Annotated in this window: 434 protein-coding genes, 2 tRNA genes, 4 pseudogenes and 2 riboswitches (2 of these 442 running past the window's edge); of the genes and pseudogenes, 164 read left to right on the top strand and 276 right to left on the bottom strand. The window is 59.4% G+C overall.

Annotated features, from left to right (window positions below):
* The 5 genes from ACEN9A_RS21140 to ACEN9A_RS21160 form a co-directional block, all read right to left on the bottom strand.
* Positions 1 to 158, bottom strand: the start of a protein-coding gene (locus tag ACEN9A_RS21140) for an ATP-grasp domain-containing protein (RefSeq protein WP_258670396.1). It extends 1099 nt beyond the left edge of the window; only the first 158 of its 1257 coding nucleotides appear in the window; its start codon is at positions 156 to 158; the stop codon falls past the left edge of the window.
* Positions 159 to 215: 57 nt separating this feature from the next.
* Positions 216 to 1172 (bottom strand): TauD/TfdA family dioxygenase, encoded by a 957-nt coding sequence (locus tag ACEN9A_RS21145; protein WP_018925146.1) that lies wholly within the window; start codon positions 1170 to 1172, stop codon positions 216 to 218.
* A 141-nt stretch (positions 1173 to 1313) separates the two neighbouring features.
* Positions 1314 to 3155, bottom strand: coding sequence for a carbamoyltransferase family protein (locus ACEN9A_RS21150; protein ID WP_258670401.1), 1842 nt, complete (start codon positions 3153 to 3155; stop codon positions 1314 to 1316).
* Complete coding sequence (locus tag ACEN9A_RS21155) at positions 3152 to 5197, bottom strand: iron-containing redox enzyme family protein (protein ID WP_258670404.1); 2046 nt, start codon at positions 5195 to 5197, stop codon at positions 3152 to 3154. The genes ACEN9A_RS21150 and ACEN9A_RS21155 overlap by 4 nt, the downstream gene beginning before the upstream one ends.
* A 177-nt stretch (positions 5198 to 5374) precedes the next feature.
* Positions 5375 to 6424, bottom strand: a complete 1050-nt coding sequence (locus tag ACEN9A_RS21160; protein WP_258670406.1) for an SGNH/GDSL hydrolase family protein — start codon at positions 6422 to 6424, stop codon at positions 5375 to 5377.
* A gap of 484 nt (positions 6425 to 6908) precedes the next feature.
* Between ACEN9A_RS21160 and ACEN9A_RS21165 the strand changes: the two are divergent.
* From ACEN9A_RS21165 to ACEN9A_RS21175, 3 genes and pseudogenes are all read left to right on the top strand, one after another.
* Positions 6909 to 7033, top strand: a pseudogene (locus ACEN9A_RS21165) (phosphatidylcholine/phosphatidylserine synthase); the annotation flags it as partial.
* A 392-nt stretch (positions 7034 to 7425) separates the two neighbouring features.
* Positions 7426 to 7908 carry a hypothetical protein gene (locus ACEN9A_RS21170; protein ID WP_007936111.1) on the top strand — a complete coding sequence of 161 codons (483 nt, stop codon included), beginning with the start codon at positions 7426 to 7428 and terminating at the stop codon, positions 7906 to 7908.
* Between the two features lie 147 nt (positions 7909 to 8055).
* The gene (locus ACEN9A_RS21175) at positions 8056 to 9324 is read left to right on the top strand and encodes an OmpP1/FadL family transporter (RefSeq protein WP_019648172.1); all 1269 of its coding nucleotides are present in this window, start codon (positions 8056 to 8058) and stop codon (positions 9322 to 9324) included.
* Between the two features lie 89 nt (positions 9325 to 9413).
* Here the strand turns inward: ACEN9A_RS21175 and ACEN9A_RS21180 are convergent, their stop codons facing one another.
* The 14 genes from ACEN9A_RS21180 to cobO form a co-directional block, all read right to left on the bottom strand.
* Complete coding sequence (locus ACEN9A_RS21180; RefSeq protein WP_258670409.1) at positions 9414 to 9965, bottom strand: glutathione peroxidase; 552 nt, start codon at positions 9963 to 9965, stop codon at positions 9414 to 9416.
* 71 nt (positions 9966 to 10036) lie between these two features.
* Positions 10037 to 10159: a hypothetical protein gene (locus tag ACEN9A_RS21185; RefSeq protein ID WP_007936107.1), complete on the bottom strand. Its 123-nt coding sequence runs from the start codon at positions 10157 to 10159 to the stop codon at positions 10037 to 10039.
* A complete protein-coding gene (locus ACEN9A_RS21190; protein WP_258670411.1) occupies positions 10156 to 11364 on the bottom strand; it encodes an MFS transporter in 1209 nt (402 codons plus the stop codon). The genes ACEN9A_RS21185 and ACEN9A_RS21190 overlap by 4 nt, the downstream gene beginning before the upstream one ends.
* Positions 11365 to 11416: 52 nt before the next feature.
* Entirely contained in the window at positions 11417 to 11821 is a 405-nt protein-coding gene (locus tag ACEN9A_RS21195; protein ID WP_007898923.1) for a MarR family winged helix-turn-helix transcriptional regulator, read from the bottom strand.
* 64 nt (positions 11822 to 11885) lie between these two features.
* Entirely contained in the window at positions 11886 to 12617 is a 732-nt protein-coding gene (locus ACEN9A_RS21200; protein WP_258670414.1) for an adenosylcobinamide-GDP ribazoletransferase, read from the bottom strand.
* A gap of 2 nt (positions 12618 to 12619) precedes the next feature.
* Positions 12620 to 13195, bottom strand: a complete 576-nt coding sequence (gene cobC / locus ACEN9A_RS21205) for an alpha-ribazole phosphatase family protein (protein ID WP_019648168.1) — start codon at positions 13193 to 13195, stop codon at positions 12620 to 12622.
* Entirely contained in the window at positions 13192 to 14247 is a 1056-nt protein-coding gene (gene cobT / locus ACEN9A_RS21210; RefSeq protein WP_019648167.1) for a nicotinate-nucleotide--dimethylbenzimidazole phosphoribosyltransferase, read from the bottom strand. The genes cobC and cobT overlap by 4 nt, the downstream gene beginning before the upstream one ends.
* Positions 14244 to 14765 carry a bifunctional adenosylcobinamide kinase/adenosylcobinamide-phosphate guanylyltransferase gene (gene cobU / locus ACEN9A_RS21215; protein WP_258670419.1) on the bottom strand — a complete coding sequence of 174 codons (522 nt, stop codon included), beginning with the start codon at positions 14763 to 14765 and terminating at the stop codon, positions 14244 to 14246. The genes cobT and cobU overlap by 4 nt, the downstream gene beginning before the upstream one ends.
* Before the next feature lie 42 nt (positions 14766 to 14807).
* A complete protein-coding gene (locus ACEN9A_RS21220) occupies positions 14808 to 16259 on the bottom strand; it encodes a cobyric acid synthase (RefSeq protein ID WP_258670422.1) in 1452 nt (483 codons plus the stop codon).
* Positions 16256 to 17248 carry a threonine-phosphate decarboxylase CobD gene (gene cobD / locus ACEN9A_RS21225; protein WP_258670425.1) on the bottom strand — a complete coding sequence of 331 codons (993 nt, stop codon included), beginning with the start codon at positions 17246 to 17248 and terminating at the stop codon, positions 16256 to 16258. Before cobD ends, ACEN9A_RS21220 begins: the two co-directional genes overlap by 4 nt.
* Positions 17241 to 18149: an adenosylcobinamide-phosphate synthase CbiB gene (gene cbiB, locus ACEN9A_RS21230; RefSeq protein WP_018925130.1), complete on the bottom strand. Its 909-nt coding sequence runs from the start codon at positions 18147 to 18149 to the stop codon at positions 17241 to 17243. Before cbiB ends, cobD begins: the two co-directional genes overlap by 8 nt.
* Positions 18146 to 18796 (bottom strand): 5,6-dimethylbenzimidazole synthase, encoded by a 651-nt coding sequence (gene bluB, locus ACEN9A_RS21235; protein ID WP_258670427.1) that lies wholly within the window; start codon positions 18794 to 18796, stop codon positions 18146 to 18148. Before bluB ends, cbiB begins: the two co-directional genes overlap by 4 nt.
* Positions 18793 to 20118: a cobyrinic acid a,c-diamide synthase CobB gene (locus ACEN9A_RS21240; protein WP_258670431.1), complete on the bottom strand. Its 1326-nt coding sequence runs from the start codon at positions 20116 to 20118 to the stop codon at positions 18793 to 18795. The genes bluB and ACEN9A_RS21240 overlap by 4 nt, the downstream gene beginning before the upstream one ends.
* Positions 20115 to 20726, bottom strand: a complete 612-nt coding sequence (cobO, locus tag ACEN9A_RS21245; protein WP_007936078.1) for a cob(I)yrinic acid a,c-diamide adenosyltransferase — start codon at positions 20724 to 20726, stop codon at positions 20115 to 20117. Before cobO ends, ACEN9A_RS21240 begins: the two co-directional genes overlap by 4 nt.
* Positions 20727 to 20807: 81 nt before the next feature.
* A riboswitch (cobalamin riboswitch) is annotated at positions 20808 to 21042 on the bottom strand.
* A gap of 154 nt (positions 21043 to 21196) precedes the next feature.
* Here cobO and ACEN9A_RS21250 point away from each other — a divergent pair.
* Both ACEN9A_RS21250 and ACEN9A_RS21255 read left to right on the top strand, forming a co-directional pair.
* Positions 21197 to 21781 (top strand): hypothetical protein, encoded by a 585-nt coding sequence (locus ACEN9A_RS21250; RefSeq protein WP_019579637.1) that lies wholly within the window; start codon positions 21197 to 21199, stop codon positions 21779 to 21781.
* Positions 21782 to 21849: 68 nt separating this feature from the next.
* The gene (locus tag ACEN9A_RS21255; protein WP_258670436.1) at positions 21850 to 23163 is read left to right on the top strand and encodes a PQQ-dependent sugar dehydrogenase; all 1314 of its coding nucleotides are present in this window, start codon (positions 21850 to 21852) and stop codon (positions 23161 to 23163) included.
* Between the two features lie 99 nt (positions 23164 to 23262).
* Here the strand turns inward: ACEN9A_RS21255 and ACEN9A_RS21260 are convergent, their stop codons facing one another.
* From ACEN9A_RS21260 to ACEN9A_RS21280, 5 genes are all read right to left on the bottom strand, one after another.
* A complete protein-coding gene (locus tag ACEN9A_RS21260; protein WP_019579635.1) occupies positions 23263 to 23799 on the bottom strand; it encodes a C40 family peptidase in 537 nt (178 codons plus the stop codon).
* A gap of 166 nt (positions 23800 to 23965) precedes the next feature.
* Positions 23966 to 24601, bottom strand: coding sequence for a C40 family peptidase (locus ACEN9A_RS21265; RefSeq protein WP_413388228.1), 636 nt, complete (start codon positions 24599 to 24601; stop codon positions 23966 to 23968).
* A 213-nt stretch (positions 24602 to 24814) separates the two neighbouring features.
* Entirely contained in the window at positions 24815 to 25519 is a 705-nt protein-coding gene (gene hda, locus ACEN9A_RS21270; protein ID WP_007936072.1) for a DnaA regulatory inactivator Hda, read from the bottom strand.
* Between the two features lie 230 nt (positions 25520 to 25749).
* Positions 25750 to 26823: an AI-2E family transporter gene (locus ACEN9A_RS21275; RefSeq protein ID WP_018925123.1), complete on the bottom strand. Its 1074-nt coding sequence runs from the start codon at positions 26821 to 26823 to the stop codon at positions 25750 to 25752.
* 32 nt (positions 26824 to 26855) lie between these two features.
* A complete protein-coding gene (locus tag ACEN9A_RS21280) occupies positions 26856 to 27905 on the bottom strand; it encodes a DUF2066 domain-containing protein (protein WP_258670437.1) in 1050 nt (349 codons plus the stop codon).
* A gap of 384 nt (positions 27906 to 28289) precedes the next feature.
* Here ACEN9A_RS21280 and purM point away from each other — a divergent pair, with 384 nt between their 5' ends.
* From purM to ACEN9A_RS21305, 5 genes are all read left to right on the top strand, one after another.
* The gene (gene purM, locus ACEN9A_RS21285; protein ID WP_007936066.1) at positions 28290 to 29348 is read left to right on the top strand and encodes a phosphoribosylformylglycinamidine cyclo-ligase; all 1059 of its coding nucleotides are present in this window, start codon (positions 28290 to 28292) and stop codon (positions 29346 to 29348) included.
* A complete protein-coding gene (gene purN / locus ACEN9A_RS21290) occupies positions 29348 to 29998 on the top strand; it encodes a phosphoribosylglycinamide formyltransferase (RefSeq protein WP_008013876.1) in 651 nt (216 codons plus the stop codon). The genes purM and purN overlap by 1 nt, the downstream gene beginning before the upstream one ends.
* 8 nt (positions 29999 to 30006) lie before the next feature.
* On the top strand, positions 30007 to 30720 hold the full coding sequence (locus ACEN9A_RS21295; RefSeq protein WP_258670441.1) for a DUF3108 domain-containing protein: 714 nt from the start codon (positions 30007 to 30009) through the stop codon (positions 30718 to 30720).
* Positions 30721 to 31037: 317 nt separating this feature from the next.
* Positions 31038 to 31454: an OsmC family protein gene (locus tag ACEN9A_RS21300; RefSeq protein ID WP_258670444.1), complete on the top strand. Its 417-nt coding sequence runs from the start codon at positions 31038 to 31040 to the stop codon at positions 31452 to 31454.
* A gap of 61 nt (positions 31455 to 31515) precedes the next feature.
* Complete coding sequence (locus ACEN9A_RS21305; protein ID WP_258670446.1) at positions 31516 to 32376, top strand: pirin family protein; 861 nt, start codon at positions 31516 to 31518, stop codon at positions 32374 to 32376.
* A 109-nt stretch (positions 32377 to 32485) separates the two neighbouring features.
* Here the strand turns inward: ACEN9A_RS21305 and ACEN9A_RS21310 are convergent, their stop codons facing one another.
* The 4 genes from ACEN9A_RS21310 to ACEN9A_RS21325 form a co-directional block, all read right to left on the bottom strand.
* Positions 32486 to 33214, bottom strand: a complete 729-nt coding sequence (locus ACEN9A_RS21310) for a dienelactone hydrolase family protein (protein ID WP_258670448.1) — start codon at positions 33212 to 33214, stop codon at positions 32486 to 32488.
* 67 nt (positions 33215 to 33281) lie between these two features.
* Positions 33282 to 35186, bottom strand: coding sequence for a molecular chaperone HtpG (htpG, locus tag ACEN9A_RS21315; RefSeq protein WP_258670450.1), 1905 nt, complete (start codon positions 35184 to 35186; stop codon positions 33282 to 33284).
* Positions 35187 to 35267: 81 nt separating this feature from the next.
* A complete protein-coding gene (locus ACEN9A_RS21320; protein WP_019579626.1) occupies positions 35268 to 35720 on the bottom strand; it encodes a PaaI family thioesterase in 453 nt (150 codons plus the stop codon).
* Positions 35717 to 36205: a PaaI family thioesterase gene (locus ACEN9A_RS21325; protein WP_258670452.1), complete on the bottom strand. Its 489-nt coding sequence runs from the start codon at positions 36203 to 36205 to the stop codon at positions 35717 to 35719. The genes ACEN9A_RS21320 and ACEN9A_RS21325 overlap by 4 nt, the downstream gene beginning before the upstream one ends.
* A gap of 157 nt (positions 36206 to 36362) precedes the next feature.
* Between ACEN9A_RS21325 and ACEN9A_RS21330 the strand changes: the two genes are divergently transcribed.
* Positions 36363 to 36605 (top strand): hypothetical protein, encoded by a 243-nt coding sequence (locus tag ACEN9A_RS21330; protein WP_258670455.1) that lies wholly within the window; start codon positions 36363 to 36365, stop codon positions 36603 to 36605.
* A 68-nt stretch (positions 36606 to 36673) separates the two neighbouring features.
* Here ACEN9A_RS21330 and ACEN9A_RS21335 read toward each other — a convergent pair.
* The 12 genes and pseudogenes from ACEN9A_RS21335 to sdhC all read right to left on the bottom strand — a co-directional run.
* Positions 36674 to 36763, bottom strand: a pseudogene (locus tag ACEN9A_RS21335) (MAPEG family protein); the annotation flags it as partial.
* A 9-nt stretch (positions 36764 to 36772) separates the two neighbouring features.
* The gene (locus ACEN9A_RS21340; protein ID WP_019648154.1) at positions 36773 to 37510 is read right to left on the bottom strand and encodes a DUF599 domain-containing protein; all 738 of its coding nucleotides are present in this window, start codon (positions 37508 to 37510) and stop codon (positions 36773 to 36775) included.
* 167 nt (positions 37511 to 37677) lie between these two features.
* Positions 37678 to 38991, bottom strand: coding sequence for a branched-chain amino acid transport system II carrier protein (gene brnQ / locus ACEN9A_RS21345; protein ID WP_018925111.1), 1314 nt, complete (start codon positions 38989 to 38991; stop codon positions 37678 to 37680).
* 393 nt (positions 38992 to 39384) lie between these two features.
* Positions 39385 to 40266, bottom strand: coding sequence for a succinate--CoA ligase subunit alpha (gene sucD, locus ACEN9A_RS21350; protein ID WP_007919877.1), 882 nt, complete (start codon positions 40264 to 40266; stop codon positions 39385 to 39387).
* Positions 40266 to 41432, bottom strand: a complete 1167-nt coding sequence (gene sucC / locus ACEN9A_RS21355) for an ADP-forming succinate--CoA ligase subunit beta (protein WP_007919879.1) — start codon at positions 41430 to 41432, stop codon at positions 40266 to 40268. The genes sucD and sucC overlap by 1 nt, the downstream gene beginning before the upstream one ends.
* A gap of 199 nt (positions 41433 to 41631) precedes the next feature.
* Positions 41632 to 43068, bottom strand: a complete 1437-nt coding sequence (gene lpdA / locus ACEN9A_RS21360) for a dihydrolipoyl dehydrogenase (protein ID WP_018925110.1) — start codon at positions 43066 to 43068, stop codon at positions 41632 to 41634.
* A 110-nt stretch (positions 43069 to 43178) separates the two neighbouring features.
* On the bottom strand, positions 43179 to 44393 hold the full coding sequence (gene odhB / locus ACEN9A_RS21365; protein ID WP_019648152.1) for a 2-oxoglutarate dehydrogenase complex dihydrolipoyllysine-residue succinyltransferase: 1215 nt from the start codon (positions 44391 to 44393) through the stop codon (positions 43179 to 43181).
* Between the two features lie 42 nt (positions 44394 to 44435).
* The gene (locus ACEN9A_RS21370) at positions 44436 to 47267 is read right to left on the bottom strand and encodes a 2-oxoglutarate dehydrogenase E1 component (RefSeq protein ID WP_018925108.1); all 2832 of its coding nucleotides are present in this window, start codon (positions 47265 to 47267) and stop codon (positions 44436 to 44438) included.
* Between the two features lie 262 nt (positions 47268 to 47529).
* Positions 47530 to 48234, bottom strand: coding sequence for a succinate dehydrogenase iron-sulfur subunit (locus ACEN9A_RS21375; protein WP_007936040.1), 705 nt, complete (start codon positions 48232 to 48234; stop codon positions 47530 to 47532).
* Positions 48235 to 48245: 11 nt separating this feature from the next.
* The gene (gene sdhA, locus ACEN9A_RS21380) at positions 48246 to 50018 is read right to left on the bottom strand and encodes a succinate dehydrogenase flavoprotein subunit (protein ID WP_258670461.1); all 1773 of its coding nucleotides are present in this window, start codon (positions 50016 to 50018) and stop codon (positions 48246 to 48248) included.
* Positions 50019 to 50021: 3 nt separating this feature from the next.
* Positions 50022 to 50390, bottom strand: coding sequence for a succinate dehydrogenase, hydrophobic membrane anchor protein (gene sdhD / locus ACEN9A_RS21385; RefSeq protein ID WP_003210573.1), 369 nt, complete (start codon positions 50388 to 50390; stop codon positions 50022 to 50024).
* A complete protein-coding gene (gene sdhC / locus ACEN9A_RS21390; protein WP_015096190.1) occupies positions 50384 to 50758 on the bottom strand; it encodes a succinate dehydrogenase, cytochrome b556 subunit in 375 nt (124 codons plus the stop codon). Before sdhC ends, sdhD begins: the two co-directional genes overlap by 7 nt.
* 363 nt (positions 50759 to 51121) lie before the next feature.
* On the opposite strand from sdhC, the gene gltA reads away from it, so the two are divergent.
* Positions 51122 to 52411 carry a citrate synthase gene (gltA, locus tag ACEN9A_RS21395; protein ID WP_018925105.1) on the top strand — a complete coding sequence of 430 codons (1290 nt, stop codon included), beginning with the start codon at positions 51122 to 51124 and terminating at the stop codon, positions 52409 to 52411.
* A gap of 603 nt (positions 52412 to 53014) precedes the next feature.
* Here gltA and ACEN9A_RS21400 read toward each other — a convergent pair.
* From ACEN9A_RS21400 to ACEN9A_RS21410, 3 genes are all read right to left on the bottom strand, one after another.
* Positions 53015 to 54673, bottom strand: coding sequence for a cation acetate symporter (locus ACEN9A_RS21400; protein WP_019579621.1), 1659 nt, complete (start codon positions 54671 to 54673; stop codon positions 53015 to 53017).
* Positions 54670 to 54981, bottom strand: coding sequence for a DUF485 domain-containing protein (locus ACEN9A_RS21405; protein WP_008026759.1), 312 nt, complete (start codon positions 54979 to 54981; stop codon positions 54670 to 54672). Before ACEN9A_RS21405 ends, ACEN9A_RS21400 begins: the two co-directional genes overlap by 4 nt.
* Positions 54982 to 55176: 195 nt before the next feature.
* Positions 55177 to 56028: a glycine betaine ABC transporter substrate-binding protein gene (locus ACEN9A_RS21410; protein WP_019648148.1), complete on the bottom strand. Its 852-nt coding sequence runs from the start codon at positions 56026 to 56028 to the stop codon at positions 55177 to 55179.
* A gap of 285 nt (positions 56029 to 56313) precedes the next feature.
* Here ACEN9A_RS21410 and ACEN9A_RS21415 point away from each other — a divergent pair, with 285 nt between their 5' ends.
* Complete coding sequence (locus ACEN9A_RS21415; protein ID WP_258670465.1) at positions 56314 to 57909, top strand: glycoside hydrolase family 17 protein; 1596 nt, start codon at positions 56314 to 56316, stop codon at positions 57907 to 57909.
* 97 nt (positions 57910 to 58006) lie between these two features.
* On the opposite strand, the gene ACEN9A_RS21420 is transcribed toward ACEN9A_RS21415, so the two are convergent.
* Positions 58007 to 58375, bottom strand: a complete 369-nt coding sequence (locus ACEN9A_RS21420; RefSeq protein WP_258670468.1) for a hypothetical protein — start codon at positions 58373 to 58375, stop codon at positions 58007 to 58009.
* Between the two features lie 221 nt (positions 58376 to 58596).
* Between ACEN9A_RS21420 and ACEN9A_RS21425 the strand changes: the two genes are divergently transcribed.
* Together ACEN9A_RS21425 and ACEN9A_RS21430 are read left to right on the top strand one after the other, a co-directional pair.
* A complete protein-coding gene (locus tag ACEN9A_RS21425) occupies positions 58597 to 59895 on the top strand; it encodes a serine protein kinase PrkA (RefSeq protein ID WP_018925099.1) in 1299 nt (432 codons plus the stop codon).
* Positions 59888 to 60676, top strand: coding sequence for an MlaA family lipoprotein (locus ACEN9A_RS21430; protein WP_018925098.1), 789 nt, complete (start codon positions 59888 to 59890; stop codon positions 60674 to 60676). Before ACEN9A_RS21425 ends, ACEN9A_RS21430 begins: the two co-directional genes overlap by 8 nt.
* A 97-nt stretch (positions 60677 to 60773) precedes the next feature.
* Here ACEN9A_RS21430 and ACEN9A_RS21435 read toward each other — a convergent pair whose 3' ends face one another.
* A complete protein-coding gene (locus ACEN9A_RS21435; protein ID WP_111454379.1) occupies positions 60774 to 61688 on the bottom strand; it encodes a DUF808 domain-containing protein in 915 nt (304 codons plus the stop codon).
* A 134-nt stretch (positions 61689 to 61822) separates the two neighbouring features.
* Here ACEN9A_RS21435 and ACEN9A_RS21440 point away from each other — a divergent pair, with 134 nt between their 5' ends.
* A complete protein-coding gene (locus ACEN9A_RS21440) occupies positions 61823 to 62428 on the top strand; it encodes a TetR/AcrR family transcriptional regulator (protein WP_007939160.1) in 606 nt (201 codons plus the stop codon).
* Between the two features lie 70 nt (positions 62429 to 62498).
* Here the strand turns inward: ACEN9A_RS21440 and ACEN9A_RS21445 are convergent, their stop codons facing one another.
* The 3 genes from ACEN9A_RS21445 to kynU all read right to left on the bottom strand — a co-directional run bounded on the left by ACEN9A_RS21445 (position 62499) and on the right by kynU (position 66653).
* A complete protein-coding gene (locus ACEN9A_RS21445; RefSeq protein ID WP_258670474.1) occupies positions 62499 to 63908 on the bottom strand; it encodes an amino acid permease in 1410 nt (469 codons plus the stop codon).
* Between the two features lie 74 nt (positions 63909 to 63982).
* On the bottom strand, positions 63983 to 65296 hold the full coding sequence (locus ACEN9A_RS21450) for an OprD family porin (RefSeq protein ID WP_258670479.1): 1314 nt from the start codon (positions 65294 to 65296) through the stop codon (positions 63983 to 63985).
* A 106-nt stretch (positions 65297 to 65402) separates the two neighbouring features.
* Entirely contained in the window at positions 65403 to 66653 is a 1251-nt protein-coding gene (gene kynU, locus ACEN9A_RS21455; protein WP_258670482.1) for a kynureninase, read from the bottom strand.
* Between the two features lie 209 nt (positions 66654 to 66862).
* Between kynU and ACEN9A_RS21460 the strand changes: the two genes are divergently transcribed.
* On the top strand, positions 66863 to 67336 hold the full coding sequence (locus ACEN9A_RS21460; RefSeq protein WP_018925093.1) for an Lrp/AsnC family transcriptional regulator: 474 nt from the start codon (positions 66863 to 66865) through the stop codon (positions 67334 to 67336).
* 174 nt (positions 67337 to 67510) lie between these two features.
* Here the strand turns inward: ACEN9A_RS21460 and ACEN9A_RS21465 are convergent, their stop codons facing one another.
* The 5 genes from ACEN9A_RS21465 to ACEN9A_RS21485 all read right to left on the bottom strand — a co-directional run bounded on the left by ACEN9A_RS21465 (position 67511) and on the right by ACEN9A_RS21485 (position 72229).
* Positions 67511 to 68524 carry an AraC family transcriptional regulator gene (locus tag ACEN9A_RS21465; RefSeq protein WP_258670485.1) on the bottom strand — a complete coding sequence of 338 codons (1014 nt, stop codon included), beginning with the start codon at positions 68522 to 68524 and terminating at the stop codon, positions 67511 to 67513.
* Positions 68525 to 68546: 22 nt separating this feature from the next.
* Positions 68547 to 69950, bottom strand: coding sequence for an amino acid permease (locus ACEN9A_RS21470; protein WP_086945846.1), 1404 nt, complete (start codon positions 69948 to 69950; stop codon positions 68547 to 68549).
* A gap of 98 nt (positions 69951 to 70048) precedes the next feature.
* Complete coding sequence (gene kynA / locus ACEN9A_RS21475) at positions 70049 to 70903, bottom strand: tryptophan 2,3-dioxygenase (RefSeq protein WP_258670488.1); 855 nt, start codon at positions 70901 to 70903, stop codon at positions 70049 to 70051.
* Complete coding sequence (kynB, locus tag ACEN9A_RS21480) at positions 70900 to 71565, bottom strand: arylformamidase (RefSeq protein WP_258670490.1); 666 nt, start codon at positions 71563 to 71565, stop codon at positions 70900 to 70902. Before kynB ends, kynA begins: the two co-directional genes overlap by 4 nt.
* A 223-nt stretch (positions 71566 to 71788) precedes the next feature.
* Complete coding sequence (locus ACEN9A_RS21485; protein ID WP_007939170.1) at positions 71789 to 72229, bottom strand: GlcG/HbpS family heme-binding protein; 441 nt, start codon at positions 72227 to 72229, stop codon at positions 71789 to 71791.
* Between the two features lie 266 nt (positions 72230 to 72495).
* Between ACEN9A_RS21485 and gcl the strand changes: the two genes are divergently transcribed.
* The 8 genes from gcl to ACEN9A_RS21525 all read left to right on the top strand — a co-directional run bounded on the left by gcl (position 72496) and on the right by ACEN9A_RS21525 (position 82209).
* Positions 72496 to 74271 (top strand): glyoxylate carboligase, encoded by a 1776-nt coding sequence (gene gcl / locus ACEN9A_RS21490; RefSeq protein ID WP_018925088.1) that lies wholly within the window; start codon positions 72496 to 72498, stop codon positions 74269 to 74271.
* 82 nt (positions 74272 to 74353) lie between these two features.
* Positions 74354 to 75136: a hydroxypyruvate isomerase gene (hyi, locus tag ACEN9A_RS21495; protein ID WP_258670492.1), complete on the top strand. Its 783-nt coding sequence runs from the start codon at positions 74354 to 74356 to the stop codon at positions 75134 to 75136.
* A gap of 211 nt (positions 75137 to 75347) precedes the next feature.
* Complete coding sequence (locus tag ACEN9A_RS21500) at positions 75348 to 76238, top strand: 2-hydroxy-3-oxopropionate reductase (protein WP_258670494.1); 891 nt, start codon at positions 75348 to 75350, stop codon at positions 76236 to 76238.
* Positions 76239 to 76439: 201 nt separating this feature from the next.
* The gene (locus ACEN9A_RS21505) at positions 76440 to 77720 is read left to right on the top strand and encodes a glycerate kinase type-2 family protein (RefSeq protein ID WP_258670496.1); all 1281 of its coding nucleotides are present in this window, start codon (positions 76440 to 76442) and stop codon (positions 77718 to 77720) included.
* Entirely contained in the window at positions 77710 to 79125 is a 1416-nt protein-coding gene (pyk, locus tag ACEN9A_RS21510) for a pyruvate kinase (protein WP_019648133.1), read from the top strand. Before ACEN9A_RS21505 ends, pyk begins: the two co-directional genes overlap by 11 nt.
* A 218-nt stretch (positions 79126 to 79343) precedes the next feature.
* A complete protein-coding gene (locus tag ACEN9A_RS21515) occupies positions 79344 to 80258 on the top strand; it encodes an urea transporter (RefSeq protein ID WP_258670499.1) in 915 nt (304 codons plus the stop codon).
* Positions 80259 to 80279: 21 nt separating this feature from the next.
* Positions 80280 to 81104 carry an ion transporter gene (locus tag ACEN9A_RS21520; RefSeq protein ID WP_019648131.1) on the top strand — a complete coding sequence of 275 codons (825 nt, stop codon included), beginning with the start codon at positions 80280 to 80282 and terminating at the stop codon, positions 81102 to 81104.
* Positions 81105 to 81210: 106 nt separating this feature from the next.
* Complete coding sequence (locus ACEN9A_RS21525; RefSeq protein ID WP_019648130.1) at positions 81211 to 82209, top strand: sulfate ABC transporter substrate-binding protein; 999 nt, start codon at positions 81211 to 81213, stop codon at positions 82207 to 82209.
* Between the two features lie 59 nt (positions 82210 to 82268).
* On the opposite strand, the gene ACEN9A_RS21530 is transcribed toward ACEN9A_RS21525, so the two are convergent.
* Positions 82269 to 82901: a hypothetical protein gene (locus ACEN9A_RS21530; protein ID WP_258670503.1), complete on the bottom strand. Its 633-nt coding sequence runs from the start codon at positions 82899 to 82901 to the stop codon at positions 82269 to 82271.
* Positions 82902 to 83137: 236 nt separating this feature from the next.
* Here ACEN9A_RS21530 and ACEN9A_RS21535 point away from each other — a divergent pair, with 236 nt between their 5' ends.
* A complete protein-coding gene (locus ACEN9A_RS21535; RefSeq protein ID WP_258670506.1) occupies positions 83138 to 84343 on the top strand; it encodes an MFS transporter in 1206 nt (401 codons plus the stop codon).
* A gap of 99 nt (positions 84344 to 84442) precedes the next feature.
* Here the strand turns inward: ACEN9A_RS21535 and ACEN9A_RS21540 are convergent, their stop codons facing one another.
* The 12 genes from ACEN9A_RS21540 to ccmA all read right to left on the bottom strand — a co-directional run bounded on the left by ACEN9A_RS21540 (position 84443) and on the right by ccmA (position 92742).
* Positions 84443 to 84847 (bottom strand): type II toxin-antitoxin system HicB family antitoxin, encoded by a 405-nt coding sequence (locus tag ACEN9A_RS21540; protein ID WP_258670509.1) that lies wholly within the window; start codon positions 84845 to 84847, stop codon positions 84443 to 84445.
* Positions 84847 to 85059 (bottom strand): type II toxin-antitoxin system HicA family toxin, encoded by a 213-nt coding sequence (locus tag ACEN9A_RS21545; RefSeq protein WP_019579596.1) that lies wholly within the window; start codon positions 85057 to 85059, stop codon positions 84847 to 84849. The genes ACEN9A_RS21540 and ACEN9A_RS21545 overlap by 1 nt, the downstream gene beginning before the upstream one ends.
* 315 nt (positions 85060 to 85374) lie before the next feature.
* On the bottom strand, positions 85375 to 85755 hold the full coding sequence (locus ACEN9A_RS21550) for a hypothetical protein (protein WP_258670514.1): 381 nt from the start codon (positions 85753 to 85755) through the stop codon (positions 85375 to 85377).
* A gap of 14 nt (positions 85756 to 85769) precedes the next feature.
* Entirely contained in the window at positions 85770 to 86978 is a 1209-nt protein-coding gene (ccmI, locus tag ACEN9A_RS21555; protein ID WP_258670516.1) for a c-type cytochrome biogenesis protein CcmI, read from the bottom strand.
* Positions 86971 to 87444, bottom strand: coding sequence for a cytochrome c-type biogenesis protein (locus tag ACEN9A_RS21560; protein WP_018925074.1), 474 nt, complete (start codon positions 87442 to 87444; stop codon positions 86971 to 86973). Before ACEN9A_RS21560 ends, ccmI begins: the two co-directional genes overlap by 8 nt.
* Entirely contained in the window at positions 87441 to 87977 is a 537-nt protein-coding gene (locus ACEN9A_RS21565; RefSeq protein ID WP_258670519.1) for a DsbE family thiol:disulfide interchange protein, read from the bottom strand. Before ACEN9A_RS21565 ends, ACEN9A_RS21560 begins: the two co-directional genes overlap by 4 nt.
* On the bottom strand, positions 87974 to 89977 hold the full coding sequence (locus ACEN9A_RS21570; RefSeq protein WP_258670522.1) for a heme lyase CcmF/NrfE family subunit: 2004 nt from the start codon (positions 89975 to 89977) through the stop codon (positions 87974 to 87976). Before ACEN9A_RS21570 ends, ACEN9A_RS21565 begins: the two co-directional genes overlap by 4 nt.
* 3 nt (positions 89978 to 89980) lie before the next feature.
* Entirely contained in the window at positions 89981 to 90436 is a 456-nt protein-coding gene (gene ccmE / locus ACEN9A_RS21575) for a cytochrome c maturation protein CcmE (protein WP_019648123.1), read from the bottom strand.
* A complete protein-coding gene (ccmD, locus tag ACEN9A_RS21580; RefSeq protein ID WP_007939192.1) occupies positions 90433 to 90609 on the bottom strand; it encodes a heme exporter protein CcmD in 177 nt (58 codons plus the stop codon). The genes ccmE and ccmD overlap by 4 nt, the downstream gene beginning before the upstream one ends.
* Positions 90606 to 91361, bottom strand: a complete 756-nt coding sequence (locus ACEN9A_RS21585) for a heme ABC transporter permease (RefSeq protein ID WP_007939194.1) — start codon at positions 91359 to 91361, stop codon at positions 90606 to 90608. Before ACEN9A_RS21585 ends, ccmD begins: the two co-directional genes overlap by 4 nt.
* Positions 91362 to 91441: 80 nt before the next feature.
* Positions 91442 to 92110, bottom strand: coding sequence for a heme exporter protein CcmB (ccmB, locus tag ACEN9A_RS21590; RefSeq protein WP_007939195.1), 669 nt, complete (start codon positions 92108 to 92110; stop codon positions 91442 to 91444).
* Positions 92107 to 92742 carry a cytochrome c biogenesis heme-transporting ATPase CcmA gene (gene ccmA, locus ACEN9A_RS21595; RefSeq protein ID WP_007939196.1) on the bottom strand — a complete coding sequence of 212 codons (636 nt, stop codon included), beginning with the start codon at positions 92740 to 92742 and terminating at the stop codon, positions 92107 to 92109. Before ccmA ends, ccmB begins: the two co-directional genes overlap by 4 nt.
* Positions 92743 to 92939: 197 nt before the next feature.
* On the opposite strand from ccmA, the gene fliK reads away from it, so the two are divergent.
* Together fliK and ACEN9A_RS21605 are read left to right on the top strand one after the other, a co-directional pair.
* A complete protein-coding gene (gene fliK, locus ACEN9A_RS21600; RefSeq protein ID WP_413386058.1) occupies positions 92940 to 94514 on the top strand; it encodes a flagellar hook-length control protein FliK in 1575 nt (524 codons plus the stop codon).
* Positions 94511 to 94840 (top strand): EscU/YscU/HrcU family type III secretion system export apparatus switch protein, encoded by a 330-nt coding sequence (locus ACEN9A_RS21605; RefSeq protein WP_019648120.1) that lies wholly within the window; start codon positions 94511 to 94513, stop codon positions 94838 to 94840. The genes fliK and ACEN9A_RS21605 overlap by 4 nt, the downstream gene beginning before the upstream one ends.
* A gap of 117 nt (positions 94841 to 94957) precedes the next feature.
* Here the strand turns inward: ACEN9A_RS21605 and ACEN9A_RS21610 are convergent, their stop codons facing one another.
* The 14 genes from ACEN9A_RS21610 to flhA all read right to left on the bottom strand — a co-directional run bounded on the left by ACEN9A_RS21610 (position 94958) and on the right by flhA (position 109276).
* The gene (locus tag ACEN9A_RS21610) at positions 94958 to 95350 is read right to left on the bottom strand and encodes a DUF2802 domain-containing protein (protein WP_258670528.1); all 393 of its coding nucleotides are present in this window, start codon (positions 95348 to 95350) and stop codon (positions 94958 to 94960) included.
* Entirely contained in the window at positions 95351 to 95836 is a 486-nt protein-coding gene (locus tag ACEN9A_RS21615) for a chemotaxis protein CheW (RefSeq protein WP_007938663.1), read from the bottom strand.
* A 74-nt stretch (positions 95837 to 95910) separates the two neighbouring features.
* Positions 95911 to 96777, bottom strand: a complete 867-nt coding sequence (locus ACEN9A_RS21620) for a CheW domain-containing protein (protein ID WP_258670530.1) — start codon at positions 96775 to 96777, stop codon at positions 95911 to 95913.
* A gap of 30 nt (positions 96778 to 96807) precedes the next feature.
* Positions 96808 to 97596 carry a ParA family protein gene (locus tag ACEN9A_RS21625; protein ID WP_007938661.1) on the bottom strand — a complete coding sequence of 263 codons (789 nt, stop codon included), beginning with the start codon at positions 97594 to 97596 and terminating at the stop codon, positions 96808 to 96810.
* 43 nt (positions 97597 to 97639) lie between these two features.
* Complete coding sequence (gene motD / locus ACEN9A_RS21630) at positions 97640 to 98533, bottom strand: flagellar motor protein MotD (RefSeq protein WP_019648117.1); 894 nt, start codon at positions 98531 to 98533, stop codon at positions 97640 to 97642.
* Positions 98534 to 98545: 12 nt separating this feature from the next.
* Positions 98546 to 99286, bottom strand: a complete 741-nt coding sequence (locus ACEN9A_RS21635; protein ID WP_019648116.1) for a flagellar motor protein — start codon at positions 99284 to 99286, stop codon at positions 98546 to 98548.
* Complete coding sequence (locus tag ACEN9A_RS21640; RefSeq protein ID WP_258670539.1) at positions 99286 to 100422, bottom strand: protein-glutamate methylesterase/protein-glutamine glutaminase; 1137 nt, start codon at positions 100420 to 100422, stop codon at positions 99286 to 99288. The genes ACEN9A_RS21635 and ACEN9A_RS21640 overlap by 1 nt, the downstream gene beginning before the upstream one ends.
* Before the next feature lie 49 nt (positions 100423 to 100471).
* Positions 100472 to 102739: a chemotaxis protein CheA gene (locus ACEN9A_RS21645; RefSeq protein ID WP_258670541.1), complete on the bottom strand. Its 2268-nt coding sequence runs from the start codon at positions 102737 to 102739 to the stop codon at positions 100472 to 100474.
* 37 nt (positions 102740 to 102776) lie between these two features.
* Positions 102777 to 103565 (bottom strand): protein phosphatase CheZ, encoded by a 789-nt coding sequence (locus ACEN9A_RS21650; RefSeq protein WP_018925061.1) that lies wholly within the window; start codon positions 103563 to 103565, stop codon positions 102777 to 102779.
* 21 nt (positions 103566 to 103586) lie between these two features.
* A complete protein-coding gene (locus ACEN9A_RS21655; protein WP_167331167.1) occupies positions 103587 to 103958 on the bottom strand; it encodes a chemotaxis response regulator CheY in 372 nt (123 codons plus the stop codon).
* 167 nt (positions 103959 to 104125) lie between these two features.
* A complete protein-coding gene (fliA, locus tag ACEN9A_RS21660) occupies positions 104126 to 104866 on the bottom strand; it encodes an RNA polymerase sigma factor FliA (RefSeq protein ID WP_018925059.1) in 741 nt (246 codons plus the stop codon).
* Positions 104863 to 105693 carry a flagellar synthesis regulator FleN gene (fleN, locus tag ACEN9A_RS21665; RefSeq protein ID WP_003222917.1) on the bottom strand — a complete coding sequence of 277 codons (831 nt, stop codon included), beginning with the start codon at positions 105691 to 105693 and terminating at the stop codon, positions 104863 to 104865. Before fleN ends, fliA begins: the two co-directional genes overlap by 4 nt.
* A gap of 116 nt (positions 105694 to 105809) precedes the next feature.
* The gene (gene flhF / locus ACEN9A_RS21670) at positions 105810 to 107135 is read right to left on the bottom strand and encodes a flagellar biosynthesis GTPase FlhF (protein ID WP_018925058.1); all 1326 of its coding nucleotides are present in this window, start codon (positions 107133 to 107135) and stop codon (positions 105810 to 105812) included.
* A gap of 11 nt (positions 107136 to 107146) precedes the next feature.
* Entirely contained in the window at positions 107147 to 109276 is a 2130-nt protein-coding gene (gene flhA, locus ACEN9A_RS21675; RefSeq protein ID WP_007938653.1) for a flagellar biosynthesis protein FlhA, read from the bottom strand.
* 391 nt (positions 109277 to 109667) lie between these two features.
* On the opposite strand from flhA, the gene ACEN9A_RS21680 reads away from it, so the two are divergent.
* Positions 109668 to 109817: a hypothetical protein gene (locus ACEN9A_RS21680; RefSeq protein ID WP_019648112.1), complete on the top strand. Its 150-nt coding sequence runs from the start codon at positions 109668 to 109670 to the stop codon at positions 109815 to 109817.
* Positions 109818 to 109865: 48 nt separating this feature from the next.
* On the opposite strand, the gene flhB is transcribed toward ACEN9A_RS21680, so the two are convergent.
* From flhB to ACEN9A_RS21935, 51 genes are all read right to left on the bottom strand, one after another.
* On the bottom strand, positions 109866 to 111005 hold the full coding sequence (flhB, locus tag ACEN9A_RS21685; RefSeq protein WP_019648111.1) for a flagellar biosynthesis protein FlhB: 1140 nt from the start codon (positions 111003 to 111005) through the stop codon (positions 109866 to 109868).
* Positions 111006 to 111008: 3 nt separating this feature from the next.
* Positions 111009 to 111791 carry a flagellar biosynthetic protein FliR gene (gene fliR / locus ACEN9A_RS21690; protein ID WP_019648110.1) on the bottom strand — a complete coding sequence of 261 codons (783 nt, stop codon included), beginning with the start codon at positions 111789 to 111791 and terminating at the stop codon, positions 111009 to 111011.
* 3 nt (positions 111792 to 111794) lie between these two features.
* Positions 111795 to 112064, bottom strand: a complete 270-nt coding sequence (fliQ, locus tag ACEN9A_RS21695; protein ID WP_007938648.1) for a flagellar biosynthesis protein FliQ — start codon at positions 112062 to 112064, stop codon at positions 111795 to 111797.
* Positions 112061 to 112819, bottom strand: a complete 759-nt coding sequence (fliP, locus tag ACEN9A_RS21700) for a flagellar type III secretion system pore protein FliP (protein WP_007938646.1) — start codon at positions 112817 to 112819, stop codon at positions 112061 to 112063. Before fliP ends, fliQ begins: the two co-directional genes overlap by 4 nt.
* Positions 112819 to 113268, bottom strand: coding sequence for a flagellar biosynthetic protein FliO (gene fliO, locus ACEN9A_RS21705; protein ID WP_258670546.1), 450 nt, complete (start codon positions 113266 to 113268; stop codon positions 112819 to 112821). The genes fliP and fliO overlap by 1 nt, the downstream gene beginning before the upstream one ends.
* A complete protein-coding gene (fliN, locus tag ACEN9A_RS21710; protein WP_007938642.1) occupies positions 113269 to 113727 on the bottom strand; it encodes a flagellar motor switch protein FliN in 459 nt (152 codons plus the stop codon).
* A 56-nt stretch (positions 113728 to 113783) separates the two neighbouring features.
* Positions 113784 to 114752 carry a flagellar motor switch protein FliM gene (gene fliM / locus ACEN9A_RS21715; RefSeq protein ID WP_007938639.1) on the bottom strand — a complete coding sequence of 323 codons (969 nt, stop codon included), beginning with the start codon at positions 114750 to 114752 and terminating at the stop codon, positions 113784 to 113786.
* 9 nt (positions 114753 to 114761) lie between these two features.
* The gene (fliL, locus tag ACEN9A_RS21720) at positions 114762 to 115262 is read right to left on the bottom strand and encodes a flagellar basal body-associated protein FliL (protein ID WP_019648109.1); all 501 of its coding nucleotides are present in this window, start codon (positions 115260 to 115262) and stop codon (positions 114762 to 114764) included.
* Positions 115263 to 115471: 209 nt separating this feature from the next.
* Positions 115472 to 116845, bottom strand: coding sequence for a flagellar hook-length control protein FliK (locus ACEN9A_RS21725; RefSeq protein ID WP_258670550.1), 1374 nt, complete (start codon positions 116843 to 116845; stop codon positions 115472 to 115474).
* Between the two features lie 138 nt (positions 116846 to 116983).
* Positions 116984 to 117331 carry an Hpt domain-containing protein gene (locus ACEN9A_RS21730; protein ID WP_019579577.1) on the bottom strand — a complete coding sequence of 116 codons (348 nt, stop codon included), beginning with the start codon at positions 117329 to 117331 and terminating at the stop codon, positions 116984 to 116986.
* 32 nt (positions 117332 to 117363) lie between these two features.
* Positions 117364 to 119067 (bottom strand): ATP-binding SpoIIE family protein phosphatase, encoded by a 1704-nt coding sequence (locus ACEN9A_RS21735; RefSeq protein WP_258670554.1) that lies wholly within the window; start codon positions 119065 to 119067, stop codon positions 117364 to 117366.
* A gap of 5 nt (positions 119068 to 119072) precedes the next feature.
* Positions 119073 to 119378: an STAS domain-containing protein gene (locus ACEN9A_RS21740; RefSeq protein ID WP_019648106.1), complete on the bottom strand. Its 306-nt coding sequence runs from the start codon at positions 119376 to 119378 to the stop codon at positions 119073 to 119075.
* Positions 119379 to 119543: 165 nt separating this feature from the next.
* Positions 119544 to 119993 carry a flagellar export protein FliJ gene (gene fliJ / locus ACEN9A_RS21745; protein WP_026345699.1) on the bottom strand — a complete coding sequence of 150 codons (450 nt, stop codon included), beginning with the start codon at positions 119991 to 119993 and terminating at the stop codon, positions 119544 to 119546.
* Positions 119994 to 119999: 6 nt separating this feature from the next.
* On the bottom strand, positions 120000 to 121358 hold the full coding sequence (gene fliI / locus ACEN9A_RS21750; RefSeq protein ID WP_019648104.1) for a flagellar protein export ATPase FliI: 1359 nt from the start codon (positions 121356 to 121358) through the stop codon (positions 120000 to 120002).
* Entirely contained in the window at positions 121348 to 122157 is an 810-nt protein-coding gene (gene fliH / locus ACEN9A_RS21755) for a flagellar assembly protein FliH (protein ID WP_019648103.1), read from the bottom strand. The genes fliI and fliH overlap by 11 nt, the downstream gene beginning before the upstream one ends.
* A gap of 7 nt (positions 122158 to 122164) precedes the next feature.
* Positions 122165 to 123184, bottom strand: a complete 1020-nt coding sequence (gene fliG / locus ACEN9A_RS21760; protein ID WP_003184041.1) for a flagellar motor switch protein FliG — start codon at positions 123182 to 123184, stop codon at positions 122165 to 122167.
* Entirely contained in the window at positions 123177 to 124964 is a 1788-nt protein-coding gene (fliF, locus tag ACEN9A_RS21765) for a flagellar basal-body MS-ring/collar protein FliF (RefSeq protein ID WP_018925043.1), read from the bottom strand. Before fliF ends, fliG begins: the two co-directional genes overlap by 8 nt.
* Before the next feature lie 15 nt (positions 124965 to 124979).
* A complete protein-coding gene (gene fliE, locus ACEN9A_RS21770; protein ID WP_019648102.1) occupies positions 124980 to 125309 on the bottom strand; it encodes a flagellar hook-basal body complex protein FliE in 330 nt (109 codons plus the stop codon).
* Positions 125310 to 125437: 128 nt separating this feature from the next.
* Complete coding sequence (locus ACEN9A_RS21775; protein WP_258670561.1) at positions 125438 to 126823, bottom strand: sigma-54-dependent transcriptional regulator; 1386 nt, start codon at positions 126821 to 126823, stop codon at positions 125438 to 125440.
* A gap of 5 nt (positions 126824 to 126828) precedes the next feature.
* On the bottom strand, positions 126829 to 128034 hold the full coding sequence (locus tag ACEN9A_RS21780) for a sensor histidine kinase (RefSeq protein WP_258674207.1): 1206 nt from the start codon (positions 128032 to 128034) through the stop codon (positions 126829 to 126831).
* A 128-nt stretch (positions 128035 to 128162) separates the two neighbouring features.
* On the bottom strand, positions 128163 to 129638 hold the full coding sequence (locus tag ACEN9A_RS21785) for a sigma-54 dependent transcriptional regulator (RefSeq protein ID WP_026345697.1): 1476 nt from the start codon (positions 129636 to 129638) through the stop codon (positions 128163 to 128165).
* Positions 129639 to 129810: 172 nt separating this feature from the next.
* Positions 129811 to 130107 carry a flagellar protein FliT gene (fliT, locus tag ACEN9A_RS21790; protein WP_019648098.1) on the bottom strand — a complete coding sequence of 99 codons (297 nt, stop codon included), beginning with the start codon at positions 130105 to 130107 and terminating at the stop codon, positions 129811 to 129813.
* Between the two features lie 10 nt (positions 130108 to 130117).
* Positions 130118 to 130513, bottom strand: a complete 396-nt coding sequence (gene fliS, locus ACEN9A_RS21795; protein ID WP_018925037.1) for a flagellar export chaperone FliS — start codon at positions 130511 to 130513, stop codon at positions 130118 to 130120.
* Positions 130514 to 130639: 126 nt separating this feature from the next.
* Positions 130640 to 132076, bottom strand: a complete 1437-nt coding sequence (fliD, locus tag ACEN9A_RS21800; RefSeq protein ID WP_018925036.1) for a flagellar filament capping protein FliD — start codon at positions 132074 to 132076, stop codon at positions 130640 to 130642.
* An 82-nt stretch (positions 132077 to 132158) separates the two neighbouring features.
* Positions 132159 to 132524: a flagellar protein FlaG gene (locus tag ACEN9A_RS21805; protein WP_026286326.1), complete on the bottom strand. Its 366-nt coding sequence runs from the start codon at positions 132522 to 132524 to the stop codon at positions 132159 to 132161.
* 71 nt (positions 132525 to 132595) lie between these two features.
* On the bottom strand, positions 132596 to 133441 hold the full coding sequence (locus ACEN9A_RS21810; protein WP_018925034.1) for a flagellin domain-containing protein: 846 nt from the start codon (positions 133439 to 133441) through the stop codon (positions 132596 to 132598).
* A gap of 248 nt (positions 133442 to 133689) precedes the next feature.
* The gene (locus ACEN9A_RS21815) at positions 133690 to 133956 is read right to left on the bottom strand and encodes a hypothetical protein (protein ID WP_258670564.1); all 267 of its coding nucleotides are present in this window, start codon (positions 133954 to 133956) and stop codon (positions 133690 to 133692) included.
* Positions 133953 to 135245, bottom strand: coding sequence for a motility associated factor glycosyltransferase family protein (locus ACEN9A_RS21820; protein ID WP_258670565.1), 1293 nt, complete (start codon positions 135243 to 135245; stop codon positions 133953 to 133955). The genes ACEN9A_RS21815 and ACEN9A_RS21820 overlap by 4 nt, the downstream gene beginning before the upstream one ends.
* An 82-nt stretch (positions 135246 to 135327) precedes the next feature.
* A complete protein-coding gene (locus ACEN9A_RS21825; protein WP_019648094.1) occupies positions 135328 to 136254 on the bottom strand; it encodes a ketoacyl-ACP synthase III in 927 nt (308 codons plus the stop codon).
* A 229-nt stretch (positions 136255 to 136483) separates the two neighbouring features.
* Positions 136484 to 137536, bottom strand: a complete 1053-nt coding sequence (gene pseI / locus ACEN9A_RS21830; protein ID WP_064619507.1) for a pseudaminic acid synthase — start codon at positions 137534 to 137536, stop codon at positions 136484 to 136486.
* Positions 137533 to 139035: a UDP-2,4-diacetamido-2,4,6-trideoxy-beta-L-altropyranose hydrolase gene (gene pseG, locus ACEN9A_RS21835; protein ID WP_258670570.1), complete on the bottom strand. Its 1503-nt coding sequence runs from the start codon at positions 139033 to 139035 to the stop codon at positions 137533 to 137535. Before pseG ends, pseI begins: the two co-directional genes overlap by 4 nt.
* Positions 139032 to 139727, bottom strand: a complete 696-nt coding sequence (gene pseF, locus ACEN9A_RS21840; protein WP_258670573.1) for a pseudaminic acid cytidylyltransferase — start codon at positions 139725 to 139727, stop codon at positions 139032 to 139034. The genes pseG and pseF overlap by 4 nt, the downstream gene beginning before the upstream one ends.
* Before the next feature lie 6 nt (positions 139728 to 139733).
* On the bottom strand, positions 139734 to 140897 hold the full coding sequence (gene pseC, locus ACEN9A_RS21845; protein ID WP_019648090.1) for a UDP-4-amino-4,6-dideoxy-N-acetyl-beta-L-altrosamine transaminase: 1164 nt from the start codon (positions 140895 to 140897) through the stop codon (positions 139734 to 139736).
* Positions 140894 to 141895, bottom strand: coding sequence for a UDP-N-acetylglucosamine 4,6-dehydratase (inverting) (gene pseB / locus ACEN9A_RS21850; protein WP_019579558.1), 1002 nt, complete (start codon positions 141893 to 141895; stop codon positions 140894 to 140896). Before pseB ends, pseC begins: the two co-directional genes overlap by 4 nt.
* 30 nt (positions 141896 to 141925) lie before the next feature.
* Positions 141926 to 144859, bottom strand: a complete 2934-nt coding sequence (locus tag ACEN9A_RS21855) for a TIGR00180 family glycosyltransferase (protein WP_258670577.1) — start codon at positions 144857 to 144859, stop codon at positions 141926 to 141928.
* Between the two features lie 54 nt (positions 144860 to 144913).
* The gene (locus ACEN9A_RS21860) at positions 144914 to 145642 is read right to left on the bottom strand and encodes a cephalosporin hydroxylase family protein (RefSeq protein WP_018925024.1); all 729 of its coding nucleotides are present in this window, start codon (positions 145640 to 145642) and stop codon (positions 144914 to 144916) included.
* 30 nt (positions 145643 to 145672) lie between these two features.
* The gene (locus tag ACEN9A_RS21865) at positions 145673 to 146338 is read right to left on the bottom strand and encodes an acetyltransferase (RefSeq protein ID WP_018925023.1); all 666 of its coding nucleotides are present in this window, start codon (positions 146336 to 146338) and stop codon (positions 145673 to 145675) included.
* Entirely contained in the window at positions 146335 to 147456 is a 1122-nt protein-coding gene (locus ACEN9A_RS21870) for a DegT/DnrJ/EryC1/StrS family aminotransferase (protein WP_258670580.1), read from the bottom strand. Before ACEN9A_RS21870 ends, ACEN9A_RS21865 begins: the two co-directional genes overlap by 4 nt.
* On the bottom strand, positions 147453 to 148679 hold the full coding sequence (locus ACEN9A_RS21875) for a class I SAM-dependent methyltransferase (protein WP_019648086.1): 1227 nt from the start codon (positions 148677 to 148679) through the stop codon (positions 147453 to 147455). Before ACEN9A_RS21875 ends, ACEN9A_RS21870 begins: the two co-directional genes overlap by 4 nt.
* Positions 148676 to 149236 (bottom strand): dTDP-4-dehydrorhamnose 3,5-epimerase family protein, encoded by a 561-nt coding sequence (locus ACEN9A_RS21880; protein WP_258670584.1) that lies wholly within the window; start codon positions 149234 to 149236, stop codon positions 148676 to 148678. The genes ACEN9A_RS21875 and ACEN9A_RS21880 overlap by 4 nt, the downstream gene beginning before the upstream one ends.
* On the bottom strand, positions 149233 to 150315 hold the full coding sequence (rfbG, locus tag ACEN9A_RS21885) for a CDP-glucose 4,6-dehydratase (protein ID WP_258670587.1): 1083 nt from the start codon (positions 150313 to 150315) through the stop codon (positions 149233 to 149235). Before rfbG ends, ACEN9A_RS21880 begins: the two co-directional genes overlap by 4 nt.
* The gene (gene rfbF, locus ACEN9A_RS21890) at positions 150297 to 151070 is read right to left on the bottom strand and encodes a glucose-1-phosphate cytidylyltransferase (RefSeq protein WP_019648083.1); all 774 of its coding nucleotides are present in this window, start codon (positions 151068 to 151070) and stop codon (positions 150297 to 150299) included. Before rfbF ends, rfbG begins: the two co-directional genes overlap by 19 nt.
* A 271-nt stretch (positions 151071 to 151341) precedes the next feature.
* A complete protein-coding gene (locus ACEN9A_RS21895) occupies positions 151342 to 154914 on the bottom strand; it encodes a glycosyltransferase (protein WP_019648082.1) in 3573 nt (1190 codons plus the stop codon).
* A gap of 125 nt (positions 154915 to 155039) precedes the next feature.
* Positions 155040 to 156608 (bottom strand): flagellar hook-associated protein 3, encoded by a 1569-nt coding sequence (locus tag ACEN9A_RS21900; protein WP_019648081.1) that lies wholly within the window; start codon positions 156606 to 156608, stop codon positions 155040 to 155042.
* A gap of 13 nt (positions 156609 to 156621) precedes the next feature.
* Positions 156622 to 158682, bottom strand: coding sequence for a flagellar hook-associated protein FlgK (gene flgK / locus ACEN9A_RS21905; RefSeq protein ID WP_019648080.1), 2061 nt, complete (start codon positions 158680 to 158682; stop codon positions 156622 to 156624).
* Positions 158683 to 158705: 23 nt separating this feature from the next.
* Positions 158706 to 160004 carry a flagellar assembly peptidoglycan hydrolase FlgJ gene (flgJ, locus tag ACEN9A_RS21910; RefSeq protein WP_019648079.1) on the bottom strand — a complete coding sequence of 433 codons (1299 nt, stop codon included), beginning with the start codon at positions 160002 to 160004 and terminating at the stop codon, positions 158706 to 158708.
* 11 nt (positions 160005 to 160015) lie between these two features.
* Positions 160016 to 161125, bottom strand: coding sequence for a flagellar basal body P-ring protein FlgI (locus ACEN9A_RS21915; protein WP_018929948.1), 1110 nt, complete (start codon positions 161123 to 161125; stop codon positions 160016 to 160018).
* A gap of 6 nt (positions 161126 to 161131) precedes the next feature.
* Positions 161132 to 161827 carry a flagellar basal body L-ring protein FlgH gene (flgH, locus tag ACEN9A_RS21920; RefSeq protein WP_007938561.1) on the bottom strand — a complete coding sequence of 232 codons (696 nt, stop codon included), beginning with the start codon at positions 161825 to 161827 and terminating at the stop codon, positions 161132 to 161134.
* A 52-nt stretch (positions 161828 to 161879) separates the two neighbouring features.
* Positions 161880 to 162665 (bottom strand): flagellar basal-body rod protein FlgG, encoded by a 786-nt coding sequence (gene flgG, locus ACEN9A_RS21925; RefSeq protein ID WP_018929947.1) that lies wholly within the window; start codon positions 162663 to 162665, stop codon positions 161880 to 161882.
* A 45-nt stretch (positions 162666 to 162710) separates the two neighbouring features.
* Positions 162711 to 163451 carry a flagellar basal body rod protein FlgF gene (locus ACEN9A_RS21930; RefSeq protein WP_026345695.1) on the bottom strand — a complete coding sequence of 247 codons (741 nt, stop codon included), beginning with the start codon at positions 163449 to 163451 and terminating at the stop codon, positions 162711 to 162713.
* A gap of 280 nt (positions 163452 to 163731) precedes the next feature.
* Positions 163732 to 165294 carry a sigma-54-dependent transcriptional regulator gene (locus ACEN9A_RS21935; protein WP_258670595.1) on the bottom strand — a complete coding sequence of 521 codons (1563 nt, stop codon included), beginning with the start codon at positions 165292 to 165294 and terminating at the stop codon, positions 163732 to 163734.
* Between the two features lie 281 nt (positions 165295 to 165575).
* Between ACEN9A_RS21935 and phhA the strand changes: the two genes are divergently transcribed.
* From phhA to ACEN9A_RS21965, 6 genes are all read left to right on the top strand, one after another.
* Complete coding sequence (gene phhA, locus ACEN9A_RS21940; protein ID WP_258670597.1) at positions 165576 to 166361, top strand: phenylalanine 4-monooxygenase; 786 nt, start codon at positions 165576 to 165578, stop codon at positions 166359 to 166361.
* 104 nt (positions 166362 to 166465) lie between these two features.
* Positions 166466 to 166822 (top strand): 4a-hydroxytetrahydrobiopterin dehydratase, encoded by a 357-nt coding sequence (locus ACEN9A_RS21945; protein WP_007938547.1) that lies wholly within the window; start codon positions 166466 to 166468, stop codon positions 166820 to 166822.
* The gene (locus tag ACEN9A_RS21950; protein WP_408981095.1) at positions 166822 to 168015 is read left to right on the top strand and encodes an amino acid aminotransferase; all 1194 of its coding nucleotides are present in this window, start codon (positions 166822 to 166824) and stop codon (positions 168013 to 168015) included. Before ACEN9A_RS21945 ends, ACEN9A_RS21950 begins: the two co-directional genes overlap by 1 nt.
* 314 nt (positions 168016 to 168329) lie before the next feature.
* Positions 168330 to 168461 (top strand): hypothetical protein, encoded by a 132-nt coding sequence (locus ACEN9A_RS21955; protein ID WP_007938543.1) that lies wholly within the window; start codon positions 168330 to 168332, stop codon positions 168459 to 168461.
* 75 nt (positions 168462 to 168536) lie between these two features.
* Entirely contained in the window at positions 168537 to 168719 is a 183-nt protein-coding gene (locus tag ACEN9A_RS21960; RefSeq protein WP_258670602.1) for a hypothetical protein, read from the top strand.
* Between the two features lie 104 nt (positions 168720 to 168823).
* Positions 168824 to 170023 carry an MFS transporter gene (locus ACEN9A_RS21965; protein ID WP_204125154.1) on the top strand — a complete coding sequence of 400 codons (1200 nt, stop codon included), beginning with the start codon at positions 168824 to 168826 and terminating at the stop codon, positions 170021 to 170023.
* On the opposite strand, the gene arfB is transcribed toward ACEN9A_RS21965, so the two are convergent.
* Positions 170020 to 170433, bottom strand: a complete 414-nt coding sequence (gene arfB, locus ACEN9A_RS21970; protein ID WP_007938537.1) for an alternative ribosome rescue aminoacyl-tRNA hydrolase ArfB — start codon at positions 170431 to 170433, stop codon at positions 170020 to 170022. The two genes, ACEN9A_RS21965 and arfB, sit on opposite strands and share 4 nt — an antisense overlap.
* 128 nt (positions 170434 to 170561) lie before the next feature.
* Positions 170562 to 171974, bottom strand: a complete 1413-nt coding sequence (locus ACEN9A_RS21975; RefSeq protein WP_258670606.1) for an amino acid permease — start codon at positions 171972 to 171974, stop codon at positions 170562 to 170564.
* A gap of 932 nt (positions 171975 to 172906) precedes the next feature.
* Here ACEN9A_RS21975 and ACEN9A_RS21980 point away from each other — a divergent pair.
* Positions 172907 to 173044 carry a hypothetical protein gene (locus ACEN9A_RS21980; protein ID WP_007938535.1) on the top strand — a complete coding sequence of 46 codons (138 nt, stop codon included), beginning with the start codon at positions 172907 to 172909 and terminating at the stop codon, positions 173042 to 173044.
* A 67-nt stretch (positions 173045 to 173111) separates the two neighbouring features.
* Positions 173112 to 174077, top strand: coding sequence for a M29 family metallopeptidase (locus ACEN9A_RS21985; protein ID WP_258670609.1), 966 nt, complete (start codon positions 173112 to 173114; stop codon positions 174075 to 174077).
* Between the two features lie 234 nt (positions 174078 to 174311).
* On the opposite strand, the gene rluB is transcribed toward ACEN9A_RS21985, so the two are convergent.
* From rluB to ACEN9A_RS22010, 5 genes are all read right to left on the bottom strand, one after another.
* A complete protein-coding gene (gene rluB / locus ACEN9A_RS21990; RefSeq protein ID WP_018929938.1) occupies positions 174312 to 175577 on the bottom strand; it encodes a 23S rRNA pseudouridine(2605) synthase RluB in 1266 nt (421 codons plus the stop codon).
* 305 nt (positions 175578 to 175882) lie between these two features.
* Positions 175883 to 176869 carry an SMC-Scp complex subunit ScpB gene (gene scpB / locus ACEN9A_RS21995; RefSeq protein ID WP_258670611.1) on the bottom strand — a complete coding sequence of 329 codons (987 nt, stop codon included), beginning with the start codon at positions 176867 to 176869 and terminating at the stop codon, positions 175883 to 175885.
* An 11-nt stretch (positions 176870 to 176880) separates the two neighbouring features.
* Entirely contained in the window at positions 176881 to 177705 is an 825-nt protein-coding gene (locus ACEN9A_RS22000) for a segregation and condensation protein A (protein WP_007938531.1), read from the bottom strand.
* Complete coding sequence (locus tag ACEN9A_RS22005) at positions 177706 to 178335, bottom strand: L-threonylcarbamoyladenylate synthase (RefSeq protein WP_007938530.1); 630 nt, start codon at positions 178333 to 178335, stop codon at positions 177706 to 177708.
* Positions 178336 to 178348: 13 nt separating this feature from the next.
* On the bottom strand, positions 178349 to 179212 hold the full coding sequence (locus ACEN9A_RS22010) for a PHP domain-containing protein (protein WP_018929935.1): 864 nt from the start codon (positions 179210 to 179212) through the stop codon (positions 178349 to 178351).
* An 87-nt stretch (positions 179213 to 179299) separates the two neighbouring features.
* Between ACEN9A_RS22010 and ACEN9A_RS22015 the strand changes: the two genes are divergently transcribed.
* From ACEN9A_RS22015 to ACEN9A_RS22040, 6 genes are all read left to right on the top strand, one after another.
* A complete protein-coding gene (locus ACEN9A_RS22015) occupies positions 179300 to 179896 on the top strand; it encodes a septation protein A (RefSeq protein WP_258670613.1) in 597 nt (198 codons plus the stop codon).
* 1 nt (position 179897) lies between these two features.
* Positions 179898 to 180197, top strand: coding sequence for a YciI family protein (locus tag ACEN9A_RS22020; RefSeq protein ID WP_019579534.1), 300 nt, complete (start codon positions 179898 to 179900; stop codon positions 180195 to 180197).
* Positions 180198 to 180307: 110 nt separating this feature from the next.
* Positions 180308 to 180718: a hypothetical protein gene (locus ACEN9A_RS22025; protein WP_018929933.1), complete on the top strand. Its 411-nt coding sequence runs from the start codon at positions 180308 to 180310 to the stop codon at positions 180716 to 180718.
* A 7-nt stretch (positions 180719 to 180725) separates the two neighbouring features.
* Positions 180726 to 181403 carry a response regulator transcription factor gene (locus ACEN9A_RS22030; RefSeq protein ID WP_008010984.1) on the top strand — a complete coding sequence of 226 codons (678 nt, stop codon included), beginning with the start codon at positions 180726 to 180728 and terminating at the stop codon, positions 181401 to 181403.
* Between the two features lie 246 nt (positions 181404 to 181649).
* Positions 181650 to 182099 (top strand): LTXXQ domain-containing protein, encoded by a 450-nt coding sequence (locus tag ACEN9A_RS22035; RefSeq protein ID WP_019648068.1) that lies wholly within the window; start codon positions 181650 to 181652, stop codon positions 182097 to 182099.
* A 225-nt stretch (positions 182100 to 182324) separates the two neighbouring features.
* Positions 182325 to 183665, top strand: a complete 1341-nt coding sequence (locus tag ACEN9A_RS22040; protein WP_258670618.1) for a sensor histidine kinase — start codon at positions 182325 to 182327, stop codon at positions 183663 to 183665.
* Positions 183666 to 183747: 82 nt separating this feature from the next.
* Here ACEN9A_RS22040 and ACEN9A_RS22045 read toward each other — a convergent pair whose 3' ends face one another.
* The gene (locus ACEN9A_RS22045) at positions 183748 to 184314 is read right to left on the bottom strand and encodes an NAD(P)H nitroreductase (RefSeq protein ID WP_258670621.1); all 567 of its coding nucleotides are present in this window, start codon (positions 184312 to 184314) and stop codon (positions 183748 to 183750) included.
* Positions 184315 to 184436: 122 nt separating this feature from the next.
* Between ACEN9A_RS22045 and ACEN9A_RS22050 the strand changes: the two genes are divergently transcribed.
* Complete coding sequence (locus ACEN9A_RS22050; protein WP_018929928.1) at positions 184437 to 185891, top strand: TrkH family potassium uptake protein; 1455 nt, start codon at positions 184437 to 184439, stop codon at positions 185889 to 185891.
* Here the strand turns inward: ACEN9A_RS22050 and ACEN9A_RS22055 are convergent.
* On the bottom strand, positions 185848 to 186909 hold the full coding sequence (locus ACEN9A_RS22055) for an AraC family transcriptional regulator (protein ID WP_218187014.1): 1062 nt from the start codon (positions 186907 to 186909) through the stop codon (positions 185848 to 185850). The genes ACEN9A_RS22050 and ACEN9A_RS22055 overlap by 44 nt on opposite strands.
* 158 nt (positions 186910 to 187067) lie before the next feature.
* On the opposite strand from ACEN9A_RS22055, the gene ACEN9A_RS22060 reads away from it, so the two are divergent.
* Together ACEN9A_RS22060 and ACEN9A_RS22065 are read left to right on the top strand one after the other, a co-directional pair.
* A complete protein-coding gene (locus tag ACEN9A_RS22060; protein WP_258670625.1) occupies positions 187068 to 187379 on the top strand; it encodes an Mpo1-like protein in 312 nt (103 codons plus the stop codon).
* 101 nt (positions 187380 to 187480) lie between these two features.
* Positions 187481 to 188071, top strand: coding sequence for an HD domain-containing protein (locus tag ACEN9A_RS22065; RefSeq protein ID WP_258670627.1), 591 nt, complete (start codon positions 187481 to 187483; stop codon positions 188069 to 188071).
* 91 nt (positions 188072 to 188162) lie between these two features.
* Here the strand turns inward: ACEN9A_RS22065 and ACEN9A_RS22070 are convergent, their stop codons facing one another.
* Positions 188163 to 188978, bottom strand: a complete 816-nt coding sequence (locus ACEN9A_RS22070) for a UDP-2,3-diacylglucosamine diphosphatase (protein WP_018929924.1) — start codon at positions 188976 to 188978, stop codon at positions 188163 to 188165.
* 149 nt (positions 188979 to 189127) lie between these two features.
* On the opposite strand from ACEN9A_RS22070, the gene ACEN9A_RS22075 reads away from it, so the two are divergent.
* A complete protein-coding gene (locus ACEN9A_RS22075) occupies positions 189128 to 189886 on the top strand; it encodes a helix-turn-helix transcriptional regulator (protein WP_258670629.1) in 759 nt (252 codons plus the stop codon).
* 177 nt (positions 189887 to 190063) lie between these two features.
* On the top strand, positions 190064 to 190957 hold the full coding sequence (locus ACEN9A_RS22080) for a DMT family transporter (RefSeq protein WP_258670630.1): 894 nt from the start codon (positions 190064 to 190066) through the stop codon (positions 190955 to 190957).
* On the opposite strand, the gene ACEN9A_RS22085 is transcribed toward ACEN9A_RS22080, so the two are convergent.
* The 4 genes from ACEN9A_RS22085 to recQ form a co-directional block, all read right to left on the bottom strand.
* Complete coding sequence (locus ACEN9A_RS22085; RefSeq protein ID WP_007895010.1) at positions 190951 to 191238, bottom strand: Rdx family protein; 288 nt, start codon at positions 191236 to 191238, stop codon at positions 190951 to 190953. The genes ACEN9A_RS22080 and ACEN9A_RS22085 overlap by 7 nt on opposite strands.
* A gap of 62 nt (positions 191239 to 191300) precedes the next feature.
* Positions 191301 to 193109, bottom strand: coding sequence for a motility hub landmark protein FimV (locus tag ACEN9A_RS22090; protein ID WP_258670633.1), 1809 nt, complete (start codon positions 193107 to 193109; stop codon positions 191301 to 191303).
* A gap of 128 nt (positions 193110 to 193237) precedes the next feature.
* A complete protein-coding gene (locus ACEN9A_RS22095; protein ID WP_018929920.1) occupies positions 193238 to 193672 on the bottom strand; it encodes a MarR family transcriptional regulator in 435 nt (144 codons plus the stop codon).
* Between the two features lie 119 nt (positions 193673 to 193791).
* Positions 193792 to 195918, bottom strand: coding sequence for a DNA helicase RecQ (recQ, locus tag ACEN9A_RS22100; protein WP_019648061.1), 2127 nt, complete (start codon positions 195916 to 195918; stop codon positions 193792 to 193794).
* A 284-nt stretch (positions 195919 to 196202) separates the two neighbouring features.
* On the opposite strand from recQ, the gene ACEN9A_RS22105 reads away from it, so the two are divergent.
* The 6 genes from ACEN9A_RS22105 to ACEN9A_RS22130 all read left to right on the top strand — a co-directional run bounded on the left by ACEN9A_RS22105 (position 196203) and on the right by ACEN9A_RS22130 (position 202920).
* On the top strand, positions 196203 to 196790 hold the full coding sequence (locus ACEN9A_RS22105; protein WP_007938492.1) for a UPF0149 family protein: 588 nt from the start codon (positions 196203 to 196205) through the stop codon (positions 196788 to 196790).
* Between the two features lie 10 nt (positions 196791 to 196800).
* Entirely contained in the window at positions 196801 to 197196 is a 396-nt protein-coding gene (locus tag ACEN9A_RS22110) for a YbaN family protein (RefSeq protein ID WP_019648060.1), read from the top strand.
* A 242-nt stretch (positions 197197 to 197438) separates the two neighbouring features.
* On the top strand, positions 197439 to 198146 hold the full coding sequence (lapG, locus tag ACEN9A_RS22115; protein ID WP_019648059.1) for a cysteine protease LapG: 708 nt from the start codon (positions 197439 to 197441) through the stop codon (positions 198144 to 198146).
* 23 nt (positions 198147 to 198169) lie between these two features.
* Positions 198170 to 200110: a cyclic di-GMP receptor LapD gene (gene lapD / locus ACEN9A_RS22120; RefSeq protein ID WP_258670637.1), complete on the top strand. Its 1941-nt coding sequence runs from the start codon at positions 198170 to 198172 to the stop codon at positions 200108 to 200110.
* Between the two features lie 130 nt (positions 200111 to 200240).
* Positions 200241 to 202145 (top strand): hypothetical protein, encoded by a 1905-nt coding sequence (locus ACEN9A_RS22125; RefSeq protein WP_258670639.1) that lies wholly within the window; start codon positions 200241 to 200243, stop codon positions 202143 to 202145.
* Between the two features lie 406 nt (positions 202146 to 202551).
* Positions 202552 to 202920: a DUF6124 family protein gene (locus ACEN9A_RS22130; protein ID WP_258670640.1), complete on the top strand. Its 369-nt coding sequence runs from the start codon at positions 202552 to 202554 to the stop codon at positions 202918 to 202920.
* Between the two features lie 250 nt (positions 202921 to 203170).
* Here ACEN9A_RS22130 and ACEN9A_RS22135 read toward each other — a convergent pair whose 3' ends face one another.
* The gene (locus ACEN9A_RS22135; protein WP_258670643.1) at positions 203171 to 209560 is read right to left on the bottom strand and encodes a retention module-containing protein; all 6390 of its coding nucleotides are present in this window, start codon (positions 209558 to 209560) and stop codon (positions 203171 to 203173) included.
* Positions 209561 to 210047: 487 nt separating this feature from the next.
* On the opposite strand from ACEN9A_RS22135, the gene ACEN9A_RS22140 reads away from it, so the two are divergent.
* The 3 genes from ACEN9A_RS22140 (at position 210048) to ACEN9A_RS22150 (ending at position 215196) form a co-directional block, all read left to right on the top strand.
* Positions 210048 to 211406, top strand: coding sequence for a TolC family outer membrane protein (locus tag ACEN9A_RS22140; RefSeq protein ID WP_019648053.1), 1359 nt, complete (start codon positions 210048 to 210050; stop codon positions 211404 to 211406).
* A gap of 26 nt (positions 211407 to 211432) precedes the next feature.
* A complete protein-coding gene (locus tag ACEN9A_RS22145; RefSeq protein WP_019648052.1) occupies positions 211433 to 213592 on the top strand; it encodes a type I secretion system permease/ATPase in 2160 nt (719 codons plus the stop codon).
* Between the two features lie 239 nt (positions 213593 to 213831).
* Positions 213832 to 215196: an HlyD family type I secretion periplasmic adaptor subunit gene (locus tag ACEN9A_RS22150; protein ID WP_258670647.1), complete on the top strand. Its 1365-nt coding sequence runs from the start codon at positions 213832 to 213834 to the stop codon at positions 215194 to 215196.
* A gap of 154 nt (positions 215197 to 215350) precedes the next feature.
* Here the strand turns inward: ACEN9A_RS22150 and ACEN9A_RS22155 are convergent, their stop codons facing one another.
* Entirely contained in the window at positions 215351 to 215944 is a 594-nt protein-coding gene (locus ACEN9A_RS22155; protein WP_258670650.1) for a tRNA-uridine aminocarboxypropyltransferase, read from the bottom strand.
* Positions 215945 to 215948: 4 nt separating this feature from the next.
* Positions 215949 to 216842 carry a LysR family transcriptional regulator gene (locus ACEN9A_RS22160; RefSeq protein ID WP_007938472.1) on the bottom strand — a complete coding sequence of 298 codons (894 nt, stop codon included), beginning with the start codon at positions 216840 to 216842 and terminating at the stop codon, positions 215949 to 215951.
* A 371-nt stretch (positions 216843 to 217213) separates the two neighbouring features.
* On the opposite strand from ACEN9A_RS22160, the gene speB reads away from it, so the two are divergent.
* The 6 genes from speB (at position 217214) to ACEN9A_RS22190 (ending at position 222905) form a co-directional block, all read left to right on the top strand.
* A complete protein-coding gene (speB, locus tag ACEN9A_RS22165; RefSeq protein WP_019648049.1) occupies positions 217214 to 218164 on the top strand; it encodes an agmatinase in 951 nt (316 codons plus the stop codon).
* A gap of 9 nt (positions 218165 to 218173) precedes the next feature.
* Positions 218174 to 218596 (top strand): YybH family protein, encoded by a 423-nt coding sequence (locus ACEN9A_RS22170; RefSeq protein WP_258670654.1) that lies wholly within the window; start codon positions 218174 to 218176, stop codon positions 218594 to 218596.
* A gap of 54 nt (positions 218597 to 218650) precedes the next feature.
* Positions 218651 to 220162 carry a purine-cytosine permease family protein gene (locus ACEN9A_RS22175; RefSeq protein WP_258670657.1) on the top strand — a complete coding sequence of 504 codons (1512 nt, stop codon included), beginning with the start codon at positions 218651 to 218653 and terminating at the stop codon, positions 220160 to 220162.
* Between the two features lie 247 nt (positions 220163 to 220409).
* Complete coding sequence (locus ACEN9A_RS22180; RefSeq protein WP_007942152.1) at positions 220410 to 221789, top strand: sodium:solute symporter family protein; 1380 nt, start codon at positions 220410 to 220412, stop codon at positions 221787 to 221789.
* Between the two features lie 85 nt (positions 221790 to 221874).
* A complete protein-coding gene (locus tag ACEN9A_RS22185; protein ID WP_258670660.1) occupies positions 221875 to 222600 on the top strand; it encodes an MBL fold metallo-hydrolase in 726 nt (241 codons plus the stop codon).
* Between the two features lie 53 nt (positions 222601 to 222653).
* Positions 222654 to 222905 (top strand): phosphopantetheine-containing protein, encoded by a 252-nt coding sequence (locus tag ACEN9A_RS22190; protein ID WP_026345692.1) that lies wholly within the window; start codon positions 222654 to 222656, stop codon positions 222903 to 222905.
* Between the two features lie 206 nt (positions 222906 to 223111).
* Here the strand turns inward: ACEN9A_RS22190 and ACEN9A_RS22195 are convergent, their stop codons facing one another.
* Both ACEN9A_RS22195 and ptrR read right to left on the bottom strand, forming a co-directional pair.
* Positions 223112 to 223240 carry a PA1414 family protein gene (locus tag ACEN9A_RS22195; protein ID WP_007914492.1) on the bottom strand — a complete coding sequence of 43 codons (129 nt, stop codon included), beginning with the start codon at positions 223238 to 223240 and terminating at the stop codon, positions 223112 to 223114.
* Positions 223241 to 223380: 140 nt separating this feature from the next.
* Entirely contained in the window at positions 223381 to 224274 is an 894-nt protein-coding gene (gene ptrR, locus ACEN9A_RS22200) for a putrescine utilization regulator PtrR (protein WP_258670662.1), read from the bottom strand.
* A 104-nt stretch (positions 224275 to 224378) separates the two neighbouring features.
* On the opposite strand from ptrR, the gene ACEN9A_RS22205 reads away from it, so the two are divergent.
* A complete protein-coding gene (locus ACEN9A_RS22205; protein WP_258670665.1) occupies positions 224379 to 225569 on the top strand; it encodes an MFS transporter in 1191 nt (396 codons plus the stop codon).
* Here ACEN9A_RS22205 and ACEN9A_RS22210 read toward each other — a convergent pair.
* From ACEN9A_RS22210 to ACEN9A_RS22220, 3 genes are all read right to left on the bottom strand, one after another.
* On the bottom strand, positions 225505 to 226437 hold the full coding sequence (locus tag ACEN9A_RS22210) for a DMT family transporter (RefSeq protein ID WP_258670667.1): 933 nt from the start codon (positions 226435 to 226437) through the stop codon (positions 225505 to 225507). The two genes, ACEN9A_RS22205 and ACEN9A_RS22210, sit on opposite strands and share 65 nt — an antisense overlap.
* 165 nt (positions 226438 to 226602) lie before the next feature.
* Complete coding sequence (locus ACEN9A_RS22215) at positions 226603 to 228048, bottom strand: NCS1 family nucleobase:cation symporter-1 (RefSeq protein WP_019648041.1); 1446 nt, start codon at positions 228046 to 228048, stop codon at positions 226603 to 226605.
* A gap of 419 nt (positions 228049 to 228467) precedes the next feature.
* Positions 228468 to 229304, bottom strand: coding sequence for a CvfB family protein (locus tag ACEN9A_RS22220; protein ID WP_007942143.1), 837 nt, complete (start codon positions 229302 to 229304; stop codon positions 228468 to 228470).
* Positions 229305 to 229655: 351 nt separating this feature from the next.
* On the opposite strand from ACEN9A_RS22220, the gene ACEN9A_RS22225 reads away from it, so the two are divergent.
* The 3 genes and pseudogenes from ACEN9A_RS22225 (at position 229656) to ACEN9A_RS22235 (ending at position 231087) form a co-directional block, all read left to right on the top strand.
* Positions 229656 to 229844 carry a PFL_1563 family small protein gene (locus tag ACEN9A_RS22225; RefSeq protein WP_017337097.1) on the top strand — a complete coding sequence of 63 codons (189 nt, stop codon included), beginning with the start codon at positions 229656 to 229658 and terminating at the stop codon, positions 229842 to 229844.
* A 209-nt stretch (positions 229845 to 230053) separates the two neighbouring features.
* Positions 230054 to 230137: pseudogene (locus ACEN9A_RS22230) on the top strand (TorF family putative porin); the annotation flags it as partial.
* Positions 230138 to 230217: 80 nt separating this feature from the next.
* Positions 230218 to 231087, top strand: coding sequence for a DUF6279 family lipoprotein (locus ACEN9A_RS22235; RefSeq protein WP_258670671.1), 870 nt, complete (start codon positions 230218 to 230220; stop codon positions 231085 to 231087).
* 18 nt (positions 231088 to 231105) lie between these two features.
* On the opposite strand, the gene ACEN9A_RS22240 is transcribed toward ACEN9A_RS22235, so the two are convergent.
* Positions 231106 to 231498 carry a hypothetical protein gene (locus ACEN9A_RS22240; protein ID WP_018929896.1) on the bottom strand — a complete coding sequence of 131 codons (393 nt, stop codon included), beginning with the start codon at positions 231496 to 231498 and terminating at the stop codon, positions 231106 to 231108.
* 201 nt (positions 231499 to 231699) lie between these two features.
* Between ACEN9A_RS22240 and ACEN9A_RS22245 the strand changes: the two genes are divergently transcribed.
* Positions 231700 to 232446, top strand: a complete 747-nt coding sequence (locus tag ACEN9A_RS22245; RefSeq protein WP_258670674.1) for a DUF899 domain-containing protein — start codon at positions 231700 to 231702, stop codon at positions 232444 to 232446.
* A gap of 146 nt (positions 232447 to 232592) precedes the next feature.
* Here ACEN9A_RS22245 and ACEN9A_RS22250 read toward each other — a convergent pair whose 3' ends face one another.
* The 7 genes from ACEN9A_RS22250 to ACEN9A_RS22280 form a co-directional block, all read right to left on the bottom strand.
* Entirely contained in the window at positions 232593 to 233153 is a 561-nt protein-coding gene (locus ACEN9A_RS22250; RefSeq protein WP_258670676.1) for a hypothetical protein, read from the bottom strand.
* A gap of 276 nt (positions 233154 to 233429) precedes the next feature.
* Positions 233430 to 233828 (bottom strand): hypothetical protein, encoded by a 399-nt coding sequence (locus ACEN9A_RS22255; RefSeq protein ID WP_258670678.1) that lies wholly within the window; start codon positions 233826 to 233828, stop codon positions 233430 to 233432.
* Between the two features lie 27 nt (positions 233829 to 233855).
* The gene (locus ACEN9A_RS22260) at positions 233856 to 234656 is read right to left on the bottom strand and encodes an immunity 49 family protein (protein WP_258670681.1); all 801 of its coding nucleotides are present in this window, start codon (positions 234654 to 234656) and stop codon (positions 233856 to 233858) included.
* Between the two features lie 143 nt (positions 234657 to 234799).
* Complete coding sequence (locus tag ACEN9A_RS22265) at positions 234800 to 235024, bottom strand: hypothetical protein (protein WP_258670683.1); 225 nt, start codon at positions 235022 to 235024, stop codon at positions 234800 to 234802.
* 196 nt (positions 235025 to 235220) lie between these two features.
* Positions 235221 to 235625 (bottom strand): hypothetical protein, encoded by a 405-nt coding sequence (locus ACEN9A_RS22270; RefSeq protein WP_258670686.1) that lies wholly within the window; start codon positions 235623 to 235625, stop codon positions 235221 to 235223.
* 412 nt (positions 235626 to 236037) lie between these two features.
* Entirely contained in the window at positions 236038 to 236472 is a 435-nt protein-coding gene (locus ACEN9A_RS22275; protein ID WP_258670690.1) for a hypothetical protein, read from the bottom strand.
* A 298-nt stretch (positions 236473 to 236770) separates the two neighbouring features.
* Positions 236771 to 237964, bottom strand: coding sequence for an IS4 family transposase (locus tag ACEN9A_RS22280; protein WP_258670692.1), 1194 nt, complete (start codon positions 237962 to 237964; stop codon positions 236771 to 236773).
* A gap of 124 nt (positions 237965 to 238088) precedes the next feature.
* Between ACEN9A_RS22280 and ACEN9A_RS22285 the strand changes: the two are divergent.
* Positions 238089 to 238370, top strand: a pseudogene (locus ACEN9A_RS22285) (IS4 family transposase); the annotation flags it as partial.
* 45 nt (positions 238371 to 238415) lie between these two features.
* Here ACEN9A_RS22285 and ACEN9A_RS22290 read toward each other — a convergent pair.
* Genes ACEN9A_RS22290 through ACEN9A_RS22300 form a run of 3 tightly spaced genes read right to left on the bottom strand, consistent with a single transcriptional unit; the run spans position 238416 to position 251868 of the window.
* A complete protein-coding gene (locus ACEN9A_RS22290) occupies positions 238416 to 238655 on the bottom strand; it encodes a hypothetical protein (protein WP_028939943.1) in 240 nt (79 codons plus the stop codon).
* Positions 238656 to 238671: 16 nt separating this feature from the next.
* A complete protein-coding gene (locus ACEN9A_RS22295) occupies positions 238672 to 250137 on the bottom strand; it encodes a two-partner secretion domain-containing protein (protein ID WP_258670695.1) in 11466 nt (3821 codons plus the stop codon).
* A 24-nt stretch (positions 250138 to 250161) separates the two neighbouring features.
* Complete coding sequence (locus ACEN9A_RS22300; RefSeq protein WP_258670698.1) at positions 250162 to 251868, bottom strand: ShlB/FhaC/HecB family hemolysin secretion/activation protein; 1707 nt, start codon at positions 251866 to 251868, stop codon at positions 250162 to 250164.
* Between the two features lie 141 nt (positions 251869 to 252009).
* Here ACEN9A_RS22300 and ACEN9A_RS22305 point away from each other — a divergent pair, with 141 nt between their 5' ends.
* The gene (locus ACEN9A_RS22305) at positions 252010 to 252315 is read left to right on the top strand and encodes a hypothetical protein (protein ID WP_258670701.1); all 306 of its coding nucleotides are present in this window, start codon (positions 252010 to 252012) and stop codon (positions 252313 to 252315) included.
* Positions 252316 to 252383: 68 nt separating this feature from the next.
* Here ACEN9A_RS22305 and ACEN9A_RS22310 read toward each other — a convergent pair whose 3' ends face one another.
* Positions 252384 to 253730: a DEAD/DEAH box helicase gene (locus ACEN9A_RS22310; protein WP_258670705.1), complete on the bottom strand. Its 1347-nt coding sequence runs from the start codon at positions 253728 to 253730 to the stop codon at positions 252384 to 252386.
* Positions 253731 to 253923: 193 nt separating this feature from the next.
* On the opposite strand from ACEN9A_RS22310, the gene ACEN9A_RS22315 reads away from it, so the two are divergent.
* Positions 253924 to 255222 carry a mechanosensitive ion channel family protein gene (locus tag ACEN9A_RS22315; protein ID WP_258670708.1) on the top strand — a complete coding sequence of 433 codons (1299 nt, stop codon included), beginning with the start codon at positions 253924 to 253926 and terminating at the stop codon, positions 255220 to 255222.
* A gap of 125 nt (positions 255223 to 255347) precedes the next feature.
* On the opposite strand, the gene ACEN9A_RS22320 is transcribed toward ACEN9A_RS22315, so the two are convergent.
* Entirely contained in the window at positions 255348 to 255992 is a 645-nt protein-coding gene (locus tag ACEN9A_RS22320) for a hydrolase (protein WP_007934054.1), read from the bottom strand.
* Between the two features lie 157 nt (positions 255993 to 256149).
* Between ACEN9A_RS22320 and ACEN9A_RS22325 the strand changes: the two genes are divergently transcribed.
* Entirely contained in the window at positions 256150 to 257037 is an 888-nt protein-coding gene (locus ACEN9A_RS22325; protein ID WP_026331831.1) for a LysR family transcriptional regulator, read from the top strand.
* A gap of 6 nt (positions 257038 to 257043) precedes the next feature.
* Here ACEN9A_RS22325 and ACEN9A_RS22330 read toward each other — a convergent pair whose 3' ends face one another.
* The 3 genes from ACEN9A_RS22330 to ACEN9A_RS22340 all read right to left on the bottom strand — a co-directional run bounded on the left by ACEN9A_RS22330 (position 257044) and on the right by ACEN9A_RS22340 (position 259251).
* Entirely contained in the window at positions 257044 to 257910 is an 867-nt protein-coding gene (locus tag ACEN9A_RS22330; protein ID WP_258670711.1) for a carboxylate/amino acid/amine transporter, read from the bottom strand.
* Between the two features lie 261 nt (positions 257911 to 258171).
* Positions 258172 to 258771, bottom strand: coding sequence for an FMN-dependent NADH-azoreductase (locus tag ACEN9A_RS22335; protein WP_019580787.1), 600 nt, complete (start codon positions 258769 to 258771; stop codon positions 258172 to 258174).
* A gap of 150 nt (positions 258772 to 258921) precedes the next feature.
* Positions 258922 to 259251 (bottom strand): 3-phosphoglycerate kinase, encoded by a 330-nt coding sequence (locus ACEN9A_RS22340; protein ID WP_258670715.1) that lies wholly within the window; start codon positions 259249 to 259251, stop codon positions 258922 to 258924.
* A gap of 49 nt (positions 259252 to 259300) precedes the next feature.
* Between ACEN9A_RS22340 and ACEN9A_RS22345 the strand changes: the two genes are divergently transcribed.
* The 5 genes from ACEN9A_RS22345 to aqpZ all read left to right on the top strand — a co-directional run bounded on the left by ACEN9A_RS22345 (position 259301) and on the right by aqpZ (position 264469).
* Positions 259301 to 260224 (top strand): PA3225 family LysR-type transcriptional regulator, encoded by a 924-nt coding sequence (locus ACEN9A_RS22345; RefSeq protein WP_007934048.1) that lies wholly within the window; start codon positions 259301 to 259303, stop codon positions 260222 to 260224.
* A 14-nt stretch (positions 260225 to 260238) separates the two neighbouring features.
* Positions 260239 to 261042 carry an alpha/beta fold hydrolase gene (locus ACEN9A_RS22350; RefSeq protein WP_258670717.1) on the top strand — a complete coding sequence of 268 codons (804 nt, stop codon included), beginning with the start codon at positions 260239 to 260241 and terminating at the stop codon, positions 261040 to 261042.
* Positions 261043 to 261045: 3 nt separating this feature from the next.
* A complete protein-coding gene (locus ACEN9A_RS22355) occupies positions 261046 to 261609 on the top strand; it encodes a peptidylprolyl isomerase (RefSeq protein WP_258670719.1) in 564 nt (187 codons plus the stop codon).
* 88 nt (positions 261610 to 261697) lie between these two features.
* Positions 261698 to 263530, top strand: a complete 1833-nt coding sequence (locus ACEN9A_RS22360; protein WP_258670722.1) for an ABC transporter ATP-binding protein — start codon at positions 261698 to 261700, stop codon at positions 263528 to 263530.
* A 240-nt stretch (positions 263531 to 263770) separates the two neighbouring features.
* The gene (gene aqpZ, locus ACEN9A_RS22365) at positions 263771 to 264469 is read left to right on the top strand and encodes an aquaporin Z (protein ID WP_018926734.1); all 699 of its coding nucleotides are present in this window, start codon (positions 263771 to 263773) and stop codon (positions 264467 to 264469) included.
* A gap of 34 nt (positions 264470 to 264503) precedes the next feature.
* Here aqpZ and ACEN9A_RS22370 read toward each other — a convergent pair whose 3' ends face one another.
* Entirely contained in the window at positions 264504 to 265628 is a 1125-nt protein-coding gene (locus tag ACEN9A_RS22370; RefSeq protein WP_258670725.1) for a GNAT family N-acetyltransferase, read from the bottom strand.
* A 278-nt stretch (positions 265629 to 265906) separates the two neighbouring features.
* Here ACEN9A_RS22370 and ACEN9A_RS22375 point away from each other — a divergent pair, with 278 nt between their 5' ends.
* A complete protein-coding gene (locus tag ACEN9A_RS22375; RefSeq protein WP_018926736.1) occupies positions 265907 to 267229 on the top strand; it encodes a putative porin in 1323 nt (440 codons plus the stop codon).
* A 131-nt stretch (positions 267230 to 267360) separates the two neighbouring features.
* On the opposite strand, the gene ACEN9A_RS22380 is transcribed toward ACEN9A_RS22375, so the two are convergent.
* The 5 genes from ACEN9A_RS22380 to aceK all read right to left on the bottom strand — a co-directional run bounded on the left by ACEN9A_RS22380 (position 267361) and on the right by aceK (position 275557).
* Positions 267361 to 267597 carry an anti-sigma factor family protein gene (locus ACEN9A_RS22380; protein ID WP_007934080.1) on the bottom strand — a complete coding sequence of 79 codons (237 nt, stop codon included), beginning with the start codon at positions 267595 to 267597 and terminating at the stop codon, positions 267361 to 267363.
* Positions 267591 to 268205, bottom strand: coding sequence for an RNA polymerase sigma factor (locus ACEN9A_RS22385; protein WP_258670728.1), 615 nt, complete (start codon positions 268203 to 268205; stop codon positions 267591 to 267593). Before ACEN9A_RS22385 ends, ACEN9A_RS22380 begins: the two co-directional genes overlap by 7 nt.
* 146 nt (positions 268206 to 268351) lie before the next feature.
* Positions 268352 to 269473 (bottom strand): beta-ketoacyl-ACP synthase III, encoded by a 1122-nt coding sequence (locus ACEN9A_RS22390; RefSeq protein ID WP_019648021.1) that lies wholly within the window; start codon positions 269471 to 269473, stop codon positions 268352 to 268354.
* A gap of 251 nt (positions 269474 to 269724) precedes the next feature.
* The gene (gene hrpA, locus ACEN9A_RS22395; protein WP_258670731.1) at positions 269725 to 273636 is read right to left on the bottom strand and encodes an ATP-dependent RNA helicase HrpA; all 3912 of its coding nucleotides are present in this window, start codon (positions 273634 to 273636) and stop codon (positions 269725 to 269727) included.
* Between the two features lie 199 nt (positions 273637 to 273835).
* Positions 273836 to 275557, bottom strand: coding sequence for a bifunctional isocitrate dehydrogenase kinase/phosphatase (gene aceK, locus ACEN9A_RS22400; RefSeq protein ID WP_258670734.1), 1722 nt, complete (start codon positions 275555 to 275557; stop codon positions 273836 to 273838).
* A 178-nt stretch (positions 275558 to 275735) separates the two neighbouring features.
* Between aceK and ACEN9A_RS22405 the strand changes: the two genes are divergently transcribed.
* Positions 275736 to 276644 carry a DMT family transporter gene (locus tag ACEN9A_RS22405; protein WP_258670737.1) on the top strand — a complete coding sequence of 303 codons (909 nt, stop codon included), beginning with the start codon at positions 275736 to 275738 and terminating at the stop codon, positions 276642 to 276644.
* Between the two features lie 67 nt (positions 276645 to 276711).
* Here the strand turns inward: ACEN9A_RS22405 and ACEN9A_RS22410 are convergent, their stop codons facing one another.
* The gene (locus tag ACEN9A_RS22410; RefSeq protein WP_258670740.1) at positions 276712 to 277575 is read right to left on the bottom strand and encodes a DMT family transporter; all 864 of its coding nucleotides are present in this window, start codon (positions 277573 to 277575) and stop codon (positions 276712 to 276714) included.
* A 444-nt stretch (positions 277576 to 278019) separates the two neighbouring features.
* On the opposite strand from ACEN9A_RS22410, the gene ACEN9A_RS22415 reads away from it, so the two are divergent.
* Both ACEN9A_RS22415 and ACEN9A_RS22420 read left to right on the top strand, forming a co-directional pair.
* On the top strand, positions 278020 to 278559 hold the full coding sequence (locus ACEN9A_RS22415) for a hypothetical protein (RefSeq protein ID WP_258670743.1): 540 nt from the start codon (positions 278020 to 278022) through the stop codon (positions 278557 to 278559).
* A 43-nt stretch (positions 278560 to 278602) separates the two neighbouring features.
* A complete protein-coding gene (locus tag ACEN9A_RS22420; protein WP_413386007.1) occupies positions 278603 to 278782 on the top strand; it encodes a hypothetical protein in 180 nt (59 codons plus the stop codon).
* Positions 278783 to 278825: 43 nt separating this feature from the next.
* Here ACEN9A_RS22420 and ACEN9A_RS22425 read toward each other — a convergent pair whose 3' ends face one another.
* Entirely contained in the window at positions 278826 to 279764 is a 939-nt protein-coding gene (locus ACEN9A_RS22425; RefSeq protein ID WP_258670745.1) for an aspartyl/asparaginyl beta-hydroxylase domain-containing protein, read from the bottom strand.
* A 211-nt stretch (positions 279765 to 279975) separates the two neighbouring features.
* Positions 279976 to 280950 carry a cysteine synthase A gene (cysK, locus tag ACEN9A_RS22430; protein ID WP_007934098.1) on the bottom strand — a complete coding sequence of 325 codons (975 nt, stop codon included), beginning with the start codon at positions 280948 to 280950 and terminating at the stop codon, positions 279976 to 279978.
* Positions 280951 to 281076: 126 nt separating this feature from the next.
* Here cysK and ACEN9A_RS22435 point away from each other — a divergent pair, with 126 nt between their 5' ends.
* Positions 281077 to 282153, top strand: coding sequence for a DUF748 domain-containing protein (locus ACEN9A_RS22435; RefSeq protein WP_258670748.1), 1077 nt, complete (start codon positions 281077 to 281079; stop codon positions 282151 to 282153).
* Here ACEN9A_RS22435 and ACEN9A_RS22440 read toward each other — a convergent pair.
* Positions 282150 to 282653: a DUF2442 domain-containing protein gene (locus tag ACEN9A_RS22440; RefSeq protein WP_258670750.1), complete on the bottom strand. Its 504-nt coding sequence runs from the start codon at positions 282651 to 282653 to the stop codon at positions 282150 to 282152. The genes ACEN9A_RS22435 and ACEN9A_RS22440 overlap by 4 nt on opposite strands.
* Positions 282641 to 282871, bottom strand: a complete 231-nt coding sequence (locus ACEN9A_RS22445) for a DUF4160 domain-containing protein (RefSeq protein WP_258670752.1) — start codon at positions 282869 to 282871, stop codon at positions 282641 to 282643. Before ACEN9A_RS22445 ends, ACEN9A_RS22440 begins: the two co-directional genes overlap by 13 nt.
* A 203-nt stretch (positions 282872 to 283074) precedes the next feature.
* On the opposite strand from ACEN9A_RS22445, the gene ACEN9A_RS22450 reads away from it, so the two are divergent.
* Positions 283075 to 283920 carry an AAA family ATPase gene (locus ACEN9A_RS22450; protein ID WP_019580803.1) on the top strand — a complete coding sequence of 282 codons (846 nt, stop codon included), beginning with the start codon at positions 283075 to 283077 and terminating at the stop codon, positions 283918 to 283920.
* 21 nt (positions 283921 to 283941) lie between these two features.
* The gene (locus ACEN9A_RS22455; RefSeq protein WP_030132618.1) at positions 283942 to 285120 is read left to right on the top strand and encodes a vWA domain-containing protein; all 1179 of its coding nucleotides are present in this window, start codon (positions 283942 to 283944) and stop codon (positions 285118 to 285120) included.
* Between the two features lie 115 nt (positions 285121 to 285235).
* On the opposite strand, the gene ACEN9A_RS22460 is transcribed toward ACEN9A_RS22455, so the two are convergent.
* The 4 genes from ACEN9A_RS22460 to ACEN9A_RS22475 all read right to left on the bottom strand — a co-directional run bounded on the left by ACEN9A_RS22460 (position 285236) and on the right by ACEN9A_RS22475 (position 288971).
* A complete protein-coding gene (locus ACEN9A_RS22460) occupies positions 285236 to 286156 on the bottom strand; it encodes a 5-oxoprolinase subunit C family protein (protein ID WP_258670756.1) in 921 nt (306 codons plus the stop codon).
* Complete coding sequence (gene pxpB / locus ACEN9A_RS22465) at positions 286153 to 286857, bottom strand: 5-oxoprolinase subunit PxpB (RefSeq protein WP_258670759.1); 705 nt, start codon at positions 286855 to 286857, stop codon at positions 286153 to 286155. The genes ACEN9A_RS22460 and pxpB overlap by 4 nt, the downstream gene beginning before the upstream one ends.
* Positions 286854 to 287606, bottom strand: a complete 753-nt coding sequence (locus ACEN9A_RS22470) for a 5-oxoprolinase subunit PxpA (protein ID WP_258670761.1) — start codon at positions 287604 to 287606, stop codon at positions 286854 to 286856. Before ACEN9A_RS22470 ends, pxpB begins: the two co-directional genes overlap by 4 nt.
* A gap of 78 nt (positions 287607 to 287684) precedes the next feature.
* Complete coding sequence (locus tag ACEN9A_RS22475; protein WP_258670764.1) at positions 287685 to 288971, bottom strand: MFS transporter; 1287 nt, start codon at positions 288969 to 288971, stop codon at positions 287685 to 287687.
* A 160-nt stretch (positions 288972 to 289131) separates the two neighbouring features.
* Here ACEN9A_RS22475 and ACEN9A_RS22480 point away from each other — a divergent pair, with 160 nt between their 5' ends.
* The gene (locus ACEN9A_RS22480) at positions 289132 to 290046 is read left to right on the top strand and encodes a LysR family transcriptional regulator (protein WP_019648010.1); all 915 of its coding nucleotides are present in this window, start codon (positions 289132 to 289134) and stop codon (positions 290044 to 290046) included.
* A 91-nt stretch (positions 290047 to 290137) separates the two neighbouring features.
* On the opposite strand, the gene ACEN9A_RS22485 is transcribed toward ACEN9A_RS22480, so the two are convergent.
* Genes ACEN9A_RS22485 through ACEN9A_RS22495 form a run of 3 tightly spaced genes read right to left on the bottom strand, consistent with a single transcriptional unit; the run spans position 290138 to position 292001 of the window.
* Complete coding sequence (locus tag ACEN9A_RS22485) at positions 290138 to 290680, bottom strand: DUF2937 family protein (RefSeq protein WP_018926754.1); 543 nt, start codon at positions 290678 to 290680, stop codon at positions 290138 to 290140.
* 14 nt (positions 290681 to 290694) lie between these two features.
* Positions 290695 to 291471: a class II glutamine amidotransferase gene (locus ACEN9A_RS22490; protein WP_007934123.1), complete on the bottom strand. Its 777-nt coding sequence runs from the start codon at positions 291469 to 291471 to the stop codon at positions 290695 to 290697.
* Positions 291472 to 291503: 32 nt separating this feature from the next.
* A complete protein-coding gene (locus ACEN9A_RS22495) occupies positions 291504 to 292001 on the bottom strand; it encodes a hypothetical protein (protein WP_019580815.1) in 498 nt (165 codons plus the stop codon).
* 243 nt (positions 292002 to 292244) lie between these two features.
* Between ACEN9A_RS22495 and ACEN9A_RS22500 the strand changes: the two genes are divergently transcribed.
* Together ACEN9A_RS22500 and ACEN9A_RS22505 are read left to right on the top strand one after the other, a co-directional pair.
* Positions 292245 to 294299 carry a S9 family peptidase gene (locus ACEN9A_RS22500; RefSeq protein ID WP_258670768.1) on the top strand — a complete coding sequence of 685 codons (2055 nt, stop codon included), beginning with the start codon at positions 292245 to 292247 and terminating at the stop codon, positions 294297 to 294299.
* An 86-nt stretch (positions 294300 to 294385) separates the two neighbouring features.
* On the top strand, positions 294386 to 294859 hold the full coding sequence (locus ACEN9A_RS22505) for a cyclic nucleotide-binding domain-containing protein (protein ID WP_019648005.1): 474 nt from the start codon (positions 294386 to 294388) through the stop codon (positions 294857 to 294859).
* A gap of 3 nt (positions 294860 to 294862) precedes the next feature.
* Here ACEN9A_RS22505 and ACEN9A_RS22510 read toward each other — a convergent pair whose 3' ends face one another.
* Positions 294863 to 295147 (bottom strand): hypothetical protein, encoded by a 285-nt coding sequence (locus ACEN9A_RS22510; RefSeq protein WP_019580818.1) that lies wholly within the window; start codon positions 295145 to 295147, stop codon positions 294863 to 294865.
* A gap of 95 nt (positions 295148 to 295242) precedes the next feature.
* Between ACEN9A_RS22510 and ACEN9A_RS22515 the strand changes: the two genes are divergently transcribed.
* The 4 genes from ACEN9A_RS22515 (at position 295243) to ACEN9A_RS22530 (ending at position 297469) form a co-directional block, all read left to right on the top strand.
* Positions 295243 to 295929 (top strand): spermidine synthase, encoded by a 687-nt coding sequence (locus ACEN9A_RS22515; RefSeq protein WP_019648003.1) that lies wholly within the window; start codon positions 295243 to 295245, stop codon positions 295927 to 295929.
* 49 nt (positions 295930 to 295978) lie between these two features.
* Positions 295979 to 296350, top strand: coding sequence for a YajD family HNH nuclease (locus ACEN9A_RS22520; RefSeq protein ID WP_007898702.1), 372 nt, complete (start codon positions 295979 to 295981; stop codon positions 296348 to 296350).
* 190 nt (positions 296351 to 296540) lie between these two features.
* Positions 296541 to 297011, top strand: a complete 471-nt coding sequence (locus ACEN9A_RS22525) for an RNA methyltransferase (protein WP_007942196.1) — start codon at positions 296541 to 296543, stop codon at positions 297009 to 297011.
* Positions 297012 to 297091: 80 nt separating this feature from the next.
* Positions 297092 to 297469, top strand: a complete 378-nt coding sequence (locus ACEN9A_RS22530) for a YgaP family membrane protein (protein WP_019648002.1) — start codon at positions 297092 to 297094, stop codon at positions 297467 to 297469.
* Between the two features lie 96 nt (positions 297470 to 297565).
* Here ACEN9A_RS22530 and ACEN9A_RS22535 read toward each other — a convergent pair whose 3' ends face one another.
* Both ACEN9A_RS22535 and ACEN9A_RS22540 read right to left on the bottom strand, forming a co-directional pair.
* Entirely contained in the window at positions 297566 to 298795 is a 1230-nt protein-coding gene (locus ACEN9A_RS22535; RefSeq protein ID WP_258670771.1) for a hypothetical protein, read from the bottom strand.
* 95 nt (positions 298796 to 298890) lie between these two features.
* Positions 298891 to 299340 (bottom strand): YcgN family cysteine cluster protein, encoded by a 450-nt coding sequence (locus tag ACEN9A_RS22540; protein ID WP_007942199.1) that lies wholly within the window; start codon positions 299338 to 299340, stop codon positions 298891 to 298893.
* A 276-nt stretch (positions 299341 to 299616) separates the two neighbouring features.
* Between ACEN9A_RS22540 and ACEN9A_RS22545 the strand changes: the two genes are divergently transcribed.
* Positions 299617 to 300210 (top strand): nitroreductase family protein, encoded by a 594-nt coding sequence (locus ACEN9A_RS22545; protein ID WP_019648000.1) that lies wholly within the window; start codon positions 299617 to 299619, stop codon positions 300208 to 300210.
* A gap of 90 nt (positions 300211 to 300300) precedes the next feature.
* Here ACEN9A_RS22545 and ACEN9A_RS22550 read toward each other — a convergent pair whose 3' ends face one another.
* The 6 genes from ACEN9A_RS22550 to ACEN9A_RS22575 all read right to left on the bottom strand — a co-directional run bounded on the left by ACEN9A_RS22550 (position 300301) and on the right by ACEN9A_RS22575 (position 306834).
* Complete coding sequence (locus tag ACEN9A_RS22550; protein ID WP_018926763.1) at positions 300301 to 301233, bottom strand: D-2-hydroxyacid dehydrogenase; 933 nt, start codon at positions 301231 to 301233, stop codon at positions 300301 to 300303.
* A 119-nt stretch (positions 301234 to 301352) separates the two neighbouring features.
* A complete protein-coding gene (locus ACEN9A_RS22555) occupies positions 301353 to 301646 on the bottom strand; it encodes a YcgL domain-containing protein (RefSeq protein WP_258670774.1) in 294 nt (97 codons plus the stop codon).
* Positions 301643 to 302776 (bottom strand): ribonuclease D, encoded by a 1134-nt coding sequence (rnd, locus tag ACEN9A_RS22560; protein ID WP_064619698.1) that lies wholly within the window; start codon positions 302774 to 302776, stop codon positions 301643 to 301645. Before rnd ends, ACEN9A_RS22555 begins: the two co-directional genes overlap by 4 nt.
* A 123-nt stretch (positions 302777 to 302899) precedes the next feature.
* On the bottom strand, positions 302900 to 303562 hold the full coding sequence (locus ACEN9A_RS22565; protein ID WP_019580826.1) for a class I SAM-dependent methyltransferase: 663 nt from the start codon (positions 303560 to 303562) through the stop codon (positions 302900 to 302902).
* A gap of 73 nt (positions 303563 to 303635) precedes the next feature.
* Complete coding sequence (locus tag ACEN9A_RS22570; protein ID WP_019647997.1) at positions 303636 to 305285, bottom strand: phosphoethanolamine transferase; 1650 nt, start codon at positions 305283 to 305285, stop codon at positions 303636 to 303638.
* A 166-nt stretch (positions 305286 to 305451) separates the two neighbouring features.
* Positions 305452 to 306834: a glutamine synthetase family protein gene (locus ACEN9A_RS22575; protein ID WP_258670779.1), complete on the bottom strand. Its 1383-nt coding sequence runs from the start codon at positions 306832 to 306834 to the stop codon at positions 305452 to 305454.
* 415 nt (positions 306835 to 307249) lie between these two features.
* Here ACEN9A_RS22575 and ACEN9A_RS22580 point away from each other — a divergent pair, with 415 nt between their 5' ends.
* The 3 genes from ACEN9A_RS22580 to ACEN9A_RS22590 all read left to right on the top strand — a co-directional run bounded on the left by ACEN9A_RS22580 (position 307250) and on the right by ACEN9A_RS22590 (position 310480).
* Positions 307250 to 308434 carry a cyanate transporter gene (locus ACEN9A_RS22580; RefSeq protein WP_258670781.1) on the top strand — a complete coding sequence of 395 codons (1185 nt, stop codon included), beginning with the start codon at positions 307250 to 307252 and terminating at the stop codon, positions 308432 to 308434.
* A gap of 15 nt (positions 308435 to 308449) precedes the next feature.
* Complete coding sequence (locus tag ACEN9A_RS22585; protein WP_019647994.1) at positions 308450 to 309397, top strand: DMT family transporter; 948 nt, start codon at positions 308450 to 308452, stop codon at positions 309395 to 309397.
* A gap of 147 nt (positions 309398 to 309544) precedes the next feature.
* On the top strand, positions 309545 to 310480 hold the full coding sequence (locus ACEN9A_RS22590; protein ID WP_258670784.1) for a LysR family transcriptional regulator: 936 nt from the start codon (positions 309545 to 309547) through the stop codon (positions 310478 to 310480).
* 3 nt (positions 310481 to 310483) lie between these two features.
* On the opposite strand, the gene ACEN9A_RS22595 is transcribed toward ACEN9A_RS22590, so the two are convergent.
* The 3 genes from ACEN9A_RS22595 to ACEN9A_RS22605 form a co-directional block, all read right to left on the bottom strand.
* On the bottom strand, positions 310484 to 310846 hold the full coding sequence (locus ACEN9A_RS22595) for a 5-carboxymethyl-2-hydroxymuconate Delta-isomerase (protein ID WP_019647992.1): 363 nt from the start codon (positions 310844 to 310846) through the stop codon (positions 310484 to 310486).
* Between the two features lie 53 nt (positions 310847 to 310899).
* Entirely contained in the window at positions 310900 to 311829 is a 930-nt protein-coding gene (locus ACEN9A_RS22600) for a LysR substrate-binding domain-containing protein (RefSeq protein ID WP_019647991.1), read from the bottom strand.
* Between the two features lie 169 nt (positions 311830 to 311998).
* Entirely contained in the window at positions 311999 to 312190 is a 192-nt protein-coding gene (locus tag ACEN9A_RS22605) for a YegP family protein (protein WP_007941456.1), read from the bottom strand.
* Between the two features lie 457 nt (positions 312191 to 312647).
* On the opposite strand from ACEN9A_RS22605, the gene ACEN9A_RS22610 reads away from it, so the two are divergent.
* The 3 genes from ACEN9A_RS22610 to ACEN9A_RS22620 are packed head-to-tail and all read left to right on the top strand — an operon-like array spanning position 312648 to position 314339.
* Positions 312648 to 313193 carry a PAAR domain-containing protein gene (locus tag ACEN9A_RS22610; RefSeq protein WP_019647990.1) on the top strand — a complete coding sequence of 182 codons (546 nt, stop codon included), beginning with the start codon at positions 312648 to 312650 and terminating at the stop codon, positions 313191 to 313193.
* 10 nt (positions 313194 to 313203) lie between these two features.
* On the top strand, positions 313204 to 313986 hold the full coding sequence (locus ACEN9A_RS22615) for a hypothetical protein (protein WP_019647989.1): 783 nt from the start codon (positions 313204 to 313206) through the stop codon (positions 313984 to 313986).
* A complete protein-coding gene (locus ACEN9A_RS22620) occupies positions 313971 to 314339 on the top strand; it encodes a DUF7079 family protein (protein ID WP_258670792.1) in 369 nt (122 codons plus the stop codon). The genes ACEN9A_RS22615 and ACEN9A_RS22620 overlap by 16 nt, the downstream gene beginning before the upstream one ends.
* 249 nt (positions 314340 to 314588) lie before the next feature.
* Here ACEN9A_RS22620 and ACEN9A_RS22625 read toward each other — a convergent pair.
* The 5 genes from ACEN9A_RS22625 to dapA form a co-directional block, all read right to left on the bottom strand.
* A tRNA-Ser gene (locus tag ACEN9A_RS22625) sits at positions 314589 to 314678 on the bottom strand.
* 84 nt (positions 314679 to 314762) lie between these two features.
* A complete protein-coding gene (purC, locus tag ACEN9A_RS22630; protein ID WP_018926775.1) occupies positions 314763 to 315476 on the bottom strand; it encodes a phosphoribosylaminoimidazolesuccinocarboxamide synthase in 714 nt (237 codons plus the stop codon).
* A gap of 28 nt (positions 315477 to 315504) precedes the next feature.
* On the bottom strand, positions 315505 to 316263 hold the full coding sequence (locus ACEN9A_RS22635; protein ID WP_019580834.1) for an MBL fold metallo-hydrolase: 759 nt from the start codon (positions 316261 to 316263) through the stop codon (positions 315505 to 315507).
* Between the two features lie 4 nt (positions 316264 to 316267).
* Positions 316268 to 317383, bottom strand: coding sequence for an NlpB/DapX family lipoprotein (bamC, locus tag ACEN9A_RS22640; protein ID WP_018926776.1), 1116 nt, complete (start codon positions 317381 to 317383; stop codon positions 316268 to 316270).
* A 17-nt stretch (positions 317384 to 317400) separates the two neighbouring features.
* Positions 317401 to 318279, bottom strand: coding sequence for a 4-hydroxy-tetrahydrodipicolinate synthase (gene dapA / locus ACEN9A_RS22645; RefSeq protein WP_007941448.1), 879 nt, complete (start codon positions 318277 to 318279; stop codon positions 317401 to 317403).
* A gap of 328 nt (positions 318280 to 318607) precedes the next feature.
* On the opposite strand from dapA, the gene ACEN9A_RS22650 reads away from it, so the two are divergent.
* Together ACEN9A_RS22650 and ACEN9A_RS22655 are read left to right on the top strand one after the other, a co-directional pair.
* Positions 318608 to 319168: a glycine cleavage system transcriptional repressor gene (locus tag ACEN9A_RS22650; RefSeq protein WP_007898662.1), complete on the top strand. Its 561-nt coding sequence runs from the start codon at positions 318608 to 318610 to the stop codon at positions 319166 to 319168.
* Between the two features lie 10 nt (positions 319169 to 319178).
* Positions 319179 to 319652 (top strand): peroxiredoxin, encoded by a 474-nt coding sequence (locus tag ACEN9A_RS22655; protein ID WP_019647987.1) that lies wholly within the window; start codon positions 319179 to 319181, stop codon positions 319650 to 319652.
* Between the two features lie 109 nt (positions 319653 to 319761).
* Here the strand turns inward: ACEN9A_RS22655 and ACEN9A_RS22660 are convergent, their stop codons facing one another.
* Together ACEN9A_RS22660 and ACEN9A_RS22665 are read right to left on the bottom strand one after the other, a co-directional pair.
* Positions 319762 to 320832, bottom strand: a complete 1071-nt coding sequence (locus ACEN9A_RS22660; protein ID WP_019647986.1) for an AI-2E family transporter — start codon at positions 320830 to 320832, stop codon at positions 319762 to 319764.
* A 31-nt stretch (positions 320833 to 320863) separates the two neighbouring features.
* Entirely contained in the window at positions 320864 to 321103 is a 240-nt protein-coding gene (locus ACEN9A_RS22665) for a sulfurtransferase TusA family protein (protein WP_007941445.1), read from the bottom strand.
* A 98-nt stretch (positions 321104 to 321201) separates the two neighbouring features.
* On the opposite strand from ACEN9A_RS22665, the gene ACEN9A_RS22670 reads away from it, so the two are divergent.
* Positions 321202 to 322635 (top strand): M48 family metalloprotease, encoded by a 1434-nt coding sequence (locus ACEN9A_RS22670; protein WP_018926780.1) that lies wholly within the window; start codon positions 321202 to 321204, stop codon positions 322633 to 322635.
* A gap of 75 nt (positions 322636 to 322710) precedes the next feature.
* Here ACEN9A_RS22670 and ACEN9A_RS22675 read toward each other — a convergent pair whose 3' ends face one another.
* The 4 genes from ACEN9A_RS22675 to rpoE form a co-directional block, all read right to left on the bottom strand.
* Positions 322711 to 324141: a DegQ family serine endoprotease gene (locus ACEN9A_RS22675; protein ID WP_019647985.1), complete on the bottom strand. Its 1431-nt coding sequence runs from the start codon at positions 324139 to 324141 to the stop codon at positions 322711 to 322713.
* A gap of 244 nt (positions 324142 to 324385) precedes the next feature.
* Entirely contained in the window at positions 324386 to 325348 is a 963-nt protein-coding gene (locus ACEN9A_RS22680; protein ID WP_007941442.1) for a MucB/RseB C-terminal domain-containing protein, read from the bottom strand.
* An 8-nt stretch (positions 325349 to 325356) separates the two neighbouring features.
* Complete coding sequence (locus ACEN9A_RS22685) at positions 325357 to 325944, bottom strand: sigma-E factor negative regulatory protein (RefSeq protein WP_019580842.1); 588 nt, start codon at positions 325942 to 325944, stop codon at positions 325357 to 325359.
* Between the two features lie 30 nt (positions 325945 to 325974).
* Positions 325975 to 326556, bottom strand: coding sequence for an RNA polymerase sigma factor RpoE/AlgU (gene rpoE / locus ACEN9A_RS22690; protein WP_003172477.1), 582 nt, complete (start codon positions 326554 to 326556; stop codon positions 325975 to 325977).
* A gap of 556 nt (positions 326557 to 327112) precedes the next feature.
* Between rpoE and nadB the strand changes: the two genes are divergently transcribed.
* On the top strand, positions 327113 to 328729 hold the full coding sequence (nadB, locus tag ACEN9A_RS22695) for an L-aspartate oxidase (RefSeq protein ID WP_258670800.1): 1617 nt from the start codon (positions 327113 to 327115) through the stop codon (positions 328727 to 328729).
* Here nadB and ACEN9A_RS22700 read toward each other — a convergent pair.
* Positions 328698 to 329150 (bottom strand): protein YgfX, encoded by a 453-nt coding sequence (locus ACEN9A_RS22700; RefSeq protein ID WP_258670802.1) that lies wholly within the window; start codon positions 329148 to 329150, stop codon positions 328698 to 328700. The genes nadB and ACEN9A_RS22700 overlap by 32 nt on opposite strands.
* Entirely contained in the window at positions 329134 to 329388 is a 255-nt protein-coding gene (locus tag ACEN9A_RS22705; RefSeq protein WP_007941436.1) for an FAD assembly factor SdhE, read from the bottom strand. Before ACEN9A_RS22705 ends, ACEN9A_RS22700 begins: the two co-directional genes overlap by 17 nt.
* 148 nt (positions 329389 to 329536) lie before the next feature.
* Here ACEN9A_RS22705 and ygfZ point away from each other — a divergent pair, with 148 nt between their 5' ends.
* Positions 329537 to 330478: a CAF17-like 4Fe-4S cluster assembly/insertion protein YgfZ gene (gene ygfZ, locus ACEN9A_RS22710; RefSeq protein WP_018926786.1), complete on the top strand. Its 942-nt coding sequence runs from the start codon at positions 329537 to 329539 to the stop codon at positions 330476 to 330478.
* 35 nt (positions 330479 to 330513) lie between these two features.
* On the top strand, positions 330514 to 331335 hold the full coding sequence (locus ACEN9A_RS22715; protein ID WP_018926787.1) for an HDOD domain-containing protein: 822 nt from the start codon (positions 330514 to 330516) through the stop codon (positions 331333 to 331335).
* Between the two features lie 125 nt (positions 331336 to 331460).
* Here the strand turns inward: ACEN9A_RS22715 and ACEN9A_RS22720 are convergent, their stop codons facing one another.
* Both ACEN9A_RS22720 and ACEN9A_RS22725 read right to left on the bottom strand, forming a co-directional pair.
* Positions 331461 to 332849: a sensor histidine kinase gene (locus ACEN9A_RS22720; protein WP_258670806.1), complete on the bottom strand. Its 1389-nt coding sequence runs from the start codon at positions 332847 to 332849 to the stop codon at positions 331461 to 331463.
* Complete coding sequence (locus ACEN9A_RS22725) at positions 332842 to 333513, bottom strand: response regulator (protein WP_007941432.1); 672 nt, start codon at positions 333511 to 333513, stop codon at positions 332842 to 332844. Before ACEN9A_RS22725 ends, ACEN9A_RS22720 begins: the two co-directional genes overlap by 8 nt.
* A 234-nt stretch (positions 333514 to 333747) precedes the next feature.
* On the opposite strand from ACEN9A_RS22725, the gene ACEN9A_RS22730 reads away from it, so the two are divergent.
* From ACEN9A_RS22730 to ACEN9A_RS22760, 7 genes are all read left to right on the top strand, one after another.
* Positions 333748 to 335040, top strand: coding sequence for an OprD family porin (locus tag ACEN9A_RS22730; protein WP_413385998.1), 1293 nt, complete (start codon positions 333748 to 333750; stop codon positions 335038 to 335040).
* A 37-nt stretch (positions 335041 to 335077) separates the two neighbouring features.
* Entirely contained in the window at positions 335078 to 336055 is a 978-nt protein-coding gene (locus tag ACEN9A_RS22735) for a Bug family tripartite tricarboxylate transporter substrate binding protein (protein WP_019647978.1), read from the top strand.
* A 58-nt stretch (positions 336056 to 336113) separates the two neighbouring features.
* The gene (locus ACEN9A_RS22740) at positions 336114 to 336572 is read left to right on the top strand and encodes a tripartite tricarboxylate transporter TctB family protein (protein WP_018926792.1); all 459 of its coding nucleotides are present in this window, start codon (positions 336114 to 336116) and stop codon (positions 336570 to 336572) included.
* Position 336573: 1 nt separating this feature from the next.
* The gene (locus ACEN9A_RS22745; protein WP_007941428.1) at positions 336574 to 338088 is read left to right on the top strand and encodes a tripartite tricarboxylate transporter permease; all 1515 of its coding nucleotides are present in this window, start codon (positions 336574 to 336576) and stop codon (positions 338086 to 338088) included.
* Positions 338081 to 339112: an AbrB family transcriptional regulator gene (locus ACEN9A_RS22750; RefSeq protein ID WP_258670812.1), complete on the top strand. Its 1032-nt coding sequence runs from the start codon at positions 338081 to 338083 to the stop codon at positions 339110 to 339112. Before ACEN9A_RS22745 ends, ACEN9A_RS22750 begins: the two co-directional genes overlap by 8 nt.
* Positions 339113 to 339200: 88 nt before the next feature.
* Positions 339201 to 340547, top strand: coding sequence for an AAA family ATPase (locus ACEN9A_RS22755; RefSeq protein ID WP_258670814.1), 1347 nt, complete (start codon positions 339201 to 339203; stop codon positions 340545 to 340547).
* Complete coding sequence (locus ACEN9A_RS22760; RefSeq protein ID WP_258670817.1) at positions 340544 to 341431, top strand: hypothetical protein; 888 nt, start codon at positions 340544 to 340546, stop codon at positions 341429 to 341431. The genes ACEN9A_RS22755 and ACEN9A_RS22760 overlap by 4 nt, the downstream gene beginning before the upstream one ends.
* A gap of 35 nt (positions 341432 to 341466) precedes the next feature.
* Here ACEN9A_RS22760 and ung read toward each other — a convergent pair whose 3' ends face one another.
* Positions 341467 to 342159 (bottom strand): uracil-DNA glycosylase, encoded by a 693-nt coding sequence (gene ung / locus ACEN9A_RS22765; RefSeq protein ID WP_007941426.1) that lies wholly within the window; start codon positions 342157 to 342159, stop codon positions 341467 to 341469.
* Positions 342160 to 342291: 132 nt separating this feature from the next.
* Here ung and dspII point away from each other — a divergent pair, with 132 nt between their 5' ends.
* Positions 342292 to 343404, top strand: a complete 1113-nt coding sequence (gene dspII / locus ACEN9A_RS22770) for an enoyl-CoA hydratase/isomerase DspII (RefSeq protein WP_258670821.1) — start codon at positions 342292 to 342294, stop codon at positions 343402 to 343404.
* 50 nt (positions 343405 to 343454) lie between these two features.
* Here dspII and ACEN9A_RS22775 read toward each other — a convergent pair whose 3' ends face one another.
* On the bottom strand, positions 343455 to 343898 hold the full coding sequence (locus ACEN9A_RS22775; protein ID WP_258670826.1) for a hypothetical protein: 444 nt from the start codon (positions 343896 to 343898) through the stop codon (positions 343455 to 343457).
* Between the two features lie 212 nt (positions 343899 to 344110).
* The gene (locus tag ACEN9A_RS22780) at positions 344111 to 344359 is read right to left on the bottom strand and encodes a hypothetical protein (RefSeq protein WP_019647972.1); all 249 of its coding nucleotides are present in this window, start codon (positions 344357 to 344359) and stop codon (positions 344111 to 344113) included.
* 281 nt (positions 344360 to 344640) lie between these two features.
* Positions 344641 to 344741: riboswitch (guanidine-I (ykkC/yxkD leader) on the top strand.
* A gap of 62 nt (positions 344742 to 344803) precedes the next feature.
* On the opposite strand from ACEN9A_RS22780, the gene ACEN9A_RS22785 reads away from it, so the two are divergent.
* The 12 genes from ACEN9A_RS22785 (at position 344804) to ACEN9A_RS22840 (ending at position 359095) form a co-directional block, all read left to right on the top strand.
* A complete protein-coding gene (locus ACEN9A_RS22785) occupies positions 344804 to 345871 on the top strand; it encodes a putative urea ABC transporter substrate-binding protein (RefSeq protein WP_258670828.1) in 1068 nt (355 codons plus the stop codon).
* A 17-nt stretch (positions 345872 to 345888) separates the two neighbouring features.
* Complete coding sequence (locus tag ACEN9A_RS22790) at positions 345889 to 346704, top strand: ABC transporter permease (protein WP_019580859.1); 816 nt, start codon at positions 345889 to 345891, stop codon at positions 346702 to 346704.
* Positions 346705 to 346723: 19 nt separating this feature from the next.
* On the top strand, positions 346724 to 347512 hold the full coding sequence (locus ACEN9A_RS22795; protein ID WP_258670831.1) for an ABC transporter ATP-binding protein: 789 nt from the start codon (positions 346724 to 346726) through the stop codon (positions 347510 to 347512).
* A 12-nt stretch (positions 347513 to 347524) separates the two neighbouring features.
* The gene (locus ACEN9A_RS22800; protein ID WP_096479655.1) at positions 347525 to 348250 is read left to right on the top strand and encodes an urea amidolyase associated protein UAAP1; all 726 of its coding nucleotides are present in this window, start codon (positions 347525 to 347527) and stop codon (positions 348248 to 348250) included.
* A gap of 11 nt (positions 348251 to 348261) precedes the next feature.
* On the top strand, positions 348262 to 348903 hold the full coding sequence (locus ACEN9A_RS22805; RefSeq protein WP_019580862.1) for an urea amidolyase associated protein UAAP2: 642 nt from the start codon (positions 348262 to 348264) through the stop codon (positions 348901 to 348903).
* Positions 348904 to 349241: 338 nt separating this feature from the next.
* A complete protein-coding gene (gene uca, locus ACEN9A_RS22810) occupies positions 349242 to 352874 on the top strand; it encodes an urea carboxylase (RefSeq protein WP_258670836.1) in 3633 nt (1210 codons plus the stop codon).
* 25 nt (positions 352875 to 352899) lie between these two features.
* Positions 352900 to 354678 (top strand): allophanate hydrolase, encoded by a 1779-nt coding sequence (atzF, locus tag ACEN9A_RS22815; RefSeq protein ID WP_258670839.1) that lies wholly within the window; start codon positions 352900 to 352902, stop codon positions 354676 to 354678.
* Positions 354679 to 354800: 122 nt separating this feature from the next.
* Positions 354801 to 355019, top strand: a complete 219-nt coding sequence (locus ACEN9A_RS22820; RefSeq protein WP_019580865.1) for a cysteine-rich CWC family protein — start codon at positions 354801 to 354803, stop codon at positions 355017 to 355019.
* Positions 355020 to 355052: 33 nt separating this feature from the next.
* Complete coding sequence (locus tag ACEN9A_RS22825) at positions 355053 to 355745, top strand: pseudouridine synthase (RefSeq protein ID WP_258670842.1); 693 nt, start codon at positions 355053 to 355055, stop codon at positions 355743 to 355745.
* A gap of 316 nt (positions 355746 to 356061) precedes the next feature.
* Positions 356062 to 356946, top strand: coding sequence for an alpha/beta fold hydrolase (locus tag ACEN9A_RS22830; protein ID WP_019647962.1), 885 nt, complete (start codon positions 356062 to 356064; stop codon positions 356944 to 356946).
* A 182-nt stretch (positions 356947 to 357128) separates the two neighbouring features.
* Positions 357129 to 357202 (top strand) — tRNA-Gly (locus ACEN9A_RS22835).
* A 327-nt stretch (positions 357203 to 357529) separates the two neighbouring features.
* Positions 357530 to 359095, top strand: a complete 1566-nt coding sequence (locus tag ACEN9A_RS22840; protein WP_258670846.1) for a Fic family protein — start codon at positions 357530 to 357532, stop codon at positions 359093 to 359095.
* A 98-nt stretch (positions 359096 to 359193) separates the two neighbouring features.
* Here ACEN9A_RS22840 and ACEN9A_RS22845 read toward each other — a convergent pair whose 3' ends face one another.
* On the bottom strand, positions 359194 to 359478 hold the full coding sequence (locus ACEN9A_RS22845; RefSeq protein ID WP_258670848.1) for a hypothetical protein: 285 nt from the start codon (positions 359476 to 359478) through the stop codon (positions 359194 to 359196).
* 384 nt (positions 359479 to 359862) lie between these two features.
* Between ACEN9A_RS22845 and ACEN9A_RS22850 the strand changes: the two genes are divergently transcribed.
* On the top strand, positions 359863 to 360417 hold the full coding sequence (locus ACEN9A_RS22850) for a hypothetical protein (RefSeq protein WP_019647959.1): 555 nt from the start codon (positions 359863 to 359865) through the stop codon (positions 360415 to 360417).
* Between the two features lie 57 nt (positions 360418 to 360474).
* Here ACEN9A_RS22850 and ACEN9A_RS22855 read toward each other — a convergent pair whose 3' ends face one another.
* Genes ACEN9A_RS22855 through ACEN9A_RS22875 form a run of 5 tightly spaced genes read right to left on the bottom strand, consistent with a single transcriptional unit; the run spans position 360475 to position 365508 of the window.
* Positions 360475 to 360792, bottom strand: coding sequence for a cytochrome C oxidase subunit IV family protein (locus ACEN9A_RS22855; RefSeq protein WP_007935708.1), 318 nt, complete (start codon positions 360790 to 360792; stop codon positions 360475 to 360477).
* Between the two features lie 13 nt (positions 360793 to 360805).
* Positions 360806 to 361522, bottom strand: a complete 717-nt coding sequence (locus ACEN9A_RS22860) for a heme-copper oxidase subunit III family protein (protein ID WP_007935710.1) — start codon at positions 361520 to 361522, stop codon at positions 360806 to 360808.
* Positions 361523 to 361528: 6 nt separating this feature from the next.
* A complete protein-coding gene (locus ACEN9A_RS22865; RefSeq protein ID WP_258670854.1) occupies positions 361529 to 362215 on the bottom strand; it encodes a cytochrome c oxidase subunit 3 in 687 nt (228 codons plus the stop codon).
* Positions 362212 to 363987 carry a cytochrome c oxidase subunit I gene (ctaD, locus tag ACEN9A_RS22870; protein WP_258674209.1) on the bottom strand — a complete coding sequence of 592 codons (1776 nt, stop codon included), beginning with the start codon at positions 363985 to 363987 and terminating at the stop codon, positions 362212 to 362214. Before ctaD ends, ACEN9A_RS22865 begins: the two co-directional genes overlap by 4 nt.
* Before the next feature lie 48 nt (positions 363988 to 364035).
* The gene (locus ACEN9A_RS22875) at positions 364036 to 365508 is read right to left on the bottom strand and encodes a cytochrome c oxidase subunit II (RefSeq protein WP_258674210.1); all 1473 of its coding nucleotides are present in this window, start codon (positions 365506 to 365508) and stop codon (positions 364036 to 364038) included.
* 312 nt (positions 365509 to 365820) lie between these two features.
* On the opposite strand from ACEN9A_RS22875, the gene ACEN9A_RS22880 reads away from it, so the two are divergent.
* Complete coding sequence (locus ACEN9A_RS22880) at positions 365821 to 366156, top strand: hypothetical protein (protein ID WP_019647955.1); 336 nt, start codon at positions 365821 to 365823, stop codon at positions 366154 to 366156.
* A 105-nt stretch (positions 366157 to 366261) separates the two neighbouring features.
* Here the strand turns inward: ACEN9A_RS22880 and ACEN9A_RS22885 are convergent, their stop codons facing one another.
* From ACEN9A_RS22885 to ACEN9A_RS22895, 3 genes are all read right to left on the bottom strand, one after another.
* The gene (locus ACEN9A_RS22885; protein WP_258670859.1) at positions 366262 to 368388 is read right to left on the bottom strand and encodes a TonB-dependent siderophore receptor; all 2127 of its coding nucleotides are present in this window, start codon (positions 368386 to 368388) and stop codon (positions 366262 to 366264) included.
* Between the two features lie 161 nt (positions 368389 to 368549).
* Positions 368550 to 369320 carry a trans-aconitate 2-methyltransferase gene (tam, locus tag ACEN9A_RS22890; RefSeq protein ID WP_258670862.1) on the bottom strand — a complete coding sequence of 257 codons (771 nt, stop codon included), beginning with the start codon at positions 369318 to 369320 and terminating at the stop codon, positions 368550 to 368552.
* A gap of 71 nt (positions 369321 to 369391) precedes the next feature.
* The gene (locus ACEN9A_RS22895) at positions 369392 to 369721 is read right to left on the bottom strand and encodes a YXWGXW repeat-containing protein (RefSeq protein ID WP_081628180.1); all 330 of its coding nucleotides are present in this window, start codon (positions 369719 to 369721) and stop codon (positions 369392 to 369394) included.
* A 442-nt stretch (positions 369722 to 370163) separates the two neighbouring features.
* Between ACEN9A_RS22895 and ACEN9A_RS22900 the strand changes: the two genes are divergently transcribed.
* Positions 370164 to 370667: an inclusion body family protein gene (locus ACEN9A_RS22900; protein WP_008074518.1), complete on the top strand. Its 504-nt coding sequence runs from the start codon at positions 370164 to 370166 to the stop codon at positions 370665 to 370667.
* Positions 370668 to 370793: 126 nt separating this feature from the next.
* The gene (locus ACEN9A_RS22905; RefSeq protein WP_019647951.1) at positions 370794 to 371333 is read left to right on the top strand and encodes an AidA/PixA family protein; all 540 of its coding nucleotides are present in this window, start codon (positions 370794 to 370796) and stop codon (positions 371331 to 371333) included.
* An 84-nt stretch (positions 371334 to 371417) separates the two neighbouring features.
* Here ACEN9A_RS22905 and ACEN9A_RS22910 read toward each other — a convergent pair whose 3' ends face one another.
* Positions 371418 to 371876 carry an Lrp/AsnC family transcriptional regulator gene (locus tag ACEN9A_RS22910; protein ID WP_019647950.1) on the bottom strand — a complete coding sequence of 153 codons (459 nt, stop codon included), beginning with the start codon at positions 371874 to 371876 and terminating at the stop codon, positions 371418 to 371420.
* 268 nt (positions 371877 to 372144) lie between these two features.
* Here ACEN9A_RS22910 and bcaP point away from each other — a divergent pair, with 268 nt between their 5' ends.
* The gene (bcaP, locus tag ACEN9A_RS22915) at positions 372145 to 373533 is read left to right on the top strand and encodes a branched-chain amino acid transporter BcaP (protein ID WP_026345686.1); all 1389 of its coding nucleotides are present in this window, start codon (positions 372145 to 372147) and stop codon (positions 373531 to 373533) included.
* A gap of 206 nt (positions 373534 to 373739) precedes the next feature.
* Here the strand turns inward: bcaP and ACEN9A_RS22920 are convergent, their stop codons facing one another.
* Positions 373740 to 374294 (bottom strand): TetR/AcrR family transcriptional regulator, encoded by a 555-nt coding sequence (locus tag ACEN9A_RS22920; protein ID WP_082920900.1) that lies wholly within the window; start codon positions 374292 to 374294, stop codon positions 373740 to 373742.
* 126 nt (positions 374295 to 374420) lie between these two features.
* On the opposite strand from ACEN9A_RS22920, the gene ACEN9A_RS22925 reads away from it, so the two are divergent.
* Positions 374421 to 375077, top strand: a complete 657-nt coding sequence (locus tag ACEN9A_RS22925) for a DJ-1/PfpI family protein (RefSeq protein ID WP_026345685.1) — start codon at positions 374421 to 374423, stop codon at positions 375075 to 375077.
* A 23-nt stretch (positions 375078 to 375100) separates the two neighbouring features.
* Entirely contained in the window at positions 375101 to 375631 is a 531-nt protein-coding gene (locus ACEN9A_RS22930) for a DUF2867 domain-containing protein (protein ID WP_019647946.1), read from the top strand.
* A gap of 316 nt (positions 375632 to 375947) precedes the next feature.
* Here ACEN9A_RS22930 and ACEN9A_RS22935 read toward each other — a convergent pair whose 3' ends face one another.
* From ACEN9A_RS22935 to ACEN9A_RS22975, 9 genes are all read right to left on the bottom strand, one after another.
* Positions 375948 to 376451 (bottom strand): DUF4142 domain-containing protein, encoded by a 504-nt coding sequence (locus ACEN9A_RS22935; protein ID WP_258670867.1) that lies wholly within the window; start codon positions 376449 to 376451, stop codon positions 375948 to 375950.
* Positions 376452 to 376524: 73 nt separating this feature from the next.
* The gene (locus tag ACEN9A_RS22940; RefSeq protein WP_081499461.1) at positions 376525 to 376683 is read right to left on the bottom strand and encodes a KGG domain-containing protein; all 159 of its coding nucleotides are present in this window, start codon (positions 376681 to 376683) and stop codon (positions 376525 to 376527) included.
* 116 nt (positions 376684 to 376799) lie between these two features.
* Entirely contained in the window at positions 376800 to 378149 is a 1350-nt protein-coding gene (locus tag ACEN9A_RS22945) for a sensor domain-containing protein (RefSeq protein WP_026345684.1), read from the bottom strand.
* A 103-nt stretch (positions 378150 to 378252) separates the two neighbouring features.
* Positions 378253 to 378891: a LysE family translocator gene (locus ACEN9A_RS22950; RefSeq protein WP_026345683.1), complete on the bottom strand. Its 639-nt coding sequence runs from the start codon at positions 378889 to 378891 to the stop codon at positions 378253 to 378255.
* A 62-nt stretch (positions 378892 to 378953) separates the two neighbouring features.
* Positions 378954 to 379370, bottom strand: a complete 417-nt coding sequence (gene fos / locus ACEN9A_RS22955) for a fosfomycin resistance glutathione transferase (RefSeq protein ID WP_258670875.1) — start codon at positions 379368 to 379370, stop codon at positions 378954 to 378956.
* A gap of 219 nt (positions 379371 to 379589) precedes the next feature.
* Positions 379590 to 380921 carry an MFS transporter gene (locus ACEN9A_RS22960; RefSeq protein WP_019580877.1) on the bottom strand — a complete coding sequence of 444 codons (1332 nt, stop codon included), beginning with the start codon at positions 380919 to 380921 and terminating at the stop codon, positions 379590 to 379592.
* 90 nt (positions 380922 to 381011) lie between these two features.
* Positions 381012 to 381938, bottom strand: coding sequence for a hydroxymethylglutaryl-CoA lyase (locus tag ACEN9A_RS22965; RefSeq protein ID WP_258670879.1), 927 nt, complete (start codon positions 381936 to 381938; stop codon positions 381012 to 381014).
* Positions 381935 to 383128: a CaiB/BaiF CoA transferase family protein gene (locus ACEN9A_RS22970; protein WP_258670881.1), complete on the bottom strand. Its 1194-nt coding sequence runs from the start codon at positions 383126 to 383128 to the stop codon at positions 381935 to 381937. The genes ACEN9A_RS22965 and ACEN9A_RS22970 overlap by 4 nt, the downstream gene beginning before the upstream one ends.
* Positions 383129 to 383303: 175 nt before the next feature.
* Positions 383304 to 384212: a LysR family transcriptional regulator gene (locus tag ACEN9A_RS22975; protein ID WP_019647935.1), complete on the bottom strand. Its 909-nt coding sequence runs from the start codon at positions 384210 to 384212 to the stop codon at positions 383304 to 383306.
* 240 nt (positions 384213 to 384452) lie between these two features.
* On the opposite strand from ACEN9A_RS22975, the gene ACEN9A_RS22980 reads away from it, so the two are divergent.
* Both ACEN9A_RS22980 and ACEN9A_RS22985 read left to right on the top strand, forming a co-directional pair.
* Positions 384453 to 385688 carry an aminotransferase class I/II-fold pyridoxal phosphate-dependent enzyme gene (locus ACEN9A_RS22980; RefSeq protein ID WP_258670884.1) on the top strand — a complete coding sequence of 412 codons (1236 nt, stop codon included), beginning with the start codon at positions 384453 to 384455 and terminating at the stop codon, positions 385686 to 385688.
* 18 nt (positions 385689 to 385706) lie between these two features.
* Positions 385707 to 386873 (top strand): MFS transporter, encoded by a 1167-nt coding sequence (locus ACEN9A_RS22985; RefSeq protein ID WP_258670887.1) that lies wholly within the window; start codon positions 385707 to 385709, stop codon positions 386871 to 386873.
* Here ACEN9A_RS22985 and yiaY read toward each other — a convergent pair.
* Positions 386870 to 388018, bottom strand: a complete 1149-nt coding sequence (gene yiaY / locus ACEN9A_RS22990) for an L-threonine dehydrogenase (RefSeq protein ID WP_019647932.1) — start codon at positions 388016 to 388018, stop codon at positions 386870 to 386872. The two genes, ACEN9A_RS22985 and yiaY, sit on opposite strands and share 4 nt — an antisense overlap.
* 156 nt (positions 388019 to 388174) lie before the next feature.
* Between yiaY and ACEN9A_RS22995 the strand changes: the two genes are divergently transcribed.
* Positions 388175 to 389194 (top strand): DUF4917 family protein, encoded by a 1020-nt coding sequence (locus tag ACEN9A_RS22995; RefSeq protein WP_258670892.1) that lies wholly within the window; start codon positions 388175 to 388177, stop codon positions 389192 to 389194.
* A 46-nt stretch (positions 389195 to 389240) separates the two neighbouring features.
* On the opposite strand, the gene ACEN9A_RS23000 is transcribed toward ACEN9A_RS22995, so the two are convergent.
* Complete coding sequence (locus tag ACEN9A_RS23000) at positions 389241 to 389783, bottom strand: helix-turn-helix domain-containing protein (RefSeq protein WP_019647930.1); 543 nt, start codon at positions 389781 to 389783, stop codon at positions 389241 to 389243.
* A gap of 109 nt (positions 389784 to 389892) precedes the next feature.
* On the opposite strand from ACEN9A_RS23000, the gene ACEN9A_RS23005 reads away from it, so the two are divergent.
* Positions 389893 to 390675, top strand: coding sequence for an aldolase (locus ACEN9A_RS23005; protein WP_258670897.1), 783 nt, complete (start codon positions 389893 to 389895; stop codon positions 390673 to 390675).
* A gap of 29 nt (positions 390676 to 390704) precedes the next feature.
* Positions 390705 to 391592: a dihydrodipicolinate synthase family protein gene (locus ACEN9A_RS23010; RefSeq protein ID WP_258670900.1), complete on the top strand. Its 888-nt coding sequence runs from the start codon at positions 390705 to 390707 to the stop codon at positions 391590 to 391592.
* Between the two features lie 72 nt (positions 391593 to 391664).
* On the opposite strand, the gene ACEN9A_RS23015 is transcribed toward ACEN9A_RS23010, so the two are convergent.
* From ACEN9A_RS23015 to ACEN9A_RS23025, 3 genes are all read right to left on the bottom strand, one after another.
* Complete coding sequence (locus tag ACEN9A_RS23015) at positions 391665 to 392009, bottom strand: YegP family protein (RefSeq protein ID WP_019580886.1); 345 nt, start codon at positions 392007 to 392009, stop codon at positions 391665 to 391667.
* A 115-nt stretch (positions 392010 to 392124) separates the two neighbouring features.
* On the bottom strand, positions 392125 to 392430 hold the full coding sequence (locus ACEN9A_RS23020; RefSeq protein ID WP_007935755.1) for a ribbon-helix-helix domain-containing protein: 306 nt from the start codon (positions 392428 to 392430) through the stop codon (positions 392125 to 392127).
* A 14-nt stretch (positions 392431 to 392444) separates the two neighbouring features.
* Complete coding sequence (locus ACEN9A_RS23025) at positions 392445 to 393026, bottom strand: DJ-1/PfpI family protein (RefSeq protein ID WP_018926842.1); 582 nt, start codon at positions 393024 to 393026, stop codon at positions 392445 to 392447.
* Between the two features lie 364 nt (positions 393027 to 393390).
* Here ACEN9A_RS23025 and ACEN9A_RS23030 point away from each other — a divergent pair, with 364 nt between their 5' ends.
* Positions 393391 to 394305, top strand: coding sequence for a DMT family transporter (locus ACEN9A_RS23030; RefSeq protein ID WP_019647927.1), 915 nt, complete (start codon positions 393391 to 393393; stop codon positions 394303 to 394305).
* Here ACEN9A_RS23030 and ACEN9A_RS23035 read toward each other — a convergent pair.
* The 4 genes from ACEN9A_RS23035 to ACEN9A_RS23050 form a co-directional block, all read right to left on the bottom strand.
* The gene (locus ACEN9A_RS23035) at positions 394295 to 395521 is read right to left on the bottom strand and encodes a class I SAM-dependent methyltransferase (protein WP_258670903.1); all 1227 of its coding nucleotides are present in this window, start codon (positions 395519 to 395521) and stop codon (positions 394295 to 394297) included. The two genes, ACEN9A_RS23030 and ACEN9A_RS23035, sit on opposite strands and share 11 nt — an antisense overlap.
* Positions 395522 to 395794: 273 nt before the next feature.
* The gene (locus ACEN9A_RS23040; RefSeq protein WP_018926845.1) at positions 395795 to 396412 is read right to left on the bottom strand and encodes a TPM domain-containing protein; all 618 of its coding nucleotides are present in this window, start codon (positions 396410 to 396412) and stop codon (positions 395795 to 395797) included.
* A 48-nt stretch (positions 396413 to 396460) separates the two neighbouring features.
* On the bottom strand, positions 396461 to 397216 hold the full coding sequence (locus tag ACEN9A_RS23045; RefSeq protein WP_258670905.1) for a TPM domain-containing protein: 756 nt from the start codon (positions 397214 to 397216) through the stop codon (positions 396461 to 396463).
* 44 nt (positions 397217 to 397260) lie between these two features.
* The gene (locus ACEN9A_RS23050) at positions 397261 to 397872 is read right to left on the bottom strand and encodes a LemA family protein (protein WP_258670907.1); all 612 of its coding nucleotides are present in this window, start codon (positions 397870 to 397872) and stop codon (positions 397261 to 397263) included.
* A gap of 247 nt (positions 397873 to 398119) precedes the next feature.
* On the opposite strand from ACEN9A_RS23050, the gene bglX reads away from it, so the two are divergent.
* The gene (bglX, locus tag ACEN9A_RS23055; protein ID WP_019647924.1) at positions 398120 to 400411 is read left to right on the top strand and encodes a beta-glucosidase BglX; all 2292 of its coding nucleotides are present in this window, start codon (positions 398120 to 398122) and stop codon (positions 400409 to 400411) included.
* An 87-nt stretch (positions 400412 to 400498) separates the two neighbouring features.
* Here the strand turns inward: bglX and ACEN9A_RS23060 are convergent, their stop codons facing one another.
* The 5 genes from ACEN9A_RS23060 to ACEN9A_RS23080 form a co-directional block, all read right to left on the bottom strand.
* Positions 400499 to 401656 carry a phospholipase D-like domain-containing protein gene (locus ACEN9A_RS23060; RefSeq protein ID WP_018926849.1) on the bottom strand — a complete coding sequence of 386 codons (1158 nt, stop codon included), beginning with the start codon at positions 401654 to 401656 and terminating at the stop codon, positions 400499 to 400501.
* Between the two features lies 1 nt (position 401657).
* Positions 401658 to 402248, bottom strand: a complete 591-nt coding sequence (locus tag ACEN9A_RS23065; RefSeq protein WP_258670910.1) for a YceI family protein — start codon at positions 402246 to 402248, stop codon at positions 401658 to 401660.
* A gap of 160 nt (positions 402249 to 402408) precedes the next feature.
* Positions 402409 to 402738: an amidase gene (locus tag ACEN9A_RS23070; RefSeq protein WP_258670912.1), complete on the bottom strand. Its 330-nt coding sequence runs from the start codon at positions 402736 to 402738 to the stop codon at positions 402409 to 402411.
* Positions 402735 to 403829: a serine hydrolase domain-containing protein gene (locus ACEN9A_RS23075; protein ID WP_258670914.1), complete on the bottom strand. Its 1095-nt coding sequence runs from the start codon at positions 403827 to 403829 to the stop codon at positions 402735 to 402737. The genes ACEN9A_RS23070 and ACEN9A_RS23075 overlap by 4 nt, the downstream gene beginning before the upstream one ends.
* A gap of 192 nt (positions 403830 to 404021) precedes the next feature.
* Positions 404022 to 404909: an acyl-CoA dehydrogenase middle domain-containing protein gene (locus ACEN9A_RS23080; RefSeq protein WP_258670916.1), complete on the bottom strand. Its 888-nt coding sequence runs from the start codon at positions 404907 to 404909 to the stop codon at positions 404022 to 404024.
* Positions 404910 to 405063: 154 nt separating this feature from the next.
* Here ACEN9A_RS23080 and olsB point away from each other — a divergent pair, with 154 nt between their 5' ends.
* Positions 405064 to 405819, top strand: coding sequence for an L-ornithine N(alpha)-acyltransferase (olsB, locus tag ACEN9A_RS23085; RefSeq protein WP_007935781.1), 756 nt, complete (start codon positions 405064 to 405066; stop codon positions 405817 to 405819).
* Positions 405819 to 406613, top strand: a complete 795-nt coding sequence (locus ACEN9A_RS23090; RefSeq protein WP_258670918.1) for a lysophospholipid acyltransferase family protein — start codon at positions 405819 to 405821, stop codon at positions 406611 to 406613. Before olsB ends, ACEN9A_RS23090 begins: the two co-directional genes overlap by 1 nt.
* Positions 406614 to 406694: 81 nt before the next feature.
* On the opposite strand, the gene ACEN9A_RS23095 is transcribed toward ACEN9A_RS23090, so the two are convergent.
* Positions 406695 to 407267, bottom strand: a complete 573-nt coding sequence (locus tag ACEN9A_RS23095; protein WP_019647917.1) for an acyl carrier protein phosphodiesterase — start codon at positions 407265 to 407267, stop codon at positions 406695 to 406697.
* 171 nt (positions 407268 to 407438) lie between these two features.
* On the opposite strand from ACEN9A_RS23095, the gene ACEN9A_RS23100 reads away from it, so the two are divergent.
* Genes ACEN9A_RS23100 through ACEN9A_RS23110 form a run of 3 tightly spaced genes read left to right on the top strand, consistent with a single transcriptional unit; the run spans position 407439 to position 410008 of the window.
* The gene (locus tag ACEN9A_RS23100; protein ID WP_019647916.1) at positions 407439 to 407759 is read left to right on the top strand and encodes an ArsR/SmtB family transcription factor; all 321 of its coding nucleotides are present in this window, start codon (positions 407439 to 407441) and stop codon (positions 407757 to 407759) included.
* Positions 407760 to 407761: 2 nt separating this feature from the next.
* A complete protein-coding gene (locus ACEN9A_RS23105; protein WP_019647915.1) occupies positions 407762 to 408928 on the top strand; it encodes an MFS transporter in 1167 nt (388 codons plus the stop codon).
* 30 nt (positions 408929 to 408958) lie between these two features.
* A complete protein-coding gene (locus ACEN9A_RS23110; RefSeq protein ID WP_019647914.1) occupies positions 408959 to 410008 on the top strand; it encodes an alkene reductase in 1050 nt (349 codons plus the stop codon).
* A 300-nt stretch (positions 410009 to 410308) separates the two neighbouring features.
* Here ACEN9A_RS23110 and emhR read toward each other — a convergent pair whose 3' ends face one another.
* The gene (gene emhR / locus ACEN9A_RS23115; RefSeq protein ID WP_019647913.1) at positions 410309 to 410941 is read right to left on the bottom strand and encodes an efflux system transcriptional repressor EmhR; all 633 of its coding nucleotides are present in this window, start codon (positions 410939 to 410941) and stop codon (positions 410309 to 410311) included.
* A gap of 264 nt (positions 410942 to 411205) precedes the next feature.
* Between emhR and ACEN9A_RS23120 the strand changes: the two genes are divergently transcribed.
* Genes ACEN9A_RS23120 through emhC form a run of 3 tightly spaced genes read left to right on the top strand, consistent with a single transcriptional unit; the run spans position 411206 to position 416988 of the window.
* Complete coding sequence (locus ACEN9A_RS23120; protein WP_258670925.1) at positions 411206 to 412363, top strand: efflux RND transporter periplasmic adaptor subunit; 1158 nt, start codon at positions 411206 to 411208, stop codon at positions 412361 to 412363.
* Between the two features lie 3 nt (positions 412364 to 412366).
* Entirely contained in the window at positions 412367 to 415528 is a 3162-nt protein-coding gene (gene emhB, locus ACEN9A_RS23125) for an efflux RND transporter permease subunit EmhB (protein ID WP_258670926.1), read from the top strand.
* A complete protein-coding gene (emhC, locus tag ACEN9A_RS23130) occupies positions 415528 to 416988 on the top strand; it encodes an efflux RND transporter outer membrane subunit EmhC (protein ID WP_019647911.1) in 1461 nt (486 codons plus the stop codon). Before emhB ends, emhC begins: the two co-directional genes overlap by 1 nt.
* A 71-nt stretch (positions 416989 to 417059) precedes the next feature.
* Here emhC and ACEN9A_RS23135 read toward each other — a convergent pair whose 3' ends face one another.
* From ACEN9A_RS23135 to ACEN9A_RS23150, 4 genes are all read right to left on the bottom strand, one after another.
* A complete protein-coding gene (locus tag ACEN9A_RS23135) occupies positions 417060 to 419030 on the bottom strand; it encodes a multinuclear nonheme iron-dependent oxidase (RefSeq protein WP_495688543.1) in 1971 nt (656 codons plus the stop codon).
* A 16-nt stretch (positions 419031 to 419046) separates the two neighbouring features.
* A complete protein-coding gene (locus tag ACEN9A_RS23140; RefSeq protein WP_258670932.1) occupies positions 419047 to 420207 on the bottom strand; it encodes an aKG-HExxH-type peptide beta-hydroxylase in 1161 nt (386 codons plus the stop codon).
* 14 nt (positions 420208 to 420221) lie between these two features.
* Positions 420222 to 420698 carry a GNAT family N-acetyltransferase gene (locus tag ACEN9A_RS23145; RefSeq protein WP_026345682.1) on the bottom strand — a complete coding sequence of 159 codons (477 nt, stop codon included), beginning with the start codon at positions 420696 to 420698 and terminating at the stop codon, positions 420222 to 420224.
* A 122-nt stretch (positions 420699 to 420820) separates the two neighbouring features.
* The gene (locus ACEN9A_RS23150; protein ID WP_019647907.1) at positions 420821 to 421084 is read right to left on the bottom strand and encodes an Os1348 family RiPP precursor; all 264 of its coding nucleotides are present in this window, start codon (positions 421082 to 421084) and stop codon (positions 420821 to 420823) included.
* Positions 421085 to 421703: 619 nt separating this feature from the next.
* On the opposite strand from ACEN9A_RS23150, the gene ACEN9A_RS23155 reads away from it, so the two are divergent.
* A complete protein-coding gene (locus ACEN9A_RS23155; RefSeq protein WP_019647906.1) occupies positions 421704 to 422963 on the top strand; it encodes an OprD family porin in 1260 nt (419 codons plus the stop codon).
* Between the two features lie 98 nt (positions 422964 to 423061).
* On the opposite strand, the gene pcaC is transcribed toward ACEN9A_RS23155, so the two are convergent.
* The 12 genes from pcaC to ACEN9A_RS23215 all read right to left on the bottom strand — a co-directional run bounded on the left by pcaC (position 423062) and on the right by ACEN9A_RS23215 (position 434587).
* Positions 423062 to 423454: a 4-carboxymuconolactone decarboxylase gene (gene pcaC / locus ACEN9A_RS23160; protein ID WP_007935810.1), complete on the bottom strand. Its 393-nt coding sequence runs from the start codon at positions 423452 to 423454 to the stop codon at positions 423062 to 423064.
* A 10-nt stretch (positions 423455 to 423464) separates the two neighbouring features.
* Positions 423465 to 424271, bottom strand: a complete 807-nt coding sequence (gene pcaD, locus ACEN9A_RS23165; protein ID WP_019647905.1) for a 3-oxoadipate enol-lactonase — start codon at positions 424269 to 424271, stop codon at positions 423465 to 423467.
* 11 nt (positions 424272 to 424282) lie between these two features.
* Complete coding sequence (locus ACEN9A_RS23170; protein ID WP_258670940.1) at positions 424283 to 425647, bottom strand: 3-carboxy-cis,cis-muconate cycloisomerase; 1365 nt, start codon at positions 425645 to 425647, stop codon at positions 424283 to 424285.
* A gap of 45 nt (positions 425648 to 425692) precedes the next feature.
* Positions 425693 to 426988, bottom strand: a complete 1296-nt coding sequence (locus ACEN9A_RS23175; RefSeq protein ID WP_019580913.1) for an MFS family transporter — start codon at positions 426986 to 426988, stop codon at positions 425693 to 425695.
* 240 nt (positions 426989 to 427228) lie between these two features.
* Positions 427229 to 427795, bottom strand: coding sequence for a protocatechuate 3,4-dioxygenase subunit alpha (gene pcaG / locus ACEN9A_RS23180; RefSeq protein ID WP_018926873.1), 567 nt, complete (start codon positions 427793 to 427795; stop codon positions 427229 to 427231).
* A gap of 1 nt (position 427796) precedes the next feature.
* Positions 427797 to 428501 (bottom strand): protocatechuate 3,4-dioxygenase subunit beta, encoded by a 705-nt coding sequence (gene pcaH / locus ACEN9A_RS23185; RefSeq protein WP_111455066.1) that lies wholly within the window; start codon positions 428499 to 428501, stop codon positions 427797 to 427799.
* A 37-nt stretch (positions 428502 to 428538) separates the two neighbouring features.
* Positions 428539 to 429744, bottom strand: a complete 1206-nt coding sequence (gene pcaF, locus ACEN9A_RS23190) for a 3-oxoadipyl-CoA thiolase (RefSeq protein ID WP_172901227.1) — start codon at positions 429742 to 429744, stop codon at positions 428539 to 428541.
* Positions 429741 to 430520, bottom strand: a complete 780-nt coding sequence (locus ACEN9A_RS23195) for a CoA-transferase subunit beta (RefSeq protein ID WP_258670943.1) — start codon at positions 430518 to 430520, stop codon at positions 429741 to 429743. Before ACEN9A_RS23195 ends, pcaF begins: the two co-directional genes overlap by 4 nt.
* Complete coding sequence (locus tag ACEN9A_RS23200; RefSeq protein WP_018926877.1) at positions 430520 to 431377, bottom strand: CoA transferase subunit A; 858 nt, start codon at positions 431375 to 431377, stop codon at positions 430520 to 430522. The genes ACEN9A_RS23195 and ACEN9A_RS23200 overlap by 1 nt, the downstream gene beginning before the upstream one ends.
* Before the next feature lie 273 nt (positions 431378 to 431650).
* Complete coding sequence (gene pcaK / locus ACEN9A_RS23205; protein ID WP_019580917.1) at positions 431651 to 432997, bottom strand: 4-hydroxybenzoate transporter PcaK; 1347 nt, start codon at positions 432995 to 432997, stop codon at positions 431651 to 431653.
* Between the two features lie 301 nt (positions 432998 to 433298).
* Positions 433299 to 434141, bottom strand: a complete 843-nt coding sequence (gene pcaR / locus ACEN9A_RS23210) for a pca regulon transcriptional regulator PcaR (protein WP_007935836.1) — start codon at positions 434139 to 434141, stop codon at positions 433299 to 433301.
* A gap of 290 nt (positions 434142 to 434431) precedes the next feature.
* Positions 434432 to 434587 (bottom strand): hypothetical protein, encoded by a 156-nt coding sequence (locus tag ACEN9A_RS23215; protein WP_413388309.1) that lies wholly within the window; start codon positions 434585 to 434587, stop codon positions 434432 to 434434.
* Positions 434588 to 434797: 210 nt separating this feature from the next.
* Here ACEN9A_RS23215 and ACEN9A_RS23220 point away from each other — a divergent pair, with 210 nt between their 5' ends.
* A complete protein-coding gene (locus tag ACEN9A_RS23220; protein WP_007935837.1) occupies positions 434798 to 434998 on the top strand; it encodes a hypothetical protein in 201 nt (66 codons plus the stop codon).
* 377 nt (positions 434999 to 435375) lie between these two features.
* Positions 435376 to 436851, top strand: a complete 1476-nt coding sequence (locus ACEN9A_RS23225) for an inorganic phosphate transporter (RefSeq protein WP_028939255.1) — start codon at positions 435376 to 435378, stop codon at positions 436849 to 436851.
* Positions 436852 to 437045: 194 nt separating this feature from the next.
* On the opposite strand, the gene ccoM is transcribed toward ACEN9A_RS23225, so the two are convergent.
* From ccoM to ACEN9A_RS23240, 3 genes are all read right to left on the bottom strand, one after another.
* Complete coding sequence (gene ccoM, locus ACEN9A_RS23230; protein ID WP_018926882.1) at positions 437046 to 437162, bottom strand: cytochrome c oxidase subunit CcoM; 117 nt, start codon at positions 437160 to 437162, stop codon at positions 437046 to 437048.
* A 144-nt stretch (positions 437163 to 437306) separates the two neighbouring features.
* Positions 437307 to 437468, bottom strand: coding sequence for a hypothetical protein (locus ACEN9A_RS23235; RefSeq protein ID WP_007935839.1), 162 nt, complete (start codon positions 437466 to 437468; stop codon positions 437307 to 437309).
* A gap of 104 nt (positions 437469 to 437572) precedes the next feature.
* The gene (locus ACEN9A_RS23240; protein WP_138866218.1) at positions 437573 to 437914 is read right to left on the bottom strand and encodes an aspartate-semialdehyde dehydrogenase; all 342 of its coding nucleotides are present in this window, start codon (positions 437912 to 437914) and stop codon (positions 437573 to 437575) included.
* A 229-nt stretch (positions 437915 to 438143) separates the two neighbouring features.
* Here ACEN9A_RS23240 and rapA point away from each other — a divergent pair, with 229 nt between their 5' ends.
* Positions 438144 to 440990, top strand: coding sequence for an RNA polymerase-associated protein RapA (gene rapA / locus ACEN9A_RS23245; RefSeq protein WP_258670949.1), 2847 nt, complete (start codon positions 438144 to 438146; stop codon positions 440988 to 440990).
* 191 nt (positions 440991 to 441181) lie between these two features.
* Here rapA and ACEN9A_RS23250 read toward each other — a convergent pair whose 3' ends face one another.
* The gene (locus tag ACEN9A_RS23250) at positions 441182 to 442552 is read right to left on the bottom strand and encodes a spinster family MFS transporter (protein ID WP_258674212.1); all 1371 of its coding nucleotides are present in this window, start codon (positions 442550 to 442552) and stop codon (positions 441182 to 441184) included.
* Positions 442553 to 442814: 262 nt separating this feature from the next.
* On the opposite strand from ACEN9A_RS23250, the gene ACEN9A_RS23255 reads away from it, so the two are divergent.
* Both ACEN9A_RS23255 and ACEN9A_RS23260 read left to right on the top strand, forming a co-directional pair.
* Positions 442815 to 443180: a YkgJ family cysteine cluster protein gene (locus ACEN9A_RS23255; protein ID WP_007935843.1), complete on the top strand. Its 366-nt coding sequence runs from the start codon at positions 442815 to 442817 to the stop codon at positions 443178 to 443180.
* Positions 443181 to 443328: 148 nt separating this feature from the next.
* Positions 443329 to 445605, top strand: a complete 2277-nt coding sequence (locus tag ACEN9A_RS23260) for a putative bifunctional diguanylate cyclase/phosphodiesterase (RefSeq protein WP_258670952.1) — start codon at positions 443329 to 443331, stop codon at positions 445603 to 445605.
* Here ACEN9A_RS23260 and ACEN9A_RS23265 read toward each other — a convergent pair.
* Positions 445496 to 446392 carry an NAD(P)-dependent oxidoreductase gene (locus ACEN9A_RS23265; protein ID WP_258670955.1) on the bottom strand — a complete coding sequence of 299 codons (897 nt, stop codon included), beginning with the start codon at positions 446390 to 446392 and terminating at the stop codon, positions 445496 to 445498. The genes ACEN9A_RS23260 and ACEN9A_RS23265 overlap by 110 nt on opposite strands.
* Before the next feature lie 197 nt (positions 446393 to 446589).
* Between ACEN9A_RS23265 and ACEN9A_RS23270 the strand changes: the two genes are divergently transcribed.
* Complete coding sequence (locus ACEN9A_RS23270) at positions 446590 to 448788, top strand: hypothetical protein (protein ID WP_019647896.1); 2199 nt, start codon at positions 446590 to 446592, stop codon at positions 448786 to 448788.
* Positions 448789 to 449077: 289 nt separating this feature from the next.
* Here ACEN9A_RS23270 and ACEN9A_RS23275 read toward each other — a convergent pair whose 3' ends face one another.
* Positions 449078 to 449383 carry a DUF2288 domain-containing protein gene (locus ACEN9A_RS23275; RefSeq protein WP_309475245.1) on the bottom strand — a complete coding sequence of 102 codons (306 nt, stop codon included), beginning with the start codon at positions 449381 to 449383 and terminating at the stop codon, positions 449078 to 449080.
* Between the two features lie 350 nt (positions 449384 to 449733).
* Between ACEN9A_RS23275 and ACEN9A_RS23280 the strand changes: the two genes are divergently transcribed.
* The 11 genes from ACEN9A_RS23280 to ACEN9A_RS23330 all read left to right on the top strand — a co-directional run bounded on the left by ACEN9A_RS23280 (position 449734) and on the right by ACEN9A_RS23330 (position 458680).
* Positions 449734 to 450861 (top strand): branched-chain amino acid ABC transporter substrate-binding protein, encoded by a 1128-nt coding sequence (locus ACEN9A_RS23280; protein ID WP_019580926.1) that lies wholly within the window; start codon positions 449734 to 449736, stop codon positions 450859 to 450861.
* 227 nt (positions 450862 to 451088) lie between these two features.
* Positions 451089 to 452012: a high-affinity branched-chain amino acid ABC transporter permease LivH gene (gene livH, locus ACEN9A_RS23285; RefSeq protein WP_007935857.1), complete on the top strand. Its 924-nt coding sequence runs from the start codon at positions 451089 to 451091 to the stop codon at positions 452010 to 452012.
* Complete coding sequence (locus tag ACEN9A_RS23290; RefSeq protein WP_019647894.1) at positions 452009 to 453265, top strand: high-affinity branched-chain amino acid ABC transporter permease LivM; 1257 nt, start codon at positions 452009 to 452011, stop codon at positions 453263 to 453265. Before livH ends, ACEN9A_RS23290 begins: the two co-directional genes overlap by 4 nt.
* A complete protein-coding gene (gene livG, locus ACEN9A_RS23295; protein ID WP_018926895.1) occupies positions 453262 to 454029 on the top strand; it encodes a high-affinity branched-chain amino acid ABC transporter ATP-binding protein LivG in 768 nt (255 codons plus the stop codon). Before ACEN9A_RS23290 ends, livG begins: the two co-directional genes overlap by 4 nt.
* Entirely contained in the window at positions 454030 to 454731 is a 702-nt protein-coding gene (locus ACEN9A_RS23300) for an ABC transporter ATP-binding protein (RefSeq protein ID WP_007935860.1), read from the top strand.
* Positions 454732 to 454946: 215 nt separating this feature from the next.
* Entirely contained in the window at positions 454947 to 455351 is a 405-nt protein-coding gene (locus ACEN9A_RS23305) for an antitoxin Xre-like helix-turn-helix domain-containing protein (protein WP_019647893.1), read from the top strand.
* A complete protein-coding gene (locus tag ACEN9A_RS23310) occupies positions 455345 to 456037 on the top strand; it encodes an RES family NAD+ phosphorylase (RefSeq protein ID WP_026345678.1) in 693 nt (230 codons plus the stop codon). Before ACEN9A_RS23305 ends, ACEN9A_RS23310 begins: the two co-directional genes overlap by 7 nt.
* 216 nt (positions 456038 to 456253) lie before the next feature.
* Positions 456254 to 456559, top strand: a complete 306-nt coding sequence (locus ACEN9A_RS23315; RefSeq protein ID WP_258670963.1) for a BufA1 family periplasmic bufferin-type metallophore — start codon at positions 456254 to 456256, stop codon at positions 456557 to 456559.
* Between the two features lie 26 nt (positions 456560 to 456585).
* Positions 456586 to 457440 (top strand): MNIO family bufferin maturase, encoded by an 855-nt coding sequence (bufB, locus tag ACEN9A_RS23320; RefSeq protein WP_258670965.1) that lies wholly within the window; start codon positions 456586 to 456588, stop codon positions 457438 to 457440.
* Positions 457437 to 458198, top strand: coding sequence for an HvfC/BufC N-terminal domain-containing protein (locus ACEN9A_RS23325; protein ID WP_413388301.1), 762 nt, complete (start codon positions 457437 to 457439; stop codon positions 458196 to 458198). Before bufB ends, ACEN9A_RS23325 begins: the two co-directional genes overlap by 4 nt.
* On the top strand, positions 458195 to 458680 hold the full coding sequence (locus ACEN9A_RS23330; protein ID WP_258670969.1) for a DoxX family protein: 486 nt from the start codon (positions 458195 to 458197) through the stop codon (positions 458678 to 458680). The genes ACEN9A_RS23325 and ACEN9A_RS23330 overlap by 4 nt, the downstream gene beginning before the upstream one ends.
* A gap of 189 nt (positions 458681 to 458869) precedes the next feature.
* Here the strand turns inward: ACEN9A_RS23330 and ACEN9A_RS23335 are convergent, their stop codons facing one another.
* Positions 458870 to 459115 carry the 3' end of a LysR family transcriptional regulator gene (locus ACEN9A_RS23335; protein ID WP_019647889.1) on the bottom strand. 663 nt of this gene lie beyond the right edge of the window, so only the last 246 of its 909 coding nucleotides appear in the window; its start codon lies beyond the right edge, outside the window; its stop codon occupies positions 458870 to 458872.

Consider the following 459115-nt stretch of genomic DNA (forward strand, 5'->3'; position numbering starts at 1 on the left):
GCGTCGTCAATCCTGGCATGCACCACCTGCTCGCAATGGGCGAGGATTTCCTGCTCGTAGTCACCCTCCTGATGCACCAGCACTACGTCGATGCCCAGCTCCTTGGCACCATGAATGGGCGAGGGACGACCACCGACTACTGCGATACGCTTATTCATGCATGAACTCCCTGTCTACTGTGATGTTTGTTGTGTGATGGTTCTTGAAGCAAAGGCTCAACTGCCGTACACCCGGCGCAGCCAGCGCGCCTTGCCGTTGAGCAGAGGCTGGAACGCCTTGCGGCGGTGCAGCACGCGGGCATTTTTGAAAATGAAGAAGTCGCCTGGTTGCAACACCACCTCTATACCCTGGGCATCGCGCAGGCACTGGCGCAGGAGCCCAAGTGCCTTTTCGCTGTCCAGGTCGAGGGCGGCCACGATGCCATCGTCAAAGCGCAGGCGATAACCGCCCTCATCGTGCTCCAGCACCGGCAGCACCCTCGGCTGGCCATCGAAGCCCTCGTTGGAGGCAGGGGCACCAAAGGTGTAGGCAGACTTCTGCAACTGGGCGATCGCCCAGCCGGGCAGCTTTGAAAGGACATGATCCACACAAACAATGTCGGTGGAGGCGCCTTCAAAGTTGCGCACGGCGGTAAAGGCCAAGAAGTTCGGCACCGCGGTCGCGACATTTCGGCTTTGATCGGCGAAGGGCCAGTTGGGATTGTCGGTGTGCCAGAAAAACTCCACATCCGCGCCCCAAGAGCTGGTGGTGCCCGCGGCCTCCGGAACCGGAACGACGTTTCTGACCAGCTTGCCGAAGTTCTCATACTCGACTGCATGCGGCCTGACACCCAGCAGCCACAACATGCCAAAGTGCAGCAGATCGAAGTCAAGAACACACTCGGCGTTGGGCAGGAAACCATTGCGCGGCGTCGCGACGTCCGTAGAGAGCGAAATGCCTCTGATGAGCAGCGCTTTGTGCGGGCTGTCAGGAAATGCGCGAATTGCCTCGACGATGTCCCGGCCCAACACTGTGCCGAGCCAATCCCCGCCGACTGCTCCCACACTCTCAGCGCAGTGCGGCGTTTCGGCCAGCCTCACGCGACAGCCCTCCAGCCCGGTCAGGTCGGGATCATTGACGACCACCACCTGTACCAATGAAGCCTCCTGAACATCCATGGCCATGACGCTCATGATTTGCGGTTCAGGTATGAGGTGACCTTGGGGTCCGGCTGATGGGCGAACGCCTTGGTTCGTCGGATAAACATCCCCAACGGCAGGATCAGGTAGAGCAGAACATAATCCATAGTGCACCTTCCCTAGTGTATGAAAGAGTTAATCCAGCGGTACTGTCTCGCGCCAGTCGACCGCCTCCTCGAACTGAGGCTGCTCCGATTTATCGAGGTAGAAGTCGCCAATCGCCAGCACATCCATGTTGGTACGCATAAAGCAGCGATAAGCTTCGAACGGTGTGTTCACAATCGGCTCACCGCGCACGTTGAACGAGGTGTTGACCAATACAGGACACCCTGAACGCTGATAGAAGTGTTCAAGCAGCGCCCGGAACCGCGGGTTGCGCTCCCGGTCCACGGTCTGCACCCTTGCCGAGAAGTCCACGTGGGTGATTGCCGGCAGATCGCTACGCACCAACTTGAGCAAGTCGATCCCGGTAAGCCGCGCACTCTCCTGTGGGATCGCCTTGCGAATGCCCGTTGCAATTGGCGAGACCACCAGCATGTAGGGGCTTTCCTCGACGATGTCGAAGTAGTCTGCCGCTTTTTCCTCAAGCACCACGGGAGCGAAGGGGCGGAAGGACTCGCGGAACTTGATGCGCAGGTTCATGTTTGACTGGGTGTCCGAACGGCGCGGATCACCCAGGATCGAACGGCTGCCAAGCGATCGCGGACCGAACTCCATTCGCCCCTGGAACCAGCCGATGACCCCGCCGTCCTCGATGCTGGTGCTCACCCGCTGGTCGAGCTCTTCCGGCGAAAGCCTGTGAAAAACAGCGCCGCAGGCTTCCAGTTCATCCCTGATCTGCTCTTCGCTGTACTCCGGCCCAAGCAATGCTCCGCTCATGCCATCACGCACGCCAGCAGGCAGTTCGCGGCTTGCCACCCTGCGATGCTTGCGGTCAGTCAGCAGCGCGGCGCCCAGCGAGCCACCCGCATCGCCAGCCGCCGGTTGCACCCACAGACGGTCGAATATCCGCTCACGCGAGATCACGCCGTTGGCTACGCAGTTAAGGGCAACGCCCCCGGCCATGCACAGCGCGGTCTCGCCAGTGAGCTCACGGGCGGTCTTGGCCAGGCGCGAAACGACGATCTCCGTGACTTTCTGCACCGATGCGGCCAAATCGAACTCGCGATCGGTAAGGGGGGCCTCGGGCAAGCGCCGGGGGCCACCGAACAGCTGCTCAAAGGCATCGCCCGTCATGACCTGGCCTTTGATGAACTCAAACTTGGTCCAGTCGAGCCTGAAGCTGCCATCGGGCTTCACATCGATCAGATGCGAGAGGATCGTGTCGACGTAATGAGGCTTGCCATATGGCGCAAGTCCCATGAGTTTGTATTCGCCGGAGTCCACCTTGAAGCCGCAGAAATAGGTGAAGGCCGAATAGAGCAGGCCCAGCGAATGGGGAAAGGACAACTCGGCAACCAGCTTGATACCTTCTGGCCTGCCGTGCCAGATGGTGGTCGTCGCCCATTCGCCGACACTGTCGATACACAGGATCGCGGCGCTCTCGAAAGGACTGGGGAAGAATGCCGATGCGGCGTGGGACTCGTGGTGACCATGCACTTCGATTCGGCGACCGTCCCGGTCTCCCATCGCTCTGAGATGACGCACGACCTCACGGTCCATCCGGCGCTTGGTTGATAGCCATTCGCCAAGCACCGGTGCGTAGGTGCGCGCTGCCGAAAACCCGGCCACGGCGGCCGTCGAGAGTACCCGACGGAACTTCAGTGCAGGGTCTTCGTAATAGGCGACATGGTCGACATCGGCCAGGTTTATACCTGCGTTCCTCAGGACGTACTCGATGGCCTTGCGTGGAAAACCCGGGTCATGCCGTAGCCGGCTGAAACGCTCTTCCTGGGCCGCGGCAACGATCTTGCCGTCCACTACCAGAGTGGCCGCGCTGTCGTGATAAAAGGCAGAGATGCCAAGCGTAATCGTCATAGCAGCGACCTCACTTTTTCGCGAAACTTATCCAGCATTGTTTGCTCCCTGGGTGGATTGAGCGCGACGAATCCATTACGGACGCGCGCCCAGAGTTCATCACGGTCACTACGAGAAAAAGCACAAAGGTAGGTATCCAGACTCGCGGCAGCCCATGCCGTATGCCCGGTGGAGATGTTGTCGATGGAGTTGTGCAGATCGACGAACATCGTCGGATAGCCGTAGGCAACCAACGCCTTGTGGGTACGCCGATAACCGCCCCCTACTCCGGACAGCTCCATCGCCAGGTTCAGCCCGAGAATCTCCGGGCAGTAGGTTTGGGGATATCGCCCGATAGACAACCAGAACACGGGCAGCTCGAAGTTCTCGTCGTTGAAGCAAGCGGCGTTGGCGTATCCGGGGTCAGCGGTGGCCGGCAACTCGCCATGTACTGCCTTGAGCAGATGGCGGTAGATGACGGGATGGTTCTGCGCCTCGATTCCGTTGCCCAACTCATCGAAAAGCGTTTCGAACAGTCTGCTGCCGTACGCCGTGGAGGCTACAGCCGGGTGGGCGAACCCGGCCAGCCAGGCCCCGTCGATCATTGTCAGCGGCGCCAGGGACAGGATATCGGCGACCACCTCATCGCGAGACGGCAGCTCTTCGTCCGGCTCCAGTGCCTGGTTGGAAGCTTCATGCTGGCCCTGCAACCACTGCTGCAGGACACCGGGAGCCCAACGCTCCGGCAACGAGCAATGCCCCTTGGTGACGCCACGGGCGGCCCTGGCCAGCCAGCTCTTCACGTAGTGACCGGCATAGGATTCCTCCGACGGCGTGAGCTCCATTCGCAACAGGCGCGGATAGGCCTGTCGCGGGCTGAATCTGGCGACCAACGCTTGGGTTTCAGCGACATCGCGAAGAGCCCCGGCGAGTTTGCCGTCGTCTTTCCATACCTGGAAAGCCGGGGTCTGCCTGGGCGCATCGGAGTAAGGCAAGCCGCAGATCCAGCGGTGAAGAATGGCAATATCGTCGCGACTGAAGATTCGGAACATCTTGCCCCGCGGCGAAATCAGGCTGGTGAGCAGTGGACTCGATTCCGGCCTGCCCGCCCGCACGTAGGCGCTGGCGGCAAGATGGTCGAGAAACTTCAAGGAGTCGTCGACTGCGAGCAAGGGCTTCATCGGCACCTTATTCAACTGAGTCTTGTCATGGTATTGACAAGCATCCAGCCGACGTCGGCTGATCAGGTGGCGCGCCGCCTCTCTCGGATCGAGCCAGCGCTCAAGCACATCGAGCAGCGCTTCGTTCATCTCCTCGGCCTGCCGGCGCGCCCACAGGTAGCCTTGGCGTACCCCATCGTTTCCGGCAGCGCCCATTTGCACGAGAAATTCCCGGACTGCCGTTTCGGCGAGCACGGCAAGATCATCGGCACTACCAGCGGGATCGCGACGCAGATCGAGAAATTGGCGGGCAGACGGCTCGTTATGGGCGATGAACTCAAACGAGGGCAACAGCCCGCAATGACGCAGGTAAAGGTTGATCCCCAGGATCTGGGCCGTCAGCGACTCCGGAAAATGCCCCAATACGAGCAGGGTCGAGGCAAAGTTGAAGGCTCCGTCCGAGATCCTTGGGTCGGCCACTGCCCGCAAGAGATCTTCGCCAGCATCTGCCAGCGCATGCTGACGCAGCAATTCCAGGTAGCGCTGGATACGACTGGCCCCTGGCTGACCGGCACCCACATCCGCCGCATGGATACTCAGCGCTGCCATGGCATGGCGCGCTTCATTATTCCAGCTGCCGCACACCCCATGAATCAGGTGCTGACTGCCGATCAGAAAGGGAGCCGACTCCAACGCCGCCTTGGCACGCAACGCCTGGGCATTCGCTTCGCTCCCCTCGATTGTCTGTGCCAACCTTCGGAATCCGTCCCGCAACGGCCCAAGCCGCTCGCATGCACCGCTCGCCAGCCCCGCCAAAGCCGCCGGGCTGGTGAAGTCAACGTCCACCAAGTCCGTCCCATGCACCGCACCCAGGCAAGTGCGCAGGTTGACCGGCGTGAACATGCGCCTGGCCTCTCCCCCGGTCTCTGCCCCGAGGAAGCTGGAAAAGATTTGCCTATTAGTTTTCATCAGTGCATTGGATATATGGAGGAATTGTTTTTCTTCTTGGCTTTTTTCTTTTTCTTGAACAAAGAACCAAGTGCCTTGCGAATTCGCTTTAACATAGAGCCCCCTAAATTTTCATTGCAGGTATCGATGAATGGCGCGTGCTACGACATCACTGCCAAGGTCGGTAAAGTGCGCGCGATCAACGTATAACCATTCATCATCCGGACGCTCTCTAAAATCATCGATCAAACTGGCAAATCGAATACCCAAGTCATGACAACTGTTGGCCAGACTATCGGCGTAATATTCCGCGACAGTGGGAGCGGATATGTCGCCATATAAATGCTGCCAGGTACCAAACCGGGAAATCCGATCAAGCTCATTGAACAGCTTCTGCTCTTCGGCACACGGCGTTCTTACCCAAGTCGCCAAGGGTTGGAGAACAAACGTAAGTTCTGCACCCAAAGAATCCGCGAGGCGTTTCCAGGTAGTCAGACAATTCATGGTGTCTTGCAGAGCGCGTACCAGAGTTTGCGAAACAGGCGGAACCTCAGTCGTTTCGTTCGGCCATTTTGGAAGTTTGCCAGGCGGCAGTTCTGCACCATTTTCCTCAGCAATTTCATCAAACTTTTCGTAATAGTCACCGCAGAAGTAGAACGGTGGCAGATCACCTCGAATGAACTCAGGAAGACGCGCCATGACCAGAGTATTGAAGCCGCCCATGATCACGATGCGTCGCACTTTGGGCAGTCGATGAGCATGCAGCACGAACAGCATCAATTCCTGGGTCGCATTAAAGGTATGCCCCGCGAAATTCAGCCATGGCGTAGCGTCGGGATCGTGCGTGGACAGGCGGCTCGCGACCGAGGCGGCATCACTGGAAGCCCCGTAACCCAAGGCTGACGAGGCCCCGACCAGTAAATTCACCTCTGATAGCGTGCTGGCCTCGAGGGTGCCGACACTGACCGGCCGACCTTGCGCATCATAGGCCAGGCGAAATCCGAGCCGATCGGTATTGATCGCTTCCGAACGGTAATCGGCGGCATTGAAACCCATCACATAAGGCAAGTACTGGGAACGACTGCGACTGGCGAATTGATCGTAGGTGAGCATCTGGGGTGTTAACTTCACACGTTCCAGACTGGGATCATCCAGCGCGGTGCGCTTGCGTCTTTTAAACATGGCCAAGCCACTCCTTTAGCGAGAATCGGAATTCCATTTGATCAGCCAACTTTTTTTGGGACGAACGTCCACTTCGATTATTTAATATCGAAAGTGCGAACCTGCCAATAACGGCCCACAGCAAGCCAGGCACCATAAGTTTGGGATATCAACAATCCAAACTGTTAGATGCATGAAGGTCGAAATTAATTAAAACCGTGCGCGAGCAAAATAATTCACAGCACAATGCGACGAGGCGGGAAATTCAGTGATGATTTTTGCGAGATGCAATTTGAAGGTATTGCAGACTGCAATACGCTGATACGGATAGCTTCCATGCATTGTATCTTCCTTTTTACTTTTATTCTTTCTGGCCCATCCGAGGGGCTCATGCGATCGATTCTAGACATTGGATCCCAAATGTCAAATGAAGCACCTGCAATTTATCCAAGAAAAAAAATATTCATGAAAAGGCGCGTAAATCAACAAACCCTATGAATGCCCGGTCAAGTTGCCGGACTACACGCTGCTGCTGACCGTGTCGCTGATTCTGGTGTCGTCGCTGTTTGCTTTTGCAATGTCAACATGAAGAGCAAGGACAACTCCTTCCAGGGCTTCGTAGCCGCGTACGCCGACTCCTGAGCACCCTCATCCAAAACATCCCCATAGAGTGGGTCGCGTCTGCACCGCCCAAGGCCTTCAAGGCCAAGGACGGTGAAAATATCAAAGACCCGGTTTCCAATGGACCGTAAGGCGGCTCCGCTTAGGTGAACAGCATTACCCTGAAAAGCGGGGTTTTTATCGCCCGATATTTCTCTTTTAGCCGCCATTGCTTAAGCACCAACCGATATAACGGTTATAACTCGAAGCCAGAAATATTTTAAAAACAGTCCTTTACAGCAAAATAATGACACTACACTTCAACTCAAGCGGCTTGATCCGCTTCCGGCGAGCCTGATTCGATCCACAGCTGCCAAGGCCCCCTTCAGGTATCGCCGACCACTTCATGTTTCGAGGGTGTTATGGGTATCGCTGCCAGCGAACTGTGCCGTTATGTGATCCGTCCGACATTGATCTACCTCGGACGCCATAGCGCGACTGCCGAATCCCTGCTGCTGGGCATCGCCGCCAGCCAGTCAGCCCTTGGTTCAGCCCTGCATGACCGCCGTGGACACGGCTTGTACCGAATCGCCGAACCCCGCCACCAGGCCCTCTGGGATCACTACCTGGCCCTGGACCCGGAGCGGGCGAGCCTGGTTCGCGGCTTGGCCAGCCAGCATGCTTTTCTCAGCGGACCGCACCTGGAATTGACCGTCAACCTGCGTTACGCCACAGCCATCGCCTGGCTGCTGGTAGAAGAACAGAACACTCCCCTCCCCGCCTCCGATGACTTGCTGGGAATGGCCCGAATCTGGCGCCAGACCTTCCAGCCCCAAGGTCGTTTGCGAGACTTCACTTACGCCTGGCAAACCTGTGTTTCATCGTTGAATCAGGTCGCCTGCTGATCCCCCCCATTTCCGAAGATCGCCCAACAGGTCGCGATTTTGGTCGGATTGTCCTACAAAACCGCTCTAAATCAAGCGATACGGGCTATGGCGCCCGGACGAAAATGTTGGTAATTTTCGCTCCGGTGATCACCAGGAGTTCTAATAATGAAAAAAGTAATGCTCAAAACCACCCTTAGCCTCGCCGTTGCCTTGGCATCCACCCAGATCTTCGCCAGTGGCTTTGCCCTCAACGAACAAAGCATCAGCGGGATGGGGACAGGTTTTGCCGGGCGATCTTCTTCTGCCGACGACGCATCCACTGTTTTTGGTAACCCTGCCGGCATGTCTCGCCTCAAGCGCGAACAAGTGACCGGCGGTGTTGCATTTATCGACGCGCACGCTGACATCAGTGATGCCAGCTCCCGCCCGAATGGTGGTACCAACAAAGGTGACATGGTCCCTTTCATGGGCGTGCCCATGGGCTACTACGTAAAGCCACTCGATGACCAGTGGGCAGTCGGTTTCGGCGTCTATGCTCCATTCGGTCTGGTGACCGACTACGAGAACGGCTTCGCCGGCCGTTACTTCGGCAGTAAAAGCGAAGTCAAAATCGTGACTCTCCAGCCAACCATCAGCTATGCCTTCAACGACAAGGTGTCGATCGGTTTCGGTCCGACCATCAACCGCATTGACGGCACCCTGGAATCGAACCTGTCGCTAAACCCGCGCGCAGCGGACGGTAACGTCAAGATCAAGGGTGACGACACCGCGCTGGGGTACAACATCGGCATCTTGGTACAAGCGACCGACAGCACTCGCGTTGGCCTGACCTATCACTCGAAAGTGAAGTACAAGCTCGAAGGTGACACCAAGGTCAACTACAGCCTCCTCGGGGCTCTGGGTCAGAACCCTAACCAGAAGTACGATGCATCCCTGGACATAACGACTCCTGAATCGGTTGATATCTCGCTCACTCATCAACTGGATGACAAGTGGACCCTCTACGCGGGCAGCACTTGGACTCGCTGGAGCCGCCTGAAAGAAATCTCCGTTGAGAACAGTGGCGTTCCTGCTGCCCTGAACGGCCGTTTTGGTACCATCACCGAAGAACAGAACTGGCATGACACCTGGGCTCACGCCATCGGTGCTTCGTACCAGTTGAACAAACAATGGGTTCTGCGTACCGGTCTGTCCGTCGACCAGGCACCAACCAACAACGAAAACCGCTCCCCGCGCATTCCGACTGGCGATCGCAAGATTTTCAGCCTTGGCGCGGGCTGGAGTCCGACCGACGACCTGACCATCGACGTAGCGTACTCGTACCTGCGCGAAGAGTCGGTCAAGGTCAACAACAGCAACGGCCGCCAGAGCTACAACGCCAAGTATGAAAACTGGGCGAACGGTTTCGGTGTAGGCGCGACCTACCGTTTCTGATCATTCACGGCGAACCTGAACCCCTCGCCGCCTGAATTGAAAAAGCCCCGCACTCTTGTACAGAGGCGGGGCTTTTTAGTGCGCGTCGATCAGGGTTTCGAGGCCAGGGCTTTCTCCACCGCCTCAATGAACTCGGGATTGTCGGGCTTGGTCAGGCTGGAAAAATTGGCGATCACGTTGCCTTGGCGATCGACCACGTATTTGTAGAAATTCCACTTCGGCGAACTGCTTTGCTCGGCAAGGACCTTGAACAAATGCGTGGCATCATCGCCGCGGACTTTCTGCGGTTCGGTCATGGTGAAGGTCACGCCGTAATTCACGTAACAGACCTTGGCAGTCTCTGCGCCATCCTTGGACTCTTGCCTGAAGTCATTGGATGGAACACCGACCACCTCAAGCCCTTGATCCTTGTAGCGCTGATACAGCGCCTCAAGACCTTTGAACTGCGGGGCGAAGCCACAGAAGCTTGCGGTATTGACCACCACCAGCGGTTTGCCGGCGAAGCGCTGGCACAAATCGATGGATTCCTTGGCGCGCAGCTTCGGCAATGAGCCTTGCAACAGCTCCGGGCATTCTGCTGCCTGAACCAGCCCGGAAAAAACCATCAGCAACGCAGGAACTGCAAGCCAGCGCATCGGCATGTCGGTGCATCCTTGAGCAATCGTCAGAACGCGAAACTACTCGCCTTCGCCGCTCGCTAGCAAGCAGCTCGCTAGCAAGCCCCCATGCCCAGCTGCATCAATGCCAGCCCACCCTGATGCCAGCCCCACCAAACCAGGGCCAGCAGCAATACGCCGACGGCGATGGCTGCCATCCGCGGCCAAAGACTGTTCATGCGGCACTCACCTGGGTTTGCAGGCGCGCCACCGGCTGCTCGCGCACTGGCCAGTTCAAGGCTGCGGCCATCAGACTCAAGAGAATCGCCACCTGCCAGATCAAGTCGTAGCTCCCGGTTCGGTCATACACCACCCCGCCCAACCAGCCGCCGAGGAACGAGCCCAGCTGATGGAACAGGAAAACAATCCCACCCAGCATGGACAGATTTCGGACACCAAACAAGGTTGCCACCGTGCCGTTGGTCAAGGGCACCGTCGACAGCCAGAGGAAACCCATGGCCATGCCGAACAAATAGGCCGTGACCTGAGTGACGGGTGCCCAGAGGAACAGTGCAATCACCACCGCCCGCAACAGATACAGACCGGTGAGCAAGCGCGGTTTGGACATCCGTCCGCCAAGCCAGCCTGCGGTATAGGTACCGAAGATATTGAACAGCCCGATCAGCGCCAGCACCGTGGTGCCGACGGAGGCTGGCAGGTGTTGATCCACCAGATACGCCGGCAAGTGCACACCGATGAACACCACTTGAAAACCGCAGACAAAAAAGCCGAACGCCAACAACCAGAACCCTGAATGGGAGCAGGCTTCGTGTAGCGCTTCAGAGAGGGTTTGCTCATGCCCGAGCACCGGCAACGGCTTGTCTTTAAGCATGCTCACCAGCGGCACGATCAGCGCCACCAGCAGGCCCAGCACCAGCAATGCCGAAGACCAGCCCAGCCAGCCGATCAGCCCCAGCGTGCCAGGCAACATGGCGAATTGACCGAAGGAACCGGCAGCACTGGCGATCCCCATGCCCATGCTGCGTTTTTCCGGTGGTACGGCACGGCCGACCACGCCGAGAATCACCGAGAACGAGGTGCCGGACAGACCGATACCGATCAACAACCCGGCGCTCAAGGACAAGGTCACCGCCGAATCGGACAACCCCATGAACACCAGACCCAGGGCGTACAGAACACCACCGATCAACACCACCTTTGCGGCGCCAAAGCGGTCGGCCAATGCGCCGGTGAATGGCTGCGCCAGGCCCCAGATCAGGTTCTGCAGGGCAATGGCGAAGGCAAACACTTCGCGGCCCCAGCCGAATTCGGCACTCATCGGCGCCAGAAACAACCCGAAGCCGTGTCGCACCCCAAGGGACAACGCCAGAATCAGCGCACTGCCCAACAGCACCCAACCGCACGTACGCCACATCGATGTCATTGTTGTTCTCCGGTAGCGGGTATATACCCGCTTAAGATCGAACAAACTGGCCTCAAGCCAGTTCGTCCAGCAGTTTCAGCAAGGTTTCACGCTTCTCGGCACCCAGGCGGTCGATCAACCGCTGCTGCGCCGCTTCCCAGGCCGGCAAGGCAGCTGCCAGACGTTCGCGCCCTGTCTCGGTGAGCAGGACGATGCGATTGCGCATGTCTTCGCCCTCGACCAGCGTCACCAGACCTTCACCTTCCAGCACCCGTAGATTGCGCCCCAGGGTGCTGCGATCCAGGCCCATGGCCTCGGCCAGTGTCGAGATGCTCGGCTGATCCAGACGCTGCAGGTTGCACAGCAGAGAATACTGGGCAACGTTGATCCCGAAGCCGTCGAGCGCGCCGTCGTAATGCCTGCTGACGCCACGAGCGGCGCGACGCAGGTTAGTGCACAAACATTGAGAAGGAAGCATGGTGCGTGTATATACCCGCGGTTAAATGAAAGCAAATATTTCGACACATTTTCTCGACGGGGATTCAGAGCAGCGCCAACCCCACCAGCAGCGCCACTTCCAGCAATTCCAGCAACGCCCCGGCAGTGTCGCCAGTCGTCCCGCCCAATCGCCGCATCATGACTTGCCGCAACCAGACAAACACCACAGCTGCCAGCGCAAGCGCCCACACACCGCTGAGGCCCGCGATCAACACACAGGTCACCGCACTGATCAGCAACACCTGTTTCCCGGCCAAACGCGGCAGATGATCGGCCAGCGCCTGCCCCAATCCACCGGGACGCACGTAAGGTGTGGTCAGGAATAATCCCAACAGCGCGCTGCGAGCAATCAGTGGAACGATGATCAACACTACGCTGTGCTGCTGCTCAATCAACGCCAGCAACGCGGCGAATTTGAGCAGCAGCACCAGCACCAGCGTTACCACCGCGATCGGCCCGCTGCGCGGGTCTTTCATGATCGTGAGAGTGCGCTCACGGTCGCCATAACCGCCGAGCCACGCATCGGCGCTATCAGCCAGGCCATCCAGGTGCAATGCGCCACTGAGCAACACCCACACGGTCAGCAGCAACGCCGCGTGAAGCAACAATGGCGCGCCCTGCAACAGCCCGTTCAACGCCCACAGAATGGCACCGAACAGCACGCCGACCAGCGGATAAAACAGCAGCGACCGGCCCAATTCCTCGGGTGTTGGCATGCCCGGCAGGCGAATCGGCAGGCTGCTGAGAAATTGCAGGGCGATCCAGAACGGCAACATGATCAGATCGCTTCCCTTAACAAGGCGCCAGATTCAACCGTCAACGAGAACAACGCGCCATGGCCAACCTCAACGTTGAGCAACTGCTCACGCGGCAATCCGCGCGCTTGCGCCAGCAACAATCGCATGACGCCGCCATGGCTGATCAGCAGGACCCGCTCACCCGCATAGACCGCGTGCAGCCGCTCGATAGCTGCCAACACCCGCGTCGAAAAGTCGGCAACCGGCTCACCATCAGGCGGCGTGAACGAATAGGGATCGGCCCAGAACAAGCCCAACGCCTCGGCACTGGTTTCCATCAACGCCGCGGCGCTCTGCCCTTCCCAGGCGCCGAAGTGCAGCTCTTGCAAATCCTTTTCCAGCTGCACCGGCAACCCCAGTTGCGCCCCAAGCTCTTCAGCAAAGCGTGCACAACGCTGCAACGGCGAGCTGACCAAGCGATCCCAAGGGCCCTGCTCAACCACCGCAGCGCGCATCTGCTCCCAGCCCTTGCCGGTCAGCGCGTCATCGAGGCTGCCGCGCAGGCCGCCACCGAGTTCGGTTTCGCCATGACGCAACAGGTCCAGGCGCAAGGTCATGCCGGGCGATCCGCCACTGCGGCTTCGGCGAATGTTGCCATCTGCCCGTGCAGGTCGCAGGCCAGGCGCAGCAATGGCACGGCCAATGCCGCACCACTGCCCTCGCCCAACCGCAGACCGAGGTCCAGCAACGGTTCGGCGTTCAGGGTTTCCAGCACATGGCGATGACCAGGTTCGGCACCACGATGACCGAACAGCAACCACTCACGACAGGCCGGATTCAGACGCACCGCCACCAGCGCGGCGACGCTGCAAATAAACCCGTCGACCAACACCGCGACACCTTCCTGAGCACAAGCCAGGTACGCGCCAACCAGCGCAGCGATTTCGAAACCGCCGAGGTTGAACAAGGTTTGCAGCGCATCGCCACGTTGAGCGCCATGCAACGCCAAGGCGCGTTCGATGACCTGGGCTTTATGGCTGACACCTGCAGCGTTCAGGCCGGTGCCCGGCCCGGCCAGGTGCACCACCGGGCAATCGAGCAAAGCACAAGCCAAGGCGCTGGCCGCCGTGGTGTTGCCGATGCCCATTTCGCCGCCGATGAACAACTGCGCGCCTGCTGCAATGGCGCGCTGCACACTGTCGCGACCAGCCTGCAAGGCGAGTTCGCCCTGGGCCTGAGTCATCGCCGGGCCCTGGACGAAATTCGCCGTGCCCGGGCCGATGTTCAGGTGACGCACACCCGGCAGATTCAACGACGGCGTAACGGTGCCGAGGTCGACCACTTCAAGGGACGCCCCCAACTGCCGCGCCAACACGCTGATCGCCGCGCCGCCGCTGACGAAGTTGTGCAGCATCTGCCCGGTGACTTCCTGCGGAAACGCCGACACCCCTTCGGCGACCACGCCATGGTCACCGGCGAAAATCGCGATCCACAGCTGATCGAGGGTCGGCTTGACCTGCCCCTGCAACCCGGCCAGTTGCACCGCCACCGCTTCGAGCTGGCCGAGGGAACCGGCGGGCTTGGTCAATTGCTGCTGACGTGCCTGCGCCTGTTCGACCACTTGCGTATCGATTGGCTTGCACGGGTTCAGCCACCAGGTGTGAGTCATAACGCAGTTCCTTTCAAAGTCAGGGGCAGGCCGGCGACGGTCAGGACGACACGTTCGCAGCGCTCGGCCAAGGCTTGATGCAGCCAACCGGCTTCATCGACATAGCGGCGAGTCAATTCGCCCAGCGGCACGACACCCATTCCGGTCTCGTTGCTGACAAAAATGATTTCACCCGGCAACGACGCCAGGCAGTCCAGCAGGGCTTCGCGCTCGGCCGACAGGCGCTCGGCGTCGTCGAGCATCAGCAGATTGGTCAGCCACAGCGTCAGGCAATCCACCAGCAAGCAACGATCGGCATTGGCGCTTTCGCGCAGTACGCGGGCCAGCTCCAGCGGTTCCTCGATCAACGCCCATTTGGCCGGACGACGGGCACGGTGATGGGCCACCCGCTCGTTCATTTCACCGTCCAGGGGTTGGCTGGTGGCGATGTAAGTGACGTGGAGCTGACTGTCAGTCGCCAGCTTTTCAGCCAGACGACTTTTGCCGGAGCGGGCGCCGCCGAGGATCAGTTGCAGCATGGTTCATTCCTTAAAATCTTCGATGAGGCCAGTGCAGCCACCTCAAAACCCGCAGAGTTCACGCAACAGCGAGGTATCCAGATGCTTCTCCACCAGATCCGCCAACCGCTCGATATCGCGCTCGCGCAACCCGTGGTAATCCACCTCCTGCACCTCCTGCAAACCAGCCCAGCGCAACAGTGCACTGCACGCCGCCGGTGATTCGAACAGGCCATGCAGGTACGTACCGAAAATCTGCCCATCGGCACTTCGCGCACCATCGCAGCGACCATCGTCCAGCTGCACGGCGGCGTTTTCCAGCGCCGGCCCGGTGGTCACGCCGGCATGAATTTCATAGCCGCTGACCTGCGCATCCTCCAGCGCCAGACGCCCACGTACGTTGCGCAACTGCTTCTCTTCTTCGAGCTGCGTTTCGAATGCCAGCAAACCCAAACCGGCACTAGAACCCGGCGCGCCTTCGAGGCCCAGCGGGTCATGCACCTGCTCGCCGAGCATTTGCAGGCCGCCGCAGATTCCCAGCACTTTGCCGCCGTAGCGCAAGTGCCGCGCGATCGCCGAGTCCCAGCCGTTGCTCCGCAGGTACGCGAGGTCGCTGCGTACGCTTTTCGAACCTGGGAGAATTATCAGGTCGGCCGATGGAATCGCCTGGCCAGGGCCGATGAATTGCAGGTCCACTTGCGGATGCAGGCGCAGTGGATCGAAATCGGTGTGATTGCTGATGCGCGGCAGTACCGGCACCACCACGTTGAGCACTTGATCGGCCTTGTCGGTCTGACGCTGATCGAGGCCGTCCTCGGCCTCCAGGTGCAGGTCCATCACATAAGGCAAAACGCCGATCACCGGTTTGCCGGTGCGCGCCTCCAGCCAGTCCAGCCCCGGTTGCAGCAAAGCGATGTCGCCGCGAAAGCGGTTGATGATGAAGCCTTTGACCCGCGCCTGTTCGCTCGGCGACAACAGCTCCAGCGTACCGACCAAATGCGCGAAAACTCCGCCGCGATTGATGTCGGCAATCAGCACCACCGGGCAGTCCACCGCCTCGGCAAACCCCATGTTGGCGATGTCGCCGGCGCGCAGGTTGATCTCGGCCGGCGAGCCCGCCCCTTCAACCATCACCAGCGGATACGCCGCGCTCAGGCGTTCATGGGAGGCCAGCACCGCCTGCATGGCGATGGCTTTGTAGTCGTGATAGGCGACAGCATTCATGGTGGTGACGGCGCGACCATGAATGATCACTTGGGCGCCGGTATCGCTGTTGGGTTTGAGCAGCACCGGGTTCATGTCGGTGTGCGGTTCAAGGTTTGAAGCCTGGGCCTGCACCGCCTGAGCACGACCGATCTCGCCACCGTCGGCGGTCACCGCACTGTTGAGGGCCATGTTCTGCGGCTTGAACGGCACCACGCTCACGCCTTGGCGCGTGACCCAGCGACACAGCGCCGTCACCAGTGTGCTTTTACCGGCGTCGGATGTGGTGCCTTGCACCATCAACGTTGTCATGGGTTTTCCTTGGCATAGATTTGCAGGGCTTGTTCGAGGCGCGACCAGTCCGCTTCATCCGCAGGTAAACCAAAACGCAGGCTGCTGTTGTGGGTGAACAACCGCAGCAGAATGCCACGCCGGGCCATGAATTCATGCAGCGCTTGGGCGCGCTCGGTGATCAGCCACTGGAACAACGCGCAACCGCCCTGAGGCTTGAAACCATACTGCTCAAGCAGCAACGCCAGACGCTCGCCAGCTTCGTCAGTGCGAATGCGCTGTCGGGTGTGCCCGTCCGTATCCGTCAGGCAAGCCTGGCCCAGTACGCGGGTCGGCCCACTGACCGCCCAAGGTCCGACCTGCTCGGCCAACAGTTTGAGCAACTTGCGCTCGGCCAGCACAAACCCTAGCCGCACACCGGCCAGGCCGAAAAACTTGCCGAAGGAACGCAGCACGATCAAGCCGATCTGGTTGGTGAACGGCGCCAGACTCAAATGCGGTGTGTTGTCCATGAACGCCTCGTCCACCACCAGCCAGCCACCGCGCTGGGCCAGCCGCGCATGCCAATCCAGCAGGCGGGCCGGGGTCAGGCTCAGACCCGTGGGATTGTTCGGATTGACCACCACCAGCACATCAAGGTTGTCGAGAAAGAAATCGACTTCCGACTCCAGGACTTCACGCACGACATAACCGTTGCGACGCCAGGCTTCGGCGTGCTCGGCGTAACACGGCGACAGCACACCGACCTTGCCGGCCCGGCGCAAACGCGGCAGCAACTGAATCGCCATTTGCGAACCGGCCACGGGCAACACCTGGGCCGCACCGTAATAGTCGCAGGCGGCTTGCTCCAGACCGTCATCGGTTTCCGGCAGGCGTGCCCAGGCCCGCAGCGGGATATCCGGAACCGGGAATGGCCAGGGCGCAAGACCACTGGACAAGTCGAGCCAATCGGCTTCGGCGATACCGTATTCAAGTGCTGCCTTGCGCAACCGGCCACCGTGTTCAAGCATAGAATTCAGCCCCCACGCAGAGAATCAGCAGCCATAACCATACCCCGCGCTGGACCAATTGCCAGCCACGGTCGATGGAATCGGCATCCGCCGGCACGCCTTCGCCCAACTGCGGACGCTGATGCAGTTCGCCGTGATAAATCGCCGCCCCGCCCAACTCGACACCCAACGCACCGGCACCAGCCGCCATCACCGGCCCGGCATTCGGGCTGTCCCAGGTCGGGCCCTGGGTGCGCCAGCATTTCAGCGCCAGTCGGGTTTTGCCCAACAGTGCGTAGGTCAACGCCACCAGGCGTGCAGGAATGTAGTTCAGGACATCGTCGATCTTTGCGGCAGCCCAGCCGAAACGCTCGAAGCGTTCGTTGCGATAACCCCACATCGCATCCAGGGTGTTGCTCAGACGATAGAGCACCACACCGGGCGCACCCGCCACGGCAAACCAGAACAGCGCGGCGAACACTGCATCGCTGCCGTTCTCCAACACCGATTCGGTGGCGGCGCGGGCGACTTCGGTTTTGTCCAGTTCGCTGGTCTGACGGCTGACCAGATAACCGACGCGTGTGCGCGCCTCAACCAGATCATCGCTGCGCAGGGCCTTGGCCACCGGCTCGACATGCTCGCCGAGGCTGCGCATGCCAAGCGCGCAATAGAGCGCGAGAATCTCGACGATCCAGCCAACATAAGGTGCCCAGGACAGCGCGGTGACCAGCAAGGTCAGCGGCACTACCGCCATCACCCAGGCCGTCACCCCGTGACTGCGCCAACCGCGGCCAGCGGAGTTGAAACGTTGTTCGATGCGATCGGCAAAACGACCGAACGCCACCAGCGGATGCCAGCGTTTGGGTTCACCCAGCAGCGCATCCAGCGCGACCGCGGCGACACTCAACAACGCCACACTCATTGACTCACTCCCCAATAATTTTCATACAGCAACTCGTTGAGCGGACGCGCTTGCGCCCAGCCTTCGAGTACCAGCATCGGCGCTGGATAGAATTCCTTGACCGGCCCCAGGCAAAGAACGGCCAAAGGCTTGGCCCCGACTGGTAAACCCAACAGGTTCGCCAAGGCTTGCGGTTCGAACAGCGACACCCAGCCCATGCCCAGGCCTTCGGCGCGGGACGCCAGCCAAAGGTTCTGGATGGCACAGGACAGCGAGGCCATGTCCATTTCCGGCAACGTACGACGGCCGAAGATATGCCGTTCGCGATCGTCCATCAGCGCAGCGACCAGCACTTCGGCGCAGTCTTGGATGCCTTCGACCTTGAGCTTCATGAATTCGTCGGAGCGCTCGCCGAGGGCTTCGGCGGTGCGGATGCGTTCTTCTTCCACCAGTTGCTGGATCTTGCCGCGCAGCGCCCGGTCGCTGATGCGGATGAACCGCCAGGGCTGCATCAGGCCGACGCTCGGCGCCTGGTGCGCGGCTTCGAGCAGGCGCCTCAGTAACTCGGGCTCGACCGTGCCGCCACTGAAGTGGCGCATGTCACGGCGTTCGCCGATGGCTCGGTAGACCGCATCGCGCTCAGCTTCGGAAAAGGCGTTGTCCGTCATGGCCTGCTCGCGATGGCGGGTTCACGATCGGGCGCCAACAACGCAGCAATCGCCGCCGGATTGGACGGAAAATAAAAGTGCACATAAGAGGCCGTCATCCGCCCCTCACGATAAACCGCCTCTGCCCCTCGCCCGCCATTGGGGCTCAGGCCACGCGCAATCGGCTCAAGCTCGGTGCTGGTCAGCGAGTGGTGATAAGTGTGTCCACGCAGCAAACCTTCAGGCAGTTCCACCGCCTGCAAGGCCAACGCCGCCAAACGCTTCTGCATCACCGCATCACCGGTCAGCAAGCCAACCAGTTCAGCGCGAGTGCCCTCGACATCGGTCAACGAATCCAGCAGGTACAACATGCCGCCGCACTCGGCCAGCAACGGTTTGCCCGCTGCGTGGTGAGCGCGGATGGCGGTCAGCATTGGCGTGTTTTGTGACAACGCCACATGGTGCAATTCAGGGTAACCGCCCGGCAGATAAAGGCTGTCTGCCTCCGGCAACTCGCGGTCGCGAATCGGCGAGAAGAAAGACAAATCGGCGCCCATCGCCCGCAGCAGATCCAGGCTCGCGCCGTAGGTAAACGCAAAGGCTTCGTCCCGGGCCACGGCAATCCGCACACCGGCCAGCAACGGTTCGGCGGCAATCATTTCAGGCGCGGCGAACTCCACGGCCGGCGGCAACGCCACATCGCAGCTGCTGGCCAGTGAGGCGGCCGCCGCATCGAGGCGCAGATCGAGGTCATTCAGTTCACTGGCCTGAACCAGGCCGAGATGCCGACTCGGCAATTCGATGCCGGTTTCCCGGGACAACGCGCCGTACCAGCGCAAGCCTTCCGTCAGGCTGCCTTCGAGCAATTGTGCATGACGCAGGGTGCCGACCCGATTGGCCAACACGCCGGCAAACGGCAAATCGGGCTGATAGCGCGCCAAGCCCAACGCCAGCGCGCCAAAGGTCTGCGCCATCGCGGTGCCGTCGATCACGCCGAGCACCGGCACACCGAAGTGCCGCGCCAGGTCAGCGCTGGACGGCGTACCGTCAAACAGCCCCATGACGCCTTCGATGAGAATCAGGTCGGCTTCGCCAGCGGCTTCCCACAACAGCCGACGACTTTCCTGCTCGCCGACCATCCACATGTCCAGTTGATAAACCGGCGCACCACTGGCGCGCTCGAGAATCATCGGATCGAGAAAGTCCGGGCCGCATTTGAACACGCGCACCTTGCGCCCCTGATTGCGATGCAAACGGGCGAGCGCGGCGGTGACGGTGGTCTTGCCCTGACCGGAAGCCGGCGCGGCAATCAGTACCGCCGGGCAATGATGTGGTTGAATCACAACTCGACGCCTTTTTGCGCTTTGATCCCGGCCTGGAAGGCGTGCTTGATCATGCCCATTTCGGTGACGGTGTCAGCCAGTTCGATCATCTCCGGTTTGGCGCCACGGCCAGTGACCACCACATGCTGCATCGGCGGACGGGCCTGCAAGTCGCTGAGCACCTGATCGAGATCGAGGTAACCGTGCTTGAGGGCGATGTTCAACTCATCAAGTACCACCAGGCCGATCGACGGATCGCTCAGCAGTTCGCGGGACACCGCCCACGCAGCTTCGGCAGCGGCGATGTCACGCTGGCGGTCCTGGGTTTCCCAAGTGAAGCCCTCGCCCATCACATGAAAACGCACCTGCTCCGGGAAACGCCGGAAGAACAGCTCCTCGCCGGTGCTGCTGCGCCCCTTGATGAACTGCACCACGCCGCATTGCATGCCGTGGCCCATGGAGCGCGCAAGCATGCCGAACGCCGAACTGCTTTTGCCTTTACCGTTGCCGCTCAGCACCAGCAGCAGGCCGCATTCATTCGGCGAATTGGCGATGCGTTCGTCGATCACGGCTTTTTTGCGCAGCATGCGCGCCAGATGGCGTTCGTCACGATCAGGGGTATCAGTCATGGGGGAGCTCTCCGTTGAGGCTGGATAACGGCGGGCAGGCACAAGAATAGACGGCAAGAAGCCTGGCATCGCCCACCGTGATGCCGCTGAATGGATCAGGCCGGTCTCCGGGCTCATGAGCGGCCTCAAGGCCAACTGCGCGCCTTCCCATGTCGAAACTCGACACAGTGGCTCTAGGCGCAGTCTTCACTCATTTACCGTTGCGGGGGCAGCGCCGGGATCGTGATCATTCTTCGCAGGAAGAAATCCACTCACCGGCTTCCCTGTTTCACTCTGTCGACCAAGGCCACAGAGCACCTGAAACAAGCCGCGAAGGTTAGAGGGTTGGGGGTGGAGCGTCAATTAAAGACGGGACGCCTTCCGGCGAATAACTGCCGCCGATCAATTATCTGACGCCAATCTTGTGCCACACTGCCAGCAGTGATATCAAAGAGCCACAACCTCATAACACAATAACAAGGGTGAGCCACATGCAAGGCATGATCATCAGCAATCCGAAGCTGGAATTCCTGCGCCCGGTGCTGGAACGCTGGTTTGACTGTATCGACCGCTACAACGCCGTGCGCGGCGATAACGATACGCCTTACTGGTACGACGAAAACGCCAACCTCGGCCTGCTCTCTGCCGCGGCCTGGATGGCGGAAATGGTCACGCTGCAGCAAACACCGTCGCGCAAACAGACCGAAGAAGGCGAACGCAACGCCCGCGCCGATCTGTTTATCGCCACCAGCGAAGAACGCGCGTACCTGCAGGCCACCCAGCGCTGGCCACGGGTCAATAGCTTGAACCTGACGCAGGCACTGGCGGACATCACCAGCGACGCGAAGCGCATCAGCTACGCCAGCGACCTGAAACTCGGCTGCCTGTTTGTCGCCCCACAAAAAGCCCAGCACAGCGCCACCCCGGAAGAACTCCAGGACATGCTCGACGACCTGCAAAAGGAACACACCTGCGCCGTGGCCTGGTATTTCCCTTACGCCTATCGCAAGTTGCGCAATGAAGCCGGCAACTACCATCCGGGGATCGCCGTACTGTTCAAGGAAGCCCGCGGCTGACCGGTTGAACCATCGGGTGTTTACGCTTCTCTATGATTACGTCAATGCATTCATAGGGAAGATCAGTAATGCACAAACCTCAGCTCGTTTTCATCATCGCGCTCGCCGGAGGGCTCGCCGCCTGTGGTGAAACCTCCAGCCTGCAAGTTTCGGACGGCACCGGACCGTCGCCCAAGCTGCCGGAACCGAACAAAACCCTGATCCCGACGGTGAACATCGCCCCGGCGATCGGCTGGCCTCAAGGTAAAAAACCCGTCGCCGCCGCAGGCACTCAAGTAGTAGCGTTTGCCGAAAACCTCGAACACCCGCGCTGGCTCTACGTGCTGCCCAACGGCGACGTACTGGTGGCCGAAACCAACGCACCGTCCAAATCCGATGACAGCAACGGCGTTCGCGGCTGGATCATGGGCAAAGTCATGGGTCGCGCCGGGGCCGGCGTCCCCAGCCCGAACCGCATCACTCTGCTGCGGGACAAGGACCACGATGGCGTCGCCGAAACCCGCACGGTGTTCCTGGAAAACCTCAACTCGCCTTTCGGCATGACCCTGGTTGGCAAAGACCTGTATGTCGCCGACACCGACCGCTTGCTGCGTTTTCACTATGAAAACGGCGAGACAGCGATCAAGTCACAGCCAATCAAAGTGGTCGATTTGCCGGGCGGCACGCAAAATCACCACTGGACCAAAAATGTCATCGCCAGCAAGGACGGCAGCAAGCTGTACGTCACCGTGGGCTCGAACAGCAACGTCGGCGAAAACGGCATGGATCAGGAGGAAGGCCGCGCGGCGATCTGGGAAGTCGATCGCGCCACCGGCAACCATCGAATCTTCGCCTCGGGGATTCGTAACCCGAACGGGCTGGCCTGGGAGCCGCAAAGCGGTGCTCTGTGGACCGCAGTCAACGAGCGTGACGAAATCGGCAGCGACCTGGTGCCGGACTACATCACTTCAGTGAAGGACGGCGGGTTCTATGGCTGGCCTTACAGCTATTACGGGCAACATGTCGATGTTCGCGTCGAGCCACAAAACCCTGATCTGGTCGCCAAGGCCATTGCACCGGACTACGCAGTGGGCCCCCATACCGCATCGCTGGGCCTGACGTTCGCCGAAGGCAGCAAGTTGCCCGCTCCGTTCACCCAAGGCGCCTTCATCGGCCAGCATGGCTCGTGGAACCGCAAACCGCACAGCGGCTACAAAGTGATTTTCGTGCCATTCAGCGCCGGCAAACCGAGCGGGCAGCCGCTGGATGTGCTTACCGGCTTCCTCAACGACGAGGGAAAAGCCATGGGTCGGCCGGTGGGTGTGGTGATCGATCAGCAGGGCGGCTTGTTGGTGGCGGATGATGTGGGGAACAAGGTGTGGCGCGTTTCCGCGGCTAAATAAACGTCAAAAGATCGCAGCCTTCGGCAGCTCCTACAGGGTGTACGTCATCCAATGTAGGAGCTGCCGAAGGCTGCGATCTTTTTTCAACAGGCGCCTACGCTATGGATTATGTGCCAAGTGCTCGGGCTGCAGGACGCGCTTGGCGCTCAGGTAGGCTTTCTGCCAGTAAGCCTTGGACAAGCTGTCCAGCTTGACCGTGCCGCCCGTGGCTGGCGCATGGACGAAGCGCCCTTCACCGACATAGATCCCGGCATGGCTGACCTGGGAGCCACCATTGGTGGCAAAGAAAATCAGGTCGCCGGTTTGCAGGCCTTCCTTGCCGACGTTGGGAGCCTGCATGCCGATCATCTCGCGTGTGGACCGCGGCAAGGAAATGCCTGCGACATCGCGATAGACGTAACCGATCAAACCGCTGCAATCGAACCCGGAATCCGGCGTGTTGCCGCCCCAACGATAAGGCGTCCCCACCAGACCGAGCGCGCGAAACAGCACGTCTTCTGCCGCAGGGGAAAAGGCTTGGGGAGAGCCGAAAACAATCGGTGCACGAACCACCGGCGCAGGAGGCGGTGTGCGGCTGGCGCAGGCGCTGAGCAGCGCTGCGAAGAACATGAGTGCGAGGCGGGCCGACATCGTCATAAACAGAACATCCTGATCTGGCTGCGGCTTTTTTCTGCCACAAAGACAGAAAAGAAAACCGCCTGCGCAGAACGCAGGCGGTTTGCCATCAATAATAGATCAGGATTCTAGCGGCTACGCGGCAAACTTCAAGTAAGACTTTAAGTTCGCCTTGTAAACTGTCCGCTTATTTGCGCGCAGTGACGATAGGCGCTGCAGCCGGTGCCATTGCGAGTGCACGCTTGGCTTCGATGAAGGTCTTGCTCCAGTAGCTGTCGCCCAGGCTATCGACCCGGACACCACCGCTTTTGCGGCTGCTGGAGTGGATGAACTGGTTGTCACCCATATAGATCCCGGCATGACTGACACGACCGCGACGGCCATTGGTGGCGAAGAACAGCAGGTCACCCGGCTTGAGGGCGCTGCGAGCCACCAGCGGAGCGTCAACGTTGATCATTTCGCGAGTGGAGCGCGGCAGGTTCATGCCAGCCTCTTCACGAAACAGATAACCGATGAAGCCGCTGCAGTCGAAGCCTGCCTCGGAGGTGCCGCCGAAACGGTAACGGGTACCGATCAGGGACATGCCACGTTCGAGGATGCTGTCAGCCAGAACCGGAAGCTGGTACGACTTGCCGCCGGCGAAGTCTGCCAGTTCTTTATTGGTTGCTAGCTCTTCCTGGAAAAGAACGGAAGAAGACTGTGCGGTAACTGAATTTGAAACCTGATGCTGTGGCTCTTGCTGGGACACTGGAGAGTGAGCAGCGCAACCGAACAACAGGGTGACGAGTGCGAGAGGCACGAGGGGTGCGAAGCGATTTAGCATGGGCACGACCGTGGCTGATAGTTGTAAAGAAGCCGAGACTATGCCCGCTATCGATCTCATTTGCAAATTCAATCGATCTTTATGTGACTTATCGGTTTCTCGTTTCCATCTAAGCGCTTAAGCCCATTTTGAACCTTTGCGCAGCCTGCCCCCTGCAGGAAAGCGGATTTGTTGACGCCTGGAATATGCCGGAACCCGCGAAAAACCTGGCCTTTACCAGCCCAACGTCTCCTTCAGGAACGGGATTGTCAGCTTGCGCTGAGCTTGAAGAGAGGCCTGATCGAGACGTTCAAGCAGCTCGAAAAGCGCACTCATGCTGCGAGTACCGCGAGTCAAAATAAAATGACCGACTTCGTCAGTCAGGTGCAGGCCACGACGGGAGGCGCGCAACTGCAAGGCACGCAACTTGTCTTCGTCAGAGAGCGGACGCATCTGGAAGATGAGTGCCAGTGTCAGCCGAGACTTGAGGTCCGCCAGCTTCACCGGTAGTTCGCGCGGGGATGTCGAGGCGGCGATCAGCAGACGCCGACCGCTGTCACGCAGACGATTGAACAGATGGAACAACGCCTCTTCCCAATCCGCTTTGCCGGCGACCGCCTGCAAATCATCCAGGCAAACCAGTTCGTATTGTTCGAGGTTGTCGAGGATTTCGATGCCGCGGTCCATCAACTCAGCCAGCGGCAGATACACCGCCGGTTCACCCATCTGCTCGAAACGCAGGCAAGCCGCCTGCAACAAATGCGTGCGCCCTACCCCGTGCTTGCCCCAGAGGTAAATCAGGCTTTCCGTCCAGCCGGCGTCGGCTTCGCACAGCCGCTCGACATAGCCGAGTGCAGCGGCATTGGCGCCTGGGTAGTAATTGATAAAGGTGGCGTCATCACGCAGACGCACACCTAGGGGCAGCTGAATCGGTTTCATGCTGACTGAACAGTTCCAAAGGAACCGTTAGTGGCCTCTGTGTAAAGTTTGCGAAGTTTATACCCGTGAAGCTGACGGCACAATGCGACAGACCACAAGCAAAATCAAAGGTTTGCGTTAACATGCTGGTTTTATGACAGTTTCTTTGGCGGTGCATGTGACAGCCGCGCGAGGGATACGGGCAAACCCGGTGTGAAACCAGGCTGCCCGCGACGAGCGATCAAGAAGCCTTACTTCTCAGACTCGTCGACACCACCGTAGATATCCGAATCTTTATACAAATCATGTACATGGCGCACCAGGACCATGATCACCGCCGCCACCGGCAATGCCAGCAGCACACCGGTAAAACCGAACAGCTCGCCGCCGGCCAGAATCGCAAAGATCACCGCCACCGGGTGCAGGCCGATCCGATCACCCACCAGCAACGGCGTCAGAACCATGCCTTCCAGCGCCTGGCCGACCATGAACACCGCGACGATACCGATCATGGGATACAGATCGCCACCGAACTGGAACAGACCGGCAATCAACGCCGCGCCAATCCCGATGACAAACCCCATGTACGGCACGATCGCCGCCAGACCGGCAATCAGACCGATCAACAGCCCCAACTCCAGTCCGACGATCATCAAGCCAGCGGCGTAGATCACACCCAGCGCCAGCATCACCAGCAACTGTCCGCGCACGAACGCCCCAAGCACTTCATGGCATTCCCCGGCCAGGGTCATGACCCGCTCTTCACGATCACGCGGCAGCAAGCTGCGGATCTTGGCCATCATCAGGTCCCAGTCGCGCAGCAGATAAAAACTCACCACCGGGATCAGCACCAGATTGGCCAGCCAGCCGATCAGCGCAAGGCCTGAAGCCGTCGCCTGACTCAGCACCACGCCGACAATGTCGGTGGTCTGGCCCATGTGCTCGCTGATCGCCGCCTTGAGCTTGTCGAACTTCCAGAAGCCCTCCGACAAACCCAACTTCGATTGCGCCCACGGCAACGCGGTGTGCTGCAACCAGTCGAGCATCTGCGGCGCCAGTTCATACAAGCGAAACAGCTGCTTGGCGAGCATCGGCACCAACACCAACAACAGCGTGGTGAGGACCATCGTGAACAACGCGAACACCGCCACCACGCCCCATGTCCGGGACAAGCCGAGCTTCTCCAGCCGATCCACCAGCGGGTCGAACAGATAGGCCAGCAACAGCGCCACCAGGAACGGCGTCAGGATCGGATGCAACAGGTAAACAAACGCGCAAAGCAGGGCCACCCCACCGAGCCAGAACCAACGCCGCGTATCGGCCATGTACCACTCCTGCTTCTATATAAAGAAAAAACTCACCAACGGAAATGCAACTCCGGCGTCGGGGCAGGCGCTGGCGCTGCGGCCGGCGCCGAACCCGCAGTCACCGGCTGAACAGGTGCCGGCGCCTGACTGGCCGGAACTTCCTGCAATTGCGCCAGGGACAACTGAGCTCGCAGCTGATCGGCGCTGCCGTTGACGCGATAAAGCACGCGGTCGCCATCGACACTTTGCAGACGCGCGCCAAAAGGCTCCAACAAACGCCCAAGCGTCGCATAACGCTCCAGATTCATGCCCTGCACTTCCAACAATTGCTCGCCCGACGCACCTGGCTTGGCGACGAAACGCGACGCCAGACGCTCGCTGACCGCCAGCATCACCGCATCGGCCACGGCGGCGGTATCGGCGCCCTGCACGCTACCGGCCTCTTTCTGATCGCCCAGCCACAGTCGCCACTTGGCTTGCCATTGCCCCCCTTCTTCACGGGCATGCACCGCCAGCAAGGCATCGGCATTGTAACGATCGGAGGCACTGCGCAATGGCGCAGGGTCGGCGCCTTCCAGATTCGGTGCCGTAGCGACGATCTGTTCATTCAGGTCAGCCAGCGGCAAACGCAGCGGCAGGCCACGGTGCTGAGCCGCCCGACGCAGGGGCGCAGCGCTGGCCTGACCATCACCGACCAGGCTCGAACCTTCGGTGGAATCGTTCAACCACCAGCCGAGGATCGACGGCCGATTGGCCCCCCACACAGCCAACCCGGCACGACGCAAGGCCTGCTCGGTGGTGGCCGGATCGAAATCGACTTTCAGCACTTGCGGTGGCCCGGCGTCGTAGCCGAACTGACTGATGATCTGCTGAGGGTCTTTGCGCACGGCCGCAAGCCCTGGGCTTTGCGCCGCCTTGGGATCGCCGGTCAAGCGCAACACCAGCGTTTCCAGCGCCTGCTGAGTCGCCTGATCGCGCTCCTCCGGTGTCTGGCCGCTGACCGGTTGGCGCACTTGATAGAGGCCTTTGACGGTTTCGGCATGGCTGGCCAGGCTGACCACGGATAAACAGCCCACGAACAAGAATTTAAGAAAACGCATGAAAGATTCCTGACGACAAGAGCGGCTGGAACAGACCGCATGAAGACGATTGAGCCAGGGCTGTGACCACACGCCCAAGCAAAACATTCACACGATCGCGGTAAGTTTTCGCACTGTCATAACGATAGACGGTTAACGTCGTACCTTATACAGCCATGTGGGACGCCGCCAACACGGGCAATATCAGTTTTTTTAACGCGATATGCCCCTGCCCGTCGGCACGAGGATGGCCGCTGCCCCTCAAGCCTGATAAAATCGCGCGCCTTCGCAGACCGGCTACAGCCGGGTGGTGTCGAAATAGCGCGTGAGGCAATTGCCTCATCAATTTCGACAGGCCCGCTGAACTCGGTCGTTACCCCTGAATCCCCCCTAAAGGCCTGGATCATGAGCAAGCAACCCTCCCTGAGCTACAAGGACGCCGGTGTAGACATCGACGCCGGTGAAGCATTGGTCGAACGCATCAAGAGCGTCGCCAAGCGCACTGCGCGCCCGGAAGTCATGGGCGGCCTGGGCGGTTTCGGCGCCCTCTGCGAAATCCCGGCCGGTTACAAACAACCGGTGCTGGTCTCGGGTACTGACGGCGTCGGCACCAAGCTGCGCCTGGCGCTGAACCTGAACAAGCACGACAGCATCGGCATCGACCTGGTGGCCATGTGCGTGAACGACCTGGTGGTCTGCGGCGCTGAGCCGTTGTTCTTCCTCGACTACTACGCCACTGGCAAACTGAACGTCGACACCGCTGCTCAGGTTGTAACCGGCATCGGCGCCGGCTGTGAACTGTCCGGCTGCTCCCTGGTCGGCGGCGAAACCGCTGAAATGCCTGGCATGTATGAAGGTGAAGACTACGACCTGGCCGGCTTCTGCGTCGGCGTCGTGGAAAAATCCGAAATCATCGACGGTTCGAAAGTCGCTGCCGGCGATGCCCTGCTCGCCCTGCCGTCTTCCGGCCCGCACTCCAACGGCTACTCGCTGATCCGCAAGATCATCGAAGTGTCGGGTTCCGACATCGAGAACATCCAGCTCGACGGCAAACCGCTGACCGACCTGCTGATGGCTCCGACCCGTATCTACGTGAAGCCGCTGCTCAAGCTGATCAAGGACACCGGCGCCGTCAAAGCCATGGCCCACATCACCGGTGGCGGCCTGCTGGACAACATCCCGCGTGTACTGCCAAAAGGCGCTCAAGCGGTGGTTGACGTCGCGAGCTGGACCCGCCCGGCGGTGTTCGACTGGCTGCAAGAGAAAGGCAACGTCGACGAAACCGAAATGCACCGCGTGCTGAACTGCGGCGTCGGCATGGTTATCTGCGTGGCTCAAGAACACGTTGAAACCGCGCTGAATGTCCTGCGTGAAGCTGGCGAGCAGCCATGGGTTATCGGTCAGATCGCCACCGCTGCCGAAGGCGCGGCCCAGGTCGAACTGAAGAACCTCAAGGCTCATTAATGTCCCAGACCTGTGATGTGGTGGTGCTGCTGTCTGGCACCGGCAGTAACTTGCAGGCCTTGATCGACAGCACGCGGACCGGCGACAGCCCGGCCCGCATTGCTGCGGTGATTTCCAACCGCGCCGATGCCTACGGCCTGCAACGCGCCAGGGACGCGGGTATCGACACCCGCACCCTGGATCACAAGGCTTTCGAGGGCCGCGAGGCCTTCGATGCCGCGCTGATCGAACTGATCGACGCCTTCAACCCCAAACTCGTGGTACTGGCCGGCTTCATGCGCATTCTCAGCGCTGGCTTCGTGCGCCATTACCAGGGTCGCCTGCTCAATATCCATCCCTCGCTGTTGCCCAAATACAAAGGGTTACACACTCATCAGCGCGCGCTGGAGGCCGGGGATACGGAACACGGCTGCTCCGTGCACTTCGTCACCGAGGAACTCGATGGCGGACCACTGGTCGTACAGGCAGTAATACCGGTAGAGTTGCACGATTCGCCGCAGAGTCTGGCGCAGCGAGTCCACACCCAGGAACACCTGATCTACCCGATGGCCGTACGCTGGTTTGCCGAAGGCCGTTTATCACTCGGCGAACAAGGTGCTTTACTGGACGGACAGTTACTCGCGGCCAGCGGCCACTTGATTCGAACCTAGGAGATTTTATGCGTCGTGCCCTGCTCTTCGCTTGCGCTCTGCTCGCCCTGCCGTTTGCGCAGGCCGCGGACCTTCAACCCTTCTCCGCCAGCTACACCGCCGACTGGAAGCAACTGCCCATGAGCGGCACCGCCGAACGCAGCCTGACCAAGGAAGCCAACGGCGTCTGGAAACTCAGCTTCAAGGCGTCGATGATGATCGCTAGCCTGACCGAAGAAAGCACCCTGACCCTGGACAAGGACACGCTGCTGCCGCAGTCCTACCACTTCGAACGCGGTGGCCTGGGCAAAGCCAAGAAGGCTGATCTGGATTTCGACTGGACCAACAAAATGGTCACCGGCACCGATCGCGGTGACGCCGTCAAGCTCCCGCTCAACCGCGGCATGGTCGACAAGTCCACCTATCAGCTGGCGCTGCAGCATGACGTGGCCTCCGGCAAGAAAAGCATGAGCTATCAGGTCGTCGATGCCGGCGAAGTCGATACCTATGACTTCCGCGTGCTGGGTTCGGAGAAAGTCGACACCAAGGCAGGCCAGATCGATGCGGTCAAGGTCGAGCGCGTGCGCGATCCGACACAAAGCAAGCGCATCACCGTGCTGTGGTTCGCCAAGGATTGGGATTACCTGCTGGTCCGTCTGCAACAGGTCGAAACCGACGGCAAGGAGTACAACATCATGCTCCTCGACGGTACGGTCAACGGCAAGACGGTCAAAGGCAGCTGATCCGGACCGACATGAAAGCCCCGCAAACGCGGGGCTTTTTTTCGTCTGGTGCTTAAACAACTTTGAACTGTGGCGAGGGGGCTTGCCCCCGTTCGGCTGCGCAGTAGTCGTAAATCCTGTGTCCGCGTTTTCCCTGATTCGCCGCGTTGCCTGGTTTTGGGGCCGCTTCGCAACCCAACGGGGGCAAGCCCCCTCGCCACAGATGTTGTGGCCAAATCGTCAGGCAAGAAAGTGGAACGCGAACGTGAAGGAATGCTCTATAAATTCAGGGTCTTTTTTGATCGAATGACTTTTTCCTGATCCCAGCGAGGTTTCCCATGACTGTTACCGTCAATACTGTCTCCGCCGAAGGCTTTCGTCACAGCGTCCAGATCGATGACCATGAACTGTTTGCCGATGTCCCCAAATCCAGCGGTGGCGAAGGCACGGCGCCTGAACCCCATGACTATTTCGACGCAGCCCTCGGTGCCTGCAAGGCCCTGACCTTGAAACTGTATGCTAAAAAGAAGGGCATTCCACTGACCGGCGTCGGGGTCGAGGTCAAGCGAGACAACAGTGAAGAGCTGAAAGGCAAATATGCCCTGCACGTCAAACTCACGCTCAAGGGCGTACTCACCGACGCCCAGCGCGACGAACTGCACCGCGTGGCCGACCACTGCCCGGTACACAAGCTGATGACCACCTCTGAAGTCAGCATCGAGACTCATCTGTCCGAAGGCGCCTTCAGCCAATAGCGGCAACGGCTGCGCAAGCGGGTTATGCTCCCTGCGTCACCCGCTCAGCCTGGAATGCACCATGAACACTCCGCTCGTGATCCGTCCCCGCGCCGAAGATGTCGAAGGCCAGCCGATCCTTCGCCCTTTGCCGTCAGCCAAATGCCGCAACGTCGGGCCCTTCGTGTTTTTCGACCACATGCTCGAAACCCGTTATCCACCGGGCAAAGGCATGAACATCCGTCAGCACCCGCACATCGGCCTGTCCACCCTCACCTACCTGTTCGAAGGGCAAATCCAGCACAAGGACAGCCTCGGTTCCGATCAGGTGGTGAATGCCGGCGATGTCAGCTGGATGACCGCCGGCAGTGGGATTGCTCATGTCGAACGCACGCCCGAAGCATTGAGGGACAGCGGCGGTACGATGCACGGCTTACAGATCTGGCTGGCTTCGCCCAAGGACCGTGAACACGGCCCGGGACACTACAGCCACCATCCCGCTGCCACGCTGCCCGTCAGCGAAAACCTTGGAGTGAAGATACGGATGATCGCCGGGACGGGCTTTTGCCTCGAATCGCCGGTCCCGGTGCTTTCGCCTACGCTATATGCCGAATTGAACCTGCAAACGGCAACCACGCTGCTGATTCCCACCGAGCATGAAGAACGGGCGCTGTATGTGTTGAGCGGCGAGGCGCAGCTTGATGGCGAGCTGCTGGAGCCCTACACGCTAGTAGTGCTGCCGGCCGGGGAAGAGATGACGCTGTTCGCCGAGAGTGACTGCCATGCCGTGCTGTTTGGCGGAGCGCCACTGGACGGGCCACGACGGATCAACTGGAACTTCGTGGCCAGCGATCCGGCATTGATTGATGAAGCACGTCGGCGCTGGGCGGCCGGGGATTGGCCGACGGTGCCGGGGGAAAGTGAGCGGATTGAGTTGCCGTAGCGCGTAAACATCAAAAGATCGCAGCCTTCGGCAGCTCCTACAGAGGTACGCGCCCCCTGTAGGAGCTGTCGAGTGAAACGAGGCTGCGATCTTTTGATCCGAGGGGCAATCAGCCCTTGAACACTTCATCCAGCAAGTTATGCATCGACGTGAACGCGCGAGCCGCGGTTTTCGCGTCATACATCATCGTGCCCGGCACGTTGGCATGCGGGTCGGTGAACGAATGCACCGCGCCACCATAGCTCAGCAATTGCCAATCCACACCGGCGGCATTCATCTCAGCTTCAAACGCTGGCAGTTGCTCTTTCGGCACCAACGGATCGGCAGCGCCATGCAGCACCAGCACCGAACCCTTGATGCTTTTCGCATCGTTCACGTTCGGCGTATCCAGTGTGCCGTGGAACGACACCGCCGCTCTCACCGGCGCACCGCTACGCGCCAATTCCAGCGCGCAGCAACCACCGAAGCAGAAACCAAAGGTCGCCAGTTTCGAGGTATCGACCGCCGCCTCGCCCTGCCCTTGCAGTTGTTCGAAAGCTGCCTGCATGCGTTTGCGCAGTAAGGCGCGATCATTCTTCAACGGCATCATCGCCGCGCCTGCCTGGTCGCCGTTCTGCGGACGAACCGATTGCCCGTACAGATCCGCGATCAGCACCACATAACCCTTGGATGCCACCGATTTGGCAATCTCCTCGGCGCCAAAGCTGACGCCCATCCAGTTCGGCGCCATCAACAGACCCGGACGCGGGCCTTTATGGTCGGCATCGAAGGCCAGACGGCTTTCATACGATTGGCCGTCGATCTGATAGGCGACGGATCGAACAGTGATTTGGCTCATGACTGACTCCCAGTAAAAAAGCACCAGAATGAAAAAACCCGCCGAAGCGGGTTTTTATACAACATGGTTAAACCGACAGTTCAACCAGCAGCTTGTTCAGACGACGCACATAAGCGGCCGGGTCTTTCAAGCTGTCGCCGGCCGCCAGGGCTGCCTGATCGAACAGAATGTGCGACAGGTCGCCGAAGCGCTCGTCGCTCTGCTCGTTGTCGAGTTTCTCGATCAGCGGGTGAGCCGGGTTGAATTCGAAGATCGGTTTCGAATCCGGAACCTTCTGACCGCTGGCTTCCAGGATCTGACGCATTTGCAGGCCCAGGTCCTGCTCGCCGATGGCCAGAATCGCCGGGGAATCGGTCAGGCGGTGGGAAACCCGCACTTCAGCAACGGACTCACCCAAAGCGGTCTTGAGACGCTCAACCAGACCTTCTTTGGACTTGGCGACTTCTTCCGCGGCTTTCTTGTCTTCTTCCGAATCCAGGTTGCCGAGGTCCAGGTCACCGCGCGCCACGTCGACAAAGCTCTTGCCGTCGAAGTCGTTGAGGTAGCTCATCAGCCACTCGTCGATACGGTCGGTCAGCAGCAGCACTTCGATGCCTTTCTTGCGGAAGACTTCCAGGTGCGGGCTGTTTTTGACTTGCGCGTAGGTTTCGCCGGTCAGGTAGTAGATCTTGTCCTGACCTTCCTTGGCACGGGCCAGGTAGTCGGCCAGACCTACAACCTGCTCGCCGTCGTCGCCCTGAGTGGACGCGAAACGCAGCAGACCGGCAATTTTTTCTTTGTTGGCGAAGTCTTCTGCCGGGCCTTCTTTCATGACCTGACCGAAGTTCTTCCAGAAGCCTTTGTATTGCTCAGGCTCGTTCTTCGCCAGTTTTTCCAGCATGTCCAGAACGCGCTTGGTCAGCGCCGACTTCATGGAGTCGATGATCGGGTCTTTCTGCAGGATTTCCCGCGACACGTTCAGCGACAGGTCGTTGGAATCAACCACGCCTTTGATGAAGCGCAGGTACAGCGGCAGGAACGACTCAGCCTGATCCATGACGAACACGCGCTGCACGTACAGTTTCAGGCCTTTCGGCGCTTCACGCTGGTACAGATCGAACGGAGCACGGGTCGGCACATAAAGCAGCGAGGTGTACTCGAGCTTGCCTTCGACCTTGTTGTGGCTCCAGCTCAGCGGGTTTTCGAAATCGTGAGCGACGTGCTTGTAGAACTCCTGGTATTCCTCGTCCTTCACTTCAGTGCGAGGGCGAGTCCACAGGGCGCTGGCGCGGTTGACGGTTTCCCACTCAACGGCAGGCTTCTCTTCGCCTTCAACGGCTGCCACTTCTTTCGGCAACTCGATCGGCAGAGCGATGTGGTCGGAGTACTTCTTGATGATGTTGCGCAGACGCCAGCCATCGGCGAACTCGTCTTCACCGGACTTCAGGTGCAGAACGATGCGAGTGCCGCGCTCGGCTTTATCAACGGTGGCAACTTCAAAATCGCCTTCGCCCTTGGACGACCAGTGCACACCTTCGCTGGCAGCGAGGCCGGCACGGCGGCTGAATACATCAACTTTATCGGCGACGATGAACGCCGAGTAGAAACCGACACCGAACTGACCGATCAGGTGCGAGTCTTTTTTCTGATCGCCAGACAGGTGCTTCATGAAATCGGCGGTGCCGGACTTGGCGATGGTGCCCAGGTGAGTGACCGCATCTTCACGGCTCATGCCGATGCCGTTGTCTTCGAGGGTGACGGTTTTAGCGTCCTTGTCGAAGCTCACACGGATTTTCAGTTCAGCGCCGCCTTCCAGCAATTCAGGCTTGGCCAGCGCTTCAAAACGTAATTTATCGACAGCGTCAGAGGCGTTCGAGATCAATTCGCGAAGGAAGATTTCCTTGTTGGAATACAGCGAATGGATCATGAGGTGCAGCAGCTGCTTCACCTCGGTCTGGAAGCCCAGGGTTTCCTTTTGAGTTTCCACACTCATGGTCATCAAACTCCAATCAGATGGCAGTGGCCGCGACCTTGAGGGTCGGCGGCGGGTTGTCCTCAGAGTTGGGGGCTGAGATCAGGATTTCAAGGGCTCTTCGATTTTGAAGTGGGCCCGGGCCGTGGCAATGGGCTCGGCTTCGGTGCTTTGCCAGGCGGTAATCGCCACGTTTGCCACCCGCCGCCCCTGGCGACAAACCTGGCATCGGGCCCAGGTATCGCGAAACTGCCCTGCGCGCAGGTAGTCGAGGGAAAAGTCGATAATCTTCGGCACACCGGGCGAGCCGGTGAAAATCAACAGGTGCAGCGCTGCCGAGAGCTCCATGAACCCGGCAATCACCCCACCATGAATCGCTGGCAGTAAAGGGTTACCAATGTTGTCCTTGTTGGCCGGCAGACGAAACAGCAGCTCATCTCCTACCCGCGAACATTCGACGCCGATCAGCTCGGCGTAAGGAATCAGCTGCAGCAGCGCGGCGTAGTCCCCCTGAGCATGGGCCTGTTGAAGCTGTTCCTTGAACGTGTCGGTCATTTCGCAACTCCAACAATGGCACCGGCAATGACACCGCCAAAGTTTTTGGTACCTTTGATGCCCTTACCCATGCGCATGAAGGTGCCCACCACGTGGGCGATGGGCTGTTCGGGGTCGTCCTGATAGGCAAAACCGCGCGCAAAAATCACATCGGTAGTCACTCGGTAGCATTGGGCGAAGCCGTAAACGTCCTTGTGTGGCTCGGCGGCGTGCATGTAGTCGATGCGCAAGTCGAGCGTCGGGCAGACTTCGAACTCAGGCAGCACGCAGAGGGTGGCCATGCCGCAGGCAGTGTCCATCAGCGAGGTCAGCGCACCGCCATGAATCACCCCCGTTTGCGGGTTACCGACGATCCGCGGGCTGTACGGCAGAATCACCGTCAGCCCTTCGCTGCTGGCGCTGTGAACGCGCATGCCGAGTACCTGACAATGGCGCAACGCCGACAGGAATCGCGTCGCACGCTCAAAAACGGGGTTTTCGGCCATTTGATAAAACTCTTCTTAGTGTCCGGACAAAGTAGCAGGCTAGCGGGCAAAAGTTCCGTTGCAAAACAAACATATATATCTGTGTGAATTGAGGAACTTAACCCTGATAACGGTGCTCGAAAGGCCAGTAGATATTTTCCATCAGGAGAAACACCCCATGCGTAAGACTTTAGCTATTGCCTTGATGTTGACCGCTTCCCTCGGTCTCGCCGCCTGCGGTAAAAAACCCGAGGACAAAGCTCAAGATGCCACCAAACAAACCGAGCAAGTTCAGGAAAAAATGAGCCAAGCTCAGGATAAAGTGAACGAAGCAGCAAAAGAAAACGCTGAAGCTGCCAAAGCTCAGACCGAATCGAACGCAGCCGCTCCGGCAGCGCCTACAGAAGCACCTAAAAACTAAAACAGTTTTTAGCGTGATAAAAGAAAACCCGCCATGTGCGGGTTTTCTTTTGCCTGTTACTTGGTGCATTAGAGCAAAACGGTTCTAAAAGTCGGACTAATCATCAGCAACAACGAACACACTAAATCCAGAAACCACACCAGACTGCGCTGCCAGGCAAATACTCATCAAGCCGCCTCTTTGTTCAGCTCAGGCAATGGCGCCTCTGTAGGTGTATAGACCATCACGTCAAGAACGTCGGAGTGAAACTCGCGGCGATACAACACAAACACGACACCGGCGCTCATCAACATGAACAACCAGGGGCTGACAAACCACGCCAGCATGCTCATGCCGAAGTAATAGGAACGCAGACCGAAGTTGAACTGGTTGGCCGCCAGGGAGATGACACGGGCGGCTCGGGAAGCAAAGGCGTTACGCTCTTGCTCGGACACATGCCGCTCACCAATCATTGGCGCCGAACCCACGAGAATGGCCGCAAAGTTGTACTGACGCATGCACCAGCTGAACGTAAAGAACGCATAGACAAACACCAGCGCCAGGCACAACAACTTGATCTCCGACATGCCTTGGGAAGCCTGTTGCACCATCGGGATATCCGCCAGCAACGACACGGCTCTTTCGGACGCCCCCAACACCGTGAGAATACCGGCCAGGATAATCAACGTGCTGGAAGCGAAGAACGAGGCGTTGCGCTCCAGGTTACCGATCACGCTGGCATCGGCGATGCGGTTGTCGCGCAACAGCATGCGGCGCATCCAGTCTTCGCGGTACAGGTGCAGCACACTGGCCAGGCATGCGGTGTCACGGCCCTTCCATGTCGCGTAACGGGTGTAGCCACCCCAGCAGACGACAAACCAGAGCGCGGCGAGGATGTGGATCAGATTGGCGTGGATGAACGACATGCAGTTCCTTGTGATGTGTAGACAATGATGAAACCTTCGGATAGTGCTTCGACGTTAGCCCAAGGAAAAAGACACTGCACCGCATCCATAAAAAATGCCCCGTATCGATTGATACGGGGCATTTCCATTTGTAGCTCAAACCCGCTTGTGGCGGGCCATGAAGCAACTTAAGCCAGCGCTTCTTCGCGCTTGCCCAGCAGACGGTCGCAAACCACGGCAACTACCAGGGTCATGAACGACGGCACCAGCCACGCCAGGCCCTGCTCGCTCAGCGGCAGGTGAGCCAGTTGAGCCGGCATCCAGTCGGCCAGGCCGGCGCCCTTGAGCGCGTCGATCATGCCGAAAATGAACGACACCAGCATCACCGGACCGACGATGCGACCCTGCTCATGCCAGAAGTCCTTGCAGAAGCTCAGGGCCACCAGGGCGATGCACGGCGGGTAGATGGCGGTCAGTACCGGAATCGAGAACGCAATCAGCTTGGTGAGGCCCAGGTTGGACACCAGCAGGGAGAACGCGGCCAGGATAATCACCAGCGTCTTGTAGGACAGTGGCAGCACACGGCTGAAGTATTCGGCACAGGCGCAGGTCAGACCGACCGCAGTCACCAGGCAGGCCAGGGAGATCAGCACCGCGAGGAAACCGCTGCCGAGCGAACCGAAGGTGTGCTGCACGTAGGCGTGCAATACCGCCGCGCCGTTGGTGGCACCGGCGGCCACTTCATGGCTGCCCGAGCCGAGACGGAACAGGCTGACGTAAACCAGCGCCAGACCTACACCGGCAATCAGCCCGGCGATGATCGCGTAACGGGTGATCAACACCGGCGATTCCACGCCACGGGAGCGGATCGCATTGACGATGACAATGCCGAATACCAGCGCACCCAGGGTATCCATGGTCAGGTAACCATTGATGAAGCCCTGGGAGAACGGTGCCGCCACATATTCAGGGGTAGCCACGCCAATGTTACCGGCCGGCAACGCGAACGCTGCTATACCGAGAACGGCCAGGGCGATGATCTTCAGTGGTGCGAGGAACCGTCCTACGGTGTCCAGCAGACGGCCCGGATAGAGCGAGATGAAGAACACCAGCAGGAAGTACACCGAGCTATAGAGAAACAGCGCCAGCGGGCTCTCGCCAGTCAGCGGCGCCAGACCCACTTCGAACGACACGGTCGCGGTGCGCGGTGTCGCGAACAATGGGCCGACAGCGAGGTAACACGCGGCTGCCAGCAGGCCCCCGGCGATTTTACCAATCGGGCTGCTCAAGGCATCCATTGCACCGCCGACCTTGGCCAGGGCGACCACGGTGATCACCGGCAGACCGACTGCGGTGATCAGAAAACCCAGCGCCGCCATCCAGACATTAGGCCCGGACTGCAAACCGACGATAGGCGGGAAGATGATGTTGCCAGCCCCGACGAACAGGGCAAATGTCATGAAGCCCAGTGCCAGGATGTCCTGGCCTTTCAACACTTTCATTAAGGAAATACCACACTACTGAATCGGAATTTAGAGAGGGATTTCCCTTATGGGTGAGGGAAATGCTGTCGATCCGTATAGGACTGACCCGTTTAGCGCGCCGCAGCCTTGTGGGCCGCAAACGCAAAATGGCGGCTAGCCTACCGAATTTGCCCGCCAAACGCACTATTACAGGGCGAACTATCCGATACGCGACATTTCAGTGTCGTGTTTACATATCTAAATTTCATCGAAAACAGCAAAGATCAAAAGATCGCAGCCTTCGGCAGCTCCTACATGGGATCGCATTCCAACTGTAGGAGCTGCCGAAGGCTGCGATCTTTGATCTTCGGAAATGACAAAGGCCACCCGAAGGTGGCCTTTGTTTGGTGGAGCGTCAGTTAAGCGCGAGGCTTACTTGACGGCCCAACCGGTCAGCTCGGCCAGGGCCTTGCCGATGTCTGCCAGCGAACGCACGGTTTTAACGCCTGCGTCTTGCAGAGCAGCGAATTTCTCGTCTGCAGTGCCTTTGCCGCCAGAGATGATTGCGCCAGCATGGCCCATGCGCTTGCCCGGAGGAGCAGTCACACCAGCGATGTAGGAAACAACCGGCTTGGTCACGTGTGCCTTGATGTAGGCAGCCGCTTCTTCTTCAGCCGAACCGCCGATCTCGCCGATCATCACGATCGCTTCGGTCTTCGGGTCTTCCTGGAACAGCTTCAGGATGTCGATGAAGTTCGAACCCGGGATCGGGTCACCACCGATGCCGACGCAAGTCGACTGACCGAAACCGGCGTCAGTAGTCTGCTTCACAGCTTCGTAGGTCAGGGTGCCGGAACGGGAAACGATACCGACCTTGCCTGGCAAGTGAATGTGACCTGGCATGATACCGATCTTGCATTCGCCTGGAGTGATCACGCCTGGGCAGTTAGGACCGATCAGGACTACGCCCAGCTCGTCGCACTTGACCTTGGCATCCAGCATGTCCAGGGTAGGAATGCCTTCAGTGATGCAAACGATCAGCTTGATGCCGCCGAAGGCTGCTTCCAGGATGGAGTCCTTGCAGAAAGGAGCTGGAACGTAGATCACACTGGCGGTGGCGCCAGTGGCAGCTACAGCGTCTTTCACGGTGTTGAACACTGGCAGACCCAGGTGCTCGGTGCCGCCTTTGCCTGGAGTTACGCCGCCAACCATCTTGGTGCCGTATTCGATGGCTTGCTGGGTGTGGAAACTACCTTGCGAACCGGTAATACCCTGGCAGATAACTTTGGTGTCTTTATTGATCAGGACGCTCATTATTTGCCCTCCGCAGCTTTGACAACTTGTTGAGCAGCGTCGGTCAGGCTGGTAGCAGCGATGATGTTCAAACCGCTTTCTGCCAGTACTTTAGCGCCCAGCTCAGCGTTGTTGCCTTCAAGGCGAACAACAACCGGGATTTTCACGCCGACTTCTTTCACAGCGCCGATGATGCCTTCGGCAATCATGTCGCAACGAACGATGCCGCCGAAGATGTTGACCAGTACTGCAGCGACGTTAGTGTCGGACAGGATGATCTTGAACGCTTCGGTAACGCGTTCTTTGGTAGCACCGCCGCCCACGTCGAGGAAGTTGGCTGGTTTGCCGCCATGCAGGTTGACGATGTCCATGGTACCCATGGCCAGGCCAGCACCGTTGACCATGCAACCGATGTTGCCTTCCAGTGCTACGTAGTTCAGTTCGAACTTGGCAGCGTGCGCTTCGCGCGGATCGTCTTGCGACGGATCGTGGAAAGTCTTCAGCTTAGGCTGACGGTACATGGCGTTGGCGTCGATGTTGATCTTGGCATCGAGGCAGTGCAGATCGCCGTCAGCCTTGATCACCAGCGGGTTCACTTCCAGCAGAGCCAGGTCGTGATCCTTGAACAGCTTGGCCAGACCTACGAAGATCTTGGCGAACTGAGCAACTTGCTTGCCTTCCAGACCCAGCTGGAATGCCAGCTCGCGACCCTGGAATGGCTGAGCGCCAACCAGTGGATCGATAGTGGCTTTCAGAATTTTTTCTGGAGTGTCGTGAGCAATTTTCTCGATGTCCACGCCACCTTCGGTGGAAGCCATGAACACGATGCGACGGCTCGAACGGTCAACGACAGCGCCCAGGTACAGCTCTTTAGCGATATCAGTGCACGATTCAACCAGGATCTTGGTGACTGGCTGACCATTGGCGTCAGTCTGGTAAGTCACCAGACGCTTGCCCAGCCACTGCTGTGCGAATGCTTTAGCGTCTTCTTTGCTGCGAACCAGCTTTACGCCGCCCGCTTTACCGCGACCACCGGCGTGAACCTGGGCTTTGACAACCCATTCGCTGCCGCCGATTTTGTCGCAAGCTTCTGCTGCTGCTTCCGGGGTGTCTACCGCGTAACCGGTGGATACTGGCAGGCCGTACTCAGCGAACAGCTGCTTACCCTGATACTCGTGAAGATTCATGCTTATTACCGTCTTCGTTAGGTACTGCGCATTCGGTGCTGCACTCATTCAAGTGCCGCACCACCTGTGACTGCTGCTTGCGTAACCTTTCCGGGTACCCGGTGCAGCTACGCAAGACTGCGTCCAGCGGACATTCCGCGGTGAGTCTTGCTCGCAAGGCTCACGACGGGCCGTACCGCCGTGGTTTCTTATTATCCGCTTAGCGTTTCTTGCGGTTGGCGATGTGGATGGCGCCGCCATTCACTGCCAACGCTGCTTCGTGCAAGGCTTCAGACAGGGTCGGATGGGAGAAAACCATCATGCCCAGGTCTTCAGCGCTGGTGCCGAATTCCATGCCGATCGCGCCCTGCTGAACCAGTTCTGCGGCGCTCGGGCCAATCACGTGGACGCCCAATACGCGGTCAGTCTTGGCATCAGCGATGACCTTGACGAAACCACCGGTATCGTTGGCGGCCATGGCACGGCCAGAGGCTGCGAACGGGAAGGTGCCGACGTTAACTTCTACGCCTTCAGCTTTCAAGGCCTGCTCGGTTTTACCGACCCACGCGATTTCCGGGTGAGTATAAATAACCGAAGGGATCAGGTCATAGTTCATCTGGGCTTTATGGCCCTTGATGCGCTCGACAACCATGATGCCCTCTTCCGAGGCTTTGTGAGCCAGCATCATGCCGCGAACCACGTCACCGATGGCGTAAACGCCCGGTACGGTGGTGGCGCAGTGATCGTCAACGTGCACGAAACCGCGCTCGTCCAGGGTCACGCCGCAATCGGCAGCCAGCAGATCAGTGGTCACCGGACGGCGACCAACGGCTACGATCAGCTTGTCGAAAGTGATGTTCTGTTCGCCGTTGGCATCGGTGTAGTTCACAACGACTTCGTCGCCGTTCACTTTGGAACCGGTCACGCGAGCGCCCAGCTTGATGTCCAGACCCTGTTTGGTCAGGGTTTTCAGCGCTTCCTTGGAAACAGCGGTGTCCGCTGCCATCAGGAAGGTATCCAGTGCTTCGAGAACGGTGACTTCAGCGCCCAGACGGGACCATACCGAACCCAGTTCCAGACCGATAACACCAGCGCCGATTACACCCAGGCGTTTTGGTACGGATTGGAATTCCAGAGCGCCAGTCGAATCGACGATCACATTCTGGTCGACCGGAGCCGGTGGAATGTCGATCGGACGCGAGCCCGGAGCCAGGATGACGTTTTCGGCTTCGATGACTTCAACCGAACCGTCAGGCTTGGTGACTTCGACTTTCTTGCCAGCCAGCAGTTTGCCGTGGCCCTGGATCGAAGTGACGCCGTTAGCCTTGAACAGCGTTGCAACGCCGGAGGTCAGGCCTTTGACGATGTTGGCTTTACGGCCGACCATTGCTGGCACGTCCATGGTCACGCCAGCGTGGTTGATACCGTGGATCGCGAAGCCGTCTTGCGCTTCGTGAAACTTCCAGGAGCTGTCCAGCAGCGCCTTGGATGGAATGCAGCCGACGTTCAGGCAAGTACCGCCGAGGGCCAGTTTGCCTTCCTTGTCGGTGTATTTCTCGATGCAGGCAGTGGTGAGGCCCAGTTGCGCTGCTTTAATGGCAGCCACGTAGCCGCCAGGGCCCGCACCAATCACTACCACGTCGAATTTCTGAGTCATGTGTCATTCCTTCTCGAATCAAACCGGACGGCCCCTTTTGAGGACCGTCGTGGGACGAAGCTGGTCATTACAGAAGGGCCGTCCATCATTGAACGGCCCGTGCAACGAAATCAGATATCCAGCAGCAAACGAGCCGGGTCTTCCAGCAGGTTCTTGATGGTCACCAGGAAGGTCACAGCTTCTTTGCCATCGATCAGACGGTGATCGTAGGACAGCGCCAGGTACATCATCGGACGGATAACTACCTGACCGTTGATCGCCATAGGGCGCTGGATGATGTTGTGCATACCCAGAATCGCAGCCTGTGGCGGGTTGACGATCGGAGTCGACATCATCGAACCGAAAGTACCGCCGTTGGTGATGGTGAACGTGCCGCCGGTCATTTCTTCCATCGACAGTTTGCCGTCACGGGCTTTCTTGCCGAAGGTAGCGATGCCGCCTTCGATTTCAGCCAGGCTCATCAGTTCGGCGTTACGCAGAACCGGTACAACCAGACCGCGGTCGCTGGAAACAGCTACACCAACGTCGGCGTAGCCGTGGTAAACGATGTCGGCACCGTCGATCGACGCGTTGACAGCCGGGAAGCGTTTCAGCGCTTCGGTAGCCGCTTTCACGAAGAACGACATGAAGCCCAGGCGTACGCCGTTGTGGGACTTCTCGAACAGGTCCTTGTACTTCGAACGCAGGGCCATGACTTCGGTCATGTCGACTTCGTTGAAAGTGGTCAGCATGGCCATGTTCGATTGAGCTTCAACCAGACGCTCGGCAACCTTGGCGCGCAGACGGGTCATCGGAACGCGTTTTTCTACGCGGTCGCCAGCAGCGAATACCGGAGCAGCGGCAGCAGGTGCAGCAGCCTTGGCAGGCGCAGCAGCCGGAGCGGCTTTCTTGGCGGCAACAGCGGCTACCACGTCTTCCTTGGTCACACGACCGCCTTTGCCGGTGCCGGCAACGGAAGCGATGTTGATGCCGTTTTCTTCAGCCAGCTTGCGAGCAGCCGGTGCAGCAACAGGATCGTCTTCGCCTACTTCGGCAGGAGCAGCGGCAGCAGCGGCAGGTGCAGCAGCGGCTGGAGCGGCAGCAGCACCGCCCTCACCGATCGAGCCCAGAACTTCGTCGGACAGAACGGTGTCGCCTTCGTTCTTGACGATCGCGCCCAGCACGCCATCAGCGGTGGCCAGAACTTCCAGTACGACTTTGTCGGTTTCAATGTCGACGATCAGTTCGTCACGCTTGACGGCGTCGCCCGGTTTTTTGTGCCAGGTGGCAACGGTGCCATCGGCAACCGATTCCGGGAAAGTGGGGGCTTTGATTTCGATAGCCATTATCTGTGGGTCCTTAAATTCGGTTTCAGGTGCGCGAAGGCGTTAAACAGTGAAAGCATCTTGCAGCAGTTGTTCCTGCTGCTCGGCGTGCATCGAAGCGTAACCGCAAGCAGGTGCGGCAGACGCCTCACGACCAGCGTATTCCAGGACCAGGCCTTGTTTATGGTTGGTCAGGCTGCGACGCATGTGATGCTGGCTGCTGTACCAGGCGCCCTGGTTCATCGGCTCTTCCTGGCACCAAACCACGTTTTCGAGGTTGGTGTAAGGGGCGAGCGCCTCCATCAGGTCGTCCTCAGGGAACGGATACAGCTGCTCGATACGCACGATGGCGATGTCTTCACGACCTTCGGCACGGCGTTTTTCCAGCAGGTCATAGTAGACCTTGCCGCTGCACAGGATCATGCGAGTGACCTTTTTCGGATCAAGCGCATCGATTTCCGGGATCACGGTCTGGAACGAACCTTCGGCCAGATCTTCCAGGGTCGAGATGGCCAGCTTGTGACGCAGCAACGACTTCGGAGTCAGGACTACCAATGGTTTGCGCAGCGGGCGAATCACCTGACGACGCAGCAAGTGGTAGATCTGGGCCGGCGTAGTCGGCACGGCTACCTGAATGTTGTGCTCGGCGCACAGCTGCAGGTAACGCTCCAGACGAGCCGAGGAGTGCTCAGGACCCTGACCTTCATAACCGTGCGGCAGCAGCATGGTCAGACCGCAGAGACGGCCCCACTTGTGCTCGCCACTGGTGATGAACTGGTCGATAACCACTTGGGCACCGTTGGCGAAGTCGCCGAACTGGGCTTCCCAGATAACCAGAGCGTTTGGCTCGGTGGTCGAATAACCGTATTCGAACGCCAGAACCGCCTCTTCAGACAGGAACGAATCGTACAGGTCGAAACGTGGCTGCCCCTTGTAGAGGTTTTGCAACGGGATATAGGTACCCGCGTCTTTCTGGTTGTGCAAGACAGCGTGACGGTGCGAGAACGTACCGCGACCGATGTCCTGACCCGTCATGCGAATCGGGTGACCTTCGAACGCCAGGGTCGCGTACGCCATGGTTTCGGCGTAACCCCAGTTGATCGGCAGGCCGCCGGCTTGCATCTTCTGACGGTCTTCGTAGATTTTCGAGACCTGGCGCTGCACCACGAAGCCTTCCGGAATTTCCAGCAGCTTGGCAGACAGTTCCTGCAAGGTTTTCAGATCGAAGCGAGTGTCGTGACGCGCGGTCCAGGCGTGGCCCAGATACGGACGCCAGTCCACGAACAACTCTTTGTTCGGCTCTTTGACCAGGCTTTTTACAACATGCAGACCGTTGTCCAGCGCATTGCGGTATTCGTCGACTTTCGCCTGAACACGCTCTGCGTCCAGTACACCACTCTGGGTCAGACGATCGGCATACAGCTCACGGGTGGTGCGCTGCTTGGTGATCTGCTGATACATCAGAGGCTGGGTACCGCTTGGCTCGTCAGCCTCGTTGTGGCCGCGACGACGGTAGCAGACCAGATCGATCACCACGTCACGCTTGAACTGCATGCGGTAGTCGATGGCCAACTGGGTCACGAACAACACGGCTTCCGGATCATCACCATTCACATGGAGGATCGGCGCCTGGATCATCTTCGCAACGTCGGTCGCGTACTCGGTGGAGCGCGAGTCCAGCGGGTTGCTGATGGTGAAGCCGACCTGGTTGTTGATCACGATGTGCACGGTGCCGCCGGTCTTGAAACCGCGGGTCTGCGACATCTGGAAGGTTTCCATGACCACACCTTGACCGGCGAATGCCGCGTCACCGTGGATGGAGATCGGCAGAACCTTTTCACCGGTAGGATCGTTACGACGATCCTGACGGGCACGGACCGAACCCTCGACCACTGGAGAAACGATTTCCAGGTGAGACGGGTTGAAAGCCATGGCCAGGTGAACTTCACCGCCGGTGGTCATGACGTTGGACGAGAAGCCCTGGTGATATTTAACGTCACCGGAACCCAGCTCGACCTTCTTCTTGCCTTCGAACTCGTCGAACAACTCGCGCGGGTTCTTGCCAAAGGTGTTGACCAGCACGTTCAGACGACCACGGTGGGCCATGCCGATGACGATTTCCTTGGTGCCGTAGGAGCCGGAACGCTGGATCAGTTCATCGAGCATCGGAATCAGGCTCTCGCCGCCTTCCAGACCGAAACGCTTGGTACCCGGATACTTGGTCCCGAGGTATTTTTCAAGACCCTCGCCGGCAGTGACGCGCTCGAGCAGGTGACTCTTGATGTCGGCGGAGTACGTCGGACGGCCGCGCACGCTTTCCAGACGCTGCTGGAACCACTGGCGCTGCTCGGAATCGGTGATGTGCGTAAATTCAGCGCCGATGGTGCGGCAATATGTCTGCTGCAACGCTTCGTGAATTTCGCGTAGGCTCGCCTCCTCTTTGCCGATGAACAGGTCGCCGGCACGGAAGGTCGTATCAAGATCGGCATTGGTCAAGCCGTAATGATTGATTGACAGGTCTGCAGGTGCAGGACGCTGCCACAGCCCCAGCGGGTCAAGCTGGGCTGCCTGGTGGCCACGCATACGGTAGGCCTGGATCAATCGCAGCACTTCAACTTGCTTCTTCTCGTGCTCACTGCTCACGCTACCGGCGGAAACCGGTTGGGCGCGGCGCTGGTTCTTTGCCAGCAAGACGAAATGATCGCGAATTGTGGAGTGCGAAACATCGGTGGCAGTGTTGCCATCAGCAGGCAACTTCTGGAAGTAGGTGCGCCACTCTTCTGGCACAGCGTTAGGGTCGTGCAGGTAGAGCTCGTAGAGCTCTTCCACATAGGCAGCGTTACTACCGGAAAGGTAGGCGCTGTTCCACATGCGCTGCATCACGCTTTCTTGCATGCTTGGTCACCCTCGGTTAGGGGAACACCACCGGCGTCGACACCGAGCAAACTTGCAGAAGTCCGAATGCAGCGACTAAAACAAGCCACTTAGGATCACGCTGATAGTCCGGGTACCAGCCCGGATGCCCCTGCTTGTCTCATTTCTTCAAAATAAGAGCCGCAGCCTTATGGGCTGCTGCTCAGGTTAAAACTACGGCGCCGGTTGAAGCCTGCGCCGCAGCATCTACGGGTACAGCGGTTCTACGGGTACAGCAGCTGAATCACACGCCGCTTTGCAGCAGCATGTTACGGATGTGACCGATGGCCTTAGTCGGGTTCAGGCCTTTCGGACAAACGTTGACGCAGTTCATGATGCCCCGGCAGCGGAATACGCTGAACGGGTCATCCAGCGAAGCCAGACGCTCGGACGTCTTGGTGTCGCGGCTGTCTGCCAGGAAGCGGTACGCTTGCAGCAGGGCAGCCGGGCCCAGGAACTTGTCCGGGTTCCACCAGAAGGACGGGCACGAAGTCGAGCAGCAAGCGCACAGGATGCACTCGTACAGACCGTCGAGCTTTTCACGCTCTTCAGGGGACTGCAGACGCTCGATGGCCGGAGCCGGCGTGTCGTTCTGCAGGTATGGCTTAACCTTTTCGTATTGCTTGTAGAAGATGCTCATATCGACGACCAGGTCACGGATAACCGGCAAACCTGGCAGAGGACGAACGATCAGCTTGTTACCTTTTACGACGGCAGACAGCGGCGTGATGCACGCCAGACCGTTTTTGCCGTTGATGTTCATGCCGTCGGAACCGCAAACACCTTCACGGCAAGAGCGACGATAGGAGAAACCTTCGTCCTGCTCTTTGATCAGGGCCAGCACGTCCAGCACCATCAGGTCTTTACCACCGGTATCAACCTGGAATTCCTGCATGAACGGCGCAGCGTCCTGATCAGGGTTGTAACGATAAACACTGACTTTCAACATGGTGGCCACCCTTAATAAGTCCGAATCTTAGGTTCAAAAGTCGGAACAGTCTTCGGCGAGAAGTTCACTGCACGCTTGGCAACGCGCTTCTCACCCGGGAAGTACAGGGTGTGGCACAGCCAGTTTTCATCGTCACGATCTTCGAAGTCTTCACGGGCGTGAGCACCGCGGGACTCTTTACGCACTTCTGCAGCGATGGCGGTAGCTTCGGCCACTTCCAGCAGGTTCTGCAGTTCCAGCGCTTCGATACGCGCGGTGTTGAACGCCTGGCTCTTGTCGTTGATCTTGACGTTGGCGATACGGCCACGCAGGTCAGCCAGTTGAGCAATACCCTTCTGCATGTATTCGCCAGTACGGAATACACCGAAGTAGTTCTGCATGCAGCTTTGCAGCTCGCGACGCAGGGTTGCCACGTCTTCACCATCGGTACGCTCGTTCAGAGCGGACAGACGCGACAGGGCCGCATTGATGTCGGCGTCGGTGGCGTCGTCGTATTCGATACCGTCGGTCAGCGCTTTTTCCAGGTGCAGACCGGCCGCACGACCGAAAACCACCAGGTCGAGCAACGAGTTGCCGCCCAGACGGTTGGCACCGTGAACCGATACGCAAGCCACTTCACCAACCGCGAACAGGCCAGGAATGATGGTGTCCTTGCCTTCGGCGTCCTGAGTGATCGCCTGGCCATGAATGTTGGTGGCAACGCCGCCCATCATATAGTGGCAAGTCGGAACAACCGGAACCGGAGCGACGACCGGATCAACGTGCGCGAAAGTCTTGGACAGTTCGCAGATGCCTGGCAGACGGCTGTGCAGCACTTCCTCGCCCAGGTGGTCGAGCTTGAGCATTACGTGGTCGCCATTCGGACCGCAACCGTTGCCGGCGATGATTTCCTTAACCATCGAACGGGCAACCACGTCACGACCGGCAAGGTCTTTGGCGTTCGGAGCATAACGCTCCATGAAACGCTCGCCGTGCTTGTTGATCAGGTAACCACCTTCACCACGGCAACCTTCGGTTACCAGTACACCGGCGCCGGCGATGCCGGTCGGGTGGAACTGCCACATTTCGATGTCTTGTACCGGTACGCCGGCACGCAGCGCCATGCCAACGCCGTCACCGGTGTTGATCAGGGCGTTGGTGGTCGAAGCGTAGATACGACCTGCACCGCCGGTGGCCAGTACGGTGGCCTTGGCACGGATGTAGGTGGTTTCACCGGTTTCGATGCAGATCGCGATCACACCGACGAACTCGCCTTGACCGTTCTTTACCAGATCGACAGCGTAGTATTCGTTCAGGAACACGGTGCCGGCTTTCAGGTTGCCCTGATAAAGGGTGTGCAGCAGCGCGTGACCGGTACGGTCGGAAGCGGCGCAAGTACGGGCAGCCTGCCCGCCTTTACCGTAATCCTTCGACTGACCGCCGAACGGACGCTGGTAGATACGACCTTGCTCGGTACGCGAGAACGGCATACCCATGTGGTCCAGCTCGTAAACGGCAGCCGGGCCTTCCTGACACATGTATTCGATAGCATCCTGGTCACCGATGTAGTCGGAACCCTTGACGGTATCGTACATGTGCCAGCGCCAGTCATCGTTCGGGTCGGCAGACGCGATGGCGCAGGTGATGCCACCCTGGGCCGATACGGTGTGCGAACGAGTCGGGAAAACCTTGGTGATCACGGCAGTCTTGTGACCGCCTTGTGCCAATTGCAGCGCAGCGCGCATGCCGGCACCGCCACCACCAATAATGATGGCGTCGAAAGAAATCGTTGGAATGTTAGCCATGGATCAGATACCCCAGAGAATCTGCACACCCCAGACGAAGTAAGCGAACATCGCAACGCCGCATACTGCCTGGAAAAGGAAACGTACTGCAGTCGCGGACTTGCCCAGCGCCATCGGCGTCAGGTAGTCGGTCGCGATGGTCCACATGCCGACCCAGGCGTGAGCGCCCAGGGCCACAAGGGCCAGCAGACTGAAGATACGCATCCCGTTGTGGGCGAACAGGCCATGCCATTGGGCGTAGCCAATGCCAGGATTCGCAGCGAGGTATCCGATCAGGAAAATAAAATAAGCCGCGAGAACAACCGCAGACACACGTTGCGCCATCCAGTCATAGAGGCCCGAACGCGAAAGGTTCGTAACGCTGGTTACCATATCCAAACTCCTGCCAGAACGATCAACACCACGGAAACGGCGATGATAATTTTCGAGCCCAGGCGGCCGCCTTCCAGCGTCTCACCGATGCCCATGTCCATGATCAAGTGGCGCACACCGGCTACCAGGTGATACAGAAGAGCGGACAGGAGGCCCCATGCTACGAACTTGGCCAGCGGGCTGGTCAAGCATGCCTTCACCTCGGCAAAACCTTCCTCGGAACCCAGAGACTTGCCCAATGCATAAAGCATGAAGCCAAGGCCCAGGAAGAGGATGATGCCGGAAACACGGTGAAGAAACGACGTAACGCCGGTGATGGGGAGTTTGATGGTCCTTAGGTCTAGGTTTACAGGTCGTTGGCTTTTCACGGCTTTTTTTTCACACTGAAGAGCCCCTAACAATCAGGGCAAAGTTGTTGGGGAGTGCACTGGTCAGGTAACCACCACCCAGGGATGCGACCCCCAATAAAGCAGGCCCAAAAGCCCCTGGCGGTCGGTGGCCGAGTATAGACAGTTAGGCTACTAATGACAACGCGTTCACCTTCCCCTAATAGCGGATTGCACAAGTGATATAAAAGGCGTAAACGGCAGGCAATTTCGAGAAAAAAGTCCGGTTAAAGCCTTCTGGAGCAAGACTTTAGGCAAATTGACATTCGAATTTATCTCACTATAGTGGTGCGGGCCCTGCGTGGGGGGTCTGTCTGATGATTTCAAGCATAAATAGGAGGCCACATGGCTGACAAAAAAGCGCAGTTGATCATCGAGGGCGCAGCCCCCGTCGAGCTGCCCATTTTAACCGGCACCGTTGGTCCCGATGTTATCGACGTTCGGGGCCTGACGGCCACGGGCCGTTTCACCTTTGACCCTGGTTTCATGTCGACCGCCTCCTGCGAGTCGAAGATCACCTACATCGACGGCGACAACGGTATTCTGCTGCACCGCGGCTACCCGATCGAACAGCTGGCTGAAAAGTCGGACTATCTGGAAACCTGCTACCTGCTGCTCAACGGCGAGCTGCCGACCGCAGAACAGAAGGCCCAGTTCGTCGGCACCGTGAAGAACCACACCATGGTCCACGAGCAGTTGAAGACCTTCTTCAACGGCTTCCGTCGCGACGCCCACCCAATGGCCGTCATGTGCGGTGTAGTTGGCGCCCTCTCGGCGTTCTACCACGACTCCCTCGACATCAATAACCCGCAGCATCGCGAAATCTCCGCGATCCGTCTGGTTGCCAAGATGCCGACCCTGGCTGCAATGGTTTACAAGTACTCCATGGGCCAACCCATGATGTACCCGCGCAACGACCTGTCGTACGCGGAAAACTTCCTGCACATGATGTTCAACACCCCGTGCGAGATCAAACCGATCAGCCCGGTACTCGCCAAGGCCATGGACCGGATCTTCATCCTCCATGCCGACCACGAGCAGAACGCATCGACCTCCACCGTACGTCTGGCCGGTTCGTCGGGTGCCAACCCGTTCGCCTGTATCGCCGCCGGTATCGCTGCACTGTGGGGCCCTGCCCACGGCGGTGCGAACGAAGCCGTGTTGACCATGCTCGATGAAATTGGCGATGTCTCGAACATCGACAAGTACATCGCCAAGGCCAAGGACAAGAACGATCCGTTCAAACTGATGGGCTTCGGTCACCGGGTTTACAAAAACCGCGACCCACGCGCTACCGTCATGAAGCAGACCTGCGACGAAGTGTTGAAGGAACTGGGCATCACCAACGATCCGCAACTCGAACTGGCCATGCGCCTGGAAGAGATCGCCCTGACCGACCCGTACTTCATCGAACGCTCGCTGTACCCGAACGTCGACTTCTACTCGGGGATCATCCTCAAGGCGATCGGTATTCCAACCAGTATGTTCACCGTGATCTTCGCCCTGGCGCGGACCGTCGGCTGGATCTCCCACTGGAAAGAAATGCTCTCCAGCCCGTACAAGATCGGCCGTCCGCGCCAGCTGTACACCGGTTACGAGTCGCGTGACATCACCCCGCTTGAAGACCGCAAATAAGACCTGTCTTGCGATAACGTCTTAAGTTGCACCGAGAACGGCCTCTATGTAGATAGAGGCCGTTTTTGTTTGTGCGCTTTGGTTGTGTGCATATCCGTTTCTTCGGTAACGGCGGCTCGACCTCCGGGAAAGGGGCAGACAGATCAAAAGCCAAAGCAACGGCAAGATCAAAAGATCGCAGCCTTCGGCAGCTCCTACAGGGGAACGCGTTCACTTGAAGTCAGGCCGGCCGGTAGGCCGCCTCGCTTTTGCTTTTGCGGTGCACGCCCCCTCGAGAGGCCGAGTGGAGGTTCTGCGCAGTGGGCAACCCGGCATGGATGCCGGGTTAGCCGCCCCCGGCCATGGATGGCCGATGGCGGCGGGCCCACGGAGCAGGACCGGAGCGAGGGCATGCCGAGCCCGGGCGAGGCACCGAACGAAAGGGGCAAAAGCGCTTTGGTTACTTTCGCGCTTTTCGAAAGTGACTCGCTGTAAGAGCGAAACCATAGGCGGCCGTTACCTCAGAAACGGATATGTACACACAAAGGGCGATAACCACCCATAAAAATGCCCCGATCTCTCGACCGGGGCATTCGTGTCAGTGCAGCTTATATATAAGAAGCCTTAGTGCGAAACCGCCCCACTCGCCCCCAACCCGGTCTGCGAACGGACAAACTGCGGGAAGAACAGCGCCCGCTCATTGTCAGCCGCAGTAGATTTGTCAGTGATCGAGAAGAACCAGATCCCGATAAAGGCAATGATCATCGAGAACAGCGCCGGGTATTCATACGGGAAGATCGCCTTCTCGTGACCCATGATCTGCACCCAGATGGTTGGCCCCAGCACCATCAAGCCAACCGCACTGACCAGCCCCAACCAACCGCCGATCATCGCACCGCGAGTCGTCAGTTTCTTCCAGTACATGGAAAGCAGCAGCACCGGGAAGTTGCAGCTCGCCGCGATGGAGAACGCCAGGCCCACCATGAACGCGATGTTCTGCTTCTCGAACAGAATGCCCAGGCCGATCGCCAGCACCGCCAAAGCGATGGTGGTGATTTTCGAGACGCGGATTTCGTCCTTCTCGTTGGCCTTGCCCTTCTTGATCACGCTGGCATACAGGTCATGGGACACTGCCGAGGCACCGGCCAGGGTCAGGCCAGCCACCACCGCCAGAATGGTCGCAAACGCCACCGCCGAGATGAAGCCCAGGAACACACTGCCACCCACCGCGTTGGCCAAATGCACCGCCGCCATGTTGTTGCCGCCCAACAGCGCGCCAGCTGCATCTTTAAAGGCCGGGTTAGTGCTCACCAACAGGATCGCGCCGAAGCCGATGATGAAGGTCAGGATGTAGAAGTAGCCAATGAAGCCGGTTGCATACAGCACGCTTTTACGTGCTTCTTTCGCATCACTCACGGTGAAGAAGCGCATCAGGATGTGCGGCAGGCCAGCGGTACCGAACATCAGTGCCAGGCCGAGGGAGAACGCCGAGATCGGGTCTTTCACCAGGCCGCCCGGGCTCATGATTGCTTCACCTTTGGCGTGAACCTTGATCGCCTCGGAGAACAGTGTGTTGAAGTCGAAGTTGACGTGTTTCATCACCATCAGCGCCATGAACGAGGCACCGGACAGCAACAGCACTGCCTTGATGATTTGTACCCAGGTGGTCGCCAGCATGCCGCCGAACAGCACGTACAGGCACATCAGGATACCGACCAGGATCACCGCAACGTGGTAGTCCAGGCCGAACAGCAACTGAATCAGCTTGCCGGCACCGACCATTTGCGCGATCAGGTAGAACGCCACCACCACCAGCGAACCGCACGCCGACAGCGAGCGGATCTGAGTTTGCCCCAGACGATAGGACGCCACGTCGGCAAAGGTGTACTTGCCCAGGTTACGCAGACGCTCGGCGATCAGGAACAGAATGATCGGCCAGCCCACCAGGAAGCCGATCGAGTAGATCAGGCCGTCGTAGCCGGAGGTGAACACCAGGGCGGAAATACCCAGGAAGGACGCCGCGGACATGTAGTCACCGGCAATCGCCAGACCGTTCTGGAAACCGGTGATCTTGCCGCCCGCCGCATAGTAGTCGGCGGCCGATTTGTTGCGCTTGGACGCCCAATAGGTGATGCACAAGGTTGCCCCGACGAACACCACGAACATCATGATCGCGGATACGTTGAGCGGTTGTTTCTGCACTGCACCCGTCAGGGCCTCAGCCGCCCAGGCGCCCGGTGCAAAGGCTGCGATGCTCAAGAGAGCGATTAGACGCCGGATCATTGCTGAGCCTCCTTGAGAATCGCATTGTTCAAGTCGTCGAATTCGCCGTTGGCGCGTCGCACGTAGATGCCCGTCAGGATAAAGGCCGAAACAATCAGCCCGACACCGATCGGAATGCCCCAGGTAATCGAAGACTCGGGGCTGATTTTCGCGCCCAGAATATGCGGCCCGTAAGCAATCAACAGGATGAATCCGGAGTACAGCCCAAGCATGATCGCTGAAAGAATCCAGGCGAATCGTTCCCTCTTGCTAACCAGCTCCTTGAAGCGCGGGCTGTTTTGAATCGAGAGGTAAATGCTGTCGTTCATTGTTTTTATCCTCGCAGCACAGATTTTAGTTGGAACGTTATCCACTCTATGCGGCTACCGGACAGGTTCCAGACGACCTTAGTATTAGAACGACATGACTGTTTCGCCCCGCCTTGCTCCCACAGAAAGCAAAAAGCCCCTTGGCATTTAAGCCAAGGGGCCTTGAGAAGTGCTGACCAGACGCTTCAGCTCAAATTATTTGGTCCATTCGGCAACGCGATCCGGGTGTTTGGCTACCCAGTCTTTCGCTGCGGCTTCAGGCTTGGCACCGTCCTGAATCGCCAACATGACTTGACCGATTTCGTCTTTCGACGCCCACTGGAAGTTCTTCAGGAACTTCGCGACTTCAGGCGCTTTGGTTGCCAGTTCTTTGCTGCCGATGCTGTTCACGGTTTCAGCTGCGCCGTAAACGCCTTTCGGGTCTTCCAGGAAGCGCAGTTTCCACTTGGCGAACATCCAGTGCGGCACCCAACCGGTGACGGCAATGGATTCGTTTTTCTTCTCGGCACGGGTCAGCTCGGCAATCATGCCGGCGCCGGAACTGGCCTTGAGGGTGTAATTGTCCAGACCGTAATCCTTGATGGCCTGATCGGTCTTGAGCATCACGCCTGAACCGGCGTCGATGCCGACGATACGGCCCTTGAAGCTCTCGTCGGTTTTCAGATCCTCAATGGACTTGGCCTTGACGTACTCCGGCACGATCAGGCCGATTTTCGCATCCTTGAAGTTCGGGCCGTAGTCGACGACCTGATCCTTGTTCTTCGCCCAGTATTCGCCGTGAGTCACGGGCAGCCACGCCGACAGCATGGCGTCGAGTTTGCCGGTGGCCACACCTTGCCACATGATCCCGGTGGCAACCGCTTGCAGTTTCACGTCATAACCGAGTTTCTGTTTGATCACTTCAGCAGCCACGTTGGTCGTGGCGACGCTGTCCGACCAGCCGTCCACATAACCGATCGTTACTGCCTTGCCTTCAGCGCTGGCTACGGTAGAACTGATTGCCAGCACCAAAGCGGCACCTGCGCCCAAGAGTCGTCGCATCTTCATCGTTACTTCCCCGAAAGTGCTGCACTCGACGGATGCCGAGTCGCTCAACGTATTTTTATGGTGCACAGCGCCCCCATCACGCCGACCGCAAACTCGCTCGATTATCAGTGGAGTACTGACGTGTCGATCATCAACCTGACGCCAACAGTGACCTGCTCTGCCAGCGACCTCAAGACATCGAGAAACGACATCAGAAGGCCATTAATCGCGACCGCTAAAAATGCACAGGCCATCCCGCCTGAACTTTGCATGTCAAAACCAAGCAGCCCACCAAGCGTAGGCCAAATGCAGGTAACATGCCCGGCTTTGCTCCCAGACGGCCTGAACATGCCCGCGACATCACGCTTTCCTTTTTTGGCTTATCTTTTCGCTTGCCTGCTGGGGCTGTTTGCCCTCGGCGGCTTCTGGTACGGCCTCGGCAAACCAGTGATCCTGCCGGACGTGGCCAGCGCAACGCACAAGCTGCAATGCGCCTCCTACACCCCGTTCGACAAGGACCAATCGCCATTCGACGTGCCGTTCAAACTGCGCCCCGAGCGCATGGACGCCGACCTCGCCCTGCTGGCGACCCGCTTCGAATGCATCCGCACCTATTCCATGACCGGCCTCCAGGATCTGCCCGACCTGGCGCGCAAGCACGGCTTGAAGCTGATGATCGGCGCCTGGGTCAACAGCAACCCGGTGGACACCGCCAAGGAAGTCGACCTGCTGATCGCCTCGGCCAATGCCAACCCGGATGTGGTGACCTCGGTCATCGTCGGCAACGAAGCCCTGCTGCGCAAGGAAGTCACCGGCGCGCAACTGGCAACGCTGATCAATAAAGTCAAAAGCCGGATCAAGCAACCAGTGACCTACGCCGACGTCTGGGAGTTCTGGCTCAAACACCCGGAAGTCGCCCCGGCAGTGGATTTCCTGACCATCCATTTATTGCCGTACTGGGAAGACGATCCGTCGAACATCGACGCCGCGCTGCAACATGTGGCAGAAGTGCGCCAGGTGTTCGGCAACAAGTTCGCGCCCAAGGACGTGTTGATTGGCGAAACCGGTTGGCCGAGCGAAGGTCGTCAGCGCGAAACGGCGCTGCCGAGCCGGGTCAATGAAGCCAAGTTCATTCGCAGCTTTGTGATCATGGCCGAGCAGCAAGGCTGGCATTACAACCTGATCGAGGCGTTCGACCAGCCCTGGAAACGCGCCAGCGAAGGTGCGGTGGGCGGTTATTGGGGACTGTTCGACGCCGATCGCCAGGACAAGGGCGTGCTCGCCGGGCCGGTCTCGAACGTGCCGTACTGGTCGCAATGGCTGGCGGTGGGTGGCTTGATCTTCATCGGCACGCTGATCCTCGGCGGTCTAGTTCGCAGCACCCGCGCAGCGTTGGTGCTGCCACTGCTCGGTGCCCTGGCGGCCTGCTCGATTGGCGCCTGGGGCGACCTGGCCCGCGTCACCACCCGTTTTGCCAGTGAATGGTTGTGGGTAGCGTTGCTGACGGGGTTGAACCTGTTGGTGCTGGCCCATGCCGCGCTGACCTTGAGCGCCCGCACCGGTTGGCGTGGGCGCGCCTTCAATGCACTCGAACGTCGAGCCGGCTGGTGGCTGGCAGCGACAGGTTTTGCCGCGGCGGTGATGATGCTGGAACTGGTGTTCGACCCGCGTTATCGCAGCTTCCCGAGTGTCGCCTTCATCCTGCCGGCGCTGGTGTACCTGTGCCGGCCGGTGAGCGTGCCGCGTCGGGAAATCGCCGCGCTGACCTTCATCATCGGCGCCGGCATTGCGCCGCAGCTGTTTCGTGAAGGTCTGCAGAATCAGCAGGCTTGGGGCTGGACGCTGGTGAGTGTGTTGATGGTCGCGGCGTTGTGGCGCAGTTTGCGGGTTCGCAAAGGGTAATCAACACAGCAAGATCAAAAGATCGCAGCCTTCGGCAGCTCCTACACGGGGATATGCGTTTCCCTGTAGGAGCTGCCGAAGGCTGCGATCTTTTTTATCAGACGCTACGAGAAGCCCGGACCAGACGCAAAGCAGCAATCACCACCGCAAACACCGCCAACGTGGTGGTGTACAACGCCAGCGCCGGAAACCCGAACACCAGCGCCAATACCGCCAACCACCACCCTGCCCGCCCCGACAGCACAAAACCGGTCACGGCTGCCGCCACTGCCGCCCAGCCCAGCACCTTGAAGTGAATCATCAAGCCCAGGTTCGAGCGCACCTGGCATTCCCAGCGACTGGCCTCGTCAACGCAGATGCCGACCCATTGAGCATCCTCCATGAAGCCATAACGCGCGCCATAACTGGCGGCCAGCCACAATGGCAGAAGAACGAGCAGCAGAATCACGGGTAGACGGCGGGACATGAAGCACTCCAATAAACGAAATCGGCCGCCAGCTTAATCCCCCGCCCGTGGTAAGCAAATAACATCAATTAACTGTTCATGAAATAACTGCAAAGTGTATCGTCCCGCTACCGTTGCTCCGAAATCAGGCCTGTTTGCGGCCAATGCATGGCACTTTGGCCCAAATCCGATGGTCATAGCCTGCGAACTTCATCTGGCACCTTCCTCTAAGGGATCTAGTCATGCTCCGTTCCTTGCGCTTCGTCGCCCTGTTTGGCGGCTTGCTTTTAAGTGCGTCCGTACTGGCGGCCGATATTGACGCCGCCAGTTATGGCTACCCCCTGACCAACCCGTTCGAGGCGACCATCGCCACGACACCGCCCGACTTGCGCCCGGAATTGCCGCTGGATGAAGACATCAATCAGTCAGACCGCAGTGTCACGATGCGCCCGGAGCGTGAGTTCAATCTGCCGGACAACTTCTGGCCGGTGAAAAAACTCACCTATCGCATCGCCACGCAGGATCATGCCGCACCGTTGATCTTCCTGATCTCCGGCACCGGTGCACGCTATGACAGCACCCTCAACGAATACCTGAAAAAGCTCTATTACAAGGCCGGCTATCACGTGGTGCAGCTGTCGTCGCCCACCAGCTTCGACTTCATGAGCGCCGCCTCGCGCTTCGCCACCCCGGGCGTAACCAAGGAAGATGCCGAAGACATGTACCGGGTGATGCAGGCCGTGCGGGCGCAAAACCCGAAACTGCCGGTCACCGATTATTTCCTGACCGGTTATAGCCTCGGCGCCCTGGATGCGGCTTTCGTTGCACACCTGGATGAAACCCGTCGCAGCTTCAACTTCAAGAAAGTCTTGCTGCTCAACCCGCCGGTCAATCTTTACACCTCGGTCACTAACCTGGACAAGCTGGTACAGACCGAGGTCAAGGGCATCAACAACACCACCACTTTCTATGAGCTGGTGCTGGGGAAACTGACCCGCTACTTCCAGCAAAAGGGCTACATCGACCTCAACGATGCCCTGCTCTACGACTTCCAGCAGTCCAAGCAACACCTGAGCAACGAGCAGATGGCAATGCTGATCGGCACTTCGTTCCGTTTCTCGGCGGCGGACATCGCCTTTACCTCGGACCTGATCAACCGTCGCGGCCTGATCACGCCACCGAAATTCCCGATCACCGAAGGCACCACCCTCACGCCGTTCCTTAAACGCGCGCTGCAGTGCGACTTCGATTGCTACATCACCGAGCAGGTCATCCCGATGTGGCGCGCCCGCACCGACGGTGGCAGCCTGCTGCAACTGATCGATCAGGTCAGCCTGTATGCACTGAAGGACTACCTGCACGACAGCCCGAAAATCGCCGTCATGCACAACGCCGACGACGTGATCCTCGGCCCTGGCGACCTGGGCTTTCTGCGCCGCACCTTTGGCGACCGCTTGACTGTTTATCCATTGGGCGGCCATTGCGGCAACCTCAACTATCGCGTCAACAGCGACGCCATGCTGGAGTTTTTCCGTGGCTAAATACCTCCTGCTGATCGCAGCGTTACTCTGTGCAGGCGTCGCCAATGCCGACAACAGCAAAGCCAACGCCCCAGTGGTTATCGATAAAGACGGCTTCAAGGAACCGCTGAGCAAACTCAAATTCAACCCGGGGCTGGACCAGCGCGAGTTCGAACGCTCATCGCTCAACGCACTGAACGTCTATGACCCGCTGGAAGAGTGGAACCGCCGCGTCTACCACTTCAACTACCGGTTCGACGAATGGGTGTTCCTGCCCGTGGTCAACGGCTATCGCTACGTCACCCCAAGTTTCCTGCGCACCGGCGTCAGCAACTTCTTCAACAACCTCGGCGATGTGCCGAACCTGGTGAACAGCCTGCTGCAATTCAAGGGGCAGCGCTCGCTGGACACCACCGCTCGCCTGCTGCTCAACACCACCATCGGTGTCGCCGGCCTGTGGGATCCGGCCACCGCCATGGGCCTGCCGCGCCGCAATGAAGACTTCGGCCAGACCCTGGGCTTCTACGGCGTACCGGGCGGCGCCTACCTGGTGCTGCCGATCCTCGGCCCGTCGAACCTGCGTGACACCGCAGGCCTGGCGGTCGACTACACCGGCGAATCGGCGATCAACTTCCTGAACGTGTCCGAAGTCAGTTCCAACCACCCGGAAATCTGGGTACTGCGCGGCATCGACAAGCGCTATCAGAACGGCTTCCGCTACGGGCAGATGAACACACCGTTCGAGTATGAAAAAGTGCGTTACGTGTATACCGAGGCGCGCAAGCTGCAGATCGCCGAGTAACTTCATCGGCAATAAAAAAGGCCATTCGATTTGCGTCGAATGGCCTTTTTTCATGCGCGGCGTATCAAACACCACCAATCACTGTAGGAGCGAGGCTTCAGGCTTTCACTGTCTTCCAAACCTTGCTGACAGCCATTACCCCAATCAGCACCGCCGCCCCTGCCACAATCCCGGCCACTGCATTGAGCAACGTCGGCACGATAAACCCGGCCCCACCAGACGCTGCGGTGACACTCTCGATCCAGTGATGAACCACCGGCACGCCATGGGTCAGAATCCCGCCGCCAACCAAAAACATCGCCGCCGTGCCGATCACCGACAGGCTTTTCATCATGTACGGCGCCGCGCGCAGAATCCCGTCGCCGATGCTTTTAGCCATCTGGCCCGGCTTCTGGGTCAGCCACAGGCCAAGGTCGTCGAGCTTGACGATGCCGGCAACCAGGCCATAGACGCCGATAGTCATGACGATGGCGATGCCCGAAAGCACGATCACTTGCTGAGTCAGCGAAGCGTCAGCCACCGTGCCCAGGGTGATGGCGATGATTTCCGCCGAGAGGATGAAATCGGTACGAATCGCCCCTTTGATCTTGTCCTTCTCGAACGCCACCAGATCGACTGCCGGATTGGCCACGGCCTCGACCAGCTCTGCGTGTTCAGCCTGATCTTCGGCTTTGCTGTGCAGGAATTTGTGGGCGAGTTTTTCGAAGCCTTCGAAGCACAGGTAAGCGCCACCGACCATCAGCAACGGTGTGACCAGCCACGGAATGAACGCACTGATGGCCAATGCCGACGGCACCAGGATCAGCTTGTTGAGAAACGAGCCCTTGGCGACTGCCCATACCACCGGGATTTCCCGTTCGGCACGCACGCCGGAAACCTGCTGGGCGTTGAGCGCCAGATCGTCGCCCAGCACACCGGCGGTCTTCTTCGCGGCCATTTTGGTCATCAACGCTACATCGTCCAGTACGGTGGCGATGTCGTCGATCAGCACCAGCAAACTGCTTCCTGCCATGAATCGGGTTTCCTTCTTGAATGAATGGTGCGCAGCATAACGCGACCCGAGGCCACACGGGGCATTCTTGAGCGCCGCGCGAGGCCGGTGCTACCATGCGCAACCGCCAGAACAGGCAAGGAACCCCTTGGTTTATGAGCACTATCCGCGAGCGCAACAAAGAACTGATCCTGCGTGCCGCCAGTGAAGAATTTGCCGACAAGGGCTTCGCTGCGACCAAAACCAGTGACATCGCGGCCAAGGCCGGGCTGCCCAAGCCTAACGTCTACTACTACTTCAAATCCAAGGAAAACCTCTACCGCGAGGTCCTGGAAAGCATCATCGAGCCTATCCTGCAAGCCTCGACGCCGTTCAACGCCGACGGCGTGCCCAGCGAAGTGCTCAGTGGCTACATCCGCTCGAAAATCCGCATCTCCCGCGACCTGCCCTTCGCCTCCAAGGTGTTCGCCAGCGAAATCATGCACGGCGCCCCGCATTTGAGCCCCGACCTGGTCGAGCAGCTCAACGGCCAGGCCAGGCACAACATCGACTGCATCCAGACCTGGATCGACCGCGGCCAGATCGCCCCGATCGACCCCAATCACCTGATGTTCAGTATTTGGGCCGCGACCCAGACCTACGCCGATTTCGACTGGCAGATTTCTGCAGTGACCGGCAAGGCCAAGCTGGATGAGGCTGATTATGAGGCGGCGGCACAGACGATTATCCGGTTGGTGCTCAAAGGGTGTGAGCCGGACTGATAGCGGCCCAGGATCAATGCCGACCGGCAGTCCATGAAAACTGCCGGTCGGCATTGCATGTTTGCGCTCTCTAAACCTTCGGCAGCGGATTCAACGCCACGGCTGCCCTGGGTTTTCTGAAGAAGATCCAGTAGACAATCGTGAGGATCAGCAGGAAAGGCACACCGAATACCAAGGTCATTTTGAAGGCATCGGTGAAGTAGGTGGTGATCATCACCGCGCCCATCAGCAGCAGCCCCAACAGCGTGGTGTACGGGAACAGGCGCATGCGGAAGGACAGTTTCCGTTCACCGTTGCGCTCGTGGTAGCGACGGAAACAGTAGTGGGTCAGGAAGATCATGAACCAGGTGAAGATCGCGCCGAACATCGAGATCGCCATCATCAAGGTGAAGGAGCTTTCCGGGTACAGCACATTGAGCAACGTTGCCAGGGCAATGCCGGAACTCGACAGCAACAAGGCATTCAGCGGGATTCCGGTCTTGCTCAACACCCCCATGGACTTGGGTGCATAACCGCCGCGGGACAGGCTGAACATCATGCGGGTGGTGATGTAGAGCTGACTGTTCATCGCCGACAACGCCGCAATCAGGATCACGAAGTTCATCACGCCGGTTGCGCCGGGAATGCCGATGGTCTGCATGACGGTGACGAATGGGCTCTGCGCTTGACCGGCCTGGACCCACGGCACAATCGCCAGCATCAGGGCCAGGGTCAGCAGGTAGAACACCACCAGCCGCACGATGGTCGCGCGAAAGGCCTTCTTCACCGCCCGCTCCGGGTCCTGCGCCTCGCCGGCGGCCACTGCGATCATTTCCACGCTCAGATAGCTGAAGATCGAGACGATCACCGCAATCCACATGCCTTGCAGACCATTGGGAAAGAAGCCACCGTGGGCCGTGTAATTGTGCATGCCGTAATCCGCGTTGCCGGAACCGAACACCACATACACCGCGAGGATGATGAAGCCGACAATCGCACCGATCTTGATGGTCGAGAACCAGTACTCGAAGGTGCCAAAGGTTTTCACGCTGATGGCGTTGAGCACGATCAGCATGCTCGAGAACGAAACAATCCAGATCCATTCCGGCACGTTGGCGAACCAGTACTTCATGTACATCGCCACCGCCGTCACTTCCGTACCCACTGCCAGCACAATCGCCGCCCAATAGGCATAGCGCACCAGGAACCCGGCCAATGGGCTGACATAGAATTCGGCATAGGCGCCGAACGAGCCGGAGGTCGAATGGGCCACCGTCATCTCCGCCAGGCAGCCCATCAACAGCAGGGTGATGATCGCGCCAATGGCGTAGCTGAGCAGCACGCTCGGCCCGGCATAACCAATGGCGTAGGCACTGCCCATGAACAGCCCGGTGCCAATCGCGCCGCCAATGGCGATCATGCTCATCTGACCCGAGGTGAGCTGGCGCCGTAGGCCCTGCTCACGCTTGGAGATGTTTTCAAAACCGGCGTTATCGGTCATTTTTCTTTCCTCTGAATATTGTCTTTCTTGAAGAGAGCAAATCGTTTGGGTTGCCGGTGGGGATCAGCCACGGATCAGAAAATATTCAGCGGATACTCGACGATCACCCGGACTTCGTTGTTGTCGGTGGTGTCCGCCCGGGCCACCTGGCCGGTGGAACGTATACTGGCCTGGCGCACACGTATCGACAGGTCCTTGGCCTTGCCCTCCTGCACCACGTAGCGCGCTTCAAGGTCACGCTCCCAGCGCTTGCCGTCACTGCCGTAACGTCCATAGGCACCATTGGGGCCGCCGTCGTAGTGGCTGTCGTCGATATGGTCACCACTCACATAGCGCGACATGAAACTCAGGCCCGGCACGCCAAAGGGCGCCATGTCCAGGTCATAACGCAGCTGCCAGGAACGCTCATTGGGCGCGTTGAAGTCGAGGATCTGTACCGAGTTGGCAAGGAATACCGAGGTGCCCGGCTGCTGATCGAAGCCGAGATAATCGAACGGCTCATCGCCATCGACCTGTTGGTAGGCCAGGGTCAAGCGGTGTGCACCCACCTTGTAAGCGGCGGCCAGCGACCAGGTGGTGTTGTCGATCTTGCCGGCCAGGCTCTGACCAGAGTCGGTGGTGCGATAGAGGTTGAAATCCAGGTTCAGCGACTGGTTTTCGCTCAGGGCATAGCTGTAGTTGGCGTTGGCGTAGTACTGCCGCCAGATATCAGCGAACTGTGAACCGTACAGGCTAACGCTCAATTGATCGCTCAAGGCATAACTGCCGCCCAGATAATCGACGCTGCGGGTCTCGACCCCGGCATACAGCGCCTTGAGAGCGCCATCGTCGTTGGTCGACGCACTGTCATTGCCTGAGGTGAAGTGCCCGGCATCGAGTTGCAGTCCTTTCAACTCGTTGCTGGTCAGCTGGAAACCATTGGCGTAGGTGGTGAACAGGCGCGCCGAGCCGGTGCCGAACACCGGGTTGAGCGGTGTCAGGTTGCCGTATTTGAGTTCGGTCTTCGAGATCCGCGCCTTGAGCGCGCCACCCGCTTCGGAATACTCATCCTCGGCGCGTCCATCGGAATCGACCGGCAACAAACCGGTGCCGGTACGCCCCCTGCCGCTGTCGAGCTTGAGACCCAACTGCGCGTAGGCGTCGACTCCGAAACCCACAGTGCCCTGGGTATAGCCGGAACGGTAATCGAGCATGAGCCCGTGGGCCCACTCCTCCCGATAGTTCTGGCCGCCCGGATTGTTGAGGTTGTTGCGGTAAAAATAGAAATTGCGATTGGTCAGGGTCAGGCTGCTGTCTTCAACGAATCCATTGTCGGGTGCGGCATAGGCCACTTGGCCGAGACAGCTGGTAATGGCGAGCGGCAAGGCGGGCCAGAGGGACAGTTTCATTCTGCGTGTTCCTTATTATTGTGTTTTCACAGAAGTGCTTATCGGAGGCGACCGAAGCCCTGCTGCCGGGAAATTCGCGGCAGCAAGACAAAGGCGTCGGGGGGTATCAGGTGACGCTGTGGCGGATCTGGAATTGCTCTTGCGACCAGGTTTTCTGATCGAGTATTTCGCCGAGGATCTGCACCGCATCCCAGACCTCGGTGAAGCTGGTGTACAGCGGGGTGAAGCCGAACCGCATGATCCGCGGCTCGCGGTAGTCGCCGATCACGCCACGGGCGATCAAGGCCTGGATCACCGCATAACCCTGGGGATGTTCGAAGCTGACATGGCTGCCACGCTTGGCGTGTTCGCGTGGAGTGACCAGGGTCAGCTCGTGAGCGGCGCAGCGCTGCTCGACCAACTGGATGAACAGGTCCGTCAGCGCCAGGGACTTGCTGCGCAGGCTGGCCATGTCGGTCTGGGCGAAGACATCCAGACCACACTCGATCATCGCCAATGAAGTGATGGGCTGGGTGCCGCACAAATAGCGGGCGATTCCGCTGCTCGGCTGGTAATGCGACTCCATGGCGAACTGCCGCGAATGACCGAACCAGCCGGACAGCGGTTGCGCCACCAGATCGCACAACTCAGGGGAAACCCAGACGAAAGCTTGCGAGCCCGGACCGCCATTGAGGTACTTGTAGGTGCAACCGATGGCGTAGTCGGCGCGCGCCTGATGCAGGTCGACCGGCACCGCCCCGGCGGAATGCGCCAGGTCCCAGATGGCCAGCGCGCCACATTCATGGGTCAGCGCGGTCAGGGCCTGCATGTCGTGCATGTAGCCGGTCTTGTAGTTGACGTGGGTGAGCATGACCACCGCGGTGTCCTGGTCAATCGCTTGCGCCAGCTCTTGCGGGCTGTCGACCAGACGCAGGGTGTAGCCCTGCTGCAGCATGTCCGCCAGACCTTCGGCGATATACAGGTCAGTCGGGAAGTTGCTGGTCTCGCTGACGATCACCCGCCGCGTAGGCGCCCGCGTGGCCTGCACGCGCAGGGCGGCGCTGAGCACCTTGAACAGGTTGATCGAGGTGGTGTCGGTCACCACTACTTCGCCGTCACCGGCGCCAATCAGCCCTGCCAGTCGATTGCCCAGACGTTCAGGCAGGTCGCGCCAGCCGGCGCTGTTCCAACTGCGGATCAGGCCATTGCCCCATTCATCGGCGATCACTGCCTGAGCACGCGCCAGCGATGCGACCGGGCGCGCGCCGAGGGAGTTGCCGTCGAGATAGATCACGCCTTCAGGGAGCGCAAACTGCTGACGCAGAGGGGCCAGAGCATCCTGCGCATCAAGCGCCAGACAATCGTTTCTTGTAGTCATTGGGTGTCCTGCTTTTTGAAAGAAGTGCCGTCCGGGCAAATCGCGATAGTCGGGTGTGAGTGTCGTGTTTCAGGCGGTATTTGCGCCTTCACGGTGAGGAAATAATGAACGAAGCTTTAGAGAATTTTCGTGCAAAGTAAGCAGCCATCTAGTATTTATCTCGAAGAAAATTCGAATCCAACTCCAAATATCGCGGATTTATTCTAGTCATGACTCTCGACCCGACAGACCTGCGGATCCTGCACCTCTTGCAACGGGACGGCCGTATCAGCAACCACGAAATGGCAGAGAAGGTCGCACTGTCGCCGTCGGCCTGTTTGCGCCGTTTACGCCTGCTGGAAAGTGAAGGAATCATCACCGGCTATCGCGCGATGCTGAACGCCGAAAAGCTGGGAGTAGAACTGGAAGCCATCGTCCATGTGTCATTGCGACAGGACGTCGAGGACTGGCACGAGACCTTCATCAAGAAGGTCCAGTTGTGGCCGGAAGTGGTCACCGCCTACGTGATTACCGGGGCGAGCAACTATGTGCTGCGGGTCCAGGCGCGCAACGTCAAACACTTCTCCGACTTCATCGTCAACCACCTCAACCGCACGGCGGGGGTGACTGATATCCGCTCGGAAATCGTGTTGCAGAAAATCAAGGAGCGGGAGACGTTGCTTGATTTGGTGGTGCGTAAGTGAGCGCCAGTTAATGGGTATCGATTATCAGGTGATCAATTGTGGCGAGGGAGCTTGCTCCCGCTGGAGCGCGAAGCGGTCCTGAAATCTGCAACCGAGGTTTATCAGAGACACCCCATCGCAGGCTTTAGGGCTGCTTCGCAGCCCAGCGGGAGCAAGCTCCCTCGCCACAAATATTCAGCCCCCGCGCATGCGCCGGGCTTCGTTACGCTGCAAGGTCATGCTGGGGGACTCGTCGAACAGCTTGCGGTAATCGGCGCAAAAACGTCCGAGATGGGTAAAGCCCCAGCCCATGGCAATCGCGGAAATATTGCGCGCCGAGCCGTGTTCGAGGATTTCCTGGCGCACAGCGTTCAACCGGTACTTTTTCAGGTAGACCATCGGCGACAGGGCGAAGTACTTCTTGAACGCCTCGCACAGCTTGAAACGCGAGACCCCGGCCGCGACCTCGATGTCCTCCAGGTGCAAGGCTTCGCGAGCATTGTCGTGAATGTATTGCTTGGCCCTGATCAGGTAGTGCGGCAGTTTCACCCCGAGCACGTTGCGCAATTCTTCGGAGTAGTTGTTCGGCTGGGCGAGGATCAAGCCTTTGATCAATGAGCTTTCGATGTCCCGAGTGAAGACCACCTGTTCGTACAGTTCATTGCTGCGTTCCAGCTCCGCGATGAAATAACGCGCCATGCGCCACCACGAGGCCGACGCGCCGTCCACCGCATCCATCACCGGCTCGAAACGCAGCGGCGTATCCAGCGGTCGCTGCAGCATGCCCTCCAGCGACTCGCTCATGGCGGCGCGGGTGATCACCACCTGAACTTTGCGACAGTCGCCGGAGATCGCCAGCATCTGGTTCTCGTTCGGGGAAATGATCACCCCTTGGTCGCGGTTGGATTTCGACACACTGCCGTTCTTGCTCAGCTCCTGCTCGCCCACCAAAGGCAAACTCAGGCTGTAACTGCTGAAGTGCTCGGCGTCTTCGATATCGATGGTGACATCGGTGCCGTATGAGAGCGTGCCCAGGGTCGTGGCCATCGACTTGAACACATTGGCGCTGTGATGAAAGCAGATCCGCTCGGGCGTCGAAGTCTGCAGGCGGTGCGGCCCGCAGATACCAGACATCCAGTTCCTCGCACCCTCGAGGTCATAGTGATCGATACGAATGTCGCGAAACTGCGGATCAGCGTTGCTACTCATCACGGCGCACCCACGGCAAAGGCTATTGAACTATCGGCAAGGCCCGATCCTTGGCCATACGCATCCGGTAAAAACCGAAGATGATCAACACCCACACCGGTATCGCGAAGACTGAAGCGCGTATCCCTGGAATCATCAGCATGACGCAGACGATCATGGCCATGAAGGCCAGGCACAGGTAATTACTGTAAGGGAACCAAAACGCCTTGAAGCCCGGCACGATACCTCGCTGGCCCATGATTTTGCGAAATTTCAGGTGCGTCAGGCTGATCATCGCCCAGTTGATCATCAGCGATGCGACCACCAGTGCAAAGAGCAACTCAAGCGCTTGATGCGGGGCGAGGTAGTTAACCAGCACGGACAGCATGGTGATCAACGCAGATACACCCAGCGCCAGTAGGGGCACGCCCTGCTTGTTCAGTTTCATCAGCGCCTTGGGTGCGTCGCCCTGTTCGGCCAGGCCATAGAGCATGCGGCTGTTGCAGTAGACGCCACTGTTATAGACAGAGAGCGCCGCGGTGAGCACCACGAAATTGAGGATGTGCGCTGCGGTGTCACTGCCGATCAAGGAGAAAATCTGCACGAACGGGCTGCCGCTATAGGCATCGCCCGAAGCGCCCAGTGTCTGCAGCAGTTGATCCCACGGATACAGCGACAGCAACACGGTGAGTGCGCCGACGTAGAAGATCAGCACGCGATAAACCACCTGGTTGATCGCCTTGGGAATCACCTTACCCGGCTCGCTGGCTTCAGCGGCGGTGATGCCGACCAGCTCCAGACCGCCGAAGGAGAACATGATGAACGCCATGGACATCAGCAATCCGGTGGTGCCGTTGGGGAAGAAGCCGCCGTGACTCCAAAGATTGCTGACCGAGGCCTGCGGGCCGCCCGTTCCGCTGAACAGCATGTAGCAGCCCAGGACAATCATGCCAATGATCGCGACGACCTTGATGATTGCGAACCAGAACTCCATCTCGCCGAAGACTTTGACGTTCATCATATTGATCAAATTGACCAGGACGAAGAACACCGCCGCGCTGACCCAGGAGGGGACTTCCGGCCACCAGAACTGCACGTACTTGCCGACAGCCGTCAACTCGGCCATGCCCACCAGCACATACAGCACCCAGTAGTTCCAGCCGGACAGAAAGCCGGCATAGCCGCCCCAATACTTGTGGGCAAAATGACTGAAGGAGCCGGCCACCGGTTCCTCGACAATCATCTCGCCCAGCTGGCGCATGATCAGAAAGGCGATGAAGCCGGCAATCGCATAGCCGAGGATCATCGACGGCCCGGCCGATTTGAGTACTCCGGCAGAGCCGAGAAACAACCCGGTACCTATCGCTCCGCCCAATGCGATCAGCTGAATATGACGATTTTTCAGCCCTCGCTTGAGTTCGCCTTGCCTCAAGATTTCATCCGCCATCTGGTTACCTTCTAATTGTTATGGTCAGGCATGGTTTGAATGCGTCAATTTACTCAATTGCCGCTCGGTTTAAGCGTTCAGACATCATTCTCGGTAATTTAAAGAGTTGAGCGCACTCGCCACAACTCCGGGAACAGCACGGTATCGAGCATCTTGCGCAGATAACCGACACCTTCTGTGCCACCGGTCCCTGGTTGAAAGCCGATAATCCGCTCGACCGTGGTCACATGCCGGAAACGCCATTGACGGAACGAATCCTCAAGGTCGATGAGTTTCTCCGCCAGCTGATAGAGATCCCAATAACGCGATGGGTCGGTGTAGACCTCGCGCCAGGCGGCTTCGACCGACGCATCATGCGCCGTCGGACTGCTCGGATCGCGTTCGAAACGCTGTGGGTCGATGGTCAAGCCTGCGCTGGCCATCAAGCGAATCGCCTCGTCATACAGCGACGGTGTGGCGATCGCCTTTTCCAGCGCCTGCAACAGTTCCGGCCGATGCGCATGGGGGCGCAACAGGGTCGCGCTCTTGTTGCCCAGAATGAATTCGATCTCGCGGTACTGGAACGACTGGAAGCCCGATGACTGCCCCAGAAACGGCCGTATCGCGTGGTACTCGGTGGGTGTCATGGTGGCCAGCACCGTCCAGGCATGCACCAGCTGATCAAAAATCCGCGAGACCCGTGCCAGCATCTTGAACGCGGGCGGCAACTCTGCGAGTCGAATGTGTTCACGAGCGGCTTTGAGCTCGTGCAGCATCAACTTCATCCACAGCTCTGACGTCTGATGCTGGATGATGAACAGCATCTCATTATGGTCCGGAGATAACGGATGCTGTGCACTGAGAATGCGCCCCAGATCCAGGTAGTCGCCGTAGCTCATGGAGTCGGAAAAATTCAGCTCGGCGTTATGCCATTCTTCCGTCTGGTTTGCAGGTGAATAGGGGCATTGGCTCATAGAGTCGGCTCCTCAAGTTGCGGTTTATTCAGTGGACGCAAAATCGCCCTGACCGGACTGGCGTCCAGATGGGCAAAACGCAGCGGCAGCGCGATCAGTTCATAGTCCCCTTCCGGGACGTCATCGAGCACGATGCCCTCGAGGATGGCCATGCCATGTCGGGCCACGGCATTGTGCGAATCCATGGTTTTGGATTGCTGAGGGTCCAGCGACGGCGTATCGATACCGATCAAGCGCACACCGAGGGTCGCCAGCAGGTCGATGGTTTCTTTGGCGACGGCGGTGAAATCCGGATCCCAGGCGCTCAATGGCGCTTGTTGCCAGGTGCGCAGCAGCACCCGTTCAGGCAGATCTTGCAAGCGACCTTCAAGCTGCTCGGGGTGCACCAGCCGGCCGCTGTTCAGGCAATGCAGCACACGGCAAGGCCCCATATAGACATCGAGCGACACATCGCCGATGGCCGCACCGTCTGCGCTGTAATGCAGCGGCGCGTCGACATGGGCCCCCGTGTGAGGCGACAGGGTGATACGCCCGACATTCACCGGACACTCGGGTCCGAAGCTCCAGACGCGCTCTTCCTGAAAAGGTGTGTCACCCGGCCAGGTAGGTGTAGCGGTGCTCAGAGGCGGGCTGATATCCCACCACGACAGTGTTGTTTTCATTGTAAAGCTCTCGGCCTGTTCCGAGAGAATGATACGAGTGATACCTATGAATTTTCTTGCGAAAATATTCGGCAACAGCCAAATGTTTCGCACAAAATTCTAAAAAACCGGAATTTACCGGATGGAAATTTCAACGGAGAAAGCAGGCAGCTAAAAAGCTGTTTTCGTCCGCAAGACGCTTTCGCGAGCAAGCTCGCGAAAGCGGTAAATCAGGCTCCGAAGATCAACCAGCCACCCCCGCATCCGCCTTCAACCCCTGCCCCTCGATCGCGCGGATTGCACATTGCTCATCGACATCTGACAGATCCCCGCTGATGCCCACCGCTCCCAACACAGTCCCGTCCTGATCCCGAACCAACACGCCGCCCGGCACCGGGACGACGCTGCCCTGCCCCAGGCTATTCAGCGCGGCGAAGAAGGCCGGGCGTTGTTGGGCGTCCTGTGCCAGCAGGCGTGAGCCCTTGCCCAGGGCAATCGCGCCCCAGGCCTTGCCGATGGCGATCTGCGGGCGTAGCAGACTGGCGCCGTCTTCACGTTGCAGCGTAATCAGGTGCCCGCCGGCATCCAGTACTGCAACGGTCAATGGCGCGGCAGAGATCGCCCGCCCCGCGGTGATGGCCTGATCGGCCAGGTTGACTGCGACTTTCAAGGTTAAAGCGCTCATGGTGCCGTCCTCATTTTGTTATAGGGAAAGCCGTTGGACTGCTTTGTGTTGCGCAATCCGATGCAACAAATAGAACACAATGAATTATTTTTTTGTATACAATAATTTTCGAAAGGCGCGACATGCGACGAAAAGCCACAGTTATTTGGGCTTCCGACGAATGAAACAGCCGCTTGAGAAAATGGATTGACCTGCGCCGTCCGCCGTGAATACACTCTGCGCAAAGCCACTTGTATACAATTACAAAACGTAAGAGGCACAAAACCATGAGCAAAATGAGAGCAATCGAAGCCGCCGTTCTGGTGATGCGCCGTGAAGGGGTCGATACCGCTTTTGGCATCCCGGGCGCCGCGATCAACCCGCTGTACTCCGCCTTGCAGAAGGTCGGTGGCATCGATCACGTCCTCGCTCGCCACGTTGAAGGCGCCTCGCACATGGCCGAGGGTTACACCCGCACCAAGGCCGGCAACATCGGCGTGTGCATCGGCACATCGGGCCCTGCCGGTACCGACATGGTCACCGGGCTCTACAGCGCCTCGGCCGACTCGATCCCGATCCTGTGCATCACCGGGCAAGCACCGCGGGCCCGTATGCACAAGGAAGACTTCCAGGCCGTCGACATCACCAGCATCGTCAAGCCGGTCACCAAGTGGGCGACCACGGTTCTGGAGCCGGGCCAGGTGCCTTACGCGTTCCAGAAAGCCTTCTATGAGATGCGCTCCGGCCGCCCCGGCCCAGTGCTGATCGACCTGCCGTTCGACGTGCAGATGGCCGAAATCGAATTCGACATCGACGCCTACCAGCCGCTGCCATTGGCCAAGCCGAGCGCGACCCGCGTGCAGGTGGAAAAAGCCCTGGCCATGCTCGACCAGGCTGAACGCCCATTGCTGGTGGCCGGTGGCGGCATCATCAATGCCGACGCCAGCGAGTTGCTGGTGGAGTTCGCCGAGCTGACCGGTATTCCGGTCATCCCGACGCTGATGGGCTGGGGCACCATCCCGGACGATCACCCGCTGATGGTCGGCATGGTCGGACTGCAAACCTCGCACCGTTATGGCAACGCCACGATGCTGAAGTCCGACGTGGTGCTGGGCGTCGGTAACCGCTGGGCCAACCGTCACACCGGTTCGGTCGACGTTTACACCGAAGGCCGCAAATTCATTCACGTCGACATCGAACCGACCCAGATCGGCCGCGTGTTCACCCCGGACCTGGGCATCGTGTCCGATGCCGCTGCCGCGTTGACCGTGTTCATCGAAGTCGCTCGCGAGTGGCAAGCCGCTGGCAAACTGAAAAACCGCAGCGCCTGGCTGCAAGATTGCCAGCAACGCAAAGCCAGCCTGCAGCGCAAGACTCACTTCGACAACGTGCCGGTCAAACCGCAGCGCGTTTACGAAGAGATGAACCAGGTGTTCGGCAAGGACACCTGCTACGTCAGCACCATCGGTCTGTCGCAGATTGCCGGCGCGCAGTTCCTGCACGTCTACAAACCGCGTCACTGGATCAACTGCGGCCAGGCCGGCCCGTTGGGCTGGACCATTCCGGCCGCGCTCGGTGTGGTCAAGGCGGATCCGACCCGCAAGGTGGTGGCGCTCTCGGGCGACTACGACTTCCAGTTCATGATCGAAGAACTGGCGGTGGGCGCGCAGTTCAAGCTGCCGTACATCCACGTCGTGGTGAACAACTCGTACCTGGGGCTGATCCGTCAGGCGCAGCGCGGTTTCGACATGGACTACTGCGTGCAGCTGTCCTTCGACAACCTCAACGCTCCGGAACTCAACGGCTACGGTGTCGACCACGTCGCGGTCGCCGAAGGCCTGGGTTGCAAGGCGCTGCGGGTATTCGAACCGGGTCAGATCCAGCCTGCCCTGCGCAAGGCTCAGGAGATGATCGAGGAGTTCAAGGTGCCGGTGATCGTCGAGATCATTCTGGAGCGCGTGACCAACATTTCCATGGGCACCGAGATCAACGCCGTCAACGAATTCGAAGACCTGGCGCTGGTCGGCAACGATGCGCCAACGGCGATTTCGTTGCTCGATTAAGAATGACCTGACACCTGTAGCAGCTGCCGAGGCACGAGGCCGTGGCAGCTGCTACAGGCACATATTTTTACAGGAGATCACCATGCCGCGTTTCGCAGCCAACCTGTCCATGCTGTTCACCGAGCAGGATTTTCTTGCCCGTTTCGACGCTGCCGCCAAGGCCGGCTTCAGTGGTGTCGAATACCTGTTCCCCTATGACTTCAGCTCTGCCGAAATCAAGGCCAGGCTCGATGCCAACGGTCTGACCCAGGTGCTATTCAACCTGCCAGCCGGTGACTGGGCCAAGGGCGAACGCGGTATCGCGTGCCTGCCGGATCGGGTCGAAGAGTTCCGCGCCGGTGTCGATCTGGCCATTGCCTACGCCCAAGTGCTGGGCAACACCCAGGTCAACTGCCTGGCCGGTATTCGTCCACAAGGCGTCGACGAGGCCACCGTGGAAAAAACCTTCGTCGCCAACCTCAAGTACGCGGCCGACAAGCTGCAAGCGGCGGGCATCAAACTGGTGATGGAAGCGATCAACACCCGCGACATTCCGGGCTTCTACCTGAACAACACGGCGCAAGCCCTGTCGATTCGCGAACAGGTCGGCAGCGCCAACCTGTTCCTGCAATACGACATCTATCACATGCAAATCATGGAGGGCGACCTGGCTCGCACCATGGCCTCGCACCTGGACGAGATCAACCACGTGCAATTGGCGGACAACCCAGGGCGCAACGAACCGGGCACCGGTGAAATCAACTACCGCTTCCTGTTCGAACACCTGGACCGCATCGGTTATCAGGGTTGGGTCGGCTGTGAATACAAGCCGCTGACCACGACTGAAGCGGGTCTGGGCTGGTTGAAAACCCATAACGCGATCTGACGTGTGGCGAGGGGGCTTGTCGGAACGCCGCACCGCCCCGTTCGGCTGCGAAGCAGTCGTAAACCTGCGAGCAAGTTTTATCTGGCACACCACGGCGGTTGGTTTGGGGTCGCTTCGCAACCCAGCGGGAGCAAGCTCCCTCGCCACAGAATGTGGTCTACCTCCGCTACGCGCACATTATTTGGCGACACAAAAACAAGAGGATTTTCTCATGGCTAAAATCGGATTTATCGGCACCGGCATCATGGGCCACCCAATGGCGTTGAACCTGCAGAAAGCCGGTCACAGCCTGTTCCTGTCGGCGCACCACGACCCTGCGCCTGCCGACCTGGTGGCCGCTGGCGCCGTCGCGCTGGCGAACCCGAAAGAAGTCGCCCAGGAAGCCGAATTCATCATCGTCATGGTTCCCGATACCCCGCAGGTCGATGACGTGCTGTTCCGCGCCGACGGCGTTGCAGCGGGCGTCAGCAAGGGCAAAGTCGTGATCGACATGAGCTCGATCTCGCCGACGGCCACCAAAACCTTCGCCGCCAAAATCAACGAAAAAGGCGCGCAATACCTCGACGCCCCGGTTTCCGGCGGTGAAGTCGGCGCCAAGGCTGCGACCCTGAGCATCATGGTCGGTGGTGAAGCCGATGCCTTCGAACGCGCCCTGCCGCTGTTCCAGGCCATGGGCAAGAACATTACCCTGGTCGGTGGCAACGGCGATGGGCAAACCGCGAAAGTGGCGAACCAGATCATCGTCGCGCTGAACATCCAGGCCGTGGCCGAAGCGCTGTTGTTCGCCTCGAAAAACGGTGCCGACCCAGCGAAGGTGCGTGAAGCGCTGATGGGTGGTTTCGCCTCGTCGAAGATCCTGGAAGTTCACGGCGAACGCATGATCAAAGGCACCTTCGATCCGGGTTTCCGCATCAGCCTGCACCAGAAGGACCTGAACCTGGCCCTGGCCGGTGCGCGCGAGCTGAACATCAACCTGCCGAACACCGCCAATACCCAACAGGTGTTCAGCACCTGCGCGGCGATCGGTGGCAGTAACTGGGATCACTCGGCGCTGATCAAGGGCCTGGAACACATGGCGAATTTCTCGATTCGCGGTAAGTAACGCCCTGCGCAAAAACCTGTGGGCGCGGGCCTGTGGCGAGGGGGCTTGCCCCCGTTGGGTTGCGAAGCAGCCCCAAAATCTCTGATACACCAAAGACTTTGTGAGCGCTACGCACTCAAACGGGGGCAAGCCCCCTCACCACAGGCCGCTCCCACAGGGAACCGAGTCGCCCTCCAATAACAAGAATTCCGGGAGCCCGCCATGTCGGTCAATCCGCAACAATTGCTGCGCGAGCTGTTTGCCACAGCCATCGACGCGGCCCATCCGCAGCATGTCCTTGAAGCCCATTTACCAACTGACCGCAGCGGTCGGGTGATCGTCATCGGCGCCGGTAAAGCCGCCGCAGCCATGGCCCAGGTGGTCGAACGCTGCTGGCAGGGTGAGGTGTCTGGCCTGGTGGTGACCCGCTACGGCCACGGCGCCCCGTGCGAAAAAATCGAAGTGGTCGAAGCCGCGCACCCGGTGCCGGACGCTGCCGGTCTGGCCGTCGCGAAACGGGTTCTGGAACTGGTCAGCAACCTGAGCGAAGACGACCGTGTGATCTTCCTGCTCTCGGGCGGTGGCTCTGCCCTGCTCGCCTTGCCCGCCGCTGGCATCACCCTGGCCGACAAGCAATCGATCAACAAAGCGCTGCTCAAATCCGGCGCGACCATCGGCGAGATGAACTGCGTGCGCAAGCACCTCTCGGCGATCAAGGGTGGGCGTCTGGGCAAAGCCTGCTGGCCGGCCACGGTTTACACCTATGCGATTTCCGATGTGCCGGGCGATCTCGCCACGGTCATCGCCTCCGGCCCCACCGTGGCCGACCCAAGCACCTCGGCTGAAGCGTTGGCGATCCTCAAGCGTTATGCCATCGAAGTCCCGACCTCGGTGCGCAACTGGCTGCAAAGCCCCGAGTCGGAAACGGTCAAACCCGGCGATCCGAGCCTGGCCCGCAGTCATTTCCAATTGATCGCCCGCCCACAGCAATCGCTGGAAGCGGCAGCGGTGAAAGCCCGTCAGGCTGGTTTCAGCCCGTTGATTCTCGGCGACCTGGAAGGTGAATCCCGGGAAGTGGCGAAGGTCCACGCCGGCATTGCGCGGCAGATCGTCCAGCACGGCCAGCCGCTGGCGGCGCCGTGCGTGATTCTGTCCGGCGGCGAAACCACCGTCACCGTACGCGGCAATGGCCGTGGCGGGCGCAACGCCGAATTCCTGTTGAGCCTGACCGACAGCCTCAAAGGCCTGCCCGGCGTCTACGCCCTGGCGGGTGACACCGACGGCATCGACGGCTCCGAAGACAACGCCGGCGCCGTCATGACTCCGGACAGCTATGCCCGTGCCGCCGCCCTCGGTTTGAGCGCCAGCGATGAACTGGATAACAACAATGGCTACGGCTATTTCGAGGCGCTCGATGCACTGATCGTCACCGAGCCGACCCGCACCAACGTCAACGACTTCCGCGCCATCCTGATTCTCGAGAGCCCTAAACATGACGCCTGACAAGAAGGTCAAAATCCTCGCCACCCTCGGCCCGGCCACCGACGGGATCGACGATATCCGTGAACTGGTGCGGGCCGGGGTCAATATCTTTCGCCTGAACTTCAGCCACGGCGATCACGCCGACCATGCGCAGCGCTATCAGTGGATTCGTGAAGTCGAGCGCCAGCTGAATTATCCGCTGGGGATTCTGATGGACCTGCAAGGCCCGAAACTGCGGGTCGGCAAATTCGCCCAGGGCAAAGTGCAGCTATATCGCGGCCAGGCGCTGCGCCTGGATCTGGATGCGACGCCGGGGGATGAGCGCCGGGTCAACCTGCCCCACCCGGAAATCATCGCCGCGCTGGAGCCCGGCATGGACCTGCTGCTGGATGACGGCAAGTTGCGCCTGCGGGTGGTGACCAAGTACGCCGACGCCATCGACACCACGGTGCTCAACGGTGGCGAGCTGTCGGACCGCAAAGGCGTCAACGTGCCGCAAGCGGTGCTCGACCTGAGCCCGCTGACCGCCAAGGACCGTCGCGACTTGAGCTTCGGTCTGGAGCTGGGGGTGGACTGGGTCGCGCTGTCGTTCGTGCAACGCCCGGAGGACATCCGCGAAGCCCGTGCGCTGATCGGCGACAAGGCGTTCTTGATGGCCAAGATCGAGAAGCCATCGGCCGTGACTCAGCTGCGGGAAATCGCTGAATTGAGCGATGCGATCATGGTCGCCCGCGGTGACCTGGGCGTGGAAGTGCCGGCCGAGAGCGTGCCGCAGATTCAGAAAAATATCATCGGCACTTGCCGCCAACTCGGCAAACCGGTGGTGGTGGCGACGCAGATGCTGGAGTCGATGCGCTTCTCCCCGGCCCCGACCCGTGCCGAAGTCACCGACGTTGCCAACGCGGTGGCCGAAGGCGCGGACGCGGTGATGCTGTCGGCGGAAACCGCGTCCGGCGAGTACCCACTGGAAGCCGTGCAGATGATGAGCAAGATCATCCGTCAGGTGGAAAACGGCCCGGACTATCAAACCCAACTGGACGTGAGCCGGCCAAAAGCCGAGGCCACGGTGTCGGACGCGATCAGCTGCGCGATCCGCCGCATCAGCAACGTGCTGCCGGTGGCGGTGCTGGTGAACTACAGCGAGTCCGGCACCTCGAGCCTGCGGGCGGCGCGGGAACGGCCGACGGTGCCAATCCTCAACCTGACGCCGAACCTGCAAACCGCCCGGCGATTGACGGTGGCGTGGGGCGTGCATTCGGTGGTCAACGATCGACTGCGCCAGGTGGATGAAGTGTGCTCGACGGCGCTGGAAATCGCCCAGGCACAGGGGATGGCTCAGCGCGGGGATACGTTGCTGATTACCGCGGGCGTGCCGTTTGGACAGCCGGGGTCAACCAATTCGTTGCGCATCGAGACATTGCTCTAAAGAACTACCCCTGTAAGAGCTACTCCGGTAAGAACTACCCCTGTGGCGAGGGAGCTTGCTCCCGCTCGGCTGCGAAGCAGTCGTCGCTTTGGCATGACGGTTTCAACAGAAAGACCGCATTGCTGATTTCAGGGCTGCTCCGCAGCCCAGCGGGAGCAAGCTCCCTCGCCACAGATTTGTGCAAGACCCTGGATTTTCCTCTGCCCTAGACCCCACCCATGCCTGCCAACCACTTCAACACCCACTGCCCCGACTGGGCGACCGCCCTGCTTAACGGCTTCAGCCAGATCTTTCTCCAGCGCCATCCGCTGTGCGGGCTGTTGTGTCTGTTAGCGATTCTTTTCACCGCGCCCGCTCTGCTCGGCGGTGCGCTGTTGGGCGGTGTCGCCGGGTTGCTTACCGCGCAACGTCGCGGGTATGCCAAGGCGGATCGTCAGGCCGGGCTGTTCAGTTACAACGGTATTTTGCTCGGCCTGCTGCTGAGCCTGTATTTCCCATGGTCAGCACTGTTGCCACCGCTGATCATCGCCTGCGGCGGCCTGAGTGCCATGCTCACTCAGCAATGGCTCAAAGGTGCTCGCGATGATCAATGTCTACCGGCGTACACCGCACCCTTCGTTGGGTTGAGCTGGTTATTGCTCGGCTTTGCCGCACCACAGCAACCCGTTCCGCTGATCGAACTGAACACCCTCAACCTGCTCGTCGCCGAATTGAAAGGCCTGGGGCAAGTCATGTTTCTCGGCCATCCCCTGGCCGGCGCGCTGATTGCCACCGGGTTGCTGATCGCCGATCGCCACGCCTTTGTGTGGGCGCTGCTGGGCTCCGCTGCCGGCCTCGGATTTGCCCTTCTGCATGGCGAAACTTCAAATGCCTTGCAGGGTTTGAGCGGTTACAACGCGGTACTCGCCGCCCTCGCCTTCAGCCCGCAACGTCGCCAACCCTGGCTGCCGCTGCTCGGCATTCTGCTCGCGGTATTGCTCACGCCGGGGTTCGCCGCACTGGGCCTGGCAACGCTGACCGCGCCGTTCATCCTTGCCTGCTGGCTGATTCGCGCAGGCATTCGGGTGTTGCGTCAGGCCGCCATGGACAGCGCACCTTGCGCTAGCGGGGAGAATCACCCTAGGCTGCGCTGATTCTCGATTCAGGCGTTATCCATGGACAGCAGCAAAAACTGGCGTGAAGAGCTTTACGTCATGATCTTCCAGACCGACACCCGGGCCGGTCGGCGTTTTGACAGCATCTTGCTGTTGATCATCCTCGCCAGCCTGGTGATCGTGGTTCTGGACAGTATCGACAGCGTTCACCAGAACTACGCCGACGTGCTGGCGTACATCGAGTGGGGCTTCACCGTCATTTTCATCATCGAATACGGCCTGCGCCTGTATTGCTCGCCCAAGCCGCTGCGCTACGCGTTCAGCTTCTATGGGCTGGTGGATTTGCTGGCGATCGTGCCGGGTATTCTCGCGCTGTATTACAGCGATGCGCAGTACCTGCTGATCATCCGGATCATTCGGATGTTGCGGATTTTCCGCGTGCTCAAGCTCAGCCCGTATCTGAAACAAGCCAACTATTTGATGTCGGCGTTGCGCGGCAGCAAACAGAAGATCGTGGTGTTTCTGCTCAGCGTCAGCACCCTGGTGACGGTATTCGGCACGCTGATGTACGTGATCGAAGGCCCGGAGCACGGTTTCACCAGCATTCCCAAAGGGATCTATTGGGCTATCGTGACGCTGACCACCGTGGGTTTTGGCGACATCGTGCCCAAGACGCCGTTGGGTCAGGTGATTTCATCCCTGGTGATGATCACCGGCTACTCGATCATCGCCGTGCCGACAGGAATCTTCACCGCGGAACTGGCCAACGCCATGCGCGGTGAACAACTGCAACACGATTGCCCGACCTGCAAGAAAAACAGCCACGAACACAGCGCGGCGTTCTGCTCTCGTTGCGGCAATGCGCTGTTCAAGAAAATGGAATAAGCAAAGTGCTTTTTAATCTTTAAACGACTATGAGAGCCCGGCTATAGTCGCTGGCAAATTGCCAACACTTTCCATCGAACACGTTTGATAAAACAAGGAATGCGCAGTGAAAAAACTCTTTGGCGCCTCACTTCTGGCCGCTGGCCTGGCCTTGAGCAGCATGGCTCAGGCCGCACCGACCCTGCTTAACGTTTCCTACGACGTGATGCGAGATTTCTACAAGGACTACAACGCTGCCTTCCAGAAACACTGGCAAGCCGAACACAACGAAAACATCACGCTGCAGATGTCCTTCGGCGGCTCCAGCAAACAGGCGCGTTCGGTGATCGATGGCCTGCCGGCTGACGTCATCACCATGAACATGGCCACCGACATCAACGCCTTGGCGGACAACGGCAAACTGGTTCCGGACAACTGGGTCACACGCCTGCCGAACAACAGCGCGCCGTTCACTTCGGCCACCGTATTCATCGTGCGCAAAGGCAACCCGAAAGCCCTGAAAGACTGGCCGGACCTGCTCAAGGACGGCGTGCAGGTGATCGTCCCCAACCCGAAAACCTCGGGTAACGGTCGCTACACCTACCTCTCGGCCTGGGGCTATGTGCTGAAAAACGGCGGTGACGAAAACAAGGCAAAAGCCTTCGTCGGCAAACTGTTCAAACAAGCGCCGGTGCTGGATACCGGTGGCCGCGCCGCCACGACTACTTTCATGACCAACCAGATCGGCGACGTGCTGGTGACCTTCGAAAACGAAGCGGAAATGATTGCTCGCGAGTTTGGTCGTGATCAGTTCGAAGTGATTTACCCGAGTGTCTCCGCGCAAGCCGAGCCGCCGGTGTCGGTGGTCGACAAAACCGTCGACAAGAAAGGCACTCGCGCGGCTGCCGAGGAATATCTGAAGTACCTGTGGTCGCCGGAAGGTCAGGAAATTGCGGCTGCCAACTACCTGCGTCCGCGTGACCCGGCGGTGTTGGCGAAATACACCGATCGCTTCCCGAAAGTGGATTTCCTGTCGGTGGAGAAGACCTTTGGTGACTGGCGCACCGTGCAGAAGACTCACTTCAATGATGGTGGGGTTTTCGACCAGATTTACAACGGCCAGTAATCACTGAGTTCAAATGAAAAAGGCGACCTGTGAAGGTCGCCTTTTTTTGTGGGATACCGTTACATCGGCGGTGTCACACCGTCCTTACCGGCCGAAATGGATTGAGCGGTCAGTGTCCCGTCGGCACTCTGGGTCACAAACGTCACGATCTTCACGCCCACCTTCAGCAAACTGCGATCCCCCGGCACCAGATTGACGATCGGCACATCCTCCGGCACCAGAATCGTCTGTTGGCCGCCCTTGTAATTGACGGTCAGAACCCGGCCGTTGCTGACCACCAGATCGCCTACGCTGCCGTTGGTCATGCTGCTGCCCTTGACCAGATCAAAAGGCCGATGGCCGTCGCCGCTGCCGGCCAGTTCCGGCGGGAAGACGTGGACTTCCAGCGCCTTGAGCGTGCCATCCTCCTGCGGCACGGCAGCCGAGCCGATGTAGCTGCCGGGCTTGATGTCTTCGATATTGGCCAGGGTGACGGCGCGGATTTTGGTGTCTTTGGTCAGGCTGATCACCACGTTTTCGCCGCTGTTGACATGGACTTTCATGACGTCGGCGCTGATGCCGGTGATCTCGCCGCGCACGCCAATGCGCATTCCCGGCGGCACATCGGCGGCCTGGGCAAGACCTGCCGTGAACAAGCTGATCAAGGTAACAACGCAAGCGCCGCGAATCAGGTGACGGAACATCGCATTCATATCGAAGTACCTTCCGGTTTATGGAGCGCAGGAGAACATAAGCACGCTATCGAAGAAGATGTAAGTGAATGTATCATCGGATCCCATTGTTCGGATGCATGGTTCATCGGCAGTCAGCGCATACCGGCGTCACTCATTCCGCAAAGGAATGATTACTATCAATCCAAACCCTCTTCCGCCGCTCTAGCCAGCCGATTAGCCTCTGCTCACTTTCTTCTTGCTCAGCGAGCCACGTTATGAATTCAGCGACTCAGGTGCCCCACGGTGCCGCGACAATGACCCGGGGCATGGTGCTGCTTTTCGCCTTCTGCTGCGGCGCGATCGTCGCCAACATCTACTACGCCCAGCCGATCATCGGCCTGATCGCGCCGGACATCGGCCTGACCGACACCATGGCCAGCCTGATCGTTTCGCTGACGCAGATTGGCTATGCGCTGGGCCTGTTCTTCCTGGTGCCGCTGGGCGATCTGCTGGAAAACCGCCGCTTGATGATCATCACCACCGTGGTGGCAATTGCCAGTCTGATGGGCGCGGCGTTCACCGATCAGCCGAACGTGTTTCTGTTGATCTCGTTGCTGGTGGGTTTCAGCTCGGTGTCGGTACAGATCCTGATTCCACTGGCCGCCCACCTGACGCCGGAAGCGTCGCGTGGCCGCGTGGTCGGCGGGATCATGGGCGGTTTGCTGCTGGGGATTCTGCTGGCCCGGCCGGTGTCCAGCGTAGTGGCCGACCACTTCGGCTGGCGTGCGATGTTCGTCATCGCTGCAGTGTTGATGGCTGCAATCAGCATCGTCCTGGCCCTGACGGTGCCCAAACGCCAGCCTGATCACAGCGCCTCTTATGGCCAGTTACTGGGTTCGCTCTGGACGCTGCTGCGCCAGCAACCGGTGTTGCGTCAACGGGCCTTTTACCAAGCCTGCATGTTCGCCACGTTCAGCCTGTTCTGGACCGCCGTGCCGCTGGAACTGACGCGCAATCATGGCTTGTCGCAAACCCTGATCGCGATCTTCGCCCTGGTCGGAGCGATCGGCGCGATTGCCGCGCCCATCGCCGGTCGACTGGCCGATGCCGGCCACACCCGCCTCGCCTCGCTGCTGGCGATGCTGTTCGCCAGCCTGAGCTTCCTGCCGGCCTTCATCCACCCGGCCTACAGCGTCATCGGTCTGGCCGTGACGGGCGTGGTGCTGGATTTCTGTGTGCAAATGAACATGGTCCTCGGCCAGCGCGCGGTCTACACCCTCGACGCCAAGAGCCGCGGCCGTCTGAATGCGCTGTACATGACCAGCATCTTTATCGGCGGCGCGTTCGGCTCATCGGTGGCCAGTGCGGTGTACGAACACGGTGGCTGGTTGTGGATCGTGATTGTCGGCAGCGTGTTTCCGTTGCTGGCGTTGTTGCGGTTTTTGAGTGTGTCGGAGAAGGCTGCATTGACGACTGCTTAAGACGCTAAAAGCTTCGCGGGCAAGCCTCGCTCCTACAAAGTCTTGCATTAATCCTGTAGGAGCGAGGCTTGCCCGCGAAGGCGATGTAACTGACCCTCCTCAATGCCGAATCAGCTTCTCCAGCGCAGCATCCGCGAGAAAGGAGGAACGACTTTTGACTTTGTGCTCTCGCACATAACGATCAATGCGCTGAATCACGTAGCCAGGCAGCGTCACGTTGACCTTCTCGGTCTTGCCCAGATACGGCGAGATGTCCAGCTCCAGCATTCCCCAACCCATGTCGGCAAATTCCGGATTCTCGCGGTGCGCGGCCGCAGAGGTCGGCATCGGAATTGACTCCCCGTCCGCCATGATCTCCTGCAGCATGATGTGGGCAATCTCGACTGCCGCGTTGTAAGCATCTTCAAACGTATCCCCGGCCGTCACGGCACCAGGAATATCGGGGATCTGAATACCGATGGCGGTGTTCTCGTCGCCCCACTCGATACAGATTGGGTATTGCATTATGGATCTCCTGCCAAACTGGCTCCCGGGCAATAAAGTCCGGCTCGCCTCCTGATGCTTTTGACCGTCCCGATCGGTAAATCCTTCTTCGGATGAGGGACGGGTATCGTGTAAGGGTTGTAACGGTGAGTGAAGATGTGATGACTGCCGGTGACCCGGTCCAGTGTCCAGCCCGCCTCCATCAGTTCCTTGATCAATAACCTGCTCTGCACCACCAGCCTCCTTGCTCCGGCCCAACAAAAATAACCCTAGGGTTACCTTTACTCAAGCACAAAAATCCGGATCGCGACGCTCGGTTGTTTTACAGGGTGTTGATTTGATCGGGTTGGCCATGTGCAGGGGTTGTTGGTGAGAAGGTCTGAGGCAGCATTCAATCAAGATCAAAAGATCGCAGGCTTCGCCAGCTCCTACATTAACCGCGTACACGCGCGATCATCGTCGTACGCGATTCTGTAGGAGCTGGCGAAGCCTGCGATCTTTTCAAATCTCAGAAAGCAAAACGGCGATCCCAAGATCGCCGTTTCCATTCACTGCCCGAATTGTCTGCCCAGCCCACCCGGCACACCGTGGATATCCGTCTCTTCCCACGGCCCGTTAGGGCTGATCGAGCGGCTCCAGCCGTTGTCCCAGCGGTAGTAGGTGCGCTGGCGGTAGAAGGTGTTGGTTTGATTGTCGAGGACGTAAACACCGAGTTTCGCATCCCAATGGCTGTTGCCCCCCGGTGGCGGGGCGAAGCTGGCGGAGGTGCGTGGCACCGGCTTCGATGGTTTGCTCGGTGTGGTCGGTTTGGTGCTCGGCTGCGAGGGCGGGATTGGCGGCAACCGTTCCGGTTCGTACTCCTGGACCGCACACGCGCTTAGCCCCAAAACCATCATGCTGAGGAGAGTGATACGAGCGAAGGCGGTCATGGTGGCGTTTCCTGTTATTTATCCGGGCTGTCGATGGTCAGTTTTTGTGGCGCGCTGGTGCTGGTGGCCAAAGGTTGGCTACGACCGATCCATTCGCCGGCAGTCGGTTGGCCGGCGCGGGAGATGCGCGCAACCAGTTGGACTTCGGGGAAGTTCGACAGTTTCAACTGGGGCATCATTGCATCGGCATCGCCCAGCTCGACGGTCGCTGGCAGGTCGGCAACGGTCAGACGCTTGGCGGCCAGCGGCGCGGGTGGGCCGGAAATGGCGCGGGCGAAGATGAACACGCTGTCGCCGGGCTGGACCCTGGCTTTCAAGTCGGGCGCCAGATCGACACGCACCTTGAGCAGCGCTGCAACCTTCACTGCCGGAGCCTGAACCTGAGCCACCTTGCCACCGCTGGCTTCAAGCTTCTCGGCGGCCTTGGCGATGCCGCCTTGCAGCGCGACACGGGACTGGTCATCCGGCGGCAGTTGCACCAACAGACGATTCCAGTAGTCGATGGCTTCCTGGTAACGCTCGCCTTCGAAGGCCGCGATGCCCAGCAGACCGAGGCTGGTGACCTCCTTCGGATCGGCTTTCAGTGCTTCGTCAGTCAGGGCCTGGACCTTGTCCGACCACTTCTTGCCATCGGCGAAGTATTGGGCCTGAGCCCACTGCCCGAGCAGTTCCGGCTGGCGACCGGCCAGGTTCACGGTACGCTCGAAGATCTTCGCCGCATCGCCAGGGCGGTCCTGAGCCATGTAAGTGCGGCCGAGGAAGTACAGGCCTTCGGCCGAATCCGGTTGGGCCGCAACCGCACGCTCCAGGCGACGGGTCATGTCTTCCATCGACTGCGGCGCCTGGGCGAACTCGCGGGTCAGCTCGACTTTGTCGCTGGCACCAAAATGCAGATACAGCCCAAGGCCCAGCACAGGCACCAGAATTGCCGCCAGCAACGGCAATGGCTTGCCCAGGCGCGACACTCGCGGTGCCTCGACGCCTTCGGTGTCGGCAAGCAGTTCACGGGCGGCTTCGGCGCGACCGGCATTCATTTGTTCGGCGTTGAGTACGCCTTCTTCCTGCTGAGTCTGCAACTCAGCCACGCGCTCCTGATACAGCGCGACGTTAAGCGCCGTACGATCCTCTTCAAGCTGGGCGCGACGACCGCGCAGAACGGGGATCAGCAAAAAACTCAGGGCTACCAGAAGCAGCAGGCCTGCAGCGAGCCAGAAATCAATCATGCTTGGTTTTATCCAACAGGTGGTCGAGGCGCTCGCGCTCATCAAAAGAAAGCGTGTCCGGGCTGTCAGCGCGTTGCACGCGACGACGGCGGACGATCACGGCGATGATCACAAAACCGCCCAGCAGCAGGCCGGCCGGGCCGAACCAGAGCAATGCGGTCTTGGCATTCAGAGCAGGTTTATAACGGACGAAATCACCATAGCGGTCGACCATGAAGTCGATGATCTGCTGATTGTCCTTGCCCTCGCCGAGCATGCGGAAAATCTCTTTGCGCAGGTCGGCGGCGATCGGTGCGTTGGAATCGGCAATGTCCTGATTCTGGCACTTGGGGCAACGCAGCTCTTTGGTCAGCTCGCGAAAACGCTCGCGATCGCCTTCTTTGGCGAACTCATAGGTATCGATGGCGGCGTGGGCCACGCCAGCCATGCTCAACCCCAGAACGGCGGCGGCAATCCAGCGCTTCATGGCTTAGCCTCGTCGACCAGCGCCTGATACTTGGCCGCCAGTTTTTCACGCCAGACTTGTTCGTCGATCACCCCGACGAATTTATCGCGGATGATGCCCTTCGCGTCGATGAAAAAGGTTTCCGGGGCGCCGTACACGCCGAGGTTCAGGCCCAGGGTACCTGCATCGTCACGGACGTCCAGTTGATAGGGGTTGTGGAACTCGGTCAGCCACTTCAAGGCGTCTGCATTGGTGTCCTTGTAGTTGATGCCGTAGATCACCACGCCCTTCTCGGCCAGTTTGTTCAGTACCGGGTGCTCGACCCGGCAGGAAATGCACCAGGTGCCCCACACATTGACCAGTGCCGGTTTACCCAGAATGTCCGCTTTGGTCAGGGTTTTGTCGCCCTGCACCGAGGGCAGGGAAAACTCCGGGAACGGCTTGTCGATCATCGCCGAGGGCAACTCGGCCGGGTTCAGGTACAGCCCCCGATACAGAAAAACAGCAACCACCAGAAAAATCGCCAGCGGCAACAGCATCAACCAACGTCTCATGCAGTGGCTCCCGTCATGCCGAGCGCTTCACGCACGCGGCTTTTTACCTTGACCCGATAACGGCGATCCAGCGCCGCCAGCAACCCGCCTACACCTGTGAGCAGCCCACCGAACCAGATCCAGCGCACGAACGGTTTGACGTGCACCCGAACCGCCCAGGCGCCCTCGCCCAACGGCTCGCCCAGTGCGACGTACAGATCACGGGTAAAACCGGCGTCGATCCCGGCCTCGGTCATCACCGAGTTCTGCACGGTGTACAGGCGTTTTTCCGGGTGCAGCACGCTGACTTCCTTACCATCGCGGATCACCCGTACGGTGCCCTTGTCGGAGGTGAAGTTCGGGCCTTCGAAGTGCTTGGCGCCTTCGAACACAAACTGATAACCGGCCAGGCTCATGGACTCACCCGGTGCCAGGCGCAGATCGCGCTCGGCACTGTTCTGGCTCGACAACACGACACCCAACGCGCACACGGCGATGCCCAAATGCGCAAGTTGCATGCCCCAATAGCTGCGGGTCAGGGTCGGCAGACCTTTGATCAGGCCTTTGTGGCGAGTCTTGTCGAAAATGTCCCGCACACCGGCCAGCAACACCCAGGCAGCCAGCATGAAGGTCGCCAGCACCGCCCAGTTGAAATCGCCGTAGGCGACACCCGCCACGACAGCCAACGCGGCGCTGCCAAGCAACACCGGGGTCAGCATGCTCATCAGCCATTTGACCGGGGTGTCTTTCCAGCGCACCAGCATGCCGACCGCCATCACCACCATCAGGATCGCCATCAACGGAATGAACAGCGCGTTGAAATACGGCGGGCCGACCGACAGTTTGGCACCGGTCATCGCATCAAGGATCAGCGGATACAAGGTGCCCAGCAGGATCATCGAAGCAGCCACCACCAGCACCAGATTGTTACCCAGCAGCAGGGTTTCCCGAGACCAGAGGTTAAAGCCCACATGGCTCTTGACCACCGGGGCGCGCAGGGCGAACAGCGTCAGCGAACCGCCGACCACAAACAGCAGGAAAATCAGGATGAACACGCCGCGCTCAGGGTCGGACGCAAAGGCGTGAACCGAGGTCAGCACGCCGGAACGTACCAGGAAGGTCCCCAGCAAGCTCAACGAGAACGCGGCAATGGCCAACAGCACGGTCCAGCTCTTGAACACGCCACGTTTTTCCGTGACCGCCAACGAGTGAATCAGTGCCGTGCCCACCAGCCAAGGCATGAAGGACGCGTTTTCCACCGGATCCCAGAACCACCAGCCGCCCCAGCCGAGTTCGTAGTAGGCCCACCAGGAACCCAACGTGATACCGATACCAAGAAAGGCCCAGGCGACGATGGTCCACGGACGGGACCAGCGTGCCCACGCCGCATCGAGACGACCGCCCAGCAGCGCGGCGATGGCGAAGGCGAAGGCCACGGAGAAGCCGACGTAACCCATGTACAGCATCGGCGGGTGAACGATCAGGCCGATGTCTTGCAGCAGAGGATTAAGATCGCGCCCGTCCGCCGGCATCTGCGGCAGGATCCGGGCGAAAGGGTTGGACGTCAGGATCAGGAACAGCAGGAAGCCGGTGCTGATCATGCCCATCACCGCCAGCACCCGGGCCAGCATCACTTGCGGCAACTGTCGGGAGAACACCGACACCGCGAAGGTCCAGCCGCCGAGAATCAACGCCCACAGCAGCAACGAACCTTCGTGAGCGCCCCACACGGCGCTGAACTTGTAGTACCACGGCAGCGCGCTGTTGGAGTTGCTGGCCACGTAGGCGACGGAGAAGTCGTCCGTCATGAACGCATAGGTCAGGCAACCGAAGGCGAACAGCAAAAACGCGAACTGCCCCCACGCGGCCGGCTGGGCCAGGCTCATCCACAAACGGTCGCCGCGCCAGGCACCGAGCAACGGCACCACGGCCTGCACCAGCGCGAAACACAGCGCCAGGATCATGGCCAGATGGCCGAGTTCGGGAATGAACAGCCCTGAACTGTAAAGTGCGGAAGTCATCCGTTAGCCCTCCTTGGCTTGCGTAGGTGCCGACTGGCCACTGTCTTTCAACGCCTTGGTCACTTCCGGTGGCATGTACTTCTCGTCGTGCTTGGCCAGCACTTCGTCGGCTACCACCACGCCGTCAGCGTTGAGCTTGCCGAGGGCAACGATGCCCTGCCCTTCGCGGAACAGGTCCGGGAGGATGCCGCGATAGCTGATGGTCACGGATTTGTTGAAGTCGGTGACGATGAATTTCACGTCCAGGGAATCGCCGGAACGTTGCAGCGAGCCTTTTTCGACCATGCCGCCCGCACGGATGCGCGTGTCTTGCGGCGCTTCGCCGTTGGCAATCTGGGTCGGGGTGTAAAACAGATTGATGTTCTGCTGCAGGGCGCTCAGGGCCAGGCCGACGGCAGCGCCGACACCGACCAGGATCGCGAGAATGATGACAAGACGCTTTTTACGCAGCGGATTCACTGGCCGTTCTCCCGGCGCAAACGACGCGCCTCTTGTTGCAGATACCGCTTGCGGGCCAGGATCGGCGCCGCCACGTTGAGGGCCAGCACCGCCAGGCAAATGCCATAGGCTGACCAGACATACAGGCCGTGATGGCCCATGGCGAGAAAGTCGCCGAATGAAGCGAAACTCATCGAGCGGCCTCCAGACTGTTCTGCACTTCGGATTTCACCCAGCTCGCCCGGGCTTCGCGCTTGAGCACTTCAAGGCGCATGCGCAGCAACAGCACCGCGCCGAAGAAACAGTAGAACCCCAGCACCGTCAGCAGCAGTGGCAGCCACATCTCGGCGGGCATCGCCGGTTTTTCGGTGAGGGTGAACGTCGCGCCCTGGTGCAGGGTGTTCCACCACTCCACCGAGTATTTGATGATCGGGATGTTGATCACGCCGACAATCGCCAGCACCGCGCAGGCCTTGGCCGCGCTGTCACGATTGCTGATGGCGTTGCCCAGCGCAATAAGACCGAAGTACAGAAACAGCAGAATCAACATGGACGTAAGTCGCGCATCCCAGACCCACCACGAACCCCAGGTCGGTTTGCCCCAGATCGCCCCGGTGACCAGCGCCACGGCGGTCATCCAGGCACCGATCGGGGCGGCGCATTGCAGGGCGACGTCGGCCAGCTTCATTTTCCACACCAGCCCGACAACGCCGCACACGGCCAGCATCACATAGATCGACTGCGCCAGCATGGCGGCAGGAACGTGGATATAGATGATTCGAAAGCTGTTGCCTTGCTGGTAGTCCGGCGGCGCGAAAGCCAGGCCCCAGACCACGCCGACGCTAATCAGCAGCAACGCCGCGACGCTCAGCCATGGCAGCAATTTGCCGCTGATGCCGTAAAACCATTTGGGCGAGCCGAGCTTATGAAACCAGGTCCAGTTCATTGCTGTTTCCATCACGGTTGCTGTTCGTTATCACGAAACAGCCAAAGGGTCTTTACTGGTTAAATTTTAACCAGACCTCATTATTCGCCGACACTGATCTTCAGGCCAGCAGCTATTGCAAAAGGTGCCAGGGTTATCGCCAGGGCGGTCAGGCTACCAAGCCACAAGAGATAACCGGTCGCCGGCATGCCCTGCAATGCCGCCTGCAAGGCGCCGCTGCCGAGAATCAACACCGGGATGTACAGCGGCAGAATCAGCAGTGCCAGCAACAGGCCACCACGCTTCAATCCTACCGTCAGCGCCGCGCCCACCGCACCGAGCAGGCTCAACACCGGTGTACCGAGCAATAAAGAAAGCAGCAACACCGGCAGACAAGCGGCAGGCAAACCGAGCATCAGCGCCAGCAACGGCGCGAGCAAAACCAGTGCCAGGCCGGAAAAGGCCCAGTGTGCCAGCACCTTGGCCAACACCAGAAGAGGCAAGGGGTGCGACGAAAGGACCCACTGTTCAAGGGATCCATCTTCGAAATCACTGCGGAAGAGCCCGTCCAGCGAGAGTAAAACCGATAAAAGCGCCGCCACCCAGACCAGCCCCGGAGACAAGGTTTGCAACAATTGAGTCTCGGGACCGACCGCCAGCGGGAACAAGGAAACAACGATGGCGAAAAATACCAGCGGGTTCGCCAATTCGGCGGGGCGGCGGAACAGCAAGCGAGCCTCACGGGCGACCAACAGGCCGAAAACACTCATACGGCCCAATTCCCCAAATCAATGTCGCGATAGCCGGCCGGCATCCGGCTCAGCGTGTGGTGAGTGGTCAGCACCACCATGCCGCCGCGCTCGCAGTGCGCGGCCAGGTGTTCTTCGAGTTGCGCCACGCCTTGTTTGTCGAGCGCGGTGAACGGCTCGTCGAGGATCCACAGCGGCGGGCTGTCCAGGTACAACCGCGCCAACGCCACACGACGTTGCTGGCCGGCAGACAGGGTGTGACAGGGAACATCCTCGAAACCGCGCAGCCCCACCGCCGCCAGTGCTTGCCAGATCGCCTCATGGGAGGCCGGTTGATGCAAGGCGCAGAGCCAGCTGAGGTTTTCTTCGGGGGTCAGCAGGTCCTTGATGCCGGCGGCATGGCCGATCCACAGCAGGTTGCGCGCCAGTTCGCTGCGTTGTTCGTTCAGTGGCTGGCCGTTGAGCAACACTTGACCGGCGGTCGGGTGCATCAAGCCGCAAAGCAGACGTAACAGGCTGGTCTTGCCACTGCCGTTAGGGCCGCTGATCTGTAACATTTCGCCACTGGCCAGTCGCAATTCGAGATTTTCGAAGAGCAGCCGAAGGTCTCGCTCACAGGCAAGGGCAACGGTTTGCAGGACAGGACTGGTCAAGGGTTCACGGGCCTTATGCGGTTCAAGTCGGCTCTGGCGCGGCCGTTAAAGAGATGCAGCATAGATGCTATGACGACTTGTTCTAGAGAGCTGCGTCAATCAATTGCAATGTTTTCGCCACTCAGCGAAAGACGGGCGGCATTATACATGGCGTTCCCTACTCTCAAGAGTGCAATTTCCTCAGGTTGTGTCCGCGTATGACAGGCGAAATGAACATCCTCCCGCTCCCGCCAACCACCCCGGCGACTTCGCGCCCTTTGGTGATCAGCGGCGAGTTGCTCAAGCTGCTGACGCCGATGGAGGGCCTGATCACGCCCGGTCAGACCGCCAAGGCTGAAGTGCTGTCGCTCAAGCAGGCGGATCAGACCTTTCAACTGTTGCTCAAGGTCACTCTCGACAGCGGCCGCCAGACCACAGTCCAGGCCACCAGCACTCAGCCGTTGCCCCAGGGCACCAGCCTGTCGATCACCCAGCCGTCGGCGGGCAGTCTGGCGGTTACGGTGCAACAGGCCATCGCCTCCAGCGTCGCCACCCTCACCCGTATCGATACCGCGCAACTGCCGGTCGGCACCCTGCTGCAAGGCAAAGTGCTGACCTCTCAGGTGATGCCGCAGGTGCCGGGCCAGCCGACGGTGTTTCGCTCGATGGTGAGCCTGCTCAACACCGCGCTGAGCGGCAACACGTTGAGCATCGACAGCCCGACACCGCTGCGCATCGGCACCTTGCTGAGCGCCTTGGTGCAGGACACCCAGACACTCAAATTCGTGCCGCTGAGCAGCCGTCAGGAACAGTTGGCGGTGACGCAACAACTGGTCAGCCAGCAAAGTCGCCAGGGTTCTCTGGATGGCTTGATCAAGCTCCTGCAAAACCTGCCGCCGTCGGATCAGACCTCCAGCGACCTGCGCGCCGCCGTGGACAAATTGCTCTCCGGCCTGCCGGACGTCCAACAATTGAGTACGCCCAAAGGCCTGGCCCAGGCACTGGCCAACAGTGGCCTGTTCCTCGAAGCCAAATTGCTGACCGGACAAAACCCGACGCTGGCGCCAGACATGAAAGGCGACCTGCTCAAGCTGATCGCCCAGCTGACGCCGAGCCTGCCGGCCAACACCAATCTCAACGCCATCATCGCCGCCAACACCCTGGCCCAGGCGATGCCGAGTTTCGTGCGCAATGCCCTCGGCATGCTCGGGCAAGTCAGCGCCAAGCCGTCACCGACCAGTTTTCCGCTGCCCGAGCGCCTGCTGCAAAGCGCGGAAGGCGAAGATGATCTCGAGCACCTGCTGCGCCTGGCTGCGGCGGCGGTTTCACGTTTGCAAAGTCATCAGCTGTCGAGCCTTGAGCAGACTGGCGTCACCAGTGACGGGCGGTTGATGAGCACCTGGCAACTGGAAATCCCCATGCGCAACCTGCAGGACATCGTGCCGTTGCAGGTCAAATTCCAGCGCGAAGAAGCCCCCGAAAAAGAACAACCGCGCGAACGCCGCGATGAACGCGAACCCAAGCAACCGCTATGGCGCGTCGAGCTGGCGTTCGACATGGAACCGTTGGGGCCGTTGCAGATTCAGGCCCAACTGATCAAAGGCAGCCTCTCCAGTCAGCTGTGGGCCGAACGGCCTTACACCGCGAGCCTGATTGAAAGCAATCTGGCCGCGCTGCGCGAACGCCTGCTGGCGTCAGGGCTGAACGTCGGCGATCTGGATTGCCACCTCGGCACACCGCCACAAGGCCCTCAAACCCGTCTCGAACAACGCTGGGTCGACGAAACCGCATGAACGAATCCACCGCACCGCGCCAGGCCATCGCCCTCAAATACGACGGCAGCCACGCCCCTACCCTTACGGCCAAAGGTGACGAGGAACTGGCTGAAGAAATTCTGCGGATTGCCCGTGACTACGAAGTGCCGATTTACGAGAACGCCGAACTGGTGAAACTGCTGGCGCGGATGGAATTGGGCGAGAGTATTCCGGAAGAGTTGTATCGCACGATTGCCGAGATCATCGCGTTTGCGTGGAATCTGAAAGGCAAGTTTCCGGCGGGGCATGATCCGCATGCGGTGACGGTGGAGAAGGACGTCACCGAGCGCGGGGGTGATTATTGAATCTTTGTTGAATGTAAAAAGATCGCAGCCTCGTTTCACTCGACAGCTCCTACATTGGGATGGTGTACGCCCTGTAGGAGCTGTCGAGTGAAACGAGGCTGCGATCTTTTGCTCTTCTCAGTTTCTGTGCAACTTGCTCATCAACTCCGCCTCAGCCTGGGTCAAGCCGCAAGACTGAGTCAGCTCATCGACGCTGGCCCCCATCCCCACCAGACGCGCGGCCTGGGCGAATGAAAGGCTCGATGGATCACGCTGCTCCAACTGCGCCAGCTTGTCCGGCAACGGCCCGACCACCGCACGCAGTTCGTGCAGGTCTTCACCCATGCGCACATTGCCGTTCTGGTAGTCGTCGACGCGCTTGGCCAGCTCCTTGATGCGCTGATCACGCAGCGCATCGCCCGAAGCCTGTTGTGCGGCGACCTGCCTTTGAGCGCGGATGTACGCCAGGAACATCGCCAGCGTGCCTGCCCACAAGAGGAACAGGACAATCACAGCCACCTCAAGAATCAATCAGATACTCTCCAGTTCCGACCATTCTTCTTCGCTCATCATCTTGTCCAGCTCGACCAGGATCAGCAGTTCATTGTTCTTGTTGCACACGCCTTGAATGAACTTGGCGGACTCTTCGTTACCGACGTTCGGCGCGGTCTCGATTTCCGACTGACGCAGATAAACCACTTCAGCCACGCTGTCGACCATGATCCCGACCACTTGCTTGTCGGCTTCGATGATGACGATGCGGGTGTTGTCGCTGACGTCGACCGTGCCCAGGCCGAAACGCTGGCGGGTGTCGATCACGGTGACCACGTTGCCGCGCAGGTTGATGATGCCCAGCACGTAGCTCGGGGCACCCGGCACCGGTGCGATTTCGGTGTAGCGCAGGACTTCCTGAACGCGCATCACGTTGATGCCGTAGGTTTCATTGTCCAGCTTGAAGGTGACCCATTGCAGGATCGGATCTTCGGAACCTTTTGCCGCCGTCGCCTTGTCATTCATACCCAGACCCCTCGAAAAACCGCCCTAGCGGTGTGTATTCAGTGCACCGGCACTTGAATGCCGATGCGTGTTTTTTATGTCGGTTTGTGGTTCGGCTTACTGCCGCCCATGTGCTTCGCCCCGCCGCTGGCGATCAATTCGGCCAGTGCGGCGACATCGAGCAAGGCGCACATGTGTTCAATCACCGTGCCGGCGAGCCATGGCCGCTGCCCCCGGTGACTTCTCCATTTGATTTCATTCGGGTCCAGGCGCAACGAGCGGCTGACCTGATGCACCGCCAGCCCCCACTCATAGCCCTGGACTGAAATAACGTATTGCAGGCCCTGGCGGAAATCGTCGCGGTAGCGGTCCGGCATGACCCAGCGTGCGGTATCCAGCACCTTCAGGTTGCCGGCCTGGCTCGGCAGGATCCCGAGGAACCATTCCGGCTGACCGAACAACGGCGTCAGCTCGTGGCCGGCCAGGGAATAAATCGAGCCCAGGCACACCAGCGGCACCGCCAGGGTCAACCCGGCGACATCGAACAACAGGCATTCGAACGGCTCGGCCGCCCAGGCCGGACGATCGTCATTTTCCACCGGAGGCGGCGTGTTGCTCGGCGGCAGATGAACTTCCACCACCGGCGGCACCAACGCTTGCAGCAACGGCGCAATCGTCGACACGGACGCCAGAATCGGTGCCGGCGCTTCGATCACGGCCACCGGTGCCTTCGCCACTGGCGCAACAACGGGGGCCGCGACCACTGCCGGCTTCTGCGCATCGCGCGCCTGCTCTTCGAGCACCGCCGCCTGAAACTCGTCCAGGGCAGCTCCAGCCTCGACAACCTCGGGCAGCGCCTCGACTTCAGGCAACAGCTCTTCGGTCGCGTCCTGCAGCAAGCCATCCAGATAAGACTGAAGGGCCAATTGCGGGCGCGAGGTGATCTTCACCGGCCGGGTCATGCGAATACCATCGTAGGGATCAGGCTCATCTCAAGCCACCTGCGGAACAAGTTGCTGAGCGAGCAGATGCTTGAGCAGTGCGCGGTAGGCGAGAACGCCGCGACTCTTGCCATCGAATTGCGACGGCGTCAGCCCTGCCCGGCTCGCGTCACGCAAGCGGGTGTCGATCGGGATGTAGCCTTGCCAGATTTCTTCCGGGTACTTGTCGCGCAACACGCGCAGAGTGCCTAGCGAAGCCTGGGTGCGGCGGTCGAACAGGGTCGGCACGATGTTGAACGGCAACGCCAGTTTGCGCGAGCGGTTGATCATCGCCAGCGTGTTGACCATGCGTTCCAGGCCTTTGACCGCCAAGTGCTCGGTCTGCACCGGAATCACCAACTGCTGGCTGGCCGCCAAGGCATTGACCATCAGCACGCCGAGCAACGGCGGGCTGTCGATCACGGCGTAATCGAAGTCTTGCCACAACTGCGCCAGACTCTTGGCGATCACCAGGCCCAAACCGCTCTGGCCCGGCGACTGGCGCTCAAGGGTGGCCAGCGCGGTGCTCGATGGCAACAGGGAAATGCGTTCGTCACTGGTGGGCATCAACAACTGACCGGGCAAGCCTTGCGGCACGCTGCCCTTGTGCAGAAACAGGTCGTAGCTGCTGTGCTCCAGGCTGTCGGGGTCGTAACCGAAGTAGCTGGTCATGGAGCCGTGGGGGTCGAGATCGACCACAACCACGCGCTTGCCCGCCTCCGCCAGTAAACCGGCTAAAGCAATGGAGGAAGTGGTTTTACCGACACCACCCTTTTGATTGGCAACTGCCCAGACTCTCATTCGGATTGTTCCTCCCGGTCGAAAAGGCCAACCGAGAAATAGCTCAACGTATTAATGCGGGTGACGGAGAATTGACGGCACTCTCGCGTCCCGGCGACTTGACCGGGGTCGGTGCAGTTTGTGTGCCAGCCCGCTTCAATGCGGCATCCGGTTGTGCATGAGCCGTTCCGGTACCGGTGAGGCTACGGCGTACATCAAGATTGCGTGACACCACCAGCACCACCCGACGGTTGCGCGCACGGCCTTCGGCGGTGGCGTTGTTGGCCACTGGCTGGAATTCGCCATAACCCACCGATGCCAAGCGACCAGGGTTCACGCCCTGCATCGCCAGCATGCGCACGATGCTCGCCGAACGGGCCGAGGACAGTTCCCAGTTGGTCGGGTATTGCGCGGTGCGGATCGGTTGATCGTCGGTGAAGCCTTCGACGTGGATCGGGTTGTCGAACGGCCGGAGGATCGCGGCGACCTTGTCGATGATGTTGAACGCGATGTCGCTGGGCATCGCGTCGCCGCTGCCGAACAACAGGCTGGAATTGAGTTCGATCTCGACCCACAACTCGTTGCCGCGCACGGTCATCTGGTTGGAACTGATCAAGTCGCCGAACGCCGCGCTGATGTCATCGGCGATGCTTTTGAGTGGATCTTTGGCGGCCTGGGCGATGCCGGCGTCGATCTGCTCGCTGTCCTTGACCAATGGCTTGGCCGGAGTCACGGTCTTCGGTCGCTCTTCGCCGATGGGAATTGGCTTGAGGGCGCGGTCAGTGTCGGTAAACACCCCGATCAACGCCTCGGAAATGATCTTGTACTTGCCTTCGTTGATCGAAGAAATCGAGTACATCACCACGAAGAACGCGAACAGCAAGGTGATGAAGTCCGCGTAGGACACCAGCCAGCGTTCGTGATTGACGTGTTCTTCATGCTGGCGACGACGTGCCATGAGGTTAGTCCCTTAATCCATGAAGCCCTGAAGCTTCAACTCAATAGAGCGAGGGTTTTCACCTTCGGCGATCGACAGGATCCCTTCCAGCAACATTTCGCGATAGCGCGACTGCCGTAACGCGATGGATTTGAGCTTGGCGGCAATCGGCAACAGCACCAGGTTGGCACTGGCCACGCCGTAGATGGTGGCGACGAAGGCGACGGCAATGCCGCTGCCCAATTGCGATGGGTCGCCCAGGTTGCCCATGACGTGGATCAGGCCCATCACCGCACCGATGATACCGATGGTCGGCGCATAGCCGCCCATGCTTTCAAAGACTTTGGCGGCTTCGATGTCGCGGCTTTCCTGGGTGTAGAAATCCACTTCCAGAATGCTGCGAATCGCTTCCGGCTCGGCACCGTCGACCAGCAGTTGCAGGCCTTTGCGCGAGTAGCTGTCGGGTTCGGCGTCGGCCACTCCTTCCAGCCCGAGCAAACCTTCCTTGCGGGCGGTCAGGCTCCAGTTCACCACGCGATCAATGCCGCCGGCCAGGTCCACGCGAGGCGGAAACAGAATCCAGGCAAGAATCTGGATGGCGCGCTTGAAGGCACTCATCGGCGATTGCAGCAGCGCGGCACCGATGGTGCCACCGAGGACGATCAACGCCGCCGGGCCGTTGGCCAGCGCGCCGAGGTGACCGCCTTCAAGGTAGTTGCCGCCGATGATGGCGATGAACGCCATGATGATCCCGATAAGGCTGAGCACATCCATCAGATGCAAGCCTCAACCAAGTGCCGACCGATGTCGTCGAGGCTGTACACAGCGTCCGCGAGTTCGGCTTTGACGATGGCCATTGGCATGCCGTAGATCACACAACTGGCTTCATCCTGGGCCCAGATCGCACTGCCACCCTGCTTGAGCAGACGCGCGCCTTCGCGACCGTCGGCGCCCATGCCAGTCAGTACCACCGCCAGAACTTTGTCGCCGTAGGACTTGGCCGCGGAACCGAAGGTAATGTCCACGCACGGCTTGTAGTTCAGACGCTCGTCGCCCGGCAGGATTTTCACCGCGCCACGGCCGTCGATCATCATCTGCTTGCCGCCCGGTGCCAGCAGCGCCAGGCCCGGACGCAGGATGTCGCCATCCTCGGCTTCCTTGACACTGATGCGGCACAGCTTGTCCAGGCGCTCGGCGAAAGCCTTGGTGAAGGCTGCCGGCATGTGCTGGATCAACACGATGGGTGCTGGGAAGTTGGCCGGCAACTGCGTCAGCACCCGTTGCAGCGCAACCGGGCCGCCGGTGGAGGTACCGATGGCGACCAGTTTGTAGGCTTTGCGTTTCGGTGCAGGAGACGACGGCGCCGCAGCATGGGTGCGTGCCGGAATCGGTGCCGGTGCCGGACGCGCAGGTGCGCTGCCGCCATAGCTGCCGACGCTCGAAGGCGCAGGAGCAGGCGTCGGGGCCGGCGCGGCGACCGGCGCCGGAGGTGTGTAGGCACTGACACGACGGTTACTGCGCGAGATGCTGAGAATCTTCTCGCACAGCAGCTGTTTGACCTTCTCCGGGTTACGGGAGATGTCTTCGAAATTCTTCGGCAGGAAGTCCACCGCGCCGGCGTCCAGCGCATCGAGGGTGACCCGGGCGCCTTCGTGGGTCAGCGAGGAGAACATCAACACCGGGGTTGGGCAGCGCTGCATGATGTGCCGCACCGCCGTGATGCCATCCATCATTGGCATCTCGTAGTCCATGGTGATCACGTCTGGCTTGAGGGCCAGGGCCTGATCGATCGCCTCTTTTCCGTTGGTCGCCGTACCGACGACCTGGATGTTTGAATCCGCTGCAAGAATTTCCGAGACGCGGCGGCGGAAAAACCCCGAATCGTCCACCACCAGGACTTTGACTGCCATAAACACTCCGTTAGACGGGGCGAGGCTCTGGCGCCCCGCTCCCCCAGAATCAAATACGCCGTGCGGCGTAACGCTTGAGCATGCTCGGAACATCGAGAATCAGCGCAATGCGGCCGTCACCGGTGATGGTGGCGCCGGACATGCCCGGGGTTCCCTGGAGCATTTTGCCCAATGGCTTGATGACCACTTCTTCCTGGCCCACCAACTGATCGACGACGAAGCCGATCCGCTGAGTGCCCACCGAAAGGATCACCACATGGCCCTCGCGCTGCTCTTCGTGAGCGGCGGAGCTGACCAGCCAGCGCTTGAGGTAGAACAAGGGCAGCGCCTTGTCCCGCACGATCACCACTTCCTGGCCGTCCACCACGTTGGTGCGCGACAGGTCGAGGTGGAAGATCTCGTTGACGTTCACCAGCGGGAACGCGAACGCCTGGTTGCCGAGCATGACCATCAGCGTCGGCATGATCGCCAGGGTCAACGGGACCTTGATGACGATCTTCGAGCCTTTGCCCTTGGTCGAGTAGATATTGATGGTGCCGTTGAGCTGGGCGATCTTGGTTTTCACCACGTCCATGCCCACGCCACGACCGGACACGTCGGAGATCTCGGTCTTGGTCGAGAAGCCCGGCGCGAAGATCAGGTTGAAGCAATCGGACTCGCTGAGACGGTCCGCCGCATCCTTGTCCATCAAACCTTTTTTCACGGCGATACCGCGCAAAACGTCAGCGTCCATGCCCTTGCCGTCATCGGAGATGGACAGCAGGATGTGGTCGCCTTCCTGTTCTGCGGACAGGATCACTTTGCCGCTGCGAGGCTTGCCCATCGCTTCGCGATCAGCCGGCTCTTCGATACCGTGGTCGACCGAGTTGCGCACCAAGTGGACCAACGGGTCGGCCAGGGCCTCGACGAGGTTCTTGTCGAGGTCGGTTTCTTCGCCGACCAGTTCCAGGTTGATCTCTTTCTTGAGCTGGCGAGCCAGGTCGCGAACCAGACGCGGGAAGCGCCCGAAGACTTTCTTGATCGGTTGCATCCGGGTCTTCATGACCGCGGTTTGCAGGTCGGCCGTGACCACGTCGAGGTTCGACACGGCCTTGGACATGGCTTCGTCGCCGCTGTTGAGGCCCAGACGGACCAAGCGGTTACGCACCAGTACCAGCTCGCCGACCATGTTCATGATTTCGTCGAGACGCGCGGTGTCGACCCGCACGGTGGTCTCGGCTTCGCTGGTTGGCTTTTCCGCGGGCGGCGCGGCCGGGGCACGAGCAGGAGCCGGCGCTGCGGCGGCAGCAGGCTTCGGTGCTTCTGCTTTGGGCTCGGGGGCTTTTGGCTCGGGTGCCTTGGCCACAGGTGCTGGTGCCTTGGCAACTGGAGTCGCTACCGAAGCAACAGCAGAAGCAGTGCCCACTTCAGTGAACTTGCCCTTGCCGTGCAATTCGTCGAGCAGCGATTCGAATTCGTGATCGGAGATCAGATCGCTACCGGCCGCAGCGGCGGTTGGCACAGCCGGGGCTGGCGCCGAAGCGATTGCCGATTCCAGCGCATCGACCGCAAAGTTGCCTTTGCCGTGCAACTGGTCGAGCAGTGCTTCGAACTCGTCGTCTGTGATGTCGGAGCTGTCGCCGGCGGCTTTCGGAGCAGCCGGTGCGGCGGGCGCTGCGGCCACTGCATCGGCGGCGAACTGGCCTTTGCCGTGCAGTTGATCGAGCAACGACTCGAACTCGGCATCGGTGATTTCGTCACTGGCTGCTGCATCGGCGGCAGGCTGCGAAACAGGCTGCGCAGCCGCTACGGGCGCCTCGGCCTGGGCCTTGACGGCGTTCAGCGAGTCCAGCAGTTGTTCGAATTCGTTATCGGTAATGTCGCCCGATTCGCTTTCGGCGACCGGAGCTTCAACCACTTCAGCGACCGGTTCCGGTGCGGCTTCCATTTGCGGCTCGGCCAGACGGGCCAGCGCCGCGAGTAATTCAGGCGTGGCAGCTGTGATCGGGCTGCGTTCGCGGACTTCGCTGAACATGCTGTTCACCGCGTCCAGCGCTTCGAGAACCACGTCCATCAGTTCCGAGTCGACGCGACGCTCACCCTTGCGCAGGATGTCGAACACGTTCTCGGCGATGTGACAGCACTCCACCAGCTCGTTGAGCTGGAGGAAGCCGGCGCCCCCTTTTACAGTGTGAAAACCGCGAAAAATTGCATTGAGCAAGTCCGCATCATCAGGTCGGCTTTCCAGCTCGACCAGCTGCTCGGACAGTTGCTCTAGAATCTCGCCGGCCTCAACCAGGAAATCCTGAAGGATCTCTTCATCGGCGCCGAAGCTCATTAAGGGGGTGCTCCTACAGGTCTAAAAACCCAGAAAACTAAAATCCAAGACTGGATAACAAATCGTCCACATCGTCCTGACCGGACACAACGTCTTCTCTTTTATCGGCATGAATCTGCGGACCTTCACCCTGAGAGAGATGTTTTTGTGGATCTTTTTCAGCAAGCATCGCCTCACGGTCGTGTTCGATACCCGCAAAGCGGTCTACGTGACTGGCCATGAGCACGAGCTTGAGCAGATTGCTTTCAACTTCGGTGACCAATTGGGTCACACGCTTGATCACCTGACCGGTGAGGTCCTGGTAATCCTGGGCCAGCAGAATGTCGTTGAGGTTGCTCGACACGACGCGGTTGTCTTCACTGCTGCGTGTCAGGAAACCGTCGACCCGCCGGGCCAGCTCGCGGAACTCTTCAGCCCCGACTTCGCGACGCATGAACCGTCCCCAATCCGTGCTCAGCGCCTGGGCTTCATCGCTCAGGCTGTTGATCAGCGGCGTGGCGTTTTCCACCAGGTCCATGGTGCGGTTGGCCGCGGCCTCGGTCAGCTTGACCACATAGGACAGGCGCTCGGTGGCATCCGTGATCTGAGACACTTCCTCGGCTTGCGGCATGTGCGGGTCAATCTGGAAATTGACGATCGCGCTATGCAGCTCGCGGGTGAGCTTGCCCACTTCCTGATACAGGCCGCGGTCACGGGTCTGGTTGAGCTCATGGATCAGTTGCACAGCGTCGCCAAACTTGCCTTTTTCAAGGCTGTCGACCAGTTCGACCGCGTGTTTTTTCAGGGTCGACTCAAAATCGCCCTGTGAAGATTCGTTATGCTCCATAGCTCCCCCGTGCGCAGTACATCAGCCGATGCGTTCGAAAATCTTCTCGATTTTTTCTTTCAACGCCTGGGCTGTGAAGGGTTTGACCACATAGCCGTTAACACCGGCCTGGGCCGCTTCGATGATTTGCTCGCGCTTGGCTTCGGCGGTCACCATCAGCACCGGCAGGTGCTTGAGCCTTTCATCGGCGCGCACCGCACGAAGCAGGTCGATGCCGGTCATACCGGGCATGTTCCAGTCGGTAACCAGAAAATCGAAGTTACCGCTTTGCAGCATCGGCAACCCGGTCAGCCCGTCATCGGCTTCGGCGGTGTTGGTGAACCCAAGGTCACGCAACAGGTTTTTTATGATCCGCCGCATCGTTGAGAAGTCATCAACGATGAGGATTTTCATGTTCTTGTCCAATTCGACCTCCAAGCAGTCTTAAACGCGCCCAGCACCTGGACGCGCCATTTCAATCAATCCGGCAAAGCACTCAATGACTGTCTGGAGCACAACAGATCGAGACCGGTGCAGTTCAACCCCACACCGGCTCCATTCGCAGTGTCCCCACACTGCCTTCAGCGCGCTCGCCACTCCCCCAAACGCCCCCGCAAACGGGCCGCGCACTGGCTGTGTAACTGGCTGACCCGCGACTCGCTGACCCCCAGGACCTCACCGATTTCCTTGAGATTCAACTCTTCGTCGTAGTACAGCGCCAACACCAGTCGCTCACGCTCCGGCAAATTGGCAATCGCGTCCGCCAGCGCCGCCTGGAAGCGTTCATCTTCCAGATCGCGTGACGGCTCGAGATGAGCACTCGCGCCATCCTCATGCAGCCCTTCGTGTTCGCCGTCCTGCAACAGATCGTCGAAACTGAATAACCGGCTGCCCAGGGTGTCGTTCAAAATCCCGTAATAATCGTCGAGACTCAATTGGAGTTCGGCCGCAACTTCGTGATCTTTAGCGTCACGGCCGGTTTTAGCTTCAATCGAGCGAATCGCGTCGCTGACCATGCGGGTATTGCGGTGGACCGAACGTGGCGCCCAGTCCCCCTTGCGCACTTCATCGAGCATCGCGCCGCGGATTCGAATGCCCGCGTACGTCTCGAAACTCGCGCCCTTGCTGGCGTCATATTTGGTTGATACTTCAAGCAGGCCGATCATCCCGGCCTGGATCAGGTCTTCGACCTGGACACTGGCCGGCAGACGCGCCAGCAAGTGGTAGGCAATGCGTTTGACCAGTGGCGCGTAACGCTCGATCAGCTCGTACTGCGCGTCACGTGCCGACTGCTTGTAGAGGTTGTAACCGCTGGCTGTCATAGCACGGGTCCTGCCGTTTGTTGCACGAGGCGCTCGACGAAAAATTCCAGGTGCCCACGCGGGTTGGCCGGCAGTGGCCAGGTATCGACTTTCTGCGCAATGGCCTTGAACGCCAGGGCGCACTTGGAACGCGGAAAGGCTTCATACACCGCGCGTTGCTTCTGCACGGCCTTGCGCACGCTTTCGTCGTAAGGCACCGCACCGACGTATTGTAAGGCGACGTCGAGGAAGCGATCCGTGACCTTGGTCAACTTGGCGAACAGGTTGCGGCCTTCCTGCGGGCTCTGCGCCATGTTGGCCAGGACGCGGAAGCGGTTCATGCCGTAGTCGCGGTTAAGCAGTTTGATCAGCGCGTAGGCGTCAGTGATCGAGGTCGGCTCGTCGCACACCACCAGCAAGACTTCCTGCGCGGCGCGCACGAAGCTGACTACCGAGTCACCAATGCCCGCAGCGGTGTCTATCACCAATACGTCGAGGTTGTCGCCGATGTCGCTGAATGCCTGGATCAGGCCGGCATGCTGGGCCGGGCTCAGATGAACCATGCTCTGGGTGCCGGAGGCGGCCGGGACGATGCGGATACCGCCAGGCCCTTGCAACAGCACGTCGCGCAGCTCACAGCGGCCTTCGATCACGTCGGCCAGCGTGCGTTTGGGTGTCAGTCCCAACAGAACGTCGACGTTCGCCAGCCCCAGATCGGCATCCAGCAGCATGACGCGCCGGCCGAGCTCAGCTAGAGCCAGGGACAAGTTCACTGACACGTTAGTCTTCCCGACGCCACCTTTGCCGCCGGTCACCGCGATCACCTGTACGGGATGCATGCTGCCCATGTTATTTCTTTACCTTGTCTTACTTAGACGGAGGCCACATTACTGGCTGCGCGTTCACCATCGGAACAATGCATGGCAGACCATCGATGTAGGTACAAAAAATGTTCATTAACACCTCAGCCAACCTGCTTGGTCGGGCTGTGGTAAATATCAGCGAACATGTCAGCCATGGCTTCTTCGCTGGGTTCTTCCTGCATTTGCACGCTAACGGCGCGACTGACCAACTGATGACGACGTGGCAGATGTAAATCATCCGGAATCCGCGGACCATCGGTCAGGTAAGCCACCGGCAACTCATGACTGATCGCCAGGCTCAACACCTCACCCAGACTTGCCGTTTCATCCAGTTTAGTCAGGATGCAGCCGGCGAGGCCGCAGCGTTTGTAACTGTGATAAGCGGCGGTTAGAACCTGTTTCTGGCTGGTGGTTGCCAAAACCAGATAATTTTTTGATTTGATGCCGCGCCCGGCCAGACTCTCGAGCTGCATGCGCAGTGCCGGGTCGCTGGCCTGAAGGCCGGCGGTATCGATCAGCACCACGCGTTTGCGCAGCAAGGGCTCCAGCGCCTGCACCAGGGATTGACCCGGGTCGACGTGGGTCACCGACACATTGAGGATCCGGCCCAGCGTCTTGAGCTGTTCCTGGGCACCGATGCGATAGCTGTCCATGCTCACCAGCGCGATGTTCTGCGCGCCGTACTTGAGCACGTAGCGGGCCGCGAGCTTGGCCAGTGTGGTGGTCTTGCCCATGCCGGCGGGGCCGACCATGGCAATCACCCCGCCCTCTTCCAGTGGCTCGACTTCCGGGGTGGCGATCATCCGCGCCAGGTGCGCGAGCAACATGCGCCAGGCCTGACGCGGCTCTTCAATGTCGGTAATCAGTGCCAGCAGATCGCGCGACAACGGGCCGGACAGGCCGATGCGTTGCAGGCGACGCCAGAGGTTGGCCTGCGCCGGACGGCTGCCTTGCAGCTGATTCCAGGCCAGCGAGCCAAGCTGCACTTCCATCAGTTCACGCAGGCTGTTGAGCTCGAAACGCATCGAATCGAATGCGCGCGGATCGACACCGGTCGCCGCAGCAGGCGCGGGGGCCGGACGCCGAGGTTCGGCGAGCGCCGGTTCGATCAGCGGTTCGGCAGCGGTCAACGGCAGGCCGGCGAACAACTGGCGATTGGTGGTCTTGTCGCTCTCGCCATCGCCGCGCAGGCTCAGTTCGGCCTGGGCGGTGACGATCCGCGACTGGGTCTTGCGCAGCTCATCCTCAAGTTCCATGTTCGGAACACGTGGGGCCAGCGCCGACAATTTGTAATCCAGGGCAGCCGTCAGCTCGACACCGCCGGCGATCCGGCGATTGCCAATGATGGCGGCATCAGCGCCCAACTCATCACGAACCAGTTTCATGGCCTGACGCATATCGGCGGCGAAAAAACGCTTAACTTGCATAAACCACTACCTCAGCCGTTGGGCCCTACTGTCGCAACGATGGTCACTTGCTTGTTGTCAGGAATTTCCTGGTAAGCCAACACGTGCAAACCCGGCACTGCCAGCCGACCGAATCGCGAGAGCATCGCGCGAACCGGACCGGCCACCAGCAGAATCACCGGCTGACCTTGCATTTCCTGACGCTGCGCCGCATCGATCAACGAGCGTTGCAGTTTTTCCGCCATGCTTGGCTCCAGCAGAACGCCCTCTTCCGAGCCTTGTCCTGCCTTCTGAAGACTATTGAGCAATATTTGTTCCAACCTTGGTTCCAAGGTGATCACAGGCAGCTCCGACTCAGTGCCTACAATGCTTTGCACGATTGCACGGGATACGCCGACACGCACCGCGGCCACCAAAGCGGCGGTATCTTGACTCTTGGCGGCGTTGTTCGCGATGGCTTCGGCGATGCTGCGGATGTCCCGCACCGGCACCTGTTCGGCCAGCAACGCCTGCAAGACTTTGAGCAGTTGCGACAGCGAAACCACCCCCGGCACCAGCTCTTCGGCCAGCTTCGGTGAGCTTTTGGCCAGCAATTGCATGAGTTGCTGGACTTCTTCGTGGCCGATCAGCTCGCTGGAGTGCTTGTACAGAATCTGGTTCAAGTGGGTCGCTACCACCGTACTGGCATCGACCACGGTGTAACCGAGGGATTGCGCCTGGGCACGCTGGCTGATTTCGATCCACACCGCTTCCAGGCCAAAAGCCGGATCTTTGGCGGTGATGCCATTGAGCGTGCCGTAGACCTGACCCGGGTTGATCGCCAGTTCGCGCTCCGGGTAAATCTCCGCTTCAGCCAGGATCACGCCCATCAGGGTCAGGCGATAGGCGCTAGGCGCCAGGTCGAGGTTGTCACGGATATGCACAGTCGGCATCAGGAAGCCCAGGTCCTGGGAGAGTTTTTTACGCACCCCCTTGATCCGCGCCAGCAACTGCCCACCCTGGTTGCGATCCACCAGCGGAATCAGGCGGTAGCCCACTTCCAGGCCAATCATGTCGATCGGCGTCACGTCATCCCAGCCAAGCTCCTTGGTTTCCTGAGCCCGAGCCGGCGACGGCAGCAACTCCTGCTGACGCTTGACCTCTTGCAGGGCCTGAACCTTGACCGCGTTCTGCTTTTTCCAGAACAGGTAAGCACCACCGGCCGCCAGGGCTGCCATGGACAGAAAGGAGACGTGCGGCATGCCGGGCACCAGGCCCATCACCGCCATCAAGCCTGCGGCCACCGCCAAGGCTTTCGGCGAGGCGAACATCTGACGATTGATTTGCTTGCCCATGTCCTCCGAGCCGGAAGCACGGGTCACCATGATCGCGGCGGCGGTCGACAACAGCAGTGATGGCAATTGCGCCACCAAACCGTCACCGATGGTCAACAGCGCATACACCTTGCCGGCATCACCAAAGCTCATGCCGTGCTGGAAGATACCCACCGCCATGCCGCCGATCAGGTTGATGAACAGAATCAGCAGACCGGCGATGGCGTCACCGCGCACGAATTTGCTGGCACCATCCATGGAACCGTAGAACTCGGCCTCCTGGGCGACTTCCATCCGGCGCAGTTTCGCCTGGTTCTGATCGATCAGGCCGGCGTTCAAGTCGGCGTCGATCGCCATCTGTTTGCCGGGCATCGCGTCGAGGGTGAAACGCGCGCTCACCTCGGAAATCCGCCCGGCGCCCTTGGTTACCACGACGAAGTTGATGATCATCAAAATCGCGAAGACCACGATACCGACCACGTAGTTACCGCCGATCACCACTTCACCGAAGGCCTGGATCACCTTACCGGCGGCGGCATGGCCGTCCTGACCGTGGAGCATCACCACCCGCGTGGAGGCCACGTTCAGCGCCAGTCGCAGCAACGTCGCCACCAGCAGAATGGTCGGGAACACCGCAAAATCCAGTGGTCGCAAGGCGTATACACAGACCAGCAACACGACGATGGACAGGGCAATGTTGAAGGTGAAAAACACGTCCAGCAGGAACGGTGGCACCGGCAACATCATCATGGCCAGCATGACCAGCAGCAACAGCGGCACGCCCAGATTGCCCCGACTGAGGTCGGCGACGTTTGTGCGGGCACTGTTGATTAACTGAGAGCGATCCACCGGTTTTCCCCGTTCCTTTAAAGCAAACTTTTGACGCCTGAAGCAGGCGCAGGGCGGCTATTGCAAGAAGCCTTCCAACTTTTGCCAAGGAGGGAAATAGATAGATTTGTTGAGCCCGGGGTAGCAGCTGCCGAGCCTGCGAGGCTGCGTTCGAGGACGCAGTCCTCGCAAAGGTTTACGACTGCTGCGCAGCCGAACGCAGCCTCGCAGGCTCGGCAGCTGCTACGAACAGGGTGGATCAGAGGCGGGGCATGACATCGCTCAAGTTCACTGCCCTGCCATTCGTCCAGAGACCTGCACAGCCGTAAGTTTTGATAGTAGCCAAAACGGCCTTATGGGTATTGGATGGTGATCATCAGCGTTGGTAATACCAAGCGCCGGAGCAGCGATCATGCCCAAGAAAGCGGTCAAGTCATTCAACGATGCCAAAGGCTTCGATCTGGTTGCGCCCAAGCAACAGGACGACAGGAAGAAACAGGAAAACAGTATTGCGAAAGAGCCCGGCAATGAAAAAGCCAATAGGCGGCATCAGCGCCCGTAGGCGCTGCCGAAGGCGGCTATCTTTTTGATTTCAGAGCCGTAGACCCGATCAGGAATCGCGACGCAGATCCGGCGGAATCGGCAAATCATCCTTCAGCGGATCCGGACGTTTGCCCTTGCCCGCGCGGTACTGGCGGATCTGATAGACGTAAGCCAATACCTGAGCCACCGCCAGATACAGCCCGCCTGGAATTTCCTGATCCAGTTCCGTGGAGTAGTAAATCGAACGCGCCAGGGCGGGCGATTCGAGTAACTGCACTTGGTTGGCCACGGCGATTTCGCGGATCTTCAAGGCCAGGAAGTCGCTACCCTTGGCGATCAGCATCGGCGCCCCGCCCTTCTCCGGATCGTACTTGAGCGCTACGGCGTAGTGGGTCGGGTTGGTGATGACCACGTCGGCGTCGGGGATCGCGGCCATCATTCGCCGCTGCGACATCTCGCGCTGCAATTGGCGAATGCGTTGCTTGACCTCCGGCCGCCCCTCTTGGTCCTTGTGTTCGTCACGCACTTCCTGCTTGGTCATCAGCAGCTTATTGTGGCTTTCCCAGAGCTGCACCGGCACGTCGACCAGCGCGATGATGATCAGCCCGCAAGCCATCCACAAAGTGCTCCAGCCGACCACTTGCAGGCTGTGAATGATCGCCATGTCCAACGGCTCATGGGCGATGCGCAGCAGATCGTCGATGTCTGACGACAAGACCGCCAACGCCACGAACAACACGATGAAAAACTTCGCCAGAGCCTTGAGCAACTCCACCAGCGCCTTGGTCGAGAACATCCGCTTCAGGCCCGCGAGGGGGTTCATGCGACTGAACTTGGGCGCCATGGAGCCGGCTGCAAACAGCCACCCCCCCAGGGAAATCGGGCCGATCAGCGAGGCCAACAGCAAGGTAATCATCAGCGGCTGAATCGCGTACAAGGCGATCTGCCCCGAGTGCAGCAGATAAGTCGCCATAAAGCGCTGATCCAGAATCACCTCTCGCGAGAGCGAGAAGTTCATGCGCATCAGCTCCATCAAATCCTGGGCCAGGGCGCCACCAAAAATCAGCAGCCCACCGGCGCCGGCGAGCATGACCGCCAGGGTGTTGAGCTCCTTGGAGCGCGCAATCTCGCCCTTCTCACGGGAGTCCTTTTTGCGTTTCTCCGTGGGGTCTTCTGTTTTGTCCTGACCGCTTTCGCTCTCAGCCATGACTCAGCGCGCCTGTGCCAGTTCGCGTAACAACTGCAAGGCCTCGACGGCCAGCGGTTGATACTGATTGAGAATGTCCGCCAGGCCGACCCAAACGATGAACAGCCCAAGTACCAGGGTCAGCGGGAAGCCGATCGAGAAGATGTTCAGCTGAGGTGCTGCCCGGGTCATCACGCCAAACGCAATGTTGACCACCAGCAACGCAGTGATCGCCGGCAACACCAGCAACAGCGCCGCACCGAATACCCAGCCGAGCTTGCCGGCCAGCTCCCAGAAATGATTGATCACCAAGCCACCACCGACCGGCAACGTGGTAAAGCTTTCGGTGAGGACCTCGAACACCACCAGATGGCCGTTCATCGACAGGAACAACAGCGTCACCAGCATGGTGAAGAACTGCCCGATCACCGCCACCGACACACCGTTCGTAGGGTCGACCATCGAAGCGAAACCCATGCCCATCTGGATCGCGACAATTTGCCCGGCGACCACGAACGCCTGGAAAAACAGCTGCAAGGAGAAGCCCAACACCGCGCCGATGATGATTTGCTCGGCGATCAGCAACAGCGCGCTCAGGTCCAGCGCATTGACCGCAGGCATGGGCGGCAGACCCGGCGCGATGACCACAGTAATCGCCAGCGCGAAGTACAAACGCACGCGCTTGGGCACCAGCGTCGTGCCGAAAATCGGCATGACCATCAGCAACGAGCCGATGCGAAACAGCGGCAACATGAACGTCGCCACCCAGGTGCTGATCTGCGTATCGGTCAGCTGCAGCAGCGACATGGCTTAACCGATGACCTGAGGAATGCTGTGGTACAGCTGCAGGATGTATTCCATGAATGTCTGCACCAGCCACGGGCCGGCAACGATCAGCGTCACCAGCATCACCAGCAGGCGCGGCAGGAAGCTCAGGGTCTGTTCGTTGATCTGGGTGGCCGCCTGGAACATTGCCACCAACAACCCCACCAGCAAGCTCGGAATCACCAGCACGGCGACCATCATGGTGGTCAGCCACAGCGCTTCGCGAAAGATGTCTACGGCAACTTCGGGCGTCATGGTGAAACACCGCCGAAGCTGCTGGCCAACGTGCCGATGATCAACGCCCAGCCATCCACCAGCACGAACAGCATGATTTTGAACGGCAGGGAAATGATCAGTGGCGAGAGCATCATCATACCCATCGCCATCAGCACACTGGCCACCACCAGGTCGATGATCAGGAACGGAATGAAGATCATGAAGCCAATCTGGAACGCGGTTTTCAGTTCCGAGGTCACGAACGCCGGCACCAGAATCGTCAGCGGCGCCTGATCCGGCGTAGCAATATCAGTGCGCTTGGACAGGCGCATGAACAGCTCCAGATCGCTGCTGCGAGTCTGGGCCAGCATGAAGTCCTTGATCGGCACCTGAGCCTTGGCGACTGCATCCTGAGCGGTGAGTTTCTCCGCCAGATACGGCTGCAAGGCATCCTGATTCACCCGATCGAACACCGGCGCCATGATAAACATGGTGAGGAACAGCGCCATACCGGTGAGGATCTGGTTCGACGGTGTCTGCTGCAAGCCCAGGGCCTGACGCAGGATCGAGAAAACGATGATGATCCGGGTGAAACTGGTCATCAGCATGACGAACGCCGGGATGAAACTCAGCGCAGTCATGATCAGCAGGATTTGCAGGCTGACCGAGTATTCCTGGGCACCATTGGCATTGGTGCCCAGGGTGATCGCCGGGATCGACAACGGATCGGCGGCGAACGCCAGTGGCGCAGCCAGCATCAGGGCCAGCGTCAAGACGATGCGTAACGCACCCATTACTTCTTATCCTTCTGATCCTTGCCAAGCATCTCCAACAGACGCTGGGCAAACTCCGGAGTCGCTTTCTCGTTTGTGCTCGGCACTTGTACCGGCTCCTTGAGCACATGCAACGCGGTGATGGTACCGGGGCTCAGGCCGAGCAGAATCTGTTCGTTGCCGACCTGTACCAGCATCAAACGGTCACGGGGGCCGAGGGCCCGGGAACCGATCAACTCGATCACTTGCCCCTTGCCGGCCGGCCCGGCCTGCTGGACCCGGCGCAGCAGCCAGGCGAGGAAGAAGATCAACCCCAGCACCAGCAGCAAGCCAAACACCAACTGCGTCAATTGCCCGGCCACACCGCTGCTGACGGCTGGCGCGGCGGCCGCTGTCGCAGCAGTCGTCACCGACTCGGCCGCCAGCACGCTGGATGGCAAGGCCAACAGAACCGCAAGAACCTTGTTCACTCAGCGCAGCTTCTTGATGCGTTCGCTTGGGCTGATCACGTCGGTCAGGCGGATGCCGAACTTTTCGTTGACCACTACCACTTCGCCGTGGGCGATGAGCGTGCCGTTGACCAGCACGTCCAGCGGCTCACCGGCCAGGCGATCGAGCTCGATCACCGAACCCTGGTTGAGTTGCAGCAGGTTGCGGATGTTGATGTCGGTGCTGCCGACTTCCATGGAAATCGACACCGGGATATCAAGGATCACGTCCAGGTTCGGACCGTCCAGCGTCACTGGATCGTTGTTCTTCGGCACGCTGCCGAACTCTTCCATCGGCAGACGGTTGGAGCCCGACGTACCGGCATCGGCCGCCAGCAGCGCATCAATGTCGGCCTGCCCGGCGTCACCGGTTTCTTCCAGGGCCGCAGCCCATTCGTCGGCCAGTGCCTGGTCGTCCTGGGCGTTCATATCGTCGTTCATCATTTGTCCTCGGCGGGCAACAATTCAGTTAAATGCGTAGGGGGTACGAGCGCCTGTCAGCGGCGCTCGATCGGCTCGATCACTTGCAACGCGAGGTTGCCTTTGTGCGAACCCATCTTGACCTTGAAGGCCGGCACGCCGTTGGCGCGCATGATCATTTCTTCCGGCATCTCGACCGGGATCACGTCGCCGGGCTGCATGTGCAGGATGTCGCGAAGGCGCAGCTGGCGGCGGGCAACGGTGGCACCGATCGGTACGTCGACGTCCAGCACGTCCTGGCGCAAGGCGTTGATCCAGCGTTCGTCCTGATCGTCGAGGTCCGACTGGAAGCCGGCATCGAGCATCTCGCGCACCGGCTCGATCATCGAATACGGCATGGTCACGTGCAGGTCGCCGCCACCGCCATCGAGTTCGATGTGGAACGTCGACACCACAATGGCTTCGCTCGGGCCGACGATGTTGGCCATGGCCGGGTTCACTTCCGAGTTGATGTACTCGAAGTTCACTTCCATGATCGCCTGCCAGGCTTCCTTCAAATCGACGAAAGCCTGCTCCAGCACCATGCGCACCACACGCAGTTCGGTGGGGGTGAATTCACGCCCTTCGATCTTCGCGTGACGGCCGTCGCCGCCGAAGAAGTTGTCCACCAGCTTGAACACCAGTTTGGCGTCGAGGATGAACAGCGCGGTGCCGCGCAGCGGTTTGATCTTGACCAGGTTGAGGCTGGTCGGCACGTACAGCGAGTGCACGTATTCGCCGAACTTCATCACCTGCACGCCACCGACGGCAACGTCCGCCGAGCGGCGCAGCATGTTGAACATGCTGATGCGGGTGTAGCGGGCGAAACGCTCGTTGATCATTTCCAGCGTCGGCATGCGTCCACGGACGATGCGATCCTGGCTGGTCAGGTCGTAGCTTTTGACACTGCCGGGTTCGGCAGCGTTATCGGTCTGTACCAGACCATCGTCGACGCCATGCAACAGCGCATCGATCTCATCCTGGGACAGCAGGTCCTGCACGGCCATGTCGTGTTCCTACTGCAGTACGAAATTAGTGAAAAGCAACTGTTCGATCACCACTTTGCCCAGCTCTTTCTGCGCCACTTCCTGAACGCTGGCCGTGGCTTTCTGACGCAACATCTCCTGGCCAACCGGGGTCGCCAGCGTGGCGAAATCCTGACCGGAAAACAGCATGACCAGGTTGTTGCGGATCACTGGCATGTGGACTTTGAGCGCCTCCAGATCAGCCTGATTACGCCCCTGCATGGTGATGCTCACCTGCATGTAGCGCTGACGGCCGTTCTGGGTGTAGTTGGCTACGAAGGCTGGAGCCATTGGCTCGAAGATCGCCGGCTGCTTGCCGACCACAGCGGTTTCAGCCGCGGCGGCAGGCTTGCTCTGGGCGCCGTGCATGAAGAACCAGGTCGCCCCCACGGACAAGCCGATCGCCAGCAGCAGGGCCACGACGATCACAATGATCAGCTTGATTTTGCCTTTGGTTGCGGGGTCTTTTACTACTGCTTCACTCTTCGCCATGCCAATAATCCGTCACTATTCGGGTTTTCACAGTCGCACGGCAAGGCAAGAGCAAGTGTTATGCCAGAAGTGTCTGGGGACATATGGGCGACAGCAGGCAGACACCGAAAATCAAAAGATCGCAGCCTTCGGCAGCTCCTACACCTGGATGGTGTACACCCTGTAGGAGCTGCCGAAGGCTGCGATCTTTTGAGGGGCGTCCTGATTTATCAGGCGTAGTAATCGACCGCGCTGGTGCCGATCACGCTGGTGGCGTTGGCGGCCACATCAGCGACCGTCGCAGGAAGCTCTTCATCCATCGAATCGAGTCGACCGCCACTGGCATTGGTGCGCCCGCCCTGCCCCTGTTGAGCCTGTTCCTGCCCCTGCCCCTGGCCCTGCCAGCCACGGGACTGATCGGAAACGTTGACGTCGACCTGGCCCATGCCCTGCTGCGCGAACATGTCCCGCAGGCGATGCATTTGCCCGTCGAGTGCTTCGCGAACGCTTGGGTGAGCGCTCATGAAGGTCACTTGGGTCTGCTGATCCGGAACCATGTTCACCCGAATATCGAGGCGTCCCAGTTCGGCCGGTTGCAACTGTATATCCGCCGCCTTGAGATTGGCGCTGGACAGGTACATGACCCGGTTGACCACCTCTTCGGTCCAACCGCTCTGATGCATGGCGATCGGTTGGTTCACCGGCAATGCATTGGCAGTCTTGGGTGTTGCTGCCTGGGTCAGAGCCGCCAGACGATTGGCGAAGTCATCGACACGGGTGTCGCTGCTGGCGGACTTGAGATCCTTGAGGCCGTCATCGATCAGGCCACTGAACGCCTTCTCGCCGCCCTGGCTGGTGCTGTCCTGATCGGCTTGCACGTCGAGCATGCTCGCCATGCCCGCGGCAAAAGTCTGTGCCGAGGTCAGCTCGCCGTCGACGTGAGCCTGAGTCGGCGCCGCTTTTGGCTGAGCCTGGCTGGCGGCCGAAACGTGCCCGCTCTGCTCCATCGCCATGCGCACGGCCGGCAGTGCATCGAGAGGATCGGCTTCGGGATCGAAATCAGGATCGGTGGTCGCAGCGGCTTGCGTCGCTGCCGTGGTAACGGCGGCCGCGACGGGTGTTTGAACGGTTGACTGCACGGCGGCGACAACCGGCGAGGTTTCCGGCACAGGGGCTGGCAGCACCGGCTGCACCACTTGCATCAACGCCGGATCAAGGGCTGGATCGACAGGCGCGCTATCGGCTATCGGCGTCGTCGGCTCAGCGGTATCGGGCGCGCCATCGTTAGCGGTCTTGTCATCGGTCTGCGCCGGTTTATCGGCGGGCAAGGATTTGCCGCTATCGGCAACCGTCGGTTCCTGGGCGGCAGACGAGTCGTTGCCCACGTCCTTTTTGCCAGTGTTGTCCGAGGCTTTGTCACGTACGGGTTTAGCCGATCCGTCCGCCGTAACCGAAGGCTTGTTCTGGGCCTGATTGGCGTAGACCTGAGCGAAGCTGGACGCCTTGTCCCCGGGCTCGGCCGTAGACGCCGGGGTATTGGCGGACGCGGCTTGAGTCTTGGCCGCAGCCGCGGCCTGAAGAAGAATGTTTGGGGTAACGGGCATGGAACGGTCTCCGCTGCACTGGGATCGTAGGTACAGTTGAGTGAGTTGACTGCAAGGGTCGAGCCAGCTTTGTTCGCTGGCCGCCAAAAGCGCCGGATGGTTAAGCTGTAATGCAATCCGTAGTGACTGGTGGTTGTCTTATTCAGCCAGGGAGCGCTGGCGCTCTGCCTCGAAAAGCGGTCGAACAATCGCGAATTCGCCGTCGATCTCTCCAACCAGCGCTTCTATGCCTTCGAGTTTTTTCTCTTTGGCTCGCTGTTCCAGTTCATGGCACAGCTCAGCCAGCCGAGTCGCGCCCATGTTGCTGCTGCTGCCCTTGAAACTGTGTGCCGTGGCACCTAACCGATCGGCATCGTCAGCCTTGCGCAGCAAGCTCAATCGCTCTTCGGAATCGCTGAGAAAGGTATCGAGCAATTCTGGATACCCGTCCTCCATAACTTCTTGCAACGCGCTCAGCACGTCGCGATCCAGATGTGTGTCGTCCACTTGTTCACTCCTTTGATCAAGAATGCCTGGGATTATGCCTGAGCCTCCCAGAAAAACTCCACGCGAGCACTGCGCCCATTATCGGACCAGCTCGCATGATGACTCAACTGTCGGATCAAACTGACGCCACGTCCCGACAAACGGACATCATCGACGGGACGCTCCATCACCCGTACCACATCGAAGCCCTTGCCACTGTCTTCGACTCGAACAGTCAGGCAACCGCCTTCGCCTTTTGGCGTCACCTGCAAATGTACGCGCACATAGCCGTCCTGCAATTCGTCCAGGCGCGCACTGCGCTGCTGATAATAACGCGCAAAACCCGAAGCATCGCGTTTGAGACTCGAATCCAGACCTAGCACGCCATGCTCCAGGGCATTGGAGTAAAGCTCTGCCAGCACGCTGTAGAGCGCACCACTCTGAGCGCGCAAGCCATGCACCTCAAACAGCAATTGCAACAGATACGGCAGCGGGTTGAAGCGTTTGAGGGTGGCGGCGCGGAACTCGAAACTTACCGACCAGTCGAGCGGGCTCGACTGGCCGCTGTCGGAATACACCAGCGCCGGCGGGCTCAGTTGCGCAGCTTCCAGCAGACGGACTTCAACCATGCTCACGTCATCGCGAGCCTCGCCGCGAAAGTCCCGCAGGGCCTGCTCGATTTCTTCGAACAGCGCATCAGGCTGACGATTGACTGCAAACACCTGCTCAAGTCGCTCGACACCAAACAACTGCTCATTGGCATCGCAGGTATCAATCACTCCGTCAGACAATAGGAACACCCGATCCCCGACGGCCATCGGGAACACCTCGGTGCGGTCATCGAAGATTTGCGGGCTCAGCACACCCAGCGGCAAGTGCCGTGCCGTGAGCGCTGTACGCTCGCCACTGGTGGCGTTGTGCAAATAGCCGTCCGGCATCCCGCCGTTCCAGACCTCCACCGACCCTCGCTGAAAGCTCAGGCGCAACAGGGTCGCGCAGCAGAACATGTCGACCGGCAGGATACGTTTGAGCTTGGCGTTCATCTCGCGCAGGGTTTCGGACAAACCATAACCCTTGGCGGTCATGCCATAGAAAACTTCGGCCAACGGCATGGCACCGACAGCGGCCGGCAAACCATGACCGGTGAAATCACCGAGCAACACATGCATGTCGCCGGCCGGGGTAAACGCGGCCAGCAACAGATCGCCGTTGAACAGCGCATAGGGCGATTGCAGATAACGGATATTCGGCGCATTCAGGCAACCGGAGTGGGCCACCTTGTCGAACACGGCTTTGGCCACTCGCTGTTCGTTGAGCAGGTAATCATGATGCCTGGCGATCAGGTCGCGCTGTTCCAGCACCGTGGCCTGCAAACGCCGCAAGCGGTCCATTGCCTTGATCTTGGCCGCAAGGATCACCTGGTTGTAAGGCTTTGCCAGAAAGTCGTCGCCCCCCGCCTCCAGACAACGAGCCAGGGCTTCGCTTTCGGTCAGCGACGTCAGAAAGATGATCGGCACCAGGGTTTCGCCGGCCAGCGCCTTGATCTGCTGCGCGGCCTCGAAGCCATCCATCACCGGCATCATGGCGTCCATCAGCACCAGGTGCGGCCGCTGCGAGCGAAACGCCTCGACCGCCTCGGCGCCATTACTGGCTGTCAGCACTTCATGCCCCTGACGACGGACAATAGTCGACAGCAGCATACGATCGGCCGCACTGTCTTCGGCGATCAGAATCGTCAGCGGCTCGAGCGGCTGCATGACAGTCAACTGATGTCGAACAGCTTGTCGAAGTTGGAGATGGCGAGGATTTTCTTCACATCGCTACTGCTGTTGACGACACGAATATCGGAGTTGTCGCCACCGGCGTGATCGCGCAGCAAAAGCAACATGCCAAGCGCCGAACTGTCGAGATAGGTGGCTTCCTTCAGATCTACGACGATGGACTCGGGTTTCTGGTTGAGTCGCTCGTAGGACTCACGAAACTCCTGATGACGACCGAAATCGAATCGCCCCTTAACCGAAATCGTCAACTTTTGCCCATCCGGGGATACTTCTGTAACGACTGACATTTCACGGCTTCCTTGTCATTGGCGAACGTACGTGTACAAGGTTTAGCACTTGCCGGGGGCTGGAGCAAGGTCAAAAGATCGCAGCCTTCGACAGCGTCTCCGGAATCAGGTTTGCATGCACCCGTGCAGGTGCTGCCGTAGGCTGCAATCCTTTGAGACCAACACTCAATACGAATCCTGACGCGGCAACCGCTGGGACAATTCATCCAGCAGCTTCTGCTCGCGCTTGTCTTCCAGTTGCCGTGCCTCATCCATGTAGCGCTGAACCAGTTTGCGCAAGCCTTCGACCCGGGCAAACGCCTGCTGCCAGGCTTCTCGGGCCTTGTTCAGATTGTTTTGATGCCAGTTCAGGCTCTGGCGCTGCTGGTCGATGGCCGTGCCCAATTGCGCGAGAAAACCCTGATAGCCCAGCAGCCACTGACCCGAAACGCCGCCGCTGCCGCGCACGATCCATTGTTCCTGGTAGTCGAGACGGAAGGCTTCGAGGTCGGCGAGTTTACTTTCTGCCAAACGAACCTGGCCCTGGAAGTGCCCCAGGCGCTGGACGGCGGTTTTCTCGGCCTTTTCAGCCATTTCCACCACGGGCGCCAGACGTGTTGCGCGACTCGGGGCCATGACCGGTTAACCGCCCGGCGCTGGCGCGAAGACCGACGCGAGATGGTTTTCGCTGGCGCCCATGCTGATGTTGTCGTTCAAGCCCTGACGCAGGTACATGGTCATGGCCGGTTGCAGATTGATCGCGGTATCGGTTTCCCGGTCCCCGCCGGGCACATAGGCGCCAACGCTGATCAGGTCGCGGCTCTGCTGATAGCGCGACCAGTATTGCTTGAACATCTGTGCGTGGTTCAAGTGCTTGATGCCGACCACCGATGGCATGACCCGGCTGATGGATGCCTCGATGTCGATGGCCGGGTAATGCCCTTCCTCGGCCAGACGCCGGGACAGCACGATGTGCCCGTCAAGCACGCCCCGCGCCGAGTCGGCGATCGGGTCCTGCTGGTCATCGCCTTCAGACAATACCGTGTAGAACGCAGTGATCGAACCGCCGCCCTTTTCGGCGTTACCGGCCCGCTCCACCAGTTTCGGCAACTTGGCAAACACCGACGGCGGATAGCCCTTGGTCGCCGGCGGTTCGCCGATGGCCAGGGCGATTTCCCGCTGGGCCTGGGCGAAACGGGTCAGGGAATCCATCAGCAACAGGACATTCTTGCCCTTGTCGCGAAAATACTCAGCGATCCGCGTGCAGTACATGGCAGCGCGCAGACGCATCAGCGGCGCATCGTCCGCCGGCGACGCCACCACCACTGAACGCTTTAGCCCCTCTTCACCGAGGATGTGTTCGATGAACTCTTTAACTTCTCGACCCCGCTCACCGATCAGCCCGACGACGATAATGTCGGCTTCGGTAAAGCGGGTCATCATGCCCAACAGCACACTCTTGCCGACGCCGGTACCGGCGAACAACCCGAGGCGCTGACCGCGACCGACCGTCAACAAACCGTTGATGCAGCGAATGCCCACGTCCAGCGGCTGGCTGATCGGGTCACGCTTGAGCGGGTTGATGGTCGGGCCGTCCATTGGCACCCAGTCTTCAGCCTTCATCCCGCCCTTGCCATCCAGCGCACGACCGGCGCCATCGAGCACCCGCCCGAGCATACTCATGCCCATCGGCAATCGACCGTTGTCCGCCAAGGGAACCACGCGTGCGCCTGGCGCAATGCCGGCGACGCTGCCGACCGGCATCAGAAAGACTTTGCTGCCGGAGAAGCCCATGACTTCGGCTTCGACCTGCACCGGGTGATAGCTGTCATCGTTGATGACCATGCAGCGGCTGCCCATGGCGGCGCGCAAGCCTTCGGCTTCGAGGGTCAGGCCGACCATGCGCAACAGGCGACCTTCGAGGATCGGCGCGCCAGCCAGCTCCGTGGCCTCGGCATAGCTGCCGAGGCGTTTGGCGAAGCTGGTGCGATCAAGGCGCATCGGGATCGTCCAGTTCCGGTTCGACCGGGGTGACGGCAGGCTTCTTGTCGATCGGCAATTCCAGGCTGAGGTCCGGCGCGGCCGGGTGCAACGCCTGATCGTGGAGTTGGTCGAACAGCTTGGCCATGACCTGGGTCACACGGGTTTCGATGGTCGCATCGATACGGCTGTGTTCGGTCTCGACCCGGCAACCGCCCGGCAACAAGGATTCGTCCTCGACGATGCGCCAGGTTTCTTCATGGCGCTCGCGCAGGGCTTTGACCTGTTCGAAATCCTGCGGGTTGACGTACAACCGCACATTGCCCACGCCCAGTGGCAAGAGCTTGAGCGCTTCACGCATGACGTGTTCGATCTGCGTCGAGTCGATGGCCAGCTCGCGCTGAATAACCTGTTTGGTGATGTGCTGCACAAGGTCGACCAGCGACTTTTCGATCTGGGTGTCCTGCTCGGCAATCGGTTCGAACAGGTTGGCCATCAGCTGTTCCAGGCCCGCGATCTTGGCCGTCAGGGCCACTTCGGCTTCCTGACGGACCTTGAGCGTGGTGCTGTGGAAACCTTCTTTCTCGCCAACCGCGAAGCCTTCGTTGTAGGCCTCCTGGCGAATGCTTTCGAGCTCTTCGAGGGTCAGTGGCTGGACTTCTTCCAGCGGCACTTCTTCCATTTCCGGCGGTTCGGGTTCCGGTTCCGGCTCGGGTTCCGGCACAAACGGGTCGAAGCTGGGCAGCGCCCAGACGTCGAAACCTGCGACGTCCTTGCCACGGATCAGGTCGGTCTGGGACTCATCATGTTTGGACGACATAGTGACCTTAGATCATCTCTTCGCCGCCCTTCCCGCCGAGAACGATTTCTCCGGCTTCGGCCATACGGCGGGCAATGGTGAGGATTTCTTTCTGCGCCGTTTCCACGTCGCTGACACGCACCGGGCCTTTGGCCTCGAGGTCGTCGCGCAACAGTTCGGCCGCTCGTTTGGACATGTTCTTGAAGATCTTTTCCTTGACGCCCTCGTCCGAGCCTTTGAGGGCCAGCACCAGGACGTCCGAGGACACCTCGCGCAACAGCGCCTGAATACCACGGTCGTCGACATCGGACAGGTTGTTGAACACGAACATGAGGTCTTCGATCTGACCGGACAGGTCTTCGTCGACTTCGCGTATCGAGTCCATCAGCTGACCTTCGATCGAGCTGTCGAGGAAGTTCATGATGTCTGCCGCGCGCTTGATGCCACCCAGGGTGGTACGCGAGGCATTCGAGTTGCCGGAGAACTGCTTCTCGAGAATCTGGTTGAGCTCTTTCAGGGCCGCCGGCTGCACGGTGTTCAGCGAAGACACACGCAGGATGATGTCCAGCCGCACCTTATGGTCGAAGTTGCCCAGCACTTCACCGGCCTGGTCCGGATCGAGGTACGCCACCACGATCGCCTGGATCTGCGGGTGCTCGTAACGGATCACGTCGGCGACGGCGCGCGGTTCCATCCACTTCAGGCTGTCGAGGCCACTGGTGTTGCCACCCAGCAAGATCCGGTCGATCAGGCCGTTGGCCTTGTCTTCGCCCAGGGCCTGGGTGAGCATTTTGCGCACGTAGTCATCGGAGCCGACGCCCAGGCTGGTCTGGTCGCCGACGATGTCGACGAACTCACTCATGACCTGTTCGACCTGCTCGCGGTGCACGTTACCCATCTGGGCCATGGCCACGCCCACACGCTGGACCTCTTTGGGCCCCATGTGGCGCAGCACTTGTGCGGCATCCGTAGAACCCAGGGACAGCAGCAGAATCGCGGCTTTATCAACCCGGGACAGTTTGGCGACAGCGGCTCGGTTATCACTCATCTGCGTTAATCCACTCTTTCACGACCTGGGCCACGCGACCCGGATCTTCTGCCACCAGACTCTTGATTGCGTTCAACTGTGCGTCATAGCCTTCGCTCGGGCTCGGCAGCAGGATGCTGGTCGGGCCACCGAGGCTGACGCGGTCGTTGGCCAGTTCGCCGTCCAGGCCGCCCATGCCACCGAGTTCCACGTCGCTGCCAAAGGCCGCGAGTTGCTTGCCTTTGCCGCCACCGGTGATGTTGTTGAGCACCGGACGCAGCACACCGAACACCAGCACCAGGATGAACAACACACCCAGCACTTGCTTGACGATGTCCCAGAACCACGGCTGGGAATAGAACGGAATATCGGCGATCACTTCACCGCGCTCGGCGGAGAACGGCATGTTGATCACGCTGACGCTGTCGCCACGGCTGGCGTCGAAACCGACCGCGTCCTGCACCAGGCGAGTGAAGCGCGCCAATTCATCGGCGCTCCACGGCGCACGGGTGGTTTCGCCATTGGCCGCGTTGACCTTGACCTGATCGTCCACCACCACCGACACCGACAGGCGATTCAAACGGCCCTGCTGTTGCTTGGTGTGGCTGATGGAACGGTCGAGTTCGAAGTTCTTGGTGGATTGTTGACGCTTGTCCGCCGGGTACGGCGCCAGCATCGGCTGACCGGTGGCCGGGTCCATGATTTGCTGACCGTTGGCATCGAGCAGTGGCTGGCCTGGCTGCACCATGCCGGCCGACGCGGTGGCGCCACCAGTGGTTTGCGGCGCCGAGGCAGGCGACGGCGGCTGGTTGCTCAAGGCACCCGGCACACCTTGCGGGCCATTGCTGGCGGTACGTTGTTCGTTGACCGACTGCTCGCTGCGCAACGCCGGTTGATCCGGGTTGAACTGCTCGGAAGTCGATTCGACGGCGCTGAAATCCACATCGGCCGAGACTTCGGCTTTATAGCGGTCGTTGCCCAGCACCGGTTGCAGGATGTTGTGCACGCGCTGAGTCAGCATGCTTTCCATGCGACGGCTGTAATCGAACTGCTTGCCGGCCATGGTCAGCTCGGAGTTTTCCGCCTGATCCGACAGCAGGTTGCCCTTCTGGTCGACGACGGTGATCTGCGATTTGCTCAGTTCGGGAACGCTGGTCGCCACCAGATTGATGATGGCGACGACCTGGCCTGGCTCCAGCGAGCGACCGGAATACAGTTCAACCAGAACCGAAGCGCTTGGCTTGCGCTCGTCACGCACGAACACCGAACTTTTCGGAATCGCCAGGTGCACGCGGGCACCCTTGACGTTGTTCAGGCTGGAAATGGTCCGGGCCAGTTCGCCTTCGAGGCCGCGACGATAACGGGTCGCTTCCATGAACTGACTGGTACCCAGCCCCTGTTCCTTGTCGAGAATCTCGAAACCGATGTTGCCGTCGCTGGGAGTGACACCAGCGGCCGCGAGCTTGAGCCGCGCACGGGACAGGTCATCGGCCTTGACCAGCAAGGCACCGGAATTCGGTTCGACGGTATAGGGAATGTCGGCGGCGGCCAGGGTTTCCATGACCTGTTTGGCGTCCATGCCGGCAAGGCTGCCGTATAGAGGCCGGTAGTCCGGCTGCTGGGACCACAACACGACGGCAAAACCAATCGCCACGCTCGCAGCCAGGCCGACCAACAGGCCCACCTGACGCAACATGGTCATCTCGGAGAGGTTTTCCAGGAAAGACAACCCGAACAACGGCGGTTTGCCGTCTATTGGAGTGGCCTTGGCCGGAACATTATCGGCGATTGCTTCTGCCATGACTCAATCTCGTCCTTAAACCGGCATCTGCATGATGTCTTGGTAAGCCTGAACCAGCTTGTTACGCACTTGGGTCAGTGCCTGAAAAGACACACTGGCCTTCTGTGAGGAAATCATCACGTCCGTCAGGTCGACGCCGCTTTTACCGATCTCAAAGGCACTGGCCAACTGATTGGATGCCTGCTGGGTGTCGTTCACTTTATTGACGGCCTGACCGAGCATGTCGGCAAAGCTGCTGCCACCCATTTCAGGAACTGCGGCAGTCGATTTCGGCGCAGACATGGCATCCATTTGCATGGCGCGCATATCCAGCATCAACCGGTTGAATTCAATACCTTGGCTCATGGTCTGCTCTCTTTGGCTACTCGCAATTTTTTGACACTCACTCGGCGAGTAGTGAGGTGTTAGCAACAAGGGTGCCAGCTCCGTGGCCGCTCTAAACAAAAGCTCTCATGTGCTTTTTTTGCCGACCGTTACGTGGCGAACAAATACGCTTCCACATCCATTCCGGCATCGCGCATCTGTGCCAGCTTGTAGCGTAAGGTGCGCGGGCTGATGCCCAGTCGCTCGGCGGCTTCCTTGCGACGACCGCGCTCGGAGCGCAAGGTGTCGATGATCATCTGGAACTCACGGCGCCGCAGGTCATCGCCGAGAGCGCCCGCCGATTCGGTGTCGACTTCCACTGCTCGTGCAGGCACCGGCGCCAATGCCGGCAATGGCGCACACGCCACAGGCCCGGCCAGGCAGAAATCCTGCGGCTGGATCAAACCGCCCTGTTGCAGAATCAAGGCACGTTGAATCGCGTTATCCAGCTCACGCACATTGCCCGGCCACGGATAGCCGATCAGGCACGCCTGCGCCTCAGGCGAAAGCCTTGCCGCGGCATGCTTCATTTTATTGACGTGTTTGGCCAGAAGGCGCTCGGCCAGCGGCAGGATGTCGGCGGTGCGCTCGCGCAGCGGACGCCAGGCCAACGGGAACACCGACAGGCGATAGTAAAGATCTTCGCGGAAACGCCCCGCCGCCACTTCACCGGCCAGGTCACGGTTAGTGGTAGCGACCACTCGAATATCCAGCATGATCGGCTTGCGTGCGCCGACTCGCTCGACTTCACGCTCCTGCAATACGCGCAGTAACTTGGCCTGTAGGCCGAGGGGCATTTCAGAAATTTCATCGAGCAGGATCGTCCCGCCATCGGCCTGCTCGAACTTGCCGGCCTGCGCCGCGATGGCGCCAGTGAACGAACCCTTCTCGTGACCGAACAAAGTGGCTTCAAGCATGTTGTCCGGAATCGCTGCGCAGTTGATCGCAATGAACGGCTGACTGGCGCGATGGGAGTGCTGATGGATGTAACGCGCCAGCACTTCCTTGCCGGTCCCGGACTCACCGGAGATCAACACCGTGGAATCACTGCGCGCCACCCGCGCAGCCAATTCCAGCAATTGCGCACTGGCCGGCTCGAACGCCACAGGCCCCTCGCTCTCGGTCGCGCCGAGATTGCCCAAGGCGTGACGCGCCACCAGGTCGAGCAAGGCTTTGGGCTCGAACGGCTTGACCAGGTAATCCGCCGCACCTTGACGCATGGCGTCGACCGCACGCTCGACCGCACCGTGAGCGGTCATCAACAACACCGGCAGTTGCGGCTGACGAGCCCGCAGCAATCCAAGCAGCTGATGACCGTCCATGCCCGGCATGTTGACGTCACTGACCACCAGGCTAAATGCCTCGGCGCCAACTGCAGCCAGCGCCTCTTCCGCCGAACCGACCGCCTTGTAATCGTGTCCGGCAAGTAACAGCGTATCGGCCAGTGCTTCCCGTAGCGCGCGATCATCCTCGACCAGTAAAACCTTGATGGTCATATCCTTCACTTCACTCCCTGAGCGCTGGGCTGCTCACCCGCGAAAAGCGGCAGGATCACCTGCGCGCAAGTGCCGCGACCCGGCCGCGAACGCAACTGCAATTCCCCCTGATGAGCACGGGCCACTGCCTTGACCACGGTCAGGCCCAGACCGGTACCGGTGGTTTTGGTGGTGAAAAACGGCTCGCCCAAACGTGCCAACACCTTCGTGTCGATACCACTGCCGCTGTCGCTGACCGATATGCGCAGGTTGTTGTCGCGGGTATACAGGTGAACCTTCAAACGGACGTTGCCGGCGCTGGCCTGAATGGCGTTTTCGATCAGATTGAGGATCGCTCCGACCAGCGTGTCGCGATTGCACAGCAACTCACCGGCATGACTGTCGCATTGCCAGCGCACCGGCAGATCCTGAACATGAGTCAGCGCCGCCGCCTGCAGCGACTGCATCAGCATTTTTGGGGTGACGCGATCGGTCAACGGCAGCTCACCGCGAGCGAACACCAGCATGTCGCGCACCTGGTGTTCCAGCTCATGCAGACGCTCTTTCAGGCGGCCGGCAAAACGCTGCTGCGTGGCGACCGGCAGTTCCTGCTCAGTCAAATGACTGGCATAGAGCAACGCGGCGGACAACGGCGTACGAATCTGATGGGCCAACGAGGCGACCATGCGACCGAGCGACGACAGGCGCTCATGGCGGGCCAGTTGATCTTGCAGATGACGGGTTTCAGTCAGGTCGTTGAGCAACACCAACTGACCGGGTTCGGCATCCAGCGAGCGGGTAGCGATCGACAGGCGTCGACCGTCCTTGAGGGAGATTTCGTGACCATCGTCTTCGCGCGGCGCAAAGCATCGCGCAATGACATGACGCCACAGCTCGCCTTCGAGGGGCAAGCCGAGCAACTCACACGCGGCGGGATTGGCTTCACGCACGATGCCTTGGGCGTCGATGACGATGACGCCGCCGGGCAATAGATCGAGGAGGTTTTGCAGCCGGTTGGCCAGACGCTCTTTTTCCGCCAGCTCCTGCATGCGCTGGGCGCTGACCACCGCCAGCTCACCCTTGAGCTCGGTGACCCGGGCTTCGAGCATGCTGTAGGAATCGGTCAATTGGCTCGACATCTGGTTGAACAGCGCAAACGCCTGCTCAAGGCCAAGCCGGCTTGCCTGCTCTACGGACGACGGTTGCCCCGAAACATCAGGGACAGGAGACATCTGGGCGGCTTGGGGCATTGTGCTCTCTCGCGTGGTTGACCGTCAGTTAAACGGAACGTTGCGAGGGATGTAGCAATACCCGTGCCTAAAAAAAACTGCCTATAAATGAAGGAGTTGAAAAACAGGCGTCAATCATCCGCCTGTTCATCACCATCACGACGACTCATGCCGTACTTGCGCATCTTCTCCACCAGGGTCGTGCGACGAATACGCAGCCGTTCGGCCGCCCGCGCCACAATGCCGTTGGCGTCATCCAGCGCCTGCTGAATCAACCCTTGCTCCAGACCGCCGAGGTAGTCCTTCAGGTCCAGGCCTTCCGGCGGCAGCAACGCATTGGCGGTGAAGTCCGGGGTATGACCGTTGATGGCCACCCGCTCTTCGAGATCACTGCGCAGGCTGTCGACCAACTGCTCGTCTTCGTCATCGACGTAGCGGAATTTCTTCGGCAACTCGACCACGCCGATCACCCCGTACGGGTGCATGATCGCCATGCGCTCCACCAGGTTGGCCAGCTCGCGAACGTTGCCCGGCCAGCCGTGACGGCACAGCGACATGATCGCCGCCGAGTTGAAACGGATCGAACCGCGCTTCTCGTGCTCCATGCGCGAGATCAACTCGTTCATCAGCAACGGAATGTCTTCGACGCGCTCACGCAACGGCGCCATCTCGATCGGGAACACGTTCAGGCGATAGTAGAGGTCTTCGCGGAACGTGCCGATCTCGATCATGCTTTCGAGATTCTTGTGGGTCGCCGCAATGATCCGCACATCGACGCTTTGGGTCTTGTTGCTGCCCACGCGCTCGAACGTGCGCTCCTGCAAGACGCGCAACAGCTTGACCTGCATCGGCAGCGGCATGTCGCCGATTTCGTCGAGGAACAGCGTACCGCCGTTGGCCAGCTCGAAACGCCCGGCACGGCTGGTGATCGCCCCGGTGAAGGCACCCTTCTCGTGACCGAACAATTCGCTTTCCAGCAACTCGGCCGGAATCGCCCCGCAGTTGACCGGAACGAACGGCGCTTCACGACGCTTGGAGTGGTAGTGCAGATTGCGCGCGACCACTTCCTTGCCAGTGCCGGACTCACCGAGGATCAGCACGCTGGCGTCGGTGTCGGCAACTTGCTGCATCATCTGACGGACGTGTTGAATCGCCCGGCTGGTGCCGACAAGGCTGCGGAAAAGATTCGGTTCACGGTGACGACCGCGCTCACGGGCCTGGTCATACATCTCGCGATAGACCTGGGCACGGTGCAGCGAATCGAGCAGTTTGCTGTAGCTGGGCGGCATTTCGAGCGTCGAAAGCACTCGGCGACGCTGGTCTTCCGGCAAGTCAATGGAAGAATTATCGCCCATTAACAAAACTGGAAGGAACTCATCCCAGGTTGAGAGTGTCTTTAACAGGCCCAAAAGTGCACCAGGAGCATTTACCGTCCCGATGAGGACACAGATTACTTCACGACTTGATGACAGAGAGCCGACCGCCTGCTGCCAGTCATGGCTGCCGCAGGGTAAATTTTCTTCGCCAAGAAAATTTAAAATCACCGCCAAATCGCGGCGGCGGACGCTATCGTCATCAATCAGCAGAATTTTGGTTTCACGCCACATGCAATAGCAACTTCCCTAGTCAACTCAATGCCCAAAATGAGGGGCAAGCTAGACGCTTGCAGACACGTTGTGCCTGTAGACGCCTGAAATCTGGAACCAGCCACTAGTTAAGTCAAAAAACCGTGCACAGTCAAATTTATGGCGCACTATGTTTGGATTAACTGAGGGTTAATTAACCAAACAGATGGTAAACCTTTGCCGCGTTCTGTGCTTGGTGGATCTGCGACATCTCGTCGACTATCGCTTGTCGCTCCCCCGTCGCCGCTTCCAGGAGCTGTTTATACACCCCCAGCAACTCCTCCAGGTTTTCGCGCAACGCGGTCTCGTCCACCGAAGCTTCACTCAAGACGTCTTCCATGCAGGAACGGCAAGCCAGGTCCAATTCACCGATGGCCTCCCAGTTACGCTCGGCCAATGCCTCGACCAGGGCGTCCCGGGTATGCTCGATTCGCTGCAATACAAGACTCATGGTGATCTCCTTAAAACTGGGGAGCAGGTGCGCCAATGGCATCCCAACCGTCTTTGACCGTGCGAAGCAGGTCGGCGACTTCGTCGAGGATTTTTGGATCGGTCCTGAGGTTGGCTTCCGCCAGACGCTTCATCATGTAAGCGTAGAGACTATCCAGCTCACTGACGGACTCCGCCTGCTTCTCCAGGTCCAGCCCCTCTCGCAAACCACCGATAATGCCGATGGCCTTGCCGATAAAAACACCCTTATTGGCGACGTCCTTGCGCTCCATGGCACCTTTGGCCTGAGCGATGCGATCCAGACCGCCTTCCATGAGCATTTGCACCAGACGATGAGGACTGGCCTCGGAAGTCTGGGCTTGCGCGCCAATCTTCTGGTACTGCCGAAGGGCTAACATCGGGTTCATGTTTACCTCATCCAAAACTCTGTGATTCGTATAATCAAGCTATCGACATAGCGTCAAAAATCTTTAATCCGAAACTAAAAAAGCCCGACAAGCGGAATCCGCTGCCGGGCTTTTGGCGTTTAGGCGCTATGAAGCGTTCTTCTGTGCGTTCATCGCATCGAACATCGAAGTAATATTGCTCGCCGTTGCCTTCAGCTTGCCGACAAGGGAATCCATGTCGTTGTACTTCTTGGTCAACACCGCCGTCAGCGTCTCGACCCGACGATCCAGGGCTGCCTGCTGGCTGGCCAGATTCGTCTTGGCCTTGGCCAGGTTAGTCGAACGGGTATCCAGGATCCCATCACTGCCAGTGACCGTGTAAGGGGTGATTGCATCGTTCATGCGCGTCAACAGACCCATGGAGGCATCGCCAGTCGCCGTCGGATCGCCCAGGAACAGCTTCTGAACTTCACCACCGAGCTTCTGGGTATCCATCGCGGTCGAGAACTTGGTGCTATCGAAATCCAGCGCACCGGTTTTCTGATTGGTGGTGATACCCAATTGCGACAGAACAGTGAGTTTGTCACCCGCCCCCGTTGTGACCAACGGCGTACGAATCGATGCCAGAACGCTGCGCGCCAACGGGTCACCGGTCAGTGCTGCAGCAACGGTCGGCTTGCCATTGCTATCCAGGGAAGGCTTGGTCAGCGTATTAACATTGGTCACAACCTGGTTATAGGCATCAACGAAAGCTTGGATGGATTTTTTCAGGCCATCACTGTTCGGGCCAACCGTCACCGTCGTGGTACCACCGGCGACCAAATTCAGGGTCAAGCCGGAAATAGCCGAGTCAACCTTGTTGCTTTTGCTAGTCAGCGCGAGCCCGTCCACGGTGAAACTGGCGTCCACCGCGAAATCGCCGATGGCACCCGCCGAAGTCGCTGTCGGTGCTGCACCCATTTGCTGGCCGGCATTAATCTCCAGACCCGCGATACCGCTGAGGGTGATGTCGGAGCCCGCACCGGTCGCCGTGGACCCCATCACCAGACGCGAGCCAAACGAGTCGGTCACGATGTTCGCGCTGAAACCGTTCGCACCCTGCTGGGTGTTGATCGCATCGCGAACCGACTGCAACGTCGCGCCGGCCGGAATGGTGACAGAACTGGATACGCCATTTTGCGTGATATTGAGCGTGCCGCTCGCAACGGCACTGCTGGCACCGCCGGCAAAGGCCGCGGTGGCCACTTTGGACGAGGTCGCAAGGTTATTGACCTTGACCACGTAGGAACCGTTGACGGCCGTGTTGCTGGCCACAGCGGTCAATACTTTCGCGTCGGCGGACGTGGCGTTGTAACCCAGGAACTGCGGAGCTTGCGTATCTTGCAGCTTCTTGATTGCAGCCTGGAAGTTCGCCAGGACACTTTTGAGAGTACCAATACCGGAAATCTGCGCAGTATTGGTGGTCGTCTGACGATCGATCTGATTCTGCTTGGCCGCCTTGTCGGCGTTGACCAGAGCCTTGACGATATCACCGGTATTAATACCGGAGCCTAAGCCCGTGCCCGGTAGAATTGGACTTGCCATGTGGAACTCCCTTCAGTGTGTCGCCGGCCTTTTGACCACTACAACGCCCAAAAGAACATAGCAACAAAATTCGTGCCAGTTGTCAGACTTTTGCGCTGAACAACAGACTGCTTGCATCATTCAAACTGTTCGCCAGCTTAAGGACTTCTTCGTTGGGGATTTGACGAATCACCTCACCGGAGTCACTGGCAATCACTTTGACCACAACTTTGCCTGAAGGCTCGTCAATCGAGAACTCCAGGTTACGCTTGACCGACTGAACGAACTTTTCGATTTCCTGAACGGCCATCTTCAGTTTTTCCTGCTCGGTCTGGTCTTTTTTACCTTCTTCCTTGACGGCAACCACTGGCGCAGTTTCCGCTCGAGGCTTTTCCGCAGGCTTATCGGCAACAGTCGTCGCCTGCTGGGCCGCAGGATAAGACAAGTTCAGCTTGACGCTCATATCCATGTCCATCACCTCTTAAAGTAAAAAGCGAGAGAGCGCGACAAGCGCACTCCCCCGCTAAAACTCATCGGCTATTACTGAAGCAGTTTCAGTACAGCGGATGGCAGTTGGTTGGCCTGAGCCAGAACTGCGGTGGAAGCTTGTTGCAGAGTTTGTTGCTTGGTCAGCTGTGCAGTTTCAGCAGCGAAGTCGGTATCTTGTACGCGGCTCAGTGCAGCACTGGCGTTTTCGTTGATGTTTTGCAGGTTGGAGATGGTGCTGGAGAAACGGTTTTGTGCAGCACCCAGGTCAGCACGAGTGCTGTTGATTCGCGACAGAGCGGCGTCGATAGCCGAGATAGCCGACGCTACAGCAGAGTGGTTGGCTGCGTTGGAGGTACCGGAAATGGTAGTACCGGTCATGCCCAGGGCGCTGGAGTCGAAGCTCGAAGCCAGGGTCAGAGTGATCTGGTTGTCGGAGGTGGTGTTGGAACCAACCTGGAACTCCATCGCACCAGCGGTACCGTCCAGCAGCGCCTTGCCGTTCAGGTTAGTCGACTGAGCGATACGGGTCAGTTCAGCAACCGACTGTTGGTATTCTTTGTCCAGAGCGGTACGGTCAGCAGTGCCGTTGGAGTCGTTACGCGACTGAACTGCGATTTCACGCATACGCTGCAGGATGTTGGTCGATTCTTGCAGAGCGCCTTCAGCGGTCTGAGCGATCGAAACACCGTCGTTGGCGTTTTTGATAGCCATGGTCTGACCACGGATCTGCGAGGTCATACGGGTAGCGATCTGCAGGCCGGCGGCGTCGTCTTTGGCGCTGTTGATTTTCAGGCCGGAAGACAGGCGAGTCATCGAAGTCGACAGCGCGTCGGAAGCACGGTTCAGGTTCTTCTGAACACCCAGAGATGTAGTGTTGGTGTTTACTGTTAAAGCCATGACGAATTCCTCGTTGGTTGGGTACTACGGCTTCCGGCCCTGGCAACCGCCCGGTATGGCCTAGAGAACCTTCGTAATAGTTATCGTCGCGAATGCAGGTTGCTTGAGGGGATTTTTGAAATTTTTTGCCATCACACTGCCACCCCCTGTAAAACCAAGCCATAGCGACGATCCAACCACCAAAAAATGACGCCAGAGAACTGCCACAACCCTTCCTTACGCCCCGCTTGCGTTGACCTGCCACGGCATTACGCGGAATTGACAGCCATCAGTAAATCAACCAGTTCGTATTCAAGGTAATCCGCGAGCGCCAGCCAGTCCTGTCGCTCCTGGCTATCCAGCATGCCTGTCAGCAATGCCATCCACCGGGCCGCGATCTGGCTGTCTGCCCCGCCGACCCGCGACTGCACCTGCTCCGCTACCTCGACCATGACCAGCGCCGCCTCGACATCCCTTCCCAGACGAAACAACGCTGAACATTGCCGGGCCTGATCAACGAGTAGCTCTTCGCTCATCGACTGAACTCCGGATGAAATGTCGTGCCGACAATCATGGCCCCAGCTCGACTGCTGTTGTAGAAGACGACGTGTGGATGCGCAGCGATATAGCGCTCCAGCTCACACAAGTAACTACGGAAATTGAGCTGAGTCTTGACCCGCTGCCCATGCCCATCCAACACCCAATGACGAGCCGCGACCAATTGCGGGCCAAGGTCGCCGTCATCCCAACCGGCATGGGTCTTGTTGTTGGGGAACGCGAAGTCCGCCCCGAACAGCGTGATCTGACTGGCACCCATTTTCACCGCCAGGTCCACCGCCGGATGAATCACGCTGCCGCCTGCAAACAACCCTGCCCGTGGGAGCTGCTTGCGCAGATCGCGAAAGACCGGGCTTGCCGAGTAGGCGACATAGCGCTTGCCTTGCCAGGCCTGCAAGACCGCAGGAGCCACCAGCGGCATGTAGACCAGCGTGATGTCTGCGCTGTCCTCGGGCGGCAGATGGCGCTGCGAGATACGCTGGTCGATCGTGACGACGACATCCGGTTTGATACCGTTCTCGATGAGCGGCCGGTAAGCGGTATCGACACAAACGAACAGCGGTCGCTGGGTCTGGCCGCGAATTGATCGCAAGGTTACGAAGTGTTGTTCCAGGCTCGGCCCGGTGGCGATGACGAACATCGGCTGGCCAGCGTGTGTGGCGAACAATTGTGCGGCGTCGCTATCGACGCGGATCTGTTCGACACTTTCCAGCAAGCGCGCGGCGATTTCCGGATTGTCCGGATCAAACTCACAGTTGTTGAACGTCAGATGGGTTTCGCTGACCAAGCGGTCACGGATCTTCGCGTTGAAGTCATCGGCCAGCACCAGCTCTGAAGGCAGGGCAAAGAACGGCAAACAAATTTCAGCCAAATCACCGGCGTAGTGCAGCTCGACCCGCGAATCGCTGAGCCACGACTGCTGATCGAGCAATTGCAACACCAGCGCAAACACTGCGCCGTTAAGTATATGTACGTGTAACTGAATCAGCCCCGAACGCTGTAGCAGCTCCAGTTGCAGATCACCCAGCCCTGTGCCGTAAACGTGTAACACCGGGCTGTCGACCGGCAGGCTTGCGGCCTGAAGCTGCGCTTCGCGGGTACGGTCATGGCGACTGGTCAGCTGAATGCCGTTGATGCTCAGGGTCGAGCCGAGCCCTTCCACCAGATCGGCCTGCAACGGGCCCGGATCTTCAGACAGCAGACGCTCAGCCACGGCCGGCCAGCGACGCTGGATGAGTTCGGCGTTGGGTTGAAAAAACTCGCTCATGGCGCCTCGCTGTGATTCGGGCAAAAAAATAGCGCTCAAGGTTACACCTTGAGCGCTTTTTTTGTGTCCGGCTTTTAGAAGATCAAGGGCGATAGATGATCGCCGAACCCCAGGACAAACCAACACCAAAACCGCTGAGTGCCACACGCTTCCACTTGGAGTCGAGCACGTGCTTTTCCAGCAGCAATGGAATGCTCGACGACACGGTGTTACCGGTCTCGACCATGTCCTTGAGGAACTTCTCGGGCTCGCCCTCGAAGCGTCGCGCCACGGCATCGACAATCGCCGCGCTGCCCTGGTGAATGCAGAAAGCATCGATATCGTCGGCCGTCAGGCCCGAGTCAGCGAGCAGCTCATGCAAATGCGCAGGCACTTTGAGCAGCGCAAAGTTGAACACCTGACGGCCATTCATGAAGAACACCCCGTCGGTAACCTTCAGGTGCGGCGCGCCGGAACCGTCAGTCCCGAACTTGGCCTTGCCCAACTGCCATGGCGCGTCTTCGCCCATCCAGGTGGCGGTGGCGGCATCGCCGAACAGCATGGTGGTGTTGCGATCTTCCGGGTCGACGATCTTCGAATACGGATCGGCGGTCACCAGCAGGCCATTCTTCAGGCCTGCGGCTTCCATGAAGCCCTTGATGGCGTAGATGCCGTAGACGTAACCGGAGCAGCCCAGGGAAATATCGAACGCGGCCACAGTCGTTGGCAGGCCCAGCTTGTCCTGAACGATGGCGGCGGTGTGCGGCAGGCCTTCTTCGTCGCCGTTCTGGGTCACGACGATCAGCACGTCGATCGCTTCACGCTTCAATTCAGGGTTGTTGGCGAACAGCGCGTTGACTGCTTCGACACACAGGTCCGAAGTTTCTTGCCCGGCGTCTTTGCGCGGCAGGAAGGCCGAACCGATCTTGCCCAGGATGAACTCTTCATCCTTCTCGAATTTTGCACCTTGTGCGTAATTGTCCACGCCGGCTACAGGAACGTAGCTCGCAATGCTCTTTATGCCAATCATTACGGCTTCCCAATAATAAACAGCCCAATACCACCGCTCGCAAGGAATCGAGGGGCGCCGACAAACAACGAATAACGTCGCCCTCAAGGAGGTGACAGCGGGAAGAGTAAAAGGCCATCACTGAGCCAAAAGCAGGCCAGGCGCCCTCTTCCCTATTTATACAATACAGTGAAGATGCGCGTAATGACTCGCAGGTCACGCTATTTTGCCGAATCAGCCCCACAAGCGGTTATTCGACCAGCGACCAGTCCAGCGGCGTTCCGCGCTTGATGGCCTGGCGGGCACGGCGGCCCAGAAGGGTTTCAGCGTGTTTCGGGGCCAGCCCCAGGCCTGGACGGATGGCCCGCAGATTAGCGGCGGTAAAAGGCTCACCGGCGATCATGTCCTGGGTGACATACAGCGACCGGCGGTACACCAGGGACTTGCGCTCGGCGTCAGTCACGCCGTAATGCACCTGGCCCATGGCCTGCCAGGCGCGCTCGGTTTCGACCACCAGGCTGGCAAGCTCGGCTGGTTCCAGGGAGAAACTGGCGTCCACACCTCCGGCGGCACGGTCGAGGGTGAAGTGTTTTTCCACCACCGTCGCCCCCAGCGCTACGGCGGCGACAGACACCCCGACGCCCATCGAATGGTCGGACAAACCAACTTCACAGCCAAACAACTCGCGCAGATGAGGAATCGTGCGCACGTTGCTGTTGGCCGGCGTTGCCGGGTATGTGCTGGTGCACTTGAGCAACACCAGGTCCTTGCAACCGGCCTCACGGGCGGCACGCACGGTTTCATCGAGTTCGGCGATGCTGGCCATGCCGGTGGAAATGATCAGCGGCTTGCCGGTGGCCGCAACCCGCCGGATCAACGGCAGATCAGTGTTCTCGAAGCTGGCGATCTTGTAGGCCGGCACATCGAGGCTTTCGAGGAAGTCCACCGCGGTGTCATCGAACGGTGTGGAAAACGCCAGCATGCCCAGCTCTTTGGCCCGGGCGAAAATCGGCGCGTGCCATTCCCACGGCGTGTGGGCCTTTTCGTACAGCGCATACAGCGAAGAACCGGCCCACAAGCTGTTGGGGTCCTTGATGAAGAACTCGCCTTCGGACAAGTCCAGGGTCATGGTCTCGGCGGTGTAGGTTTGCAGCTTCAAGGCATGGGCGCCGGCCTTGGCCGCGGCTTCGACGATTTTTATCGCCATGTCCAGCGACTGGTTATGGTTGCCGCTCATCTCGGCAATGATGAACGGCGGCGCATCGGCACCGATCGAGCGGTTGCCGATCTTGAAACTGGTCATTGTTCTGGATCCTTCAATACACGCGTGAACGCGCAAGCACTCTGAGTAAAACCACCCTCGCGGAAAACCTTCAGCGATGGCTGATTGGCCGGCAGCACCTGAGCCGTGATGGCCTCAAGTTGTGGCCAATGCGCCGTGACGAACGCTTCGCCCCGCGCCAGCAGCGCCCTGCCCCAGCCCAGGCCGAATCGGCCTTCGAACAAATAGATCGAGACTTCGGCCCGAGTACCGTCAAGGTCATAGCGCAGCATACCGACCGGGCCGTCATCCGCCTCGGCAATCAACAGCAGTCGCTGGGGATTGTTCAGGCTCGCAGCCAGCCAAACCTGGTGCCGTTGCCAATCGATGGCGTGGGTGTCCAGCGACCAGCGCCGTACCGCCTCGGCATTACGTCCCTCGAACAACAAATGCGCATCGTCCGCAGTGGCCCGACGCACCTGCAGTACCGCTCCCGCCAGTGCTGCCGCCACCCGCTGCGCGCCACGGCCATCGACCAACTGCCGTGAGCGTTCGGCCAAACTTTGACGAAAACCTTGATTGCCTACGACAAAACCAATGGCTTGGCGCAATTGCTCGACGCTGACATGCTCGCGGTTGCCCAGGAACACATGAGCGCCCGAGGTCGCCATCACCTCGCCGTTGGCCTGCTGATTATTCGAGACTGCAATGCAGATTGTCGGCAGCCCCATGGCTGCCCGCTCCCAACTGGTACCGCCACCGGCACCGATAAACAGGTCGGCCTCGGTCATAAGCCGATAGAAGTCGCTGACAAAACTGTGCAGGCGCCAGTTCGGACGATACGCCGCCAGCGCCTGCATCTGCTCCCAGGCCGGGTTGTCGGCCCCCGCCACGAAATCGACCTCCAGCTCATGAAGGTCCGCCAGCGCCAACATTGCGTGGTGGGTCTGCATGGCCGCATCGAAGCCGCCGAAGTTCACCAACACTCGCCTGGCCCGAGGCTTGATTTCGACCGCCGGGCAGCAGAACTCATCGCGCAACATCGCAAAACGTGGGCCGAGCAAGGTCTGGCAGTCGGGCGTCAGCAGCGTGGCATAAGCCTCTGGGGTGCCCGACAGATTTTGATTGAGCAGCAGATCGACGCGGTACTGCCGAGTGGCCAGGTCATCCACCGCGGCGATCCGTGGTGCCCAGCGACGGGCCGCAGTCTGCCAGTGATGATCGAGGCCATAGTGGTCAACGATGATCCAGTCGAAAGCCGGATGGCTTTCCAAGGCTTGCGCCAGCGCGGCGATGTCCGCCTGCCACGGCAGCATCGATTCGATGGCCTGCTGCGGATCTTCATCGGGGTAGCGCGCAGGCAGCGCGAAGGTCTCGAAGCCCTCGCTTGCCAGGCTGTCCAGTCGATGCCCCGGCAGCAGGCGACAGGCGAAGGCAACGTGCGTGCCCTGCTTGCGCAACACCCTGGCCAGGGTCAGGCAGCGGGCAATATGGCCGCTGCCAATGGTTGGCGACGCGTCAGCGCGGATCAGTACCCTCATTGCAACTCACCACCAGCCTTCAATGCGGCGTAAAGGTATTCGGCGCGTTTCCAGTCTTCAAGGGTGTCGATGTCCTGTACCAGGTAGCGCGGCAGAATCACCGGCAGGCTCGCCGGCGAAAACAGTGCATCACCACGCAACCAGGCCTCGCTGCGCCCCCAGTAGAACTGGCCGGCATCTTGAAAGGCTTCGGGCAAGTCCTGGGAACGGGTGTCACGAAACTCCGGATAGAGCGAGGTCAGGGCGCCCTGCTCGTCGAGGGTCAAGGCACGCTGCACCGGAAAACCAAAACCGGTGACTGAAAACGCGAAAGACTTGTCCGGGTGCTGCACCAGCAACTCATGCCCCTGACGCAGATAACGCGCTTGCAACAACGGCGCCGTCGCATAGATGCAGCAGGCATGGTCGAACGGCGGCAATTGATTCAAGGCATGCACAATCACTGCCGCAGTCCCGGTGAAATCGTCAGCCAGTGCCGCAGGCCGCATGAACGGCACCTGAGCGCCATTGGCTCGTGCGACTTCGGCGATTTCCTCATCGTCGGTACTGACGATCACCTGGTCGAACAGGTGCGACTCCAGCGCCGTGCGAATCGAACGGACGATCATCGGCACGCCGTCGAACGGCTTGAGGTTCTTGCGCGGGATTCGCTTGCTGCCACCACGGGCCGGAATGATCGCAACACAGCTCAAGAGTCACTACTCCTCAAGGATCAGTCGTCGCAATTGCTCGACCACATAGTCCTGTTGTTCATCGCTCAGCAGAGGAAACAGCGGCAGGCTGATGGCCTCGGCGTAATAACGTTCGGCCTGGGGAAAATCACCCACGGCAAAACCCAGGTCGCGATAGTACGGCTGCAAGTGCAGCGGAATATAGTGCAGATTCACCCCGACACCGGCTGCTCGCAAGCCTTCGAACACCTGTCGATGACTGAGGTTGATCCGCTCCGTCTGCAAGCGCACCACGTACAGATGCCACGCCGATTCGGCTTCAGGCTGCGTGCTGGGCAAGGTCAGCGGCAAGTACGCCAGCAACCGGTCGTAACGCGCCGCCAGTTCGCGTCGACGCTCGATAAAGCCATCGAGCTTGTTCAGCTGCGACAGACCGAGGGCCGCTTGCAGGTCAGTGATCCGGTAATTGAAGCCCAGTTCCACTTGCTGGTAGTACCACGGGCCGTGGCTGGGTTCGGTCATCTGCCCGGGGTCACGAGTCATGCCGTGGCTGCGCAGGCGCTGCAAGCGCTCGGCCAGTTCCGGGCGATTGGTCAGCACCATGCCGCCTTCGGCGCTGGTAATGATCTTCACCGGATGGAAACTGAACACGGTCATTGCCGCGAACTCACCGCAACCCACCGGGCGCCCGGCATAGGATGCGCCGACCGCGTGAGAGGCATCCTCGATCACCGTGAAACCGTAACGCTCGGCCAGTTCGGCGATCATGCGCATATCGCAGCTCTGCCCGGAGAACGCTACCGCCACCAGCACTTTCGGCAGCTTGCCGTCGCGCTCGGCGATTTCCAACTTCGACGCCAAGGTGTAGGCATCGAGGTTCCAGGTCAGCGGGTCAATGTCGACAAAATCGACGTCGGCGCCGCAGTAACGACCGCAATTGGCCGAGGCCAGAAAGGTGTTCGGCGTGGTCCATAACCGATCGCCCGGCCCCAGGCCCGCGGCGAGACAGGCAATGTGCAACGCCGCAGTGGCATTGCACACCGCCACCGCGAAATCGGCCTGGCACCGCTCGGCCATCGCCTGTTCGAAACGCTCGATGGTCGGCCCTTGGGTCAGCCAGTCAGACTGCAACACGGCGACCACCGCATCGATGTCCGCCTGATCGAGGCTTTGCCGACCGTAGGGAATCATGCCGACAGTTCCGCGTGCAGGTCGGCGATCTGGCCGACTGACAGGAAGTGCGGGTTGGTATCGGAACGGTACTCGAAATCTTCGCCCACCGGCCGGCCCTGCTCACCCAGTTTGTCCACGGCAAAATCCACGTCGACGCTGGTGAAACGGATCGACGGCTGAATGGTGTAGTGATCGTCGAACTCCAGGGTCATGCGCGCGTCGTCCAGTGGCACCATCAGCTCATGGAGTTTTTCACCCGGACGAATGCCGACGTGTTTGTGCGGCAAATGCTCAGCCATGCCCTGCGCCAGATCGACGATGCGAATCGACGGAATCTTCGGCACAAACACTTCACCACCGTGCATGCGGGCGAAGCTGTCGAGCACAAACTTCACGCCGTGATCGAGGGTGATCCAGAACCGCGTCATGCGCTCATCGGTGATCGGCAGCTCTTTGGCGCCCTCGGCAATCAGTTTGCTGAAGAACGGCACCACCGAACCCCGCGAGCCGGCGACGTTGCCATAGCGCACCACGGCAAACCGGGTCTGTTGTTCGCCGGCAATGTTATTGGCAGCAACGAACAATTTATCCGACAGCAGCTTGGTCGCGCCGTACAAGTTGATCGGGCTGGCAGCCTTGTCGGTGGACAGCGCGACAACTTTTTTCACGCCGTTGTCGATGGCCGCGGCAATGATGTTTTCCGCGCCGTTGACGTTGGTGCGGATGCATTCGGTGGGGTTGTATTCCGCCGCTGGCACTTGCTTCAGCGCCGCGGCGTGCACCACGTAATCGATACCGCGCATGGCCTGACGCAAACGGTCGGCGTCGCGCACATCACCGATGAAGTAACGCATGCACGGCGCGTTGAACGTCTGCTGCATCTCGTACTGCTTGAGCTCATCGCGGGAAAACACCACCACCCGCTTGGGCTGGTATTGCTCCAGCAAGCGGCGGATGAAGTTGCGCCCGAACGAACCGGTGCCGCCAGAGATGAAAATCGATTTACCGTTGAACATGCCTTGAGTCCTTTTACCTGTCAGCCAGGCTTATGCGAGCAACTGCGCCCAGTCAATGCTGGTCGGTTCGCCGAGGGTAAAGCCCTTGCCAGTCAAGGCCAGGTTCTGGTTGTAGGCTGAGTCCTGCTCGAAACGGGCCTGCCACTTGTCACGCAGGGCAGCTGCCGCCTGCGAATTGTCCGGCAAAGTCCCGGGGTGCGTAATCTGCACTTGTGGTGTCCAGACCGTCAGCAAACCTGCGTCGGCAACTTTCAGGCACAGATCGACATCGGCGTAAGCCTCGTCGAAATGCTCTTGGTCCAATCCACCGACGTCATCAAACACTTGCTTGCGAATCATCAGACAAGCACCAGAGACCGCCTGATAGTTCTGTTCGACGACCAAGCGACGCATGTAGCCCTGGGCATCTTTTTTCTCGCCTGCGAAAGGTGAAGCGACCCCGCCATTGAGGCCCAGAATCAAACCGGCCCCCGTCACATTGCCATTGGCATCCACCAGTTTGGCCCCGACCACTCCTACCTCAGGACGCTGCGCCTGGTTAAGCAGTGCCTCGATCCAGTTGGCGTTAACGACCTCGGCGTCCGCCGCCAGCAGCACCAGGTATTCGCCCTGAGCCTGTTCTACAGCCAGGTTAAGTAGTGCCGAAGTGCTCAGACGCTGCTCTGCCCTGACCAGACGAACCCGGCCACGACCGTTCTGCTCCAGGCTTTCCAGCCAGGCGAGCAGTTCGGCGGACTGGCTGTGATTGTCGACGATCACGATCTCATTGTTCTGATAGCGCGTGCGTTGCAACACGCTGACCAGGCAGCGCTGCAAACACTCCAGGTTGTCCTGGCTGTGAACGATGATCGAAACCTTCGGACGATCGGCGTGACGGTAGTCGATACGGTAGCCTCCCGACGCTTCGGCACTGACCTGGGCCTGATATCCGCGGGTCGCCAGATGACGAACCAGAGTCTGGCGTTCGTGTTCAATAGGCCCCGGCAGCGGTGCCTGGGTGATCAGCAAAGGCTCTGCCAGATGCGCGAGCCCGGCCAGGCCGCCGGCTTCGATCAGGCGCAGCAACAGGTCGAACTCGAGCGCCGAAGTGAACTCACGAGCAAAACCACCGACTTCCACCAACACCTCACGCCGGATCAGCCAATGCCGCGCAGTCAGCGCCGGCAGGCTCTGCAACAAATCGAGGTTGAAGGCGGGACGGAAGACATCGACCAGCGTGCCATTGGCCTGACGATGAATCTCGTCCACCGCCACCGCACGGCAACCCTCGGCGTTCTGCAACTCCAGGCTGGCACGCAACAGACCCGCGGCGGTGAACTCGTCGCCCGCCTCGGCCAGCAGCAACCAGTCCGAGGTCGACTGGCGAGCAATCTGGTTCAGCTTATCGACATAGTTGCTGGTGGTGACCTTGACGAAATGCAGGGTGTTTTGTTCGGTGGTGACTGCCGGCAGATCGCCGGTGGTGAAGACCACCACTTTGAAGGCCCGGAACGCGCTCTCCATCAGACTATCGAAGCTGGCCTGAAGCTTGTCCATGTCTGCGTCCAGGTCCAGCAACAAAATGCCGAACTGAGGTCCACCGTCATTGGCTGCCAGATGCTGGTTGATTTTCCTCACCGCAGTCTCATTTGGCTCCCGTGCCTGCAACCAGTTGAGCAGACGTCCCGACGGCATCGTGTCGAGCAACTGACGACTGTCGTGGGTCGGCACACTGTCCAGGCGCTGCACCCAATCGGCCAACACTTGGGCATCAGCCGTTTCCCCCATGTCCACCAGTTGCTGAGCGAGCTTTTGCACGACTCGACGGTTGAAGGCGCCGAGTTCCACGGCTTGAAGCAGGCGCGTCTGGATCGTCGCCGGACTGTCATTGGAGTAAGTACGCTGCAGTGTCTGCTGCTTGAGCAATGTCCCTTCCATTTCCTCGAGTTGCAAACGGCCGGCCGGCATTGCATGGAGCAGAAACTCGCACTCCGCCAGTTGCTCGAAGAAGGCGCTGTTGTAGAACGGCATCTCGACGTATTGCTCGGGGCCGAAGACACGCTTCGGGCCGACCGTCGGATCGGTCCAGTAAGACTCGAATATCGGTTCGATGGTCAGCGCGTTGCGGGCAGTCAGGCTGTCGGCCAAAGCGGCGAAGCTTTGCAGGGCCAACTGGGCGGTCTGCTGTTGGTCGAGACCGGTGATACCCGTCGGCAGCGATGACAGGAACCCGGCAAAGCGCTCGCGCTCGGCGACAGAGCGGGCGTCCTTGAAACTCAAGGTCGTCATGATTTCGGTGTTGTGATCCGAACGTCCGTAATTGACTTCACGTACCACATAGGGTGCCGGGAGAATTCGCGCCTTGGCCCGCGCCAGCATGTAGTACACGTGGCCGATTTCCTGCCACTGGAAGATCGTGCCTTCCGGCATCACTGCGTACCAGTCCCGCAACAGCGAGGTCCGATGCACGGCATAGAACGGCGGAATGTACTGCCCCATGTAATCGAGTACACGGTCCTGGCCTTGCTCGGCGTTGTAGTCCTCCTGCACCTTCTTGTCACGACGGTAGTACTGCACATAATTGGCGTGGGTCAGGTACATCAGGCAATAGCCGTGGCACAAACCGTAGTCGGGGTTGGCTTCGAGGAAGTTCACCGATTCGGTGAGAGCACCGTGCAACAGGAAATCATCGTCGGAGGCGAACACCATGTACGGCGTGGTGACCTGTTCGACACCGTATACCAGCTTGGCCTGGATGCCCCAATAGCCGAACTGCGGCAAATGCCGATAGTCGATGGTGTCCGCAACCGTCGCCGCGCCATCCAGAGCAACGGCTGACGAATCAAGGACCAGGATCCTGCAAGGCAGCGTGCTGTAGAACTGCAACGCCCTGCGCAAAAACGCCGGACGATTGTGCGTAATCAGCACCAGAGTGAACAGTTCACTCAGGGGCAACGTGTTTTCAGAACCGTAAATGCCTTGCATATCCTTCCCCGCCACAGACCTATTGCCTGATGAACACTTGAATGAAGTTGTCGTTTAACGCACCCGGCGCAGGTAGCCATCCGGCGCAACGGTGATCAGCAGTTTGCTGTGAATCGCCTGATCGATCTCGAAATCCCGGTTTTCTTCCAGGTACGCCCAAACGGCGGTTTTAGGGTTATCACCCTTGCCCCATGGACGGTCCGGAAAGGCGTCTTCCGGCATGTCTTCGACCACCGTATCCATGACCACGCAGTAGCTGCCGACCGAGACCATCGGTGCATACAGACGCAACTCTTCCAGCACGTGTTGATGGGTGTGATTGGAATCCAGCACCACCAGCACTTTCTTGCCCTGAATGCGCTCGCGCACCTGATCGACGATCGCGGTGTCGATGCTCGAACCCTGAATCATCTGGATTCGTTTGCTCATCGGATGGGCTTCGATCGCTTCGCGGTTGTGCTGACGAATATCGATGTCGACACCCAGTACTTCACCATGGCCGATCAGCTCCAGCATCGAGGCGTAAAACACCAACGACCCGCCGTGGGCGATCCCGGTTTCCACGATCACATCCGGGCGCAAGTTCCAGATGATTTCCTGCATGGCCACCATGTCCTGGGGGAATTGAATGATCGGGCGGCCCATCCAGCTGAAGTTGTAGGTGTACTTGTGTTTGGCCGTGGTGCCGACCCAGTCCAGGGACTCGGCCTGCAGCGCTTTGTCTTTCTTCAAACCTTCGATGTTGCCTTTTACTTCTTCACGAAACTGCTCATGGGGATTCATCGCAACTCTCCAGAAAAATAGGGAAACGGCTTACTTGAATACCTTACCGTCGGGGTAAGGCACCGCGTTGGTCTTGATGATCCTGGCGGGATTGCCCGCCACGACCGAATAATCCGGAACATCTTTGGTGACAACGGCGCCGGCGCCGATGGTGACCCAGCGACCGATGCGCAGGCGCGGCAGGATGGTGGCGTTGGTACCGATAAATGTCCCGTCGCCGATTTCCACGCAACCGGCGATACACACCCCAGGTGCCATGAAAACCGAGTGGCCAATCCGTCCTTCATGCCCCACCACGCTGCCGGCACTGATACTGGTGTTGTCACCCAGCGTTACTTCGGCCTGCATGAGCACGCCTTCCTGTAGATAACTGCCCTGCCCCATGCGAATCATGGTCAGGTCGATACCCGGGTGAACGAATTGGCCCAGAGTGGCGCCGGCCTCGACCAGTTGGCGGGTGGTCTCGTAGCGCAGCCGGGTACTGCCGGTGATCAGGTTCACGAAGCGCGCCTGAGGCCCTTTGAGTTCGCTCACCCGATCCGAGCCGCCGATCACCGGTACCCCATAAAACAGCGTGCCCTGCTTGCTCGGGTCGTTATCCAGAAAGGCGAATTCGACGTTGGGGGTGCTGCGCTTCACCGCGTGAAGCATGCGCACCGCTTCGGGGTTGGCCGCGCCCAGCAAATAAATCTTCACGACAGCTGCCTTTTTGCGAGCAGGGCACGCACGACATCCACCACTCGTTGCTGATCGGCGTCGGTCATATCGTGATAACTCGGCAGGTTGAATGCGCGCTCCGGCAAGGCGAAAGCAACCGGTGTGTCGACAGAGTGTTCGCTGAACATCGGCAACGACGACAACGGCCAGAAGAACACCCTGGCATCGATATCGGCAGCCTGGAAAGCGGCGATCAACTCATCCCGACGAATCCCTGTCTCGGCATCGAACACCACTGTCGGCATCCAGTAGCCGTTACGCGAGTGCTCAGGCTCAGGGTTCAGGGAAACACCCGGCAGTAATGTCAGGGCGCGGGCGTAATTGGCGAAAATCTCACGCTTGCGATTGATCAGCTCATCGATACGCTCGACCTGAGCGCAACCGACGGCAGCCTGCAGGTTGCTCATCTTGTATTTGAAGCCGATGAACTCAGGCCAGAACTGTTTGGTGCTGCCAGCGACCCGGCCATGGTTGGATAAGGTCAGGACGCGCTCGTACAAGGCTTTGTCCGAGGTGACGAAAATCCCGCCCTCGCCGGTGGTCATGGTCTTGGTGCCATGAAACGAGAACGCACCGAATGCGCCTAGAGAACCGGCCGCCCGACCACGCCATTGCGAGCCGATGGCCTCAGCGGCGTCTTCGATCACCGGAATATTGTGTTCCCGACCGATCGCCAGCAAGGCGTCCATATCACACAGGTTACCGTAGAGGTGCACTGCGAGAATGGCCTTGGTTCGCGGGGTAATTGCACGCCTGACCTGCTCCGGGTCCAGGCACCAGCTATCCGCCAGAACATCGACGAATACAGGCGTGGCACCCAGGTAGGTAATGGGCGCCGCCGACGCGATCCAGTTAGTGTTGCCCAGGATCACCTCATCGCCAGCACCAATGTCCAACGCCGCCATCCCCATGTGCAAGGCGCCAGTACAGCTGGAGGTCGCGATGGCGTAGGTGGCGCCAAGATGCTCGGCAAAACCATGCTCGAAACGCGTCAGATATTCGTAGCAACGTGCGCCCCAACCGTTCTGAACGGCGTCCAGGGCATACCGGGCTTCCAACTCGCCCACGCTCGGCTTGGTGTAATGAATTCTGCTCATTGAATGCTCAACTCCGGAACGGCGACAACAAACCGCGCGCCCCACACTTTGACCGAGGCGAATTGTTGGGTGATTTCAGTCAACAGGTTCCAGGGCAAAACCAGGATGTAGTCGGGTTTTTCAAGATCGATGCGGTCGGGCGAAACCACCGGGATTCGACTGCCCGGCAAATACTTGCCCTGCTTGTGCGGGTTGGCATCGGCCACCCAGGCCAACAGGTCCGGTTTGACCCCGGCGTAGTTGAGCAAGGTGTTGCCCTTGGCTGCCGCGCCATAACCGACCACGCGCTTGCCGTCGGCCTTGGCTTGCAGCAGGAAACGCAGCAGTTCGTGCTTGATGCGTTCAGCGGCGGGCGCGAGAGTCGCGTAGTACTCGGGCGTTTTCACCCCGGCGTCCAGCTCAGCCTGTAATTGTTGCTGCACGGTCGGTTGCACCACGCGGCGCTCACCGTCCTTACGCTGCACGAATACCCGCAGTGATCCACCGTGAGTGCTCAGCAGACTGACATCGAACACTTCCAGCCCATTGCGCTCGCACAAGGTCTGCACGGCGGTCAGGGACAGGTAGGAATAGTGCTCGTGATACAGCGTGTCGAATTGCTGCCCGGCCATCAACGTCAGCAGTTGCGGAAACTCGAACGTCGCCACACCGGTCGGCTTGAGCAAGGTGGAGAAACCACCGAGGAAATCATTAATGTCCGGCACATGCGCCAACACGTTGTTGGCGGCCATCAGGTCGGCGGCCCAGCCTTCGTTTTTCAGTTGCGCGGCGGTGTCGCGACCGAAGAACAGTTCGCGAATCTCCAGGCCTTTTTCCCGCGCTGCTTGCGCGGTGCTACGGGTCGGTTCAACACCCAGGCAAGGGATGCCGCGCCCGGCGACGTACTGCAACAGGTAACCGTCGTTGGCGGCGATTTCCACCACGCGACTGTCGGCCGTCAGGCCGAAGCGTTCGACCATCTCCGCGACATAGCGCTCGGCATGGGCCAGCCAGGTACTGGAGAACGAACTGAAATACGCATACTCGGCATCGAACAGGCTGTCGGCGCTGGTGTAATCCTCGGTTTGCACCAACCAGCATTGCTGACACACCGCGACCTTCAATGGTACCCATTGCTCGGCTTGTTCCAGGCGATCGGCGTGCACATAGGCGTTGGATGGCGGCGAGGTGCCGAGATCGATCAGCGGCAAGGCCAGAGGAGTACCGCAACCACGGCAGTTCATAGACGCACTCCAGCGAAGTGTTCATCGATCAAGGGATGGCTGGAGTCCCTGGCCGACAGATTATTGACAGGCAACGGCCAGGCAATCGCCAGCCGTGGATCGTTCACCGACAACCCGCCCTCGTGCGCAGGCGTGTAATCGGCGCTGTGCAGGTAGAGCAATTCGGCGTCATCGGTCAGCGTCTGGAAGCCGTGGGCGAACCCGGCCGGGATCAGCAGGCTGCGACCGTCACCGGCCTTCAGGTGCTCGGCGTGCCAGTGCAGAAAGGTTTCGGAATCGGGGCGCAAGTCCACCGCCACATCCCAGACCTCGCCGCGCAGGCAGGTAATCAACTTGGCTTCCGGCGCATTGGAATTTTGAAAATGCAGACCGCGCACACTGCCCCGCTCACGGGTGCAGGAGTGGTTGATCTGGCGGATATGAAACGGCTGGCTGAAAGCGCTCAGGCTGCCTTCGCAAAACAACCGGGCGAAGTGCCCGCGATCATCTTCGAAGCGTTTGTGCTGCACGCTGAACAGTCCGGCCAGCGGCAAGGTCTTCAATAAAAACTCGCTCACAGCGCGCCTCGATACAGGTTCAACTGACGCAGGGTGATTTCACGCATGTCATCACCGTTCTGCCACGCCAGATGCCAATCGAGGGTCTGGGTCAGGCACTGCTGCAACGACCAGCGCGGTTGCCAGGCCAACAGTTGACGGGCGCGACTGCTGTCCAGGCGCAGCAGACCGGCCTCATGCAAATCACTCGGTTCAATGCGCAATCCGCGTGCTTGCGGCCAGCGGCTGGCAAGCAACTCGACCACTTCGCCGACACTGCACATGTCTGCTTCGCTCGGGCCGAAGTTCCACGCGCCGGCAAACTGCGGGCCTTGCTCATAGAGACCGGCGGCCAATTGCAGATAACCGGCCAGCGGCTCCAAGGCGTGCTGCCATGGGCGCACGGCCTGCGGGTAGCGCAGGGTTACCGGTTGGTCGGCCGACCAGGCCTTGAGCACATCGGGAATCAGGCGTTCAGGCGCGAAGTCACCGCCGCCCAGCACATTGCCGGCACGCGCGGTGGCCAACGCCAAGCCATGCTCGGCGTACTTGTCGGCCGGGAAAAACGATGCGGCGTAAGACTGCGCCAACAATTCGCAGCAAGCCTTGCTGCTGCTGTAAGGATCGTGACCGCCCAAGGCTTCGTCTTCGCGGTACGGCCACAGCCATTCCTTGTTGGCGTAGACCTTGTCGGTGGTCACCAGCACACAGGCGCGCACGCCGCCGACCTGGCGGATCGCTTCGAGCAGATTGAGCGTGCCCATGACGTTACTGGAATAGGTGCCGAGCGGATCGCGATAGCCTTCGCGCACCAGCGGTTGGGCCGCCAGGTGCAGGACGATTTCCGGCTGGGTTTCGGCGATCAGTTCCAGCAAGGCGCCGAGGTCACGCAGGTCGCCGCGCTGATCATTGATGCCTTCGTGCACCCGCGCCAGATCGAACAGGCTCGGCTCGGTGGATGGATCGAGCGAAAACCCGCTGACCTCGGCCCCGAGGCTTTGCAGCCACAACGTCAACCAGCTGCCCTTGAAACCGGTGTGGCCGGTCAGCAGCACCCGTTTGCCGCGCCAGAATTGCGGACTCAGTCCCATTGCTTCCATGGGGCCTCCCCGCTCTGCCACAGCGCCTCAAGGTGATTCTTGTCGCGCAGGGTGTCCATCGGATGCCAAAAGCCATCGTGCTGGAAAGCAGCAAGCTGGCCATCGCTGGCCAGGCCGGTCAAAGGTTCGGACTCCCAAACCGTCTCATCCGCGGTAATCAGCGGCAGCACCTTAGGCGACAGCACAAAGAAACCACCATTGATCCAGCCACCGTCCCCACGAGGTTTTTCAGTGAAACCGCGAACCAGATAACCTTCGCGCTCCAGGGCGCCATAACGACCAGGCGGCTGGACCGCCGTGACCGTGGCAAGCTTGCCGTGGGAAAGGTGAAAGTCCACCAGGGCGCTGATGTTCAAGTCAGACACGCCGTCGCCGTAGGTAAAGCAGAACGCTTCTTCGTTTTCCAGATAGCGGCCGGCCCGTCGCAAACGACCACCAGTCATGGTTTCCTCACCGGTGTCGATCAGCGTGACGCGCCACGGCTCACTGTAATTCTGGTGAACGTCCATACGGTTGTTGCACATGTCGAAGGTGACGTCGGAGGTGTGCAGGAAGTAGTTGGCGAAGAAGTCCTTGATCGCATAGCCCTTGTAGCCAAGGCAGATCACGAAGTCATGAATCCCGTGGGCGGAGTACTGTTTCATGATGTGCCAAAGAATTGGCTTGCCACCGATCTCGATCATCGGCTTGGGCTTCAGGTGCGATTCTTCGCTGATGCGCGTGCCCAGGCCACCCGCCAGAATTACTGCCTTCATCGTCTCCCCTCTTGTTCTTCACAGAGCTCGGCCAAGCTGTTTCAAGCTTTTTCGGGCTGTCTGGCTAAAACGCTCTGCCGTGTCAGGCGCTGGCGTACCGGCCGCAAGCGCTCGTTTTATGGCGATATGAGGAGGACTTGCAGGAAACGCGCCAGCTCATGAATCCAGATAGAAGGCACAAAAAAGGGACGAATCCGGATCATGCACACCGGGTTCGTCCCTAAGCGTAAAGCGGGCCCAAGACCGCTTGCAGCTGTACATCCAGATTCAATCAGTTCGGTAACCAACCCTCGGCCCAGTAGTTGAGGTTATTGCCCTTGAGCATGTAATCGCGCAGCACTTCTTCGCGCAGCGCATCGCCCATGCGGTAGCTCGCATCAGGGTCGGACAGGTGCATGCGGATTGCCTCAAGCCACTCCTCGGTACTGTTACTCACGACTTTGGTACACGGCAGATAACCGCGATAGGCCTCGGTGTCGGTGCAAATCACCGGGTAACCGCAGGCGCCGTACTCCAGCAGACGCAGGTTGCTCTTGCAGTCGTTGAAGATGTGGAACTCCAGAGGAGCCAGTGCCAGGTCGAGGTTCAGGCTGGCCAGTTTGGCGGGGTAAGCCTCAAGAGCGACGCCCGTGTGAAACTCATGCACAAATGGCCGTAGCGCCTCGGGGCACATTCCGAAAAACACCCATTCGACTTCATTGGCAAGCAGACGCACCACGTCGGCAATAATTGCCAGGTCACCGTCATGACTGGTGCCGCCACCCCAGCCTACACGGGGTTTGCGCGAAGTACGTCGATGACTGGTGAGCCCCGTCCACAGATGCGGTGCAAGCATGTTCGGCACCACCCGAATGTCGTGATGCATGTCACGCAAGGCATCCGCCAGCGGCTGAGTCGATACCACGACCCGATCACACAATCCGACACCACGCCGCACCAGTTTGTCGACACCCACTTCGGCCTTGCGGATGTGTGCGTTCTTTTTCGGCACATCGATCACGTAATCGTCGAGCTCAAAAATCCGGAAGGCTTGCGAACAGTTTTTGATTCGCTCGACCTCATCGACAGCCCCTTGGCTGTAGCGCCCCTGCAGGATGATCACGTCGGGCGAACACCGCTCAAGTTCAATGTCCGTCGGCGTATGGTAGGTCATATGCCCTACCACTCGCCCCGCCGCCTCCAGCTCGAGGAACGGCTGGCTGACCCGATAATGCCCCACCGCCGTGGCGTTGATCGGAATCGCCAGGATCTTGGGCAGGGGCTGACGGGTGAAGGGATCCCACCCGTCCTTGAACCCAGGCTCCAGACTGAAATTGCTGGTGCCCAGACTCAGGTTCCGGTTATACGCCGGATCCCTGGCAACCAGGGGCAACCAGTTCCGGTAGAAGTGTTTCTGCTCAGCCTGCAGCACTTTGGGTGCAGGCCCGACAGTGGAAGCCGGGATCGCCTGCACCAGCTCGGCGTATGGTGTCCATACCACCAGGTAGCCGGCCTGCCGTACACGCAGACAAAAATCAGGACCATTAAGCGCCTGGGCCAAATGTTGTTCGTCCAACCCCTGCAAATCGTCGAAAACCTGCTTGCGTACCAGGAGACAATCGACGCCGACCGCACTGAAGTTCTGTACGGTTTGCTGACGCTGCATGTAGCCAGGGGCGTTGAGCAACTCTCCGCGATTGGGGACACCAATGGCCCCCCGCAACCCCAGAACCAGTGCCGAACCCTCGATCCGGCCCTGCGGACTCAGCATCCGCCCGCCAACTACACCGACCTCTGGGCGCAGGCCGTGATTCAGCAACTCGTCCAGCCAGTCGGCATTGACGATGATGTTGTGGGGGCTGAGCAACAGCAGATAGTCGCCCCGCGCCTGGGCCGCGGCGAAGTTATGCACCGCTGCCTGGTTGTCGCCATAGTCACAGCGCAGCACTCGCAGTTTGTCGCTGCCCATTTGCTCCATGGCCGCCAGCCAGCTACAGGCATCTGCGGCAATGCTGGCGTTATCGGCAATCAAAATCTCGTAACGCGAATAGGCCGTTTTTTCCAACAGACTTTCAACACAGCGCTGCAAAGAACCGATCTGGTCCCTGGTGGAGATGATGATCGATACAAGAGGCTGCTGGTCATGGAGGTAGTCAACACGATTGATCAGCGCCAGACTGCCGCTACGGATGCGGTGTGGCGCCTCAATACGCTGTAGATGCGCGGCAAGTACCCGAGGATTCTGCTCGATGACCTGGGGTTGCGAGAGCCACTGAGACAGGCGCAAAGCAGACTCCACGAGCACTTCGCTCACATGGCCGATGGCGTGCGGGCCATTGCTCTCCACCAGACGCCAGACCAGATCGTGAACACCCAGCTCATCGTAGCCCGCAACAATGCCACCAAGCTCGAGCACCCGCTGACGCTGCAAAGCGAGGACCCGGCCGATGTAAGGATAACTACGCATCAAGTCAAGATTGAAGTCCGGCTTGAACACGGGCTCGATCGACACCTCATCGCGCAGCCCTCCCTCATCGCTATAGAGACAGCGCACGTCCGGCATTTCGACCATGCGCTCGGCCAGCAGCAACAAGGCCAGCTCGTTCAAACGATCGCCCGCCCGGACCAGATAGATCCAGTCTGCCTCATCCAGTTGCCTCAGCAGTCGATTGAACTGAGCGACCGGTTCTTCCTGCAAACGTACATGACGCACACCTTCGCAGGGCGCATGCTCCGAACGGGAAATCACCACCACCTGCTCGGCGGCATAAACCTGCTGACGAATGCTCTTGAGCGTATCTTCCAGCGCTACGCTATTACCTTCGCTATCGATGACGATCGGCACAATCCGCGGACGCCAGGCCCACCCCTGCAGGCGGGCAGGCAAAAGACGCTGTTGAGCGGGGTTCAATGTGCGGCAAGACAACCATTCACGATACAGGTCGACAAAACTGTCGCAGTCGTCACCCACCCGGGAAAGCACCAGGGTGTGTATGAAACTCAGGGATCGGCCCAACCCCGACTCTTCCCAGGCATAGGGCTGACCATCGACTGCATCGGCCAGAGCCATATAGCGCACCCAGCCTGGTGCAGGTGCCGGCTCGCCACTGCGCAATGCAAGCATCTGTTTGAGCCAGTCGAGCTCTGTCGCCAGCGCATTCCTGACGTGTGGCTGATTACTCAATCGCGCCGGGTGCAGGCGCTCGAGACTCAGAACCTGACTGACGACAACCAGATTGCCGCGACGTAACAAACAGGCAAACAAGGCGAAGTCCAGGCGAGCCACGAAACCTTCACCGACCTGGGTCAACGCCGGCAAATACTCCAGCGCATGACAGGTACGCAGCAGCGCCCCGCTCAAACCGCTGAGGAAGTTGACCAGGGTGCTTTCCAGAATCCCCAACAGATCCTCACCCTTGAACAGCGTGATGCCAGTAGAAAAACAGCAGTTTTCCAGCCGCTCGGACAACAGGATGTAATCGCCGTCGCAAAACTGTCGCTGGGCGATGACCAGATTCACATCATCACGATCGATAAAACCTTCGATCTGCTGCTTGATGCACTCAGGCAACAGTTGATCGTCGTCGCACAGCAGCTTCAGATAATCGCCGCTGGCCTCTTGTGCGCAAGCCATGAGGTTACCCTGAAACCCCAAGCGTCGATCATTGCGCACATAACGTAACCGGATCGACTGCGGCACCTCACAATCCTCGACGATCCGGCGGATTTCGTCGCCGACACTGTCGTCGCAGACAATCACTTCGAGGTTGCTGTAGGTTTGATTCAGCGCGCTTTGCAACGCCGCCTGAAAGAACTGCGGATTGAAGGCGGGGATGGCGATGCTGACAAGAGGGACTGGTTTCACGGCAGGGGAACTCTCGAGCGGCGGAAGCTCACTCTAAAAAGAGTGGAGCCCCCCGGAACCGCTGAAAAAAGACGGTTTGCACTCGGCAATCTGCAACCCTCGCGATAAATCGCGAAGGCCTAGATTCAGACTTTGTTGAACAGCCCCAACTGAGCGATCTTGCTGAACGCCAATTGCGAGGCCTGCAACATGGTTTGCTGCAGGGTCAGGCGGGTCATCACTTCGGCCGGATCGGAATCGCGAATCGACGACTGGGTCTGGGTATTGGCCAGCGCCAGACTCTGGTTGATCTCGGTCTGAGTAGTCAATGACGAACCGCGCCCCCCCACGGAACTGATGCCGGCCGCCAACTGGTCGATGCCACTGGACAGATTGCCAATGCCTGAACCGATCGCCGCGTTTAATTGCTGGATGGCGATCGGGTTGTTGTTGGTCGGTGTCGCCAGTGCGGTCTTCAGTTGGCTGACGGTATCCAGAACGTTCTGTGTCTGGTGTGTGTTGACTGCAACGGAGAACTGGTCACCCGCAGCCGGTGTACCGGCCAACGTAAAGGTAACGCCGGACGCGGTTGCCGTGGCACCGGCCATGGTGCCGCTGGACACCGGTTTGCTGCTGGCGGTCAGTGGCGCGGCGTACAAATCGTAGTTCGTGGCGCTGGTGAACTTGAGGATCGCACTACCGTTCGGGAAACTGGCGTGGTAGTTGGCGCTGTTGGTGACCGCGGTACCGGTGACCAGTGCCGCCGAAGGATTCCCCGGGCTGCGAGACGTAGTGAAGCTGTCCGGCTTGGCCGCCAGGGTGAAACTGTGCCCGGTGATCACTGTACCCGGGACGTCACCCGCTTGCAGGTTGATGTTCAACTTCAGATCAACGCCACGGAAATTGACAGTCTGTGTGGCCGCACCGTTGGTGGAGCTGAACGCGCCGTTCTGACTGGCCTCGGCGGTGACGTCGTTACCTAGCGAATCGGTAATTTTCAACTGCGTGCCGCTGACGAAATCCACGGTGTAAGGCTCGCCGCTGCGGAACTTGGCGTTGTAGGTGACATCGGAGCCGACCTGACCGTTGGACAACACCACACGACCGTCATCGACCGCAGGCGCGGTGAGCGTGGTCTGAGTACGGCTGGTGTTGATCGCCTGCTGGAACACATCCCAACCAGTGCTGTTGGTGGCCATCGACTGGGTATCGCCAATCGGCAGATCCAGCGTGACCTGATCACCGTTATAGGCGTAGCTGCCATCGGTGTTGCGGGTGAACGGCACCACATCGCCCTTGGACCCGGAGAAGATGTACTTGCCGTTTTCATCCTTGGTGTTCATCAGGCTGAGCAGTTGCTCTTCAATCTGCCCCAGTTCGGAAGCGTTCGCCTGACGGTCGGCATCGGTATAGCCAGCGTTGCCTGCGCCGAGCGCCAGCTCTTTGGCGCGCTGCAGCACGTTGCCAATACTGGTCATCACCGACTCGGTCTGGCCGAGGGTGCCTTTGATGGTGGTCATGTTGGCCGAGTACTGGTCAAGCATCGAAGCCTGCTGACCCAATTGCAGCAAACGCGAAGCGCCGACCGGATCGTCGGCCGCGGTATTCACGCGAACCAGGCTGCTGGCCTCTTCGCTGCTCTTGACCACGTTGGAAAAGTTCTTCTGATAGTTGGCAGCAGAGGACTCGTAAAACTGGGCGGTAGAAATGCGCATGGGCTACGACTCCTTAAAGACTGTTGATCAGTGTGCTGAAGATTTCCTGCGCAGCCTTGATGATCTGCGAAGACGCGGTGTAGTACTGCTGATACTTGACCAGGTTGCCGGTTTCCTCATCGAGGTCGACACCGGACAACGAGTCGCGAGCGCCCTTGGCGTTGGCCAAAATCGCGGTGGTCGCAGCACTGTCGAGCTTGCCTTGCGCGGCCTTGGCACCGACGCCCGAGACCAGTTTGCCGTAGGCATCGTTCAGGGAAATACCGTTGCTGGCCGAACCGGTGTCCACGGCCTGCTTGGTCTGCAAGGCGGCCAGTGTGGTGCCGTTACGGTTATCCAGCGAACCCGGCTGGCTGAGCGATACGTTGATCGCGGTGCCGTTACCTGGCGAACCGGCCACGGTCATGTCGAACGACACAGTGCGCTGCACAACGGGCGGTCCCGGATCATTGATCGCGGCACCGGTGCCGTCGACCAGCGGAATGGTCAGGCTCAGCGTATTGTTCTGGCCCGGCACGATGGTGCCGCTGCTGAGCGAATTGCCTTGGGCATCGAGCATTTGGTAAGTCTGAGTCGTACCACCGGCCGCACCGAACACGATCTTGACCGGCGTCGAAGTCTTCAGGCCGTTCTGGATTGTGGTGGTGGTCGCCGTGTCGTAGATATCGAACTTGGTGGTCAGGGTCGGTTGACCGCTGGCCGGAATCGTCAGCGTGCCGCTGCCGCCCGCCGCAATGGCCGCGCCCAACGGTGCCGCGATGGCCAGACGTTTGGAGTCGGTCATCTCGGTCTTGATGTTGGTCGCCGCGTTGCGGGTCGGGGTGATCTTGAACGTGTCGCCGGCGGCTGCTGTGCCACCGGAAAGTGTCATGGAGAAACCATCGATCACCGGCGGTGGCGTGGTCAGCGTGCTGAACGCGCCCATGGCGGTGCCTTCAGGCAGACGCTGCACGGTGTAGTTGGTGGCGCTGGTGAAGGTGACCTTGTAATCGTTGATGGTCAGCTTGCCGCTGTCCTCGATGCTCACATCGAAGTTGCCTGAGCCGGCGCTGTTGCCGACCGTGGCAACGCTGCGCTGAGCCATTTGCGCTGCGGTGTTGATGCTATTGAACAGGTTCGAACCGAAATCACCGTTCTTGTCGATGCCCTGGGCCTGGACGGTGTTCATCTGATCGGCGACGACCAGCGCCACACGCCCCAGCTCGTTCATGGCCGGGTCCAGCACGGTGCTGCGATAACGCAGCAAGCCGCCCATTTCGCCACCGGTCATCACCGAGGTGATGTCGATGGTGCTCGAACCGCGATTGAGCTGAATGGCCGAGCGCGACGGATCGTCTTTGCTCGGCACCACTTCCAGCTTGCTGGCAGTGCTGCCCATGACCAGCGGCTGACCGCTGCCCAGGTAAATGTCGAGGTTACCGTCACGCTCGATCACTTGCGCACCGGTGAAGGTGGACAACTGGCGCACGGTCTCGTTGCGCGCGTCGAGCAAGTCGTTGGGTTGGCCGCCGGCGTTGGAAACTTCGGAGATCTTCTGGTTCAACTGGGCCACGGTGGCCGCCAGTTTGTTGACCTGATCGGCCATGTTCGTCAGGTTGCCGTTGATGTCCGCGTTCTGCGCGGTCAACTGGCTGGAGATCGAGTTGAAACGGTTACTCAGGGCTTGCGCATCGCTGAGCAGCAGTTGGCGGGAAGCATCGTCGCCCGGTTTCGCGTTGACGTTCTGTACCGAGGCGAAGAACTTGGTCAGGGCGCCGTTGAGGCCGGTACCGCTGTCCGACAGCAACTTATCGAGCGGGCTGATCTGCCCGGCATAGGCAGCCGAGTCACTGTTGAGCGAGGTGGTGGTTTGCAGTTGCGCATCGAGGTAGCTGTTGTACACCCGACGCACATCGGCCAAGGTCGTACCCGTGCCGATGTAGACATTGCCGAACTGATTCGAGGCTTTGCTGCCCTGCACGGTTTGCTGACGCGAGTAGCCTGCGGTGTCGGCGTTGGCAATGTTGTTACCGGTCACCATCAACGCGCTTTGGCCTGCGGATAAACCCGACATCCCGATGTTGAGCAAACTCATGATTCAAACCTTATGCCTTGTGCCTATAAAGGCGTAGTGGAAGCGCCCGCTGCAGCGTAGTTTTGGTAACTCGTCATCTGCTTGGCTATCTGCGAAATCTTGCTTGCGTAATCCGGGTCGGTTGCATACCCGGCTTTTTGCAACTCGCGTACAAACTGTTCTGGGTTATCGGCCGACTTCAGCACATCTTGATAGCGATTGTTGCTTTGCAGCAGCGTCACAAGGTCATGGAAACTGTCCTTGTAAGAGGCGTAGGAACGGAACTCGGCCGTCTCCTTGACCATCTGGCCATTTCTGAATTCGCTGGTGATTGCCCGCGCCGAATCGCCCTTCCAGTTACCGCTGGCCTTGATCCCGAACAGGTTGTGGCTACTGCTGCCATCCTGGGCGCGCATGACCGATTTGCCCCAACCGGTTTCCAGGGCGGCCTGAGCCACCAGGTAACGCGGATCGACACCGATACGGTCGGCGGCTTCTTTGGCCATTGGCAGCATGGTGTTGACGAATTCGTCGGCGGAGCTGAAGGCTTTCTTCGCCGGCGCCAGGGGGATTTGAGCCATGGCACGACCATAAATCTGCAGGCGCCCGCTGGAGGTCGTATCCGTTTGGGAAGCCAGCCAGTCGCCGTTGTACAGCGGGCCGGAACCGGTCGTGGTGCTCGGCGGCACCTGGATTTTGTTTTGCGTTGCGGAGGCGGTCGTTGCCGTGGTCGATGCCGATGGCACCAGCCCGGCGAGCAAACGGTCGGCCAGTTTCGGTGGCAGCGCCAGACGCCGCTGATTGATCAGCGCCATGTCGTTGCGGTGTGCGCCCTCGCCCGCACCTGCCGGCGCCCGCACCGCGCGTGAAGCCCACAACGGGCGCTCGCCGTTGAGGCGCGACAGCGGCCCATTGGTGGCGACCGTACCGGCGGCAATCGGTGTTTCCACGGCGGCCTTCGCGGCGGCTTGCTTGGCGGCAGACGCTGCAGCAGCCTCACCCGGTGCCAACGGTTTGTTCTTCGACATCTGGCGCATCAGCACGTCAGCCAGGCCGATACCGCCGCCTTCACGGGACAGGGAAACGGCCAACTGCTGGTCGTACATTTCCTGGTATTGCTTGGCCGCCGGCGTGTTGAGCGGATTGTCCTTGCCCAACGCTTCGGTGGCCGAGCGCATGGACTTGAGCATTTCACCGAGGAACAGCGACTCGAATTCCTGCGCCACTTTGCGCATGTTCGCATCGCTGTTCTTGTCGCCGACCTTGAGCTGATTCAAACGATTCAGGTCCGAGTAAGAACCCGAATCGCTGCTGCTGACCAGACCGCTTTTGCGCATATCCATGTTCGCCGTCCTCAGATCACGATCAGGTCGGCTTGCAACGCGCCGGCCTGTTTCAACGCTTCGAGGATCGCCATCAAGTCACCCGGCGCTGCGCCGACCTGGTTCACCGCACGAACGATCTCGTCGAGGGTGGTGCCCGGGCCGAACTTGAACATCGGCTTGGCTTCTTGCTGAGCGTTGACCCGCGAACGCGGCACGACCGCCGTCTGCCCGTTGGACAGAGGGCCGGGCTGGCTGACGATCGGGTCTTCGGTGATGGTCACGGTCAGGCTGCCGTGGGTCACGGCGGCCGGGGAAACCTTGACGTTCTGGCCAATCACGATGGTGCCGGTGCGCGAGTTGATGATGACTTTCGCCACCGCCTGACCCGGATCGACTTCGAGGTTTTCGAGGATCGACAAATAGTCGACCCGCTGGCTCGGATCGAGTGGCGCAGTCACGCGGATCGAGCCGCCATCGATGGCCTGAGCGACGCCAGGGCCAAGCATGTCGTTGATCTTGTCGACGATGCGCTTGGCCGTAGTGAAGTCCGAACGGTTGAGGTTCAGGGTCAGGCTGTTGCCCTGATTGAAGCCGCTCGGCACTGCACGCTCGACCGACGCACCGCCGGGGATGCGACCGGCCGACGGAACGTTGACGGTGATCTTCGAACCGTCACGACCTTCGGCATCGAAACCACCGACCACCAGATTGCCCTGAGCGACGGCGTAGACGTTGCCATCGATACCTTTGAGCGGCGTCAACAGCAAGGTGCCGCCGCGCAGGCTCTTGGAGTTACCGATGGACGCTACGGTGATATCTATCTGCTGACCTGGCTTGGCGAACGCTGGCAAATCGGCGCTGATCGACACGGCCGCGACGTTCTTCAATTGCACGTTGCCGGAACCTGGCGGCACCTTGATGCCGAACTGCGAGAGCATGTTGTTGAAGGTCTGCAGGGTGAACGGGGTCTGGGTCGTCTGGTCACCGGTGCCGTTAAGCCCGACTACCAGGCCATAGCCGATCAATTGGTTGGAACGCACGCCGGAAATACTGGCGATGTCCTTCAGCCGTTCGGCTTGAGCATCGAAGGCTGCGCACAGCAAAAGAGCGCCCACCATCAGGTGTTTAAGATTCAACATAGCCACCTAGAAAGGGAACAGCGGGCTGAGGAAGAAACGGTCGAACCAGCCTGGCTGACTCGCATCGGCAAACGCACCGGTGCCCGAATAGGTGATGCGTGCATCGGCGACGCGGGTCGACGACACGGTGTTATCGGTGGCGATGTCATCGGCACGAACGAGGCCGGCAATCCGTACCAATTCGTCACCGGTGTTGAGAGTCAGCCACTTCTCGCCGCGCACAGCGATGATGCCGTTGGGCAACACGTCGGCAACGGTCACAGTGATCGAACCGGTCAGGCTGTTGCTCTGGCCGGTCTTGCTGTCGCCCTTGCTTGCACGATCAGCTTTGTAGCCGGCGTTCAGGCTCAAGTCGTTGCCACCGATCGGGTTGTTGGTGGTCAGGCTGGAGCCGAACAGCGAGGTCAGGCCGACACTGGTGTCGCTGGTCTTGTCGATCTGCGAGTTGGCGTTCTTGCTCGCCTGGGTGCGCTCGTTCAGGGTGATGGTGATGATGTCACCGACCCGGAACGCCTTGCGGTCGCTGTACAGGTTCTGTTCGAAACCGGCCTGGTAGATCGAGCCGTTATTGGCGGCAGCCGGCAGCGGCGTGCGCGGCAACACCGGGGCGTAGTAAGGGTCATTGGGCTTTGGCGTCGGACCGACGCACCCCGCCAGCGCGGCGACCCCACTCAGTGCCAGAACAGATACGAAGCGATTCATGACCCTACCTCACGGTGTTGCAGGCGACCTCATGGCCGCCTCATAGACTTGATTACAGATTCTGCGTTACGAACGAGAGCATCTGGTCGGCGGTGGAGATCACTTTGGAGTTCATCTCGTAGGCGCGCTGAGTGGTGATCATGTTGACCATCTCTTCAACGGTGCTGACGTTGGACGTTTCCAGAGTGTTCTGCAGCGTGGTGCCAAAACCGGCCAGGCCCGGGGTGCCGACTTGCGGCGCGCCACTGGCAGCGGTTTCCAGGAACAGGTTGTTACCCACCGCTTGCAGACCGGCCGGGTTGATGAAGTCGGCGGTTTGCAGGTTGCCGATCACTTGGGAGGCGGGGTTGCCGGCAACGGTGATGGACACGGTGCCGTCACGACCAACGGTGAACGTCTGGGCGTTGTTCGGAATGACAATGGCCGGCTCCAGGGCAAAGCCGCTGGCGTTGACGATCTGACCGTTGGAATCCAGGTGGAAGGTACCGTCACGGGTGTAGGACGTGGTGCCATCGGGCTGCAGGATCTGGAAGAAACCGCGACCGTCGATGGCCATGTCCAATGGCTGCTCGGTGGTTTGCAGGCTGCCGGCGGTGAAGTTTTTCTGGGTGCCGACGATGCGCACACCGGTACCCACTTGCAGACCCGACGGCAGTTCGCTGTCCTGGGTCGACTGGGCGCCTGGCTGGCGTTTGATCTGATACAGCAAGTCCTGGAACTCGGCGCGGTCACGTTTGAAACCCGTGGTCGATACGTTCGCCAGGTTGTTGGAAATGGTGGTGAGGTTGGTGTCCTGGGCGGACAGACCTGTTTTGGCAACCCATAGAGCCGGAAGCATTCGTTTCTCCTCGTGCGCCTGTTTTACGGCGCGACGTTCTGATAATTAGCTGATCTGCAAGACCCGAGCCATGGCCTGGTCATCGTCTTTGGCGGTGTTCATCATCTTGACGTGCAGCTCGAACTGCTTGGCCAGCGCCAGTACCGAAGTCATTTCTTCCACGGCATTGACGTTGCTCGACTCGAGAAACCCAGACACCAGTTTGACGCCGGCATCGGCCTGCGCCGGCTTGCCGTCCTTGGTGTGGATCGAACCGTCCAGGCCTTTGGTCATGTTCTTGAAGTCCGGGTTGACCAGCTTGATGCGGTCGACTTCGGCCATCACACGCGGGCCCTCGCCCATCGCACGGATGCTGACGGTGCCGTCTTCGCCGACTTCGATCTGCTGCTCGGGCGGCACGGCAATCGGCCCGCCATTGCCCATCACCGGCATGCCGTTGCCGGCGCGCAGTACGCCCAGCGCGTCAACGTTCAGGCTGCCGGTGCGCACGTAGCTTTCACCGCCATCGGGGTTTTGCACGGCGATCCAGCCGTTGCCTTGCACCGCGACATCAAGGTCGCGACCGGTTTGCACCAGGGCGCCCGGGGAGAAGTCGGTGGCCGGACGTTCGCTCATGGCAAACGCACGCGCCGGAAAGCTGTCACCAAACACCGGCATCGAACGGGCCTGCTCCAGGTCCTTCTGAAAACCATTGGTAGAGATGTTCGCCAGGTTGTTGGCATGGGCCTTCTGCGCCAGTGCATTCTGGCTGGCGCCGGTCATTGCCACATAAAGGTACTTGTCCACACTCTTTCCTCTGCATGCCGGACGTTTGCCGCCCACCGCTGTACTGCTGAGCCATAAGCAATTTGCAGACCAACTTTTTTCTGGCGGCGCCGGGCCCGGCAAACAAAGGACTTGAGGGGTTTAGAGGGGATTGGGGGAATGAATCAAAGACGAAAAACCGGCGGTGTCATGCCGCTTCGCGGCAACAAAGCAAAAGATCGCAGCCTCGTTGCACTCGACAGCTCCTACATTGGAATGCGATCCCCCTGTAGGAGCTGCCGAAGGCTGCGATCTTTTGATCTTAAATGCTGCTGTCCTTACCCACCTCATACTCGCGCAACTTATTGGCAATGGTGGTATGGGAAACCCCCAGTCGCTTGCCCAGTTGCCGACTGCTCGGATACTCGGAATACAAGCGCTCCAACACGGCTTTCTCGAAGCGCCCGACAATCTCGTCCAGCCCACCCTCGAGGGAGAAATCGCCAAGCGGCTGACGCACGCCGTAGTCCGGCAGACGAATGTGCTCGGCTTTGACGGTGCCGCCCTCGCACAGGGAAACCGCCTGAAACAGCACGTTTTCCAACTGCCGCACGTTACCCGGCCAGTGATAATGACTGAGCCGTTCCATCGCCGCCGGCGCCAGTTTCGGCAGTGGGCAACCGATCTGTCGACTGGCCTGATCGAGGAAGTGTTCCACCAGCGGCGCCAGTCCATCGAGGCATTCGCGCAGCGGCGGGATGTGCAGCGAGAGCACGTTCAAGCGGTGGTACAAGTCCTGGCGAAACTCACCGCGAGCACACAGTTCGGACAAGTCCACCTGAGTCGCGCAGATCACCCGCACATCCAGATAAACCTCTTCATCGCTGCCGACACGACGGAAGCAACCGTCCTGCAGAAAGCGCAGCAATTTCACCTGCAAGCGCGGGCTCATTTCGCCGACGCCATCGAGAAACAACGTACCGCCCGCCGTCAGCTCCAGGAGCCCGAGCTTGCCTTCGGCCCGCGCCCCTTCGAAGGCGCCGGGGCCGTAGCCGAACAATTCAGTCTCGGCCATGGACTCAGGCAGGCCGGCGCAGTTGAGCGCCATCAGCGGTGATTGCCCACGCGGGCTCGCCAGGTGGCAGGCCCGCGCCAACAACTCTTTGCCGGTGCCGGTTTCGCCTTCGATCAATAGCGGCGCATCCAGCGGTGCCATGCGCCGTGCTTCGCGAACCACCGCTGCCATCACTTTCGAACTTTGGAAAATGCTGTCGAAGCCGCGCAACTCCTGTTTGCGCACGTTATAGATGCGCTCGCCCACCCGGTCCGCCCGGTGCAGCGTCAACACCGCACCGGCCATGGCCTCGCTTTCGTCATGCTCCGATTGCAGCGGCGCGATGTCGGCGAGAAACACGTCACCCTTGACCTTCACCCGCAAGCCGTTGATCCGCGACTTGTTGGCGCGCACCAGTTCCGGCAAATCGAAGTCTTCGGCGTACCGAGACAGCGGAATCCCCGGCACCTCATCCACCCGCACCCCGAGCAATTGCGCCGCCGCACGGTTGGCCGCGACGATGGAACCGCCCATGTCGATCGACAGCACCGGAAACTCCAGAGCACCGAGCAAGGCATTGAGCTCCATGTGCCGACGCTCGCTGGGCATCAGCCCTACACGCTTGACGCCGAACACCCCGCCAATCGCCTCGAACTTCGGTCGCAACGCCTGGAACTGAATGTTGATCAGGTTCGGGCAGTGCAGATAGATCGCATTGCCATGCTCACCGCCCACCTCGCCGCGAGCGACGTTGATCCCGTACTCGACCAACAGGTTGAGAATGTCGCGCAGGATACCGATGCGGTTCTGGCAGTGAACTTTGATACGCATATAAAGGCCCGTAACAGGGGTGATTGAGGCCCGACGCAAGGAAATTTCTGCGCGAACGCCAAGTTAGTCGTCAAGATTATGTGACACTCGTGATCCATTTCAAACACGGAAATATCAATACTTACGCCACAGCAGCAAAACCGTAACGAATACTTTACGAAAAGCTTTGATTTTTCCTACATAGCGCGCGGATCACCTGCTGCAAAGTCGCACACCTTGGCGTATCTCTAATTCCAGAGCAGGACATAAAACAAGAACGTATCCCCTAGCAGGAGAGCAGTATGAAGCACACGCAATACGTGGCTCGCGAGCCCGATGCGCAAGGTTTTATCGACTACCCCGCTGAAGAACACGCGGTGTGGAATACGCTGATCACTCGCCAACTGAAAGTGGTCGAGGGTCGTGCGTGCCAGGAATACCTGGACGGTATTGAAAAACTCGGTCTGCCCCACGACCGCATTCCGCAACTCGGCGAAATCAACAAAGTCCTCGGTGAAACCACCGGCTGGCAAGTTGCCCGGGTGCCCGCGCTGATTCCCTTCCAGACCTTTTTCGAATTGCTGGCGAACAAGCAGTTTCCGGTGGCGACCTTTATTCGTACCCGCGAAGAGCTGGATTACCTGCAAGAGCCGGACATTTTCCACGAGATCTTCGGCCACTGCCCGTTGCTGACCAACCCCTGGTTCGCCGAATTCACCCACACCTACGGCAAACTCGGCCTACAGGCTTCCAAGGAAGAACGCGTGTACCTGGCGCGCCTGTACTGGATGACCATCGAGTTCGGTCTGGTCGACACGCCGCAAGGCCTGCGCATCTATGGCGGCGGCATTCTGTCCTCGCCGAAAGAAACTGTTTACGCCCTGTCGGACGCACCTGAGCATCAGGCCTTCGACCCACTGGAATGCATGCGTACGCCTTATCGCATCGACATTCTGCAGCCGCTGTACTTTGTCCTGCCGAACCTCAAGCGCCTGTTCGATCTGGCCCACGAAGACATCATGGGCATGGTCAAACAAGGCATGCAGCTTGGGTTGCACGCACCGAAATTTCCGCCAAAAGCTGCGTGACCCGCAGCTTTTAGAATCAAGTGAGCCTGTCAGGAACCAGCGCTTTGGTTTAGCGTGGTGTCACTGACGGCCGATTTCCAATAATTCGATTTCAGGAACCCATCATGTCCACATTGAACCAAGCCCATTGCGAAGCCTGCCGCGCCGATGCCCCTCAGGTCAGCGACGAAGAACTGCCGATCCTGATCAAGCAGATCCCTGACTGGAACATCGAAGTGCGCGACAGCGTGATGCAGCTGGAAAAAGTTTTCCTGTTCAAAAACTTCAAACACGCGCTGGCGTTCACCAACGCCGTTGGCGAAATCTCCGAGGCCGAAGGTCACCACCCGGGTCTGCTGACCGAGTGGGGCAAAGTCACCGTGACCTGGTGGAGCCACTCCATCAAGGGCCTGCACCGCAACGACTTCATCATGGCCGCGCGCACTGACGAAGTAGCCAAAGACGCCGAGGGCCGCAAATAATGCATTTCGACGCCATCGGCCGAGTACCCGGCGACCCGATTCTCGGCCTGATGGAGGCCTATGCGCAGGACCCTAACCCGCGCAAGTTCGACCTTGGCGTGGGTGTCTACAAAGACGCCCAGGGCCTGACGCCAATCCCTGAAGCGGTGAAGCTTGCCGAGCAGCGCCTGGTGGATCGCCAGGCCACCAAGACTTACATCGGCGGCCACGGCGATGCGGCGTTCGGCAAAGTCATCAACGAGCTTGTGCTGGGTGCTGATTCGGCGCTGATCGCCGAGCAACGGGCCGGCGTCACGCAAACGCCGGGCGGCACCGGCGCACTGCGCTTGAGCGCCGACTTCATCGCCCAGTGCCTGCCGGGCCGTGGCGTGTGGCTGAGCAGTCCGACCTGGCCGATCCACGAAACGATTTTCGCGACAGCCGGGGTCAAGGTCAGTCACTACCCGTACGTGGGCAGCGATAACCGCCTCGATGTCGAAGCGATGCTGGCGGTGCTCAATCAAGCACCGAAGGGCGATGTGGTGCTGCTGCACGCCTGCTGCCACAACCCGACCGGTTTCGACCTGTCCCATGACGATTGGCGCCGGGTGCTGGACGTGGTGCGCAGTCGCGACTTGCTGCCTCTGATCGACTTCGCCTATCAGGGCTTCGGCGATGGCCTGGAGCAAGATGCCTGGTCGACCCGGCTGTTCGCCGCCGAGTTGCCGGAAGTGCTGATCACCAGTTCCTGCTCGAAGAACTTCGGCCTGTACCGCGACCGCACCGGCGCACTGATTGTCTGCGCACAAACCGCCGACAAGCTGGTGGACATCCGCAGCCAATTGGCCAACATCGCCCGCAACCTATGGTCGACACCGCCGGATCACGGCGCCGCCGTGGTCGCGACCATCCTTGGCGATCCAGAGCTGAAAAGCCGCTGGGCCGACGAAGTGGAAGCCATGCGTTTGCGCATCGCCCAGCTGCGCAGTGGCCTGGTCGAAGCGCTCGAACCCCACGGCTTGCGCGAGCGGTTTGCGCACATTGGTGTGCAACGCGGGATGTTTTCCTACACCGGTTTGTCGCCGGAGCAGGTCAAGCAACTGCGCGAACATCACAGTGTGTACATGGTCAGCTCGGGCCGGGCGAACGTGGCGGGGATCGATGCGACACGCCTGGACCTGCTGGCCGAGGCCATCGCTGACGTCTGCAAGTAACACGATGCAATGGCGAGCTCCCTGTGGCGAGGGAGCTTGCTCCCGCTCGAGCGCGTAGCGGTCGCAAAAACTGCAACCGATTTCTAACGCAAAGAACCCATTGCCTGCATTGGGGCCGCTCAGCGACCCAGCGGGAGCAAGCTCCCTCGCCACAGTGGGTCTTTGCCTCCTGCAGACCTGTCTAGACAATCCCATCCGTCGTAACAAATGGATATAAAGTCTATTTGTCATTTTTCCTGCTGTATCCTGCCCAGGCTTTTTTAAAAGCGCGGATCTACCAGATCTATCAACAGACTTAGCGAGGAGCGCGAAACATGCACGAGATCCCTAATCTCCCCTTCCCAAGCCTGCACGAAACTGAGCAGACAACCACGCAACAAGCCGGCGCCCAACAGCCCGAGCCGAAAGAAGCACCTGAACGCCGCCAGGCCGACAGAGAAGACTGATACACCTGCAATGCCAGACCGTGTGGAAAGCGCTAACATGCGCTTTCCACACTGCCTGAACCGCGAGCCCGCACCATGAGCGATGATTTCACTGAAGCCCAGGCCAGCGTCCTGATCGGCACCGCCGAGAAGATGATCGAGATCTGGAATCGCCTTTCCCCCGAGAAACAAGCCGCCCTGCTGACCCGCTTCGGCAGCGAAGAAAATGCCCTGGCCGCCCTGGTCACGACGCAACTGGTCGCCCCCGCAAAATCCTGATTCATCCCGTTCGGCAATTAGTTTTACTTTTTCACGCCCTGCGACCGTCCACGCCGCTATCATAAGCAGCCTATCTATCCTGCTGCCCCGTGGACCTTTTACCCATGTCTGAAACCCAGCGCCCCCTGGCGGTCACGCTGCAAGTCGTTTCCATCGTCCTGTTCACTTTCATCGGTTACCTCAATATCGGTATTCCCCTGGCCGTATTGCCGGGCTACGTCCACAGCGACCTCGGCTTCGGCGCGGTGATCGCCGGGCTGGTGATCAGCGTGCAATACCTGGCCACCCTTCTCAGCCGCCCTTACGCAGGGCGCATCATCGATAACAAGGGCAGCAAACTGGCGGTGATGTATGGCCTCGCCGGCTGTGGTTTGAGCGGCGTGTTCATGCTGATTTCGGCCTGGACGCAAAGCCTGCCGATGCTGAGTTTGATCAGCCTGTTGATTGGCCGCCTGATCCTCGGCAGCGCGGAAAGCCTGGTCGGCTCCGGGTCGATCGGCTGGGGCATCGGCCGGGTCGGCGCGGCGAACACCGCCAAGGTCATCTCCTGGAACGGCATCGCCAGTTACGGCGCGTTGGCGGTCGGCGCACCACTGGGGGTGCTGCTGGTGAGTCAATTGGGTTTGTGGAGCATGGGCGTGAGCATCGTGCTGCTCGCCGTGCTGGGCGTGGCGCTGGCCTGGCCGAAAACCGCGGCGCCGATTGTCGCCGGTGAGCGTTTGCCGTTCATGCATGTGCTGGGACGGGTGTTCCCTCATGGCTGCGGCCTGGCACTGGGCTCCATCGGCTTTGGCACCATCGCGACCTTCATCACCCTGTATTACGCCACTCAGCATTGGTCCAACGCGGTGCTGTCCCTGAGTTTGTTCGGCGCCAGTTTCATTGGCGCACGGTTGCTGTTCGGCAATCTGATCAACCGCCTCGGCGGCTTTCGCGTGGCGATTGCCTGCCTCTCGGTGGAAACCCTCGGGCTGTTGCTGCTGTGGCTGGCGCCAGATGCTCATTGGGCACTGGCCGGTGCGGCGCTGAGCGGTTTCGGCTTTTCGCTGGTGTTCCCGGCCTTGGGCGTGGAAGCGGTCAATCTGGTGCCGGCCTCCAGCCGTGGCGCAGCCGTTGGGGCCTATTCGCTGTTTATCGATTTGTCACTGGGGATTACCGGACCGCTGGCGGGTGCGATTGCTGCAGGATTTGGTTTTGCCTCGATCTTCCTGTTTGCCGCCCTCGCCGCTTTGAGCGGATTGATGTTGAGCGTTTACTTGTACCGGCAGGCACCCAAGTATCGGGAAGAGCGTGAGGCCCGCTAAAAATCCACCTTGCCCCGCCCGGCCTTGATGCTGCCGCGCTTGGTCTTGGATTCGAGCCGACGCTTTTTCGAGCCCAGAGTCGGCTTGGTCGGGCGGCGTTTCTTTTCCACTTTGGTAGCGCTGAGGATCAACTCGGTCAGACGCTCCAGCGCGTCGGCGCGGTTCTGCTCCTGCGTGCGGTATTGCTGGGCCTTGATGATCAACACCCCTTCGCTGGTGATGCGACTGTCGCGCAACGCCAGCAGCCGTTCCTTGTAAAACTCGGGCAGGGACGAGGCCGGAATGTCGAAGCGCAGGTGCACCGCACTGGAAACCTTGTTGACGTTCTGCCCTCCGGCGCCCTGGGCGCGAATGGCTGTCAACTCGATCTCGGCATCCGGCAGATGCACGTTGTTGGAAATCACCAGCATGGAAAAGCGTCCGTATTCAGAGCGCGCAGGATACCGCGAATAGACAGAAGGAATACGCTCCCACAGGTATTGCATCGCCCACAAAAAACCCGGCGCATTGGCCGGGTTTGGTGTTTCTGCGCGTTGCGTTATTTCACCGCAACCTGCAACGCCTGCTGGGCGCTGCGCTTGTGCTTGATGCCGTAGCAGATCCACATGAACGCGACCCACACCGGAATCGCATACACCGAGACCTGGATGCCCGGAATCAGCAGCATCACGCCGAGAATGAACACTACGAACGCCAGGCAGATGTAGTTGCCGTACGGGTACCACAGGGCCTTGAACAGCGGCGTCTGCTTGGTGTTGTTCATGTGCTGGCGGAACTTGAAGTGCGAGAAGCTGATCATCGCCCAGTTGATCACCAGGGTCGCAACCACCAACGACATCAACAGTTCCAGCGCGTTTTGCGGGATCAGGTAGTTCAGCAACACCGCGATCAACGTCACAGCAGCCGACGCCAGGATCGAACGTACCGGCACGCCACGCTTATCGATCTTCGACAAGGCTTTCGGCGCATCGCCCTGCTCGGCCATGCCCAGCAGCATGCGGCTGTTGCAATAGGTGCCGCTGTTGTACACCGACAGCGCCGCGGTCAGGACCACGAAGTTGAGGATGTGCGCGGCGGTGTTGCTGCCGAGCATCGAGAACACCTGCACGAACGGGCTGCCGCTATAGGCATCGCCAGACGCATTCAGTGTCGTCAGCAGGCTGTCCCAAGGGGTCAGCGACAACAGGACCACCAGCGCACCGATGTAGAAAATCAGGATCCGGTAGATCACCTGGTTGATGGCTTTCGGGATCACGGTTTTTGGCTTGTCGGCTTCAGCAGCAGTGAAACCGAGCATTTCCAGGCCGCCGAAGGAGAACATGATGATCGCCATGGCCATCACCAGGCCGCTGACACCGTTCGGGAAGAAACCGCCGTGGGACCACAGGTTGGTCACCGAGGCTTGCGGGCCGCCGTGGCCGCTGACCAACAGATAGCTACCCAAAGCAATCATGCCAACGATCGCCACGACCTTGATGATCGCGAACCAAAACTCGGCCTCACCGAAGACTTTGACGTTGGCCAGGTTGATCGCGTTGATCAGCACAAAGAACGCAGCAGCGGAGACCCAGGTCGGGATATCCGGCGCCCAGTAGTGGATGTATTTGCCGACCGCGGTCAGCTCCGACATGCCCACCAGGATGTACAGAATCCAGCAGTTCCAGCCCGACAGGAAACCGGCAAAACCACCCCAGTATTTATGCGCGAAGTGGCTGAAGGAGCCGGCCACCGGCTCTTCGACGATCATTTCGCCCAGTTGGCGCATGATCATGAAGGCGATGAAGCCGCAAATGGCGTAGCCGAGAATCATCGACGGGCCGGCGGATTTGAGCACGCCGGCCGAGCCGAGGAACAACCCGGTACCGATCGCGCCACCGAGGGCGATCAGTTGAATATGGCGATTTTTCAGGCCGCGTTTCAGCTCGCCTGAATGCGAGTTTTGTCCACTCATGAAAAGGGTCTCACGCAAGGTTTGATGATGTTCAGTAGACGTTGCTGCTCGGTTGCGATTTCAAGCAGCGCCGATCAAACCCCAGCGCAGGCACCAGGAGTTCAGCGTTTTTACGACAGTCATGCGTCACCTGTTTGTTTTTATCTGTGACGAAATCGAACCCGACACGCTCGTGACGCGGCGGAGTGAACAAAGCGGATAGCCTTGAGGTTTGCGCTGTTGCGCAGAGGGTCACAGTTAAAACGCGGCGCATTGTACACCTGTAACCCCCTGCTGCCAGACACCGCTGGATCAGCGCGTCGGTTGCCGGGATTGCCTGTGTCCGCCTCGAGGGTCTCGGGCGGCTGCAAAAATTGAGTCAGACCTTTGCAGGTCTTCGACGGGGGCAGCGGAAAAATCGCCCCACGGAGAGAGATGGAGATGAGTCACGGCGTTCATTGCGCCTCCTTCTTGTTATGCACCTGCACGACAGGCATGGGGCGCATCTCACCTTTCAATCGAGGCCGAGACAAGCGCGCCAGAGCCCTTGAACAGCACCATCGCGGCGGCGGACGGCAGGTTTTCCTTACAGCCCTTTCCTCAGCGGCATTCCACGGGGTTTGGGGGCGCTTTTCGTAAGGATTTATTTACAGTGCGTAACGCAAGTTTTCCAAATCAGATCCAGAGACCCGCTGACTGTAAATTGACGATAGGAAGCTTCCTAAGGAGTTTTCCAACTTAGTTTTCTGTTTTTTATTAAGAAATTTACTTTCTACAAAATGGAATAATTAGTTCAAATGAAAATTGTTTAATTATTTTTTTGCATTTCAAAAACCTGTGAACTAGGTTTTCAGCGACTTGCCGAGCCGCATCGACCGGCAAGTTGACGCGCTCTTCAATGAATGAAAAACGCGCCGCTGTTCTTACCGAAAAAGTCATTCAGGAGATTCACCATGCAAGCACTGGACAAAGACTTGGACACTGAACTGCAACTGGACGATTGGTTTGAAGCACCGACCCATGAAGCCGCCGTTGAAATGATGCAAGCCGACGCGGTTGTTCCGTTCGGCACGGCGATGTGGCCTCTGTAAGACATCCCGGCGGGTACGATCCGGCCGGTCGTGCCCGCCACTTACCAGGTTTGTCAGGGAGGACTCCATGGATAAGCAGCGCGCCATCTCGCATTTCCTTTACTACCTCGAACATCACCCAGCCGTTGCCGGCATCAACCCGGCGAAGGTCTTGCTCGGCCATACCGCTGATTACGAGGCGCTGACCGGCGCCATCGCCGAACAGGCCGGCAACAGCCCAAGGTTCAGCTTCAGCGCAGTGCGCCTGGACCTCGAACCCACCGAATTACTGGCCCAGGCGATTGCCGACAGCGATCTGTACATTTTCTTCTACGACTCTTCTACCCTGCCCAACCCGCGTCCCGACGGCCCGGACTTTGTCCGCGCGCTGCAAGGCGTGATGGCGGAAAACTGGAAGAAGTCGCTGCTGTTCAAGGATTACGGCGATTATTTCTACGACACGTTCAGTGTCACCCCACAGCGGATTGCCGGGTTGAACAGCCACCTGATCCAGCGCATGTCCCAGGCCACCACTTTAAGTTTCAAAGATGATCATGGCTCGTGGTTCGAAACACCGTTGAGCAGTATCAAGAAGTGGACCGACATCAATGGTGTCGGCAACTTCGACCTGGCGCCCGGCGAGATTGCCACCCATAGCGAGGCGATTAATGGCCGGGTGAAGTTCATGGGGACGTTCCTCAGCACGATTCCGTTTGCCCGCAAGTACGGCGTACTCGAATCACCGCTGGAGTTGTGGATCGAGAACTCGACCATCAGCAAAATCGCCACCGATGTGCCGGGACTGGAACATGACTTCAACAAATACCTGGACGCCAATCCGTCCAACCGGCGCATCGAGGAGTTGGGGATCGGCACCAACGAAGGTGTGAAAGAGTTGTATGCGCGCAATGCCGGGTTCGAAGAGCGACATTGCGGTTTGCACTTGGGGTTGGGCGGAGGCGCCAAGGGCAGCCATCATCTGGACCTGATCTTCTCTGGCGGCGTGCTGGCGCTGGATGATGAGCCGGTGTTTGATGGGCGGTTTGTCTTCTGAGCAACACCGGCCCCTGTGGCGAGGGAGCTTGCTCCCGCTCGGGTGCGCAGCAGCCGCAAAACCTGCCGACGCGGCTTGCCTGACATAACGAGGTGAATGGTTTTGGGGCCGCTTCGCGACCCAGCGGGAGCAAGCTCCCTCGCCACAACTCTACCTACATATTGAGAACCGGTTCTGCCAGGCACAAAAAAACGCCATCCCGAGGGATGGCGTTTTTCATGGGGCGCTTACCGATTACTCAGGCTTGCGACGACCGAAGCCCGGACGCTGGCCGGAGCCGGCGGGTGCGCCGCGGCGCTTGCCCGATGGCGCGTCCTTGTCGACCAGCACGATGCCTGGGCGTTTCTTCGGCGCCGGCTTGGCCGGGCGCTTGGTGTCGGCCGGGCGGTCTGCCACTGGCGTACCACGGCCGGCAGGCGCACCGCGATCGCTACGACCACCGGACGGAGCGCCACGGCCTTCGCCACGCTCAGTACGACCGTTGGCCGGACGTGGCGTGCGTGGACCGCGCTCGCCGTCCTGGCGTGGCGCTGGCTTGCGGGCCGGGCGCTCGCCTTCGATCTGCGGCTCGCGAGATGGACGCGGGCCGGCAGCTGGAGCGCCAGCGGCTGGACGCAAGGTCCGTACGCGTTCGGTCTTGCCCACCGGGCGGGACGATTTGCGCTGCATACGCTCGAGCTTGTCTTTGCTTTTGGCGTTCATTTGCGGCATCGCCACCGGCGTCAGGCCGACTTCAGCACTCAGAATGTCGACTTCCTGCTGGCTCATTTCGCGCCAGCGACCCATCGGCAGGTCGGAGTTGAGGAACACCGGACCGAAACGCACGCGCTTCAGACGGCTGACCACCAGGCCCTGGGACTCCCACAGACGACGAACTTCGCGGTTACGACCTTCCATCACCACGCAGTGGTACCAGTGGTTGAAACCTTCGCCACCTGGTGCCTGCTTGATGTCGGTGAATTTGGCCGGGCCGTCTTCGAGCACCACGCCTGCCTTCAGACGCTCGATCATCTCGTCGTCGACTTCACCACGTACACGGACGGCGTATTCACGGTCCATTTCGTAAGACGGGTGCATCAGGCGGTTGGCCAGCTCACCGTCGGTGGTGAACATCAGCAGACCTGTGGTGTTGATGTCCAGGCGACCAATGTTGATCCAGCGACCTTCTTTCGGGCGCGGCATCTTGTCGAACACGGTCGGACGGCCTTCCGGGTCGTCACGGGTGCAGATTTCACCGTCGGGCTTGTTGTACATGATCACGCGGCGAACCGACTCGGCGGCTTCTTCGCGCTTGATCACCTTGCCGTCGATGGTGATGGCGTCATGCAGGTCGACGCGCAGGCCAAGGGTGGCGTCTTTGCCATTGACCTTGATGCGGCCGTGGCTGATCCAGGCTTCTACGTCACGGCGCGAGCCGACGCCGATACGGGCGAGGACTTTCTGCAGTTTTTCGCCTGCTGGGCCGATTTCCTGGTCGTCTTTCTGGTCGTTGATACTCATCTGGGCACCTCCCGGTGTGATCAAGTTCAGGCCTTGGCCTGAAGATGTGAAATCTGGTCGTTTGACGAAGGGATCGTCAAAGGGTCGCGAATCATACGCTCATGGAAGCGTTCGCGCATCAGAGACTAGCTGATCGACCGTCAGTTATTGGTTTTTCCGCCGGCCGGTGGTGGATGGAGGAACAAGATCAAAAGATCGCAGCCTCGTTTCACTCGACAGCTCCTACAGGATCGATGTTCGCCGAAATATCGCGGGTAAACACCGCCCCCGTAGGAGCTGCCGCAGGCTGCGATCTTTTGACGGCTTCAATCCTCGAACTGGCGGCGTTCGGCCTCGATCGCTTCGGCCAGGGCCCGGGCTTCGGCTTCTTCATCGCTGAGTTCAGGTTCGGGCTTGGGTTGTTCAAGCGCGGCAACCGCGGCCAGCAGTTTCTCGCGAGCCTCGGCAACGCCAAGAATGTCATCCTCAAGCTCTGGTTCCTGCTCTTCTTCGTCAGCAACTGACGCCTCAACCTGAAGCTCTAGCTCGACTTCCGGCTCCGGCTGCTCCGATACCTCTTCAGTCTCGGTCAACTCGCCATCGCGCAGCAAATCGTCGAAATCAGTCTTGAGCCCCTCCTCCATGGTGTCCAGTTCCAGCAACAAAGTGTGGAAGCTGGTTTCTTCCTTGGGCTCTTCCGGCTCGGCGCTGGCATCTGCCAACTCTTGCAACCCGGCCGGCACCGGTGCGTCGTCGAACTCGAGCATCGGCTCGGGCTCCAGCTCCCGAAGCTCGGCCAGCGGCGGCAGGTCGTCGAGGTTCTTCAGGTTGAAGTGATCGAGAAAGGCCTTGGTGGTGGCGAACATTGCCGGTTTGCCGGGCACGTCACGGTAACCGACGATGCGGATCCACTCACGCTCCAGCAGGGTTTTGACGATGTGGCTGTTGACCGCCACACCGCGCACGTCTTCGATCTCGCCCCGGGTGATCGGCTGTCGATAGGCGATCAGGGCCATGGTTTCGAGCATGGCGCGCGAGTAACGCTGCGGCCGTTCTTCCCACAGGCGCCCGACCCACGGCGCGAACTTTTCGCGGATCTGCAGGCGATACCCGGAGGCGACTTCCTTCAGTTCGAAGGCTCGGCCGTCGCAGGATTTGCCCAGAATTGTCAGCGCTTTCTTGAAAACCGCTGGTTCGGGCCGCTCGCCTTCTTCGAAGAGTTCGAACAGGCGCTCAAGCGATTGCGGTTTTCCCGAGGCCAACAGAAAGGCTTCAAGCAGCGGCGCCAGCTCGCGGGGTTCAGTCAGGTTCATGATTCAACTCGTTATTCGGCTCGGGCTCGCACATGTATCGCCGCGAACGGCTCATTCTGCACCAGCTCGACCAAGGATTCCTTGACCAGTTCGAGGATCGCCATAAAGGTCACCACTACCCCCAGACGTCCTTCTTCAGCGGTGAACAGCTCGACAAAGGGCACGAAACCGCCACCCTTGAGCCGCTCCAGTACATCGCTCATGCGTTCGCGGGTGGACAGTGCCTCGCGGCTGACCTGGTGGCTTTCGAACATGTCGCCCCGGCGCAAGACCTCGGCCATGGACATCAGCAACTCTTCCAGACTCACGTCCGGCAGCAGCTTGCGCGCCCGGGCTTCCGGCGCGTCGAGCTTGGGCACCACGACATCGCGGCCGACGCGGCTCAGGCCATCGATACCTTCGGCGGCGGCCTTGAAGCGTTCGTACTCCTGCAAGCGGCGGATCAGTTCGGCGCGAGGGTCGTCTTCCTCGTCTTCGATCGTTTCGGCTCGCGGCAGCAGCATCCGCGACTTGATCTCGGCAAGCATCGCGGCCATTACCAGGTACTCGGCGGCCAGTTCCAGGCGCACCGACTGCATCAGCTCGACATAGCCCATGTACTGGCGAGTGATTTCCGCCACCGGGATGTCGAGAATATTGATGTTCTGTTTGCGGATCAGGTACAGGAGCAGGTCGAGCGGGCCTTCGAAGGCTTCCAGAAAGACCTCGAGCGCATCCGGCGGGATGTACAGGTCCAGCGGCATTTCCATGACCGCCTGGCCATAGACCATGGCGAAAGGCAGTTCTTGCTGGGCGCCGGCCTGGCTGTCGACGGGTTCTGGTTCTACTGCAGACATCTACGCCTCGGCCATGAATGGCGTTGGGTCGCCGCAACCGACACGGATGACTTCCGGCTCGCCGTCGGCGAGGTTGATCACGGTGGACGCCTTGATCCCGCCGAAACCGCCGTCGATGATCAGGTCCACCTGATGCTCCAGCAACTGGCGCATTTCGTAGGGATCGGTCAACGGGTCGGTATCGCCGGGCATGATCAGGGTCACGCTCATCAGCGGTTCGCCGAGTTCTTCCAGCAGCGCCAACGCAATCGGATGGCTCGGCACGCGCAGGCCGATGGTGCGTTTTTTCGGGTGCAGCAACAGCCGCGGAACTTCGCGGGTGGCGTTGAGAATGAAGGTGTAAGGCCCTGGCAAATGGGCCTTGAGCAAACGGAAAGTACCGGTGTCGATCTTGGCGAACAGCCCCAGCTGCGACAGGTCGCTGCAGATCAGCGCGAAGTTGTGCTTCTCATCCAGCTGACGCAAACGACGCACACGCTCCACGGCGGTCTTGTCACCGATCTGGCAACCAATGGCGTAGGAAGAGTCTGTGGGATAAATCACCACCCCGCCGTTGCGGATGATCTCGACAGCCTGTTTGATCAGGCGCGCTTGCGGGTTTTCCGGATGAATCTGGAAAAATTGACTCACATTCTCTACCTGTTCAGACGGCGGCAATAATTGGGTCATGTTTGAATCGACACCACAGTGGTGGCAGATCCTCCGGGAGCGGGCGGTATTCACCGATCTCGGACCAGCCTCCAGGGCCATGAAAATCACTGCCGGCACTGACCAGCAGACCAAACTCGCGGGCAAGAATCGCCAGGCTGCCCACTTGCTCGGCGGGCTGATGGCCATTGACCACTTCAATCGCGTGGCCCCCGGCTTGAATATAGTCAGAAATCAGGCGGCGACGCTTGCTGCGAGTGAAATCGTAGTGCCAGGGGTGCGCCAGGCTGACCCAGGCACCCGCGGCGCGCAGGGTCTCGACGGTGTCTTCGAGGGTCGGCCAGTGCAGCTTGACGTCTCCCAGCTTGCCGGCGCCCAGCCATTTGCGGAACGCTTCGGCGCGATCCTTGACGAAACCTTCGCGCACCATCCAGTCGGCGAAGTGCGGACGGGCCGGCGCGTTGCCGCTGTCGCCCAGCTCCTGCTGAATCGCCCGGGCGCCGTCAAGCGCCCCCGGCATACCTTTCAGCGCCAACTTGCGGCTTATTTCTTCGGACCGAAGCCAACGGCCATCGTGCAGTTTGGCGATGGCCTCGACCAACGGCGCGGCATTGACGTCGAAACCATAGCCCAGCACATGAATGGTCGCCCCGCCCCAGGTGCAGGACAATTCGACGCCGTTGACCAGTTGCATCCCCAGCGCCGTCGCGGCGCTACGGGCCTCGTCGAGGCCTTCAAGGGTGTCGTGATCAGTCAAGGCCAGGACTCGCACGCCTTTCTCGAACGCACGCGCAACCAGTGCCGCAGGCGCCAGGGCGCCATCGGAGGCCGTGCTATGGCAGTGCAAATCAACATTCACAGGACTATGTAACCTCAAATCAGCGGACGCTATCGCGCGTCAATATGTTTGTTATTATGCCGCCACATCCTGCTTCTGGCTGCCACTGTGAAACAATTCATCGACTTCATCCCGCTTCTGCTGTTTTTCATCGTCTTCAAAATCGACCCGCGGGTCGTCGACATTGGCGGTCATCAACTGTCTGTCGGTGGTATTTACAGCGCCACCGCGATGCTGATCATCAGCTCCCTGGTGGTCTACGGCACGCTGTACATCAAGCAGCGCAAGCTGGAGAAGAGCCAGTGGCTGACCCTAATTGCCTGCCTGGTCTTCGGCAGCCTGACCCTGGCGTTCCACAGCGAAACCTTCCTGAAATGGAAAGCCCCGGTGGTCAACTGGCTGTTCGCCCTCGCGTTCATCGGCAGCCACTTTGTCGGTGACCAACTGCTGATCAAACGCATCATGGGCCACGCGCTGACCCTGCCGGAGCCGGTCTGGACCCGGCTGAACATCGCCTGGATCGTTTTTTTCCTGTTTTGCGGTGCCGCCAACCTGTTCGTCGCGTTCACCTTCCAGAGCTACTGGGTAGACTTCAAGGTCTTCGGCAGCCTGGGCATGACTTTGCTGTTCCTGGTCGGCCAGGGCATCTATCTGTCCCGCCACCTGCACGACGCCGACACCAAAACGCCAAAAACCGAGGACTGACATGCTTTACGCAATCATTGCCACAGACGTCGCCAACTCCCTGGAAGCCCGACTGGCCGCACGGCCTGCGCACCTTGAGCGTCTGCAAGTGCTCAAGGGCGAAGGTCGTATCGTATTGGCCGGTCCACACCCGGCGGTCGACAGCAATGATCCGGGCGCAGCCGGTTTCACTGGCAGCCTGATCGTCGCCGAATTCGAGTCCCTGAGCGCCGCCAAGGCCTGGGCCGACGCCGATCCGTACGTTGCCGCAGGCGTCTACGCCAATGTTCTGGTCAAGCCGTTCAAGCAAGTCCTGCCGTAAAGTTCTCGCGTGCGGTGAATCTCATTGATTCATCGCACGTTCAATCGCTCATTATTCTCGTTTACCGGCCGACAACCTGCCCAATACTCGTATTGGAATCAGGAGTTGCGATGCGCAAAGGTCCGTTGTGTCTGATGTTGGTGACGTTGTCGATCATGGCACCCGCCCATGGTGAAGAAAGCGCCAATGGCGGTAATTCGACGCCGCTGTCCTTGAGCGCCGGTAGCCAGATCACCGAGTTGCAGCAGCGCTTGAAAGAAAGCGAGCAGCAACGAGAAACACTGAGCAAACAATTGCAAACCACCGATGGCGAACGCGAAAGCGCCCAGCTGAGCCGGTTGCGCCAGGAGAATCAGCGCCTGAAGCTGCAACTCAAGGAAGCCCTGGCCAGCCCGCTACCGCGCCTGCTGACCGACCAGCAGCAGTGGTTCGTTATTGGGGCGGCAGTAGCGCTATTGGCCCTGCTCTGCGGTATCTTCGCCAGTGGTGCCACCAGAAAACGTAGGCAATGGCTAAATTGAGTGAGTCATGAGCGAGCTGTTACTAATTGATGATGACCAGGAGCTGTGTGAGCTCCTGAGCAGTTGGCTGAGCCAGGAAGGCTTTCAGGTTCGCGCCTGCCACGATGGCCAGAGCGCCCGTCGCGCGTTGGCCGAAACGTCTCCGGCGGCCGTGGTGCTGGACGTGATGCTGCCGGACGGCAGCGGCCTGGAACTGCTAAAGCAACTGCGTAGCGACCATCCGGATTTGCCGGTGCTGATGCTGTCAGCCCGTGGCGAACCGCTGGACCGCATCCTCGGCCTGGAACTGGGCGCCGACGATTATCTGGCCAAGCCGTGCGACCCACGGGAACTGACCGCCCGCCTGCGCGCGGTGTTGCGCCGCAGTCATCCGACGGCGGTCTCCAGCCAGCTCGAGCTGGGCGACCTGTGCTTCAGCCCGGTGCGCGGGGTGGTCAGCATCGATGAACAGGAATTCACCCTCACCGTTTCCGAAAGCCGCCTGCTCGAAGCCCTGCTCAAGCAACCCGGCGAACCGCTGGATAAGCAGGAACTGGCGCAAATCGCCCTCGGTCGCAAACTGACCCTGTATGACCGCAGCCTGGACATGCACGTCAGCAACCTGCGCAAAAAAATCGGCCCACACCCCGACGGCCGCCCACGCATCGTGGCCCTGCGCAGTCGCGGTTACTACTACAGCCTCTGAATCCAACGCGATCCCCCTGTAGGAGCTGCCGAAGGCTGCGATCTTTTGATCTTCAGCGTCATCACTTACGCCGAAAATCAAAAGATCGCAGCCTTCGGCAGCTCCTACGTGGACCGTGTCGGAATTGTCAGGAAGGCAGAAAACCGTCTTTACCCAAGCTTTACGCTCCGCTGACCGCCGTTGACCTTGATCTGCGTAATCTGCACACATCCGGAACGTACCGGGAACGAGACAAGGAGATACACCATGCGCAAGACTCTTATCGCTCTGATGTTTGCTGCCGCCCTGCCGACCGTTGCCATGGCCATGCCTGAAGGCACAGGCCCTATGGGTGATCACATGGACGGCTCACGCCACGGCGGTCAGATGCACGGCATGCACGGTAAAGGCCCTTACAGCCAACTGGACCTGAGCCGCGAACAGCGCGAGCAGATCCGCAAAATCATGGGCGAGCAGATGCACGAGCGTCAGCAACTGGTCGACAAGTACCTGGAAAAACTCTCGCCAGCCGACCAGAAAGCCCTGAAAGACGAGATGGAGGCCAAGCACAAGAAAGCCGAAGCCGACGTTCGCGCCCTGCTGAAACCGGATCAACAGAAGCAATTCGACGAGATCCAGAAGAAACAAGCTGAGCGTCGCGCCGAATGGGCCGAGTTCCAGGCCTGGAAAGCGCAGCAAGCGCAAAAAGCGCAATAATGCGTTAACCCCGGACCCAACGGTTAATCACCGTTGGGTCTGATGTCACTCAGTTCATTGTGTGGCGAGGGGGCTTGTCGGAACGCCGCATCGCCCCGTTCGGCTGCGAAGCAGTCATAAACCCGTTGCATGCGGTTTAGCGTTGAGATGCCGGGGCCGCTTCGCGACCCAACGGGGGCAAGCCCCCTCGCCACACATTGATTTGGGCTTGTTCGAGGATTTTCTGTGCGCTCATTGTTCTGGCGTATCCTGGCCAGCTTCTGGCTGGCCATCGCTCTGGTTGCAGGGCTTTCCATTTTGCTGGGGCACATGCTCAACCAGGACGCGTGGATTCTCAGTCGCCACCCGGGCCTCAATACCCTGGCCGAACAGTGGACGCAAACCTACGAAAGCCAGGGCGAAGAAGCCGCCCAGGACATCCTGGAGCAGCGCAAGCGCCAATATCACATCGACGTTCAGGTGCTCAACGAGGCAGGAGACCCGGTGGTACGCGGCACCTTCCCTCGGCGTGCAGCCGCCTTCGAAGCACGGCAGCAAAACGATGATCGGCGCCTGCCGTGGCGACGCCTGACCGATGAATACACCAGCGCCAAGACGGGCGACACCTACCTGCTGATCTATCGCATTCCCCACCCGGAACTGGACGCCTGGCACCGTGAGAGCCTGCTCTGGCCGTTGAGTGCGCTGGGTATTGCCCTGGTGGTACTGACCCTGTTCAGCCTGCTGGTGACCTTTTCCATCACCCGACCGCTGAGCCGTTTACGTGGCGCAGTGCATGAGTTGGGGCAGACGACGTATCAGCAAAACAGCCTGGCGCAACTGGCTAACCGCCGCGATGAATTCGGTGTGCTGGCCAACGACTTCAACCGCATGGGCGCGCGCCTGCAAAGCCTGATCGGCAGTCAGCGGCAATTGCTGCGCGATGTGTCCCACGAGTTGCGTTCGCCCTTGGCCCGACTGCGCATTGCGCTGGCACTGGCCGAGCGGGCCAATCCCCAGGAGCGGGAAAAACTCTGGCCGCGCCTGACCCGTGAATGTGATCGACTGGAAGCACTGATCAGCGAAATCCTGGTGTTGGCGCGGGTCGATGCCGACAACGCCAGTGCCGAAGAAGTGGATCTCAATGCACTGCTCAATACCCTGCAAAAGGATGCTCAGCTAAGTTCGCCGGAGCAGAACGTGCGCCTTGAGGCCGAGCCGCAACTGAACCTCAGAGGTTGGCCGACCATGATCGAGCGCGCCGTGGACAACCTGCTGCGCAATGCCCAGCGCTTTAACCCGGTCGGGCAACCGATCGAAATGCAGGCGTCGCGTCAGGGCGACAGGATTGTGGTCAGCGTGCGCGATCACGGCCCCGGAGTAGAAAACGAGCATTTGAATCAGCTGGGTGAGCCGTTCTATCGGGCACCGGGGCAGACAACGGCCGGGCATGGCCTGGGGCTGGCCATCGCACGCCGTGCGGCGGAACGCCATGGCGGCAGCCTGGTGCTGGCCAATCACCCTGGGGGCGGGTTTATTGCCAGCCTGGAATTGCCGTTGGTGCCGGGGGCGGTGGTGCAGCCGTAAATCGGGGGTGATGCAAAAAGATCGCAGCCTCGTTTCACTCGACAGCTCCTACAAGTGCAACGAGGCTGCGATCTTTTGATCTTCAGGCCTTACCAGGCCAGGCGCTGACAAACTCGGCCAGATCAACCTTCTCCGCCACACGCGGTTCTTTCTGCGGTGTACCGAGATAAAGGAACGCAATCACCTCTTCCCCTTCAGCCAGGCCCAACCCTTTGGCTACATGCGGCGAATAGGCCAGCTCACCAGTGCGCCACACGGCGCCAATGCCTTGCGCGTAAGCGGCCAGCAAAATCCCGTGAGCCGCGCAGCCTGCCGCCAACAATTGTTCGGATTTCGGGTATTTGACGTGATCCTGCAAACGCGCGATCACCACAACCACCAGCGGTGCACGCAGCGGGCCGTTACGGGCCTTGTCCAGCGCGGCTTCTGACACCTCGCTGTCTTGCAGTTTCGCCGCTTCGGCCAGCAACTCGCCCATTTGCTCGCGCGCTTCGCCTTCGACTGTCAGGAAGCGCCAAGGCTGCAAATGGCCGTGGTCTGGCGCACGCATCGCGGCGGCAAACAGCACTTCGCGTTGCTCGGCAGTGGGCGCCGGATCAAGCAGTCGTGGAACGGAAACACGGTTGAGCAAAGCGTCGAGAGCCTGCATCGGCCACCTCCTGAAAAAAATGTCTGCCTATTCTAGCGGTATCCGGCACAGGGCTGTCGGTTTACATGCCCTGCCCCGCAGGTAGAATGGCGCCCTTCCCTACTTCAGCCCGAGCGGACTTCATGGCGTTGCCGACCTTACGGATCATTGGTTTCATCATCGGCATCTTCCTGATCACGCTGGCCATTTCCATGGCCGTGCCCATGGCTACCCTGGTGATCTTCGAGCGCACCAGCGACCTGCCGTCATTCCTCTGGGCCAGCATGATTACCTTTGTCGCCGGCCTGGCCCTGGTGATTCCGGGGCGCCCCGAACACATCCATCTGCGCCCGCGAGACATGTACCTGCTGACCGTCAGCAGCTGGCTGGTGGTGTGCATCTTCGCCGCCCTGCCGTTCCTGCTGACCCAGAACATCAGCTACACCGACTCGTTCTTCGAAAGCATGTCCGGCATCACCGCCACCGGCTCGACGGTGCTCACGGGCCTGGACACCATGTCCCCCGGCATCCTGATATGGCGCTCCTTGCTGCACTGGATCGGCGGGATCGGCTTTATCGGCATGGCGGTAGCGATTCTGCCATTGCTGCGCATCGGTGGCATGCGGCTGTTTCAGACCGAGTCGTCAGACCGTTCCGAAAAGGTCATGCCCCGTTCGCACATGGTGGCGCGTTTGATCGTTGCGACCTACGTCGGCATCACCATTTTCGGCAGCCTGGCGTTCTGGTGGGCCGGGATGAGCCCGTTCGACGCGATCAACCATGCGATGTCGGCGATTTCCACCGGCGGGTTTTCCACCTCCGACCAGTCTTTGGCCAAGTGGCCAGAGCCTGCGGTGCATTGGGTCGCGATCGTCATCATGATTCTCGGCGCCCTGCCGTTCACCCTGTATGTCGCCACATTGCGCGGTAACCGTCGGGCGCTGATCAAGGATGAACAGGTGCAAGGCTTGCTCGGCATGCTGCTGGTGACCTGGCTGGTGCTCGGCACCTGGTACTGGTGGACCACCCAATTGCATTGGCTGGACGCCTTGCGGCATGTGGCGCTGAACGTCACTTCGGTGGTGACGACGACAGGTTTTGCACTGGGGGACTACAGCCTCTGGGGCAACTTCTCGCTGATGCTGTTCTTTTACCTGGGGTTTGTTGGCGGCTGCTCGGGTTCGACCGCTGGCGGGATCAAGATTTTCCGCTTCCAGGTGGCCTACATTCTGCTCAAGGCCAACCTTAACCAGTTGATTCACCCGCGCGCGGTGATCAAGCAGAAGTACAACGGCCACCGTCTCGACGAAGAAATCGTGCGTTCGATCCTGACCTTTTCGTTCTTTTTCGCCATCACCATTTGCGTGATCGCTCTACTGCTGTCGCTGCTCGGCGTGGACTGGATGACCGCCCTGACCGGCGCGGCCAGCACGGTGTCCGGCGTCGGCCCAGGGTTGGGCGAAACCATTGGCCCGGCGGGTAACTTCGCCAGCCTGCCGGATGCCGCGAAGTGGATTCTCTCGTTCGGCATGCTGCTGGGCCGACTGGAGATCATTACGGTGTTTGTTCTGTGTATCCCTGCGTTCTGGCGTCACTGACCGGCGTGAGCGCTTCCGTCAGCCGCGCCCGGTATTCGCCGGGGGTAGTATCGAACCAGCGTCGGAAAGCGCGGAAGAAGTTGCTCGGATCGGCAAACCCCAGCAGGTAGGCAATTTCCAGTAGCGTCATGCTTGGTCGCGCCAGGTATTGCTCGGCCAGTTCACGCCGCGTGTCATCCAGCAACGACTGAAAACTCGTGCCCTCTTCCTGCAAGCGTCGCTGCAAGGTGCGTTGCGACAGGTGCAGCGCCTGCGCCACTGCATCGCGCTTGGGTTCGCCCTGGGGCAGCAAGCGGCACAACACCTGCCGCGCATTGTGGGTCACGCGGCTCTCGGCAAACCGCGCCAGGTATTCACCGGCAAAGCGGTCGTGCAGCAGCGCCATGGCCTCGTTGGCGGTGGGCAACGGCGCCTCCAGGTCAGCGCGCTCGAAAATCAAGGCGTCATAGGGCGCATTGAACATCATCGGCGCGTGGAAGGCTTGCTTATACGGTTCGAGGTCGTCGGGTTGATCGCCCTGCAGCAGCACTTTGCGCGGACACAGCGTGCGCCCGGTCAACCAGCCGCAAAACGCCAGGGCACAGGCCATCGATGCTTCGGCGCTTTGTCGGGTCGGCGGCAAGTGGTCGCCATGCACCGTCAGAATCAGCGCATAACCCTCGTCCAGTATGCGAAAACTCAGATCGGCACTTTCGGCGATGATTCGCTGATAACGCACCAGACGTTGAAAGCCTTCGGCCAGGGTCCGGCTGGACATCAAGGCATAACCGGCGACGTGCAGGGACGCCGGTCGCACCACCTTGCCCATGTTCAGGCCGATCGCCGGGTTGCCGGACAGCTCGACCGCGCGCTGCCATAGCCGCGTCATGGAATCTTGCGGGAACCGCGCATCCGGATCATCCAGTGCCGCATAGTCGAGCCCTAGCTGTTTGAACAAAACCCGGCAATCCAGGCCGTCCATTTCCAGTGCTTTGACAATCCCCATCGCCCAGCTTGCAGAAGTCGTTCTTTCGCTCATGGCGTTTACTACGTGATGGCCGCATGCCACGACCCAATTCCGAAGGATACTAAAGTGGCGCCTATTGTCACTGGCTGATGCCAATGATCACTCTAGACTTAAATAGGCTACCCGCAGCGCAACTTGTCGCCTGCGCACACACCACAGAGATCGCAGTCGTGGAAAACATCAAACGTTTCAACAGCTTCGCTGCGTTTTACCCGTATTACCTCAGCGAACACCGCAACAGCACTTGTCGACGATTGCACTTTGTCGGCACCACGCTGGTTATTTTCATTTTGGCGCTGACCATCGCCAAAGGCCCATGGTGGCTGTTGCTGGCCCTGCCGCTGGCCGGTTACAGCTTCGCCTGGGTCGGGCATTTCTTCTTCGAGAAGAATCGTCCTGCAACCTTTCAGCATCCTTTTTACAGCCTGCTCGGCGATTTCGTCATGTACCGCGACATGATTGTAGGTCGCGTGCCGTTCTAGGCTCCTTTGGCCACAAAAGCGTCCTGTGCAGCCAGTGCAGCGCTCTGGATCCGAGTCCTACACTCCAAACATCCCTTTCGATAAGAACAAGAGGATAGCCGATGAATGCCCGCGCCCGTTTTACCCACATGCAGGACGGCACGCAGCAAGACTGGGCGATCATCGCCGCAGACTTCAGTGCCTATGCCCGGCAATTGCCTACAAGGATCGTGGCGCATTTGAAATTACTGGAAGGTGATTTCGGCGGATTCCCGGTGGATCGCCTGACCCACTCGCTGCAAACCGCCAGCCGTGCCTGGCGCGATGGCCGCGACGAAGAGTACGTGGTCTGCGCCTTGCTCCATGACATCGGCGACACACTGGGGTCCTACAACCACCCGGACATCGCCGCGGCGATCCTCAAGCCGTTCGTCAGTGCCGAGAACCTGTGGATGGTGGAGAAACACGGGATTTTCCAGGGCTATTACTTCTTCCATCACCTGGGCATGGACCGGCACTTGCGCGAGCAATTCAGCGCTCATCCGCAGTATCAGGCGACCATCGATTTTTGCGCCCGGTACGATGCAGCGGCGTTCGATCCGGCATACGACACACTGCCGCTGAGCTTCTTCGAACCGATGATGGAACGGTTGTTTGCGCAGCCGAAGAACTCGATCTACAAGGCGGCGATGGAAGAACAAGCGCCAGCCTGAAGATCAAAGGATCGCAGCCTTCGGCAGCTCCTACATGGGAATGCGATCTCCTGTAGGAGCTGCCGCAGGCTGCGATCTTTTGATTTTGCTTTTACGCCGGCTCAGCGACTTTAATTGCCTTCAATTCCGCCTCCCGCGCCTGCGCATCGGCCAACCGGTACAACTCGATCGAGCCGTCCCAATGCTCGATCAGCGCCGTGCACGATTCCACCCAATCCCCGCAATTGAGGTAATCCACCTCACCAACCTTGCGAATCTCGGCATGGTGAATGTGCCCACACACCACGCCATGCAACTCGCGTTTGACGCATTCGTGGGCAATGGCTTCCTCAAAATCGCTGATGAAACTGACGGCGGTCTTGACCTTGTGCTTGAGGTACGCCGACAACGACCAATAGCCGTAGCCATAACGGGCCCGCCAATGGTTGAGCCAACGGTTGAGGGTCAGGGTGAATTCGTAGGCCGAGTCGCCGAGGAACGCCAGCCAGCGGTGATAGCGAGTAATCACGTCGAACTGATCGCCATGAATCACCAGCAGATGACGACCATCGGCGGTCACGTGCACGGCTTCGTCCACCAGCTGGATATTGCCCAGCATCAGTTTCGAATAACGGCGCAGGAATTCGTCATGGTTGCCGGTGACGTAGATAACTTCTGTGCCGCGCTTGCTCATGGTCAGCAGGCGACGAATCACGTTGGTGTGCGCCTGGGGCCAATACATGCCGCTACGCAGCTTCCAGCCGTCGATGATGTCACCGACCAGGTAAATCCTGTCGGCATGGTAGCCCTTGAGAAACTGCGACAGGTGTTCGGCCTGGCAGTCCCGTGTGCCCAAATGCACGTCGGAAATCCATAAGGTCCGCACACGTTGCTTACGGCTGGGTTTGGCGAGCTCGGCGCTGGTCATGGGCAACCCTCTGGACAAGTTTTGGCAAGCTTGCGCCGGTCGGGTTAATTGCCCATGACAATCGCAAGTCAGTCCTGTGACAACGCGCGAACGCAGGGCCTCGGTGTAGACTGGCGGCTTCACTCATCAATATCGCCACGAGACCTGCGATGAGACCGATCCTCACACTGCGCCAATACACCCACGACCTGATCGTCCACAGCCACGACCACGCGCAACTGGTATTCGGGCTGTCGGGCGCACTGGATTTCGAGGTCGAGGGGCTTGGCAGTCAGGTGGTTCAGCAGAGTTTCGTGGTGGTGCCGTCCGGGGCGCATCATGCCTGCGACAGTGCCCATGGCAGTCGTTGCCTGGTGCTGGATGTGCCGAGCGATCAGTGGGTGTCTCAGTCACTGGGGGACCACGCCGAGGCCAGCCGCCGCTTGCTCGACAACGCCGGGCGCCTGTCGCTGGACGCCGGGCAAAGCCAATTGGTGAGCTGGCTGGCCGGCAGCCCGATCAGCGATCCGCTGATCGCCCAGCAAGGCGCGGTGTTACTGCTGGCCAGCCTCAACAACGCCAAGCCCGACACGGTCGGCGGTCGGCGTCTACCGTATGCGGCGCTCAATGCTCACATCGATCAATACGCGGCCTATCCACTGCAAGTCGCCGATCTGGCGCGCATTGTCGGCCTGTCCAGCGCTCGCTTGCACGCGCGGTTCGTGGCGGAATGCGGGCAAACACCGATGGACTACATCCGCAGTCGCCGGCTGCACATCGCCGTGCGCTTGTTGCGCGATTCGGCGCTGCCCATTGGCGAGATCGCGTGTCGGGTCGGCTACAGCTCCCAGAGCGCATTCGCCGCAGCAGTGCTACGTGAATTCGGCGCCTCACCCGGTAAATTGCGCCGCGAGGCTGGCGACAAATGACGCGAGTCTGGCGACAGACATAACCGGCTGAGCACGATTCAATGTAGGAGCTGCCGAAGGCTGCGATCTTTTGATCTTGCTTTTGGAGATCAAGGTCAAAAGATCGCAGCCTTCGGCAGCTCCTACAGGGGCCGACGGTGTCGTCGGCCAGATTCGATGCGTTATTCAAGGACTGCAATGACTCCCCGTACCGCCCTTGGCGCTCTGCATATCGGTGCACTGATGTTCGGCCTGACCGGCGTGTTCGGCAAACTTGCCGCTGCCTCACCGGCAATCATCGTGTTCGGTCGTGCCGCGTTTGCCGTCCTCGCCTTGGCGTTTTTCGCCCGGTTCGCCAGTAATACCCGTTGGCAGACACTCGACGCCGTGGACTGGCGCCGCCTGTTGCTCAGCGGCTTGCTGCTGACCGGGCACTGGGTGAGTTTCTTCATTGCGGTGAAGGTGGCCGGGGTGGCGATCGCGACCCTGGGCTTTGCCAGTTTCCCGGCGTTTACCGTGATCCTCGAAGGGCTGATTTTCCGCGAGCGCATCCGCGCCAATGAAATTCTGCTGGTGGTGCTGGTCAGCATTGGTTTGGTACTGGTCACACCGGACTTCGATCTGGCCAGCGGCGCCACCACCGGCCTGTTGTGGGCAGTAGCCTCCGGCCTGCTGTTCTCCCTGCTGTCCCTGACCAACCGCGCCAGCTCCGGGCGAATCCCGCCGGTGCAGGCGGCGCTGTGTCAGAACGTAGTGGTTGCGATCTGCCTGCTGCCGGTGGCGATGCCGCAGTTGAACGAAGTACGCGCCATCGACTGGCTGTGGATTGGCCTGCTCGGGGTGTTCTGCACCGGCGTCGCTCACAGCCTGTTCGTCGCCAGCCTGGCGGTGATCAAGGCCCGGACCGCGTCAGTGGTGTTTGCCCTGGAGCCGGTTTACGGCATCACCCTGGCCTGGTTGTTGTTCGATGAAAACCCGACGCTGCGCATGCTGATCGGCGGCGCGTTGATCATCGTGGCCATCGTGGTCTCCAGCCGGTTGTCCGGCGGTTCAAGCCACAAGACCGTTGCCGCGCAAGCGCCGTCTCACTGAGTGCGGTCGTTGTGGCCCAGGTCGCGGTCCGGATCGATCTGATCGCGGACCCGCTGCTTGAGCACCTTGGCCTCGGGGAAACCGCCGTCGGCCTTGCGTTCCCAGAGCTGCACATCGTCGCAGAAAATGTGGAATACCCCACCAGTGCCGGGCACCAGGGATACTTTGCCCAGGTCGTCGCCGAAGGTGCTGAGCAGTTCCTGGGCCAGCCAGGCGGCGCGCAACAGCCATTGGCATTGCGTGCAGTAGGTGATGACGATTTCCGGTTTACGTGCGGTCATGATTGGCAAAACTCCTCTGCCTGAAGGCGTCGCCATGATAAACCGCATAACCGAAATGATCTTCAGCGAATACCCGCCAACAGCGTTCGGGCCGTCTCCTTCAGTGGTTCGTCGCCTTCCTTGAGCAACTCGTTCAGCAGCTCGATGGCGCTGTCCAGATCGCCGTCGTCAATGCAGGTCTGGGCCTGTTCGAGTTTGCCCGCGCTGCTCGGCTCGGCCGGTTCAAGATCGATCAATTCAGCAGTCAGCGGTTCAAGCTCCAGCGACTGGCCCGGATCGCTGAATTCGTTGAGAAAGGTCTCGTCCAGAGATTGCGAGTCAGGTTCGGCGACCCATTCAAGCTCGGGCTCATCCAGCGTCGGCTCGTCGGGTATTTCGAAGACATCGGGCAACACATGCAGGTTCGAGGTGAATCCGGGCTCGTCTGCCGGTGATGGCTGATTCGACGGTTTGGCGCTGGGCGGTGAGTTGTCGAAGGGGCTGATCAGGTCCCAGTTCGCATCCATCGACAGGTCGTCGAGGTTCAGCTGGAACTCATCGCCAGGTGCCGCTTCAGGAGCGGCTACCGTCGGTGGAGCCACCGCTACGGCAGCGACCGCCGGTGCGACGGCGCCAATCAGTTTCGGATGGCGAGCGCGAATGTCCCGAAGTTGCTGCGCGTCAAACCCAGCCTCACGCAGGTTACTTTCCTGCGCGTCATATGCTTGCACATCACCCTGTTTGCCAAAAATTTCCAGCAGCTGTACGGCCAGATCGGTGCGCTGGGGTTCCTTGACCAACGCCTCTCGCAGTAAACCGGCAGCTTCGGACAAACGGCCATAGGCGAGGTAGATACTCACCCCTTCCAGCACGTCGCCTGCAGCAGTCTCATCCGCCGAGCCGGCCACCGATTGCGTCTGGGTGGCTGGCCTGGCTGTTTCTGCCGTGCGGTTGAGCACCGGTTCATGACGTGACGACTGCGCGGGTAGCGGCTCGGGTAAGGCCTGAACCTGCTGTCGTTGACGGCGAATGAACACTGCGAGCGACACCAAGGCCACCAACGACAGCAACCCGATGATCAACGGCCAATGGGATGCTTCGGACGTCTCGACAACCACCGGAACCGGCGCCGGCACCTCGGGTGCGGCAGGCGCCGCCGACGCCTGCTTGACTTCCGTCAGTTGGGTTTGCAGCTCAGTCACCTGTTTTTTCTGAACGGCGATCTGCTCGTCCTGCGCCTGCAGCTTCGCATTGAGTTCATCGATGGTCTTTTGCAGCTGCTGGTTTTGCAGCACGCTGGTGGCCAGTTGTTCGGCAACAGGATCATTCGCCGGCGTGGCGGCTGGTTTATCGACATCAGGCTTGGGTGCCGAACTATTCACCGCAGGTGGCGGTGCAACAGCCGGTTCAACAGACGGGAACGCGGAATCCTGAGGGCTCGGCGCGGGGTCGTCGTTGACGGGAACAATCCCAGGTGAACCCGGCGGATCGATCAGCACGGTGTACTCGCGCAGCAAACGCCCATTGGGCTGATTGAGCTGCACCAGAAAATTCAGAAAGGGTTCCTTGACCGGTTTACTGGACGTCACCCGGATCAGGTTGCGGTTGCCCCGCAGGATCGGCGTGAACTTCAGGTTATTGAGGAAGAACACCCGCTCGACACCGGCGCGGCTGAATTCTTCCGCCGTCGCCAGGCTGACCGACAGCTCGCCCTCCTCCAGCCCCCCGACATCCAGCAGGGCGATATCGGCGCTGAACGGCTGATTCAACGCCGAATGCTGGGTGATCTCACCCAAGCCTAGCGCGGGGGCCAATGCCGAGTAAGTGACGGCACCACCGACCAGCAGCAGCCGGGTGCAACACCGCAATACAACGTGCCAACTCTCGAGCATGAGCATCCCTTAGATAACCAGAACCAACCTGTATGCATTCGCACATCCGGTACGAACACGATATTGCCTAGTAGTTCTTTATAGTCTGCCCAACGGGGTATCTCAAAAGTCCGACGCGTGGTTGTGCCTCAAGATTTTTCCAGGTTGCCCAGGATGTGCGCGTGGACACGCATGCAGACCTTCAAATCCGCCTCATCAACGCCTTCGAACAATTCGTGGCGCAGTTGCGTGGCAATGGTTTCAATTTGTTCGATCAAGGGGCGGGCCGGGGCACAGAGGACGATTTTTTTCGCCCGACGGTCTTCCAGCACCGATTGGCGTTGCACCAGGCCCTGACTTTCCAGGCTATCGAGCAGCCGAGCCAGGGTAGGCCCTTCGACGCCGACGCTTTGCGCCAGTTCACGCTGGGTGGGAGCATCATCGAAACGCGCCAGGTGCAGCAGCACCAGCCAGCGCGCCTGGGACAGGCCCAGGCCAGCCAGTCGGCGGTCCAGTTCGGCACGCCAGCCGCGAGACATCTGGGCCAGTTGCATGCCAAAGCGGTGTTGATCGGTTAACGGCATAAAACACTCATGATTAGACTGAAATAGAGAAAAACTAATTATTAGTCAGCTAAGCATGACCTTTGGCTATAGGCAAGGTTTGCTCTGTACTGAATCGTTACATCTGCGCGACAGGCCATTCAAATTTCGAATTCCGACTGCAGCGCGGCACGTACGCAATACAAAACGCCTTCCGGCACCCGCCCTGCGAACAACGCGGCGATCTCCGCCACCGGCGGCAACTCGCCTTCGCCGTCGAGGAAGGCGTCCTGAACTTCGCCCATCAACTCTTCGGGCAGGTCCAGCGCCTGTTCCAGTGACAGCTGCTGCTTGCCGATGGCCTCGGCGAGCATCGTGTAGACGTTCTTTTCCGAGCATTGCAGCTGACCGGCGATCTGCAGCGGTGTCATGCCGGCCCGGGCCAGCGTGATCAGCTCGTGGCGCACATCGGCCACCACTTTCGGCGCCTCGACCTGACCGCCGAGCACTTCGAGGAAAGCCTCGCCGTAACGTTCCAGTTTGCGCGCGCCGACACCGCTGACCGTGGCCATTTCCGCCAGCGAGGTCGGCTGACTGCGGAGCATTTCCAGCAGCGTCGAATCGGGGAAGATGACATACGGCGGCACGCCATGTTCTTCGGCCAGTTTGCGGCGCAAGGCACGCAGCGCTTCCCACTGTTCGCGCTCCTCGAAACGGACCAGTTGGCTCGCCTGGCTCTTGCTGCTTTTGGCGGTGGTTTGCGGCTTGAGGTCGCGGCGCAGTTCCAGGGTCACTTCGCCCTTGAGCAGCGGCCGGCAGGTATCGCTCAGGCGCAGCCCGCCGTAGCCTTCGAGGTCGATGTCCGCCAGACCGCGAGCAACAAGTTGTCGGAACAAGGAGCGCCATTCACTTTCGCCCAGCGCTTTGCCTACGCCGTATACCGACAAATGCTGATGGCCGAAACTGCGGACCTTTTCGTTGTCCTTGCCCAGCAACACGTCCACCAGATGGCCGACGCCATAGCGCTGGCCGGTGCGGTAGATCGCCGACAGCGCCTGGCGGGCCGGCTCGGTAGCGTCCCAGGTCTGCACGCCGTCGACGCAGTTGTCGCAGTGGCCGCAGGGCTCGGGCATGTCTTCGTCGAAGTACGCGAGCAGGGTCTGGCGGCGGCAACGGGTTTCTTCGCAGAGCGAGAGCATGGCGTCGAGCTTGTGCTGCTCCAGACGCTTGTGGCGTTCGTCGCCTTCGGAGTTTTGCAGCATCTGCTTGAGCATCACCACGTCTTGCAGGCCGTACGCCATCCAGGCATCCGCCGGCAGACCGTCACGACCGCCGCGACCGGTTTCCTGGTAATACGCCTCAAGGGACTTCGGCAAGTCGAGGTGAGCCACAAAACGCACGTTGGGCTTGTCGATGCCCATGCCGAACGCCACGGTGGCGACCATGATCAGGCCTTCCTCGTTGAGGAAGCGTTTTTGGTGATGCGCCCGGGTTTCGTTGGCCAGACCGGCGTGGTACGGCAGCGCCGGGAAGCCTTGCTCACTGAGGAACACCGCCACTTCGTCGACCTTTTTGCGCGACAAGCAGTAAACGATGCCGGCATCGCTGCGCCGCTCGGCGAGGAACGCCAGCAACTGCTTGCGCGGCTGCTCCTTGGGCACGATGCGATAGAAAATATTCGGGCGGTCGAAACTCGACAGGAAACGCTCGGCATCCTGTAAATGCAGGCGATCGACGATTTCTTCCCGGGTGCGCTTGTCGGCGGTGGCGGTCAGGGCGATGCGCGGGACGCTGGGGAACAATTCCGCCAACTGGCCCAGTTGCAGGTATTCGCGGCGGAAATCGTGCCCCCATTGGGACACGCAGTGCGCTTCGTCGATGGCGAACAAGGCGATTTCGAGACTTTGCAGGAAGGCCAGCATCCGTGGCTGCACCAGGCGCTCGGGCGCCAGGTAGAGCATTTTCACCTCGCCGCGCTTGATCCGTGCAGCAAGATCACGCTGCTGCTCGGCGCTGAGGGTGGAGTTCAACGACGCTGCGGCGACGCCCAGCTCTTCGAGGGTGGCGACCTGATCGTCCATCAGCGCGATCAGCGGCGACACCACCACCGCCAGGCCTTCGCGCAGCAGCGCCGGCACCTGGAAGCACAAGGACTTGCCGCCCCCGGTAGGCATCAGCACCAGGGCGTCGCCGCCACTGGCCACGCGCTCAATGATTGCACCCTGACGGCCACGGAAACTGTCGTAGCCGAAGATGTCCTTGAGGACGCGTTGAGCCTGTTCGAGCATAAAAACTCCAAAAATCACCGAAACATCCCTGCAAGGCTGGTTCAGAACCACGAAAGCTGCACAGACAAATCGTAAGTGCGCATTGCGTGACGCTGCATATTTCAGCCGTGACGCCAGCAGGGCATCACAAAACGCGCGAGTATACCCGAGCCCTCCCCTGCAAAGGGCGCCGCTGATAAGACGCACACAAGCCAACCGCGGGAGCAAATATGCCGCGCGGCTGGCCTGAGCGCTCAAGAAGGCCTAGAATTCCCGCATCGTATATTCCCCAAGGTAGCCCTTTAATGTCCTTCGCTGAGCAACTAACCCGCCTGCAAGTCTTCCTCGACGCCGACGAGCTGCATGACGAGGCGCTGGACTACGTGGCCGCCCACGGCTACCTCACCGCGCTGTCGATCTGTTCCGAAAGCGTTCCCGACCGCGAATGGATCGATGCGCTGTTCGCCGAAGAACCGCATTACGCCGACGACACCGAGCGTGAAGCGATCGAATCCACCCTGGTGCTGCTCAAGGCTCACATCGCCCGCCAACTGGCGTCCGACGAAGAGTTCGAGCTGCCGTGCGACCTCGACCTGGGCGATGACCCGGACGATTCCGACCTGCGTGGCTGGTGCATCGGTTTCATGGAAGGCGTGTTCCTGCGCGAGGCCGCCTGGTTCGAAACTGCCGAAGACGAAGTCAGTGAAATGCTGCTGCCGATCATGGTCGGTTCGGGTCTGTTCGACGAACAGCCTGAGTTCTCCGACATCGCGGCCGACGCCAACCTGATGGACGACATGATCGTGCAAATCCCGGAAGCCCTGACCGCGCTGTACTTGCTGTGCAACGCGCCAGACGAAAAACCGGCGATCCTCAAGCCACGTCACCACTAAGGTTTTGCCTATGGACAACCCCATAGGCAACCGCCCCCTGATGTTGCGCTACGTGCTGCTGGCCATCGGCTGGCTGAACGTAGTGCTGGGGGTGATCGGGATTTTCCTGCCGGTGCTGCCCACCACACCGTTCCTGCTGTTGGCGGCAGCCTGCTTCGCCCGCAGTTCGCCGCGTTTCTATCACTGGCTGGTTGAACATCCACGGCTTGGCCCCTGGATTCGCGACTATCTGGACGGCAACGGCATTCCGCTCAAGGGCAAGGTCTACACCATCGGGTTGATGTGGGCGAGCATCCTGTTCTCCTGCTACCTGGTGCCCCTGCCGTGGGCGCGCGGGTTCATGCTGACCAGTGCGGTGCTGGTGACGATCTACATCCTCAAACAGAAAACCCTGCATCAACCCTGATCCCCGTAGCAGCTGTCGAGCCCCAGCGAGGCTGCGTTCGGCTGCGAAGCAGTCGCCAATCCGATCAATGCGGTGTGTCAGGAGAAGGTGGGTTGCAGGTTTTGGGGCTGCTTCGCAACCCAACGGGGGCAAGCCCCCTCGCCACGGAAAACAACCCGTCGACGTCCTTTCGTCCGACGACCTGCCCTCCCTCGCCGTAAACACCACCTAGACTTCAGGCATCTGCACCCGAGCAGCCAGACATGCCCCGCAGTCCGCGTAGTCCAGGATGGTCAACGCTCCGACTTCGGTTCGGCGGATGGCTGCTGCTGGCGAGTTTTCTGCTGGCCGGGTTGGGCAGTGTCTGGGCCGACTGGGATTTTGCGCAGGTCCTGCAAACGGCCGAAAAACGCTACGGCCCCCTTGGCGAGGCACAGGGGCGGATCAAGGCCTGGAGCCAAATGCTGCAAAGCGAACGCAACCAGCCTGAGCGCGAACAGCTGAACGCGGTCAATCACTTCTTCAATCAGCAACTGAGTTTTCAGGATGACACGCGCATCTGGCATCAGACCGATTACTGGGCCACGCCCGTGGAATCCTTGATCAAAGCCGCAGGCGACTGCGAAGACTACGCCCTGGCGAAATATTTCAGCCTGCGTCATCTCGGGATTCCCAGCGAAAAACTGCGCATCACCTACGTCAAGGCCCTGACCCAGAACCAGGCGCACATGGTGTTGACCTTCTACAGCAGCCCCACGGCCGATCCGCTGGTGCTGGACAACCTGATCGACGAGATCCGCCCCGCCTCCCAACGCAAAGACTTGCTGCCGGTGTACGCCTTCAACGCCGAAGGCCTGTACTTGCCGGGAGCCAATGGCGGTAAACGCAGCAGCGACTCGAAAAAACTGTCGCGCTGGCAAGACGTATTGAAAAAGATGCAAATCGAAGGGTTCGCCGTGGGCGAAGGCTAGCCGCCAATGCAAGGAGTGTTTTCATGTCACTGCGCAAACAGTTGTTCCTCGCCATTTGCCTGTTCTTGCTGGTGGCCTTCAGCGGCAGTTTTTTTGTCAGCCTGGAAAGCTCCCGTGAACAGATGCTCAGCCAATTGCGCTCCCACGCCCAGGACGCCGCCACGGCGCTGGGCCTGTCGTTGACCGCGCAGATCGACGACCCGGCGATGATCGAATTGATGGTCAGCTCGATTTTCGACAGTGGCTATTTCAGCAACATCCGGGTCGTCAGTATTGTGGATGAACGGGTGTTGGTGGAACGCAGCGTGCCGACGCAAATCGAGGGTGTTCCGGACTGGTTCGTCAGCCTGGTGAACCTGCACCCACAGGGTGGCGACGCGCTGATCACGCGTGGCTGGGACCAGGCAGCCCGGGTCGAAGTGCTGAGCAACCCGCAGTTCGCCCTGGCCAAACTCTGGGACAGCACCCTTGGCAGCCTGATCTGGCTGCTGATTTGCGGACTGCTCAGCGCCGTGTTTGGTGGCTGGCTGTTGCGCCGGCAGCTGCGGCCGCTCGACAACATGGTCAAACAGGCGGAAGCCATCAGCAAACGCGAGTTCCGCAGTTTGCCGAAACTGCCGCGCACGCCGGAGCTCAAACGCGTGGTGCTGGCCATGAACCAGATGGTCGAAAAACTCAAAGCGCTGTTCGCCGAAGAGGCCGCGCGCAGCGAAAAACTACGCTCCGAATCCTATCAGGACAACCTCACGGGCCTGGCCAACCGGCGCTTGCTGGATGAACAACTGGCCGACCAATTACTGGATTCCGAGCAAAGCCGCGACGGTCATTTGCTGATGCTGCGGATCAACGACCTGATCGGTCTCAATCAACGCCTGGGTGGCCAGCGCACCGATGCCCTGATCAGCGCCGTCGGCGAATTGCTCAAGCGCCTGACGCAACCCGCGGAACGTCGCACCTGGCTCGCGGCGCGTAATCGCGGTGGCGAATTCAGCTTGCTGACGCCGGGCCTGGACAGTAAGGATGCCGCGCGCCTGGCCTCCGAAATCAGCGCCACCCTGGAAAACCTGCGCCTGACCGGCGCCAGCGACTGCATGCCCGTGGCACATCTGGGTATCGTCGCCTACCACCCGGGCGAACCGGCAAATGATGTGCTGCTGCGCCTCGATCAGGCGCTGACCCAGGCCCGGCAACATCCCGAGCGGCCATGGATATACCAGGCCCAGGTCGATTCTGCGCCGAATCACTCGCAGCATGATTGGCGCAACTGGATCGACGACGCGCTGACCGAAGGCAAGATGCAGTTGTATTTCCAACCGGTGGTACAGTGCGCCGACACCAGCCAGGTGCTGCACCACAAAGTCCTCGCACGCTTGCTCGACCCGCAAGGCGAGGCGATTGCCGCCGGGCATTTCCTGCCGTGGATCGAACGCCTCGGCTGGTCGGCGCGGTTCGACCTGGCGATGCTCGAAACCACCCTCGAATACCTCGCCGCCAACCGCTGGCCGCTCGCGCTGAGCCTGTCCGGCAGCACCCTGCGCGATCAGACCCAGCTGAAACTGATCTGCGACATACTCGAATCATTGCCGGAACTGGCGCCTCTGCTGACCCTGGAAATCGACGAACGCCAACTGCCGCCCCCCGAAGAACTGCAACGCCTGAGCCACAGCCTGCTCAAAACCGGTTACCGCATCGGTCTACAGCATTTCGGCGGCAGCTTCAGCCAGATCGGCAACCTGACTCAACTGGGGTTGGCTTACTTGAAAATCGATGCTGCCTACATTCGGGGTATCGATGAGCAGAGTGATAAGCGGTTGTTCATCGAGGCGATTTTTCGCGCGACCAACAGCATTGATTTGCCGTTGATTGCGGAGATGGTGGAGACGCAGGCGGAATTGGAGGTAATTCGGGAGTTGGGGTTGTTTGGGGTGATGGGGCGGTTGATTGGGCCGCCGGAGCCTATGTGAGGGATTCGACCGTTCATCTTAAACCATGCACTACCTGTCAGATCTGACAGTAGCCAGTCTTCCCTACCTGGTGTGTGATAAGCCCGCGTCCCGAGAGGACTCAGGGCTTGTCACCTTCCAGGAGAACATGATGGATATCCAGTCCGCCGAGTTGAACAAATTGTTCGTGCTGTTTCCCGTGATCATCCCGGGCTGGGTCACCCCGGTGAAACCGGACGGCATCGCCCACGGCGGTATCCCCAATGCCCTTTATGACGGCCAGGTCCGGGGCCTTGAATGCCTGGTCGAGCCCTTGATCGAACTGCTGGGCTCCTGGACCATGGCGGCCGATGATCGCGTGGATTTGTATTGCAACGGCAATTTCGTCCCAGGAGCAGGCCAGACCGTCAAACCGGGGGAGGAACAACTGCGTCTACGTCTGTACCTGCCACATGGTTACCTGAACCAGGGCGTCAATACGTTGCATTACGTGGTCACCCGAGTCAGCGGGAACAGTGAACCCTCTCGGGATCTGCTAGTGCTGTACCACCTGCGGCCTGCGGACAGCCTGAATCTGGTGATCCCGGCCGACGTGCTCAAGGGCGGCGTCAGCGCCGAACGGGCGGCGCAAGGGGTGGCGTTCGGGTTCACCTATGCCAACCGGCGCAAGTATGACCGCATCGAGTTTCGGCTGGGCGACACCCAGGTCAGGTTCGACGTCCCCGACAGCACGGCGCCGATCACCCACACCCTGTTCACCGACACGTTCCGCAAGGCGGGCGACAACCTGAATGCGGTGGCCGAGTTCCATGTCATCGATCAGTTGGGCAATCGGGTCAAATCCCCGGAGAAACGACTGGACATCCACCTCGACCGTATCAAGTTGCAAACACCGATTTTGTTGACCCCGGCGAGGACTCCAATTGATGTATTGGCTTACACGGATGGAGTCACTGTTCAAATTGAACATCAGACAGCGGAGTTGAATGATCAAGCACTTCTGATTATTGAGAATCCGGGCGTCGACGACAAACCGTTTCCTGCGCGACCGTTCAATCAAAACAAAAGAGCCAACTTCAAACTAAACCCTGCGCTACTATTGAGCTGGATGGGGCGCGAAGTTAATTTGTCCTGGCAGTTGATACGCAATGGTCAGCCAGTAGGCAAGTCGTTGCCGCTGGTGCTCACGATTAATAAAATCGCCAATGGGGATGCTCGATTAAAGGTCGGTGTAATTGATCAGGCTGATAGTGCACGGATTGTGGACACCAATGAATTCAAAGGTGATGCCACCGTCTCTCACAAGAACTGGCCATTGCGGGGTGGAGTTTATAGCATTGACATAAATATCACAGGCACTGATACCAATGGAAATGCGTTTGTGATTTCAATTGTCAAAAGAGGTTCCCTAACACCTGCAGAGGAGCAAAATGGTTTCAGCAGGACACTATCACGTGCAAAGTTGTTATTGCTCAAGGACAGTTCAAATCTAGATATCAAGACAGAAGTTCACTTCAAAGAAACTACACCCTGGACACTCAAATTCCCAGCCTCCTTAATCTATATCATTCAAAACAAACCTCCCATCCTGTCAGAAAACCTTGATAGTGAACACTCTCGCTTTATATCATCGGGTGGTTCCATATCAATCCCCAGCATGAAGATACACCATCTCGGAGGAGAGGGTCTTCTAGGTATAAACTCTATCAATACAATACTCACCGGCCCTTACCCCCCAATACATAACCAAAGCGCGGCACAAGTCTTGGAGATGCATACGAACATATTGGGTCACGGGCAACATATGCGCCTCGAATTCCGTTGGGGTTACTCTTCTGTCGGCTTCTACTACAGATTTGTTCAAACCAACGGGATATTGGTTCGTTTCCTGGATAAAAGCGGGAGAAGTCTATCCGATCAACATCTCGTCAATAACCCTGGCCCACTGCCTGTTTTCTTCTCCACTTCAACCAACTCCATTTGGTTTATTGACATCATTACGAGCGTATATGACTTGATTACCTTTGACTATTTCACCATGGGTCGTACGAAATAAAGGGGGTATATTTATCACTCCTCTCTCGACGCTACCTGAGTGAGAAATAAACGCCGATGTTTAAAAGACATCTCCAGACACTCACTCAGGCTACACATCCTTGCGCCGCTGCCTACGACTGCGCCAGAATCCGCCGGCTTGTGCGCTTTCGGGTCGGGTTCTATTGTTTCCCGGTCGCTGACGAATCAGCGATCGGGTTTAGCGACCCGAACCTTTGTAGGCGCAACAGCGCTCCAAACTCTCTTGCAGATTGTTCATGTCTGCGATTGATGTCATGGCGGCTGTGCGCGGGAGACCTTCGGGTCTGCCGGGCGCCTACACCCGGTTCGCTAACCTGCGTGCAGCCGCCACCCTTACCTGTTTAGCGACAGGTCTTGGTGGCTCCATTTCCTGTAGGAGTTTCACCATGTTCAAAATCACACCCAACCCACCCGAAACCGACGACGTTTCCCCTTACGAAACCCCGGACTCCAAAAAACTCAACGAAGCCGCCGAGCGCGCCCTCGATTACTACCTCAAACCGTCCGCCCCCAAGCCCCCACGCAAACCGAGCACGATTTACACCGTTGCCCCGGACATCAACATCGAAGAGCTACTGGCCAATGCCTGCGAGTCCTTTGCCTCGGCCAAGGTGATCGCCAGTGACTGTGCCGGTTTTCTGGAGGGGACGCAGCGCAATACGATATTGGGCGTCGCTCAGCTCATCATGTTTGGTGAGCTGGCGGTGAATCGGGCGCTGGATAGTCTTGAGCTGAAGGCTGACCCGGCCCTGTGACCTGAGGTCAGACGCTGATCCCTGTGGCGAGGGAGCTTGCTCCCGCTCGGCTGCGCAGCAGTCGTAAACCCTGTGCATGCGGTTTGCCAGACAAACCGTGATTGCGGATTTTGGGGCCGCTTCGCAGCCCAGCGGGAGCAAGCTCCCTCGCCACAGGAGGTGTGCCGGGATGCAGCGTAGGCAGATCCCCCCAAACAACAAAAAACCCGCCATCCCCTTTCACCGGGATGGCGGGTTTTGTCGTTTCAGATCACACGGTATCCACCTTCAACGAATGGTCGTTCAACATGCCGTTGATAATGGTCGCGGTATCGTGACCGCCGGCAATCACACCATTCGCTCCGGGGGTGACGCCGTAATGGCTGGCCAAATTCACCCCCGCCAGGTCGATGGTCTGGCTCGGCGTGGCGCCGGCCATGGCGCTGATGTCGATGCTGGTGACCAGGGTCGCGCCGCTGCCGGTGACTTTGAAGTGCAGGTAGTCATCCAGCGATGCCGCGGTGCCGTTCTCGCCTTGCAGCAGTTGCGACAGGTCGAGTTTGTCGGTGCCCGGGGTGAAGTCGGTGATGACGTCGTGGCCGCTGTTGCCTTTAAGCCACTGGAAGGTGTCGGCGCCGCTGCCGCCGGTGAGGGTGTTGTCGCCCAGGCCGCCGATCAGGAAGTCGTCGCCGCCCCCGCCGTTGAGCACATCGTTACCCAGACCGCCGTTGATGATGTTGCCGTTGTTGTCGCCCGTGAGGCTGTCGTTGAAGTTCGAGCCCGCGAGGTTTTCGATGCCGGTCAGGGTATCGGTGCCTGCGCCAACGGTGTTTTGCGCGGTGAGCAGGCTGAGGTCGACAGTGACGCCGGCGGTGGCATGGGCGTAGCTCACGGTGTCGTTACCGGTGCCGCCGTCGAGCCAATCGTTGCCCGGCCCGCTGAACAGCAGATCGTTACCGGCGCCGCCATGCATCTCGTTATTGCCTGAGCCTGCGGTGAGCACATCGTTGCCGTCACCCGCATTGATAATGTTGTTGCCGGTGCCCGCGATCAACACGTCATCGCCCGAGGTGCCGGTCAGTGTATGGCCAGCCTGATAGGTGATGTCGACTGCCGCGCTGTCGCTGCCGCCGTGGTTGTCGCTGGCGGTGTAGGTGCCGTGGAAGTCTGGCGTAGAGTCCTGGGCTCCGGCGTAGTTGACGGTCATGGTCAGTTGATAGTTTTCCGCCCCCTTCCCGCTGTTGCCAGGTCCCCCGTCGTCGATGTTGGTGATGTGGATCTGGTACGTGCCGTCCGCTGCGGCGGTGATGGTCTGGCCATCGGCGAGAGCCATGTAAGCGCCGCCATTGACCGAGTACTCCATGGTGATGTGGCCGGCCGCCAGGTTGTGGTCCAGGTTGAGGGTTTCGCCCTGCTTGAGGTTGACGGTGATGCGGTCCTCATCGTTGGTATTGTTGGTGCTGACCGACCCCAATGCCCCGCTGACCACCAGCATGGCGGTCATGGCGGCAGCGTTGGCGACGAATGCACTGCGGGCGATGGTCACGGCCTGGAGGTTATTGCCGGTGAAACTGAAGCTCGAGTTGGTGCCGGTAAAGTCCGCCCCCCTGGCCGTCCAACCCGTGTTGAAGGTAGTCGGCGATGCCGTGAGCGCATCACCGTTGGGGTCGGTGTCGTTGGCCAATAGCAGCTCGCCCGGCACCACGATACTGCCCGACAGCACGTTGGTGATGATGTGATCATCGACCGCCACCGGTGGCGAATTCGGAATCACGTTGATTGTCAGGGTCGAGCTGGTGAGGTCGCCGTCGTTGTCGCTGGCGGTGAAGCCGATGTTTTCGGTGATCTGCACGGCCGTGGTTTTCTGCGAGGTGTAGGTGTACTCGCCAGTGTCGAGGTTCACCAGCAACGTGCCGCTGTTGTTGGTGGCGATGCTCAGGGTGTTGTCGGCGGTGTTGAAGGTGCCGTGGTTGGCGCCGCCGCTGAAGTTCAGCGAACCCTGATTGCTGTTGGCTTTCGGGTCGTAGGTATAGGTGGTGCCGTCGACCGTTAGAGTCTTGATGAATCCGCCATCGGCGCCGAACGTACCGCCCTCGCCCAGCAGCGACCCGGTGACCGGCGCGCCTTGCACGGTGCCCGAGAGGACCGAGTTGAGTTGGTTGAGGTCAGTCACCACCACAGCGTTGGTGTCGGTGTGCGTGCTGCCGTCATAGGCCACCGGATCGAGGCTGGCGTTATTGACGCCGCTGCCCAGGCCGATGGCGTAGTTCTTGATGCCATTGGCGTCGAGGAAAGCTTTGAGCGCGATCTCGTCCGCAGTGCCGATGTCGCCTTCGTTGGGTTTGCCATCGGAGAAGAAGTAGCCGACGTTCTGCGCCCCGGTGAGTTTGCCCGAGGTATCGAACGCGCTCTCCATGGTTGCCACGGCCGCGTCGTAGTTGGTGCCGCCACCTGCCGTCAGCGTAGCGATGATCGACTTGGCCGTCGCCACATCGACCCACACCGAAGTCTGGTCCGTGGCGCTGCTGCTGAAGGTGACGATCTGTACCTTCACGTCACCCAGATTGTCGTACTTGTCGAGCAGCGCGCTGATCGCCTGCTTGGCCAGCTCCAGCCGCGACAGGCCCGATACGCCGGAGGGGTCGTCCATGCTGCCGGATACGTCGATCACCAGCATCAGGTTGGAGTCGATCTGCACCGCCGGCACCGACCGCTCCGAGGCGACGGCGTGAGGCACGTCATCGACGATGTTGACCACAAGGGTGCCGGTGGTGCTGTTGCCGATGGCATCGGTGGCCTTGTAGGTGAAGCTTTCGTTCAAGGTGTTCGCGCCATCGTTGGCGTTGGGCGAAGTTATCGGCGCCGAGGTCAAGGTGTAAGTGTAGGAACCGTCGGGATTGAGCAGGATCTGCCCGTAGGTGCCGGTGGCGCTGCCGACCAGGGTGTAGGTGATCGCGCCAGTGGCGCCAGAGACCGAGCCTGCCAACGTACCGGAGCCGGTTTCACCGGTGTTGCCGGGCTCGCTGCCGGTGACGCTGCCCGCCGCCAGGTCCTGCCCACCCTGGGTCAGATCCAACGCCTTTTCGTAGACAGTCACATCGGCATCGGTAGTCGCTACGAGGCAGTTGTTGGACACGTCAACGGTGATCGTGGCGGTGCTTTCATCGCCGTCGGCATCACGTACGGTGTAGGTGAAGGTGTCCGTGGCGCCCGCTTCGCCGACCGAATTCGGGTTGCTGTGGTACACGGCGTTGCCGCTGGCATCCAGGGTCAGGTAGCCGTAGGTGCCGGTGATTTGCGTGTTCAAGCCACCGATGGCCGAAGTCGAGGTGTCGCTGCCAGCACGCACGCCGACCACTGCCCCACCCAAGGCCGGGCCATCAGCGCCGAGCACATCGTTGTCCAGCACATTGCCGCTGACCGTGCCGCCCTCCACCACCGAAACCGAATCGCAATGGGCCGTCGGCACGTCATCGACGATGTTGATCACGATGGTACTGGTGACGCTGTTGCCCAGAGAATCGGTGGCCTGATAGGTGAAACTTTCGCTCAGGGTGTTCGGTCCGTCGTTGGCGTGCGGCGTGGTCGTGGGCGCAGAAATCAGGGTGTAAGTGTAGGAACCGTCCGGGTTGAGCAGGATTTGCCCATAGGTGCCGGTGGCGCTGCCGACCAGGGCGTAAGTAATTGCACCAGTGCCGCCATTGATTGAACCGACCAACGTGCCCGAAGCAGTTTCACCGGTGTTGTCAGGCTCGCTGCCGATGACAGTGCCCGCCGCGAGGTCCTGGCCGTCCTTGGTCAGATCCAACGCCTTTTCGTAAACGGTCACGTCGTTATCGGGGGCCACCACGAGGGAACAGTTGGAGATGTCGATGGTGATGGTCGTGGTGCTTTCATCGCCGTCGCCATCGCGCACGGTGTAGGTGAACACGTCCGTGGCGCCCGGTTCACCGACCGAGTTCGGATTGCTGTGGTACACGGCGTTGCCGTTGGCATCCAGAGTGAGATAGCCGTAGGTGCCGTTGATGTGCGTATTCAAACCACCGATAGCCGAAGTCGAGGTATCGCCGCCGGCGCGCACGCCAACCACCGCGCCACCCAAGGCCGGGCCGTCAGCACCGAGCACATCATTGCCCAACACATTGCCGCTGACCGTGCCGCCTTCCGCCACTGAGACGACATCGGCATGAGCGGTTGGCACGTCATCGACGATGTTGATCACGATGCTGCCGGTGACGCTGTTGCCCAGAGAATCGGTGGCCTGATAGGTGAAGCTTTCGCTCAGGGTGTTCGCACCGTCGTTGGCGTGAGGGGTGGTCGTGGGGGGCGAGGTCAGGGTGTAGGTGTAGCTGCCGTCCGGGTTGAGCAGGATTTGCCCGTAGGTTCCGTTGGCGCTGCCGACCAGGCTGTACGTGATGGTGTCGCTGGTGCCGGTGACTGAGCCCACCAGCGTGCCCGAGGCGGTTTCGCCGGTGTTGCCAGGCTCGCTGCCGACGACCGTGCCCGCCGCCAGGTCCTGCCCGTCCTTGGTCAGGTCCAGCGCTTTTTCATTAACCGTCACGTCGGTGTCAGTGGCAGCTACGAGGGTGCAGTTGGCCACATCGATGGTAATGGTGGTGGTGCTTTCATCGCCGTCGGCATCGCGCACGGTGTAAGTGAACACGTCGGTAGCACCAGGGCCGTTCACAGCATTTGGATTGCTGTGATAGACCGCATCGCCGTTGGCATCCAGGGTCAGGTAGCCATAGGTGCCGTTGATTTGACTGTTCAAGCCACCGATGGCTGAAGTCGAGGTGTCGCTGCCGGCGCGCACGCCGACCACCGCGCCACCGAGTGCCGGCCCGTCGGCGCCGCCGATATCGTTGCCCAGCACGTTGCCCGAGACCGTCGCGCCTTCGGCCACTGAGGCGTGATCCGGGTTGGCGGTGGGCAAGTCATCGACGATGTTGACGTTGATCTGGCCCAACGCCGTGCTGCCGTCGACGTCAGTGGCGACGACGTTGAGGTTCTCGGTGATGCTGTTGGTGCCGTCGGCGTTCGGGTGGGTTTCGTGATCCACCAGGGTGTAGCTGTAGCTGACCACGCCGGTCGCGCTGTCGTAACCGGTGACGGTCAGCGTGCTGCCAAGCGGAGTGACGATCGACTGCGGGACGCCTGCGGCCACGCCACCGGTGACCACCGCGATGCCGCCCACCGTCAGTGTTTGCAAACCGTCGAGCGCGGTGACGGTGAAGGTGCCGCTCTGGGTCAGCGCCGGTGTGTTGGGGCTGCTGCCGTCGCTAAGGTTTTTTTCGTAGACGGTCAATTCGCCGCCGTTGACGTTCAGGCCATCGAGCGTCACCAGGTCGTCGTTGTTATGGATGTTCAGCACCAGCGTCGCGGTGCTGGTATCGCCATCGGAATCGGTAAGGGTGTAGACGAAATTTTCGGTGCCGTTGCCACCGCCGTGCAAGGCTTTGAAATCGGCGTCGCTGGTGTTCAGGGTGTAGGTGTATGTGCCGTTGGCGTTCAACACCAGGGTGCCGAACGTCCCGGTGAAGGTGCCGCCGATGATCGGCCCGCTGTCGGGGCCGGTGGCAATGCGGTCGGCGCCCTGGATGTCGTTGGGCAGCACGCTGCCGGTCAGGGTCAGCAGGGTTTCCGAGGCGGTATGGGTATTGGTGTCGTCGATGGCCTTGGGCACATCGTCGGTGATATTGACGTCCAGCGAACCGGTGGCGGTATCGCCGTTGCTGTCGCTCGCGACCACGGTGAAATGTTCGGTGAGATTGTTGGCGCCATCGCCGGCGGAATGGGTTTCGTTGCCGACCAGGGTGTAGCTGTAACTGACCACGCCGGTGGCCGGGTTGTAGCCGGTGATCGTCAGGGTGTTGCCCAGTTGAGTGGTGATCGACTGAGGAAAACCGATGGGCACCCCGCCACTGATCACACTGATCCCGCCGATGCTCAGGCTGCTCAGCCCGTCGGGCGCAGACACCGTGAACGTGCTGTGCTGAGTCAGTGCTCCCGGGTTGCTGGCCGAACCGTCCGCCAGGTTGGCTTCATTGAGGGTCAGTTCGCCGCCCGCCACCGACAGGCCGGTGAGGGTGACCGGGTTATTCGGCGCGTCCGCGGCAAACGGCGTAACGACGCCTTTATCGCCGTTGTCCGGCGCAGCGTCCCGGCGCTCCAGGGGAAATTCAGGAATACCGTTGAAGCCGGCGGTGGGGAAACCAATCGTGGGATCGACCCGCCCGCCCACTTCCTCCAGCAGCACAAAACTGTGGCCACCACCCAGCGCACCACCGGGCGCGCCCGTTGCGCCCGGTCCGGCGGCGGTGGCCTCAGCGGTCTGGGTCGGATCGGCACCGGCGGCAATGGCTTTTTGCAGTTGCTCGACATCGGTCAGTTGCGCCTGGCTCGGCGTCACCGCATCGGTGGTTTCCACATGCGGCACCTGGTGCGCCAGTAGCTGGGCAGTCATTTGCAGGCTGCTGTCACGCCCCAGCGTCAGCTCCTGACCGTTATGCAAATGGACCGCTACCGCGCCTTCGGCCCCGGTGACCAGCTGCTCGCCGGCAAACAGCCGATCGCCCTCGATCAGCGCCCGTCGAGTGCCGTCACCCGCCACTGCGTACACCTGACCGATGACCTTACTGACGATACCGATGAGCGTTGCCATGTGCATTCCTCCGCTGCCGATCACCGCGCCGGCACTGGTCTGCGAAGCTCGCCCATGGCTCAACCGGGTTGCCGGGTGACGCTCACACCTCGGCAGTTCGTTCGCAAGCCTTGCGGTGCAGCAGGCCTGCGAGCGCTACGTAACGGTGGTGAATCATCCGAGTGACAAAAAAATGTCGCTCAAAACCCGTTACGCGTCCCTCCCCTTCAGCATTACTCCGCTGTATGTCTCAAAGTGAGTGGAACTGTCTTCAAGCCTGTCCGCACTGTCGAGAGCACGTAAAACAAAGGCTTTCGAGTTGAACAATGTGCCGGATTTTACGGAGTACATAAGTTTTTTTTGGCATAGCCCTTATGAAAAATTTTTCTTAGCTACGCTTCAGGATGTTCTTAGCTCTGTTGTTACAGGCATGAAACGGTTTCATCTAAAAATATCGTCAAAAAAATGGCGACCGCTAAGCACCATCAGGAATCAGGGAGATGCACCCATGCGCGTTTTAACCCCCCTTTGCAGTGCGATTCTGCTGGCCATGGCCTGCGCTTCTCAGGCTCAGGCGATGTCATTGACCGAGGCGATCCAGAGCACCATTGCGACCCACCCGGAACTGGCGTCTCGGGTCGATGCCCGGCTCTCGGCCGACGAGCAGATTAAAGTCGCTAAAGGGGGCTTTTATCCATCGGTGGATTTGAACGCCGCCTACGGGCGCGGCTACAGCGATAACACCACCACCCGGTCGCGGGGCAATCACAACACCGAAATCCTCACCTACACCCAGTCGGAACTGCGCCTGCGGCAAATGCTGTTTGATGGTTTCAATACCGCCAACGAGGTCGCGCGTACCAAAGGCGTGTCCAACTCGCGGGCCTATTACGCTCAAGGCACCGCCCAGGACCTGGCCCTGCGCACCATCGAGGTGTACCTCGAAGTGCTCAAGCGCCGCGAACTGGTGACCCTGGCCAAGAACAACCTGCAAGCGCACATGCGGGTCAACGATCAGATCGGCCTGCGTACCCAGCGTGGGATCGGCAGCAACGCCGACGCCGACCAGTCCACCGCTCGCCGGGCACTGGCGCAAAACAACCTCGACACCGCCGAAGTCGATCTGGCCGATGCCGAAGCGAATTTCTACAGCGTCGTGGGGCGCATGCCCGATGAACTCGAAGCGCCGCCGTCGACCCGCGGCGAACTGCCCGCCACCCTGCCCGAAGCCCAACAGAGCATGGTGGAAAACAACCCGTACCTGAAATCCGCCCAGGCTGACGTGCAATCGGCCGAGAGCCAGTACGAAGTCGCCAAGTCGCCGTTCTACCCACGCTTCGACGCCGAAGCAGCGGTGGGCGCCAATAACAATGTGCAGGGCGATCAAGGCCACGACAACGAATGGCGAGTGGGCGTGGTGATGAACTACAACCTGTTCCGTGGCGGCAGCGACAAGGCCCGGTTGGCCTCCGATGCGCATCAGATCAACCAGGCGATGGACATCCGCAACAACGCATTGCGCCAGCTCAACGAGAACATCCACCTGGCCTGGAACGCCATGCAGAACGCCAAGAAACAAACCCCGACCGCCCGTGAATACGCCGAAACCACCACCCGTGTACGGGCGGCGTATCAGGATCAGTTCGGTCTCGGTCAACGGACCCTGCTCGATTTGCTCGACAGCGAAAACGAGCTCTACAACGCCAACCGCCGCTACACCGAAGTGCGCTACACCGAGGAGTTCTCGATGTACCGCGTGCTGGCGAACATGGGCCAGTTGTTGAGCAAGCAACGGGTGGTGCTGCCCGCCGATGCGATCGCCGCCACCGAAGTGAAAAACGAAGCGCGCTTGCCTGAACTCAAATGAAGTAACGCCGTGTAGGAGCGATCAATGTGACCAGCATGGAAACCGGCAACACGGGTGTCGATCCGCGTCTGAGCTTCGATGATCCGCTTCTGGACGGCCTGTTGATTCTCTGCAAACTCCACGGCGCGACGGTCAGTCGCGCCAGCCTGAGTGCCGGGCTGCCAATGGCACACCAACGCTTGAGCCTGGACCTGCTGCCGCGCGCAGCGGCCCGGGCCAGTTTGCAGGCGCGGGTGCTGCGCCGTGAACTGGCGGATATTTCCGCGCTCAACCTGCCGGTGATGCTGATCCTCAACCATGGCCGCTGCGCGGTCTTGCGCCGTTGGGGCGATGACGGTCAGGCGCTGATTCTGCCCAGCGAAGCCGACGGCGGAGAACAGTGGGTCAGCACGGACGAGCTGGCCGCCAGCTACAGCGGCCAGGCCTTGTTCGCCCGGCCACGGCATGAACTCGAAGACTTGCGCGCGCCGCTGGTGCCGCGGGTCGAGGCGTGGTTTCGCGACACGCTGAAGCTGTCGAAATGGCTGTACAGCGATGCGATTCTGGCAAGTTTCCTGATCAACCTGCTGGGCCTGATGGTGCCTCTGTTCGTGATGCAGACCTACGACCGGGTGGTGCCGAACCAGGCCACTTCAACCTTGTGGGTGCTGTCGATCGGCTTGCTGATCGGCACCGGTTTTGAGTTGGTGCTGCGGGTGGTTCGTGCGCACTTGCTGGACACTGCCGGGAAGAAAACCGACGTGATTCTTTCAGCGACCCTGTTCGAACGCATCACCGGCATGGCGATGAAAGCGCGACCCGCAACCATCGGTGGTTTCGCCCAAAGCATTCATGACTTCCAGGGCCTGCGGGAGTTTCTCACCGCCGTCACGCTGACCAGCCTGATCGACATGCCCTTCGCTGTGCTGATGCTGGTGGTGATCGGCCTGCTCGGCGGCTGGCTGGTGGTGATTCCACTGCTGGCCTTCCCCATCACGATTCTCTTCGCCATGGTGATTCAGGCGCGCCTGCGCGACACCGTGCAGAAGAGCCTGAGCCTCGGTGCCGAACGCCAGGCCCTGCTGATCGAAACCCTCGGCGGCCTGGAAACCCTCAAGGCCTGCAGCGCTGAAAGCGAGCGCCAGCACAAATGGGAAAGCACCCACGGCGCCCTCACCCGCCTCGACAGCCATGCGCGCAACCTCTCGGCGCTGGCCACCAACGGCACCCTGTTCATTCAGCAGTTCTCCGGCATGGCGACCATCGTCGCCGGGGTCTACAGCATCATCGCCGGCAACCTCAGCGTCGGTGCGCTGGTGGCGAGCTACATGCTCGGCAGCCGCGTGCTCGCGCCGCTGGGGCAGATCGCCGGGCTGATCACCCGTTACCAGCAAGCGCAACTGACCATGAAAAGTACCGATTCGCTGATGTCGCTGCCGCAAGAACGCGACGCCAGGCAGCGGCCGCTGGAGCGCACGCAACTGCAAGGCGCCCTGGACGTCAGCGGCGTAACGTTCCACTACAATGGCCAGAATGCGCCGGCCCTGGCCAATGTCAGCTTCAGCATGAAGCCGGGCGAGCGGATCGGCATCATCGGCCGCAGCGGTTCGGGCAAAAGCACGCTGGCGCGGTTGGTGATGGGTTTCTACGCACCCGAAGAAGGCCAGTTGCTGCTCGATGGCCTGGACCTGCGGCAACTGGACGTCGCCGACCTGCGTCAACAGATCGGCTACGTCGCCCACGACCTGCCCTTGCTGGCCGGCAGCCTGCGCGACAACCTGACCCTCGGCGCCCGTTATGTCAGCGATGCCCGGATGCTTGAAGTCGCTGAGCTCACCGGCGTGACTGAACTGGCGCGTCAGCATCCACAAGGGTTTGATCGGCCAGTAGGCGAGCGCGGTCAGTTGCTGTCGGGTGGGCAACGGCAAGCGGTGTTGCTGGCGCGGGCCTTGTTGCTCGATCCGCCAATCATGCTGCTCGACGAACCCACCAGCGCCATGGACAACAGCAGCGAAGACCTTCTACGGCAGAAACTCCATGGCTGGGTCCAGGGTAAAACCGTGCTGCTGGTCACCCACCGCAGCTCGATGCTCAGCCTGGTGGATCGGCTGGTGGTGCTGGACAACGGGCGGATCGTCGCCGATGGCCCGAAAGAAGCGGTGATCGATGCATTGCGCAAGGGCCGTGTCGGCTCTGCGACGGTCTAGGAGCGCCCACTCGATGCCAATACATACCTGTGGCGAGGGGGCTCCTGTGGCGAGGGGGCTTGCCCCCGTTGGGTCGCGAAGCGGCCCCAAAGCCATTCACCCCGTTGTATCAGACAGATCGAGCTGGCAGGTTTACGACTGCTTCGCAGCCGAACGGGGGCAAGCCCCCTCGCCACAGGAGCTCCCTCGCCACAAGTTTTTGATCGGCCTTATTTCTCTTAACTGACGGGTATCGCCTCATGTCTGCTCAAACACCGGATTCAGCGACCCGAAGCTACTTCGGCAGTTTCAGCAAAAGTGCCGAGAGCGAGTTCATGCCGGAAACCGCCGGCGCCTCGTTGCAGGATTCACCGCGCTGGTCGCGGATCACCGTGTGGCTGGCGGCGGCGCTGCTGATCACCGCGCTGGTCTGGGCCAAATTCGCGGTGTTGCAGGAAGTCACCATGGGCGAAGGCAAGGCGATTCCGTCGAGCAAGATTCAGGTGATCCAGAACCTGGAAGGCGGCATAGTCACCGAGATCTTCGTGCGTGAAGGGCAAATGGTGAACAAGGGCGACACCTTGCTGCGTCTGGATGACACGCGATTCCTGTCGAACAAGGGGGAAAGCGAAGCGGACCGCTATGCCTTGATCGCGCAAGTCGAACGGCTGTCCGCCGAAGCGGAAGGCCGGCCATTCACGCTGTCGCCGGAAGTGATCGCCAAAGCTCCGCAAGTGGCCGAGGACGAACGCTCGCTGTACGAACAACGCCAGCGCCGACTGGCCAGCGAACAGCGCACCTTGACCGAACAACTTCGGCAAAAAACCCAGGAGCTGGCGGAGTTCCGCTCCAAACAGGGGCAGTTCAGTTCCAGCCTGGCGCTGCTGCAACAAGAGATGAACATGTCGGCGCCGCTGGTGGGCACCGGGGCGGTGTCGCCGGTGGAAATCCTGCGGCTAAAACGCAGCGCGGTGGAAATCCGCGGCTCGCTGAATGCCACGACCCTGGCGATTCCCCGGGCGGAATCGGCGATCAATGAAATCAAAAGCAAGATCGACGAGTCCGAACAATCCTTCCGCTCGGACGCGGCGAAGGATCTGAATACGAAACGCACCGACCTGTCGAAAATCACCGCCACGAGCATTGCCATCGACGACCGGGTAACCCGCACCACCGTGGTGTCACCGGTTCACGGCATCATCAAAGTGCTGAAGGTTAATACCATCGGCGGCGTGGTCCAGCCGGGCAGCGACATGGTGGAAATCGTGCCCGTGGAGGACAACCTGCTGATCGAAGCCAAGGTCCGCCCTCAGGACGTGGCGTTCCTGCACCCGGGCCAGAAAGCCATGGTCAAGTTCAGCGCTTATGACTACACGATTTATGGCGGGTTGAGTGCCAGGCTTGAGTTGATCGGGGCTGACACCATCACCGATGACAAGGGCAACAGCTTTTATCTGATTCAGGTCAGGACCGACAAAAATCACTTGGGCGGGGATGTGAAACCGCTGCTGATCATTCCGGGGATGGTGGCGACGGTGGACATTATTACCGGGGAGAAAAGCGTGCTGGATTACCTGCTTAAACCGGTGTTGAAAGCACGGACCGAGGCGATGCGCGAACGCTAAGTCTCACGCTGTCCCCGTGGCGAGGGGGCTTGCCCCCGTTGGGTCGCGAAGCGGCCCCAAAACCATTCAACCCGGTTGTAACAGGTAAACCACGTTAGTCGGTTTTACGACTGCTTCGCAGCCGAACGGGGGCAAGCCCCCTCGCCACAGGGAATCATTGCCCGTGATTCTTCTGATAGGTCTCCTCCCCCATCGCCGCAATCTGCCCCTCGATCAACGCCTCGAACGGCTTTAATAACGGCTCGAAACTGCTCGGTGATTCGAGAGTCTGCAACGCCTGCACAATCGCCTCCACCGTCGACAACGCCCCTGGCCCAGGTGCCTTGCGCAAGCGATAACGGGACACCCCGCCCTCGGCCAATGTCACTCTGGGCAACGCCGCCAACAACGGATTGAGGTGCAGCATCTTGCGCGCCTTGCGCCAGGTACCGTCCGGAACCACCAGCAGCAGCGGCTTATCACTCACGGTGTACGCCTGCATCGGCTGAGCATCTTCACCGGGAAACAACAGCCGCGCCTGATAACCCGGTTGATTCAACAATGCCGGCAAATCCTCAAACACCTCGCCCACGATCAACTCGGCATTCTTGAGTCCCAACGCAGCCAATCGTGCGGTGTTCAACGCATGGTTCACTTCACTCGGATGCTGCAACAGCAAAACCCGCGTGAGGCTATCCAGGCTCGGGATCAGTGGGCACAGACAATGAGTTTGCGGACGAAGACAGCGCGGACACTGGATTCTGGACATTTTCTTAAGCCTGATTGAGCTGTGCTTTGAGCAAATCACGGAAAGTCTGGATCAGCGGCTCGCGGCTACGGCCACGGCGCACGATCATCGAGAATGGCGCCTGATAACCGAACGTCGCCGGCAGCAGCACGCGCAAATCCCCCTTATCGGCCCAGGCCTGGGCGTAGTGCTCCGGCAGGTAACCGATGTAGGCGCCGGACAGCACCAGAATCAATTGGGCCTCCATACTTTCCACGGTCGCCGCGCTGTGCTTGAAACCATGACGCGCCAGTTCGGCCTGGCTCCAATAGCCTCGACCGACCATGCGTTGCTGGGTGATGACCTGCTCGGGGATGCGCCGCTCGTTGAACAGCGGATGACGACTGCTGCAATACAGCCAGTGCTGCTCGCGGTAGAGCGGCATGTAGACCAGACCGCTCATGCGCGTGGAAAAGGCACCGATGGCCAGGTCGAGGCGGTTGTCCTGCACGCCGAGTTGCAGTTCGTAAGGGCTCATGACCGACAGATGCAAGTGCACCGCCGGGTGTTCCTGACTGTAGGCGCCGATGGCTTCGGCGAACGGCAAGGCCTTGTCGCTGACGGTGGAATCGATCACCCCCAGGTTCAAAGTACCGCGCAACTCGCCTTTAAGGGCGGCGGCGTATTGTTCGAAACCTTCGAGTTCGGCCAACAGACGCAGGGTTTCCTGATGGAACAGCTCGCCCTTGCTGGTCAGGCTGAAACCGCCGCGACCACGATGGCACAGCACCAGGCCGAGGGCCGCTTCGAGCTGGCTCATATAGGTGCTGATGGCCGACGTCGAGAGATTGAGCTCGTGCTGGGCGTTGGCGAACCCCTGATGGCGGACCACGCTGACGAAGATGCGCAATAGTTTCAGGTCGGGTAAAGCGTTGGCCATGGGGGGCTCCATTGCAAGGTAGTGCATGTTGCTTTGTGGCGAGGGGGCTTGCCCCCGTTGGGTTGCGCAGCAGCCCCAAAACCATTCACCCCGGTGCAATCAGACAGACCGAGTTGGCAGGTTTACGACTGCTGCGCAGCCGAACGGGGGCAAGCCCCCTCGCCACAGTGGTCTCCCTCGCCACACGGGTTCGGTGCATGGTGGGGAGTCTATCTTTCCGCCCGCCATTAGTTTAGAAAAATCTGAACTAAGTATTTGCCCGTAGCGATTCTTCCCGGTCACTACATTTCGCAGAATCGGCCCACAGCGGTACCCGTCTCTCCCCGAGCGGCTACCTGCATAAATAAAACAACGACGATGAGGCCTTACCCGTGGACAAGATTCTTCACCAACCACTGGGCGGCAATGAAATGCCGCGCTTCGGCGGCATCGCCACCATGCTGCGACTCCCCCATTTGCCATCTGCTGCCGGCCTGGACGCTGCCTTTATCGGCATCCCGCTGGACATCGGCACGTCCCTGCGCCCCGGCACCCGCTTCGGGCCGCGTGAAATCCGCGCTGAATCGGTGATGATCCGTCCGTACAACATGGCCACCGGCGCTGCGCCGTTCGACTCGCTGTCGGTTGCCGACATCGGTGACGTGGCGATCAACACCTTCAACCTGCTGGACGCCGTGCGGATCATCGAAGAGGCCTACGACAATATCCTCGAACACGATGTGATCCCCCTGACGCTGGGTGGCGACCACACCATCACCCTGCCGATCCTGCGTGCCATCCATAAAAAGCACGGCAAGGTCGGCCTGGTGCACATCGATGCTCACGCCGATGTGAACGATCACATGTTCGGCGAGAAAATCGCCCACGGCACCACCTTCCGTCGCGCTGTAGAAGAAGGTCTTCTGGATTGCGACCGCGTAGTGCAAATTGGCCTGCGGGCTCAGGGTTACACCGCTGATGACTTCAACTGGAGCCGCAATCAAGGCTTCCGTGTGGTTCAGGCTGAAGAATGCTGGCACAAATCCCTGGCGCCGCTGATGGCCGAAGTTCGCGCGAAAGTCGGCGACGGTCCGGTGTACCTGAGTTTCGATATCGACGGCATCGATCCGGCCTGGGCACCTGGCACCGGCACCCCGGAAATCGGCGGTCTGACGACCATTCAAGCGATTGAAATCGTGCGCGGCTGCCAAGGCCTCGACCTGGTCGGCTGCGATTTGGTAGAAGTCTCGCCAGCGTACGACACCACCGGCAACACCTCGCTGCTGGGCGCCAACCTGTTGTACGAAATGCTCTGCGTACTGCCAGGCGTGGTCCATCGCTGAGGATCGGTCATGAACGAACGTGATCAGGTACTCAATGCCGCCGCCGAACTGGTGTCGGCCTTTGCCCGAAACGATCGCGAAGCCTACTTCGGCGCTTTCAGCATCGACTCAAGCTTCGTGTTCTACACCCTCGAGCAGCCTCTGCTGTCGCGCGATGCCTACCAGGCGTTGTGGGACAGCTGGCGCGCCGAGGACGGCTTCGAGGTGCTGTCGTGCACCTCGAGCAACGCCTTTGTCAGCCTGCAGGGTGACGTGGCGATTTTCATCCATGACGTGGCCACCGAGCTGCGCATGCAAGGGGAGCAACACTTCAGCCAGGAACGCGAGACGATTGTTTTCAAGAAACAGGCGTCTGGCCAAGAACAACAAGGCCTATGGCTGGCCTGCCACGAACATTTGTCCGCAATGCCGGAAGGGCTGCCAACCCCTTAGCCAAACAGGTGACGCTCACGCACGATGAGCGCGCCTTTATGATCGGAGCAGATCATGAATAACAACAACAAAGACCAAAGCCTTACGCAAATTGAAACCTACGGGGTCGAGCAGATCCCGGACAACGAACGCACCGCAGGCCCGACGGACTTGTTCCGGATGATCTTCGGCGGTTCCAATACCTTCGCCACCGCCGTGCTCGGCAGTTTTCCGGTACTGTTCGGCCTGTCTTTTCAGGCGGGCGTCTGGGCGATTGTGCTGGGTGTGTTGCTGGGCTCGCTGATCCTCGCGCCAATGGGCCTGTTCGGACCGATCAATGGCACCAACAATGCGGTGTCGTCCGGTGCGCATTTCGGCGTGCACGGGCGGATCGTCGGTTCGTTCCTGTCGCTTCTGACTGCTATCGCCTTCTTCTCGCTCTCGGTATGGAGTTCGGGTGATGCGTTGATCGGTGGTGCGAAACGCCTGATCGGCCTGCCAGAAACCGACCTGACCCTGGGCCTGGCCTACGGTCTGTTCGCGATCCTGGTGCTGACGGTGTGCATCTACGGCTTCCGCTTCCTGCTGTGGGTTAACAAGATCGCGGTGTGGAGCGCCAGCCTGTTGTTCCTGCTGGGCGTCTTCGCCTTCGCCGGTCCTTTCGATGTGAACTACGCCGGCAGCGTCAGCCTCGGTCAACCGGGTTTCTGGGCGGCTTTCATCGGCGCTGCGCTGGTGGCAATGAGTAACCCGATTTCCTTCGGGGCGTTCCTCGGTGACTGGTCGCGCTACATCCCGCGTGACACCTCCAAGCGCCGGATCATGGCCGCCGTGGTGATCTCGCAGATCGCGACCTTCATCCCGTTCCTGTTCGGCCTCGCCACCGCCACCATCGTAGCGATCAAGGCACCGGACTACATCGCGGCCAACAACTACGTCGGCGGCCTGCTGGCGGTGTCGCCGAGCTGGTTCTTCCTGCCGGTGTGCCTGATTGCGGTGATCGGCGGCATGTCCACCGGCACCACGTCGCTGTATGGCACCGGGCTGGACATGTCCAGTGTGTTTCCACGGGTCCTGTCGCGGGTTAAAGCGACGCTGCTGATCGGTGTGATGTCGATTGCCTTCATCTTCATCGGGCGCTTTGCGGCGAACCTGGTGCAGAGCGTGTCGACCTTCGCCGTGCTGATCATCACCTGCACCACTCCATGGATGGTGATCATGATCATCGGCCTGCTGGTGCGTCGCGGCTTCTACTGCCCGGATGACCTGCAAGTGTTCACCCGTGGCGAAAAAGGTGGCCGCTACTGGTTCACCCACGGCTGGAACTGGCGTGGCCTGGGCGCCTGGATCCCGAGTGCCGCGGTCGGTTTGTGCTTCGTGAACCTGCCGGGGCAGTTTGTCGGGCCGCTCGGAGATCTGGCCGGCGGGATCGACATCAGCCTGCCGGTAACCCTCGGCCTGGCCTCGCTGGTGTACCTGACGCTGCTGAGCCTGTTCCCGGAATCGGCTGCGGTGTTCGGCCCCAACGATGCACGCAGCAAGGGCACGGATTCGCTCGGTAAACCGGCGATGCGACAAGCCGCCTGATTCAACTCGCAGAAATTGTGTCGAGGAGCTTTTGTGGCGAGGGGGCTTGTCGGAACGCCGCATCGCCCCGTTCGACTGCGCAGCAGTCGCAATACAAACAACCGGTTCTGACTGAAGAACCGCGCTATCAGGTTTTGGGGCCGCTTCGCGACCCAACGGGGGCAAGCCCCCTCGCCACAATTAAGTGTTCCATCGCATCACTGCTATTCAGCCTCACCATAAAAAAGACAATCGGAGACACGCCATCATGGCTTTGGATTTATTCGTCGTACTCATCTACGCCGCCGCGATGCTGATGCTCGGCTATTACGGCATGCGCAAGGCCAAGACCAACGAAGACTTTTTGGTCGCCGGTCGCAACCTCGGCCCGAGCATGTACATGGGCACCATGGCCGCCACCGTTCTGGGCGGCGCGTCCACTGTCGGCACCGTGCGCCTGGGCTACGTCCATGGCATCTCCGGTTTCTGGCTGTGCGCGGCACTCGGCTGCGGGATCGTGGCGCTGAACCTGTTCCTCGCCAAACCGCTGCTGAAACTGAAAATCTACACCGTTACCCAAGTGCTGGAAAAACGCTACAACCCGATGGCCCGCTCCGCGAGCGCGGTGATTATGCTGGCGTATGCGCTGATGATCGGCGTAGTTTCGATCCTGGCAATCGGCACCGTGCTGCAAGTGCTGTTCGGCCTGCCGTTCTGGGTCTCGGTATTGCTCGGCGGTGGCGTGGTTGTGATCTACTCTGCGATCGGCGGCATGTGGTCCCTGACCTTGACCGACATCGTCCAGTTCGTGATCAAGACCGTGGGCCTGATGTTCATCCTGTTGCCGATCTGCCTGTACCGCGTTGGCGGCTGGGATGAATTGGTGTTGAAACTGCCGGCCACTGCCTTCAGCTTCACCACGATTGGCTGGGACACCATCATCACCTACTTCATGATCTACTTCTTCGGGATCCTGATCGGCCAAGACATCTGGCAGCGTGTGTTCACCGTCAAGAGCGCCAAAGTGGCTCAGGTCGCCGGTACCTTCGCAGGCTTCTACTGCATCCTTTACGGCCTGGCCTGCGCCCTGATCGGCATGGCCGCTCACGTGCTGATCCCGGACCTGGACAACGTCAACAACGCTTTCGCCGCCATCGTCAAACTGTCCCTGCCGGACGGTATCCGTGGTCTGGTGATCGCCGCGGCCCTGGCGGCCATGATGTCCACTGCCAGCGCCGGCCTGCTCGCCGCTGCCACCACACTGACCGAAGACTTGCTGCCGAAACTGCGTGGAGGCAAACAGTCGAGCCTGGGCATGAACCGCCTGTTCACCCTGTTGACCGGCATCGTCGTACTCGGCATCGCTCTGGTCGTACATGACGTGATCAGCGCGCTGACCCTGGCTTACAACCTGTTGGTGGGCGGCATGCTGATCCCGCTGATCGGCGCGATCTTCTGGAAACGCGCAACCACAGCCGGCGCCATCGCCAGCATGGGCCTGGGCTTTGCCACTGCGCTGTTGTTCATGATCAAGGACGGTATGGACGCCAATACTCCGATCTACTACAGCCTCGGCGTGGGCCTGGTGAGTTTCGTGGTGGTCAGCCTTCTGTCCCGTCGCCCGGCCGTAGTGGCGAGCGCTGCCTAAGATTTCTATAACGACCTGATGCTTTCTTCGGCGGGTGTGGCGTCGGTTGCCACACCCGTTTTTTTTCGCCTGAAGGAATTTGCCCATGAAGATCGTCAGCCGCGATCAGTGGTTCGAGGTCAAACAGCTCAGCGACGGTATCCGCCTGATTCACGAGCCATACATTCGGCCTTTTTACCGCTGCAACCTCTGGCACATTCAGGGCCGCGACAAGGACTTGCTGCTGGACAGCGGTTCCGGGCTGGTCAGCCTGCGCGAGCAATTGCCATGGCTCACCGAACGACCGCTGGTAGCGGTGGCCAGCCATTGCCATTTCGACCACATCGCTGGCCATCACGAGTTCCCCGAACGGCTGGTGCATCCGGCCGAAGCGCAGATCCTCGCCGAGCCCGACGGAGACAACACCCTGAGCAAGGCTTTCGTCGGTGACGACATGTTCGAGGCTCACCCCGACTGCCCATTGTGCTACGCCGAATACCGGGTCAAAGCCGCGCCGGCCACCGGTTTTATCGAAGACGGCGACGTGCTCGATCTCGGTAATCGGGTCCTGCAAGTGCTGCACACGCCGGGTCATTCACCCGGTGGCATCAGCCTGTATGAAGCGGCGACTGAAACCCTGTTCAGTGGCGACATCATCTACGACGGGCCGCTGATCGAAAACGCCTACCACTCCAACCTCAATGACTACGCCCGCAGCCTGCAACGCTTGCGCGCGATGCCGATCCGCACGGTGCACGGCGGGCATTTCGGGAGTTTTTCCGGGAAGTATCTGCGCTCGATGATTGACGAGTGGCAGCGCCGACACGCCTGAAGCCTGCTGTACTCAGCGTCAGGGACCTCATAACGTTCTCGAAGAAGGACCTCATGACAAGAGCCGCCGTTCGCGCCGCCGTGCATCGTCGCATCCGCCGCCTGCTGGAAAACCAGGATGACTTCGACGACAACACCAACCTGATGCAGTTGGGATTGGACAAAGAGGATATTGAAGAGCTGATCTTCCGTCTGGAGGATCAGTTGGGGTTGACGGCGTTTACCGCCGAAGAAGACCGGATACTCAAGACGGCCAGGACGGCGAATGACTTGACCCGGTTTTTGATTGAGATTGGGCGGTATTGAAACGGATTGCTAAATACATTTTTTGTGGCGGATGCAATTACCTGTGGTGAGGGGGCTTGCCCCCGTTGGGCCGCAAAGCGGCCCCAAAACCATTCAGCCTAGCGTATCAGACAGAATGCGGTGCGCCGGTTTACGACTGCTTCGCAGCCGAACGGGGGCAAGCCCCCTCGCCACAACAAGCCAGCTAACCAAATAGGCCCAGGCGTTTACCGACGGCGCTGCTGGCGGCGACGTTGTTCGTCATCAGTGCGAATTGGCACCGGTTGCAGAGGCGGTTCAATCAAACCGAGTGCGACACCCAGGTCATGCAGCCAGTTTTGGATTTTCTCTTTCATGATGCCCCCCTTCAGGGTCGTGCCGAGCGGCCGAAGTTCTGTAGCCCCTTCGCACTGATAATAGTCCGAAGTCCTACGCAATGCTCGCTCAAGATCGCAATGATCTGTTACTGAATTGATCCAAATCCTTGGACGTTCGTTCAAACATTTGCCTGGGCCTGGACCGTTGCCGACGGATACACCGCCTGCTGCTGCTCGATCCACGCATTCAAATTGGCCCCGACCATGCCTTTGCGCCACATCAGCCAGGTGGTCGCGCTGGCAAACGGCTCGGCCAACGGGTGCAACGCCACGCTTTCACGCCCCGGCAGGCTGGCGAGCATCGACTCCGACATCAGCGCCACGCCAGAGCCGGCAATCACGCAGGCCAGCATTCCCGGATAAGACTCGATCTCCATGGCCCGGCCCATCGCCGCATGGTCATGGGCAAACCAGGCTTCCAGGCGCATTCGGTAGGAACAGCCCTGGCGAAACGTAAACACCGAACGCCCTTCGACATCCAGCGCACTGCGCACCGGCGGATGATCGGCCTCGCTGATCAACACCAACCGTTCGTCGCACAACGGCACGCCATCGAGCCCGGCCAGTTCCAGCGGACCGTCCACCAGTGCCGCATCGAGGCGCCCGGTGAGCAGCCCTTCGAGCAATTCGCCGCTGGGCCCCGACTGCACTTGCAGATTCACCGCCGGGTAGCGCCGGTGATAAAGCGCCAATAGCTCTGGCAAGTGAATCGCGGCGGTGCTGTACATGGTGCCCAGTACAAAATCCCCGGCCGGTTGCCCGCCCTGCACCGCCGCGTGGGCTTCGTCGTGCAAGGCGAACAGCTTGGCGGTGTAGTCCAGCAGGACTTTTCCCGCAGGCGACAACTGCAAACGCTGACGCTCGCGCACGAACAATTCGACACCGAGTTGCTCTTCGAGCTGTTTAAGCCGGGTCGACAGGTTGGAGGGCACGCGATGCAGGCGTTCGGCGGCTCGGGTAATGGACCCCTCCTCCGCCACTGCCTGGAAGATCCGCAATTGGCTGAATTCCACGCCATTCTCCAAATCAGAACAAGTTTCTCACTATTATTCATTTTTAAAGAAAGTCAATCAGTCCTAGCCTGACGGTCATTGATCCTCGAAACGGAACTCAGACCATGTCCCCGCTGATTCGCTTAACCGCCAGCTTTGTCGCCCTGATGATGGCCATGGGCATCGGGCGTTTCGCCCTCACCCCACAACTGCCGCACTTGCTCAGCGAGGGTCAGATCGACCTGACTGCCGCTGGTCTGATTGCCGCCGCCAACTACCTTGGTTACTTCGTCGGCGCGGTGGATGCGATGTTCGCCCGTCGCCCCGATCAGGTTCGCAGGCGCCTGCTCGGCGGTTTGTGGTTGTGTGTATTGCTGACCCTGGCCTCGTTCTGGGCCAACGGGTTCTGGGCGCATCTGGCGCTGCGTTTCGGCACGGGCGTGGCCAGTGCCTGGGTGCTGGTGATGATTACCGCGTTGAGCCAACCGCTGGCAGCGGCGGCCGGTCGTCCGCGACTCGGCGCCTTGGTGTTTGCCGGACCGGGTCTGGGGATTTTTCTGACAGGGTTGTTGGCCTTGGGCTCGAACCTGCTGGGGCAAACATCCGCGACCTTGTGGTTGGTGTATGCCGCTGTCGGGCTGGTGATGCTGCTGGCGATTCTGCCGTTCCTGCCGCAGCCGGCCGCCACTTCAAGGGTGACACCGCTTGCCACCAAGTCGGCCGCCCAAGGCGTCGGACGCTTACCGGTAATCTATGGGTTGTACGGTCTGGGCTACATCATCCCGGCCACTTTCCTCTCACAAATGGCCAGCGCGCAGTTCCATGGGCAATGGCAAGCCGATCTGTTCTGGCCGTGCTTTGGTCTGGCGGCGGCGGTCGGGGTCGTGTTGGTGAGCCTGCGTCGGCACAACCCGAACGCAACTCGTCATTGGCTGATGGTGACGCTATGGCTACAGGCCGCCGGGGTGTTTGCTTGCATGTTGGGCAGCGGTGCCGGCCTGGCACTGGGGGTGATTCTGTGTGGCGGGCCGTTCCTGGCCTGCATGCAACTGGTGATGCAGCGCTCCCGGGAACTGGCGCCCCACGCCACCCAGCGCAATGCCGGGCTGCTGACCGCGTGCTTCGCCGTGGGTCAGTTCAGCGGGCCGTTGCTAGCCGCGTTGAGCAGCCATTTCAGCGGTGGCTTGCAACCCGCGCTGGTGATCGCCGGCGGCGGTTTTATCATTGCCGCAGGTTTGCTGCTGCGCCCGATCAGGGTTGCCCAAGTGCTTTGCGCAAACGACGGCGCACCCACTGCTCTGCGCTCACAAAAGTGATCCCGAGCAAAACCAGTACCGCGCCGATCACAAAGTTCAGGCTCAGCTCTTCACCCAGCAGCACCACGCCGAACGTGACGCCGAACAACGGCGTCATGAACGAAAACACCGCGAGGTTCGACGCCAGGTAACGGCGCAGTAGCCAGAACCACGTCAGGTAACTGAAGAACGACACCACCAATCCCTGAAACAGCACGCTGGCCACCGCCACCGTGGTCAGGCTGACATGGGTGACCTGACCGCTGAGGATCGCGATCAGCAGCAGGCCGACGAAGCCGACGATCAGTTGATAAAACAGCGTCAGGGTCACTGGCGCTTCCGACAGACGCGAGGCACGCACAACCACGGTGGTCGCGCCCCACGACGCGCCGGCCAGTACACCCAGGGCATCGCCCATCAACATGCGGTGGTCAAGATTGTCCCAGGACACCCCACCGGCAAACGCAATGGCAATGCCAATGAACGCCAGAAAAATCCCCAGCCACTGCACCGGTCTTAAACGCTCACTCGGCAGCAACCAATGCACGCCCAACGCGGTAAAGATCGGCGCGGTGTAGAGAAACACCGACATGTGCGCCGCCGTGGTCAGTTGCAGACCTTCGGCAATGAAGAAGAACTCCAGGCCAAACAACGCGCCGGCCAGCAAGCCGCCGCGCCAGGTAGTCCCGACCTGATCCCAGCCGCCCTTCCAGCAGATCAACAATCCTACGAGCAACGCGGAAATACCCGACCGCCCCGCCGCCTGCATGACCGGAGCGATGTCGGGCGCCGCCCATTTGATCATCACCTGTTGCACACCCCAGATCAGGCACAGCCCGACCATCACTTGCAGGGCAAACCCATCGGCGCTACGCCGGGTGGCGCTCACCGGAACACCTCGACAACACAATCCATGGCAGTGACTCGACAGTAAAAGCAAAGCCCCGGCGTTCCTGCTGAACAGAGGGTGCCGGGGCGAAAAATTATGCTGTCGATTATTAACCAGATGGACAGAAAAAGGTGCCTGCAAAAGACCTTTAAATCGCCACGTACGTCATCCAGCGATGACCAGAGCCGCCGATTGCTGTGCCTGCTCTCGCCTGGCCAGCGCGAAGTACAGGACGCCGCCGAGGAAGCAGCCGGTGAACCAGGCGAAGTTGGCCATCGGCTGCAACACCGGGATGAAAGTGATCGCAACGCCCATCAGGGTGGCTGGAATCAACGCCTTGACCGCCGTCCAGTTGATCCCGCCGCTGTAGTAATAACGCCCGCTCGGGCCGTCATTGAACAGCGCATCGACGTCGATCTGCTGCTTTTTGATCAGGTAGTAATCCACCAGCAGAATCCCGAACAGTGGGCCGATGAACGCCGCCAGCACGTCGAGGGTGTAGTGAATCACTTCAGGGTTGTTGAACAGATTCCACGGGGTAATGAAGATCGATGCCACGGCGGCGATCATGCCACCCGCACGCCAACTGATTTTGCTCGGGGCGACGTTGGCGAAGTCGAACGCCGGGGACACAAAGTTGGCGACGATGTTGATGCCGATGGTCGCGGTGACAAAGGCAAAGGCGCCGAGCAGCACCGCCACGCTGTTGTCGATGCGCGCCACGGTGGCGATCGGGTCGTGAAGCATTTCACCGAACACCGGCAAGGTGCCGGAAACGATCACCACGGTCACCAGCGAGAACGCCAGAAAGTTTACCGGCAGCCCCCAGAAATTGCCGCGACGCACGTCATTCATGCTGCGGCAGTAGCGACTGAAATCACCGAAGTTCAGGGTCGGACCGGAAAAGTACGACACCACCAATGCCGTTGCCACGATCACCTGGCCAAAGGCTTCCCAGCCAGACAGGGATTTCTCCGCCAGGGTGAAGCTGATGTTGCTCCAGCCGGCCTGCCAGACGATCCAGCCGGCGAGCAGGAACATCACGCCATAGACCACGGGGCCGGCCCAGTCGATGAAGCGGCGGATCGACTCCATGCCGGTCCAGAACACCAGCGCCTGGACGAACCACAGGCTGAGGAAACCGAACCAGCCGAGGTAGGACAAACCGGCAAAGTGCGGTTCGGCGTAGGTCGCCATCGAAGGAAAAAACCGCAGCACGACGATGATGAGTGCACTGGACGCCAGGTACGTTTGAATCCCGTACCAGGCCACCGCAATCAGGCCGCGAATAACCGCAGGAATATTCGCCCCGAACACCCCGAACGCCAGTCGGCAGATCACCGGGTAAGGCACCGCGGCTTGCTGACTCGGCTTGGCCACCAGGTTGGCGATCAACTGCACGATGCAAATCCCGCCGAGCAAGGCAATCAACACCTGCCAACTCGCCAACCCCAGCGCAAACAGGCTGGCGGCGAACACATAGCCGCCGACGCTGTGCACGTCGCTCATCCAGAAGGCAAAGATGTTGTACCAATTCCATTTCTGCGGCAGCGGCCCCAGGTCCTGGTTATACAGGCGTGGGCTGTAGCCGTTGGGCAATTGTTCGGTCATCGCGGGGCTCCTCGAAAGTACAGGCGCGGCCCCCGAGATTGATGCGGCGACCACACTGCGTACGGGAGCCGGCATGGTTTGTATACGAGTTACTACGCAGAATGCGTGCCATACGATCTAAAGGTGTGACAAATCTGGCTTTCGGCCCTGTTCAGAGCACAACCTTCAAGACGTAGAGGGGGTGATAATGCCCATGAACAGGGCGTCCGCGCCTGCAAACGGTGCAGGACGTTATGTATACAAAGAGATGGGTGACTGCTACGCAGTCGATCGCGAGCAGGCTCGCTCGCACATGAAATTCGTGGTGAGCCCGGTTTTTTTGCGTCCAACGGCTACCGTAGGAGCTGCCGCAGGCTGCGATCTTTTGACTTTAAAAGAGATCGCAGCCTGCGGCAGCTCCTACGGGGGCCGGCGTAAGGTCAGCTGAGTTCGATACGATCAGCGTGAATGACGATCTGGCCGTTCTTGTACAACGCACCGATGGCCTTTTTGAAGTTGCCCTTGCTGACACCGAACATACTGCTGATCAGCGTCGGGTCGCTCTTGTCGCTGACTGGCAGGGTGCCGTTGTTGTCGCGCAACTTGGCGAGAATCTTCGAGTTCAGACTGGTGGCGGCGGCTTCGCCCACCGGTTGCAGGCTCAAGCTGATCTTGCCGTCGGCACGGACTTCTTTGATAAAGCCCTTCTCTTCTTTACCGGCGCGCATGAACTTGAAGATTTCGTTCTTGTGGATCAAGCCCCAGTGCTTGTTGTTGATGATTGCCTTGAAGCCCATATCGGTCGCTTCGGCTACCAGCAAATCAACTTCCTGGCCCGGGGTGTAGTTGGCCGGCGTCTTGTCCAGGTAACGGTCCAGACGTGCCGTCGCGGTGATGCGCCGGGTGTGTTTGTCGAGGTAGACGTGCACCACGACATATTCGCCGGCGGTCATCTGGCGCTTTTCTTCGGAATACGGCAGCAGCAGATCCTTCGGCAAGCCCCAATCCAGGAACACGCCGATGCTGTTGACTTCAACGACTTTCAAACTGGCGAATTCACCGACCTGAACTTTCGGCTTTTCGGTGGTGGCGATAAGTTTGTCATCGCTGTCCAGATAAATAAAAACGTTGAGCCAATCTTCATCTTCGCTGGGAATATCTTTGGGAATATAACGATTAGGCAGAAGGATTTCGCCATCCGCGCCACCGTCCAGATATAAACCGAAGTTAGTGTGTTTAACCACTTGCAAACTGTTGTAGCGCCCGACTAAAGCCATGTCCAATACCCTCATTGCGTGGGCGGCATTCTACCCGGTTTTGCGGGCGGCGTTCGGCGGGCCGGCCCGGTGGCGCGAGAAAATCCGCGCAAGGCCCTAATTTCCCTGGGTTTGGCGGGCGTGTTTGGCCGCTCGTCAGGCCGTTCGGGCGGTCTGGACCGTGGCCAGCCCATCCGAAAAGCACTATTTTTCCACTGAGGTTTTTAGTTAAAACAGCAGCTTAGGGGACTATTCCAAATAATAACTTGCGATTATTCGCGCACCTGCCGTGTGTATTTCGGGAGGATATTTACCAAGCAATTGTCAAGTATTTCCTGTACGATGCCTGGCCAAGTTAATTTCTACAGGTTAATGGCCGCCATGCGTGTAAAAGCATCCAACAGCAAAGCAAAGCCAGCTCCAGCCGTTGAAACCAGTGAATCGATCAACAATCAGATCGCTGCGTTCCTCAAGTCCGGTGGCGAGATCCAGCAAATTGCCAAAGGCGTCAGCGGCCAGACGTTCGGCCCGTCCAAGCAGATCACGCTGGGCAAAAAGTAATTCCCCCGCTTTAACTGGTCCCTAAGCGCTTTGAGCTTCGAAGCGCTTGGACTGGAACCCTCCAGCAACACCCCATAAAACAAATCAATATTTCAACAATCGACGAACGGCCCTCGATGCCGAACATTCGCCGGTATGCTTGCACGTGTCTGGATCAAGCCTTTCAGCAGGTTTTCACCACCTGCTCCTCGCAGCTCATGGAGTGACGCATGCTCAAACCCTCTCTTTTCCTGCTCGCCAGCCTGTTGTGGTGTTCGGTCGCCCATGCGCAAGTCTTCCAGCGCGAATTGGGCTAATCGGCTGAACTGCCGGGCTCGCCCCACGATCACATAAGAGAACCCAATAAGAAGCCAGGTCTTCGCAAGGACTCGCCATGTCTCATTGGCTGAAACAGATCACCGTCATCCTCACGCTCAGCCTCACCATCGCCGCCTGCACCCGCGTGGGTCTGGCTTACCGCAACCTCGACGTGATCATTCCCTGGACGCTCAGCGACTACCTGGACATGAACCGCCAGCAAAAAGACTGGTTGAACGAGCGGCTCAAGGAACACCTGCGCTGGCACTGCACCACACAATTACCCGGTTACCTCGACTGGCTGAATCGTTTACAGACCATGATCGAGACCAACCAGATCACCGACTCTGAGCTGCAAGCCCGTACCCAGGAAGCCAAACAAGCCATCGCCGAAACCGCCCGGGAAATCACCCCATCGGCCATCGAACTGTTGCAAGGGCTGGATGACAAGCAAGTCGCGGAAATGAACGACGCTTTCGCCAAGGACCTGCGCAAACGCCAGGAGGAATACCTCAAGCCACCTCTAGAGCAACAGATCAAAGAGCGAAGCAAGCGCATGGAAAAACGCCTGAATGCCTGGCTCGGACCACTCAGCCCAACCCAACAGCAACGGGTGATGGCCTGGTCGAACGCCCTGGGGGATCAGAACAAGGAATGGATTGCCAACCGCGTCCATTGGCAACAGCAATTCAGCGCGGCGGTAGCGCAACGTCAGAGTCCGCAATTCCCACAGCAAATCGAGACACTTCTGGTTGATCGCGAGAGTTTATGGACCCCCGCTTACCGTGTGGCCTATGCCAACACCGAAGCCCAGGCTCGGGCATTGCTGGTGGACTTGATGGCCGAGAGCACGCCGTTTCAGCGTCAACGGTTGCTGCAAAAGATTGAGGACATGCGCAAGGATTTCACTGATTTGAAGTGTCTGAAAGCGGCGCAACGAGGATAGGTTCTAAAGCTGCAAGCTTCACGCAATCTGAGCCTTCGACGCCACTTCATCAAACGTCAATTCATCCAGCGCATCTTCCTGCTCATCCAGCACCTGGCGCGGATGCTCATTTCCCGGGATGCTGCTGTCGATCAGGCTCAACAAACTCGAGCCCCGGGGTGTCAAAATGTAATTCTCGCCATTGCCACCCTGATCCTCCGGCCGAGGCTCGATATACCCCCGCAACAGTAATATTTTTTCGTACTCACCGGCCATCGTTTTCAGGCGATCCAGATTCTCGAACGGCTCGCCCGCGGAGGCTTTCGCCGCCGCATACTGCTCGGCATAAGGCCGTGGAGTGAAACTGCGGCCAGCACTGTTCTGCACTTCGTGCAGTAAATGCTCGATCAAATCCCAGTTATAAGTCGTCATCCTGATCAACCTCCAGTGCCCACGAGTGAAATGGCCTTCATAGGTTGTGACCGACAGGGAGTGCAGCCGTTCAGCCGAGTTCTTTCCCCCAACCGACCGGCGGCCTGTCGATTTGAGCGCAGGCCAAACGACTAGGCTGTGTAAGACGGTTTACCCCTCTGCGCGGATCGACTATCGCCACAGCAAGCAGGAGAAATCAGCATGAACATACAGAATCATCCGGTCGTGTCCCGGGAAGAATGGGTCGCGGCCCGCAAACAACACCTGGCCCACGAAAAAGCCTTCACCAAAGAACGAGACAAACTCAGCGCCGAACGCCGCGCCCTGCCCTGGGTAAAAATCGACAAACCCTACCGCTTTCAGGGCCCCAACGGCGAACTGAGCCTGACCGACCTGTTCGGCGGCCGCAGCCAGTTGATCGTCTACCACTTCATGTTCGCCGCCGGCTGGGACGAAGGCTGCCCCGGCTGCTCGTTCCTCTCCGACCACATCGACGGCGCCAACCAACACCTGGCCCACCACGACGTCGCCGTGGTCGCGGTTTCCCACGCACCGTTCGCCGAATTCCAACCGTTCAAACAGCGCATGGGCTGGAAATTCGATTGGGTCTCATCTGAAGGCTGCGACTTCAACTACGACTTCGGTGTCTGCGCCCGGGCCGAAGACGTCACCGCCGGGAAAGCGACTTACAACTACGAAAAAACTGACGGCGTTGAGGAAGAACTTCCAGGGCTTAGCGTGTTTTATCGCAACGAAGCGGGGGAGATTTTCCATACCTATTCTACGTATGCCCGCGGCCTGGATTTGCTGGTCGGCGCCTACAACTACCTCGACCTCACGCCTAAGGGGCGTAATGAAGAGGAGATCATGGATTGGGTGAGGCATCACGATCGGTATGAAGACAAGGTGTCAGCTAGTTGCTGCCATGGGGGGAATGCTGAAGGATGAAGACTATAGTCAGCCCGGTAGCCCAAAAGGCGACCGGGTTTGGCAACCCAACCACAAAGAGTCCCTATCTATGACAGAGATTCCACCCATGGATAGATATATGGGTCGCCCAATTTGCCTAGTGATTACAAATAACTGAGTGTCCTTTACGCAGAAGGCATGCTCTTCACGGGAATGCGTTCCTGAAGCTGAGTTATATCGTAGACATGCTGCTCACAGCGGCTACCAACAAACTGGAACTCCACCAAATAGACCTTGCTTCTTTCTGGTGTGAAAGTGGTTTTGATCGGGCCGCAGCTATAGATACTCCCAACACCCGCGCCATTCGAATAACCCGACACCTGGAATGGCTGATCGACATCCGCCTGCACTTCCAGCTGCGGGAAGCGTTTAAGCGTGGCGCTGTTGGCCGCTTCGTTGAGTTTGGCGATCCAGCCGAAGACCTTGCCCTGACCTGAGTCCACCACGGTTCCAAGCACCTCCATACGCTTGTCGGGATCCGCTGCGCGAAGGATCGAGAACTCTACCGGGGTAGTGCTACCTGATGCTTTCATGATGATCTTGGCGTGTTGCGCATCGACGGCCACTTTGTTCTGGTGCAGCTGAATACCGTCCGTCAACAGGCTGGGGGAAGAGTCCCGGACGTTGGAATGGCAGCCCGGTAATGCCAGAATCAGGGTGAGTGCTAGTAATGTGGTTCTTTTCACGTCTGAATATCCTTTAAAGCGTATGTTCAGTTGATGAGAAAATATCTGTCAAAGCGGAGTTTCATAAATTCTGAATTCTCCGTATGCAGACCTTTAAGGTCCAATCGCATATAGAGTAAGAACAAGGCACCGCCCCATTTTTTGCCATTCTCAGGATAAACGTGGTCTGTCCCCGTTTTTCATAAAACTAAACAAATATATCCGTACCTTCTTCTACTTTTCCGCTCAAAGCTCCATTGCTCTGCGTATCTTTACCCGTAGTGGCGGCACTGGTGATCACACTGCAACGCGCAACATTTTTATTTCTTGAGACTTACCATTCATACAGATTACACCTGCCACCAAAGCCCCCCTACTCATTGCAGCCTCTATCTTCATAGAATATCCAATAGTCTCAGAGTCAAGTTTCAGACATTGAACCAGGGCTTTTAACCAGGATGTCGAATATTGCACATGTGGGCCTAAAGATGAATTATCTAACTGCAACCCACCGTCATCATCAAGAATCTTCAATCCAAGAAGCAAAGTCACTTCCCCATCGACCTCAGAGAATCCCAACTGATCGTTATTGAAGTCTCCACCATATTGACCTGGAATCAATACAGCGCCATATCTTTGCACTAAGGACTCAAATAGCCGACTTCGAAGTATCGCTTGCTCCGGCTGATTATTCATAATAACGCTCCCGAGCCAATTAGAAGCTCACTTCAGAAAACTGTAAATTGGATTGTAATTAGCCAGGGGTTTAACCGGAAGCCACTCAACAGGTATGTAAGGTGTGTCAACCCGGACTTCATAACCATGACGCCAGGCAATTTTGGCATAAATCACGCCAAAAGTAGAAATCAGACCTTCGGAAAAGCCACTTTCAATACTGAGTCTTTTCTTTATTGAAGCCGGCGAGCTTAACTCTATCAAAGCAGCCTCCATTCCAGCTACATCACCGTTCGCAAGCGCCATAAAGAAATCATTATCCAGAAAAAACATTTTTTTCGGCCCTTTTGGTGGATTGGCACTCATCCGCAAGCAACGCTCGACTAATTGAGAAAAGTCCCCTTTAACTGCCAAGATTATCTGGTAGGCTAAAAAATCTGCGGTTGTCGTCGACTGAACTCTTTTTTCGTCAATAATTTCACTACAGTGACAAAACCAGTCAATAAGTGAAGCATTATCCGAGACAAGCGCCCTCATAAAGTCCATTGTTTTTGGAAGCAAATTCATTTTATCGCTTTGAAGCATAAACTGGTATTTATGCAGACATCCAGAGACGTAAAACCAGTTTTTCATAACCTCAAGATCGGCGCCTTCAAACCACGCATATATGCCTTTCGCGAAAGCATACGACGAAAGCCTTCCTGCACATGCAACAGGATTACCTTGATTGCTTTCAATATTGACTATATAGCCATCCACATCAAACCCACCATCTAGATGGGATTTGGTGTGCTCCAGCCTGTCTTTAGCCCTCGCCTTCCCCGGACCATAACTCTCAAATGAATTCACCCCAACAACCTCACTTCAACTTCGCCATTATTAATTGACCAACAGGAAAAGGGGACGGATTTATTTCCTAGCCACCGCACGAGCCAAACAAATAAATCCGTCCCCTTTCCTAGCCTTTCCTATGCAAATTCCCTAGACAAAAATCACTCCAGTTTCAGTTGCGCATCGCCTTGCCCTGCCAAGACTTCGTTCAAGCAGCGCATCCAATCCTTCCAAACTGCGGGATCGGCAGTCTCACCATCTGCAAGATAACTCATACTGCCCAACAGTGAACCCAACTCATCCGACTTTGTTCGCTTATACACATCTACTAGAAATTCATACATTGCAAGATACGCGAGTTCAGGTGTTAAATTTTCGGTGTTCATTGCTATTTCCCTTTCGACGGTCCAGTGGCTGGATTGAAACCTCGCGACGTCGTATTCAATCCGCCATTTGAACAACCCAGCTTCGCCAAAAGCGGGCTCCATCTTCCTGTAAAAGGCGTATTACAAAGTAGGCAGATTTATTTGGGAGCTCTCTATGCGCACTCAAATAAATCCACCCTCTTTAGTCTTTGCATCATTAAGATTGCGTTAACAAATACAATCTTTCTCTTTCCCCAATAACATCCAACCGGTCGAACTCCCTGACAAAGCTCTCCATCTCAGAAGCCATATCACAATTAAACTTCCACAACGCCGTTGCGCCAACATTCTGGATAAACTCCAGCCCATCTAAAATATCTTCTGAACCCTCAAAAGTTAACACCTTCATCTCCGCCATCAGATTTTTCAGCAAATTTAGCACATAACCGTTGCACTCTGAAGAGAAAAGCTCCTGGTACATGGCAGGCTCGTTACGGACAAAATCCTCCGAAAAAACGAAGCTCCCATCGATATAATTTATGCAGAATTCTAGAACAGGAAGCCGCCTTCCTTTTTGATGCAAAAATAAGAAATAAATAATCTGCAGGGTGATTTCACACATTTATAAACCACCTTAAAGGCTGAATATGCCAAACTTCTTTAGTTACAGGATTATAAACCATCTCCATCGAACCATTCGTATAACGATAGAATCCAGCCATCCTATCCGGGGTCACCGCCGTTGCTGTTTTTAAGACCTCATCCGCCTGAACAAAGGGTGCCCCAGTTAAGGGAAAAGGGGACAGATTTATTTCCTAGCCACCGCACGAGCCAAACAAATAAATCCGTCCCCTTTTCTGACTCCTTTTCTGACTCTTTTCACGTCTGAATGCCCTTTAAAGCGTATGGTCGACTGATGAGAAAATATCTGTCAAAGCGGCGCGTCATAAACACTGAGTTCGCTATAGGGGGACTGCCATCTCCAAAAGCGCGCCCTCCCCACTTTTCTTTCTCAGCACCTCTCGCCATTAAAATTAAAAATAGTCCAACCAATCATTCGAATCAATAAACGTTTTCTTCATCAGGTCAGGATATTTATTTTTAGCCAGCTCAACATACTCTGGCTTTAGATTAATTTCTATAAACGCCGAGCGCTCATCTTCCAACGACAAAGCTTTTACTTCAAATACCGCACCATCCCCCTCCGAAAAAGAGCCTATCACCTTGACCCGATGAAAAACAAAACTCTTCCCTCCTCCCAAAGGAGAGATACTATCTCGAACCGAAAATGCGATATCGGAATTCGCTATCTTTATCTTTTTACCAGACTTATATGGATCAGGAAACCGCTCTTCGATCACATACAACTCAGCATCAATAACGACAAGCCAGCCTGTTACCTCCACCAATTCCCTACTCTTTATTAACTGCTCTATTTGATCACGACCATACAGTTCACTAACATCCATAATCACTTACCTATCACGATAGCATTGACACCATGCGACATTGCACCATCCAAGATACTGGCCATGACACCACGTGGCCCGGTATATGAATCTCGCGTCATATAATATGTCGCGCCTCCCTCAGCCCGAACACTATCAACAATCATAAAGTGGCAACCATCACCAGCTTTAACTTGCACGATCACGGCAGTCCCGTTTTGCAGCGCATTATTTAACTGCCTTGGAAACATGTCTGTTTCTACAGTATTTCTAACACCTGCGGGAAAACGGGGACAGACCCTGAGGGATCCCCACAAATCTACCCCAGCGCCTGCGCCTGTTGATGTACCTCGGCTCGCAATACGTGCTCAAGTCTCTCCAAGGTTTTTCGAGAGTTCGAGCCGCGTCCGCTACGCCAGTATTCCAAACCCAGCCGCCACAGCGACAACACCCGTCGGCGTTTAAGGCTATTGCTTTGAAAGCGATGTTCATGACCCGCTTCACGGGCCTGCAACCCCGTTAAACAAATGATGTAGTTAGCCAAAGCTGAGATCAGTAAAAGCACTTCGATTCGGTGCGGGCAGTGACTCCGATGGCGAGCCACGCCAACTCCAAAGTACTCGTTTTTTACATCCCTGAAGCCTTCTTCTATCTGCATACGCTGCTTGTAAATGGCCACGATTCTCGATGGATTCCATTGATCCTCCGGCAGGTTGCTGGCCAATAACCAAGGCTCTCGTTCACGATTAGCCGATTGTCTGCTGAGTTTGTTTTTAGCGATTGAACCGGTGACACGCTGGTGTTTACGACCCTTTGCCGAATGCCTGACGCAGTACAAATGGATGAAGTGCGGAGCACTTTGGGTCATCTCGATCTGACCCAGTGATTTCGGTGAGGACGACGCCAGAGCGTAGAGGTTTTTAACCGGCAGCCAAGTGTGTGCGTCGTTGCGGTAAAGGTCCCGGTTACGCACTCGCCCCACGTAATACCAACCTTTCGCCTCGACGGCTTTGATCCATGGCCGGCGAAAACCCGCATCAGCGACAAGGATCGGAACGCAGTCTTTGGGGAGCATTTCGGCCAAGGTTTGCAACAACCGTTTTTGATATTTCGGACAACCCTCGCGTTCATGAACACTCTCGTAAATGGGGAACGAACGTCCTGCCAAAGGAATGGCAGCGCGCAACAAAAAGAACTCTCCAGCCGCATCGATCGGCGACCAATCGACCAGGATCAACGGATGTCTCAGCGACCCCAGCAAGGCTCGCAACATGACCCAGTAAAACAGCGAGCGCTCGGTTTGCAGATGCCGATTACCCAGCAACCGATCTACTCGTTTGATGGCGTGTTTGGGGTAAGCCTTGCCTGACATGAATCGACCAAGCCCCGTCAGAGTGAGCCGACGTCCTTGGAGTAATGCGCTGACACAACACATCAATGTTTTCAGACGACGAGAATGGACAGTGGGAAGTGCTTGAGCGAGCGCGCTGTGTAAGAATCGGATGGCCTGCATGGGTTCGGATCTTGTTTTTGTGTGGTGCAATACAAGCTGCCGCCCCATGCAGGTCTCTACAATTCCCAACTTCTTGATTTCTCGTAGGAAAAAGCGGGGATTTCTCAGGGGCTGTCCCCGTTTTTCTCAATCGGCTCTATTAGCTGACTGCTTACCTCGCGAACTGAGCTTCAAACACAGCCTTCAGCTATGGCTGGCGCTGCGACAATATGGCGGCTCTGACGAAGAGGATGGCCTGTCAAATTTATTGACGCTGATCGCTCAAAGGCGCGTTGGAAACCAACCCGGTCGTATCGAGCCGCGAGCCATAAAACGAAGACCTCAAGCCTACCCCTTGCTGACCAAATCACGTCGGTCAGCAAGGGTGGATGTCAGGAAAAATGGGCACGCTAAACATGTTAGGTAAGTGCCATTCAAATCCGCCCCCATTTCTTACCTTTAAGTCGCTTTATTATTCCCTATTGAAAATCTCATACACCCATTTGGCCAACACTTCCGGTGACGTCGTTTCTTTTCTTAGACATTCTTCACCGCGATCTTTCGCAACAATGGACAGCTTCCCAGCTTCAGAAATCTCAATATAGGGAGCACCAAACTCATCCACTTCAGTTCCTAAAGGAAATTTCTCATATGGATTTCCCTGCTCACGCGCATATTTGAAAAAATAATCGGCTAACTGCTCAAGATCCATTGTTGCTACCCTCAGGTTATTTTATCGGTCTGATGAAACCTTCCTTCACCAACTCATCAATGCTCATAGGTAATTGATACTGAGTCCCCATGCCAGGCTTTCCAAACCAAGGAGCCGCGCTTCCAGAGTTTACCTCTGGGATAGGCTTTAAGACCTCATACTGCCTATAGGGTGATTTCAGACTTGAGTCAGGCAAGGCGCGCTGATCAAACGGCACGTCTATCGGGGCCACAAATTTACCCTGATCAGTAAAGTTACCTTTCTCATCAAAACGGCCACCATACCTGTCAAACGTATGGCCCGGCTGAAGCGCAGTAATCGTCGGAGGCCCATTGAACCCTCCGTCAAAACCATTATTTGCTTTTGTTGGCCAATCGGGACTTCCGTCAGGTTTCACCCACCGAGGATCAACACCCAACTTATCAGCAGTGGCAACCTGCGCAGGTGTCGGGTTGGCTACTGGCTCCCGTACCCCGCCTTTTACACCACCAGTGCCATTCCCGGAAGCATCCGTCCCACCTTTCGTCCCCGATCCGCCTTCTTTGGTCGGGCCCTTACCACCACCCACCCCCACAGGCTTGACGATCGGATTCCACCCGGCCACGAACGTCGCAAAATTCTCGACGGCAGCAACGGCGGCCTCGTGGCTGAAGCCAAACTTTTGAACAAGGGTATCGGCAATCGCATCGACCGAATGCCCGGCGGTAACTCCCGCGAGCATGTTCTGGAAGCCGTTGTTCTCCGTGATCAACCGATCAAAGATCTTGACGGCTTCAGGCGATGCCGAAGCGGCCATGTCTTTGAGACTTTGGGTTTGCTTCTCAGCCTCGGCGACACGCTTGGAGATGGAAGCACAGTTGGCAGGATTCGCTGCACATTGCGCGACCGCATCAATATCCTGCTGGCGGCTCAGTTCGTGATAGTCGGCATACGCCTTGTTTATACATGCGGAGTCACTCCCGCAGCCCTTCAACTCGTTTGCCGCCCTCTCCAGATCCGAGTGAGACAGGTAGTTGTATTGGGTGGCCGTGGCAGCGATGTTCGCCGCAATGTTGGGATCAGTGCCTGAAACGACTGCCGTGAGTACCGCCAGCAACTGCGACATCGCCAACAAGTTGGCTTTGGCCTGATCGGCACCCGGCATGTTCGGGTCATAGTTGTCCGGAAGGATCAAATCCGCCAGGTACTGCACCATCGCTTCGTTGGCGCCGCCGGCCAACGCGCCCGTCTTGAAGTCGCCCCCCATGGCCATCGACTTCAAACCACCGACCAGCGCATGCGCCGCGATCTTTGTCGGGCTGCCGTCGACTAGATTCAGGTTGCCGACTTTATTGGCCGCAATGGCACCACCAATATTAACGATGGCACCCAGCAGGTTGTCGACAAAGTTGTCGCTCAGACTGCCGCCCTGGAGGACGGTTTGGGCCACGGTGTCTGCACTGGCCTTGAGAACGACTTGGCCAAGACTGTCCAAGTCGAACCCAATTTTGCTTGGGTCATAACCCAGGCTGGTGCTGCTGCCAATTCCACCCAACACCCCGGAGAGCACGTAACCTTTGAGGCTTTCGCTGCTGAAGGTGTCTTTTAAGACTGCCCCCAAGTTGCCCTTGTTACTGATGGCGCTGTTGGCTGCCGTAGTTTCCACCGCGATCAATACCGCGTTGGCAAAGCCTGCTGAAAAGGTACCCGCTGTGGCACCTATCAACCCGGCTCCTGCCCCGCCCGTGACCGCTGCCAACAAGATTGCCAAGGCCAGTTGTGCGGCGACGCCGAGTCCCGAACTTGAGTATTTGAAGCTCTTGTGGATTTCTTCCACACGGTGCCAATCAACATCGCCTCGCTGTTCGGCCTCTTTCAACCAGGCCAACTTAGGATCGGCCGCCACCATGGAATCGATGGTCTGGCTGACGCTCTTCTGATCGATTTGCTTGATATCGATTTTGAGACCATTCACCGCCTTGATCACCAACGCGCCGTTGGCCACCAACTCACTTTGACGCAAGGTTTCATCCGTGTTGCCTTTGCCCTTCATCGAGTTCCAGGCAGCGTTGCTGTCGCTCTTGGTGTGGCTCTCGTCATGCAGGTCCTTGACCGCTTCAAACGTGATGGAGCCACCACTGTCCAGCGTGATGTCCTTGCCACTCTCCAACTTCGCCACCTGATAGCGCTGATCCCCGCCGCTGGCCAGCGTCAAGTTGCCGCCTGTGGTGATTTCACTGCCGATGTATTTCACGTCGGTAACTTCATCACGTTTGGTTTTCTTCGCGCCGAAGGAGCCCTTTTTCTTCATGTCATACAGCGAGTAGTCGCTGTCTTTCGCCGCAAGAATATCGAGGCTGTCACCCGCCACCAGGTAAGCCTCATTGCCCGCGGTAATGCGGCTGGAGATGACGGCGAGATCCTCACCGGCTTTCAAATTCACGTTGCCGCCCGCCGTGACACCCGACATGACCTGGCTGACGTGGTCTTCCTGGACAGTGAGTTTTTTGCTCTTGGACAGGGAGTGTTCTTCATCCGCTGCTGAGCTGATGGTCAGGTTGTCGGTCGCCGTCATGGCGATGTTGCGCTTGGCATCGATCTGGCTGGCGATGACGTTGATATCACGCTTGGCATCCGCCGACAGGTCACGTCCGGCGCTGATGCTGGCGCCCAGTTGAGTGATGTCGCTGCTGTTGTGATTGCTATCCTTGAACACACTGTTGGTGACCTGCGTCGAGACCACATTGAGGTCTCGACCTGCATTCAGACTCATGTCCCGACCACTTTGCATGACACCACCGACAATGTTGATGTCTTGCCCCGCCTTCACGGTGAGGTCGTTGGCGGCCTCGATGCGCGCGGCGCTGTCGGCGAAGTCAGTCCGCTCGTCGCGATAGCCGCTGCCACTTTCATGAGTGGTGACGGTGCGTTCGTTGATCACGTCGCCCCGGGTGGTGGTCAACGTGACGTCACGGCCGGCGATGATGCCGCCGGCCTTGTTGACTATGTTGTTGCCGGCTTTCAGGTCGAGGCGATTGCCGGCTTCCACCAGGCCGCTGTTGACCAGGTCGTTGGTGGCGGTGGCCGACAGGTTGTTGGAAGCGCGCAAGGTGCCGGCGTTGTTCAGGTCTTTGCCGGCGATCAGGGTCACGTCGCTGCCCTGGATCAAGGCACCGTTGGCGGCCAGGCGATTGTTGGCGTTGGCCAGGTACAGCACCGGCACCAGTACTTGCTCGCCATTTACCTCGGCATTTTCCATCCAGACAATGTCGTGGGTGAGGGCCGCGACTTGTTCGGAGGTCAGGCTGACGCCCAGCGACAGGTTGAGTTCTGTTTTGCTGGCGACGGCGTTGTTCATCAAGTATTTGAACAAGCCTTCGTCGCTGGTCTGGCCATCGATAAAGCGCTGACCGGTACGCGCCACTACCGCTTGCTGGATCAGGCGTTGTTCATAGAGGCCATCGCCCAGGCGCTTGGCACTTTGGTCGGGGTCGTAGCCCAGGTTCGACAACAGGTAGTCCGAGCTCATGAATTGCTTGAGGTCGGTAAGTACCGGGTTGGTTTCGATCAGGTATTTCTGGGGTTTGGACTGGCCGCTGCTGGCCGGCAACCCTTGGACGCGATTGATGGTAAAGGCCGTGGAACGACCCGGCAGCGCCGAGCCGGTTGAATTGGCAGCCGGTGCGCTGACGTCGATCGCGCTGGCGCCGGCGCCCACGTTCGACGCCACATAATCAACGGGCTTCAGGTCAACGCTGCTGGCGGAGGCCTGAGTGTTGCTGACCGGTAGAATGTTCCTTGGCTGGACGTTAACCACCGGTTGCTGACGCTGGGTCGTGCTGACGCTGCCGCCGCCCATGGTCCAGCTTTGCGGACCGCTGGCCACTGGAGTGCTGCTGTCTTGGCCGCTCAGGCGGAACAGACCGTTTTGCCCGGTGGGCAGAGCGAAGCCGGGCAAGGCCAGCGGGTTGACTTGCTGTTGGGCCAGGTTGGGCGGCAATTGTTGATTGAGGGTGATGCGGGTGGAGAACTGGCTGCCCGCAGCACCGGTGCCCGTGCGCGGACCACTGCCCACGTAGGTGTAGCCAGGGCGTACGACACTGTTATCGATATTGTTCTGGGCGTTGATGTTGACCGCGCCAGCAGCCTGGATCACGGCGGCGTAACTTTGGTCGCTGGACGAGATTTTTGTGGTCGTAGCGAACTGAGGCAGTTCAGCTTCGGTCATGCCAATAAAGTTGGCCATCCCGGCCTCAAGCCCCCCCAGGTCGTTGGGGGTGTAGCCCGCGCTTTCGAACCAGTACTTGTCGGTGAAACTACCGGCCGCGTTGTACAGTCCGCCTGCGTTGCGGGTTCGTTCGGAGCGAAATACCCGGGAGGTCTCGGTTTCGCCGGTCTCGATACCGCTGTTGGTCAGGTTGACCAGCGAGGCGCTCAGATTGCCGCCGGTGGCGATGGTGCTGCTCTGGTTCAGCAGGTCGCCGCCGGTCAGGGTAAGGTCCCCGCCCGCCGTGATGCTGGACGCGGCACTGGCCTCAGTGACTTCAAATTTGTCGCGCTGCACGATCTCCCAGACATGGTTTTGCTTGCCGCTGCAGTCGCCCGCGTTCACCCCTTCGATACAGGTGATTTCGCCAATCCGGGCGGTGTAGATGCCCTGGTTATTGGTGGTCAGCACCGCGCGAATGTTCTGAATCGTGCTCGCCGCCAGACTCATGCTGCCGTCGCTTTGAATCGACGATGAGCTGTTGATGATGCTGGCGGCCTGGGCGCCTTGACCGTTACGGTCGATCGTCAGGTTGCCCAGGCTGTAGATGTTGGCGTAGCTGTTGTTCAGCGCATTGACCCGCAAGCCCATGTTGCCGCCGCTGAAGATCAGCCCGCTGTAGTTACCCAGCGATCCGGTGGTGGCAGTCAGTTGTTGAGCACTGGCCAGCGTCCCGAAGTTGTTGATCCCGCCGGCGTTAACCGTCAGGTTGGCGCCTGAGGTCAGGCGACCGGCGTTGTCCAGTTGACCACTGACATTGAGCGTGGTGTTGCCACCGCCAGCGATGCTGGAGGTGACGCTATTGAGGCTCACTTGCGCGGCATTCAGGCCAAGGGCCCCTTGGCTGCTAAGACGACCAGCACCCCAGTAAGCACCGCTCAGCCCCACGTTCATGCTGCCGTCACTGGCAATCAATCCTTCGTTGAACCAGTTGACACCGGTACCGACGAGGCTATCCGAGGCCAGCAACTGACCACTCGCCGTCTGGGTGAAACTATTGACGTTAACGGTCAGGCGTCCAGCCTGGATGACGTTGCTGTTGGTCCAGCTGTCGGCGTTGAGGGTCAGGCCGCCGCGAGTAACGATGGTGCCACCGGCGCCGGTGACGTTGGCGGTGGAAATGTCGAAAGTACCGTTGCCCACGTGCAGCAGACTGCCGCCACCGTTGAGGAAGCCGCCCACCGCCATGGTCAGGTCGGTGTTGGCGCTTTCCAGGGTGCCGTTGCGGTTGTCGAACAGGCCACCGATCTGGAAGCTGGTTTTGCCTTTGTCGCCGAGGGCGCGCAGTTGGCCGGTCTGGTTGTCGAGGCTGGCAGCCTTGATCGACAGGGTGCTGTCGCTCTCGATGATGCCCAGTCGGTTGTTCAGGGCACCGCTGAGGGTGAGGTCGATCTGTTGACCGGCGATCTGGCCGTCGTTGTCGCCGCTGTTGTCAAAGTTGTTGCCGGTGACGCTGACCTTGCCTTTGGCATAGAGGCCGCCATTGCGGTTGTCGAAGTTACCGGTGGCAATAATCGCGTCGCCGCTTTGCGCAGCGATACGCCCGCCGTAGTTGTCGATACCGGCCAGCGCAGTCAGGTTCAGGCGCTGGGCCTGGGTGACGCCGCTGCGGCGGTTGTTGTTCAGGTCATAGCCGTTTTTCAACACACCCGTCAGGTTGGCCGTGAACGCAGCTTGCAGGCTGGCGAGCACCCCGCCGCGGTTATCGAGATTGCCGGCCTTGATCGACAGGTCACCGTCCTTGGCGACAATGCGGCCGCTCTGGTTGTCGATATCGCCGCCGATGGTGAGGTTCAAAGCCCCCTGGCTTTGCAGAGTGCCCTTGGCGTTGACGAGGCTGGCGGCCTGGATTTGCAGGTCGCCATTCTGGCTGTAGATCTGGCCGTCGGCGCTGTTCTGTAGCGTGCCGCCCGTGGTGATGGTCAGTAGATCATTGGCCGCGATGGTGCCGAGATTGCGGTTGTCCAGGCCACCGGTGAGCAGCGTCATCAAGCCTTGGCTGGCGATTTGACCGCCCTGGTTATTGATTTGCGTGGCGCGTTGCACCAGCAGTGGGCCGGCGCTGGCCAGTTTGCCGTTGGTGTTGGTCAGGGCGCCGAGCAGGTCGAGGGTCACGGCACCGTTGCCGATCAGATTGCCGCCGGTGTTATCCAGTGTGGTGCCGGTGAAACTGAGGTCCTGTTTTGCGTTGACGGTGCCGCCGGCATTACCCAGGGTCATCGCCTGCATCGCCAGGGTTGCGCCGCTGTCGATCAAGCCGCCCTGAGCATTGTTCAGCAGGCCGCTGAGGGTCAGGGTCTGATTGCCGCCGCTGGACAGAATGCCGCCGTTGCTGTTGTCCAGGCTCGACGCGTTGACGCTCAGGGTTTTCCGGCTGACCAGTGCACCTTCGCCGCTGTTGAGAATGGCACCGCTGACGGTGACGGCCACATCGCTGTCATGACTCGACAGCGTACCTTTGTTGCGGTTGTCCAGGCTGTTGCCGGTGAGGCTCAGGCCCTGCCAGCCGGAGATCAGACCGCCCTGGTTGAGTACCGTGTCGGCGTTGACCGTCAGCAGGTTATTGCTGATCAATTTGCCGTTGTTGTTGTTATCCAGTGCACGGGCCGTCAGATCGAGGCTCTGGCTGCTGGAGATTTCGCCGTTCCGGTTATTCAGGTCACGCAGGTGCTTGAGGCTCAGCAAACCCGTGGTGGTGATCAGCCCGGCGCCGTTGTTCAGGTCGCCGGTGGCCGCCCCGAAGTCGATGGCGATGGCGCTGCCCAGCAAAGAACCGTTCTGGTTATTCAGGCCACTGCTATTGACCGTCAGCCCCGTGGTGGCGTTGATCAGTCCCTGGCTCTGGTTTGTCAGCAGCCCGTCGAGGTTCAGGTCGAGGTTGGCGCGGCTGGTCAGCGTGCCGCCACTGTTGTCCAGGCTGGCGGCTTTGACGTCGAGTGCTGCGGCGGCGATCAAGCCTTTGAGGTTGGTCAGCGCCTGATCGATGCGCAGGGTCAGGGGCTGATTGCTCAGCAGTTTGCCGTTGCTGTTATCCAGGCTGCGAGCAGCGATGGTGAAAGCCTCGGCGCTGGAGATTTCGCCGCCGTTGTTATTAACGTCGGTGAGGTTTTTGAGCATCAACAACGGCGCGCTGATCAGACCGTTCTGGTTGTTCAGCTGACCCTTGTTCAGATCCAGTGTCAGAGACGTGTTGCTGAACAGTTGCCCGCCTTGCTGATCCAGGCCGGTGACACTGGCCGTCAGGGCCCCGACACTGGCGATGCGGCCGCCGTCCTGGTTGGTCAGTTGAGTGGTGGTCAGGTCCAGACTGGCGCCGCTGTTCAAGCGACCGGTGTGGCTGTTATCCAGTGCACCAGTGTTGACGATCACCGCCCCCTTGCCACTGATGCTGCCGTTATTGCGGTTGTCGAGGCTGGCACTGTTGAGTGTGATGCCAGCATCCGTGACGATCTCGCCGCCCTGGTTGAGAATGGCTCCGGTGGTGGTCAACGTCAGCGGCCCTGCCGCGGAAACACTGCCCAGGGTGTTGGTCAGGCTGGCGGCCGTGACCCCGAGTGAGCCTTCAGCGCTGAGCAGACCCTGGCTGTTGTTCAGGTCCCCCCTGAGATCGAGCGTCAGGTTTTTCTGACTCAACAGCGAGCCGCCACTGTTATCGAGGTCGCGGCCGGTCAATGACAGGTCGGCCTTGCCCGAGAGCAGGCCTTTGGCGCGGTTGATGATGTTTTCGACCGTCAGGGACAAAGCGCCGCCGGCGAATACCTGGCCACCATCGCTGTTGTCCAGACTATTACCGACCAGGGTCACATCTGACTTGCTCGACAACTCGCCACCACGGTTGTCGACCGATCCAACGTTCAGTTGCAGCGCATTGGTTGCACCAACCAGGCCGCTGTTGCGATTGTCGAGGCTGGTACTGGTCAATGTCAGGCCACCGGCGGCAATCAGTTGACCGCCCTGATTGTTCAGGGTCGCAACGTTGGCCGTGACATCGGCTTTACCGGCGATCTGGCCATGGGTGTTGTCCAGGCTATCGGCGCTGAGATGCACATCACCGTCAGCGATGAAAGTGCCATCCTGATTGACGATCTGACCGTCCACCGTCATCCCGAGGGTGCCATGACTGCTGATCAAGCCGCCGGTGTTGTCCAGGCGCGCGCTGCGCACCTCCAGGGTCTGTGCGGAAATCAGGCCCTTGATGCTGGCGAGCAGTTGATCGATGTGCAGCGTCAGACCCTGATTACTGATCAGCTTGCCGTTACTGTTATCCAGGTTCTGGGCGGCCAGTGTGAAGGCCTGGGCGCTGGAGATTTCACCGTTCCGGTTGTTGACGTCCTTGAGATTTTTCAACATCAGCAACGGTGCATTGATCAGCCCGTTCTGGTTGTTCAGTTGGCCGTGATTCAAGTCCAGGCTCAGGACGGTTTTGCTGAACAGCTGACCGCCCTGCTGATCGAAACCGGTGACACTGGCGGTCAGGGCCTTATCGCTGGCGATTCGGCTGGCAACGCCATTACTGACCTGGGTCGCGGTCAGGTCGAGCGTATCGCCGCTGATCAATTGACCGCCCTGAGTGTTGTCGAACGTACCCGTGGTGACGGCGGTCGCGCTCTTACCACTGATCAGGCCGTTCTGGCTGTTGTTCAGGCTTTGGCTGTTGAGGGTCAAGCCGCTGTCGGTGGTGATCGACCCGCCCTGATTGTTCAGCACTCCTGTCGTCGTCAGCGCCAACGCGCCGGCGCTCGACACGCTGCCACGGGTGCTGTCGAGGCTCGCCGCGTTGACCGTCAGGGTGCCTTCACTGCTGATCAGGCCTTCGATGTTGCTTAGCGCGTTGTCGAGGCGGATATCCAGCCCAAGCTGAGTGACCAGGCTGCCACCGCTGTTGTCCAGACTCTGCCCCGTTACCGTCGTGGCGCCCTTGCCGAACAACAGCCCCTTGGTCTGGTTGATGATCTGCGCCACTTTCAGGCCCAGCTCGGTGCCAGCCAGAATCTTGCCGTTGTCACTGTTGTTCAGGCTTTGGCCTTCAATGGCCACATCAACGGCGCTGGAGATCTCGCCGCCGCGGTTGTCCACCTCATCGACATTGAGTTTCAGCGCTTTTGTCGCGCCTACCAGTCCGCCGTTGCGGTTATCGAGTCCGTTGCCATTGAGGCTCAACGTTCCTTGAGCGACAAGCTCGCCGCCCTGGTTGGTGAATTGCGCAACCTTGGCCGTCAGATCGGTTGTGCCGGAGATACGACCGCCGCTGTTGTCGACGCTGGCCGCCTGCAGTTGCACCGCCCCCGCCGCGCTGAGCAAGCCGCCGCGGTTATCCAGATGAGTGCCATTGAAGTTGATGGCGGCCTGGCTGTTGAGCAGACCTTGCTGGCGGTTATCGAGTTGTCCGACGGTCAGTTGCAGGTCTTTGCCAGCGCGTACTTTGCCGGTGCGGTTATCCAGCGAATCGCTGCGCAGGGTCAGGCGATCCTTGCCGGTCAGGCTGCCATTGCGGTTGTCGAGGCTGCCGGTTTGCAGGTCGACCACGTCTTTGGCACTCAGGTCGCCATTCTGGTTATCGAACAAGCCATTGATGCGTGCGGTGAAGCTGCCATCGCTAACCAGGCTGCCGCCATGACTGTTATCCAGGCTGGCGGCGCTGATGCTCACGCTTTGGCCGGAACCCAGCACGCCGTTCTGGTTATTCAGGGCGCCGATCAAGCCAATGTTCAGGGCAACGTCGCCCGTGACCTGGCCGTCACTGTTGTCCAGTGTTGTTGCGGTGAGGGTGGTGTTGCCAGCGCTGGAAACTTCACCATCGTGGTTGTTCAGGTGGCCGAGATTGGCCGTGAGGTTGCCGTTGCTGGTAATGACGCCCTGGGTGTTGAGGACCTGCGTAGCTTTTAGCTCCAGAGCGCCGCTGCCCAATACTCGGCCCTTGTTCTGGTTATCCAGCGTAGTAGCAGTGATGCTGGTTTTTTTCTGCCCGCTTAAAGTGCCGCCCTGGTTATTCAACGTCTGCGCGGTATTGACCGTCAGATTGCGGCTGGCCACCACGCTCTTGCCAGTGTTGGTGAAATTCTGCGCATTCAGGTTCACATCGCCGCTGGCATTGCGGCTGGTATCGGCGTTGACCCCGGCTTCGATGATGCCGTTGTTGGTCAGCACACCACCGGCCGTCAGCGCGATGCTGTCCCGCGCGGCGAGGGTTTGCTGGTTGCTCAGGTTACCTTGGGTTTGCACGTTGACGACGGTGCCGGCGTAGACCGGGCCGCGCGCATCGAGGCTGGCGGCTTTGACGTTCACGGCCCCCGCCGCCGAGGTCTGCGCCAGGCTGAGATGGCCGTTGGCGTCGAGCTGGATATCGCCACCGCTGGCGGCCAGGTTGCCGTCGAGTTTCACCCCGACCCCGGCTTCGGTGCCGACCAGTTTGATCGCCCCGGCGTACATGCCGCCCAACGCGGAAGAGTCGATCGCCAGTTGTGGTTTGGCACTGCCGTCATCGGCACGGGCGGTGGCGTTGAGGCTGTCGGCGTTGACGTCGTTGCGACCAGCAATGATGGTCAGGTTTTTCGCCTGAATCTCGGCGTTGATCTTCGCGCTGCGGGTGATGATTTCGAAGCGGTCGACGTTGTTGGCGTTCAGCCCGGCGCCGTCGATGGAGACGCTGCCCTGATCGACCTGGAAGCGATCGAGACGACCGTTGTCCAGCACCGGTTTGCCGGTGGTCAGGGTCACGCGCGGGGTGTTGATGAAGCCGCAGCCGTTGCAGCTGATGCCGTAGGGGTTGGCGACGATGACCCGCGCCGACTGCCCCGCCACTTCGGTGTAGCCGCGCAACTGGCTGGGGCTGCCGCCGACCACTTCGTTGAGGATGGTTTGCGCCGCGATCCCGTTGGTCAGGTTCGGGTTGCCGACAATGATCCCACCCAGTTGCGTCGCGCCGGTCTGCGCGGCGACGTTATTGAGGATCACCCCCTGGCTGCCGACGTTGTAATCGTGGAACTGGTTATGCGACAGACCCGTGCCATTGGGCGTGGCGATCTGGATGATCGGCACGCCATTGCCCGCCTGGCCGAGGCTGGTGCCGGGCGTAGCCACCACGATCCCGTCGGCCTGCGCCCACATCGGCTGCCAGAACATGACGTTGGCCAACAGGAACGCCAACCCGCGCTTGGGCATGCCCCAGAAGTGCTCGCGATTTTTGACCGCAGCCGAGGGCTGGCTAGCGAGGAAGGCGTAATGGCGAACGTCCATGTCAGTGTTCTCGAAGAGGCGTAATTAGAGGAAGAAATCCACGCGGAAGTAGATCGGCGCTTCGCGCTCGGTCAGCACGTCAGGGCGTTCCAGGGAATGGGCAAAAGTCACGCTGGCGGCCACATGCTGACCCCGGGCGAACAACTCCACGGAGTCGCTGGACATCCGCCCGTGCTGATCGCCGTTGTAGCGGTCGCCACGGATCACGCCCTGGTCATAACCGAGGCTGGTGCCGTATTCAGCGAACACCGGGCGCAGCCATTCCAGGGTCACCGGACGGCTCCAGCGCAGGTCGTTGCGCCAGTAGCCGCCGCTGTCACCGGACAACGACTGGTCCTTGTAACCGCGAATCGACGACTGCCCGCCGAGGCTGGTGCGCTGCGGGCTGAACAGCACGTCTTCACTGCGCTGGCCGGTCATCAGGCTGCTGAAACTGAAGGACTCGCCCCACAGCTTGAACGGCTGCAGATAACTCGCAGTGGCGGTGTATTTGCGGTAACGCGCGTTCGGCTCGCCGGGGCCCGGATCACCGTTACCCTGGGCGTCGAACGCGCCGATGCCTTGTTGCATGCCCAGGTCGAGGTTGACGAAGGCACTGCCGACCCGCCGACCGTGGTTGATGCCGAACTGCGCTTCGCTGATGCGGTTGCTGCTCAGCTTGAGCTTGCTGTCTTCGATGAAGTTGTTGGTGCGCAGGTACGAGAGACCGGTGCTGAGGGAGGTCTTGCTCAGGGCGTCGCGATGGATCACCCGCTCGGCGCGCAACTGATGGTTTTCGCTGTCGCCGGTCTGCTTGAAATTGAAACCGTTGGCCTGGGCTTGCGAGCGGTATTCGCTCTGGCTGTAGGTGTAACTGAAGTTCCACCAGCCCCACGGCACGCTGTAATTGAGCATCGCGTTATTGGAGGTGTGCTGGTGATCGCTCATCGCATCGTGACCACCACGCAGCATCAACTGATCGGCCAGGCCCAGCGGGCTGTCCCAATCGAACGTCGTGCCCCACTGCTGCTCGCCGGTGCTACGCTGGCCGTCGTTGCTGCGCGACAACCCGGCACGCCACGGCTTCTGCGGCGTGTTCTTGACCAGCACTTCACTGCCACCGACGTTCTTGCCCGGCGACAACTCCATCTGCGCCTGATTCGACGGCAAGCGGTTGAGCTGATCCACCATCTGCTCGATTTCCCGCAGATTGACCAGCTCCCCGCTCTTGCCGGGAAAAGCCATGGCCAGTTCACGGTCCGACAGCTGGCTGCCCTCCGCGCCCTTCAACCCTTCGAGCCGGCCCTCGACCACCAGTACCTTCAAATGCCCGGCGGACAAATCCTGCTGCGGCAAGTAGGCCCGGCTGGTGACCAGGCCCTTCTCGATGTACAGATCGGTGATGACTTTCAGCAACTCGTTGAGCTGCGTAACGCCCAGGCACTGGCCGATGTAAGGCTTGAGCAGGCGATTTTTCTCGCCGTCCGAAAGACTGTCGGCGCCTTTGAGCTCGATGTCCTGAATGGGGAAACAACGGGCGTCGGCCGGGGCCGTCGGAGGCGCGGGTTTGGCTGCCTTGCCGGGTAATTCCTTGAGCTCCTCGAGACGCCGACGCTGCTCGTCGAGCAAGCGATCCTGACGTTCGCGGATCAGATCGGTTTCACCGGGGGTGGGGGCGGCGTGAGCAAGATTCAGCGGAGAAAGGCACAGCAAAGCCAGGCACAACCTCGCCACGAGGGCGGGTGGGTACATGTTCGATCCCTCGAATGGAGACTGATAGCACAATAGTGGCGCGATATTAGATGGCCACTATTTTGACGTCAACAAATGGATCCATTCTGGTGGGGAGGTCGACGAACGGTAGGGTTGGCGATAAGCATTAGTAAATCTCCTATGCCAACCCCGCAAACATGCCTGTGGCTCTCGGAAGCTGAACTTTTCGCCACCCTCGCCGCCACCCTCACCTGCACCCTCCCCATCTGGGCGTGCCCTCCCGAGGAAGCCACCGCCAAGCGTGAACAACTGGCCAAGGAAGTCGCCAAGATCACTGAGCAGAACCCGGCCAAGGCCAAGGAGATCAATGACGAGTTGCAGAAGATGGACCTGGAGACGGCCAGCAAGGATTTGCCGGACAAGTGCCAGGTGATCGATCAGCGTTTGAAGGAGTTGGAATCGGCGAAGAACAAAGCCGGGGGTTAGATGGCAAGATCTTTTGACGTAAAAAAACCCGGACACTGTCCGGGTTTTTATTGAATCGCTACGGTGCTTTATTCAGCCGCCGGCGCTTCCGGCTTACGGCGTTTCAAAGGCGCCATGCCGTCCTTGCTGACCAGCGACAGGGCGTCGGTCTTCGGGCGGTTGGCGATCTTGCGCTTGGTCGGAGCCTTGGCGCCGGTTTTCTTCTTGTCACCCTTGGCGTCGACCTTTTTCTTCTTCACGCCAACGGCTTTGCCCGAGGCCTTGACCTTTTTCGGTCCGCCGTAGGTGCCTTTGACTTCCTTGATGGTACGGCGCTCGAAGCTCTGCTTGAGGTAGCGCTCGATGCTCGACATCAGGTTCCAGTCGCCGTGGCAGATCAGCGAGATGGCCAGGCCATCGTTGCCGGCGCGGCCGGTACGGCCGATGCGGTGAACATATTCGTCGCCGCTGCGCGGCATGTCGAAGTTGATCACCAGGTCCAGGCCTTCCACGTCCAGACCGCGGGCGGCGACGTCGGTGGCGACGAGGATTTTCACCCCGCCCTGCTTCAGGCGGTCGATGGCCAGTTTGCGGTCTTTCTGGTCTTTCTCGCCGTGCAGGACGAACGCTTTGTATTCCTGTGCCACCAGCCGGCCGTAGATACGGTCGGCCATGGCCCGGGTGTTGGTGAAGACGATGGCCTTCTGGTAGGTCTCGTTGGCCAGCAGCCAGTTGACGATCTGTTCTTTGTGCTGGTTGTGGTCAGCGGTAATGATTTGCTGACGAGTGGTGTCGTTCAGCTGGCTGACCGCGTTGAGCTGCAAGTGCTCAGGGTTGTTCAGGACCTTGGCGATCATCTCGCGCAGGCCCGAACCGCCGGTGGTGGCGGAGAACAGCATGGTCTGCTGACGGCTGGTGCACTCGTCCACCAGACGCTGCACGTCTTCGGCAAAACCCATGTCGAGCATGCGGTCGGCTTCGTCGAGCACCAGCACTTCGACTTCCTTGAGGTCGAGGTTGCCGGCGTTCAGTTGCTCGATCATCCGGCCTGGTGTACCGATCAGGATGTCCGGCACCTTGCGCAGCATGGCGGCCTGGACCTTGAAGTCTTCACCGCCGGTGATCAGGCCGGACTTGATGAAAGTGAACTGCGCGAAGCGCTCGACTTCCTTGATGGTTTGCTGGGCCAACTCGCGGGTCGGCAGCAGGATCAGGGTCTTGATGCTGACGCGGACTTTGGCCGGGCCGATCAAGCGGTTGAGGATCGGCAAAACGAAGGCTGCGGTTTTGCCGCTGCCGGTTTGCGCTGTCACCCGCAGGTCACGCCCTTGGAGCGCCAGCGGAATAGCCGCTGCTTGCACAGGCGTTGGCTCGACAAATTTAAGCTCGGCCACGGCTTTGAGCAGGCGTTCGTGCAGGGCGAATTGGGAAAACACGGGTGCTACCTCGAAGAAATACAAAAAAACAGCTGCATAGGGTAACGGTTTCGAGCGCGAAGGCCGAGTTTCTTTATACAAACGGCTGCAAACAGTGGCTTTTTTGTTGCCTGATTTGTCTCAAAACGTCATCCGCAACCTCTTAAATGCTCTAATCGCCCCGTCGCGCCCTACAGAAGAAGCGTTTTCACCCATGGATATCAAACAGCTCTGGCTCAACGCCCAAGACCTCTGGGGTGCCCTCGATCAGCACCCGCTCCTGCATTCCACACTCGCGCTGATGTTGCTGCTGGTGGTGGCGCTGGTGCTCGGACGAGTGGCGCGTTACCTCATTCTTCATGCGACCAAAATGCTCGGTCGCCAGCCGGCGTTGCACTGGGTCAACGACTTTCGCCACAACAAAGTGTTTCATCGCCTGGCGCAAATGACGCCATCGCTGGTGATCCAGTTCGGCCTGCACCTGGTGCCGGAGTTGGGCAAGACCAGCATGAACTTCCTCGGCAACGTGGCGCTGGCGTTCACCATCCTGTTCCTGGTGCTGTCCATCAGCGCGTTGCTCAATGCCCTGCTGGACATCTATGCCCGCACCGAACACGCCCGCACCCGCTCGATCAAAGGCTATGTGCAACTGGCGAAAATGGTGTTGTTCGTGTTTGGCGCGATCATCATCGTCGCCACGTTGATCGACCGTTCGCCGCTGTTGCTGCTGTCGGGTCTGGGCGCCATGTCGGCGGTGATTCTGTTGGTCTACAAGGACACCCTGTTGTCATTCGTCGCCAGCGTGCAACTGACCAGCAACGACATGCTGCGGGTCGGCGACTGGATCGAGATGCCGCAAGTCGGTGCCGACGGTGACGTGGTGGACATCACTTTGCACACGGTCAAGGTGCAGAATTTCGACAAGACAATTGTGTCGATCCCGACCTGGCGCCTGATGTCCGAGTCGTTCAAGAACTGGCGCGGCATGCAGCAGTCCGGCGGACGGCGGATCAAGCGCAGCCTGTTCATCGACGCCAGCGGCGTGCGGTTCATTCGCGATGATGAAGAGCAGAAACTGTCCCAGGTACATTTGCTGACCGACTACATGAGCCGCAAGACAGCCGAGCTCAAGGCCTGGAACGAAGCCCAGGGCAACGTCGCGGCGATGGCGGCCAACCGTCGGCGGATGACCAACATCGGCACCTTCCGCGCCTATGCGCTGGCGTATCTGAAAAGTCACCCGGAGGTTCAGCAGAACATGACCTGCATGGTTCGCCAGATGCAGACCACTGCACAGGGTATTCCGCTGGAAATCTACTGCTTCACCCGCACCACGGTGTGGGCCGATTACGAGCGGATTCAGGGGGATATTTTCGATTATCTGCTGGCGGTACTGCCGGAGTTCGGATTGAGTCTTTATCAGCAGCCGAGTGGCGGGGATTTAAGGGCCGGATTGCTTCCGGCCATGTTAGGCGCGAGCCACATTCCGGAGCCGGAAAAACACATCATGTAAACACCGCCCCTGTGCGAGCGGTGCGGCGATCCGACTTGCCCGCGAAGGCGGAGTATCAGTCAACATAGTTATCGACTGATACTCCGCCTTCGCGGGCAAGCCATGCTTCTACAAGGGTAACGGTGTTATTTGACCTGACGCTGCGGCGCCTTGTGCACCATGGTGTAGGCGTAATCCACGCCCATGCCATACGCGCCGCTGTGCTCCAGCACCAGTTCCATCACCGCCTCGTAAGTGTCTTTGTGTGCCCAGTCACGCTGGTATTCCAGCAGCACTTGTTGCCAGGTGACCGGCACCGCGCCGGCCTGAATCATCCGCTGCACCGACATGTCGTGAGCTTCTTTGGTGGTGCCGCCAGACGCGTCGGTCACGATGTACACCTCGTAGCCTTCAGCCAGGGCTTCCAGCGCCGGGAAGGTCAGGCAGACTTCAGTCCAGAGCGCGGCAATGATCAGCTTCTTGCGGCCGGTGGCTTTCACCGCGTCAACCAGCGCCTTGTCTTCCCAGGAGTTCATCGAGGTGCGCTCGATCGGCTTCTGCTCTGGGTGAACAGCCAGCAACTCCGGCCAGATGAAGCCGCTGAAGCTTTCGGTTTCAACTGAGGTGTAGATCGTCGGCACGTTGAAAATCTTCGCGGCCTTCGCCAGACCCACGGTGTTGTTCTTCAGGGTCTGACGGTCGATCGACTGCACGCCGAACGCCATTTGCGGCTGGTGGTCGATCAGGATCAGGGCGGAGTTGGTTGGGTTGAGCAATTCACGGTTAGACATGGCGCGTTCCTTTTGATGTCGATTTGTTTAATGAGTATTGGGTGAGTCACTTGCCTCAAGCTGTTTGCTTGCTGGCTTGGAAGTAACTTTACGGGCTAGATAAAAAAGGGACAATTCCCTAAAATCGAGAATAATTGATTCTAAAAAAGGGACAATCGTGGATCGGATCGAATGCATGCGCGCCTTTGTCGTGACGGTTGGCGAGAACGGCTTCGCAGCTGCCGCTCGCGCGATGGACGTGCCGCGATCAAAGGTGAGTAAACAGATTCAGGCGTTGGAGGAAGCAATCGGCGTGCAATTGCTGCAGCGCACCACGCGCAGCCTGCACTTGACCGAGGCTGGCGCCGAGTATTTCGAGGCGGCGCGGGAGGTGTTGTCCGCGCTGGACGAGGCCGAGCAGCGCGCTCGAGACGGCATCGGCGAGCTACGCGGGGTGTTGCGGGTGAATGCGCCGATGTCGTTCGGCCTGCATCGCCTTGGACGGTTGATTCCGCTGTTCCATGAGCAGCATCCGAACATCGAGCTTCAACTGGTGCTCAGCGATCAACAGGTCGATCCAGTGCGTGGCGGCTTCGATGTGACGATTCGCATCGCCAGCATGCCAGACTCGACCATGATCGCCCGGCAACTGGCACCGGCACCGCGGATCATGGTGGCCTCCCCCGCCTATCTGGCGCGTGCAGGCATACCGCGGACCCCGCAAGACTTGCGCGCGCATCAATGCCTGAATTACGGGTATCTGCAAAGCGGCGTGAGCCTGCAGTTGTGCAATGGCAAGGAGACGCAACGGGTCAACGTTTCCGGCCCGTTGCACGCCAACAACGGCGACTTGCTCGCTCAGGCCGCCGAAGCCGGGATGGGCATCGCCCTGCTGCCTGATTTCATTGTGGAAGACGCGTTGGCGGCAGGCCGGCTGGTGCCGGTGCTGTGCGAGTGGCAGGCACCAGCGATTACCATCAACGCGGTTTACCCTTCCTCGCGTCGCGTACCGCAAAAGACCCGGGCGTTTATTGAGTTTCTGGTGGCGCAGTTGGCGCCGAATTAACCCGGTTTAGTGTGCAATGACGGGTTGGCGTACACCCAACCGGCTGATCCACACCGCCGCCAGAATGACCGATCCACCCAACAACAACCGCCCCAACTCTTCATGCTGATTCCAGATCAGCAAATTGATCAGCAACCCCACCGGCACATGCAGGTTGTTCATCACCGCCAGCATCCCGCCATTCACCAGGCACGCGCCCTTGTTCCACCAGTACAAACCCAGCGCGGTCGAGACCAGGCCGAGGAACAGCAGCACGCCCCATTGCAGCGGCGCTTCGGGCAGGAAGTTCTGTTTGCCGAACAGCAGAAATGCCGGCAACGCCACCGCCAATGCGCCCAGATAGAAGTAGCCGAATCGCCGATAATGCGGCAGATCGCTCGGATGGCGGGCCACCAGATGTTTATAGAGCACCTGCCCGGCGGCGTAGGTGAAGTTGGCCAGTTGCAGCAACAAAAAGCCCATGAAGAAGTCCGGATTGATCCGGTCGTAGCGAATCACTGCCGCACCCGCCACGGCCACCAATGCCGCAATCAAGGCCCACGGATTGAAGCGCCGGTTCAGCGCGTCTTCGATCAGGGTCACGTGCAGCGGCGTGAGGATGGTGAACAGCAGCACTTCCGGCACCGTCAGCACGCGGAAGCTCAAATACAAACAGACATAGGTCACACCGAACTGCAGCGCGCCGATCAACAACATCCCGCGCATGAATGCCGGCTCGACCGAACGCCAGCGTGTCAGCGGAATGAACACCAGCCCCGCCAGCAGCACTCGCACAAGCACTGCGAAGTAGCTGTCGACATGACCGGCCAGGTATTCGCCGATCAAACTGAAGGAAAACGCCTGGATCAGCGTGACAAAAAGTAGATAGCCCATGCTCGCCTCGTTTTGAATGGCGGCGACGATAGCGTTTTTTGCCCGTTATCGCGAACGGTCAGCCAACACACAAGCCCGCGCCCACAGGTCCATCAGTGCCCATTAAATCCCAGGCAAAAAAAAGCCCGATCTCGCTAAAGCGTTCAATCGGGCTAGAGCACTCAGGAGCAATAAGTGCAAAGGGAGGTTCGATGCGCGTGCAGGCTTGAAGGGTTGCGCCAGGTCACTAGACCATCCAGTGATTATCTGGCGATTAACGGCTTAGGCGACCTGGGCCAGTTTGGCGTTGGCCTGGTTCAGGCCTTTCTCCTGGAAGTCACCGCCCAGGTTCATGCCTTCGGCGTGAATGAACGTGACGTCGTGGATGCCGATAAAGCCCATGACCTGACGCAGGTAAGGTTCCTGATGATCCGCGGTGCTGCCGGCGTAGATCCCGCCGCGAGCGGTCAGCACGTAGGCGCGCTTGCCGCTGAGCAAACCTTGCGGACCGGTCTCGGTGTATTTGAAAGTCACGCCGGCACGCAGCACATGGTCGAGCCAGGCTTTCAAGGTGCTCGGAATCGCGAAGTTGTACATGGGCGCTGCCATCACCAGCACGTCGGCGGCCAGCAGTTCGTCGGTCAATTGGTTGGAGCGTTCCAGCGAGGCCTGTTCGATCTCGTTGCGTTGTTCGACAGGTTTCATCCAGCCGCCCAGCAGGTTGATGTCCAGGTGCGGCACCGGGTTGACGGCCAGGTCACGGACGGTGATCTGGTCGGCTGGGTGTGCGGCTTTCCACTGGCTGATGAAGGTCTGGGTCAGCTGGCGGGAAACCGAGTCTTGCTGACGGGCGCTGCTTTCGATGATCAGAACGCGGGACATGGGATGTAGCCTCCATCTGAGAATGCTGTAGGTCGATGGAGTGAAGGTTAAACAGAGTCATATCGATGAAAAAGCGCAAATAACTGCTATAAAGCATCGATAAATTCGTTTATAAGCGAAGCATGCCCAGGCGACATGCTCCGCTTGAGGTCATTTCGGGGTGCAAGTCAGGTCGATACGCAGCTTGATGATGGTGCGGGTGAACTTGGCCGTGGCGTTTTTGTGTTTGCCGGCGGGTACGTCGATCTTGCGGGTGCGTGGCGCTTCCGGACCGTTATTGAAAACCACTTTGCAAGTGACGTCGGTGTCGCCGTAGTTGTTGACCTGAATGGAGCCGATGTCGGCGTCCGTGTCGTAGGCGTTGTAGTCGACCTTCAAACCGTTGAGCTGTTTATTGACATCGATCGGATAGGCAAACGCAGTCAGAGGCAACATCGCCAACAACGCACACCCTGCCATCACACAACAGATTTTTTTCATTCCGCAGTCTCCAATAAGAACTGCCAGCTTAGGACAAGAGGAGCTCAACATGAAAGCGCCCCGCGTGACCCTTGATCAATGGCGAACATTGCAGGCCGTGGTCGATCACGGCGGTTTCGCCCAGGCCGCCGAAGTGCTGCACCGTTCGCAATCGTCGGTCAGCTACACCGTCGCGCGCATGCAGGACCAGCTCGGCGTGCCGCTGTTGCGCATCGATGGCCGTAAAGCGGTGCTCACCGAGGCCGGCGGCGTGCTGCTGCGCCGCTCCCGGCAACTGGTGAAACAGGCCAGCCAACTGGAAGACCTGGCCCACCACATGGAACAAGGCTGGGAAGCGGAGGTGCGGTTGGTGGTCGACGCCGCGTACCCGAGCGCCCGCCTCGTCCGCGCCTTGACCGCGTTCATGCCGCAAAGTCGTGGCTGCCGGGTGCGGCTGCGCGAAGAAGTGTTATCGGGTGTCGAAGAGGTCCTGCTTGAAGGCGTGGCCGATCTGGCCATCACCGGTCTCAGTATTCCCGGTTACCTTGGCGCGGAATTGAGCGACGTCGAATTCGTCGCGGTCGCCCACCCCGAACACCCGCTGCATCGTCTGAACCGCGAACTGAACTTCCAGGACCTGGAGACTCAGATGCAAGTGGTGATCCGCGACTCAGGCCGTCAGCAACCGCGAGATGTCGGCTGGCTCGGTGCCGAACAGCGCTGGACCGTCGGCAGCCTGGCCACTGCTGCGACCTTCGTCAGCAGCGGTCTGGGCTTCGCCTGGCTACCCCGGCACATGATCGAGCGCGAACTTAAAGAAGGCACGCTCAAAGTGCTACCGTTGGATCAGGGCGGAAGCCGCAACCCGAGTTTCTATCTGTATTCGAACAAGGACAAACCCTTGGGCCCGGCCACGCAGATTCTCATCGAACTGCTGCGCACCTTTGACACCGCGCCGCTGGATGCGCCCTTCGCCGCGCCCGAACAAGCCTGACACGGAGTGTACCCATGGCCTATTTCGAACATGAAGGTTGCAACCTGCACTATGAGGAATATGGTCACGGCACGCCGTTGCTGCTGGTTCACGGGTTGGGCTCCAGCACCCTGGACTGGGAAATGCAGATCCCGGCGCTCGCCGCCCACCATCGGGTGATCGTGCCGGATGTGCGCGGCCACGGGCGCTCCGACAAGCCCCGCGAGCGTTACAGCATCGCCGGGTTCAGCGCCGACCTGATCGCGCTGATCGAACACTTGAACCTTGGCCCTGCTCATCTTGTGGGGCTTTCGATGGGCGGCATGATCGCTTTTCAACTGGCAGTGGACCAGCCGCAACTGCTCAAGAGTCTGTGCATCGTCAACAGCGCGCCCGAGGTCAAACGGCGCAGCCGCAACGACTATTGGCAGTGGTTCAAACGCTGGAGCCTGATGCGCGTGCTGAGCATGGGCACCATCGGCAAGGCCCTGGGCGCCAAACTGTTTCCCAAGCCGGAACAAGCTTCGTTACGACAAAAAATAGCGGCGCGCTGGGCAAGAAACGACAAACATGCTTATCTCGCCAGCTTCGATGCCATCGTTGGCTGGGGGGTTCAGGAACGACTTTCCAGGGTTTCGTGTCCAACCCTCGTCGTCAGCGCCGACCGTGACTACACCCCGGTCGCGCTGAAAGAAACCTATGTAAAACTGCTGCCCGATGCGCGGCTGGTGGTGATCGCCGATTCGCGCCACGCCACCCCGCTGGATCAACCCGAACGTTTCAACCAAACCCTGCTCGAGTTTCTCACCGCAGTCGACATCACCACTCAGGATCACTGACCCATGCTGAAAAAAATCGCCCTCGTCGCCGGCTCCGTTCTGTTTGCCGCCAACCTGATGGCCGCCACGCCGGCCAAGGCACCGCACGTGCTGCTGGAGACCACCAACGGCCAGATCGAAATCGAACTGGACCCGGTCAAGGCGCCGATCAGTACCAAGAATTTCCTTGAGTACGTCGACAGTGGCTTCTACAACAACACGATTTTTCACCGTGTGATTCCAGGTTTCATGGCTCAGGGCGGTGGTTTCACTGCACAGATGCAACAGAAGGAAACCAAGGCATCGATCAAAAACGAAGCCAGCAACGGCCTGCATAACGTGCGTGGCACACTGTCGATGGCGCGTACTTCGAACCCGGATTCGGCCACCAGCCAGTTCTTCATCAACGTGGCCGACAACGCCTTCCTCGATCCGGGTCGCGACGCCGGTTACGCCGTCTTCGCCAAAGTGGTCAAGGGCATGGACGTGGTGGACATCATCGTCAACTCTCAGACCACCACCAAACAAGGCATGCAGAACGTGCCTGTCGACCCGGTGCTGATCAAGTCGGCCAAGCGCATCGACTGAGTACACCGGCAGTCTTGAGCGGTGGCCGGTCGATATCCGGCGCCGCTCATATCGTTTAAAGGAGAGCCCGTACGCGGGCGGAGAACCGATGCTTTATCGCCGTTTCGAAAGACTGATCGACATTTTCCGCGATGCCCCGACGGCGGCTCCACCGAGCCGGGTTCTCTCCTTCTATACCTACTACCTGAAGCAGGTCTGGCCAATCTTCGCCGTTTTGTTGGTCGTCGGCCTGTTCGGCGCGCTGATCGAAGTGGCGCTGTTCAGCTACCTGAGTCGCATCATCGACCTGACCCAGAGCACATCCAACGTCGACTTCTTCAAGGTCCACGGCGTGGAATTGGCCTGGATGGCGGCGGTTGCGCTGATTCTGCGGCCGCTGTTCCTCGCCCTGCATGACATGCTGGTGCACCAGACTTTGAGCCCCGGCATGACCAGCCTGATCCGCTGGCAGAACCACAGTTACGTGCTCAAACAGAGCCTGAATTTCTTCCAGAACGACTTCGCCGGGCGCATCGCCCAACGCATCATGCAAACCGGCAACTCCCTGCGCGACTCTGCCGTGCAAGCGGTGGATGCGCTGTGGCACGTGCTGATCTACGCGATCAGCTCGCTGGTGCTGTTCGCCGAAGCCGACTGGCGCTTGATGATCCCGCTGCTGATCTGGATCGCTGCCTACATCGGCGCGCTCTACTACTTCGTGCCGCGGGTGAAAGAGCGTTCGGTGGTGTCCTCCGATGCACGCTCCAAACTCATGGGGCGGATCGTCGACGGCTACACCAACATCACTACCCTCAAGCTGTTCGCCCACACCAACTTCGAACAGCAGTACGCCCGCGAAGCCATCGCGGAACAGACCGAAAAAGCCCAACTGGCCGGCCGTGTGGTCACCAGCATGGACGTGGTCATCACCAGCATGAACGGCCTCTTGATCGTCGGCACCACCGGGCTGGCCCTGTGGCTGTGGACGCAGTCGCTGATCAGCGTGGGCGCGATTGCCTTGGCCACCGGGCTGGTGATCCGCATCGTCAACATGTCCGGCTGGATCATGTGGGTGGTCAACGGCATTTTCGAAAACATCGGCATGGTCCAGGACGGTTTGCAGACCATCGCCCAACCAGTCAGCGTCACCGACCGCGAACAGGCAAAACCCTTGGCGGTGGCCCGTGGCGAGGTGCGTTTCGAACACGTCGATTTCCACTACGGCAAGAAGAGCGGGATCATCGGCGGCCTCAACCTGACCATTAAGCCCGGCGAAAAAATCGGCCTGATCGGCCCCTCCGGCGCCGGCAAATCGACGTTGGTCAACCTGCTGCTGCGCCTGTATGACGTGCAGGGCGGGCGGATCCTCATCGACGGCCAGAACATCGCCGAAGTCGGGCAGGAAAGCCTGCGCGAACGCATCGGCATGATCACCCAGGACACCTCGCTGCTGCACCGTTCGATCCGCGACAATTTGCTGTACGGCAAACCCGACGCCACCGACGCCGAACTCTGGGAAGCGGTGCACAAGGCCCGTGCCGACGAGTTCATCCCGCTGCTGTCGGACTCCGAAGGCCGCACCGGTTTCGATGCTCATGTGGGTGAGCGCGGGGTGAAACTCTCCGGCGGCCAGCGTCAGCGGATTGCCATCGCCCGGGTGCTGCTCAAGGACGCGCCGATCCTGATCATGGACGAAGCCACCTCGGCGCTGGACTCGGAAGTCGAAGCAGCGATCCAGGAAAGCCTCGAAACCCTGATGCAGGGCAAAACCGTGATCGCCATCGCTCACCGTCTCTCGACCATTGCCCGGATGGACCGGTTGGTGGTGCTGGAAAACGGCAAGATCGCCGAAACCGGCAGCCACGCCGAACTGCTGGCCCATGGCGGTTTGTATGCGCGGTTGTGGCAGCACCAGACCGGCGGGTTTGTCGGGATCGATTGAGCCCGCGAAGATCAAAAGATCAAAAGATCAAAAGATCAAAAGATCAAAAGATCTTGGCGCCATCAACCACACAGCAGAACACCAGAAACCGCCAGAACCCGCCAACCACGGGCTCTGGCGGTTTTTTATGGTCACTGGAGTTCCGTAAAAATCCTGCTGTACTCAGCCAAGGTACTGGAGGTTCCGAAGTCCATCTGCTGGATGCACAACGACAGTGTTATCTCGATAGGGAAACTCGCTATGTCTTTGTTCAAACGTTCGGCTACAGAATTGGTAGGTACGTTCTGGCTGGTATTGGGGGGTTGCGGCAGTGCGGTTCTGGCGGCAGCGTTTCCAAACGTGGGGATCGGTTTACTGGGGGTGTCCCTGGCATTCGGTTTGACGGTACTGACGATGGCCTTCGCCATCGGCCACATCTCGGGTTGTCATCTAAACCCTGCGGTTTCGGTCGGACTGGTCGTCGGCGGACGCTTCCCTGCCAAAGAACTGCCCGCCTACATCATCGCCCAGGTGATTGGCGGGATCATCGCAGCGGCCTTGCTGTACTTCATTGCCAGTGGCAAACCCGGCTTCGAACTGGCCAGCGGCCTGGCGTCCAATGGCTACGGCGAACACTCGCCAGGTGGCTACTCGATGGCGGCGGGGTTTGTCAGTGAACTGGTGATGACCGCCATGTTCATCCTGATCATTCTCGGCGCCACCGATAAACGCGCCCCGGCCGGGCTGGCACCCATCGCCATCGGCCTGGCGCTGACCCTGATCCATCTGATCTCGATTCCGGTCACCAACACCTCGGTCAACCCGGCCCGCAGTACGGGTCCGGCGCTGATTGTCGGCGGATGGGCGATTCAACAACTGTGGCTGTTCTGGCTGGCGCCGATTCTGGGGGCGGTCATCGGTGGTGTGATGTATCGCTGGCTGGGCAAAGAAGACAGTTAATCTGCGCGACTGAGCCTGCAATCAACGGCGAAGCTCAGCCTTGTCGATAAGGCAAGGCGGTCTTCGCCTCTTCTGCATACCCCAGCACCCCGACGCGTTCGCGCTCGAGGAAGTCTTTCACCGCCGACTTCAAGCCCGGATGGCGTAGGTAATGCCAGGAATGGGTGATCACCGGTTCAAAGCCACGAATCAGTTTGTGTTCGCCCTGAGCGCCGGCGTCGAAACGCTGAAAGCCGTTGGCAATGGCGTAATCCATACCCTGATAGAAACAGGTCTCGAAGTGCAGGCGATCGAACTCCGCCAGGCAACCCCAGTAACGACCATAAAAGCTGTCGCCGCCGACCAGGCTGAAGGCCATGGCCACCGGCCGTGAACCTTGTTTGGCCAGCACCACGCGAATCGACTCCGGCATGCGCTCGGCCAACAGACTGAAAAATTCCCGCGTCAGGTAAGGCGTCTGCCGACGCACCGCGTAGGTATTGGCGTAGCAGGCGTACACGAAGTCCCACTGCGCCTGGGTCAGCTGCCGGCCTTCCAGCCATTCGAAGTCGATGCCCTGCCCTGCCACTTGCTCACGCTCCTTGCGCATTTGCTTGCGCTTACGCGAACTGAGGGCGTCGAGAAAGTCCTGAAAATCCCGGTAATCACGATTCTGCCAGTGGTACTGACAGCCAATGCGCTGCAACCAGCCTGGCTGTTCGGCCAATGCAGCGTCGGTGAACGGATCGGTGAAATTGATGTGGGCGCTGGAAAGTTTTTCTATCTCCAGATAACCCGGCAGGCTCTGCAAGAGTTCGAAACCGTCCTCGATCGTCGCCGCCAGCAATCGCGGCCCGCTGACCGGACTGAACGGCACCGCCGTCAACAGTTTGGGGTAGTAGTCGATGCCCGCACGCTCACAGGCATCGGCCCAGGCATGGTCGAACACGTATTCGCCGTAGGAATGCCATTTGCGGTAACTGGGCAGCGCGGCGATCAGGCGCTCGCCTTCGACATGCAGCAGATGCTCGGGCTGCCAGCCGGAATGCGGGCCCAGACTGCCGCTGTCTTCCAGTGAACCGAGGAACGCATGGCGCAGAAACGGCTGATTCTCCGGCACCAGGGCATCCCAGGTACAGGGTGCGATTTGCGACAGTGTATGCAGACATTGCAGCGGCATTTTCCTCTCCACATCTTGGCGTGACAGCTCCACGAGTATCGCCGATCGCAGGGCGATCCACACGCGTCAATCCGATACAAGGCTCTGAATCGGGCATTTCAGAAACGTTTGTATCGTCATCGACCTGCCATCACTTCGCCACTGACCTGTCATAAACCATCGCGATACTGGCGCCTGTTTTTAGAGCGTCGGGTTCTACCCGGCCACTGTTTTCCGACCTTCAACTGTCGGTTGTGTCCAGGATGGTTCAGCCATCCCTCTCATCTTCGGAGATTGCTATGCGTCTTGCTTCCACGAAAACTGCGGCGGCCTTGTGTGGTGGCCTGTTGCTGGCCATGAGTGTTCCGGCCAGTGCCGCAGTCGACGCCAAACTGCTCGACATGCTCAAGGCTAACGGTTCTATTTCCCAGGCGCAGTACGTTGAACTGCAAGCCGAACTTGCCAAGGATCAGAAGGCTCAGCAAATCGCGCAGCAGGCGCAGCAAGAGACCAACGAACAAATAGCGGTCGCCGCGAAGAAAGCCAACGAGTTGAGCGCCTTCGACCAGAAACTGGCCTGGGCCGCCAAGACCCAGTTCAAGGGCGACGTTCGCGTACGCCAGGAAACGGTCAAGATCGACGGCGAACCCAACAACGGTGGCCGTGACAAGGATCGTCAACGCATCCGCGCCCGTCTGGGTGCCTACAGCGAAATCAACCCGCAAGTGGACACCGGCATCCGCATTGCCACCGGCGGCGGTGACGATGCTCGCTCGACCAACCAGGACATGGACAACTACTTCGACAAGAAGCAGATCTGGCTGGATCTGGGCTACATCGACTACCACCCGGACGCCATCAAAAACCTGCATGTGATCGGCGGCAAGATGCTGCAACCATGGGTCAGCATGGGTGATGTGATCTGGGACAGCGACATCAACCCGGAAGGTCTGGCAGTGACCTACAAATACCCACTGGGCAGCAGTGCCGAACTGTTCGGTAGCCTGGGCAACTACAACCTCAAGGACAACGTCGACGGCGAAGGCGTGCAATTTCGTCACGACCTGCGTCTGACCGCCGGCCAGTTGGGCAGCCGTTTCGCCATCACCGACAACCTGAAACTGACCGTCGGCGGCAGCGTCTATGCCTACCAGAACGACGAAGACAGCCGTTGCACCGGCACGTCCACGCCGTGCGCCCTGGCCGTCAACGGCAACTCCGCCAACAACGAGTTCCGTCTGTACGAAGGTTTCAGCCAGATCGATATCGGCGGCCTGCCGATGCCACTGTCGTTCTACGGCCAGTATGTGAAGAACAACGATGCCGTGACCGATCAGGACACTGCCTGGCTGGTCGGTGCCAAGTCGAAAGTCTTCGGTTTCAACCTCGACTACAACTACCGCGACGTGCAGCGTAACGCCGTGGTCGGTGCCTTCACCGACTCGGACTTCGCCAACGGCACCACCGGTTCTCGCGGTCACAAGTTCAAAGTCGGTTACGACATCGACAAGAACTTCGCCCTCGGTGCCACTTACTTCCTGACCAAAGCCGACTTCTCCAGCCGTACCCAGCGTGATGCCAACACCAACACGCTGCAACTGGACGCAGAAGCGAAGTTCTAAGCTGCGAAGCAATACACTTCAAACGATGCGGTTTACATACGGTCGTGTCGTTTGAAGAGGTTCAACAGTCTGGCGCGGGGCAACGATCCCCATCATCCGTTCGTTTCACCCGCGCCGGCCTGTGCTTTCCTTCAGGAACGATCTTTACGCCGCTGCGCCGCCAGCCGCTCGGCCAGTGCCTCCACATCCTCGACCGGTTTCTGCGGCATCACCCGCAAGGTCGCCTGCATCAACCGCATCTGCCGAATGAATCGCCGACAATTGGGGCAAAACATCAAGTGATGCCGCATCATCAGACGCTCGCGAAAACTCAACTGGCCATCGAGATAATCACTGGAGCGCGCCACTTGTTCCTTACAGGTCAGCATTCGCCGGTTTCCTCAAAATGTTCTACGGTCGCAAAGACCTTCAACCGTGCCCGATGCAGCAGCACACGAACATTGGAGAGTGAGATTTCCAGAAGATTACAGATCTCTTCCAACTCCAGCCCCTGTCGCTCGCGCAACAGCAAGACACTGCTTTGCAGTTCCGACAGGCTGAGCAATGTGTGTTCCAGGCATTCGCGCAGTTCGTTTTCAGTCAACAGCGCCTCTGGCGTGTCCTGATGCCAGGCGAACGGCGCCACCAGCCAATGACCATCACTCGATGAAAAACGATCGTCATCGATCGTACCGTGAGGCGACGGCAGGTCATCGAGCAACACTTCCCGGCGGTTTTGCTTGTAGCGACTCTTGGCCGAGTTGGCGGTGATGGTCAGCAGCCAGGTCTTGAGACTCGAACGCCCCTCGAACCCGCCCAGATTACGCACTACTGACAGCCATGCGTCCTGCACCACTTCGTCGGCATGCCGGTTACCGACGATCGCATAAGCCACCGCACGCATGGCGCTCTGGTAAGTACTGACCAGTTCCTTGAAAGCCTTCTGCTCGCCCGTCAGCAGGCGTTCGAGCAATAGGGTGTCGTCAGCAGCAGCCATTGATGCCTCTTGTCCGAATCAGTGGGGACACAAAAAAAGATCGCAGCCTTCGGCAGCTCCTACAGTTCGATCGTATCCAACCACGATACCGGGTTGAAATCCAATGCTGTAGGAGCTGCCGCAGGCTGCGATCTTTTCAGGCTATATCAGCGCTTGCGCAGAATCACGCTGCCAATCGAGTAACCAGCGCCGAACGAGCTCAGTACGGCCAGCGAACCACTGACCAGATCGTCCTGATTCTTGTGGAACGAAATCACCGAACCGGCAGAGCTGGTGTTGGCGTAAGTATCGAGAATCACCGGGGCTTCTGCTTCGGTAGCTTCGCGGCCCAGCAGCTTCTTGACGATCAGGTGGTTCATGCTGAGATTGGCCTGGTGCAGCCAGAAACGCTTCACGTCACTGACGTTGAGCTGGTTTTCTTCCAGGTGCGTGGCGATCAGCTCGGCGACCATCGGGCAGACATCGCGGAACACCTTGCGGCCTTCCTGGACGAACAGCTTGTCGGGGGCACCGATGCCCTCTTCCGCGGCGCGGTTGAGGAAGCCGAAGTTGTTGCGGATGTTGTTGGAGAACTTGGTCAGCAGTTTGGTGCTGACCACGTCGAACTGGTACTTGGACGTCGCCAGGTCGGCGCGCTCGATGATCACCGCAGTGGCGGCGTCGCCGAAGATGAAGTGGCTGTCGCGGTCACGGAAATTCAGGTGACCGGTGCAGACTTCCGGGTTAACCATCAGGATCGCCCGGGCCTGGCCCAGTTGCACACTGTTGGCGGCGGCCTGGATGCCGAAGGTTGCCGAGGAGCACGCCACGTTCATGTCGTAACCGAAACCCTGGATACCCAGTGCTTCCTGAACTTCGATGGCGATGGCCGGGTAGGCGCGCTGCAGGTTGGAGCAGGCGACGATTACACCGTCGATGTCAGCGGCGGTCTTGCCGGCACGCTGCAAGGCTTGCTCGGCCGCGCCAATGGCCATCTGGCACAGCACCGACCACTCGTCGTTGGAGCGCTCGGGCAAGCGTGGCGCCATGCGTTGCGGGTCGAGGATGCCCTCTTTGTCCATGACAAAGCGGCTTTTGATGCCGGAGGCTTTTTCGATAAACGCTGCGCTGGATTCGGTCAATGCCTGGATTTCGCCGCGCTCAATGGCCTCGGCGTTGTCGGCGTTGAACTGCGCGACGTAAGCGTTGAAAGACTGCACCAGCTCTTCGTTGGAGATGCTGTTGGCCGGGGTGTATAGGCCGGTGCCGCTGATGACGACGTTATGCATGGTCGTTTCTCTAATCCGTTCAGGCAGAAAGCGCTGGCACCGACGTACCAACACACAAAGGGTCTATTCCAGGTTCCAGACGCAAACCTGGCATCGCTTTATTCCGATCCGCCCAGGCCCGGAAGGCTCAAAACCGCGGGGCCGGCGTTTATAGGCGCGAAGTTTGCCATAAACGCTGGCTTTTGGCCCCTTTTGCCAAGCGATGTAATGCAATACCTACAGTAGACCGCAGAGGCTCAAGGAGATCGGGTTTATGCCTCGACCTGGCTCCATTGCTTGCTCAAGCGCTTGTCGGAGATCGGCACCTTGGTTCCCAATTGCTGCGCGAACAGCGAAACCCGGTACTCCTCCAGCCACCAGCGATACAGCTCCAGCTGCGGATCGCGTTTGCCTTCCTGAGCGTGTTTGTTGGCACGGGTCTGGTATTGGGTCCAGAGCCCGGACAATTCTCCGCTCCAGACCCGGTCCTTCTGCACCTGTGCGCCGAGTTTCTCGAAACGCTGCTCGACGGCCTTGAGATAACGCGGCAGTTCCTTGAGCCACAGCATCGGCGTTTCCCGCACGAATCCCGGGTACACCAGATGGCTGAGCTGCTGCTTGATGTCGTTCAAGGCCACGGCTTGTGCCAGGTCGATCTTGCCCTTGAAGCGTTTTTGCAGGCCGTGCCAGTGCTTGAGAATCTCCAAAGTCAGCCTGGCCAGACGTTCGGCGTGCTCGGTCCAGGCGCCACGTTTGCGCTCGGCCAGGGATGCCAATCCAGCGCCATCGCGTGGCAACGGCTCTTCACCGTCGAGGATGCAACTGTCCAGACTGGCCAGCAGAATGTCTTCCACCAGGCTGTCGATGCGCCCCAGTTCGCGGTACATCAGGCCCAACTCGGTCAGCCCCGGCAACTTGCCGCGCAAGAACTTCGCCGGCTCCGCCAGTTGTTGCATCAGCAAGCGCTGCAAGGCCCGGCGATGCTGGAACTCGGCTTCGGCCGGGGTCGAGAAACGTCCTTCCTTGACTGTACCGCCCTCTTCCACCAGCGCCGGATACACCGTCATCGACAGCCCGGCAATCTTCTGTTGGGTTTTCTCGGCGACGGCGGCAAAGACCTTCGCCTCCACCGGTTGCTGACTTTTCGCGGTTTGCGGCACGGCCAAGGCGGCCTGACTGGCCTCGGCAAAGCGTGCGGTCAACTCCGCCAGATCACGCCCTTCGCCAAGGAACTTGCCCTGGCCGTCGACGATTTCCAGGTTCATTCGCAAATGGCTTTCGACCTGCTGCGACGCTTCGGCCCAGGCCTCATCGCTGACCCGCGCGCCGGTCATGCGCAATAACTCGCGGCCCAGCGCCAGAGGCAATGAGCCCTCGCCAAAAGTCATGCGCTGCATCGCGGCTTTGACGAAATCCGGCACCGGCACGAAATTCTTGCGCAGGGCCTTGGGCAGGTTGCGCACCAGCGCAATGCACTTGGCCTCGATCACGCCCGGCACCAGCCATTCCAGGCGTTCCGGCGGCAGCATCGGCAACAGCGGTGCGGGTACGCGCAAGGTCACGCCGTCACGCGGATGGTTGGGCTCGAAGTGATAACTCAGCGCCAGTTCCAGGTCGCCGATGTGCAGGGTGTCGGGGTAATGCGCGGCGGTGACTTCACTGGCTTCGCGGGCCAGCACGTCTTCTTCGCGCATGATCAGCAGCTGCGGGTCTTTCTGGCTGTTGATCCGATACCAACTGTCGAAGGTCGCGGTCTGATGGATCTCCGCCGGCAGGCGCGCATCGTAGAAGGCGAACAGGGTTTCTTCGTCGGCCAGAATGTCCCGGCGGCGCGCCTTGGCTTCCAGTTCGTCTAGCTGTTCCAGCAGTTGCTTGTTGGCTGTCAGGCACTTGGCTTTGGATTGAATCTCGCCGCGCACCAAGGCTTCGCGGATAAACAATTCGCGGGACACCACCGGGTCGACCGGGCCGTAATGCACCGGCCGGCGTCCGACCACGATCAGCCCGAACAGGGTGATTTGCTCGAAGGCCACCACCTGTCCACGCCTCTTCTCCCAATGGGGTTCGAAGTGATTTTTCTTGATCAGGTGCCCGGCTAGCGGCTCGATCCAGTCGGCGTCGATCTTGGCGACCATCCGCGCGTAAAGCTTGGTGGTTTCCACCAGCTCGGCGGTCATCAGCCATTGCGGGCGCTTCTTGCCCAGGCCTGAGGATGGGTGAATCCAGAAGCGTCGCTGACGGGCGCCGAGGTAATCGCCGTCTTCGGTTTTCTGGCCGATCTGGCTGAGCAAACCCGAAAGCACGGCTTTGTGCAGTTTCGGGTAATCCGCCGGCTCTTTGTTGAGGCTCAGCTGCATATCGCGGCAGATCAGGCTCAACTGGCGATGGGAGTCGCGCCACTCGCGCAGGCGCAGGTAATTGAGGAAATTCTTGCGGCACCAGTTGCGCAGCGGACTGGCCGTCAGGGCTTGGCGTTGTTCTTCAAAACCTCGCCACAGATTGACCAGCCCGGCGAAGTCCGAGTCCACGTCTTTCCACTGGGCGTGGGCCTGATCGGCGGCTTGCTGACGCTCCGGCGGGCGCTCGCGCGGGTCCTGGATCGACATGGCGCTGGCGACAATCAGCACTTCCTGCAAGCTGCCGAGTTTCGCCGCTTCCAGCAGCATGCGGCCCATGCGTGGGTCCACTGGCAGTCGCGCCAGTTGCCGACCGAGCGGGGTCAGCTGGCTGTTGCGATCCACCGCCGAGAGTTCTTGCAACAGGTTGAAACCGTCGCTGATGGCCTTGCCATCCGGCGGTTCGATAAACGGGAAATCAGTGATCTCGCCGAGACGCAGATGGAGCATCTGCAAAATCACCGCCGCGAGGTTGGTCCGCAGGATCTCCGGGTCGGTGAATTCCGGCCGACCGATGAAATCTTCTTCGCTGTACAAGCGCACGCAGATACCCGGCTCGACCCGCCCGCAGCGACCTTTACGCTGGTTGGCACTGGCCTGGGAAATCGCTTCGATCGGCAAACGCTGGACCTTGGCGCGGTAGCTGTAGCGACTGATGCGCGCGGTGCCGCTGTCGATCACGTAACGAATGCCCGGCACCGTCAGCGAGGTTTCCGCAACGTTGGTCGCCAGAACCACTCGACGCCCCGGATGCGACTGGAAAATCCGCTGCTGCTCGGCCGGCGACAGCCGTGCGTACAACGGCAGAATCTCGGTGTGCTTGAGCTGAGCCTTGCGCAGCATGTCCGCCGCGTCACGAATCTCGCGCTCGCCGGGCAGGAACACCAGCACGTCGCCGGGGCTCTTGCGCTCACTGCGTTCGAACGCGGCGATTTCGTCGAGGGTCGCGAGGATCGCCTGATCCACGGTCAGGTCATCCTCGACACGGTTGCCCTCCTCGTCCTGCTCCAGGGTCAGCGGGCGATACCAGGTTTCCACCGGGAAGGTGCGGCCGGAGACTTCGACAATCGGCGCATCGTCGAAGTGCTTGGAGAAGCGCTCCAGGTCGATGGTGGCCGAGGTGATGATGACCTTCAGGTCCGGACGACGGGGCAGCAGGGTTTTCAGGTAACCGAGCAGGAAGTCGATGTTCAGGCTGCGTTCGTGGGCTTCGTCGACGATGATCGTGTCGTAGCGTTCGAGGTAGCGGTCGTTCTGGGTTTCCGCCAGCAGGATGCCGTCGGTCATCAGTTTGATCAGGGTGTTGGCATCGCTCTGATCCTCGAACCGCACCTGATAGCCGACCAGCGCACCCAAAGGTGTCGCCAACTCTTCAGCGACCCGGCTCGCCACGCTGCGGGCGGCGATTCGACGCGGCTGGGTGTGGCCGATCAGGCCGTGCTGGCCGCGACCGATTTCCAGGCAAATCTTCGGCAACTGGGTGGTTTTACCCGAACCGGTTTCGCCGGCAATGATCAGCACCTGATGTTTGAGCAACGCCGCTTTGATTTCGTCGCGCTTGGCGGCGATCGGCAGGCTGTCGTCGTAACGAATCACCGGCAGGCTGGCGCGCCGCGCCAACACCTGATCACAGGACGCCTGCGTGCGCGTCACCCACTGGGCCAGCTTGGCCTCGTCAGGTTTCTTGCGCAGCTCAAGCAACTGCCGCCGCAGCCGGTGGCGGTCGGCGAGCATGGCGTGATCGAGGTTTTTCAGCAGTTTGTCGATGGAAGGCGATTCGTCAGTCATCAGGTACGCAAAAGTCGTCTAGTGGCGCAGGAGGCGGATTGTCGCAGATTTGGCAGGGATTGCGGGTGGTTCTACTGTAGGAGCTGTCGAGTGAAACGAGGCTGCGATCTTTTGATTTTGATTTTGATTTTGATTTTTAAAGACAAGATCAAAGGATCGCAGCCTCGTTTCACTCGACAGCTCCTACAGGGGAGTAATGTTATTCGTTATCCAGGCCCTTGCGCCGATACGGAAACACATCAATCACCTTCCCCGCCCGAATCGCTTCCTGCAGCCCCTTCCAGTAATCGGCGTTGTACAGCTCGCCGTGCAACTGATCGAACAACTTTCGCTGCCCGGAATCGGCAAACAGGAACGGTGGAAACTCCTCGGGGAACACATCCAGTGGCCCGATCGAGTACCACGGTTCGGAGGCCATTTCGTCTTCCGGTGTGCGCGGTTGCGGGATGTGGCGGAAGTTGGCTTCGGTCAGGAAGCAAATTTCGTCGTAGTCATAAAACACCACGCGACCATGACGGGTGACGCCAAAGTTTTTCAGCAGCATGTCGCCGGGGAAAATGTTCGCCGCCGCCAGTTGCTTGATCGCCAGGCCATAATCTTCCAGCGCCTCGCGCACCTGCGCTTCGTTGGCGTGTTCCAGATAAAGGTTCAACGGCGTCATCCGGCGTTCGGTCCAGCAGTGACGAATCAGCACCGTATCGCCTTCCACCGACACCGTGGACGGCGCCACTTCAAGCAGTTCTTCCAGGCATGCCGGCTCAAACTTGCTCAGGGGGAAACGGAAGTCGGCGAACTCCTGGGTGTCGGCCATGCGCCCGACCCGGTCGACGCTTTTCACCAGGCGATACTTTTCGATCACCGTGGCACGGTCAACGTTTTTCGACGGCGAGAAGCGGTCCTTGATGATTTTGAATACGGTGTTGAAGCCCGGCAGGGTAAACACGCTCATGACCATCCCGCGCACGCCGGGGGCCATGATGAACTGGTCGTCGGTGTTGGCCAGGTGATTGATCAGCGCCCGGTAGAACTCGGACTTGCCATGCTTGTAGAAGCCGATCGAGGTGTACAGCTCGGCGATGTGTTTGCCTGGCAGGATGCGTTTGAGAAAGCCGATGAACTCCGCCGGTACCGGCACATCGACCATGAAGTACGAACGGGTGAAGGAGAAGATGATCGACACCTCCGCCTCGTCGGTGATCAAGGCATCGATCTGGATGCCCCGGCCTTCGCGATGCAGCAGCGGAATCACCAGTGGCCATTGATCGTCCTGAGTATAAATGCGCCCCACCAGATAGGCGCCCTTGTTGCGGTAGAGCACCGAGGAAAACAGCTCGACACTCAGTTCCGGGTCCTTGCAGACCCAGTCCGGCAGGTTCTCGCGCAGTTGCGCTTCGAGGCGGCGCAGGTCGCCGGGCAAATCGGCGTAGTCCTCGCTGAAGCGGAAGTCGGTAAAGATGCTCGCGAGCATGCCCGACAACTGGCCATGGGGCTTGTAAGTGCGGGTTTGTGCCGCCCGGGCGCGGCGCAAACTCGGCCGCGTAGTGTGGATGAACATGCAGCCATCGCTGATCAGGTCGTGGCTGAACAGCCCGCAGAAAATCGAGTTGTACCAGGTCTCGGACAGTTCATCGTCGAAGCGCAGGTCGATCAGGCTGATATAGGCGCTTTTGACCAACGGCCAGCTGCTGACGTCCATCAGCACATCGGCGGCGAACGACTGATGCAGGCGCCCGACCGTTTCGCCGACTTTCTCTTCGTAGAGGTTGATCCGCGCCGCCGACGCGACTTGTGTCGCCTGCCACTGGGCTTGCTCGAAGCGGCCTCGGGCACCGTCGGTGATCTGACGGAAATGCTCGCGGTAATCGTCAAAGCCATCGAGGATCATTCGGGCGATGTCGGCGGCTGGCCATTGCTGCGGCATGATGGAACCTCTGCGGATATTCCGGAAGGCTGAGCTTATCCAGTGAACCGGGTGCAGGAAAAGCCTAATTTTCGAGCCAGACCCGCGCTGTCGCGACCGGCGAATTCAATGCTCGTTTTTCGGTTGCCATCGATAAGGCACTCGGCAACACTCTCGTCCCCATCAAGAGGAGTGCACCGTGAGCCCTGTCGATATTTTTCGTTTGCTGTCGTTGGCGGCTATCTGGGGTGCGAGCTTCTTGTTCATGCGCATTATCGCCCCAGTGATTGGCACAATCCCCACTGCCTTTTTCCGTGTATCGATCGCCGCTGTCGGGCTGCTGGTGATCGTCGGGCTGCTGCGTATCAGCTGGGATTTCAAAGGCAAACTCAAGACGGTGATGCTGCTCGGAGTAATCAACTCCGGGGTTCCGGCGACGCTCTATTCCGTGGCCGCGCAAGTGCTGCCGGCCGGCTATTCGGCGATTTTCAACGCCACCACGCCGTTGATGGGCGTGTTGATCGGCGGGTTGTTCTTCAGTGAAAAACTCACCGGAGCGAAGGTCTGCGGGGTGTTTCTCGGCCTGTTCGGCGTCGGCATCCTCACCCGCGCAGGTCCGGTGGCGTTCGATATGCAACTGCTGATGGGCGCACTGGCGTGCCTGATGGCCACCACCTGCTATGGCTTTGCCGGCTTCCTCGCCCGCCGCTGGCTCGACCAGGCCGGCGGCCTCGACAGTCGCCTGTCGGCCCTGGGCAGCATGCTCGGCGCCACCTTGTTTTTGCTGCCGCTGTTCGGCTACAGCGTGATCAACCAGCCACCGGCGAGCTGGGGCGGCTGGAGTGTCTGGTTGTCGTTGCTGGGATTGGGCTTGGGCTGCACCGCGTTTGCCTACATCGTTTACTTCCGTTTGCTCAGCTCGATCGGCCCGGTGAAGTCGATGACCGTGACCTTCATGATTCCACCGTTCGGGGTGTTGTGGGGCGCGCTGTTGCTGGATGAGCCACTGTCGATGGCGCACCTCTATGGCGGAGTGTTGATTGCGGCGGCGTTGTGGCTGGTGTTGAAGCCGGCGGTAGTGAAGCCGGTTGAGGTGGTTGCCCGATAAAACCGCCTTCGCAGGCAAGTCGGATCACCTACAAGGCCCGGAGCTCATGCCCCGGGCCTTGTTTGTTTCAAGCAGTCTTACGGAACACAAACACCAGACCGACAATGATCAGCCCCATGCCCAGCAGGCTCAACGCCGCCAGCCGGTTGCCGAATATCAGGTAATCCATCACCGCAGTCACCGCCGGTACCAGATAAAACAGACTGGTGACATTCACCAAATTGCCCCGGGCAATCAGCCGATACAGCAGCAGCGTCGCCAGCACCGATACCACCAACCCCATCCACAACACCGGCACAATGAACCCTGTGCTGCGTTCGACGTGAAACGGCTGGAACGGCACAAACACCCCGCACAGCAACAGCCCGGCCAGGTACTGCACCGGCAGTGTGCCGAGAGGATTGTCGGTGATGCGTTTCTGCATGATCGAACCGAACGTCATGCTCGCCAGTGCTAACAGTCCGCAGAGCATCCCGGCCAACGACATGCCTGCCAACCCAATGCCCTGATAGACCACCATGATCAACCCGGCCAAGCCCAGCGCCAGGCCGAACATTCGGCTTATTGATCGGTGCCGCTCCATGATCACTACGGTGAGAATCGGTTGAACGCCCATGATGGTTGCCATCACCCCCGGCGTGACGTTCGAGTCGAGGGCCAGCAAGTAGAAAATCTGATAAGCCCCCAGCAACACCACGCCCGTTGCCATCGCATACAACATCGGCTTGCCGCCCTTGGGCTGCTTCAGCTTGAGCAACGGCACCAGCAGCACCAACCCGCATAAGGCGATGGCGAAGCGAACCAGCAGAAAGGCAAAGGGTGAGGCGTGGGCCAGCCCCCATTTGGAGAAAATCGCCCCGCTGCTCCACAGCAGAACGAACAGGCACGTGGACGCCGCCGCAAGCGCGGACTTTTTCGAAAGGACAAACATGAATACCACCTGTAGTCAGGCAAAAAGCCAACTCAGCCGAAGCTGAAATTCAGTCGTTTTCAGACGGGCACAGGGGGACAGCGGAAAAAGCTGATCAGCCCGAGAAGCCAACGCCTGGCGGTGATACGACGACGCACACCGGCGTGCTACTGACAGGTGGAGGGTAATGACTGATCTGCGCAGGCTGCTGATTCCCGCACGGCACGACGCCAGCGTTGACCGCTGAATCGACTACCGCGTTGATAAGGGAAGCTGGCATGGGCTGATCTTTTTTGATGGGTGGAACGGTGGCTCAGAAAACCACCGAGCGCCGACTATAACCAGCGCGTGACATGGATTGCAATGACTTGACCAAATGGCCAGTAACGACAGCCAGGGAAGTGCTGCTTACTCTGGGAGAAATGGAATCGCCCGCTATGGGGGTCATGGAATGCAAGAGATCAAATGCCAAGGGAACGGACTCATCTTCGGTATCAGTTGTATCGGTCAAGGGCTAGAAAGCTTGCCACCGCTACCATCGCTCGGCTGCACCATGAGTTGGGTCAGGCAGGACCAATCGACGTGGATTTATCCAGGGTTCGCTTCGAAGCGATTAGCGCGCAGGCACTGGATGCATACGATCACTGGAACGATCCACATTTTTCATGGAGTGAAGTCGTTGGATGGAAGACCAGAGAGCCGATGGGTTTCGACCTGGCGATCTGGTTTGACCTTGAGTTATGTGGGCTTTGCTTTGCGAATCCAAACCAGAGCCGGTTGAGGGTAAAAATCGTGCGACTGGAAGGTAAACCAGATAAAGATCATCCCCTGAAGAGCCGGATTGCAACGCTGACATTGACCGCAGTTACCCACTATGCGCGAATCATTGGCAGCAAACAGATCGAAATTCAGGAGCCCTTAGAAGGTGCTATCGCGATATACCAAAAACTTGGTTTCGAATTCAACGTAGAGGGTCGGCTTGTGATGCTCGTAGAGTGCGACTAGTATCGGACCAATTGTTCATTTAACGATCAACGCTGGAGGTTCAATGAAAGCTCTCGTTGAAAGCAATGCTTCAGACAGACAATCAATCAAGACAAGTCGGAAACGTCCTTCCATGGAGCTACCCGAAAGTCATTTGCGTCGTATCAAAGAGGCGCTGGCTAACCCCATAGTTGAAGAGCCTGTCGGTGTTCTCGCCGGGGCATCTCTCAGCTTGTCCTCATAAAAAACCGCTCCCCAGGAGCGGTTTTTTCATTCCATGGTCAGCCTCAACCAAACAACCAGTACCCCAACAACGTCAACACCACCACCGCCAGCACCGGTCGCAGCACGCGATAGGCCTTGGGGTTGCGGCGCTTCCACTGCTTGACCACACCGCTGAATTTGTCGCTGAAGCTCTTGCTCCAGGCATAGGCCTGGTTGATCCCGCCAACGCGTTCATCGTCAAGGTTCTGTGGCGCTGTAGCGCGCCCCAGCCAGCCGCTGATCCAGCGGTTGATGCGGGTCATCAGGCGGTTGCTCAAGGGGCGTTCGATGTCGCAGAACAGGATGACGCGGGTTTGCTCGGTTTCGTTCTTGACCCAATGCACGTAGGTTTCATCGAACATCACGTCTTCGCCATCACGCCAGGCGTAGACCTGACCGTCGACGAAGATGCGGCAATCGTCGGAGTTCGGCGTCGACAACCCCAGGTGATAACGCAGGGAACCGGCGAACGGGTCACGATGCGGATTGAGGTGACTGCCACCGGGAAGCAGCGCGAACATGGCACCTTTGACATTCGGGATGCCGCTGACCAAGGCCACGGTTTTCGGGCACAAGGCTTCGGCCGACGGCAACGGTTTGTCGTACCACTTGAGGTAGAAACGCTTCCAGCCCTTCTTGAAGAACGAACCGAAACCGGCATCGTTGTTCTTCTCGGCGGCGCGAATGTAGCCCTCGTCGAACAGGTGCATGGCTTCGTCGCGGATAACTTCCCAGTTGTCCCTGAGCACGTCGAGTTCCGGAAACTTGCTGCGGTCCAGATAGGGCTTGGACGGCACACCGGAGAACAGGTACATCAAGGCGTTATAGGGCGCGAACAGGGCCGAGTGATTGACGAACTGACGCAAGACCGGCAAACGCGCCTTGCCACGCAAATGCACATAGAGCGTGCTGCCGAGGAACAGCAGCAACACCGACGCCTTCGCGACAAAGGAAAAGCTCATCTACGACTCCTTGAGAATAGGAAACTCCGCACAACGTCATTTACCCGACGTGGCAGTCGGCCATGATAAACACTACCGGCCTCGGGAAAAACCCGCATAACTCAACATTCAGTGTTAAGGATTGTGCAATAAAGCACTTCTTAACATAAGGTTCCTGAACGGGGGCTGACCTGAATCAACCCCCGTTCGGCTGCAAAGCAGTCATAAAACGTTATTGCTGATTTTCCTGCTCGGTAAACAAATCGCTGAACAGCATGCTCGACAGGTAGCGTTCGCCGGAGTCGGGCAGGATCACCACGATGGTCTTGCCCTGCATTTCCGGGGTTTCGGCCAGGCGTACGGCCACCGCCATGGCGGCGCCGCAAGAGATGCCGCTCAAAATCCCTTCTTCTTGCATCAGGCGCAGGGCCATCGCCTTGGATTCGTCGTCGCTGACCAATTCCACCCGATCGACCATCGACAGGTCCAGGTTCTTCGGCACAAAACCAGCGCCGATGCCCTGGATCTTGTGGGGGCTCGGTTTGATCTCTTCCCCGGCGATCGCCTGGGTGATAACCGGCGACACCACCGGCTCCACCGCCACCGAGAGAATCGGTTTGCCCTGGGTATTCTTGATATACCGCGAAACCCCGGTAATGGTTCCACCCGTCCCGACGCCCGCTACCAGCACGTCGACTGCACCGTCGGTATCGTTCCAGATTTCCGGCCCGGTGGTTTTTTCGTGAATGGCCGGGTTGGCCGGGTTTTCGAACTGCCCCGGCATGAAGTAGGTGGATGGGTCACTGGCGAGGATTTCGGCGGCCTTCTCGATCGCGCCTTTCATGCCTTTGGCCGGCTCCGTCAATACCAGTTCGGCGCCAAGGGCCTTGAGCACCTTGCGTCGCTCGATACTCATGGACGCGGGCATGGTCAACATCAGCCGATAACCACGGGCGGCGGCAACGAATGCCAGGCCGATACCGGTATTGCCCGAGGTCGGTTCGATGATAGTCATGCCGGGCTTGAGTTTACCGCTGCTTTCAGCGTCCCAGATCATGTTCGCGCCGATTCGGCACTTGACCGAATAACCGGGGTTGCGTCCTTCGATCTTGGCCAGAATGGTGACACCGCGCGGGGCGATACGGTTGATCTGCACCAGCGGCGTATTGCCGATGGAGTGGGCGTTGTCAGCATAGATACGGCTCATGGCTGGGTCCTTATACCGCGTTGAATTAGCCCACCAAGGTATGCCTGTTGCTCGTGGTCGTCCAGTCAGTCGAACGTCCGGCTGCCACAGCAGTCAACCGCTTTACACCGCCAGAGATTTGCCGCCATGAAGCGTCGATACAGTTGGCCCCTGGTGACCCTCGCGGGCCTCCTCATGCTGCTGGTTGCCGTGCACATCGCCCTGCCCTACATCGTGCGTGATTACCTGAACGACCGATTGGCGAATATGGGTGATTATCGCGGGCAGATTACCGACGTGGACCTGGCCCTGTGGCGCGGTGCCTACAAAATCAATGGGCTGAAAGTCGTCAAGGTCGAGGGCAAGGTCCCGGTGCCTTTCGTTAACGCGCCATTGATCGACCTCTCCGTCAGTTGGCATTCGCTCTGGTACGACCATGCCGTGGTGGGCGAGGCCGAGTTCGACAAACCCGAAGTGAACTTCGTCGATGGTGGCGCCAACAAGAAAAACTCCCAGACCGGTGAAGGCACCGATTGGCGAGCACAATTGGAGAAATTGCTGCCGATCACCCTGAACGAAGTGCGGATCAACGATGGCCGGATCACCTTTCGTAACTTCAATTCAAAACCGCCTGTCAATATGAATGCCACCCAGGTCAATGCCACCATTTACAACCTGACCAACGTGGTCGACAAAAAAGGCAAACGCGACGCACGTTTCGACGGCAAGGCCCTGTTGCTCGGGGATGCGCCGCTGGAAACCACGGCAACTTTTGATCCATTGAGCGACTTCCAAAACTTCCAATTCCGCCTGCGCGTCAAGGACCTCGAACTCAAACGCATGAACGACTTCGCCGCGGCCTACGGCAAGTTCGACTTCAATGCCGGCCATGGTGACCTGGTCATCGAAGCCGAGGCCAAAAAGGGTCAACTCACCGGCTACATCAAACCGCTGTTGCACGACGTCGATGTATTCAATTGGCAACAGGACGTGGAAAACAAAGACAAAGGGATTTTCCGTTCCATCTGGGAAGCGCTCGTCGGCGGCACCGAGAACGTGCTGAAGAACCAGCAGAAAAACCAGTTCGCCACTCGCGTCGAGCTCAAGGGCAACGTGCATCAGCGAGATATCAGCGCGTTCGAGGCTTTTTTGCAGATTTTACGTAATGGTTTCATTGAAGCATTCAATGCCCAGTACGAACGATCCAAGCCGGATTCTGGCTAAGATTTTCGTGTAACGGTGTAACGACCGGTTTCTTCCGCCGCCCGCGCCGGGTTCGATTGCTGCTGCAAAAAGTCCCAACCCAGACAAGCCAACGCCAGCGACCGAGGCACTGCTTCACGACCGCTGCTGTAGCGACTAATACTGCGGGCACTGACTCCCAGCGCCTCGGCCGCCTGATTCAGCGGCAACCCGGTGCGAGCACGCCAATCGATAAAAATACGAGTGTTTTCATCCGTTGCATTCTGCGCGAGCGCATCCAGGTACAGCGTGTCCGCGCCGATCTGGATATCCAGCTCGGGCCACTCCACGCTCCAGCCATCGTCACCCAGGGTTGCGCCTTCAAAAGCACCGCTCTCCAGCAATGGCTGCAACCCCGGGTATGAGCGCAGGTCGCGACTTAAATCGAGGCTCAGTTGCTGGCCATCGATAAAAGTCAGCGCCAGACGGTGATCCGGCAACGCCAGCACGGCCGACAGCCGTGGTCGTTTCATGGGTAACATCGTTTCCAATCCTCCAACAATTGCACCTGATGAGTTCTGACCCACTCCAGCGCTTCCTTGATAATCAGCGGCGGCGCCTTGCCCCTCATCACTTCGACAGTTTCGAGGCTAAGCATCACGTCCAACCCGCCACCGGTCAGGTGGACATGGGGTGGCGGATGATCCTTCTCGCGCAATTGAATGCGGTACGTATCGCGAAATCGATATTTAGTAGACATGCCCCGCAAGCTATCGCCAAAATGGCGATATCTCAATACTGGCCAGCAGCCGAGACTGAGTCAAGATGTGACGCCCCATTCAGAGACTGAATAAGCCGTCTGCGTTCACAGTCGACCGACCTGCGCGTTATAGTCGAGCCTGACAATTTATTGCGCCCCGCCCTGCCTCGTTCAGGTCGGCGTTACCGTTCGAGGATTAGCAGATGAAGTTCGAAGGCACCCAGGCCTACGTCGCCACCGATGACCTGAAGCTGGCGGTCAACGCCGCCATCACCCTGGAGCGGCCACTGCTGGTCAAGGGCGAGCCAGGCACCGGCAAGACCATGCTCGCCGAGCAACTGGCCGAGTCCTTCGGCGCCAAGTTGATCACCTGGCACATCAAGTCCACCACCAAAGCGCATCAAGGCCTGTACGAGTACGACGCGGTCAGCCGCCTGCGGGACTCGCAACTGGGCGTGGACAAGGTTCACGACGTCCGCAACTACCTGAAAAAGGGCAAGCTCTGGGAGGCTTTCGAGTCCGAAGAGCGGGTGATTCTGCTGATCGACGAAATCGACAAGGCCGACATCGAGTTCCCCAACGACTTGCTGCAAGAACTCGACAAGATGGAGTTCTACGTTTACGAGATCGACGAGACCATCAAGGCCAAGAAGCGTCCGATCATCATCATTACCTCCAACAACGAGAAAGAGCTGCCGGACGCTTTCCTGCGCCGCTGCTTCTTCCATTACATCGCGTTCCCCGATCGCGTGACGCTGCAAAAGATCGTCGACGTGCACTACCCGGACATCAAGAAAGACCTGGTCAGCGAAGCGCTGGATGTGTTCTTCGACGTGCGCAAAGTGCCGGGCCTGAAGAAAAAGCCCTCGACCTCCGAACTGGTGGACTGGCTGAAACTGTTGATGGCCGACAACATCGGCGAAGCGGTGCTGCGCGAACGCGATCCGACCAAGGCCATTCCGCCGCTGGCAGGCGCCCTGGTGAAGAACGAACAGGACGTGCAATTGCTTGAGCGTCTGGCGTTCATGAGCCGTCGCGGCACTCGCTAAGTACCAATAAGGGCGATCGCCATGCTGCTCAATCTGTTCAACGAAATGCGCGCAGCCAAGGTGCCGGTCTCGGTGCGTGAGCTGCTGGACCTGATCAACGCGCTGAAGCAGCGCGTGACCTTCGCCGACATGGACGAGTTTTATTACCTGTCCCGGGCGATTCTAGTGAAGGACGAAAAGCATTTCGACAAGTTCGACCGGGCGTTCGGTGCCTACTTCAACGGTCTGGAAAAGCTCGACGATCACCTTCAGGCGTTGATCCCCGAAGACTGGCTGCGCAAGGAATTCGAACGTTCCCTGACTGACGAAGAGCGGGCCGCGATCCAGTCCCTCGGCGGCCTGGACAAGCTGATCGAAGAGTTCAAGAAACGCCTGGAAGAACAGAAAGAACGCCATGCCGGCGGCAACAAATGGATCGGCACCGGCGGCACCAGCCCGTTCGGTTCCGGCGGTTTCAACCCGGAAGGCATTCGGGTCGGCGATGCCGGTAAGCGCCAGGGCAAAGCGGTGAAAGTCTGGGATCAGCGCGAGTACAAGAACCTCGACGATTCGGTGGAGCTGGGCACGCGCAACATCAAGGTCGCCCTGCGTCGCTTGCGTAAATTCGCCCGTCAGGGCGCGGCGGAAGAACTGGACATCGACGGCACCATCGACCACACCGCGCGCGATGCCGGGTTGTTGAACATCCAGATGCGTCCGGAGCGGCGCAACACCGTCAAGTTGCTGCTGCTGTTCGACATCGGCGGCTCGATGGATGCCCACGTGAAGATATGCGAAGAGTTGTTCTCGGCCTGCAAGACCGAGTTCAAGCATCTGGAGTACTTCTACTTCCACAACTTCATTTATGAATCGGTGTGGAAGAACAACATGCGCCGCACCTCCGAGCGCACCGCCACCCAGGACTTGCTGCACAAGTACGGCGCCGACTACAAAGTGATCTTCATCGGCGACGCCGCCATGGCGCCCTATGAAATCACCCAGGCCGGCGGCAGCGTCGAGCACTGGAACGAAGAAGCCGGTTACGTGTGGATGCAGCGCTTCAAGGAAAAATACAAGAAGCTCATCTGGATCAACCCGTACCCGAAAGACACCTGGGGCTACACCTCGTCGACCAACATCGTGCGGGACTTGATCGATGATCAGATGTATCCGCTGACGTTGCGGGGGTTGGAGGAAGGGATGCGGTTTCTTTCCAAATAACCGCCTAAAAAGATCGCAGCCTGCGGCAGCTCCTACAGGAGATTTGCGTACACCCGTGAAACATCGGGCGGACACAACTCTGTAGGAGCTGCCGCAGGCTGCGATCTTTTGATCCTCAAATAAACCGGCGCAAATACTCGACTTGTTCGCGATGCGCGACATCCTGCACCACCGGTTTCAACCGCACCTTCGCCCCCGGCAAACACTGCGCCAATCGCGCCAATGCCAACGGTGTCAATGCTCCCAACCGTGGATAACCGCCAATGGTCTGCCGGTCATTGAGCAGCACAATCGGCTGCCCATCCGGCGGCACCTGGACCGCCCCCAGCGGGATGCCTTCGGAAATCATCGGCTTGCCCTGATACTGCAAAGCCGTTCCCAACAGACGAATGCCCATGCGATCGGCGCGACTGTCGAGGGTCCAGACGCTGTTGAATGTGTCAAACAGACTCTGCCCGCTGAATTCACCGATTTGCGCACCAAGCACCAGGTCCAGCGGCGTATCGAGGTTGAAATCCGGAACGTGCTCGCGAGGCAGTTCCCGTACCAGCAGCGGCGCCTCGGTGGAGTACTTCAACGACGATCCCTTGGCCAACGCCCGGCCCATGCCGTCGAGGCCGCCGAGTTCCTCACGCACCACAGTCGCAGTGCTGCCCAGCACCTTCGGCGCATCAAACCCGCCTGGTGCCGCGAGGTACGCCCGAGCGCCAAGCAACGGTTGCGTGAATTGCAATCGTTGACCTTTGCCCAGTTTGAAACTGCGCCACGGCGCCAGGGGCTGGCCATCAATCTGCGCCCCAAGATCGGCACCCGCCAATGCCAGCAAGCAATCGTCCTCGGCCACCACACTGAACCCGCCGAGGGTGATTTCGATCACCGATGCATCCAGCCCATTGCCCAGCAACCAGTTGGCCCACGACATCGACCGCCAATCCAGCCCGCCGCCCTGGGTCACGCCCAGATGCCGCACACCAAATCGCCCGGCGTCCTGCAACAGGCAAAGCGGTGTACTTGCTTCAATCGTCAGTCGGCTCATGCCAAGGTCTCCAACGGCGTGTCGTCACCGCCCAGGTTGATGAACTCGGCATGACTGACCGCCTCGAAGCGCACCGTGTCGCCCGGTTGCATCAAGCTGTAGCCGTCGCGTTCACGGTCGAACAATTTGGCCGGGGTGCGACCGATCAGGTTCCAGCCGCCGGGGGACACTACCGGATAAGCCGCCGTCTGGCGTTCGGCGATGCCGACACTGCCGGCGGCGACTTTTTTGCGCGGGGTACTCAGACGCGGTGCGGCCAACACTTCTTCCACCAACCCCATGAACGCGAACCCCGGCGCAAAGCCCAACGCGAACACCTGATACTCGTGTTCGCTGTGACGGCGGATCACTTCATTCACCGCCAAGCCGCTACGCTGGGACAACAGGTTCAACTCCGGCCCAACGCTCAAGTCATACCAGACCGGCAGCACATGGCATTTCCCCTTGGCCCGAGCGTTGGGCGTCAGATCGATCAGGGCTTGAGCGATCAACTCCCGGGCCTGGGCCGGGGTCAATGCCATCAGATCGTAATGCACCATCAGCGTCGTGTAGGACGGCACCAGATCGATCAAATGGCTGGCGAATGCTTCTCGCAAACGCTCACTGGCAGCCAGCATCCACGGCATGTTGGCCTCGGCAATTTCATCGAACAGGCGCACCATCAGGCAATCGAGCGCCACCACTTCCACCCGTGGTTTCATGATGCGCTCTGCTGATTCAAGGCCTCGCGAATGCGTTGCACAGCGGCCACCGAACTGGCGTTGTCGCCGTGTACGCACAAGGTATTGGCCTGCAAGTGCAAGGCGCTGCCATCGCTGGCCGTGAGGTTGTCACCGCGGGCAATGATCAGCGCCTGCTCAATGATTTTCTCGGGATCGTGATGCACGGCCCCCGGTAGTTGCCGCGAGACCAGCATTCCGGCGCTGTCGTAAGCGCGATCGGCGAAGGCTTCAAACCACAGGGTCACGCCGTATTCGTCGCCCAACTGCTGGGCGGCGCTGTTGTCGCGAGTGGCCATCAGCATCAGCGGCAGTGTCCGGTCATAGGCCGCCACGGCCTGGATCACCGCACGCAATTGCGCCGGGTTGGCCATCATGTCGTTGTACATCGCGCCGTGGGGTTTGACGTAACTCACCCGCCCGCCCTGAGCCCGGCAAATGCCGTCGAGGGCACCGATCTGGTAGTGCAACAGGTCCTGCAGTTCCTGGGCGGTATACACCATGGAGCGGCGGCCGAAACCGACCAGATCCTGATAGGCCGGATGCGCGCCGATCTGCACGCCGTTGCTCAGGGCCAGGCTGACGGTCTTGCGCATGATGCTCGGGTCGCCGGCATGAAAGCCGCAGGCGATGTTGGCGCAGTCGATGAAGGGCATGACCTCGGCGTCCAGACCCATGGTCCAGTTGCCGAAACTCTCGCCGATGTCGCAGTTCAATAGCAGGCGGTTCACGGTGAACACTCCTGTAGGCTTTTATCTTTTTAGCTGAAGGGCATCTGCCCCTCAGATTATCAGTTACCGGACATTCGGTTATTCGGCGTCGAGTTGTTTACCACGGGTTTCCGGCAAGCTGAGCGCCGCCAGGATCACCACCCCGTAGGACACCGCCGCGAAAGCCCCGATTCCCACGCTCAACGGCACCTTCTGACTGAGCAAGCCGATCAGCAGCGGAAACAACGCCGCCAGTGCCCGACCGATGTTGTAGCAAAAACCCTGGCCCGAGCCGCGAATCCGCGTTGGAAACAACTCGGTCAGAAACGACCCCATGCCACTGAAAATCCCCGAAGCGAAGAAGCCCAAGGGGAAGCCCAGCCAGAGCATCACGCCGTTGCTGACCGGCAATTGGGTGTACAGCAAAACAATGGTGAACGAGCCGACGGCAAACAGAATGAAGTTCTTTTTACGACCAAGGATGTCAGTCAGATACGCGCTGATTACATAACCGACGTAAGACCCGATGATCACCATCGCCAGATAACCGCCCGTGCCGAGTACGCTCAAGCCCCGCTCGTTCTTCAGAAACGTCGGCAGCCAGGAGGTGATCGCGTAGTAACCGCCGAGTGCGCCGGTGGTCAGTATCGATGCGCGAATCGTGGTGAAGAGGATGCCAGGGGCGAAAATCTCGTAAAACTTCGCCGGGTTGCTTGGCTCTTGCCTGGCTTTGGCTTCGCGGTAAATCTCCGGATCCTTGACCAGGCGACGGACGAAGATCACGAAAATCGCCGGCACGATGCCAAGGATGAACAGCGCACGCCAGGCGTCTTCCGGCGGCAACACCGAGAACAGCAGCGCATACAGAATGGCTGTCAGCCCCCAACCCAATGCCCAACCCGACTGCACCATGCCGACGGCTTTGCCACGGTCCTTGGCGCGAATCACCTCACCGATCAGCACTGCGCCGGCCGTCCACTCACCGCCAAAACCAAAGCCCATCAAGGTGCGCGCAATCAGCAGTTGCTCGTAGTTCTGCGCGAAGCCGCAGAGGAAAGTGAAGAACGCAAACCACAGCACCGTCAGTTGCAGAGTGCGCACCCGACCGATGCGGTCGGAGAGAATCCCCGCCACCCAACCACCGATGGCCGAGGCGATCAGGGTGCTGGTGTGGATCAGCCCGGCCTGGCCGGTGGTGATGCCCCACATGGCAATCAGGGTCGGCACGACGAAGCTGAGCATCTGGGTGTCCATGCCATCCAGGCCATAGCCGATCTTGCAGCTCCAGAACGTGCGACGCTCCTGTTTGTTGATGTTGCGGTACCAGTCAAAAGGTCCCGGGCGAGCCGTGGACTTGGGGATATCGAGGGTGTCGGGCGCACTCATGGCAAAATCTCCGTGCATATTTTATTGGTATTGTTCTGAGCCCCGACGACGCCTATCGTGGGAACCGGATGGCCTGATTTTTGGGCGGTTGGCCCCGCTGCGTCCAACTAATAAAACCCCGCCCTAGACATAAGAAAAACTTTATCCACGAGCTGCCCCCATGAACCTGAAGTTTCTCGAGACGTTTGTCTGGGTCGCCCGACTCAAGAGTTTTCGCCTGACGGCAGACAAGCTCTTCACCACCCAGGCGTCGATTTCCAGCCGCATCGCCGTGCTCGAGAGCGAGCTCGGGGTGAAGCTGTTTCTGCGCGACTCCCGCGGTGTGAGCCTGACCCCCGAAGGCCTGAAAGTGCTCGAGTATGCCGAGCAGATGATGGACACGATGCAGGCGCTCAAGCAGGCGATCGAGACGCGTTCGAGCAAGGCCGGACGGGTGCGGATCGGTGTCATGGACACGGTGATCCACACTTGGCTCAGCCCGTTGGTGGCACAGATGATGGATCACTACCCGCTGGTGGAAATCGAGCTGGTGGCCGATACCGCGCTCAACCTCTGCGATCAGCTGCAAAAAGGCTTTCTCGATCTGATTCTGCAAACCGACCTGTTACGCCAGGAAAGCGTGCGCAGCCTGGAGCTGGCCAGTCATCCGATGGGCTGGATCGTGGCCAGCAATTCCATCTACAACCGTGAGTATTCAGGTGTCGCCGACCTGGCGCGGGAGCGGATCATTACCTATTCGAAAAACTCCCGTCCGCACCAGGACATCGTGAGCCTGATGCAAGCCAACGGGGTCATGGCGCCACGACTGAACTGCGTGAACTCAGTGTCGGCGATTACCCGTTTACTGCGGGACGGCTTCGGTATAGGCGCCCTGCCACCGGTGCTGGTGGCCGAGGAACTGGCCCGAGGAGAGTTGACCTTGCTGGCCATCGATCAACGGCCGCCGAATTTGCAGGTGGTGGTGTCATGGCGGGTTGGCGTGGAGTGGGTCGAGGAGATTGTTGCACTGTGCCAGCAGGTGCTGGAGCGGTATGCGCGGCAGATGGGTGAGGATTACATTGTTTTGAGTCGTTGATGATCAATATCAAAATCAAAAGATCGCAGCCTTCGGCAGCTCCTACGCGCCTGTGGGCACTACCGAAGGCTGCAATCTTTTGATCTTTTTCTTACAACCCGCGCAAATCCCGCTCTTCGATCGGTCGGCTCTGGCGCAGGCGTTTGCCGCCCAGCACCACCCAGTCGATCAGTCGGAACAGGCATTCAATGCCGAACGACAGCAGCAACGCGCCGCTCATGCCCCAGATCATCGCTTCCGGCGTCAGCAGAATCTGGTAGCTGTAGCCATTCCAGGTTTCCTTGCGAATGTCCGGGTCGGCCGCCAGCACCACTTGCAGGAAGCGGATGTACCACGGGCCCTGCATGGCCTGGAATTGCTTGTCGAGGGCCAGTTGACGGGTGAGCAAAGCGCTCAGGCTGTCGGCATCACTGCGAAAGATCGGGTCTTCGCTGGCACGGTAATGGGCCACCAGCGCCTGCATATCGCCCTTGAAAAACTGATTGGCAGTGCCCTGAAAACCGCTCAAACCGCTTTGCGCCTCGATCAGATGCGCCTCGACCCGCTTGGCATAGTCACTGATGAAACCAGGCACCTGGACACCGATCAACAGGCCTGCCGCGAACAACACCAGCCGTAGATAACTGAGCAACATGGGGGGGGAGATCCTTATTCGGTCTTGCCCTGGCTGACGCATTCACCGCGTCGCCACAGGCTCCATTGGCCCGGTTCGTAGCGGGTCCAGGTTTCGTTTTCGGTCAAGGGTTCGGTGGCGATCACCGTGACCACATCGTTGGGCGTGGTTTCGGCCTGGAAGTCGACGATCACATCGACGTCCTTCAAGCGTGCCGGGCCGAACGGGGCACGGCGAGTGATTTGCGCCAGTTTGGTCGAGCAGTAGCAGAACAGCCAGTCGCCGTCGCTGAGCAAGCAGTTGAACACGCCTTTGCTGCGGTACTCGGCACAAGCGGCCACCAGGTCCGGCAGCAGTTCTTCGATCTCTACCGGCTCAGGGAACGCAGCACGCACCCGGTTGAGCAAATCGCAGAATGCCGCTTCGCTGTCGGTATCGCCGACGGGGCGGTAGAAACTGGCGGTCGGGTTGAAATCGGCCAACTGCCCGTTATGGGCGAAACACCAGTTGCGTCCCCACAACTCGCGCACAAACGGATGGGTGTTGGACAGGCAGACCTTGCCGACATTGGCCTGGCGGATGTGCCCGATCACCACTTCGCTCTTGATCGGATAGCGCTGTACCAGGTTCGCCACTTCCGACTCGCTGCTCGCCGCCGGGTCCTGAAACAACCGCAGGCCACGGCCTTCATAGAAAGCGATGCCCCAACCGTCACGGTGCGGTCCGGTGCGGCCGCCGCGCTGCATCAGCCCGGTGAAGCTGAACACGATATCGGTCGGGACATTGGCGCTCATGCCCAATAACTCACACATGCTCGGACTCTCGATGAAAGGCAGGGGCACTGTTACAGACGTGGTTCAACCCGCAAACGCTGCGGGTTGCTCGGTACCGGTGGCCGGCCGTAACGATCATCACCGGCACCGCCGAACGGTTGATCGCCTTCAGGCTCGTCGGCCCGCGCCGCAGCCTTGGCGGCCTCCGCCCGCTCCTTGCGAGCCTTGGATGCGCGCTCGATCGGGAAACGGATCGCCACGAGCACCAGGTAAAGGCCGAAGGCAATCATGCCGTACATGAACAGATCGGAAATCGCCCGCCAGGCGTTGTTGCCGACCTTGAACAGCAGATCCAGCGCAGTAATGGCAATGGCAGGGGCGACCTTTTCCTTCACCGGGTCGATGATGGTCGGGCTGAACAGCAACACCGCCATCAGCAGCCGCAGCGGCTCACGCAGCCAGCGCCACATCCAGCGGGTGATGCGCATCCACACCAACAGGCAGCCTAAAGCGGCAAAGGCGTAGAGGCCCCAAGCGATCAGATAGTCGTTCTCGGTCATGGTGTCCATGGCAAGGCAGGCAAAGAGGCGCTTATAGTAACGACTTTTCGCACTTCAGGCTTGTCCCAATGTGGGAGCGGCAGATGTGGCGAGGGGGCTTGTCTGTGGCGAGGGAGCTTGCTCCCGTTGAACTGCGCAGCAGTTCCTTTTTGGGGGCCGCTTCGCAGCCCAACGGGAGCAGGCTCCCTCGCCACACAAGCCCGCTTCCAAAGGTTGCGAAGCCCTATTCCGTACTTTGTTCGAGAGCCATTCATGCCCTTATCCGCCAACGTTTCCGACGCGCCCATTGCCCACAAGGCCGACGGCGATGACCCGTATGCCTGGCTGCAGGAGCGCGACACCGACGCAGTGCTCGATTACTTGAAAGCTGAAAACCGCTATCAGGAGGCGCAAACCGCCGATCAGGCCGGGCTGCGCGAAACCCTGTTCGAAGAGATCAAGGGGCGGATTCTCGAAACCGATCTGTCGCTGCCCTCGCCCTGGGGCCCGTACCTGTATTACACCCGCACCACGGCCGGCGACGAATACGCCCGCCATTACCGCTGCCCACGTCCGACCGATGGCAGCCTGCGCATCGACGAAAGCCAGGAACTCCTGCTGCTCGATCCGAACGTGCTGGCCAAGGGCGGTTTCTTTTCCTTGGGCGCGTTCAGCGTCAGCCCGGACCACCAGCGCCTGGCCTACAGCATCGATTCCAGTGGCGAGGAGGTTTACACGCTGTTCGTGAAGGAATTGTCCAGCGGCCGCGTCAGCGAACTGGAATTCCAGGACTGCGACGGCAGCATGACCTGGGCCAATGACAGCCTGACGCTGTTCTTCGGTGAACTCGACGACACCCATCGCCCGCACAAACTGTTCCGCTATCGACTGGACGGCACCGCCGCCGAAGAAGTGTTCCATGAGCCGGACGGCCGATTCTTCCTGCATTGCTACCGCTCAAGTTCCGAACGGCAATTGCTGCTGTCACTGGGCAGCAAGACCACCAGTGAAGTCTGGGCGCTCGACGCCTCGCTGCCGCACCAGGCCTTTACCTGCCTGGCGCCGCGGGTCGAAGACCATGAATACGACGTCGATCACGGCAAACTCGATGGCGAGTGGACGTGGTTGATCCGCACCAACCGTGACGGCATCAACTTCGCCCTGTACCAGGCCGCCGACACCGGCGTCGCGCCGACCGAAGCCGACTGGCAGAACCTGATCCCCCACAGCGACACGGTGATGATCGATGGCATGAGCCTGAACGCCGAGGCCATGACCCTGAGCCTGCGTGAAGGAGGCCTGCCGATCATCGAAGTCTACCCACGGGACTTGGTGCCGTATCGCGTGCAATTACCGGATGCGGCTTACAGCCTGCATGTGCAGAACAGCCTGGAATTTATCAGCGACAGAATCCGTCTGCGCTACGAGGCCTTGAACCGTCCGGCGCAAATCCGCCAACTGATCCTGGCCACCGGCGAGCAGAAAGTGCTCAAGGAAACCCCGGTACTCGGCCCGTTCGACGCCGACGCGTACGTCAGCCAGCGGCTTTGGGCCACGGCCCCGGACGGTACGCAAGTGCCGATCAGCCTGGTGGTCAAACGCGAATTCCTCGGCAAGCCGACGCCGCTTTATCTGTACGGCTACGGCGCTTACGGCGAAAGCCTCGACCCGTGGTTCTCCCACGCCCGCCTGAGCCTGCTGGATCGCGGCATGGCGTTTGCCATCGCGCATGTGCGCGGTGGCGGTGAATTGGGCGAAGCCTGGTATCGCGCCGGCAAGCAGGAACACAAGCACAACACCTTCAGCGACTTCATCGCCTGCGCCGAACACCTGATCGCCAACGGCTTCACCACCTCATCGCAGCTGGCAATCAGTGGCGGCAGCGCCGGTGGCCTGCTGATCGGCGCGGTGCTCAATCAGCGGCCGGAGCTGTTCGGCGTGGCGATTGCCGAAGTGCCGTTCGTCGACGTACTCAACACCATGCTCGACCCGGAGTTGCCGCTGACCGTCACCGAATACGACGAATGGGGCAACCCGCAAGAACCAGACGTCTATGATCGGATCAAGGCCTACGCCCCGTATGAAAACGTCACCGCGCAAGCCTATCCGGCAACGCTGGTGATCGCCGGCTACAACGACAGTCGCGTGCAGTACTGGGAAGCGGCCAAGTGGGTGGCGAAATTGCGCGCGACCAAAACCGACACCACCCCGCTGCTGCTCAAGACTGAATTGGGCGCCGGGCATGGCGGGATGAGCGGTCGCTACCAGGGATTACGTGACGTAGCCCTCGAATACGCATTTGTTTTGAAGGTTTTGGGCATTGCCTGAGGAACTTGGCCCGGAGTCCCGGTCTTAACACCAGACGCCGGGCGCGCCTGGAACAGCAACAGACACAAGAAAAAGACCGTGACGATATGTCAGAACCGACCTTACTGAACAAAGAAATTCGCGACTGGCTGATGGACTGTGGCCTGTTCGATCAACTGCTGCCGGCGGACTTCGTGGCGGCTTCGGGTTACTTCAGCATCAGCACCATCGCCGAAGGCGAAGAGATCTTCCATGAGGGCGATGCCGGCAGTTTCATGTGCATCATCCACACCGGCCAGGTCGCGGTGCAAAAGACCAACAGCGAAGGGCAACGGGTGACCATGGCGACCTTGCGCAGCGGTCGGGCGTTCGGCGAAATGGCCGTGCTCGACGGCGAACGGCGCTCAGCCAGTTGTGTGGCCGCGAGCAACTGCCAGTTGCTCAACCTGGGCAAGGACTCCCTGGAAAAGATGCTCAACGAGGCACCGAAAATCGCCGCCAAGATCATCCGCGCCCTCGCCGTCTCCCTCTCCAAACGCTTGCGCATGGCCGACGGGCAACTGCTCTCGCAGCAGATTTAGACACTATCCGCCCGGCGTTTTGATTTTCGTCGTGCTCGGCTCAAGGCCCGGCAAGGTCTGGTCCTTGGGCGGGTTGGGCATTTCGATCGGCGGCAACAATGGTGGCCCACCGTTGCCGGTCTTGGGCACAGTGGTCGGGGTAATCTGCGGGTACGGCGTCGGCGTGGCAGTGCCGGGCGAACCGGGTATCGGCGTGGGGCCGGTGGGGATGGTTTGCTGCTCCTGGGCCTGCACTGCAGTTATCGAGAGCGCGGCCAGGGCAATGGCCGTTAGAATGGTGCGCTTCATCAATGGCTCCGTTGGCCTTGTGGTCTTTTGCAGGCTACTCCCAACCGCGTTCGTTTGCCTTCTTCCGTCTGTCCATTTCCCCCCAAGAGAGCCCCATGAAACGTTTCGTTCTGCTCGACACCACCCCCATTCCTGAAAACGGCGGTGCCCTGTGCCTGTTCGAATACGGCGAGGACTTCGTCATCAAGATCCAGGGCGGCGATGGCGGGCAGTTGATGAACACCCGCATGCACGGCTCCGAAGATGCCCTGGCCGAAATCCCTTGCCGCAAGGTCGCCGGCCGGCCGAATTCGCGGGTATTGATCGGCGGCCTGGGCATGGGCTTCACCCTCGCCTCGGCGCTCAAGCATTTGGGCAAGACCGCTGAAGTGGTGGTCGCCGAACTGGTGCCCGGCGTGGTGGAGTGGAACCGTGGGCCGTTGGGCGAAAAAGCCGGCAACCCGCTGCTCGACTCGCGTACGGTGATCCGCATGGAAGACGTGGCCAAGGTGCTGCAAGCCGAGCCGCAGGGTTTCGACGCAATCATGCTCGACGTCGACAACGGCCCCGAAGGCCTGACCCAGAAGGCCAACAGCTGGCTCTACTCCGCCGGTGGCCTGAGCGCCTGCGCCAAGGCCCTGCGACCCAAGGGCGTGCTGGCGGTGTGGTCGGCCAGCGCTGACCGGCAGTTTTCCGACAAGCTGAAAAAGGCCGGCTTCAAGGCCGAAGAAGTGCAGGTCTTCGCCCACGGCAACAAAGGCACCCGCCACACCATCTGGATTGCCGAGAAGCTCAAGGGCTAGGCTAAACTTCAACACATAACCGTCATTAGTCTTTTACAAAGGTGAACCCATGAGTTCGTCCACCCCAACCAACACGTCGAAGCTGGACCGCATCCTTGCCGATAACCAGCGCGACAAGGAAATGGGTTACCGCGACAAGGCCTTGAAGATGTACCCGCACGTGTGCGGCCGCTGCGCCCGTGAGTTCTCCGGTAAACGCCTGAGCGAGCTGACCGTGCACCACCGCGACCACAACCACGACAACAACCCGCAGGACGGTTCGAACTGGGAGCTGTTGTGCCTGTATTGCCATGACAACGAGCATTCGCGTTACACCGATCAGCAGTATTTCGACGAAGGCTCGCTGAGTACGCCGAAGATCGCCAAGGCAACGCATAACCCGTTTGCGGCGTTGGCCGGACTGATGAAGAAAGAAGACTGAAGATCTGCTGATCGTTCCCACGCTCTGCGTGGGAATGCATCCCGTGACGCTCTGCGTCACATTCGAAAGCGGAACGCGGAGCGTCCCTGGCGGCATTCCCACGCAGAGCGTGGGTACGATCATCTCCAAACTGAACACCCCTCCCCCAATCCCCGTATAATCGCGCTTTTTTCCCGAAGGCACCCCGCTCGTGGCAGACAAACGGTACAGCTGCATTGGTTTGTATAACCCCAAATCACCGGAGAACGTCGGTTCGGTGATGCGCGCCGCCGGTTGCTATGGCGTGGCGTCGGTGTTTTACACCGGCAAGCGCTATGAACGCGCCGCTGATTTCGTCACCGACACCAAGAAAGTCCACTACGACATTCCCCTGATCGGCATTGACGACCTGAAGAAAATCCTGCCGCTGGGTTGTGTACCGGTTGCCGTGGAACTGGTCGACGGCGCCCGCTCGCTGCCGGAATACACGCACCCGGATCGCGCCCTCTACATCTTTGGCCCCGAAGACGGTTCGCTGGATAAAGAGATCCGCGACTGGTGCGAAGACGTGGTCTATATCCCGACCACCGGCTGCATGAACCTGGCGGCCACGGTCAACGTGGTGCTGTACGACCGCATGGCCAAGGGCAACAACACCCGCTCAGGCCCGAAATTCCGCTGAATCACCGCACATCCGATGGAACGAGCCGACCGCCTCGGCAGTCAGCTTAATTATCCATTCTTGAAGCCTGGAGACAGATCATGAGCGACCTCAAACGCGTAGAGCGCATCGAATCCACCCCGTTCCAGACTCAGCCCGCGCAGAACGTCCAGGGTTGGGAGCGCATCGGTTCCCTGGCCGGCGGCGTGGTAATGGTCGGCAAAGGCCTGCGGCGCGGTGGTGTGTTCGGGTTGCTTCAAGTGGCCATTGGCGGCGTAGCGATGGCGCGGGGTATTACCGGGCACAGTTCGGCGAAAAGCTTTCTGGAAAAGAGCCGTCAGGACATGGTTAACGCTCGGGCCAGGATTGAGCGTGCCGGGGAAGAGTTGAGTCGGTTGAAGGCCAATGCCGAGGCGGCGACCAAAACTGCGACCGTGACGGGCAATGATTCTTTGAAGTCGCCGAAAGCCGGGGTTTAACCTTTTAAGGTCAAAAGATCGTCCGAACACGGCCCTAGCCTTCGGCAGCTCCTACGCGCCTGTGGGCGCTGCCGAAGGCTGCGATCTTTTGATTTTCTATTGCAACAACCCGGTATCGAGCACCTTGGAAGACTCGCCAATAACGCTCTCACTGAGCTGAACGAATTCCTTGGTATCGACACTCTCCAAACGCATCGCCCCACGCAATACATCATCCAGCGAACGCTTGTTGCGGGTCTTCAGGCGAATCTCGCGATCCAGTTCCTGCAGCAACACCACCGCTTTGGCCACCTGCGCCGGATTGATCTGCTCCCCGCGCAAGGTGGTGACCTTCTGGCTGTCCTTGGTCAATTTGCTCTGCAGGCTCTCATACCGCTCATCACTCATGCCGCCCGCTCGGCGCACCAGTTCGATGGCGTAATACTCGGCAAACCCTTCGCTGATCCAGTCGCTGCGCTGGCTATCGTTGATCCGCCCGAACACCTGAGCCAATTCACGCATCAAGGCACTGGTGCCGCTTTCGCTGACCAGCGGCAGGCGGCTATTGAGATAGATCGATTCCCGCGCGGCGAGGCTGCCACGCCACATCGGGTCATTGGCGCCGACGATCAGCAGTTTGCTGGGGTGACGCGGAAAAACCTCCTGCACTTGCGGCCAGACGAACGTCAGCAGCGTCAGCACATCCATGCGGCGCATCCCCTGGCCTTGGGGCGAGGCCACGGTGACTTCGGTTTCCCCCAGTCGCGTGCGACGGCTGCCGAGGTTACCGGCGAGCATCCAACCGGTAGGACGGTCGAACAGGCGCGAGACGTTATCGATGCGGAACTTGTTTTTGCCGATCCGCGGCCAGCCGGTTTCGACGCTTTTCCAACCCGTGGGCAATTCGAATTCCAGGCGTGACACCAGCTCGATACCGTCCTGCTGATCGAGTTTGGCCGCGGGCACCAGGTCATCACCACGCATCAGCGCCCACGTTGGTGTCATGCGCGTGTCGAAACTGCCGTTCTTGCGCCCATGGCTGATGCGCACGCGGTAGGTCAGGCTGGCCTTGTCGGCGGCCGGGCGCCAGACACCACGGGCCTGCGTGCCCGGTTTGAGCTGCCATTGGCCGTCGGCCTTGAAATCGCTGTAGTGACTGCCATCGCCCAAATCGAAATCCAGACTGCGCACCGCCGAGCCTTGGGCCAGGGTCAGGCGTACTTCGGCCTGATCGCTTTGCGGCAACAGGCGCACGTGATAATCCAGATCGACTTTCTTCGCCGCCCACACGGGCGAACTCAGGGCCAGCAGCCCTACAGCCAACACCCGCAGCACTCCCACCGCCATACACACTCCTATTGTGGCGAGCGAGCTTGCTCGCGCTGGGCTGCGTAGCGGCCCCAATTTCTTGTAATTACCGCCGATTTTGTGTGCGCTGTGCACTAACCCGCGCGAAAAATCAGATGATCTTCCCAATCGTCTTCGGCCACGCTGCCTTCGGCGAGCATGCGCCCGGACTGGGAGATACGTTCGTGATGTACCGCATCACGATCACCGCACACCAGGTGATGCCAGAGCGGCAGGTCCTTGCCTTCGCTGACCAGTCGATAACCGCAGGTCGGCGGCAACCATTTGAACTCATCGGCCTTGCCCGGCGTGAGCTGGATGCAATCGGGGACAAAGTCGCGACGGTTGGGGTAATCGGTACACTGACAGGTTTTGAGGTCCAGCAGTTTGCAGGCGATACGCGTGTAGTAGACGGCGTTGTCGTCTTCGTCCTCGAGCTTTTGCAGGCAGCACAGGCCACAGCCGTCGCACAGCGATTCCCATTCCTCTTGATCGAGTTGATCGAGGGTTTTGCGTATCCAGAACGGTTCGACTTTGGCGGCCATGGCTCAAGCATCAACATCAGGTGGTGAAAAGGCCGCCAGTCTAGTGCCAAGGCACCGGCGGGCCAAGCATTGGCGACTGCCGGTACGACGGCACTTGTCAGTTTCTGCGCCACCCAGTAGCTTTGCCAGTCGCAAGGAACCCTGCCCAAGTGCCATTAACGCTCAACCGCGTTGCATTCAGGTGAACTGCCGGCTCAAAAAAACCTGGCGCTCAACTCAACTGTATCTGCCGGTTTTTACGACAACCCTCACTTTCAAACGTAAAGGAATCTCTTGATGAGTGCTAATCCACGCGTTGCCGACTACGCCATTCACCCTCAGTTCACCGATCGCTGGTCGCCCCGCGCCTTCACCGGCGAAACCATCCCCGAAGAGACCCTGCTGAGCTTCTTCGAAGCCGCCCGCTGGGCGCCATCGGCGTACAACTCGCAGCCTTGGCGGTTTCTCTATGCGCGTCGCGACACGCCGAACTGGGAGCGTTACCTGGGCCTGCTGAACGAGTTCAACCGCAGCTGGGCACAGCACGCCTCGGCGCTGGTGATCGTGATCTCGAAAACTACCTTCGTGGCACCTGGCGCCAGCGAAGAAACCCCGGCGCTGTGGCACACCTTCGACACCGGTTCCGCCTGGGGCCACCTGGCGTTGCAAGCGAGCATCAGCGGCTGGCACACCCACGGCATGGCCGGTTTCGATCAGGAGCTGACCCGCAAGGAGCTGAACATTCCTGAGGGTTATGCGCTGCACGCCGCCGTGGCGATCGGCAAGCTGGGCGACAAGGCGACACTGGCCGAGTACCTGCAAGCACGTGAAGAGCCAAGCCCGCGTCGTCCGCTGAGCGAGTTGGCGGCCGAGGGTGATTTCACCCTGTAAAAGCAAAAGATCGCAGCCTCCGGCAACTCCCACAGGTGTTCACAAAACCCTGTAGGAGCTGCCGAAGGCTGCGATCTTTTCAGCTGCGCCTCAATACCCGCGCGCGAAATCCACTTCCCCACGCAACGCTTCACCCGCCTGATACGCCCGCAGGTTCTCGACAAACAGCTTCACCATCGCCGGTGGCGAGGTCGGTGCCGAGCTGTGGCCGGTCAGCAGCAGGCCCCACGCGGTCCAGAACGGATGACGTTGCGGCAGTGGTTCCTGACGGCAGACGTCGATCACAGCCCCGGCCAGATGCCCTTCCTTCAAGGCTTCCACCAGATCCGCATCGACCACCGCAACGCCGCGCCCGACGTTGATGAACAACCCGGTCGCCTTGAACTGCTTGAACAGGGCAGCGTCATACAGGTCGTGCGTATTGGGGGTATTCGGCAGCAGATTGATCACGTAATCCACCTCACCGACCAGGCGCGGCAAATCGCTCAGCGCGCCGACTTCGACAAAGGGCGCCTGCTCCCGGGCGGTGCTGGCGATGCCGTATAACTCGACGCCAAACGGCAGCAGAAACTGCGCCACTGTCTGACCGATGTCACCGGTGCCGACAATCAGCACCTTGCGTCCAGCCAGGCTTTGACCCTGGCGATTGTCCCATTTGCGCTCGACCTGGCTGACCAGCCGCGCCAACACTTCGCGCTCGTGGCCGAGCATGTAAGTCAGCACATATTCAGCCATGACCTGACCGAAAATCCCTACCGCGCGAGTCAGCCGATAGTGCCGTGGCAAGCCATCGGCCAGCAGCGGCGTGATACCGGCCCAGGTCGACTGCAGCCATGCAGGCGTGTGGCCCTGACGCAACAGCGTCGCCAGCAGGTCCGGCTGACCGAGCCAGACCTGGCAGTCGGCGGCCTGACGGGCCAGTTCGGCGGAGTCGCCGCTGGTCAATACTTCCAGATCAGGCGCTGCCTGACGCAACAGTTGGGCATACACAGGGTGGTCGTGTTCAGCAATCAGAACGCGCATGTTTCAAACCTTTCAAAAACAGTGCAGACGACCGCCGACGGAGGATCACTCCATCGTCACGGCCATCGCCAAAATCATTCCAGTGTTTCATAAGGCTCTGAACAGAGCCTGTCTGCCGATTACATCGGGTCGTTGCGGCGCAGCAATTCTTCCGGCAAGTGTTCGATGTATTCATCCTCGGCCGGTGGCATTTGCAGGTGGTAGCCCTGCTTGTCGAGGTTCTCCAGTACTACAGCAATGTCTTCGCGCGACAGCTTGCGCTCGGGGGTCAACACCAGGTCGAAAGCGTGGATGGCTTTGCCGAAAGCCGCCATCAGGGGTTCAGGCACGCGCTCCAGTGCATCGCTTTTGAGCACATAGAGGTACATCCCGTTTTTCTTCGAGCTTCGATAAATCGAGCAAATACGTTTCAAGGCTGTTCTCCGGCGGTGGCCAGGCTGTCGAGCAGCGCCTGGCCCATCAATTCGCGGCGCCAGCCACGCAGCGAATCAGGCAATTGGTAAGGACCATTGGGGAAGCCGCTCTTGAGCAGCGCTTCCAGGGTTTTCTTGCGCAGCATCAGCTCCGGTGCGATGTTCAGGCGCTCGGCTTCGGCCTGGCCTATGGCACGCAGCTGTTTGACCAGCGCGGCGGCTTCCACCGGCAATGGCTCCGGCACCGCTGGCGGCCACTGATCAGGCGACACACTGCCAGAGCGCTTGATCAGATCAAGCAGAAATTCGCCGTCCTGACGCACGGTGCGCGGGTGCATGTCTTCGATTTTCGCCAGTGCGCCGAGGTTGTCCGGTTGGGTGCGTGCCAACGGCCACAGTGAATGTTCACGGATAATGCGGTTGCGCGGCAGATCACGGGCGCGGGCTTCACGCTCGCGCCAGGCGCAGAGTTCACGCAACACGGCGAGCTGGGCGCGGGACAGCTTCCAGGCCAGTTTGGCGTCGCGATAGACCTCGTACGGGTCGACCTCGCGCCGCAGATTGGCGACCAGCTCGGCACCGTCTTCCAGGACCCACGCGTATTTTTCGTCAGAAAGCTTCGGACGCAGCTGTACGAAAACCTCCGCCAGATGCACGGCATCTTCGGCCGCGTAACTGATCTGAGTCTCGGACAGTGGACGTTGCAGCCAGTCGGAACGGGTCTCGCCCTTCGGCAGGTCGATGCCGAGCACGTCCTGCACCAGCCGCGAATAGCCCATGGAGAAACCCAGGTTCAGGTAAGCAGCGGCCAGTTGGGTGTCGAACAGCGGCGCCGGCAGACTGCCGGTCAGACGCAGCAGGACTTCGAGGTCTTCGCTGCACGCATGCACGACCTTGACCACGGCCGGGTTTTCCAGCAACGCGGCCAGGGGCTGCCAGTTGTCGATGGTCAGTGGGTCAATCAGGTAAGCGCGTACGCCATCGCCGATCTGCAGCAGGCCTGCGATCGGGTAAAAGGTGTCGACCCGCATGAATTCGGTGTCGAGGGCAACGAATGGCAGCTGCTGCCACTCGGTGCAAAACTGACCGAGGCTATCGTTGTCGCGAATCCAGTGAATATCGATGGCCACACGGCTCTCCCTTGAAGAATGGCGCGCAGTATATATCGCCCCCGGCGATTTCCGCGCATTCACTGAACAAGAGCTTTAGCGAAAATACCTGCCGAACAGCAAGAATTGTCTGACAGTTGGAGACTAGCTGTCCTTACGCAACACGTAGACCCGCATCCGCGTGCAACCCGGTACCAAGTCCTGGTGACTGAGCAAGCAGAAACCCGCCTGCCTGAACTCGGCCTCAAGCTCGGCCTTGCTGGCCTGTGGCTGGGCCTGTGCGCCCTCCACGTCCGAACGCTCGAGCTTGAAACGCCCATCAACCCGCACCGCCACAATCACCGTATCGCGACTGACCCGGTGGAACTCGCGCAACATGGCCAATCGATGCTCGGGACAGGCGATGCGTTGAAACAGTTGCAGGCAAAAAATGCAGTCAACCGCATTCGCCGACAAGCCGATGGTGAAGGCTGAACTCTGAAAGGTCTTGATCCGTTTCAGCAGGTTCTGCGGATGGTGGGTGCTAGCATGATCGAGCATGTCCTGAGATGGATCGGTCGCGAGGATCACCCGGTTCGCATGCTCGGCCAGCACCGGCCAGAAACGCCCGACCCCGCAGGCCACATCAAGAATCAATCCCGGTTCGCCAGCGACCTGCAGCGCGTTACGCACCAATTGCTCTTCGCGCCAGAACGTCAAACGCCCCGCCAGGCCGCGCGGTCGCGGCTGTTTACAGACGCGGGCGTGTTCCTGATCGTAGCGCCGGGCGAACTCAAGCTCGAAGGCGGATGGGGGCTGCGCGGACATGTTTAATGGCTCTTGTTGGATGTTCCAGGCGCCGCAGATTAGCGGTCGTTACGTGAAAAAAAGGTCGTGTCGCTCATTTTTTGGCCAGCACACCGTCGCCCATTGCGCCGCGGCATCCGGCGAACATATCCAGCCCCGGGTTGTAGACCGTGCTGTTGACCTCCAGCAGACCGAGCATCGAATGGAACAGGTTGTCCTGGCTCAAGGGCTTTTCACGATTCTGCTGCAGGCAATGGGTGTCCACCGAGAACGACTTTTGATAGCTGTCGGAGAACCACGCCAGCATCGCTACATGCTTCTGTTGTTCCGGTGCGAGCATGTAAGGCGTGCCATGCAGGAACAGGTTGTATTCGCCCAGCGACTCGCCGTGGTCCGACAGATACAGCATCGCGGTATCGACTTTGCCCTGGTTGCTGCGCAACAGATCGATCAGGGTCGACAGCACGTGGTCGGTATACACCAGCGTATTGTCGTAGCCATTGACGATGCTTTCGCGACTGCAATTGTTCAGCGCATTGCTTTCACACACAGGCGTGAAGTGTTCGTACTCTTTCGGGTAGCGCTTGAAGTATTCCGGACCGTGACTGCCCATTTGGTGCAGGACCAGCACGGTGTCTTTATTCAGCGTGTCGATGAAGTGCTGCATGCCTTGCAGGAGAATTTCATCGCGGCACTCACTGTTGGCGCACAGCACCGGGTCTTTCAGGTCACTCACGTCGTCGACAGTGACCCGATCGCAGGTGCCTTTGCAGCCCGACTGGTTATCGCGCCAGATCACCTCGAGACCGGCACGCTTGAGCACGTCCAGCAGGCCTTCCTGGTTCTTCGCCTTGCTGGCGTCGTAATCCTTGCGGCCCATGTTGGAGAACATGCAGGGCACCGACACCGCCGTTTCCGTGCCGCACGAATGCACATCGGTGAAGGCAATCAGGCCGGATTCCTTACTCAGTTTCGGCGTGGTGTCGCGGTCATAACCCAGGATGCCGAAGTTCTCGGCCCGGGCACTTTCGCCCACTACCAGTACCGTCAGGGATTTACGGTCATGGGCCTGCCAGGCCGGTTTTTTCTGGGCATCTTCACCCAGTTTGGCGAATGGTTGCCGTGCAGACACCACTTGCTCACGCAGATAACCGAACGAGGCACCTATGTAGTTGCTCGGCACCACCATCAGACGCAATTCATGGTGATTGCGAAACAACGACGACAGGCCTTGATAGTTGACCAATGCGACACCGCCGATCACCGCAACCGACGCGACACTCACCAGCACTTTACTTAATAACTCACGGTGCCAGCGACGATAATTAACCGGGATTTTCCACAACAACCACGACGGCAAGACGCCGAGCAGCACGATATAAACAAACAGTTTTAGCGAGAGTAAGTCGCGTACTTCCGTGGCATTGGTTTCGGCGAAGTTACGCAACATACCGGCGTCGATCAGCACGCCATATTGGCTCATGAAGTACGCCACACCGGCACTGATCAGAAAGATCAGCGTCAACACGGGTTTCATCACGGGTCGGAATGCCAGCAAGGTCAGCACAATGTTGAAGGCCGCCAGGATCATCAGCCCGAACGCGACACGCATGACGATGCCTTGACCGTCTGCAGCGGTGATATCGAAGAGGTGTTGCCAGAGAACTAAATTGAACCCTGCCAATAGAAAGGCACTGGAAACCAACGTCACCCATTCGGGGCGCACGGCTTTGAACTTCAACATGTGATCGGCTGTTCCTGAAAAGAAGTGCCCGCGGCAAATGTGAAAATTTCATTGACCGAGACGCCACAAATCTTAATCAGTCAACCATCAATATTTCGTGAAAAAGAAGCCAACGAATAGTTGGCTTCTGGCATTAGGCCAAAACTTTCAATACTGGCGACCCGTTTCAAGCCTGATGCAGATACCAGCGCCAATCCTGCTCACCGACTTCGCCCATGAATTGCCGGTATTCGGCTCGTTTCACTGCCAGATAGACGCCAAGAAACTCACTGCCGAATGCTTCCCTGGCCCAATTCGAGCCTTCCAGCGCTCGTAACGTGGTCAACCAGTCGGTCGGCAACAATTGCGCAGCCTGGGCGTAACCGTTGCCCTCCACCGGCGCCCCGGGGTCAAGTTGCTCGCGGATGCCGCGATGAATACCGGCCAGGATCGCCGCCGCCGCCAGATACGGATTGGCGTCGGCACCACAAATACGGTGCTCGATATGCCGGGAGAATGCCGGCCCGCCGGGCACTCGCAAACTCACGGTGCGGTTGTCCACGCCCCAAGTGGCCGCCAGGGGTGCGTAGCTGTTGGTCTGGAAACGACGGTACGAGTTGGCATTCGGACAGAACAACAGCAACGCATCGAGCAATGTGGCGAGCATCCCGCCGACCGCGTGCTTGAGCAGCGGCGTGCCGTCCGAGGCCTCGCTGGCGAACAGGTTATTGCCGTCCTTGTCCGCCAGGCTGACATGCATGTGCATGCCGGTGCCGGCCAGATCATCGAACGGCTTGGCCATGAAACAAGCCGTCATCCCGTGCTTGTGCGCCACGCCCTTGACCAGCCGCTTGTAGCGCACGGCTTCGTCCATCGCCTGCAAAGCGTCGGTGCGGTGTTCGAGAGTGATTTCCACCTGCCCCGGCGCGTATTCGGAAATCGCCGTGCGCGCCGGAATGCCCTGGAGCTTGCAGGCACTGTAGAGGTCGGCCAGAAACGGCTCGATCTGTTCCAGTTCACGCAAGCCGTAGACTTGAGTCCCGCGTGGCCGCCCGCCATCGGCATCCCGCGCCGGTTGCGGCCGACCGTTGCCGTCGCGCTGCTGATCCAGCAGATAGAACTCCAGCTCCGCCGCCATCACCGGGTAATAACCTTCGGCCTGCAAGCCTTCGACGACCTTGGCCAGCAGGTGCCGTGGGTCGGCGATGGTTGCGGGCATGCCCTCTTGCGGATGCATGCTGACCTGCACCGCCGCCGTGGGAATCAATCGCCACGGCATGCGCTGCAAACTGCCGCTGACGGGATAAGCGCGGCAATCGATATCACCGACGTCCCAGACCAGACCGGAGTTTTCCACGTCATCGCCATTGATGGTCAGTCCCAGGATGGTACTCGGCAGTGGCCGACCGCTTTCATACACCGCCAGCAACTCATCGCGATGCAACAATTTGCCGCGTGGCACACCGTTATTGTCGAGGATGAACAGCTCGAACATTTCGATATCCGGGTTCTGTTCAAGAAACGTCAGGGCTTGTTCTTTCGTAGCGAAGGATGTCGTGGCACAGCTCATGGGAATTCTCGTCTATCCGCGTCAGGCAAACGCACAGGCGCCGCCGGGTTGATCCCGGCGCACAGCGCGGGACCTGTCAGAACAATCAGCGGGAGATGCAGGAATCCGGCGGGCGCGCGTGACGGCAGTGCCACAAGGCCCAGAAGGCGAGTTCGGAAGGGAGTGCGACTGGACAACCGTCCATAGAGAAGACCGCAGTAAACAGATGCGCAGCAGCGTCACACGGGCGGTTAAGCCGTTAAATCGGGATTTGAAGAACCTTGGGTGTGGATTGGCTAAACAATTGACTATTCGCGACCGGGGGATTAGGCGGGCGGTACAGTTATTTAATTTCTAAATACTGCTCCGGACTTTCTGATTTGCCGCCTCCAAGGCTCGCGCGCCTAATCGGCTCCTTGTTCCTGAAGGTCCGATTATGGAAAACGTTCGCGCAACCTCCCGCCCTGCCCTCTGGCTGATGTTCAGCATCATTCTTGTCGCCCTGAATCTGCGTCCGTCCATGGCCGCTGTCGGCCCGTTGCTGTCTGCCATTCGCGGTGACATCCCGCTGAATTTCAGCCTGGCCTCGCTGTTGACCATGCTGCCAGTCATGGCCATGGGACTGGCGATGTTCTTTGGTATCGGCATCAGTCAGCGCCTGGGCGAGCAGCGCACCGTAGTGCTGTCGCTGCTGATCATCGGCCTCGCCACGGTGTCGCGGTTGTTCCTTGATTCGGCGGCGGAACTGATCCTGAGCGCCGTACTGGCCGGCGTCGGCATTGCGCTGATTCAAGCGTTGATGCCAGCCCTGATCAAGTCCCGTTTCAGCGACAACGTTTCCGTGTGTATGGGTCTCTATGTGACGTCGATCATGGCTGGCGCGGCAATTGCGGCGTCATTCGCGCCGCTGGTGATGACCCGCACCGACAGTTGGCGAGTGGGGTTGGCGATCTGGGCGGCACTGGCGCTGGCGGCGTTGCTGTTCTGGTGCGTTCAACGCACGGGAATGCCGACATTGGGGGAAAAGTCGTCCCGCAAAGAATCTTTTTTCAGCAATTCCCGCGCCTGGTTACTCGCGATCTTCTTCGGCCTGGGCACGGCGTCCTACACCTGTGTGCTGGCCTGGCTGGCGCCGTACTACGTGGAAAAAGGCTGGAGCGAGCAACAGGCCGGCTTGTTGCTGGGCTTTTTGACGGCCATGGAAGTGTTGTCGGGGTTGCTGACACCCGCCATCGCCAACCGCAGCCGTGACCGGCGCCTGGTGCTGGTGGTGTTGCTGGCACTGATCATGGCCGGTTTTTGCGGGCTGATTCTAAGCCCACGACACCTGAGCCTGCTGTGGCCGTGCCTGCTGGGACTGGGCATCGGCGGGCTGTTCCCGATGAGCCTGATCGTGTCGCTGGATCATCTGGACAATCCCCAACGCGCGGGCGGGTTGACCGCCTTCGTGCAAGGCATCGGTTACCTGATCGCCGGCCTCTCGCCGCTGATCGCCGGGATGATTCGCGATCAACTGGGCAGTTTCGAATGGGCCTGGTGGTCACTGATGGGCGTCATGGCACTGATGATCCTGATGGTTCTGCGTTTCGATCCGCGGCATTACGCCAAACACATTCATTAACCCGGAACCCCCATCATGAAACGCACAGGTTTTGCTGCCGCTCACGTCGGCATGTTGCTATGGGCGCTGTTGATTGCCGTCTCGTTTTCCGCGGCAGCCCAGGTCAGCCAGGCCATCGACCCGATTCTGCTGACCGGGTTGCGCCTGTTGTGTTGCGCCCTGGTGTTTTTGCCCCTGCTGCTGTTCAAGGGCGATACCGCCATGACCGCCCGCGGCCTGCTCGGTCATGCCGTGCTCGGCATGCTGCTGGCGCTGTACTTCGGCTCGTTGTTTGAAGCACTGCGTTACACCTCGGCGGTGAACACCGGGACGATGTTCACTCTGGTGCCGTTGCTGACACTGCTGTTCGAAGCCATCCTGACACCCGACAGCCGCCTGAAACAACGCGTGTTGCCCATGCTGGTTGCCGCGGCCGGCGCCGTGCTGCTGGTATTGAAAGGCGCAGACCCCGGCGAACTGCCGTCGCTGTATGCGGTATTGGTGTATGCGGTCGGTTGCCTGGCAATGGCGCTCTACTCGCCCCTGAGTCAACGGCTCAAGGCCAACAGCCTCAAGGGGCGCGGTCCGGTGGGCATGACCTTCTGGAACATGCTGTTCGGCGCACTGTTTCTATTGGTGTTCTGTGGGTTCAGCGGCGGCTGGCGTTCGGCATTGTTGCTGAGCGCAAGCGATCTCTGGTGGTTGATCTACCTGGCACTGTTCGCCACCCTGGCGACTTTCTGGCTGCTGCATCGAGCCATTGGCGTGATCGCCCCTTCCTCAGTCATTTCCTACATCTACCTGAGCACCCTGTTCATCACACTGTTCCACTGGTTGTGGCTACGCCAGTCGCCACGCGCCCTGGAAATCATCGGTGCGTTGCTGGTGGGCGTCGGCATGTTGGCGCTGTTAATATCCAGCCGCGATGCGATGCCTGCACAGCAATCAGCGCTGAAGGCCTCTGGCCATGTTTCGGGGGATTGAATTCACAGGTCGTGTTCATAACACTATCTGTCCCACAACTGACCATGAAACATCCTACAAGGCATTCTCTTGGTACTATCGTTCCGCTAAGATCATTCGCACACGTTTGCGCACGGTCAGCGCAAGGAGCACAGCGAGACAGAACGGATGCTGAACAGTAACTTGCTTAGAAAGCTCGATATGCAAGACCTCATGGTGTTTGTCGCCGTGTATGAGCAAAGCAGCGTCACCGGTGTGTCGGAGGCACTTTGCGTCAGCCAGTCCACCGTGAGCTACTGCCTGAAAAAACTGCGCACCAGTTTCGAAGACGAGTTATTCATCAATACCCGCACGGGTATGCGCCCCACCTACAAAGCCAGCACCATGTATGCCCATGTGCTGAAGATTCTCGAAAGCATCAACCTGTGTCACGCCGGGACACCGACGTTCGATCCGACCTTGCAACCGGTCACCTTCAATATCTGCGCGCCGGAATACTTCGAGCAACTGGTCCTGCCGCGCCTGTTGAAGAGCTTCGATTTCGCCGACTTGCCAGTGATGGTCAACATGCACAAGTTCGAAACCGACATCCCGGCCGAAGAACTGCGCGACGGCAGCCTCGACCTGGTGATCTGTTTCGGCCCGGACTTTCATCGAAGCCACACCGACTTCAACTCCAGGCGGCTGCTGGAGGACGATCTGGTCTGCGTCTTCGACAAACGCGCCACGCCGCTGGAGCCGCGCTTGAGCCTGCAAGCGTTCACTGAACGTCGGCATGTGTTCCCGACGCCCTGGACGTCCACCACCAACATGGTTGACGGCTGGCTGGCTCAACAGGCCCACAAACGCCAGATTGTCGCGCGCTCCAACAGCTACAGCGCGGCACTGAAGATGATCACCGGCACCGACTTCATCCTGACCTTGCCCCGGCGCATCCAGCAATTGCTGGCCAATGAGGCGATCTTCAATCACTGCGAAGCGCCCAATGGTTTGCCGGGCTTCACCCTGAACATGCAGTGGAGTCAAAGCGTCGACCAGGACAGCGCCAACACCTGGCTGCGTGAGCAAGTGATCAAGGCCTGCGCCGAGCAGGAAATAGCCTGAAATTCAGAGGCCGATAGCAGTCTTGGTGTAGGACTCTCGATCGATGTCGATGATTTCCACACATAGCTGGACCTCAACACCGACCGGCCATTCGCACACATCCTGCACCACCGCCAGCAGGCTGTCTGATAACTGCTTCTTGATCTGCGGCGAGCGACCGCTCAACAACGACAGTTTTACATGCATGAACGCCCGCTCGCCCGGTGCGGTACCCACCCTGAAAGTCTCGACCTTCACCGCACGGGCCTTGATGTCGAACTCTTCAAACTGCCCCGAAGCGACCAGCGCGTTATTGAGTCGCATCAATGCCACATCGGCATTCAGTTCGGACAGGTTGGCGGTGTATTCCATGTGCAGGTGGGGCATGACGGGGTTCCTGAGGATTGGCAGAAAGGTCGTAGATATAACATAGAGCCGCCCTACTCACTGGACAGCGGAAGGATAGGACGCTCACTCATGAACGCCTCCAGACGCGAGCGCAGCCAGCGTTCGGCCGGATCGCTGTCGACATGGCTGAGCCAGACCATGGACAGGTCCAGGGTCGGCGTCTTGAACGGAAATGGCTCCTTGAACAGTTGGCCTGACGCGGCCATCGCCTCCGCCGTGTAATCCGGCAGGCTGGCGATCAAATCGGTGCCGGCGAGCAACGCTGGCAATGAGCTGTATTGCGGAACGGACAGCACTACGTGGCGCGTACGGCCGATCTCTGCCAGCCATTCATCGGCGTATCCACTGACATTGGCGGTGTGGGACACCAGCACGTGCGGCCGCGCGCAATATTCATCGAGGGTCAACGGAGTGTCCGATGCGTCTGCACGCAAAATACTGGGCTGGATATGTCGCAACAATTTGCGCTTGGCGTTGGCCGGCAAGCCACGGGTCTGGCTGATACCAACGGTGATATCGCCAGACGCCAGCAAGTCGGGAATGCGCCAGTAGTCGACATGCTGGACCACGAACACCACCTTCGGCGCTTCCTGGCGCAAAGAACGCAGCAGTGGCGGTAACAGACCGAACTCGACATCGTCCGACAGACCGATGCGAAACGTCATGGTGCTGCTGAGCGGATCGAAATCGTGGGTCAGGCTCAAGGCCACCGACAGCGAATCCAGTGCCGGCGACAGGTGCTGAATGATCTCCTCGGCCCGCGCTGTTGGCTCCATGCGATGGCCGACCCGAATGAACAGCGGATCGTTGAACATCGTCCGCAAGCGGTTCAGCGCCGCACTGATGGTCGGCTGACCGAGGAACAGCTTCTCCGCCACCCGTGTGACGTTGCGTTCGAGCATCAATGTCTCGAACACCACCATCAGGTTGATGTCGGCCTTGCGTAGTTCGTTGCGATTCATCCGTTGCACCCCGGTCCCCAAGACTGGCTGACAGTTTAGGGAGGTGTCGCGATCGGCGTCTATGCAGGTTGGCAAACGACCCGATCCATAAAAACCGAGGGCGCTCACAACTCAAGAGCGCCCGGCTAAAACGAAGCTGCCCTGACTGAGCAGCTTCACCGCCTGGAACCTATATCTCCTTGACCGGTGTCTGCTCTTGAGTCCCTTTGATCAAACCGATGGCATGCACGCAATCAGACTTGTTGACGTAAGCCTCCCCACTGGCAATCGTTTCATGATTCCCCGCCCGCAAACGCCAGCGCCATTGGCCCTTGCCGGTCTGTGAGGTGCCACGGGTTTGCCTGTAAATCTCAAAGTACATTGATCGCTCCTTGCGATGGCTGATTACGACAGATCAGTGACCTGCGAAACCAGAGTAGATGAGGATTTTTTGCGGCAACGTCTTTCAATGTCAGGGGATATTTCGAAGGAAAAACCTTGATTGCCGAAACGATCAATGAATACGGGGGACGGTAATTAGAACGACTTGGTGGAGTTACTTTTCCTGTGGACGGACATATCTTTCTTACATTGTTGTGCTGAATTTTCCGACACCAAAAACCCGGGGAAAAGCAGGACGGATGCGAAAGTGGTCTGATGGAAAAAGCTGTGCAAACGAAAAAGAAGCGACTCAAATCGATACTGATCTTGCCCTAGCTTTTGCGGCACCTGTGCGAGTAAAAATTTTGGAGATAAATTGGAGTTCATAGCCGTGAGCCACCATCCAAAACAAGTCTGATACAGTCAGCCTCGGTAAATTCGTTGACAGGAAGTCACACATGGCAAAGCCCGCCGCACGTATCACCGACCCCACCAGTTGCCCCATGCCCGGGCACGGCCCCAAAGCCATCGCCTCCGGTTCTCCTGATGTGTTCTTCGATGGACTTGCAGCCGCGACCAAAGGCGACACCTGCACCTGCGGCAGTACTTTAGCCTCGGCTGTGTCAGGTACCGTGTTCATCAATGGTAAGAATGCCGCACTGGTCGGCACTGTCGGCACCCATGGCGACGTCGTGATTGGCGGCTCGGGCACGGTGATCATTGGTGACTCCCATACGCCAGCACCGTTCATTCCGCCTACCCCGATGACCATCCACGGGAACTGGATCGGCTTTAAAATTCCCGCAACAGAGAGCTATGAAGGATTTGCCTGCACGGCTCACTTTGACGACGGGTCTTCAATGTCCGGGGTATTCGACTCAAATAACTCAGTCAAATTCTCCAATCCCACCGGAAAGGCTTGCCATACATTGGCATTCGCCCAGCACGAGAACACCTGCACAACCGCAGGTATCGACGGACTACTGAACGACATCTTGGGATAAGGATTTTCTCGTGACGGAACCAAACCTGGTAACCGGAAGCTATATCGTCAAAAGTGAACATACCCTCGATCAATCCCCCCTTGAGATGGCGGTTGCGGGTATGGAGGGAGCTGCAAGTCGTTTTTCCATCGATGCCATCAAAGACGAACGGGTCCGTGCAAGCTATGAGAAAAATATTCGACGAATGTCACAGCAGATATTTGCTGAGGTAAGAGCTGGCAACATCAGTGTTGAAGATGGCACAAAGTTCAGCAATGAGATGCGCAACAAGATCATGTTCGAACACCGAAAGCTTACATCTGCACAGGGCCTGGCCATCGTGCAAAAGAAGAAAAAAGCTGGCAGAACGCACACTGACGTTTTGAACGAAAAATCTCAAACCCAGTTTAATAAGAACTACGAGCAACTTTCAAAAGCACAACAAAAAGAAGTCCTGTACAGAGCACTAGAGCGCTCAGGCAGTGCCAATGCCAAGTTCACCTCCGGCACCAAAATCATGTCTGTCATGGGCAAGGTTGGCATCATCATGACGGCAGTGCTGGCCACCTACCAAATACTGAACGCTGACGACAAAGCCAAAGAAACGGCTCATCAAGCAACCATCTTGGGCGGCGGTGCAGCGGGAGGATTTCTTGCTGGCTTGGGCATTTCGGCTATTTGCGGTCCAGGAGCGCCTGCCTGCGCCATCGCCGTGGTGCTCATTGGAAGCATGGCCGGTGGCATAGCGGGCGGGATCGCTGCCGATACGTTCGACTCAGAGCTAGAGGAGCTGGCCCATTGGGACATATTCTGACCCCGGCAGAAAGAGCGCGCATTCAGATAGCGTTGGCAGAGGCATTTGTAGATAGCACTGTCGATTATGCCTCTATAGCGGAACGAATCCGGGGCTATGACCTGAAAGTCGTGGAGGACATCCTGTATTCAGAGGTAGCGCCTGTCTGTTTCGGCAACCTTGAGACGCCAGTCCCTCCTGTTTGGACAGGTTTCAAGGATGAGTGGCTACTGAGCGAAATAGAGAAGGAAATCAAAGCACGAGAGATCAGTGTGTTGCGACGCACATTCGACCTTCTAAAGGTTACGTGGCTACGTTACAGCTATAGGTACATTTGGAAGGAAATTATGAAATTTCATGATCTTCATATTTGACGTGTGCCTATCAAAACTAGCAGCCGCGCACCTAGGGCCATCGGGCATCATGATCGCTTATGAGCAATATGAGTTACTGGGGAAGGATGCGGCTCCATTTAGCGCATCAGCACTATGTTTGGGCCTTCTCCTTCATCGACGATGTAACCAAGCCAACCAACCTTCGCTCTTGCCCTAAAAATGCCCTAAACCAAAAAACCAGAAACGAAAAAGCCCCGTAGATTTTCATCTACGGGGCTTTTCTATGTATGGCGGAGAGATAGGGATTCGAACCCTAGGTACCGGTGAAGGTACAACGGATTTCGAATCCGTCCCATTCGGCCACTCTGGCATCTCTCCAACGGCGCGCATCATAACAGCACAATCGCCGGAAGCGAACCCCCTTTAGCGATTTTTTTCCGTGCTATCAGATGCTTGCGTCGATTAAAGCGGTACGCCCAGACGGTTGGCGACTTCTTCGTAGGCTTCGATGACGTCACCGAGGCCCTGACGGAAGCGGTCCTTGTCCATTTTCTTCTTGGTGGCCTTGTCCCACAGACGGCAGCCGTCCGGGCTGAACTCGTCACCCAGAACGATGGAGCCATCGGAGAACACGCCAAATTCGAGTTTGAAGTCGACCAGCAGCAGGCCGGCGTCGTCGAACAGTTTGCTCAGTACTTCGTTGACCTTGAGCGACAGTTCTTTCATGCGAACCAGTTGCTCGGCGGTGCCCCAACCGAATGCCACGACGTGGGATTCGTTGATGAACGGGTCGCCCTTGGCGTCGTCCTTCAGGAACAGTTCGAAGGTGTAAGGGTTGAGCTTCATGCCCTCTTCAACGCCCAGGCGCTTGACCAGGCTGCCGGCGGCGTAGTTACGTACGACGCACTCGACCGGGATCATGTCGAGTTTTTTCACCAGGCATTCGTTGTCGCCCAGCAGTTTGTCGAATTGAGTCGGCACGCCGGCTGCTTCGAGTTTCTGCATGATGAAGGCGTTGAACTTGTTGTTCACCATGCCTTTGCGGTCGAGCTGCTCGATACGCTTGCCGTCGAACGCCGAGGTGTCGTTGCGAAACAGCAGGATCAAGCGGTCAGCGTCGTCGGTCTTGTAAACCGATTTGGCTTTGCCGCGGTAGAGTTCTTCACGTTTTTCCATGATGGGCTCCGCTTGCTAAGTAGGTGGGCTAGGCGATGTGTCGCCAGTCGAGCCCTGAATCTTGATCGGCCAGTTGCAGCCAGTCCGGGTCGCACCCGAGGGTGTCGACAAAACATTGCCGGGCCAGCTGCGGCAGGTTGTTCTTGCTGCTCAGATGGGCCAGGACCAGGTGTTGCAGGCCTTGCCAGCCCAACTCGGCCACCAGGAATGCCGCCTGATGGTTGTTCAAATGTCCCAATTCACCGCCCACCCGCTGCTTGAGAAAGTACGGGTAGTGACCGCGAGCCAGCATGTCACGGCAATGGTTGGCCTCGATCATTAACGCATCGAGGTCCCGATAGCCGTCCAGCACCTTGTTGCAGTATGAGCCCAGGTCGGTCAGCAGGCCGAAACGCCGCTGACCGTCGCTGAAGACATACTGCGTCGGCTCCTGTGCATCATGGGCCACGGCAATGACGCCGATGCTCAGAGGGCCGATTTGCAGTTGCTCGCCGCCAGCCAGAAAGCCCGCGGGTTCAATCGGTTTGCGCATCCCGCGCAGGGTCCCGCGACTGAGGTAGACAGGCAGATTGTATCGCCGAGACAGCAAACCCACGCCATGCACGTGATCGGCATGTTCGTGGGTCACAAGTATCGCGCTCAACTGCGCAGGGTTTACCCCAAGGCGCAGCAGGCGTTTTTCGGTTTCCCGCAAGGAGAAACCACAATCCACCAGCACATACGTGTCATCGCTGGCTACCAGCGTGCCGTTCCCTTGGCTACCGCTGCCGAGAACGGCAAAACGCATGTGATCAGCCCAGGTTGTCCTGAATCACGGTCAACACTTTGCGCGCCACGTCTGCTGGCGCCACGGTGTTGATGTTTTTCTCGACGGTAACTTGTACGTTCTCGCCGACCTTGCTCAGGCGAACCTGATAACGCTCGGCGCGGGCTTCAACTTCTTCCTTGTTCGGCTTGCTGCCGAACAGGCTGCCGAAGAAACCTGGCTGCTCATCCTTCTTCTCGGCCTTTTCGGCGAGGTTGATGTAGTACAGGCCCAGGCTGCGGTTGATGTCTTCAACACGCCATTCGCCCTGTTCCAGCGCACGACCGACGCTCGACCAGGCACGATCCAGGTCGGTACCGACGTTGAGCACCGGGTTGCCACTGCCATCCTCGGTCAGGCTGACACGGCTTGGCGTGTCGAAATCACGCGAGGCCAGCATGGAGACCGAACCGCCCTTCTCCGAAGTGCGGCTCATGCTCGCGAGCATGTCGTCGACCAATGCTGCGTCCAGGCCGGTGTTGACCGAACGATTGGTGAAATCGACGTTGGCGGTGCTGCCGGCAGGACGCTCGGCGCTGACCACGTAGACTTCACTGGTGTTGCGCTGCACACCTGGCTCGATACGCACCCGCACGCGGGTTTCGCTGTCGGCGCCGACACCGGCCGCGCTCAGGCGCTTGGCCATGGCTGCGGACAGTTCGTCGGAATGCTGCCAGGTGGTAGTGAACTCACCGGTTTGCGGGCGCTGTTCGTCCAGACGGAAACCGTTGTCCTGGAAGAACTGCACGGCCACTGGCCAGACTTCGGCCGGTGGGTTCTGAGCCATGATCCAACGCGAATCGCCGCTCTTCTGCAAGGAGTAGGCGCTGATATCAGCCGCCGCCGACAGCGGCTGCGGACGAGGCACGACATATTCGCCCTTGGCTGTATCGTCAGCCACATTGCGCGGGATCGGCAACAGTGGATCCAGACGCTTGGAGGTGCTGACGTTTGGTGGCAGTTGCATCGGTGCAGTCTGTTGCGCTTCCAGGTAATCGCTACCACGGTCACGGAAGTAACCTTCCGGGCCCCAGATCCATCCGCAGCCACTGGTGCTGGAGATAATCAAGGCAAGTGCGGAAAGTCCGGCCATTCGCTTCATGCGTAGTACTTCCTCAATTAAACCAGGACGCCGGACTGGCGCATGGCCTGCCGCAGCGGTTCGTGACAGGCAGCACTGAGCCAGGTGAGCGGCAGACGGATACCGTCCGGCATCAGGCCCATTTCATGCAGCGCCCATTTCACGGGGATAGGGTTGGATTCGATAAACAAGGTTTTATTGAGCGGCATCAGCTTTTCGTGGATCGCCCGGGCTTTGACGGCATCACCGGCCATCGCAGCGGCGCACAGCTCGCTCATGGCGCGCGGCGCAACGTTGGCGGTCACCGAAATGTTGCCCTTGCCACCGAGCAGCATCAGCTCGACCGCGGTCGCATCGTCACCGGAGTAGACCAGGAAGTCGCTGCTCACGCCGGCCAGGATGTCCTTGGCGCGCTGCAGGTCGCCCGTGGCTTCCTTGATGCCGATGATGTTCTTCACGGTCGACAGGCGGATTACCGTCTCGGCCTGCATGTCGCACGCTGTACGACCCGGCACATTGTAAAGAATCTGCGGGATATCGACCGCTTCGGCGATGGCGCGGAAGTGCAGGTACAGGCCTTCTTGCGTCGGCTTGTTGTAATAAGGGGTTACCAGCAGGCACGCGTCGGCGCCAGCGTTCTTCGCGTTGGTCGTTAGTTCGATCGCTTCACGCGTCGAATTGGCGCCCGTACCGGCGATCACCGGAATACGCCCTGCAACCTGGGCAACCACGCGACGAATCACTTCGATGTGCTCGTTCACGTCAAGCGTGGCCGACTCACCCGTAGTGCCGACCGCCACGATGGCGTTGGTGCCCTCTTGCAGGTGGAAGTCCACCAGTTTGCTCAGGCTGTCCCAGTCGAGACGACCCTGTGCATCCATGGGTGTGACCAGTGCCACCATACTGCCCGCAATCATGCAACCGCTCCTGCCGGAAAAAGAGAGCGGTAATGGTACTGGCGCCAAGATGCTTGTACAAGCGAAGTACTGCGCTGCCGCCATTCCCCTTGGCGCTGCTTTTCGCTACCCTTCAGACTTTGATCGGTACTGATAAGCTCGTACGCCGGGTTCCAGCCTCCATTTTCGGCATCACAAGCCCCGATCCAGCGTTGCCACCCCTCGCTCTTGCCATACTGGAGCACGTTGCAACCTTCGGCTGGGGGTTTGTGAATTCGCATCCGCAGGCTCGTCCCCGGTAAAAATGCCCATAAACAGTATCGACCGCTCATCGCTTTAGGAATGCTGCATGTCCACCCCCACAGTTCGCGAACAATTCCTTGTCATCAGTGCCCTCGGCGCCAACCCCATGGAGCTGACTAACGTCCTGTGCCGCGCCAGCCATGAAAACCGCTGCGCCGTGGTCACCTCTCGCCTGACGCGTCATGGCGAATGCAGCGCGCTGATCCTCGAGATCTCCGGCAGCTGGGACGCCCTGGCGCGCCTCGAAGGCAGCCTGCCAGTGCTGGCCAAACGGCACGCCTTCACCGTCAACGTGGTGCGCAGCGCAGCCCTGGAGAACCGTCCCCAGGCCTTGCCGTACGTCGCCTACGTCAGCTCGGCCTACCGCCCGGACATCATCAACGAGCTGTGCCAATTCTTCATGGACCACAACGTCGAGCTGGAGAATCTGACATGCGACACCTATCAGGCTCCGCAGACCGGCGGCACCATGCTCAACGCCACGTTCACCGTGACCTTGCCGGCCGGCACCCAGATCAGCTGGCTGCGTGACCAGTTCCTGGATTTCGCCGACGCCATGAACCTGGACGCACTGATTGAACCGTGGCGCCCACAAAACCCAATGTAAGGAAGCTTTCATGGCCGTAGCCATCGACCAACCGGTTGCCGACTTCGAAGCACCCGCCACCAGCGGGCAGACCGTCAGCCTCGCGGCCCTCAAAGGCAAGCAAGTGGTGATTTACTTCTACCCGAAGGACAGCACGCCGGGTTGCACCACCGAAGGCCAGGGTTTTCGCGACCAGTATGCGGCGTTCAAGGCGGCCAACACCGAGGTGTTCGGCCTATCTCGCGACAGCCTGAAGTCTCACGAAAACTTCAAGTGCAAGCAGGAGTTCCCCTTCGAGCTGATCAGCGACAAGGACGAAGCCATCTGTCAGCTGTTCGACGTGATCAAGCTTAAAAAGCTCTACGGCAAGGAATATATGGGGGTTGATCGCAGCACGTTCCTGATCGACAAGGATGGCGTGCTGCGTCAGGAATGGCGCGGCGTGAAGGTGCCGGGGCACGTGGATGCGGTTTTGTCGGCTGCTCAGGCGCTGAACAAGGCCTGATTTTTTGGGCGTCTATTCGGACGCCTTCGCGGGAAAGCCCGCTTCCACTGGGATGGTATGAACCCTGTGGGAGCGGGGCTTGCCCGCGAAGAGACCCTCAAGTCGACGATCAAAGCAGCGGCGACACCTCCGGCTCCTTGCGAGGCCAGGCATCCAGCACGGCTTTGAACAACGTCGCCAGGGGAATCGCAAAGAACACGCCCCAGAAGCCCCACAACCCGCCAAACAGCAGCACCGCGCAGATGATCGCTACCGGGTGCAGGTTGACCGCTTCCGAGAACAGCAGCGGCACCAGCACGTTACCGTCCAGCGTCTGAATAATCCCGTAGACCGCCATCAAATAGATGAACTGATCGCTCCAGCCCCATTGGAACAGTGCAATCAGCAGCACCGGCACGGTCACCACCACCGCCCCGACATAGGGCACCACTACCGACACACCCACCAACAACGCCAGCAGCGCCGCATAGTTGAGCCCCAGCGCCACGAAAGCGATGTAGGTCACGCCCCCACAAATGAAGATTTCGATGACCTTGCCACGAATGTAATTGGCAATCTGCCGGTTCATTTCCTGGGCGACCCGAGTGATCAGCGCTCGCTCCCGCGGCAGGTAACCGCGCACCCACTGGCCGATCATTTCCCGGTCCTTGAGGAAGAAGAACACCAGGATCGGAACCAGTACCAGGTAGATCATGATGTTCACCAGCAGCGGCAAGCTCGACAACGAGAACGTCAGCGCCCACTGGCCGAATTTACCGATCTCGCCCCGCGCCACTTCGATGGCCTGTAGTACTTGCTCGTCCGACACCAGATGCGGATAACGCTCGGGCAGCAGCAATAGCAGTGATTGCCACTTGGCGAGCATGCCGGGCAATTCGTTGAACAGCGTGATCAACTGATGCCAGAGCAGTGGCACCACGACGATGATGAATACCAGCAGCCCCCCCATGAACAACGCGAAGACCAGCCCCACCGCCGCGGCACCCGGCAGACGCAGGCGCTCGAGGATCACCACCAACCCCTGCATCAGATACGCCAGCACCATCCCGGCCAGCACTGGCGCAAGCATTCCACCCAGGGTGAGTACGGCGGTAAATGCCAGAAACAGCAGCACCGCCAGCACCACAGCCTCTTCATCCGAGAAGTAGCGCTGAATCCAGTCGCGTAACACTTTGAACATCAATAATCCTTAAGAACGAACACAGCAGGTTTCAGGCTTTTTTCAACCAATAGCGGTAAACGCCCGCTTCATCTTCTTCACGAAGCAGCGTATGACCGGCCAATCGGGCAAAGGTGCGAAAATCGCGCTGAGAGCCCGCATCCGTGGCAATCACCTTGAGCACCGCTCCGCTGGCCAGTCGGTTGAGTTCCATCTTGGCCTTGAGCAACGGCAGCGGACAATTCAGACCGCTGGCGTCCAGCTCGGCGTCGTGGGTTACAGCGTCAGTCATCGAATCACTCCGGGGCTGGGGGTTTAGCCGTCTAGAATATCTGGTCCCAAGCGTAGTGTCCGGCTACAGTAACGTCTTTGTCGACTAAGGCTTTGTGCATGACTTTTTTGCGCCCTACCCTGCTGACGCTCGCTTGCCTGCTCGCCTCACCGGGCTTCGCCGACGACTTGCCGTCACTCGGTGACGCCAGTTCTGCCATCGTCTCGCCGCAACAGGAATACCAACTGGGCCGTGCGTGGCTGGCGATGCTGCGCAGCCAGGTGTCGCAACTCAACGATCCGCAACTCAAGGATTACGTCGAGTCCAGCGTCTATCGGCTGGTGGAAACCAGCCAGGTCAATGACCGGCGCCTGGAGTTCATCCTGATCAACAGCCCACAGCTCAACGCTTTCGCCGCGCCGGGCGGGATCGTCGGCGTCAACGGCGGCTTGTTCCTCAACGCCCAGACCGAAGGCGAATATGCCTCGGTCCTGGCCCACGAACTGGCCCACTTGTCGCAGCGTCACTTCGCCCGTGGTGTCGAAGCCTCGCAACGCATGCAAGTGCCTATGATGGCTGCATTGCTGGCCGGGATCGTGATTGCCGCTGCCGGCGCAGGCGATGCCGGGATCGCAACCATTGCCGGCACCCAGGCGGCGGCGATGCAGGAACAACGACGGTTCTCGCGCCAGAACGAACAGGAAGCCGACCGTATCGGCATCATGAATCTGGAGAAGGCCGGTTACGATCCGCGCTCGATGCCGACCATGTTCGAACGGCTGATGCGCCAGTACCGCTACGATGCCAAGCCGCCGGAATTCCTGCTGACTCACCCGGTGACCGAATCGCGTATCGCCGACACCCGCAACCGTGCCGAACAGGCCAAACCGGGCGGTATCGAAGACAGCATGCGTTATCAGCTGATTCGTGCACGCGTGCAGCTGATCTATGAAGAAACCCCAGGCTTGGGTGCCAAGCGCTTCCGCGCCCAACTCGATGAAAACCCGAAAAACGACGTCGCGCGCTATGGCCTGGCAATCGCCCAGATCAAGGGCGGCCAGCTGAATGAAGCTCGCGAGAACCTCAAGCAGCTGCTGACCAAGTCGCCGAACGAGATCATCTACAACCTGGCGCAGGTCGATCTGGACATCACCAATAATCGTCTGCCCGATGCTCAGTCACGGGTTGACCGGATGCTGACTCAGTATCCGGGCAACTACCCACTGAATCAGGTGCGTGTCGATCTGCTGCTCAAGCAGAATCGAGCAGCCGATGCGGAAAAAGCGCTGGAGAACCTGCTCAAGACCCGCCCCGAAGATCCGGACGTCTGGTACCTGGTGGCCGAGACTCGCGGCCTGTCGGGCAACATCATCGGCCTGCATCAGGCTCGTGCAGAGTACTTCGCACTGATCGGCGATTATCGCCAGGCAATCCAGCAACTGGACTTCGCCAAGCGCAAGGCGGGCAGCAACTTCCCGCTGTCATCGCGGATAGACGCACGGCAACGCGAGCTGATGGAGCAGGAACGCATGGTCAAGGACATGATGGGCTGACTGCTTCGAGGTCAAAATTCAGGCACAAAAAAACCGCCTCTTTCGAGGCGGTTTTTTATTCAGCCAACAACCGGTTTATTCAGCCAGTTTGAAGGTAATGAAGCTGGCGCGACCCTGGCGCAGAACCCGCATCGACACCGAGCGGTTCTTCGGCAACGCCTTGGCAATCTCGGTGAACTCCTTCGTGGAGCCGATCGCCTGGTTATTCAGGTGAGTGATCACATCACCAGGCTGCAAGCCGATCAGGGCAGCAGGACCGTCCTGCACGTCCTTGATTACCACACCACCTTTAAGGTCGTAGGCTTTCTTCTGCTCATCAGTCAATTCGGCCACGGAAACACCCAGGCGATTGCTGCTGCGCTCTGCGCCAGATTTAGGCTGGGCGTCCAGCTCTTTGCCTTCTTCAGGGATAGCGCCGACGGTCAGCTCGACATTCTTGCGTTTGCCTTCGCGGATCACCTCAAGATTGGCTTTCGAGCCGGCTTTCAGCGCACCCACCAAGTGCGGCAGATCGGCGGACATGACGATCGGTTGACCGTTCATGCTCAGGATCACGTCGCCCACTTGCAGGCCACCCTTGGCTGCCGGACCATCATCCTGGATCTGAGCCACCAACGCACCGGCCGGTTTCTCAAGACCGAACGACTCGGCCAGATCCTTGCTCACTTCCTGGATCACCACACCCAACCAGCCACGACTGACTTTACCGCCGCTTTTCAATTGATTGGATACGTCCATCGCCACATCGATAGGGATCGCGAACGACACGCCCATGAAGCCGCCGGAGCGGGTGTAGATCTGCGAGTTGATGCCGACCACTTCACCGGCCAGGTTGAACAGCGGACCACCGGAGTTACCCGGGTTGATCGGCACGTCGGTCTGGATGAACGGAACATAGTTTTCGTTCGGCAGGCTGCGACCGATGGCACTGACGATGCCTTGGGTCACAGTGTGATCAAAGCCGAACGGCGAGCCGATGGCCACGACCCACTGACCGGCTTTCAGATCCTGCGATTTGCCGAGCTTCAGAACCGGCAGGTTCTTGCCTTCGATTTTCAGCAAGGCGACGTCGGAACGCGGATCGGTACCGATCAACTTGGCTTTCAACTCACTGCGATCGGCGAGGCGCACGAGAATCTCGTCGGCATCGGCGATCACATGGTTGTTTGTCAGGATGTAGCCGTCAGGCGAAATGATGAAACCTGACCCCAGGGACTGCGCTTCACGCTGGCGATCGCCACGAGGTGAGCGTGGCTGCTGCGGCATACCACGCTCAAAGAACTCGCGCAGCATCGGCGGCAAGCCTTCAAGGTCCGGCATTTGCTCGCTGGACACTTTGCGTTCCGGCAACTTCTGGGTAGTACTGATATTCACCACCGCGGGCGAGGCCTGCTCGACCAGTTGCGTGAAGTCAGGCAAGTCGGCCGCTTGCGCAGTGACCGCCTGACCGAGCACCAGCACGGTGGCAAAAATGGAGAGATAAGACTTCAAGCGTGGTATCGACATACGGCTCCCGTTACGACGAGCATGGTTAAGCGATATGGAGCAAGGAACACCGGAAAAGATACGCCGGTATTTTTGTTCCGGGAACAACAAACAAGGCCAGAGCCGAGGGGCTCTGACCTATAAAAAATTTTCGGGATATTTGCAAATGAAAATGCTCGGCAAAACATTTCGAGGCCTCAACGACGGGGCAGCATTGCGACCTTGCGCACCATCCGGCCCCGATTGATGAGCATGGCTGATCAGCTCACTGCTTGCTGGTAGCCGCGGCATCGTTGCGCATGGACAGCGCAATCCGTTCGGCGGTGCCAATCGGTATTTCACCGACCACGGTCACCATTATTTCGCCTTGCGGAGTGGTCAAGCGACGGGACACAGCGACTGTTGGCCCCAGCTGAGTACGGGTGTCGGTGACTGTTGCCCCATTCAATGGCTCAAGGAACACCGAGAATCGGGCCAGACCGTCGTCGAACATCAGACTGCTGACCTGGACTTTGGTATCCGGATCCTTGTGAGAGGTACTGCTGGTCAGTTCGAAACCTGGCGGCAACCAGTCCGAATGCCAGACCTGCGCAGTCTTGACGGCGGACGCCTTGTCACTGTCCAGGTTAATGGGCTTGCACTCGGAACCTGCCTGCAAATCGCTGTCGGAAGGCACCTCGGCAGTATCCAGCCGGGTGAACTGGAACCGTTCCAGCAGTTGCCCTTTGTCATTGAGCAACAATGACTTCAACGGCAAGCCGGTTTCCTTGTCCAGATGCAGCTCAAAACCATAGCGGTGCTGATCGCGAGGCGTCAACGAGACGATCACCGCCGAACGCCCGGCCACACGCGACTTGCCGATGACGGCAAGGTCGTACCAATTCTTTAGCTTTTGTGGATCGAGTGCACGAGCGGCGGAGTTGGGTGAGTCCCCCAGCCCTGCTATCAGGGTGCCGCTGACGCATTGAGTATGCCCATCAATGCGCACGACTTCCTGCGCCGAACCGTCGAGCTGAAGTAAACGCTCTTGGACTTTGCCATCCTGGACGCGATGCCAGATGTTATGGGTAGAAAAACTACCGTTACGCTCGTAGACGAAAGTACCGTGAAAGCTCTGCGTTTGCTCCGCCTGTCCCAGACGCTTCAGCCAGTCCTGGGCTTCATCGGCGTGGGCTGGAACAATAAACCAGCCACTGAGCAGAAGCGTAAGTAGAGGTATGGCGCGCATGATCCTCCTTAACGGTTTTCCAGGCTTGCTGCACGAGCGTAAGGCAGAGCGCTCTCAGTACCTTTCAGTGCAGCCTGTTGAGCATGTTGGCGCAAGTAACCTGGCAGACGCTGATCGTGCCAGCCTGGCTGACCTTGCAATACGCCGTTGGCCATTGGGCCAGTGGCGTCCGAACTCTCATTGTAGCCTGCCAATACAGCGGGGCCCTTGACCTGAGGAGTGGTCAGACCTGGCTGATTCGAATGCTGAGCCAGTTCGACACCTGCGATCTCGTCCTGGTTGTACAGACGTACACCTGCCAGCACGGCAATGGTCACCGAAGCAGCGACTGCCAGACGACCCAGGCTGCGCCATGGACCACGAGAGGCTTTTGCCGGTACGGCTTCGTCAGCCAGCGCAGCAGAGACTGCCGCGGCGATGTCCAGACGAGGAAGCAGCAGGTCCTTGTGCATGACCGCTCGAGCGATCTGGTAACGAGCCCAGGTATCGCGGGTTTCAACATCGTCAAAGGCATTCAATACCCGACGTAATTCCAGTTCGTCCGCTTCGTTATCCATCACTGCGGACAGCGATTCCTGCAGGGCTTCACGACTCATGGCGTTCCTCTCTTGGCTGTCGCCGCTGTCTCAGTTTTCCTGCAACAACGGCTGCAGGGCTTTATCGATGGCCTCCCGGGCGCGGAAAATCCGGGAGCGCACGGTACCCACCGGACACTGCATGACACTGGCAATGTCCTCGTAACTCAGACCATCGAATTCACGTAAAGTTAAAGCCGTACGCAAATCTTCTGGCAGTTGCTGAATGGTTCGATGGACGGTGCCTTCGATCTCATCCCGCAGCAATGCACGTTCTGGCGACTCGAGATCCTTGAGGCCATGATCGCCATCGTAGAACTCTGCATCCTCGGAACTGACATCGCTATCCGGCGGCCGACGGCCGCGTGAAACCAGATAGTTTTTCGCCGTGTTGATGGCGATACGGTAAAGCCACGTATAAAACGCGCTGTCTCCGCGAAAATTACCAAGTGCACGGTATGCCTTGATAAAGGCTTCCTGTGCGACATCCTGGGCTTCATGGGTGTCGTGCACGAAACGCACGATCAACCCGAGAATTTTGTGCTGGTATTTCAGCACTAGCAGATCGAAAGCTCGCTTGTCGCCGCGTTGAACGCGCTCGACCAGCTGCTGATCCTCTTCCTGGGTTAGCATGAACACTCCTCGATAAGCTCGAAGGAGGCTTGCATTACTGAACGACCAGACTTGCAAACATAGACTCGGGCTTTTCGCAAAAGTTCTCCCCCTTCAAGCAAGTTTCCTGCGGGCTCTGATTTGGCACGCACGAAAAACGCAGCGCGGGAAACCCAGGCTGCGCGAATAATCTTGTCATCGGATTCGTCAGCAAGGACCTAACCGCAAGTCCCGCACCGAAACCGACACTGTTCCTTGTTTCAGGCAACCTTCTATTGATCTTGAGCCTTTGGCAAAAGTTCCATATTTATAGCCGCCTGACACCGACATTGTGCAACCGTGAAGCGAAAAAGACTGTTAAATCCACGATACAGTCGCCTTGTCGCCAAAGCATGCAAAAAAACTTCCGACGAAGCGTCCAGTCTTTTCCGTCACAGTAGTTTCACAATGCCATGTGGGCTCGACTATTGTGCCGCTCCCCCCCTCTATATACTAGAGGGCTGTGCGGTTGTCTGACCTCGCCTGTCCAGATGTCCAGCGCCACCCCGACCCGGGTCGCTTTGAGCGGAATCCTGAAATGAGCCAACAGTTTCAACACGATGTTCTGGTAATTGGCAGCGGCGCTGCCGGCTTGAGTCTTGCGCTGACCTTGCCCGGTCATTTGCGTATCGCCGTATTGAGCAAAGGCGACCTCGCCAATGGCTCGACCTTCTGGGCCCAGGGCGGTGTCGCCGCCGTTCTGGATGACACCGATACTGTCGAGTCCCACGTCGACGATACCCTCAACGCCGGGGGTGGCCTGTGCCATAAAGACGCCGTGCGCTTTACCGTCGAGCACAGCAGAGAAGCGATTCAATGGCTGATCGACCAAGGCGTACCCTTTACCCGCGACGAACAGTCCGGCACCGAAGACGGCGGTTTCGAGTTTCACCTGACCCGCGAAGGCGGTCACAGCCATCGACGCATCATCCACGCCGCCGATGCGACGGGCGCGGCGATCTTCAGAACCCTGCTCGACCAAGCCATACAGCGACCCAACATCGAACTGCTGGAGCAGCGGGTCGCGATCGATCTGATCACCGAAAAGCGCCTGGGCCTTGAAGGCGACCGCTGCCTTGGCGCCTATGTCCTCAACCGCAGCACTGGTGAAGTCGACACTTACGGCGCGCGCTTCGTGATCCTTGCATCGGGCGGCGCGGCGAAGGTCTACCTCTATACCAGCAACCCTGATGGCGCCTGCGGTGATGGCATCGCCATGGCCTGGCGTTCCGGCTGCCGGGTGGCGAACCTGGAGTTCAACCAGTTCCACCCGACCTGCCTTTATCACCCGCAAGCCAAGAGCTTCCTGATCACCGAAGCCCTGCGCGGCGAAGGCGGACACCTGAAGCTGCCCAACGGCGAACGCTTCATGCAGCGCTTCGATCCACGGGCCGAACTGGCACCACGGGACATCGTCGCCCGCGCCATCGACCATGAGATGAAGCGCCTGGGTATCGACTGCGTTTACCTGGACATCAGCCACAAGCCCGAAGACTTCATCAAGACGCACTTCCCGACGGTCTATGAACGCTGCCTGGAATTCTCCATCGACATCACTAAACAACCGATTCCGGTGGTGCCGGCGGCGCACTACACCTGCGGCGGCGTGATGGTCGATCAGCGGGGCCGCACCGACGTGCCGGGCCTGTATGCGATTGGTGAAACCAGCTTCACCGGCCTGCATGGCGCCAACCGCATGGCCAGCAACTCGCTGCTGGAATGTTTCGTTTATGCCCGTTCGGCGGCGGCGGACATTCTTGAGCAGTTGCCAGAAGTGTCGGTTCCGACCGCCCTGCCCGTCTGGGATGCCAGCCAGGTCACCGACTCCGACGAAGACGTGATCATCGCGCACAACTGGGACGAACTGCGGCGATTCATGTGGGACTACGTGGGCATCGTACGCACCAACAAGCGCCTGCAACGAGCCCAGCACCGAGTGCAGTTGTTGCTGGATGAAATCGACGAGTTCTATAGCAACTATAAAGTGAGCCGAGACCTGATCGAGCTGAGGAACCTGGCTCAGGTAGCCGACCTGATGATCCGGTCGGCCATGGAGCGCAAGGAAAGCCGCGGCCTGCATTACACCCTCGACTACCCGAATCTGCTGCCGGTCGCCCTGGACACTATTCTGGTGCCGCCCACCTACGCCGACTGAACTTGAGCCGAACCCGCAGGCGTCGGTGCACATCCGCCGCCTGCGAATCCCGCGGCACGCATATCGCCCTGATACGTCGCTCGCCCCGCAGACGAAAGCGCAGCACCACAACCAACGGCAGCGCCAGGCTGTCCGGCCGTAGCTGTACGGGTTGCCAACCTTGCGCCTGGCTCCACAACTGCCAGCCATCGGCATCGCGACGCAAGCCGCGAAAGGCCTGTGGGTGTGTCAGCAGAATCTGTCGCGGCAATGCCCACATGCTGTGAGCCACGCACAACGCTACGCCGAACAGGTTGGCCCAGAGCGGTATCGAGAGAAGAAACAGCGAACCCAACGCGAACAGCTGGGCGAGAAGATAAGCCGCCAGCAACTGCCGTGAGGCATGCCAGCGGCATTCGAACGCGTTACTTGGGCTGGACACGATCCAGGATCATGCGAACCATGCGCTGCAGCTCCGGATCTTCCGATTCGGCGCGTTCCATGAACCAGCCGAACATGTCCTGATCCTCACACTCCAGCAGGCGGACATACAGCGCGCGATCTACCTCGTTCAGATTCGCGTAAACCTCTTTCACGAACGGCACCAGAAGCACGTCAAGTTCCAGCATGCCGCGACGGCTGTGCCAAAAGAGGCGGTTCAGTTCAACGTTATCGACCATGGAGCGCTCCTCAAATAGGCCGCAAGTATACAGCCCCGAGGCGAGCCGAACAGTCGGCTTTGGTCGGCACTGACGATCCTTTGTGAACTACCCATTTCAAGGGCGTCCCCTTATGATGTCCCTCAGACTCTTTACCCTGCGATGACCCATGGCCGATTCTGCTTTTTTCTGCACACTGTCTCACGAAGGCGTTCTCGCGGTACGCGGCTCGGATGCCAGCAAATTCCTGCAAGGCCAATTGACTTGCAACCTCAATTACCTGAGCGACACACAGGCCAGCCTTGGTGCGCGCTGCACGCAGAAAGGCCGGATGCAATCGAGCTTCCGCATTCTGCTGGAAGGCGACGGTGTGCTCATGGCGATGGCCAGCGAACTGCTGGAGCCGCAACTGGCGGACCTGAAAAAGTACGCAGTGTTCTCCAAATCGAAACTGACCGACGAAAGTGCCGGCTGGGTTCGTTTTGGCCTTGAGCATGGCGATGCGGCACTGGCCAGCCTGGGCCTGGCGCTACCGGTCGACACCGACAGCGTTGTGCGTAATGACGGCCTGATCGCCCTTCGCGTCTCGCCTGAGCGCGCTGAACTCTGGGTGAACGCCGATCAAGCCGACACCATCAAGGGCAAGCTGTCCGCCCTGCTGGCCGAAGGCGAACTGAATCAATGGCTGCTGGGCCAGATCCGCGCAGGGATCGGCCAGGTCATGCCGAGCACCCGCGAGCTGTTCATCCCGCAGATGCTCAATCTGCAAGCCGTCGGCGGCGTGAGCTTCAAAAAGGGTTGCTACACCGGTCAGGAAATCGTTGCGCGCATGCAATACCTGGGCAAACTCAAGCGTCGCCTGTATCGCTTGCAACTGGAAGGTAGTGAACTGCCTGAACCCGGCACACCACTGTTCTCCCCGACTCACGGCAGTTCGATTGGTGAAGTGGTGATCGCGGCTCGCACCGAGCAAAACATTGAACTCCTGGCCGTGCTGCAAGCCGAAGCTGCAGAAGATGGCAACCTGCACCTTGGCGCACTCGAAGGTCCGGGCCTGCATCTGCTCGACCTGCCTTACCAACTGGATCGTGATCGCGAAATCCAGCGTTAACAGCAGCACTTGTCGCAATACCCTAGAGAAAAGAAATGAGTGAGCTGGCGGATAAGGTCCAACAGGATTTGGTTGAGGCCATCGATAATGATGACCTGGTTCTGCCAACATTACCGGAAGTGGCCCTGCAGATTCGCAAGGCCGCCGAAGACCCGGAAATCAGTGTCAGCACCCTGAGCAAAGTGATCGGCCGCGATACCGCGCTGTCGGCGCGCCTGATCAAAGTGGTCAATAGCCCGTTGCTGCGCGCGACCCAGGAAGTGACTGACTTGCACACGGCCATCACCCGGCTGGGCGTCAATTACAGCAGCAACCTGGCCATCGGCCTGGTGATGGAACAGATTTTCAATGCCCGTTCCGAAGTGGTGGAACAGAAAATGCGCGAGGTCTGGCGCAAAAGCCTGGAAATCGCCGGCGTCAGCTATGCGTTGTGCCGCAGCTACACACAACTCAAGCCTGATCAAGCGGCGCTCGGCGGGCTGGTGCATCAGATTGGCGTGCTGCCGATCCTGACCTACGCCGAAGATCACTATGAATTGCTGTCAGACCCGGTCAGCCTCAACCATGTGATCGAACGCATCCATCCGCTGCTCGGCGATAAATTGCTCAGGGTCTGGGATTTTCCGGAAATGCTGGTGCAATTGCCGGGGCTGTATCTGGATTTCAAGCGGCAATCGGCGCGGGTCGACTATGTCGATCTGGTGCAAGTGGCCAGCCTGTATTGCCACAAGGACACCGATCATCCCCTGGCCCGTATCGACCCGTTCAGTGTGCCAGCCTTCAAGAAGCTGGGAATCGATCCGGAGAACGAGGCGATGTGCAAGGATCTGGAAGAGTCGCGGTCGATGTTTTACTGATTTCTGTGGCGAGGGGGCTTGCCCCCGTTGGACTGCGCAGCAGTCCCTTCTTGGGGCCGCTTCGCAGCCCAACGGGAGCAAGCTCCCTCGCCACAACAAGCCTCTCTCCACAGGTGTGAGTGTGTTCACTCCCCCGCAATAAAACTCACCCGCACTTTCAGTCCCGCCAACTCGCCATCGTGCAGGCTGATCTGCGCCAGGTGGGCGCGGCAGATCTCGCCGACAATCGCCAGCCCCAATCCCGATCCCGCCACCTGCTGGTTACGCCGGTAAAAACGCTCGAACACCCGCTCCCGCTCCTCAAGGGGAATTCCCGGACCATCGTCCTCGACCTCCAGCACCGCCGGCGCCGTGACCCGCAGAATCACATTGCCGCCCGGTGGCGTGTGGGCCAGTGCGTTGTCCACCAGATTGCTCAACAGCTCGTTCAGCAGCGTCGGCTCACCACGCATCCACACCGGCTCGTCAGCCTCCAACGCCAGTGCCACGCCACGTGCATGGGCCAGCGGCGCCATGGCCATGCCCAGTTCACGGGCCAACTGACTGAGGTCGAGCAACTGCGCACCGCCCTCGGCGATGGCCCGGGCGCCGTTCTCGACCCGTGCCAGCGAGAGCAATTGATTGGCCAGATGAGTCAGGCGATCCGTACCCTGGGCGGCGGTTTCCAGGGTGCTGCGCCAGGTTTCGGGTTCGTTCGAGCGCAAGCCCAGTTCGAGTCGTGCCTTGAGCGCTGCCAACGGTGTGCGCAGTTCATGGGCGGCATCGGCGATGAATTGCGCCTGGCGCTCGAACTGCCCGCGCAACCGCTCGGTAAAGTGATTAAGCGCGCGCACCAGCGGCCCCAGTTCGTGCTGCACTTCCACCAGCGGCAAGGGCCGCAAGTCGTCGGGCTGACGCTCTTCCACCGCGGTACGCAAGCGCTCCAGTGGACGCAGCGCCGCACTGACCGCAAACCACACCAGCAACAACGCACCGATCGCCAGCATGCCCAGGCGCAACAAGGTGTCGGCCATCAGGCTGCGCGCCATGCGGACCCGCGCCTCATCGGTTTCCGCCACGCGGATCTCCGCCATGCCGTTCATGTTCGGTTCGCTGACCGCTTTGAGCAGGCTGACCACCCGCACGTTCTGCCCTTGATAGGTAGCATTGTAGAAACGCGCCAGCGCCGGATAGTCATCGGTGCGCGGCGTTCCCGGTGGCGGTGCCGGCAGGTTTTCGTAGCCCGAAATCAGCTTCTGATTGATGTCGTTGACCAGGTAAAAAATCCGCCCGGCGCTGTCGTAGGCGAACGTGTCGAGGGCCACGTAGGGCACGTTGGCGCTGAGGCTGCCGTCGCGCTGGGACAGGCCGGCGGCGATGGTCCGCGCCGAGGCCAGCAAGGTCCGGTCATACGCGGTGTCGGCGGCTTCGCGACCGTTCCAGTACGCACTCAAGCCACTGGCGATCATCAACACCACCAGCAGCAGCGCGAGGTTCCACAGCAACCGCCAACGCAGGCTGCTGAGCTTATGCATCGCGGCTTTCCAGCAAATAGCCAAGGCCACGGAAGGTCACGATGGCCACCGGTTGGCCGTCGAGTTTTTTGCGCAAGCGGTGGACGTAGATCTCGATGGCATCGGGACTGGCCTCCTCGTCCAGGCCGAAGACCTGAGCCGCCAATTGCTCCTTGCTCATCACCCGGCCGGGACGGGCGATCAGGGCTTCGAGCACTGCCTGCTCGCGGGAGGTCAGGGTCAGCAACTCTTCTCCGAGGGTGAAGCGCCGGGTGTCCAGGTCATAGGCCAGCACGCCACAGCGCTGCTGGCGTTCACCGCCGAGCACACTGCGGCGCAGCAAGGCTTTGACCCGGGCTTCGAGTTCGGTCAGTTCGAAAGGTTTGGCCAGGTAATCGTCAGCCCCCAGGTTCAGGCCATGGACCCGGTCCTTGACGTCGCTGCGGGCGGTCAGCATCAGCACCGGCAGGTTCTTGCCCCGGGCCCGCAAGCGCGCCAGCACTTCGAAACCGTCCATGCGCGGCAGGCCGACATCGAGGATCGCCATGGCGTATTCCTCGCTGCTCAAGGCCAGGTCGGCCGCCACACCGTCGTGCAGCACATCCACGGTCAGCCCGGTGCTCTTGAGCGCCTGGGCGACACTTTCGGCAAGCTGCAGATGGTCTTCGACGAGCAGAACACGCATGGATCTTTACCTCATTCAGGGATGGTCGACGCCATTCTTTGGCGCGGAGTTTACAGCCGCATCCGTCGCTGTGAAGCCCGAAAACCGTGAAAGTCAGCTGAAAGGTTAGCGAAAGGTAAGCCGGTTAGAGTCCAGCCACGGACAGTTTCGACTGCCGTCGCTACCGCACATAGCGTACGAAAAACGCCTCGAAGCGTTTTCGCCAAATAAGAACAATAAACGGAGTATGTCACCATGCTGTCCATGCAGCTTCAGGCTCGCCCGCCTGTTCGTTTTTCCCGCCTCAGCCAGACCGCCCTTGTCAGTGCCGCCGCCCTCGCCGGCTTTTCGCCGTTGAGCCAGGCTGCCTTCTTCGAAGACAGTAAGGCAACCTTCGAAACCCGCAACATGTATTTCAATCGCGACTTTCGCGACGGCACCAGCGCCCAGCAATCCAAGCGGGACGAATGGGCCCAGGGGTTCATGCTCAATCTGCAATCGGGTTACACCGACGGCACCGTGGGGTTCGGTGTCGATGCGCTGGGCATGCTGGGGGTAAAACTCGATTCGAGTCCGGACCGCACCGGTACCGGCCTGCTGCCAACCCATGACGACGGGCGCGCGGCGAACGAGTATTCCAAGCTCGGCCTGACCGGCAAAGTGAAGATCTCCGCCACGGAACTGAAAATCGGCAGCCTGATTCCGGAACTGCCGATCCTCAAGCCCAACGACGGCCGCATTCTGCCGCAGACCTTTGAAGGCGGGATGCTGACCTCCAAAGAGATCAAGAACCTGACCTTCACCGGCGGGCGTCTGGAGAAAGCCAAGGACCGCGACAGCACCGACTTCGAGGACATCGCCCTCAACAACAAGAACAGCCGCTTCGCCGGCACCGTGGCAGGCAAGCATTTTGATTTTGGCGGCGTGGACTACAAGTTCACCGACAAGATCACCGGCAGCTACCACTTCGCTCAACTCGATGAAGTCTACAACCAGCACTTCCTCGGTGTTGTCGCTTCGCAACCGTTCGGCCCCGGTACTTTCGGTACCGATCTGCGATTTGCCATCAGCGACGACGAAGGCGCGGCCCGCGGCGGCAAAATCGACAACAAATCCCTGAACGGGCTGGTGAGCTACGCCTTGAACGGGCATAAACTCAGCGCCGGCTATCAGCACATGTCCGGCGACAGTGCCTTCCCCTACGTCGATGGCAGCGATCCGTACCTGGTCAACTTCGTGCAGATCAACGACTTTGCAGGCGCCGAAGAACACTCCTGGCAGGCACGTTACGATTACGACTTCGCCAAACTCGGCATCCCCGGCCTGAGCTTCATGAGTCGTTACGTGAGCGGTGACAACATCAAGCTCAAGAATGGCGACGAAGGCAAAGAGTGGGAACGCAACACCGAGATCAAATACGTCGTACAAAGCGGCGCCCTCAAGGACGTTGCCGTACGCCTGCGCAATGCCACCTACCGTTCCAACTACTCCGCTCGCGATGCCGATGAAGTGCGTCTGCTGGTGAGCTATAGCGTTGCCCTTTGGTAATTCAGTACGTCCATAACAAAAACTTAAGGAGACTTGAATGAACCTATCACTGCGTAAAGTTGCTCTGGCCACCGGCATCATGCTGCTCGCCGGCCAATTGATGGCCGAACCCAAACGCCCGGAATGCATCGCCCCGGCCTCGCCGGGCGGCGGTTTCGACCTCACCTGCAAACTGGCGCAAAGCGCGCTGGTCAACGAAAAACTGCTGACCAAACCGATGCGCGTGACCTACATGCCCGGCGGTGTCGGCGCGGTGGCGTACAACGCTGTGGTCGCTCAGCGCCCGGCCGATGCCGGTACGCTGGTGGCCTGGTCCAGCGGTTCGCTGCTGAACCTGGCGCAAGGCAAATTCGGGCGTTTCGATGAAAGCGCCGTGCGCTGGTTGGCGGCCGTTGGCACCAGTTATGGCGCCATCGCGGTGAAAAGCGATTCGCCCTACAAGACCCTGGACGATCTGGTCAAAGCCCTGAAGAAAGATCCGAGCTCGGTGGTGATCGGTTCCGGCGGTACTGTCGGCAGCCAGGACTGGATGCAAACCGCCCTGATCGCCAAGGCAGCAGGGATCAACCCGCGCGACCTGCGTTACGTCGCCCTCGAAGGCGGCGGTGAAATCGCCACCGCCCTGCTCGGCGGCCACATCCAGGTTGGCAGCACCGATATCTCCGACTCCATGCCACACATCCTGAGCGGTGACATGCGTCTGCTGGCGGTGTTCTCCGAGAAGCGTCTGGACGAGCCGGAAATGAAAGACATTCCGACCGCTAAAGAGCAGGGCTACAACATCGTCTGGCCGGTGGTTCGCGGCTTCTACCTCGGGCCAAAAGTCAGCGACGAAGACTACGCCTGGTGGAAAAACGCCTTCGACAAACTGCTGGCCTCCGAGGATTTCGCCAAGCTGCGCGATCAGCGTGAACTGTTCCCGTTCGCCATGACCGGCCCGGAGCTGGACACCTACGTGAAGAAGCAGGTCGCGGACTACAAAGTGCTGGCCAAAGAGTTCGGCCTGATCCAGTGATCGCCTCTGTCTAGCGGCTACGGCCCCGGTTCTCGGGGTCGTGGCCCAGGAGTTCCCCATGCTCATACAACGCATTTTTGCTTCGGTGCTGTTGCTGGCCTGTGTCGGCCTGGCGCTGATGGCGTGGCCGTATCAAGCGGCTTTTTCCTACGAACCGGTCGGGCCTCGCGCCTTCCCCCTGCTGATGCTCGGCCTGATGGGCCTGGCTTTGCTGTACATGGTGTTTCGGCCGGCACCGATCGTGCACAGCGATGACGACCCGAAACTGGACCGCGAAACCCTGATCAAGATCGGCATCTGCGTGGCGCTGTTGCTGGTGTTCGCCGGGGCCTTCGAACCCCTTGGTTTCATCGTCGCCAGCATTCTGATCGGGGTCCCGATGGCACGCCTGTATGGCGGCCGCTGGCTGCCCAGCGCGGTGATCATCAGCCTGATGGCCATCGGTCTTTATCTGCTGTTCGACAAGTTGATGGACGTGCCACTGCCGTTGGGCGTGCTCGACGTTCTGGAGAACTGATATGGATACTCTTGGCTATTTGGGTCAGGGCTTCGGCGTTGCGCTGAGCCCGTACAACCTGGTGACCGCACTGTGCGGCACCTTGATCGGCACCGTCGTCGGCCTGCTGCCGGGGCTGGGTCCGATCAACGGCGTGGCGTTGCTGATTCCGATTGCGTTCGCCCTCGGCCTGCCACCGGAGTCGGCGTTGATCCTGCTGGCGGCGGTGTACCTGGGTTGCGAATACGGCGGCCGGATCAGCTCGATCCTGCTGAACATTCCGGGCGAAGCCTCCACCGTCATGACCACCCTCGACGGTTACCCGATGGCCCGCAAGGGGCTGGCGGGTGTGGCACTGTCGCTGTCGGCGTGGAGTTCGTTCATCGGTGCCTTCATCGCGACTTGCGGCATGGTGCTGTTCGCCCCGTTGCTGGCGAAATGGGCGATTGCCTTCGGACCGGCGGAGTATTTCGTGCTGATGGTGTTTGCGATTGTCTGTCTCGGTGGCATGGCCGGCGACCGACCGCTCAAGACCTTCATTGCAGCGCTGATCGGTCTGTTTCTGTCGAGCGTCGGGATCGACGCCAACAGCGGCGTATACCGTTTCACCGGGGACAACATTCATCTGACGGACGGCATTCAGTTCGTCGTGCTGGTATTGGGCCTGTTCTCCATCAGCGAAATCCTGTTGCTGCTGGAAAAAACCCACCGTGGCCAGGAAGCGGTGAAAGCCACCGGGCGCATGATGTTCAACTTCAAGGAAGCCTCGGCGGTGTTCGTGGTGAACATCCGTTGCGGTTTGCTGGGCTTCATCATGGGCGTGTTGCCGGGTGCCGGCGCGACGCTGGCCAGCGCGGTGGCCTACATGACCGAGAAACGTATCGCCGGTGCCAAGGGCACTTTCGGCCAAGGCGACATGCGTGGCCTCGCGGCTCCGGAAACCGCCATCGGTGGCGCGGCCTGCGGTGCCCTGGTGCCGATGTTGACTCTTGGTGTTCCGGGTTCGGGTACCACGGCAGTGATGATCGGCGCACTGTCGCTGTACAACATCACCCCGGGTCCCCTGTTGTTCCAGCAGCAACCGGACATCGTCTGGGGCCTGATTGCGTCGTTGTTCATCGCCAACGTGATGTTGGTGATCCTCAATATCCCGATGATCCGCGTCTTCACCCGCATCCTCGCCGTGCCGAACTGGGCACTGGTGCCGGTGATCGCGATCATCACCGGGATCGGCGTCTACGCCGTACACGCTACAACCTTCGACCTGTTCCTGATGATCGGCATCGGCATCTTCGGCTACATCCTGCGCAAGCTGGACTTCCCGTTGTCGCCAGTGCTGCTGGGCTTCATCCTCGGTGGTCTGATGGAGCAGAACCTGCGCCGCGCGCTATCGATTTCCAACGGTGCTCTGGAAATCCTCTGGTCGAGCCCGATCACATTCGGTTGCTGGGTGCTGACTGCAATCATGTTGCTGATGCCACTGCTGCGCATCTGGCGCAAACGTTCGGTCGCCCGGCGCGCTATCGCCGATGTCTGATCGAACACCTTTCAAAGCCTGGTGGGGTACACCGCTGGTCGGTCTGCTGGGCGGTTATCTCGCCAGCCAGATCGGCTGGCCTCTACCGTGGATGGTCGGCTCGTTACTGGCGATTATCCTCGTCCGCTGCCTGACCCCCTGGCAATTGGCGGAAATCCCTGGCGGGCGCAAGTGCGGCCAGTGGGTTGTCGGCATCGGCATCGGCCTGCACTTCACCCCGGTGGTGATGGAGCAGGTGCTGAGCCACTTTGGTCTGATCTTCTTCGGTGCGTTAGTCACCAGCCTGTCCGCGGTGGTCGGGGTCTGGTTGATGCGGCGTACCGGCGAAGATCGCGCCACAGCGTTCTTTTCCAGCATGCCCGGTGGCTCCGGGGAGATGGTCAACCTCGGCGCCCGCAACGGCGCGGTGCTCAGCCGTGTTGCCGCGGGGCAAAGCTTGCGGGTGCTGGTGGTGGTGCTGTGTGTGCCGGCGGCGTTCAAATATCTGTTGGGCGACGGTGCGCCGGTCTTGCATGCTGCGACCGTCAACTGGTGGTGGCTGGCCCTTCTGTTCCCGGCGGGCGCCCTGGCCGCCTGGATCTGGGAGCGCCTGCGGCAACCCAACCCCTGGCTGTTCGGGCCGTTGCTGGTGAGTACGGCAGTGAGCATTGGTTGGGACCTGCACATCGGCCTGCCCAACGGCGGCAGTCAGATCGGCCAGTGGCTGATCGGCAGCGGGTTGGGCTGCCACTTCAATCGACAGTTCTTCCGACGGGCGCCGTCCTTCATGGGCCGGACCCTGATCGGCACGGTCTTGACCATGTTGATCGCCACGCTGGCGGCGCTGGGTTTGAGTGTATTGACCCATCTGGATCTGCGTTCGCTGACGCTGGGCATGATGCCCGGCGGGATTGCCGAGATGAGTTTGACGGCTGAGACCCTGCAATTGTCGGTGCCGCTGGTGACGGCGATGCAGGTGATGCGGCTGTTGTTCGTGTTGTTTTTGGCGGAGCCGTTGTTCAGGTATTGGGCCAAGCAGCCCTGAATGACAAAAAACGGAGGTTCAGCAGAGCATCTCATACTTGCTGCCGTAGAGTTTGCTACCATCTCTAGCTTCGGGAGAGGTTGAACCTATGCATATTCAAACGCTGAAGATACAAAACTTTCGTTGCTTCGAAACCGCAACCGTCGAATTCAATCTGCCCGATACCGAGAACCTGCAATATCCCAATGTGAATGTCTTGTTGGGGGACAACGGCCTGGGGAAGACTAGTGTTCTGCGAGCGGTGGCCTTAGCAGTTTTGAGTCCACTCCTCAGCGGCTCCTCTGGATTCGTCCCCGCAGGATTTATTCGGCAACATCCCCGCCCCCAAAATGCACCACTCCTCGATCTCACGAAGCATGAGCCAACCAGCATTGATGCAGGCATCATTTCAACGGTAGAAGAAAAAAACTCAAAAAAAACATCATGGTCCATGCCTGAACGGTATGCGATAAAAACGTCTATACGCGCTCTTAGCACCTCCGAGCGACTGACGTGGAATATCTCACCAAAAACGTCAATAGATGCCATCGAGCACATGCAGTTCGATGAACAATCCCCTGCATTTTTCATAGTCGGTTACGGGGCAACCCGGCGGGTGGAGAGTTCATCGCGGGTTGATGAGAGTGCTCGGACCAAGTCACGGGCTCGTCGATATGAACGCGTCGCCAGTCTATTTGAAGATCATGTGACGCTCATGCCGCTTTCTTATTGGCTTCCCGCGTTTGCAGAACAAAACAAAGGGCGATACACGCAAGTCATAAACTTGATTAACGATTTGCTTCCCGCAAAGTGCAAAATTCAAAAAACGGCAACCCAGACTCAGTATGGACGAGAACACCTATTCGAAATAAATGGCATTGCATTGCCTTTCGGAGCGTTATCGGATGGTTTCAGAGCCTATATCGGCTGGATCGGCGACATGCTGTTCCATGTCTGCCAAGGTGTAGCATCCGGATTAAAACTACGTGAAATGCGTGGAATAGTCATGGTCGACGAAATCGATCTGCACCTTCATCCCGAATGGCAGCGCAGCGTAGTTCCCACGCTGGCCAAGGCGCTCCCCAACGTTCAGTTCATTCTGACGACCCATAGTCCGCTGGTTGTCGGCTCATTGATGTCGCAAAACCTGTTTGTGCTGGCCGAGGAAAACGGCTCGACTATTGTCAAACGTCTGCCTGAACATGTACGTGGAAAAAGCGCAGAGCAAATTCTGCTGTCGCCTTATTTCGGCCTTGAAAGCACCCGGGCCACCCCCACCGCAACCGCCCTCAGTCAACTGGCGCGCAGTGCTGTTTCCGGAAATACCAAAGCGTCTGTCGACTACCTGAGAATTCTCGCCGAAGGCATGAGTTTCGAAGAAATGGCCGGACCTGATAAACCGAAGGCGACCGCAGCTCGACGCGCGCCCAAAAAGCCGTCGAGGCCGGCAAAATGATTCGTTACGCCATCTCAGAGTCTGACCTGATTGCATTGATCAACAGCGAAAAACCAAGCTGGATGGGTCGCGCCCAGCAACGAATCCAGAGCTATATCGCTGCGGGCGGCTATACCGATGACACGGATTTCTGGGGGGAGATCAAACAGGTCTACATTACGCTACAGCATGAAAAATGCGCGTACTGCGAAACCAAACTTCAAGGGGCGGTACTGGCGAGCAAAGTCCACGAAGTAGAACACTATCGACCCAAAAGTGAAGTCAAGGCGTGGCCCAACCACAACGTTGTTCACTGGAAAGACTTTACGCCTGCCTGGGCCACTGGGACAGCCAGCAACATCGGTTACTACAAGCTTGCGTACCATCCCCAGAACTATGCCATTGCTTGCACCCGCTGCAATTCGACACTTAAATCCAGCTATTTTCCGATTCGCGGTAACCGCGACACTCAGAACGGCAATCCGGCGAACATGCAGGGCGAGTCGGCATTGTTGCTCTATCCAGTTTCATTGACCGACCCCGACGACCCTCAAGACATCATCACCTTTGAAGGGGTGCTAGCAGTTCCAAAACACAGCGCCGGACCAGCCTACGAGCGTGCAGTCACCAATATCGAGTTCTTCCAACTTAACCATGAAGATCTCACTTCACGCAGGGCCGTAGAAATTAGGACACTTTGGTTAGCACTGCAAATGTCCAAAAACAACCCACAAGACAAGCAGATGTATGACGACACAATCTCATTGATGTGCGGTCCCGAAAGTCCGTTCAGTTCGTGCGTGTCAGCCTTTTTTGCACTCAGTCAATCCGACTATCCAGCTGCGGAAACGATGGCAAGATTCATCATAAAAGCGTTGTTAACGAAACAATCGCTAACACCCTGATTCCTGCGACCTGGACAATCAGCCATCAAAGCCGCTCAAACCGGCGGCAAGCGCCACTCAATCGGCGTCTCGCCATTCTGTTCCAGAAACTTGTTCGCCCGACTGAAATGCCCGCAGCCGAGGAAGCCGCGATAAGCGGACAGCGGCGACGGGTGGACCGACGTCAGTACCAGGTGTTTGGTGGCATCGATGAGTTTCTGCTTGCTCTGGGCATGCGCCCCCCACAGCAGGAACACCAGATGTGGCTGGTGCTCGCTGACCACTTCGATAATCCGGTCGGTAAAATACTGCCAGCCCTTGCCTGCATGGGCGTTGGCATTCGCTCGTTCCACGGTCATGGTGGTGTTGAGCATCAACACGCCCTGCTCCGCCCAACTCTGCAGGTAGCCGTGGTTGGGGATGTCGATGTTCAGGTCGCGTTTCAACTCTTTATAGATGTTCACCAGCGACGGCGGCGCCGGTACGCCCGGTTGCACCGAGAAGCACAACCCATGGGCCTGACCGGGGCCGTGGTATGGATCCTGCCCGAGGATGACCACCTTGACCTTGTCCAGCGGCGTGGAATTGAGCGCGTTGAAAATCAACGGTCCCGGCGGATAGATCTCCTTGCCCGCCGCGCGCTCCTGTTGCAGGAATGTGCGCAACTCTGCCATGTAAGGCTGGTCGAATTCGGCACGCAGGGCCTCCTTCCAGCTCGGTTCGAGTTTGATACGGTCGTCAGCAGTCATGGTTACATCCGGCAAAAACAATGGGGCGAACCCTAGGAAAGCCCATCACGCTTGTCAATTGATCTGACGCAGATCCGGCATTTTCCTATAGAGCGATCATACTGAACGCTCAAATTCCCGATCGAGGTCATGATGAATCTGCACTTCGAAGAACTCACCGGCACCGACGGCGCACGCATCGGCATCGCCAGCCTGGATGCCGAAAAGTCCCTCAACGCCCTCTCCTTGCCGATGATCAACGCCTTGCGCGATCAACTGGACGCCTGGGCCAAGGAACCACAGATCGTTTGTGTACTGCTGCGCGGCAATGGCGACAAGGCCTTTTGCGCTGGCGGTGAAGTGCGCAGTCTGGTGGAAGCGTGTCGCGCCCATCCCGGGGAAGTACCGCCCTTGGCTGCGCACTTCTTCGCGGCAGAATATCGCCTCGACTTCAAGTTGCACACCTACCCGAAACCGTTGATCTGCTGGGGTCATGGTTACGTGTTGGGTGGCGGCATGGGGCTGCTGCAAGGGGCGGGCATTCGGGTTGTCACGCCGAGCAGCCGGTTGGCGATGCCGGAGATTGGCATCGGCTTGTACCCGGACGTCGGCGCCAGTTGGTTTCTGTCGCGGCTGCCCGGCAAGCTCGGGTTGTTTCTCGGCCTGACCGGCGCCTGGATGAACGGTCGCGATGCGATCGATCTGGACCTGGCCGATCGCTTTTTGCTCGACGAACAACAGCAAGAGCTGATCGAAGGCTTGCTGCAATTGAACTGGCAGGAACAGACCGCCATGCAGCTCAACAGCCTGCTCAAGGCCTTGCAACAAGAAGCACTCGTAAAAATGCCGGAAGCGCAGTGGCTGCCACGACGCCAGCAGATCGACGAGTTGCTGGATGTCAGCGATGTTCGTTGTGCCTGGAAGGCCATCAGTGCGCTACGCGTTCATAAAGACCCGCTGCTCAGTCGTGCGGCCTGCACCATGATCGAAGGCTCACCCCTGACCGCTCATCTGGTGTGGGAACAGATCGCCCGCGCCCGGCACCTGTCACTGGCTCAAGTCTTTCAGATGGAATACACCATGAGCCTCAATTGCTGCCGTCATCCGGAATTCAGCGAGGGCGTGCGTGCGCGGTTGATCGACAAGGACCAGAAACCTCACTGGCACTGGCCGGATATCAATACGGTGCCGGAAGCTGCGGTGGAAGCGCATTTTCACAAGGTCTGGGAAGGTCGGCATCCGTTGGCGGATCTGTCGGAATACTGATATCCAGGCACAAAAAAGCGGCGCTTCATGCGCCGCTTTCTATTGAGGAGTTAGCGACGGCCGCCTCGGCCATCGTTATCGCCATGATCGCCTCTTCCGCCATGGTGATCCCGTCCACTGTGGCCCCGAGAATCGTCGTTCCAGTTGCCGCGACTATGGCCGCCCCAACCGTCGCGACGACCATCCCAACCACCGCGGTCATGACGGTCCCATCCGCGATTCTGGTTGCCGCGGTAGTCGTAATAGCGCGGTGCCGGTTGATAAACCCGCGGCTGGTAGTAATAACGTGGCGATGGCTGGTAATACCGTGCAGGCGGCGAGTAGTACCTGCGCGGAGCTGTGTAGTAACCACCATCGGAGTAATACGGCGCCGGGGACGTGTAGACATCCGAGCGGTAGTAGCTGTCGCCATCGGAATAGGGCACGCACGCACCAAGAAACAATCCCGATAGAACGATCAGCAGAATATGGCGGAGCTGTTTTCGACAGAGCATGGCGGCCTCCTGGACCGCGAGTGAGCCATACCAGCGACGCTGGCAGGCGACAGTCAATTGTTCGGCGACTGTCGAAAGATCAGACAGTGAAATCGGGATCTGGTGCGTTTCTGCAACACGTAGAAACAAGTAGCCGATGAAAGGTTTTTCATCCTGCGCAAAAGAAAACGGCGCCTCCGCAAGACGGACGCGCCGTTGTATTCATGAGCTGATTAATGGTGCCAGCGATTGTATCCACCGCCGTAATGACCAGGTCCGTGTCCACCGTAGTAATAATAGCGATAGCCACCGTAAACACGCGGCCCGTAATAGCCGCCGTAATAGTAAGGCGAGTAATAGCCGGGGTAGTAATAAGGTGCCGGATAAGCATCGGCAGGACCTACGTAGTAGTAACACCCGGACAGACCCAAACCAAAAAACACACTGAGCAGTATTTGGCGGAGCTTTTTCTGACAGAACATGGAGGCCTCCTGAAAGACCTGCAACGGCAGTCGAGTCACACCTGTTTTGACTTTAAAACAGGCTCCGAGTGCCTGATCGCATCGACCTTCAGATCAGCGGCTAGCCGTCCTTCTACGGTGCATGCCCATGCGCAGCGCACCATGACAAGGCAAAGCGCCCTGTCCCTTTGATCTCCCCCCACCCTTCCATGCCCCAGCCAGAGCGCTCAAGCCAACTTGGCACGGCTCTCGCTTAACCAAAGGCGTGCAGGAGTCATCACAGGTTCGCGGCACCACAATTTGCAATGGCTGACTAGGGTTCCGGCTCGCAATCGCGAGTGACTGGTCCGAGAGTTGGCGACCTCCAGTTGAGGTTACACGGCGGGACAAAAGCCCGGGAGACAAGCCACCGTTCGCGGTGCCGCTGCCTTCCTGTCCGCCCTTGATCAACTGGAGAACCATCCCATGTCCCGACTTCGTTTACCCGCCCTGTTCGCCGCTGCTTTTGCAGCTCTTGTAAGTGTCTCGTCCCAGGCCGCACAGAAAGACCATTTCAGCGTCTGCTGGACTATCTACGCCGGCTGGATGCCCTGGGAATATGCCGGCAGCCAGGGCATCGTCGACAAATGGGCGAAAAAGTACGGCATCAAGATTGATGTGGTGCAGCTCAACGACTACGTCGAATCCATCAACCAATACACCGCCGGCCAATTCGACGGCTGCACCATGACCAACATGGACGCGCTGACCATTCCGGCTGCCGGTGGCGTCGACAGCACGGCGCTGATCGTCAGCGACTTCTCCAATGGCAACGACGGCATCGTGCTTAAAGGCGAAGGCAAGAAAGTCGCTGACCTCAAAGGCATGGACGTCAATCTGGTTGAGCTGTCTGTCTCCCATTACCTGTTGGCCCGTGCTCTGGATTCGGTAGACCTCACCGAGAAAGACCTGAAAGTGGTCAACACCTCCGACGCCGACATCTCCGCCGCGTTCAACACCGAACAGGTCAACGCCGTCACCACCTGGAACCCGATGCTCTCGGACATCAAGGCCAAGCCTGCGGTGACCGAAGTGTTCAATTCCAGCCAGATCCCCGGCGAAATCATGGACATGATGGTGGTCAACAGCGCCACCCTCAAAGACAACCCGGCCCTGGGTAAAGCCCTGACCGGCGCCTGGTTCGAAGTGGTTGAGTTGATGAACGCGAAAAACGCCGCCAGCCAAGCCGCCCTCGAACACATGGCCAAAGCCTCGGGTACTGACCTGGCCGGTTTCCAGGCGCAACTCGACACCACCAAACTGTTCGCCACGCCCAAAGAAGCCCTGGCGTTCTCCACCAGCAAGCAACTGCCCGACACCATGCGCAAGGTCGCCGAGTTCTCGTTCCAGCACGGCTTGCTGGGTGAAGGTGCCAAGGACACCAGCGCCATCGGCATGGCCTTCGCCAATGGCGTGACCAGCGGCGATAAAGGCAACCTCAAGCTGCGCTTCGACCCGACTTACGTGCAGATGGCCGCCGACGCCAAGCTGTAAGACAGGAGGAGCTGGCCATGCGCCTGATCAATCGCCACCCGGATCGCCCGAGTCGCCTGCTGTTGGTGATCCTGCCGTTCGCCCTGGTGCTGTTCGCCTACTTCATGGGCTCGGCCGAACGGCTGATGGACAACCCCAACGACAAACTGCTGCCCAGTGCCGTGCAGATGACCGACGCGGTGAAGCGCCTGGCCTTCACCGCCGACACCCGCACCGGTGAATACCTGCTCTGGCAAGACACCGCCTCCAGCCTGCGGCGGTTGGCCATCGGCCTCGGCATCAGTGCGTTGGCCGGGCTGTGCCTGGGCATCGCCGCCGGTACGCTGCCGCTGTTTGGCGCACCGTTGTCGCCCGTGCTGACGGTGCTGTCGATGGTGCCGCCGCTGGCGATTCTGCCGATTCTGTTCATCGTGTTCGGGTTGGGAGAGTTGTCGAAAGTGATGCTGATCGTGATCGGCATCACTCCGTGCCTGGCCCGTGATCTGGAACAGCGCGCCCGGGAAATTCCTGTGGAATTGCTGATCAAGGCGCAGACCCTCGGTGCTTCAACCTGGACTCTGATGCTGCGTGTGGTGCTGCCGCAATTGCTGCCGCGCCTGCTGATCTCGTTGCGACTGATGCTCGGCTCGGCGTGGTTGTTTTTGATCGCCGCCGAAGCCATCGCCTCCACGGACGGTTTGGGTTACCGGATCTTCCTGGTGCGCCGCTACCTGGCGATGGACGTGATTCTGCCCTACGTGGTGTGGATCACCCTACTCGCCTGGCTGATGGACTGGGGCCTCAAGCGCCTGACCCAACGGGCCTTTCCCTGGCACCAAGGTGCCTCCAAATGAGTTATGAAGGGGCGCGGGCATGAGCTTCATCACAGTGAAAAACGTCTGGCAGCAATACGCCGATCAAGTGGTGCTTGAAGGGCTGAACCTGAGCGTCAACGAAGGTGAGTTTTGCACCTTGGTCGGCGCGTCAGGTTGCGGCAAATCGACCTTCCTGCGGCTATTGCTCGGCCAGGAACGCGCCAGTCGCGGCGAGATTCTGTTGGACGGTCAGGCATTGGCTGGCGAACCGGATTCGAGCCGTGGCGTGGTGTTCCAGCGCTACTCGGTGTTCCCGCACCTGACCGTGCTGGACAACGTCGCCCTCGGCCTCGAACTCCCGCGCTCGCCATTACTGGGGCGGTTGTTCGGCAGCGCTAAAAAAGAGGCACGCGAACACGCCTCAGTGTTGCTGCACAAAGTCGGTCTCGGTCACTCGCTGGACAAGTACCCGGCGCAACTCTCCGGTGGCATGCAACAACGGCTGGCGATTGCCCAGGCATTGATCATGAAGCCGCGGGTCTTGCTCCTCGACGAACCGTTCGGCGCCCTCGATCCGGGCATCCGCAAAGACATGCACAGCCTGCTGCTGGAGCTGTGGCGCGAGACGCAACTGACGGTGTTCATGGTCACCCACGACCTGTCCGAAGGTTTCAGTCTCGGCACCCGTTTGCTGGTGTTCGACAAGGTCCGTGTCGACCCGCACGCCCCCGGCGCCTATGGCGCACGCATCACCTACGACATCCCTTTGAACAGCGACCGCCGCGCCAACCGCGCCGCCGTCGACGCCCTGCCAGCTCAGTTGGCAGGCACGCTTCGTATCGCTTAGAGGAATCTGCATATGACTGATTCGACCCAACTGTTCCCGCCGTTCGCCGAAGAAATGCTCCCCGGCGGCGGCCATCGTTCATTCGTCCTGAAACGCGGCCAATTGCTGCGCCTGACTGACCTGCGCGGCGGTGCCAACGTCAGCCTGACGTTGCTCAACGCCAACGAAAAAACCGAACGCCTGAACCTGCCCGACAGCCTCAAATGCCAACACACCGCCAAGCTCACCAGCGGCCATTGCCTGTACTCGGACATGGGTCGCGTGCTGGCGGCCATCACCGCCGACACCTGTGGCTGGAGCGACAGCCTCGGCGGCGTGCTCTGCGCTGAAGAAGTCGCACAAAAATATGGCCAGGGCCGCTATCAGGAACTGCGCAACGGCTTCTTCCGCAACGGCACCGACAACTTGTTGGTGGAGCTGGGCAAGTGGGGACTGGGCCTGTCCGACCTGCTGATGACGCTCAACCTGTTCAGCCGGGTGAACGTCGATGAGGCTGGCCGCTTCCACTTCGTCGAAGGCAATTCCAAGGCCGGTGATTACATCGAGTTGTACGCGCCGATGGACACCCTGGTGGTACTCACCGCGTTGCAACACCCGATGGATCCGTCGCCGGAATACGCACCGAAACCGCTGAAGCTGAGCTGGATGAACGCCGATGCCAGCGTCGCCGAACACTGCCGCACCTCGCGCCCGGAAAACGAGCGCGGCTTCATCAACACCGACCGTCTGTTCGCCTGAGGATCGCTGCCATGTCACTCGCTATCGCCACCGCCCACAAGCAACCAGAAACAGCGGTCTACCGCGCCACCATCCCGGCCGGTGAACCCTGGCTGATGGAGGTCAAGGCCGGCCAGACCCTGCGTATCCTCGACCTGGAAGGCAATCAGGCGGTCGACACTTTGTTCTACAGCCTTGCCAATCCCAGGGAACGCTATGACGTGCAACGCACGTTGCGTCGGCAGAACAGCGTCTACCTGAGCACTGGCAGCGTGCTCTATTCCAACCTCGGCAAGCCAATGCTGACCATCGTCGAAGACACCTGCGGGCGTCACGACACCCTCGGCGGTGCCTGCGCACAAGAGAGCAACACCGTGCGTTACGCCCTGGAAAAACGCTACATGCACAGCTGCCGCGACAACTACCTGCGCGCCTGCGCCCACGACGGGCGCCTGGGTAAGGGCGACATCGGGCCGAACATCAATTTCTTCATGAATGTGCCGGTGACGGCCGATGGCGGGCTGACGTTTGAAGACGGGATTTCAGCGCCCGGCAAATACGTCGACCTGCGCGCCGAGATGGACGTGATCGTGCTGATCTCCAACTGCCCGCAACTGAACAACCCGTGCAACGCCTACAACCCCACGCCTGCGGAGCTTTTGGTATGGAACTGAAACTTGCGCGTTTGCGGCGGTGGTTGTTTGCCCTGTGTCAGGCCCGCTCCGGCCAGTGCCTCAAACAACGCTGATCCCTGTGGCGAGGGAGCTTGCTCCCGCTGGGTCGCGAAGCGGCCCCAAACCCTGCTATCGCGCTATGTCTGACGGACCACAGCAGCAGGTTTTGCGACTGCTGCGCAGCCGAGCGGGACGGTGCGGCGATCCGACAAGCTCCCTCGCCACAAAAAAGCGTGAATTTTGTTCATCCGGGACGGCCCGGGTGCATCTCGAAAAACTGCGGGACGGCCCGCATCCCAGGTCGAGGCTGATGCGCTATCGCCTCCAGGGGTTATGCCATGTTCAAAAAAGTCCTCATCGCCAACCGTGGCGCCATTGCCTGCCGCATTCTGCGGACCCTGCGAGAGTTGCAGGTCAAGGGCGTCGCGGTTTACTCCGAAGCCGACGCCGCCAGCCTGCATATCCTGCAAGCCGATGAAGCCCACAGCCTGGGCGAAGGCGCGGCGGCCGGCACTTACCTTGCCGTGGACAAAATCCTCGCCATCGCCAAATCCACCGGCGCTACGGCGATCCATCCCGGCTACGGATTCCTCTCGGAAAACGCCGCGTTCGCCGAGGCCTGCGAAGCAGCCAATATCGCCTTCATCGGCCCCACGCCTGAGCAACTGCGCGTGTTTGGCCTCAAACACACCGCCCGCGCCCTGGCCAAACAACACGGCGTGCCGATGCTCGAAGGCACCGAACTGCTCGACAGCCTTGACGCGGCATTGATCGCCGGCGAACAGGTCGGCTACCCGGTGATGCTCAAAAGCACCGCCGGCGGTGGCGGCATCGGTATGCGCGTGTGCCGCAGCGCCGCCGAATTGGGCGAATCCTTCGAAGCGGTCAAACGCCTCGGGCAGAACAACTTCAGCGACGCCGGTGTGTTCATCGAGAAGTACATCCAGCGCGCGCGACATCTGGAAGTGCAGGTGTTCGGCGACGGCCAGGGCGAGGTGATTGCCCTCGGCGTGCGCGACTGCTCGGTACAACGGCGCAACCAGAAAGTCCTTGAAGAAACCCCGGCACCCAACCTGCCCGACGGCATGGCCGAAGCGCTCTGCCTTGCCGCGATCAAACTCGCCAAGGCAGTGAATTACCGCAGCGCCGGCACCGTGGAGTTCGTCTTCGACAGTGACGCCCAGCGTTTCTATTTTCTTGAAGTGAACACCCGTTTGCAGGTGGAGCACGGTGTCACCGAGCAAGTGTGGGGCGTGGATCTGGTGCGCTGGATGGTGGAACTGGCGGCCGGAGATTTACCGCCATTGAACGCATTGAGCCAAGGCTTGAAAGCCGACGGCCACGCGATCCAGGCAAGGCTCTACGCCGAAGATCCGGGGCGGGATTTTCAACCGAGCCCCGGCCTGCTGACGGCGGTAAGTTTCCCCGTCGCCGATGGCAAACACCTGCGCATCGACACGTGGGTCGAGGCCGGTTGCGAGATCCCGCCGTACTTCGACCCGATGATTGCCAAGGTCATCCGCTGGGCGCCGACTCGCGAAGAAGCCCGCGCCGATCTGCTTCAAACCCTGGGCGACAGCCTGCTGTACGGGGTGGAAACCAACCGTGATTACCTGCGGCAAATTCTGCTCGATGTGCCCTTTACCAGCGGCCAGCCGTGGACCCGTTGCCTGGAAGCGCTGGTCTACCAGGCCAACACCTTTGAGGTGATCAGCGCCGGCACCCAGACCAGCGTTCAGGATTATCCGGGGCGTCTCGGTTACTGGGCGGTCGGCGTGCCGCCGTCGGGGCCGATGGACAACCGAGCGTTGCGTTTGGGCAACCTTTTGCTGGGTAACGACGAGGGTGCTGCAGCGCTGGAAATCACCATGAGCGGGCCGATGTTGCGCTTCAATTGTGATGCGGTTGTGGCGGTGACCGGTGCGCAGATTCCATTGACGCTGAACGGCGAAGCGGCGCCGATGAACACCTCGCTGCTGGTTCCGGCCGGTGCCACAGTGCATCTCGGCACAATCACCGGTGCAGGCGCTCGCAGCTATCTGTGCCTGCGCGGCGGCCTGCAAGTGCCGGATTATCTGGGCAGCAAAAGCACCTTCACCCTCGGTCAGTTCGGTGGCCATGGCGGTCGTGCGTTGCGGGCCGGGGACGTGTTGCATGTACCAGCCTTGATCGACCGTAGCGCGGGTATTCAATTGCCTGACGAACAGGTCACCGAGTTACCGGCGGTGCGGCAAATCCGGGTGATCTACGGCCCCCATGGCGCGCCGGAATACTTCACCGAACACTACATCGGCACGTTCTTCGCCACCCAATGGGAAGTGCATTTCAACTCCAGCCGCACCGGTGTGCGCCTGATCGGGCCGAAGCCGGAATGGGTGCGGGCCGATGGGGGTGAGGCGGGACTGCATCCGTCGAATATTCATGACAATCCGTATGCCATTGGCGCGGTGGATTTCACCGGTGATATGCCGGTGATCCTCGGTCCCGATGGTCCGAGCCTCGGTGGGTTTGTCTGCCCGGTGACGGTGATCGAAGCGGATCTTTGGCAGCTCGGGCAACTGAAGGCTGGAGACAAGGTGCAGTTCCAACCGGTCGATCTCGAGACCGCCCGTAACCTCGCCTTGAAATGGGATTCCTGTGGGAGCTGGCTTGCCTGCGATGAGGCCCGATCAGACACCGCATCAGCTTCATCGCAGGCAAGCCAGCTCCCACAGGGGGTTGTGTCGCCTGTGATGCTGGATATCGGCCAGGGAGATACACGGTTGGTCGCCCGGTTGTCGGGGGATACTCACCTGTTACTGGAAATCGGCGCACCTGAACTGGACCTGGTCCTGCGCTTCCGCGCCCACGCGCTGATGCAGGCATTGGAAGGCAAACGCCTGCACGGGGTAATCGACCTGACGCCGGGCATCCGTTCGCTGCAAGTGCACTACCAACCGGAGCAACTGCCGCTCGCCGATCTGCTGGGCATCGTCGCCGGTGAGTGGGACGCCGTGTGCGCCGCCAAAGACTTGCAGGTTCCCTCGCGCATCGTGCACCTGCCGCTGTCCTGGGATGACCCGGCTTGCCAGTTGGCCATCGAGAAATACATGACCACCGTGCGCAAGGACGCCCCATGGTGCCCGAGCAATCTGGAGTTCATCCGGCGCATCAACGACCTGCCGAACCTCGACGAAGTGCAGCGCACGGTGTTCGACGCCAGCTATCTGGTGATGGGGCTGGGCGATGTCTACCTCGGCGCTCCGGTCGCCACCCCGCTCGACCCACGGCATCGTCTGGTCACCACCAAATACAACCCGGCCCGCACCTGGACCGCCGAAAACTCGGTAGGCATCGGTGGCGCCTATATGTGCGTGTACGGCATGGAAGGCCCCGGTGGTTATCAATTCGTCGGCCGGACCTTGCAGATGTGGAATCGCTACCGCGAGGTCGCCGCGTTCGATGGCAAACCGTGGCTGCTGCGGTTCTTCGATCAAATCCGCTTCTACCCGGTAAGCGCCGACGAACTGCTGCGCATTCGACGGGATTTCCCGCTCGGGCACTTCGCGCTGAACATCGAGCACAGTCAGTTGAACCTGGCGGATTACCAGGCGTTTCTGGCGAAGGAAGCCAACAGCATTGCGGCGTTTCGAGATCAGCAAAAAGGTGCGTTCAACGCCGAGCGCGAGCGCTGGATTGCCAGCGGTCAGGCGCATTTCGACAGTGAAGAACCGGCGCCGCAAGTGACCGAAGAGGCACTGTTGGCCGACGGTCAGCAGAGCATCGACAGCCACATCGCCGGCAACCTCTGGCAGGTTCAGGTGGAGGTCGGCAGCCAAGTGGTCGCCGGAGATGTGCTAGTGATTCTGGAGTCGATGAAGATGGAAATCCCGCTGCTCGCGCCCATGGCCGGTGTGGTGCGCGAGATTCGTGTGCAACCAGGCTCGCCAGTGCGCGCCGGACAACGCGTCGTGGTGCTGGAACTCGACTGAAGCCATTTCAACAAGGATCTGAACCATGAACATCAATCTGCAACTCGACGCCCTGCGCAACGCTTACCGTGATGGCCACATCACGCCTCGGCAATTGCTGCCGAGCCTGCGGGAAAAAGCCGCGGCGCTGAACCCGGACTATCACTTGTTCATCCATTTACTCAGCGCGGAGGAACTGGAACCGTACCTCGCCGCCCTCGATGGTCGTGACCCAGGCAGCCTGCCGCTGTACGGCGTGCCGTTCGCGATCAAGGACAATATCGATCTGGCGGGCATTCCGACCACCGCGGCGTGCCCGGCGTTTGCCTACGTGCCGGAGCGTTCGGCGACCATCGTCGAGCAACTGCTGGCGCTGGGCGCGATCCCGCTGGGCAAGACCAATCTCGACCAGTTCGCCACCGGCCTCAACGGCAGCCGCTCGCCGTATGGCGCTTGCCCGAACAGCGTGTTGCCGGAATATCCGTCGGGCGGTTCCAGCGCCGGCTCTTCACTGGCGGTGGCGCTCGGCGTGGCGAGTTTTGCCCTGGGCACCGACACCGCAGGTTCCGGACGCGTACCGGCGGCGCTGAACAATCTGGTCGGTTTGAAAGCCACCAAAGGGCTGATCTCCACGGCCGGGGTGGTTCCGGCCTGTCGCACGCTCGATTGCGTCACGACCTTTACGGCCACGGCTCGGGAAGCCAGTCAGTTGTTGGCACTGACCGCTCATCTCGACCCACGGGATGAATACAGCCGCAGCAATCCGCTGTGGAATGACGGCTCGGCCTTCGGCACGCCGCGCGCGTTTCGTTTCGGTGTGCCCCGTGCGCAGGACCTGGCGTTCTTCGGCTGCCCTGAAGGCCCGTTGTTGTTTGGCGACGCCATCGACCAGCTTAAAGCCCTAGGCGGTGAAGCGGTCGAACTGGATTTGTCGCCCTTCCTTGAAGCGGCGCGGTTGCTCTACGAAGGGCCATGGGTGGCCGAGCGTTACAGCGTGGCCGGCAAATTGATGGAGCAAAATCCTCAAGCCGTATTGCCAGTGATTCGTGCCGTGCTGGCCAAGGCCCCGGCAGTGACCGGCGTGCAAACCTTCCGCGCCCACTACCGACTGCAAGCCTTGAAGGCGCTGTGCGACAGAGTATTGGAGGGCCTCGACTGCGTGCTGACGCCAACCATTGGCCGTCCGGTGACATTGGCGGAACTTGCCGCCGAACCGGTACTGCGCAACTCGGAACTGGGCTACTACACCAACTTCATGAACCTGCTCGATTACGCTGCCGTCGCCGTGCCCAGCGGATTGATGGGCAATGGTTTGCCATGGGGCGTGACCTTGTTTGGTCGCGCGTTTACCGATCAGTATCTGTTGAGCGTGGCAGATGCCCTGCAACGTCAGCAGGGCCTGGCGTCACCCGCACCGGCCGCCATCGCGCACAATGACCGGGCACGACTGGTGGTCTGCGGCGCGCACCTGGAGGGGCTGGCGCTGAACTGGCAACTCAAACAGCGTGGAGCGCGGCTGGTAGAAACAACTCAGAGCTCTCCCGACTATCAGCTGTATGCCTTGGCCGGCGGCCCACCGTATCGCCCCGGCATGGTCCGCGTTAAAGAGGGCGGCGTGGCGATTGCGGTGGAAGTCTGGGAATTGCCGAGCAGTGAATTGGGTTCGTTCCTGACCGGGATTCCGGCACCGCTGGGGCTGGGCAAGGTGCAACTGGCGGATGGGCGTTGGGAGAGCGGGTTTATCTGTGAGCCGTATGGGTTGGACGGGGCGGTGGAAATCAGTCATTTGGGCGGGTGGCGGGCGTATTTGAAAAGCCTGGGTTGATCGCCTGATCACCGGCAAGACTCCTTCAGGAATGTGCGGGCGTTAGCTTGCACATGGCGGCTTGCGGGACGATCATGCGCAGCTCGGGCCAAGCAAACCGGCCATTACCGAATGCCCCTTTCATGAATAAGCCTGATCTCTGCCCGGCCTGCGGCGCCTCCAACGACTGCAGCCTGGCCGACCCACGAACCGTCGATCGTGCCTGCTGGTGCTACGGCGTCAGCATCGACCCGGCGGTGTTCGAAACGCTGCCGGCCGAGCTGCGCGACAAGTCCTGCCTGTGCCCGGCCTGCGCCCGGGTCGAGGCGCAGTTGCAAGCAGCCGCCTGGCCGATCACGTAACATACACAGCCCTTTTCCCACCGATCCCTGGCCATGCGCGTTGACCGTTTCCTCAGCAACCTGCCCCGCTTCAACCGCAAGCAGGTACGCCTGTTGCTGGTGGAAAAGCGCGTCAGGGTCGACGGAAACATCGTCAGCGACCCTCACGCCGAGGTTCTCGAGTTCAGCCGGGTGGAAGTCGACGACGAAGTGCTGCAGGTCGGCAAACCGGCCCGCTACTTCATGCTGCACAAACCGCCCGGTTGCGTCAGTGCCACCCGCGACCCGCAACACTCGACGGTGCTCGACCTGATCCATGAAGCGGACAAGGATGACCTGCACATCGCCGGTCGCCTGGACTTCAACACCACCGGCCTGATGCTGATCACCAACGACGGCACCTGGTCGCGACGCCTGACCCAGCCGCAGACCAAACTGCCCAAGGTCTACTACGTCGAGACGGAGCAGGAGATCACTGCCGACTACGCGATCACATTCGCCAAAGGCCTGTACTTCGCCTTCGAAGACCTCACAACCCAACCTGCCGAACTGGTCTTGCTCGGGGCAAAATCGGCGCGCCTGAGCATCGTCGAGGGCCGTTATCATCAGGTAAAACGGATGTTCGGCCACTTCGACAACAAGGTATTGCGCCTGCACCGCGAACGCATGGGGCCGCTGCTGCTCGACGACGCGCTGAAGCCCGGCGAATACCGGCCGTTGAGCGTCGAAGAGATCCGATTGATCTAAGCCGACGACCGCTCAGCAGAAGTTGTCGAACATTTTTCGAAAGATACTTGCGCGATGACGTGACCCCTGCTTGAATCAGGACGTCGGCGCGAAATGTGACCGACGAGTCACCAAAACTACTCTAAGAAACTTTTTGCCGGCAGAGAACCCTCAGGTTCCGCCTTCCCCCGGCAAACTGCCCGCTTATAACAATACCCGTCGACCGGCCTGCAATGGATCGACATGGGCCTTCAAAAATTCCAGGCGTATGCCTACCTGTCACAAAGCTCGTGCAATCTGATTTGCGCGCATACCCGCTTGCCAGGAGTCTTATGTCATGAGGCCAGAAATCGCTGTGCTGGATATACAGGGTCAGTATCGGGTTTACACGGAGTTCTATCGCGCAGACGCCGCAGAAAAGACCATCATTCTGGTCAACGGCTCGATGTCCACGACTGCGTCGTTTGCCCAAACCGTGAAAAACCTTTATCCGCAGTTCAATGTGGTGTGCTACGACCAGCCCTACGCGGGCAAGTCCAAGGCCCACAACCTGCATGAGAAAATGCTGACCAAGGAAATCGAAGGGCAGATCCTCCTGGAGCTGATCGACCACTTCGCGGCAGAACACGTGCTGTCGTTTTCCTTTGGTGGCGCCGCCACGCTCGTCGCCCTCGCCCACCGGCCACGGCGCATCGAAAAGGCTGTGATCAGTTCGTTCTCGCCGGTGGTCAACGAGCACATGCTCGACTACCTTCAGCGCGGTGTCGATTACCTCGGCAACCGGGACGGTGACCGCGTCGGCCATCTGGTGAACAGCACCATCGGCAAACACCTGCCTTCGCTGTTCAAGCGCTTCAACCACCGTCACGTCAGCTCGTTGGCCGAACACGAATACGGGCAGATGCACTTTCACATCAGCGACGTGCTCAACAGCGACCGCAACTGCTACCTGAACGCGGCAAAGAAAATCAATGTGCCAGTGCTGTTCATGAACGGCGAATGGGACGAGTACACCGCCCCCGCCGATGCCAGGCTGTTCGCCGGCCATGTGCAACACAGCACCTTCAGCACCCTTCAGGCCACCGGCCACTTCCTCGACATGGAACATAAAACTGCCTGCCAAGACAGCCGTAACGCATTGCTGGGCTTCCTGAAGCCGACGCAACACGAAAGCCGGCCGCGTTACCACTACGTCCAGGACCACCATGCATTGGCAATCTGAAACAGAGTCATCGCGAGCAAGCCCCGCCCTACTGTGTTGAACGCACTCCCGTAGGCGCGAGGCTTGCCCGCGAATGACCGCCAAGCGGTCCCTGTTTGTGTTTCACCCGGCGCTAAAGCCATCGCGCATAAAGAAAAACTTCAAATCCGCGCTCACATCTGGTACAAAGTCAGCCGCTCTGAGCGGGTGTCGTATAATGGCATTACTCCAGCTTCCCAAGCTGATAACGAGGGTTCGATTCCCTTCACCCGCTCCAATCAGATTTCAGTCTCACGTCGTTTTTTGACGGGGGATGCAGGTAAAAAAAACCGGCATTGATGGCCGGTTTTTTTGTGCCTGGGGTTTGGTGGAATCGGGCTATGAGGCATCTCCCCTTTGTCGTCCGTTGTTCGCTGATCGATGAGTAAGTGCTCTCGGGGCGTTAGCGACTATCCTGAAATCCGTTAGCGTTTTTTTCGAAAAATACGGATTTATTATCGAATTTCATCAAGCGTTAATATTTTCATATCTACGGAAATTAGCGTTTTCGCATATGATCGACGTTCTGTTAGCGTTTTTCTTGCCCCAGTAAAGGATTTCGTCAATGCAAGTCGGTTTCAAGACCCTCGCAAACCGTTACGACATCGCACTGGCACAGCCTCTACGAGTCGACTCGATGATCGGCACTGTACGTGTCAGTCGCGAAAGTGACGGCAATGTGGAGAACCGGTATCCGGTAAGCTATCGGCCCGCAGACGATTTCGCAGGACATTTCGAATTCGGCCTCAAGTACGAAGAGATCCATCTCGAGTTCTTCGCCCGCCTGTTTGCGACCATAGGTCCGCAGCCTGTCGAAGACTGGTGTCGACGGGAGCCATTCGGTCAGTATGCCCGTCGCACGGGATTCCTCTACGAATGGCTGACAGGGCAACGTCTGGATGTGCCAGACGTAACCAATGGCGGCTATGTTGATGTACTTTCGCCAAAAGATTACCTGACTCGTCGCGAGTCACTGCGAACTCGGCGTTGGCGAGTCAATAACAACCTGCCGGGGACGGCTGAGTTCTGCCCCTTGGTTCGTCGTACGGTGCCAGTGCAGGAGGCCCTGCAATTCGATCTACGCGAGGCATTGGATGAATTGGATCAGGCCTTTGGCCCCGACATCCTGATGCGTACCGCCAGTTGGCTGACGTTCAAGGAATCGCGCGCGAGCTTTCTCATCGAAAAGGAAGCCGACCAGGCCGATCGTATCCAGCGGTTTGCCCATGTCATCGCCCAGTACTGCGGACATATCAAAGACCCGTTGAGCAACGACAGCCTGCGCTCCCTGCAAGCCGGCATTCTGGGGCGTGATGCCATTGGACTGGGCCTGCGGCGCTCTCCGGTGTTTGTGGGACAAGCCACGATGCGCGAGGACATCGTGCATTACATTGCCCCACATTTCGCGGATCTCGCTCAGCTATTGGCAGGACTCAACGAGTTTGAAGTTGCAACGCGTGGCGCGGAATCATTGGCACGTGCCGCTGTGTTGGCCTTTGGCTTCGTGTACATCCATCCCATGCGCGATGGCAATGGCCGGATTCATCGTTTCCTGATCAACGACACCCTGATTCGGGATAAGGCAGTGCCCGACGGCGTGATACTGCCGGTGTCAGCCACAATCACGAGCTCGATCGACTTCAGGGCCGGCTACGACCGTACGCTCGAAGTGTTCTCGCGACCGTTCATGCGACGTTACGCAGCGGCCTATCGGTTCGGCGAACTCGTGACCTACGAGGACGGGACTCGCAGCAACTTCATCTTCGATGAATACGAGGACGCGTGTTTCGCCTGGCGCTATCCCGATCTGACCGAACACGTCCTGTACACCGCACGTGTCGTCGAGCACACGATTCGAAAGGAAATGGCGGATGAAGCCAGAGTACTGGTGATCTTTCAGCGAGCTCAGGAACAGCTGAAAGAGGTACTGGAAATGCCAGACCTGGATGCGAACCGCATCATCCGCTCCATCAAGGAGAACGGCTGGGTGGTGTCCGGCAAGCTAAAGAAAGGGTACCCGCAGCTTGAAGATGAGCGCATGGCGGAACGCGTTGTGGAGGCTGTGCGTTCTGCGTTTGAGGATCGAGAGATGGGTGCAGGCGAAGAAGGTTTTTTCGGCGAATCTGGGTAAGGCGCTGGGTTGATTAGAAAAAACGGCCTTGATAGCCGTTTTTTTGTACCCGGGGGAACAGTACCTTGGGTAGCGCCAACTGTCCATTTAACGAATGGTTAGCGGGATCCTAAACGCAGCATGAGAGCCTTACGCAGATTGCGACCAATGACCACCGCCTGACGAGTAATAACCATCACTAATGAGCAGGCCACGGCATAGGGCAATGATTGCCAGAAGCCCATTGTTTGAACCAGATCAACGGTGGCTTGGAAAACCTCATGCGATTTTTCCACGACCTTATGCAGTACATAGGGCAAAACCAGGAACGCGACGATGCGTTTGGCCAAGGATGTTTGGGTGTAGCTGTACAGCTTCTCAAGCTTGATTCTCAGTGCACTCAAGACAAATTTCCTCTTCGATGGGGAACGCCAATATGTTCCGCTTAGGAATGCTCTCCTAGTCCGGAACTTCGTGCATCCCAAAAAGGGTGTCAGAATTTCCCACACATTTGCCATTGCTGCGTCCGCTGCTTGCACAAAGCTCAAGCCGTCGCCCCTCACTCGCCCTGCGACCTGAGAGAAGGATTCAAACGATGAAACCCTCTGTGGTTTAGCGGCCCTCCAGACCTTGCCACCTCCGGCCCCGCATACTAGCGAATGCTATACTTCCTACGGATTGCATGAAGTGTGCAACGTTCCCCACGGGCGCAGATACCGACTGCAAATCTCAGTTTACGGCTGCGGGACAGAGGAGGCCTACGGCCAACACGAGATGGGAGGTGTGGCATGAACCGACACTATTACATCAGTGACAATCTCGACGATCTCGAAGCCCTTGAAACCGAACTGGAAGCCAACGGCATCAATACCGAACAAATTCATGTGCTCAGTGAACAAGTGGCTGATGTTGAAGAACATCACCTCCACGAGGTCAACTCGTTGATGAAACAGGATGTTGTTCACTCTGGCGAGATTGGTGCAGCGGTTGGAGTGCCACTCGCAGCGCTGATCCTTGGCGGTGCCTATTGGCTGGGCTGGACCGAAACCGCCGCAGGCTGGGTACCTTTTATCTTCCTTGCCATTGTTATATTTGGCTTCTGCATCTGGGAAGGCGGCTTTTTTGGTATTCAGGTACCTAACGCGCACTTCCGCAACTTTAAACAGATGGTGGAAGACGGCAAACATATCTTCTTCGTGGATGTTGATCCGAATCAGGAGCCGGTATTGGATCGGGTCATTGAACATCATCCAAAACTGAAGATCGCCGGCACGGGTACGGCATCCCCTCACTGGACAGTCGCCTGGCTGCACAAATGGCATCAGTTCAAGCGAACGATATAACGCCATTTATTGCTATTGCGGGTTAGCGCCGGAGGCTCAAGGCCATCCGTAAGCTGCTTATTGACCGAAGAAAATGACCCTGCTGAGGAAAACATAATCCGCCTCGGTGGCCATCAGCCCGACGAGCACCAGCAAACACAACGGTGGCACCAGTATGGCGTAGACCATGGCCAACCGTTCCCAGGCCATGTGCATGAAGATGGAGACAATCAAACCTGCCTTCAACAACATGAAAGTGATAATCAGGGCCCACCGAAGGTAGCCATGGAAGTGAAAATAGTCGACCAGATACGACATTGTGCTGAGGACGAATAACAGCCCCCAGATTTTGAGGTACAAACTAATCGGATGTTGTTGACCCTGAGCATGCGCCATCACCCGTGCTCCTCTACCATAAATAGAAGAAAGCAAAAATAAACACCCACACCAAATCCACGAAGTGCCAGTAAAGCCCGGCTATCTCAACGTTCTGATAGTTTCCGGAGCGCTCATAATCTCCTCGCATGACTTTCATCGCCACAATGCTGAGATAGATGGCGCCGATGGACACATGCAGCCCGTGGAAACCGGTAATCATGAAGAAGCTGGCCCCGAATTGCGCCGCCCCCATGGGATTCCCCCAGGGACGCACGCCTTCGGCGATGAGCTTGCTCCATTCAAATGCCTGCATGCTGACGAAGGTCACGCCCAAGGCCGCGGTCGCCAGCATCAGGGCCGTGGTTTTCGCACGATCACGGCGATAGGCGAAGTTAACGGCCATGGCCATGGTGCCGCTGCTGCTGATCAGTACAAAGGTCATGATGGCAATCAGAATAAGCGGGATTTCTCTACCGCCGATCGTCAATGCAAACACTTCACTGGGGTTCGGCCAAGGGGCGGTGATGGTCATGCGGACCGACATGTAGCCGGTTAAAAAGCAGGTGAATATAAACGTATCGCTGAGCAGGAATATCCACATCATCGCCTTGCCCCAGGGGACCTGCCTGAAAGCCTCCCTATCCGAGGCCCAGTCACTGGCGATGCCCTGCCATCCGGGTGCAGGCGGCAAGCCTGGTGGGTTGGATGAACTTGACTCGCTTGGGGCTTCTTGTGGGTGCGATGCCATGGCTTTTCACCTCAGGCCGCAGAATCTGGCGATGGCTTCATAGGTTTGCGGCGTGCTGGTCAGCAGCGCGAAGAGCACGAACCAAAGACCCAATAAGTAGTGCCAATAGGTGGTACAGAGCTCTACGCTGACGCGCAGTTGCGGCAACGGCACGTGACGCAGGAATTTAGCGACGGTTATGCCCCAGGCAATCAGCCCGCCCAGCAGGTGAAGGCCATGCACACCGGTCAACAGGTAGAAGAAACTGTTGGCCGGATTACTGGCGACAAAGTAGCCCCAGGCGACAAACTGCTGCCAGACCCAGACTTGTCCCGTCAGAAAGGCAATTGCAAATACCCCCCCCACGACAAAACCCATGACCGTTGCGTCCAGTCGAGCCTGTCGGGCGGCCATGCGCGACCACTGCAGTGCGATGCAACTCAGTACCAGAAAAGCCGAATTCACCCACAACGGCCATGGGTTGGCTAACGGCGCCAAGGGGTCTGTCAGGGGTAGCCAGTCGGCCATTTGTGAGCGGGCAATGAAGGCGAGCAGGAAGAGAAAGAATAACGAGCTCACCACAGCCAGAAACAAGCGCAGGCCTACCCTTGCGGTTCGGCTTCTATCGGCGTCGGCCTGAATACCTTCAGGATCGCGATTCCAACTGCCGCCGGGGTCAGCGTCGTCGGCATTTCTCAATAGCAGTCTGTTCATGTTTTAACGTCCGCTATCTTGGTTCCGGCACTGAGTTGCCGCATTTGCTCCAGCTCCTCGACAGAGACCGTTTGCGGCACGAAATCCTGCTCTATCCCCGGCACGCTGTAGTCATAGGCCCAGCGATGCACCACCGGCAGTTTCGCTCCCCAGTTACCATGTACCGGTGGGGTGTTCGGCGTTTGCCATTCCAGACTGGCCGCGCCCCAGGGATTACTGCCTGCGGGCTTACCTTTAAATACACTCCAGGCCAGGTTGAACACGAACAGCAACTGGGAAACGCCGACGATCAATGCGACCACCGTAATGAAGGCATTCAACTCTTGCGCCGACTGCGGGATGAACGCGTAGTTTTCATAGGCGTAGTAACGGCGCGGCATACCCTGGAAACCCAAGTAGTGCATGGGGAAGAAAATGGCGTAGGTACCCAGAAAGGTAATCCAGAAATGCAGCTTGCCCAGGGTGTCGTTAAACATGCGCCCGGTGACTTTCGGAAACCAATGATAGATGCCGCCGAATACCACCAGTACCGGTGCGACTCCCATGACCATATGGAAATGGGCGACGACGAAATAGGTGTCCGAGAGCGGAATGTCCACAATCACATTGCCGAGAAACAACCCGGTCAGACCACCCACCAGGAAGGTGACGATAAAGGCCAGGGCAAACAGCATCGGCACGGTCAGATGAATGTCGCCCCGCCACAGGGTCAGCACCCAGTTATAGACTTTCAGTGCGGTCGGCACCGCGATGATCAAGGTGGTGACGGCGAAGAAAAAGCCAAAGTACGGGTTCATTCCGCTGACATACATATGGTGCGCCCAGACCACAAAGCTGAGCACGCCAATCGCAATAATCGCCCACACCATCATTCGGTAGCCGAAGATATTTTTACGCGCATGGGTGCTGATCAAGTCGGAGACCAGGCCAAACGCAGGGAGAGCAACGATGTAGACCTCCGGGTGGCCGAAGAACCAGAACAGGTGCTGGAACAAGATCGGGCTACCGCCCTGATGATTGAGCTGCTGCCCCAGCGAGATCATCGCCGGCATAAAGAAGCTGGTGCCCAACAGCTTGTCGAACAGCATCATGACCGCACTGACAAACAGCGCCGGGAAGGCCAGCAAGGCCATGATCGAGGCCATGAAGATTCCCCATACGGAGAGCGGCATGCGAAACAAGGTCATGCCGTGCGTGCGCGCCTGCAACACCGTGGTGACGTAGTTCAAACCGCCCATGGTGGCGGCGACAATAAAAATCGCCAGTGAGATGAGCATCAGGACAATGCCCCACTCGACCCCCGGTGTCCCCTGAGAAATGGACTGTGGCGGATAGAGCGTCCAGCCCGACCCGGTGGGACCGCCCGGCACAAAGAAACCGGCGAGCAATACCAGTACCGCCACCAGGTAGAACCAGTAGCTCAGCATATTGACGTAGGGGAAGACCATGTCGCGGGCGCCCACCATCAGCGGGATCAGATAGTTACCGAAGCCGCCCAGAAACAGGGCCGTCAGCAAATAAATGACCATGATCATGCCGTGCATGGTCATCGCCTGATAGTAAGTATTGGCGTCCATGAACGCCAAACTGCCGGGGAAGCCTATCTGTAAGCGCATCAAGTCGGACAACACCACAGCGATAAGCCCCACGAACAGAGCCGTCAACGAATATTGAATGGCTATGACCTTGTGGTCCTGACTCCAGACATATTTGGTCAGGAAGCTTTTAGGCTCGTGCAGTGCTTCTGTTTCGGCTTGCTCCGCATAGGCCATCACGTCATCCTCCTGTCGAAGTTTCGGTGTACTGCTGGCTGCTTACGGCTATTTCCCTGGCTGCGCCTTGCTCGTATCAGCGTCGGCATTCGCTTTGGATTTGATAAAAGCGATCAGTGCATTCAACTCCTTATCGCTGGGAGCAAAGACCGGCATGACGGGTGCATAACCCTTGACGATTTTGGCAGCGGGATTAAGAACCGAATCTTTTATATAGCCCTCATCGACCTTGATGCTCGTACCGTCGGCAAGGGTTTCGGTCTTGCCGTACAGACCCTGCCAGCTGGGACCGATGCCCTTGCTGCCATCGACACTGTGGCAGGCCAGGCAGCCGAGCGATTCGGCCAACTGCTGTCCCTGCGCCGCCAGGTCCTCACCTGGGCCCGGCGCTTGGCCGGCAGCAGATTCGTCGCCTTGTCGCGCAGCACCCAGTGATTTGATCAGGGCGACGAGCGCACCCAGTTCATCGTCATTGAGAGTATAGGTCACCATGACCGGCGGGTAGCCTTGTACCAGGCGAGCCTTCGGATCGAGGATCGACTCTTTCAGGTAAGCCTCATCGACCTGCACACTGCTGCCATCGGCAAGCTGTTCAGTGCGGCCATACAAGCCCTTCCATCCCGGGCCGAGACTGGCACTGCCATCCTGGCTATGGCAGGCCCCGCAACCGTATTTTTCGACCAACTGGCGGCCCTTTTCCAGCACGCTGTCCTGACTGGGCCTGGCAGCTGTCGCTAATGTCTGCGCAAACGTCGGCTGGCTGGCCAACCATTGATCGAAGACGTCCTGTTCTTCCACGATCATATGGCCGCGCATGTTGTAATGACCTACGCCACAATATTCAGCGCAAAGAACTTCATACTTACCGGTTTTAGTCGGCGTAAACCAAAAATACGACACCATCCCTGGCACCATGTCCATCTTGCTGCGCATTTGCGGCACATAGAAATCGTGCAATACATCTTTGGATCGCAGTAAAACTTTCACCGGCTTATCGAGCGGAAGACGAACTTCATTGCTTTTTATCAGTACATCGTCCTGCCCGGCAGGATCATTGGGATCAAGGCCGAGGGGGTTGGTGGAATCAACAAACTTGATATCCGACTTACCCAACTTCCCGTCTTGGCCAGGGAAACGAAAGGCCCACTGCCACTGCTGGGCGATCACTTCAAGTTCATAGGCATTTTTCGGTACCCGGATAAAATCATCGTAAACAACCAGGCCTGGCGCCAGCATGGCGGCAATACCTACGGAGGTAACGATAATTAACCATAGTTCCAGTTTTTTACTTTCTGGTTGGTAGTGCGCCCTGGATCCCTCCTTGTGACGATAACGCATCACCGCCACCGCCATAAAAACCGTAATGGCGATGAAGAATATCCCGCTAATGATCAGGGTGATAAACAGGGTGGTATCTATTGATCCCCAGTTGGAAGCTGCCGGTGTTGCATGCCAAGGCGCGAGTATATGGAAGAGTACTGATGCAATAACGATTAGTATCAAGATAATTGCTATTGCCATGTTCTCTTCATCCTGTTCCTGTTGCTCATTGGTTATGCCAAAGCATCGCCACTGACGTCCAAGCAGGGCAGACAACTGCCACCCATCCCGGTGGCAAAGTCAGTAAGAAGTATAGAGCCATCGGGCTGTACCGTGAGGTGGGCAAGCGAGGCCCGGTTGCCAGCTATACTCAATTTCAGATTACGGACGGCAGAGATCGGCCAGAAGCGGCTCAAAAGACCAACCCTGCCCATGCGTAGTAGTCAGAAAAGTGATGGCCTTGAGGGGAGACAAGAGCCACAGAGTCCAGCAGTCCACGACGGAGGTTTCGTCATGAGTACCCTGACGATCGAAGGCTGGTGCAAGCCCAGACCCGACCAGAAGTCCATTCCGATCGGTGAGATCCATTTTTACGTCGACGGCCCCCTCCATCTGCGCCTGGAGGATGCTGAAGAACGCCTGCAGAAGACCCATGAGCGAGAAGCAATGGTCGATGTCGACATGAGCTCAATGGAGTTGATCTTGCCTGAGGGATACGCTCCCTTGTCCGACTGCCAAATGCGCGTCTATTTGCATGACGAGCGCGGTCAGTTCCATTTGGTCGGGCATCGAGCGAGCGATGGCAGCTTGATCTATAGCAATGCGGTTTTGATTGATCAGTTGCTTTAGCAGCGCCCCGAAGTATCCGCCTGGAAATAAAAATGCCAGTCAGCCTGACTGGCATTCCTCTTGAAGGGGAGCGCGTGTTGCTCGCAAGGATGCCTTGAAGATCGGCTAGAGCGTGTAAGAAATACCGACCTGGACGGTTCTCGGCTCACCAGGGTAGGCATAGACATTGCCAAAGGCGCCTTCTTCATAGTCACGGTCGAACAGGTTCTTCACATCGAGATTGAGCCTGACCTTGTCATTGACCTTGTAGAAACCGAGCAGATCGACAACGGTGTAACTGCCCATAGAAAACGCCGTGTTAGCAGTCTGGCCCGCACGCTCATCGACGTACTTACCACCCACGCCCAAGCCTAGCCCTTTGAACGTGCCATCCTGGAATTCATAGACGTTGAGCAGGCTGAAGCTGTTCCGCGGAATGTTCATCAGCCGGGTTCCCGACTGGATCACATTGTCCTTGGTGACCTCGGCATCGACATAGGCATAGCCGCCAATCACTCGCCATTCCGGAGTCAGATTGCCGGCCACGTTCAGATCAAAGCCACGGCTGCGCACCTCGCCGGCCGCTACGCTGAATGTAGAGTCCACAGGATCGGTGGTGAGGACGTTGCGTTTTTCAATCTGGTAGATCGCCGCATCAACACTCAACTGGCGATCCAGGGCTTCCCATTTGATACCCATCTCATAAGACTTGCCCTTTTCCGGGTCAAAACCTCCGCCCTGACGGCTGGCCCCCGTATTGGGCTTGAAGGAGCGCGCTGCATCGGCATACACCGCTACAGTATCGGTAAGATCGTAAATCACCCCAAGACGCGGCGTCACCGCATTGTCGCTCGCCGCCCAGCTCCTGCCACCCGGCACAAAAGTTTCGTAGTCGTGCTCAAAGCGCTCGAAGCGGGCGCCCGCCAAGACTTTTAAACGCTCGGTCAACGCCACCTGATCCTGAACGAAGGCTGCGTATGTCTTGAGGTTTTCCTTGTCGTTGGTCGGGGTACGGGTCAAGGCTGGACGCGGCTGGCCGTACACCGGATTGAAGAGGTCGATCGAATAGGCGCCGACCGCTCCGCTGGAGCGCTGGATGATGGACTTGTAGTCGTAATCCTCGTACTCGACACCGGTCAACAGCGTGTGCTCGAAGCCGCCGGTGGAGAAATGCCCGGTGAGGTTCAGTTGAGTGTCTTTATCCGTCCACTCCAACTTGCGGTAACTGAAGTTACGACCCAGCGTGCGCCCATCAGCGGCAACACCATTGGCTTCAATTGCGTTGCCCTGCAAGGTGCCATCGAGCCATTGAAAACCGCCACCCAATGTCCAGTTATCGCTTAGCAAGTGCTCGAACCGCAGCTGCGCCATGTTGTTGTCGTTGTGTAATTTGCCCGCGTCTTTTTCACCGAAGAAGGTGTCACGGGACGCTGTGCCAATTTGATTCGGATAGCGCGTCAGACCGCGGTCCAGAGGGTGATTGTTGCGCATGAAGTCGCCCTCGAAAATCACCTTGGTGTCGTCGCTGGCCTGCCAGGAAAGAACCGGCGTCACTCCATAACGTTCGGTTTCGACATGATCACGGAAGGTTTCCCCGCCCTCGCCCACCACATTCAGGCGATACGCCAGGCGACCTTCTTCATCGAGCGGGCCTGAGGCATCCAGCGTACCGCGCTGCATACCCTGGTCGTCGAGCTGACTCCCCAGAGTGACGGAGCGCTCAGCCAGCGGCTGTTTGGAGACCACATTAAACGTGCCACCCGGGTCGCCTCGACCGTAGAGCATGGTCGCTGGGCCGCGCAGCACCTCCAGTCGCTCGATGGTGTTTGCGTCAGGCATGTTCGGATAACCACGGTTGATCGGAAAACCGTTGCGATAAAACTCTCCGGTGGTGAATCCACGCACCGTGAAGGTGGTCAGCCCCTGACCACCGAAGTTGTTGGCCCGTCCCACTCCGCCGGCATAATCGAGTGCGTCCTGAAGGCGAGTTGCGCCGATGTCCTCTACAACATCCTTGGACACCACGCTAATGGACTGTGGCGTTTCGTGAATCGCAGTGTCGGTTCGTGTCGCACTGGCCGAGCGCGTTGCGTGATACCCCTTCACCGGCCCTTGTGCCGTTTCATAGTCCGTCGTACCGATGATGTCAGTCGCTTGCAACTCCAGACTGGTGTTTTCCGTAGCGGCTTGCTCTGCCCATATAGACGGAGAAAACGCCTGGAGCACACAGATAGAAAACAGAGTACGACGCATTGATGATGAACCTTGGTGGAGAGGCCAAATGGGACGGCATACGTGCCAATAATTTTCGGCGCATGATATACCGTATCGTTAGCCTTTGATACGTATTCGCATTTGAATGCTTTTACGAAACCCACCAATGGGACAATCGACCAAGCGTGTCCCTTTGTTCGTCAGCGCGTCGCCACCATGAACAACCGCGGAAACGGCAGCAGCACCGAACCATCGCTCAGCGCCGGATAGGCCTGCTCGATTGCCGTCTGATACTGCTTGAGATAGTGCGCCCGCTCCGCATCATCCAGTGGTTCGAGAAAAGGCCGCAAACCGGAGCCCTTGAACCACTCGACCACGCCCGATGCGCCGTCCGCGAGCGGATGATAGTAAGTGGTGCGCCATACATCGACCCGGCGGCAGTGAGCACGCAGCATTGAGTAGTAGCCGCTTGCACCCTCCATTTCCGTTCGCTGGCCAGCAGCCTTTGCCAGCTTGTCGGCCCAAGGGCCGTTCGCTGCGACCTCGCGCATCAACCGGTGCGACGGTTCGTTGAGGTTATCGGGCATCTGGATCGCCAGGCTGCCGCCGGGCGTGAGCCTGTTTACCAGCGATGGCAGCAGCCTGGCGTGATCCGGCACCCACTGCAGCACCGCATTGGCGAAAATCACATCGAACGGGCCGGTCTCGTTCCAGGTATCAATGTCAGCGGTGTCAAAACGTACCTGAGGCAGGCGCTTGCGGGCGGCCTCGATCATATCGGTCGAACTGTCCAACCCACGCACCGCGGCATCGGGAAAACGCTGCACCAGCAACTCGGTCGAATTACCGGGGCCGCAACCGATGTCGATGGCCGAACGGACATCCACCGCAGGGATGGCGGCCAGCAAGTCACGCGCCGGGCGCGTGCGCTCATCTTCGAAAGCTACGTATTGTTTGGCGGACCAACTCATATCGCTCTCCTGTCGGGTGCATTGTTGTCGCCAGGGGCAGACAACCGGTTGGCTACGATACATCGTCCGCGTCAGTTAACCCACGCCCCCACCCGCCAATGCCAGCCATCGTTACGTTGCTCCCAGTGCGGATGCACATAACGATACCCCGGTCGCTCCGGGACCCAATGGCCATGAACCGCGACATAACGCCCGCCTTCCCAACGCCAGTACCCCCTGGACCAGAGGTAACCCGGTCGCCCCGCGGGCTCTACCTCGATAACGCGTTCCGGTGGCGGCTGCGGTGCGATGACCTCAACATATTCACGCTCCACCGGACGCCGGTCATGAACAACCCGTTCCTGCACACAACCCGCTGCGCTAACCACCACTGCCAGCAACACCATGTAACGTAACAACATGCCGCCTCCTCTGGCTTGAAAGCCAAGTTGAGTGAACCAGCAAAAAAACGCCCCCCTTTTTCACCATGCTCCTGCCTGGTTCACTGCTTTTTTAACAGGTCTTATCTGTCTATTGCCTGAACCCGGATCACTTGATGACGGAAAAACACAGGGGATCTGGATGAGCCTTTTTTATCGCCAAATCGTTGGAAGCCATAACCAAAATGACCGTTCGTCGACCGACCGGCAAAGCAGTTTTGACAGTATAAAAATGGCATCTATAGTCCTATCGCGGCCTGTTGGAAGGAACCCGACTCGTCATTTCAAGGCAAGGAGCAAGGCTAGCTCGTCCCCGAGATCGAGTGGGTTCCCCAGTAGTGTGTTCGCAACGGCCACAAGGCAAACAAGCGTTGTCGTGCCTGGTAAGTAGCCAGACAATCACTATGTTAAAAGGAGCTTCACTATGTCTCGAGTCACGGATGTACTTGTTTCCATCGACACTGAAACCATTCTGAAAAACTACCCGAACATCAGCAAAAACCCTGCTTCGCCGACGCTGATCGACTGGAAGCACGTCTACATGGTCACCAATCAGGACAACGTGGTCAGCGGCCAGGCCGGTGGCGAGCTGGACCTCAAGGCCCAGGTTGGCGATCTGATTCGCTGGCGTGAAACCAGCCTGTCCCAGAGCTTCGAAACCGCCGTAATTTTCTACAAGTTCATCGGCAACGCAGGCAACGAGCTGATCTCCCCACCCTCGCCGCGCCGCGCTACCGCGTGCGTTGCAGTCCCCAACACCAGCAATCCGTCAGTGCCTAGCTGCCAGAAAGTCGACAACCATTACTGGTCCTCGGAAACCCTGGCGTGTGGTCGTGTGACCTACCACTTCAACTTCCTGATCGTCGACCGCAACTGCCAGATCATCGGCTGCTGCTCGTGGGACCCATTCATTTCCATCCATAACTGATGATGGAATCGACCCCTCGGCAACGAGGGGTCACCCCAGTTCGTTGCCGCCTCGGCTGGAACAGGATGTCTTGCTTGAAACCGAAGCGGCTACCGTTTTGCGTCAACATCATGAAAGGAATCCATGATGACTTCCGAACCGATTACCCCCCCTTCGGCGAGTACCCTGACCGCCAATAGCGTGCTGCTGGTCGTCGATGCCGAATCGCTGCTTTCGCGCTATCCGCAACCCAGCCTTGACCCGCAAAAGCCGACCGTGATTGAAGATGGTTTCATCTTCGGCATCAGCGCTACATCAGCCACAGAAAACATTAAAAATGACAGCAAAATTACACTGACCACCAACAACGGAAAAGTCTTTCATATTCGCGGCAGGACCGTCAGTTTGCTGGCCGAACACAGCGTGGTATTCCACAACATCACGGTGGACGATACCGGGATCCTTTCTCCGCCCAAGCTGATCGTCCATGGCGACCAGACCGTCCCCGCGCCCGACCCCGCCAACCCGAACCAGCCGGGCAGCCACAAGGCCGATGATCATTATTGGGAGTGCTCGCAACTGAGCACGGGCGTGGCAACCTGCGAACTGAGCTTCATGCTGATCAACCAGCGCTGCGAAGCGCTTGGGTATTTCAGCTGGAAGACCGAGGTGACGCTGTCGGCGTGAATAGAGATTATCGAGTAGGAGGCGGCTTAACAGCCGTCGTCCTCTCACACCACCGTAGGTACGGAGACGAGCAAGTCCAGGCACTTACAGTGGCAAGGTATTGCAGTGCTTGATCTCCTTGAGCGAAAAACCGGTGTACATTTCCTTAATATTGCCGAGCGTACGTACGCGATGCATGGCGAGTTCATGGAATGCCTCCATGTCTTTGACGACTACCTGCAGGAGGTAGTCGTATTTCCCCGACACTTTGTGACAGGCAATAATGTTGGGCAGCGCCAGGACGCCCGCTTCGAAATGTTCCATGGCTTGCTCGGAGTGACTATCGAGGGTGACGCTGATGAAAGCAAAAAGTCCCAGCCCTATGGTCTTCGGGTTCAAGTGCGCGTGATACCCGACAATCACCTCCTCTTCCAGGCGCTTCAGGCGCTTCCAGCAGGCTGGCGCTGACAGGCAAACACGAGCGGCGATCTCGGCGTTCGTCAGGCGACCATTCATTTGCAGAATTTCCAGAATTGAACGATCAACCTTATCCATTTCCGCCATGTGTTCTCTCCGTTTAACAATGAGTACGCGGTAGGGCGATTGGCCCCATCCCGCAGGTCCTTGATCAAGCATCCATTTCCAGAAACTACAAATATTAGAAAGAAAATTACATAAAGAGCACGTTTTGGATAATTAACGACTGAAAAAAAATCAAATACAGAGCCGTTTCGAAAGCTAATTTTCGAGGCGCTGAAATACAATTTCTTGTCGTTTCCGACACCCAAGCCACTGGCTCTGACAATAAAAATAAGTAACAACGGAGGCAATATTGAGCATTTTCAGAACAAAAGACCTGGACGCAATGATTGCTGCTACCCGAGCTCCTGCCGGGTTGAAAAAAGTGCTGGGACCGATGGATCTGGTCCTGATTGGTATCGGTGCAATCGTGGGGACTGGCATCTTTGTATTGACCGGAACCGGCGCATTGACTGCGGGACCAGCCCTCACGGTTTCATTCCTGTTAGCGGCGTTGGCCTGTGCATTTGCAGCGCTCTGTTATGCCGAGTTCGCCTCATCTGTACCGGTAGCAGGCTCTATTTACACCTACAGCTACGCGACGCTGGGAGAGTTGGTGGCCTGGATGATCGGCTGGGATCTGATGCTCGAATACGGACTGGCCAGCTCGGCTGTGTCTGTTGGGTGGTCGGGTTACTTCCAGTCCCTGCTGAGCGGATTCGGGCTGAGTCTTCCGGTTGTACTTACGGCGGCTCCAGGCTCTTTGCCTGGCGTGGAAACCTGGTTCAACCTACCCGCGCTGGTGATTATGCTGGCGATTACCTGGATGCTTTCTATAGGCATCAAGGAATCCGCGCGCGTAAACAACGTGATGGTGATCATCAAAATCGCCGTGGTGCTGCTCTTCATCGCCGTTGGTGCGCGACATGTTCAGCCGGCTAACTGGCAACCTTTCTCTCCCTTCGGCGTCAATGGCATTTTGAGTGCTTCTGCCTTGGTTTTTTTTGCTTTTATTGGTTTCGATGCGGTTTCCTCTGCCGCCGAAGAAGTGAAAAAACCGGCGCGTGACCTCCCCATCGGTATTATCGGTTCCTTGGCCGTTTGTGCGGTGTTGTACGTTGCCGTTTCAATGATCATGACCGGCATCGTGCCCTATGCCCAATTCCTTGGCGTTGATCATCCGGTCTCATTGGCGTTGCAACATGCCGGTGAAAGCTGGGTTGCCGGGTTCGTTGATTTAGGCGCAATCGTTGGCATGACGACTGTCATTCTGGTGATGGCTTACGGTCAAACCAGGATCATCTACGCGATGTCGCGCGACGGACTGCTTCCCCAGCGCCTTTCCAGGGTTCATACACGATTCGGCACCCCATTTTTCGCCACCTGGATGGTCGGAATAGTCTTCGGGCTGATCTCGGCACTGATTCCGCTGAACGTCCTCGCCGAGTTGATCAACATCGGTACGTTGGCCGCATTCAGTCTGATCTCGGTGGCAGTGATCGTCTTGCGCAAGACCCGACCCGATCTCCCTCGCGCATTCAGATGCCCGGGCGTGCCCATTGTTCCATTGCTCGCCATCGCGTTCTGCGTAACCTTGATGACCTTCCTCAAACAGACGACCTGGCTGGCATTTGGGGCGTGGTTGGCAATTGGCCTGGTGATCTACTTCGCCTATGCGAGACGCCGCTCGTTATTGCATTAATCCAGCATTTCGTCAGGTCTCTTTGGAGTGTCAATCAACCTCCAATAGTTTTCAGGTGCGAAACTGCACTCCAGTTGCGCACCTGATTGCATTCGCCAGTCAACCCTCACCTCATTTGTCCTGTTTTTAGACCCAGGAGAGCAGTGGCGCGCATTTGCAGTGGCACGCGAACTCTATTTATTCAGTTACCCCATTTAGCTCATGACCTAGGCCCGCCACGGTGGAAGAGCCCCTTCGAAAAGTGAAAAGGCTCGATGCAGGAAACCGTTGAAGCGAGCGGCATCACGCCGCAGCCCTGCCTGCTGACCACCAATCAGGCACAGATGGGCCACCTGAGCAATCACTTCTGCTTGGCCTGGCATATGGACCAAGCGGCGGCACGTGCGTATCGCGAAGTCCAGTCGTCTTGTATCAACACGCTGCTGAAACTCGCCTACCAACGGATCATGCAGCGACCAGGCTCGGATGGAAATTTCCCGCCCAGGTTGTTTCTCAGCGGCAATACTCAAGTAGCGTTTCAAGGTTTCGCCCGCGCTACGACCCTGCGCCGCATAAGCGAGCATGCGCTCCGTGTAGTCTTCTTCCCAAGCGGCCAGCAAGGTGCGGACAAAGTCTTCGCGATTGCGGAAATGGTGATAGAACGATCCGCGGGTCACATTCAATCGGCGCGATAGACTCTCGGCCGAAACGCCGATATGCCCTATTTGGTCGAGGGCCTCAAAACCAGCCGCGATCCAATGGTTACGAGTTAGTTTTCTCACCCGTTATTTCGCTCCATGTTTAGCGCCATACAGACTGTGTATGGTGCACAACCGATTGATACGCTGCGAACACCAGCAAAGATGGCCGTTGCGTTTTGCACGCCAGCACTTTTCATGGAGCTCGCCTTGAAGAAAATCGTTCTGGTTGCTTTCGACCAATTCACTGATATCGACCTATTCCTGATGTGGGACATCTTAGGCCGCAACACCGAGGACTGGCACGTCCGAATATTGGGTTCCAGCTCTATCGTGAGATCGGCGCACGGCCTGCCTGTTTCGGTGCACGGTCCGCTTTCCGAGGCCAATAGCGCCGACGCGGTATTGTTCGTCAGCGGCAAGGAAGGGATACCCGCTGCACTTGCCGCCCCAGATTTCCTGCCGTCGTTTGAACTTGACTCCAGACGCCAGCGAATCGGCTCAATATGCGCCGGAGCTTTCATTCTCGAACGGCTTGGGCTGCTCAGCGGCCAAGCAACTACACACCCGGATGCACGATCGAACTTGCAAGCTCTGGGACTTGAGTCCATGGACCAGCCTCTTGTCTGCCAGGGGAACGTTGCAACCGCTGGCGGATGCCTTTCGGCGCTCTATCTGGTGGGATGGTTGGTTGAATCCTGGTTCGATGTCGACAAGCGCCGTGCGACGTTGCTCCCTGTTCTGCCAGCCGGGCAGCAAGAGCTCTATGATGCCTTGATCGGGCTCAGTATCCGACAAGGAGAAGTTGGCGCCTCAACAACATCATCGCAACAAGAAACGCGACATGGCATGTCGTCTAATTGGTAGTTAGAACTCAGGAGAGATCCCCGATGCCCCGAGAATTTGAGCTCATTATGTCCGTGCCAGTCCCCTCGACGTCCGGCATCACCCACCTTTACAAGTCGATGAACCTGGCGGACGCTTTTGCGATTCGGCTCCCAGCGGGCACATCTGGCAATCCAGATTTGCTAGCTCGATTCATCCTTTCCCACCAGCCATCCTGGATCGGATGGCTCATGAAAGTCCGAGACACTATCGCTGCCTGTTTTGGTCTCAAGACCGCCAAACATTTGGCATCACTTGCTAATCGGATTGGAATCTTCAAGGTCTACAGCACGAACCAGACTGAAATCGTGTTGGGAGAGGACGACAAACACCTCGACTTCCGGATATCGATCCTATGTTCTGGAGGGGCAGAGCCAGAAGGCCGTCGCCAACTCGTTTTTTCAACCGTGGTCCAGTGCCACAACCGTCTAGGCCGGGCCTACATCTTCGTTATTGCCCCATTTCACCGCTTGGTTGTTAAGGCCAGCCTCCTCCGTGCTGCGCGCATCGGTTGGCCTCTGGCTACCTGCCCCTAAGGCTGAGAGCGCTGTGTGCCCCCCTGAGGTCTAACCCTTCCATCGAAGGCTGTTCTGGCAAGCCTGGCCAAGTCTCTCATGTCAAACGTCAGGCCTCTAAGATGCATTCAATATCTCTACGGCGCACCACAAAGAACCGGCCTCAAAGGCCGGTTCTTTTTATGGTACGCATCCAACAGTGCTAGTCGTAATAGCCAACAGTCTTCTTCAAGTGGTCCGAATAATCGTAAATCTCATCAACCGATCCAATTGGAGATTTGAATCAATGCTGAGCCATGCCCCCGCGAGTGACCAACGTCAATCGCGGGGCATGCAGCTAACGACTGGCTTGCAGCGCCCTGGCCATTTGCAGATGGTTTTGCAGCTTGGGCAGGGTTTCTTCGGCGAACGCTTTGATTTGCGGCACGTCCGTGGTCTGCGCTTGTTGTTGAAGTTGCTCGATGGCTTCTTGGGTGGTTTTTACCTGACTGTCGACGTACGCCTGATCGAAAGAGGTATCGTCCTTAATCTCCGGTATCAAGGCTTTGGCCTTGTCGACCACCTCTTCGCGTGGTGCGACCGGTAAATCGAGTAGCCTGGCAATTTTCGCCAGATGCTGGTTGGCGGTGGTGCGATCGTTGATCACCACGATGGTGTAATCCTTGACCTCCTTGGATGCGGTTTTCTGGTGCGCCAGGCGGCTGGCTTCGATGTCGGCCATGCCTTGGGCCGACGCCTCATTGACGAATTCGGCGGGAGACTGGGCAAAGGCATTGGTGGCGCACAGGCCCAATAACGTGGCAAAACCGGCATTGCGTAAACGGGTGGCCATCCAGCTCATGGTCGCGCCCTCCTTCTTGAAATTCAAACGGGAGCTTGCGCCCCCGTCTATTAAACAAAACCACCTTCACCTGTTACCGAGACTTCTGACCGCCTTTGCGGCCCATGCTTCCTTTCGAAGGGTCTTTATCAACGGTCGTCGTGGTGGTTTTCCCACCTTTGCGACCCGCTTCAGACGCCTTGGTTCGATCGTTGGCGAAGCCTCCCGGGTTCGGATTTTTTGAAGTAGGCATGGTTCTCATCCTCTTGGTGATGATCACAGCGAGCAATCGCCCGCATAGGATATGAATTTCCATGCCCAAAAAGGTTTAGAAAACCTGGCAACGCCGCGACGAACGGTGACGGATTTTCAGACCCCGAGACGTGAATGGTGCTGGCGCTTGGCGGCGTACATTGCCTCATCGGCATGCCTGAACAACTGCTTTTCTTCGGTGCCATGCTCGGGGTATCGCGCGACGCCGATGCTCGGCTGGATCGTCAGGTTGTGCCCGTCCAGACGCAGGGGCTGAACCAGCACCTGGCGGATTTTCCCCGCCACATTCTCGGCATCTTCGGCGGCGTGGATGTTGTGCAACAACACGACAAATTCATCACCGCCAATGCGCGCCACCGTGTCAGTTTCGCGCACGCAGCCCTTGAGTCGATTGGCGACCGCTTGCAGCAGCATGTCGCCGACCGCATGACCGAAGGTGTCATTGACTTGCTTGAAGCGGTCGAGGTCGACATAGAGCAACGCCATTCGACCGGAGTCTGCCCGGGCCAGCGCCAGCGAAGCTTTGAGGCGTTCGCGCAACAATTCGCGATTGGGCAGCTGAGTCAGTTGATCGTACTGGGCCATGCGCTGGAGCCGGGCGTGCAATTGCTTGCGTTCGATCGCGGTCGCGACCTGGGCGCAAACATACTGCAGCAACTCCTTGTCTTGTTCGGTGTAGCGCTCGCCACCCGGCACGCTTTTGACGATCAGCGCGCCAATGGTGCCGTTCTGCGAACTCAATGGCACGCCCAGCCAGCAGGGTGAATCCTGGCCCTCGACCAACGCTGCAAACCCCTCCGGCAGATTGTCCTGATCCGGGGTCAGCAGAATCGGCAAGCCACTGCGAATCACTTCTGCGCACAAACGCCCGGTAACAGTCCCGGGATCCTCGGGTTGCAGCTCATGGTCGTCGACGTGATAGGGGAAATTCAGCTGCGCACAGTGCTCGTCATACAGTGCCACGGAGAAATTCAACGCCGGCAGCCATTCGCCGATGATCGAATGGATGCGTTTGAACAGCGCCAGCAAATCTTCCGCCGCGTGGGCCGCTTCGGAGATCGCATACAGCGCCGCTTGTCGGGACTCGGCCTGTTTGCGCTCGGTGATGTCGCGCGCCACGGCGATACGCAACTGATCGACCTCCGACCAGCGTGCCGACCAGAGAATGTGCGCCACCCGGCCGTCCTTGCGCAGGTAACGATTTTCAAAGTTGAGCTTGGGTTCGCCCCCCATGATCTCTCGCGCGGCATCGAGGGTACGCTGTCGGTCGGCAGGGTGAACCAGGTCGATCATCGACTGGCCGATCAGCTCGTCGGGGGTGTAACCGAAAATGCGCTCGCAGGCCGCGCTGACAAATACGAAGCGACCTTGTTTGTCCACCGCACAGACGGCGTCCAGCAAGAGATCGATGTAACTCGCCAGTGGCGCGGAATTTCTGGTTTCCATGATGCCGAGAGCATGTCCGGATAATGCAACATTGAACAACCCTCCCTGACCGGTCATACGCCCGAGCGATGACTGTGCAGCCGACGCTTCCCTGCGTTCAGCCTCAAGCCTTGTTCGTCACCAGCCCCGGAAGCGCATGCACCAGGGCATTGATGGCGAAACCGATGAACATGACCCCGCACAAGCGGGTGATCGCCAGTTCATGACGCTGATACAACGTGCGCACCTGACGCGCACCGACGATGCCAATGAGAATAGCGTAGGCCAAAAGGCCACCAATGAAGCTCAACATGATCAACCAGGGCAACATGGACCAATGCAGCAACTCTGCTCGACTGGACAACAGCGCAGTAAAGGTCGCCACCGCCACCGGATAAGCCTTGGGATTGGTCAGGCCGAACAGGATGCCGTGCCAGAACGGCTGCCGCGCCGGCCCCTGAGGCGCCTCGGCACTGGCGCGACGAGCGCGAACCGCGCGCAGGCCCAGCCAGAACAAGTAAAGCCCGCTGAGCACACCCAGCACATCGAAGGCAGTGCTGCCGATTTCCCGCGCACCGACAATCGCAATCAGTGCAGTGCTGCACCAGACCACGTCGCCCAGCAAATGCCCGCACAGAAACCCCGCCCCGGCCCGCCGTCCGCGTGCCGCGCCGATGCCGAACACCGCCAACACACCGGGCCCCGGCGTAATGCCATAAATGAAGCCCGAGGCGAGAACGGCCATTAGCAGCGATGGAGTCATGGAAATTCCTGAGGACGCCGGGTGAAGGGGCGCAATTCTATCTCAGGACGCCGAACATCGACTCACTGATCGTCGAAGAACTTCATCCCCGCATAGGGTCGCTGCCGACAAGCCGCCAGCCGCGACGCCAGAGACCCGACATGCGCCTCGAGCTTGTGCCCGTCCGGGTCGAGAAAATAGAACGACGCACCTTCGCTGCGGTTATCCCGCCATTCCCGCACGTTGGCGGATCGCAGGCGTTCGACGAACGGCAGGAAGTCCACAGCTTCGAGGCTGAAGGCGTAATGGGTGTAGTCGGCGGCCGGCGCGGACTCGCGCAGTGGATCGAGAGAAAGGCACAGCCACAGACCGGGTAGCGAGAGATAGGCGCCGGTGTCCCAAGTGGCTTCAAGCTGAAGTTGCAGCAGATCGCGATAGAACGCCACGCTGCGGTTCAGGTCAGTGACGGCGAGGGTCAGGTGGTTGAGGCCGGTCAGCATGGATCCAGTAACCTTGAGTCGCTCTGGGTGGTTGCAAACGGAGAGTACAACTGAAACGCCCTTAAGCGTAGAACCACCAGGGCTTTGTTGGCTGTGAATCAGTCTTCGCGGGCAAGCCCGCTCCCACATTGACCGCGTCAGGCACAGGATCTGTGTCCGACGCCAAACCTTGTGGGAGCGAGCCTGCTCGCGATGGAATACGGCCCAGCACTGCACGTTTCAGAACTTGTCGAGCGTGCGCAGCTTCTGCGGCAACCCCCACAGCAACAATGCAGCGGCAATCAGTGCGGCGACGCCGATGACGTACAGCGCCGGGGTGGTGCTGCCGGTCAGGTCTTTGATCCGCCCGACCATGACCGGGCTGACGATCCCACCGAACTGGCCAAGGGTATTGATCACCGCGATCCCGCCAGCGGCGCCTGCCCCGGCACCGGCCAGGAGTTTCGGTGGCAGGGTCCAGAAGCTCGGGATGGACGCGATGATCCCCGCACCGAGCAAGCCCAGGGCAACAATCAGGAAAGTCGTGTGGTTGGCGAAAATTCCTGCGCAGAAGAAACCCACCGCGCCTGCCGCCACCAGACCTGCGACAAACTTGCGCCGCTCACCGGTGGCGTCGGATAACCGCCCGATCACCACCATGCTGATGGCGCCGCAGATGTAGGGAATGGCGGTCAGCAAGCCGATCATCACCGGGCTCTCGGTGCCGGCACTGCGGATCAGTTGCGGCGCCCAGAAATTCAAGCCGTAGGATGCCACCTGAATCAGAAAGTAGATCAGCCCCAGCATCAGGAAACCCGGAATCCGGAGTGCGGCCAGCAAGGAGCCGCCGCTCTTGTGGGGTTCGTGGTGTGCGATACGGCTGGCGAGCAGTGTCTTCTCCGACGGGGTCAACCAATGGGCATCTTCGATGCGGTCCTTGAGCACGGTCAGCACCAACAAGCCAAGGCCGATGCAAGGAACGCCACCGAGCAGAAACAGCCAATGCCAGCCGCGCATATCGAGGAAGCCATCAAGGTGTTGCAGCACCAACCCGGAGAACGGTGCGCCAACCAGCCCGGCAAATGCCGACGCGAGAAACAGCATCGAGGTGATGCGCCCGCGATAGTGCTGCGGGAACCACAGCGTCAGGTAATACAGCACGCCCGGCGCAAAACCCGCCTCCATCGCACCGATCACGAAACGCAGGGCGTAGAACTGCCATTCGCTGTTGACGAAGACCATGGCCGCCGTCGCGAGCCCCCACGACATCATGATCCGGGCGATCCAGCGCCGGGCACCCACCTTGTAAAGCATCATGTTGCTCGGCACTTCAAAGATCACATAACCGACTACAAACAGCCCGGCGCCGAGGCCGTAAGCGGTATCGCTCAGGCTCAGGTCGGCCTGCAACTGGAACTTGGCGAAGCTGATGTTGATGCGGTCGAAAAATGCGAACAGATAGCAGACCATGATCAGCGGCATCAGTCGCCAGGCGACTTTGCGGACCAGGGCTTTTTCGGCGTCGTGACTAACGGACGGGCTCACGCCCGCCTCCAGAACATTGAGGCTCATCGTGGTTTCTCCAGGCAGACGTCCCGTGGGCGTCCGATTGTTTTTGTTGTCTGGTTCGTTGCGGCTTTTTCAGGAGTTTGTTCGGTGGGTTCAGGACGGTGTCGGGTGCAGGTCGCAGTTACGTCCGGCCTTGGCGAGCTGCCCGGGCACTTCATGGCCCAGCAATGCAGGTAAGCCTCGCGACAATCGCAGCAACAACGGCAAGTCGATGCCGGTGTGAATGCCGACTTCATCGCACAGATTGACCAAATCTTCGGTGCAGATATTGCCCGAGGCACCCGGTGCAAACGGGCAACCGCCAAGGCCTCCGAGGGCTGCGTCAAAGCGCCCGGCTCCGGCCTCGTAAGCTGCCAGGACGTTGCACAGACCGAGGCCGCGCGTGTTGTGGAAATGCAGGGTCAGATCAGCCGGTGAAACCCGTTGCAACACCCGTCGCACCAAGCGATCGACCTGGCGTGGATTGGCCATGCCGGTGGTGTCGGCCAGGGTAATCCCCGTAATGCCGAGCTCCTGATAAGCCTCAACAATTTGCAGCACGCGGTCCTCATCGATCTTGCCTTCGAACGGGCAACCGAAAGTCGTGGCGATGCTGCCGTTGAGCCGCACCGGCGTGCCGCGAACGAACTCGACGATCTCGCCGAACGCAGCCAATGACGCCTCGCAGCGCATCCGCATGTTCGCCAGGTTGTGGGTCTGGCTGGCGGACATCACCAGGTTCAGCTCGTCGGCCCCCGAGTCCAGTGCTCGTTGTGCGCCTTTGAGGTTAGGGATCAACGCGACATAGATCACGCCCGGCTGTCGGGCGATGCCCTTGAACACTTGCTCGCCATCGCGCAGGGCCGGAATCGCCTTGGGAGAAACGAACGAGCCGGCTTCGATGCGGCTGAACCCCGCCAGCGACAACTGATCGATCAGCGCAATCTTGTCGGCGGTTTCGACCCAGGTCGGCTCGATCTGCAAGCCGTCACGCGGGGAGACCTCCTGAACGATCAGGGTCTGGGAATAATCAGTGATCATTGCACCACCCCTTCAGCTTTCAACCGTTCGATGTCCTGGTCAGTCAGGCCCAGCCCCGCGAGGATGCCGTCGGTGTGCTGACCCAGGCTCGGCCCCGACCAGTTCACGCCACCAGGGGTCTCGGACATTTTCGGTACGATGCCCGGCATCTTCACCGAGGCACCGCCGGGCAGTTCGGCGTTGAGCAGCATGCCCCGCGCCTGATAGTGAGGATCGGCAACGATGTCGGCCACCGAATAGATGCGCCCGGCCGGGACTTCAGCAGCTTCCAGAGCCGCCAACACCTCATCAATCGGCAGGCTGCTGGTCCAGTGGGTAATGGCTGCGTCGAGCACATTACTTTTGGCGGCGCGGCCATCGTTATGCGCAAACTCCCGCGCTTCGGCCAGGTCGGCCCGGCCAATCACCGCCATCAGACGCTTGTAGATCGGGTCGCTGTTGCCGGCGATCACCACGTAGGCACCGTCGGCAGTCAGGTAAGTATTGGACGGCGCAATACCCGGCAACGCCCCGCCACTGCGCTCACGCACATGACCGAGCATGTCGTATTCCGGCACCAGGCTTTCCATGACGTTGAACACGCTTTCGGCCAACGACACATCGACCACTTGCCCGCCGCCCTGCCCGGTCTTGACCCGCAGCAGCGACATCAAGGCACCGATGACCGCGTGCAGCGAAGCCAGGGAATCACCGAGGCTGACCCCCACTCGGGCCGGCGGCGAACCGGGAGTACCGGTGGTATAGCGAATCCCGCCCATCGCCTCGCCGATCGCCCCGAAACCCGGACGATCACGGTACGGGCCGGTCTGGCCGTAACCGGAAATGCGCACCAGCGTCAGGTTGGGATTGAGGGCATGCAACACGTCCCAGCCCAGGCCGAGCTTCTCCAGGGCGCCGGGGCGCAGGTTTTCGATCAGCACATCGGCGTCGCTCGCCAGTTGCTTGACCAGTTCGATGCCTTCAGGGGATTTCAGATTCAGCGCCAGGGACTTCTTGTTTCGCGATTGCAGGTACCACCACAACGAAGTGCCTTCGTGCAGCTTGCGCCATTTACGCAGGGGATCGCCCTGGCCCATGGCTTCGATCTTGATCACTTCGGCGCCGAACTCGGCCAGCATGCGCGCAGCAAACGGCGCGGCGATCAGCGTGCCGATCTCGATCACTTTGATTGCACTCAAGGGGGCAGTCATCGCGGGGGTACCTCTTGTTCTTGGAATATGCGCCAAGGCTAGAGGACCGAGTGGCATGGAATCCAACCTTCTGTTGGCAACGACCGTTCGCGAAACGCGAATGCCTGGCTGGAGATTACCGCGACCTCAAGTCAGGCTTGCCCGGGAAGAGGCCCGTCCATGCAATCGAAAACTGTCAGGCCTGGCCGCGCAAATGCTCAAACAACATCCGGCTCACCGGCGACAGCGCCACTTCATCGCGCACCACCAGAATCAACGCACGATCCGACCAGTCATCCGTCAGCGGCACCGCGTGCAACCCCAGCGCCCGGCCAAACAGTTCGTAGGCCTTTAGCGGCAGGATGCCGATGCCCATGTTGGCCTGGACCATCCGGCACATGGCGTCGAACCCCGGCACATGAATCCGCAACCTCAGCACCTTGCCGGCCTTGCGCGCGGCCGCATGTGTGCGCATGTTGATGGAACTGGCCGAATGCAGACCGACGTAATCGCTGTCCAGCGTGTCGGCAAAAGCCAAGGCCGAACGACTCGCCAGCGGATGATCGGCCGGCATCAGGACGACCAGTTTGTCCTGACGATAAACAACACTGTGCAGCCCCTTGACGTCGCTGTCGCTGGAGCAGATCCCGAGGTCCGCCACGCCATCGAGCACGCCTTGGATCACCCCGCTGCTGGGGCGCTCTTCGAGGTCGGTCTTGACCTGCGGATGGCGCGCGGAAAAGTCCCGCAGGTCTTCGGGCAGGAATTGAATGATCGCCGACAGGTTGGCGAGCATCCGCACATAACCGCGTACACCGTGGCTGTGTTCGCCCAGTTCGAGGCCCATTTTCTCGACGTTAAACAGCATCTGCCGGGCATGGTGCAGCAGGGTTTCACCGGCCGGTGTCAGCGTCATGCCCTTGGCCTGGCGCACGAACAGGCTGATGCCCAGCGCCTCCTCCAGCTCCATCAACCGCTTGCTGGCCGCCGACACCGCGATCGCTTCGCGGGCGGCGGCGCGGGTCAAGGTGCCCTCTTCGTGGACGGCCACAAACAGCTGGAGAGTGATCAGGTCGAGGCGGCGGATCAGGCTTTTTTGCAGCATGGCAGGGCTCGATGATTTCGGTTCGACTGAGTCGGCAGGATAGCCCGGATTAGATTCGTGTCCGCCATCCAATTACCCACAGCACTCCGGGGCATCGCCCTACAACTAATTCTCTTACAACTCTCAGTACTACCGGAAACAGCCGATTCAAAGCCCATCGGGACTCTCTGTAAAGTCTGGCAACACACACAAACTGCAACAAACCCACGGATAGATTCACTCAAGGAATGTCACTCACACATGAGCCAGATACCGTACACGGCGCACACTTTCACCAACTACCGCAAACTCGTTTCATTGGCCGATCATGATTGGGAGACCGCCGAAACCGGAAAAATCGCGGGGCTCAACGTTGAGATAAAAAGTGCCAACCGCATGCTCGATCAGTACGGGAGAGCGTTTCATCATTTCTGTACGACGTCATACCTGGGTCTGGATCACCATCCCGATATTCTCGACGGTGCCATGACCACGCTGTGGGAAACCGGCACACTTCGCATCGCCAATTCCAGGAGCCGCTGCAAGCTGGCGATTCTGGACCAATACGAAACCGAACTGTCCGAGTTGTTCGGCACCAGTTGCCTGAGCACTCTGTCGTGCAGCGCGGCGAGTGCCGGGATCCTGCCGCTGCTGGCCAGCGGCGTATTCACGGAAAATCGCCCTCCGGTGATGGCTTTCGACCGGTTGGCGCATTACTCGATGAATCACCTCAAAGCCGCCTGTGCCGATGAAACGAAGGTCGTGACGTGCCCGCATAACGACATGGACTTCCTCGAGACGCTGTGTCAACGACACACCAGGGTCGCGTATGTCGCCGACGGCGCCTACAGCATGGGCGGGGTTGCGGACATGGACAGCCTTTTGTATCTGAAGGACCGCTATGGGCTGTTTCTCTATCTGGACGATTCCCACGCGCTTTCCTCTGTAGGAACATTCGGCGTCGGTCTTGTGCGTCCCAGGCTGCATACCCTGGATGATGACTGCCTCATCGTCGCCTCGCTGGCCAAGTCGTTCGGCGCCAGCGGCGGTCTGGTGATGCTGGGCAGTGAACGGCAGAAGAAGCTCATTGCGCGTTACGGCGGCCCCAACAACTGGTCGCAAAGCCTGAACAGTGCAGCCATTGGCGCGGGCCGGGCATCCATCCAGCTACACCACACCCTGGAATTCGCCGCGCTGCAGGAAAAACTTCAGGTTAATATCCGCCTCTTTGACAGCCTCATACGAACCGCACAACACAACAGCAACATGGCGATTCGACTGGTCAATTGCGGTGAGGCATCGCTGGCCAACAACATCGCCATTGAACTGGCCAATCACGGATTCTTCACCTCGGCAGTCTTTTTCCCGGTGGTTGCACAAGGCAAGGCAGCCATCAGAATCACCCTGCGCGCCGACATGGGGACGACGCTGATCCGCCATTTCTGTGGACTCATCACCGAGCTTTTACGTGCTCACGGCCGGGACATCGGCGGCTGAAAAAACAGGGAAGATTAAATGAAGAGCAGCACCACCCTCCTGATCACCTGCTGTACGGTTTTTCTCGCCCAATTGGGCATGAGCATTTATCTGTCGGCGCTGCCGGATATTGCCCGGGATCTGTCCGCAGATGCTTCACAGGTTTCATGGGGGTTGGCGGTGTATCTGATCGGCATGGCGCTGCCGATGCTGTTCTGGGGCAGCCTGGGCCAGCGCATTGGCCGCAAGCCGGTATTGCTCGCGGCGCTCGGCCTCTATGGGCTGGGCAACCTGGCCCTGCCTCTGGGCCAGACACTTGAATCGTTCCTGGTTTTTCGCCTGATTCAGGGGATTGGCGCCAGCGGGATTTCAGTCATGGCCCGGGTGCTGATCCGCGACAGTTTTCGCGGCGATCTGCTGGCCAAGGCGTTGTCCTGGATATCGATTTCCTTTGTGGTGGCGCTGGGTATCGGTCAATACCTGGGGTCGATCATCCAGGTGACACTGGGCTGGTCAGCGATTTTCTACTTATTGGGTGGTGTGAGCCTGTTGATGGCGCTGGTGGTGGCGCGGGTCACGTTCCCGATGCTGGCAGAAGAGAACACACCATCATCGGCCTGGACGAGCTACGGGTACATTCTGCGTCATCGGGCCTTCCTGTTACCGGCCCTCGCCGGTGGCTTGGGGTATGGGGTGATTGTCGCGTTCAACACCGCTGCACCGCTGATTCTGCAAGGCGCCTTCAACTGGTCGGCAGTGGAATACGGCTTGTTGGGCTGGCCCATCAGCGCGGCGTACTTTCTCGGGGCCGTGGCGGTCAATCGCTTCGTACTGCAAACCGGTCAGCAATGGCTGATGACGGCGGGCGTCGGGCTGATACTGGCCGGCAGCGCAGTCATGTTGCTGGGTAGCCTCGCAGGCACGTCTATCGCGCTGCTGTTCTGGTTGCCCTATTGTTTTTCAGTATTCGGCCAATCGCTGATTTACCCGATCAGCTTGTCCCTGGCCAACCACGGTTCGCCGGTCGGCGGTGCTTATGCGATGGCGTTGAGCGGTTTCATTCATCAACTGATGGCCGCCGTTATCGGCGGTATCGCCAGCCTGATAGCCAGCCAGCAGGCATGGCCGTTGTCGCTGTTATGCACCTTGCTGGCCTTGGGCGCGTTGCTTTGCGTAGCGCTCGCGCCCGGCCGTCGAACCGCTTAGAACGCGCTGCGGAAAATCTCCTCGATCTGCCGCTGATCCGCCGCCCGAGGGTTGGTCAGTCCACAGGCGTCTTTCAGGGCATTGCCGGCAAGGACCGGGATGTCATTGAGCCTGGCACCAAGCTCACGCAAACCGGCGGGAATGTCCACATCCCTGGCCAGGCTGCGAATCGCCGCGATCGCCGCCTGCGCGCCCTCTTCCGGACTGAGCCCGCGAATGTCGGCCCCCATCGCGTGGGCAATATCGGTCAGGCGAGGGGCGCAAACCAGTGCGTTGAAACTCTGCACATGAGGCAGCAGCACCGCGTTGCACACGCCATGGGGCAGGTCGTAGAACCCGCCTAACTGATGGGCCATCGCGTGAACGTAACCAAGGGACGCATTGTTGAACGCCATGCCCGCCATAAATTGCGCGTAGGCCATGTTTTCCCGCGCGATCATGTCACTGCCGTCCTGCACGGCCTGGCGCAGGTTGTCGCTGATCAATGTGATGGCTTTCAGCGCACAGGCATCGGTGATCGGGTTGGCTGCCGTGGAGACGTAGGCTTCGACGGCATGGGTCAATGCGTCCATGCCGGTGGCGGCGGTCAGGCCCTTGGGCATGGCGACCATCAGTTCCGGGTCGTTGACTGACAGCAGCGGCGTAACGTTGCGGTCGACGATGGCCATTTTTACGTGGCGCGATTCATCCGTGATGATGCAAAAACGGGTCATCTCGCTGGCAGTGCCGGCGGTAGTGTTGATCGCGATCAACGGTAGCTGGGGTTTGGCCGACCGATCGACACCTTCGTAGTCACGGATCGTCCCACCGTTTGTGGCGCACAAGGCGATGCCCTTGGCGCAGTCGTGAGGCGAACCGCCGCCCAGAGACACCACGAAATCACAGCGACTTTCCTTGAGCAGGCCCAAGCCGTGCTCGACGTTGGCGATGCTCGGATTCGGCTTGGCGCCGTCGAAGATCACCGAGTCGATGTCCTGCAACGCCAGTTTCTCGGCAATCCTCGATGCCACGCCAGCCTTGGCCAGCCCGGCGTCAGTGACTATCAGCGCCTTGCGAAAACCATACTTGCCAATGGCGTCCATGGCTTCGTCGAGGCAACCGGTGCCCATGATGTTCACGGCGGGGATGAAAAACGTACTGCTCATGCGCGAGTCTCCTGGCTGAAACCAAATCGGCAATGCCGATTCGGCGGGTGCGCACAGGGTCGACCGATCAGTCACGCGGTATGTTGATCTGGCTCAACGCCCGGGCGTGATAAAGTCGCCGTCCATCAGACCTTTTGCTTCGAGACGACAAACGCAATGACCGATTTCCAGGATGTCGATGCCCAACTTGAAGACTGGAACGCCTTGCGCACCACCGCCTCGTTCGGCGGCCTGCTGGTGGGTAACGGCGCCAGCCGCGCCGTGTGGGACGACTTCGGCTACGACTCGCTGTTCGAAAATGCCCGCACCGTCGAAGAAAAACCGCTGAGCCAGTCCGAGCTGAGCGTGTTCGACGCGATGCAGACGCGCAGTTTTGAACAAGTGCTTGGGGCGCTGAAGACCACCAGCCGGGTCAACAAGGCCCTGGCCGTCAGCTCCGCAGCACCGCGCAATCGCTACTACGCGATCAAGGAAGCGCTGATCAACACCGTGCACGCGGTGCATATCCCGTGGCGGCTGGTGAAGCCTTCGACGCTGGCGACGATCAATCAGGAACTGGGCAGCTATCGGACGGTGTTCACCACCAACTACGACTTGCTCAGCTATTGGGCGATCCAGCATCGGCCGGACGTCGTGACCGACCTGTTCCAGGGTGCCGAACCCGGCTTCGATCTGAGCGCCAGCGCCACCGACAAACCGCGTTTGCTGTACCTGCACGGCGGCTTGCATCTGGTGCGCAATCAGGACGGCACCGCGCGCAAGTTGATGTCGACCGAGGGAACGTTGCTCGGCAATTTCGCGATCAACAATACGATCAAGACCCTCGACGACGTGCCGCTGTTCGTCAACGAAGGCCCGGCGCAAGACAAACTCAAGACCATTCGCAGTTCGGATTACCTGTCGTTCTGCTACGACCAGTTACTCGGCCACGGTGACGGGTTGTGCATCTTCGGGCATGCCCTTGGCGAGCAGGACAGTCACATCGCTCATGCGTTGCGCCAGGCAAAGCCGAAAGTCGTAGCGATCTCGATTTACCCGCGCAGCAAGGCGTTCATCCAGCATCAGAAGCGGCATTACGCGAAGGCGTTCGAGGGGACGGGTGTGGCGTTGCGTTTTTTTGATTCGAAGACGCATGCGCTCGGTAATCCTGAGCTGACCGTGCCGGTCGAGGTCTGACCTGTGGCGAGGGGGCTTGCCCCCTCGCCACAAAGGCCCGATAACCTCATTCCTCGCTGCTATGCACCACCACCAACAACTGCGCCTGCACCTCGCCCACTGACCTGAGGCGATGCGGTTTCTGCGCATTAAAGTGCAGCGCATCTCCACGATTGAGCAGCACCCGCTCGTTCATGAAGTCCACTTCCACCTGCCCTTCATGGACGAACAGAAACTCTTCCCCCAGGTGTTCCTTGAAGGTTTTGTCGGTGAACTCGGTCGGCGGGTAAATGATGAACGGCAACAGGCTGCGCTCACTGACCTGATGGGCCAGTACCGCATAACCCGGGCTCTGGTCGTTGGCGGCCAGGGACTGGCGTTCGTCGCTGCGCACCAGGCTGTAGCTGTCGAGGCTGACGTTGTCTTCGGAAAACAATTCCTCGACCTTCACGTTCAGCGCCCTGGCCAGTTTCAGCGCAGCGGCGATCGAGGGGGTATTCAACCCGCGCTCGACTTTCGACAGATAGCTCTTGGTCATGCCGGATTTTTCGGCCAAGGCCTCCAGCGTCACGCCGAGTTTTTTTCTCAGTAATTTCAAACGGATAGACATGTAGAACGGTTAATCCATCAAGGAGGCAACGATTTGTCCTTGCCAATGACACAAAGTGTCATATAGCCTCTTTAGTGTCATTTGCATGCCCCACCCAAAGGACACCGATATGGCCAAGACATTAGCACTACCCAAAGAGCAACTGGTCAAGCAAGCGCTGACACAGATGCAAAACACCCTGGCGGATAATACGTGGACCGACCGGCAAAAGCTGGCCCTGACCTGCCGCATTCTGTTCGAAAACGGCCACGACTCCGGCCTGGCCGGGCAAATCACCGCTCGCGGCCCGCAGCCGGGTACCTATTACACCCAGCAACTGGGCCTGGGTTTCGACGAGATCACTTCAGGCAATCTGTTGCTGGTCAACGAAGACCTGGAAGTGCTTGAAGGCCATGGCATGCCCAACCCGGCCAACCGCTTCCATAGCTGGGTGTACCGCGCCCGGCCGGACGTGAACTGCATCATTCACACGCACCCGACTCACGTCGCGGCGCTGTCGATGCTGGAAGTACCGCTGCAGATTTCCCACATGGACCTCTGCCCGCTCTACGACGACTGCGCGTTTCTCGAAGGCTGGCCGGGGGTGCCCGTGGGCAATGAAGAAGGCGAACTGATTGCCGGGGCCTTGGGCGACAAGCGGGCGATCCTGCTTTCCCACCATGGCCAGTTGTCCACCGGCGCGACCATCGAAGAGGCCTGTGTCATTGCGCAACTGATCGAACGTGCAGCGAAGTTGCAGTTGCTGGCCATGGCCGCCGGTGCAATCAAACCGATTCTTCCCGAGCTGGGCCGTGAAGCCCACGACTGGATATCCAAGCCCAAGCGCCACGCCGCCGCGTTCAACTACTACGCCCGGCAGAATCTGCGCCAACACGCCGATTGCCTGAACTGACCCCACGCATTCCTGACAGGAGAGACGCTATGTCGACCGCAAACATTCACGGCATCATCGGCTACACCATCACCCCGTTCACCGCCCAGGGCGAAGGCGTTGATCTCGACGCGCTCGGGCGTTCCATCGACCGCCTGATCGATAGCGGTGTCCACGCCATCGCCCCATTGGGCAGCACCGGCGAAGGCGCTTACCTGAGCGACGCGGAATGGGATCAAGTCAGCGAATTCAGCATCCGCCACGTCGCCAAACGCGTCCCGACCATCGTCAGCGTGTCCGACCTGACCACCGCCAAAGCCGTGCGCCGCGCGCGTTTTGCCGAGGCCCACGGCGCCGACGTGGTGATGGTGCTGCCGGCGTCGTACTGGAAACTCAGCGAGGCGGAAATCCTTGCCCACTACCGCGCCATCGGCGAGAACATCGGCGTGCCGATCATGCTCTACAACAACCCGGCCACCAGCGGCACCGACATGTCGGTGGAGTTGATCCTGCGGATTTTCAACGCGGTCGACAATGTCACCATGGTCAAGGAGAGCACCGGCGACATTCAGCGCATGCACAAACTGCAACTGCTGGGCGAAGGCCGGGTGCCGTTCTATAACGGCTGCAATCCCTTGGCGCTGGAAGCGTTTGCGGCCGGCGCCAAAGGCTGGTGCACAGCGGCGCCGAACCTTATCCCGCAGCTCAATCTCGACTTGTACGAAGCGGTATTGGCCAATGATCTGAGCAAGGCTCGCGAACTGTTCTACCGCCAGTTGCCGTTGCTGGACTTCATCCTCAAGGGCGGTCTGCCGGCGACCATCAAGGCTGGTTTGCGCCTGACCGGGCTGGAAGCGGGCGACCCGCGGTTGCCGGTGTTTGCACTCGGCGAGACTGGCCACAGTCAGTTGCAGGGTTTGTTGAACGCGTTGCGCTGATCGTCGGGAACACACAAAACAACAGTGGGAGCGAGCCTGCAGGCTCGCTTCCACATTGGGTATGCGGTGTGTTTAGAACACCGGCAAGGTCTTGTCCTTGATCACCGTGGTCGGGCCGTTGGCCTTGACGCTGGCGATGCCTTTTTCCCTCGCGGCATCGGATGAATAAGACTCGCTGCTGCCGATGATTTGATGGTTGGCGGCCTTGAGGTTGAAGTAAGGATGGCCATCCTTGGTGGCTTTTTTCTCGTAGCGTTCGTCCAGCGGGCTATTGGCCTGGACCGAGGCGATTCCGCTATCGACCGCACCGCGCGTGGTGTACAGCTCACTGACCAGAATGGTTTCGGCGTTGGCCGCTTTCAACACAAACTTGAACTGACCATTGCTGGTTTTGCTCACTTCGTACCATCCAGACATGCTTGTTCTCCTTGGCGATTGAGAGGTTTCGCGCTTCAGAGTAAAGACCAAGCCAGGTTTTCTGTCGCCTGTATCGGCCTCTTCGCGGGCAAGTCGGATCGATACAAAAACCGCCCTACTTCACCACCGCCCGCACCACCGACAACTCAGGTGCCTGCACCCGGCGCTGGCTCAAATAGCGCATGCAGCTGACCCGCAAGAACGAGGCGAAATTCACCACCTCGCCGCGGTAGTCCATCACCTCTTCATACAGTTTGGCGATCAACTGATTGGTGGTCATGCCGTCGACCTCGGCGATTTCGCTGAGGATATCCCAGAACTGATTCTCCAGCCGCAGGGTGGTGACCACCCCGCAGATGCGCAGCGAGCGGGAGCGCGACTCGTAGAGAATCGGATCAGCCTTGACGTAGAGCTCGCACATGGACAGGTCCCTCGTTACAGCGTGATTTTGGTGCCCAGCAACCCGAGAAAACCGGCCAGCCAGCTCGGGTGCGCCGGCCAGGCCGGGGCTGTGGCCAGATTGCCTTGAACGTGGCCTTCCGTCACCGGGATATCGATGTACGTGCCGCCAGCCAGGCGCACTTCCGGGGCACAGGCCGGGTAGGCGCTGCACTCGCGACCTTCAAGAATACCGGCGGCGGCCAGCAATTGCGCACCGTGACATACGGCGGCGATCGGTTTGCCAGCCTTGTCGAACGCTTGCACCAGCGCCAGGACTTTTTCGTTCAGGCGCAGGTACTCCGGCGCACGACCGCCCGGGATCAGCAGCGCGTCGTAGTCCGCCGCATCGACCTTGGTGAAATCAAAGTTCAGGGCAAACAGGTGACCGGGTTTTTCGCTGTAGGTCTGGTCGCCTTCGAAGTCATGGATCGCCGTGCGCACGGTCTGACCGGCGGTTTTGTCCGGGCAAACGGCATGCACCGTGTGGCCGACCATCAGCAGCGCCTGGAAGGGCACCATCACTTCATAGTCTTCGACGTAATCGCCGACCAGCATCAGAATTTTTTTAGCAGCCATGGGGAGGACTCCTCTGGAAAATGCGTGGGCCTGCAGGAGTATTCAAGGTAGTCCTTATCCGGCGGGTCGGGTAATAACCGACTACTACGAACGATATGAACTGGATTGGCTTTTTGTGGCGAGGGAGCTTGCTCCCGCTGGGGCGCGAAGCGGCCCTACCGGCTTCGTCAATCAATCGATGGTCTCTGGTTTTGCGACTGCTGCGCAGCCGAACGGGACGGTGCGGCGATCCGACAAGCTCCCTCGCCACAGGGACCGCGCTTAACTGTACGGATAACTCTGCACCCAGCTGTAACAGCGGAAAGCCTCAGGTTTATGGCTAGATAAAGAAACTTCCCGCCACCCTGAATTCTGGTCATCCATCATGTCCTCGCGCGAAAACACCGGCATGGCCCTCGGCCTGCTCGGCGTCGTTATCTTCAGCCTGACCCTACCCTTCACACGGATCGTCGTGCAGGAACTCCATCCGCTGCTCAACGGCTTGGGCCGGGCGCTGTTCGCGGCGATTCCGGCAGCGCTGTTATTGCTGTGGCGCCGGGAAAAATGGCCCACCTGGAAACAGGTCAAAGGCCTGACACTGGTGATCGCCGGGGTCATCCTCGGCTTCCCGGTGCTGTCGGCCTGGGCCATGCAGACACTGCCCGCCTCCCACGGCGCACTGGTCAACGGTTTGCAACCGCTGTGCGTGGCGCTGTATGCCGCGTGGCTGTCCCATGAGCGCCCGTCGAAAGCCTTCTGGGCCTGCGCTGCGCTGGGCAGTGCGCTGGTGCTCGGTTATGCGCTGATCAGCGGCGCCGGCAGCATTCAGGCCGGTGACTTGCTGATGCTCGGGGCGATTGCCGTGGGCGGGTTGGGTTATGCCGAAGGCGGCCGGTTGGCCAAGGAGATGGGCGGCTGGCAGGTGATCTGCTGGGCGCTGGTGCTGTCGACGCCGCTGCTGATCGGGCCGGTGTTGTACCTGGCACTGCAACATCAGGGCGAGATTTCGGCCAGGACCTGGTGGGCCTTCGGTTATGTCTCGCTGTTTTCGCAGTTCATCGGCTTCTTTGCCTGGTACGCCGGGCTGGCCATGGGCGGCATTGCCCGGGTCAGTCAGATCCAGTTGCTGCAGATCTTCTTCACCATCGCGTTTTCGGCGTTGTTCTTCGGTGAGCACGTCGAGCCGATTACCTGGCTGTTTGCGGCCGGGGTGATCGTGACAGTGATGTTGGGGCGCAAGACCGCAGTGCGCCCGGCGCAACCGGGCACGTTACCGGCGGGGGTTCAGCTCAAGCCTTAGCGACCAGGAACCCGTCAGCCCGCAGCAGGGTTTCCAGGCAATGCTCGCTGATGTGGTAGAAGTCCTTCAGCTCCTGAATCTTCACCAACAACTGAGCCGGGTCCACCGGCTCGGCGCGTTTGACCGCCAGAATCATCTTGTTCTTGTTGGTGTGGTCCAGTGAGATGAACTCGAACACCTTGGTCTCGTAGCCGCAGGCTTCCAGGAACAACGCACGCAAACTGTCGGTGACCATTTCCGCCTGCTGGCCCAGGTGCAGGCCGTATTGCAGCATCGGCTTGAGCAGCGCCGGGCTCTGGATCTGCAGGCGGATCTGCTTGTGGCAGCACGGCGAGCACATGATGATCGCAGCGCCGGAACGGATGCCGGTGTGAATCGCATAGTCGGTGGCGATGTCGCAGGCATGCAACGCGATCATCACATCCAGCTCGCTCGGCGCCACGCTGCGCACGTCACCGCATTTGAACACCAGCCCCGGATGCTCCAGCTTCGCCGCCGCGCTGTTGCACAGTGTGACCATGTCTTCGCGCAGCTCGACGCCGGTCACCTCACCCTCGGCTTTCAGGGTGTTGCGCAGGTAGTCATGGATCGCGAACGTCAGGTAACCCTTGCCCGAGCCGAAATCCGCCACCCGCACCGGTTTGTCCAGCGCCAGCGGCGAGGAGGTCAGCGCATGGCTGAAGACTTCGATGAACTTGTTGATCTGCTTCCACTTGCGCGACATCGCCGGGATCAGCTCATGCTGGGCGTTGGTCACGCCGAGGTCTTTGAGGAACGGCCGGTTCAGGTCGAGGAAGCGGTTCTTCTCGCGGTTGTGCTCGGCGGACGGCACTTCGCGCAATTGCTGTGGTTTGCTCTTAAACAGCGAAGATTTTCCCTTTTTGCTGTATTCGAGCTGGGCTTCGTCGGTCAGTGACAGTAAATGCGCATTTTTGAACGATGCCGGCAACAGCGCGGCAATGGTCGCCACACCTTCGGCAATCGGCAGGTTCTTGGTGATGTCGCGGGTCTTGTAGCGGTAGACGAAGGACAGGCACGGCTGATCCTTGACCGTCAGCTGCTTGATGATCAACCGCTGCAAGTCCGCTTCGCCACCAACGTACTTGGCCAGCACCAGTTTGATGAAGGCGTTGGCGTCGAGGCTGGTTTGCAGCAGGTCGATGAATTGGGCGTGGTGATCCGGCGCGAGGCTGGCGGGAGTGGCGGTGACAGACATGGAAAAACGGCCTCGGGCGGTGCGAATCGGGGAATGGCGGGTATTTTAGGGGGGATGGCCGTTCGGGACACGCAGTTATTTACCAAACGGTGCGATCCGTAGCAGCTGGCGCAGCCTGCGTTCGGCTGCGCAGCAGTCGTAAAATCAAAATACGCGGTGTATCAGATAGACCGTATCCAGGCGAATTAGCGACTGCTTCGTCCGAACGCGGCCCGAGCCGAACGCAGGCTGCGCCAGCTGCTACAAGAACGCGTCATTGCCGGGATCTGGTTTTTAGCTCAACACCACCAACCGATTCGGCAATTCATTGCGCACCTGGGTCACCGGCACGTGCACCTTGAGCAACTCGCCGCACGCCTCGATGCACGTCACAAACCCCTGCAACGTCTGCCCCTGCTTCACCTGCTGGGTAAACGTCGCCACAATCGCGTCCCAATTCTTGTTGTCCAGCCGTTTTGAAATCCCTTCATCCACCAGAATCTCCACATAGCGCTCGGCCTCGGAGACAAAAATCAGCATGCCGGTGCCGCCCACGGTGTGGTGCAGGTTCTGCTCCAGGAACTGCCGACGCGCCAGGTTCGACGCACGCCAGTGACGGACCGAGCGCGGGATCAGGCGCGTGGTGACTTTCGGAATCCGGAACACCAGGCACAACACGATGAAGCTGACCCATTGCACCAGCAACAAACTGTGCATGGTCAGCCAACCGGTCAGGTAATGCACGATACCCGGCACCACCAGCGCCAACAGGCTGGCCCAGAGCAGCGGGATATACGCATAGTCGTCGGCGCGGGCCGCAAGCACCGTCACCAGTTCGGCGTCGGTATCGCGCTCGACCCGGGCAATCGCCTCGGCGACTTTGCGTTGTTCGTGTTCAGTCAGTAATGCCATGTTTATGAATGCCTGCTCGCTATTGTTGTTGTGTTTCCTGCCGTGTCATCACCAGCCGCCCGACGAACCACCGCCGCCGAAACTGCCCCCGCCGCCACTGAAGCCCCCGCCACCGCCACCGCCGCCAAAACCTCCACCGCCGAAACCTCCCGAACGGCCCCGGCCTCCCCCGCCTCCGCTCGGCAGAATACCGAACATCTGGCCGACGAAGATCGTCAGGATAAACAGCAGCACCAGGAACACGAATACCCCCGGATGCCGCGCAACGAAATCGCTCTCCTGATTGCCACGCGGCTCATACACCGTCGACGGCTCGTTCAGCGGATTGCCCCCCAGCACCACCAGCATCGCCGAAACGCCATCGCTGATGCCCTTGCTGAAATTGCCGGCCTTGAATGCCGGCGTGATCACCTGATTGATGATCACCGAACTCTGCGCATCGGTCAGGCGATCTTCCAGGCCATAACCGACTTCGATCCGCAATTTTCGCTCGGCACGCGCGACAATCAGCAGCGCGCCGTTGTTCTTGTCCTTCTGGCCAATGCCCCAGTAGCGTCCCAGTTGATAACCGAAATCCGCGATGTCGGCGCCCTGCAGGTCCGGCAACGTGACCACCACCAACTGCTCGCCGGTGGATTTCTCGTGGGCATTAAGCTGCTGAACCAGCTGCTCGCGGACCGCTGGCTCGATCATTTGGGCGTTGTCCACCACCCGTCCGGTCAGTTCCGGAAACTTCAACCCGGCCTGGGCCGACAGGGCAAAGACCCAGAGCAACAGCATCAGGCCCACTTTCATCACGCGCATTGGCAACCTCATCCTTGGTGGCACTTCAAACCCCGGTCCGGCGCCTACTGGAACTTCACTTCAGGCGCTTTCTCGGCACCGGGGCTGGTGGCCTCGAAAGTTTCGCGGATCGGCAAATCGCTGTACATCACGGTGTGCCACAAGCGACCGGGGAAGGTGCGAAGCTCGGTATTGTATTTCTGCACCGCGAGGATGAAGTCGCGACGCGCCACGGCGATGCGGTTCTCGGTGCCTTCGAGTTGTGATTGCAGCGCCAGGAAGTTCTGGTTGGCCTTGAGGTCCGGATAGCGCTCGGACACCACCATCAACCGACTCAGCGCGCCGGTCAGCTGATCCTGCGCCTGCTGGAACTGTTTGAGTTTTTCCGGATTGTCCAGCGTGCTGGCATCCACCTGAATCGACGTCGCCTTGGCCCGGGCTTCGACCACGGCGGTCAGGGTTTCTTCCTCATGCCGGGCATAACCCTTGACGGTCTCCACCAGATTGGGGATCAAGTCGGCGCGACGCTGGTACTGGTTCTGTACCTGGCCCCAGGCAGCCTTGGCCTGTTCGTCGAGGGTCGGGATCGTGTTGATGCCGCAACCCGCCAGCAGTGTGGTCAGCAACATCAAGGCTGCAACCTGCAGGCTCGACCGATAGGGGTGTCGTACATTCATCTGGTTGATGCTCCCTTGCACACTACGTTGATAAAACAACCGGCGAACTTTGACCCCGGCTCTTGGGGCATAATCTGCGCCGCTACTGGATTGCATCGAGCCAATGGGCTAAAAGATGCCCAGCGGAAAAACAGTAAGAAGTGTGCTGCATTTTTCTAAGCAACACCCAAACAACAATAGTCGCTCCCAAAATTTTGGCTGACCGGCGCGTATTCACTGCCGCTTGGGCCTTTTGAGAAGAACATTCATGAAGAAGCTGTGTTTGCTGGGCCTGTTCGTCAGCCTGGCCAGTCATACTGTATTGGCCGCCACGACGCCCGCACCGATAGAGAACAAGGACGCCTTCATCAGCCACCTGATGAAACAAATGACCCTCGATGAAAAAATCGGCCAGTTGCGCCTGATCAGCATCGGCCCGGAAATGCCTCGGGAGCTGATCCGCAAGGAAATCGCGGCCGGTAATATCGGTGGCACATTCAACTCGATCACCCGCGCCGAAAACCGTCCGATGCAGGACGCGGCCATGCGCAGCCGGTTGAAGATCCCGATGTTCTTCGCCTACGACGTGATCCACGGCCACCGGACCATTTTCCCGATCCCCCTGGCCCTGGCCTCGAGCTGGGACATGGACGCCATTGGCCGCTCCGGGCGCATCGCCGCCCAGGAAGCCGCGGCTGACAGCCTCGACATCACTTTCGCGCCGATGGTCGACATCTCCCGCGACCCACGCTGGGGCCGCACCTCCGAAGGCTTTGGTGAAGACACTTACCTGGTTTCGCGAATCGCCGGTGTGATGGTCAAGGCCTTCCAGGGCAGCGGTGCGAACGCGGCCGACAGCATCATGGCCAGCGTCAAGCATTTTGCCTTGTACGGCGCGGTCGAGGGCGGTCGCGACTACAACGTCGTCGACATGAGCCCGGTCAAGATGTACCAGGATTACCTGCCGCCGTACCGCGCCGCCATCGACGCCGGTGCCGGCGGGGTGATGGTTGCGCTGAACTCGATCAACGGCGTGCCGGCCACCGCCAACACCTGGCTGATGAACGACCTGCTGCGCAAGGAATGGGGCTTCAAGGGCCTGGCGGTCAGCGACCACGGGGCGATTTTCGAGCTGATCAAACACGGCGTCGCCCGCGACGGTCGTGAAGCGGCGAAGCTGGCGATCAAGGCCGGCATCGACATGAGCATGAACGACACGCTCTACGGCAAAGAGCTGCCGGGGCTGCTCAAATCCGGCGAGATCGAACAGAAAGACATCGACAACGCCGTGCGCGAAGTGCTCGCCGCCAAATACGACATGGGCTTGTTCAAAGACCCGTACCTGCGCATCGGCAAGGCCGAGGATGACCCGGCCGACACCTACGCCGAAAGCCGCCTGCACCGCGCCGAGGCCCGTGATGTCGCGCGCCGCAGCCTGGTGCTGCTGAAGAACCAGGGCGACACCCTGCCATTGAAGAAAACCGCAAAAATCGCCCTGGTCGGCCCACTGGCCAAGGCTCCGATCGACATGATGGGCAGCTGGGCCGCCGCTGGCCGTCCTGCGCAATCGGTCACTCTGTTCGACGGCATGACCCACGCACTCGGCGCGCAATCGACGCTGATCTACGCCCGTGGCGCGAACATCACCGACGACAAGAAAATCCTCGATTACCTGAACTTCCTCAACTTCGACGCACCGGAAGTGGTGGATGATCCGCGCCCGGCCAACGTGTTGATCGACGAAGCGGTAAAAGCCGCCAAGGATGCTGATGTGGTAGTGGCTGCGGTGGGCGAATCCCGTGGCATGTCCCACGAATCGTCGAGCCGCACCGATCTGAATATCCCGAGCAACCAGCGCGAGCTGATCAGGGCGTTGAAAGCCACCGGCAAACCGCTGGTGCTGGTATTGATGAACGGCCGTCCGCTGTCGATTCTCGAAGAGAAAGAGCAGGCTGACGCGATTCTGGAAACCTGGTTCAGCGGCACCGAAGGCGGCAACGCCATCGCTGACGTGCTGTTCGGCGACTACAACCCGTCGGGCAAACTGCCGATCACCATTCCGCGTTCGGTGGGTCAGATTCCGACCTACTACAACCACCTGAGCATTGGCCGGCCGTTCACCCCGGGCAAACCGGGCAACTACACCTCGCAGTATTTCGAAGACACCACCGGGCCGCTGTTCCCGTTCGGCTACGGCCTGAGCTACACCCAGTTCAGCCTGACCGACATGGCGCTGTCGTCGACCACGCTGAACAAGACCGGCAAGCTCGATGCCAGCGTCGTGGTGAAGAACACCGGCAAGCGTGATGGTGAAACCGTGGTGCAGTTGTACATCCAGGACGTGACCGGTTCGATGATCCGCCCGGTCAAGGAATTGAAGAACTTCCAGAAAGTGCTGCTCAAGGCCGGCGAACAGAAAGTCGTGCACTTCACCATCACCGAGGATGACCTGAAGTTCTACAACGCCCAGCTCAAGTACGCTGCGGAACCAGGCAAGTTCAACGTGGAGATCGGCCTGGACTCCCAGGACGTGACGCAGCAGAGCTTTGAGTTGCTGTAACCCCGTTTGAAAGCAAAAGATCGCAGCCTTCGGCAGCTAACCTGTGTAGGAGCTGCCGAAGGCTGCGATCTTTTGATCCTGAAGAACCTACCCCCGCCGATCCAGCAGATTCACCACCACCCGATCCACCCATCCCCATACCCTTTGCTTGACCCGCCGCCACAACGGTCGGCGCTTCCACGCCTCAAGACTGACCTCCTGGCTCAAGGCAAAGTCATTCTCGAAACTCGCCGCCACCGCCCGGGTCAGCCCGGGGTCCAGGGCTTCGAGGTTGGCCTCCAGATTGAAGCGCAGATTCCAGTGATCGAAATTACATGAGCCGATGCTCACCCAATCGTCGATCAACACCATTTTCAGGTGCAGGAAACACGGCTGGTATTCGAAGATCTTCACCCCGGCCCTGAGCAGTCGCGGGTAGTAGCGATGCCCGGCGTAGCGCACCGACGGGTGATCGGTACGCGGCCCGGTCAGCAGCAGACGCACATCGACGCCCCGATTCGCCGCCCGACGCAGCGAGCGGCGGACTTTCCAGGTTGGCAGAAAATACGGCGTGGCCAGCCAGATTCGCTGTTTGCCGCTGTTCAGCGCGCGAATCAGCGATTGCAGAATGTCCCGGTGCTGGCGTGCGTCGGCATAAGCGACCCGGCCCATGCCCTCGCCCATCACCGGCACTCGCGGCAGGCGCGGTAAACCGAAGTGCGAAACGGGTTTCCAGGCGCGCCGATAGCGGTTGGCGATCCATTGGCGGTCGAACAGCAATTGCCAGTCGATCACCAGGGGACCGGTGATTTCCACCATCACTTCGTGCCATTCGCAGGTGTCTTCGCCCGGTGACCAGAACTCATCGGTGACCCCGGTGCCACCGACGACCGCCAGGGATTGATCCACCAGCAGCAACTTGCGGTGATCGCGATAGAAGTTGCCCACCCAGCGTCGCCAGCTCAGCCGATTGTAAAAACGCAACTCGACCCCGGCGGCCATCAGGCGCTGACGCAAAGTCAGGGTGAAGGCCAGGCTGCCATAGTCATCGAACAGACAGCGTACCCGCACGCCACGCTCGGCCGCCTGGACCAGCGCCTGAACCATCGCCTCGGCGCAGGCCCCTGCCTCCACCAGGTACAGCTCCAGCTCGACTTGTTCTTCGGCGCGGGCAATCGCCACCAGCATGCGCGGGAAAAACTGCGGGCCGTCGATCAGCAGTTCGAAGCGATTGCCTTCGCGCCACGGAAAAATTGCACCACGCATTTCAGCGCGCCGTGAAAATCAGCACCGCACCCACCGGTACCGACAGACTGATGGCCGACAAACCGGCGAGCTTGCGCAAGCTTTCCAGGCCTGGGGCCAGGTCGAAATCTTCGGCGCTGATCACCAAAGGCTTGAGGGTCACCACTTGAAAGCGCCGGTCATCGAGACGGGTCGCCAGCAGTTCGGCGTTGTATTGGTGTTGCTTGCCATGCAGGTTGACGGTCACCGGCAAGCGCAGTTCCAGTTGCGCACCGGGCGCCAGGTCGTTGATTGGCCGCAAATCGATCTGCGTGGTGATCAGCGCTTCGGGAAACGTCTGGATCTGGAACAGTTCCTTGCGCATGCGTTCGTCACGCAGCGGAATGCCACTATTAACCGACTCCAGCTCGACTTCCACCTCGGCCAGCCCCTTGGGGTCGACCTTGCCATGCAGCACCAGAAAGCGCTGCACTTCGGAGATGTTGGCGTTTTTGGTGCTGACAAACGACAGCCGCGAGGACTCGCCGTCCAGATACCAATTGGCCTGGGCCGACACGGTGACACCGGCCAGCAGCAGGGAAGCGAGGGTTTTGTAGACGAACCGCTTGAACATAGAAACTCGGGGGCAGATAAACCTGAGCGAACCTTAACTGTCCGTGGGCGCATTGCAAACCGCGCAGATCAAAAGATCAAAAGATCGCAGCCTTCGGCAGCTCCTACAGGATCGGGTTTTCACTCGGTCAATGTAGGAGCTGCCGAAGGCTGCGATCTTTTCAAGGGATCAACCGACATCCCTGCCGCTCGCCAACCCAAGCGGCGCTATTGCTGCGCCCCATACCGCCGACCGTCACCCGCTTGCTCGCGGCATCATCGATGAACCCGCTGGTGGGTAAATACTGCTTCACATAACCCTGGCAATACGCCGCCGGATTGTTCATCACATACCGGCACGAGCAGTACTCCTTGGCGGTGTAAGCGCTGATGATGTCGGGAAAAGCCCACAACGCCACACGTTCCTGCCAGCCCCAGCCGAGCAAAGCGATCAGCAGCACCAGCAACAATGCGCTGATCGGCCGACGGCGAATGAAACTGCGACGGCTCATGGCTGCACCTTCATGGCAAACGCCTTGAGCGCGAGTTTGAGCAGTTCGTTATGCCGGTAACTTCCATCGCGATCATCGCCGTAGCGGACGATCACCAGCTTTACGCTGGGAATCACGTACATCGCCTGGCCCCAATGGCCCAGCGCAGCGAAGGTGTCGACGGGTGCATCGGGCCAGGGTTGTGCTGCACCGTCCACCGCTCGATTGAGCCACCAATGGCCGCCGGGCACCGCTTCATCCTGGTTGGCTCGGTAGTGGGCGAACGGCTCACGGCTGAAGTCGACCCACGCCTTGGGCAGCAGCTGCCGCTCGCGCCAGCGACCGTCGCGCGCCATCAACAGGCCGACCCGTGCCAGGTCCCGGGCGGTGAGGTAGGCATAGGACGAAGCGACAAATGTCCCCGTGGCATCCGCTTCCCAAACCGCGCCGCGAATGCCCAGGGGTTCGAACAATGCGGTCCACGGATAATCCGGATAACGGGCGGGACCGACGATGTTTTTCAACGCAGCGGAAAGCAGGTTGCTGTCGCCACTGGAGTAGCGGAAGGCCTGACCGGGTCTGGCGTACGCGTCGTGGTCGGCGGTAAACGCGGCCATGTCGCGATGACCTCGGGTGTAGAGCATGGCCACCACCGAGGACTTCAACGGTGCGTACTCATAGTCTTCCTGCCAATCCAGGCCCGAGGCCCAATGCAGCAAGTCGGCCATGGTCATGGCGGGGTGTTTTTCCAGCGCTGGATAGAACTGCACCACCGGGTCCTGCAAGTTGAACAGACCTTCGCCATAAGCCACGCCGAGCACCGTGGCCATCAGGCTTTTGCTGATCGACCAGGTCAGGTGCGGGGTGTTGGCACGGGTCGGGCCGGCGTAGCGCTCGTAGACGAGTTGGCCGTCATGGATCACCAGCAAGGCATCGGTGCGGATGCCCTCGCGGGTGGTGTCGTTGCGGAGTGGGAAAGCGTAGTTTTCCAGGGCTTGAACGGCCGGGCCGGTGACTGTCGGGCCGGGCAACCATTGCTCGGCCGGCCAGCTTTCGGCCTGGGCCGTGAAGCTGAACAGCAGGATGAACGTCAGGGACAAGCCTTTGAACATGGTGGGGTGCCCGGGAGACAGATCTGCTCACGCTAGTCGAAATACATGACAGTCTCACGCTAAACACGGTCACTGTAGGAGCTGCCGAAGGCTGCGATCTTTTGATCTTCAGCGGTTTCGAAAAGATCAAGATCAAAGGATCGCAGCCTTCGGCAGCTCCTACGGGGGAACGTCAGAATCCGGCGAGGCCCGTCACCCTAACGAAGATCCCATCAACGCCTTGGCCAACCGCTTGCCCCGCGCCCCTGCCGCCAGATCCATCACGGCCTGATCGCGCTGCCACACCGCCGCCCATTGGGGCGGGCCATCGGTCATGGCCTGATTCACTTCAGCCTTGAGCCCATCGAACTGTGCAAACAAACCGCCCAGCAACACATGCCCGGCCGGATTGTTCGGCGCCTGGCGGCTGACTTCCGCGCACCCGGCCAGCAGCGCCAGCAAACGCAGTTGCAAGGTGTGCGGCCAGTCGTTGTCCTGGCCGATGCCGAACAGCCACGCGGTCATCGCACTCAGCACATAAATGTCTTCCAGGGTGCGGAACGGTTTGACGTAAGCATCCCAGCCGTCCCCCGCCAGCAATTCGCACAGCGCGTTGTCGAGAAACAGCCGACCGTGGCTGATCTCGGGCATCAACGGCAACGGCGCGAGTTTCTCCAGACGCACGCCTGGTTCGCCGGGGTAAACCACCGCCAGACTCAGGCGCGGGTCGCTGCCTGGCTCTTCGCTGCGAGCGGCGACCAGCAGCCAGTCGGCGGCATCGCCGGCGGTGACGAAATCCTTGCGTCCGCTCAGACGCAGATCCCGCAGCCGGGTCTGCATGTCCGCCACCCGCAAACTGCGCTGTTCGGTCGCGCACAACGCACCGAGGCTCAGCGGCGCGCTCGGCCAGAGCATGCGCAACGCCGCCTGATACCCCACCAGAAACGCCAACCCCGGAGTCGCCATCAGCCGTCCGCCGTTCACCGCCAATTCGAACGGGGTGACCGTGCCCAAGCGGTGCAACAAGGTCGCGAAGCCTTCGCCAAGGTCGGTATCGGCGGGCAGGCGATCGCTGCGGTTCAACAGGGTTTGCCAGGGCATAAGAGGCTCCTTGTGGGCTGTCATATAAGCATCACCAAAGCTTCATGGCGATGACACCGGGGCTACATAGCCTGACTTTGCACAACACGGCTGCATAAAGAAAGTCGATCGGCTGCAACCCAAGACGGGTGGCCAGCCCGTACGGAGATTCGCAATGACTCAGATCGCCCGCATCAGCGACACCGGCAATGAACGCCGCCTGCAAGCCGAACGCCTGGTGGGCGCCGAGGCACTGCAGGAAGCCCAGGCCTTGCGCTTCAACGTGTTCAGCGGCGAATTCAACGCCAGGCTGAAAGGCGCGGAATTGGGTCTGGACATGGATGACTATGATGTTCACTGCGCCCACATCGGCGTGCGTGACTTGAACACCGGGCGCTTGGTGGCGACCACTCGTTTGCTCGACCACACAGCCGCCAGCAGCCTGGGCAAGTTCTACAGCGAAGAAGAATTCAGCCTGCATGGCCTGATCCATCTGAAAGGCCCGATCCTGGAAATCGGTCGCACCTGTGTCGACCCGGCCTACCGCAACGGCGGCACCATCGCCGTGCTCTGGGGTGAACTGGCCGAAGTGCTGAACCAGGGCGGCTACAGCTATTTGATGGGGTGCGCGAGCATTCCAATGCAGGACGGCGGCATCCAGGCCCACGCGATCATGCAACGCCTGCGCGAACGTTACCTGTGCACCGAACACCTGCGGGCCGAGCCGAAGAAGCCATTGCCGACGCTGGACATTCCATCGAACGTCATCGCCGAAATGCCTCCGCTGCTCAAGGCCTACATGCGCCTGGGCGCGAAAATCTGCGGCGAGCCGTGCTGGGACGAAGACTTCCAGGTGGCCGACGTGTTCATCCTGCTCAAGCGCGACGAGCTCTGCCCGCGTTACGCCAAGCACTTCAAGGCGGCTGTGTAATGAGCCGCTTGCGGGTGTACGCGCGAATTGCGCGAGTGCTGATGGTGGTGGCGCTGGGCTTGAGCATGGCCAGTGTGTTCGGCGCGTTCGAACGACTGGGGATTGCCCATTCGATGGTCCGTCGCCAGCGCTGGTCGCGGTTTTTCATGGCGCGGCTGAGCAATGCCCTGCCCTTTCATGTCACCGTCCATGGTCAATTGCCGAAGGCGCCGATGCTCTGGGTCAGCAACCATGTGTCCTGGACCGACATTCCGCTGCTGGGCATGCTCACGCCGCTGTCGTTCCTGTCCAAGGCTGAAGTGCGCACCTGGCCGGTGGCGGGCTGGTTGGCGGCCAAGGCTGGCAGCCTGTTCATTCGCCGTGGTTCAGGCGACAGTCAGTTGATCCGCAAACAGATGACTCGCCATCTGGAACAGGAACACCCGCTGCTGATGTTCCCGGAAGGCACCACCACCGATGGGCGTTCGCTGCGCACGTTTCATGGTCGTTTGCTGTCAGCGGCGATCGATTCCGAAGTGGCGCTGCAACCGGTGGCGATTCGTTATCTGCGCAACGGCGAGCTGGATACCCTGGCACCGTTCATTGGCGATGATGATTTGCTGTCACACCTGATGCGCCTGTTCGCCAATGATCGGGGTGAGGTGGAGATTCATCTGCTCAAGCCGATCGCTTGCCAGGACCGGGAACGCGCGGCGCTGGCATTCGAAGCACAGCAGGCGGTGCAGAAGGCGTTGTTTGGTGAAGTCGCGAAACCTGCCGAGCCGCGGCGTACCGGTGAGCTGATCGCTGCCTGATAGAAAAAGATCGCAGCCTTCGGCAGCTCCTACATTGGAATGGCGTACCTCTGTAGGAGCTGCCGAAGGCTGCGATCTTTTCTACACTCGACGCGCCACAAAATCCTGAAGCTGCGGATAGAACAACCGGAAATCCTCGCTCAACGGTTCATACAACCGCCGCAACTCTTGCATTGCCGCGGCCAGCTCCTCGGGTCGCGTCAGTCTGCGTGAAATCCCCCGCAGCACCTGCTCAAGCACTTCGAACTCCTGATAAGCCCCCAACCAGTCATTGGCCACCATGTGCGGCGCAATCTTCGCCAGGCGCTCCGGCAACTGCGGCTCGGCCAGCAGCACCCGGTAAACATCCGAGGTGAATTGCCCCAGCGGACGGTCGGCGTACAGCGCCCAGTCCCGCGCCAGGCAGTGGTCGAAAAACACATCGAGCACGATCCCCGCATAACGCCTGCGCGTGATGGAAAACCGTGACAACGAGACATCCACCAACGGATGACGGTCGGTAAAGACATCAATGCTGCGATGCAACTGGATGGCCGCTTCGATCTCTGGATCGAACTGCCCTTGCAGCCGTCCCTTGACGAAATCGCCATACAGACTGCCGAGCATTTGACCGGGGCGTTGGCCACCGAGGTGCAGATGTGCGAGATAGTTCATCCGCGCAGCTTAGCACTGCCCATACTTGTCTTTACATACATCATATCGTTATAACCCGATATACCGATTTACGCAGTCATCAGACCGAAATCATATTGGTATATCGCGAAATACCGATTTAAAGTTCGCCCCATCGCGATATAACGTTTTACTCATCACGAGTCCCAAGCCATGAACCTCGACCTCGACGAAATAATAAAAGCCCTGGCACACCCGGTACGCCGAGACATCCTCATCTGGCTGAAAGACCCCAAGGTCCAGTTCCCGGAACAGATCCACAACCATGAGTACGGCATTTGCGCCGGACAGATCGATCAACGCTGCGGCCTGTCGCAGTCGACCGTCTCCGCCCACCTGGCGACATTGCAACGGGCGGGACTGATCAGCAGCCAGAAAGCCGGTCAATGGCACTTCTTCAAACGCAACGAGGACGTGATTCAGGCGTTCCTCGACGCCATCGTCAAAGAGCTCAGCGCTCCGACAAGGAACTGATAATGCCCCTCTCGCTACTCATTCTGGCCTTGAGCGCCTTCGCCATCGGCACCACCGAGTTCGTCATCATGGGCTTGCTGCCCGATGTGGCGGCGGACCTAGGCGTGTCGATCCCCGGCGCCGGCTGGCTGGTGACCGGTTACGCCCTGGGCGTGGCCATCGGTGCGCCGTTCATGGCACTGGCCACCGCCAGGCTGCCGCGCAAGGCCGCATTGGTAGCGTTGATGGGGATTTTCATCATCGGCAACCTGCTCTGCGCCCTGGCCAGTGACTACAACGTCCTGATGTTTGCCCGTGTAGTCACCGCCTTGTGCCATGGCGCGTTCTTCGGCATCGGCTCGGTGGTGGCGGCAGGCCTGGTGCCGGCCAACAAACGTGCGTCGGCCGTAGCCCTGATGTTCACCGGCCTGACCTTGGCCAACGTCCTCGGCGTACCACTGGGCACCGCGCTCGGTCAGGAAGCTGGCTGGCGTTCGACCTTCTGGGCAGTGACCGTGATCGGTGTGATTGCGCTGATCGGCCTGATCCGCTTCCTGCCAGCCAAGCGCGATGAAGAGAAACTCGATATGCGCGCCGAACTGCGCGCCCTCAAGGGGGCCGGTATCTGGTTGTCGTTGAGCATGACCGCCCTGTTCGCCGCGTCGGTCTTCACCTTGTTCACTTATGTCGCTCCCCTGCTGGGCGAAGTCACCGGTGTTTCCCCGCGTGGAGTGACCTGGACCCTGGTGCTCATCGGCCTGGGCCTGACAGTCGGCAACATCATCGGCGGCAAGCTGGCTGACAAAGGCATGGCGGCGACGCTGATCGGCGTGTTCATCACCATGGCGGTGGTCTCCACCGTGCTGACCTGGACCAGCGTGGCCCTGATCCCGACCGAAATCACCCTGTTCCTCTGGGCCACCGCGTGCTTTGCCGCCGTGCCGGCACTGCAAGTCAACGTGGTGACCTTCGGCAAGGCGGCACCGAACCTGGTATCGACCCTGAACATCGGCGCCTTCAACGTCGGCAACGCACTCGGTGCCTGGGTCGGCGGCAGCGTCATCGCCCATGGCTTCGGCCTGACTCGCGTGCCACTCGCGGCAGCCGCACTGGCGGTGCTCGCCCTGCTGGTGACCCTGATTACTTTCCGTCAGAGCGGCGATGCCGAACTGGCCCCTGTTACTAACTGATTAACTAATCACTCACGAGGGTTGTATTTCATGACGACTATTTTCGATCCGATCAAACTGGGCGACCTCGAGTTGGCCAACCGCATCATCATGGCGCCGCTGACCCGCTGCCGCGCCGATGAAGGCCGTGTGCCGAACGCGCTGATGGCCGAGTACTACGTACAGCGTGCTTCTGCCGGCCTGATCCTCAGCGAGGCCACGTCAGTCACACCGATGGGCGTCGGTTACCCGGACACTCCCGGCATCTGGTCCAACGACCAGGTGCGCGGCTGGAGCAACGTGACCAAAGCGATCCACGGCGCGGGCGGCAAAATCTTCCTGCAACTGTGGCACGTGGGTCGGGTTTCCCACCCTTCGTACCTGAACGGCGAAGCACCGGTCGCACCGAGTGCCATCCAGCCTAAAGGCCATGTCAGCCTGGTTCGTCCATTGGCCGACTACCCAACCCCGCGCGCCCTGGAAACCGCTGAAATCGCCGACATCGTCGACGCTTACCGTGTGGGGGCCGAGAATGCCAAGGCCGCCGGTTTCGACGGCGTGGAAATCCACGGCGCCAACGGTTACCTGCTCGACCAGTTCCTGCAAAGCAGCACCAACCAGCGCACCGATAACTATGGCGGCTCCCTGGAAAACCGTGCGCGCCTGTTGCTGGAGGTGACTGATGCCGCAATCGAAGTCTGGGGCGCTGGCCGCGTCGGCGTGCACCTGTCACCGCGTGCCGATTCCCATGACATGGGCGACGACAACCTGTCCGAGACCTTCACCTACGTCGCTCGTGAACTGGGCAAACGCGGCATCGCGTTCATCTGCTCGCGCGAAAAAGAAGGCGCCGACAGCCTCGGCCCGCAATTGAAAGAAGCCTTCGGCGGCCCGTACATCGCCAACGAGCGTTTTACCAAAGACAGCGCCAACGAGTGGCTGGCCAGTGGCAAGGCCGACGCGGTGGCGTTTGGTGTGCCGTTCATCGCCAACCCGGACCTGCCAGCGCGTTTGAAGGCCGATGCACCGCTGAACGAGCCGCGCCCGGAACTGTTCTACGGCAAGGGCCCGGTCGGTTATATCGACTATCCGACGCTGTAAGCCTCGACCGTTGAAATGCAAAAGCCCCGACTCGAAAGAGCCGGGGCTTTGGCGTATGGAAGATCAAAGGTCACCGAGGCAAATGCGATGCCTTTGGTCGGCTATTCGGCGCCCTTGTAGCCGGGGCGTTCACACTCATTCACATACTCGACACAAAATCCCTACAAAATACGTAGCTCGCTACCTATCAACCTGGCGAACGTACGTATATAAAAGCATCCCATTGCAAAAAGGCGCGCGAAGCAGGGATATTCCCTGCGTCATGCCTTGACATAAACGGATCCAATTACGCATTTTGTTTCAATTGCGCAGGCTGGGACTCAAGCGCAGCATATCCAAACCTGTGTCGACCCAACGCTCGGCTTCGATGTGCAGTTGAAAACTGTCGGGAGCCAACAGCCACTGATACAGGATGCCATCGATGTAGGCATGCAAGCTGATGGCCGCGCGGGCAGCGTCGAGGTTTTCCGGTAACTGCCCACGATTCACCGCATTACTCAGGGCCAGCGCGATTCGCACATTGCAATCGAGACTGACCGTTCGGCGCTGCTGGCGCAGGTCGCACATTTCATCGGTGAATTCGCACTTATGAAACAGAATCTCGTTGATGCGTCGGGTTTTCGGGTCCAGTGCAACTTGATGAAACAAATGAATCAGCAACTTGCGCATGCAGCCCAGCGGGTCGAGTTCGTCTTCGCTTTCACTGGCCTTGGCCATTTCATCCAGCGGCTCATGCAGGGTATCGAGCATCGCCTGCAGCAGATCCGCCTTGTTACTGAAATGCCAGTAGATAGCCCCGCGAGTCACCCCGGCCAGGGTAGCGATATCCGCCAGCGTCGTGCGTGCCACGCCCCGCTCGAAAAAGGCTTTTTCTGCCGCTTCGAGTATCTGGCTTCGGGTTTCTTGAGCTTCCTCTTTGGTGCGACGGACCATGGCAGTAAAACCTCAATCAGGGTGCCTCAGCGATGTCTGAACATCCGCTGAATAGAAGTGAGGCGAGCGCTTTCGGGCTTCGTCCCAGGCCTACAATTCAAATCTTTGGACGGCTTTTGTAACGGTGTGGGTACGCCGCCAAGGTATTTACAAACAAGCATGAATGTAAGTATATTCCTTAGCAAGCTACTTATCCACCCGGTAAAATTTTTTAACCTTCCACCTTTCTTGTGCGCAACTTGCGCGCCTGACCCGAGGATCTTCATGCAATTCAAGCCAGCTGTTACCGCTCTGGTTACTGCCCTCGCCCTGGCATCGCTGCTCAGTGGATGTAAAAAGGAAGAGGCGGCACCTGCCGCACCCACCCCTCAGGTCGGCGTCGTAACCCTGCAACCACAAGCCTTCACCCTGACGTCTGAACTTCCGGGGCGCACCAGTGCGTTCCGCATTGCCGAAGTTCGCCCACAGGTCAACGGCATCATTCTCAAGCGACTGTTCAAGGAAGGCGGCGACGTCAAGGCCGGTCAGCAGCTGTATCAGATCGACCCGTCGGTCTATGACGCGACCCTGAAGAGCGCCGAAGCCAACCTGCGTTCGACCAAGTCGATCTCCGATCGCTACAAGCAACTGGTCGACGAACAGGCCGTCAGCCGTCAGGAATACGACACGGCACTGGCCAACCGCCTGCAATCGGAAGCCTCCCTGCAGACCGCCCAGATCAACGTGCGCTACACCAAGGTTTACGCACCGATCTCCGGTCGCATCGGCCGTTCGTCGGTGACGGAAGGCGCACTGGTCAGCAGCGGCCAGACCGACGCCATGGCGGTCATCCAGCAACTGGACCCGATCTACGTCGACGTGACCCAGTCCTCGGTGGAGCTGCTTGAGCTGCGCCGCGAACTGGAAAGCGGTCGCCTGCAAAAGGCCGGCGACAACGCCGCCGCGGTCAAGCTGACCCTGGAAGACGGCAGCCAGTACGCCGTGGACGGCAAGCTCGAGTTCTCTGAAGTCTCGGTAGACCAGACCACTGGTTCCGTGACCCTGCGCGCGGTGTTCCCGAACCCTGATCACACCCTGCTGCCAGGCATGTTCGTTCACGCTCAGTTGCAATCCGGCGTGAACAGCGCGGCGATTCTGGCGCCGCAACAAGGCGTGACCCGCGACCTCAAAGGCACCCCGACCGCGCTGGTCGTCGGGCCAGACAACAAGGTCGAACTGCGTCAGCTCAAGGCCAGCCGTACTGTCGGCAACCAATGGTTGATTGAAGACGGCTTGAAGGCAGGCGATCGCCTGATCACCGAAGGGCTGCAATTCGTCAGACCTGGTGTTGAAGTCAAGGCCACTGAAGCCACCAACGTCAACGCCAAGAGCCCGGTCCCCGCACAGGCAGCCAAAGTCGCTGTCGGCGGCAAAGGGGAGTAAACCATGTCGAAATTTTTTATCGACCGTCCGATTTTCGCCTGGGTAATTGCCCTGGTGATCATGCTGGTCGGGGCTTTATCGATCCTCAAGCTGCCGATCAACCAATACCCGAGCATTGCGCCTCCGGCCATTGCGATCTCCGTTACTTACCCTGGCGCGTCTGCACAAACCGTGCAGGACACCGTGGTGCAGGTGATCGAGCAACAGCTCAACGGTATCGACAACCTGCGTTATGTCTCGTCGGAAAGTAACTCCGACGGCAGCATGACCATCACCGCGACCTTCGAGCAAGGCACCAGCTCCGATACCGCGCAGGTTCAGGTCCAGAACAAACTGAACCTGGCCACCCCGCTGCTGCCGCAAGAAGTGCAGCAGCAGGGTATCCGCGTGACCAAGTCGGTGAAAAACTTCCTGATGGTCATCGGTGTGGTGTCGCGCGACGGCAGCATGACCAAGGACGACCTGTCCAACTACATCGTGTCGAACATGCAGGACCCGATCTCGCGGACCGCCGGTGTCGGTGACTTCCAGGTCTTCGGTGCCCAGTACGCGATGCGGATCTGGCTCGATCCGGCCAAGTTGAACAACTTCAACCTGACCCCGGTGGACGTGAAAACCGCCATCGCGGCGCAGAACGTCCAGGTCTCGTCCGGTCAACTCGGCGGCTTGCCCGCCCTGCCCGGCCAGCAACTGAACGCTACGATCATCGGCAAGACCCGTCTGCAGACCGCCGAGCAGTTCAAGGAAATCCTGCTCAAGGTCAACAAGGACGGCTCGCAGGTTCGCCTCAAAGACGTCGCCGAAGTAGGCCTGGGTGGCGAGAACTACAGCGTCAGCGCCCAGTTCAACGGCAGCCCGGCTTCCGGTCTGGCAGTGAAGCTGGCCAACGGTGCCAACGCCCTCGACACCGCAAAAGCCTTGCGCAAAACCATCAACGACCTGAAGCCGTTCTTCCCGCAAGGGATGGAAGTGGTGTTCCCGTACGACACCACCCCGGTGGTGACCGAGTCGATCAAGGGTGTGGTTGAAACCCTGGTCGAAGCGATCGTGCTGGTGTTCCTGGTGATGTTCCTGTTCCTGCAAAACTTCCGCGCCACCGTCATCACCACGATGACCGTGCCGGTGGTATTGCTGGGTACATTCGGGATCCTCGCGGCATTCGGCTTCAGCATCAACACCCTGACCATGTTCGGTATGGTGCTGGCCATCGGCTTGCTGGTGGACGATGCCATCGTCGTGGTGGAAAACGTCGAACGGGTCATGAGCGAAGAAGGCCTGTCACCCAAGGAGGCCACCAAGAAATCCATGGGGCAGATCCAGGGTGCTCTGGTCGGTATTGCCCTGGTGTTGTCGGCGGTACTGCTGCCGATGGCGTTCTTCAGTGGCTCCACCGGTGTGATCTACAAGCAGTTCTCGATCACCATCGTTTCGGCCATGGCCTTGTCGGTGCTGGTTGCATTGATCTTCACCCCGGCGCTTTGCGCCACCATGCTCAAGGCGATTCCGAAAGGCGAGCACGGCACGCCGAAACGCGGCTTCTTCGGCTGGTTCAACCGCAACTTCGACCGTGGCGTCAAAAGCTACGAGCGCGGCGTCGGCAACATGCTCGCGTACAAGGCTCCGTACCTGCTGGCGTACCTGATTATCGTGGTCGGCATGATCTGGCTGTTCACCCGCATTCCAACGGCGTTCCTGCCGGAAGAAGACCAGGGCGTACTGTTTGCCCAGGTGCAAACCCCGGCCGGTTCCAGCTCCCAGCGCACGCAGGTGGTCGTGGATGAAATGCGCGAGTTCCTGCTGCGTCCGAGCAAGGATGGCGGCGAAGGCGATGCGGTGGCCTCGGTGTTTACCGTGACCGGCTTCAACTTCGCCGGCCGTGGCCAGAGTTCGGGCATGGCGTTCATCATGCTCAAACCGTGGGACGAACGTAACGCCGACAACAGCGTGTTCAAACTGGCGGCCCGTGCCCAACAGCACTTCTTTACCTTCCGCGACGCCATGGTGTTTGCCTTCGCGCCACCGGCAGTACTGGAATTGGGTAACGCCACCGGTTTCGACGTGTTCCTTCAGGACCGTGCAGGTATCGGTCACGAGAAGCTCATGCAGGCACGCAACCAGTTCCTCGGCATGGCGGCGCAAAGCAAGGTCCTGTCGCAAGTGCGTCCGAACGGTCTGAACGACGAGCCGCAATACCAGCTGGAAATCGACGATGAGAAGGCAAGCGCCTTGGGCGTGACCCTCACCGACATCAACAACACCCTGTCGATTGCCCTGGGCAGTAGCTATGTGAACGACTTCATCGACCGTGGTCGAGTGAAGAAGGTTTATGTGCAAGGCCTGCCTGGCGCTCGCATGAGCCCTGAAGACCTGAAGAAGTGGTACGTGCGCAACAGCGCCGGCACCATGGTTCCGTTCTCGGCCTTCGCCCGGGGTGAATGGATCTACGGTTCGCCGAAACTGGCCCGTTACAACGGCGTGGAGGCGATAGAAATCCTCGGTGCCCCGGCGCCCGGATATTCCACCGGTGAAGCCATGGCCGAAGTCGAAGCCCTGGCCAAGAAACTGCCGGCCGGTGTCGGTATTTCCTGGACCGGTCTGTCGTACGAAGAACGTCTGTCCGGCTCGCAAGCGCCAGCGCTGTACGCCTTGTCGCTGCTGATGGTGTTCCTGTGTCTGGCGGCGTTGTATGAAAGCTGGTCGATCCCGATCGCGGTCATGCTGGTCGTGCCGCTGGGGATCATCGGTGCGCTGATGGCGACCAGCCTGCGCGGCCTGTCCAACGACGTGTATTTCCAGGTGGGGCTGTTGACCACCATCGGTCTGGCGGCGAAAAACGCCATTCTGATCGTCGAGTTCGCCAAGGAACTGCATGAGCAAGGGCGTAGCCTGCGCGATGCAGCGATCGAAGCCTGCCGGATGCGTCTGCGACCGATCATCATGACCTCGCTCGCGTTCGTACTCGGCGTGGTACCGCTGGCCATTTCCACGGGCGCAGGTTCGGGTAGCCAACATGCGATCGGTACCGGGGTGATTGGCGGTATGCTCACGGCCACGATCCTGGCGATCTTCTGGGTCCCATTATTCTTCGTCACCGTGTCGTCCATGGGCCAGCGCAAAGTCGCCGACCAGGATGACGCCATTGAAACTTCTCAAGAGGCTGGCTAATGAGCAAGTCGCTACTCTCCCTGGCAGTCACCGCTTTCGTGCTGAGTGGCTGCTCGCTGATACCCGATTATCAGCGGCCTGAAGCACCGGTGGCGGGCCAATACCCGCAAGGCCCGGCGTATTCGCCGGCCCAGGCGCCCAACCAGGCCGCCGCTGAACAGGGCTGGAAGCAGTTTTTCCACGACCCGGCGCTGCAACAGGTGATTCAGACCGCGCTGGAGAACAACCGTGACCTGCGCGTCGCGGCGCTGAACATCGACGCTTATGCGGCTCAATACCGCATCCAGCGCGCCGACCTGTTCCCGGCGGTTTCGGCCACCGGCAGCGGCAGTCGTCAGCGGGTTCCGGCACGGTCCTCGCAGTCCGGTAATGCGACCATCAGCAGCTCCTACTCGGCCACCGTCGGCATCAGCGCCTATGAACTCGACCTGTTCGGTCGGGTGCGCAGCCTGAGCGAAGAGGCCCTGCAGAAGTACTTCGCCACTGAAGAAGCACGGCGCAGCACGCAGATCAGTCTGGTGGCCAGCGTGGCCAATGCCTATCTGACCTGGCAGGCCGACAAGGAACTGCTGAAACTGACCCAGGAAACCCTCGGTGCCTTCGAGGAGAGCTACAAGCTCACCTCGCGCAGCAACGAAGTGGGCGTAGCCTCGGCGCTGGATCTGGCCCAGTCACGTACCTCGGTGGAAAACGCCCGTGCGCAACAGGCCAAATACACCCGTCAGGTCGCCCAGGATGAAAACAGCCTGGTGTTGCTGCTCGGCACCGGTATCCCGGCCAATCTGCAAGCAGCCAAGCCACTGTCGGACGACCTGCTGAGCGACGTGCCAGCCGGCCTGCCGTCGGACTTGCTGCAACGTCGCCCGGACATCCTCCAGGCCGAATACAACCTCAAGGCCGCCAACGCCAACATCGGCGCGGCACGGGCGGCGTTCTTCCCGAGCATCAGCCTGACCGCCAATGCCGGCTCCCTGAGCCCGGACCTGTCCGGTCTGTTCAAGGGTGGTTCGGGCACCTGGTTGTTCCAGCCGCAAATCAACCTGCCGATCTTCAACGCCGGCAGCCTGCGCGCCAGCCTGGATTACTCCAAGATCCAGAAAGACATCAGCGTGGCGAACTACGAGAAGTCCATTCAAACGGCCTTCCAGGAAGTCGCCGATGGCCTGGCTGCACGCCAGACCTACACCGAGCAGTTGCAGGCTCAGCGTGATTTCGTCAGCGCCAACCAGGACTACTACCGTCTGGCCGAGCGTCGTTATCGCATCGGGGTCGACAGCAACCTGACCTTCCTCGATGCCCAGCGTCAGCTGTTCAGTGCCCAACAGGCGCTGATCACCGACCGCTTGGCGCAGCTGACCAGCGCGGTCAACCTGTACAAGGCGTTGGGCGGTGGCTGGAATGAACAGACGGCGAAGAACGAGCCGTTGAAAGAAGAAGCGCCGAAGATGAAGTTGTTCTGATAGCGCCGTAAACACGAAGCCCACCACTTGGTGGGCTTTTTGTTGGCCGTGAATAAACCAGCCTGTTCACTTCACACCCCGACGCCATTGACCAGAAACACCGGCTCTTCCAGATAATCGAGCCCCAAGCGGTTTTCGAACATTTCGTCGCGTAACGCTGCGGTAGTGAAACTGCCCAGGCCCAGCGCGGTGGCCAGCAGGGAAAAGGTCTGACTCAGACGCCCGGCATCCATCAGCGCCACCCGCAGTGCGCGGCTGAATTCGTATTTCCAGGCCATTCGCTCGACCCGCGCCGTGGAAACGAACACCGCTGCCGCATCCTTGATCCATGTCTGACTGCCACAAGCCTCGCTGATCCAGGCTCGCGGGTCTTCCAAGGAAAGCAGCTCCAGCCCGTGACGACGCACCGAATAATGGTAAAGACCCCGCTCGAAACCTTGCACATTCATCAGCACCGCATACACCTCGGTGCCCTGCAGCGAACCGCCGGCCGGCGAGGTTTTCTTCAGGAAGTAGTCGCCCATGCGGTTGTGCTCCATGACCGTCGCGCCCCAGGTGTAATAGAGCAACAAAGACAGCTGCGCCGAACTCAACGGCTGATCACTGAAGGTTCGCGACGTGCGGCGATTGCACAGCGAGTCCAGCAGCGTCGGCTGAGCGATCGCGCAGGCAGGCAACAGCGGGTTTTCCAGGGCAATGAACGGATGGGACCAATAGTCCTTGAACGCCGACGGCTGGCGTTGCGCCGAAGCCTTTTGCTCCAGCTCCGTTTCCAGCTCGGCAACGCTGATGTAGGGCGTGTGCGAGCCGGTCCGGGTACTCAGGTAAAACTCCAGCGCCGCATCCCAGCGGTTCCAAAGGTTGAGCGGATGTTTATCCTCCTCGGACGGGGCGCTGTCCGATTGATTGGCGACGGGCAACAAAACACCGTGGCTGACCAGCGTTCTCAGGAATGCCAGGTTGTCGTCCTGTGCCGGACTCTGCAAAACCCCCGGCAGCAACAAGGCACTCTCCAGCGTCTGCGGGCTCAGGAAGTGGCGCAGTAACGGCAGCAACGTCACGTCAAACTCCAGGCTCAGGTCCTGCTGCCGGTCCCGGATAAAAAACGACGCCGAGCCAACGCTGAGCCAGGTGCTTTCCCTGAGTTTCAGCAGGGTCTGCGCGCCCTCCGACGGCGTCTGTTGATCGCCCTGTTGATCAAGCCCCTGCCAGAACAGGGCCTTGGGCCTCAAGGACTTGATGGCCTTGATCAAGGTCAACAGTTCCGCGTCATCGGTTTTGCGCGAAATATCCCACTCCAGGGTGATCGCTTTCACCGGGGATGACCTGAACAGTTCACGCAAAATGTCCCAATCCCGCCGCGGATGGCCGGTGTGAATTTCAATCAACCGGTCCAGCGGCAACGAACGCAAATAGTCGTTCAGGTCGTAACCCTGGGTTCTGGCGGTCGTGATCGCGCTGTCGAGATCCAGCAAAAATCCCGAGCCGCTGCGCTCCACCACACTGGAAATGAACTCGCCTTCGGACTGCTCTTGTGCGCCCGACAATGAAAACAACCGCGGTGCGTTTTCCAGCACCAGCAGTGTGGCCGTGAGCTCGCGCAATTCGATGGCATTGGCCACCACCGTGTCAGCCACCTCTTGGGCCAGGGTCGGCAAAATGAAATGCTGCGTGTCGCCACCGTGGAAACGCGACCAGGAAATATGCTCGGCCAGCCACGGCGAGCGGGTTTTGTCGCACAGTCGCCGCGTCATGTGCAGAAACTCGCGATCCATCGCGATGCCTACGCTGCCCAGGGACAAACTGGACGAATGCAGCAGGCTCGGTACTTGAGCGCTGACGTCAAGTAAACGAGGCTGAAGAATGCAGTGCGTCGGCTGAAACTCGACGTAATCGAAATGCGGCAAACCCTCAGCGAGAATTCGCTCGACCGTCGGGTCAAGTCCATCCTCCGACCGGTCATCCTGTGCCCTGCGCCGTGGCAAATGGTATTCCAGCCCTACTCCGGCCTCAGGATAGGACGAGGCATCAAACATCCCCATGTGAGCCTCCCCGGCTTCAGGCGGTCAGACCCAGCAAGCGTTGTTGCTCAGTATCAGTCCCCGATATCGCCAACAGCCCGGCATATTGGTTTTCCTGTGCTCTGACCTCTTTGGCGAGGTTTTCCAGAAGTTGACGTCCTTGTGGGGTGAATTCAGTGCTGGCCTCAAAGTCCGGCAATGCCTTGATCAAGCCTCGCAGAATGTACAAAAGACGGTTTTGCGCCCGTTGCAGCTCTTCGGTCGAACGCGAACGTACCCGCCCCAGGTATTTGACCAATGCGATGTACACGTAAAACGCGTGGAAGTAGCCATAAAAGTCACGCTTCTGTCCCGACCACGGCAAGGTGTACAACGGCTCCCGCGAGGTTTCTTCCTTAACGACCGGGCACGCCTCGACAATGTGATAGAGCAACTGATGGGTGGCCTCATGCACCAGGGACTCTTCCAGATCGAGTATCGAATCATCCCGGCTCGACAACAGGATGATTCCGGTGAAACGGGACGCCGAACAGCTTCGAAATGAACCATCGGGTAAATAAAAAATCGACTTGACCAGTTTTTTGATTTGCTCACGGCAGGCGGGCCATGTGTGCTCTATGCGCAACAGGGCAATATTCACCACGTCGCAAAAAAACCGTACGGAGTAACCGCTACGCTCCAACTGTTTGCGGACGGCTTCATCCTCCGGAAACTCATAGCTGGGCGGCATCACTATCGCCACCAGCGGATCGACATCAAACCGATGCACAGGGGGGCAATAATGATTCACGCGGGAACTATCGGATGCTTTGACACGCACTAACATCTCTGGAAATTCAAACAGCATTTTTTCCAGCTCACTCCTGTCCTCGGTCTTTTTCGTGATGACCAGATTGGCATGATGAGCCGTCAGTACATTCCACACTTGAAACACCGGATCATTAATAATCAAGCGCTGTTCACGGGTCGGAGGAACGATAAGATTAAACGCCTGTTCAAAGAACTCTGCCAGATGTGGAGCGTTGGGAAACAACTGAAAAAGTTCGGTGTACAGCGCAACAAAGCTGGTGTATCGATTTCGACTGACACGCTCCAGCAAGACTTCAAATCGCGAAGGCTCCGAATCCGCAAGGAAGGTCGTGCCCTGAAATAAATCCTCGACCGAGAGCTCACGTTGACCACTGTTACCGATGTCCATTTCTCAACCTTCCCTTAGGTTGGCGGCAACGGCTTCGCCATTGTCAGACTGGCAATGCCATAACCCAGTTGTTCATAAAGACGACGCGCCGCATCGTTGCGACCAAAGACATGCAACCGCACTTCCCTGCATCCCGCCTGGCTCGCCCATGACTCCAGGGCCAGCAGCGATTGTTTTGCATAACCCTGGCGGCGTTCGCCGGGGTCAATGTAAATATCCAGAATGAAGGCGATCCGACCGGCGCCAGCGTGGCGTTCGGCGACCCATAACTCACCGATACGCCGCGCTTGATCCTCGATCACCCAGAGTTGATTCTTTTCAGTCAGTCGCCCTTGCGGCAACAATTGCTCGAAGACACTTCGTGCCCTTTGCGACGCCTCCTCCTGGCCCCACTCGCCGGCGGCGACCATCCCGTCGCCATATTCAGCAAGGGCTCTTTCGGCGAACGTCACAAAGTCCGCGTCATTCATTGGAGCCAAGGTGACAGACATGCGTCATTCACTCCGCGCCCGAGCCGCGCCCGAGCGCTTCAGGTCATGAGTCTGATAAGGCCATTCGGCGTACCACCGTAAAAGCCCACCTTTCGTGGCACGCCAAATGGCATCACCCACCGTTAATCCATGCGCGCTTGTTGCTGCTGGTTCTGTGTATCAAATACCGCGCGTATCCCCAGGTTGTTCCGAATGCTGGAGGAAGCTGCCGTCAGTTTTGCAGCATCAATACCTTTAACCGCCGCGATCTCGTCAGTACTTAAGTGCACGCCAATATTTTTAGCCGCCCCTGCCGGATCACTGTGTAAGGCGCTGGCAAATTTTTCGTCCAGCACGGCCCGTCCCAGAACCGAGGCCAAACGTTCCTGATTGACTTTATTACCCATGGTACTTCTCCTTGTTATTTCGGCATGACGAAAAACATCCCCTGACGAAGCAAGAGAGTTTCTTTTGCCCGCCTGAGGAATTTGAATATAGCAAGACCTCTTTTCTTTTCCAGCCAAGCCCATGGCTCCCTTTAAATCTTTTTACGATAACCGACAACACCAATTCTTAAGTTTAACCGGCGATTATTGATCTACCTTTAATGACAGCCAACACTGTAGGAAACGTCTTACAACTAAAGCAATAAACACTTCCATCTAACATCAACAAAACAACAAGGCGCCATTAATAGAACACATCCGTGGATACCCCTTATCAACCTGAATAACTATGGGATTTTATTAAGAATGCCTCATACCGTCCGCGCCCAGGCTGGCGTCGATTAGTGTTCGTTAATCGCCCAAAACCCCACCCCCCCAATTGAATCCCCCCGCCCATCCCTCGCACCATTGTCCGCACCTGCAAAAATCAATAACAACAAGGTCCGACACCATGACTACGCGCCCTCTGCGCTCCGGCTGATCTCGCCCGCCCCCTTATCCGAATTCGATTTTTTGTCTGCGACCCCTTGGTTGCGGCTGTGTACTGCCTTATCCCTGACAATTAGAGAGACCCGAGTCCATGACTTCCTCCACCACGCAGTATTTGTTCCCCAGTCTGATCGCCATCGCACTGGCCGGCGCGGCCCTGCCCGCCTTGGCCGAGGAAGCAGGCTTTGTCGAAGGTGCCAAGGTCAACCTGAACCTGCGTAACTTCTACATCAACCGTAACTTCACCAATCCGACCAAGAGCCAGGGCAAGGCTGAAGAGTGGACGCAAAGCTTTATCCTCGACGCCAAATCCGGGTTCACCCAGGGCACCGTCGGGTTCGGCATGGACGTGCTGGGGTTGTATTCGGTCAAGCTCGACGGCGGTAAAGGCACCGGTGGGACGCAGTTGCTGCCGCTGGATCACGATGGTCGCCCGGCGGACAACTTCGGTCGCGCCAACGTGGCGTTCAAGGCGAAGCTGTCCCAGACCGAAGTGAAGGTCGGCGAATGGATGCCGGTGCTGCCGATCCTGCGTTCGGACGACGGTCGCTCGCTGCCGCAGACCTTCCGTGGCGGCCAGATCACTTCGAAGGAAATCGATGGCCTGACGCTCTACGGCGGCCAGTTCCGCGCCAACAGCCCGCGCGACGACAGCAGCATGAGCGATATGTCGATGACCGGCAAAGCGGCCTTCAAGTCAGACCGCTTCAACTTCCAGGGCGGCGAATACGTCTTCAACGACAAGCGCACTCAGATTGGCCTGTGGAATGCTGAACTCAAAGACATCTACAGCCAGCAATACGTCAACCTGATCCACACCCAACCGCTGGGCGACTGGACGCTGGGCGCCAACCTCGGGTTCTTCTACGGTAAGGATGACGGCAGCGCCCGGGCGGGCGAGCTGGACAACAAGACCTGGTCGGGCCTGTTCTCGGCCAAATACGGTGGCAACACCTTCTACGTCGGCCTGCAAAAACTCACCGGCGACAACGCCTGGATGCGGGTCAACGGCACCAGCGGCGGCACCCTGGCCAACGACAGCTACAACTCCAGCTATGACAACGCCAGGGAAAAATCCTGGCAAGTGCGCCACGACTACAACTTCGCCGCTCTGGGCGTGCCGGGCCTGACCCTGATGAACCGCTACATCAGCGGCGACAACGTCCACACCGCCACCACCAGCGACGGCAAGGAATGGGGCCGCGAAAGCGAACTGGGTTACACCGTGCAAAGCGGCGCACTCAAAGACCTCAACGTCAAATGGCGCAACTCCACCATCCGCCGTGACTTCAGCAACAACGAGTTCGACGAGAACCGCTTGATCGTCAGCTATCCGATCAGTTTGTTGTAAACATAAATCAAAAGATCGCAGCCTGCGGCAGCTCCTACAGGGGTTCACCATTCCTCTGTAGGAGCTGCCGCAGGCTGCGATCTTTTTTAGCCGTAACCCTATTCCCGCGACTCAACCCCCAACTCATCCCACACCGACTCGGCCAGGTGGAACGTCGCGTTGGCCGCCGGAATTCCGCAATAGATCGCGCTCTGCATGATCACTTCCTTGATCTCGCTGCGGGTCACGCCGTTGTTGGCGGCGGCGCGCAGGTGCAGTTTGAGTTCTTCGTTGCGGTTCATGCCGATCAGCATGGCGATGGTGATCAGGCTGCGGGTGTGGCGCGGCAGGCCCGGACGGGTCCAGATGTCGCCCCAGGCGTGGCGGGTGATCATCTCCTGGAACTCCGAGTTGAACTCGGTCAGCGCGTTCAGGCTGCGGTCGACGTGGGCGTCACCGAGCACTGCGCGACGGACTTTCATGCCCTCGTCGTAACGTTGTTTCTCGTCCACAAAAAATTCCTCAATGACCTGAAAGAAACGCCAGCACCCGCTCGCTGAACGCAGCGCCGGCCTGGACGTTGGACAGGTGCGCGGCGTAGAACTCGGCGTACTCGGCGCCCCGCACATGTTCCTGAATGAAATGCCCGCCAGACGGCGGTGTGACCGCATCTTCGGTGCCGGCGATCACCAGCAGCGGCGCCTTGATCGAGGACAACTGATCGCGGAAATCGGCATCGCGCACCGCCGCGCAATTGGCCGCGTAACCTTCAGGCGAGGTAGCCGCGAGCATGTCGGTGATCTGCTTCGCCGCTGCCGGATTGGCGGCGGAAAAATCCGGGGTAAACCAGCGTGCAATCGACGCATCACGCAATGCCACCATTGCCGCCGCGCCGTCACGCAGCACGGTTTCGATTCGTGGGTTCCACACCGATGGATCGCCGATTTTCGCCGCGGTGTTGCACACGATCAGTTTGTTCAAACGCTGACCGGCGTTGATCCCCAGCCATTGACCGATCAACCCGCCCATGGACAGACCACAGAAATGCGCGCGCTCGATGTGCAAGGCATCCAGCAGCGCCAGCACGTCGCGGCCCAGTTGCTCGATGCTGTACGGCCCCGGCGTCACCAATGACTTGCCGTGACCACGGGTGTCAAAACGCAGCACCCGGAAATGCTCGGCGAACGCCGGGATCTGCGCGTCCCACATGTGCAGGTCGGTGCCCAGTGAGTTGGACAGCACCAGTACCGGCGCATCCGCCGGTCCGTCGAGTTGCGGCCCTTGAATTTGGTAGTGCAGTTCGCCATCGGCGAGTTGTACGAATGCCACAGCAGTCTCCTTCAGGCAGTCAACGCAAAATGTTCAGCCACCGCTCGCTCGACCCAGGTATGGGCCTGACCGAGGTAATGGGCGGGGTCCAGCAGATGATCGAGTTCAGTGTCCGACAACTCGGCGGTCACTTGCGGCTCGTCGCCGAGTACCGCGCGCAGATGACGTTGCTCGGCCACGGCGCGCTTGCAGCATTGCTCCAGCAGATGGTGCGCGGTGTCGCGACCGACCCGTTGCGCCAGGACGATGCTCACGGCTTCGGCGAGCACCAGGCCCTGGGTCAGGTCGAGGTTGCGGGTCATGCGCATCGCGTCCACTTCCAGTCCGTCGGCCACCAACAGCGCTTGCTGCAGGCTGCCCGACACCAAGCAGCAGATCTCCGGCAGGGTTTCCCATTCGGCATGCCACAGGCCCAGGCTACGTTCGTGTTCCTGGGGCATCGCGCTGAACAAAGTCGAAAGCAAACCCGGCACCCGCGTCGCCGCACTGATCAGTACCGCCGCGCCCACCGGGTTGCGTTTGTGCGGCATGGTCGAGGAACCGCCCTTGCCCGGCGCCGACGGTTCGAACACTTCGCCAGCTTCGGTCTGCATCAACAGGCTGATGTCGCGGCCGAGTTTGCCGAGGCTACCGGCGATCAAGCCCAGCACTGCGCCGAACTCCACCAGACGATCACGCTGGGTGTGCCAGGGTTGTTCCGGCAAGGTCAGTTGCAGCTCCGCGGCCAAGACTTCGGCAATCGGCATCGCCTGCTCACCAAGGGCCGCGAGGGTGCCGGAGGCGCCACCGAATTGCAGCACCAGCAGGCGCGGTTTGAGTTCCAGCAAACGCTGGCGGCTGCGGGTCACCGCGCCCAGCCAACCGGCGATCTTCATGCCAAGGGTGACCGGTGTCGCGTGTTGCAACCAGGTGCGTCCGGCCAGCGGCGTGGCGACGTATCGCTTGGCCTGGGTCGCGAGGGTTTCCCCCAGCTGCGCCAGATCAGCTTCGATCAGCTCCAGCGCGCGGCGCAATTGCAACACCAGGCCAGTGTCCATCACGTCCTGGCTGGTCGCGCCCAGATGCACGTAGCGCTCGGCTTCAGCATCGCTTTTGGCGATCTGCTTGCCCAGCGCCTTGACCAACGGAATCGCCGAATTGCCCGCCGTGGCAATTGCCTCGCCGAGAGCGGCGAAGTCGTAATGCTCGGCCTTACAGGCCGCTTCGATAGACGCGACAGCCGCTTGCGGAATCAGGCCCACCCGCGCCTCGGCCCGGGCCAGTGCGGCTTCGAAATCCAGCATGGCCTGAACCCGGCCCTGATCGCAGAACACCCCACGCATATCGCGTGCCGTGAAGTAGGCATCGAACAATTGATTGCCCGGTCGCTGATTCATAAACAGTCCTTGCAGGCGAGGGCCAGTGAGGCCCCCGCATAAAGATCAAAGGTCGTTTTCCAAATACTTCGGCTGTTTCGGCAGACGCAGGCTGAACAGGAACGCCACCGCCATCATCACCGTCACGTACCAGTAGAACGAGTTTTCCATGCCTCCGGCTTTAAGGCTCAGGGCTACATATTCCGCCGAACCGCCGAAGATCGCGTTGGCCACCGCATACGCCAGGCCTACGCCCAAGGCGCGCACTTCTGGCGGGAACATTTCGGCTTTCACCAGACCGCTGATCGAGGTGTAGAAACTGACGATCGCCAGCGCCACGGTAATCAGCACAAAGGCCAGGAATGGATTGCTGACACTTTTCAGGCTCAGCAGGATCGGTACGGTGCACAGCGTGCCGAGAGCGCCGAACCAGAGCATCGAATTGCGCCGGCCGATCTTGTCGGCGAGCATGCCGAAGAACGGCTGCATGCACATGTAAAGGAACAGCGCGCCGGTCATGATGTAGCTGGCGGTTTTGGCGTGCATGCCGGCGGTGTTCACCAGGTATTTCTGCATGTACGTGGTGAAGGTGTAGAAAATCAGCGAACCGCCGGCGGTGTAACCCAGCACGGTGATGAAGGCGGCCTTATGATCGCGGAACAGCGCACCGATGCTGCCGGCGTCTTTATTTTCACGCATTTCCTTGCTGCTGGTTTCCTTGAGCGCACGACGCAGGAACAACGAAATCAACGCCGCCGCCGCACCGACCACGAACGGAATCCGCCAGCCGTAGGCACGCAATTCATCCTCGTTGAGGAACTGCTGCAGGATCACCACCAGCGACACCGCCAGCAACTGTCCGCCAATCAGCGTCACGTACTGGAACGACGCAAAGAACCCACGCTGGCCCTTGAGGGCGACTTCGCTCATGTAAGTCGCGGTGGTGCCGTATTCGCCGCCCACCGACAAGCCCTGCAGCAAGCGCGCGAACAACAGCAGGATCGGCGCCCAGACACCGATACTGTTGTAGGTCGGCAGGCAAGCGATGAGCAGCGAGCCGAAGCACATCATCAGAATCGAGATCAGCATCGAGTTCTTGCGCCCGTGCTTGTCCGCCAGCCGACCGAAGATCCAGCCGCCGATGGGGCGCATCAGGAACCCGGCGGCAAACACGCCCGCGGTGTTGACCAACTGCACCGTGGGGTTATCGGACGGAAAAAAGGCCGGGGCAAAGTAGATCGCACAGAAGGCGTAGACGTAGAAGTCGAACCACTCGACCAGGTTGCCGGACGAGGCGCCGACAATCGCAAAGATTCTTTTGCTGCGTTCTTCACCGGTGTAGACAGCTGTGGAGGTTGTCATTGTTTTTTCACTCTGTGGGGACCGTGAGAGTCTAGACATATTTCGCAATAGTCCCGTTCCGCAGATGGATGCATAACCTGAGAGCAATGCAATCTCTGTGGCGAGGGAGCTTGCTCCCGCTCGGCTGCGAAGCAGTCGTAAAACCGGTTGGCGCGGTTTGCCTGATACATCATGTCAGCCGGGTTTGGGCTTTCTTAGCAAGCCAGCGGGAGCAAGCTCCCTCGCCAGAGCAACGATCACTCAGTAATCGAAGAACACCGTCTCCGCATCCGTCCCCTGCAGAATCACATTCCACTGATAAACACCCGCAGCATCCTGCTTCGCCAACAAGGTGCCACGACGCTCGGCGGGCACGCATTCGAGCAGTGGGTCCGCCACGTTGGCTGGCTCACCATCAAAGTAAATCCGCGTCAGCAAGTGTTTCACCAACCCGCGAGCAAACACCAGCACCACCAGGTGCGGCGCCTGGGTCGTGCCCTTCAGGCCTTCCACGGTGCCCGGCTTGATCGTGGTAAAGCGAAAGCGCCCTTGCGCATCCACCGGCACCCGGCCAAACCCTTCGAAGTTCGGGTCCAGGGGTTTGTCCTGATCGTCTTCGGGGTGGTCGTACTTGCCAGCGGCGTTGGCTTGCCAGACTTCGAGCATGGCGTCGTTGACGAAGTCACCATTGCCGTCGACGACTTGCCCGGTGATCGCCACACGCTCGCCGAGGGTCTGTTCAACGGTCAGGTCTTCACGGTTCAGCCAGGTCAGGCCGATGTGGTAGTACGGTCCGACGGTGTGGGACGTGGTCGCGTTCAGCGTCATCTTATTTCTCCATCGGCGTGGCGTCGCGGCCGCGCAAAACGATGTCCCAACGATAAGCGAGGGCATAGGACGGGATGGTTTTTTCCAGATCGAAACTGGCGATCAAACGCTCTTTGGCGCTGGTATCGGGCACGCAGTTGTAGATCGGGTCGTAAGCCAGCAACGGGTCGCCCGGGAAATACATCTGGGTCACCAGGCGCGTCAGAATGCTCGGCCCGAACAGGGAGAAATGGATGTGCGCCGGACGCCAGGCATTGTGGTGGTTACCCCACGGGTAGGCGCCAGGCTTGATGGTCTGGAACTGGTACCAGCCATCGGCGTCGGTCACGGTGCGGCCGGTGCCGGTGAAGTTCGGGTCCATCGGTGCGTCGTGCAGATCGCGGGCATGGTTGTAACGACCGGCGGCGTTGGCCTGCCAGATCTCCACCAGAATGCCCGGCACCGGCAGACCGTCTTCATCCAGCACACGGCCGTGGATGATGATCCGTTCACCCAATGGCTCGCCCGAGTGCTGGGCGGTCAGGTCGTTGTCCCGCTCCTGAATACGCTCGGCGCCGATGGTCGGGCCGGTGATTTCCGACAGCGAATGAGGCAAAAACACCAACGGCTTGGACGGCGAGCGAAGGTTGGTGGATTGATAAGGAGGGTGCAGGTATTCCGGCTGAGTGCCCGCCTGCGGGCGACGGTAACCTGGTTTGTCAGTCATTGCGCTTTCCTCAATTCTTATTAGTCGCTTCTGTGCGTCAGACCCGTTCGATCGCCAGGGCCAGGCCCTGACCGACACCGACACACATGGTCGCCAAGCCTTTCTTGCCGCCCGTCTTTTCCAGTTGATGCAGTGCAGTCAGTACCAGACGCGCACCGCTCATGCCCAGCGGATGGCCCAAGGCAATGGCGCCACCGTTCGGGTTGACCTGGGCCGCGTCATCCGCCAGTCCCAGTTCACGCAGCACCGCCAGACCCTGGCTGGCGAAGGCTTCGTTGAGTTCGATCACGTCGAAATCGTTGACCGCCAGGCCCAGGCGCTCAGTCAATTTACGCACCGCCGGCACCGGGCCGATACCCATCACCCGTGGTGCGACGCCGGCGCTGGCCATGCCGAGCACTTTGGCGCGGGCGGTCAGGCCGTGTTTTTTCACGGCTTCGGCCGAAGCCAGGATCAGCGCTGCAGCACCGTCGTTCACACCGGAGGCATTGCCGGCGGTGACGGTTTTGTCGGGGCCGTTGACCGGTTTGAGTTTGGCCAGGGTCTCGAGTGTGGTATCGGCGCGAGGATGTTCGTCCTGGCTGACCACTGTTTCACCCTTCTTGTGGGCAATGCGCACTTCAACGATTTCTTCGGCGAAAAATCCTGCGGCTTGCGCGGCGGCTGTCCGTTGCTGACTGCGCAGTGCGAAAGCGTCCTGATCCTCGCGGGAAACCTGGTAATCGTCGGCCACGTTATCGGCGGTTTGCGGCATTGCATCGACGCCGTACTGGGCTTTCATCAGCGGGTTGATGAATCGCCAGCCGATGGTGGTGTCTTCCAGCTTCATGTTGCGCGAAAACGCCGCGTCCGCCTTGCCCATCACGAATGGCGCGCGGGACATCGATTCGACGCCACCGGCAATCGCCAACTCCATCTCACCGCTGGCGATGGCCCGAAACGCAGTGCCGATAGCGTCCATGCCCGAAGCGCAGAGGCGATTGAGGGTGACGCCAGGAATGGTTTCCGGCAGCCCCGCCAGCAGCAACGCCATGCGTGCCACGTTGCGGTTGTCTTCGCCGGCCTGGTTGGCGCAGCCGAGGAACACCTCGTCCACCGCGTTCCAGTCCACCGACGGGTTGCGCGCCATCAGCGCCTTGATCGGCACGGCGGCCAGGTCATCGGCGCGAACCGCCGACAGGCCACCGCCGAAACGGCCGATGGGGGTACGAATCGCGTCACAGATATAAACGTCACGCATCAGGCTTCTCCGGGTGCTTGGCCGTGGGCCGCCGCAGTGCGGGCTTCCAGATCTCGCAGCGCGGTCAGCTCGACCTCGGTTGGCTCGGCAGTGTTTTCAACCGTGTCGGCAAAACGAATCGGCCAACCGGTGGCCGCGATCACTTGCTCGCGGGTCACGCCTGGGTGCAGCGCGGTGACCACGAATTCATGGGTGCCGGCTTCCGGTTCCATGATGCACAGGTCGGTAATAATGCCGACAGGACCGGCGCCTGGCAGGCCGAGACGTCTGCGCGAATCACCGCCCTCGCCGTGGCCGACCGAGGTAATGAAGTCGAGCTTGTCGACGAACGAACGCGCCGACTGCTTGAGGATGATCAGCACGCTCTTGGCGGAACCGGCGATCTCCGGCGCGCCACCTGCACCCGGCAGGCGAACTTTCGGCTGATGGTAGTCGCCGACCACCGTGGTGTTGATGTTGCCGAAGCGATCGACTTGCGCGGCGCCGAGGAAGCCGACGTCAATGCGCCCGCCCTGCAGCCAGTAGCGAAAAATCTCACCGGTCGGGACGACGGTGTCGGCGGTTTCCGCCAGCTCACCGTCACCGATCGACAATGGCAATACGCTTGGCTTGGCACCGATCGGACCCGATTCGTAGATCAGGACTACATCGGGCGAGGACGTCAGTCGCGCCAGGTTGGCGGCTTTCGACGGCAGGCCGATACCAACGAAGCACACCGAACCGTTTTTCAGGCGGCGGGCGGCGGCGACGGTCATCATTTCATTGGTGGTGTAAGTCATTACTTGGCCTCCGAAGCAGCGGCCAGCTTGGCCTGGAACTCGCTGAAGTCAGCGCAGCCGTGGATGTACTCGTTGATCCACGCGGTGAAGGTTTCACGGTCGCGGGCAATCGGGTCCCAGGCCTGGTAGAAGCGGTTGTCACGCTCGGTGTAACCGTGGGCGTAGGACGGATGCGCGCCGCCCGGTACGTGGCAGACCGCGCTCAGAGCCCAGGTCGGCAGCACGCAAGCGTTCATCGGTGCATTGAGATCGTCGACGATTTCTTCGACGGTGACGATGCAGCGTTTGGCCGCCAGCGCCGCTTCTTTCTGCACCCCGAGAATGCCCCAGAGCAGCACGTTGCCTTGACGGTCGGCTTTCTGCGCGTGAATCACGGTGATGTCCGGACGCACCGACGGCACCGCCGCCAGCACTTCGCCGGTGAACGGGCACGTGACGGTCTTGATCAGCGGGTTGACCTTCGGCAGGTCGGAACCGGCGTAGGCACGCAGCACCGCGAACGGTAAGCCCGAAGCGCCCGCGACGTAGGCATTGGCCAGGTCGGCGTGGCTGTGCTCTTCGATTTCCAGCGCATGCGGCCACTGTCGCTCGACTGCGTCACGCAGACGGTGCAGCGAACCGACGCCGGGGTTGCCGCCCCAGGAGAAAATCAGTTTGCGAGCACAACCGGCACCGATCAACTGGTCGTAGATCAAGTCGGGCGTCATCCGCACCAGGGTCAGGTCTTTCTTGCCCTGACGAATGATTTCGTGACCAGCCGCCGTAGGAATCAGGTGAGTGAAGCCTTCGAGCGCGACGGTATCGCCGTCGTTGACGAACTGCTTCACCGCGTCATGCAGCGAAAGGATTTCAGCCATGGGGCAGGCTCCCGTTTATTATTAACCGACAGTGTGGGAAAAAGGCGCCGATGCGCAGCGCCGGAATGACTGAAGATTAAGCCCCTGAAATGACCCAAACAATCCGATAATCGACTGAGTGTTCGTTTATCGAACAGATTGTTACCTCACTATCGTTCTCTGTCGCCTGCAAAAAGATCGCAGCCTGCGGCAGCTCCTACGGGTGTTCGCTTTCCTTTGTAGGAGCTGCCGCAGGCTGCGATCTTTTCTGCTACCCCGCTATCTCAAACCTGATCAGGTCGCATCCGCATGGCTGACCATGCCCTTGATCACCACCGCCGTGGTCGCCAACGCGGCCGGAATCACCAGCGCCGTCAGCACCTGTTCGAAGTTCCAGCCCAGGCCCAGCAACGTCGCGCCCATCCACGCCCCCAGAATCGCGCCGAAGCGGCCAATCCCAAGCATCCACGACACACCGGTCGCCCGCCCTTGCGTCGGGTAAAAACGCGCCGCCAGCGACGGCATTGCCGATTGCGCGCCGTTGACACACATCCCGGCCACCAGCACCAGGGTCGCCAGCACGGCGATGTTGCCCAGGCTCTGCCCTACCGCGTAGGCAAACACTCCGGCCAACAGGTAGAAAGTGCCGATGACCTTGTGCGGATTGAACCGGTCCATCGCCCAACCCACGCCCACTGCGCTCAACACCCCACCCAGCTGGAACAGCGCACCAATGAATGCGGCCTGCTCCATGCTCGCGCCGCTGTCACGCATCAGCGTCGGCAACCAACTGGTCAGCAGATAAACAATCACCAGCCCCATGAAGTACGTCAGCCACAGCAACAATGTGCCGGTGCTGTAAGTGCCGGAGAAGATCACCGCGAACACATTGCGTGCCTTCACGGTTTTCTGTTCCGGCACGCTGAAGCTCGAAGCCTGGGCCACCACCGCTGGGTCGATCGGTGCCAGGGCCTTGCGCACTTTGTCGGTACCGCGATTGCGCACCACCAGATAGCGCGCCGATTCAGGCAACCACAACAGCAAAACGACGGTGAGTATCAGCGGCAGAATCCCGCCGATCATCAACAGGCTGTGCCAGCCGAAGGCCGGGATCAGTTTGGCCGAGATGAACCCGCCCCCGGCCATACCGAGGTTGAAGCCGCAGAACATGCTGGTCACCAGCAGGGATTTCTTGCGTTCCGGGGTGTATTCGGACAGCAGCGTGGTCGCGTTCGGCATGCCGGCGCCCAGGCCCAGGCCGGTGAGGAAACGCAGCACCAGCAGTTGATCGACATTAGTGCTGTAAGCCGATGCCAGGCTGAACGCACCGAACAACAACACCGCGCCTACCAGTACGACTTTTCGCCCGAAGCGGTCAGCCAACGGCCCGGAACCCAAGGCGCCAAAGACCATGCCGATCAGTGCCGCACTCATCACCGGGCCGAGGCTGGCGCGATCGATGCCCCAGTCCTGGGACAATGCCGGCGCGATAAACCCCATGGCCGCGGTGTCGAGGCCATCGAGGAAGACAATCAGGAAACACAGGATCACCACCCGCCATTGGTAGCGCGAAATGGGTTGAGCGTTGATGAAGGACTGCACGTCGAGGCAGTTCCCTACAGCAGACTGAGGCTGGTTCATTATTTTTATTCCACGCAAAGAACGCAGTCGAACAAGTGCCAGCCGAGGCTGACGCTGTCACAAGAAAAGAAGGTCGGGATCAGGCGATCCGGTTTCGGCAGCTAAGCCGGTGGGAACAGCGACAGTGGGGAAACGTGCACATGACGATGCCTCTTCTCATTATTATTGGGTCGTCGTCCGGCAACCGGCCGAGGGCCAGCAGCGCCGGATGACGCTGCCGCGACATTAATGATCCGAGAGAAACAGCGTCAATTCGATAAACGCGACTCTGTGCGTTTATCGAACAGCTTAGGCGAAGAGCTTAGGCGAACAGCTGCGCACTCAAGTCGCGGCTGGCACTCAACAAACCTGGCAGGAAACGTTGCTCCAACTCGCTGCGGCTGACCCGGCCGGCATGGGTGCTGACGTTCAGCGCCGCCACTACCTGGCCAGAAGCGTCATACACCGGCACGGCAATCGATCGCAGGCCCTGCTCCAGTTCCTGATCGACGATGCACCAGCCTTGTCGCCGTACTTCTTGAAGGCATTCGAGCAAGGCTTCGGGGGTATGCAGGGTGCGACTGGTCTTGGCTTGCAAGTCTGCATGGTCGAGGTATTCGCGCAGCGACGTGTCGTCCAGCGCGGCGAGCAGAATCCGGCCCATGGAGGTGCAATAGGCCGGCAAGCGCCCACCCACCGAGAGGTCGACAGAAATCAGCCGCTGGGTAGTCGCCGAGCGCGCAATGTACAAAATGTCATCGCCCTCCAGCGTGGCCATGTTGCAGGCCTCGTGCAATTGCTCGCTCATGCGGTCCAGGTACGGCTGAGCAGACACCGCCAGTGGAGTCGACGACAGATAGGCATGGCCCAGGGTCAAGACTTTGGGCAGCAGCGAATAGGTGCGCCCGTCGGTGGTGGCGTAGCCGAGCTTGATCAGGGTATGCAGGCAACGTCGCACAGCGGCGCGGGGAATTTCCGTACGGTGGCTGATCTGTGCAATGGTCAGGTGCCGCTTGCGCTCCTGGAACGCTTGCACCACCGCCAGGCCACGGGCCAGGGAAGTCATGAAATCCGGGTCACCGGTCAGGGCCTGGATTCGCTTGGCGGGCGAGGCGACGATCGGCGGCGCCACTGAAGCGAAGGAATTGCGCATTTGATCGTTCATATCAGGTTCCCCACTCGGATCAGCGACTATTACAAGCGGCCCCGGTCTGACACACAAGCCAGCGGCCGCCAGGATTGGGCGATTATCGAACCACAGGCCGATAATCGCAATCGTGCTGCGTACATTCAGCCATCCTGCTTTCACTCACCCACAATACGGTTGTTATTTTCGGTCACTGGTTTAAAGGAGAACGATGTAATAATTTGTCCGGCTTAATGGCGCCAGAAAGTCACCACTGCAACTGGCATCAGTCCACCGTAGTTACCGGCAAGTTGCGAGCAACAAAACAATCACACATGAGGAACTACTTTTAACTGCCAAGAGATAGTGTTCTTCGAATCGACCGCTATAATGCATTTCAGAGGCGACCGGTTTTTTGTACCGATTCCGCCCGCCGGCAGCGCGATATCCATCGCCGCTGTCCGCAGCAAGCGCTTGACGCTCATTTAATATGTTCCGCCAACGCGCTCGCTGAAACAGGAGACTGATGCTGCGTCAGCTGTTTTGCTCTGGTGCCGTGGCCGCCTGCAACATTGAAGTATTGATTGTGCCGTGGGAACGATGTCGTATCAGGCATTGTCCTTTCGACGAGCATGGTCAATAGATCGATGCAGCGCGTTTCACCAGAATTAATCTCAACTCAATCAGGTAGCACTGTGACGAAAGACGAACTGCGCGCGGAACTTGAGCGCCAGGAACAACGTTACAAGGAAGTTTACGGCGGGGAAGTCACCACCTACGCCGCTCAGCCCGAACCCGAACGCAAACCCTGGCGTAAACGCGCCACCGTTCAGGATCAGGCCTTCACCCAGGAATTGCAGAAGATGGAAAAGGAACTCAAAGCCGAAGAGCCATGACCGCCTCGACTTGAATCCTTTCAAGAGCCTGCGTCTGCACCCGTTAAAAGCGGGTTGTATCGATGGTGCTTTTCGCGCCCGCTACAAGCGGGCAGCGGCTTCCTCATCCATTCGATGAGGCAAACGGCTCTTGCCTGACCTTCTTCTCAGATATTTCACACAAGCGTTCAAGCCTCTCGTCCCAACGAGAGAAACCCTTGTGGCAGCTGCCTTTCCAAGCGAATTCAATGACTTGTAGGCCCCTGAAAAACCCTGGGATTCAGGGGATTGCCACCTACTAATTCATTGAAGAATGTAACCGATGAGCAGCAAGTGCATCGATTATCAGTCTTTTCTGGCATAATCGCGCCCCCTTACGAACGGGTCAGAAAACCTTCATGATCGATTTATTCAGCGGACTGGATGCTTGGGTGCTTGTGAGCCTCTTGCTCGCCCTGGCCTTTGTCCTCGCCTTCGAGTTCATCAACGGCTTTCATGACACCGCAAACGCGGTGGCCACTGTTATCTACACCAAAGCCATGCCGCCTCATCTGGCGGTGTTCTTTTCCGGTGTGTTCAACTTCCTCGGCGTGCTGCTGGGCGGTGTGGGGGTGGCGTATGCCATCGTCCATCTGCTGCCGGTAGAACTGTTGATCAATGTGAACACCGGTCACGGGCTGGCCATGGTGTTCTCGTTACTCGCCGCCGCCATCACCTGGAACCTGGGCACCTGGTACTTCGGTATCCCGGCCTCCAGCTCCCATACGCTGATCGGTTCGATCCTCGGTGTCGGCCTGGCCAACGCCCTGATCAACGACATTCCGTTGGCCGACGGCGTGAACTGGCAGAAAGCGATCGACATCGGCGCGTCCCTGGTGTTCTCGCCGATGGCCGGCTTCCTTGTTGCCGCCCTGGTGCTGATCGGCCTTAAATGGTGGCGTCCGCTGTCCAAGATGCACAAGACACCGGAACAGCGCCGCAAGATCGACGACAAGAAACACCCGCCGTTCTGGAACCGTCTGGTACTGGTGATTTCGGCGATGGCGGTCAGCTTCGTGCACGGCTCGAACGATGGCCAGAAAGGTATCGGCCTGATCATGCTGGTGCTGATCGGTATCGTCCCGGCGCAATTCGTACTCGACCTGGGCAGCACCACCTACCAGATCGAACGGACGCGCGATGCAACCCTGCACCTGAGCCAGTTCTACAAGCGCAATGCCGATACGCTGGGTGATTTCCTGGCCCTGGGCAAAAGCGTGGAAGGTGATCTGCCGGAGAAATTCCGTTGCAACCCGCAACAGACCGAACCGACCATCGCCGCCCTGCTCGACACCCTCAAGGGTGTAGCCGACTACCACTCGCTGCCGGCGGAAAGCCGCATCGAAGTGCGTCGTTACCTGCTCTGCCTGGACGACACGGCTAAGAAAGTCAGCAAGCTGCCTGGCCTCGCTGCCCGTGAAAAGGCTGACCTGGACAAACTGCGCAAGGACCTGACCACCACCACTGAATACGCCCCGTTCTGGGTGATTCTGGCGGTCGCACTGGCCCTCGGCCTGGGTACCATGGTCGGCTGGAAGCGCGTGGTACTGACCATCGGCGAGAAAATCGGCAAGCAAGGCATGACCTATGCCCAAGGCATGTCGGCGCAGATCACCACGGCGAGCATGATCGGCCTGGCCAACATCTTCAGCCTGCCCGTCTCCACTACCCACGTCCTGTCCTCAGGCGTGGCCGGCACCATGGTCGCGAACAAAAGCGGCCTGCAAGGCGGCACCGTCAAAACCATCCTGCTGGCCTGGGTCCTGACCCTGCCAGCCACCGTAGGCCTGTCGGCCGGCCTGTTCTGGCTGGCCTCCAAGGCACTGGGTAGCTGATACACCGCTACTGAAAAAGGCGCGTTCCGTGAGGTTCGCGCCTTTTTTATTGCCCGCATTTCGGTATTAGATCGTTCCCACACTCTGCGTGGGAATGCAGCCCGGGACGCTCCGCGTCCCTTTCGATCGCACAAAAAAAAAAGGGCGACCGAAGTCGCCCAAAATGCCTTGCGTGCTCATTGCTCCAGAAAGAACTACGGTTTTCTCCGCTTATGCGAATCCTTCCAGATAAAAAATCCAAACCCTGCAAAAAACAGAACCATGAGGCCGACTGTCAGCACTCCGGCGATCACCACGTTATCGAAAAACATGACTGGCCTCCTGGACTTGCCCTGTTGCGATGGGGCTAAGTTAACCAATCGGGCAGGAGAGAAAATTGACCGGGATCAATGCCGCCCGAGACTGGGCGTAAAGGAAGGGAAATAACTGACCTGCATCAACGGATGCAGGGTGTTTCAACGCTTTTTCGGTTTGTTCTTCGGCTTTTTCTTCGCTTTACCCAACGGCATGGCCTGCTCAAATGCCTGGCGCACTTCGTTCAGGCGCTTTTCATTTAGGTCATGAACCCGTTTGGCACGTTCAGAATTGAGGTCGATCAGCTTGTCATCTTGGCTCATGGCGTTCAGTGCATCGCTTGGAAATGAATTCAGCTGCCGGCTAAAGGCGACAGGATTGCGCCAATAATGCGGTCTGGCGCGGGCGCTGACCAGTCTCCGACACTTCAGATCTCAATATCGACCCACAACCCCTGACGTGGCTGATTCTCCATCAACGGCACCACCGGCACGGTATTGTCGGCATTGAGCTCATTACCGGGGATCGCCAGATGCTCTTCAGGATCCTCATCGGCCTCGCGACGGCGCCGCTCCCGTTCCTGTTGCCGACGCTGCTCCTCGCGCAGCTGCAGGCCCGCCTCTTCCGGGTCGCGGTTTTGCAGGTCGATCGTGCTTTCATTGGAGCTTTCCTGCACCGGCACCACGGGGGGAATATCCGGGCGCTGGCGGATCGGATCCTGCTGTGAAGTGATCGGCACGGCGCTCAAGGGGAGCATCGGTGGCAGCATATTATTAGTCTCCTGTCAGCAGGCTGTCGGCTGCGGGGATGGCGACTTGAGCCATCGGTCGAAAACTTGTAACCCAACGCACAGACAGGAGCTGCCGAAGGCTGCGATCTTTTCAGGGCTTGAAGATCAAAAGATCGCAGCCTTCGGTAGCTCCTACTGAGTAATCCTTTGGCCCTGAAGGCTCATTCCGTTAAGATAGCCCGCTTTTTCAAGGTGGGAGTCAGGCAGCATGGCGCAGCAGTATCAACCGGGGCAACGCTGGATCAGTGACAGCGAAGCCGAGCTGGGTTTAGGCACCGTTCTGGCACAGGACGGCCGCTTGTTGACCGTGCTCTACCCGGCCACTGGCGACACTCGCCAGTACGCGCTACGGAATGCGCCCCTCACCCGCGTGCGGTTTTCGCCGGGTGACTCGATTACTCACTTCGAAGGCTGGAAACTGACCGTACAGGAAGTCGACGACATCGACGGCCTGCTGGTCTACCACGGCCTCAATGGGCAGAACGAAGTGGTCACCCTGCCGGAAACCCAGCTGTCGAACTTCATTCAGTTCCGACTGGCGAGCGACCGTCTGTTCGCCGGCCAGATCGACCCGCTGGCCTGGTTCTCCCTGCGTTATCACACCCTGGAACACACCAGCCGCCAGTTGCAGTCATCGCTCTGGGGCCTGGGCGGCGTGCGCGCGCAACCGATCGCGCACCAGTTGCACATCGCCCGTGAAGTCGCCGACCGTATCGCGCCGCGGGTTCTGCTGGCCGACGAAGTGGGCCTGGGCAAGACCATCGAAGCCGGTCTGGTGATCCATCGCCAACTGCTCTCGGGCCGCGCCAACCGAGTGCTGATCCTGGTGCCGGAAAACCTCCAGCACCAGTGGCTGGTGGAGATGCGCCGCCGCTTCAACCTGCAAGTTGCGCTGTTCGACGAAGAACGCTTCATCGAAAGCGATGCCGCCAACCCGTTCGAAGACACCCAGCTCGCCCTGGTTGCACTCGAATGGTTGGTGGAAGACGAGAAAGCCCAAGACGCGCTGTTCGCCGCCGGCTGGGATTTGCTGGTGGTCGACGAAGCGCACCACCTGGTGTGGCACGAAGACCAGGTTAGCCCTGAGTACTCCCTGGTGGAGCAACTGGCTGAAGTCATTCCCGGCGTATTGCTGCTGACCGCGACCCCGGAACAACTGGGCCAGGACAGCCACTTCGCCCGTCTGCGCCTGCTCGACCCGAACCGTTTCCATGACCTGCACGCCTTCCGCGCCGAGAGCGAAAACTATCGCCCGGTGGCCGAAGCCGTTCAGGAGCTGCTGGATAAAGGGCGCCTGTCGCCTGAAGCGCACAAGACCATTCACGGCTTCCTCGGTAACGAAGGCGAAGCTCTGCTGACCGCCGTTAACGATGGCGATACCGAAGCCAGCGCCCGTCTGGTCCGTGAACTGCTGGACCGCCATGGCACTGGCCGCGTGCTGTTCCGTAATACCCGCGCCGCCGTGCAGGGTTTCCCGGAGCGCAAACTGCACCCATACCCGCTGCCGTGCCCGGCCGAATACCTCGAACTGCCGCTGGGCGATCACATCGAGCTGTACCCGGAAGTCAGCTTCCAGTCCCAGCCGGACGCCAACGAAGAAGAACGCTGGTGGAAATTCGACCCGCGCGTCGAGTGGCTGATCGACACCCTGAAAATGCTCAAGCGCACCAAAGTGCTGGTGATCTGTGCCCACGCCGAAACAGCCATGGACCTGGAAGACGCCCTGCGCGTGCGTTCCGGTATTCCGGCCACGGTGTTCCACGAAGGCATGAACATCCTTGAGCGTGACCGCGCCGCCGCCTACTTCGCGGACGAAGAATTCGGCGCCCAGGTGCTGATCTGCTCGGAAATCGGCAGTGAAGGCCGTAACTTCCAGTTCTCGCACCATCTGGTGCTGTTCGACCTGCCTTCGCACCCGGACCTGCTGGAGCAACGTATCGGTCGTCTCGACCGGATCGGCCAGAAGCACGTCATCGAACTGCACGTGCCGTACCTGGAAACCAGCCCGCAAGAGCGGCTGTTCCAGTGGTACCACGAAGCGCTGAACGCATTCCTCAACACCTGCCCGACCGGCAACGCCTTGCAGCATCAGTTCGGCCCGCGCCTGCTGCCGCTGCTGGAAGAGACCGACGATGGCGAATGGAAAGCGCTGATTGACGAGGCCCGCGCCGAGCGCGAGCGTCTGGAAGACGAACTGCACACCGGTCGCGACCGCTTGCTGGAACTCAACTCCGGCGGAGCGGGTGAAGGCGATGCGCTGGTCGAAGACATCCTTGAACAGGACGATCAGTTCGCCCTGCCGATCTACATGGAAACCCTGTTCGACGCCTTCGGCATCGACAGCGAAGACCATTCGGAAAATGCGCTGATCCTCAAGCCCAGCGAAAAAATGCTCGACGCCAGCTTCCCGCTGGGCGACGACGAAGGCGTGACCATCACCTACGACCGCAACCAGGCGCTGTCTCGTGAAGACATGCAGTTCATCACCTGGGAACACCCGATGGTTCAGGGCGGCATGGACCTGGTGTTGTCCGGCTCGATGGGCAACACCGCCGTGGCGCTGATCAAGAACAAGGCGCTGAAACCGGGCACCGTGTTGCTGGAACTGCTCTACGTCAGCGAAGTGGTTGCCCCGCGTTCGCTGCAACTGGGCCGTTACCTGCCGCCGGCCGCCCTGCGCTGCCTGCTCGACGCCAATGGCAATGACCTGTCGGCCCGGGTGTCGTTCGAAACCCTGAACGATCAACTGGAAAGCGTGCCCCGCGCCAGCGCCAACAAGTTCATCCAGGCCCAGCGCGACCAGCTGACGCCACGGATCAACGCCGGCGAAGAGAAGATCACCCCGCGTCACGCCGAGCGCGTGGCCGAGGCACAACGTCGCCTGGCGGCCGATACCGACGAAGAACTGGCGCGCCTGACCGCCTTGCAAGCGGTCAACCCGACCGTGCGCGACAGCGAACTGGTTGCCCTGCGCAAGCAGCGCGAGCAAGGCCTGGCCATGCTCGACAAAGCGGCATTGCGACTGGAAGCGATTCGGGTGTTGGTAGCGGGCTAAACCGCCCTGCTCCATCGCCAAAAATGAAAAGGCCCGCAGCGATGCGGGCCTTTTTGCTTTCTGAGGATCTGTGGTGAAACAACCGCCGCCAAGATCGCAGCCTTCGGCAACTCCTACAGGGGCCGCGCCGATCACGATGCCCTTGTAGGAGCTGCCGAAGGCTCGGGCCGCGATCGGACGATCTTTTGATCTTAAACCGCGGGCGCCGCTGCAATCCCGGGTTCAACCACCGCCACCAACCCTTCCTTCATCCGCTTGGCATCCCTGACAAAACACCGCGACGCCAAAAACAGAAACACCATGGTGAAAAACAGCGCCACCGGGATCAGGTACATCGCGTCATGCAAGCCAACTGCCTTGAACGCCTCGGTCATCTGCTCGGCACCCGCCGAGAGCATCGCGGTATGGGCGAAGTGATCGGACAGACCGCCCACCACCACCGGCCCCAAACCACCGCCCAACAGATACAACCCGGCAAAGAACAACGCCATCGCCGTCGCCCGCAGGCGTGGTTCGACCACGTCCTGGATCGCCGTGTACACGCAGGTGTAGAAGTTGTAGGCGAACAACCACCCCAGGCTGAACACCGCGACAAATACCCCGATCTCGATCCGCCCGGCATGCAGCGCCCAAGCCGTGCACAACGTCGAAATGATCAGGCTGAACGCGGCGAACAGCAGTCGCCCGTTGGCCACCCGCTGGTGAATCTTGTCGGCAATCCATCCGCCTAATGTCAGGCCGAACAACCCGGTCACTCCGACGATCAGCCCGGTCGCCACCGCCGCGTCCTGTAACGACATCAGAAAATAACGCTGCAGCATCGGCACCAGAAACGAGTTGCAGGCATAGGTGGCGAAGTTGAAACAAAGCCCCGCCATCACCAGCCACAGAAAAGTCGGCACCGCCAGCACTCGACGGATCGGCCGGTCCACGCGCTCCTGTGAAACCTGCACGCTTTCCGCCGCGCCACGTTTCGGCTCTTTGATGAAGAACATGAAGACCGCCAGGATCAACCCCGGCACCGCCGCGATAAAGAACGGCGCACGCCAGCTGTCGAACGCCTTCACCATCGCACCAATGGTGAAGAACGCCAGCAACAGGCCCAGCGGCAAGCCGAGCATGAAAATGCCCATGGCCCGCGCCCGACGATGCGCCGGGAACAAGTCGCCGATCAGCGAGTTGGCAGCCGGCGCGTAACTGGCTTCACCGATGCCGATGCCCATCCGCACGATCAGGAAACTCCAGAAACTGCCCACCAACCCGTTGACCGCGGTCAGCCCGCTCCATGCCGCCAGGCCCCAGCCCATCAGTTTGCTGCGCGAGCCAGTATCGGCCAATCGCCCCAGAGGCAGGCCGGCAATGGCGTAGACGATGGTGAATGCAGTCCCGATGATCCCCAGCTGAAAGTCGCTGAGGTGCCATTCCATGCGGATCGGCTCGATGATGATCGCCGGAATGGTGCGATCGAAGAAGTTGAACAGGTTGGCCAGGAACAACAGGAACAGAATGCGCCAGGCATTCGCCGCTTGGGTCGAGTTCTGCATGGGTCCGTCTCTTTTTATTGTTGTTGGGGCCGTCACTGTCCCCGGAACCTCCAATCTAGTCAGGCCCGTCAGGGCTGTCTGTCATTATTCGCAAGGCTGATATCAGCCCATGGCGCCACGCATAACCTGTGGGATCAGTGCTGTCAGGAAGCCAGTTTTTTCACCATCAGTCGCAGGCTGGAAAAATACCTCTGCGCCCCCCTTCCCAACGGCATGGCGAAGCCTAGAATAGCGGCCTTGTCTGCCCACCCCGTTCCCATTCCTCCTTTGATCATTGCCCATGTCCGAAGCCAGTCCGTGTCTGAATTGCGGTGCCTGCTGTTCTCATTTCCGCGTATCTTTTTTCTGGGGTGAATGCACCTCGGCCGGGGGCACGGTGCCTGACGAACTGGTCGCATCCATCAGCCCCAGCCGGGTGGCCATGCTGGGCACAGACTGCAAACCTGTTCGCTGTGTCGGTCTGGTGGGTGAAGTGGGCAGCACCGTGCAGTGCTCGATTTACGATCAGCGTTCCAGCACTTGTCGGGAGTTCGACGCCTCTTGGGCCAATGGCGAGGCGAACGTGGATTGCGATGCGGCACGGGCCGCGTTCGGGCTACCCGCCCTGCAACCTGAATTCGAAACGCCTTTTGAGCAGATCGCCTAAGGCTTGGCAACGACCGCAATCAAGCCATTCGAAAAATATTTGACATCATTGCGCTATCATCCCTTGCGCTCCGTGTAAGCCCTCTATACTGCCAGCATTCGCCAGCGCGCATGACGCAGGCCAAGATGACTCACAGACGGGACATGCTATGGAGTGGCTTGGTTTGCATTTCATGACCGGGCTGCCGGAAAGCGGGCAGGTCATACTCAATTGCACCCATAACCCGTTTCTGGTGTTGCTGGCCTATCTGGTCGCCTGCACGGCCGGTTTCGCCACGCTGGACATGACCGAGCGGGTGGGTCATGTGGAAAAGTCCGCCTCTCAACGACTCTGGCGCTGGGTCGGCGCCGGGTGTCTGGCGGGCGGTATCTGGTCCATGCACTTCATCAGCATGCTGGCGTTCCAGGTGCCGATCGAAATCCATTACCACCTGCCCACCACCCTGATCTCGCTGTTGTTCGCCCTGACCGCCTCGTGGCTGGCCATGTACACCCTGAGCCATCCCCAACTGAATTTCTGGCAATACCTGCGGGCCGCGGTGTGGATCGGCCTGGGCATCGCGACCATGCACTATGTGGGCATGGCCGCACTGCGATCGAATGCGCTGGTCTATTACCAACCCGCCCTGTTCGTGCTCTCCGTGGTGATCGCCATCGGTGCCAGTCTGGCTGCCCTGTTGATTTCCAGTCACTTGCGCGATGACACCGGTGCGTATCATCTACTGTTCAAATACACCGCCAGCCTGGTGCTCGGGGCCGGCATCGTCAGCATGCATTTCACCGGCATGGCATCGCTCAACCTGGTGCTGCCCGATGACAGCCTTCAACCGCTGCCCGGCGACAACAATCACCTGCAACTGGGGCTGACAGTGGCAGTGATGGCGCTGTTGATCATCGGCAGCAGCATCAGTGCCGCACTGGCGGACAAGAAGCTGCAACACAAGGAGTCCGACCTGCAGCGGGTCAACGCCCTGCTCGGTCAACTGGATCAGGCACGCATGTCGCTGCAACAGGTGGCGCATTACGACCCCTTGACCAACCTGCTCAACCGCCGGGGCTTCAACCAGCTCTTCGCCGAAAAACTCATCGAAAAAACCAACGAAGGCGGCATGCTCGCGGTGATATTCCTCGACATCGATCACTTCAAGCGGATCAACGACAGCCTTGGCCATGACGCCGGCGACGAATTGCTCAAAGTCCTCGCCAGCCATATCAAGGCTTCGGTGCGCAGCCACGAAGACGTGGTGGCGCGTTTCGGAGGCGACGAATTCTGCCTCCTCATCAACTTGTACGACCGTGAAGAAGCGCGGCACATGGCCCAGCGCATCATGCTGAAAATGAAGGACCCCATCGAGTTGTCCGGACGGCGCATGGTCATGACCACCAGCATCGGCATCAGCCTGTTTCCGGAAGACGGCAAAACCTGCGAAGAACTGCTGAAGAACGCTGACCTGGCGCTGTATCAGTCCAAGGGCAGCGGTCGTAACGGGTTGCACTTTTTCAGTTCAAACCTGAAAGCCCGCGCCACCCTGGAGTTGCAACTCGAAGAAGAACTGCGTCACGCCCTGCGCGAAGACTCCGGGTTGATGCTGTATTACCAGCCGATCTATGACCTGAGAATCGGCCGAGTCAGCAAACTTGAAGCGCTGGTCCGCTGGCAACACCCGGTTCACGGATTGTTGACGCCGGACAGGTTCATCGCCATCGCCGAGGCCAACGGCCTGATCGCCGAACTGGACAATTGGGTATTGCGCAAAGCCTGTGCAGACCTGGGCGAACTGTCCCGCCACGATTGCGAAGACCTCAAGATCGCAGTGAATTGCTCGCCCCTGAACCTGGCGCGAGAAGAACTGGCCGATGAAATCGAACACGCCCTGCGCATCTACGGGGTGACGCCCCAGCGACTGGAGCTGGAGGTGACCGAGAATGCATTGATGGGCAATATTTCCAACACCCTGGTGTTGCTGCGGCAGATTCGCGCCCTTGGTGTTTCGTTGTCGATCGACGACTTCGGCACCGGCTATTCATCCCTGGCCTACCTCAGGCGCCTGCCATTAAACACGCTGAAGATCGACCGCTCGTTCATTCAGGACATTCCCATGGCCACCCAGGACATGGAAATCGTCCAGGCCATTATCGTCATGGCCCATACCCTGCATTTGCAGGTCGTCACCGAAGGTGTCGAGACCCTCGAGCAATACGACTTTCTCCAACGCCACGGCTGCGATTTCGTCCAGGGCTACCTGCTTAGCCATCCGGTGCCGCTGGCCGAGTTGCGGCCGGTGCTGGCCGAAATCAACCAGCACACGCATGCCGTCAATCCGTTGAGTCTGGCTCACGGTACAACTGCACTAACGTCGAGGGATCCTTTTCCAGGAACCCCTGCCCCCCATGGAGGCGCATCAGTTGTGCGGCCAATCCGCTGATCGGCGTGGCCGAACCCCGTTCGCGGGAAAACTTCACGGCGGTATCGAGATCCTTAAGCAGCGTGCGTACGTGCCATTTCACGGGTTCGAAACGACTTTCGGCCATTTGCGGCGCGAGAATCTGCAACGGTTTTGAATCAGCGAAACCACCGGCCAGCGCCTCGGCAATCAGGCTGGCATCGACCCCGGAGCGCTCGGCCAGGGCCACCACTTCAGCAATGACCAAGGCATTGCAGGCGACGATCATCTGATTGCAGGCCTTGGTCACCTGCCCCGCGCCGACCGCACCCATGTGGGTCACGCGCTGGCCAAGGGTCAGCAACACCGGCCGCACGCGCGCAAGGTCTGCCGCCTCGCCACCGACCATGATCGCCAGGCTGCCGGCCTCGGCGCCGACCACCCCGCCGGACACTGGCGCATCGAGCCAACCCATCCCGGTTTTATTGGCCAGTGCTGTGGCCATTTCCCGCGTTGCGGTGGGCTCCAGGCTGGAAAAATCCACCAGCAACTGGCCGCTTTTCGCCCCCTCGGCAACGCCAGCCGCGCCAAACACCACCTCACGAACCACCGCGGTATCGGCCAGGCACAACATCACCACGTCGGCGTGCTGACACAGCTCGGCCGGTGTCGCCACTTGCCGCGCACCAGCCTCGACCAGCGCTGCACACTTGGCCGGGTTGCGGTTCCACACCGTCAGTGGATAACCAGCCGCCAACAGGCGTCGGCACATCGGCAAACCCATCAGGCCGATTCCGGCGAACCCCAGCGCAGGCAACGTTGCCATCATTTAGCCTCCCTTTGATTAAAGATCATCGAATATTGGCCGATTCATCATGGTTAAGGAAAGGATTCCCCCGAGCGATGTTCAGGCCAAGGCCCTGACGCTTGGGCCACATTCGCGCTAAAAAAAGACGCGAGATCCCATTCCGTGATGACTCGATGACACTTGTCGCCGAGCCGACCAGTCCAGGTATATGGCGCACAATGACTTCTAAAAACAATCCGGCCACCGCGGTATCCGACCTGACCCTGAGCCCCGCGGCGAACAGCCCCTCATCGTCGAAGCCATTGCCCCCGTCGCGTCCGCTGTCGACTCAGCAATACCTGTACTTCACCGAAACCAATACCGACCGCATCCTCGACAACCTCGACGGCCTGCGCGACCTGGTGTTCCCGCGCCCGCCCCATCTGGAAGGCGACAACGAACAGCACAACGACCAGGAATTCCCCTCGGTGTGCCTGATCGGCCTGGGCCGCTGCGGTTCGAACATCGCGCTGGACGTGGCGGAGCTGGTGTACAACGCCCGCAAGTTCTACCTCAACGAATTCAACAACGAAGACCGTCTGTCGCCGGATAAACGCTACGCCGAAAAGGGCTACAGCCCGGCGCAGTGGATTCGCAACAACCTGCGCCTGGGGCCGAACAAGGCCACCAAACCGGTGTTCCTGGTGGAACCGCTGGTGATGCTCGGCGACCTGGACAAGGACATCGCCGGTCGCATCCGTTTCTCGCGCAAGGGCGAAAAAAGCGGCTTTTTGCGCGACTACAGCAAAATGAAAATCATGGACTTGTCGGAAGTCCACGCTGGTGGCGCCGGTAACGCGCCGATCCTCGGCCAGTACCTGGCCAAGATCATCCTGAACAAGGACACCCAGCGCTTCTCCAGCCCCGACTGGAAGATGATTCACTCGTACCTGATCGACAGCTGCGGGATCAAGGCCAACCAGTCGCGCCTGTACTTCTCGATCTTCAGTGCCGGTGGCGGTACCGGTTCGGGCATGGCCTCGGAATTCGGCCTGGCCCAGCAGCACTCGTACATGAACAAGACGTTCGACACCAAGCCGATGGACGAACACGACGGCAAGAGCGGCCATTCCTTCGTCTTCGAGCCGATCTTCACCAGCGGTATCTGCGTACTGCCGAACATTTCCGATCACCGCAGTGAAATGTCCGAAGCGCTGCACATCAACGCCGGTCGCCTGCTGTGCAAATACCTGTCGGAAGAATGGGACTTCTCATACAACTTCGCCAACGAAGACAGCAGCGAAGCCAGCGTCATGGGCCGTATCCGCCCATGGAACGCGATGATGCTGATCTCCAACGACATCATGCGTTATGCCGAAGAAAGCGATGACGGCAACATCCAGAACATCGACGTCAACGCGATGGAAAAGCACGCCAACCAGTACATCTCACAGCAGATCTTCAACATTCTGACAGCGCAGGCGGTGACCACCGACTACGACCAGAACTATTTCCGTCGTGCCGGCATCGACATCGGCGAAACCATTCGCCTGGACGCCAACGACCTGTTCATGAGCCTGGCCGGCCCGGTGGCCATTGCCTACGCCGAGTCCGTGGTGCCGGAAACGCCGCCGCCAAGCAGCGACAAGTTCAAGGTGTTCGACAAAGAGCCGCAGCGCCTGAACATCGACGACCTGTTCTTCCGCTCCATCGACCTGCCGCACTTCAACAAAGTCACCCAGGCAATCGAAGGCATCAGCCTGTTGCCAATCGAGTCCAAGCGCTACCGCGCCTCGCTCGAGCAGTACAAGAATTCGGGCTATGACGCGGCCGCTCTGCACGACCTGCACTTCTTCAAGAATTGCTCGTCGGTGGTATCGATCGTCTCCCTGCCGAAAGACTACAAGCTGTCCTACATGGACCTGAACCGGTTGAAGACCCACCTCAACAGCCTGTTCCCCAACACCACGCTCAAGCGTTATGCACTGGTGATCGGCGCCTCGGCCAACCTGTCGCTGACCACCCTGATCGCCAAGAGCCCGTGCCTGTCGGACGACTTCCTGACGCTGATCGTGGCGTTCATCAAGCGTTGCTTCGCAAAAAATCCGTATCGCTTCGACGAAACGCTGGATAACTCGATCCTGGACTTCATCATCCATGAAGACTTCGACGAAGACCGGATCGACGACCTGCTCAACGAATTCGAAAACCCGGCGAAGATCCTCGACACCAACTGGTACGCGATCAAACCGATGTACGAGAAGAAGTACCGCGAGCTGATCAACGACAAGGACAAGTTCGTCTCGATCAATGACATTCGTTTGTCGCGCGATTGCGTGAAGAAGGCGATCAAGTACCTACGCGAGATCTACCGTCACCGGATTGGCAAGACCAAGGTTATTTCGCTGAATAACCATACGGGCAAGACGGCTTATTGAGGTCGAGCCTTTAAAGATCGCAGCCTTCGGCAGCTCCTACGGAGTGTACGCAATTCCTCTGTAGGAGCTGCCGCAGGCTGCGATCTTTTGATCTGATTTTTTGATCTTTTTTTTCCAACACCCAGAAACAATTGAGCAGCCCATCGGCTGCTCAATAAACTGTTCCCGTTACGTTTACGTCACCGTTATACCGGCCTTTCTGTGGCCTTTCTCCACGGCAACGTGCCATCACGCTACTCGGCTACACACTTTTGCCCGACAAAACCAAGCACCATATCGGTGCGAGCATTCAAGCCGTCGCCCTTTCCTGGATCATAATCCACGGCGAAACAACCACGGCCCACAGCTCCGGATCACGCTCGAAAATATCCAGCGCCCGCGTTTCAGACAGCTTGGCGACCTTGTCGGCGGCCAGCCAGGCAGCGACTTTCTCGCCTTCATCCGTCGCTACGGCCTCCGCCACCGCGATCAAATCCAGACCAGGATCGACCCACAATAGGGCACCCTTGGCAAAGAACGGCTCCAACTCTTTCCAGGTAATAGATGCGGTTTCACCAAGCAGCTTGGCATAGAGGGTGCTAGGTTCTTGAGTCATGGGTTGCTGTCCGCAAAAGAAATCGATGTGAATGATAACGTCGGTATTGCGCCAGAAAAACCCGGATGCAATTGCGTCACCGATTGAAAAACCCGGGAAAGCCAGGGAATGCTGTCGCTTCAAGTATTAGCCAGCTAACATCCTGCCGCGATTCTGTCTTTTTCTTTCAACAAAGCGACACCCTCAGGGTTTGCCCCCTGGCGCCAGCTTCCCAGGCTAACAATCGGCGCTCTACACTGTACCGGTACAGTTGCCGGGGGCATTTTCCGGAGGATATCGACGATATCTGACCCGGTTCTGCTGCTACGGCGCCAGGACTATAAAAACTACAACAGCAAGAGTGGAGCACTATGACTAAGGCTACTAAGCAGATTTCCAAACTGTTTGCCGCTATGGTTCTGGCCGGGGTTGCCAGCCATTCGTTCGCCGCCGACACCATCAAGATCGGCATCGCCGGCCCTAAAACCGGCCCGGTCACTCAATACGGCGACATGCAGTTCATCGGCGCCAAGATGGCCATCGAGCAGATCAACGCCAAAGGCGGCGTCGACGGCAAGATGCTCGAAGCCAAGGAATACGACGACGCGTGCGACCCTAAACAAGCCGTGGCCGTCGCCAACAAAGTGGTCAACGATGGTGTGAAATTCGTTGTCGGCCACCTGTGCTCCAGCTCCACCCAGCCAGCTTCGGACATCTACGAAGACGAAGGCGTGATCATGATCACCCCGGCCGCCACCAACCCGGACATCACCACCCGTGGTTACAAGCTGGTGTTCCGTACCATCGGCCTGGACAGCGCCCAGGGCCCTGCCGCCGGCAACTACATCGCCGATCACGTGAAACCGAAGATCGTTGCTGTGCTGCACGACAAACAGCAATACGGTGAAGGCATCGCCACCGCCGTGAAACAGACCCTTGAGAAGAAAGGCGTCAAGGTTGCCGTGTTCGAAGGCCTGAACGCCGGTGACAAGGACTTCTCCTCGATCATCCAGAAGCTCAAGCAAGCCAACGTCGACTTCGTCTACTACGGCGGCTACCACCCGGAGCTGGGCCTGATCCTGCGCCAGTCCCAGGAAAAAGGTCTGAAAGCCAAGTTCATGGGGCCTGAAGGCGTCGGCAACGACTCCATCTCGCAAATTGCCCAGAATGCTTCCGAAGGCCTGTTGGTCACCCTGCCGAAATCCTTCGACCAGGACCCGGCCAACAAAGCACTGGTACAAGCCTTTGCCGACAAGAAGCAGGACCCAAGCGGTCCGTTCGTGTTCCCGGCCTACTCGGCTGTCGAAGTGATTGCCGAAGGTATCAAGGCTGCCAAGAGCGAAGACACCGCCAAGGTGGCTGAAGCCATTCACAAAGGCACCTTCAAGACCCCGACCGGTGATCTGTCGTTCGACAGCAAGGGCGACCTGAAAGACTTCAAATTCGTGGTCTATGAGTGGCACTTCGGCAAACCAAAAACCGAAGTTTCCCCTCAGTAAGCTAGCTCCATGATTAATAAAGCCCACTGCGCAAGCAGTGGGCTTTGTTTTACGAGATTAATGAGTCAGAGTCCCGCGATCCGGGAGTTGGCTTACCTGAAAATCTTAAAACCGTCACCAGCGGTTCGCTGGCAAACGCTCGTGCGAAGGTGGCCACAGACCACACAGCCCGGGCCGGAACATGACTCCACCAGTGAAATGCGTATCAGGTTTTTAGGAGCGCTGTAATGCCTGAGATCTATCACTTCTTCCAACAGCTGGTTAATGGGATGACCATTGGCAGCACCTATGCCCTTATAGCCATTGGCTACACAATGGTTTACGGCATTATTGGAATGATTAACTTCGCCCATGGCGAGGTCTACATGATCGGTTCCTACGTGGCCTTCATTGTCCTTGCCGGACTGGCCATGCTGGGTATCCATTCTCTGCCGTTGTTGATGACCGCCGCTTTCCTGGCGACCATCGTAGTGACCAGTGCCTACGGCTACAGTATCGAACGGATCGCCTACCGCCCTCTGCGGGGCAGTAACCGTCTGATCCCGCTGATCTCGGCCATCGGCATGTCGATATTCCTGCAGAACTCCGTACTGCTCTCGCAGGACTCCAAGGACAAATCGATCCCCAACCTGATTCCGGGCAGCTTCAGCTTCGGTCCAGGCGGCGCAGAGGAAGTGCTGATCTCCTACATGCAGATCCTGGTGTTCGTGGTGACCCTGGTGGTGATGCTCTGTCTCACCCAGTTCATCTCGCGTTCACGTCTGGGACGCGCCTGTCGGGCCTGTGCCGAAGACATCAAGATGGCCAACCTGCTGGGCATCAACACCAACAACATCATCGCCCTGACCTTCGTCATCGGTGCCGCCCTGGCGGCCGTGGCGGCAGTACTGCTGAGCATGCAGTACGGCGTGATCAACCCTAACGCCGGATTCCTGGTAGGCCTCAAAGCCTTTACCGCGGCGGTACTGGGTGGCATCGGCAGCATTCCGGGCGCCATGCTCGGTGGTCTGGTGCTGGGGGTAGCCGAAGCATTCGGCGCCGATATATTCGGTGACCAGTACAAGGACGTGGTGGCTTTCGGCCTTCTGGTCCTGGTGCTGTTATTCCGGCCAACCGGCCTGCTGGGTCGTCCGGAGGTTGAGAAAGTATGACTAGGAATCTTAAACAGGCGCTGTTCAGCGCCCTGCTGGTATGGGCCGTGGCCTATCCGGTACTCGGCCTGAAACTGTCCATCGCCGGGATCAACCTCGAAGTGGAAGGCGCCAGCACCTCCACGCTGATCATCATCGCCACCTGCTCGGTGCTGATGTTCCTGCGTGTGCTGTTCGACCGCGAATACTCGGCGGCCATGAGCTCCGTGCCCAAGGGCAAACTGATCCCGGCCAGCGCGAGCCACTTCCTGACCCTGCCGACCACCCAGCGCTGGATCATCATGGCGTTGATCGTCGCGGCACTGGTGTGGCCGTTCTTCGGTTCACGCGGTGCGGTGGACATCGCCACGCTGATCCTGATCTACGTGCTGCTCGGCCTGGGCCTGAACATCGTGGTCGGTCTGGCGGGTCTGCTCGACCTCGGTTACGTCGGTTTCTACGCCGTGGGCGCCTACAGCTATGCGCTGCTGTCGCACTACTACGGCCTGAGCTTCTGGATCTGCCTGCCGATTGCCGGGCTGATGGCGGCCACTTTCGGCTTCCTGCTCGGTTTCCCGGTGCTGCGTTTGCGCGGAGACTATCTGGCGATCGTGACCCTGGGCTTCGGTGAGATCATCCGTCTGTTCCTGCGCAACCTGACGGGCCTCACCGGTGGACCGAACGGCATCAGCAACATTCCCAAACCGTCGCTGTTCGGCCTGACCTTCGAAAGAACGGCCGCCGAAGGCATGCAGACCTTCCACGAGTTCTTCGGCCTGACGTACAACCCGGTCAGCAAGGTGGTTTTCCTCTACCTGGTGGCGCTGTTGCTGGCACTGTTCGCGCTGTTCGTGATCAACCGCCTGCTGCGCATGCCGATCGGCCGTGCCTGGGAAGCCTTGCGCGAAGACGAAATCGCCTGCCGTGCCCTGGGCCTGAACCCGACCGTGATCAAGCTGTCGGCCTTCACCCTGGGTGCCTGCTTCGCCGGTTTCGCCGGTAGCTTCTTCGCCGCGCGTCAAGGGCTGGTCACACCGGAGTCGTTCACCTTCATCGAGTCGGCCACCATCCTCGCCATCGTGGTGTTGGGCGGCATGGGCTCGCAGTTGGGCGTGGTTCTCGCGGCTGTCGTGATGATCCTGTTGCCCGAACTGATGCGTGACTTCAGCGAATACCGCATGTTGATGTTCGGCGCCTTGATGGTGCTGATGATGATCTGGCGTCCTCAAGGTCTGCTGCCCATGCAACGCCCTCACATGGAGCTGCGTAAATGAGCAGAGAGATCCTGAAAGTAGATGGCCTGAGCATGCGCTTCGGCGGCCTGTTGGCGGTCAATGGCGTAGCCTTGAGCGTCAAAGAGAAACAAGTGGTATCGATGATCGGCCCCAACGGCGCCGGCAAGACCACTGTATTCAACTGCCTGACCGGGTTCTACAAACCCACCGCTGGCACTATCCAGCTCAATGGTGAAGCGATCGAAGGCCTGCCCGGCCACAAGATCGCCGGCAAAGGCGTGGTGCGGACTTTCCAGAACGTGCGGCTGTTCAAAGACATGACCGCCGTGGAAAACCTGCTGATCGCCCAGCACCGCCACCTGAACACCAACTTCCTGGCCGGTCTGTTCAAGACCCCGGCGTTTCGCCGCAGCGAACGCGAGGCCATGGAATACGCCGAGTTCTGGCTGGAAAAGGTCAACCTCAAGGAGTTCGCCAACCGTCCGGCCGGCACCCTGGCTTATGGTCAGCAGCGCCGCCTGGAAATCGCCCGCTGCATGATGACCCGTCCAAGCATCCTCATGCTCGACGAACCGGCCGCTGGCCTCAACCCGCGGGAAACCGACGACCTCAAGGCGCTGATCGGCACTCTGCGTGAAGAGCATAATGTGACGGTGCTGTTGATCGAACACGACATGAAACTGGTCATGAGCATTTCCGACCATATCTTCGTGATCAACCAGGGCACACCGTTGGCCAACGGCACGCCTGAGCAGATCCGCGACAATCCTGAAGTGATCAAAGCCTACCTGGGGGAAGCGTAAATGCTGCAGTTCGAAAACGTTTCCACCTTCTACGGCAAGATCCAGGCGCTGCACAGCGTCAACGTCGAAGTCCGCCAGGGCGAGATCGTGACCCTGATCGGCGCCAACGGTGCCGGCAAGTCGACCCTGCTGATGACCCTCTGCGGTTCGCCGCAAGCCCACAGCGGCAGCATCCGCTACATGGGCGAAGAGCTCGTCGGCCAGGACTCGTCGCACATCATGCGTAAAAGCATCGCCGTGGTTCCGGAAGGCCGTCGGGTGTTTGCCCGTCTGACCGTCGAAGAAAACCTCGCCATGGGCGGGTTCTTCACCGACAAGGGCGACTATCAGGAACAGATGGACAAGGTTCTGGGACTTTTCCCACGCCTGAAAGAACGCTTTGCCCAACGCGGCGGCACCATGTCCGGCGGCGAACAGCAAATGCTCGCCATCGGCCGCGCGCTGATGAGCAAGCCCAAGCTGTTGCTGCTCGACGAGCCATCGCTGGGCCTGGCACCGATCATCATCCAGCAGATCTTCGACATCATCGAACAGCTGCGCAAGGACGGTGTGACAGTGTTCCTGGTGGAGCAGAACGCCAACCAGGCCCTGAAAATCGCTGACCGTGCCTACGTGCTGGAAAACGGCCGGGTGGTGATGAGCGGGACCGGTGAAGCGCTGTTGACCGACCCGAAAGTGCGCGAAGCGTACCTCGGCGGTTAAGCCTTTGCGGTAAACAAAAAACGGCCTTCGGGCCGTTTTTTGTGCCTGGCACAAACCTCACCGAAGGCTGCTTCTACGGGGGGCTGTGTATCTTTAGCACAACCTGAATGATAAAGAAGAAGCCCTGTCGGAGGAGCCCCGCCTCATAAACGCCATTGATCTATAGAGTCATCTTGAATATATTTGTATCTACAGACAAACAAGAAGTGATCACCATGACAGCAACCTCCCAGGCACAAGGATTCACCAAAGACCAGTGCGTGACTGGTTTGCGAGCAGCTGTAGGCATACTCGAAAAGTGGCAGGCATCGGGCGATCAGGCCTGTCGTATCCTGCGCATTTCCCGCAGTACGTACTCACGGGCAAAACAGCGCGATCCCGATTGGTCCGTAAACCTGGATTCAGACCAGATGCAGCGCATCAGTTTTATTCTCAACATCCATGCCGCTCTGCGTCTTGTCTTTGATAACCCTGAGAACGTCTATGGTTTTCCGACGATGGCGAACGAAAACGAGTTCTTCAACGGGCGTACCCCGCTCGAAATCATGTCCCAGGGGGATATGATTTCCTTGTACGAGACGTTTCGGCGGATCGACGTGCTGCGAGGCGCACAATGGTAATGGTGAGCCAGTTGCCAGTATTGGCCGGTGAGCAGTTGCAGGCCTACCGATTGATCAATTCAAAGTTTCCGCCCATTGCGTTGTTTGACGACGTGGCGGACGCGAACGAATTTGATGTTCTGTATCAGATACAGGCCCTCACAAATCCGAGGCTGCAAAATGAGGTAGGTCGGCTTGAGCTGATACCGCGTGCGGAAATTCCCTTTGGCATCCCTGGATGCTCTTATGCGACAGCCCCTTTCACCCACGTCAACCCAACTGGCTCGCGTTTCAGCGATGGCAGTTTCGGCGTGTTGTACTTGGCTGCCTCGATGGAAACTGCTCTGGCTGAGGTACAGCATCACCAAAACCAGTATTGGTCGAATGTCCAGAGTCTCAATTACGAGAGGTTTGTTTTCCGGGGGTTATCCTGCACTTTCGTTGACGAAGCAATGAGGGATGCCGTATCCATTCCGATGCACGATCCTATCTACGATCCCGTCGACTACACGCACTCACATCGCTTGGGTAAGGCAGTCAAGGATGCAGGGGGCCTTGGCCTGCGATACAACTCCGTGCGTATGCATGGCAACTACTGCTGGGCGCTGATGACTCCCAGACCAGTCTCATCAGTCATTCAAACAGCCCACTACGAGATGATCTGGAACGGCCAGATCACTAGCGTTAATAAAATCAGCATTGCATGACTGTCTTATCGGCGCGATAGCACGAATCCGTTGTCAGTCAGCATCAATGCTAAATGTCATGACGCTATCGCGCGCCCTCCCACAGGGGATTGATGGTGTTTTGAGGATTTTTGAAAAAAATCTGCAGTCAGCTGTAACACCTCGCCCTGTCGTTTCTCTAGAGCGGTAAGCAAGCACAAACGCTTGCCAACCCAAGCTCAATTTCGGAGAAACATCATGACTGCTACCACCCGCACCCTGTCCGCCACCGCCCTGGTTCTGGCCCTTGGTTCTGCCCTGAGCATCGCCGTTGTCTCCACGGCCCATGCCGCTGACGCCAACATGGAAAAATGCTTCGGCGTGGCCATGAAAGGTCATAACGATTGCGCCGCTGGTGCTGGCACCACTTGCGCTGGCACCGCCAAAACCGACTACCAGGCCAACGCCTGGAAGCTCGTCCCCAAGGGCACCTGCGCCACCACAATGAGCAAGACCTCGCCAACCGGTTTCGGCCAGATGGAAGCCTACAAAGCCAAGTCGTAATCAGTCCCCCAGCCTGAGTGTCGACCATGAACCATTCATTCTCCGGGCTCCCGCCCCGCTCCGGGCTGGGGCTCAAGACCGAGCACTTTCGTGAAGTGCTCGGTGCACAACCGGACATCGGTTTCTTCGAAGTCCACGCCGAAAACTACATGGTGGCCGGCGGCCCGTTTCATCATTTTCTGGGATTGATCCGCGAGCAGTATCCGCTGTCGCTGCACGGTGTTGGCCTGTCCATCGGTGCCGAAGGTCCGCTGGATGGTCGGCACCTGCAAAGGCTGGCCGCGCTGATCGAGCGCTATCAACCCCACTCCTTTTCCGAACACCTGGCCTGGTCCAGCCATGGCCCGGTGTTTCTCAATGACCTGCTGCCCCTGGCCTACGATGCGCCGACGCTGAACCGCGTCTGCGAGCACATCGATCAGGTACAGAACACCCTCAAACGCCCGATGCTGCTGGAAAACCCGGCGACATACCTGGCGTTCCAGCACTCGACAATCGATGAAGCCGACTTCATCGGTGAAGTCATTCACCGCACCGGCTGCGGCCTGCTGCTGGACGTCAACAACGTTTACGTTTCCTGCATCAATCACCAAAAAGATCCGCTGGTCTACATCGACGCCCTGCCGCTGCACGCGGTGGCAGAGATTCATCTGGCGGGGTTTGCCGAAGACACCGACAGCCTTGGTGACCGACTGCTGATCGACGATCACGGCGCGCCCGTCGATAACGCGGTGTGGGCGCTGTACTCGCGGGTGCTGGAGCGGGTCGGCCCGATCGCCACGTTGATCGAACGCGACAACCGGTTACCGGCCTTCAACGTGCTGCACGCCGAAGCCCGGCATGCCGATGAGTTGTTGCACCGCGCCGGGAGCCGGCAATGAGCATTCAAGCCGCTTTTACCGCCGCCCTGCTCGATCCGCAACGGTCCTGCCCCGAGGGTTTGTGCAGCGCCAACGGTGCCGATCCGGCCAGCCGTTTCGCGGTGTATCGCAACAATGTGCAGAGCTCGCTGATCGACGCCTTGGCCGACAGTTATCCGGTGGTTGTGCAGCTGGTCGGTGATGAGTTTTTCCGGGCGATGGCACGGCTGTATGTGCAGAGTTGCCCACCGCAGAGCCCACTCCTCAACGACTACGGCAAGGACTTCGCCGAGTTCATCGACAGTTTTGAACCGGCAGCCAGCGTGCCTTATCTGGCCGATGTGGCGCGGCTGGAGCGCTTGCGCGTTCAGGCCTATCACGCCGCTGATGCGCAGCCTTTGGGCCATGAGCAAATCGCCGCCGTGCTGTCGAACCCACAGGCACTGAGCGAGCTGACGCTTGGGCTTCACCCCTCCCTCAATCTGCTGACTTCAGCCTTCGCCGTGGTCTCGATCTGGGCAGCGCATCAACAGGACGCGACGCTGGCCGGAATCGACCTCGGCCACGGGCAAAACGCGCAGGTGTTGCGCAATGAACTGGAGGTTGAGGTCTTCGCCATCGACCACGGCGCCAGCACCTTCATTCAGAACCTGCGACTCGGCCAGCCCTTGAGCCAAGCGTTGGAAAGCGCGTCTGCCTTCGATCTCAGCCAAACCCTGGCACTGCTGATCAGCCACAACGCCATCACTCATTTACACCACAACCAGGTATCGCTATGAACATTCAGCACAACCCCATCGCCCGCGCCATCGTGCTGCTGGAAAAAATCCCCCACAGCCTGATCGCCTTTATCGCGCGTTTTTCCATTGCCGCGGTGTTCTGGAAGTCCGGGCAAACCAAGGTGGAAGGCCTGGCCATCGACTTGATCGACGGCACCTTTGAACTCGGCGTGCCAAGGCTGGCGGACTCGACCATCCCGTTATTCCAGAGCGAATATCACCTGCCGTTGCTCTCCCCGGAACTGGCGGCGCACCTGGCGGCCTTCGCCGAGCATTTCTTTCCGGTGCTGATCCTGATCGGCTTCGCCACGCGCTTTTCGGCCCTGGCGCTGCTGGGCATGACCCTGACCATTCAGCTGTTCGTGTACCCGGATGCGTATCCGACCCACGGCACCTGGGCGGCGGTGTTGCTGTACTTGATGGCGACTGGACCTGGCAAGTTGTCGATCGATCACCTGATTGCCCGGCGTTACGCCCACTAAACGCTGGATAGAGATCCCCTTGTAGGAGCTGCCGAAGGCTGCGATCTTTTGATCTTGATTTTCAGCGGCTCCGAAAAGAGCAAGATCAAAAGATCGCAGCCTTCGGCAGCTCCTACGCCGATTACCATCAGCCGATCCAAATACATCGATCACCGTCAGCCAAGCCAATTGCACCAATCACGGTTAACCCTACAACCGATCCAACGCCTCACCACTGCGTTTGAACCAACCGATCAAATAGTCCGCCAGCACTTGGGTACGCTTCGGCAGCCCGCCCTGATACGGATGCACCAGATACATCGGCATGCTGCGGGTTTGATAATCACGCAGGAGCCAGCGTAAACGTCCATCAGCCAATTCCTCTTGCAACAGATAGGACGGCAAACGCGCAATGCCCGCACCGGTCAGTGCAGCTTTCTTCAAGAGGTTGTAATG

The sequence above is a fragment of the Pseudomonas sp. Pseusp18 genome, from assembly GCF_059506005.1.

Coding starts and splice junctions, on each gene's coding strand:
- ACEN9A_RS22105 (WP_007938492.1), top strand. CDS start 196,203: ATGTCCTTCGCTGAGCAACTAACCCGCCTGCAAGTCTTCCTCGACGCC.
- ACEN9A_RS22480 (WP_019648010.1), top strand. CDS start 289,132: ATGAACCTGAAGTTTCTCGAGACGTTTGTCTGGGTCGCCCGACTCAAG.
- ACEN9A_RS23195 (WP_258670943.1), bottom strand. CDS start 430,520: ATGACTTACACCACCAATGAAATGATGACCGTCGCCGCCGCCCGCCGC.
- ACEN9A_RS22235 (WP_258670671.1), top strand. CDS start 230,218: ATGTCTCATTGGCTGAAACAGATCACCGTCATCCTCACGCTCAGCCTC.
- rpoE (WP_003172477.1), bottom strand. CDS start 326,556: ATGCTAACCCAGGAAGAGGATCAGCAGCTGGTCGAGCGCGTTCAACGC.
- ACEN9A_RS22350 (WP_258670717.1), top strand. CDS start 260,239: ATGGCCTATTTCGAACATGAAGGTTGCAACCTGCACTATGAGGAATAT.
- ung (WP_007941426.1), bottom strand. CDS start 342,159: ATGACTGCTGACGACCGTATCAAACTCGAACCGAGCTGGAAGGAGGCC.
- fliM (WP_007938639.1), bottom strand. CDS start 114,752: ATGGCCGTGCAGGACCTGCTGTCCCAGGATGAGATCGATGCGCTGTTG.
- sucD (WP_007919877.1), bottom strand. CDS start 40,266: ATGAGCGTCCTGATCAATAAAGACACCAAAGTTATCTGCCAGGGTATT.
- ACEN9A_RS22610 (WP_019647990.1), top strand. CDS start 312,648: ATGGCAAAGCCCGCCGCACGTATCACCGACCCCACCAGTTGCCCCATG.
- ACEN9A_RS23235 (WP_007935839.1), bottom strand. CDS start 437,468: ATGAGCCAAGATGACAAGCTGATCGACCTCAATTCTGAACGTGCCAAA.
- ACEN9A_RS22495 (WP_019580815.1), bottom strand. CDS start 292,001: ATGGACACCATGACCGAGAACGACTATCTGATCGCTTGGGGCCTCTAC.
- ACEN9A_RS22030 (WP_008010984.1), top strand. CDS start 180,726: ATGAGCGAGCTGTTACTAATTGATGATGACCAGGAGCTGTGTGAGCTC.
- ACEN9A_RS21935 (WP_258670595.1), bottom strand. CDS start 165,294: ATGCGTATCAAAGTTCACTGCCAGAACCGCATCGGTATCCTGCGCGAC.
- ACEN9A_RS22675 (WP_019647985.1), bottom strand. CDS start 324,141: ATGTCGATACCACGCTTGAAGTCTTATCTCTCCATTTTTGCCACCGTG.
- ACEN9A_RS21540 (WP_258670509.1), bottom strand. CDS start 84,847: ATGCAATACCCAATCTGTATCGAGTGGGGCGACGAGAACACCGCCATC.
- ACEN9A_RS23260 (WP_258670952.1), top strand. CDS start 443,329: ATGGAGTGGCTTGGTTTGCATTTCATGACCGGGCTGCCGGAAAGCGGG.
- ACEN9A_RS21465 (WP_258670485.1), bottom strand. CDS start 68,524: ATGAGTAGCAACGCTGATCCGCAGTTTCGCGACATTCGTATCGATCAC.
- ACEN9A_RS22980 (WP_258670884.1), top strand. CDS start 384,453: ATGAGCCAGATACCGTACACGGCGCACACTTTCACCAACTACCGCAAA.
- cobD (WP_258670425.1), bottom strand. CDS start 17,248: ATGCTTGAACACGGTGGCCGGTTGCGCAAGGCAGCACTTGAATACGGT.
- ACEN9A_RS21340 (WP_019648154.1), bottom strand. CDS start 37,510: ATGTCGTTCATCCACGCCAATCTGATCCACATCCTCGCCGCGCTCTGG.
- ACEN9A_RS21785 (WP_026345697.1), bottom strand. CDS start 129,638: ATGTGGCGTGAAACCAAAATTCTGCTGATTGATGACGATAGCGTCCGC.
- ACEN9A_RS21150 (WP_258670401.1), bottom strand. CDS start 3,155: ATGACGATTACGCTTGGCATCTCTGCCTTTTATCACGACAGCGCGGCC.
- ACEN9A_RS22175 (WP_258670657.1), top strand. CDS start 218,651: ATGAATAACAACAACAAAGACCAAAGCCTTACGCAAATTGAAACCTAC.
- ACEN9A_RS23275 (WP_309475245.1), bottom strand. CDS start 449,383: ATGACTCAAGAACCTAGCACCCTCTATGCCAAGCTGCTTGGTGAAACC.
- ACEN9A_RS22045 (WP_258670621.1), bottom strand. CDS start 184,314: ATGCAGGCTCTCGACGCTTTGCTCAACCGTGTTTCCGTTCCACGACTG.
- ACEN9A_RS22080 (WP_258670630.1), top strand. CDS start 190,064: ATGACTCCCCGTACCGCCCTTGGCGCTCTGCATATCGGTGCACTGATG.
- ACEN9A_RS21330 (WP_258670455.1), top strand. CDS start 36,363: ATGCGTAAGACTTTAGCTATTGCCTTGATGTTGACCGCTTCCCTCGGT.
- ACEN9A_RS22685 (WP_019580842.1), bottom strand. CDS start 325,944: ATGAGTCGTGAAGCCCTGCAGGAATCGCTGTCCGCAGTGATGGATAAC.
- fliE (WP_019648102.1), bottom strand. CDS start 125,309: ATGAGCCAAGGTATTGAATTCAACCGGTTGATGCTGGATATGCGCGCC.
- pseI (WP_064619507.1), bottom strand. CDS start 137,536: ATGACCAGTTTCAAGATCGGCAACCGCTCGATCGGTGCCGATGCGCCG.
- ACEN9A_RS23225 (WP_028939255.1), top strand. CDS start 435,376: ATGATCGATTTATTCAGCGGACTGGATGCTTGGGTGCTTGTGAGCCTC.
- ACEN9A_RS21900 (WP_019648081.1), bottom strand. CDS start 156,608: ATGCGCATTTCTACCGCCCAGTTTTACGAGTCCTCTGCTGCCAACTAT.
- ACEN9A_RS23025 (WP_018926842.1), bottom strand. CDS start 393,026: ATGGCTGCTAAAAAAATTCTGATGCTGGTCGGCGATTACGTCGAAGAC.
- ACEN9A_RS21805 (WP_026286326.1), bottom strand. CDS start 132,524: ATGGATATGAGCGTCAAGCTGAACTTGTCTTATCCTGCGGCCCAGCAG.
- ACEN9A_RS22775 (WP_258670826.1), bottom strand. CDS start 343,898: ATGCTCTGTCGAAAACAGCTCCGCCATATTCTGCTGATCGTTCTATCG.
- pcaK (WP_019580917.1), bottom strand. CDS start 432,997: ATGAACCAGCCTCAGTCTGCTGTAGGGAACTGCCTCGACGTGCAGTCC.
- pxpB (WP_258670759.1), bottom strand. CDS start 286,857: ATGAAACCACGGGTGGAAGTGGTGGCGCTCGATTGCCTGATGGTGCGC.
- lapG (WP_019648059.1), top strand. CDS start 197,439: ATGCCCCGCAGTCCGCGTAGTCCAGGATGGTCAACGCTCCGACTTCGG.
- ACEN9A_RS22705 (WP_007941436.1), bottom strand. CDS start 329,388: ATGGTCGATAACGTTGAACTGAACCGCCTCTTTTGGCACAGCCGTCGC.
- fliR (WP_019648110.1), bottom strand. CDS start 111,791: ATGTCGCTGCTGCAGCTGACCGATACGCAGATCAGCACCTGGGTGGCG.
- cobC (WP_019648168.1), bottom strand. CDS start 13,195: ATGACCTTGCGCCTGGACCTGTTGCGTCATGGCGAAACCGAACTCGGT.
- ACEN9A_RS22255 (WP_258670678.1), bottom strand. CDS start 233,828: ATGAATAATCAGCCGGAGCAAGCGATACTTCGAAGTCGGCTATTTGAG.
- gltA (WP_018925105.1), top strand. CDS start 51,122: ATGGCTGACAAAAAAGCGCAGTTGATCATCGAGGGCGCAGCCCCCGTC.
- ACEN9A_RS22035 (WP_019648068.1), top strand. CDS start 181,650: ATGCGCAAGACTCTTATCGCTCTGATGTTTGCTGCCGCCCTGCCGACC.
- ACEN9A_RS22090 (WP_258670633.1), bottom strand. CDS start 193,109: ATGCTCGAGAGTTGGCACGTTGTATTGCGGTGTTGCACCCGGCTGCTG.
- emhC (WP_019647911.1), top strand. CDS start 415,528: ATGAGCAAGTCGCTACTCTCCCTGGCAGTCACCGCTTTCGTGCTGAGT.
- ACEN9A_RS22205 (WP_258670665.1), top strand. CDS start 224,379: ATGTCCCCGCTGATTCGCTTAACCGCCAGCTTTGTCGCCCTGATGATG.
- ACEN9A_RS21550 (WP_258670514.1), bottom strand. CDS start 85,755: ATGACCGCCTTCGCTCGTATCACTCTCCTCAGCATGATGGTTTTGGGG.
- cobT (WP_019648167.1), bottom strand. CDS start 14,247: ATGACTCACACCTGGTGGCTGAACCCGTGCAAGCCAATCGATACGCAA.
- ACEN9A_RS22760 (WP_258670817.1), top strand. CDS start 340,544: ATGATTCGTTACGCCATCTCAGAGTCTGACCTGATTGCATTGATCAAC.
- ACEN9A_RS21680 (WP_019648112.1), top strand. CDS start 109,668: ATGCCCAAGAAAGCGGTCAAGTCATTCAACGATGCCAAAGGCTTCGAT.
- ACEN9A_RS23255 (WP_007935843.1), top strand. CDS start 442,815: ATGTCCGAAGCCAGTCCGTGTCTGAATTGCGGTGCCTGCTGTTCTCAT.
- ACEN9A_RS22195 (WP_007914492.1), bottom strand. CDS start 223,240: ATGAAAGAGAAAATCCAAAACTGGCTGCATGACCTGGGTGTCGCACTC.
- hrpA (WP_258670731.1), bottom strand. CDS start 273,636: ATGACTGACGAATCGCCTTCCATCGACAAACTGCTGAAAAACCTCGAT.
- ACEN9A_RS21375 (WP_007936040.1), bottom strand. CDS start 48,234: ATGTTGAAAGTCAGTGTTTATCGTTACAACCCTGATCAGGACGCTGCG.
- cbiB (WP_018925130.1), bottom strand. CDS start 18,149: ATGAGTGTGGCGTTGTTGAGTGTCGCCGCGGTCGCGCTGGATGCGCTG.
- ACEN9A_RS23140 (WP_258670932.1), bottom strand. CDS start 420,207: ATGGACATCGGTAACAGTGGTCAACGTGAGCTCTCGGTCGAGGATTTA.
- ACEN9A_RS23270 (WP_019647896.1), top strand. CDS start 446,590: ATGACTTCTAAAAACAATCCGGCCACCGCGGTATCCGACCTGACCCTG.
- ccoM (WP_018926882.1), bottom strand. CDS start 437,162: ATGTTTTTCGATAACGTGGTGATCGCCGGAGTGCTGACAGTCGGCCTC.
- motD (WP_019648117.1), bottom strand. CDS start 98,533: ATGGCACGTCGTCGCCAGCATGAAGAACACGTCAATCACGAACGCTGG.
- ACEN9A_RS22750 (WP_258670812.1), top strand. CDS start 338,081: ATGTCTGATCGAACACCTTTCAAAGCCTGGTGGGGTACACCGCTGGTC.
- ACEN9A_RS21570 (WP_258670522.1), bottom strand. CDS start 89,977: ATGACTTCCGCACTTTACAGTTCAGGGCTGTTCATTCCCGAACTCGGC.
- ACEN9A_RS22805 (WP_019580862.1), top strand. CDS start 348,262: ATGTCACTCGCTATCGCCACCGCCCACAAGCAACCAGAAACAGCGGTC.
- ACEN9A_RS22305 (WP_258670701.1), top strand. CDS start 252,010: ATGCCAACCCCGCAAACATGCCTGTGGCTCTCGGAAGCTGAACTTTTC.
- ACEN9A_RS23215 (WP_413388309.1), bottom strand. CDS start 434,587: ATGAGCGTCAAGCGCTTGCTGCGGACAGCGGCGATGGATATCGCGCTG.
- ACEN9A_RS21915 (WP_018929948.1), bottom strand. CDS start 161,125: ATGTTGAATCTTAAACACCTGATGGTGGGCGCTCTTTTGCTGTGCGCA.
- ACEN9A_RS23040 (WP_018926845.1), bottom strand. CDS start 396,412: ATGGCATTACTGACTGAACACGAACAACGCAAAGTCGCCGAGGCGATT.
- ACEN9A_RS21735 (WP_258670554.1), bottom strand. CDS start 119,067: ATGCAGCCGCTCGAGCCGCTGACGATTCTGATCGCCGAAGACAGTGCG.
- rfbG (WP_258670587.1), bottom strand. CDS start 150,315: ATGGAAGCAATGGGACTGAGTCCGCAATTCTGGCGCGGCAAACGGGTG.
- rluB (WP_018929938.1), bottom strand. CDS start 175,577: ATGAGTATCAACGACCAGAAAGACGACCAGGAAATCGGCCCAGCAGGC.
- ACEN9A_RS22855 (WP_007935708.1), bottom strand. CDS start 360,792: ATGGCGCATGCTCAGGGTCAACAACATCCGATTAGTTTGTACCTCAAA.
- scpB (WP_258670611.1), bottom strand. CDS start 176,869: ATGAACCTGACTGAACCCCGCGAGCTGGCGCCGCTGCTTGAAGCCTTT.
- ACEN9A_RS22715 (WP_018926787.1), top strand. CDS start 330,514: ATGAGTGAGCTGGCGGATAAGGTCCAACAGGATTTGGTTGAGGCCATC.
- ACEN9A_RS21295 (WP_258670441.1), top strand. CDS start 30,007: ATGCGTCGTGCCCTGCTCTTCGCTTGCGCTCTGCTCGCCCTGCCGTTT.
- ACEN9A_RS21280 (WP_258670437.1), bottom strand. CDS start 27,905: ATGCGTTTTCTTAAATTCTTGTTCGTGGGCTGTTTATCCGTGGTCAGC.
- ACEN9A_RS22520 (WP_007898702.1), top strand. CDS start 295,979: ATGAGTTCGTCCACCCCAACCAACACGTCGAAGCTGGACCGCATCCTT.
- ACEN9A_RS23315 (WP_258670963.1), top strand. CDS start 456,254: ATGACTGCTACCACCCGCACCCTGTCCGCCACCGCCCTGGTTCTGGCC.
- ACEN9A_RS21435 (WP_111454379.1), bottom strand. CDS start 61,688: ATGGCAGGAAGCAGTTTGCTGGTGCTGATCGACGACATCGCCACCGTA.
- pcaG (WP_018926873.1), bottom strand. CDS start 427,795: ATGACGCTGAACGCGACCACGTCCCACACCGTCGGACCGTACTACCAC.
- ACEN9A_RS22125 (WP_258670639.1), top strand. CDS start 200,241: ATGGATATCCAGTCCGCCGAGTTGAACAAATTGTTCGTGCTGTTTCCC.
- ACEN9A_RS22895 (WP_081628180.1), bottom strand. CDS start 369,721: ATGTTGTTACGTTACATGGTGTTGCTGGCAGTGGTGGTTAGCGCAGCG.
- ACEN9A_RS21945 (WP_007938547.1), top strand. CDS start 166,466: ATGTCCACATTGAACCAAGCCCATTGCGAAGCCTGCCGCGCCGATGCC.
- purC (WP_018926775.1), bottom strand. CDS start 315,476: ATGGAAAAACGTGAAGAACTCTACCGCGGCAAAGCCAAATCGGTTTAC.
- fliG (WP_003184041.1), bottom strand. CDS start 123,184: ATGAGTGATAACCGAGCCGCTGTCGCCAAACTGTCCCGGGTTGATAAA.
- ACEN9A_RS22440 (WP_258670750.1), bottom strand. CDS start 282,653: ATGTTACCCATGAAACGACCACGGCTGTCGGCCGTGCTGGCGTTGCCG.
- lapD (WP_258670637.1), top strand. CDS start 198,170: ATGTCACTGCGCAAACAGTTGTTCCTCGCCATTTGCCTGTTCTTGCTG.
- ACEN9A_RS22055 (WP_218187014.1), bottom strand. CDS start 186,909: ATGAGCGAAAGAACGACTTCTGCAAGCTGGGCGATGGGGATTGTCAAA.
- ACEN9A_RS23045 (WP_258670905.1), bottom strand. CDS start 397,216: ATGCGCGTGATGAAAGTGGGCCTGATGCTGTTGCTCTGGGTCTTTGCC.
- fliN (WP_007938642.1), bottom strand. CDS start 113,727: ATGAACGACGATATGAACGCCCAGGACGACCAGGCACTGGCCGACGAA.
- ACEN9A_RS22180 (WP_007942152.1), top strand. CDS start 220,410: ATGGCTTTGGATTTATTCGTCGTACTCATCTACGCCGCCGCGATGCTG.
- ACEN9A_RS23020 (WP_007935755.1), bottom strand. CDS start 392,430: ATGTGCGAGCTCTACGTCAAGGCTGATCCGATTCTCTACGAGTCGCGC.
- ACEN9A_RS22670 (WP_018926780.1), top strand. CDS start 321,202: ATGACTTTTTTGCGCCCTACCCTGCTGACGCTCGCTTGCCTGCTCGCC.
- cobU (WP_258670419.1), bottom strand. CDS start 14,765: ATGCTGCAACTGATCCTCGGCGGCGCCCGCTCCGGCAAAAGTCGTCTG.
- ACEN9A_RS22635 (WP_019580834.1), bottom strand. CDS start 316,263: ATGCGTTTTGCCGTTCTCGGCAGCGGTAGCCAAGGGAACGGCACGCTG.
- ACEN9A_RS22825 (WP_258670842.1), top strand. CDS start 355,053: ATGCGCGTTGACCGTTTCCTCAGCAACCTGCCCCGCTTCAACCGCAAG.
- rfbF (WP_019648083.1), bottom strand. CDS start 151,070: ATGAAGGCAGTAATTCTGGCGGGTGGCCTGGGCACGCGCATCAGCGAA.
- ACEN9A_RS23005 (WP_258670897.1), top strand. CDS start 389,893: ATGGCCAAGACATTAGCACTACCCAAAGAGCAACTGGTCAAGCAAGCG.
- ACEN9A_RS22335 (WP_019580787.1), bottom strand. CDS start 258,771: ATGTCCCGCGTTCTGATCATCGAAAGCAGCGCCCGTCAGCAAGACTCG.
- ACEN9A_RS22995 (WP_258670892.1), top strand. CDS start 388,175: ATGACCGATTTCCAGGATGTCGATGCCCAACTTGAAGACTGGAACGCC.
- ACEN9A_RS23135 (WP_495688543.1), bottom strand. CDS start 419,030: ATGGGGATGTTTGATGCCTCGTCCTATCCTGAGGCCGGAGTAGGGCTG.
- pseB (WP_019579558.1), bottom strand. CDS start 141,895: ATGTTCAACGGTAAATCGATTTTCATCTCTGGCGGCACCGGTTCGTTC.
- ACEN9A_RS21405 (WP_008026759.1), bottom strand. CDS start 54,981: ATGAACGACAGCATTTACCTCTCGATTCAAAACAGCCCGCGCTTCAAG.
- phhA (WP_258670597.1), top strand. CDS start 165,576: ATGAAGCACACGCAATACGTGGCTCGCGAGCCCGATGCGCAAGGTTTT.
- gcl (WP_018925088.1), top strand. CDS start 72,496: ATGAGCAAAATGAGAGCAATCGAAGCCGCCGTTCTGGTGATGCGCCGT.
- ACEN9A_RS22150 (WP_258670647.1), top strand. CDS start 213,832: ATGTCTGCTCAAACACCGGATTCAGCGACCCGAAGCTACTTCGGCAGT.
- ACEN9A_RS23060 (WP_018926849.1), bottom strand. CDS start 401,656: ATGCGTGGTGCAATTTTTCCGTGGCGCGAAGGCAATCGCTTCGAACTG.
- ACEN9A_RS21420 (WP_258670468.1), bottom strand. CDS start 58,375: ATGTCCCGCCGTCTACCCGTGATTCTGCTGCTCGTTCTTCTGCCATTG.
- ACEN9A_RS22950 (WP_026345683.1), bottom strand. CDS start 378,891: ATGACTCCATCGCTGCTAATGGCCGTTCTCGCCTCGGGCTTCATTTAT.
- ACEN9A_RS23300 (WP_007935860.1), top strand. CDS start 454,030: ATGCTGCAGTTCGAAAACGTTTCCACCTTCTACGGCAAGATCCAGGCG.
- yiaY (WP_019647932.1), bottom strand. CDS start 388,018: ATGAGCAGTACGTTTTTCATCCCCGCCGTGAACATCATGGGCACCGGT.
- ACEN9A_RS22840 (WP_258670846.1), top strand. CDS start 357,530: ATGCAAGTCGGTTTCAAGACCCTCGCAAACCGTTACGACATCGCACTG.
- ACEN9A_RS22225 (WP_017337097.1), top strand. CDS start 229,656: ATGGCCGCCATGCGTGTAAAAGCATCCAACAGCAAAGCAAAGCCAGCT.
- ACEN9A_RS22130 (WP_258670640.1), top strand. CDS start 202,552: ATGTTCAAAATCACACCCAACCCACCCGAAACCGACGACGTTTCCCCT.
- ACEN9A_RS22455 (WP_030132618.1), top strand. CDS start 283,942: ATGCTGCTCAATCTGTTCAACGAAATGCGCGCAGCCAAGGTGCCGGTC.
- ACEN9A_RS22790 (WP_019580859.1), top strand. CDS start 345,889: ATGCGCCTGATCAATCGCCACCCGGATCGCCCGAGTCGCCTGCTGTTG.
- ACEN9A_RS21655 (WP_167331167.1), bottom strand. CDS start 103,958: ATGAAAATCCTCATCGTTGATGACTTCTCAACGATGCGGCGGATCATA.
- ACEN9A_RS21965 (WP_204125154.1), top strand. CDS start 168,824: ATGTCTGAAACCCAGCGCCCCCTGGCGGTCACGCTGCAAGTCGTTTCC.
- ACEN9A_RS22580 (WP_258670781.1), top strand. CDS start 307,250: ATGGAAAACGTTCGCGCAACCTCCCGCCCTGCCCTCTGGCTGATGTTC.
- ACEN9A_RS21815 (WP_258670564.1), bottom strand. CDS start 133,956: ATGAGCGAAGAGCTACTCGTTGATCAGGCCCGGCAATGTTCAGCGTTG.
- ACEN9A_RS22800 (WP_096479655.1), top strand. CDS start 347,525: ATGACTGATTCGACCCAACTGTTCCCGCCGTTCGCCGAAGAAATGCTC.
- ACEN9A_RS21825 (WP_019648094.1), bottom strand. CDS start 136,254: ATGATTGGCATAAAGAGCATTGCGAGCTACGTTCCTGTAGCCGGCGTG.
- ACEN9A_RS21470 (WP_086945846.1), bottom strand. CDS start 69,950: ATGGCGGATGAAATCTTGAGGCAAGGCGAACTCAAGCGAGGGCTGAAA.
- ACEN9A_RS22095 (WP_018929920.1), bottom strand. CDS start 193,672: ATGCCGTTAACCGATCAACACCGCTTTGGCATGCAACTGGCCCAGATG.
- ACEN9A_RS21200 (WP_258670414.1), bottom strand. CDS start 12,617: ATGTTGCCGTTCTGGATCGCCCTGCAATTTCTCAGCAGCCTGCCGATT.
- ACEN9A_RS22240 (WP_018929896.1), bottom strand. CDS start 231,498: ATGACGACTTATAACTGGGATTTGATCGAGCATTTACTGCACGAAGTG.
- ACEN9A_RS22780 (WP_019647972.1), bottom strand. CDS start 344,359: ATGTTCTGTCAGAAAAAGCTCCGCCAAATACTGCTCAGTGTGTTTTTT.
- ACEN9A_RS21960 (WP_258670602.1), top strand. CDS start 168,537: ATGAGCGATGATTTCACTGAAGCCCAGGCCAGCGTCCTGATCGGCACC.
- ACEN9A_RS22265 (WP_258670683.1), bottom strand. CDS start 235,024: ATGAACACCGAAAATTTAACACCTGAACTCGCGTATCTTGCAATGTAT.
- ACEN9A_RS22865 (WP_258670854.1), bottom strand. CDS start 362,215: ATGAACAGACTGCTATTGAGAAATGCCGACGACGCTGACCCCGGCGGC.
- ACEN9A_RS22575 (WP_258670779.1), bottom strand. CDS start 306,834: ATGAGCTGTGCCACGACATCCTTCGCTACGAAAGAACAAGCCCTGACG.
- ACEN9A_RS21650 (WP_018925061.1), bottom strand. CDS start 103,565: ATGGAGCATAACGAATCTTCACAGGGCGATTTTGAGTCGACCCTGAAA.
- ACEN9A_RS21585 (WP_007939194.1), bottom strand. CDS start 91,361: ATGAACTGGACCTGGTTTCATAAGCTCGGCTCGCCCAAATGGTTTTAC.
- ACEN9A_RS21265 (WP_413388228.1), bottom strand. CDS start 24,601: ATGCTAAATCGCTTCGCACCCCTCGTGCCTCTCGCACTCGTCACCCTG.
- ACEN9A_RS21775 (WP_258670561.1), bottom strand. CDS start 126,823: ATGACCATCAAGGTTTTACTGGTCGAGGATGATCGCGCGCTACGGGAA.
- ACEN9A_RS21740 (WP_019648106.1), bottom strand. CDS start 119,378: ATGTCAGTCGTTACAGAAGTATCCCCGGATGGGCAAAAGTTGACGATT.
- atzF (WP_258670839.1), top strand. CDS start 352,900: ATGAACATCAATCTGCAACTCGACGCCCTGCGCAACGCTTACCGTGAT.
- ACEN9A_RS21310 (WP_258670448.1), bottom strand. CDS start 33,214: ATGAGCCAAATCACTGTTCGATCCGTCGCCTATCAGATCGACGGCCAA.
- ACEN9A_RS22065 (WP_258670627.1), top strand. CDS start 187,481: ATGAATGCCCGCGCCCGTTTTACCCACATGCAGGACGGCACGCAGCAA.
- ACEN9A_RS22850 (WP_019647959.1), top strand. CDS start 359,863: ATGAACCGACACTATTACATCAGTGACAATCTCGACGATCTCGAAGCC.
- ACEN9A_RS22570 (WP_019647997.1), bottom strand. CDS start 305,285: ATGTTGAAGTTCAAAGCCGTGCGCCCCGAATGGGTGACGTTGGTTTCC.
- ACEN9A_RS22660 (WP_019647986.1), bottom strand. CDS start 320,832: ATGTTCAAAGTGTTACGCGACTGGATTCAGCGCTACTTCTCGGATGAA.
- ACEN9A_RS23080 (WP_258670916.1), bottom strand. CDS start 404,909: ATGCCCTGGCAAACCCTGTTGAACCGCAGCGATCGCCTGCCCGCCGAT.
- ACEN9A_RS22885 (WP_258670859.1), bottom strand. CDS start 368,388: ATGCGTCGTACTCTGTTTTCTATCTGTGTGCTCCAGGCGTTTTCTCCG.
- flhB (WP_019648111.1), bottom strand. CDS start 111,005: ATGGCTGAGAGCGAAAGCGGTCAGGACAAAACAGAAGACCCCACGGAG.
- ACEN9A_RS22830 (WP_019647962.1), top strand. CDS start 356,062: ATGAGGCCAGAAATCGCTGTGCTGGATATACAGGGTCAGTATCGGGTT.
- ACEN9A_RS22435 (WP_258670748.1), top strand. CDS start 281,077: ATGAAGCGTCGATACAGTTGGCCCCTGGTGACCCTCGCGGGCCTCCTC.
- pseG (WP_258670570.1), bottom strand. CDS start 139,035: ATGAGGGTACTGATCCGCGCTGACGCGTCGCCAACCATTGGCAGCGGC.
- hyi (WP_258670492.1), top strand. CDS start 74,354: ATGCCGCGTTTCGCAGCCAACCTGTCCATGCTGTTCACCGAGCAGGAT.
- ACEN9A_RS21370 (WP_018925108.1), bottom strand. CDS start 47,267: ATGCAAGAAAGCGTGATGCAGCGCATGTGGAACAGCGCCTACCTTTCC.
- ACEN9A_RS22600 (WP_019647991.1), bottom strand. CDS start 311,829: ATGAATCGCAACGAACTACGCAAGGCCGACATCAACCTGATGGTGGTG.
- sucC (WP_007919879.1), bottom strand. CDS start 41,432: ATGAATCTTCACGAGTATCAGGGTAAGCAGCTGTTCGCTGAGTACGGC.
- ACEN9A_RS22795 (WP_258670831.1), top strand. CDS start 346,724: ATGAGCTTCATCACAGTGAAAAACGTCTGGCAGCAATACGCCGATCAA.
- ACEN9A_RS22505 (WP_019648005.1), top strand. CDS start 294,386: ATGTCAGAACCGACCTTACTGAACAAAGAAATTCGCGACTGGCTGATG.
- aceK (WP_258670734.1), bottom strand. CDS start 275,557: ATGCCGCAGCAATGGCCAGCCGCCGACATCGCCCGAATGATCCTCGAT.
- ACEN9A_RS21195 (WP_007898923.1), bottom strand. CDS start 11,821: ATGCTTCCTTCTCAATGTTTGTGCACTAACCTGCGTCGCGCCGCTCGT.
- ACEN9A_RS21175 (WP_019648172.1), top strand. CDS start 8,056: ATGAAAAAAGTAATGCTCAAAACCACCCTTAGCCTCGCCGTTGCCTTG.
- arfB (WP_007938537.1), bottom strand. CDS start 170,433: ATGCTGGTGATTTCCAACAACGTGCATCTGCCGGATGCCGAGATCGAG.
- ACEN9A_RS21445 (WP_258670474.1), bottom strand. CDS start 63,908: ATGACCGATAACGCCGGTTTTGAAAACATCTCCAAGCGTGAGCAGGGC.
- ACEN9A_RS22085 (WP_007895010.1), bottom strand. CDS start 191,238: ATGACCGCACGTAAACCGGAAATCGTCATCACCTACTGCACGCAATGC.
- ACEN9A_RS21615 (WP_007938663.1), bottom strand. CDS start 95,836: ATGAATGACAAGGCGACGGCGGCAAAAGGTTCCGAAGATCCGATCCTG.
- ACEN9A_RS21180 (WP_258670409.1), bottom strand. CDS start 9,965: ATGCCGATGCGCTGGCTTGCAGTTCCTGCGTTGCTGATGGTTTTTTCC.
- flgK (WP_019648080.1), bottom strand. CDS start 158,682: ATGAGTTTGCTCAACATCGGGATGTCGGGTTTATCCGCAGGCCAAAGC.
- ACEN9A_RS21780 (WP_258674207.1), bottom strand. CDS start 128,034: ATGTCTCCTGTCCCTGATGTTTCGGGGCAACCGTCGTCCGTAGAGCAG.
- brnQ (WP_018925111.1), bottom strand. CDS start 38,991: ATGAAAGTGTTGAAAGGCCAGGACATCCTGGCACTGGGCTTCATGACA.
- ACEN9A_RS22340 (WP_258670715.1), bottom strand. CDS start 259,251: ATGAAAAAAATCTGTTGTGTGATGGCAGGGTGTGCGTTGTTGGCGATG.
- fliP (WP_007938646.1), bottom strand. CDS start 112,819: ATGGGTGCGTTACGCATCGTCTTGACGCTGGCCCTGATGCTGGCTGCG.
- pseC (WP_019648090.1), bottom strand. CDS start 140,897: ATGATTCCCTACGGTCGGCAAAGCCTCGATCAGGCGGACATCGATGCG.
- ACEN9A_RS21325 (WP_258670452.1), bottom strand. CDS start 36,205: ATGGCCGAAAACCCCGTTTTTGAGCGTGCGACGCGATTCCTGTCGGCG.
- ACEN9A_RS23075 (WP_258670914.1), bottom strand. CDS start 403,829: ATGTTCAAAGGCTTGTCCCTGACGTTCATCCTGCTGTTCAGCTTCACG.
- ACEN9A_RS22390 (WP_019648021.1), bottom strand. CDS start 269,473: ATGCATAACGTCGTCATCAGCGGCACCGGCCTATACACCCCGGCCAAC.
- ACEN9A_RS22550 (WP_018926763.1), bottom strand. CDS start 301,233: ATGCGCGTTCTGATTGCTGAACACGACCACCCTGTGTATGCCCAACTG.
- ACEN9A_RS21485 (WP_007939170.1), bottom strand. CDS start 72,229: ATGAGCGCTTTAACCTTGAAAGTCGCAGTCAACCTGGCCGATCAGGCC.
- ACEN9A_RS22070 (WP_018929924.1), bottom strand. CDS start 188,978: ATGACCAGCGCCGAGCTCGCCAAACCCAGCCGTAAGCAACGTGTGCGG.
- ACEN9A_RS22020 (WP_019579534.1), top strand. CDS start 179,898: ATGCTTTACGCAATCATTGCCACAGACGTCGCCAACTCCCTGGAAGCC.
- ACEN9A_RS21415 (WP_258670465.1), top strand. CDS start 56,314: ATGCAGGTAACATGCCCGGCTTTGCTCCCAGACGGCCTGAACATGCCC.
- ACEN9A_RS22375 (WP_018926736.1), top strand. CDS start 265,907: ATGCGTCTTGCTTCCACGAAAACTGCGGCGGCCTTGTGTGGTGGCCTG.
- uca (WP_258670836.1), top strand. CDS start 349,242: ATGTTCAAAAAAGTCCTCATCGCCAACCGTGGCGCCATTGCCTGCCGC.
- ACEN9A_RS22320 (WP_007934054.1), bottom strand. CDS start 255,992: ATGTCTAACCGTGAATTGCTCAACCCAACCAACTCCGCCCTGATCCTG.
- ACEN9A_RS22345 (WP_007934048.1), top strand. CDS start 259,301: ATGAAAGCGCCCCGCGTGACCCTTGATCAATGGCGAACATTGCAGGCC.
- ACEN9A_RS22385 (WP_258670728.1), bottom strand. CDS start 268,205: ATGGCTGCTGCTGACGACACCCTATTGCTCGAACGCCTGCTGACGGGC.
- ACEN9A_RS22540 (WP_007942199.1), bottom strand. CDS start 299,340: ATGGCCGCCAAAGTCGAACCGTTCTGGATACGCAAAACCCTCGATCAA.
- ACEN9A_RS23325 (WP_413388301.1), top strand. CDS start 457,437: ATGAGCATTCAAGCCGCTTTTACCGCCGCCCTGCTCGATCCGCAACGG.
- ACEN9A_RS21260 (WP_019579635.1), bottom strand. CDS start 23,799: ATGACGATGTCGGCCCGCCTCGCACTCATGTTCTTCGCAGCGCTGCTC.
- ACEN9A_RS22315 (WP_258670708.1), top strand. CDS start 253,924: ATGGATATCAAACAGCTCTGGCTCAACGCCCAAGACCTCTGGGGTGCC.
- ACEN9A_RS21980 (WP_007938535.1), top strand. CDS start 172,907: ATGCAAGCACTGGACAAAGACTTGGACACTGAACTGCAACTGGACGAT.
- ACEN9A_RS21560 (WP_018925074.1), bottom strand. CDS start 87,444: ATGAAGCGCTGGATTGCCGCCGCCGTTCTGGGGTTGAGCATGGCTGGC.
- ACEN9A_RS22745 (WP_007941428.1), top strand. CDS start 336,574: ATGGATACTCTTGGCTATTTGGGTCAGGGCTTCGGCGTTGCGCTGAGC.
- fliT (WP_019648098.1), bottom strand. CDS start 130,107: ATGAGTCTTGTATTGCAGCGAATCGAGCATACCCGGGACGCCCTGGTC.
- ygfZ (WP_018926786.1), top strand. CDS start 329,537: ATGGCCGATTCTGCTTTTTTCTGCACACTGTCTCACGAAGGCGTTCTC.
- ACEN9A_RS22280 (WP_258670692.1), bottom strand. CDS start 237,964: ATGCAGGCCATCCGATTCTTACACAGCGCGCTCGCTCAAGCACTTCCC.
- ACEN9A_RS21605 (WP_019648120.1), top strand. CDS start 94,511: ATGAACGAATCCACCGCACCGCGCCAGGCCATCGCCCTCAAATACGAC.
- ACEN9A_RS21190 (WP_258670411.1), bottom strand. CDS start 11,364: ATGACATCGATGTGGCGTACGTGCGGTTGGGTGCTGTTGGGCAGTGCG.
- flgG (WP_018929947.1), bottom strand. CDS start 162,665: ATGCTTCCGGCTCTATGGGTTGCCAAAACAGGTCTGTCCGCCCAGGAC.
- ACEN9A_RS21220 (WP_258670422.1), bottom strand. CDS start 16,259: ATGACAACGTTGATGGTGCAAGGCACCACATCCGACGCCGGTAAAAGC.
- flhF (WP_018925058.1), bottom strand. CDS start 107,135: ATGCAAGTTAAGCGTTTTTTCGCCGCCGATATGCGTCAGGCCATGAAA.
- ACEN9A_RS22000 (WP_007938531.1), bottom strand. CDS start 177,705: ATGTCTGCAGTAGAACCAGAACCCGTCGACAGCCAGGCCGGCGCCCAG.
- olsB (WP_007935781.1), top strand. CDS start 405,064: ATGACTCAGATCGCCCGCATCAGCGACACCGGCAATGAACGCCGCCTG.
- ACEN9A_RS22490 (WP_007934123.1), bottom strand. CDS start 291,471: ATGTGTGAGTTATTGGGCATGAGCGCCAATGTCCCGACCGATATCGTG.
- flgJ (WP_019648079.1), bottom strand. CDS start 160,004: ATGGATATGCGCAAAAGCGGTCTGGTCAGCAGCAGCGATTCGGGTTCT.
- aqpZ (WP_018926734.1), top strand. CDS start 263,771: ATGTCTTTGTTCAAACGTTCGGCTACAGAATTGGTAGGTACGTTCTGG.
- ACEN9A_RS22860 (WP_007935710.1), bottom strand. CDS start 361,522: ATGGCATCGCACCCACAAGAAGCCCCAAGCGAGTCAAGTTCATCCAAC.
- ACEN9A_RS22755 (WP_258670814.1), top strand. CDS start 339,201: ATGCATATTCAAACGCTGAAGATACAAAACTTTCGTTGCTTCGAAACC.
- ccmI (WP_258670516.1), bottom strand. CDS start 86,978: ATGATTGATTTCTGGCTCGCTGCAGGCCTGCTGCTTCTGGTAGCCCTG.
- ACEN9A_RS22740 (WP_018926792.1), top strand. CDS start 336,114: ATGCTCATACAACGCATTTTTGCTTCGGTGCTGTTGCTGGCCTGTGTC.
- cysK (WP_007934098.1), bottom strand. CDS start 280,950: ATGAGCCGTATCTATGCTGACAACGCCCACTCCATCGGCAATACGCCG.
- ACEN9A_RS22420 (WP_413386007.1), top strand. CDS start 278,603: ATGAAAGCTCTCGTTGAAAGCAATGCTTCAGACAGACAATCAATCAAG.
- ACEN9A_RS22190 (WP_026345692.1), top strand. CDS start 222,654: ATGACAAGAGCCGCCGTTCGCGCCGCCGTGCATCGTCGCATCCGCCGC.
- fliJ (WP_026345699.1), bottom strand. CDS start 119,993: ATGGCCCCGAGTCGCGCAACACGTCTGGCGCCCGTGGTGGAAATGGCT.
- ACEN9A_RS21810 (WP_018925034.1), bottom strand. CDS start 133,441: ATGGCTTTAACAGTAAACACCAACACTACATCTCTGGGTGTTCAGAAG.
- ACEN9A_RS23175 (WP_019580913.1), bottom strand. CDS start 426,988: ATGACAACCTCCACAGCTGTCTACACCGGTGAAGAACGCAGCAAAAGA.
- ACEN9A_RS21300 (WP_258670444.1), top strand. CDS start 31,038: ATGACTGTTACCGTCAATACTGTCTCCGCCGAAGGCTTTCGTCACAGC.
- ACEN9A_RS23170 (WP_258670940.1), bottom strand. CDS start 425,647: ATGAATCAGCGACCGGGCAATCAATTGTTCGATGCCTACTTCACGGCA.
- sdhA (WP_258670461.1), bottom strand. CDS start 50,018: ATGGCTAACATTCCAACGATTTCTTTCGACGCCATCATTATTGGTGGT.
- ACEN9A_RS22650 (WP_007898662.1), top strand. CDS start 318,608: ATGTCCACCCCCACAGTTCGCGAACAATTCCTTGTCATCAGTGCCCTC.
- ACEN9A_RS22370 (WP_258670725.1), bottom strand. CDS start 265,628: ATGCCGCTGCAATGTCTGCATACACTGTCGCAAATCGCACCCTGTACC.
- livH (WP_007935857.1), top strand. CDS start 451,089: ATGCCTGAGATCTATCACTTCTTCCAACAGCTGGTTAATGGGATGACC.
- ACEN9A_RS21440 (WP_007939160.1), top strand. CDS start 61,823: ATGAGCACTATCCGCGAGCGCAACAAAGAACTGATCCTGCGTGCCGCC.
- ACEN9A_RS23280 (WP_019580926.1), top strand. CDS start 449,734: ATGACTAAGGCTACTAAGCAGATTTCCAAACTGTTTGCCGCTATGGTT.
- livG (WP_018926895.1), top strand. CDS start 453,262: ATGAGCAGAGAGATCCTGAAAGTAGATGGCCTGAGCATGCGCTTCGGC.
- pcaH (WP_111455066.1), bottom strand. CDS start 428,501: ATGACTGACAAACCAGGTTACCGTCGCCCGCAGGCGGGCACTCAGCCG.
- fliF (WP_018925043.1), bottom strand. CDS start 124,964: ATGGCAGAAGCAATCGCCGATAATGTTCCGGCCAAGGCCACTCCAATA.
- dapA (WP_007941448.1), bottom strand. CDS start 318,279: ATGATTGCGGGCAGTATGGTGGCACTGGTCACACCCATGGATGCACAG.
- ACEN9A_RS22585 (WP_019647994.1), top strand. CDS start 308,450: ATGAAACGCACAGGTTTTGCTGCCGCTCACGTCGGCATGTTGCTATGG.
- cobO (WP_007936078.1), bottom strand. CDS start 20,726: ATGACTGATACCCCTGATCGTGACGAACGCCATCTGGCGCGCATGCTG.
- ACEN9A_RS22160 (WP_007938472.1), bottom strand. CDS start 216,842: ATGGCCAACGCTTTACCCGACCTGAAACTATTGCGCATCTTCGTCAGC.
- ACEN9A_RS21860 (WP_018925024.1), bottom strand. CDS start 145,642: ATGAATCCCCATGAGCAGTTTCGTGAAGAAGTAAAAGGCAACATCGAA.
- nadB (WP_258670800.1), top strand. CDS start 327,113: ATGAGCCAACAGTTTCAACACGATGTTCTGGTAATTGGCAGCGGCGCT.
- fliD (WP_018925036.1), bottom strand. CDS start 132,076: ATGGCAAGTCCAATTCTACCGGGCACGGGCTTAGGCTCCGGTATTAAT.
- ACEN9A_RS22545 (WP_019648000.1), top strand. CDS start 299,617: ATGAGTGCTAATCCACGCGTTGCCGACTACGCCATTCACCCTCAGTTC.
- sdhD (WP_003210573.1), bottom strand. CDS start 50,390: ATGGTAACCAGCGTTACGAACCTTTCGCGTTCGGGCCTCTATGACTGG.
- ACEN9A_RS21320 (WP_019579626.1), bottom strand. CDS start 35,720: ATGACCGACACGTTCAAGGAACAGCTTCAACAGGCCCATGCTCAGGGG.
- hda (WP_007936072.1), bottom strand. CDS start 25,519: ATGAAACCGATTCAGCTGCCCCTAGGTGTGCGTCTGCGTGATGACGCC.
- fliA (WP_018925059.1), bottom strand. CDS start 104,866: ATGACAGCCAGCGGTTACAACCTCTACAAGCAGTCGGCACGTGACGCG.
- kynA (WP_258670488.1), bottom strand. CDS start 70,903: ATGAGCCAATGCCCCTATTCACCTGCAAACCAGACGGAAGAATGGCAT.
- kynB (WP_258670490.1), bottom strand. CDS start 71,565: ATGAAAACAACACTGTCGTGGTGGGATATCAGCCCGCCTCTGAGCACC.
- ACEN9A_RS22110 (WP_019648060.1), top strand. CDS start 196,801: ATGGACAACCCCATAGGCAACCGCCCCCTGATGTTGCGCTACGTGCTG.
- ACEN9A_RS21530 (WP_258670503.1), bottom strand. CDS start 82,901: ATGAATGCGATGTTCCGTCACCTGATTCGCGGCGCTTGCGTTGTTACC.
- ACEN9A_RS21875 (WP_019648086.1), bottom strand. CDS start 148,679: ATGAACTGCCGTGGTTGCGGTACTCCTCTGGCCTTGCCGCTGATCGAT.
- ACEN9A_RS22535 (WP_258670771.1), bottom strand. CDS start 298,795: ATGGCGGTGGGAGTGCTGCGGGTGTTGGCTGTAGGGCTGCTGGCCCTG.
- ACEN9A_RS23145 (WP_026345682.1), bottom strand. CDS start 420,698: ATGTCTGTCACCTTGGCTCCAATGAATGACGCGGACTTTGTGACGTTC.
- ACEN9A_RS22730 (WP_413385998.1), top strand. CDS start 333,748: ATGCTGTCCATGCAGCTTCAGGCTCGCCCGCCTGTTCGTTTTTCCCGC.
- ACEN9A_RS22410 (WP_258670740.1), bottom strand. CDS start 277,575: ATGTTTGTCCTTTCGAAAAAGTCCGCGCTTGCGGCGGCGTCCACGTGC.
- ACEN9A_RS22655 (WP_019647987.1), top strand. CDS start 319,179: ATGGCCGTAGCCATCGACCAACCGGTTGCCGACTTCGAAGCACCCGCC.
- ACEN9A_RS23050 (WP_258670907.1), bottom strand. CDS start 397,872: ATGAATGTACGACACCCCTATCGGTCGAGCCTGCAGGTTGCAGCCTTG.
- ACEN9A_RS23330 (WP_258670969.1), top strand. CDS start 458,195: ATGAACATTCAGCACAACCCCATCGCCCGCGCCATCGTGCTGCTGGAA.
- ACEN9A_RS21145 (WP_018925146.1), bottom strand. CDS start 1,172: ATGAGCGTCATGGCCATGGATGTTCAGGAGGCTTCATTGGTACAGGTG.
- ACEN9A_RS22605 (WP_007941456.1), bottom strand. CDS start 312,190: ATGTACTTTGAGATTTACAGGCAAACCCGTGGCACCTCACAGACCGGC.
- ACEN9A_RS22900 (WP_008074518.1), top strand. CDS start 370,164: ATGTCTCGAGTCACGGATGTACTTGTTTCCATCGACACTGAAACCATT.
- kynU (WP_258670482.1), bottom strand. CDS start 66,653: ATGACTACAAGAAACGATTGTCTGGCGCTTGATGCGCAGGATGCTCTG.
- bglX (WP_019647924.1), top strand. CDS start 398,120: ATGAAGAAGCTGTGTTTGCTGGGCCTGTTCGTCAGCCTGGCCAGTCAT.
- pyk (WP_019648133.1), top strand. CDS start 77,710: ATGACGCCTGACAAGAAGGTCAAAATCCTCGCCACCCTCGGCCCGGCC.
- ACEN9A_RS22985 (WP_258670887.1), top strand. CDS start 385,707: ATGAAGAGCAGCACCACCCTCCTGATCACCTGCTGTACGGTTTTTCTC.
- fliS (WP_018925037.1), bottom strand. CDS start 130,513: ATGAACCCGATGTTAGCCCTTCGGCAGTACCAGAAGATTGGCGCGCAA.
- ACEN9A_RS21645 (WP_258670541.1), bottom strand. CDS start 102,739: ATGAGCTTCGGCGCCGATGAAGAGATCCTTCAGGATTTCCTGGTTGAG.
- ACEN9A_RS23090 (WP_258670918.1), top strand. CDS start 405,819: ATGAGCCGCTTGCGGGTGTACGCGCGAATTGCGCGAGTGCTGATGGTG.
- ACEN9A_RS21955 (WP_007938543.1), top strand. CDS start 168,330: ATGCACGAGATCCCTAATCTCCCCTTCCCAAGCCTGCACGAAACTGAG.
- ACEN9A_RS21975 (WP_258670606.1), bottom strand. CDS start 171,974: ATGAGTGGACAAAACTCGCATTCAGGCGAGCTGAAACGCGGCCTGAAA.
- ACEN9A_RS21820 (WP_258670565.1), bottom strand. CDS start 135,245: ATGAGCGAGTTTTTTCAACCCAACGCCGAACTCATCCAGCGTCGCTGG.
- ACEN9A_RS21155 (WP_258670404.1), bottom strand. CDS start 5,197: ATGTTCACGCCGGTCAACCTGCGCACTTGCCTGGGTGCGGTGCATGGG.
- ACEN9A_RS22935 (WP_258670867.1), bottom strand. CDS start 376,451: ATGAGCTGGATGGCCACCCGTTTACGCAATGCCGGTTTTGCCACGTTA.
- ACEN9A_RS21305 (WP_258670446.1), top strand. CDS start 31,516: ATGAACACTCCGCTCGTGATCCGTCCCCGCGCCGAAGATGTCGAAGGC.
- pcaR (WP_007935836.1), bottom strand. CDS start 434,141: ATGAACGATCAAATGCGCAATTCCTTCGCTTCAGTGGCGCCGCCGATC.
- htpG (WP_258670450.1), bottom strand. CDS start 35,186: ATGAGTGTGGAAACTCAAAAGGAAACCCTGGGCTTCCAGACCGAGGTG.
- bamC (WP_018926776.1), bottom strand. CDS start 317,383: ATGAAGCGAATGGCCGGACTTTCCGCACTTGCCTTGATTATCTCCAGC.
- ctaD (WP_258674209.1), bottom strand. CDS start 363,987: ATGGCCTATGCGGAGCAAGCCGAAACAGAAGCACTGCACGAGCCTAAA.
- ACEN9A_RS21425 (WP_018925099.1), top strand. CDS start 58,597: ATGCTCCGTTCCTTGCGCTTCGTCGCCCTGTTTGGCGGCTTGCTTTTA.
- ACEN9A_RS22530 (WP_019648002.1), top strand. CDS start 297,092: ATGAGCGACCTCAAACGCGTAGAGCGCATCGAATCCACCCCGTTCCAG.
- fliQ (WP_007938648.1), bottom strand. CDS start 112,064: ATGACGCCCGAAGTTGCCGTAGACATCTTTCGCGAAGCGCTGTGGCTG.
- ACEN9A_RS21640 (WP_258670539.1), bottom strand. CDS start 100,422: ATGGCAGTCAAAGTCCTGGTGGTGGACGATTCGGGGTTTTTCCGCCGC.
- ACEN9A_RS22155 (WP_258670650.1), bottom strand. CDS start 215,944: ATGTCCAGAATCCAGTGTCCGCGCTGTCTTCGTCCGCAAACTCATTGT.
- ACEN9A_RS23110 (WP_019647914.1), top strand. CDS start 408,959: ATGACGACTATTTTCGATCCGATCAAACTGGGCGACCTCGAGTTGGCC.
- ACEN9A_RS21620 (WP_258670530.1), bottom strand. CDS start 96,777: ATGACCCGGCCGGTGAAGATCACCTCGCGCCCGCAATTGGCCCTTCAG.
- ACEN9A_RS22355 (WP_258670719.1), top strand. CDS start 261,046: ATGCTGAAAAAAATCGCCCTCGTCGCCGGCTCCGTTCTGTTTGCCGCC.
- ACEN9A_RS23010 (WP_258670900.1), top strand. CDS start 390,705: ATGTCGACCGCAAACATTCACGGCATCATCGGCTACACCATCACCCCG.
- rapA (WP_258670949.1), top strand. CDS start 438,144: ATGGCGCAGCAGTATCAACCGGGGCAACGCTGGATCAGTGACAGCGAA.
- ACEN9A_RS21950 (WP_408981095.1), top strand. CDS start 166,822: ATGCATTTCGACGCCATCGGCCGAGTACCCGGCGACCCGATTCTCGGC.
- ACEN9A_RS23155 (WP_019647906.1), top strand. CDS start 421,704: ATGACTTCCTCCACCACGCAGTATTTGTTCCCCAGTCTGATCGCCATC.
- ACEN9A_RS22170 (WP_258670654.1), top strand. CDS start 218,174: ATGAACGAACGTGATCAGGTACTCAATGCCGCCGCCGAACTGGTGTCG.
- ACEN9A_RS23290 (WP_019647894.1), top strand. CDS start 452,009: ATGACTAGGAATCTTAAACAGGCGCTGTTCAGCGCCCTGCTGGTATGG.
- ACEN9A_RS22725 (WP_007941432.1), bottom strand. CDS start 333,513: ATGCGTGTTCTGCTCGTCGAAGACCATCTGCAGCTTGCCGAAAGTGTC.
- ACEN9A_RS23200 (WP_018926877.1), bottom strand. CDS start 431,377: ATGGCTGAAATCCTTTCGCTGCATGACGCGGTGAAGCAGTTCGTCAAC.
- ACEN9A_RS22415 (WP_258670743.1), top strand. CDS start 278,020: ATGCCAAGGGAACGGACTCATCTTCGGTATCAGTTGTATCGGTCAAGG.
- ACEN9A_RS22590 (WP_258670784.1), top strand. CDS start 309,545: ATGCTGAACAGTAACTTGCTTAGAAAGCTCGATATGCAAGACCTCATG.
- ACEN9A_RS22300 (WP_258670698.1), bottom strand. CDS start 251,868: ATGTACCCACCCGCCCTCGTGGCGAGGTTGTGCCTGGCTTTGCTGTGC.
- ACEN9A_RS21255 (WP_258670436.1), top strand. CDS start 21,850: ATGCACAAACCTCAGCTCGTTTTCATCATCGCGCTCGCCGGAGGGCTC.
- ACEN9A_RS22940 (WP_081499461.1), bottom strand. CDS start 376,683: ATGCCTACTTCAAAAAATCCGAACCCGGGAGGCTTCGCCAACGATCGA.
- ACEN9A_RS22050 (WP_018929928.1), top strand. CDS start 184,437: ATGGCGTTGCCGACCTTACGGATCATTGGTTTCATCATCGGCATCTTC.
- ACEN9A_RS22135 (WP_258670643.1), bottom strand. CDS start 209,560: ATGGCAACGCTCATCGGTATCGTCAGTAAGGTCATCGGTCAGGTGTAC.
- ACEN9A_RS22485 (WP_018926754.1), bottom strand. CDS start 290,680: ATGTTGCTCAGTTATCTACGGCTGGTGTTGTTCGCGGCAGGCCTGTTG.
- ACEN9A_RS23240 (WP_138866218.1), bottom strand. CDS start 437,914: ATGCTGCCACCGATGCTCCCCTTGAGCGCCGTGCCGATCACTTCACAG.
- ACEN9A_RS22445 (WP_258670752.1), bottom strand. CDS start 282,871: ATGTCTACTAAATATCGATTTCGCGATACGTACCGCATTCAATTGCGC.
- ACEN9A_RS21410 (WP_019648148.1), bottom strand. CDS start 56,028: ATGAAGATGCGACGACTCTTGGGCGCAGGTGCCGCTTTGGTGCTGGCA.
- tam (WP_258670862.1), bottom strand. CDS start 369,320: ATGAGTTGGTCCGCCAAACAATACGTAGCTTTCGAAGATGAGCGCACG.
- ACEN9A_RS21725 (WP_258670550.1), bottom strand. CDS start 116,845: ATGCCCGTTACCCCAAACATTCTTCTTCAGGCCGCGGCTGCGGCCAAG.
- ACEN9A_RS22970 (WP_258670881.1), bottom strand. CDS start 383,128: ATGACTGCCCCCTTGAGTGCAATCAAAGTGATCGAGATCGGCACGCTG.
- recQ (WP_019648061.1), bottom strand. CDS start 195,918: ATGCTCGAACAGGCTCAACGCGTCCTCAAGGACATCTTCGGCTACGAC.
- ACEN9A_RS22290 (WP_028939943.1), bottom strand. CDS start 238,655: ATGGATCTTGAGCAGTTAGCCGATTATTTTTTCAAATATGCGCGTGAG.
- ACEN9A_RS22295 (WP_258670695.1), bottom strand. CDS start 250,137: ATGGACGTTCGCCATTACGCCTTCCTCGCTAGCCAGCCCTCGGCTGCG.
- ACEN9A_RS21160 (WP_258670406.1), bottom strand. CDS start 6,424: ATGTTTAAAAGACGCAAGCGCACCGCGCTGGATGATCCCAGTCTGGAA.
- ACEN9A_RS22275 (WP_258670690.1), bottom strand. CDS start 236,472: ATGGATGTTAGTGAACTGTATGGTCGTGATCAAATAGAGCAGTTAATA.
- ACEN9A_RS23015 (WP_019580886.1), bottom strand. CDS start 392,009: ATGTCTGGATGGTACGAAGTGAGCAAAACCAGCAATGGTCAGTTCAAG.
- ACEN9A_RS22905 (WP_019647951.1), top strand. CDS start 370,794: ATGACTTCCGAACCGATTACCCCCCCTTCGGCGAGTACCCTGACCGCC.
- ACEN9A_RS22975 (WP_019647935.1), bottom strand. CDS start 384,212: ATGCTGCAAAAAAGCCTGATCCGCCGCCTCGACCTGATCACTCTCCAG.
- ACEN9A_RS22510 (WP_019580818.1), bottom strand. CDS start 295,147: ATGAAGCGCACCATTCTAACGGCCATTGCCCTGGCCGCGCTCTCGATA.
- fliI (WP_019648104.1), bottom strand. CDS start 121,358: ATGCGCCTTGATCGCACCAGCTTCGCCAAACGCCTCGGCAGCTATGCC.
- ccmD (WP_007939192.1), bottom strand. CDS start 90,609: ATGAGTTTCGCTTCATTCGGCGACTTTCTCGCCATGGGCCATCACGGC.
- ccmB (WP_007939195.1), bottom strand. CDS start 92,110: ATGAGTGTTTTCGGCCTGTTGGTCGCCCGTGAGGCTCGCTTGCTGTTC.
- odhB (WP_019648152.1), bottom strand. CDS start 44,393: ATGGCTATCGAAATCAAAGCCCCCACTTTCCCGGAATCGGTTGCCGAT.
- emhR (WP_019647913.1), bottom strand. CDS start 410,941: ATGGTCCGTCGCACCAAAGAGGAAGCTCAAGAAACCCGAAGCCAGATA.
- flgH (WP_007938561.1), bottom strand. CDS start 161,827: ATGAATCGCTTCGTATCTGTTCTGGCACTGAGTGGGGTCGCCGCGCTG.
- fleN (WP_003222917.1), bottom strand. CDS start 105,693: ATGGGCAGCATGCATCCCGTACAGGTGATCGCGGTGACCGGCGGCAAA.
- emhB (WP_258670926.1), top strand. CDS start 412,367: ATGTCGAAATTTTTTATCGACCGTCCGATTTTCGCCTGGGTAATTGCC.
- ACEN9A_RS23105 (WP_019647915.1), top strand. CDS start 407,762: ATGCCCCTCTCGCTACTCATTCTGGCCTTGAGCGCCTTCGCCATCGGC.
- fliH (WP_019648103.1), bottom strand. CDS start 122,157: ATGTCGTCCAAACATGATGAGTCCCAGACCGACCTGATCCGTGGCAAG.
- ACEN9A_RS23035 (WP_258670903.1), bottom strand. CDS start 395,521: ATGTCTGTCACCGCCACTCCCGCCAGCCTCGCGCCGGATCACCACGCC.
- ACEN9A_RS21450 (WP_258670479.1), bottom strand. CDS start 65,296: ATGAAACTGTCCCTCTGGCCCGCCTTGCCGCTCGCCATTACCAGCTGT.
- ACEN9A_RS22680 (WP_007941442.1), bottom strand. CDS start 325,348: ATGCGCGCCATACCTCTACTTACGCTTCTGCTCAGTGGCTGGTTTATT.
- ACEN9A_RS21250 (WP_019579637.1), top strand. CDS start 21,197: ATGCAAGGCATGATCATCAGCAATCCGAAGCTGGAATTCCTGCGCCCG.
- ACEN9A_RS22475 (WP_258670764.1), bottom strand. CDS start 288,971: ATGAGTGCGCCCGACACCCTCGATATCCCCAAGTCCACGGCTCGCCCG.
- ACEN9A_RS22720 (WP_258670806.1), bottom strand. CDS start 332,849: ATGCATAAGCTCAGCAGCCTGCGTTGGCGGTTGCTGTGGAACCTCGCG.
- ACEN9A_RS23100 (WP_019647916.1), top strand. CDS start 407,439: ATGAACCTCGACCTCGACGAAATAATAAAAGCCCTGGCACACCCGGTA.
- ACEN9A_RS22945 (WP_026345684.1), bottom strand. CDS start 378,149: ATGGAAACCAGAAATTCCGCGCCACTGGCGAGTTACATCGATCTCTTG.
- ACEN9A_RS21460 (WP_018925093.1), top strand. CDS start 66,863: ATGACTCTCGACCCGACAGACCTGCGGATCCTGCACCTCTTGCAACGG.
- ACEN9A_RS21505 (WP_258670496.1), top strand. CDS start 76,440: ATGTCGGTCAATCCGCAACAATTGCTGCGCGAGCTGTTTGCCACAGCC.
- ACEN9A_RS23150 (WP_019647907.1), bottom strand. CDS start 421,084: ATGGGTAATAAAGTCAATCAGGAACGTTTGGCCTCGGTTCTGGGACGG.
- ACEN9A_RS22785 (WP_258670828.1), top strand. CDS start 344,804: ATGTCCCGACTTCGTTTACCCGCCCTGTTCGCCGCTGCTTTTGCAGCT.
- ACEN9A_RS22665 (WP_007941445.1), bottom strand. CDS start 321,103: ATGACTGACGCTGTAACCCACGACGCCGAGCTGGACGCCAGCGGTCTG.
- purN (WP_008013876.1), top strand. CDS start 29,348: ATGTCCCAGACCTGTGATGTGGTGGTGCTGCTGTCTGGCACCGGCAGT.
- ACEN9A_RS23065 (WP_258670910.1), bottom strand. CDS start 402,248: ATGTTCAAGCGGTTCGTCTACAAAACCCTCGCTTCCCTGCTGCTGGCC.
- ACEN9A_RS22910 (WP_019647950.1), bottom strand. CDS start 371,876: ATGGCGGAAATGGATAAGGTTGATCGTTCAATTCTGGAAATTCTGCAA.
- ACEN9A_RS22515 (WP_019648003.1), top strand. CDS start 295,243: ATGAAACGTTTCGTTCTGCTCGACACCACCCCCATTCCTGAAAACGGC.
- ACEN9A_RS22360 (WP_258670722.1), top strand. CDS start 261,698: ATGCTTTATCGCCGTTTCGAAAGACTGATCGACATTTTCCGCGATGCC.
- ACEN9A_RS22565 (WP_019580826.1), bottom strand. CDS start 303,562: ATGTCCGCGCAGCCCCCATCCGCCTTCGAGCTTGAGTTCGCCCGGCGC.
- ACEN9A_RS21275 (WP_018925123.1), bottom strand. CDS start 26,823: ATGGCCGATACGCGGCGTTGGTTCTGGCTCGGTGGGGTGGCCCTGCTT.
- ACEN9A_RS23120 (WP_258670925.1), top strand. CDS start 411,206: ATGCAATTCAAGCCAGCTGTTACCGCTCTGGTTACTGCCCTCGCCCTG.
- ACEN9A_RS23265 (WP_258670955.1), bottom strand. CDS start 446,392: ATGATGGCAACGTTGCCTGCGCTGGGGTTCGCCGGAATCGGCCTGATG.
- ACEN9A_RS21985 (WP_258670609.1), top strand. CDS start 173,112: ATGGATAAGCAGCGCGCCATCTCGCATTTCCTTTACTACCTCGAACAT.
- ACEN9A_RS22425 (WP_258670745.1), bottom strand. CDS start 279,764: ATGAGCTTTTCCTTTGTCGCGAAGGCGTCGGTGTTGCTGCTGTTCCTC.
- ACEN9A_RS22930 (WP_019647946.1), top strand. CDS start 375,101: ATGCCCCGAGAATTTGAGCTCATTATGTCCGTGCCAGTCCCCTCGACG.
- ACEN9A_RS23095 (WP_019647917.1), bottom strand. CDS start 407,267: ATGAACTATCTCGCACATCTGCACCTCGGTGGCCAACGCCCCGGTCAA.
- ACEN9A_RS21500 (WP_258670494.1), top strand. CDS start 75,348: ATGGCTAAAATCGGATTTATCGGCACCGGCATCATGGGCCACCCAATG.
- ACEN9A_RS22185 (WP_258670660.1), top strand. CDS start 221,875: ATGAAGATCGTCAGCCGCGATCAGTGGTTCGAGGTCAAACAGCTCAGC.
- fliL (WP_019648109.1), bottom strand. CDS start 115,262: ATGGCGAAGAGTGAAGCAGTAGTAAAAGACCCCGCAACCAAAGGCAAA.
- ACEN9A_RS22380 (WP_007934080.1), bottom strand. CDS start 267,597: ATGCTGACCTGTAAGGAACAAGTGGCGCGCTCCAGTGATTATCTCGAT.
- ACEN9A_RS21855 (WP_258670577.1), bottom strand. CDS start 144,859: ATGCAAGGCATTTACGGTTCTGAAAACACGTTGCCCCTGAGTGAACTG.
- ACEN9A_RS22025 (WP_018929933.1), top strand. CDS start 180,308: ATGCGCAAAGGTCCGTTGTGTCTGATGTTGGTGACGTTGTCGATCATG.
- ACEN9A_RS22500 (WP_258670768.1), top strand. CDS start 292,245: ATGCCCTTATCCGCCAACGTTTCCGACGCGCCCATTGCCCACAAGGCC.
- ACEN9A_RS22140 (WP_019648053.1), top strand. CDS start 210,048: ATGCGCGTTTTAACCCCCCTTTGCAGTGCGATTCTGCTGGCCATGGCC.
- purM (WP_007936066.1), top strand. CDS start 28,290: ATGAGCAAGCAACCCTCCCTGAGCTACAAGGACGCCGGTGTAGACATC.
- ACEN9A_RS21170 (WP_007936111.1), top strand. CDS start 7,426: ATGGGTATCGCTGCCAGCGAACTGTGCCGTTATGTGATCCGTCCGACA.
- ACEN9A_RS22735 (WP_019647978.1), top strand. CDS start 335,078: ATGAACCTATCACTGCGTAAAGTTGCTCTGGCCACCGGCATCATGCTG.
- ACEN9A_RS22595 (WP_019647992.1), bottom strand. CDS start 310,846: ATGCCCCACCTGCACATGGAATACACCGCCAACCTGTCCGAACTGAAT.
- ACEN9A_RS22245 (WP_258670674.1), top strand. CDS start 231,700: ATGAACATACAGAATCATCCGGTCGTGTCCCGGGAAGAATGGGTCGCG.
- fliK (WP_413386058.1), top strand. CDS start 92,940: ATGACAGGCGAAATGAACATCCTCCCGCTCCCGCCAACCACCCCGGCG.
- ACEN9A_RS21870 (WP_258670580.1), bottom strand. CDS start 147,456: ATGAGCAGAATTCATTACACCAAGCCGAGCGTGGGCGAGTTGGAAGCC.
- ACEN9A_RS22220 (WP_007942143.1), bottom strand. CDS start 229,304: ATGGCTTTAGTCGGGCGCTACAACAGTTTGCAAGTGGTTAAACACACT.
- ACEN9A_RS21520 (WP_019648131.1), top strand. CDS start 80,280: ATGGACAGCAGCAAAAACTGGCGTGAAGAGCTTTACGTCATGATCTTC.
- ACEN9A_RS22960 (WP_019580877.1), bottom strand. CDS start 380,921: ATGAGCCTCAATGTTCTGGAGGCGGGCGTGAGCCCGTCCGTTAGTCAC.
- ACEN9A_RS22880 (WP_019647955.1), top strand. CDS start 365,821: ATGAGTACCCTGACGATCGAAGGCTGGTGCAAGCCCAGACCCGACCAG.
- bluB (WP_258670427.1), bottom strand. CDS start 18,796: ATGACGGACAACGCCTTTTCCGAAGCTGAGCGCGATGCGGTCTACCGA.
- ACEN9A_RS23305 (WP_019647893.1), top strand. CDS start 454,947: ATGACAGCAACCTCCCAGGCACAAGGATTCACCAAAGACCAGTGCGTG.
- lpdA (WP_018925110.1), bottom strand. CDS start 43,068: ATGACTCAGAAATTCGACGTGGTAGTGATTGGTGCGGGCCCTGGCGGC.
- fos (WP_258670875.1), bottom strand. CDS start 379,370: ATGCTGACCGGCCTCAACCACCTGACCCTCGCCGTCACTGACCTGAAC.
- ACEN9A_RS21400 (WP_019579621.1), bottom strand. CDS start 54,673: ATGATCCGGCGTCTAATCGCTCTCTTGAGCATCGCAGCCTTTGCACCG.
- ACEN9A_RS22965 (WP_258670879.1), bottom strand. CDS start 381,938: ATGATCACTGATTATTCCCAGACCCTGATCGTTCAGGAGGTCTCCCCG.
- ACEN9A_RS23070 (WP_258670912.1), bottom strand. CDS start 402,738: ATGAGCCGTCGCAGTTTCATTCGCCGTCGGCCGATCAGCGCATTGTTG.
- ACEN9A_RS22460 (WP_258670756.1), bottom strand. CDS start 286,156: ATGAGCCGACTGACGATTGAAGCAAGTACACCGCTTTGCCTGTTGCAG.
- ACEN9A_RS21635 (WP_019648116.1), bottom strand. CDS start 99,286: ATGGATGTGCTCAGCCTTATCGGGATCATCATGGCGTTCATCGCCATC.
- ACEN9A_RS21565 (WP_258670519.1), bottom strand. CDS start 87,977: ATGAGACGTTGGTTGATGCTGTTGCCGCTGGCGATTTTTCTGGTGGTT.
- ACEN9A_RS23000 (WP_019647930.1), bottom strand. CDS start 389,783: ATGTCTATCCGTTTGAAATTACTGAGAAAAAAACTCGGCGTGACGCTG.
- ACEN9A_RS22215 (WP_019648041.1), bottom strand. CDS start 228,048: ATGACCGAACAATTGCCCAACGGCTACAGCCCACGCCTGTATAACCAG.
- ACEN9A_RS22270 (WP_258670686.1), bottom strand. CDS start 235,625: ATGTGTGAAATCACCCTGCAGATTATTTATTTCTTATTTTTGCATCAA.
- ACEN9A_RS21515 (WP_258670499.1), top strand. CDS start 79,344: ATGCCTGCCAACCACTTCAACACCCACTGCCCCGACTGGGCGACCGCC.
- ACEN9A_RS22450 (WP_019580803.1), top strand. CDS start 283,075: ATGAAGTTCGAAGGCACCCAGGCCTACGTCGCCACCGATGACCTGAAG.
- ACEN9A_RS22820 (WP_019580865.1), top strand. CDS start 354,801: ATGAATAAGCCTGATCTCTGCCCGGCCTGCGGCGCCTCCAACGACTGC.
- ACEN9A_RS23310 (WP_026345678.1), top strand. CDS start 455,345: ATGGTAATGGTGAGCCAGTTGCCAGTATTGGCCGGTGAGCAGTTGCAG.
- ACEN9A_RS21185 (WP_007936107.1), bottom strand. CDS start 10,159: ATGAACAGTCTTTGGCCGCGGATGGCAGCCATCGCCGTCGGCGTATTG.
- ACEN9A_RS22875 (WP_258674210.1), bottom strand. CDS start 365,508: ATGGCAATAGCAATTATCTTGATACTAATCGTTATTGCATCAGTACTC.
- bufB (WP_258670965.1), top strand. CDS start 456,586: ATGAACCATTCATTCTCCGGGCTCCCGCCCCGCTCCGGGCTGGGGCTC.
- ACEN9A_RS21625 (WP_007938661.1), bottom strand. CDS start 97,596: ATGAGAGTCTGGGCAGTTGCCAATCAAAAGGGTGGTGTCGGTAAAACC.
- ACEN9A_RS21535 (WP_258670506.1), top strand. CDS start 83,138: ATGAATTCAGCGACTCAGGTGCCCCACGGTGCCGCGACAATGACCCGG.
- ACEN9A_RS22075 (WP_258670629.1), top strand. CDS start 189,128: ATGAGACCGATCCTCACACTGCGCCAATACACCCACGACCTGATCGTC.
- ACEN9A_RS22330 (WP_258670711.1), bottom strand. CDS start 257,910: ATGGGCTATCTACTTTTTGTCACGCTGATCCAGGCGTTTTCCTTCAGT.
- dspII (WP_258670821.1), top strand. CDS start 342,292: ATGAATCTGCACTTCGAAGAACTCACCGGCACCGACGGCGCACGCATC.
- ACEN9A_RS23030 (WP_019647927.1), top strand. CDS start 393,391: ATGTCCTCGCGCGAAAACACCGGCATGGCCCTCGGCCTGCTCGGCGTC.